General features: G+C 63.5%; 399 protein-coding genes, 3 tRNA genes and 6 pseudogenes (2 of these 408 running past the window's edge). 149 read left to right on the forward strand and 259 right to left on the reverse strand.

The annotated features are described in order from the left end of the window. The 11 genes from flaF to RBJ75_RS12515 all read right to left on the reverse strand — a co-directional run. Positions 1-83, reverse strand: the 5' end (the start) of a protein-coding gene (flaF, locus tag RBJ75_RS12465; protein ID WP_044406406.1) for a flagellar biosynthesis regulator FlaF. 289 nt of this gene lie to the left of the window's left edge; the window shows 83 of its 372 coding nt (coding positions 1-83); the start codon lies at positions 81-83; the stop codon falls past the left edge of the window. Between the two features lie 3 nt (positions 84-86). Continuing rightward, on the reverse strand, positions 87-464 hold the full coding sequence (gene flbT, locus RBJ75_RS12470) for a flagellar biosynthesis repressor FlbT (RefSeq protein WP_044406409.1): 378 nt from the start codon (positions 462-464) through the stop codon (positions 87-89). 219 nt (positions 465-683) lie between these two features. Beyond that, positions 684-2,945: a DUF1522 domain-containing protein gene (locus RBJ75_RS12475; protein WP_276156630.1), complete on the reverse strand. Its 2,262-nt coding sequence runs from the start codon at positions 2,943-2,945 to the stop codon at positions 684-686. 540 nt (positions 2,946-3,485) lie between these two features. Further along, positions 3,486-5,732 carry a DUF1522 domain-containing protein gene (locus RBJ75_RS12480; protein WP_276156631.1) on the reverse strand — a complete coding sequence of 749 codons (2,247 nt, stop codon included), beginning with the start codon at positions 5,730-5,732 and terminating at the stop codon, positions 3,486-3,488. A 316-nt stretch (positions 5,733-6,048) separates the two neighbouring features. Further along, a complete protein-coding gene (locus tag RBJ75_RS12485) occupies positions 6,049-8,298 on the reverse strand; it encodes a DUF1522 domain-containing protein (RefSeq protein ID WP_317529034.1) in 2,250 nt (749 codons plus the stop codon). Between the two features lie 242 nt (positions 8,299-8,540). Continuing rightward, entirely contained in the window at positions 8,541-10,154 is a 1,614-nt protein-coding gene (locus RBJ75_RS12490) for a flagellar hook protein FlgL (protein ID WP_044415614.1), read from the reverse strand. 8 nt (positions 10,155-10,162) lie between these two features. Continuing rightward, positions 10,163-12,037 carry a flagellar hook-associated protein FlgK gene (gene flgK / locus RBJ75_RS12495; RefSeq protein ID WP_044415612.1) on the reverse strand — a complete coding sequence of 625 codons (1,875 nt, stop codon included), beginning with the start codon at positions 12,035-12,037 and terminating at the stop codon, positions 10,163-10,165. A gap of 42 nt (positions 12,038-12,079) precedes the next feature. Further along, entirely contained in the window at positions 12,080-13,879 is a 1,800-nt protein-coding gene (locus RBJ75_RS12500; RefSeq protein WP_044415610.1) for a flagellar hook-basal body complex protein, read from the reverse strand. A gap of 222 nt (positions 13,880-14,101) precedes the next feature. Continuing rightward, entirely contained in the window at positions 14,102-15,214 is a 1,113-nt protein-coding gene (locus tag RBJ75_RS12505; RefSeq protein WP_044415608.1) for an ABC transporter permease, read from the reverse strand. 2 nt (positions 15,215-15,216) lie between these two features. Beyond that, complete coding sequence (gene rbbA / locus RBJ75_RS12510) at positions 15,217-17,979, reverse strand: ribosome-associated ATPase/putative transporter RbbA (protein WP_044415606.1); 2,763 nt, start codon at positions 17,977-17,979, stop codon at positions 15,217-15,219. After that, on the reverse strand, positions 17,976-19,046 hold the full coding sequence (locus tag RBJ75_RS12515; protein WP_044415622.1) for an HlyD family secretion protein: 1,071 nt from the start codon (positions 19,044-19,046) through the stop codon (positions 17,976-17,978). Before RBJ75_RS12515 ends, rbbA (RBJ75_RS12510) begins: the two co-directional genes overlap by 4 nt. 179 nt (positions 19,047-19,225) lie before the next feature. Between RBJ75_RS12515 and RBJ75_RS12520 the strand changes: the two genes are divergently transcribed. After that, positions 19,226-19,807, forward strand: coding sequence for a TetR/AcrR family transcriptional regulator (locus RBJ75_RS12520; protein ID WP_044415604.1), 582 nt, complete (start codon positions 19,226-19,228; stop codon positions 19,805-19,807). 132 nt (positions 19,808-19,939) lie between these two features. Here RBJ75_RS12520 and RBJ75_RS12525 read toward each other — a convergent pair whose 3' ends face one another. Continuing rightward, entirely contained in the window at positions 19,940-22,549 is a 2,610-nt protein-coding gene (locus RBJ75_RS12525; protein WP_160297961.1) for an autotransporter domain-containing protein, read from the reverse strand. Positions 22,550-23,086: 537 nt separating this feature from the next. Between RBJ75_RS12525 and RBJ75_RS12530 the strand changes: the two genes are divergently transcribed. The 3 genes from RBJ75_RS12530 to RBJ75_RS12540 all read left to right on the forward strand — a co-directional run bounded on the left by RBJ75_RS12530 (position 23,087) and on the right by RBJ75_RS12540 (position 25,506). Next, complete coding sequence (locus RBJ75_RS12530) at positions 23,087-24,586, forward strand: ATP-binding protein (protein ID WP_044415602.1); 1,500 nt, start codon at positions 23,087-23,089, stop codon at positions 24,584-24,586. A 120-nt stretch (positions 24,587-24,706) separates the two neighbouring features. Then, a complete protein-coding gene (locus tag RBJ75_RS12535; protein ID WP_052629012.1) occupies positions 24,707-25,183 on the forward strand; it encodes a DUF411 domain-containing protein in 477 nt (158 codons plus the stop codon). 53 nt (positions 25,184-25,236) lie between these two features. After that, positions 25,237-25,506 carry a hypothetical protein gene (locus tag RBJ75_RS12540; RefSeq protein WP_044415616.1) on the forward strand — a complete coding sequence of 90 codons (270 nt, stop codon included), beginning with the start codon at positions 25,237-25,239 and terminating at the stop codon, positions 25,504-25,506. A gap of 111 nt (positions 25,507-25,617) precedes the next feature. Here RBJ75_RS12540 and RBJ75_RS12545 read toward each other — a convergent pair whose 3' ends face one another. Further along, on the reverse strand, positions 25,618-25,893 hold the full coding sequence (locus RBJ75_RS12545; RefSeq protein WP_044415601.1) for a type II toxin-antitoxin system Phd/YefM family antitoxin: 276 nt from the start codon (positions 25,891-25,893) through the stop codon (positions 25,618-25,620). Between the two features lie 192 nt (positions 25,894-26,085). On the opposite strand from RBJ75_RS12545, the gene RBJ75_RS12550 reads away from it, so the two are divergent. Together RBJ75_RS12550 and RBJ75_RS12555 are read left to right on the forward strand one after the other, a co-directional pair. Continuing rightward, a complete protein-coding gene (locus RBJ75_RS12550; RefSeq protein ID WP_044415599.1) occupies positions 26,086-26,814 on the forward strand; it encodes a DUF1003 domain-containing protein in 729 nt (242 codons plus the stop codon). Between the two features lie 161 nt (positions 26,815-26,975). Then, the gene (locus tag RBJ75_RS12555; protein WP_044415597.1) at positions 26,976-27,236 is read left to right on the forward strand and encodes a CopG family ribbon-helix-helix protein; all 261 of its coding nucleotides are present in this window, start codon (positions 26,976-26,978) and stop codon (positions 27,234-27,236) included. A 168-nt stretch (positions 27,237-27,404) separates the two neighbouring features. Here the strand turns inward: RBJ75_RS12555 and msrB (RBJ75_RS12560) are convergent, their stop codons facing one another. Beyond that, positions 27,405-27,896, reverse strand: a complete 492-nt coding sequence (gene msrB, locus RBJ75_RS12560) for a peptide-methionine (R)-S-oxide reductase MsrB (protein WP_044415595.1) — start codon at positions 27,894-27,896, stop codon at positions 27,405-27,407. Positions 27,897-28,024: 128 nt separating this feature from the next. Next, complete coding sequence (locus tag RBJ75_RS12565; RefSeq protein ID WP_276156633.1) at positions 28,025-29,470, reverse strand: NAD(P)/FAD-dependent oxidoreductase; 1,446 nt, start codon at positions 29,468-29,470, stop codon at positions 28,025-28,027. A gap of 95 nt (positions 29,471-29,565) precedes the next feature. On the opposite strand from RBJ75_RS12565, the gene RBJ75_RS12570 reads away from it, so the two are divergent. Together RBJ75_RS12570 and RBJ75_RS12575 are read left to right on the forward strand one after the other, a co-directional pair. Continuing rightward, positions 29,566-30,096 (forward strand): SixA phosphatase family protein, encoded by a 531-nt coding sequence (locus RBJ75_RS12570; RefSeq protein ID WP_276156634.1) that lies wholly within the window; start codon positions 29,566-29,568, stop codon positions 30,094-30,096. A gap of 155 nt (positions 30,097-30,251) precedes the next feature. Next, positions 30,252-30,677 carry a universal stress protein gene (locus RBJ75_RS12575; RefSeq protein ID WP_044414959.1) on the forward strand — a complete coding sequence of 142 codons (426 nt, stop codon included), beginning with the start codon at positions 30,252-30,254 and terminating at the stop codon, positions 30,675-30,677. 181 nt (positions 30,678-30,858) lie between these two features. Here RBJ75_RS12575 and RBJ75_RS12580 read toward each other — a convergent pair whose 3' ends face one another. After that, positions 30,859-31,473 carry a hypothetical protein gene (locus tag RBJ75_RS12580; RefSeq protein ID WP_044414961.1) on the reverse strand — a complete coding sequence of 205 codons (615 nt, stop codon included), beginning with the start codon at positions 31,471-31,473 and terminating at the stop codon, positions 30,859-30,861. Between the two features lie 91 nt (positions 31,474-31,564). Here RBJ75_RS12580 and RBJ75_RS12585 point away from each other — a divergent pair, with 91 nt between their 5' ends. Beyond that, complete coding sequence (locus RBJ75_RS12585) at positions 31,565-32,002, forward strand: hypothetical protein (RefSeq protein ID WP_044414963.1); 438 nt, start codon at positions 31,565-31,567, stop codon at positions 32,000-32,002. Positions 32,003-32,265: 263 nt separating this feature from the next. Here RBJ75_RS12585 and RBJ75_RS12590 read toward each other — a convergent pair whose 3' ends face one another. Then, complete coding sequence (locus RBJ75_RS12590; RefSeq protein WP_044410945.1) at positions 32,266-32,772, reverse strand: ferritin-like domain-containing protein; 507 nt, start codon at positions 32,770-32,772, stop codon at positions 32,266-32,268. 375 nt (positions 32,773-33,147) lie between these two features. On the opposite strand from RBJ75_RS12590, the gene RBJ75_RS12595 reads away from it, so the two are divergent. Continuing rightward, positions 33,148-34,209, forward strand: a complete 1,062-nt coding sequence (locus RBJ75_RS12595) for a UPF0104 family protein (protein WP_044410947.1) — start codon at positions 33,148-33,150, stop codon at positions 34,207-34,209. Positions 34,210-34,246: 37 nt separating this feature from the next. Here the strand turns inward: RBJ75_RS12595 and RBJ75_RS12600 are convergent, their stop codons facing one another. Together RBJ75_RS12600 and RBJ75_RS12605 are read right to left on the reverse strand one after the other, a co-directional pair. After that, the gene (locus tag RBJ75_RS12600) at positions 34,247-34,558 is read right to left on the reverse strand and encodes a type II toxin-antitoxin system RelE/ParE family toxin (RefSeq protein WP_044410949.1); all 312 of its coding nucleotides are present in this window, start codon (positions 34,556-34,558) and stop codon (positions 34,247-34,249) included. 9 nt (positions 34,559-34,567) lie between these two features. Further along, a complete protein-coding gene (locus RBJ75_RS12605; RefSeq protein WP_044410951.1) occupies positions 34,568-34,837 on the reverse strand; it encodes a type II toxin-antitoxin system ParD family antitoxin in 270 nt (89 codons plus the stop codon). A 148-nt stretch (positions 34,838-34,985) separates the two neighbouring features. Between RBJ75_RS12605 and RBJ75_RS12610 the strand changes: the two genes are divergently transcribed. Together RBJ75_RS12610 and cowN are read left to right on the forward strand one after the other, a co-directional pair. Then, positions 34,986-36,983: a hypothetical protein gene (locus RBJ75_RS12610; RefSeq protein ID WP_044410953.1), complete on the forward strand. Its 1,998-nt coding sequence runs from the start codon at positions 34,986-34,988 to the stop codon at positions 36,981-36,983. A gap of 53 nt (positions 36,984-37,036) precedes the next feature. Continuing rightward, positions 37,037-37,351, forward strand: a complete 315-nt coding sequence (gene cowN / locus RBJ75_RS12615; protein ID WP_044410955.1) for a N(2)-fixation sustaining protein CowN — start codon at positions 37,037-37,039, stop codon at positions 37,349-37,351. A gap of 793 nt (positions 37,352-38,144) precedes the next feature. Here the strand turns inward: cowN and RBJ75_RS12620 are convergent. Next, positions 38,145-38,771: a DUF2147 domain-containing protein gene (locus RBJ75_RS12620; protein ID WP_044418370.1), complete on the reverse strand. Its 627-nt coding sequence runs from the start codon at positions 38,769-38,771 to the stop codon at positions 38,145-38,147. Between the two features lie 308 nt (positions 38,772-39,079). Between RBJ75_RS12620 and RBJ75_RS12625 the strand changes: the two genes are divergently transcribed. Continuing rightward, positions 39,080-40,630, forward strand: coding sequence for a L,D-transpeptidase (locus tag RBJ75_RS12625; RefSeq protein ID WP_044418368.1), 1,551 nt, complete (start codon positions 39,080-39,082; stop codon positions 40,628-40,630). Between the two features lie 486 nt (positions 40,631-41,116). On the opposite strand, the gene RBJ75_RS12630 is transcribed toward RBJ75_RS12625, so the two are convergent. The 3 genes from RBJ75_RS12630 to RBJ75_RS12640 all read right to left on the reverse strand — a co-directional run bounded on the left by RBJ75_RS12630 (position 41,117) and on the right by RBJ75_RS12640 (position 43,728). Beyond that, on the reverse strand, positions 41,117-41,326 hold the full coding sequence (locus RBJ75_RS12630) for a type II toxin-antitoxin system HicA family toxin (RefSeq protein ID WP_044403942.1): 210 nt from the start codon (positions 41,324-41,326) through the stop codon (positions 41,117-41,119). Beyond that, positions 41,323-41,526, reverse strand: a complete 204-nt coding sequence (locus tag RBJ75_RS12635) for a type II toxin-antitoxin system HicB family antitoxin (RefSeq protein ID WP_044403945.1) — start codon at positions 41,524-41,526, stop codon at positions 41,323-41,325. Before RBJ75_RS12635 ends, RBJ75_RS12630 begins: the two co-directional genes overlap by 4 nt. Before the next feature lie 1,173 nt (positions 41,527-42,699). Next, the gene (locus RBJ75_RS12640) at positions 42,700-43,728 is read right to left on the reverse strand and encodes an NAD(P)/FAD-dependent oxidoreductase (RefSeq protein WP_044415082.1); all 1,029 of its coding nucleotides are present in this window, start codon (positions 43,726-43,728) and stop codon (positions 42,700-42,702) included. Positions 43,729-43,908: 180 nt separating this feature from the next. On the opposite strand from RBJ75_RS12640, the gene RBJ75_RS12645 reads away from it, so the two are divergent. Continuing rightward, complete coding sequence (locus RBJ75_RS12645; protein ID WP_044415080.1) at positions 43,909-44,364, forward strand: acyl-CoA thioesterase; 456 nt, start codon at positions 43,909-43,911, stop codon at positions 44,362-44,364. A gap of 22 nt (positions 44,365-44,386) precedes the next feature. Here RBJ75_RS12645 and RBJ75_RS12650 read toward each other — a convergent pair whose 3' ends face one another. Continuing rightward, complete coding sequence (locus RBJ75_RS12650; protein ID WP_044415078.1) at positions 44,387-44,707, reverse strand: 2Fe-2S iron-sulfur cluster-binding protein; 321 nt, start codon at positions 44,705-44,707, stop codon at positions 44,387-44,389. Positions 44,708-44,818: 111 nt separating this feature from the next. Next, entirely contained in the window at positions 44,819-45,196 is a 378-nt protein-coding gene (locus RBJ75_RS12655) for an Hpt domain-containing protein (RefSeq protein WP_044415076.1), read from the reverse strand. A 388-nt stretch (positions 45,197-45,584) separates the two neighbouring features. Between RBJ75_RS12655 and RBJ75_RS12660 the strand changes: the two genes are divergently transcribed. Further along, positions 45,585-51,650 carry a negative regulator of septation ring formation gene (locus tag RBJ75_RS12660; RefSeq protein ID WP_276156722.1) on the forward strand — a complete coding sequence of 2,022 codons (6,066 nt, stop codon included), beginning with the start codon at positions 45,585-45,587 and terminating at the stop codon, positions 51,648-51,650. A gap of 206 nt (positions 51,651-51,856) precedes the next feature. Here the strand turns inward: RBJ75_RS12660 and RBJ75_RS12665 are convergent, their stop codons facing one another. Next, positions 51,857-52,660: a helix-turn-helix transcriptional regulator gene (locus RBJ75_RS12665; RefSeq protein ID WP_044414566.1), complete on the reverse strand. Its 804-nt coding sequence runs from the start codon at positions 52,658-52,660 to the stop codon at positions 51,857-51,859. Between the two features lie 91 nt (positions 52,661-52,751). Here RBJ75_RS12665 and RBJ75_RS12670 point away from each other — a divergent pair, with 91 nt between their 5' ends. The 3 genes from RBJ75_RS12670 (at position 52,752) to RBJ75_RS12680 (ending at position 59,069) form a co-directional block, all read left to right on the forward strand. Then, positions 52,752-53,525 (forward strand): class I SAM-dependent methyltransferase, encoded by a 774-nt coding sequence (locus RBJ75_RS12670; protein ID WP_044414567.1) that lies wholly within the window; start codon positions 52,752-52,754, stop codon positions 53,523-53,525. Between the two features lie 169 nt (positions 53,526-53,694). Continuing rightward, positions 53,695-54,969, forward strand: coding sequence for a hypothetical protein (locus RBJ75_RS12675; protein ID WP_234707470.1), 1,275 nt, complete (start codon positions 53,695-53,697; stop codon positions 54,967-54,969). Between the two features lie 131 nt (positions 54,970-55,100). Continuing rightward, positions 55,101-59,069, forward strand: a complete 3,969-nt coding sequence (locus RBJ75_RS12680; RefSeq protein ID WP_234707471.1) for a hypothetical protein — start codon at positions 55,101-55,103, stop codon at positions 59,067-59,069. Positions 59,070-59,856: 787 nt separating this feature from the next. Here the strand turns inward: RBJ75_RS12680 and RBJ75_RS12685 are convergent. From RBJ75_RS12685 to RBJ75_RS12695, 3 genes are read right to left on the reverse strand one after another with little or no spacing between them, the layout of a single operon-like run. Further along, the gene (locus tag RBJ75_RS12685; RefSeq protein WP_044407108.1) at positions 59,857-60,711 is read right to left on the reverse strand and encodes an MlaD family protein; all 855 of its coding nucleotides are present in this window, start codon (positions 60,709-60,711) and stop codon (positions 59,857-59,859) included. A 26-nt stretch (positions 60,712-60,737) separates the two neighbouring features. After that, on the reverse strand, positions 60,738-61,514 hold the full coding sequence (locus RBJ75_RS12690; RefSeq protein ID WP_411194508.1) for an ABC transporter ATP-binding protein: 777 nt from the start codon (positions 61,512-61,514) through the stop codon (positions 60,738-60,740). Continuing rightward, on the reverse strand, positions 61,511-62,659 hold the full coding sequence (locus RBJ75_RS12695) for an ABC transporter permease (RefSeq protein WP_044407105.1): 1,149 nt from the start codon (positions 62,657-62,659) through the stop codon (positions 61,511-61,513). The genes RBJ75_RS12690 and RBJ75_RS12695 overlap by 4 nt, the downstream gene beginning before the upstream one ends. A 131-nt stretch (positions 62,660-62,790) precedes the next feature. Here RBJ75_RS12695 and dgcA point away from each other — a divergent pair, with 131 nt between their 5' ends. Continuing rightward, positions 62,791-63,774 carry an N-acetyl-D-Glu racemase DgcA gene (gene dgcA / locus RBJ75_RS12700; protein ID WP_411194509.1) on the forward strand — a complete coding sequence of 328 codons (984 nt, stop codon included), beginning with the start codon at positions 62,791-62,793 and terminating at the stop codon, positions 63,772-63,774. Here dgcA and RBJ75_RS12705 read toward each other — a convergent pair. Continuing rightward, positions 63,744-64,973 (reverse strand): MFS transporter, encoded by a 1,230-nt coding sequence (locus RBJ75_RS12705; RefSeq protein ID WP_044407101.1) that lies wholly within the window; start codon positions 64,971-64,973, stop codon positions 63,744-63,746. The two genes, dgcA and RBJ75_RS12705, sit on opposite strands and share 31 nt — an antisense overlap. Positions 64,974-65,048: 75 nt before the next feature. On the opposite strand from RBJ75_RS12705, the gene RBJ75_RS12710 reads away from it, so the two are divergent. After that, entirely contained in the window at positions 65,049-66,416 is a 1,368-nt protein-coding gene (locus RBJ75_RS12710; protein ID WP_044407100.1) for a hypothetical protein, read from the forward strand. Positions 66,417-66,683: 267 nt separating this feature from the next. Here the strand turns inward: RBJ75_RS12710 and RBJ75_RS12715 are convergent, their stop codons facing one another. The 5 genes from RBJ75_RS12715 to thiD all read right to left on the reverse strand — a co-directional run bounded on the left by RBJ75_RS12715 (position 66,684) and on the right by thiD (position 71,192). Then, complete coding sequence (locus tag RBJ75_RS12715) at positions 66,684-67,673, reverse strand: threonine/serine dehydratase (RefSeq protein WP_044416713.1); 990 nt, start codon at positions 67,671-67,673, stop codon at positions 66,684-66,686. A 50-nt stretch (positions 67,674-67,723) separates the two neighbouring features. Beyond that, a complete protein-coding gene (locus RBJ75_RS12720) occupies positions 67,724-68,782 on the reverse strand; it encodes a glycosyltransferase family 4 protein (protein WP_044416705.1) in 1,059 nt (352 codons plus the stop codon). Continuing rightward, on the reverse strand, positions 68,782-69,594 hold the full coding sequence (locus tag RBJ75_RS12725; RefSeq protein ID WP_173427390.1) for a UDP-2,3-diacylglucosamine diphosphatase: 813 nt from the start codon (positions 69,592-69,594) through the stop codon (positions 68,782-68,784). The genes RBJ75_RS12720 and RBJ75_RS12725 overlap by 1 nt, the downstream gene beginning before the upstream one ends. Before the next feature lie 40 nt (positions 69,595-69,634). Next, positions 69,635-70,291 carry a class I SAM-dependent methyltransferase gene (locus RBJ75_RS12730; protein ID WP_044416711.1) on the reverse strand — a complete coding sequence of 219 codons (657 nt, stop codon included), beginning with the start codon at positions 70,289-70,291 and terminating at the stop codon, positions 69,635-69,637. Positions 70,292-70,391: 100 nt separating this feature from the next. Then, the gene (thiD, locus tag RBJ75_RS12735; RefSeq protein WP_044416701.1) at positions 70,392-71,192 is read right to left on the reverse strand and encodes a bifunctional hydroxymethylpyrimidine kinase/phosphomethylpyrimidine kinase; all 801 of its coding nucleotides are present in this window, start codon (positions 71,190-71,192) and stop codon (positions 70,392-70,394) included. Positions 71,193-71,322: 130 nt separating this feature from the next. Here thiD and RBJ75_RS12740 point away from each other — a divergent pair, with 130 nt between their 5' ends. After that, the gene (locus RBJ75_RS12740; protein WP_044416709.1) at positions 71,323-71,568 is read left to right on the forward strand and encodes an Lrp/AsnC ligand binding domain-containing protein; all 246 of its coding nucleotides are present in this window, start codon (positions 71,323-71,325) and stop codon (positions 71,566-71,568) included. Positions 71,569-71,570: 2 nt separating this feature from the next. On the opposite strand, the gene RBJ75_RS12745 is transcribed toward RBJ75_RS12740, so the two are convergent. Then, positions 71,571-72,503 carry a c-type cytochrome gene (locus tag RBJ75_RS12745; protein WP_044416707.1) on the reverse strand — a complete coding sequence of 311 codons (933 nt, stop codon included), beginning with the start codon at positions 72,501-72,503 and terminating at the stop codon, positions 71,571-71,573. A gap of 102 nt (positions 72,504-72,605) precedes the next feature. Here RBJ75_RS12745 and RBJ75_RS12750 point away from each other — a divergent pair, with 102 nt between their 5' ends. Next, complete coding sequence (locus tag RBJ75_RS12750; protein ID WP_044416699.1) at positions 72,606-73,052, forward strand: CHRD domain-containing protein; 447 nt, start codon at positions 72,606-72,608, stop codon at positions 73,050-73,052. 106 nt (positions 73,053-73,158) lie between these two features. Here RBJ75_RS12750 and RBJ75_RS12755 read toward each other — a convergent pair whose 3' ends face one another. Together RBJ75_RS12755 and RBJ75_RS12760 are read right to left on the reverse strand one after the other, a co-directional pair. Further along, positions 73,159-73,608: a c-type cytochrome gene (locus RBJ75_RS12755; RefSeq protein WP_276156750.1), complete on the reverse strand. Its 450-nt coding sequence runs from the start codon at positions 73,606-73,608 to the stop codon at positions 73,159-73,161. Between the two features lie 202 nt (positions 73,609-73,810). Continuing rightward, positions 73,811-76,117, reverse strand: coding sequence for a xanthine dehydrogenase family protein molybdopterin-binding subunit (locus RBJ75_RS12760; protein ID WP_044412281.1), 2,307 nt, complete (start codon positions 76,115-76,117; stop codon positions 73,811-73,813). Between the two features lie 892 nt (positions 76,118-77,009). Between RBJ75_RS12760 and RBJ75_RS12765 the strand changes: the two genes are divergently transcribed. Continuing rightward, on the forward strand, positions 77,010-78,821 hold the full coding sequence (locus RBJ75_RS12765) for a carbamoyltransferase (protein WP_044412284.1): 1,812 nt from the start codon (positions 77,010-77,012) through the stop codon (positions 78,819-78,821). Between the two features lie 12 nt (positions 78,822-78,833). Here RBJ75_RS12765 and murJ read toward each other — a convergent pair whose 3' ends face one another. From murJ to RBJ75_RS12785, 4 genes are all read right to left on the reverse strand, one after another. Continuing rightward, entirely contained in the window at positions 78,834-80,363 is a 1,530-nt protein-coding gene (gene murJ, locus RBJ75_RS12770) for a murein biosynthesis integral membrane protein MurJ (protein WP_044412287.1), read from the reverse strand. Positions 80,364-80,406: 43 nt separating this feature from the next. Further along, positions 80,407-81,558 carry a DegT/DnrJ/EryC1/StrS family aminotransferase gene (locus RBJ75_RS12775; protein ID WP_044412309.1) on the reverse strand — a complete coding sequence of 384 codons (1,152 nt, stop codon included), beginning with the start codon at positions 81,556-81,558 and terminating at the stop codon, positions 80,407-80,409. A 56-nt stretch (positions 81,559-81,614) separates the two neighbouring features. After that, on the reverse strand, positions 81,615-82,622 hold the full coding sequence (locus RBJ75_RS12780) for a Gfo/Idh/MocA family protein (protein WP_152647737.1): 1,008 nt from the start codon (positions 82,620-82,622) through the stop codon (positions 81,615-81,617). A gap of 197 nt (positions 82,623-82,819) precedes the next feature. Continuing rightward, positions 82,820-83,803, reverse strand: coding sequence for an NAD-dependent epimerase (locus RBJ75_RS12785; RefSeq protein WP_044412293.1), 984 nt, complete (start codon positions 83,801-83,803; stop codon positions 82,820-82,822). A gap of 257 nt (positions 83,804-84,060) precedes the next feature. Here RBJ75_RS12785 and RBJ75_RS12790 point away from each other — a divergent pair, with 257 nt between their 5' ends. Then, on the forward strand, positions 84,061-85,074 hold the full coding sequence (locus RBJ75_RS12790) for an MraY family glycosyltransferase (RefSeq protein WP_044412296.1): 1,014 nt from the start codon (positions 84,061-84,063) through the stop codon (positions 85,072-85,074). Positions 85,075-85,078: 4 nt separating this feature from the next. Here RBJ75_RS12790 and RBJ75_RS12795 read toward each other — a convergent pair whose 3' ends face one another. Genes RBJ75_RS12795 through rfaD form a run of 3 tightly spaced genes read right to left on the reverse strand, consistent with a single transcriptional unit; the run spans position 85,079 to position 89,502 of the window. Continuing rightward, positions 85,079-86,992, reverse strand: coding sequence for a nucleoside-diphosphate sugar epimerase/dehydratase (locus tag RBJ75_RS12795; RefSeq protein WP_044412299.1), 1,914 nt, complete (start codon positions 86,990-86,992; stop codon positions 85,079-85,081). A gap of 31 nt (positions 86,993-87,023) precedes the next feature. Then, on the reverse strand, positions 87,024-88,496 hold the full coding sequence (gene rfaE1, locus RBJ75_RS12800) for a D-glycero-beta-D-manno-heptose-7-phosphate kinase (RefSeq protein WP_044412302.1): 1,473 nt from the start codon (positions 88,494-88,496) through the stop codon (positions 87,024-87,026). Between the two features lie 25 nt (positions 88,497-88,521). Beyond that, positions 88,522-89,502: an ADP-glyceromanno-heptose 6-epimerase gene (gene rfaD, locus RBJ75_RS12805; RefSeq protein ID WP_044412305.1), complete on the reverse strand. Its 981-nt coding sequence runs from the start codon at positions 89,500-89,502 to the stop codon at positions 88,522-88,524. Positions 89,503-89,686: 184 nt separating this feature from the next. On the opposite strand from rfaD, the gene waaF reads away from it, so the two are divergent. The 3 genes from waaF (at position 89,687) to RBJ75_RS12820 (ending at position 92,080) form a co-directional block, all read left to right on the forward strand. Then, positions 89,687-90,763, forward strand: a complete 1,077-nt coding sequence (gene waaF, locus RBJ75_RS12810) for a lipopolysaccharide heptosyltransferase II (protein WP_276156749.1) — start codon at positions 89,687-89,689, stop codon at positions 90,761-90,763. A gap of 169 nt (positions 90,764-90,932) precedes the next feature. Further along, the gene (locus tag RBJ75_RS12815) at positions 90,933-91,538 is read left to right on the forward strand and encodes a D-sedoheptulose 7-phosphate isomerase (protein ID WP_044419125.1); all 606 of its coding nucleotides are present in this window, start codon (positions 90,933-90,935) and stop codon (positions 91,536-91,538) included. Beyond that, complete coding sequence (locus RBJ75_RS12820) at positions 91,535-92,080, forward strand: D-glycero-alpha-D-manno-heptose-1,7-bisphosphate 7-phosphatase (RefSeq protein WP_044419127.1); 546 nt, start codon at positions 91,535-91,537, stop codon at positions 92,078-92,080. The genes RBJ75_RS12815 and RBJ75_RS12820 overlap by 4 nt, the downstream gene beginning before the upstream one ends. 97 nt (positions 92,081-92,177) lie before the next feature. Here RBJ75_RS12820 and waaC read toward each other — a convergent pair whose 3' ends face one another. Next, positions 92,178-93,122: a lipopolysaccharide heptosyltransferase I gene (waaC, locus tag RBJ75_RS12825; RefSeq protein WP_044413249.1), complete on the reverse strand. Its 945-nt coding sequence runs from the start codon at positions 93,120-93,122 to the stop codon at positions 92,178-92,180. Between the two features lie 198 nt (positions 93,123-93,320). Between waaC and galE the strand changes: the two genes are divergently transcribed. The 5 genes from galE (at position 93,321) to RBJ75_RS12850 (ending at position 97,554) form a co-directional block, all read left to right on the forward strand. Next, positions 93,321-94,334 carry a UDP-glucose 4-epimerase GalE gene (gene galE, locus RBJ75_RS12830; protein ID WP_044413243.1) on the forward strand — a complete coding sequence of 338 codons (1,014 nt, stop codon included), beginning with the start codon at positions 93,321-93,323 and terminating at the stop codon, positions 94,332-94,334. Between the two features lie 131 nt (positions 94,335-94,465). Then, positions 94,466-96,268, forward strand: coding sequence for an ABC transporter ATP-binding protein (locus tag RBJ75_RS12835; protein ID WP_044413241.1), 1,803 nt, complete (start codon positions 94,466-94,468; stop codon positions 96,266-96,268). 64 nt (positions 96,269-96,332) lie between these two features. Beyond that, positions 96,333-97,034, forward strand: coding sequence for a fumarylacetoacetate hydrolase family protein (locus RBJ75_RS12840; RefSeq protein WP_044413239.1), 702 nt, complete (start codon positions 96,333-96,335; stop codon positions 97,032-97,034). A gap of 141 nt (positions 97,035-97,175) precedes the next feature. Then, positions 97,176-97,307: a hypothetical protein gene (locus RBJ75_RS12845; protein ID WP_276156748.1), complete on the forward strand. Its 132-nt coding sequence runs from the start codon at positions 97,176-97,178 to the stop codon at positions 97,305-97,307. A 112-nt stretch (positions 97,308-97,419) separates the two neighbouring features. Next, positions 97,420-97,554 (forward strand): hypothetical protein, encoded by a 135-nt coding sequence (locus RBJ75_RS12850; protein WP_283804918.1) that lies wholly within the window; start codon positions 97,420-97,422, stop codon positions 97,552-97,554. Positions 97,555-97,742: 188 nt separating this feature from the next. On the opposite strand, the gene RBJ75_RS12855 is transcribed toward RBJ75_RS12850, so the two are convergent. Further along, positions 97,743-98,546 (reverse strand): SDR family oxidoreductase, encoded by an 804-nt coding sequence (locus RBJ75_RS12855; protein ID WP_044413236.1) that lies wholly within the window; start codon positions 98,544-98,546, stop codon positions 97,743-97,745. Between the two features lie 42 nt (positions 98,547-98,588). Beyond that, positions 98,589-99,284 carry a PAQR family membrane homeostasis protein TrhA gene (trhA, locus tag RBJ75_RS12860; RefSeq protein WP_044413233.1) on the reverse strand — a complete coding sequence of 232 codons (696 nt, stop codon included), beginning with the start codon at positions 99,282-99,284 and terminating at the stop codon, positions 98,589-98,591. A gap of 206 nt (positions 99,285-99,490) precedes the next feature. On the opposite strand from trhA, the gene RBJ75_RS12865 reads away from it, so the two are divergent. The 3 genes and pseudogenes from RBJ75_RS12865 (at position 99,491) to RBJ75_RS12875 (ending at position 102,707) form a co-directional block, all read left to right on the forward strand. Then, the gene (locus tag RBJ75_RS12865) at positions 99,491-100,960 is read left to right on the forward strand and encodes a YcjX family protein (protein WP_044413230.1); all 1,470 of its coding nucleotides are present in this window, start codon (positions 99,491-99,493) and stop codon (positions 100,958-100,960) included. Between the two features lie 146 nt (positions 100,961-101,106). After that, positions 101,107-102,033 (forward strand): annotated as a pseudogene (locus tag RBJ75_RS12870) (YcjF family protein); the annotation flags it as partial. 473 nt (positions 102,034-102,506) lie between these two features. Beyond that, positions 102,507-102,707 carry a cold-shock protein gene (locus RBJ75_RS12875; RefSeq protein ID WP_029584170.1) on the forward strand — a complete coding sequence of 67 codons (201 nt, stop codon included), beginning with the start codon at positions 102,507-102,509 and terminating at the stop codon, positions 102,705-102,707. A 225-nt stretch (positions 102,708-102,932) separates the two neighbouring features. On the opposite strand, the gene RBJ75_RS12880 is transcribed toward RBJ75_RS12875, so the two are convergent. Continuing rightward, positions 102,933-103,586 carry a hypothetical protein gene (locus tag RBJ75_RS12880; RefSeq protein WP_044413246.1) on the reverse strand — a complete coding sequence of 218 codons (654 nt, stop codon included), beginning with the start codon at positions 103,584-103,586 and terminating at the stop codon, positions 102,933-102,935. A gap of 184 nt (positions 103,587-103,770) precedes the next feature. On the opposite strand from RBJ75_RS12880, the gene putA reads away from it, so the two are divergent. Then, positions 103,771-106,773, forward strand: coding sequence for a bifunctional proline dehydrogenase/L-glutamate gamma-semialdehyde dehydrogenase PutA (putA, locus tag RBJ75_RS12885; RefSeq protein WP_276156747.1), 3,003 nt, complete (start codon positions 103,771-103,773; stop codon positions 106,771-106,773). Between the two features lie 161 nt (positions 106,774-106,934). After that, a complete protein-coding gene (locus tag RBJ75_RS12890) occupies positions 106,935-108,140 on the forward strand; it encodes a CaiB/BaiF CoA transferase family protein (protein ID WP_044406218.1) in 1,206 nt (401 codons plus the stop codon). Between the two features lie 22 nt (positions 108,141-108,162). On the opposite strand, the gene RBJ75_RS12895 is transcribed toward RBJ75_RS12890, so the two are convergent. Next, entirely contained in the window at positions 108,163-109,710 is a 1,548-nt protein-coding gene (locus RBJ75_RS12895) for a hypothetical protein (protein ID WP_052628821.1), read from the reverse strand. A 127-nt stretch (positions 109,711-109,837) separates the two neighbouring features. Then, positions 109,838-110,812, reverse strand: a complete 975-nt coding sequence (locus RBJ75_RS12900; protein WP_044406238.1) for a hypothetical protein — start codon at positions 110,810-110,812, stop codon at positions 109,838-109,840. 356 nt (positions 110,813-111,168) lie between these two features. Between RBJ75_RS12900 and RBJ75_RS12905 the strand changes: the two genes are divergently transcribed. Then, positions 111,169-111,780 (forward strand): glutathione S-transferase family protein, encoded by a 612-nt coding sequence (locus RBJ75_RS12905; protein WP_044406220.1) that lies wholly within the window; start codon positions 111,169-111,171, stop codon positions 111,778-111,780. Between the two features lie 110 nt (positions 111,781-111,890). Here the strand turns inward: RBJ75_RS12905 and RBJ75_RS12910 are convergent, their stop codons facing one another. From RBJ75_RS12910 to RBJ75_RS12930, 5 genes are all read right to left on the reverse strand, one after another. After that, positions 111,891-112,388, reverse strand: a complete 498-nt coding sequence (locus RBJ75_RS12910) for a TPM domain-containing protein (protein WP_044406223.1) — start codon at positions 112,386-112,388, stop codon at positions 111,891-111,893. A 2-nt stretch (positions 112,389-112,390) separates the two neighbouring features. Continuing rightward, complete coding sequence (locus RBJ75_RS12915) at positions 112,391-113,305, reverse strand: TPM domain-containing protein (RefSeq protein ID WP_044406226.1); 915 nt, start codon at positions 113,303-113,305, stop codon at positions 112,391-112,393. 21 nt (positions 113,306-113,326) lie between these two features. Next, positions 113,327-113,935 (reverse strand): LemA family protein, encoded by a 609-nt coding sequence (locus tag RBJ75_RS12920; protein WP_044406229.1) that lies wholly within the window; start codon positions 113,933-113,935, stop codon positions 113,327-113,329. 57 nt (positions 113,936-113,992) lie between these two features. Beyond that, the gene (locus RBJ75_RS12925; RefSeq protein ID WP_276156746.1) at positions 113,993-116,317 is read right to left on the reverse strand and encodes a xanthine dehydrogenase family protein molybdopterin-binding subunit; all 2,325 of its coding nucleotides are present in this window, start codon (positions 116,315-116,317) and stop codon (positions 113,993-113,995) included. 137 nt (positions 116,318-116,454) lie between these two features. Continuing rightward, a complete protein-coding gene (locus RBJ75_RS12930; protein ID WP_044408868.1) occupies positions 116,455-117,330 on the reverse strand; it encodes a dihydrodipicolinate synthase family protein in 876 nt (291 codons plus the stop codon). Between the two features lie 113 nt (positions 117,331-117,443). Between RBJ75_RS12930 and RBJ75_RS12935 the strand changes: the two genes are divergently transcribed. From RBJ75_RS12935 to RBJ75_RS12945, 3 genes are all read left to right on the forward strand, one after another. Then, positions 117,444-119,567, forward strand: coding sequence for a S9 family peptidase (locus RBJ75_RS12935; RefSeq protein WP_044408877.1), 2,124 nt, complete (start codon positions 117,444-117,446; stop codon positions 119,565-119,567). Positions 119,568-119,699: 132 nt separating this feature from the next. Continuing rightward, entirely contained in the window at positions 119,700-120,995 is a 1,296-nt protein-coding gene (locus RBJ75_RS12940) for an O-acetylhomoserine aminocarboxypropyltransferase (RefSeq protein WP_044408874.1), read from the forward strand. A 3-nt stretch (positions 120,996-120,998) separates the two neighbouring features. Continuing rightward, positions 120,999-121,781 (forward strand): alpha/beta fold hydrolase, encoded by a 783-nt coding sequence (locus RBJ75_RS12945; RefSeq protein ID WP_044408865.1) that lies wholly within the window; start codon positions 120,999-121,001, stop codon positions 121,779-121,781. Between the two features lie 206 nt (positions 121,782-121,987). On the opposite strand, the gene cbbX is transcribed toward RBJ75_RS12945, so the two are convergent. From cbbX to RBJ75_RS12975, 6 genes are all read right to left on the reverse strand, one after another. Continuing rightward, positions 121,988-122,902: a CbbX protein gene (gene cbbX, locus RBJ75_RS12950; RefSeq protein WP_044408862.1), complete on the reverse strand. Its 915-nt coding sequence runs from the start codon at positions 122,900-122,902 to the stop codon at positions 121,988-121,990. A 2-nt stretch (positions 122,903-122,904) separates the two neighbouring features. Then, a complete protein-coding gene (locus RBJ75_RS12955; protein WP_044408859.1) occupies positions 122,905-123,330 on the reverse strand; it encodes a ribulose bisphosphate carboxylase small subunit in 426 nt (141 codons plus the stop codon). Positions 123,331-123,457: 127 nt separating this feature from the next. Next, a complete protein-coding gene (locus RBJ75_RS12960; protein ID WP_044408856.1) occupies positions 123,458-124,915 on the reverse strand; it encodes a form I ribulose bisphosphate carboxylase large subunit in 1,458 nt (485 codons plus the stop codon). A gap of 57 nt (positions 124,916-124,972) precedes the next feature. After that, complete coding sequence (gene fba / locus RBJ75_RS12965) at positions 124,973-126,058, reverse strand: class II fructose-bisphosphate aldolase (protein WP_317529036.1); 1,086 nt, start codon at positions 126,056-126,058, stop codon at positions 124,973-124,975. Between the two features lie 112 nt (positions 126,059-126,170). Continuing rightward, positions 126,171-127,046: a phosphoribulokinase gene (locus tag RBJ75_RS12970; protein ID WP_276156732.1), complete on the reverse strand. Its 876-nt coding sequence runs from the start codon at positions 127,044-127,046 to the stop codon at positions 126,171-126,173. A 71-nt stretch (positions 127,047-127,117) separates the two neighbouring features. Then, positions 127,118-128,152 carry a class 1 fructose-bisphosphatase gene (locus tag RBJ75_RS12975; protein ID WP_317529037.1) on the reverse strand — a complete coding sequence of 345 codons (1,035 nt, stop codon included), beginning with the start codon at positions 128,150-128,152 and terminating at the stop codon, positions 127,118-127,120. A 125-nt stretch (positions 128,153-128,277) separates the two neighbouring features. Between RBJ75_RS12975 and RBJ75_RS12980 the strand changes: the two genes are divergently transcribed. Beyond that, the gene (locus RBJ75_RS12980) at positions 128,278-129,246 is read left to right on the forward strand and encodes a LysR family transcriptional regulator (RefSeq protein ID WP_044415586.1); all 969 of its coding nucleotides are present in this window, start codon (positions 128,278-128,280) and stop codon (positions 129,244-129,246) included. A gap of 128 nt (positions 129,247-129,374) precedes the next feature. Here the strand turns inward: RBJ75_RS12980 and hemA are convergent, their stop codons facing one another. Genes hemA through bchF form a run of 14 tightly spaced genes read right to left on the reverse strand, consistent with a single transcriptional unit; the run spans position 129,375 to position 145,277 of the window. Next, positions 129,375-130,586: a 5-aminolevulinate synthase gene (gene hemA, locus RBJ75_RS12985; protein ID WP_044415584.1), complete on the reverse strand. Its 1,212-nt coding sequence runs from the start codon at positions 130,584-130,586 to the stop codon at positions 129,375-129,377. Next, the gene (gene puhE / locus RBJ75_RS12990; protein WP_044415582.1) at positions 130,583-131,659 is read right to left on the reverse strand and encodes a putative photosynthetic complex assembly protein PuhE; all 1,077 of its coding nucleotides are present in this window, start codon (positions 131,657-131,659) and stop codon (positions 130,583-130,585) included. Before puhE ends, hemA begins: the two co-directional genes overlap by 4 nt. A gap of 13 nt (positions 131,660-131,672) precedes the next feature. Next, positions 131,673-132,773 carry a magnesium-protoporphyrin IX monomethyl ester (oxidative) cyclase gene (acsF, locus tag RBJ75_RS12995; RefSeq protein WP_044415579.1) on the reverse strand — a complete coding sequence of 367 codons (1,101 nt, stop codon included), beginning with the start codon at positions 132,771-132,773 and terminating at the stop codon, positions 131,673-131,675. Beyond that, on the reverse strand, positions 132,770-133,069 hold the full coding sequence (locus RBJ75_RS13000; protein ID WP_173427383.1) for a hypothetical protein: 300 nt from the start codon (positions 133,067-133,069) through the stop codon (positions 132,770-132,772). Before RBJ75_RS13000 ends, acsF begins: the two co-directional genes overlap by 4 nt. A 2-nt stretch (positions 133,070-133,071) precedes the next feature. Then, positions 133,072-133,488: a photosynthetic complex assembly protein PuhC gene (gene puhC, locus RBJ75_RS13005; RefSeq protein WP_411194510.1), complete on the reverse strand. Its 417-nt coding sequence runs from the start codon at positions 133,486-133,488 to the stop codon at positions 133,072-133,074. A 55-nt stretch (positions 133,489-133,543) separates the two neighbouring features. Further along, positions 133,544-134,203: a photosynthetic complex putative assembly protein PuhB gene (gene puhB, locus RBJ75_RS13010; RefSeq protein WP_044415573.1), complete on the reverse strand. Its 660-nt coding sequence runs from the start codon at positions 134,201-134,203 to the stop codon at positions 133,544-133,546. Continuing rightward, positions 134,200-134,970: a photosynthetic reaction center subunit H gene (puhA, locus tag RBJ75_RS13015; RefSeq protein WP_044415572.1), complete on the reverse strand. Its 771-nt coding sequence runs from the start codon at positions 134,968-134,970 to the stop codon at positions 134,200-134,202. The genes puhB and puhA overlap by 4 nt, the downstream gene beginning before the upstream one ends. Before the next feature lie 22 nt (positions 134,971-134,992). Continuing rightward, positions 134,993-136,432 carry an MFS transporter gene (locus tag RBJ75_RS13020; protein ID WP_044415571.1) on the reverse strand — a complete coding sequence of 480 codons (1,440 nt, stop codon included), beginning with the start codon at positions 136,430-136,432 and terminating at the stop codon, positions 134,993-134,995. After that, entirely contained in the window at positions 136,429-137,130 is a 702-nt protein-coding gene (bchM, locus tag RBJ75_RS13025) for a magnesium protoporphyrin IX methyltransferase (protein WP_276156845.1), read from the reverse strand. The genes RBJ75_RS13020 and bchM overlap by 4 nt, the downstream gene beginning before the upstream one ends. Continuing rightward, positions 137,130-138,068 (reverse strand): ferredoxin:protochlorophyllide reductase (ATP-dependent) iron-sulfur ATP-binding protein, encoded by a 939-nt coding sequence (gene bchL, locus RBJ75_RS13030; protein ID WP_276156846.1) that lies wholly within the window; start codon positions 138,066-138,068, stop codon positions 137,130-137,132. The genes bchM and bchL overlap by 1 nt, the downstream gene beginning before the upstream one ends. After that, on the reverse strand, positions 138,065-141,817 hold the full coding sequence (locus RBJ75_RS13035; protein ID WP_044406926.1) for a magnesium chelatase subunit H: 3,753 nt from the start codon (positions 141,815-141,817) through the stop codon (positions 138,065-138,067). Before RBJ75_RS13035 ends, bchL begins: the two co-directional genes overlap by 4 nt. After that, positions 141,792-143,393: a ferredoxin:protochlorophyllide reductase (ATP-dependent) subunit B gene (gene bchB, locus RBJ75_RS13040; RefSeq protein WP_044406928.1), complete on the reverse strand. Its 1,602-nt coding sequence runs from the start codon at positions 143,391-143,393 to the stop codon at positions 141,792-141,794. Before bchB ends, RBJ75_RS13035 begins: the two co-directional genes overlap by 26 nt. 1 nt (position 143,394) lies before the next feature. Further along, the gene (locus RBJ75_RS13045; RefSeq protein WP_044406931.1) at positions 143,395-144,681 is read right to left on the reverse strand and encodes a ferredoxin:protochlorophyllide reductase (ATP-dependent) subunit N; all 1,287 of its coding nucleotides are present in this window, start codon (positions 144,679-144,681) and stop codon (positions 143,395-143,397) included. Then, entirely contained in the window at positions 144,678-145,277 is a 600-nt protein-coding gene (bchF, locus tag RBJ75_RS13050; protein ID WP_080900901.1) for a 2-vinyl bacteriochlorophyllide hydratase, read from the reverse strand. The genes RBJ75_RS13045 and bchF overlap by 4 nt, the downstream gene beginning before the upstream one ends. A gap of 234 nt (positions 145,278-145,511) precedes the next feature. Between bchF and RBJ75_RS13055 the strand changes: the two genes are divergently transcribed. Together RBJ75_RS13055 and RBJ75_RS13060 are read left to right on the forward strand one after the other, a co-directional pair. Then, the gene (locus tag RBJ75_RS13055) at positions 145,512-146,420 is read left to right on the forward strand and encodes a B12-binding domain-containing protein (protein WP_052628839.1); all 909 of its coding nucleotides are present in this window, start codon (positions 145,512-145,514) and stop codon (positions 146,418-146,420) included. A gap of 76 nt (positions 146,421-146,496) precedes the next feature. Then, positions 146,497-147,186 carry a heme oxygenase (biliverdin-producing) gene (locus RBJ75_RS13060; protein ID WP_044406934.1) on the forward strand — a complete coding sequence of 230 codons (690 nt, stop codon included), beginning with the start codon at positions 146,497-146,499 and terminating at the stop codon, positions 147,184-147,186. Between the two features lie 13 nt (positions 147,187-147,199). On the opposite strand, the gene RBJ75_RS13065 is transcribed toward RBJ75_RS13060, so the two are convergent. Together RBJ75_RS13065 and ppsR (RBJ75_RS13070) are read right to left on the reverse strand one after the other, a co-directional pair. Continuing rightward, the gene (locus RBJ75_RS13065; protein WP_276156847.1) at positions 147,200-149,383 is read right to left on the reverse strand and encodes a GAF domain-containing protein; all 2,184 of its coding nucleotides are present in this window, start codon (positions 149,381-149,383) and stop codon (positions 147,200-147,202) included. Between the two features lies 1 nt (position 149,384). Continuing rightward, positions 149,385-150,758, reverse strand: coding sequence for a transcriptional regulator PpsR (ppsR, locus tag RBJ75_RS13070; RefSeq protein WP_044412792.1), 1,374 nt, complete (start codon positions 150,756-150,758; stop codon positions 149,385-149,387). A gap of 301 nt (positions 150,759-151,059) precedes the next feature. Here ppsR (RBJ75_RS13070) and RBJ75_RS13075 point away from each other — a divergent pair, with 301 nt between their 5' ends. Then, positions 151,060-151,509 carry a c-type cytochrome gene (locus tag RBJ75_RS13075; protein WP_080901075.1) on the forward strand — a complete coding sequence of 150 codons (450 nt, stop codon included), beginning with the start codon at positions 151,060-151,062 and terminating at the stop codon, positions 151,507-151,509. A 71-nt stretch (positions 151,510-151,580) separates the two neighbouring features. Here RBJ75_RS13075 and RBJ75_RS13080 read toward each other — a convergent pair whose 3' ends face one another. From RBJ75_RS13080 to RBJ75_RS13160, 17 genes are all read right to left on the reverse strand, one after another. Beyond that, positions 151,581-151,847 carry a hypothetical protein gene (locus tag RBJ75_RS13080; RefSeq protein WP_234707431.1) on the reverse strand — a complete coding sequence of 89 codons (267 nt, stop codon included), beginning with the start codon at positions 151,845-151,847 and terminating at the stop codon, positions 151,581-151,583. A gap of 34 nt (positions 151,848-151,881) precedes the next feature. Then, the gene (locus tag RBJ75_RS13085; RefSeq protein ID WP_044412783.1) at positions 151,882-152,379 is read right to left on the reverse strand and encodes a TspO/MBR family protein; all 498 of its coding nucleotides are present in this window, start codon (positions 152,377-152,379) and stop codon (positions 151,882-151,884) included. Then, positions 152,379-153,584: a geranylgeranyl diphosphate reductase gene (locus tag RBJ75_RS13090; RefSeq protein ID WP_276156848.1), complete on the reverse strand. Its 1,206-nt coding sequence runs from the start codon at positions 153,582-153,584 to the stop codon at positions 152,379-152,381. Before RBJ75_RS13090 ends, RBJ75_RS13085 begins: the two co-directional genes overlap by 1 nt. Position 153,585: 1 nt before the next feature. Then, positions 153,586-154,950: a BCD family MFS transporter gene (locus RBJ75_RS13095; RefSeq protein ID WP_044412026.1), complete on the reverse strand. Its 1,365-nt coding sequence runs from the start codon at positions 154,948-154,950 to the stop codon at positions 153,586-153,588. Next, positions 154,947-155,843 carry a chlorophyll synthase ChlG gene (gene chlG / locus RBJ75_RS13100; RefSeq protein WP_044412070.1) on the reverse strand — a complete coding sequence of 299 codons (897 nt, stop codon included), beginning with the start codon at positions 155,841-155,843 and terminating at the stop codon, positions 154,947-154,949. The genes RBJ75_RS13095 and chlG overlap by 4 nt, the downstream gene beginning before the upstream one ends. Next, the gene (gene ppsR, locus RBJ75_RS13105) at positions 155,836-157,269 is read right to left on the reverse strand and encodes a transcriptional regulator PpsR (RefSeq protein WP_044412029.1); all 1,434 of its coding nucleotides are present in this window, start codon (positions 157,267-157,269) and stop codon (positions 155,836-155,838) included. The genes chlG and ppsR (RBJ75_RS13105) overlap by 8 nt, the downstream gene beginning before the upstream one ends. Before the next feature lie 396 nt (positions 157,270-157,665). Beyond that, entirely contained in the window at positions 157,666-158,589 is a 924-nt protein-coding gene (gene pufM / locus RBJ75_RS13110) for a photosynthetic reaction center subunit M (protein ID WP_044412032.1), read from the reverse strand. A gap of 30 nt (positions 158,590-158,619) precedes the next feature. Further along, on the reverse strand, positions 158,620-159,453 hold the full coding sequence (gene pufL / locus RBJ75_RS13115; RefSeq protein ID WP_044412035.1) for a photosynthetic reaction center subunit L: 834 nt from the start codon (positions 159,451-159,453) through the stop codon (positions 158,620-158,622). A gap of 135 nt (positions 159,454-159,588) precedes the next feature. Next, complete coding sequence (gene pufA, locus RBJ75_RS13120) at positions 159,589-159,759, reverse strand: light-harvesting antenna LH1, alpha subunit (RefSeq protein WP_044412038.1); 171 nt, start codon at positions 159,757-159,759, stop codon at positions 159,589-159,591. 12 nt (positions 159,760-159,771) lie between these two features. After that, entirely contained in the window at positions 159,772-159,975 is a 204-nt protein-coding gene (gene pufB / locus RBJ75_RS13125; protein ID WP_044412041.1) for a light-harvesting antenna LH1, beta subunit, read from the reverse strand. A gap of 153 nt (positions 159,976-160,128) precedes the next feature. Further along, positions 160,129-160,353, reverse strand: a complete 225-nt coding sequence (locus RBJ75_RS13130; RefSeq protein ID WP_044412045.1) for a hypothetical protein — start codon at positions 160,351-160,353, stop codon at positions 160,129-160,131. A gap of 77 nt (positions 160,354-160,430) precedes the next feature. Further along, positions 160,431-161,882 (reverse strand): chlorophyllide a reductase subunit Z, encoded by a 1,452-nt coding sequence (gene bchZ / locus RBJ75_RS13135; protein WP_044412048.1) that lies wholly within the window; start codon positions 161,880-161,882, stop codon positions 160,431-160,433. Beyond that, entirely contained in the window at positions 161,882-163,498 is a 1,617-nt protein-coding gene (bchY, locus tag RBJ75_RS13140) for a chlorophyllide a reductase subunit Y (protein ID WP_044412051.1), read from the reverse strand. Before bchY ends, bchZ begins: the two co-directional genes overlap by 1 nt. 25 nt (positions 163,499-163,523) lie before the next feature. Continuing rightward, positions 163,524-164,519, reverse strand: a complete 996-nt coding sequence (locus RBJ75_RS13145) for a chlorophyllide a reductase iron protein subunit X (RefSeq protein ID WP_044412054.1) — start codon at positions 164,517-164,519, stop codon at positions 163,524-163,526. Continuing rightward, positions 164,519-165,460 (reverse strand): chlorophyll synthesis pathway protein BchC, encoded by a 942-nt coding sequence (gene bchC / locus RBJ75_RS13150; protein ID WP_044412057.1) that lies wholly within the window; start codon positions 165,458-165,460, stop codon positions 164,519-164,521. The genes RBJ75_RS13145 and bchC overlap by 1 nt, the downstream gene beginning before the upstream one ends. 82 nt (positions 165,461-165,542) lie before the next feature. Then, on the reverse strand, positions 165,543-166,676 hold the full coding sequence (locus tag RBJ75_RS13155) for a methyltransferase (RefSeq protein ID WP_044412060.1): 1,134 nt from the start codon (positions 166,674-166,676) through the stop codon (positions 165,543-165,545). A 50-nt stretch (positions 166,677-166,726) separates the two neighbouring features. Then, positions 166,727-167,593, reverse strand: a complete 867-nt coding sequence (locus tag RBJ75_RS13160) for a polyprenyl synthetase family protein (protein WP_044412062.1) — start codon at positions 167,591-167,593, stop codon at positions 166,727-166,729. A 128-nt stretch (positions 167,594-167,721) separates the two neighbouring features. Here RBJ75_RS13160 and crtD point away from each other — a divergent pair, with 128 nt between their 5' ends. The 3 genes from crtD to mdlC all read left to right on the forward strand — a co-directional run bounded on the left by crtD (position 167,722) and on the right by mdlC (position 172,711). Then, positions 167,722-169,272: a 1-hydroxycarotenoid 3,4-desaturase CrtD gene (crtD, locus tag RBJ75_RS13165; RefSeq protein WP_044412064.1), complete on the forward strand. Its 1,551-nt coding sequence runs from the start codon at positions 167,722-167,724 to the stop codon at positions 169,270-169,272. Between the two features lie 20 nt (positions 169,273-169,292). Next, complete coding sequence (locus RBJ75_RS13170) at positions 169,293-170,246, forward strand: carotenoid 1,2-hydratase (RefSeq protein WP_044412067.1); 954 nt, start codon at positions 169,293-169,295, stop codon at positions 170,244-170,246. 842 nt (positions 170,247-171,088) lie between these two features. After that, the gene (gene mdlC, locus RBJ75_RS13175) at positions 171,089-172,711 is read left to right on the forward strand and encodes a benzoylformate decarboxylase (protein WP_044417522.1); all 1,623 of its coding nucleotides are present in this window, start codon (positions 171,089-171,091) and stop codon (positions 172,709-172,711) included. Between the two features lie 301 nt (positions 172,712-173,012). On the opposite strand, the gene RBJ75_RS13180 is transcribed toward mdlC, so the two are convergent. Together RBJ75_RS13180 and RBJ75_RS13185 are read right to left on the reverse strand one after the other, a co-directional pair. Beyond that, positions 173,013-174,284: an acyl-CoA dehydrogenase family protein gene (locus tag RBJ75_RS13180; protein WP_044416984.1), complete on the reverse strand. Its 1,272-nt coding sequence runs from the start codon at positions 174,282-174,284 to the stop codon at positions 173,013-173,015. 1,001 nt (positions 174,285-175,285) lie between these two features. After that, entirely contained in the window at positions 175,286-175,849 is a 564-nt protein-coding gene (locus RBJ75_RS13185) for a TetR/AcrR family transcriptional regulator (protein WP_044416039.1), read from the reverse strand. Between the two features lie 173 nt (positions 175,850-176,022). Here RBJ75_RS13185 and RBJ75_RS13190 point away from each other — a divergent pair, with 173 nt between their 5' ends. The 9 genes from RBJ75_RS13190 (at position 176,023) to RBJ75_RS13230 (ending at position 181,291) form a co-directional block, all read left to right on the forward strand. After that, a complete protein-coding gene (locus tag RBJ75_RS13190; RefSeq protein WP_044416045.1) occupies positions 176,023-176,685 on the forward strand; it encodes a glutathione S-transferase in 663 nt (220 codons plus the stop codon). Positions 176,686-176,732: 47 nt separating this feature from the next. Then, positions 176,733-176,990: a type II toxin-antitoxin system Phd/YefM family antitoxin gene (locus tag RBJ75_RS13195; protein ID WP_044416037.1), complete on the forward strand. Its 258-nt coding sequence runs from the start codon at positions 176,733-176,735 to the stop codon at positions 176,988-176,990. After that, positions 176,990-177,397 (forward strand): type II toxin-antitoxin system VapC family toxin, encoded by a 408-nt coding sequence (locus RBJ75_RS13200; protein ID WP_044416035.1) that lies wholly within the window; start codon positions 176,990-176,992, stop codon positions 177,395-177,397. The genes RBJ75_RS13195 and RBJ75_RS13200 overlap by 1 nt, the downstream gene beginning before the upstream one ends. Positions 177,398-177,664: 267 nt before the next feature. Further along, positions 177,665-178,048: a hypothetical protein gene (locus RBJ75_RS13205; protein ID WP_044416033.1), complete on the forward strand. Its 384-nt coding sequence runs from the start codon at positions 177,665-177,667 to the stop codon at positions 178,046-178,048. 15 nt (positions 178,049-178,063) lie between these two features. Beyond that, entirely contained in the window at positions 178,064-178,573 is a 510-nt protein-coding gene (locus tag RBJ75_RS13210) for an RNA polymerase sigma factor (protein WP_044416031.1), read from the forward strand. Next, complete coding sequence (locus RBJ75_RS13215; RefSeq protein WP_044416029.1) at positions 178,570-179,349, forward strand: anti-sigma factor family protein; 780 nt, start codon at positions 178,570-178,572, stop codon at positions 179,347-179,349. The genes RBJ75_RS13210 and RBJ75_RS13215 overlap by 4 nt, the downstream gene beginning before the upstream one ends. Before the next feature lie 212 nt (positions 179,350-179,561). Next, positions 179,562-179,810, forward strand: a complete 249-nt coding sequence (locus RBJ75_RS13220) for a FitA-like ribbon-helix-helix domain-containing protein (RefSeq protein WP_080901182.1) — start codon at positions 179,562-179,564, stop codon at positions 179,808-179,810. Then, positions 179,807-180,235 (forward strand): type II toxin-antitoxin system VapC family toxin, encoded by a 429-nt coding sequence (locus RBJ75_RS13225; RefSeq protein WP_044416025.1) that lies wholly within the window; start codon positions 179,807-179,809, stop codon positions 180,233-180,235. Before RBJ75_RS13220 ends, RBJ75_RS13225 begins: the two co-directional genes overlap by 4 nt. 123 nt (positions 180,236-180,358) lie before the next feature. Next, the gene (locus RBJ75_RS13230; RefSeq protein WP_044416024.1) at positions 180,359-181,291 is read left to right on the forward strand and encodes a hypothetical protein; all 933 of its coding nucleotides are present in this window, start codon (positions 180,359-180,361) and stop codon (positions 181,289-181,291) included. Between the two features lie 467 nt (positions 181,292-181,758). On the opposite strand, the gene ahcY is transcribed toward RBJ75_RS13230, so the two are convergent. The 3 genes from ahcY to RBJ75_RS13245 form a co-directional block, all read right to left on the reverse strand. Beyond that, positions 181,759-183,189, reverse strand: a complete 1,431-nt coding sequence (gene ahcY / locus RBJ75_RS13235) for an adenosylhomocysteinase (RefSeq protein WP_044416022.1) — start codon at positions 183,187-183,189, stop codon at positions 181,759-181,761. A gap of 271 nt (positions 183,190-183,460) precedes the next feature. Continuing rightward, the gene (gene metK / locus RBJ75_RS13240; protein ID WP_044416018.1) at positions 183,461-184,657 is read right to left on the reverse strand and encodes a methionine adenosyltransferase; all 1,197 of its coding nucleotides are present in this window, start codon (positions 184,655-184,657) and stop codon (positions 183,461-183,463) included. A 57-nt stretch (positions 184,658-184,714) separates the two neighbouring features. Beyond that, positions 184,715-186,067: a hypothetical protein gene (locus tag RBJ75_RS13245; protein ID WP_044416017.1), complete on the reverse strand. Its 1,353-nt coding sequence runs from the start codon at positions 186,065-186,067 to the stop codon at positions 184,715-184,717. 211 nt (positions 186,068-186,278) lie between these two features. Here RBJ75_RS13245 and RBJ75_RS13250 point away from each other — a divergent pair, with 211 nt between their 5' ends. After that, positions 186,279-187,586: a UDP-glucose dehydrogenase family protein gene (locus RBJ75_RS13250; RefSeq protein WP_044416015.1), complete on the forward strand. Its 1,308-nt coding sequence runs from the start codon at positions 186,279-186,281 to the stop codon at positions 187,584-187,586. A 118-nt stretch (positions 187,587-187,704) separates the two neighbouring features. Here the strand turns inward: RBJ75_RS13250 and RBJ75_RS13255 are convergent, their stop codons facing one another. From RBJ75_RS13255 to RBJ75_RS13285, 7 genes are all read right to left on the reverse strand, one after another. Further along, positions 187,705-188,871, reverse strand: a complete 1,167-nt coding sequence (locus RBJ75_RS13255; protein WP_052629019.1) for a hypothetical protein — start codon at positions 188,869-188,871, stop codon at positions 187,705-187,707. A gap of 124 nt (positions 188,872-188,995) precedes the next feature. Next, positions 188,996-190,114: a cobalamin-independent methionine synthase II family protein gene (locus RBJ75_RS13260; protein ID WP_044416013.1), complete on the reverse strand. Its 1,119-nt coding sequence runs from the start codon at positions 190,112-190,114 to the stop codon at positions 188,996-188,998. 68 nt (positions 190,115-190,182) lie between these two features. Further along, a complete protein-coding gene (locus RBJ75_RS13265; RefSeq protein ID WP_044416041.1) occupies positions 190,183-190,893 on the reverse strand; it encodes an ABC transporter ATP-binding protein in 711 nt (236 codons plus the stop codon). Beyond that, positions 190,886-191,638, reverse strand: a complete 753-nt coding sequence (locus tag RBJ75_RS13270) for an ABC transporter ATP-binding protein (RefSeq protein WP_044416011.1) — start codon at positions 191,636-191,638, stop codon at positions 190,886-190,888. The genes RBJ75_RS13265 and RBJ75_RS13270 overlap by 8 nt, the downstream gene beginning before the upstream one ends. Further along, complete coding sequence (locus RBJ75_RS13275; RefSeq protein ID WP_044416009.1) at positions 191,635-192,648, reverse strand: branched-chain amino acid ABC transporter permease; 1,014 nt, start codon at positions 192,646-192,648, stop codon at positions 191,635-191,637. The genes RBJ75_RS13270 and RBJ75_RS13275 overlap by 4 nt, the downstream gene beginning before the upstream one ends. 5 nt (positions 192,649-192,653) lie before the next feature. Next, positions 192,654-193,520: a branched-chain amino acid ABC transporter permease gene (locus tag RBJ75_RS13280; protein WP_044416007.1), complete on the reverse strand. Its 867-nt coding sequence runs from the start codon at positions 193,518-193,520 to the stop codon at positions 192,654-192,656. A 243-nt stretch (positions 193,521-193,763) separates the two neighbouring features. Beyond that, positions 193,764-194,942, reverse strand: coding sequence for an ABC transporter substrate-binding protein (locus RBJ75_RS13285; RefSeq protein WP_044408398.1), 1,179 nt, complete (start codon positions 194,940-194,942; stop codon positions 193,764-193,766). Between the two features lie 412 nt (positions 194,943-195,354). Here RBJ75_RS13285 and RBJ75_RS13290 point away from each other — a divergent pair, with 412 nt between their 5' ends. Next, entirely contained in the window at positions 195,355-195,621 is a 267-nt protein-coding gene (locus RBJ75_RS13290) for a hypothetical protein (protein ID WP_044408395.1), read from the forward strand. A 33-nt stretch (positions 195,622-195,654) separates the two neighbouring features. Here the strand turns inward: RBJ75_RS13290 and purU are convergent, their stop codons facing one another. After that, complete coding sequence (gene purU, locus RBJ75_RS13295) at positions 195,655-196,518, reverse strand: formyltetrahydrofolate deformylase (RefSeq protein WP_044408392.1); 864 nt, start codon at positions 196,516-196,518, stop codon at positions 195,655-195,657. Between the two features lie 239 nt (positions 196,519-196,757). Here purU and RBJ75_RS13300 point away from each other — a divergent pair, with 239 nt between their 5' ends. The 8 genes from RBJ75_RS13300 (at position 196,758) to RBJ75_RS13335 (ending at position 206,798) form a co-directional block, all read left to right on the forward strand. After that, the gene (locus tag RBJ75_RS13300) at positions 196,758-199,163 is read left to right on the forward strand and encodes a CoA transferase (RefSeq protein WP_234707354.1); all 2,406 of its coding nucleotides are present in this window, start codon (positions 196,758-196,760) and stop codon (positions 199,161-199,163) included. Positions 199,164-199,441: 278 nt separating this feature from the next. Then, a complete protein-coding gene (locus tag RBJ75_RS13305) occupies positions 199,442-200,674 on the forward strand; it encodes a branched-chain amino acid ABC transporter substrate-binding protein (RefSeq protein WP_044408386.1) in 1,233 nt (410 codons plus the stop codon). A gap of 110 nt (positions 200,675-200,784) precedes the next feature. Beyond that, a complete protein-coding gene (locus RBJ75_RS13310; RefSeq protein WP_044408383.1) occupies positions 200,785-201,732 on the forward strand; it encodes a branched-chain amino acid ABC transporter permease in 948 nt (315 codons plus the stop codon). Then, on the forward strand, positions 201,729-203,039 hold the full coding sequence (locus RBJ75_RS13315; RefSeq protein ID WP_044408380.1) for a branched-chain amino acid ABC transporter permease: 1,311 nt from the start codon (positions 201,729-201,731) through the stop codon (positions 203,037-203,039). Before RBJ75_RS13310 ends, RBJ75_RS13315 begins: the two co-directional genes overlap by 4 nt. Continuing rightward, on the forward strand, positions 203,036-203,785 hold the full coding sequence (locus RBJ75_RS13320) for an ABC transporter ATP-binding protein (RefSeq protein ID WP_044408378.1): 750 nt from the start codon (positions 203,036-203,038) through the stop codon (positions 203,783-203,785). Before RBJ75_RS13315 ends, RBJ75_RS13320 begins: the two co-directional genes overlap by 4 nt. After that, positions 203,785-204,480 (forward strand): ABC transporter ATP-binding protein, encoded by a 696-nt coding sequence (locus RBJ75_RS13325; protein WP_044408376.1) that lies wholly within the window; start codon positions 203,785-203,787, stop codon positions 204,478-204,480. The genes RBJ75_RS13320 and RBJ75_RS13325 overlap by 1 nt, the downstream gene beginning before the upstream one ends. 326 nt (positions 204,481-204,806) lie before the next feature. Continuing rightward, positions 204,807-206,084: an EAL domain-containing protein gene (locus tag RBJ75_RS13330; protein ID WP_052628761.1), complete on the forward strand. Its 1,278-nt coding sequence runs from the start codon at positions 204,807-204,809 to the stop codon at positions 206,082-206,084. Between the two features lie 273 nt (positions 206,085-206,357). Beyond that, the gene (locus RBJ75_RS13335) at positions 206,358-206,798 is read left to right on the forward strand and encodes a GtrA family protein (protein ID WP_044403929.1); all 441 of its coding nucleotides are present in this window, start codon (positions 206,358-206,360) and stop codon (positions 206,796-206,798) included. Positions 206,799-206,835: 37 nt separating this feature from the next. Here RBJ75_RS13335 and RBJ75_RS13340 read toward each other — a convergent pair whose 3' ends face one another. The 3 genes from RBJ75_RS13340 to RBJ75_RS13350 all read right to left on the reverse strand — a co-directional run bounded on the left by RBJ75_RS13340 (position 206,836) and on the right by RBJ75_RS13350 (position 210,285). After that, positions 206,836-207,801: a UDP-glucuronic acid decarboxylase family protein gene (locus RBJ75_RS13340; protein ID WP_276156374.1), complete on the reverse strand. Its 966-nt coding sequence runs from the start codon at positions 207,799-207,801 to the stop codon at positions 206,836-206,838. Between the two features lie 204 nt (positions 207,802-208,005). After that, on the reverse strand, positions 208,006-209,070 hold the full coding sequence (locus RBJ75_RS13345; protein WP_276156373.1) for an acyltransferase family protein: 1,065 nt from the start codon (positions 209,068-209,070) through the stop codon (positions 208,006-208,008). A gap of 60 nt (positions 209,071-209,130) precedes the next feature. Beyond that, complete coding sequence (locus tag RBJ75_RS13350) at positions 209,131-210,285, reverse strand: AGE family epimerase/isomerase (protein ID WP_044408251.1); 1,155 nt, start codon at positions 210,283-210,285, stop codon at positions 209,131-209,133. Positions 210,286-210,492: 207 nt separating this feature from the next. On the opposite strand from RBJ75_RS13350, the gene RBJ75_RS13355 reads away from it, so the two are divergent. The 4 genes from RBJ75_RS13355 to RBJ75_RS13370 all read left to right on the forward strand — a co-directional run bounded on the left by RBJ75_RS13355 (position 210,493) and on the right by RBJ75_RS13370 (position 214,813). Next, positions 210,493-211,929, forward strand: coding sequence for a mannose-1-phosphate guanylyltransferase/mannose-6-phosphate isomerase (locus RBJ75_RS13355; RefSeq protein ID WP_044408249.1), 1,437 nt, complete (start codon positions 210,493-210,495; stop codon positions 211,927-211,929). Between the two features lie 18 nt (positions 211,930-211,947). Beyond that, positions 211,948-213,120 (forward strand): glycosyltransferase, encoded by a 1,173-nt coding sequence (locus tag RBJ75_RS13360; protein WP_234707351.1) that lies wholly within the window; start codon positions 211,948-211,950, stop codon positions 213,118-213,120. Positions 213,121-213,244: 124 nt separating this feature from the next. Then, the gene (locus RBJ75_RS13365) at positions 213,245-214,060 is read left to right on the forward strand and encodes an ABC transporter permease (protein WP_052628862.1); all 816 of its coding nucleotides are present in this window, start codon (positions 213,245-213,247) and stop codon (positions 214,058-214,060) included. Positions 214,061-214,078: 18 nt separating this feature from the next. Beyond that, positions 214,079-214,813 carry an ABC transporter ATP-binding protein gene (locus RBJ75_RS13370; RefSeq protein ID WP_044408244.1) on the forward strand — a complete coding sequence of 245 codons (735 nt, stop codon included), beginning with the start codon at positions 214,079-214,081 and terminating at the stop codon, positions 214,811-214,813. On the opposite strand, the gene RBJ75_RS13375 is transcribed toward RBJ75_RS13370, so the two are convergent. Continuing rightward, entirely contained in the window at positions 214,795-215,982 is a 1,188-nt protein-coding gene (locus RBJ75_RS13375) for a glycosyltransferase (RefSeq protein WP_276156372.1), read from the reverse strand. The two genes, RBJ75_RS13370 and RBJ75_RS13375, sit on opposite strands and share 19 nt — an antisense overlap. A 191-nt stretch (positions 215,983-216,173) precedes the next feature. On the opposite strand from RBJ75_RS13375, the gene RBJ75_RS13380 reads away from it, so the two are divergent. Beyond that, entirely contained in the window at positions 216,174-217,202 is a 1,029-nt protein-coding gene (locus RBJ75_RS13380) for a glycosyltransferase (protein ID WP_080900895.1), read from the forward strand. Positions 217,203-217,359: 157 nt separating this feature from the next. Here the strand turns inward: RBJ75_RS13380 and RBJ75_RS13385 are convergent, their stop codons facing one another. The 7 genes from RBJ75_RS13385 to RBJ75_RS13415 form a co-directional block, all read right to left on the reverse strand. Beyond that, positions 217,360-217,902: a hypothetical protein gene (locus tag RBJ75_RS13385; RefSeq protein ID WP_152647616.1), complete on the reverse strand. Its 543-nt coding sequence runs from the start codon at positions 217,900-217,902 to the stop codon at positions 217,360-217,362. Between the two features lie 170 nt (positions 217,903-218,072). Then, positions 218,073-219,260: a NosD domain-containing protein gene (locus RBJ75_RS13390; RefSeq protein WP_044406775.1), complete on the reverse strand. Its 1,188-nt coding sequence runs from the start codon at positions 219,258-219,260 to the stop codon at positions 218,073-218,075. A gap of 42 nt (positions 219,261-219,302) precedes the next feature. After that, complete coding sequence (locus RBJ75_RS13395; protein WP_044406778.1) at positions 219,303-220,679, reverse strand: phenylacetate--CoA ligase family protein; 1,377 nt, start codon at positions 220,677-220,679, stop codon at positions 219,303-219,305. A gap of 46 nt (positions 220,680-220,725) precedes the next feature. Further along, a complete protein-coding gene (locus RBJ75_RS13400; protein WP_276156371.1) occupies positions 220,726-224,163 on the reverse strand; it encodes a glycosyltransferase in 3,438 nt (1,145 codons plus the stop codon). Between the two features lie 260 nt (positions 224,164-224,423). Then, positions 224,424-225,401, reverse strand: a complete 978-nt coding sequence (locus tag RBJ75_RS13405; RefSeq protein ID WP_044415303.1) for a GDP-mannose 4,6-dehydratase — start codon at positions 225,399-225,401, stop codon at positions 224,424-224,426. A 12-nt stretch (positions 225,402-225,413) separates the two neighbouring features. Next, complete coding sequence (gene gmd, locus RBJ75_RS13410; protein WP_044415301.1) at positions 225,414-226,394, reverse strand: GDP-mannose 4,6-dehydratase; 981 nt, start codon at positions 226,392-226,394, stop codon at positions 225,414-225,416. Between the two features lie 32 nt (positions 226,395-226,426). Continuing rightward, positions 226,427-227,665 carry a class I SAM-dependent methyltransferase gene (locus tag RBJ75_RS13415; protein WP_234707486.1) on the reverse strand — a complete coding sequence of 413 codons (1,239 nt, stop codon included), beginning with the start codon at positions 227,663-227,665 and terminating at the stop codon, positions 226,427-226,429. Positions 227,666-228,054: 389 nt separating this feature from the next. Between RBJ75_RS13415 and RBJ75_RS13420 the strand changes: the two genes are divergently transcribed. The 3 genes from RBJ75_RS13420 to RBJ75_RS13430 all read left to right on the forward strand — a co-directional run bounded on the left by RBJ75_RS13420 (position 228,055) and on the right by RBJ75_RS13430 (position 232,392). Beyond that, positions 228,055-229,560: a hypothetical protein gene (locus RBJ75_RS13420; RefSeq protein WP_234707485.1), complete on the forward strand. Its 1,506-nt coding sequence runs from the start codon at positions 228,055-228,057 to the stop codon at positions 229,558-229,560. After that, a complete protein-coding gene (wecB, locus tag RBJ75_RS13425; protein WP_044415297.1) occupies positions 229,561-230,679 on the forward strand; it encodes a non-hydrolyzing UDP-N-acetylglucosamine 2-epimerase in 1,119 nt (372 codons plus the stop codon). 225 nt (positions 230,680-230,904) lie between these two features. Continuing rightward, positions 230,905-232,392 (forward strand): radical SAM/SPASM domain-containing protein, encoded by a 1,488-nt coding sequence (locus RBJ75_RS13430; RefSeq protein ID WP_080901157.1) that lies wholly within the window; start codon positions 230,905-230,907, stop codon positions 232,390-232,392. 136 nt (positions 232,393-232,528) lie between these two features. Here RBJ75_RS13430 and RBJ75_RS13435 read toward each other — a convergent pair whose 3' ends face one another. The 3 genes and pseudogenes from RBJ75_RS13435 to RBJ75_RS13445 all read right to left on the reverse strand — a co-directional run bounded on the left by RBJ75_RS13435 (position 232,529) and on the right by RBJ75_RS13445 (position 235,178). Further along, positions 232,529-232,846 carry an SPASM domain-containing protein gene (locus RBJ75_RS13435; RefSeq protein WP_411194511.1) on the reverse strand — a complete coding sequence of 106 codons (318 nt, stop codon included), beginning with the start codon at positions 232,844-232,846 and terminating at the stop codon, positions 232,529-232,531. A gap of 73 nt (positions 232,847-232,919) precedes the next feature. After that, positions 232,920-233,568 (reverse strand): annotated as a pseudogene (locus RBJ75_RS13440) (transposase); the annotation flags it as partial. 161 nt (positions 233,569-233,729) lie between these two features. Continuing rightward, positions 233,730-235,178: a radical SAM protein gene (locus RBJ75_RS13445; RefSeq protein ID WP_276156369.1), complete on the reverse strand. Its 1,449-nt coding sequence runs from the start codon at positions 235,176-235,178 to the stop codon at positions 233,730-233,732. 569 nt (positions 235,179-235,747) lie between these two features. On the opposite strand from RBJ75_RS13445, the gene RBJ75_RS13450 reads away from it, so the two are divergent. Together RBJ75_RS13450 and RBJ75_RS13455 are read left to right on the forward strand one after the other, a co-directional pair. Then, the gene (locus RBJ75_RS13450) at positions 235,748-236,776 is read left to right on the forward strand and encodes a hypothetical protein (protein WP_317529039.1); all 1,029 of its coding nucleotides are present in this window, start codon (positions 235,748-235,750) and stop codon (positions 236,774-236,776) included. 337 nt (positions 236,777-237,113) lie between these two features. Further along, on the forward strand, positions 237,114-238,220 hold the full coding sequence (locus RBJ75_RS13455) for a class I SAM-dependent methyltransferase (protein WP_080900947.1): 1,107 nt from the start codon (positions 237,114-237,116) through the stop codon (positions 238,218-238,220). 143 nt (positions 238,221-238,363) lie between these two features. On the opposite strand, the gene RBJ75_RS13460 is transcribed toward RBJ75_RS13455, so the two are convergent. After that, positions 238,364-239,242 carry an NAD-dependent epimerase/dehydratase family protein gene (locus RBJ75_RS13460; RefSeq protein ID WP_044408319.1) on the reverse strand — a complete coding sequence of 293 codons (879 nt, stop codon included), beginning with the start codon at positions 239,240-239,242 and terminating at the stop codon, positions 238,364-238,366. A 490-nt stretch (positions 239,243-239,732) separates the two neighbouring features. On the opposite strand from RBJ75_RS13460, the gene RBJ75_RS13465 reads away from it, so the two are divergent. Beyond that, positions 239,733-241,232: a phosphomannomutase/phosphoglucomutase gene (locus tag RBJ75_RS13465; RefSeq protein WP_044408327.1), complete on the forward strand. Its 1,500-nt coding sequence runs from the start codon at positions 239,733-239,735 to the stop codon at positions 241,230-241,232. Positions 241,233-241,262: 30 nt separating this feature from the next. Here the strand turns inward: RBJ75_RS13465 and RBJ75_RS13470 are convergent, their stop codons facing one another. After that, positions 241,263-241,982 carry a DJ-1/PfpI family protein gene (locus RBJ75_RS13470; protein ID WP_044408316.1) on the reverse strand — a complete coding sequence of 240 codons (720 nt, stop codon included), beginning with the start codon at positions 241,980-241,982 and terminating at the stop codon, positions 241,263-241,265. Positions 241,983-242,045: 63 nt separating this feature from the next. Here RBJ75_RS13470 and RBJ75_RS13475 point away from each other — a divergent pair, with 63 nt between their 5' ends. Together RBJ75_RS13475 and RBJ75_RS13480 are read left to right on the forward strand one after the other, a co-directional pair. Continuing rightward, positions 242,046-243,050, forward strand: coding sequence for a GlxA family transcriptional regulator (locus RBJ75_RS13475; protein WP_044408313.1), 1,005 nt, complete (start codon positions 242,046-242,048; stop codon positions 243,048-243,050). 113 nt (positions 243,051-243,163) lie between these two features. Beyond that, positions 243,164-244,357, forward strand: coding sequence for a CaiB/BaiF CoA transferase family protein (locus tag RBJ75_RS13480; protein WP_276156367.1), 1,194 nt, complete (start codon positions 243,164-243,166; stop codon positions 244,355-244,357). A gap of 26 nt (positions 244,358-244,383) precedes the next feature. Here the strand turns inward: RBJ75_RS13480 and RBJ75_RS13485 are convergent, their stop codons facing one another. After that, positions 244,384-244,782 (reverse strand): hypothetical protein, encoded by a 399-nt coding sequence (locus tag RBJ75_RS13485; protein WP_044414289.1) that lies wholly within the window; start codon positions 244,780-244,782, stop codon positions 244,384-244,386. Between the two features lie 155 nt (positions 244,783-244,937). Between RBJ75_RS13485 and RBJ75_RS13490 the strand changes: the two genes are divergently transcribed. Beyond that, positions 244,938-245,456: a DUF4112 domain-containing protein gene (locus tag RBJ75_RS13490; RefSeq protein ID WP_044414286.1), complete on the forward strand. Its 519-nt coding sequence runs from the start codon at positions 244,938-244,940 to the stop codon at positions 245,454-245,456. 19 nt (positions 245,457-245,475) lie between these two features. On the opposite strand, the gene RBJ75_RS13495 is transcribed toward RBJ75_RS13490, so the two are convergent. The 4 genes from RBJ75_RS13495 to msrA form a co-directional block, all read right to left on the reverse strand. Continuing rightward, a complete protein-coding gene (locus RBJ75_RS13495; protein WP_044414283.1) occupies positions 245,476-245,769 on the reverse strand; it encodes a hypothetical protein in 294 nt (97 codons plus the stop codon). A gap of 219 nt (positions 245,770-245,988) precedes the next feature. Continuing rightward, complete coding sequence (locus RBJ75_RS13500) at positions 245,989-246,153, reverse strand: DUF3309 family protein (protein ID WP_080901112.1); 165 nt, start codon at positions 246,151-246,153, stop codon at positions 245,989-245,991. A 149-nt stretch (positions 246,154-246,302) separates the two neighbouring features. After that, complete coding sequence (msrB, locus tag RBJ75_RS13505; protein ID WP_044414278.1) at positions 246,303-246,728, reverse strand: peptide-methionine (R)-S-oxide reductase MsrB; 426 nt, start codon at positions 246,726-246,728, stop codon at positions 246,303-246,305. A 68-nt stretch (positions 246,729-246,796) separates the two neighbouring features. Further along, positions 246,797-247,510, reverse strand: coding sequence for a peptide-methionine (S)-S-oxide reductase MsrA (gene msrA / locus RBJ75_RS13510; RefSeq protein ID WP_044415103.1), 714 nt, complete (start codon positions 247,508-247,510; stop codon positions 246,797-246,799). A gap of 234 nt (positions 247,511-247,744) precedes the next feature. Between msrA and RBJ75_RS13515 the strand changes: the two genes are divergently transcribed. From RBJ75_RS13515 to RBJ75_RS13530, 4 genes are all read left to right on the forward strand, one after another. Continuing rightward, positions 247,745-247,819, forward strand: a tRNA-OTHER gene (locus tag RBJ75_RS13515). A gap of 172 nt (positions 247,820-247,991) precedes the next feature. Then, complete coding sequence (gene carB, locus RBJ75_RS13520; RefSeq protein ID WP_044415101.1) at positions 247,992-251,321, forward strand: carbamoyl-phosphate synthase large subunit; 3,330 nt, start codon at positions 247,992-247,994, stop codon at positions 251,319-251,321. A gap of 212 nt (positions 251,322-251,533) precedes the next feature. Further along, entirely contained in the window at positions 251,534-252,010 is a 477-nt protein-coding gene (greA, locus tag RBJ75_RS13525; protein ID WP_044415105.1) for a transcription elongation factor GreA, read from the forward strand. Positions 252,011-252,223: 213 nt separating this feature from the next. Further along, entirely contained in the window at positions 252,224-252,628 is a 405-nt protein-coding gene (locus RBJ75_RS13530) for a DoxX family protein (protein ID WP_044415099.1), read from the forward strand. A gap of 45 nt (positions 252,629-252,673) precedes the next feature. Here RBJ75_RS13530 and RBJ75_RS13535 read toward each other — a convergent pair whose 3' ends face one another. Then, positions 252,674-253,156, reverse strand: a complete 483-nt coding sequence (locus RBJ75_RS13535) for an Lrp/AsnC family transcriptional regulator (RefSeq protein WP_276156366.1) — start codon at positions 253,154-253,156, stop codon at positions 252,674-252,676. Positions 253,157-253,425: 269 nt separating this feature from the next. Here RBJ75_RS13535 and trxB point away from each other — a divergent pair, with 269 nt between their 5' ends. Beyond that, the gene (gene trxB, locus RBJ75_RS13540; RefSeq protein ID WP_044414730.1) at positions 253,426-254,391 is read left to right on the forward strand and encodes a thioredoxin-disulfide reductase; all 966 of its coding nucleotides are present in this window, start codon (positions 253,426-253,428) and stop codon (positions 254,389-254,391) included. A 2-nt stretch (positions 254,392-254,393) separates the two neighbouring features. Further along, positions 254,394-255,317, forward strand: a complete 924-nt coding sequence (locus RBJ75_RS13545) for a LysR family transcriptional regulator (protein WP_044414738.1) — start codon at positions 254,394-254,396, stop codon at positions 255,315-255,317. A gap of 359 nt (positions 255,318-255,676) precedes the next feature. Here RBJ75_RS13545 and RBJ75_RS13550 read toward each other — a convergent pair whose 3' ends face one another. Beyond that, on the reverse strand, positions 255,677-256,357 hold the full coding sequence (locus RBJ75_RS13550) for a ParA family protein (protein WP_044414733.1): 681 nt from the start codon (positions 256,355-256,357) through the stop codon (positions 255,677-255,679). 201 nt (positions 256,358-256,558) lie between these two features. Further along, a complete protein-coding gene (locus RBJ75_RS13555; RefSeq protein WP_044414740.1) occupies positions 256,559-256,942 on the reverse strand; it encodes a hypothetical protein in 384 nt (127 codons plus the stop codon). On the opposite strand from RBJ75_RS13555, the gene RBJ75_RS13560 reads away from it, so the two are divergent. Further along, a complete protein-coding gene (locus RBJ75_RS13560; protein WP_173427373.1) occupies positions 256,907-257,113 on the forward strand; it encodes a hypothetical protein in 207 nt (68 codons plus the stop codon). The two genes, RBJ75_RS13555 and RBJ75_RS13560, sit on opposite strands and share 36 nt — an antisense overlap. A 37-nt stretch (positions 257,114-257,150) precedes the next feature. Here the strand turns inward: RBJ75_RS13560 and RBJ75_RS13565 are convergent, their stop codons facing one another. Further along, positions 257,151-257,381 (reverse strand): hypothetical protein, encoded by a 231-nt coding sequence (locus tag RBJ75_RS13565; RefSeq protein WP_044414735.1) that lies wholly within the window; start codon positions 257,379-257,381, stop codon positions 257,151-257,153. 557 nt (positions 257,382-257,938) lie between these two features. Beyond that, positions 257,939-258,042: transfer RNA gene (locus tag RBJ75_RS13570), tRNA-OTHER, on the reverse strand. Between the two features lie 93 nt (positions 258,043-258,135). Here RBJ75_RS13570 and RBJ75_RS13575 point away from each other — a divergent pair. Next, a complete protein-coding gene (locus tag RBJ75_RS13575; RefSeq protein WP_044406634.1) occupies positions 258,136-259,362 on the forward strand; it encodes a tyrosine-type recombinase/integrase in 1,227 nt (408 codons plus the stop codon). Here RBJ75_RS13575 and RBJ75_RS13580 read toward each other — a convergent pair. From RBJ75_RS13580 to traA, 9 genes and pseudogenes are all read right to left on the reverse strand, one after another. Beyond that, complete coding sequence (locus RBJ75_RS13580) at positions 259,340-261,055, reverse strand: recombinase family protein (protein ID WP_080900890.1); 1,716 nt, start codon at positions 261,053-261,055, stop codon at positions 259,340-259,342. The two genes, RBJ75_RS13575 and RBJ75_RS13580, sit on opposite strands and share 23 nt — an antisense overlap. A 64-nt stretch (positions 261,056-261,119) precedes the next feature. After that, positions 261,120-261,533, reverse strand: a complete 414-nt coding sequence (locus RBJ75_RS13585) for a type II toxin-antitoxin system VapC family toxin (RefSeq protein WP_080900891.1) — start codon at positions 261,531-261,533, stop codon at positions 261,120-261,122. Further along, on the reverse strand, positions 261,530-261,802 hold the full coding sequence (locus RBJ75_RS13590; RefSeq protein ID WP_044406636.1) for a type II toxin-antitoxin system VapB family antitoxin: 273 nt from the start codon (positions 261,800-261,802) through the stop codon (positions 261,530-261,532). The genes RBJ75_RS13585 and RBJ75_RS13590 overlap by 4 nt, the downstream gene beginning before the upstream one ends. 80 nt (positions 261,803-261,882) lie before the next feature. Then, positions 261,883-262,134 (reverse strand): hypothetical protein, encoded by a 252-nt coding sequence (locus tag RBJ75_RS13595; RefSeq protein ID WP_152647613.1) that lies wholly within the window; start codon positions 262,132-262,134, stop codon positions 261,883-261,885. Between the two features lie 420 nt (positions 262,135-262,554). Continuing rightward, positions 262,555-262,785, reverse strand: a complete 231-nt coding sequence (locus tag RBJ75_RS13600; RefSeq protein ID WP_044406643.1) for a helix-turn-helix transcriptional regulator — start codon at positions 262,783-262,785, stop codon at positions 262,555-262,557. A gap of 377 nt (positions 262,786-263,162) precedes the next feature. Continuing rightward, positions 263,163-264,466, reverse strand: a pseudogene (locus RBJ75_RS13605) (NRAMP family divalent metal transporter). A 114-nt stretch (positions 264,467-264,580) separates the two neighbouring features. Then, positions 264,581-266,092: an APC family permease gene (locus RBJ75_RS13610; protein WP_044406646.1), complete on the reverse strand. Its 1,512-nt coding sequence runs from the start codon at positions 266,090-266,092 to the stop codon at positions 264,581-264,583. A gap of 22 nt (positions 266,093-266,114) precedes the next feature. After that, on the reverse strand, positions 266,115-267,617 hold the full coding sequence (locus RBJ75_RS13615) for a glutamate decarboxylase (RefSeq protein ID WP_276156365.1): 1,503 nt from the start codon (positions 267,615-267,617) through the stop codon (positions 266,115-266,117). Between the two features lie 217 nt (positions 267,618-267,834). Continuing rightward, positions 267,835-270,816: a Ti-type conjugative transfer relaxase TraA gene (traA, locus tag RBJ75_RS13620; protein ID WP_044407432.1), complete on the reverse strand. Its 2,982-nt coding sequence runs from the start codon at positions 270,814-270,816 to the stop codon at positions 267,835-267,837. 182 nt (positions 270,817-270,998) lie between these two features. Here traA and RBJ75_RS13625 point away from each other — a divergent pair, with 182 nt between their 5' ends. Together RBJ75_RS13625 and RBJ75_RS13630 are read left to right on the forward strand one after the other, a co-directional pair. Next, positions 270,999-271,325 carry a conjugal transfer protein TraD gene (locus RBJ75_RS13625; protein ID WP_044407440.1) on the forward strand — a complete coding sequence of 109 codons (327 nt, stop codon included), beginning with the start codon at positions 270,999-271,001 and terminating at the stop codon, positions 271,323-271,325. 1 nt (position 271,326) lies between these two features. Next, the gene (locus RBJ75_RS13630) at positions 271,327-271,593 is read left to right on the forward strand and encodes a conjugal transfer protein TraD (protein ID WP_044407429.1); all 267 of its coding nucleotides are present in this window, start codon (positions 271,327-271,329) and stop codon (positions 271,591-271,593) included. A gap of 102 nt (positions 271,594-271,695) precedes the next feature. Here the strand turns inward: RBJ75_RS13630 and RBJ75_RS13635 are convergent, their stop codons facing one another. From RBJ75_RS13635 to RBJ75_RS13645, 3 genes are read right to left on the reverse strand one after another with little or no spacing between them, the layout of a single operon-like run. Next, the gene (locus tag RBJ75_RS13635) at positions 271,696-273,882 is read right to left on the reverse strand and encodes a DEAD/DEAH box helicase (RefSeq protein WP_044407426.1); all 2,187 of its coding nucleotides are present in this window, start codon (positions 273,880-273,882) and stop codon (positions 271,696-271,698) included. Positions 273,883-273,891: 9 nt separating this feature from the next. After that, a complete protein-coding gene (locus RBJ75_RS13640; RefSeq protein ID WP_044407422.1) occupies positions 273,892-275,208 on the reverse strand; it encodes an ATP-binding protein in 1,317 nt (438 codons plus the stop codon). A gap of 1 nt (position 275,209) precedes the next feature. Then, entirely contained in the window at positions 275,210-277,798 is a 2,589-nt protein-coding gene (locus RBJ75_RS13645; protein ID WP_201776300.1) for a TerB N-terminal domain-containing protein, read from the reverse strand. Positions 277,799-278,833: 1,035 nt separating this feature from the next. On the opposite strand from RBJ75_RS13645, the gene RBJ75_RS13650 reads away from it, so the two are divergent. Continuing rightward, positions 278,834-280,525, forward strand: a complete 1,692-nt coding sequence (locus RBJ75_RS13650) for a methyl-accepting chemotaxis protein (protein WP_044407419.1) — start codon at positions 278,834-278,836, stop codon at positions 280,523-280,525. Between the two features lie 545 nt (positions 280,526-281,070). Here RBJ75_RS13650 and RBJ75_RS13655 read toward each other — a convergent pair. The 5 genes from RBJ75_RS13655 to RBJ75_RS13675 all read right to left on the reverse strand — a co-directional run bounded on the left by RBJ75_RS13655 (position 281,071) and on the right by RBJ75_RS13675 (position 288,089). Continuing rightward, complete coding sequence (locus RBJ75_RS13655; RefSeq protein ID WP_044407416.1) at positions 281,071-282,183, reverse strand: ABC transporter permease; 1,113 nt, start codon at positions 282,181-282,183, stop codon at positions 281,071-281,073. A gap of 2 nt (positions 282,184-282,185) precedes the next feature. After that, the gene (gene rbbA, locus RBJ75_RS13660; RefSeq protein ID WP_044407413.1) at positions 282,186-284,978 is read right to left on the reverse strand and encodes a ribosome-associated ATPase/putative transporter RbbA; all 2,793 of its coding nucleotides are present in this window, start codon (positions 284,976-284,978) and stop codon (positions 282,186-282,188) included. After that, a complete protein-coding gene (locus RBJ75_RS13665) occupies positions 284,975-286,051 on the reverse strand; it encodes an HlyD family secretion protein (RefSeq protein ID WP_044407410.1) in 1,077 nt (358 codons plus the stop codon). The genes rbbA (RBJ75_RS13660) and RBJ75_RS13665 overlap by 4 nt, the downstream gene beginning before the upstream one ends. A gap of 43 nt (positions 286,052-286,094) precedes the next feature. Further along, positions 286,095-287,285: a patatin-like phospholipase family protein gene (locus RBJ75_RS13670; RefSeq protein WP_044407407.1), complete on the reverse strand. Its 1,191-nt coding sequence runs from the start codon at positions 287,283-287,285 to the stop codon at positions 286,095-286,097. 162 nt (positions 287,286-287,447) lie between these two features. Continuing rightward, positions 287,448-288,089 carry a hypothetical protein gene (locus RBJ75_RS13675; RefSeq protein ID WP_276156364.1) on the reverse strand — a complete coding sequence of 214 codons (642 nt, stop codon included), beginning with the start codon at positions 288,087-288,089 and terminating at the stop codon, positions 287,448-287,450. Positions 288,090-288,194: 105 nt separating this feature from the next. Between RBJ75_RS13675 and RBJ75_RS13680 the strand changes: the two genes are divergently transcribed. Beyond that, positions 288,195-288,890, forward strand: a complete 696-nt coding sequence (locus tag RBJ75_RS13680) for a TetR/AcrR family transcriptional regulator (protein ID WP_044405730.1) — start codon at positions 288,195-288,197, stop codon at positions 288,888-288,890. Between the two features lie 122 nt (positions 288,891-289,012). Here the strand turns inward: RBJ75_RS13680 and RBJ75_RS13685 are convergent, their stop codons facing one another. The 5 genes from RBJ75_RS13685 to RBJ75_RS13705 all read right to left on the reverse strand — a co-directional run bounded on the left by RBJ75_RS13685 (position 289,013) and on the right by RBJ75_RS13705 (position 295,359). Then, on the reverse strand, positions 289,013-289,612 hold the full coding sequence (locus tag RBJ75_RS13685) for a hypothetical protein (RefSeq protein ID WP_044405732.1): 600 nt from the start codon (positions 289,610-289,612) through the stop codon (positions 289,013-289,015). Between the two features lie 187 nt (positions 289,613-289,799). After that, positions 289,800-290,060, reverse strand: a complete 261-nt coding sequence (locus RBJ75_RS13690; RefSeq protein ID WP_080900864.1) for a hypothetical protein — start codon at positions 290,058-290,060, stop codon at positions 289,800-289,802. Positions 290,061-290,152: 92 nt separating this feature from the next. Beyond that, positions 290,153-290,989 carry a universal stress protein gene (locus tag RBJ75_RS13695; protein WP_011159629.1) on the reverse strand — a complete coding sequence of 279 codons (837 nt, stop codon included), beginning with the start codon at positions 290,987-290,989 and terminating at the stop codon, positions 290,153-290,155. Positions 290,990-291,026: 37 nt separating this feature from the next. Then, a complete protein-coding gene (locus RBJ75_RS13700; RefSeq protein ID WP_044405737.1) occupies positions 291,027-294,179 on the reverse strand; it encodes an efflux RND transporter permease subunit in 3,153 nt (1,050 codons plus the stop codon). 4 nt (positions 294,180-294,183) lie between these two features. Next, entirely contained in the window at positions 294,184-295,359 is a 1,176-nt protein-coding gene (locus RBJ75_RS13705) for an efflux RND transporter periplasmic adaptor subunit (RefSeq protein WP_044405739.1), read from the reverse strand. Positions 295,360-295,452: 93 nt separating this feature from the next. Here RBJ75_RS13705 and RBJ75_RS13710 point away from each other — a divergent pair, with 93 nt between their 5' ends. The 8 genes from RBJ75_RS13710 (at position 295,453) to RBJ75_RS13745 (ending at position 299,550) form a co-directional block, all read left to right on the forward strand. After that, positions 295,453-296,079, forward strand: a complete 627-nt coding sequence (locus tag RBJ75_RS13710; protein ID WP_011159632.1) for a TetR family transcriptional regulator — start codon at positions 295,453-295,455, stop codon at positions 296,077-296,079. A gap of 110 nt (positions 296,080-296,189) precedes the next feature. Continuing rightward, positions 296,190-296,615 (forward strand): hypothetical protein, encoded by a 426-nt coding sequence (locus RBJ75_RS13715; RefSeq protein WP_206741307.1) that lies wholly within the window; start codon positions 296,190-296,192, stop codon positions 296,613-296,615. Continuing rightward, complete coding sequence (locus RBJ75_RS13720) at positions 296,590-297,147, forward strand: RNA polymerase sigma factor (protein WP_234707309.1); 558 nt, start codon at positions 296,590-296,592, stop codon at positions 297,145-297,147. Before RBJ75_RS13715 ends, RBJ75_RS13720 begins: the two co-directional genes overlap by 26 nt. A gap of 44 nt (positions 297,148-297,191) precedes the next feature. Beyond that, entirely contained in the window at positions 297,192-297,434 is a 243-nt protein-coding gene (locus RBJ75_RS13725; protein WP_044405748.1) for a hypothetical protein, read from the forward strand. Between the two features lie 21 nt (positions 297,435-297,455). Next, the gene (locus RBJ75_RS13730) at positions 297,456-297,818 is read left to right on the forward strand and encodes a hypothetical protein (protein WP_044405750.1); all 363 of its coding nucleotides are present in this window, start codon (positions 297,456-297,458) and stop codon (positions 297,816-297,818) included. Between the two features lie 135 nt (positions 297,819-297,953). Further along, entirely contained in the window at positions 297,954-298,379 is a 426-nt protein-coding gene (locus RBJ75_RS13735; protein WP_044405752.1) for an organic hydroperoxide resistance protein, read from the forward strand. A gap of 40 nt (positions 298,380-298,419) precedes the next feature. Then, on the forward strand, positions 298,420-298,881 hold the full coding sequence (locus RBJ75_RS13740) for a MarR family winged helix-turn-helix transcriptional regulator (protein ID WP_044405754.1): 462 nt from the start codon (positions 298,420-298,422) through the stop codon (positions 298,879-298,881). Positions 298,882-298,884: 3 nt separating this feature from the next. Then, entirely contained in the window at positions 298,885-299,550 is a 666-nt protein-coding gene (locus RBJ75_RS13745) for a glutathione S-transferase family protein (RefSeq protein WP_044405756.1), read from the forward strand. 134 nt (positions 299,551-299,684) lie between these two features. Here RBJ75_RS13745 and RBJ75_RS13750 read toward each other — a convergent pair whose 3' ends face one another. Beyond that, positions 299,685-300,281 (reverse strand): hypothetical protein, encoded by a 597-nt coding sequence (locus RBJ75_RS13750; protein WP_052628812.1) that lies wholly within the window; start codon positions 300,279-300,281, stop codon positions 299,685-299,687. On the opposite strand from RBJ75_RS13750, the gene RBJ75_RS13755 reads away from it, so the two are divergent. From RBJ75_RS13755 to RBJ75_RS13785, 7 genes and pseudogenes are all read left to right on the forward strand, one after another. Then, the gene (locus tag RBJ75_RS13755) at positions 300,280-300,600 is read left to right on the forward strand and encodes a hypothetical protein (RefSeq protein ID WP_152647588.1); all 321 of its coding nucleotides are present in this window, start codon (positions 300,280-300,282) and stop codon (positions 300,598-300,600) included. The two genes, RBJ75_RS13750 and RBJ75_RS13755, sit on opposite strands and share 2 nt — an antisense overlap. A 37-nt stretch (positions 300,601-300,637) precedes the next feature. Beyond that, on the forward strand, positions 300,638-301,852 hold the full coding sequence (locus RBJ75_RS13760; protein ID WP_052628813.1) for an HlyD family secretion protein: 1,215 nt from the start codon (positions 300,638-300,640) through the stop codon (positions 301,850-301,852). Further along, a complete protein-coding gene (locus RBJ75_RS13765) occupies positions 301,849-303,399 on the forward strand; it encodes a DHA2 family efflux MFS transporter permease subunit (protein ID WP_044405760.1) in 1,551 nt (516 codons plus the stop codon). Before RBJ75_RS13760 ends, RBJ75_RS13765 begins: the two co-directional genes overlap by 4 nt. 7 nt (positions 303,400-303,406) lie before the next feature. Continuing rightward, positions 303,407-304,912, forward strand: a complete 1,506-nt coding sequence (locus tag RBJ75_RS13770; protein WP_044405762.1) for an efflux transporter outer membrane subunit — start codon at positions 303,407-303,409, stop codon at positions 304,910-304,912. A 19-nt stretch (positions 304,913-304,931) separates the two neighbouring features. Next, the gene (locus RBJ75_RS13775; RefSeq protein WP_044405764.1) at positions 304,932-305,600 is read left to right on the forward strand and encodes a TetR/AcrR family transcriptional regulator; all 669 of its coding nucleotides are present in this window, start codon (positions 304,932-304,934) and stop codon (positions 305,598-305,600) included. 153 nt (positions 305,601-305,753) lie between these two features. Next, entirely contained in the window at positions 305,754-305,987 is a 234-nt protein-coding gene (locus tag RBJ75_RS13780; protein WP_080900865.1) for a hypothetical protein, read from the forward strand. 681 nt (positions 305,988-306,668) lie between these two features. Further along, positions 306,669-307,463: pseudogene (locus RBJ75_RS13785) on the forward strand (oleate hydratase); the annotation flags it as partial. 47 nt (positions 307,464-307,510) lie between these two features. On the opposite strand, the gene tnpC reads toward RBJ75_RS13785, so the two are convergent. From tnpC to tnpA, 3 genes are all read right to left on the reverse strand, one after another. Next, complete coding sequence (gene tnpC, locus RBJ75_RS13790) at positions 307,511-309,046, reverse strand: IS66 family transposase (RefSeq protein WP_276156906.1); 1,536 nt, start codon at positions 309,044-309,046, stop codon at positions 307,511-307,513. A 124-nt stretch (positions 309,047-309,170) separates the two neighbouring features. Continuing rightward, positions 309,171-309,518: an IS66 family insertion sequence element accessory protein TnpB gene (gene tnpB, locus RBJ75_RS13795; protein ID WP_044417912.1), complete on the reverse strand. Its 348-nt coding sequence runs from the start codon at positions 309,516-309,518 to the stop codon at positions 309,171-309,173. Next, a complete protein-coding gene (gene tnpA, locus RBJ75_RS13800; RefSeq protein WP_044417910.1) occupies positions 309,515-309,913 on the reverse strand; it encodes an IS66-like element accessory protein TnpA in 399 nt (132 codons plus the stop codon). Before tnpA ends, tnpB begins: the two co-directional genes overlap by 4 nt. 88 nt (positions 309,914-310,001) lie before the next feature. Between tnpA and RBJ75_RS13805 the strand changes: the two are divergent. From RBJ75_RS13805 to RBJ75_RS13815, 3 genes and pseudogenes are all read left to right on the forward strand, one after another. Then, positions 310,002-310,985: pseudogene (locus tag RBJ75_RS13805) on the forward strand (oleate hydratase); the annotation flags it as partial. Between the two features lie 733 nt (positions 310,986-311,718). Beyond that, positions 311,719-313,920: a sensor domain-containing diguanylate cyclase gene (locus tag RBJ75_RS13810; RefSeq protein WP_276156467.1), complete on the forward strand. Its 2,202-nt coding sequence runs from the start codon at positions 311,719-311,721 to the stop codon at positions 313,918-313,920. Positions 313,921-313,953: 33 nt separating this feature from the next. Next, positions 313,954-314,100: a hypothetical protein gene (locus RBJ75_RS13815; RefSeq protein ID WP_160297894.1), complete on the forward strand. Its 147-nt coding sequence runs from the start codon at positions 313,954-313,956 to the stop codon at positions 314,098-314,100. Positions 314,101-314,257: 157 nt separating this feature from the next. On the opposite strand, the gene RBJ75_RS13820 is transcribed toward RBJ75_RS13815, so the two are convergent. From RBJ75_RS13820 to RBJ75_RS13850, 7 genes and pseudogenes are all read right to left on the reverse strand, one after another. Continuing rightward, complete coding sequence (locus RBJ75_RS13820) at positions 314,258-314,461, reverse strand: hypothetical protein (RefSeq protein WP_044404935.1); 204 nt, start codon at positions 314,459-314,461, stop codon at positions 314,258-314,260. A 494-nt stretch (positions 314,462-314,955) separates the two neighbouring features. Then, a complete protein-coding gene (locus RBJ75_RS13825) occupies positions 314,956-315,180 on the reverse strand; it encodes a DUF6894 family protein (RefSeq protein WP_044404938.1) in 225 nt (74 codons plus the stop codon). Positions 315,181-315,232: 52 nt separating this feature from the next. Then, complete coding sequence (locus RBJ75_RS13830; protein WP_160297895.1) at positions 315,233-315,409, reverse strand: hypothetical protein; 177 nt, start codon at positions 315,407-315,409, stop codon at positions 315,233-315,235. Between the two features lie 1,453 nt (positions 315,410-316,862). Further along, entirely contained in the window at positions 316,863-317,984 is a 1,122-nt protein-coding gene (locus RBJ75_RS13835) for a sensor histidine kinase (protein WP_044404949.1), read from the reverse strand. A 448-nt stretch (positions 317,985-318,432) separates the two neighbouring features. Beyond that, positions 318,433-318,745, reverse strand: a pseudogene (locus tag RBJ75_RS13840) (arsenic resistance protein); the annotation flags it as partial. A gap of 272 nt (positions 318,746-319,017) precedes the next feature. Next, positions 319,018-319,473 (reverse strand): hypothetical protein, encoded by a 456-nt coding sequence (locus tag RBJ75_RS13845; RefSeq protein WP_044404943.1) that lies wholly within the window; start codon positions 319,471-319,473, stop codon positions 319,018-319,020. Between the two features lie 497 nt (positions 319,474-319,970). Beyond that, entirely contained in the window at positions 319,971-320,684 is a 714-nt protein-coding gene (locus tag RBJ75_RS13850) for a hypothetical protein (RefSeq protein WP_044404952.1), read from the reverse strand. Between the two features lie 833 nt (positions 320,685-321,517). On the opposite strand from RBJ75_RS13850, the gene RBJ75_RS13855 reads away from it, so the two are divergent. Then, positions 321,518-322,492 carry a LysR family transcriptional regulator gene (locus tag RBJ75_RS13855; protein WP_044404416.1) on the forward strand — a complete coding sequence of 325 codons (975 nt, stop codon included), beginning with the start codon at positions 321,518-321,520 and terminating at the stop codon, positions 322,490-322,492. Positions 322,493-322,991: 499 nt separating this feature from the next. Here RBJ75_RS13855 and RBJ75_RS13860 read toward each other — a convergent pair. Then, a protein-coding gene (locus RBJ75_RS13860) for an IS3 family transposase (protein WP_411194523.1) occupies positions 322,992-324,379 on the reverse strand; the annotation gives its coding sequence in 2 pieces (ribosomal slippage) (positions 322,992-324,035 and positions 324,038-324,379; 1,386 coding nt in all). 119 nt (positions 324,380-324,498) lie between these two features. Between RBJ75_RS13860 and RBJ75_RS13870 the strand changes: the two genes are divergently transcribed. The 3 genes from RBJ75_RS13870 (at position 324,499) to RBJ75_RS13880 (ending at position 327,088) form a co-directional block, all read left to right on the forward strand. Further along, entirely contained in the window at positions 324,499-325,224 is a 726-nt protein-coding gene (locus RBJ75_RS13870) for a PRC-barrel domain-containing protein (RefSeq protein WP_044404425.1), read from the forward strand. Positions 325,225-325,421: 197 nt separating this feature from the next. Continuing rightward, positions 325,422-326,639 carry a sensor histidine kinase gene (locus RBJ75_RS13875; RefSeq protein WP_044404427.1) on the forward strand — a complete coding sequence of 406 codons (1,218 nt, stop codon included), beginning with the start codon at positions 325,422-325,424 and terminating at the stop codon, positions 326,637-326,639. Between the two features lie 77 nt (positions 326,640-326,716). Further along, on the forward strand, positions 326,717-327,088 hold the full coding sequence (locus tag RBJ75_RS13880) for a response regulator (RefSeq protein WP_044404429.1): 372 nt from the start codon (positions 326,717-326,719) through the stop codon (positions 327,086-327,088). A 38-nt stretch (positions 327,089-327,126) separates the two neighbouring features. Here the strand turns inward: RBJ75_RS13880 and RBJ75_RS13885 are convergent, their stop codons facing one another. From RBJ75_RS13885 to RBJ75_RS13950, 14 genes are all read right to left on the reverse strand, one after another. Then, positions 327,127-327,363, reverse strand: a complete 237-nt coding sequence (locus tag RBJ75_RS13885) for a DUF2274 domain-containing protein (RefSeq protein WP_044404432.1) — start codon at positions 327,361-327,363, stop codon at positions 327,127-327,129. Then, the gene (locus RBJ75_RS13890; RefSeq protein ID WP_044404435.1) at positions 327,360-328,595 is read right to left on the reverse strand and encodes a TrbI/VirB10 family protein; all 1,236 of its coding nucleotides are present in this window, start codon (positions 328,593-328,595) and stop codon (positions 327,360-327,362) included. The genes RBJ75_RS13885 and RBJ75_RS13890 overlap by 4 nt, the downstream gene beginning before the upstream one ends. Further along, positions 328,595-329,608, reverse strand: a complete 1,014-nt coding sequence (trbG, locus tag RBJ75_RS13895; RefSeq protein ID WP_044404444.1) for a P-type conjugative transfer protein TrbG — start codon at positions 329,606-329,608, stop codon at positions 328,595-328,597. Before trbG ends, RBJ75_RS13890 begins: the two co-directional genes overlap by 1 nt. Before the next feature lie 23 nt (positions 329,609-329,631). Next, positions 329,632-330,315, reverse strand: a complete 684-nt coding sequence (trbF, locus tag RBJ75_RS13900) for a conjugal transfer protein TrbF (protein WP_044404438.1) — start codon at positions 330,313-330,315, stop codon at positions 329,632-329,634. Between the two features lie 3 nt (positions 330,316-330,318). Beyond that, entirely contained in the window at positions 330,319-331,599 is a 1,281-nt protein-coding gene (gene trbL / locus RBJ75_RS13905; protein WP_276156469.1) for a P-type conjugative transfer protein TrbL, read from the reverse strand. 3 nt (positions 331,600-331,602) lie between these two features. After that, the gene (gene trbK-alt, locus RBJ75_RS13910) at positions 331,603-331,986 is read right to left on the reverse strand and encodes a putative entry exclusion protein TrbK-alt (RefSeq protein ID WP_044412813.1); all 384 of its coding nucleotides are present in this window, start codon (positions 331,984-331,986) and stop codon (positions 331,603-331,605) included. Beyond that, positions 331,983-332,720, reverse strand: coding sequence for a P-type conjugative transfer protein TrbJ (gene trbJ, locus RBJ75_RS13915; protein ID WP_044412810.1), 738 nt, complete (start codon positions 332,718-332,720; stop codon positions 331,983-331,985). The genes trbK-alt and trbJ overlap by 4 nt, the downstream gene beginning before the upstream one ends. Beyond that, a complete protein-coding gene (gene trbE / locus RBJ75_RS13920) occupies positions 332,717-335,158 on the reverse strand; it encodes a conjugal transfer protein TrbE (protein ID WP_044412807.1) in 2,442 nt (813 codons plus the stop codon). The genes trbJ and trbE overlap by 4 nt, the downstream gene beginning before the upstream one ends. A 9-nt stretch (positions 335,159-335,167) precedes the next feature. After that, entirely contained in the window at positions 335,168-335,431 is a 264-nt protein-coding gene (locus RBJ75_RS13925; RefSeq protein ID WP_044412805.1) for a VirB3 family type IV secretion system protein, read from the reverse strand. Next, positions 335,431-335,775: a TrbC/VirB2 family protein gene (locus RBJ75_RS13930; protein ID WP_044412803.1), complete on the reverse strand. Its 345-nt coding sequence runs from the start codon at positions 335,773-335,775 to the stop codon at positions 335,431-335,433. Before RBJ75_RS13930 ends, RBJ75_RS13925 begins: the two co-directional genes overlap by 1 nt. Beyond that, positions 335,772-336,740, reverse strand: coding sequence for a P-type conjugative transfer ATPase TrbB (gene trbB, locus RBJ75_RS13935; protein WP_044412819.1), 969 nt, complete (start codon positions 336,738-336,740; stop codon positions 335,772-335,774). The genes RBJ75_RS13930 and trbB overlap by 4 nt, the downstream gene beginning before the upstream one ends. A gap of 360 nt (positions 336,741-337,100) precedes the next feature. After that, positions 337,101-339,119 (reverse strand): UvrD-helicase domain-containing protein, encoded by a 2,019-nt coding sequence (locus RBJ75_RS13940; RefSeq protein WP_044412800.1) that lies wholly within the window; start codon positions 339,117-339,119, stop codon positions 337,101-337,103. After that, entirely contained in the window at positions 339,116-340,420 is a 1,305-nt protein-coding gene (locus RBJ75_RS13945) for an ATP-dependent nuclease (RefSeq protein WP_276156470.1), read from the reverse strand. The genes RBJ75_RS13940 and RBJ75_RS13945 overlap by 4 nt, the downstream gene beginning before the upstream one ends. Positions 340,421-340,503: 83 nt before the next feature. Continuing rightward, positions 340,504-341,247 carry an AAA family ATPase gene (locus tag RBJ75_RS13950; RefSeq protein ID WP_234707281.1) on the reverse strand — a complete coding sequence of 248 codons (744 nt, stop codon included), beginning with the start codon at positions 341,245-341,247 and terminating at the stop codon, positions 340,504-340,506. A gap of 332 nt (positions 341,248-341,579) precedes the next feature. Here RBJ75_RS13950 and RBJ75_RS13955 point away from each other — a divergent pair, with 332 nt between their 5' ends. After that, positions 341,580-345,020 carry a hypothetical protein gene (locus RBJ75_RS13955; RefSeq protein WP_152647553.1) on the forward strand — a complete coding sequence of 1,147 codons (3,441 nt, stop codon included), beginning with the start codon at positions 341,580-341,582 and terminating at the stop codon, positions 345,018-345,020. A 539-nt stretch (positions 345,021-345,559) separates the two neighbouring features. Here RBJ75_RS13955 and RBJ75_RS13960 read toward each other — a convergent pair. The 3 genes from RBJ75_RS13960 to RBJ75_RS13970 all read right to left on the reverse strand — a co-directional run bounded on the left by RBJ75_RS13960 (position 345,560) and on the right by RBJ75_RS13970 (position 348,463). After that, positions 345,560-346,024: a CopG family transcriptional regulator gene (locus tag RBJ75_RS13960; protein ID WP_044404207.1), complete on the reverse strand. Its 465-nt coding sequence runs from the start codon at positions 346,022-346,024 to the stop codon at positions 345,560-345,562. 8 nt (positions 346,025-346,032) lie between these two features. Next, positions 346,033-348,030, reverse strand: coding sequence for a conjugal transfer protein TraG (locus tag RBJ75_RS13965; protein ID WP_044404209.1), 1,998 nt, complete (start codon positions 348,028-348,030; stop codon positions 346,033-346,035). 133 nt (positions 348,031-348,163) lie between these two features. Continuing rightward, positions 348,164-348,463 (reverse strand): DNA -binding domain-containing protein, encoded by a 300-nt coding sequence (locus RBJ75_RS13970; protein ID WP_044404212.1) that lies wholly within the window; start codon positions 348,461-348,463, stop codon positions 348,164-348,166. Positions 348,464-348,645: 182 nt separating this feature from the next. Here RBJ75_RS13970 and RBJ75_RS13975 point away from each other — a divergent pair, with 182 nt between their 5' ends. After that, on the forward strand, positions 348,646-348,849 hold the full coding sequence (locus tag RBJ75_RS13975; RefSeq protein ID WP_411194512.1) for a helix-turn-helix domain-containing protein: 204 nt from the start codon (positions 348,646-348,648) through the stop codon (positions 348,847-348,849). Between the two features lie 93 nt (positions 348,850-348,942). Here RBJ75_RS13975 and RBJ75_RS13980 read toward each other — a convergent pair whose 3' ends face one another. The 3 genes from RBJ75_RS13980 to RBJ75_RS13990 form a co-directional block, all read right to left on the reverse strand. Then, positions 348,943-349,440: a GNAT family N-acetyltransferase gene (locus RBJ75_RS13980; RefSeq protein ID WP_044404218.1), complete on the reverse strand. Its 498-nt coding sequence runs from the start codon at positions 349,438-349,440 to the stop codon at positions 348,943-348,945. After that, the gene (locus tag RBJ75_RS13985; protein ID WP_011473978.1) at positions 349,441-349,728 is read right to left on the reverse strand and encodes a DUF1778 domain-containing protein; all 288 of its coding nucleotides are present in this window, start codon (positions 349,726-349,728) and stop codon (positions 349,441-349,443) included. A gap of 70 nt (positions 349,729-349,798) precedes the next feature. Then, complete coding sequence (locus tag RBJ75_RS13990; RefSeq protein ID WP_411194513.1) at positions 349,799-351,553, reverse strand: DUF3363 domain-containing protein; 1,755 nt, start codon at positions 351,551-351,553, stop codon at positions 349,799-349,801. Here RBJ75_RS13990 and RBJ75_RS13995 point away from each other — a divergent pair. After that, positions 351,497-351,925 (forward strand): hypothetical protein, encoded by a 429-nt coding sequence (locus tag RBJ75_RS13995; RefSeq protein WP_234707283.1) that lies wholly within the window; start codon positions 351,497-351,499, stop codon positions 351,923-351,925. The genes RBJ75_RS13990 and RBJ75_RS13995 overlap by 57 nt on opposite strands. A gap of 216 nt (positions 351,926-352,141) precedes the next feature. On the opposite strand, the gene RBJ75_RS14000 is transcribed toward RBJ75_RS13995, so the two are convergent. The 22 genes from RBJ75_RS14000 to RBJ75_RS14105 form a co-directional block, all read right to left on the reverse strand. Further along, entirely contained in the window at positions 352,142-352,864 is a 723-nt protein-coding gene (locus tag RBJ75_RS14000) for a lytic transglycosylase domain-containing protein (protein ID WP_052628763.1), read from the reverse strand. A 214-nt stretch (positions 352,865-353,078) separates the two neighbouring features. Continuing rightward, on the reverse strand, positions 353,079-353,426 hold the full coding sequence (locus tag RBJ75_RS14005; RefSeq protein WP_044404243.1) for a DUF736 domain-containing protein: 348 nt from the start codon (positions 353,424-353,426) through the stop codon (positions 353,079-353,081). Positions 353,427-353,458: 32 nt separating this feature from the next. Continuing rightward, positions 353,459-354,004, reverse strand: a complete 546-nt coding sequence (locus tag RBJ75_RS14010) for a S26 family signal peptidase (RefSeq protein WP_044404245.1) — start codon at positions 354,002-354,004, stop codon at positions 353,459-353,461. Then, positions 354,001-354,480: a DUF2840 domain-containing protein gene (locus RBJ75_RS14015; RefSeq protein WP_044404247.1), complete on the reverse strand. Its 480-nt coding sequence runs from the start codon at positions 354,478-354,480 to the stop codon at positions 354,001-354,003. The genes RBJ75_RS14010 and RBJ75_RS14015 overlap by 4 nt, the downstream gene beginning before the upstream one ends. 186 nt (positions 354,481-354,666) lie before the next feature. Beyond that, complete coding sequence (locus RBJ75_RS14020; RefSeq protein ID WP_044404248.1) at positions 354,667-355,851, reverse strand: replication initiator protein A; 1,185 nt, start codon at positions 355,849-355,851, stop codon at positions 354,667-354,669. A gap of 3 nt (positions 355,852-355,854) precedes the next feature. Next, a complete protein-coding gene (locus tag RBJ75_RS14025; RefSeq protein ID WP_044404249.1) occupies positions 355,855-356,124 on the reverse strand; it encodes a helix-turn-helix transcriptional regulator in 270 nt (89 codons plus the stop codon). Positions 356,125-356,287: 163 nt separating this feature from the next. Beyond that, entirely contained in the window at positions 356,288-356,734 is a 447-nt protein-coding gene (locus RBJ75_RS14030) for a DUF2285 domain-containing protein (RefSeq protein WP_234707284.1), read from the reverse strand. 127 nt (positions 356,735-356,861) lie between these two features. Beyond that, positions 356,862-357,077 (reverse strand): transcriptional regulator domain-containing protein, encoded by a 216-nt coding sequence (locus RBJ75_RS14035; RefSeq protein ID WP_080900797.1) that lies wholly within the window; start codon positions 357,075-357,077, stop codon positions 356,862-356,864. A gap of 994 nt (positions 357,078-358,071) precedes the next feature. Further along, complete coding sequence (locus RBJ75_RS14040; RefSeq protein WP_044418502.1) at positions 358,072-358,296, reverse strand: DUF6894 family protein; 225 nt, start codon at positions 358,294-358,296, stop codon at positions 358,072-358,074. A 677-nt stretch (positions 358,297-358,973) separates the two neighbouring features. Beyond that, positions 358,974-359,297: a DUF736 domain-containing protein gene (locus tag RBJ75_RS14045; protein WP_044418500.1), complete on the reverse strand. Its 324-nt coding sequence runs from the start codon at positions 359,295-359,297 to the stop codon at positions 358,974-358,976. A 563-nt stretch (positions 359,298-359,860) separates the two neighbouring features. Continuing rightward, positions 359,861-360,475 (reverse strand): hypothetical protein, encoded by a 615-nt coding sequence (locus tag RBJ75_RS14050; RefSeq protein WP_276156471.1) that lies wholly within the window; start codon positions 360,473-360,475, stop codon positions 359,861-359,863. Between the two features lie 63 nt (positions 360,476-360,538). Continuing rightward, positions 360,539-361,477 (reverse strand): DUF2493 domain-containing protein, encoded by a 939-nt coding sequence (locus tag RBJ75_RS14055; RefSeq protein WP_276156472.1) that lies wholly within the window; start codon positions 361,475-361,477, stop codon positions 360,539-360,541. Between the two features lie 336 nt (positions 361,478-361,813). Next, the gene (locus RBJ75_RS14060) at positions 361,814-362,842 is read right to left on the reverse strand and encodes a toprim domain-containing protein (protein WP_044405342.1); all 1,029 of its coding nucleotides are present in this window, start codon (positions 362,840-362,842) and stop codon (positions 361,814-361,816) included. Beyond that, entirely contained in the window at positions 362,839-367,218 is a 4,380-nt protein-coding gene (locus RBJ75_RS14065; RefSeq protein ID WP_044405340.1) for a strawberry notch family protein, read from the reverse strand. The genes RBJ75_RS14060 and RBJ75_RS14065 overlap by 4 nt, the downstream gene beginning before the upstream one ends. A 166-nt stretch (positions 367,219-367,384) precedes the next feature. Then, complete coding sequence (locus RBJ75_RS14070; protein WP_044405338.1) at positions 367,385-369,496, reverse strand: ParB/RepB/Spo0J family partition protein; 2,112 nt, start codon at positions 369,494-369,496, stop codon at positions 367,385-367,387. 132 nt (positions 369,497-369,628) lie between these two features. Beyond that, positions 369,629-370,582 carry an ArdC family protein gene (locus RBJ75_RS14075; RefSeq protein ID WP_044405336.1) on the reverse strand — a complete coding sequence of 318 codons (954 nt, stop codon included), beginning with the start codon at positions 370,580-370,582 and terminating at the stop codon, positions 369,629-369,631. 227 nt (positions 370,583-370,809) lie between these two features. Continuing rightward, positions 370,810-371,514, reverse strand: a complete 705-nt coding sequence (locus RBJ75_RS14080; RefSeq protein WP_044405334.1) for a M48 family metallopeptidase — start codon at positions 371,512-371,514, stop codon at positions 370,810-370,812. A 2-nt stretch (positions 371,515-371,516) separates the two neighbouring features. After that, positions 371,517-374,714 carry a type I restriction endonuclease subunit R gene (locus RBJ75_RS14085; protein WP_044405332.1) on the reverse strand — a complete coding sequence of 1,066 codons (3,198 nt, stop codon included), beginning with the start codon at positions 374,712-374,714 and terminating at the stop codon, positions 371,517-371,519. Next, positions 374,711-375,511 (reverse strand): restriction endonuclease subunit S, encoded by an 801-nt coding sequence (locus RBJ75_RS14090; protein WP_052628795.1) that lies wholly within the window; start codon positions 375,509-375,511, stop codon positions 374,711-374,713. The genes RBJ75_RS14085 and RBJ75_RS14090 overlap by 4 nt, the downstream gene beginning before the upstream one ends. A gap of 427 nt (positions 375,512-375,938) precedes the next feature. Beyond that, a complete protein-coding gene (locus RBJ75_RS14095; protein ID WP_173427314.1) occupies positions 375,939-377,504 on the reverse strand; it encodes a type I restriction-modification system subunit M in 1,566 nt (521 codons plus the stop codon). 72 nt (positions 377,505-377,576) lie between these two features. Further along, a complete protein-coding gene (locus tag RBJ75_RS14100) occupies positions 377,577-377,873 on the reverse strand; it encodes a hypothetical protein (RefSeq protein ID WP_044405329.1) in 297 nt (98 codons plus the stop codon). 89 nt (positions 377,874-377,962) lie between these two features. Next, positions 377,963-378,547 (reverse strand): restriction endonuclease subunit S, encoded by a 585-nt coding sequence (locus RBJ75_RS14105; protein ID WP_044405326.1) that lies wholly within the window; start codon positions 378,545-378,547, stop codon positions 377,963-377,965. A gap of 192 nt (positions 378,548-378,739) precedes the next feature. Between RBJ75_RS14105 and RBJ75_RS14110 the strand changes: the two genes are divergently transcribed. Beyond that, on the forward strand, positions 378,740-381,169 hold the full coding sequence (locus tag RBJ75_RS14110) for a type IA DNA topoisomerase (protein WP_044405324.1): 2,430 nt from the start codon (positions 378,740-378,742) through the stop codon (positions 381,167-381,169). A 354-nt stretch (positions 381,170-381,523) separates the two neighbouring features. Here RBJ75_RS14110 and RBJ75_RS14115 read toward each other — a convergent pair. The 3 genes from RBJ75_RS14115 to RBJ75_RS14125 form a co-directional block, all read right to left on the reverse strand. Then, positions 381,524-381,600, reverse strand: a tRNA-His gene (locus RBJ75_RS14115). Positions 381,601-381,790: 190 nt separating this feature from the next. Beyond that, complete coding sequence (locus RBJ75_RS14120; RefSeq protein WP_044414691.1) at positions 381,791-382,222, reverse strand: phasin; 432 nt, start codon at positions 382,220-382,222, stop codon at positions 381,791-381,793. 285 nt (positions 382,223-382,507) lie between these two features. Then, a complete protein-coding gene (locus tag RBJ75_RS14125) occupies positions 382,508-382,885 on the reverse strand; it encodes a phasin (protein ID WP_044414689.1) in 378 nt (125 codons plus the stop codon). Between the two features lie 368 nt (positions 382,886-383,253). On the opposite strand from RBJ75_RS14125, the gene RBJ75_RS14130 reads away from it, so the two are divergent. Beyond that, complete coding sequence (locus RBJ75_RS14130; RefSeq protein ID WP_044414693.1) at positions 383,254-386,613, forward strand: PAS domain-containing protein; 3,360 nt, start codon at positions 383,254-383,256, stop codon at positions 386,611-386,613. 364 nt (positions 386,614-386,977) lie between these two features. Here RBJ75_RS14130 and RBJ75_RS14135 read toward each other — a convergent pair whose 3' ends face one another. Both RBJ75_RS14135 and RBJ75_RS14140 read right to left on the reverse strand, forming a co-directional pair. Then, positions 386,978-387,616, reverse strand: coding sequence for a ferric reductase-like transmembrane domain-containing protein (locus tag RBJ75_RS14135; RefSeq protein WP_044419063.1), 639 nt, complete (start codon positions 387,614-387,616; stop codon positions 386,978-386,980). A gap of 8 nt (positions 387,617-387,624) precedes the next feature. After that, positions 387,625-388,119: a Twin-arginine translocation pathway signal gene (locus RBJ75_RS14140; RefSeq protein ID WP_276156473.1), complete on the reverse strand. Its 495-nt coding sequence runs from the start codon at positions 388,117-388,119 to the stop codon at positions 387,625-387,627. A gap of 341 nt (positions 388,120-388,460) precedes the next feature. On the opposite strand from RBJ75_RS14140, the gene RBJ75_RS14145 reads away from it, so the two are divergent. Beyond that, complete coding sequence (locus RBJ75_RS14145) at positions 388,461-389,171, forward strand: Crp/Fnr family transcriptional regulator (protein ID WP_044419137.1); 711 nt, start codon at positions 388,461-388,463, stop codon at positions 389,169-389,171. Positions 389,172-389,402: 231 nt separating this feature from the next. On the opposite strand, the gene RBJ75_RS14150 is transcribed toward RBJ75_RS14145, so the two are convergent. Further along, entirely contained in the window at positions 389,403-389,597 is a 195-nt protein-coding gene (locus tag RBJ75_RS14150; RefSeq protein WP_044418440.1) for a DUF1858 domain-containing protein, read from the reverse strand. Positions 389,598-389,817: 220 nt separating this feature from the next. Here RBJ75_RS14150 and RBJ75_RS14155 point away from each other — a divergent pair, with 220 nt between their 5' ends. Next, a complete protein-coding gene (locus RBJ75_RS14155; protein WP_044418442.1) occupies positions 389,818-390,837 on the forward strand; it encodes a Fe(3+) ABC transporter substrate-binding protein in 1,020 nt (339 codons plus the stop codon). Positions 390,838-391,156: 319 nt separating this feature from the next. After that, entirely contained in the window at positions 391,157-392,797 is a 1,641-nt protein-coding gene (locus RBJ75_RS14160; protein WP_044408604.1) for an ABC transporter permease, read from the forward strand. Positions 392,798-392,872: 75 nt separating this feature from the next. Here the strand turns inward: RBJ75_RS14160 and RBJ75_RS14165 are convergent, their stop codons facing one another. The 4 genes from RBJ75_RS14165 to RBJ75_RS14180 all read right to left on the reverse strand — a co-directional run bounded on the left by RBJ75_RS14165 (position 392,873) and on the right by RBJ75_RS14180 (position 395,175). Further along, positions 392,873-393,514 carry a GNAT family N-acetyltransferase gene (locus RBJ75_RS14165; protein WP_317528491.1) on the reverse strand — a complete coding sequence of 214 codons (642 nt, stop codon included), beginning with the start codon at positions 393,512-393,514 and terminating at the stop codon, positions 392,873-392,875. 18 nt (positions 393,515-393,532) lie between these two features. After that, complete coding sequence (locus tag RBJ75_RS14170) at positions 393,533-394,183, reverse strand: 3-oxoacid CoA-transferase subunit B (protein WP_044408602.1); 651 nt, start codon at positions 394,181-394,183, stop codon at positions 393,533-393,535. Then, a complete protein-coding gene (locus tag RBJ75_RS14175) occupies positions 394,183-394,920 on the reverse strand; it encodes a CoA transferase subunit A (RefSeq protein ID WP_044408600.1) in 738 nt (245 codons plus the stop codon). The genes RBJ75_RS14170 and RBJ75_RS14175 overlap by 1 nt, the downstream gene beginning before the upstream one ends. Positions 394,921-394,986: 66 nt before the next feature. Beyond that, positions 394,987-395,175 (reverse strand): hypothetical protein, encoded by a 189-nt coding sequence (locus RBJ75_RS14180; protein WP_173427334.1) that lies wholly within the window; start codon positions 395,173-395,175, stop codon positions 394,987-394,989. Here RBJ75_RS14180 and RBJ75_RS14185 point away from each other — a divergent pair. Continuing rightward, entirely contained in the window at positions 395,123-397,135 is a 2,013-nt protein-coding gene (locus RBJ75_RS14185) for an AsmA family protein (protein WP_044408598.1), read from the forward strand. The two genes, RBJ75_RS14180 and RBJ75_RS14185, sit on opposite strands and share 53 nt — an antisense overlap. Positions 397,136-397,150: 15 nt before the next feature. Here the strand turns inward: RBJ75_RS14185 and RBJ75_RS14190 are convergent, their stop codons facing one another. The 4 genes from RBJ75_RS14190 to RBJ75_RS14205 all read right to left on the reverse strand — a co-directional run bounded on the left by RBJ75_RS14190 (position 397,151) and on the right by RBJ75_RS14205 (position 402,976). After that, a complete protein-coding gene (locus RBJ75_RS14190; protein ID WP_044408596.1) occupies positions 397,151-397,951 on the reverse strand; it encodes an ABC transporter permease subunit in 801 nt (266 codons plus the stop codon). A 199-nt stretch (positions 397,952-398,150) separates the two neighbouring features. Next, positions 398,151-399,071: an ABC transporter permease gene (locus RBJ75_RS14195; protein WP_044408594.1), complete on the reverse strand. Its 921-nt coding sequence runs from the start codon at positions 399,069-399,071 to the stop codon at positions 398,151-398,153. Next, on the reverse strand, positions 399,068-400,213 hold the full coding sequence (locus RBJ75_RS14200; protein ID WP_044408591.1) for an ABC transporter ATP-binding protein: 1,146 nt from the start codon (positions 400,211-400,213) through the stop codon (positions 399,068-399,070). Before RBJ75_RS14200 ends, RBJ75_RS14195 begins: the two co-directional genes overlap by 4 nt. Positions 400,214-400,297: 84 nt before the next feature. After that, the gene (locus tag RBJ75_RS14205) at positions 400,298-402,976 is read right to left on the reverse strand and encodes an EAL domain-containing protein (RefSeq protein WP_044408588.1); all 2,679 of its coding nucleotides are present in this window, start codon (positions 402,974-402,976) and stop codon (positions 400,298-400,300) included. A gap of 190 nt (positions 402,977-403,166) precedes the next feature. Between RBJ75_RS14205 and RBJ75_RS14210 the strand changes: the two genes are divergently transcribed. Then, positions 403,167-404,279 carry an NAD(P)/FAD-dependent oxidoreductase gene (locus RBJ75_RS14210; RefSeq protein ID WP_044408585.1) on the forward strand — a complete coding sequence of 371 codons (1,113 nt, stop codon included), beginning with the start codon at positions 403,167-403,169 and terminating at the stop codon, positions 404,277-404,279. Between the two features lie 184 nt (positions 404,280-404,463). On the opposite strand, the gene RBJ75_RS14215 is transcribed toward RBJ75_RS14210, so the two are convergent. After that, the gene (locus RBJ75_RS14215) at positions 404,464-404,649 is read right to left on the reverse strand and encodes a YdcH family protein (RefSeq protein ID WP_044408583.1); all 186 of its coding nucleotides are present in this window, start codon (positions 404,647-404,649) and stop codon (positions 404,464-404,466) included. 365 nt (positions 404,650-405,014) lie between these two features. Between RBJ75_RS14215 and RBJ75_RS14220 the strand changes: the two genes are divergently transcribed. After that, positions 405,015-405,221 carry a YdcH family protein gene (locus tag RBJ75_RS14220; RefSeq protein ID WP_276156867.1) on the forward strand — a complete coding sequence of 69 codons (207 nt, stop codon included), beginning with the start codon at positions 405,015-405,017 and terminating at the stop codon, positions 405,219-405,221. Here the strand turns inward: RBJ75_RS14220 and RBJ75_RS14225 are convergent. Beyond that, the gene (locus tag RBJ75_RS14225) at positions 405,211-406,059 is read right to left on the reverse strand and encodes a GGDEF domain-containing protein (protein WP_080900926.1); all 849 of its coding nucleotides are present in this window, start codon (positions 406,057-406,059) and stop codon (positions 405,211-405,213) included. The two genes, RBJ75_RS14220 and RBJ75_RS14225, sit on opposite strands and share 11 nt — an antisense overlap. A 76-nt stretch (positions 406,060-406,135) precedes the next feature. Here RBJ75_RS14225 and purE point away from each other — a divergent pair, with 76 nt between their 5' ends. The 3 genes from purE (at position 406,136) to rpsU (ending at position 408,209) form a co-directional block, all read left to right on the forward strand. Continuing rightward, positions 406,136-406,624, forward strand: coding sequence for a 5-(carboxyamino)imidazole ribonucleotide mutase (gene purE / locus RBJ75_RS14230; RefSeq protein ID WP_044407670.1), 489 nt, complete (start codon positions 406,136-406,138; stop codon positions 406,622-406,624). Positions 406,625-406,635: 11 nt separating this feature from the next. Next, positions 406,636-407,727, forward strand: a complete 1,092-nt coding sequence (locus tag RBJ75_RS14235; protein ID WP_044407685.1) for a 5-(carboxyamino)imidazole ribonucleotide synthase — start codon at positions 406,636-406,638, stop codon at positions 407,725-407,727. Between the two features lie 188 nt (positions 407,728-407,915). Next, positions 407,916-408,209 carry a 30S ribosomal protein S21 gene (rpsU, locus tag RBJ75_RS14240; protein ID WP_044407673.1) on the forward strand — a complete coding sequence of 98 codons (294 nt, stop codon included), beginning with the start codon at positions 407,916-407,918 and terminating at the stop codon, positions 408,207-408,209. Positions 408,210-408,433: 224 nt separating this feature from the next. Here rpsU and RBJ75_RS14245 read toward each other — a convergent pair whose 3' ends face one another. From RBJ75_RS14245 to RBJ75_RS14255, 3 genes are all read right to left on the reverse strand, one after another. Then, positions 408,434-409,378, reverse strand: coding sequence for a hypothetical protein (locus RBJ75_RS14245; protein ID WP_052628856.1), 945 nt, complete (start codon positions 409,376-409,378; stop codon positions 408,434-408,436). Between the two features lie 137 nt (positions 409,379-409,515). Continuing rightward, positions 409,516-409,803, reverse strand: coding sequence for a cupin domain-containing protein (locus tag RBJ75_RS14250; protein WP_044407674.1), 288 nt, complete (start codon positions 409,801-409,803; stop codon positions 409,516-409,518). Positions 409,804-409,816: 13 nt separating this feature from the next. Further along, positions 409,817-410,911 carry a calcium:proton antiporter gene (locus RBJ75_RS14255; RefSeq protein WP_044407675.1) on the reverse strand — a complete coding sequence of 365 codons (1,095 nt, stop codon included), beginning with the start codon at positions 410,909-410,911 and terminating at the stop codon, positions 409,817-409,819. A 166-nt stretch (positions 410,912-411,077) separates the two neighbouring features. On the opposite strand from RBJ75_RS14255, the gene RBJ75_RS14260 reads away from it, so the two are divergent. The 3 genes from RBJ75_RS14260 to RBJ75_RS14270 all read left to right on the forward strand — a co-directional run bounded on the left by RBJ75_RS14260 (position 411,078) and on the right by RBJ75_RS14270 (position 412,436). Beyond that, complete coding sequence (locus RBJ75_RS14260; RefSeq protein WP_044407678.1) at positions 411,078-411,455, forward strand: VOC family protein; 378 nt, start codon at positions 411,078-411,080, stop codon at positions 411,453-411,455. A gap of 136 nt (positions 411,456-411,591) precedes the next feature. Then, positions 411,592-411,984: a hypothetical protein gene (locus tag RBJ75_RS14265; RefSeq protein ID WP_152647635.1), complete on the forward strand. Its 393-nt coding sequence runs from the start codon at positions 411,592-411,594 to the stop codon at positions 411,982-411,984. An 11-nt stretch (positions 411,985-411,995) separates the two neighbouring features. Then, entirely contained in the window at positions 411,996-412,436 is a 441-nt protein-coding gene (locus RBJ75_RS14270) for a hypothetical protein (protein ID WP_044407682.1), read from the forward strand. Here RBJ75_RS14270 and RBJ75_RS14275 read toward each other — a convergent pair. The 7 genes from RBJ75_RS14275 to RBJ75_RS14305 form a co-directional block, all read right to left on the reverse strand. After that, entirely contained in the window at positions 412,423-413,817 is a 1,395-nt protein-coding gene (locus tag RBJ75_RS14275; protein ID WP_044407683.1) for an NAD(P)(+) transhydrogenase (Re/Si-specific) subunit beta, read from the reverse strand. The genes RBJ75_RS14270 and RBJ75_RS14275 overlap by 14 nt on opposite strands. A 10-nt stretch (positions 413,818-413,827) precedes the next feature. Further along, on the reverse strand, positions 413,828-414,151 hold the full coding sequence (locus RBJ75_RS14280) for a proton-translocating transhydrogenase family protein (RefSeq protein ID WP_276156868.1): 324 nt from the start codon (positions 414,149-414,151) through the stop codon (positions 413,828-413,830). A gap of 12 nt (positions 414,152-414,163) precedes the next feature. Next, positions 414,164-415,294, reverse strand: coding sequence for a Re/Si-specific NAD(P)(+) transhydrogenase subunit alpha (locus tag RBJ75_RS14285; RefSeq protein ID WP_044413134.1), 1,131 nt, complete (start codon positions 415,292-415,294; stop codon positions 414,164-414,166). Between the two features lie 79 nt (positions 415,295-415,373). Then, on the reverse strand, positions 415,374-415,526 hold the full coding sequence (locus RBJ75_RS14290; RefSeq protein ID WP_044413137.1) for an aa3-type cytochrome c oxidase subunit IV: 153 nt from the start codon (positions 415,524-415,526) through the stop codon (positions 415,374-415,376). 225 nt (positions 415,527-415,751) lie between these two features. Beyond that, the gene (locus RBJ75_RS14295) at positions 415,752-416,135 is read right to left on the reverse strand and encodes a type II toxin-antitoxin system death-on-curing family toxin (RefSeq protein ID WP_044413140.1); all 384 of its coding nucleotides are present in this window, start codon (positions 416,133-416,135) and stop codon (positions 415,752-415,754) included. Next, a complete protein-coding gene (locus tag RBJ75_RS14300) occupies positions 416,132-416,395 on the reverse strand; it encodes an AbrB family transcriptional regulator (protein WP_044413143.1) in 264 nt (87 codons plus the stop codon). The genes RBJ75_RS14295 and RBJ75_RS14300 overlap by 4 nt, the downstream gene beginning before the upstream one ends. A gap of 68 nt (positions 416,396-416,463) precedes the next feature. Further along, complete coding sequence (locus tag RBJ75_RS14305; protein ID WP_044413146.1) at positions 416,464-418,365, reverse strand: M3 family oligoendopeptidase; 1,902 nt, start codon at positions 418,363-418,365, stop codon at positions 416,464-416,466. A gap of 346 nt (positions 418,366-418,711) precedes the next feature. On the opposite strand from RBJ75_RS14305, the gene RBJ75_RS14310 reads away from it, so the two are divergent. From RBJ75_RS14310 to RBJ75_RS14325, 4 genes are all read left to right on the forward strand, one after another. Then, positions 418,712-419,371, forward strand: a complete 660-nt coding sequence (locus RBJ75_RS14310) for a TerC family protein (RefSeq protein WP_044413149.1) — start codon at positions 418,712-418,714, stop codon at positions 419,369-419,371. Between the two features lie 67 nt (positions 419,372-419,438). Next, positions 419,439-420,974 (forward strand): sigma-54-dependent transcriptional regulator, encoded by a 1,536-nt coding sequence (locus RBJ75_RS14315; RefSeq protein WP_044413152.1) that lies wholly within the window; start codon positions 419,439-419,441, stop codon positions 420,972-420,974. Between the two features lie 339 nt (positions 420,975-421,313). After that, positions 421,314-423,608, forward strand: coding sequence for a murein L,D-transpeptidase (locus tag RBJ75_RS14320; protein ID WP_044413155.1), 2,295 nt, complete (start codon positions 421,314-421,316; stop codon positions 423,606-423,608). Positions 423,609-423,920: 312 nt separating this feature from the next. After that, positions 423,921-425,537: a DUF882 domain-containing protein gene (locus tag RBJ75_RS14325; protein WP_411194465.1), complete on the forward strand. Its 1,617-nt coding sequence runs from the start codon at positions 423,921-423,923 to the stop codon at positions 425,535-425,537. A gap of 179 nt (positions 425,538-425,716) precedes the next feature. Here RBJ75_RS14325 and RBJ75_RS14330 read toward each other — a convergent pair whose 3' ends face one another. Both RBJ75_RS14330 and RBJ75_RS14335 read right to left on the reverse strand, forming a co-directional pair. Next, the gene (locus RBJ75_RS14330) at positions 425,717-428,608 is read right to left on the reverse strand and encodes an autotransporter domain-containing protein (protein ID WP_317528492.1); all 2,892 of its coding nucleotides are present in this window, start codon (positions 428,606-428,608) and stop codon (positions 425,717-425,719) included. Positions 428,609-428,758: 150 nt separating this feature from the next. Continuing rightward, positions 428,759-432,259, reverse strand: a complete 3,501-nt coding sequence (locus RBJ75_RS14335; RefSeq protein WP_276156870.1) for an autotransporter domain-containing protein — start codon at positions 432,257-432,259, stop codon at positions 428,759-428,761. Between the two features lie 389 nt (positions 432,260-432,648). On the opposite strand from RBJ75_RS14335, the gene RBJ75_RS14340 reads away from it, so the two are divergent. Then, positions 432,649-434,253: a helix-turn-helix domain-containing protein gene (locus tag RBJ75_RS14340; protein WP_052628917.1), complete on the forward strand. Its 1,605-nt coding sequence runs from the start codon at positions 432,649-432,651 to the stop codon at positions 434,251-434,253. A 148-nt stretch (positions 434,254-434,401) separates the two neighbouring features. Here the strand turns inward: RBJ75_RS14340 and RBJ75_RS14345 are convergent, their stop codons facing one another. Both RBJ75_RS14345 and RBJ75_RS14350 read right to left on the reverse strand, forming a co-directional pair. Continuing rightward, complete coding sequence (locus RBJ75_RS14345; protein ID WP_044410605.1) at positions 434,402-434,677, reverse strand: DUF2312 domain-containing protein; 276 nt, start codon at positions 434,675-434,677, stop codon at positions 434,402-434,404. Between the two features lie 169 nt (positions 434,678-434,846). Next, positions 434,847-435,146 carry a DUF1244 domain-containing protein gene (locus tag RBJ75_RS14350; RefSeq protein WP_044410608.1) on the reverse strand — a complete coding sequence of 100 codons (300 nt, stop codon included), beginning with the start codon at positions 435,144-435,146 and terminating at the stop codon, positions 434,847-434,849. Positions 435,147-435,359: 213 nt separating this feature from the next. Between RBJ75_RS14350 and RBJ75_RS14355 the strand changes: the two genes are divergently transcribed. Further along, positions 435,360-435,953 carry a DUF1036 domain-containing protein gene (locus tag RBJ75_RS14355; RefSeq protein ID WP_080901012.1) on the forward strand — a complete coding sequence of 198 codons (594 nt, stop codon included), beginning with the start codon at positions 435,360-435,362 and terminating at the stop codon, positions 435,951-435,953. Beyond that, a complete protein-coding gene (pyk, locus tag RBJ75_RS14360) occupies positions 435,950-437,386 on the forward strand; it encodes a pyruvate kinase (protein ID WP_044410614.1) in 1,437 nt (478 codons plus the stop codon). The genes RBJ75_RS14355 and pyk overlap by 4 nt, the downstream gene beginning before the upstream one ends. Before the next feature lie 24 nt (positions 437,387-437,410). On the opposite strand, the gene RBJ75_RS14365 is transcribed toward pyk, so the two are convergent. From RBJ75_RS14365 to ykgO, 6 genes are all read right to left on the reverse strand, one after another. Then, positions 437,411-437,884 (reverse strand): type II toxin-antitoxin system HicB family antitoxin, encoded by a 474-nt coding sequence (locus RBJ75_RS14365; RefSeq protein WP_044410623.1) that lies wholly within the window; start codon positions 437,882-437,884, stop codon positions 437,411-437,413. A 129-nt stretch (positions 437,885-438,013) separates the two neighbouring features. Next, positions 438,014-438,238, reverse strand: coding sequence for a hypothetical protein (locus RBJ75_RS14370; RefSeq protein ID WP_044407151.1), 225 nt, complete (start codon positions 438,236-438,238; stop codon positions 438,014-438,016). A 71-nt stretch (positions 438,239-438,309) separates the two neighbouring features. Next, positions 438,310-438,738, reverse strand: a complete 429-nt coding sequence (locus RBJ75_RS14375; RefSeq protein WP_044407155.1) for an OsmC family protein — start codon at positions 438,736-438,738, stop codon at positions 438,310-438,312. Positions 438,739-438,769: 31 nt separating this feature from the next. Next, on the reverse strand, positions 438,770-439,732 hold the full coding sequence (locus RBJ75_RS14380; protein ID WP_044407157.1) for an alpha/beta fold hydrolase: 963 nt from the start codon (positions 439,730-439,732) through the stop codon (positions 438,770-438,772). 70 nt (positions 439,733-439,802) lie between these two features. Next, positions 439,803-440,468, reverse strand: coding sequence for a tetratricopeptide repeat protein (locus tag RBJ75_RS14385; RefSeq protein WP_044407160.1), 666 nt, complete (start codon positions 440,466-440,468; stop codon positions 439,803-439,805). 123 nt (positions 440,469-440,591) lie between these two features. After that, the gene (gene ykgO, locus RBJ75_RS14390; RefSeq protein ID WP_011474396.1) at positions 440,592-440,717 is read right to left on the reverse strand and encodes a type B 50S ribosomal protein L36; all 126 of its coding nucleotides are present in this window, start codon (positions 440,715-440,717) and stop codon (positions 440,592-440,594) included. 293 nt (positions 440,718-441,010) lie between these two features. Between ykgO and RBJ75_RS14395 the strand changes: the two genes are divergently transcribed. Beyond that, positions 441,011-441,895 (forward strand): amidohydrolase family protein, encoded by an 885-nt coding sequence (locus RBJ75_RS14395; protein WP_044407163.1) that lies wholly within the window; start codon positions 441,011-441,013, stop codon positions 441,893-441,895. A gap of 50 nt (positions 441,896-441,945) precedes the next feature. Beyond that, on the forward strand, positions 441,946-443,154 hold the full coding sequence (locus RBJ75_RS14400) for an O-antigen ligase family protein (RefSeq protein ID WP_210165447.1): 1,209 nt from the start codon (positions 441,946-441,948) through the stop codon (positions 443,152-443,154). Here the strand turns inward: RBJ75_RS14400 and RBJ75_RS14405 are convergent. Beyond that, positions 443,129-443,845: a glycosyltransferase family 25 protein gene (locus tag RBJ75_RS14405; protein WP_160297919.1), complete on the reverse strand. Its 717-nt coding sequence runs from the start codon at positions 443,843-443,845 to the stop codon at positions 443,129-443,131. The genes RBJ75_RS14400 and RBJ75_RS14405 overlap by 26 nt on opposite strands. Positions 443,846-444,068: 223 nt before the next feature. Between RBJ75_RS14405 and RBJ75_RS14410 the strand changes: the two genes are divergently transcribed. From RBJ75_RS14410 to RBJ75_RS14425, 4 genes are all read left to right on the forward strand, one after another. Next, a complete protein-coding gene (locus RBJ75_RS14410) occupies positions 444,069-444,527 on the forward strand; it encodes a YbaK/EbsC family protein (RefSeq protein ID WP_044407172.1) in 459 nt (152 codons plus the stop codon). Positions 444,528-444,733: 206 nt separating this feature from the next. Next, on the forward strand, positions 444,734-445,255 hold the full coding sequence (locus tag RBJ75_RS14415; protein WP_044407175.1) for a TRAP transporter small permease: 522 nt from the start codon (positions 444,734-444,736) through the stop codon (positions 445,253-445,255). A gap of 39 nt (positions 445,256-445,294) precedes the next feature. Beyond that, positions 445,295-446,602 (forward strand): TRAP transporter large permease, encoded by a 1,308-nt coding sequence (locus RBJ75_RS14420; RefSeq protein WP_044407178.1) that lies wholly within the window; start codon positions 445,295-445,297, stop codon positions 446,600-446,602. 83 nt (positions 446,603-446,685) lie between these two features. Next, positions 446,686-447,810 (forward strand): C4-dicarboxylate TRAP transporter substrate-binding protein, encoded by a 1,125-nt coding sequence (locus RBJ75_RS14425; protein ID WP_160297920.1) that lies wholly within the window; start codon positions 446,686-446,688, stop codon positions 447,808-447,810. A gap of 54 nt (positions 447,811-447,864) precedes the next feature. Here RBJ75_RS14425 and RBJ75_RS14430 read toward each other — a convergent pair whose 3' ends face one another. The 3 genes from RBJ75_RS14430 to RBJ75_RS14440 form a co-directional block, all read right to left on the reverse strand. Continuing rightward, a complete protein-coding gene (locus RBJ75_RS14430; RefSeq protein WP_044407183.1) occupies positions 447,865-449,193 on the reverse strand; it encodes a methyl-accepting chemotaxis protein in 1,329 nt (442 codons plus the stop codon). Next, positions 449,168-449,683 (reverse strand): PAS domain-containing protein, encoded by a 516-nt coding sequence (locus RBJ75_RS14435; protein ID WP_044407185.1) that lies wholly within the window; start codon positions 449,681-449,683, stop codon positions 449,168-449,170. The genes RBJ75_RS14430 and RBJ75_RS14435 overlap by 26 nt, the downstream gene beginning before the upstream one ends. A 192-nt stretch (positions 449,684-449,875) precedes the next feature. After that, positions 449,876-450,151, reverse strand: coding sequence for a hypothetical protein (locus RBJ75_RS14440; protein ID WP_234707333.1), 276 nt, complete (start codon positions 450,149-450,151; stop codon positions 449,876-449,878). 336 nt (positions 450,152-450,487) lie between these two features. On the opposite strand from RBJ75_RS14440, the gene RBJ75_RS14445 reads away from it, so the two are divergent. The 3 genes from RBJ75_RS14445 to RBJ75_RS14455 are packed head-to-tail and all read left to right on the forward strand — an operon-like array spanning position 450,488 to position 452,431. Next, the gene (locus RBJ75_RS14445) at positions 450,488-451,861 is read left to right on the forward strand and encodes a lipopolysaccharide biosynthesis protein (RefSeq protein WP_044407188.1); all 1,374 of its coding nucleotides are present in this window, start codon (positions 450,488-450,490) and stop codon (positions 451,859-451,861) included. A 49-nt stretch (positions 451,862-451,910) separates the two neighbouring features. Then, on the forward strand, positions 451,911-452,141 hold the full coding sequence (locus RBJ75_RS14450) for a hypothetical protein (protein WP_044407191.1): 231 nt from the start codon (positions 451,911-451,913) through the stop codon (positions 452,139-452,141). Next, the gene (locus RBJ75_RS14455) at positions 452,138-452,431 is read left to right on the forward strand and encodes a type II toxin-antitoxin system RelE/ParE family toxin (RefSeq protein WP_044407193.1); all 294 of its coding nucleotides are present in this window, start codon (positions 452,138-452,140) and stop codon (positions 452,429-452,431) included. The genes RBJ75_RS14450 and RBJ75_RS14455 overlap by 4 nt, the downstream gene beginning before the upstream one ends. A 222-nt stretch (positions 452,432-452,653) precedes the next feature. Here the strand turns inward: RBJ75_RS14455 and RBJ75_RS14460 are convergent, their stop codons facing one another. From RBJ75_RS14460 to RBJ75_RS14475, 4 genes are all read right to left on the reverse strand, one after another. Then, positions 452,654-453,442: a 3-hydroxybutyrate dehydrogenase gene (locus tag RBJ75_RS14460; protein WP_044407195.1), complete on the reverse strand. Its 789-nt coding sequence runs from the start codon at positions 453,440-453,442 to the stop codon at positions 452,654-452,656. Positions 453,443-453,508: 66 nt separating this feature from the next. Next, entirely contained in the window at positions 453,509-454,648 is a 1,140-nt protein-coding gene (locus tag RBJ75_RS14465) for a DUF3734 domain-containing protein (RefSeq protein ID WP_044407197.1), read from the reverse strand. 91 nt (positions 454,649-454,739) lie between these two features. Continuing rightward, the gene (locus RBJ75_RS14470) at positions 454,740-455,252 is read right to left on the reverse strand and encodes a CAP domain-containing protein (protein ID WP_276156871.1); all 513 of its coding nucleotides are present in this window, start codon (positions 455,250-455,252) and stop codon (positions 454,740-454,742) included. Between the two features lie 195 nt (positions 455,253-455,447). Then, positions 455,448-456,488: a glutamine synthetase beta-grasp domain-containing protein gene (locus RBJ75_RS14475; protein WP_276156872.1), complete on the reverse strand. Its 1,041-nt coding sequence runs from the start codon at positions 456,486-456,488 to the stop codon at positions 455,448-455,450. A gap of 510 nt (positions 456,489-456,998) precedes the next feature. Between RBJ75_RS14475 and RBJ75_RS14480 the strand changes: the two genes are divergently transcribed. Continuing rightward, positions 456,999-457,187, forward strand: coding sequence for a DUF2735 domain-containing protein (locus RBJ75_RS14480; protein WP_044414580.1), 189 nt, complete (start codon positions 456,999-457,001; stop codon positions 457,185-457,187). Positions 457,188-457,297: 110 nt separating this feature from the next. Here RBJ75_RS14480 and RBJ75_RS14485 read toward each other — a convergent pair whose 3' ends face one another. The 5 genes from RBJ75_RS14485 to RBJ75_RS14505 all read right to left on the reverse strand — a co-directional run. Further along, positions 457,298-458,239, reverse strand: coding sequence for a glutaminase (locus RBJ75_RS14485; RefSeq protein WP_044414579.1), 942 nt, complete (start codon positions 458,237-458,239; stop codon positions 457,298-457,300). Between the two features lie 198 nt (positions 458,240-458,437). After that, a complete protein-coding gene (locus RBJ75_RS14490) occupies positions 458,438-459,487 on the reverse strand; it encodes a sulfate/molybdate ABC transporter ATP-binding protein (protein WP_044414578.1) in 1,050 nt (349 codons plus the stop codon). Beyond that, positions 459,477-460,397, reverse strand: a complete 921-nt coding sequence (gene cysW, locus RBJ75_RS14495; protein WP_044414577.1) for a sulfate ABC transporter permease subunit CysW — start codon at positions 460,395-460,397, stop codon at positions 459,477-459,479. The genes RBJ75_RS14490 and cysW overlap by 11 nt, the downstream gene beginning before the upstream one ends. Next, positions 460,394-461,188, reverse strand: coding sequence for a sulfate ABC transporter permease subunit CysT (gene cysT, locus RBJ75_RS14500; RefSeq protein ID WP_411194524.1), 795 nt, complete (start codon positions 461,186-461,188; stop codon positions 460,394-460,396). The genes cysW and cysT overlap by 4 nt, the downstream gene beginning before the upstream one ends. A gap of 100 nt (positions 461,189-461,288) precedes the next feature. Continuing rightward, positions 461,289-461,373, reverse strand: the 3' portion of a protein-coding gene (locus RBJ75_RS14505; RefSeq protein WP_044414583.1) for a sulfate ABC transporter substrate-binding protein. It continues 920 nt past the right edge of the window; only the last 85 of its 1,005 coding nucleotides appear in the window; the start codon falls outside the window, past its right edge; the stop codon is at positions 461,289-461,291.

A 461,373-nucleotide genomic window follows, 5' to 3' on the forward strand; every position in this document is an offset into this window, starting at 1 on the left:
AACAGAGCCTGCGCCTCGATGTCCCGTGGAGATGCAATTCGCTGGGCGGTCCGGGCGTAGGCTTGTGAAGCAGCACTCGACATCGGTTACCTCAAAAGCTCTTCTTCACGCTTGATCAGCGTCCTTAATTCTCTCAAGGCTTTGTAGAGATTGCCGCTTAAAATTAGATTACTGGCGACCTCGATTTGGTCGCGGAAGCTCGGCACCGCCTGAATCAATTCCTTGATGAAGCCGAGATAAAGATCCTGATAACTCGGAATGTCGTTTTCGAGATACATCATCTGCACGCACAGATAGATGCGCTTGGCCGGCGTATTCGCGGTCTCCGAGGTGAGGATATCCTTCTCGCGCAGGATCGGCGCGTTGCCGTCGATCAGAAACGTGGTGCGCGTATCCGAATTGGTGATGACGCTTTGTCCGATGATGATCCGCTCGAACGGCTTCAGCTCGACTCGCAATGGCATCGATGTTCCCTTTCGAACGCAGCCCGACGGGCCTGTCAGGCCGGGACTCAACTAGGATCGTACGTCGCTGTTATGCGCAGGCTAGCCGAATCGATTCCAGCGCAAAACACCGTTGCGCGGCGGGGATATTCGCCGCGCGGCATTGCGGCGCGCCGGATCTGGCAAGCCGGACCTGTCGCTCAGGCCGCCCTCGCCCGGGCCCGGCCCGGTTCGCGGCGATTACTGCAGCAGCTTCAGCACGCTCTGCTGCGACTGGTTCGCCAGCGCCAGCGCCGACACCGCGATCGACTGCCGGGTCGACAGCGCCTGGCTGTTGGCGGCTTCCTCATTGGTGTCGGCCAGCGTCAGGTTCGACGAGCCGGTCTGCAGCACGTTGATCAGGCTCTTGGCGAACTCCTGACGGATCTGCACGATCGACAGGTTGGAACCCAGCGACGAAGCCTGCGAGCGCAGCGCGGTCGAGGCGACGTTGAGCGCCGCCAGCGTCTTGTTGGCGGAGGCGTTGTCGATCAGGTCGGAGCCGGCGACCAGCGTCGGCAGCCCGAGCCCGGCGGGCGTCAGCGCCGCGCCGGTGATGTTGAGCGTCGACTTGCCAGTCTCGTTGAACACCAGCTTCAAGGTATCGCCGGCCAGCAGGTTGACGCCATTGAACGAGGCGTCCTGCGAGGTGGTGGTGATCTGGTTGATGATGTTGTTGTACTGCGCGACCAGGCCGGCGCGGGTCGACTGCGAATTGAGGTCGGCGACCGGCGGTGCCGGGTTGGTGAAGCTCAGCGTCGTGGTCACGGTGCCGCCGAGAGTGCCGCCGTCGATCGCCGAGCCGAGCGTCGATGAGGCGTAGTCGTTGCCGGCGGTGATCACCAGCTTGCCGGTGGCATCGACCGTCGCCGTCATGTTGTTGTTGAACAGCGCGGCATTGAGCTGGGCCAGGGTCTTGACGGTGCCGTTGGTGCCGTTGCCGAAGGTGATGTTGACCGGGGTGCCGCCCTTGAACGAGCTGAAGGTCAGGGTCTTGCCGCTGATGCCGCCGATGCCGGCGTTGCGGGCGGCGGAGAACACCGTCGCGGTGCCGGTGTTGCCGGCGAGCCCAAGCGCGGCCAGTGCGTTGCCGGACCCCGCAATGCTCAGGTCGGAGACCAGGCCAGTGCTGAGCTTCAGCGCGCCGGAGGCGGCGACCGACGACGCGGTGGCGCCGGCGGTGGTGCTGAGCACCGCGTTGCCGCTGGTGTTGGCGGCGGTCTGCGTCCCGGTGGCGAGATCGACCGCCTTCAGCACGTCGTCGATGGTGCCGCCCTGCAGATAGATGGTCGAATTGCCGACGCCGTCGGTGACCAGATTGCCGGTGGCGCCCGAACCGGTCGGCACGTCGGCGGGCAACGGCGCCTTGGCATTCTTGAAGGTGATGGTCTTGCCGTCGACATACAGCGTCGAGCCGTCCTGGATCAGCGATCCGACGGTCGTGCCGTCGGTCGTGCGCTGCTTGGTCACCGTGGTCGTGCCGGGGCCGGTGGAGCTGCTGAGCCCGAGCGCCTTCAACAGGTCGGCCTTGCCGGTGATGCTGAGGTCGTCGCCGGTGCCGGTGGTCAGGGTCAGAACGCCGCCCGCGACGGCGCCGTCGGTGCCGGACGAATGCGTGATCGTGGCGGTGCCGTTGGCGTTGACGGACTGCTGCACACCGCTGGCGAGATCGATCGCCTTGGACAGATCGTCGACGCTGGCCAGCGCCGCCGCGGGCGTGCCGAGATAGACGGTGCTGTTGCCGTTGCCGTCGGTCACCAGATTGCCGGCGACGCCGGATCCGACGGTGACCCCGGTGGGGGCCGGCGGCGAACCGGCGCGGAAGGTGATGGTCTTGCCATTGACGACCAGGGTGTCGCCGTCGGCGGGCTGCGCGCTGCCGATCAGCGCGGTCGCCGCGGTGGGACTGGTATCGATCAGTTTGGTCGTGCCGGCGAGCGCGGCGCCGCTGCCCGTGGTGGCGGCGGTGCCGACCAAACTGGCCGAGACGCCGCCGAGCGTGGTCGCGCCGGTCACCGCGGTCGCGCCGCCGGCGGCGCCCGTATACAGCACGTTGCTGCTGGCGATGGTGTTGACGAAGCTGGTGGTGCCCCGCAGATCGTCGGCGGTGGCGCCGGAAATCGAGGTCGAAACGTTGGATTTGGGCGCGTAGCCGACCGGCGTCTGCAGCGCCTGGTTGGCGATCGACTTGGCGGTGTCGATCAGCTTGTTCAACGAGGTGATGCCGGTATTGGCCGCCTGCAGGATCTGTACGCCGTTGCCGATGCCGTCGAGCAGATTGTTGATGTCGGAGGCGCGGCTGTCGAGGCCGGCTGCGGTGAAGTAGTTGGTCGGATTGTCCAGCGCCGAATTCACCTTCTTTCCGCTGGAAAGCCGGTTCTGCGTGGTCGCCAGAAGGTCCGCTGTCGATTGCAACGATAGCAGGTTCTGTCGAACCGATGCCGAGAGGACGACGTTAGCCATTTTCAATGCCTTCCTGATCCGCGCTGGACGTCGACCTTCGGGTCGGCGATGCCATGGACGCCCCGGGCAACAGGAGTTGCCGCTGTGACGTTGCCGGTGATGTTTAGACGCCTGTTCTGGAGAGGGACCTCGGACGCACATACAAGGTGCGACCCGGATCAACGCGGCCGATTCTCGGCCAACCTCATTCCTACTTGCTGAAAGTGTTAACCGGGACAATTTAAGATATGGTTAACAGCCCCTTAAGGCCCGGCGACGGAAGCGGCCGGAACGCGAATAAATTCAAAAACAGGGGTTTCCGAGGACAGCTCGCATCGGCCCGAGGCCGGCGGAACGCCGCGGGTCCAGGGGAAGTGGCGAAGGGCGGAGATGCCGGCGCTGCCGCGTGGCGGCGGCCGGACGGTCTGAGACCGCGATCGATGGCCGGGTCGCGGTCGGCGGCCTGCGCGTCACAAGCCGCGATGCAGTCCAGCCACGGCAAAGAAAACGGCGGGGTTTCCCCCGCCGTTTCCGGTCTTGGTTGGTGTCAGGCTGTTGCGATTAACGCAGCAGCTGCAACACGCTCTGCTGCGAGGTGTTGGCCAAGGACAGCGCCGAGACCGCGATCGACTGGCGGGTCGACAGCGCCTGGCTGTTGGCCGCTTCCTCGTTGGTGTCGGCCAGCGTCAGGTTCGACGAACCGGTCTGCAGCACGTTGATCAGATCCTTCGAGAAGGCCTGACGGGTCTGCACGATGGTCAGGTTCGAACCAAGCGCCGAAGCCTGGGTCCGCAGCGTGGTCGAAGCGGCGTTCAGGGTCGCCAGGGTTTTGTTCGTCGACGAGTTGTCGATGAAGTCGGAACCGGCGGTCAAGCTCGCCAGGCCGAGGCCGGACGAGTTGTAGGTCACGCCCTGAATGTTCAGGGTGGACTTGCCGGTTTCGTTGAACACCAGCTTCAGGGTGTCGCCGCCGAGCAGGTTGACGCCGTTGAACGAGGCATCCTGGGCAGTGGTGTTGATCTGCGTCAGAACGTCATTGTACTGCTTCACCAGATTGGCGCGGGTGGTCTGGGCGGCATTGTCGACTACCGGAGCCCCGGGGACCGTGAAGGTCAGTGCCGAGGTCAGGGTGCCGCCGATGGTGCCGCCGTCGACCGAAGACCCAAGCGTCGAAGACGCGTAGTCGTTCGACGCCGAGATCGTCAGCTTGCCGGTGGCATCGACGGTCGCGGTCTGGTTGTTGGCCTGCAGCGCGGTATTGAGCTGGGCCAGCGTCTTGACCGTACCGTTGGCGCCGTCGCCGAAGGTCACGTCGACCGCGGTTCCACCCTGGAAGGACGTGAAGCTCAGGGTCTTGCCGTTGACGCCGCCGGCGCTCGCATTACGAGCGGCGGTGAACGCGGTGTCGGTGCCGGTGGTGCCGTTCAGCCCCAGAACCGAAAGCGCGTTACCTGCGCCGCCGGCGATGGTGAGATCGGACGCCGTGCCGGTGCTGAGCTTCAGCGTGCCGTTGACGTTCACCGAGGAGTTGGTGTTGCCGTCGGAGGTGGCAACGGTCGCACCGGTGGGATCCAGCGTCGCAACCTGAACGCCGGTGGCAAGGTCGATCGCCTTCAGCGCATCAGCCAGCGTGGCGGACTGCAGATAGACGGTCGAATTGCCGCTGCCGTCGGTCTCGACATTGCCGGTCACGCCGGTATGGGTCGAGGATGCCGCCGGCGTCGCGCCGTTCTTGAAGGTGATGGTCTTGCCGTTGACGTTCAGCGTCGAGCCGTCCTGGATCAACGAACCGACTGTGGCGGCGCTGGTGGTGCGGGCGGCGCCAACGGTGGCGGTGCCGGCACCCACTGCCGTGGTGAGACCGAAAGCCTTCAGGAAGTCAGCCTTGCCGGAGACGCTGAGATCAGCGCCGGTCGAGCTCTGCAGGCTGACCGCGCCGGCAGTGATCGACGACAGGGTCTGGCCTGCATTGGCCGTCACCGTGCCGGCGTTGTTATAGGCGACGCCCGAGGCCAGATCGATCGCGCTCAGAACATCGCCGACCGTCGCGGTCGAAGAGGTGCTGCTCGCGCCGATATAGATCGTGGAGTTGCCGTTGGTGTCGACCGACAGATTGCCGGCCAGCGTGGTGCCGCTCGGTGCGGTGGTGGGAACCGCGCCCGCCTTGAAGGTGATGGTCTTGCCATTCACCTTGAACGAGTCGCCGTCCGCAACGGTGGCGGTTCCGAGAGCGGGAGCCGCGCCGCCGGTGTCGTTGAGCACGGTCGCGGCGGTGATCGGAGCCGGCACGGTCGCCGTATCGTTGACCACAGTGCCGGTCAGCGCGCCGGAGAGACCGCCGAGGGTCTTGGTCGCAGCCACCGCGGTGTTGCCGCCGGCGGTGCCGTCGGTGACGACGTTACCCACGGCCGAGGTGTTGACGTAGCTGGTGGTGCCACGCAGATCGTCGGCGGTGGCGCCGGTGATCGTGGTCGAGACGTTCGACTTGGTGGAGTAGCCGACCGTGGTCTGCAGCGCCTGGTTGGCGATCGACTTGGCGGAATCAACCAGCTTGTTCAACGAGCTGATGCCGGTGTTGGCGGCCTGCAGGATCTGCACGCCGTTGCCGATGCCATCGAGCAGATTGTTGATGTCGCTGGCACGCGCGTCGAGCGAGGCGGCGGTGAAGAAGTTGGTGGGATTGTCGAGCGCGGTGTTGACCTTCTTACCGGTCGACAGGCGGCTCTGGGTGGTGGAGAGCAGTTCCGCAGTGGCCTGCAAAGACGACAGATTCTGGCGGACGGAATTAGAGAGAACGATACCGGACATATGAAACCTTCCTGGTTTAAGCAACATACCGATCTTCTTGATCGGCTCGCGGACACTGGTCGACCAGCGATAACGATGCGTAAAATTCAGGCCCGGTACTAATACTTGCGATTTTAATGAATGCGTATAAATACGCGCATCGTATTTTTCGCCGCCCGCGTTCAAGAAACGCCTGTGCGGCAGATGTCTTCGCGATTCCCGCCGGCGCCGGAAGCCAATTCCGATTTGTGACAAAAAGCCTAAAATTGTCGGCGAACGCAAAAAGACGGCGGGGTTTCCCCCGCCGCCTTCCGTTTGATGAGTGCTTTCGCCGAGATCAGCGCAGCAGCTGCAACACGCTCTGCTGCGAGGTGTTGGCCAAGGACAGCGCCGAGACCGCGATCGACTGGCGGGTCGACAGCGCCTGGCTGTTGGCCGCTTCCTCGTTGGTATCGGCCAGCGTCAGGTTCGACGAACCGGTCTGCAGCACGCCGATCAGATCCTTCGAGAAGGCCTGACGGGTCTGCACGATGGTCAGGTTCGAACCCAGTGCCGAAGCCTGCGTCCGCAGCGTGGTCGAAGCGGCGTTCAGGGTCGCCAGGGTCTTGTTCGTCGACGAGTTGTCGATGAAGTCGGAACCGGCGGTCAGGTTCGCCAGGCCGAGGCCGGACGAATTGTAGGTCACGCCGGTGATGTTCAGCGTCGACTTGCCGGTTTCGTTGAACACCAGCTTCAGGGTGTCGCCGCCGAGCAGGTTGACGCCGTTGAACGAGGCATCCTGGGCAGTGGTGTTGATCTGCGTCAGAACGTCATTGTACTGCTTCACCAGATTGGCGCGGGTGGTCTGGGCAGCATTGTCGACCACCGGAGCCCCGGGGACCGTGAAGGTCAGTGCCGAGGTCAGGGTGCCGCCGATTTTGCCGCCATCGGTCGATGAGCCCAGGGTCGAGGACGCGAAGTCGTTCGACGCCGAGATCGTCAGCTTGCCGGTGGCATCGACGGTCGCGGTCTGGTTGTTGGCCTGCAGCGCGGTATTGAGCTGGGCCAGCGTCTTGACCGTACCGTTGGAGCCGTCGCCGAAGGTCACGGCGACCGCGGTACCACCCTGGAACGACGAGAACGTCAAGGTCTTGCCGTTGACGCCGCCGGAGCTGGCGCTGCGTGCCGCCGTGAAGGCGGTGTCAGTGCCGGTGGTGCCGTTCAACCCCAGAACCGAAAGCGCGTTACCCGCGCCGCCGGCGATCGTGAGATCGGAGGCCGTGCCGGTGCTGAGCTTCAGGGTGCCGTTGACGTTCACCGAGGAGTTGGTGTTGCCCGAGCTGGTCGCCACGGTCGCACCGCCAGCCGCCAAAGTGGCGGTCTGGACGCCGGTGGCAAGGTCGATCGCCTTCAGCGCGTCAGCCAGCGTGGCGGACTGCAGATAGACGGTCGAATTGCCGCTGCCGTCGGTCTCGAGATTGCCGGTCACGCCGGTATGGCTCGAGGATGCCGTCGGCGTCGCGCCGTTCTTGAAGGTGATGGTCTTGCCGTTGACGTTCAGGGTCGAACCGTCCTGGATCAACGAACCGACTGTGGCGGCGCTGGTGGTGCGGGCGGCGCCGACGGTGGTGGTGCCGGCACCGACGGCCGTGGTGAGCCCGAATGCCTTCAGCAAATCGGCCTTGCCGGAGACGCTGAGGTCAGCGCCGGTCGAGCTCTGCAGCTTGACGGCACCGGCCGTGATCGACGACAGGGTCTGGCCTGCATTGGCCGTCACCGTGCCGGCGTTATTATAGGCAACGCCCGAGGCCAGATCGATCGCGTTGATCACATCGCCGACCGTCGCGGTCGACGTCGTGCTGCTCGCGCCGATATAGATCGTGGAATTGCCGCTGGCGTCGACCGACAGATTGCCGGCCAACGTGGTGCCGCTCGGTGCGGTGGTGGGAACCGCGCCCGCCTTGAAGGTGATGGTCTTGCCGTTGACGGAGAAGGAATCGCCGTCCGCGACGGTCGTGGCGCCGAGCGCGTTGGAGGCGGCGCCGGAGGCTTCGTTGAGCTTGGTCGCCGCCGTGATGGCAGCCGGAGTGGAGTTGTTGTTGTTGACCGCCGAGCCGGTCAGCGCGCCGGAGAGACCGCCGAGGGTCTTGGTCGCAGCCACCGCGGTGTTGCCGCCGGCGGTGCCGTCGGTGACGACGTTACCCACGGCCGAGGTGTTGACGTAGCTGGTGGTGCCACGCAGATCGTCGGCGGTGGCGCCGGTGATCGTGGTCGAGACGTTCGACTTGGTGGAGTAGCCGACCGTGGTCTGCAGCGCCTGGTTGGCGATCGACTTGGCGGAATCAACCAGCTTGTTCAACGAGCTGATGCCGGTGTTGGCGGCCTGCAGGATCTGCACGCCGTTGCCGATGCCATCGAGCAGATTGTTGATGTCGCTGGCACGCGCGTCGAGCGAGGCGGCGGTGAAGAAGTTGGTGGGATTGTCGAGCGCGGTGTTGACCTTCTTACCGGTCGACAGGCGGCTCTGGGTGGTGGAGAGCAGTTCCGCAGTGGCCTGCAAAGACGACAGATTCTGGCGGACGGAATTAGAGAGAACGATACCGGACATATGAAACCTTCCTGGTGTAGTCACGCACGGTCTTCTTGACCTGCCGGCACCATGCCGCCTCAGACTTTAAGAACCCGTAAAACCACGCACGTAAATTCACGCTACCGCGGACGCCGCAACGCGGCCGCGCGCGCGGCCCGGCGCGATGGTCATCGTCAGTCATGCCAGGGAGTTGCGAGCCGAAACGGCTCAGGCCGCGGCCCGTTCGGGCGCGCGGCGACGCGGCGACGTGGCGCCAACGTTTAGAGAAACTTAACCAAGCTCATCTGGTACATCTTCGAGGTGGTCTGATACGAGGCCTGCAGCGCCGTCTGCAGCGCGAGGATCTTGGTCGCGACCTCGTCGGAATTGATGCCCTCGATCGAGTCCAACAGCGTCTGCGAAATCAGCTTGCCCTGGGACTGGCGATCGGCGGTGGATTTGATCGAAGCCTGGGCGCCGGCGAAATCGGCCTGAATGTCCTGGATCGTCTGAGTGCCCGGAATCACCGCGAGGTTCTGCGCGATCCGCTGACCCAATGCGGCGACCTTGCCGCTGGCATTGACGTCGGTGACCTTGGTGGTGACCGCGGCGAACACCGCGACATTCTGCAGCTGGGTGCGCAGCGCCTGCTCGTTGGCGCGGGCGCCGTAGCGGACCGTGGTGCCGTCGTCGATCCGCGCCACCGCGGTGCCGCGCGCCGGATCGGCCGGCGCCGGCGGCGGAGCTTCCTTCTCGCCGGTGTACCAGATCACCGTGTCGGCGGCGGTGCCGTTCACCAGTGTCGTCGCGGTGCTGAAATTCGGCGCGCCGCCGACCCGCTGCGGCGGATCGTCGAAGAAATCCTGACCGGCCCGGACCGCCGACGCCGCCGCCAGCGGGCCATTGGCGAGCTGCTTGACCGCCTCGCTCAGCGCGCTTTTCAGGTTGGCGGCGGTCACGGTCGATGACGGCAGCACCGGCGGCACCGCCTGCGGATCGCCCGGATCGATCGCAAAGCCGTTGGCCGGCGTCGGAACAGCCGACGACGCGGTCAGCGTGATGGTCTCCTTGGTGCCGTCCGGCAGGTCGAAGGTGAAATTCACCTTGTCGCCATCGGTCGGATTGGTCGCTCCAATGTCGATCGACATCGCCTGCGGATTGGCCGCGGCCGGCGGAACGGTCGGCGGGGTCTCGGTCGGCTGCGTCGGGACCACGCCGGCGATGGTGGTGGAAATCGAGCTCAGCTTCAGTCCGAACGGCGACGCCGCCACCGGCGGCGCGGCGTTCGGATCGGCGGCGAAATCCTCGCCGATCTGCACCGCGGTCGGACTGGGCGCGGAGACGATCACCCGTCCCCAGTTCGGCGCCGTGCCGATATCGGCCTGACCGCGCTCGGCGATCACCTGCTTGAGCCCGGCGATCGCCGCGCCATTGCCGTTGAGGATCTGGTCGGCCGCTGCCACCGGCGCGGTGTCGGTGATGCGGCCGCCGAACAGATAGCGGTCGCCGGATTGGGCGTTGAGCATGTCCACCGAATCGTAGAAATCCAGATTGGCGGTCTTCTGGCCGGCGGTCTGGCCGGTATTGTCGAGCGTATTGCCGGCGCTGACGGCGGCGCCCTTGACGTCGGAATTGATCGTCACCAGCCGCTGCAGCGACAGATTGGCGACGTTGATCCGTGTGGTCACATTGGTCGCGGTGTCGGTGTAGGCGCTGTAGCTGTTGAGCTGCGCCCGAATGCCGAGCGCCAGGCTGCGTCCGGAGCCCTGCCCCGCATAGGTGTTGGAAATCCTGCCGCTCGCCAGCTGTTCGCTCAGCGAATCGAGCTGGCTGCGCAGGTTGAGAATGCCTGAGCCGATGTAGGACGTCCGTCCGCTTACGCCATCGATTGCCATAGTCTACCTCAAAACGCTTGCATCAGGGTCTTGTACATGTCGTTCACCGTCGACATCACCCGGGCATTGGCCGAATAGGCGTTCTGCAACGACAGCAGATGCGCCATTTCGTCGTCCATGTTGACGCCGGAGACCGCGTTGAATTTCTTCTGCAACGTGTTCAGCACCACGGTCTGGCCGTCGGACAGCTGCGACGCGGCCTGCGCGGCGGCACCCTGCTGACTGGTGAATTGCTGCATGTAGCTGAGCAGAGATCCCTTGAACGGCGCGCTCGACGAGCCGACGCCGGTCTGCGGCGAATAGGTGTATTTCGAATTGGTCAGCTGCTTGGTGATGAAGTCGGCGCGGGTGCTGTCGCCCGACGCGGTCAGCGGCGAGGTGCTGTAAACCGCCAGCCGCGACGGGTCCGCGACCAGATTGGTGTTGACGCTGAGCCGCTGCGCCAGGCCGGTGATCTGGCTGCCCGAGGCGCTGAGCGCGCCGCTATAGGCGTTGCCATTGTCGGTGAACAGCGCCACTTCCGGACCGCCGCTGGTCAGCGCGCTCGGCGACAGGGTCGTCGTCACCGAGGCGGCGCTGACGGTGGAGAAGCCGGCATTGTTGAGCACGTTGATCGACGTGGCGGAGCCGGTGAAATACAGGTTCGACGGGTTGAGCGCAGCATTGAGCTGGGCGACCACGGTGGCGGGGTTGGAAAAATCGATGCCGACCACGGTGTCGTTGGGGTCGTTGGTCGCCGCGTTGGTCAGCGGCAGCACCGAGGGATCGTCGACCCGCATGATTGAGATGTTGCGCTGAGTGCCCGTGGTGGCGTCGGTCACGGTGACGTGCATGACATTACCGGACTGCATCGCCGAGGTGTCGAGCGTGAAGCCGCTTTGCGCGCCGGCGGTGACCGCGGTGCCGGTTTTGGTCTGATCCGACAGCGCGCTCGACAACGACGCCGCGAATTGGTCGAGCTGGGTCTGCGCCTGCACCATGGTTTTGTCGCGCACTTCGAGATAGGCGGCGATCTCGCCGGACTTGATCGACGAGGTGAGGTCGATCGAGCCGCCGTTCGAATAGCTGACCTTGACCGAGCCGAGCGTGCTCTTGTTGGCATCGGCGTTCCAGGCGGTGTTCGGCGTCACCGTGCCCTGGGCGTTGAACGACAGCGTGGCGGCCTCGTTGCCGACCAGCTGCACGCCGGAGCCGGTGAACACCGTGACCTGATTGGCGCCGTTGGTGGTGATGCGGATGTCCATCAGCTGCGACAGCTTGGTGATGTACTGATCGCGCTGGTCGAGCAGCGCGGCGGTCGAGGAATCCGTCGAGGTGCCGCCCAGCGGATTGGTCTGCAGATTGTTGTTGATGTTGGCAATCTGCTTCATCAGATTGTTGGCGGTGTTGACGCTGTCGCTGATCCCGGTTTCGGCGGCGCCGCGCAGCGACTGGATGCTGTTCGACATCGAATTGAGCTGACTCGACAACGCCTGCGCGGCATTGATCACCCCGATCCGCGCCGACTGGCTATCCGGACTGGTGCCAAGCGCCTGGACCGCGGTGGTCAAAGCGTTGAAGGAAGCCTCCAGCGTGCCCGCGGAGGCGGGATTGCCATAGATACCCTGCAGCTGCTTCAGGAAGTCGGATTTCAGCGAGGCATAGGCCGCGCCCGAGGTCTCGGTGCGAAGTTGCGCCTGGATGTACTGGTCGAGTTCGCGGTTGACGCCATTGATATTGACGCCCGACCCGGTCGAGCCGGTATTGGTGGTGACCTGGTCGACGGATTTGCGGATATAGCCGGGCGTCTCGGCATTGGCGACGTTGCTGGAGACCAGCGACATCGCCGCCTGGTTGGCGCGCAGCCCGGCCATTGCGATTGAAAGTGCGTCACCGAGACTCATAACTGACTACCGTTCTCAAAGCCGCCGGCGGATCGCCGCGGTTCAGCGGATCACGTTCAGGAGATCCTGAACCATGGTGTTGGCGGTGGTGATCACCTTGGTATTGGCCGAATAGGCCTGCTGGGTGACGATCAGCTTGGTGAATTCGTCGGCGATATCGGTGTTGGAGGATTCCAGCGACGAGCCCGAAATGCTGCCGCCCTTGCCGAACAGCGCCGCGCCGGAATCATTGGTGACCTCGAACGCGCCGCCGTCGAGGCGCTTGAGGAAGTTCGGCCCGTTGAAGGTCGCGATGCTGACCTCGGCGAGATCGATATTGCGGCCGTTCGAATAGGCGCCGACGACGCGGCCCTGATTGCTGACCGAGACGCTGACCAATTGTCCGGCGGCGTAGCCGTCCTGCTGCAGCTGATTGACCTGGACGTTGCCGTTGGTATCGGCGAACTGGGTCAGGCCGCCGGTGCCGAACGACATCGTCACGTCGCCAAGCGAGACCCCGCTGACGCTCAGATTCGACAGCGTGACCGTGCCGATCACCGGATTCATCTGGCCGTTGGCGCCGAAGCTGAAATTGGTGCCGGCATTGACCCAGCTGACCGCGGTGCCGGTGGCGTTGGGATTGGTCTGATAGAACAGGTTCCAGGTATCGGTATGGCCGGTGCCGAGCGTGGCCGAATCGGTCTTGGCCCAGCGCAGCTGGACGTTGACCGGGGCGCCGTTGCCGTCATAGGCGGTGGTGGCGCCGCCCGAGATCGACTCGTCGAGGAAGGTCTGGTTGTCGGCGCCGATCACCGTGCCGGTGCCGGCCGAGCCGCCGCCGGTGCGCACCACTTTCACCGGGCTGGTGAGGCCGAGCGAGGCAAAGCCGGCGCTGGTGCTGGTAATGGTGAGGTCGGCAGAGGTGCCGGTGTGCAACACCATGGCGCCGGCGGTGACGGTGGAGGCGGTGCCGGTATTGCCGCTGATGGCGTCGATCTTGCCAAGCAGCGCGGTGATGGTGCTGTCGACCGGAATGTGGGTGGCGTCGTTGGCGCCGCCCGACACCGTCACGGTGATGTCGGTGCCGTTGACGTTGATGACATCGCCGGCCGCGAAATTGACCGCGGTGGAATCCGACGGCGAGGCGCCGCTGAGCAGCGTCGCACCGGTGACCGCCGTGCCGTTCTTGCTGTTGACCTGGAGCCCGGTCTTGCTGTTGTCGCCGAATGGCGGCGGCTGGGTGCCATTGACCTGCGGATTGGCGACGAAGTCCGCGGGGCGCAGCAATTCCGAGCCCGGCACCGAGGTATTGTGCTTGGTGGTCAGCGGATAGCTCGCCAGATTGGCCCGATAGCTGATCTTGGTGGTCTGCTGCGACGGCAGGAAGTCGTTCTGGAATTTCAGGATCTCGGGCGCGCCGCCGGACGGGTTGCCGGTGGTGGGATCGATCGGCACGCCTTCGAGATAGTAGCCGGCGCCGTTGACCAGATAGCCGTTCTTGTCGAGCGAGAAGTCGCCGCGCCGCGTGTAATTGTTGACGCCGGTGAACACCGGACTGTTGTCAGTGAACGAGCCCGGCTTCTGCACCGCGAAGAAGCCGTCGCCGTTGATCGCCATATAGGTCGCCACCGAGGACGACTGCACCGAGCCCTGGATGGTGTTGGTGCTGCGCGATTGCGAGGTCACCGAGCCGGCGAGTTGCTGGGTGACGCCGGTCTGCGGGATCAGGTCGAGGAACGAGGTATCGATACGCTTGAACGCGGTGGTCTGCGAGTTCGCAATGTTTCCCGAGATATTTTCCAGCGCGTAGGAATTCGCGCGGAGGCCCGCCACCGATGTGGTCAGAGCGCCGAAGATACCCATACTCACGTCTCCAAAATCGGGCCGCCACCGCGACCGCTGTTTGCCGATGCCCTTGAGCGCAATCCGGAACAGCGATTCGCAAGGACCGTGCCAAGGCAGACAGCCCTGTGATTTCAGTGACTTGGTGAGATGGCGGGGGACTTGGGACCGGGATGGAATTGCCGGGCGCGGTAACAATTGCCGAGGCAAGGCGGTCCCCGCGCGCGGTTCCGCCGCCGCTCCTCAGCGCAGAAACTGCCTGAACCGCCACAGCGAGAACGCGAACAGCGCCGTGCCGATTCCGACCAGCACGGCCAGTTGCGGCCACACCACATCGAGGCCGGCGCCGCGGAACAGGATCGACTGCGCCAGGATCACGAAATGGGTGTTGGGCGCCGCCAGCATCAGGGTCTGGATGATGTCGGGCATGCTCTCGCGTGGCGTCAACCCTCCGGACAGCGCCTGAAGCGGCAGCATGATCAGCATCAGCAGCAGTCCGAATTGCGGCATCGTGCCCGCCATCGTCGCCAGGAAGATGCCCATCGAGGTGGTGGCGAACAGCTGCAGCATCGCCCCGAACAGGAACAGCGGCACCGACCCCTGGATCGGAATCGCGAGCAGGCCCTGGACGACGAACACCAGCGATGCGCTGGACGCCAGCAGCACGACGAGGCCCATCGACCAGATCTTGCTCGCCATGATCTCGAACGGGGTCACCGGCATCACCAGCAGATGTTCGATGGTGCCGTGCTCGCGCTCACGGATCAGCGCCGCCCCGGTCAGGATGATCGACAGCATGGTGATCGCGGTGATGACCTCGTTGATCGCGCCGAACCAGCTCTTGTTGAGCTGCGGGTTGAACCGCGTGCGCGTCGCCAGCTCGACCGGCAGCCGGGTGGTGCCGCGGTAATGATTGAGGAACTCGCTGACTTCGCCGGACACGATCGATTGCACATAGCCGCCGCCCGAAAACGCCTGCGTCATCCTGGTGGCGTCGATGTTGAGCTGGATCGTCGGCGAGCGGCCGGCCAGCAGGTCGCGCTGGAAGTCGGGCGGAATGTCGAGCGCGAAGGTGTCGAGGCCGGCGTCCATCCGGCTGTCCATCTGGCGCTGGGTGATCAGCCGCGGGATCGAAAAATACGGCGGATTGAACGCGGTGATGATACGGGACGAGACCGGCGACTGATCCTCGTCCACCACGGCGATCGCGGCGTGGTTGAGGGTCTCGGGAATCGCCTTCGATCCGGTATAGATCGACATGGTGAAGGCGTAGGCGATCAGCACCAGCAGCATCGGATCGCGGCTGAGGCCGCGCAGTTCCTTGATGCCGAGTTGCAGGATGTTGGCCAGGCGCATGGTCAATCCGCCTGTTTCTTCAACAGCACGACGCCGAGCCCCAGCAGGATCGGGATGGCCACCAATAGCGGCAGGAACGAGCCCGCCAGATCGGCGAAGCCGAGCGCCTTCGAAAACGTGCCGCGGGTGATGTTGATGAAATAGGTGGTCGGATAGATCCGTCCGATCATGGCGCCGAATCCCTGCAGCGACGACACCGGATCGGTCAATCCGGAAAACTGGATGGCGGGGATCAGCGTCAGCAGCGCGGTCCCGAAGATCGCGGCGATCTGGCTGCTCATGAAGGTCGAGAGCACAAGCCCCATGCTGGTGGCGATGGTGACGTAGAGCAGCGCGCCGGCCAGGAAGGTCATGGGGCTGCCGGTGAACGGCACGCGAAACACCAGGATGGCGAAGGCCGCCAGCAGAATGGCGTTCAGCATCGCCAGCACGATATAGGGGATCTGCTTGCCGATCAGGAACTCGAGCCGGGTGACCGGCGTGGTGTAGAAATTGATGATCGATCCGAGCTCCTTCTCCCGCACCACGCTGAGCACCGCCAGCATCGCGGGGATCATCAGCAGCAGCAGCGGGATCACCGCGGGCGCCATCGCGACCAGGCTCTTGATGCCCGGATTGTAGCGGTAACGCAGCGCGATCTGGAAACTGCCGGCGGTCGCGGCGGCGCCGTAGAGTTCCCGCGCCTTCTGGGTCAGCCAGCTCTGGTGCATCGCCTGGACGTAGCCGCGCGCGGTTTCGGCCCGCGCCGGCATCGCGCCGTCGATCCACACGCCGATCTGGACGTCGCGGCCGTGGGCGACGTCGCGACCGAAGCCCGGCGGAATCTCCACCGCGACGGTGAGCCTGCCGCTGCGCATCCGCCGGTCGAGATCCGCATAGTCGGCGATCGGATCGCCTTCCTTGAAATAGCGCGACCCGGCGATCTGCAGGATGTAGTCGCGGCTGATGGTGGTGTCGTCGCGGTCGAGTGCGGCGAAGGACAGCTTCTCGACGTCGAGATTGATGCCGTAGCCCAGCACGAATAGCAGAATGACGCTGCCGATGGTGGCCAGCGTGGCGCGGATCGGATCGCGCCGCAGTTCGAGCGCCTCGCGCCTGGAATAGGCCAGCATTCGCCGCAGATCGAACAGCCGCCGGCCCCGGACCGCGGCCGCGCCGGCGGCCGGACCCGGCTCGGGCAAGGCGACGACGCCGGCGGACGCGGGCGCCGGCTGCCCGATCGCATCCTGCAGATAGGCGATGAAAGCCTGCTCGAGGGTTTCGGCCGAGCGCGCCGCCACGATGGCGGCCGGTGCATCGCTGACCAGCACCCGGCCGGCATGCATCAGCGAGATGCGGTCGCAGCGTTCGGCCTCGTTCATGAAATGCGTCGAGATGAAGATCGTGACGCTGTCCTTGCGCGACAGGTCGGAGAGGATCTGCCAGAAGCCGTCGCGCGCCACCGGATCGACGCCGGAGGTCGGCTCGTCGAGAATCAGGATGTCGGGCGAATGGATCATCGCCACCGCCAGCGACAGCCGCTGGCGAACGCCGAGCGGAAGCGGATCGGGCAGCGAGTCGATCACCTCGCCGAGGTCGAACCGCTGCGTCATCTCGACGATCCGCGCCGGAATCGCGGCCGGCTCCATCTGGAACAGGCGCGCATGCAGCTCCAGATTCTGCCTGACCGTCAATTCCGAATACAGCGAGAAGCCCTGCGACATGTAGCCGACCCGGCGCCGGACATTCATGTCGTTGGGGTCGACCTCGTTGCCGAACAGCCTGGCCCTGCCCTCGCTGGCCGGCAGCAGCCCGGTCAGCATCTTCATCGTCGTGGTCTTGCCGCAGCCGTTGGAGCCGAGGAATCCGAAGATCTCGCCGCGCGCGATCCGGAACGAGACGTCGTCGACGGCGGTGAACCCGTCGAAACGCATCGTCAGATGCTCGGCCTCGATCGCGATCCCGGCATCCGCCGCCGCGACGCGCGGCGGAATCACCACCTCGGCGTAGCCTTGGCGGTCCCGTTCCGGCAGCATCGCGATGAAGGCGGCATCCAACGTCGCCGCGCCGGTCTGGCGCAGCAGATCGGCCGGCGCGCCGGTGGCGAGCACGCGCCCGGCATTCATCGCCACCAGCCAGTCGAAGCCCGCCGCCTCCTCCATATAGGCGGTCGCGACCACGACGCTCATCCCGGCGCGGCCGGCGCGGATCTCGTCGATCAATTGCCAGAACTGGCGACGGGACAAGGGATCGACGCCGGTGGTGGGTTCGTCGAGGATCAGCAGGTCGGGGTCGTGGATCAGCGCACAGCACAGGCCGAGCTTCTGCTTCATGCCGCCGGACAGCTTGCCGGCCGGACGATCGGCGAACGGCGCCAGCCCGGTCTTTTGCAGCAATTGTTGAATCCGGCGGGTCCGTTCGCGCTTGTCGTGGCCAAACAGGCGGCCGAAGAAATCGACATTTTCGAACACCGACAGCGTCGGATAGAGATTCTTGCCGAGTCCCTGCGGCATGTAGGCGATCCGCGGGCAGGTCCGCCGCCGCTGCGCGGCATCGGCCATGTCGGCGCCGAGCACCGTAACGCTTCCGGTCCGAATCACCCGGGCGCCGGCGAGCAGCGCCAGCAGCGTCGACTTGCCGACGCCGTCCGGCCCGATCAGTCCGACCATGCAGCCGGCCGGCAGATCGAGGGTGATCGCCTCGAGCGCGATGCTCGTGCCGTAGCGCTGTCCGACCGCGTCCAGGCGCGCGACGGGCGCAGCAACCGCGGTCGTGCCGTCGCTCATTGCAGCGGCTTTCCGGCAAGCCTGGCCGGCCACGCCGCGTCGGGGTCGAGCCGGACATAGGCCATCCCGGGCAGCCCGGTCTTGACTTGCCGGATGTATTTCTTGAGCAGCTCCGGCGCGATCCGGGCCTTGACCCGGAACATCAGCTTCAGACGTTCCTCTTCGGTCTCGACGGTCTTCGGCGTGAACTGCGCAACATCGGCGACGAAGCTGACCGTGGCGGGGATGACATATTGCGGCACCGCGTCGAGCACCAGGCGGACATCGGTGCCGATCGCCACCCGTCCGGCCTGCGCGGTCGGCAGGAAGAACGTCATATAGACATCGCCGAGATCGACCAGGTTGAGCACCCGGCCGCCGGCGGCGAGTACTTCGCCGGGCTGCGCCACGCGGTATTGCACCCGCCCGTCGCGCGGCGATTTCAATGTGCTGTCGGTGATCTCCACCGCGATGCTCTCGATCGCGGCCTGGGCGGCGTCGACCGCCGCTCCGGCATCGACCACCTGCGCCTTGGCGGCGCTGATTGCCGCTTCCGATGCGGCGATCTGGGCCAGCGCCGCCGCGGCCGCGGCCTTGCTGCCTTCTTCATTGGCGCGATCGTCGTCGAGCACCTGCTGAGAGACCGCGCTGGTCGTGATCAGCCGCTCGGAACGCGCGAGCTTGCGTTCGGCGGCATCGAGCTGGGCCTGGCGCTGGGCCAGCACCGCCACCGCCGCCGTTCGCTCCGCTTCGCGCTGGACCACCAGGCTCCTGGCAGTGTCGACGCTGATCGTCGCCCGGTGCAACTGCGCCGCCGCTTGGCGGCGCTGCGCTTCCAGCTGGTCGGTGTCCATCCGCGCCAGCACCTGTCCGGCGGTGACGAAATCGCCCTCGGCGACCAGGATGTCGCGGATCCGGCCGGCCGCCTTGGTGGCGACGTCGATCTCGATCGCCTCGATGCGGCCATTGCCGCTGGCGATTCCGGGCGGCAGATCGCTGCCACCAAATCGCAGCCAGGCGTAGTAGCCGCCAATCCCGGCCGCGATGACGACGGCGGCGATCAGCAAGCGTTTCAGGGGAGGTCTCATCGAGAGTATCTCTCTATGACTGTGGCAGGCCGCGGCGGCCGGCGCGGGCCGCGGCCGGTTCCGCCATGCCGGCAATCTAGCGGGCGCAAAGATTGGAACCTTGACCTTGATCAACAGCTGTTGACCTTTGTTGCGGCAGTTTGACGGGGTTTCGTCGACATCGAACATTGCGAGGACCGATGCGCCGGCATCCGGACGACAAGCCTGGGGTCGCCACCCGCGATCGCATCCTGGACGCCGCCGTTCGGCGGTTTTCGCGCCACTCCTACGAAGCCACCGGGCTGCGCGACATCGCCGCCGATGTCGGCATCGACGTCGCCTATGTGCATCGCTGCTTCGGCTCCAAGGAGCGGTTGTTCGCCGCAGCGCTGGCGACCACGGTCGAGCCGGCCGAATTTCTCGACGCCCCCGCGGCGGATCTCGCGGCGACGCTGGCGAAGCTGGTCTTTGCCCGCGACGCCGCGCGCGACCCGATCGGACCGCTCGACATGGTGATCCACTCGCTGTCGAGTCCGGAAGCATCGCGGGTGTTGCGGCAATTCATCGTCGAGGAATTCATCGTGCCGCTTGCCGGCAAGCTCGAGCAGCCGAGCCCGTCGCGGGCCGCACTGATCGCCGCGACCCTGGTCGGGCTCGGCATCCTGCGCAACGTGCTGCGGATCGCGCCGCTGCAGCAGACCGAGGGCGGCGACGTCGAACATCTGATCGCAGGCGCGATCACCGCGATGATCGGCGCCGACCCGGGCGGCGGACCGGCCTAATTCGTTCGCCGCATGGTGCGGATTTGCATGCGCATCGGTTGCCTCAGATCCCGGCGCACCTCGTCATGACGGCGGGCGCCGGCTGACGCCGCCATCGCGGCGTCGCACCGTGCGGCGATGGCGGTGGTTGTCCTACCAGGCGAAGCGCGCGGTCGCCTTGCCGGTGTAGACCTGCGTGGTGCGTGAAAACTCGCCATCCGCCAGCGCGGCGACCGACCAGCCATTGTGCCAGGCCATGGTGGCGCCGAGCGAGGCCAGCACCGCGTTGGGCGACGGCAGCGCGCCATTGCTGGTGAAGGTCGCGCCCGGCAGCGATTGGAACGTGGCGGTCGCCGACCGGTCGATATTCGCGTCATGCGCCCAGGCGGTGCGATTGGTCAGCGTCAGCAGGCCGCCCTGGACCAGCATGGTCTTGTCGAAACGCGCGCCGAGTTCGGTCCGGGTCGTGGTGGCTCGTTTGGATTCGTAACTCAGCGCAAACTGGCTGCTGCCGGCGCTCGCGGTTTCGCCATAGGACGGCAGGAAGAACGTGGTCGATTGCAAGGCCGCATAGGGCGTGATGCCGACCAGCGGCGTGGCATGGCGCCAGCCGCCTTCAAGCCGCGCCGCCAGCGCATTGGCATTGAACTTGGCCCGCAGCACATCGATGCCGGCGATCGTCACGGTCCGCTCGGTGCGGGTGTTCTGCCAGGAATAGGTCACCGCGCCGGCCAGATAGGCCGCGCCGATCTCATGCTTGGCAAACAATGCCGCGTTGAGAATCTCGGCGTGGCCGCCGCCGAAGCCGCCGTCGATGGCGAAATCGCTGCTGGCGCCGCCGAGCGCAAAACCCGCCTGGGTGTCCCGCGTGAAATGATAGCCGGCGCCGACGACCGCCCCATAGGCCCGGCTGGTGGTGGTGGAGGTGCCGGCCGCGGCATCGCCGCTGACCTGGTTGTTGCCGCCATAGACCGAGGCGAAACCGCCCCAGCCGCCCTCGAACGCCGGCGCCATGCGAGCGCGCGGCGTCACCGCCGCATAGGCGTCCCTGACCGCGGACGAAACCGACCGGCCCGTCTCGGCATCGGCGAAACCGAGGGCCCCGCCGTCGCCGGTGCTGCCGGTGCCAAAGGCATCGGCAAACAGCGTATTGACGAACTGGCCGACCGCGGCGCTGCCGGACTGCGCGGTCGAGGCGCCGGGCTGACCGGACGCCTGCGACAGACCGTTGGCCGACAACGTCCCGAACACTGTCGGAATGCCGCCGGTGGAATTGAAGTAATTGACGAGCGCGTTACCAACGGAGATCTGATTGCCATTCAGCCCGGCGGCATAGGCCGGCGTCGGTTTCGGCGCTTCTGGTGTCGGCGTCGGTGTTGGAACGAAACTCAGCGTCAGATCGAGATAGGCATGGGTGGCTTCATAGCTCAGCGCGTTGCTGAAATTCGCCGGCAGATTGCTGGCGCTCAGCGCGCCGAAGCTGCCGCTGATGCCGCCGGCGGTGAGGATGGTATATTGCTTGGCGATGTAGCTGCCGGGCGCGTAGCTGGCATTGACGGTGGCGCCGCCCAGCGTCGCCGTGCCTGTCACCTTGGCGAATGACGAAGCGGTCGGATCGACATTGACCAGATAGGTCGCGGCGGCATTGAAACCCAGCGTGCCGGCCACCGTCATCGACGACCCGGCGGTGCCGGAGCCCGGCGCGAATGTGCCGCCGGCAACGACTGTATTTCCGGCCGTGCCGATGCCGGTCAGCGTCGCGCCGCTATTGACTGTGGTCAGAACAGACGAGCTGATCGAGCCGGCGACATTCAGCGTCCCGGCATTGACACTGGTAGCGCCCGTATAGGTGTTGCTGCCCGACAGCGTCATTGTGCCGGTGCCGGTCTTGGCCAGCCCGCCCCCGCTCACAGGGGTCGCGCCGCATGCCGCGCCGCCCGTTCCGCAATCGCTGATGATGCCCGAAACGATCGTACTCAGATTGTTGCCGCCGACGCTGAGCTGGTTGGCGCCGAGATAGTAATTTCCCGCGCCGGCGATCGAGCCCGCGGTCAGCCTGTTGTCGCCCGCCGGGCCAGTGCTGGTCGAGAAATCGACAAACCCGCCGGCATTGGTGATGAATTGCGCGTTGCCGCCGGTGCTGTTGTCGTAAAAAGTCGTGCCTTGCGTAGTGCTGTTGGTGGTGATGGTGGCGTTTCCGGCGGTGCTGTTGGTGTCGAACACCAAGAAGGCGTTGTTGGTGATAACGGCGTTGCCGGCGGAGCTGGTATCGGTGAAGTCTGCAGTATTGTTGTTGACAATAGCGGCACGGCCAGCCGTGCTGCTGTTCTTGAACTGCAGCCAGTTGCCACCGACGATCGAGACGTTGCTGCCGGCGCTGCTGCTGTTTTCAAAAATCAGGCCGCCGCCGACATTGAACGTCTGGACATTGGCGGAGTCGTTGACGATGCCCAGGCCGGTCAGCGTCATGTTCGGTCCGGCCGAACCGGTGCGGATGACATAGGCCGGCGCGGTGCCGGTAAACAGGATCTCCGCGAGCGTGGCGGTGCTTGTGACCGTCACGTCCGTCGGCGCCGAATTATTGGTGAAGGTTGCGGTTCCGTCGGGCACCGTCGGCGTCGAGGACCAGTTGGTGCCGATGTTCCACAACGAGTTTAATGTCCCGAACCAGGTTCCATCCACCGCTGCGGCAGGAGTCGCCGCGATCAGCGCAGTGCACAGGCAGGTTCCCGCCAATAGCGCGGCGCGAACTCCGGATGTCACGTGACGGTCGTCGCGCACAGCCCTGATCAAAACGGAAACTTTGCTCGACAACATCACGCCAGCCCCTTTGTTTTTCTTCGACGGCGGCGAATGCAATTCGAAGTCGTTGATGTGTCCGGCATCAGCGATTTGGCCAACACCGGTTGCAGTCAAATCATCGACCGTGATAGCGCGGTCGCTCCAATACGGGACTGGATGCGTTAGTCGGCTGTTCTGCAGCGATTCTTGCGACAGGTCGGAAAGCGTGGCGATCCGCGACGTCCCAATCGCGGCCGTGGAGCCAACATCCAAGAATCGGAGTCTGGCTATCGCAGCGACGGTAAACGACGCTTTGGTCTCGGCCAAGAGCATATTATCGTCGCGGCCGCGCGACGCCCGGATTTCCACCGGCCTCGGCTCGCATGCGCCCCTGCCGATGCAACACCGGGGCATAATCGCTCGCGCCCTGACGCAGACCGGTGGACCGCGCACCCTGGCCGCTCGACGGGCTGCGACCGGATTGATAAGCCCCCTTCTCAAGGGAGCGGTTGAGTCGAGATGACGGTTGCGATCGAGATGGGACACACCACGGCAGGGGCCGCGGCTACTCTGGACCTTGAGGAACTGCTCGCCACCCGCCTGCTGGTGCAGGGCAATTCAGGCTCCGGCAAATCCCATCTGCTGCGCCGGCTGCTGGAACAAAGCGCGCCCTGGGTGCAGCAGACCATCATCGATCCCGAAGGCGACTTCGTCACCCTGGCCGAGGGCTTCGGCCATCTGGTGATCGATGCCGAGGTCCATACCGAGCGCGGCCTGCAGGTCGCCGGCGAGCGCGCCCGGATCCATCGCGTCTCCACCATCCTCAATCTCGAGGGGCTCGACGCCGAGAACCAGATGCGGCGCGCGGCGGCGTTTTTGAACGGGCTGTTCGAGGTCGGCCGCGATCACTGGTACCCGATGTTGGTGGTGGTCGACGAAGCGCAGCTGTTCGCCCCGGCGGTGGCCGGCGAAGTCTCCGACGAAGCGCGCAAATTGTCGCTCGGCGCGATGACCAATCTGATGTGCCGCGGCCGCAAGCGCGGCCTGGCCGGAATCATCGCCACCCAGCGGCTGGCCAAGCTCGCCAAGAACGTCGCCGCCGAGGCGTCGAACTTCCTGATGGGCCGCACCTTCCTCGACATCGACATGGCGCGCGCCGCCGATCTGCTCGGCATGGACCGGCGCCAGGCCGAGTCGTTCCGCGATCTGGAGCGCGGGCAATTCATGGCGCTCGGCCCGGCGCTATCGCGCCGGCCGCTTCAGTTGCGGATCGGACCGACCGACACCCAGCCGCGTAATGCGATCCCGCGGCTGATGCCGCTGCCGCAGGCCACGCCGGACGCCCACGCCATGATCCTGGCGGCGCCGCCAGCGGAGCCGAGCCGGCCGCAGCGCCGATCGGCGCCCGACCTGCTCGGCCAGCTGATGGCCGCCAAGGCCGCCGCGCTGGAGATCCGCCCCGACCCCGTGGAACCGGCGGTCAGCGACGAGGAGCTGGCGCAGCGGCGCGAGCGCGTCGATCGCATTCTGCGCGCCGTGATGGCGGAGCCCGACGCCGGCTTTCGCGCCGTCGGCGTGCTGTATCAGGAATTCGTGGTGCGCTGCCGGATCGAGGGCCTCGGCGCCGCGGTGCCGGACCTCGGCGACTTCCGCCACATGCTGACCCGCGCCCGCGCCGGGCTCGGCTCCGAGATCGCCGATGACGACGCCTGGCAGGATGTCGCGGCGCGCGCCGCGATCCTGCCCGAGGATATGCAGGGCATCTTCATGATGATCGCCCGCGCCGCCAAGGAAGGCTGGCCCTGCCCCGGCGACGCCGCGATCGCGCGGGCCTATGGCTCGCACTCGCTGCGCCGGGCGCGCCGGATCCTGACCTATATCGAGGAGCAGGGCCTGATCGTGTGCCAGTTCGACGGCACCGGCAAGCGCACCGTGACCCTGGTCGAACTGGCCTGGGCCACCGCGCCGGGCGACCCCAATGCCGAGGAAGCGCCGGCGCAGGCTTGCGACTCGCAGTGACACCTCGCGCGGGATGCGCGGCGCGATCTGGTTTGCGGGGCGGCCCGCGCACCGGTTGAGCCATATCAAGGCAATCGCGCCCGTTTTCGGCGTCAATGCGCCGCAACAGCGAGGTCGACGATGAAACCAATATCCCGCCGCCAATTCGCCATCGGGGCGGCGCTGCTGCCACTGGTGTCCGGCACCGGATTGGCGCAAACGGCGCTGCCGAAGATGACCGTCTCCAAGGATCCCAGCTGCGGCTGCTGCGGAGCATGGGTCACCTATCTGCAAGACGACGGTTTTGTCGTCGAGACCATCGAGGCGGTCGACATGGAGAGGGTCAAGGCTGCGCTCGGCGTGCCGCAGCCGCTATGGTCGTGTCACACCGCCGAGATCGGCGGCTATGTCATCGAAGGTCATGTCCCCGCTCCGATCATCCGCAGGCTGTTGCGTGAGCGGCCGGCCTTCACCGGCCTCGCCGTCGCCGGCATGCCGATGAGCGCGCCGGGCATGGATGTGCCGGGCGCCCGCGACACCTATGAAGTGGCCGCATTCAAAGGCGCGACGCAGCAGCCCTATGCCCGGTTCCAGGGGCGGCGGGAGATTGCGGGTTGAGGGGCGAGATGGCGGCGACCATGCCGCAACCGACACCGTGTGGAGCGCAAGGCGTGAGCGAGTCAGAAGCTGCGGAACTGGTTTGGCAGAGCCTAAATCGGACCGAAAACGTCGAGCCGCAAACCGCGCTGCCGATCCTCAAGGGACTGACCAGGCTGGTCAAGGGCGACGGCCGCGACCATCCGCTCGAAGTTCACGAGGCGCGATCCTCCGCCTTCCTGGCGATCTGCGAATTCGCCAAGGCGCTGCATCGCGGCCAGCCCGCCGAGCGCCTGCGCGACAGCGCCATCATCGCCACCGAAAAATGGCGCGCATTGGCGTGAGCGGACGGCCAGCGGAGACCTCGTGGCCCGGGCGACACGCAGCGAGCATCTTTGGGTCGGCCGATTGCCAGTGCAGATAGTCCACCCACGCGCTCTCGGTCCACAGCAGCTTCATTTGGCCGAAATGGCCGCTCCGGCTTCGATCGGCTCATGCTCGGCGGTGGTGCCGCTGTCGGCCTCCGCGATCGAGCGCAGCAGCCGCACGGCATTGGCCGGGCTTTTCAGCAGATGGAGGGTCTCCATCAGGCTGTCATATTCCTCCTCGGAGATCATCACCGCGCCGCGGGCATTCTGCCTTGTCACATGCAGCGCATCGCGGCTGTCGCAGACCTGGTCCATGTAGGAGGCGAGGTTGTTGCGCAGCTCGCTATAGGACACGTGGCTCATCGCGGCATCTCCGGGGGCATTGTACAATAGTTTGTACAGCGAGCATTTTTGTCAAGGAGATGGCTCGATCATCTCGAAGACCAACAAAAACGCCGCACGTCCCTGTCAAAACCTCGGCCTGCGGCGCTACGGTCCGGCATCGAGCCGCCGTCTTGGCGGCAGTCGATCAATTTCAAGGAATGGGCCGGTCTGATGAGTGATCCACTTGCCGCGCAGCCGAAACCGCGCCGGCAGGCGGTTCGGCGCAAATGCGCGATTTGCGGCGAGATCGCGCGCGAACCGATCGCCTTCGGAACGGTGCGGCCGTCGCTGGCTTCCGGGTTGTCGGCCGCGCATCCCGATCTGTCCGCCGACGACATGATCTGTCGCAAGCATCTGACCGAGCAGCGCACCCGCTATGTGCAGCAATTGCTGGAGCGCGAGCGCGGAGAGTTGACGGTGCTGGAACGCCAGGTGGTCGAAAGCCTGGCCCGGGAAGAAACCGTTGCCCGCGATATCGAGACCGCATGGGCGCAAAAGCGAACCTTTGGCGAGCGCGTGGCCGACCATGTCGCCGAGTTCGGCGGCAGCTGGAGCTTCATCATCAGCTTTTTCGTGGTTCTGATCGGATGGATCGGTTTCAACGCATGGGCGACGACGCGCGATGTGTTCGATCCCTATCCGTTCATCCTGCTCAACCTCGTGCTCTCCTGTCTGGCGGCGATCCAGGCGCCGATCATCATGATGAGCCAAAGGCGGCAGGAGGCGAAAGACCGGCTACGGTCCGAGAACGACTACCGGGTCAATCTCAAGGCGGAATTCGAAATCCGCCACCTGCATGAGAAGCTGGATCACTTGATCAACCGGCAATGGGAGCGGCTGGCCGAGATCCAGCAGATCCAGATCGAGATCATGGACGACCTGTCGGCGCGTAAACGATGAGGCCGGATCTGCGCAGACCGCGCGGCGAAGCCGCTTGCAAACAGCCCCTCGGCTCGGCTTCGCCGTCGCCGGGTGAACAACCAGCCGAAACCCGTCCATGCACGCCATTCTTGCGCCACGCCTTATTTGTAATACGATGTATTACAAATAAGGCGAATTCGATGAGCAAGACTCCACTCTCCGAGCCCCTGACGCTTCGCCTTCCGCGCGACGTTTTGCAACAAATCGAGACAATCGCATCCGCATCCGATCGCACCAGGAGTTGGGTCATCGTGCGCGCGTTGAAGGCCTATCTCGCAGGTGAAGGTGCGGACATTCTCGCTGTCGTCAAAGGGCGCGAACAGATCACCGCCGGCGACGTCCATGACATGGATGACGTGATCAAGGAAATCGAAGCCATCGTCAACGCCAAGGCGGCTTGATGAAAGTCAGGCTATCCGGAGCAGCGCGCACGTACCTGCTGCACGAAGCCAACTACCTCGCAGATAGAAGCCCTGCAGCAGCAGCCGCGTTTCTGCGCGATATTCGATCTGCGCGTAACTTTCCGGCCCCAGCCTGAACCGGCCGCGATCGGCGCAACAAAGCTCCCCTCAGCTCGGCTTCGCCGTCTCCGGGTGGAACACCAGCGCAAAACCGTCCATGCAATAGCGTAGCCCGGTCGGCTTGGGGCCGTCGTCGAAGACGTGGCCGAGATGGCCGCCGCAGCGGCGGCAGTGGATTTCGGTCCGGGTCATGCCGAGCGAGCCGTCCTTGCGCTCGCCGACGGCGTTGGCCAGCGGCTGCCAAAAGCTCGGCCAGCCGGTGCCGCTGTCGAATTTGGTCTCGGAGGAGAACAGCGGCAGGTCGCAGCCGGCGCAGGCGAAGGTGCCCTTGCGGTGCTCCTTCAGCAGCGGGCTCGAATAGGGCCGCTCGGTGCCCTCCTCGCGCAGGATATGGAATTGCATCGGCGTCAGCTGCTGCTTCCACTCCTCGGGGGTCTTTTCGATCTCGAATTTCTCTGTGGCGCGAGCCGGCTGCAGCCAGCGAAAGCCGAACAGCGCCGCCATGGCGACGGAAGCGAGCAGGATGCGGCGATCGATCATGGTGTCTCCGTGCGAAGCGCGGCAAATTTATTGCCAGGATGAGGGCATTGCCCAAGTTACGGCCGGCATCGCCGTAAGTTACATCGCGGCTGCCCGGCCATGCTCACAATGTCGGGAGCGGAGCGAGCTCAAGCCACGTTGCTCTCGTCCGGGACGGCGGGTTCCGGCTGCTTTGGCCGCGGCGTCGCCACCCGGGCGCCGCGATTGGCCGCAGCGAGCCGGGCCTCGCGGACCCGCTCGCGCGCCGCGGCGCGTTCGCGGTAGCGTGCCAGCAGGCCGGCGGCGCCGGCGCCGGCGCGAGCCACGGTGCCGATCGCCTGGCCGGCGATCCGGCCGATGCGGCCCCCGGCCCAGACCAGTTCGAACGGCGACAGCAGCCGCCATTGGGTATCGCCATGCATGATGCCGCGCGCGATCAATTGCCCGGCCATCGCGGTGGTGTTGAGGCCCTGGCGGCCGAAGCCGCTGGCGACCCACAGCCCGCGGCGCAATTGCCCGATCTGCGGCATCCCATGCACGGTCTGGCCCACCACCCCGCTCCAGGCCCGGTCCAGCTCGACCGCGCCGAGTTGCGGAAACACCGTCCGGATGCGGCGCCGGATCGCGCCGCCGCGCCGTTTCGGATCGACCGGAAAGGTGGTTTCCGGGCTCGACCACAGCAGCCGGTCGCCATCGACGATCCGGTAGTGATCGATGCCGTCGTTATCGGTCACCGAGCCGGCGAAGGTGATGGCCTCGGCCAGCCGCGCGCCGAGCGGCTGGGTCAGCGCCGCATAGCGCCACACCGGCAGCAGCGTGTCCGACAGCCGCTGCATCGGGCTGCCGAGATGGACATTGCCGGCCAGCACGACGTCGGCGGCGCGCAGCCGGGCTTCCGGGGTGACGATTCGCTTGCGGATCCCGGAATGGTCGATGCCGACCACCGGGCTGTCCTCGAAGATCCGGACCCCGGCCTGGCGCGCCATCGCCTCGAGGCCGCGCAGATAGCGGCGGCCGTCGAACTGGAACGCGGTCGGATAATGGATGGCGTGGAAATAGCGGTCGGTCTTGAGCACGTCGCGGACGCGGTCGATCTGCCAGCCCTCGACCTCGGTGCCGAAATCCTCGCCCAGCATCTGCAGCCGGCCGATCAGCCGGTCGCCGATATCGACATTGGAGACTTCGAGCGCCCCGCTGGTCAGATTGATCCCCGGCATCGCCGCCTCGGCGGCGCGTGCGCGGACCAGCTCCATCCCGTCGCGGGCCAGCGACCATAGGTCGCGGGTGTCCTCGAAGCCGATCCGCGCGATCAGATCGCCGATCGGCACGCCGAAGCCGGGCATCACGGTGCCGAGCTGCTGGCCGGAGGCGTTCCAGCCGACCTGCCTGCCCTCCAGCACGGCGACGCTGGCGCCCATCCGGGCCGCTTCCAGTGCCACAGAGAGGCCCGCGAGGCCGGCGCCGATCACGCAGACATCGACGTCGAGGTTGAAAGTCAGCCGATCGCGGTGCGGGATCGAAAAACCCGCCGCGACTGCCCGCAGCGTCGCGGCTGCGTCGTCCGGTCCGGTGGCACTTGTCGAGAGCTCGGTCATACCGATTTCTTACGGACAGCCGGCAGGCTTGTCACCTTGTCCTGTGGCGGCTTCTCGATTAATGCGCAGGCTGGTTTCCCGTTCGGATAGCTCACATGCGTCGATTGATTCTGCTGCGCCACGCCAAGACCGAGACCGACGCGCCAAGCGGTAAGGACCGCGATCGCCGGCTCGACGAGCGCGGCCGCGCCGACGCCGCCGGGATCGGCGACTGGCTGCTGCGCCATCATCTGTTGCCCGAGCAGGTGCAGGTCTCCACCGCGGTGCGCGCCCAGCAGACCTGGGAGATCGTCGCCGCCACTTTGGCGGAGGCGCTGCCCAAGCCGGCGGTGTCGCATCTGCCGGAGCTCTACGTCGCCGGACCGCAGGCGCTGCTGCAGGCGATCCGCGACGCCCAGGACCTGCCGCGGCTGCTGGTGGTCGGCCACAATCCCGGCCTGCACGAATTGGCGCTGGCGATGATCTGCGACGGCGCCACCGCCGACCGCAACGCGCTGTCGCGCAACCTGCCGACCAGCGGGCTGGCGGTGATCGATTTCGACTGCGCCGACTGGGCCGACGCCAGTTTCGCCCGCGGCCGGCTGGCGCATTTCGTCAGCCCGAAGATTTTGCGCGAGGCGCTGTAACGCCCGGATGCGTCATTCCGGGGCGAGCGCAGCTGTGCTGCGAGCGAACCCGCAATCCCGCCGCCTGCCCCGGCGCACAACCGATCGCCGACAAAGCCGCGCCATCGTGCGCGATTTGATCTACACTGCGCCCGAGGCCTACCCGGAGGCAGACCATGTTCAAATCGATTCTGGTCCCGATCGACCTGTCCGAAACCGAGCTGACCAAGCCGGCGATCGACACCGCCGCGACCTTGGCGCAGACCAATAGCGGCACCATCCGGCTGATCAATGTGATGCCGATGACGCCGGTGATGCTGGCCGAATATGTCCCGGCGGATTTCGACGCCCAGCAGCGCGCTTTGGCCGAGCAGAGCCTGGCCCAGGTGGCGCGCGACTCCGGCATCGACGCGGCGCGGATCTCCAGCGTGGTGCGGCATGGCGGGATCTATCACGAGATCCTCGAGGAAGCCGCCTCCTGCGGCGCCGACCTGATCGTGATGACCTCGCACAAGCCGGCGATGCGCACCTATTTCCTCGGCTCCAACGCCGGCCATGTGGTGCGCTATGCCACCTGCTCGGTGCTGGTGGTGCGGAAGTGAGCGCGGCGGCGCGGTGAGGTGATACGCGAGGCTGTCATTCCGGGGCGCGAACCGCGCCAGCGTAAGCCAACCCGGAATCTCGCGCCACGCACCCAGCGCCATCACCCGCCGCAAGATTCCGGGTTCGCTCGCCCTAGTGGCTCGCGCCCCGGAATGACAGACTTCAACAACAACCTCCGCCTTACGGCAGCAACCCCTTCGGCAGATCGTCGAACGTGTAGCTGCGCGGCTTGTTGCGGCGGATGAAGCCGCCGATCTGCCAGGCGAACAGCGCCACGAAGCCGACGATGAACAGCACGCCGCCCCATTGCGCGGTGGCGACCGCGCGCGCCAGCAGCCCGGTCATCGCCACGCCGAGCAGCGCCATCAGCACCATCGCGCCGATATGGATCGCCGGTTTCAGCCCGCCGACCAGCGCGGCCTGGCTGCCGGCCTGCTGCATTCGCCGGTGCAGCGCCATGATGAAGGCGCGATAGGCCTCGTCCTGCGGCGCCATCAGCGCCGCGGTATGCCAGGTGGTGGAGATGATGCTGATCCGCCCGCCGCCACGATCGGCGATGTCGGCGCGAAACCGCCGCGACTGCATCGACACCGGCCGGTAGCTGAGCCGCACGCTGGCGATGCGGTCATAGGGCCACAGCCCGGATTTGCCGCCGACCCGCCACGACAACCCGCCCTCGGTCAGTTCGAACTGCTGCGCGGCGCCGATCAGCGACGCCTTATAGGCGTAGGCGGTGCCGGGCGCGGGCTTGTCCTTGTTTGGAATTTTGGCCTTGGTTGAATTCCTGAACGGCACCTGCAATGCGACGACCTCCTCGCGGCTTGCACAGCTGCCGCGGTTTTCCTACAACGCCTTAGCACATTGCCGTCGCAGCGAACGAGCGCCCATGGCCGAACAAGCCGCCTATTTTCCGCGCCGCCTGATCCTGGCCGCCGCGATGATTTCCGGGATGCTGCTGGCGCTGGCGCTGCACATGCTGGGGCAGCGCTTCGGGCTCGATCTCGGCGGGCTGTGGCGCAACGACCCCGACAGCTTCATGCCGGCCGGCGCCGCGATGGCGTGGTGGCTGGTGGCGACCGCGGGCTTTGCCGGCGGTTACTTCACCGCGACGCTGATGGATAGTGCGGTGTCGGGCCAGCTCCCACCGCGGATGCGGCAATTCCTGATCGCGATCGGCGTCTTGGTGCTGGCCGCAGCCGGCCAGGCCGCGTCGGCGCCGTCGCCGCTGCCGACCATCGCCGGCGTGCTGACGGGGCTCGCGACCTTATGCCTCGGCGTGGTGATGGCCTTCTGCGGCGCCTATTTCGCGCTGCGCCGGGCGTGAGTGCCGGACGCAAATCCATTCACGCAAATCACTTCCCGCGCCCCGGATGCAGCGCAGCACGCCGCCCTTGGGGCCCGCTGCTAAGCCGGGCCCCGCTATGTTGCCGGGCCACGCCGTTGTTTTTGGTGCCGCTGATAGCGGGGTCCCGGTTCTGCGACGCGGCATGAAGAATGCCGCATCGCGCCCGGGACACGGATTGTCGCGGCAAACCGCCGCGCAACACCCTGCGCGGCGGTTTGTCTCAGCCGGTGGTCCCGGCAGCGTCAGCTTGCGGCGCGAAGGTTGACGCCGCCCTCCGCCAAAGTGGTCAGCTTGCGGTCGGTGGCCTTTTCTTCGTCGAGGGTCTTTTGCAGCACAGCGGCGCAATCATTGCGGCCGAGCTGCTTGGCCCAGGAGATCAGGCTGCCATAACGGGCGATCTCGTAATGCTCCGCGGCTTGGGCGGCGTTGATCAAGGCGGCGTCGAGCACCGATTTGTCGGCGACGTCGCCGGCGGTCTCGTTGGCCTCGGCGATGATACCGTCGATTGCCGGACATTGCACCGCCTTGACCTCGGCGCCGTGCATCTCGAACACTTGTTCCAGGCGCTGCACATGTTCCCGCGTCTCATCCAGATGGGTCATGAACCCCTGCTTCAACTGCCGGTCGGTGGCCTTGTCGGCCATTTTCGGCAGCGCTTTCACCAGCTGTTGCTCGGCATAATAGATATCCTGCAGCTGATGCACGAACAGATCGTCCATGGTCTTGATGTCCTTGGTGAAAAGTCCCATGTTCAAGATCCTCCCGGTGGGGAACATGACAGCCTGACACGTGCGGCCGCGATGCTCCGTTGGCATGAGCGATATTAACCAGGGCAGCGGAAGTCTGTTCCTCGGCAGCGTCGGATATGCGCATCATCGCGGCCCCGATCCGGCCAGCTTGGCGATGGCGGCCATGTCGTGACGACAAGTCGAGTTTGCGTTACATCAAGGGTTCTTCGCATACGCTGCCGCAAGGATGCCCGGTCTTGTTGCCGCAGCCGTTTGGATTGCACTTTGGGCGGCTTTTGCCCTATGGAATACCGCGTAAATGAGTAGGTTGGCGGCCGTTTGCCGAATATCACTGCGATCGGCGCTCACCATGTTGCCGCCCCGCCGGGAGGACAAATGCATCGAGTGCTGACCGCGCTGGGGCGTGGCTTCAAGAGACATGTCGGCTGGAAACGGGTCGGGATCGTCGCGAGCATCCTCATTGTTGCCTTCGCCATCACCTCGCTGGTTCGCACCCTCAAGGGCGTCGACAGCAGCGTCATTCTTGTCGCCATCACCGAGAAGCACCCGGCCGAGATCGGCCTTGCGGCGCTGTGCGTGCTCGGCGCCTTCTGCACCCTGACATTTTACGATTTTTTCGCGCTGCGCACGATCGGCAAGCTGCATGTGCCGTACCGGATCGCGGCGCTGTCGAGCTTCACCAGCTATGTGATCGGCCACAATATCGGCGCCACGGTATTCACCGGCGGCGCGATCCGGTTCCGGATCTATTCCGACTACAGCCTGACGGCGATCGACGTCGCCAAGATCTGCTTCGTCTCAGGCCTCACCTTCTGGCTCGGCAATCTGTTCGTGCTGGGGATCGGGCTGATCTGGCATCCGTCGGCGGCCAGCGCGATGGATCTGCTGCCCGATTACATCAACCGCCTGATCGGGGTCGGCTGCCTCAGCGGCATCGCGGCCTATTTCGTCTGGCTGGCAACGGCCAAGAAGCGCCGCGAACTCGGCCAGAACGGCTGGAAAGTGGTGCTGCCCTCGGCCCGGCTGACGCTGGTGCAGGTGCTGATCGGCGTGGTCGATCTCGGCTTCTGCGCGCTGGCAATGTATCTGCTGATGCCGAACTCGCCTTCGATCGATTTCATCTCGCTGGCGGTGGTGTTCATCCTCGCCACCTTGCTCGGCTTCGCCAGCCATGCCCCCGGCAGCCTCGGCGTGTTCGACGCCGCGATGCTGGTGGCGCTGCCGCAATTCCCCCAGGAACAGGTGATCGCCACGCTGTTGATCTACCGCGTGCTGTATTTCATCCTGCCGTTCGGGGTCGCGATCTCGATCATGGGGCTGCGCGAAATCTGGCTCAGCGTGGTGCTGCCCTGGCAGAAACGCCGCGCCGCGCTCGCCCACGGCACCGCCGCCGCCCCGGTCCGCCGCATCGCCCACCACCCGGCATCGAAGCTGTAGCGCCGGCGCGGCCGGCAAGGCGATCGGTCGGGTTAGCCTAGAACAAAGCTGCCAAATCTCTGCGCCCGCTCACCACACGGATGATCTCGACCGCGCGCAGCGGACCTTCATCCGTGTCGGGATCGGTACGGTACAGAATCAAATAGGGGGCCTCGACCAGCATCCGCATTGAGGGCCGGATATCGGATCGCCGCGCGCCGATCCGCGGCTGCACCGTCAGCAGACGAGCCTTGGCGACGATCCGATCAAGCCAGCGATCAGCCGCCATCGGCTGCTCGACAGCGATGCCCAGATAGATATCCAGCAGGTCAGCGCGCGCGGCGTTCGACCAGTCGAGCCTGATCGCCATGGCAAGGATTCACGCCTTGCCATCGAGCCGCGCCCGGGCGTCGCGGCGCAGTTCGGCGAGGTCCAGTTCGCCGGCGGAACCGCTGGCAAGGCCCTCATCCCAGAGCTGGCGCAGCCGCTTGATGTCTTCTTGGCGCAATTCGCGTTTCATCTGCCAGTCGCGCAGCGCCTCGCGCACGATCTCGCTGGTGGTGGCATATTCGCCGGCCTCGACCGCCGCCTTGAGCGCCGACACCTGCTCGCCGGTCAGGGCCACGCTGACCTTCTCGATGTTCGCCATGGTGCTTCCTTTGGAGTGGTAAATCTTACTACTTCTTGACACCGGCCGCAATCGCGTGGACACCTAGGCGCATCGAAGATGAGCCCGGTTACGCCGGTTTCTCTCTTATTTCCGCCCCATCCTGGGCGTCAAAAGCCGCATGAGTACAATGTCCCCGATCCGCCTGTTCGCGCTGCTGGCCGTGCTGGCCGGCGCTGGTTTCACCTCGGCCGCCATCGCGCAGCCGGCCGTTCCGCAGGCAGCGCCGCAGGCGCAGCCCGACCCCGACGCCGCGATGCAGATCACCTGGGAGGTCCGCAACAGATTCCGGCTGTTCCGCGAGGAGCGCGACTTCAAGCTGCAGACCGACGCCTTGCGCGGCCGCAGCGTGCTGGCCTCCGAGGACGCGCTGGAGCTGCAAAGCGACGGCCGCGGCTGGGCCCGCAATGCCGTCAAGCGGCTGTGCATCGATCTGGCCGGCAAGGTTTCCGAACCCTGCACCCGCGACGGCGTCAAGGAAAGCTACCTGACCCCGACCGATCATCCGGTGACGGTGCGGCTGGCCGGCCTCGTTCCGGTCGGCGCGATCTGCGCCTGGAGCTTCGACGACGGCGACACGCCGCGGACCTCGACGCTGGATTGCGCCGAACCGATCAATTTCCGCGCCCGCTATGGCCGCCCGACCAATGTCACGGTGGATGTCAGCAGCGGTACCGAGGCGCCGCAACGCATTACCGGCGAGATCGCAGTGCGCGACATCCTGGTCGCCGGGCTCGGCGATTCGATCGCCTCGGGCGAAGGCAATCCCGACCGCGAGATCGCGCTGGCCGATGACGGCTTCTGCTTTCGCTCTTATCTCGGCCTGTCGGGCCAGTTCTACCGGCCGAGCCGCGCCGGCTTCAAGGGCGGCCGCGCCTGCGAGGCGCCCGATACGCTGCAGGCCTGGCAGCGCCACAGCGCGCTGTGGATGAACTCGCCGTGCCATCGCTCGCTCTACAGCTACCAGACCCGTACCGCGCTGGCGCTGGCGGTGCGTTATCCGCATATCGCCGTCACCATGCTGCCGCTGGGCTGCAGCGGCGCCACCATAGCCGAGGGCATGCTCGGCTCGCAGCGCGCCCGCGAATGCCTGCTAAGCAAGGGCGGGATGAATTGCGGCGGCAGCGTCGACGCCCAGATCGCCGAATTGCGCGCCGCGATGGCGGCGGTGAAGAAGCGCCAGCCCGACCGCGCGCTCGATCTGGTGCTGCTGTCGGTCGGCGCCAACGACATCAACTTCTCCGGGCTGGTCGCCGACGTCATCGTCGACAATCCCACCGAACGCACCCTGTTCCGCCGCTCCGGGGTGATCGGTTCGATCGACGAATCGCGCAAGGCGCTGACCCGCGAACTGCCGCAATCGTTTGCGCGGCTGCGCGAGGCGCTTAAGCCGCTGGTCGGCGATCTGTCGCGGGTGGTCTATGTCTCTTACGCCAATCCGGCGCTGGCGAATGGCGCCACCTGTCCCGGCGGCCCCGCCGGCTTCGACATCCACCCCTCGTTCAACGCCGATCCGCGGCGGCTGGCCGCTGTGTCCGGCTTCGTGCAGAACGAATTTCTGCCGCAGCTGCGCAATCTGGCGCTGTGCCAGGGCGGCGTGTTGTGCCGCGATCCGGAAGCCGACCGCATGACACTGGTGGATTCGCATCAGCGCGCCTTCGCCGATCACGGCTTCTGCGCCCGCGCCGAAAGCGATCCGGAATTCGACCGCAGCTGCTTCTCCACCAGCGGCGACAGTTTCACCAAGGATCTGGTGGCGGCGGCGGCCTCGCCGATGGCCTGCGGCATCGGCGCCAGCAATTTCCGCGCTTATCTGCCCCGGGCGCGCTGGATCCGCGACGCCAATGACAGCTATTTCGCGGCGATGACCTATCCGCAGGGCCTGCCGGGCGCGCAGCAGCCATCCGACATCCACGATGCCACCTGGGGCGTGCTGTCGGCGGTCTATGGCGGCGCGGTGCATCCCACCGCCGAAGGCCACGCCGCGATGGCGGATGCGGCGGCGCCGGTGGCGGCCGCAGTGCTCGAACTGCCGCCCTTGCCGCAAGTCATCGAACAGCCGCTGCCGCCGCTCAAGACCCCGGCGAGCCGCGAAAATGGCGCGACAGCGACGCCCGGAACGCGATAAAGCACGCCGACGATTTCTCACCACCGGCCCCGCCGACGTCACCGGAGACCGCAATGACCTCGCCGCTCGATCCCGAAGCTTCCACAACCTCGGATGACAAGCCGTTCGACCGCTATGTCAGCTTCAAGAACGCCGACTGGGAGGCCAAGTCGCAACGGGTGATCGACCGGCTGCAGCTGCATATCGACCGCGACGACAACCCGTTCTGGGCCTATTTCAGCCGCCAGCGCGAGCTGGCGCATCAGCGCGGCATGGACGATCTGCGGGTACTGCACAATTTCCTGCCGACCATCCGCGAATTGCTCGACGATCTCGACGACAGCGAAACCCTGGCCCTGCTCGAGGACCTCGAAGTCACCTGCATGTAAGCGCCCGTGCCCCGGATGCAGCGCAACGCGCCGCGCCAGCGGCGTGGTGCGCTGCTAAGCCGGGGCCCCGCTATTGTTGTTGCCGCTAAAAGCGGGGTCCCGGCTCTGCGCAGCAGCGCAAGAGCGCTGCAGCGCGTCCGGGACACCGGCTGCTTGGTCGCAGCAGATCAACTCACTCAAAAACGCGCCAGCCAGCCCCGTGCCCCGGATGCTGCGCACCACGCCGCGCCAGCGGCGTGGTGCGCTGCTGATCCGGGCCCCGCTGCTATTGTGGGCGCCAAAACCGGGGTCCCGGCTCTGCGCAGCAGCGCAAGAGCGCTGCAGCGCGTCCGGGACACGGCTGCTTGGTCGCAAGCAAATCAACCTACCTGAAAAACGCGCCGGCAAGCCCCGTGCCCCGGATGCTGCGCAACGCGCCGCGCCAGCGGCGTGGTGCGCTGCTAAGCCGGGGCCCCGCTGTTATTGTGGGCGCCAAAAGCGGGGTCCCGGCTCTGCGCAGCAGCGCAAGAGCGCTGCAGCGCGTCCGGGACACGGCTGCTTGGTCGCAAGCAAATCAACCTACCTGAAAAACGCGCCGGCAAGCCCCGTGCCCCGGATGCTGCGCAACGCGCCGCGCCAGCGGCGTGGTGCGCTGCTAAGCCGGGGCCCCGCTGTTATTGTGGGCGCCAAAAGCGGGGTCCCGGCTCTGCGCAGCAGCGCAAGAGCGCTGCAGCGCGTCCGGGACACCGATCATCTCACGACGCAATACCGGCCATCTCATTGCGCCGGACGGGGCAGCGTGGAGTTGCGGCGATTACTTCGCCGCGCGCGCCGGCGACGTATGGTGCATCGATTTGGGACTGGGCTTGGGCGCACCGGGCTTGGCGGCGCCGAGCTTCATCGCCGCGGCCTGCTCCGGCAGGAACTTCTCGATGATGGCTGGATCGAGCTCGGCGATCGCGGTGTCGGGCAGCCGCTGCCAGGTCTCGTCCTTGCCGAGCGCCGGGGTCAGCACATAGCCGCGCAGCGTCAGCGACTGGCCGTCCGGGCTGACGGTGAGCTGGGCCTTCCAGATATCGCCATTGCGCGGATCGAGAATATTGCCGCCGAGATATTTCAGGCCGTTGCGTTTCATGTCGCGGATCAGCGAGATCCCCAGCACCGGCTGGCCCTTGCGATCGTCTTCGCATTCATCGCAGACCTCGACCTCCTTGGTTCCCGCTTTGGGGAAGGTCTTGGCGACCACGCCCTCATACATGCCGCCGCCGCGGTCGAGCATCAGCAGCCAGAGCACGGGCTTGCCGTCCTCGCTGCGTTGCCACATCCCGGCAGCGCTCGGCTGCTCGGCCGCCTGGGCCGGCGCAGCGGTGAACAGGGCCAGGCCGGATAGGGCGGCGATGGCGGCGAAAGTCAAAGCGCGGAACCAGCTGTGTGTCTTCATGCCCTCACCAGAAACATCGCGATGGGACAACATTATGGCGGATCGCGCCGCAGAGCCAGCGCCGCGGTGCCGCTCGGCCATCGCCCGACGCGTCCGCACCACCTGTGCGCCGGCGCCAAGCGCGGCACTTTGCACCAGCGCCGCCACCCTTCCGCCTGCGGAGCCTGTCGTATAAGAGGGAATGCGATGAGGGATTGCCAGCCAGCGTACGAATCATCGACGGCGCATTGGCGAGGTGGACCGTGGCAGTCCGATGCCGCCATCAGCGGCTGGATCCACCCAAGCACAAATTTCAACCGAGGCAAGGCATGGCAAATTGGTTTTCGACGGCGCAATCTGGCGTGACACCGCGACATTGGGGACGACGTTGCGGAGCGAGCGCCATCGCCATGCTGGCGACGCTGGCCGCCCTGACCGCGCTGAGCGCCGACGCCGAAGCCAAGAAATCGCACCACGCGCCGGTGGCGGCGACGGCGCCGCGCGAGGCCGGCGAGCCGATCATGGCGATCGTGTCGATCAAGGCCCAGAAGGTCACGATCTACGATGCCGACGGCTGGATCCGGCGCGCCCCGGTATCGACCGGCACCACCGGCCGCGAGACCCCGGCCGGCGTCTTCGCCGTGGTCGAGAAGGACAAGGATCACCATTCGACGATGTATGACGATGCCTGGATGCCCAACATGCAGCGCATCACCTGGAACGGCGTCGCGCTGCACGGCGGGCCGCTGCCCGGCTATGCGGCCTCGCATGGCTGCGTGCGGATGCCGTATAAATTCGCCGAGACGCTGTTCGACAATACGCGAATCGGCATGCGGGTGATCGTGGCGCCGAACGACCCCGAGCCGGTGCCGTTCTCGCATCCGGCGCTGCTGGTGCCGAATCCGGAAGCCATCGCGGCGGCGCCCGGCAAGGCCGCGGCGCTCGTCGACACTGCCGCGCAGGCCGCCACCGCCGCCGCCGAGGCCAAGACCGCCGCCAAGGCGGCGGCGCGCGCGGCGGCCCCGCTGAAGAAGTCGCTGCGCCAGCTCGAGCGGACCAAGGCCCGCGCCGACGCGGCGCTGAAATCGGCCGACCGGGCGCTGGCGCGCGCCACCACTGATCAGGCCAAGGCCAAGGCCGACGAGCGTCAGCAGAAGGCCGCCGCCAAGGCCGCCGAAGCCGCCACCGAGCTCGAGGCCGCCACCGCCGACGCGCAGACGACGCGCGCCGCCGCCGAGGCCGCCAAGGACGCCGCCAAGGCGGCCGAGGCCCAGAAGATCGCCACCGCCAAGGCGGCCAGCGCGGCCAAGCTCGCGCTCGAGCCGGTCTCGATCTATATCAGCCGCGCCACCCAGAAGCTCTATGTCCGCCGCAACACCCACAAGCCCTGGCCCGACGGCGGCGAGGTGTTCGACTTCTCGATCGAAATCCCGATCACGATTCGCGATCCCGAGCGGCCGATCGGCACCCACATCTTCACCGCGATGGCGCGCAACGACACCGGCCTGCGCTGGAGCGCGGTGACGATCGACGCCGGCGACGACGCCAAATCGGCGCTCGACCGCATCACCATGCCGCAACAGATCCTCGACACCATCGCGCCGACCGCGCTGCCGCGCTCCTCGATCATCATCTCGGACGAGCCGCTCAGCGCCGAAACCAATTACCGCACCGAATTCGTCGCGGTGCTGAGCAATCAGCCGCAAGGCGGCTTCATCACCCGCAAGCCCACCGTCAACGTCCCGGTCGCCGACAATGATGCCGACAACGGCTCGGATGACGGCTTCGGCTCGTACTTCCAGCCCAACTGGAACTTCCAACCCGTCGCCCCGCGCCAGCGCGGCCGCCGCGTCTATCAGGAAGAACGCGAATGGTGGTGAGGCGAGGCGCTGGGCGCTGCGGCGGGCGCGGAGCCCGAACAGCCTGGATCAGCGGCGCGACCCTCGGGGTCCGCGCCGCCCCGATGGTGAGCACGCCCGTATCAGCAGCAAGATCGTGAGCCCCCTCCCCTCATGGTGAGGAGGCGCATCCCTCATGGTGAGGAGGCGCGCAGCGCCGTCTCGAACCATGAGGCCGCAATGCGGAGTCACGCGCCCGGGCTACCCGCGATCTGAACTATCAACCTTTCGCCCTCCCCGCCTTGAGCGACCGCGCCCAACGCCTCCCTCCCCCTGCCGGGGGCCCACATGATGGATCACCGGGGCAAGCCCGGTGATGGCGCTACGTGGTGACGAGCAGGCGAAGCCCGCATCAGCGCAGCGGCATGCGGGAGGCCCGACCGATCGACGATGTCCCGTATATCGCTGCGCTCATGGACTACCGCTACGCTCCACCCGGAGTTGCTACCCGTCGGGACCGCGAAGCAGCTAGTCCAAATCATCCTCGCTGATCCCGGTGAGTTTCATTAAATGCCGCAACAGGCCGATCTTCAGCGCGACATTGCCATCGATCGGAATCGACAGGCGGACGGGGCTGCCGGCCCTGCCGTAAATATGATGACTTCCGCTGATACGCAGCAAGACCCAACCGCGCCGCTCGACAATCCGAGCGAAGTCGCGGCCGGAGACGGATTTCAAACCGTCAGCTCCATCATCCTCTCGTCACCGCCGGGCGCTGGCGGCGCAATATCGACCGACAGGCACCCTTCGATCGCCTCGCGCAAATTACGCATCAGGTCCTCTATGGTGTCACCCTGAGAGACGCAGCCGGGAAGCGCGGGGACCTCGGCCCAATAGCCGCCCTCCTCCGCCTCGTGCACCACGATCTTGATTTTCATCACGCTCTCCTGCCCCTGCAGCATCCGACGCGCGGCAGCCGAATTCAAGGCCGCTCTGCACGCGGCAGGCGTCGCCCGCATCAGCGTAGCGACGGGGCCCGGTCGAACGACGATATCCCGCATATCGCAGCGCTCGTGCGGGCTACCGCTCCTTTCCCATCGACCACCATCGGGACGACAACTCCTCGCCCTTACCGCCTTGAGCGACCGCGCCCAACGCTTACCTCCCCCTTGCGGGGAGGGTCGGCCGAGCGACGGCGATGCGCAGCATCGCCGGAAGCGGAGGCCGGGGTGGGGGTGCCGCGAGCACTGCCTCCGCGCCCCCCACCCGACCCGGCTTCGCTGCGCTTCGCCGGGCCACCCTCCCCACAAGGGGGAGGGAAAGAGGCGCCCCGCGTTCACGCCGATCCGTGCCCAACTCCCATCGCGTCATGGCCGGACTTGATCCGGCCATCCATCACCTTCGAAAAACGTCGTCGCTAATAGGATGGATCACCGGGGCAAGCCCGGTGATGACGCTGCGTGGTGATGATAGGCAGCGGCGGCGATGAAGGTCGGTCGGATCATGCTCAGACAACGCGCCGAGGAAAATCCGCAAACCGGAAACCTCAATCAACACGCCCCGCCAAAATGAAAAAGACCCGCAACCGCGGGCCTTTAAACTCATGCGAGCCGGTTAAACGCATCGCCCGTTATAGAAGCGCTTTCCGGGTCCGCACTTTCCGGCGAAAGCCTCGGACACAAAAACCGTCGTCAACAATGTCAGCACGGCCAGCGTCAGGATCTTTTTCAAAGACGTTCTCCCTGGGTAATATCCGCCCATAACTCATTGGGTTGAATCGTTTCGTTCAACACCAGAGAAACTCGCTTTTGCACTATCGGATGTCAACCCGGCGCTGCCGGCGTCTACTGCCTACGGGTCGGTGAACAGGCGTCGCCGCATGAGCGTCGCGACATGCGGGACCCGGCCGAACGACGATGTCCCGCATATCGCTGCGCTAATGCGGGCTGCCATCGGGACGACAACGCCTCGCCCTCACCGCCCTGAGCACACGCGCCCAACGCCTCCCTCCCCGCGCGGGGAGGGTCGGCCAAGCGACGGCAATGCGCGGCATCGCCGATAGCGGAGGCCGGGGCGCGGCGAAAATAGTACTCGCCGCAGCCCCCATCCGCTTAGTTGACGCCGAGCTTCTTCTGCAGGCTCGACGACGAGGTGGTGTATTGAAACACTACGCGCTTGTCGGGGTAAACGTATTTGACCGCCTTTTGCGCCATCAGCGCGCCCTCGTGGAAGCCCGACAGGATCAGCTTCAGCTTGCCCGGATAGGTGTTGATGTCGCCGATCGCGAAGATGCCGGGGACGTTGGTCTCGAAGGTGCCGGTGTCGACCGGGACCAGATTATTCTCCAGCTCCAGGCCCCAATTGGCCACCGGGCCGAGCTTCATGGTCAGGCCGAAGAACGGCAGCATGGCGTTGCAGGTGACGTCCGACAGGTTGTTGTCATTGCCCTTGACGACGGCGCCGGTGAGCTGGCCGTCCGCGCCCTTCAGCTCGGTGACCTGGCCGATCTTCAGATCGAGCTTGCCGGCGGCGACCAGCGCGCGCATCTGCTCGACCGAATGCGGCGCGGCGCGGAAATCGTCGCGGCGATGCACCAGCGTCATGCTCTTGCACAGCGGGTTGAGGTTCAGCGTCCAGTCCAGCGCCGAATCGCCGCCGCCGACAATCAGGATGTCCTTGTCGCGGAACTGCTCCATCTTGCGCACGGCGTAGAACACCGAACTCCCCTCATAGGCCTCAATGCCCGGCACCGGCGGCCGCTTCGGCTGGAACGAGCCGCCGCCGGCGGACACAACGAGCACCTTGCATTCGAACACGGTGCCGGCGTCGGTGGTGACGCGGAAACCCGGATCGCCGATCTTTTCGACGTGCTCCACCATCTCGTTGAGATGGAATTGCGGATTGAACGGCTTGATCTGCTCCATCAGCGCTTCGGTGAGGCCGTGGCCGGTGATCAGCGGAATGCCCGGAATGTCGTAGATCGGCTTTTCCGGATACAGCTCGGCGCATTGGCCGCCGATTTTGTCGAGAATGTCGACGAGATGGACCTTGATATCCAGCAGGCCCAGTTCGAACACGGCGAACAGTCCGCAGGGGCCCGCGCCAACAATCAGCACATCGGTTTTGATCACGTCGGTCATCATTGATTCTTTTCGGTTGAACAGAGGCGGCGAAGGGGGCCGTTCCGGCCGCAGATTGTCTAGCCAAGCAGGCCCGGCGAGGAAAGGCATAATTATGCCGGCTCGGCCGGCCGCCACCTTGTCCTGGCGCAAGAAACCGGCTCAATGGGCCAAAAGCACAAGAAACCAGGAGAAACCGCCTTGACTGCACGATCCCGCGACGCTGCGCTGCCGGTTCTGGACGATTTTCCCTATCGATTGTCGGACAATGTCCGCTTCGCCGACCTCGACCCCAACAACCACGTCAACAACGCGGTCTATTCCAGCTATTTCGAATCCGGCCGGGTCAGCCTGGTCAAGGACAAGGCCAACGGGCTGATGCCGCCGGGGCTGAGCTGGGTGCTGGTGCGGCTCGACATCCATTTTCGCAGCGAGTTGCACTGGCCCGGCAAGATCGAGCTCGGGCTCGGCGTGGTCCGGCTCGGCCGCACCTCGACGCATTTCGATCAGGTGGTGTTTTCCGACGGGATCTGCGTCGCCTCGGCGCGCTCGATCACCGTGCTGGTCGACGAGGTCACGCGCAAGCCGACGCCGCTGACCGAGGAGATCATCGGCAATCTGCGGCGCTGGGCGCTGCGCGGCGTCGCGCTGGGCTAGCGCGAGCCCGCCGGCCGGCGCCTCAGGCCTGGCGTTCGGGGATGCTGACCTTGAGGCCGTCGAGTTCGTCGGTGACCTTGATCTGGCACGACAGCCGCGAATTCGGCCGCACGTCGAAGCCGAAATCCAGCATGTCTTCTTCCATCGGCGTCGGGCCGCCGACCTTGTCGCGCCACGCCTCGTCGACATAGACATGGCAGGTCGCGCAGGCGCAGGCCCCGCCGCATTCGGCCTCGATGCCCGGGACCGCGTTGCGGATCGCCGCCTCCATCACCGTCGCGCCGGTTTCGACGTCGACGATCTGGGATTCGCCGGTGTGACTCACAAATTCAATCTTGGCCATGCTCGCTCATCGGGACTGAGGGGATACGGGCCGTCCTATAGCGGGTCGATCCGGATTCCGCCAGCGTCCGCGGCGCAATCGGCCTATTCCGCGCGGCGGATTTGATCCGGATCAGGTCCGCGCCAGCCGGACGCCGATCGCCTCGCGCGCGGCGTCGACCGCGCAGCCCAGCGTGAGCAGCGCCAGCGCCGCGTCATCGCCGCGCCGCAGCGCGGCCTCGAGCTCAACCACGGCGTCGGCCACACCGAACGCGCCGATCGCCCGCGCCGATCCCTTCAAGGTATGCGCCAGTGCCGCGGCATCGTCCGGCAGCGCCGCCAGTATCGCCATCAGGCTGTCGGCCTGCGCCACGAACAGCGCCAGCACCTCGCGCTCCAGCCCGGCATCGCCCAGCGTCATCCGCGCCAGATGCGCAAGATCAAGCGGTTCCAAATCCGGCACCAGCGGCGGCGATGGCATCCATTCAACCCGTTCAAGATGCAGTGGCATAGTTATCCCCGAACCGCCGGCGGCCGCGCCCCCGCATTGGTATTTCTGCTAACCAACCACAAAATTGGTTAACGGATCATTGCCGGGTATCGCCGCAAGTTTGCCGCGGTTTTGCCGACATATTGCCACGATTTGACCGGTGCTCCGGGGTTTTTCGCCGGTAACTGACCGGGCGAGTCCTAACTGCCGTTAACGATGATTAACATGTTATTAACAGCAACCATTTCATTCGCTCGTTTGAGCCCATAGGATGTTTGCGGAAGTGGCTGACAAGCTGGGCGCATAGGGGTTCGATTTCGCCCGGCTTGAAGCACCTGAGCCGGAGACATGCTGCGGTCACCGATCGCGCGGGGTCCCCCGGATGCGTACAACAAGGGCGTAGACCACCATGGCGAACAATCCCAAGATCAAAGATCCGACCGAAGTCGCGCTGTCCGCAATTCAGGAAGCCCTGAATATCAGCGACGCGCCGGACGACGGGCACGATCAGATCACGATCGGCACGGAGAGTGCGTCGAAGCCAGCAGCCGCGCCCGCGCCTGGTTTCGACGATGGCGGCTTCGACCGCCCGATCGGCAATGAACGCCCGAGCTACGAGCCGATCGAAGAACCGAGCTTTGCGCGGCGCCCCGCCAATGACGATCGAGAAACCATCGGCGAATTGCTGCAGGCCATTCAAAAGGGCCGCCCCGCCCGCAATGTCTACATGCTGGCTTCGGTGTTCGCCGGCATCTGGGTGGTCGGCGCCGGGTTGCTGACCGTGGCTTTCCTGCCGTCGCTGCAGTCCTTCATCGGCCAGGGCAGCGGTGGAACCATGGCGCTGGTGGGCCTGGTCGCGCTGCTGTTCGCGCCGGTCATGCTGTTCTATTTCCTGGCGAGCCTGGCCTGGCGCGGCCAGGAGCTGCGGATGATTGCGCAGTCGATGGCCCAGGTCGCAATCCGTTTCTCCGAGCCCGAAGGCGCGGCCAGCGACTCCATGGTCACCGTGGGTCAGGCGATCCGCCGCGAGGTCGCCGCGATGGGCGACGGCGTCGAGCGCGCGATCGCGCGCGCCGGCGAGCTCGAAACCCTGGTGACCAGCGAAGTCTCCGCGCTTGAGCGCGCCTTTTCGGACAATGAAGTGCGGATCCGCGCGCTGCTGCAGGACATCGCGCATCAGCGCGACAATCTGGTCGGCCAGGCCGAGCAGGTTCGCAGCGCCATCTCCGGCGTGCAGATCGACCTGCGCCACGACATCGCGCTGATCTCCGACGCGATCGCGTCGCGCGTCGACGAGGTGGCAAAGAGCATCACCGGCGCGCTGGAAGAGCGCGGCGCGCATATCACCACATCGCTGAGCAATGCCGGCGACAACATGATCCTGGCGCTCGGCGAGCGCGGCGGCGACCTGCTCGACCGGTTCGAGGAGGCCAGCGCCGAAACCACCCGCGCCGTGCTCGACGCCAGCGAACGGCTGACCGCCAGCCTGAATTTCAAGACCGGCCACGTCCATGCCGAGTTCGTCGACCTCGCCGACCGCGTCAACGACATGCTGAACGAACGCCTCGATCGCATCACCAGCGAGTTCGAGCAGCGCTCCTCCACCATCGTCGACGGCATCTCCGATCGCACCGAGCAGGTCCACGATTCGCTGAAGAACTCCAGCGACTCCCTGCTGCTGGAGCTCGAACTGCGCAGCGGCGATCTGGTCAGCAAGATCGACGACGCCGGCAACCGTCTCGCCAGCCAGGTCCTGGCCAGCGGCGACAAGGCCAGCGAAGCCCTCGACGTCACCGTCAATACGCTGGTCGCCAAGGTGGTCAGCCAGACCGAGAACGCCCACGACACCCTCAGCCTGCAGATGAGCGCGTTCGACGAATTGGTGAAGGATCAGGGCGCCGAGCTTGCCGAGAAGTTCTCTCGCGACAGCGGCATGCTGGGCGCGCTGATCACCAAGCACATCTCCGAATTCGACCGCACCGTGAAGACCTATGGCGGCGAGATCGTCGAGCGGATGGGGCAGCGTACCCAGGACATTTCCGAGACGCTGAAGTCCTATGTCGACAGCTTCGACACCAGGCTGACCGCCAATGGCGGCGCCATCAGCGCCGCGCTGGATCATCGCCTGACCCAGTTCGAGACCACGTTCGAATCCCGCGTCACCAATCTCGACGGCTCGCTGCACACCAAGATCCAGACCTTCGACGACGCGATCGGCGGCCATCTCAAGTCGCTGGAACAGACCTTCGACGACCGCGCGACGTCGATGACCGAAACCATCGACACAAGGATCGAGACGCTGACCACGACGCTGTCGAGCGGCGCCGAGCACGCCGTCGAGTCGATCGATCAGCGCCTGACCCATCTGACGACGTCGCTGTCCACCGGGGCGATCCAGGCGATCGCATCGATCGACAGCCGTCTGACCCATCTGACCTCGGCGCTGACCGATGGCGCCACCCAGGCGGTGCAAACCATCGATTCGCGCCTGGTTCATCTCACCACGACGCTGACCGACGGAACCAGCCAGGCGATCAATGCGATCGATCAGCGCATCAACGACGTGACCGAAACCATCGACGCGCGCAGCAACCAGCTCGCCAGCACCGTCGGCGCCCGGTTCCAGGAAATCCACGAAGGCCTAGAAACCCATGTCGGCGCCGTCGCCAACGACATCGACATTCGCGTCAGCCAGTTCGAGGATCTGCTGGGCTCGCGCGTCGAGGCCGTCGCCGGCCGTTTCGAGAGCAGCGGACGCCAGGCGAGCGATACGCTGATGGCGCGCGCCGAGGAATTGTCGAACGGCATCAAGTCGCACGTCGCGGACGCCGAGCGCTCCTTGACCAACCTCGCCGTCAACACCAGCGAGACGATCCAGACCGGCGCCCGCGCCGCGCAGCAATCGCTGCTGACGGTGTCCTCGGAAGTCGGCGAGCACCTCAAACTGACCTCGTCGGAAGTCGAACGCGCGATGACCGCGGTCGGCGCCAACGCCGCCAACTCGATCATGGGCAGCGCCAACGAGGCGCGCAACGCGCTGGTGTCGGCGTCCAGCGATGTCGCCAACGAGATCAGGTCGCTCTCCACCGACGTTGAGCGTTCGCTGTCGGCGGCCGGAAGCTCGACGGCGGCTTCGGTCATCGCCGGAGCGCGCGAGGCCCAGAACACCCTGGCGACCACATCGACCGACGTCGCCAGCCAGATCAAATCGCTATCCACGGACATCGAACGCTCGCTGTCGGAAGCCGGAACCGCCACCTCGGCGTCGGTCGTCGCCAGCACACGCGAGGCGCAAAACACCTTGATGGCGACCTCCACCGACGTCGCCGACCAGCTCCGCTCGCTGTCTGCCGACGTCGAGCGCACGCTGTCGGATGCCGGAAGCTCGACATCGGCCTCCCTGGTCTCCGGCGCGCGCAACGCGCAGGATACCCTGGTGTCGACCTCCTCCGAGGTCGCCAACCAGATCCGCTCGCTGTCCGCCGATATCGAGCGCACGCTGTTCGCCGCCGGAACCGCGACCGCCGAATCCGTCCTGAACGGCGCCCGCGCCGCGCAGAGCACGCTGATGACCGCGTCGAGCGAAGCCTCGACCCACGTCATGACCCTGACTGCCGACGTCGAGCGCACGCTGTCGACAGCCGGAGCCGCCGCTGCCGAATCGCTCGCGACCAGCGTGCGTGACGCGCAGTCCACGATGGTGACGGCATCGCGGGACGCCTCGATGGAGTTCAAATCGCTGACCGCCGAGGTCGAGCGGACGCTGTCCGAAGCGGGCGCCGCCACCGCCGACGCCATTCTGGCCAGCGCGCGCGAGGCCCAGACCACGCTGGTCAGTGCATCCACCGACACCTCGGCGCAGGTCAAATCGCTGACCGCCGAAGTCGAGCGCACGCTGTCAGACGCGGGCTCCGCCACCGCCGGCGCCATTCTGGCCAGCGCGCGCGAGGCCCAGACCACGCTGGTCAGTGCATCCACCGACACTTCGGCCCAGGTCAAATCGCTGACCGCCGAGGTCGAGCGCAGGCTGTCAGAAGCCGGCTCCGCCACCGCCGGCGCCATTCTGGCCAGCGCGCGCGAGGCCCAGACCACGCTGGTCAGTGCCTCCAACGACACCTCGGCCCAGGTCAAATCGCTGACCGCCGAAGTCGAGCGCACGCTGATCGCCGCCGGGACCGCCACCGCGGATTCGATCGTCGCCGGCGCGCGCGAGGCGCAAAATACCCTGGTGACCGCGTCCGACGATGCCTCCAACCACGTCAAATCGCTGGCCACCGACGTCGAGCGCACGCTGACCGCGGTCGGCGCGGAGACCGCTGCGTCCATTCTCGGCAGCGCCCGCGAAGTGCAGACCACGCTGGTCACCGTCACCACCGAAACCGCCACTCAGATGAAGGCGATCTCCGGCGACATCGAGCGGACGCTGACGACAGTCACCGCCAGCACCACGGACAACATCCAGACCAGCGCGGCGAGCGCCCATTCGTCGCTGGTGATGGTGTCCAACGAGGTCAGCGCCAAGATCAAGACCACATCGGCCGAGATCGAACGCTCGGTGTTCGCCGCCAGCGGCAGCTTCGGCTCGACCATGACCGGCAAGACCGACGAAATCGTCACTTATGTGCAGCAACAGACCGACCGTCTGTCGCAGATGATCGACGCCAAGCGCGGCACGCTGGTCGAGGCGCTCGCCAACAAGAGCAACCAGCTCTCGGTCGATATCGACCGGGTCACCGGCGAGGCGCTGAAGGCGATCGACGCCAGGGGCAAGGCGTTCTCCACCTCGATCGCCAGCAACGGCACAGAGGTTGCGCGCAGCATCACCGGCGCGGGCGATCTGGCCACCGGCGCCATCACCAAGTCGCTGAAGGATCTCGAACTGTCGTCGCGCACCGCGATCGAACAGTCGCGCCAGGTCTCGATCACGGCGGTCACCGAGATGCAGGAGACCAGCAAGATCCTGCGCACCGACACCGTCGCGCTGTTCGAACGGCTGCGCGAAGGCAACATCCTGCTCCAGGAAGTGCTCACCGGCGCCCACGAAAACCTCAACTCGCTGGAGCGGGCGCTGGTCACCAGGGTCGCCGAATTCGTCACCACCATGAACGACGTCAACACCCGCAGCGGCGTCGCGACCCAGGGGCTGGAGGATCAGCTGTCCACCTTCACCCACAAGACCTCGCGGGCGCTGGACGACCTCGGCTCGCTGTCGAGCCAGTTCGAAGCCCACGGCAATGCCCTGGTCGAGGCCGCCGCCCTGATCGAGCAGAGCAACCGCAGCACCAGCTCGTCGGTCTCCGACCGCAAGGAAGCGCTGGAATCGCTGGTCACCACCATCGACCTGCGCACCGCCGATCTCGATCAGCGGCTGAGCCGGTTCACCAGCCTGCTGGATGAATCGCTGGCGGCCGCCGAAGAGCGCGCCCGCGACATCGCCCGGGTCGTGGCGGAAACCGCCGGCGCCGGCTCCGCGTCGATCAGCCAGCAATTCGAAGCGGTGCGCAGCGCCGCCGAGGAAGAACGCCGGCTGACCGCCGAGGCCATGCACGAGATCTATCAGCAGGGCACCCAGGAAGCCGACGCCATGTTCCGGCAATCGGCCGACAAGTTCGCCACGATGGTCCAGGGCATCAAGAAGATGGCCGCCGACATGCACGACGAACTCGAGACCACCCGCGACGAGCTGCGTCGGGGCGTGCTGGAAATGCCGCAGGAGGCCGCCGAAAGCACCGCGCAGATGCGCAAGGTGATCGTCGACCAGATCGAGGCGCTGGCCGAGCTGAACCGGATCGTGGCACGCCACGGTCGCGGCCTCGACGTGGTCAGCGCCGGACGCTCGTCGCAGCGCGAGGAAGAGCCGATGATGCTGGCCAGCGTCGGCGGCCGCAACGAACCGGCGCCGCGTCCCGCTCCACGGCCGCGCGACACCAGCGCCTCGACCCTGCCGCCGCCGGATCTCGGCATGCCGTCGCCGCGCCGCACCGAGGCGCCCTCGGTCAGCCCTGCCCCCGTCGACCAGGGACGCGACGGCTGGCTGTCGGACCTGCTCAACCGCGCCGACACCACCGCGGAGCGCGAACCGGCGCCGATCCCGACTGCCGCGCCGCGCGGACGCGCGCCGCAGCAGGCGATGACCGGAAATCCGCTGGAATCGCTGTCGCTCGACATCGGCCGGCTGATGGACCGCGCTTTGTCCGCCGAGATGTGGGATCGCTATCAGCGCGGCGAGGCCAAGGCCTTCACCAAGCGGCTGTACACGCCCGCCGGCCAGAAGGCGTTCGACGAAGTCGGCCGCAAATATCGCAGCGACCGCGCCTTCAAGCAGACGGTGGACCGCTACATCACCGAATTCGAGCGGCTGCTCGACGAGGTCGCCCGCGACGAACGCGGCCCGGCGATGCTGCGCAGCCACCTCACCTCGGAAACCGGCCTGGTCTACACCCTGCTGGCCCACGCGGCGGGCCGGTTGGGATAGCGCCCTGCCCGCTCGGGCGGCGGACTGAAAAATGAAAAAAGAGCGGGGGCCGGAGGCCTCCGCTTTTTGTGCGGTCAACTAAACGATTTTTCCTGGAACGCCGTCGAGCCGGCTCACTTGCCGCAACTTCGTTGAAGTGTCAGGACCTAACGAAGGTGGCTAAGAGCTGTCGCTCCATCGACATGGCCATTCGAGGGAAGTCGATCCTACACGACGGCCTGCTGGCCTTGAACCAGAATGGTCATCTTCAAGTCGTAATGGCCAGCAAGAGCGAAGGTCACTTGCTCGTAGCTGAGAAAGCCCTTCACGGGATGATCGAAAGTCCGCTCGCCGCCTTCCCGCCCCAGCACCACGCGTTCATGCCAGTATTGCTTGAACGCTTCACTGCCCTCATTCAGTTCCTCGACGAGGCGGTGAATGGCCGGGTCGTTCAAGTGCGCAGTTACGTCGGCTCGAAACTCCGCAACGACGCGCCGGGCGCGGTTCGCGTAGTCGTGGATCAGCAAGCGTGCAGATGGTTCGAGAAAGATGAAGCGCAGCAGGTTCCTGTCGGCCGTCCCGTCCAGCCAGCCCACGAAGAGACGCTTGGCTTGGACGTTCCAGCTGCGGGCTGTCCAGGCGCGATCGAGCACGTAGGCGGGTGCCGCGATGAGATTGACACAGGCGAGCATGGCCGGCGAGACGACCTCAGTATGGCTCTCGTTCTGTTCGGGATCGCGCTGAGCGGCTAGTTCGAAGAGATAGGCCCGCTCGGCTCGGCCAAGCCGGAACGCTCTCGCAAGACGGACCAGCGCCCCGACAGAGATAGACATATCCCGGCCCTGCTCAAGCCAAGTGTACCATGTCACGCTGAGGCCGCAGAGCTGCGCCGCTTCCTCACGTCTCAGGCCGGGAGTCCGGCGACGAGCGCTGCCCGGCAGCCCGACATCGCGAGGGGTCAGCTTTTCTCGCAGGGATCTGACGAAGTCGCCAAGCTCTCGGCGTTGCTTCACAGGCACTGGTGCGACCATGGTGGAAATTATACCAGCATAATTTGGAATCTGAAACCACGCTCCTCGTCATGTTATGCGCGCTCTGCGCCCCGCATCAACGGAGAAAACAATGTCAGAGAAGAGCCACGAAGCCCTCGTCGTTGGCCAGTTCGGGTCCCGCGCAGAAGCCTATCTCAACAGTGCGGTACATGCGCGGAGCCCCGATCTCGATGCGCTTGTGGCGCTGATGAATCATTGGCCGAAGGCTCGCGCTCTCGATCTTGGTTGCGGCGGCGGCCACGTGACCTTCAACGTCGCGCCGCTCGTGCGGGAGGTTGTCGCCTACGACCTCGCGCCGGAAATGCTTGGCCTCGTGGAGCAAACTGCAAAACAACGGCGGCTCGACAATGTGACGACCCAGCAGGGCGCAGTGGAAAGCCTGCCCTTCGAGGACGGCAGTTTCGAGGTGGTTCTCAGCCGCTTCAGCGCCCATCACTGGCGCGACGTCGACGCCGGCCTGCGCGAGGTCGCACGGATCTTGAAACCCGGCGGCATGGTCTCCATTGTGGACACAATTACCCCCGGCATCCCACTCGTCGATACATATTTTCAGGCGATTGAGCTGCTGCGCGACTGCTCCCATGTCCGCAACTATTCGCGGGCCGAGTGGGAGGCCGCAATCGCGCGGGCCGGGTTCCTTTCCGCTTCGGTTAGTCCGTTCCGGCTGCGGATTGACTTCACCTCCTGGGTCGAACGCATGAACACCCCGAAGCTTCAGGTCGAGGCGATCCGCGCCTTGCAGGCCTCGGTCTCGGCGGTCTCCACTCGGCACTTTGAGACTGAGGCTGATGGCAGCTTTCACATCGATGTGGCGCTGTTCACGGCATCAAAGGTGCTTCGATGAACGCCCGCCCGGCAACAATGAGAGGGCAGGCATGAACGACCGCGATGGGTCAAACTCGGCAATGGCCCGCGTCGCAAAATCGCGTCCGGACCGACCCGCTCGGAGGCAGTCGTGTCCCGCCATATTGTCGTGGTCCCGATGTCCTAAAGTCCATCTCGGCCGAAAAGACATGAGAGGCAGCGAAATGATGCCGGGACCCATCGCCTATTGCTTCTCCCGTTGTCACGGGTTCTGCCGTCACATTTTGGTCGTCGGGACTTTCATCATCATGATGGCCTCCGCTCCACTGCAGGCTTCAACAGCGCCAAAAACCTCGGCCTGCGGATATCTCGCGGGTCTGATCGATAAGGCACCGCCATCAGGGCCGTTGTTCCTGCCGAGCTATCCGACCGTCGAATCCGGGCCTCTGCATGGCGCCGCCTACCTCTATGACAATGCGGTCGCCGCCATCGCATTGGTCGGTTGCGGTGAGCAAGACAAAGCGTCTCGGATTGGCGCGGCGATTCTCTGGGCCCTCGACAACGACCGCACCTGGCATGATGGACGGCTCAGGAACGCTTATGCCGCGGGCGTGGTGGCGAAAGGTCCCGTCAAACTTCCAGGATGGTGGGACAAGACTCAGAACAAATGGGTCGAGGATCGATATCAGGTGGGCAGCGATGTTGGTAACGTGGCATGGGCCATGTTGGCGTTGCTATCGCTTGATGATGCCAACACCGGCTCTCGCTTCCGCGATGGTGCAGCACGGCTTGGCGCCTGGACCGCGCAATGGGCCGATACGCGCGGGACCGGCGGCTTCACCGGTGGCACGTTCGGGCACGAACCGACGCCGGACGTGCGGACCTGGAAATCGACTGAACATAATACGGACCTCGCCGCCGCGTTCGGCCTTCTTGCGATCCGTACGGGCGATTCGCGCTGGCGCGATAAGGCTGCGGTTGCCGAGCACTTCGTCAATACGATGTGGGATCCGGCATGCGGCTGTTTCGCCGCGGGTAGCGCCGAAGACGGCGTCACCCACAATCCAATTTTGGCTCTGGATGCCCAGGTCTGGCCTTTAACGGCGCTCCCCGGAGCGGCCAAAAAATTTGCCGCGGCAATGACGACCGCCGAACAGCGAATGAGTGTCGATGACGGCTTTTCTTACGGCGAAGACCGAGACGGTGTGTGGACCGAAGGGACGGGCCAGATGGCTCTCTTGATGAAATTGCTCGGCAGGACTGAGAGGGCACAGTCGTTGATCGCTGTCATCGAATCCCAGAGATCGCCGGATGGCGGGGTCTATGCCACAACGGTCCGCGAGTTACCGACCGGGTTCGTGTTGGACACCGATCCGACCAAGCCGCGGCTGTATTTCCGATTGCCACATCTTGGCGCAGCATCGTGGGCTGCCCTCGCGGAAACCGGGTTCAATCCCTTCACGTTGACAACAGGGCTTCCGTAGCTGCGCGCAGCCTTCTCGCCGCGGACGTTTCGGTCCATCTTTCACGTGGGCCAAATTTCAACTTGAGGTTGACGTCGCCCCACCAACCCGACAAATTCTGAACAGTCGTTCCTAGTTGTGTGGGTGATGAAATGGGCAAAGTTGGACGCGCTTGGGTCTTTGGATTGCTGGCAGCAACAACGCTCGATTTTGCCTCAGGCCGGGCGAGCGCGCAGGGCGCGCGGGATATGATGGCGGTGTTCGGCGCCATCATGCAGACAGCGATGATCCATGCGACAGACGCCGAGTGGAGAAAATTGCCGCCGGGCCGCTTGGCTTGCGTCGACGAAACGCTTCGCCAGCGCGGTCTCAGTCTGCAAGCTCTTTTGGAAAACGGCATCAATCCAACCGATGGCCGAATCTCTGACGTCGTCTCGGGGTGCCGCCATCAACCCGCGCCCCAGCAGTTGGCAACCCTCGGCCCGCAAGCGACGACGCCAGAACCCGAGTTCGTTCCGATGTCGCGTCCGCTGCCGGCCACCGCCAATCCGTCGAAGTTCAAGGTCGACAAGGTGCCTCTTGGCAGCGTCTACCCTTTGAATTCGGACAACTACCGCGAATTTCAATGCAGACCCAGCGATCAGTTCACCGGATTTACCTGGTGCCAAAAGAAACGCGAGGAGCGCGCTCCAAGGGGAGCATACCTGTCTTCCTACTCTATGCTGCATACGGAGGATGGCCGCGCGTTCTATCTCAATCGCCAACTGGAGCCTGCGTTTTTCGACCCTGGCGAAGTCAGTGGCGATATCGATCGCTTGTCGCGGGCTTACCGCGAGAAACCGCATTTGATATCGATGCCGCAAACGATTTTTGGTGTCACCGGCGTCATCGCAACGTGGGGCAACGTGACGCTTGAGCCGCTGGATCCGGCGGCGACTGCGATGCTGGCTTCGGGCCGCAGTCCCGGCGGGATTTTGGTGGACTTCATCGGGCATTTCCAGAATTCAATACGTCAGGATCTTCCGGTCTACCGGGTGAGCGGTGGTGATGGTTTCGTCTGGGCGGAGAGCCACGACAGCAATGGGCGCGGCCAACTACGTTTCTTCGCGATTGATCCGTCCGCGCTCGCATCCCCTCCACCGAATGGCGAGCAAGCCGGCGCCCGCGAGCCGCCCGTGGTCGCGGCTGATCCATGGAAGGAATGTCAGGCCTCCGACATCGAATCACGACTGGCAGGATGCACCAAAGTCATCGAATCGAGGGGAGCCGACAAGATTCGCCTTGCGGATGCCTTTGATGGTCGATGCTCGGCCAACAATCAAAAGCAGAATTATCAACCTGCGCTTTCCGACTGCAAGACGGCGATCGATCTCAACCCGAATTATTCCTACGCCTACGCGAACCTGGGCGCGACCTATCTCGGGCTGAATGATCCGAACAACGCGCTCGCGGCTCTGAACAAGGCAATCGCGCTGAAACCGAATTTCGTGTGGTCTCGCCTCACCAGGGCAAAGGCGCTGGAGGCGTCCGGCGCCGAAAATTCGGAGATAATCAAAGAATATCAATACGCGTTGCTGATCGACCCAACTAACCCAGCGGCAAGAGATGGCATTACCAGACTGAGAACGGATGCCACCGCCGCTGTGCAGGACTCGGCGTCCTGCCTCGGTGACACCAAAGAGCAGGCAAGGTTGTTTGTCGTCAATGTCTCGTCGCCCGCAGCCGCAATGGAGCAGGCGGTAACGGCAATTTCGGCAAGCGCACAAGGTTATCGCGAAAAGCTGCTTTCCCAGCAGAGCAAGGTTGACAAACTCGCGCGGGAAAAGGAAGAGGCCGACAAATGGCAAGAATCGGTCGCAGGATCATCCGACGAGCGGAAGAAGATCCTGCTCGATGTTCAACGGCTATCCCAGGCGTCCGACGAAAGCCGGGCGCGTCAAACCGCAATTGCAGACAAGATCGCGGCTCGTGAAGGTCTGCTCAGCTCCGAAACCAGAAGAACTCGCCAAAAGGAAATCCGCGAAGAGCTCAAATCTCTACGTGCGCAATCGGCGTCCGCGGAGAGAGATGCTGGGAAGAAGGCGCTTGAGCGCGACGAAGCGATCTCACGAGCGCAGCGTAAATCGATCGATTTGGGGGAAGCTGTCGCTCGGGCCGACGCGGTCGGCGCGCGCAAAGAGAGCGCGGAAAGCTGCGTCCGGCAGATTCAAGCCAGCATCGACGCGCTCGAACTGAAAGCGGGTGATATCAGGCAGAAGCAAAAGCAACAGGCAGACAAGGCTCTGCAAGAGGACGCGACAAACCTGTTGAGTGACTTGTCGCAATTCGCGCAGAAGAGTTCGAATCTGGTGCCGCTCGAAATCGGGCCACTCGTCGCCTCGTTGAAGGCGGGGCTCAGCGCCAAGGATTTGAACAAGACCTCAGAAGCCTTTTCGTTGCTGCGACGTCGCCTGGACGAAATTCCGGAACTCAAGCAATACCGAGCCTCAAGGGAAGACGCACGGCAGTTGGCAGCGAAGGCCGAACTCGACGAGGCGGTCGACACCGCCCACGCGATCTCGGGTTTTTCGGAAAGTTACGCGAGACGGAACATCACCGCCGACAACGCGCAGGATGTGCTGAAATTGAAGGCCAGCCTCTCAGAAGCACTCGCCGCGCCGGATACTTCTTCTTTGAAGCTGGCCATTTCGGCAGCGGAGACACAGCTCGACCGTCTCCATCTGACTTCCGAATACCAAGAGTATCGGACAAAGCACCCCATTCAAAGCAAGAAGTCGCTTCCGGCGACGACCGACAGAAATCGACTGATCGTCGATGGCCCGCTCGATGAAACCCTGATTCTCGTTAATGAGAGCGGCAGGTCCGGCGTCGTCAGGAATATCCGAGGCGAACTCGTGTTTGACCGCGGGCAGGCTTCACTGTGCTTCTTGCATGACAATGGCCTGGATGCCTTCGGCATATCGGAACTCAAACGGAAGATCATAGAAAAAGGCGCCCGCACCGTGACTTTGTCGGGTGTGCGCTGTTCGACCGATGCGATCGACAGCTTCGACACCATAGCTCTGAATAGAGGGCTGTTTTCGACACTTGCTCCCGATATGGCGAAAGCGGTGCTTACCAAGGTCGACAAGGGCGAATTTACGCTGCTCGACAGTTTGAGCGACAGAGAATTGCAGGTGGCCCGCAATGGTGCCGGTATAAAGAGTCTGCAAATTGAAAATGAGCTACTGAAGAGGACAATCGACGGCTTCGGGGTTGTCGCGCTGGCAAATGGCACATCGATTGTGTGTCAAACGGTTCCGGATCGGCAAAAGGCCCATGAGGCCCTGGTGAACAGCGTTTCGGATCGCTTCGCGGTCGAGTTGGGGGCGCATCCGAAAGTCATCTCCACGTCGATCGAGAGCGCATTCGTTTCAGCCAAGCGAGGTCAGTGCGGTGCTGTCTACGGCAGCGCGAAGGATTTGAGGGATCTTATTGCAGGGTTGCAGCGGGATAAACTCGCTTACCGCGTTATGCCCGTCTGGTTCGCACCGACGGAGGTTGACGACGAGCAGAAATTGGTCGTTGACGCCGAAGCGCGTACATTACGCGAGCAGCAGGCGGTCGAGCAGAAACGGAAAGACGACCAAATCCGTGTCGCGATCCAGAGGCGACAAACCGATGCGGAGCGAAAAGAACGTCAGGTGGCGATGCAAAAGGAAAGCGGGGGAGCAGCTCGGGCTCTCCAAGACTCCATGACAGATGAGGTCAAGAAATTCACCGCAGCCGCCGACTTGTCGGCCGGGGCCCACGTCCGGCAGAAGTGGCCCGAACTGACGGCCTGGTACCGAAACCGAATTGCGGAAGATTGGCAATTGGAGGACGTCTTGGGCGACTTGCGCGATTATGGACAGGTGAAGTGGAAGGATCGCATCCTGGAAGCCGGCTTCGTCGCGATTACGTTCAAGATGAAGAACAGAGCGCTCGGTGAACATCAGCAGAAATGCTTCGTCGTGGGATACGTAGACGACCGCGAATTCGAGGTCGCGAGAGACCCGCTTGCCGTCCCTTGCGATGACGAGGTCGCCGTGGGTCGGTACAAGACTGCACACGAATTTTCGAGCAAGTGGATTGCTAACTAATCCGTCGCAAGGTCTTAATTTGATTGAGCAAGATGCGTCGTCTCAGAGCAATGAGCCTTTTTCTCCACGATAAAGTCGAGTTCCGGCTCATTGACAAGCTCTCGTCATAGGACTGTATTCCCCTCGTCCCGCCCCGCTGAGGGGCGCTCGCGATCGTCACGGACGCGGGGCGGGATGCGGTGGGCGCGCGTGGCGTTCGATGTCTCGGATCGCGCAGGGGTAACCTTGGGAGTGAGATGGGGCTGACGACGGCGCCAGGCGCGAACGGCCCAGCGCGCGATATCCCGGCGCATCGCCTTGCGCCATGGGGCAGGGCCGCGGCCGTCCAGGACGGCGGCGGGTCGCAAGTCCCCTGCAGTGGCCGTCACCTCAGGCTCGGCGGTCGGGGGTTTTCGCGCTTCAAGCCGTTAACACCATCGCGTGCGGAACGCCGGACGATGACGGCGTGACCGTGGTGACTAACTCGTGTGCTTTTCACTTTCGCACACGAGGCCGCGGACGCGTCCCGCGTCCGGCGTTCCGCGCGCCCTCTTGGCAAGAGGGCGGAACGTTCACCGCAAAACCCGGGCGCGCCGCGCCGCGGGATCGCGAAGGTGTATCTAGAATTTCGTGGCTGTTTGACAATCAAATCCAACTTCGTGTCCCGGGCGCGGCGCAGCGCGCAGCGCTGCCCCGCAGAACCGGGACCCCGCTTTCGGCGCCGACACCACCGGGGCCCCGGCTCTGCGGCGCACCACGCCGCTGCGCGGCGCGTTGCACTGCGTCCGGGGCGCGGGCCGCTGCGCGATCACCTGCGGCGGCGGGGCGGCTGCGGTTGCGGCGGCGGGGTCGTGCTCGAGCTTGGTCCGAACAGGATGCGGGTCGGGTTCTTGTCGAGATTGTTGACCGCCCGGCTGATGTCGGCCAGCGTGCGCCGGCCGTCCAGCATCAACGCGCCAGAGCGCCGGTCGAGATTGTCGCTCAGCTCGCGGAACGATTTGACCGCCTTGAGCAGCTCGCCGCCATCCTTGCCGCCGGCCAGCGCGTCGAGACCGAGCATGACATTATCGGTCTTCGAAATCACGCCGTCGACCTTGGCCATGATGCTGTCGATCCGTTCCGAGCTGTTCGCTAGGCTGCCGGTGAACACCTGCAGATTCTGCAGCGAGGCCTTCACCGTGTCCTCGTTTTCGGCGACCAGCCGGTTGACGTTCTTCAGCGTCGATTTGACCGCCTCGGAGATATCCTGCAGCGAGTTCGGATCGGCCGTCAGCACCGGCACGCCGTCCTCGTCCAGCGGCACCGGCGGCGCGGATTCGAGGCCGCCCTTGAGCGAGATCGCCGCCACGCCGGTCAGGCCCTGGAATTCCAGGCCGACCAAGGTGTCCTTGCGGATCGGCGCGCTGTTTTCGACCATCGCCAGCGCCACCACCCGGCGCGGATTGTCGAGCTTGACCGAGGTGACCTCGCCGACCCGTACGCCGTTGAAATTGACGCTGCCGCCATTGCGCAGTCCGGAGGCCGCGCCTTCGAACACGATCCGCAACGGGCTGCGCAGCTTGGCGGTGTGCAGGCTTTGAAACCACAGCACGAAGCCGAACGCCGCGGCGATCACCGCCAGCGTGAAGGTCCCGATCAGAAAGTAATTGGCCCGCGTTTCCATTCAATCAACTCCAGTATTTGTCGAAGCTAGCCGACAACGGCACGGGCTCGCTTGCCGTGAAAATAGGATTGCAGCCATGGATGGTCCGAGGCCTGCATGTCGGCCATGGTTCCGGCCGCGATGACTTTGCCGTCGCCCAGAACGGCGATCCGGTCACATGCTGTATGAAGGCTGTCGAGATCATGAGTTACCATGAAAACCGTCAGACCCAAAGTGCGTTGCAGCGTGCGTACCAATTCGTCGAATTCGCCGGCGCCGATCGGGTCGAGCCCGGAAGTCGGCTCGTCGAGGAACACGAGTTCCGGATCGAGCGCCAGCGCCCGGGCCAGCGCCACGCGCTTGATCATGCCGCCGGATAGTTCCGACGGAAACCGGTCGACGACATCGGGCTTCAGCCCGACCATGCCGAGCTTGGCGATGGTGATCTCGTCGAGCAGCCGCTGCGACAGTTTGAGATATTCGCGCACCGGGAACTGGATGTTCTGCCGCACCGTCAGCGAGGAAAATAGCGCGCCTTGCTGGAACAGGACGCCCCAGCGCCGCTCGACGCCGCGCCGCTCGGCCTTGCCGGCGGCATCCAGATCGATCCCGAACACCTCGATTTGGCCGCTCATCTTCGGCACCAGGCCGATAATGGTGCGGGTCAGCACCGACTTGCCGGCGCCGGAGGGGCCGACAAAGCCGAGAATTTCGCCGCGCTTCACGTCGAGGCTGAGTTCGTCGAGAACCTTGGTGGTGCCGAATTGAACGGACACGTCGCGAACCCGGATGATCGCGTCGGAGGCATCAATTTCCACGGTCACATTCCAATCGATGCGAAGAAGATCGCGAACACGCCGTCCATCACGATGACCAGGAAGATCCCCTTCACCACCGAGGCGGTGGTGTGCTGGCCCAGCGACTCGGCGCTGCCCTGCACCGCGAGCCCCTCGACGCAGGCGACGATGCCGATCACGATCGCCATCACCGGCGCCTTGATCATGCCGACGGTGAAGTGATTGATCGAGATTGCGTCGCGCAGCCGCAGCAGAAAGGCGTCCGGATCGACGCCGCCATAGAGCCAGGCCACCAGGCCGCCGCCATACAGCGCGGCGATCACGCCGAGAAAGGTCAGGATCGGCATCGCCAGCACCAGCGCGATCATCCGCGGCACGATCAGCACGTCGACCGGGTCGAACCCCATGGTGCGCAGCGCGTCGATCTCCTCGCGCATTTTCATCGAGCCCAGTTCAGCCGTATAGGCGCTGCCGGAGCGGCCCGCGACCATGATCGCCACCAGCAGCACGCCGAGTTCGCGCAGCACCAAGACGCCGAGCATATCGACCACGAACACGTCGGCGCCGAATTTGCGGAAATGGAAGATGCCCTGCTGGGCGACGATGCAGCCGATCAGGAAGGTGATCAGCACCACGATCGGCACCGCGCGCCAGCACACCTGCTCGAGATGATGCACCGTCGAGGTCAGGCGGAAGGTCGACGGATGCAGAACCGCCCGCACCATCGCCGCCAGCACCGCGCCCATCATGCTGATCAGCCCGAACATGTCCTCGCCGAAGGCATAGACAATGCGGCCCAGGCGCTCGATCGGCGCCCGCAGCGACCAGCCGGACGCCTGCGGCGGCGTCGCCGGTTCCACTCGACGCACCTCGTCGACCAGGCTGGAATAATCCGCCGACAGCCCGGCGATCTGGGCCTCGATGCCGTCCTGGGTCAGGCTGCGGCGCAGCCGTTCGATCAGCCAGGCGCCGAAAGTGTCGAGCTTGGCGACATCGGACACGTCGATGAAGATGTTGGGCCGCGTGCCCGTCAATTTCTCGGCATCGCTGACGAGTCGCTCCAGCACCGGCGCGAACCGGGCGGTCCATGAGCCGGCAGCGCACAGCGCCAGGCCCTCGCCTTTCGCAATTTGTTCGAGTGTCGGGCCGTGCAATGTCAACTCCTGTGCCATTCTGCACCGAATACATTTATCAAATGCTTATTTGGTAAACGCCTTGTGAGCGAAGCGTCTCACCAGCCATACTTGTCGGCGCCGAGCAAGCCTCGATTCCAGATTCGACTGCTGCAGAAATGATAATCACCATGCCGCCACAATTGACCGCCCGCATCGAGCGCTGGCCGATCGCCGGCGCGTTCACCATCAGCCGCGGCGCCAAGACCGAAGCGGTGGTGGTGATCGCCGAGATCAGCCATCGCGGCCACACCGGGCGCGGCGAATGCGTCCCCTATGCCCGTTATGGTGAAACGCCGGACGCGACGCTGGCGGCGATCGAGGCGATGCGGCCACAGCTGGCCGATGGGCTCGATCGCGCCGCGCTGCAGGCCGCCATGCCCGCCGGCGCCGCCCGCAACGCGCTGGATTGCGCCCTGCTCGACCTCGCCGCCAAGATCAGCGGGCAGCGGGTCTGGGACCTGCTCGAGCGCACCGCGCCGCGCCCGGCGACAACCGCCTACACCATTTCGCTGGGAACGCCCGACGCGATGGCCGCCGCCACCGCCAAGGCCGCGGGGCGTCCCTTGCTCAAGATCAAGCTCGGCAGCGACGATGACGGCGCCCGAATCGCCGCCGTGCGCCGGGAAGCGCCCGAATCCGAGTTGATCGTCGACGCCAATGAGGCCTGGACACCGGACAATCTCGAGCAAAATCTCGCCGAATGCGCCGAGGTCGGCGTCACGCTGGTCGAACAACCGCTGCCGGCCGGGCGCGACGACGCGCTGGCGCGGATCCGCCGCCCCTTGGCGGTCTGCGCCGATGAAAGCGTCCACGACCGCGCCTCGCTCGACGGCCTGCGCGACCGCTACGACGCGATCAACATCAAGCTCGACAAGACCGGCGGGTTGACCGAAGCGATGGCGATGGCCGATGCAGCGCGGGCGCTGGGCTTCGACATCATGGTCGGCTGCATGGTGGCGACCTCGCTGTCGATGGCGCCGGCCACGCTGCTCGCGCAAAGCGCCCGCTTTGTCGACCTCGACGGCCCGCTGCTGCTGGCGCGCGATCGTCCCAATGGTCTGCGCTATGACGGCAGCACGATCTATCCGCCCGATCCGGCGCTGTGGGGCTGATCGGCGGCCGCGGCATCGGCATCGAGCCGGCGCCGTCCCAGTAACATGACCAGGGCGCCGACCATCGCCATCGCCGCCATCAGATCATAGACGCGCAGGCCCTGCTGCGCATAGATCGCGCCGCACGCGATCGCCGCGCTGCTCATGACGATCCCGACGCAGGCGGTCAGATAGCCCTGCGCCCGCGCGATCATATGCCCCGGCACATGACGGATCAGCAGCGCCATGGTGCCGACCTGGGTCAGCCCGAAGCTCAATCCGTGCAGCAATTGCACCACGGCCAGCGCCGCCAGCGGCGGATCCTGCGCGATGATCAGCCAGCGCAGTACCGCGCTCAGCGCGCCGATCGCCACCAGCAGCGACGGCGCCAAGGCGAAGCGCGGCGACAGCGCGAACACCACGATCTCGGCGATCACCCCCAGCACCCAGAGCGCGGCGATCGTCATCCCGCTGATTCCAGCGCCCTGCCAGGCGATCGACGCAAAGGTGTAATAGGCCGCATGGCTGCCCTGGATCAACGCCGCCGCCATGATGATCGCGAAGAAGCCCGGGCTGCGTAGCAGCGCGGTGCTGCGCTGCGGCGAGGACAGCGGCGTGGCCGGCGCGTGTAGCGGCCGCAACCCGAAGCTGGTCATCGCACTGAGACCCGCCACGGCGGCGATCACCCAGATCAGCTTCTGTTCGGAGATGACATCGGCCAACAACCCGCAGGCCAGCGCGCCGACGACGAAGGCCGCCGAGCCCCACAGCCGCAACGGTCCGTAGTTCAGGCCGTAGCGCGCCACGCCCTTCAGCGCATAGCCGTCGGTGAGCGGCACGATCGGCGTCCAGGCGCAGGCAGTCAGCACGAACACAACGAATAGCGCCAGCGCTTGATGCATGAATCCAACCGCAGCGAAGCCGGCCGCGGTGAGGATCGCGGCGATCATCAGCACGCCGCGCAACGCCTGGCGCCGTTCGGCGAACCCGGTAATGAAGGGCAGGATGGTGAAGCGGGTGACCGCGGGCACCGCGACAATCACGCCGATCCACCACGCATCGATCCCGATCGCCTTCAGCCACACCGTGAAGAACGGCAAGTAAGTGCCGACCACCCCGAAGCTGGCGCCATAGAATAGCGCCAGACGAATCGCGAATCGCCGGGCTTCCAGCCGGCCTTCCACCTGCGTCCCTGAGTGGTTTTTTGATTCGGAAACCATCAATTCAATTGCGATTCGCTGTGGATCATGGTGATCGTTACCGCAACGCGCGTTGATTTGCGCTATGAGTCCCTTATGGCCGAAGAAGCATTTGCCCTGTCGCCGATTTCCGCCCGCGCATCGCTGCCCAGCGATGCCGACTACGAGGCTATCCGCGAAGCCTTCATGGAGACCGCGCGTGGTCGCTGGTTTCTGCGCGAATATGGCAAGCGCAACCGCAACGCCGATACCAGCATGGTGCTCGATGCCGTGGCTCGGATCGAGCAGACGCTGGTCGCGCAGAAGCAGGCTCCCGGCCAGGCGCTGAGCGAATCGCTGGGGGCGATTCGGGCGATCGTCGGCGAAGCCAGGGCCGGCGTCGCCCAGGCGATCGCCGGGCTCGACGACGGAACGCTCACCGCGGCGCATAACGGCGCGCGAATCATCCGCGAAGTCGCATCGACATTACGCGAATGCGGCGCCGATGCCCGGATCTGCGATCTGCTCGACGCCCAGCTGGCCGCGATCGATTCCGGCCACCGCCAGATCGCCGCGATCGATCGCCAGGCGGTGCTGACGGCATTCGATCTGGTGATCCAGCGGATTGCCGGCTTGGCCGGCGAAGACACCGCGCCGAGCAATGGCCAGCCGCGCGAGCCCGAACCATCGACGCCGCTTGCGCGCGACGAAGCGCGGCAGGCCGATTCGGATCACGCGGCAGCGCCCACCACCGTTATGACCGATGCCGCCGCTGCCGTGGCGCCGCCCGCGGAATCGCCGTCGCAGCCCGCCGAAACCACGGCGCAGATCGACGAACCCGATAGCGCCCCCGAGACCGGCATGCTGGAGACTGGCGTGCTGGTGACCGCCGAGGCGCCGACCGACCTGGCCGCTCAACCGGCAGTAGCCACAGAACCGGCCAGCGCTGAGCTGACGGAGCCGACCGCGCCTGTCGCGCCCGCGAACGCCGCGGACAACGCCGGGGCGTATGATCCGGAGACGGCGCAGGACGCCGTGCTGGATCTGGTCGCGATGGAAATGGCCGCACCGGACTTCGCAGACGAAGCCGCCCCGCAGGCTATCGATTCGGGGTATGCGGAATCGGCGACTCCGATGCCGGCAATGGCCGCCGAGCCGTGGTTCGACGAAACCGACGCGAGCAAGCCTGATGCCAGTCAGCCTGATGCCGGTCAGAATGATGCCGCCGAACTGGTCGCGGCGGCACCGGGCGATGGCGAAACCCGCACGGAAGCCGAGAGCGCGACGGCACCGACCATGGCCGCCGAATCCAGCGCCGTCGAATCCAACGAGGCGGAATCCACCGATGTCCCCGAAGCCGCGCCATCGCTCGGCGCTGCCCTGCTGGCGCGCGGCATGGTGTCAAAGCCGGCGACGTCGGACAGCGATGCTCTGGCGCCGATCCGCCGGATGAGCCAGGCCGAGAAGATCGCGTTCTTCTCCTAGAGCAGTTCTGTTTTTGATGGAATCAGGACTGGGCTTCGGAGCGCTCACAACAGGCACTGCCTCATGGTGAGGAGGCGCGAAGCGCCGTCTCGAACCATGCGCCGCAGACCATGCGGCTCCTCATCCTTCGAGACGCCCGGCTTCGCCGGGCTCCTCAGGATGAGGACTCAGTCCCCCCCCTGGGAACGACCAAATCCGCTTCTATCAATCGATGATAGCGATCTCAGGCTGGTTATTTCATCTTCAAATCTTGCCGTGATCCTAAGGCTATTCTGCCAGGATCAGCCGCGCATACATGTCCGCGTCGACATTGCCGCCCGACAATACGATGACGATGGTCTTGTCGCGGGCATCGATCCGGCCGGCCAGCAATGCGGCTAGCGCCACCGCGCCGCCGGGTTCCGCCACCAGCTTCAATTCGCGAAACAGCACCGCCACCGCACGCGCCACTTCGGCGTCGGACGCGGTGACGCCATGGCTCAGCAGCCGCTGGTTGATCGCGAAGGTCAGCTGGCCCGGAATCGAGGCCATCAGCGCGTCGCAGATCGTGCTGCCCTCGGCGCGATGCGGCTCGCGCCGGCCGGCCGCCAGCGAACGGGCATGATCGTTGAAGGCTTCGGGCTCGGCCGAGATGATCGAGGCCTGCGGACATCGCGCTTTGACCGCCACCGCGATCCCGGCGATCAGCCCGCCACCGGACACCGGCGCCACGACAAGATCCGGGGCAAGGCCAAGAGCGGCGCAATCCTCGGCGATCTCGCGACCGACCGTGCCCTGCCCGGCAATGACCCTGGGATCGTCATAGGGCGGCACCAGCGTCGCGCCGCGCGACACGGCGATCTCGCGGGCGATCGCCTCGCGGTCCTCGCGAAGGCGATCGTACAGCACCACCTCGGCGCCATAGCCCTTGGTGCGCTCGCGCTTCGACAGCGGCGCATCGGCCGGCATCACGATGGTGGCGCGCATGTTGAGAAGCTGCGCCGAAGCGGCCACGCCCTGGGCGTGATTGCCCGAGGAGAACGCCACCACGCCGCCGCCGCGCGCCGCCGGCGGGATCGACGACACCTTGTTGAACGCGCCGCGGAACTTGAACGAGCCGGTCCGCTGCAGCATTTCCGGCTTCAGCAGCACGCGGGCGCCGGTCAAGGCATCGAGCGCTGGTGAGCTCAGCAATGGGGTGCGTACCGCGAACGGCGCCAGTACGCCGGCGGCCTCGTCGATATCCGCGGCGGTCACAGGCAGATCAGTGGTGTCCATCATCGGTCAAGTGTACCGCGCGCCATGCCGTGCGGGCAAGCCGGGCGGCCTCAGGCGACGATCCGCGCCTGCTTCGGCTCGGTGCGCGCCACGTCTCGGTCCGGGTCCATCATCCAGACCCGTGTGACATTGTCGATGAAGGCGCGGGCCGATGCCGCCCAGGTTTGCGAAGCTGCGAATTCGAGGCAGGCCTGCGGCGAGATCGTCAGCGCCGACAGACAGGCCTGTTGCAGATCGTCGCTGAGCACGCCAACCGGCGCGTCGCCGATAACGTCGCGGGGGCCGGTGACCGGAAACGCCGCGACCGGCACGCCGCTGGCCAGTGCCTCCAGCAGGACCAATCCGAAGGTGTCGGTCTTGCTGGGAAACACGAACACGTCCGCCGCCGCATAGGCCTGGCCCAGTGCTTCGCCCTGGCGGGCGCCGAGAAACACCGCGTCCGGATAGGCCTGCTGCAATCCGGCGCGGGCCGGCCCATCGCCGACCACCACCTTGGTGCCCGGCAGGTCGAGCGCCAGGAAGGCGTCGAGATTCTTTTCGACCGCGACCCGCCCGACCGACAGGAATACCGGACGCGGCAAGCCGAGATCGGCGCCCTCGCGCGGATGGAACAGGCCGGCATCGACCCCGCGCGGCCATAGCACCACATTGCTGAAACCGCGGCCGCGCAGTTCCTCGGCCAGCGCCGGGGTCGCCGCCATCACCGCCTGGCTGCGGCCGTGGAAGCGGCGCAGCCAGGCCCAGACCCAGGATTCCGGGATCGGCAGCCGCGCCGAGATATATTCGGGAAATCTGGTGTGAAAGCTGGTGGTGAACCGCAGCCCGCGCTTGCGGCAATAGCTGCGCACCGCGATCCCGATCGGCCCCTCGGTGGCGATGTGGATGCAGTCGGCCTGCGCCTCGGCGATCAGCCGGGCGATCTTGGACGGGCGCGGGATCGCCACGCGCAGATCCGGATAGCTCGGCAGCCCGACGGTCGGAAATGATTGCGGGGTGATGAAGCTGATCTCGGTGCCGAGTGTCGCGGCGGCATCGGCCATCATTGTCAGCGTCCGCACCACGCCGTTAACCTGCGGGTGCCAGGCATCGGTGGCGATCAGAATACGCATCAGGCGGCGCGCGCCGCGACGGAGGCCACCGGCAGATTATGCTTCATCGGATCGGTCCAGGTGATGATCTCGAAGCGGCCGTCCTCGTGCTCGGCCAGCGCCGTGCAGCTCTCGACCCAATCGCCGCAGTTCATATAGCGAATGCCGTGATCGTCGCGGATCGCCGCGGTGTGGATATGGCCGCAGATCACGCCGTCGGTGCCGTGGCGGCGTGCCTCCTGCGCCAGCGTCTGCTCGAACGCGCCGATATAGTTCACTGCGTTCTTGACCTTCAGCTTGGCCCATTGCGACAGCGACCAATACGGCACGCCGAACCAGCGCCGAAACGCATTGACCAGCCGGTTCATCCGGATCGCGAAATCATAGGCCTTGTCGCCCACATGGGCGAGCCAGCGCGCGTTCTGCACCACGAGGTCGAACATGTCGCCATGGATCACCAGATAGCGGCGGTGGTCGACGCCGACATGGATCGCATTCTCGACGACCTCGATGCCGCCGAAATGGGTGCCGTAATAGGAACGCAGAAACTCGTCGTGGTTGCCGGGGATATAGACGATGCGGGCGCCCTTGCGGCCTTTGCGCAGCAGTTTCTGCACAAAGTCGTTGTGCGATTGCGGCCAGTACCAGCTCGACTTCAGCGCCCAGCCGTCGATGATATCGCCGACCAGATAGATGGTGTCGGCGTCGTGGACGCGGAGGAAATCCAACAGCCGCGTAGCCTGCGAGCCGCGCGCGCCGAGATGGACGTCGGAGATGAACAGGGTGCGAAAGCGTCGTTCCGGAATTTCGTCACTCATGACGTGACTTCCCATGCGGGCGCTGCAAGCAGCGCTGGATGACAGCCTGACGACGTCACGCCGCGAGCGGCTCTGACGTCCTCTCGAAACAGACCAACGTATAGATCCCGAACGGCGCGATCTTGCGCCGCTCGATCAGAATCGCGTTCTTGTTGGCGTGGGCCCAGGCCTGCAGCCGGGCGAACGGAAATTCCGGGCGAAGGCCCATGCCCCTTGTGCGCTGCGCGGCCCAGCGCTCGACCGCCGCGGCTACGCCGACCTCGGAATACAGATGGTTGACCAGGATGATGCGGCCACCCGGCTTGACCACGCGATGGCACTCCGACAGCACCTGCTCGGGATGGGCGACCAAAGTAATGACGAATTGCGCCACCACACAATCGAAGGTGGAGTCGGCGAATTCCATCTGGTGAGCGTCCATCACCCGGACGTCCTTGACCCAGGGATAGCGCCCGCTCGCCATCTTGGCGCGGGCCTTCTCCAGCATCGGGGCGCTGAGGTCGATCCCGGTAATCTCGGTGGAGGCGTCGTAATCGTCGAACGACAATCCGGTGCCGACGCCGACCTCGAGGATCTTGCCGCCGAGCGAGCGCGCCTCGGCGGCGGCGGCGCGACGCCCCTTCAGCATCACCGGACCGCAAACCGCGTCGTAGATCGGCGCCCACCGCGCATAGGCGGTTTGCACTGCGGATTTGTCGAGATCTGGAGTCATCATGTCGGCCGTCATCGGAGAATCACAAAATCATCGTGAATTCCGGATAGCAGCCGAGTACGACGGCACCACGACAGCGGCTCAGACCGCCCGTTGTGCCTTAGTCGAAGCTGTGGAAATGGTGGATCGGGCCGTGGCCGCGGCCGACTTCAAGCCGATCGGCGGCGGCAATCGCGGCATGGACCCAGGCCTTGGCATTGCGCACCGCGGTGTCCAGATCCTGCCCCTTGGCCAGCCCGGCCGCGATCGCCGAGGACAGCGAGCAGCCGGTGCCATGGGTATTGGGAGTGGCCAGGCGCGGCGCCGGCAGGGCCACAACAGAATCGCCGGCAAACAGATAATCGGTGCTGGTCGGCCCCTCGCCATGGCCGCCCTTGATCAGCACCGCGCCGCAACCCAGCGCCAGCAGCCGCCGGCCCTGATTTTCGATCTCGGCCTCACCGCGCGCCAGCTGTTCGTCGAGCAGCGCCGCCGCCTCCGGCAGGTTGGGGGTGATGATCCGGGCGCGGGGAATGAGATCATTGCGCAGCGCCGCAACGCAATCGGCCGCCAGCAGCCGGTCGCCCGAGGTTGCCACCATCACCGGATCGAGCACCACCGGCCCGGGCGACCAGCGGTCGAGCCCCTTGATGATCGCCTCGATCACCGACCGCTGCGACACCATCCCGATCTTGACCGCCTTGACCGCCAGATCGCCGCACACTGCATCGATCTGGGCGGTGACGAAGTCCGCCGGGACCTGAAGGATGGCGTCGACGCCCATCGTGTTCTGGGCGGTCAGCGCGGTGATCACCGAGGCGCCATAGACGCCATTGGCGGCGAAGCTCTTGAGATCGGCCTGGATTCCGGCGCCGCCGCTGGAGTCGGAGCCGGCGATGGTCAGGGCTATCGGAATCGACATATGTGCTCGCACGCCCCGGAGAAGCCAGGTTTCCTGCTGGTGGTAGCGCGGCGCGGATGGGCCAGCAAGCTTGCCACGGCGAGCGGATTTAGGCTTGATGGCGTCGAATCAAGCCCTTCGGAGAGACATGATGGTTCCGTTCTTCGTTCAGTTCAAATGCAAGCTCGGCCAATCCTATGCGGTCGCCAATGCGATCGCCGAGGCCGAGATCGCGTCTGAGATCTACTCGACCGCGGGCGACTACGATCTGCTGGTGAAGTTCTACGTCGATCGCGACACCGATATCGGCCATTTCATCAACGAGAAAATCCAGGTGATTCCGGGGATTCAGGACACCCACACCATCATCACCTTCAAGGCCTTCGGCCCCAGGTAAGTTTAGGGCCTCTCAGCCTTGGTGCGCGGCGGTCGCGGCGGACCGTCCACCGCCGGCAACGACTTCAGATAGGTGGCCATCGCGGCGCGATCCTCGACACTCAGTTGTGAAGTGTTGCTGATCACCCGCGCCATCGAGCCGCCCACCGTATCGCCTTCCAGCGTCATCCCGGTCTGCAGGAAATAAGCGAGATCGATTTCACTCCAGTCCGAAAGCCCCTTCTGGGTGATGTTGGGAACCCAGCCCTTGCCTTCGGGATTGGGACCGCCGGCGAAGCGCTGCGCCGCAACGATGCCGCCGAGCCTATTGCGCGGGCTGTGGCATTCGGCGCAGTGGCCGAAGCTGTTGACCAGATAGGCGCCGCGATTCCATTGCGGTGAGCGGGCCGGATCCGGCGTGAACGTCTTGCCGTCGAGAAACAGCAATTTCCAGATCCCGACGGTGCGGCGGATATTGAACGGGAACGGCAGATCATGGCCGGGCGCCCGGCCCGAGACCGGCGGCAAGGTCTTCATATAGGAGAACAGGTCGCGGACGTCGTCCAGCCGGGCGTGCTGGTAGGACCCGTAGGGGAATGCCGGATAATAATGGGTGCCGGCCGGCGACGTGCCCTTCAGCACCGCGGAGACGAAATCGGCCTCGCTCCAGCGGCCGATGCCGTCGACCGGATCAGGCGAGATGTTCGGCACGTGGAAGGTGCCGAACGGCGACAGAATCGCAAGGCCGCCGCCAAGCTTCAGGCGATCCGGCTGGTCGGGCGTGGCATGGCAGGATGCACAGCCGCCGATGTTGAACACGGTCCGCCCGTTTTCCGGAACCGGAGCCCGCGGCGGGAGTTGAGCCGCCGATATCGTAACCGGAGCGGTCAGCCACCAGAATGCAGCCGCTGCGAGGACCGCGACGACCAGGACAGCCAGAAATATTCTTTTCGCCACGTCAGATCCGTCGTTGCCAGGCGTTTGCGGTTTTCCGCCGGAATCAACCGCCGGTGTCGTGTTCAAATCCATCATAAGCATCGCATCAAAAGGGAGACGACCATGTCAAGGACCAGAATGATTGCGAGCGCCATCGCGCTCGGTGCCATTGCGATCTCGGTCGGTGCGATCACGACCGGGCCGGCCTTCGCCGAAGAGATGACCATGACGACGCCTCTGACCAGCGCGGCCGAGGTCCCCCCGAATAATTCCACCGGCAAGGGGACCGCCAAGGTTGATTATGACACGGCCTCCAAGAAGCTGAGCTGGACCATCACCTATTCGGGTCTCACCGGCCCGGCGACCGCCGCGCATTTCCATGGTCCCGCCGAACCGGGCAAGAATGCCGGCGTCGTCATTCCGATCCCGAACATCGCCAAAAGCCCGGCGGAAGGCTCCGCCACCCTGACCGACGCGCAGGCCGCCGATCTGATGGCCGGCAAATACTACGTCAACATCCATACCGCGGCGAACAAGGGCGGCGAGATCCGCGGACAAGTAACGAAGTAGACCACCGACAAACGATCCGGCAGACGACGTCATCATCGCGTTGGCCGAGACCTCGATAGCCCATCATGAGGGGCGAATGCCGGTGGCGTCCGCCCCTCACGCGATCTCAGCTGTCTTTCTGGCGGTAGGTCTCGTGGCAATTGCCGCATTCCTTGCCGATGGCGCCGAACCCCACTTTCAGCGTGTTGACATCCTTGACCGTCAATTGGGCGTTGCTGACCGCTTTCGCGAAGCTGGCGATCTCGGCGTCGAAACCGGCCTTGTCTTCCCAAATCTTCGGCGAGGCGCTGTACTTGCCCTCGAACGGCTTCATCCCCTTGATGCTGGCGGGAAACAGCGTCGGCAATGCCTTGGCGGTCTTTTCGAATTCCGCCAGCGCCGCGTCAACGGCGGCCTGGTCATAGGGCTTGGTGCCCTTGACCATGGCCACCAGAACGCCGGCATTCTTGCCCGTCGTCTTCATCACCGTCTGGGCCTGGTCGACCAGATCCTGCTGCGCGACCACGACGCTCGCGCTAAGCAACAATGCTCCAGCCACAACAACTGTTCGCAACATCAAGAGTCTCCCGCTCACTGTTTTCAATCTATCGCCTAGCAATACGGCCTCGCCGCTTGGGCGCAACCCATCATCGCCGATCTGTTCCAGAAAATCGCGGTCAATCAGACCATTTCCGGTGTGGCGTCCGGTCGCGCTCACGGCATCCATGCAAGATACTACCACCGTCGCGTCCCGGCGTGACGGTGGTGGCAGTGCAATCTTACAGACTGTGTTGACGCGCATGCTCGCGGATCGCCATCCAGACTCGCTCCGGCGTCGCCGGCATATCGATGGCGTCGATTTTATATTCCCGCCACAGCCCGTCGATGATGGCATTGACCACCGCCGGACAGGAGCCGATCGCGCCGGCCTCGCCGGCGCCCTTGACGCCGAGCGGGTTGGTCGCACATGGGACGTTATGAGTCTCGAAGGTGATCGGCGCGCCGTCGGCGGCACGCGGAACCGCGTAGTCCATGAAAGTCCCGGTGACCAATTGTCCATCGTCCGGATCGTACACCGCGCGCTCCATCAGCGCCTGACCGATGCCCTGCATCGTTCCGCCATGAACCTGACCGGCCAACAGCAACGGATTCAGCGTGACGCCGAAATCATCGACGATGACGTAGTTGACGATGGCGATCTTGCCGGTGGCCGGATCGATCTCGACTTCGACCAGGTGGGTGCCGTTCGGGAAGGTGCCGTCGGCGCTGGAGAATTTTTCGCTTGCGTTCAGCTTCGAGGGATCGACGCCAGGGCGCTTGGCGAGATCGGCAAAGGAGATCGAGCGGTCGGTGCCGGCGATCCGCACCGTGCCGTCATTGATTTCCAGGTCGGCCGCGCTGGTTTCCAACGCATCGGCGGCGATCTCCTTGAGGCTGTCGCCGAGCTTGCGGGCGGCGCGCTGGACACTGACGCCCCCGGAGGGAATCGACGCCGAACCGCCGGTGCCGAGGCCGGTGGCGACCTTGTCGGTATCGCCCTGGACGATATGAACGCGCTCGGGCGCCAGCCCGAACTGTTCGGCGATCAACTGCGCATAGGCGGTCTGGTGGCCCTGCCCGGTCGATTGGGTGCCGATCAGGATGGTGACGTCGCCGTTGGGATCGAGCCCGACATTGGCGGTCTCCTCGCCCATCGTGCCACAGACCTCGACATAGGAGGCGAGGCCAAGGCCACGCAGCAGGCCGAGCTTCTTGGCGGCCCTGGCGCGTTTCGGAAACTCCTTCCACTCGCCGACCTCCATCGCCCGCTTCAGATGCGCGGCGAAGTCGCCGGAATCGTAGACCTTGCCGGTGGCGGTCTTGTAGGGCATCGCGCGCGGCGGAATGAAATTCTTGCGCCGGATCGCGTCCGGCGTCATGCCGAGCTTGCGGGCGCAGGCATCGACCAGGCGCTCGATCACATAGGCCGCCTCGGGCCGCCCCGCGCCGCGATAGGCATCGACCGGCACGGTGTTGGTGAACACGGTACGGACCCGGCAGTGAAAGGTCTGGATGTCGTAGAGCCCCGGCAGCATGCCGGCACCGCCATAGGGAATATAGGGGCCGAAGGTCGACAGATAGGCGCCCATGTCGCCAATCAGGTCGACATCCATGGCGAGGAATTTGCCATCCTCGGCCAGCGCCATCCGCGCGGTGGTGACGTTATCGCGGCCCTGGGCGTCGCCGACGAAATGATCGGCGCGGTCCGCGGTCCATCGGATCGACCGGCGCAGCCGTTTGGCGGCGACCGCGATCAGCGCATATTCGCGATAGGGAAACAGCTTGGTGCCAAACCCGCCGCCGACATCAGGGCAGATCACCCGCATGTTCTCCACCGGGATCTTCAGCACGTTCTGGCACAGGATGTCGCGCAGCCGGTGGCTGCCCTGGCTGCCGATCGTCAGCGTCAGATGATCGCGCTTGGCGTCGTATTCGCAGACCGCCGCGCGGGTCTCCATGTAGTTGGTGATAATGCGCGGATTGACGATATTGATCTCGGCGATCGCGTGGGCGTTGGCGAACACCGCCTCGACCGCCTTCTTGTCGCCGATCGGCGCGTCGAACAGCACATTGCCGGGATGATCCGGCCAGACCTGCGGCGCGCCCGGCTTCACCGCATTGGCGGCGCCGACAATTGCGGGGAGCGGCGTCCATTCGACCGCAATCGCCTCCAGCGCGTCGCGCGCCTGAGCCTGCGTCTGCGCCACGACGAATGCCACCGCGTCACCGACATGACGGACCTCGTCCTTGGCCAGGATCGGATAGTCCGGCCCCTTGAACGGGTGGTCCGGCAGGTTGAACAGACATGGTAGACCGCCGAGGTCCTTGACATCGTCCGCGGTCAGGATCGCGAGCACGCCCGGCATACCGCGCGCAGCGGCCGCGTCGAGGCTGAATGTCGCATGCGCGTGGGGCGAGCGCAGCACCAGCGCGTGGGCCGCGGTCTGCGGCGCGTGGTCATCGGTGTAGCGGCCTTTGCCCCTGATCAACGCATCGTCTTCCTTGCGAAGGACGCTTTGACCGACGCCGAATTTGATGGGAGCCATAGTATCTCCGGTTGCCATGCTGGGTTCGACTATCTTGCAGCGTATCGGGGATCGGCGCAAACCAGTTCCGTCCGCAATCTCTTACCGGTCAGGCCAATGAAAAAGGTGCACCGGATTCCCGATGCACCTTCCTGATGTGTCACGATTCGAATTTTCCGCCCCATCCGCCGCTGCTCGCGGGCAAGCGACAGATCAATAGCAAATCACCCGGCCGAACACCGGATTAAAGACGCAATTGCCGCGGCCTCTGCCGCGCCAGCCACGGCCACGCCAGCCACGGCCACGCCAACCCCGACCACGGCCACGATCCCAACCGCGGCCCCGCCCGCGCCCGCGACCCCGCTGGGCCTCGGCCTTGGTCGCGCTCGCCGTCAGGAACAACGCCGATGTGCCGACAAGGCTGAAGCAGTAAATCGAAGTCAAAGCCAAGGCAGCAAGAGCCCGTGTCAAAACACTGCGTCGAGCCTTCGAAACATTTTGAGCCATCTTAAGAGTCTCCCGGTCTTCACTGATCAACATCGCTCAATATCGCGCCTAAAATAACGACGAGAAGGTGGCGGCGTTCCGATACGGTCCAATAACTTTGAGGTGGTTCGTGGCCGTGCTCAAGACTATGATTAAGCGTTGCTTTCGGTCAAGCTGGGAGGGCGGGGATGATTGTGCGGTGCCGTACCACCAGATGGCAGCCTATCAAACCGGGCCGATCGTCATGCCGACACCCTCGCCTTGCCGTCGGCAGCACTATGGTCAAGCATCGACCAGTCGTTATCCGGTCGTTATATTGAGCCACAATCGAATATCGAGACTCTCGCATAACGCAATCATGCGCCGATCTTCGGCAGCCCGGCGACGGCTCTTCCCGTGACCGGGGACACTCTTTCAGAAACGGCCAATGTCCAAACAGCACACTTATGTCCTCGGTCTGAACACCTACGATCACGATGTCAGCGCCTGTCTGCTGCGCGATGGCGAGATCGCATTCGGCGTCATGAAAGAACGCATCACGCGCGAAAAGCACGCCAGCGGCTTCTACCAGGAGGTCATCGATTATTGCCTGAATGCCGAAGGCATCGGCATGGAGGATGTCGATCTGGTGGTGCGCAATTGCTACATTCTCCCCGTGCCGGAGATGGAAGATCGCCTGATCTACCAGGACATGCCGGCGTTCCTGCCGGAATATGAACGCGATTCCGCGCTCAAGCATCCCTGGTTCCGGACCAATGCCAACAAGGTGGTGTCGATCTCGCACCATCTGGCGCATGCCTACAGCGCCTTCGCGGTGTCACCGTTCGACGAAGGCGTGGTGATGATCGTCGACGGCGTCGGCAGCTACCGCTCCGATGTCGACGAATCGTTTCCGGCCAGCGACACGGCGACGCCGCTGGCGCGCGAATCGGAGAGCTATTACAAATTCAGCGGCACCAAGCTGGAATGTCTGAAGAAGGTGTGGATGGAGCCCGACCGCGGCTTCCTCAGCGACGAATTCTACAACATGCCGGGACTTGGCGCGCTGTACAGCCGTGCCTCCAGCTATGTGTTCGGCGACTGGAACAAATGCGGCGAGTTGATGGGGCTGGCGCCCTATGGCCGGCACGACCAGATCAAGCCGCTGATGGAGATCGCCAACAATCATCTCACCGTGCCGCGCTGGACGCCGGAATACAACCAGCCCTACATCATGGACCGGCCCGGCAAATGGGAAGACAGCCCATCGATGCGGCACTGGGAGGACCTCGCCTGGCGGGTGCAGGACGACACCGAAAAGGTGCTGCTGGCGCGGGCGCGCTGGCTGCGCGAGACCACCGGCGCGAAAAATCTCTGCATCGCCGGCGGCGTGGCGCTGAACTGCGTCGCCAACGGCCGATTGGCGCGCGAGTCCGGTTTCGAGAATGTGTGGATCCAGCCGGCCGCCGGCGACGACGGCATCGCGATCGGCTGCGCCTATTACGGTCACCTCGTGGTGCAGGGCAAGCCGCGCGGCTTTGAAATGAAGCACGCTTATCTCGGCCGGCCTTACCCGGAGTCCGACATCGAGCAGGCGACCAAAAGATCGCTGGTCAAGATTCAGATCGATGCGGCGCGCAGCAACGACATTTGCGCCGATACCGCAAAGCTGCTGGCCGACCAGAAGGTGATCGGCTGGTTTCAGGCCGGTTCGGAATTCGGACCGCGCGCGCTCGGCAATCGCAGCCTGCTCGCCGACCCGCGCCGGCCGGAGATGAAGGATATCCTCAACAGCCGGGTCAAGCATCGCCAGCCGTTCCGCCCCTTCGCGCCGATCGTACTGGCCGAGCGGGCCGACGAGATCTTCGAGGGCCGGGGCGATTCGCCGTTCATGCTGATGGCGAAATCGGTCCGCCCGGAATGGCGCGACAAGATTCCGGCGGTGGTCCATGTCGACGGCACCGCGCGGGTGCAGACGGTGAGCGAGGACACCGCGCCAATGCTGTATCGGCTGCTCAAGGAATTCGAGAAGCTGACCGGCGTTCCGGTGCTGGTCAACACCTCGTTCAACGTCAAGGGCGAACCCATCGTCGAGACCCCGCGCGACGCCATGGCGTGCTTTCTCACCACCGGCATCGACCATCTGGTGATGCACGATACGCTGGTGTCGAAGAACAAGATGCACCGCGTCGTGGCGCCGGTGCTCGACGTCTACATGGACGTCGCGACGCTGGTGAAATCTACCGTCAGCGTCGGATGATCGCGGCGAAGCTCAGCCGCGCACCAGCGACCTGAGCCAGGAGCGGCCGAACAGCAGCAGGATCGTCGCGCCATAGACCAGCGCGCCGACCACGATCAGCAGGGCCAGCGCCAGTTCATCGCGCAGCTGGCCCATTTGCGCCAGATATGGCGCGGCCAACCGCGCCGCGCCCCACAGCGCGGCGGCCAGCAGGCCGCCCGACAGCACGAACTTGCCGACCGAGCGCAGCAGCGTGCGGTCGAGGTCGAGATAGCCGGCCCGCACCGCGAAACCGATCACCAGCAACAAATTGATCCAGGCGCCGACCGCGGTGGCGAGCGCAAGCCCGACCTGGGCCAGCGCCCCCACCAGCGCCACCTTCAGCGCAACATTGACGGCGACGCCGGTGAGTGCCGCCTTCACCGGGGTCGCGGTGTCCTTGCGGGCATAGAACGGTGCGACCGCGCTGCGGATCAGCACGAACGGCACCAGCGCGATCGCATAGGCGGCCAGCGTCGCCCCGGCCGAGGCGGCGTCGGCCCTGGTGAAGGCGCCGCGCGCGAACATCGCCCGCATGATCACATCCGGCACGGTCAGGAACGCGGCCACGAACGGCACCGAGAACAACAGCGTGAATTCGAACGCCCGACGCTGCGAGGCTTTGGCGCCGATGTGGTCGCCGGCGGTGAGCTGGCGCGACATTTCCGGCAGCAGCACGGTGCCGATGGCGATGCCGATCACCCCGATCGGCAGCTGGTTGAGCCGATCGGCATAATACAGCGCCGACAGCGCGCCGGCCGGCAGGAAGGTCGCGATGATAGTGTCGGCGAACAACGCCACCTGGGTCCCCATCGAGCCCAGCGTCGCCGGCCCCAGCGCGCGAAAGAAGGCGCGGACATCCTCGTCGAGCCGCAGCGGCGCGAACCGCGGCAGCCCGCCATGGCGCGCCAGATCGCCGGCCAGCAGGAAGTATTGCAAAAAGCCGGAGATCAGCACGCCCCAGGCGGCGGCGTGTCCGGCGCTGGGAAACAACGCCGCCAGCGCCAGCGTCGCCATCATCGAGATGTTGAGAAAGATCGACGCCGCCGCGGCGCTGGCAAAGCGCTGCATCACATTGAGCATGCCGCCATACAGCGTGACCAAAGTGATCAGCAGCAGATAGGGAAAGGTAATCCGGGTCAGTTCGATCGCCAGCTCGCGCTGCGCCGGATCGTTGGTGAATCCCGGCGCCAGCAGGCTCATCATCTGTGGCATGAACAACAGCGCCACCACCAGCAGCACCAGCTGCGAGGCGAACAGCACCGTGAAGATGCGGTCGGCGAACAGCCGCGCCGACGCAGGTCCCCCCTCGCCGCTGACATGGGCGAAGGCCGGCACGAAGGCGGCGTTGAAGGCGCCCTCGGCGAAGATCGCGCGAAAATGGTTGGGCAGCCGCAACGCCACGAAGAACGCGTCCGCCACCGGCCCGGCGCCGAGAATCGCCGCCAGCATGATGTCGCGGGCGAATCCGGTCACCCGCGAAAGCAGGGTAAAGCCGCCGACGGTGAAAATGCGCTTCAGCATCCGCCGCTTCTACAGCATGCGGCGATGGCGCAAAACGGCCAAATCAGGCCGCCAGCGCGCCGCGCACCGCGTCGATGATGCGTTGCTGGGTCGGTTCGTCGAGATAGGCGTGGACCGGCAGGCTGATGACGTCGCGAGACAGCATTTCGCAGACCGGTAACCCGCCATCGGCGACCGGGAAATCGCGATACGCGGTCTGCTGGTGCATCGATTTGCCGTAATAGACCGCGGTCGGAACGCCCTGCGCCTTCAGCGCCGCGGCGAAGGCGTCGCGGTCGGTGCCCGCCGGCAGCCGGATGGTGTAGCAGGCCCAGATCGACCGATTGCCCTCAGCGACGCGGGGCACCGTCACGACATTGCCGAGACTCTGGGCATAGCGCTCCGCGACCTTGTTGCGGGCGGCGATCTCGTCGTCGAAGATTTTCAGCTTTTCGAGCAGCACCGCGGCCTGGATGGTATCGAGGCGGCCAGTGAAGCCGAGCCGGACGTTGTCGTATTTGTCGGAGCCCTGGCCATGGACGCGAATGCTGCGCAGCACCGCGGCAAGGTCGTCGTCATCGGTCATGATGGCGCCGCCGTCGCCGAAGCAGCCGAGCGGCTTGGCCGGAAAGAAGCTGGTCGCTGTCGCCAGCGCCAAAGTGCCGACCCGCTTGCCCTGATAGCTGGCGCCGAACGCCTGCGCGGCGTCGTCCAGCACGAACAGACCCTCGGCTTCGGCAATGGCGGCGATCGCCGCGTGGTCGGCGGGCTGGCCGAACAGATCGACCGGGATCACCGCCTTCGGCTTGAGGCCGAGCTTTTTCGCGGTCGCAATGCCGCGTTTTAGCGCCTCGGGGTCCGTGTTGAAGGTCACCGCGTCGACGTCGACGAACAGCGCCGTGGCGCCGGCCAGCGCCACCGCGCCGCCGGTAGCGCAGAAGGTGAATGACGGGCAGAACACCGCGTCGCCGCGGCCGACTCCCTTGGCCATCAGCACCATCTGCAAGGCATCGGTGCCGCTGGCGCAGCTGATGACATGTTTGGCACCCGAATAGGCCGCCAGCGCCGCCTCCAGCTGCGTCACTTCCGGCCCGTTGATGAACTGGCAGTGGGTGAGCACGCGGCCGACCGCATCGTCGATGGATTGACCGAGCCGGCGGCGCTGGGCGGCAAGATCGATGAAGGGAATGGGGTCAGAACGCAGATGCTGATTCATGTGCTGATTCATGGAGCCTGCCGGATATGAAGAATGAAACGTGACGCGCGATAGGCTTAGCCGACTACGCGGCGCGGCGCCTGGCGGGGCGGAGCTTTGGCGGCGGGCGTGGCGGGAGATTCCAGACACTGGATCGCGATTTCAAGACTGGCGACGCCCTCCTCGCCAGTCACCGCCGGCGTGCCGCCGGAACGGACCGCGTTGACGAAGGAAATCAACTCGGCGCGCAGCGGCTCGTCATGGCCGACCGGCAGATGGCGCATCGAGTAGCTGCCGTCGGGTCTGAACCCGAAGCACTCCGTCACCTGGCGGGTCAGCAGATCGCCTTGCACATATTTGTCGCGGGTCGCCACCGTGACGTTGCGCGCCTTGAACGGCGTCAGCCAATTGGTGTTGATATGCGCCAGCACGCCGGAGGCGGTGCGAAACTGCAGCAACGCGATGTCCTCGCGCTCGGCCACCGCGCTCGAGAGCTGCGGCTGCACGTCGATGATTTCGGATTCGGTGAACCAGCGAATCAGGTCGATGTCGTGCACCGCCAGATCGATCACCACGCCGACATTGGACATCCGCGGCGGAAACGGTCCGACCCGGGTGATGGCGATCGAGAGAATATCCTCGTCCTTGATCGCCTGCTTGATCGCGGCGACGGCCGGATTGAAGCGCTCGACATGGCCGACCATCAGCGTCACGCCCGCTTGACTGGCGGCGCTGACGATGTCGAGCCCCTCCTGCACCGTGGAGGCGATCGGCTTTTCGACCAGCACGTGAACGCCGCGTGCGATACAGGCCAGCGCGACCTCGTGATGCAAATGGGTGGGGGCGGCGATCGTCGCCGCGTCAATCCCGGCCAGCAGCAACTCCTCCAGAGTCGTGAAGGTCTTGCAGCCGATCAATTCGATGGCGCGATCGCGGTGCTCCAGCAAGGGGTCGACGATTCCGACGAGCTCGATCCCCGGCAAGCCGGCCAACACGCGAGCGTGGTTGGTGCCCATAACGCCTGCGCCGATGACGCCGACCCGAAGCGCGGATTTCGGACCCATATTGGGTTTGCTGGAACTCATGATATTTAGCCTCGAACGTTAAGTTGAGGCTTCCTAGCACGCCGCCACAAACGTGGCGAATATCCCGTAAATCTACCCAAACACGTTTTGATTCAGATAATTACACTGAGGCGGCGAGATCCCGCGGCCAATCGCCCGTCACCCCGGCGGGCAAAGGACGGTCACCGACGGAAAGCCAAGCACCACAACCCAAGGCTTCAAACACCGTAATGTTCGCGATACCATGCGACGAAGCTGCGGATGCCGTCCTCGATCGCGGTTTCGGGCTTGAACCCGACGTCGCGGACCAGATCGTCGATGTCGGCGAAGGTCGCCGGAACGTCGCCGGGCTGCATCGGCAGCATCTCCTTGACGGCCGCGCGGCCAAGTTCCTGCTCCAGCAGGCCGACCACGCGCATCAGTTCTTCGGGCCGGTGATTGCCGACATTGTAGATCCGCGCCGGCGCCGCGCCCGCGCCGGCATCAGGAACGCGCTCAATCAGCCGCAGCACGACGCGCGTGACGTCGGCGATATAGGTGAAATCGCGGCGCATCTTGCCATGGTTGAACAATTTGATCGGGGCACCCGCAACGATCGCGTTGGCGAACAGAAACAGTGCCATGTCGGGCCGGTACCACGGCCCATAGATGGTAAAGAACCGCAGCCCCGTGGTCGGCAGCCGATACAGATGGCTGTAGGAATGCGCCATCACCTCATTGGCCTTCTTGGTGGCGGCATACAGGCTGATCGGGTGATCGGTGCGATCGGCAACCGAGAACGGCAGCTTGGTATTGGCGCCATAGACCGAGGACGAGGATGCGTACACCAGATGGCGGCAGCCATTGTGGCGACAGCCCTCGAGCACATTGACGAAGCCCTCGAGATTGGCGTCCGCATAGGCGTGAGGATTGCCGATCGAATAGCGCACGCCAGCCTGCGCCGCGAGATGGATCACCGCCTCGAAACGGTTCTCGGAAAACAGCGCGGCAACCGCCGCGCGATCGGCGAGGTCGGCGTGGACGAAACTGAACCGCGGATTGGCGCGCAGGATCGCCAGCCGGGCGCGCTTGAGTTTGGGGTCGTAATAGTCGTTGATGTTATCGAAGCCGACGACGTCGCGTCCCGCATCCAGCAATTCGCGCGCGACATGAAATCCGATGAAGCCCGCGGCTCCCGTGACCAATATCGGATGATTCGACATCTCGCCCTCAGCGAGGCCGGAGCGCGCCGCGCTCCCGCCTTTGAAATCCGCGCCTGTTTAGCCGTCGGTTTGCAAATGCCGCAATAGCCGATTGCGCCACTATTGCAAGATCGGCCCCAAATCCATACCAAGATGGCATGTGGCCCGGACCCATGCCGGGGACTACCTTTTGCCAAGACCATCGCCGCGATCGTTGCCAAACGCCTTCATTCGCAGGCCGAGGCGGCGGACTGCGAAAATCCCGCCTGCGGAGTGACATGACCGCCCCCGATTATATTGCTTCGTTGATTACAATCGCGCTCGCGGCGATCCTGTGCGCCGTGGCGACGTGGGCGCTGATGCCGCTGCTGGCGCGCTACGCGCTGGCGCGGCCGAACGCGAGATCGTCGCACCGCTCGCCCACGCCACAGGGCGCCGGCATCGCGGTGATCTTGTCGACGCTCACCGTGGCGGGCGGCGTCATCGCGGTCACCTCGCCCGTCGCAGCCGGCCTGCCCACGATGCTGTTCGTCGCCACGGTGGTGATCGCGCTGGTCGGAGCCGTCGACGATATCCGTCCGATTCCGGTGATGCCGCGGCTGGCGCTTCAGGCGCTGGCGGTCGGCGCGGTGTTGCTGACAATTCCCGGCGAGCTTCGCCTGCTTCCGGTCGCTCCGCTGTGGATCGAACGCGGCGTGCTGTTCCTGGCCGGGCTGTGGTTCGTCAACCTGGTCAATTTCATGGACGGGCTGGACTGGATGACGGTCGCCGAGATCGCACCGGTCACCGGCGCGCTGGTGGTACTCGGCCTGTTCGGCGCGTTGCCGCCGGCGGCGACCATCGTGGCCGCCGCGCTTTGCGGCGCCATGCTCGCCTTCGCGCCGTTCAACAGACCCGTGGCGAAGGTCTTCCTCGGCGACGTCGGCAGTCTGCCGATCGGTCTGCTGGTGGGGTGGTGTCTGCTGGAACTGGCGCTGCGCCAGAACTTCGCGGCCGCCTTGCTGCTGCCGCTCTATTATCTGGCCGATGCCTCGCTGACGCTGCTGCGCCGTCTCAAGAACCGCGAAGCGGTCTGGCTCGCCCACCGCTCGCATTTCTATCAGCGCGCGACCGACAATGGCTTCTCCGTCCGTCAGGTCGCCGGCCGGGTGCTGACGACCAATCTGGTGCTGGCGATCCTGGCCGGGCTATCGGTCATGCTGGGATCGGGGCTGGCGGACCTGATCTTGCTGGGATGCGGCGCGGCGACCGTCGCTATCTTGCTGGTTCAGTTCGCAACGCCGCGCCGCTGACGGGTCACTTGTGGTTGGCTTGATATTCCGGAATGGCGGCTTTCAGGATCGCCACGACGTTGGCCTGATCCAACCCCGCCATCGCGGCCTCCAGCGCGGTCAGCCAGTTTCGCAACTTGTCGAGCGGCAATTCGTTCGGCCGCGCCGCGACGATTCCCGCAATACCTATCTCGGTGAAGGGCTCCTGCTTGGCGAACAGGATTTCGTTGAGCCGTTCGCCGGGCCGGATTCCGGTGAAGGCGATATCAATATCGTAGCCAGGCTGTAATCCCGACAGGCGGATCATGCGCTCGGCGAGATCCACGATCTTGACCGGCTGCCCCATGCTGAGCACGAACACCGAAGCGTCGGAATGGTCCGGATTGAGCGCGTAGGTCGCAGCGGTGATGACGAGGTCGCAGGCCTCGCGGATGGTCATGAAGTAGCGCACCATATCCGGATGGGTCACCGTCACCGGCCCACCGGCTTCGATCTGCGCCTTGAATTTCGGCACTACTGATCCGTTCGAGGCCAGCACATTGCCGAAGCGAACCGAGATCAGCCGCATCGGCGGCTTGCCGTCGGCCCCCGCCAGCATTTCGCGGTCCATGCCCTGGCAATACATTTCGGCGAAGCGTTTGGTCAGGCCGAGCATCGACACCGGTTCGATCGCCTTGTCGGTCGAGATCATCACCATGGCCTCGGCGCGCGCGGCGCTGGCGGCATCGGCGACGTTGACGGAGCCGAAGATATTGGTTTTGACGCCCTCCTCCCAATCCCGCTCCAGGATCGGCACATGCTTGAGCGCGGCGGCATGGAAGACGATGTCGGGCTTGAACTGCGCCATCAGCTGGAAGATCCGCTCACGATCGCGGATGTCGGCGATATGGCCCTCGACGATGGTGCTGATCGCCTTGGCCGACAGTCTCTCAGTCGCGGCGTGCAGCGCCGGCTCGGAATTCTCGATCACCAGCAAACGCGAGGCGCCGAAAGTGGTGACGCGGTCGCAGATCTCGTAGCCGATCGAGCCGCCGCCGCCGGTGACGACCACCGCCTTGCCCCTGAGCAGCCCCTCGAGGCGGGCATAGTCGATCTTGACGCTGGGGCGCAGCAGCAGATCCTCCACCGCCACCGGCGCCAAACGCGGCGTATCGCGGCTTTCTTCGAGTGACGGCAGCCGGCTGACCGCAAGACCGAGCTTGCGCGCGCGCATCAAGACAACTTCGGGCTGCGCATCGGCCTCGAACGCCGACGGCGTCATCACCACCCGTTCGATCGGCTTGTTGCGGTTGGCGAAGTCGTCGACCACATTGGGCAGGTCATCGATCCCACCCAGTACAGGAATGCCACGAATGGTCTGGCCGCGATCGGATGCCGCGGACGACAGAATACCCACCGGCCACAGCCGTTTCACCGCCCCGCTCTCGATGCCGCGCAGGAACACTTCGACATCGGCGGCGCGACCGATCAGCAGGGTCGGCGCGGCATCCATCGCACGGGCCTGGTTGCGCGTTCTGGTGTAGCGAAAATACCGATAGGCAAGCCGCGAGCCGGAGAGGAAGAACACCTCGAGAAACCAGTAGATGACGATCGTGGTCTTGCCGAGAAAGAAGGTGCCGTAGACATTCGGCGCGAGAAATATGTAGTCGAGCACCAACAGCGCGATGGTCAGAACGCTCGCGGCCCGCAGGATGTTGAGCAGGTCCGGAATCGAGATGAACCGCCATTTCGTGGTGGTCAGCTGAAACGCGTAGCAGACGAAGAAGCTGAACACGACGAAGTAGGGCAAGATCTTCAGCAGCAGCGGCAGCCGGTCGAACAGGTTTTCGCCATCGAAGCGCAGGAAGAAGCTGAGCACCACCGCGATGGCGGTCACCCCCGCGTCGTGAATCGCGATCAGCCAGTTTCGATAGGTGAATGACGAGATCCGGGCCATCATTGGGCCTGCCGCCGTGTGGATCTGCACGTGATCATGATTGGCCCTCGCGGGCGCGCGCCACCAGCGCCGTCGTGCTCTGACCTGGCATGATATCGACCAGCATGACCACGCCGCCATTGGCGGTGACGATCTCGTGGCCGACCACCTGCTCGCGGCTGTAATCGCCACCCTTGACCAGGACGCTCGGCTCGATCCGGGTGATCAGCTTGAGCGGCGTATCCTCTTCGAAGATCACCACGAGGTCGACGGCCTCCAGCGCCGCCAGCACCTCGGCGCGGGCACGTTCGTTCTGCACCGGACGGCCCTCGCCCTTCAGGCGTTTGACCGAGGCGTCGCTGTTCAGCCCGACGATCAGCCGATCGCAAGCGCCGCGCGCCGCGGTCAACACCTTGACGTGGCCGGGGTGCAGAATGTCGAAGCAGCCATTGGTGAATCCGACGCGAAGTCCCTGATTGCGCCATTGCGCCAATTGCCTGTCGAGATCCCGAGCGCTCGCCGCGATCTTCTCTTCGGCAGCCAGGAAGGCGTGCGGCAGGATCTTGCGCCGCAGCTCGTCCGGCGTCACCACGGCGGTCCCGTTCTTGCTGACCGCGACCGCCGCCGCGGCGCTCGCCGTGCGCATCGCGGTTTCCCAATCCGCTCCCGCCGCCAGCACCACCGCCAGCACCGCCGCGACCGTATCGCCGGCGCCGGAGACGTCGCGCACCTTGACCGGCAGCGCCGGCACGTGGATCGATTCGCCGGCGCGCGGCACCAGCGTCATGCCGTCCTCGCTCTGCGTCACCAGCATCGCCTCGCATTGCGCAAAGCCGATCGCGTCGCGCGCCGCAGCGGCGATGTCGGCCGGGCTGCTGGCGGCGCTGCGGGTTGCCGCGGCAAATTCCTTGCGGTTCGGCGTCAGCAGCGTGGCGCCGCGATAGATCGCGAAATTGGCGCTCTTGGGGTCGACGATCACCCGCTTGCCGAGCTTGCGCGCGGCTTCGATGACGCAGGCGATCACCCGCGCCGACAACACCCCCTTGGCGTAATCCGACAACAGCACGATGTCGGCCCGCGCCAGTTGCGGCAGGATGGTGTCGATCAGCAATTGTTCGATCGCGCCCGAGGCCGGCGCCGAAATCTCCCAATCCGCACGCAGCATGTGGGTCGAGAAATGCTCCGACACGAAGCGCACCTTGCGGGTGGTCGGTCGCGCCGGATCGTGCACCAGCAGCGGCTCGATCAGGCGCTCCTTTGCCAATTCGGTCGCCAGGATCGTGCCGGCGGCGTCCTCGCCGATCAGGCCGACGAAGATGCAGCGCGCGCCGAGCGCGGCGACGTTGCGCGCAACATTGCCGGCGCCCCCGATATTGATTTCACTGCGCTGCACCGCGATCACCGGCGCCGGAGCTTCCGGCGAGATCCGCGAGACGTCGCCATAGACGAATTCGTCGAGCATCAGATCGCCGACGCACAGCACGGTCTGGCGGGCAATCGCTTGCGACAGGGCATCAAAATCGAACATCAAGAACCATATTGTTGGGACGCAATCATCGGAAGCGGTCGGCGGCGTCGAGAAAGCCTTTGACGTAGGAATCGACCGCATCTTCGAGCGGCGTGAAGCCGCCATTATATCCCGCGCTGCGCAACCGATCGCCTTCGCTTTGCGTGAAATACTGATAGGCACCGCGAATCTGCGGCGGCATGTCGATGTATTCGATATTCGGCTGGCTGCCGAGCGCCGAATAGGCCGCCAGTATCAGATCGCGGAAACTGCGCGCCTGCCCGGTCCCGACATTGAAGATGCCGCTGACCGAGGGGCTCGCCAGCAGCCACATCATCACCCGCACCACGTCGTCGACATAGATGAAGTCGCGGCGCTGGTCGCCATCGGCGATACCCTCGCGATGCGACTTGAACAATTGCACGACCTGACCCGACTTGATGTCGTCGAAGCGCTTGGCCAGCACGCTCATCATCGAGCCCTTGTGGTATTCGTTCGGGCCGAACACGTTGAAGAATTTCAACCCGGCCCATTGCGGCGGCATTTTCTCACCACGCGCGACACGTTCGGCGACCGCCAGATCGAACAGATGCTTGCTCCAGCCATAGAGATTCATCGGCCGCAGCTGCTTCATCGCCTGCAGCGAGGGATCGTCCTGAAAGCCTTGCGCGCCGTCCCCATAGGTCGACGCCGACGAGGCGTAGATCAGCGGCGTCGCATTGGCGGTGCACCAGTCCAACAGCCGCATCGACAGCCGGAAATTGGTTTCGATCACCAGATCGCCGTCGGTCGCGGTGGTTTCCGAGATCGCGCCGAGATGCACGATGGCGTCGAGCCGGCGTCCCTGCAGCCAATCCATCAGTTCGGCCGGCGGCACGATATCGGCGAGCTGACGCTTGGCGAGGTTCCGCCATTTGCCCTCATGCCCCAGAAAGTCGCAGACCACCACATCGGCGCGGCCGGCGTCATTCAACGCGGCAACGACGTTCGATCCGATAAAACCGGCAGCTCCGGTCACCAGCAGCATGATATCCCCGTCACGATTGTGCGGTGCCACCTTTGCCCCAGTCCGGTTCGGCAGGCAACTTGAAGTCTGGGGTGCCGCGGGCGGACGCTTGCGCGGAAATCACGGCTGGACGAAGGCCGGCGTAGGCGTTAACCGGCTGTCTCGCATCAGGCCGCAGCTGCGCCAGCCCCAACCAGACCAAATAATGAATTATGCTTCATTAAAATCCGACTTGGCAGATGCAGCCGACCGCTCCCTGACCAGCCCGGTGCTGCTGATTCCCTATATGTGGATCGGCGATTTCGTCCGCTGCCACACCGTGGTTCGGGTCCTGAAGGATCGCTGGCCGCAACGCCCGGTCGACGTCCTGACCACGAGTCTGTGCGCGCCGCTGGTGGATTACATGCCGGGCGTCCGCCGGGGCATCGTCTGGGATTTGCCGCGCAGCCGGATCGCCATTGCCGAGCAGCGGGCGCTGGCGGCGACGCTGCGCGAGCAGCATTATGGCGACGCGCTGGTGATGCCACGCACGTTCAAGTCTACCATTGCGCCGCTTTTGGCTGGCATTCCCAACCGCACCGGCTTTGTCGGCGAATTGCGGATCGGGATGCTGAACGACTGGCGCTGGGGCGAAAAGGCGCTGCCCCGGATGGTCGACCGCTGCGCCGCGCTGGCGCTGCCGGCGGGAATCGAGCTGCCGATGGACTGGCCGGCGCCGCAGCTGGTGGTTCCAGCGGCCGACATCGCCGCCTGGCGGCAGGCCAACGGGCTTGGCGACCGCCCCGCGGTCGCGCTGGCGCCCGGCGCGGTCGGGCCGTCGAAACGCTGGACCTCTTATACCGAGGCGGCACGCGCGCTGGCGCAGCGCGGCTTTGACGTCTGGATCGTCGGCGGCCCCGGCGAAACCGCGCAGGCCACCGAGATCGTCGCCGCGGCCGGCCCGCGGGTCCGCGACCTGACCGGAACCGACCTGCGCAACGGCATTCTGGCGCTGGCGGCAGCCAATCTGGTGATTTCCAACGATTCCGGCCTGCTGCATGTGGCGGCCGCGATCGGCACCCCGACCATCGGCATTTTCGGGCCGACCAGCCCCTGGCATTATGCGCCGCTCAATCCGGTCGAAGCCGTGATCGAGACCAAGACCGATGTGCCCTGCCGGCCCTGCCATAAGCCGACCTGCCGCATGCAGCATCATCGCTGCATGCGCGACATTCCGGTCGAAGCCGTCACAGAACCGGCGTTCCGCGCCCTGGAAGCGGCCGGGCTGAAGCCGACGCGCTAAAGCACGATCCCGAAAAATGGATCCCGGTTTTCGGAAAAGATCATGATCAAACAAGAAGCTAGAGCGGGATGACGATTCGAAGATGAGTCATCCTGCTCGAGGACCATCGCTTGCACCTGCCGGCCCTGCGCATTACCAGTGCCGGCAACATTCATGGTTCAGGTGCGACGTGAGCAACGACCCGATTGCGGCCCATTTCCAGAATTCGCTCGCAGGCCTGACCGTGGCTGCGGCCGATCCTGCGCTACAGGTGATCTGCCACGCCATCGCGGCGGCCGCCGTCGCGGCGCTGCGCGATGGCCGCAAGCTGCTGATCGCCGGCAATGGCGGCAGCGCTGCCGACGCGCAGCACATCGCCGCCGAAATCGTCGGCCGTTACAAGCTGGAGCGGCGCGCCTGGCCGGCGATCGCGCTGACCACCGACACCTCGGTGCTGACCGCGATTACCAATGATTACGGCTTCGAGCAGGTGTTTTCCCGCCAGATCCAGGGCTTGGGTCAAAGCGGCGACGTGTTCTGGGGATTGTCGACCTCGGGAAAATCGCCGAACGTTCTGGCCGCGCTGCGCGTCGCGCGCGAGCAGGGCCTGGTGACCGTGGGATTCACCGGCAGCAAAGGCACGGCGATGGCGGCGCATTGCGATCATCTGCTGGTGGCGCCAAGCGACGACACCCCGGTGATCCAGCAGATACATCTGATGGCCGCGCATGCGATCTGCGATCAGATCGAACGGGCGATGATCGACGCCGGCACCAAGGCAAGTGCCAAAGCATGAGCGGACCCGACACGCCGCAGCGCAAGCCTGCCGCGTTTCTCGATCGCGATGGCGTCATCAATTACGACGACCATTATATCGGCACGCCCGAACGGATCCGCTGGATGCCGGGCGCGGCCGAAGCGATCCGCCGCTTGAACCAGGCCGGCTATCTGGTCTTCATCATTTCCAACCAGTCCGGCGTGGCGCGCGGCATGTTCAGCGAAGCCGATGTCGAGGCCTTGCACCGCTGGATGCTGTCCGAACTCGCCGGCCAGAGCGCGCGGATCGATGATGTGCGGTTCTGCCCCTATCATCCGGACGCGACAGTGGCGGCCTATCGCCGCGACAGCGAGCATCGCAAGCCGAAACCCGGCATGATCCTCGATCTGCTGAAGAGCTGGCCGGTGGCGCTGGACGGCAGTTTCCTGATCGGCGACAAGCAAACCGACCTCGACGCCGGTAAGGCCGCGGGCGTTCCCGGCTATCTGTTCGAAGGTGGCAACCTCGATGATTTCGTTGCGCGCGTGCTTGCCGATCAGCAAGGTCGCGCGACGCGCTAGAGAGCGTTTTCGAGCGAAGTGGGTACCGGTTCGCGTGAAGAAAACGCGTCGAAATAAGAATCTAAAGCTCCGGTTCTGATCTATCAGAACCGGAGCTTTAGCCAAGCAGCGCTTGCGCCGCGGCGATCGTCTGCGGCGCCGACGGACCGCCGGTTTTACCGCCGAGCACGCTCATCGCGCCGCTGCCGACCGGTCCGGTTAGGCCCGGATCGGTGCTGACAAAGATCGCCACCAGCGGCACCCGATAGGCGGCCGCCAGATGCAGCAATCCGGTGTCGACGCCGATCACCAGCGCCGCATTGGCGATCACCTGCGCGGTGGCGTCGAGCCGCTGCCGCGCCAGAACCCGGCTGCCATCGATGGCGTGGCACAGCCGTTCGCTGAGCAACCGCTCCTTCTCGGTGCCCCAGGGCAGCACCACGTCGACCCCCCGGCCCCGCAGCCAGCGACCGGTTTCGATCCAGTCGGACTCGCGCCATTCCTTGGCCACGCGGGAGGTGCCATGCAGCAGCACCGCGTAAGGCGGCGCATCGGAACGCTGCGGCTTGATCAGCCCGTAATCGACCTCGGCCGGCGGCTGATAGCCCAACGCCAAACCGGTCAGCAACCGATTGCGCGTCACCGCATGCAGATCGCGCCCCACCGCGTGGGTGACGTCATAAAACCGCGCAGCGAGCGGCTCGCGGATGCTGGCCGCATCATAGCCGTGATGCTCGCCCGTTGCGCTCCACGCAATCAGCGCCGAGCGGATCAACCCCTGGGTATCGATCACCTTATCGAATCGTCCCCGCCGCAACCGCGACCGGAATTCTGCGATTTCCCGCCAGATCGATCGTTGCAATAGCTGCGAGCGCCAGCGCCGCGTCGCCACCGGAATCACCTCGGCGATCGCCGGATGCAGTCGCGCCAGCGGCGCGAACGCCTCCTCCACCACCCAGGTCATGCGCAGCTCCGGACGCAGACGCGCCGCATCGGTGATCGCAGGCATTTGATGCACCACGTCGCCGAGCGAGGATGTTTTCACAATGAGAATGTTGGTCATCGAAATCGCGGCCGCCACAGGGTCGGAACTCGTTACAGTTTGGCAACCATAATGTCGATTCCCCCGCGCGGAGGCGCGAAATCTGACCAATGGTCGGCGGCGATAACCGCATTTGCATGGTTGATCGGCCAAGCTCGGCCAAATTGCTCGCGACGCGACGCCTTGAATCCGCGGGCTTTTCACGGGGGGTTCATCAGCATGACCGTGCTGGTCACCGGCGGGGCCGGTTATATTGGAAGTCACACTGTCCTGGCGTTGGCGGAGGCCGGCGAAAGCGTGGTGGTGATCGATAATCTGTCTACCGGCTTTTCCGCGTCATTGCCCGAAGGCGTTCCCCTGTTCATCGGCGATGCCGCCGACGAGAATCTGGTCGAAGGCGTGATCGCCTCGCACAGTGTCGACGCCATCATCCATTTGGCCGGCTCCGTCATCGTCTCGGAATCGATGCGCGATCCGCTGGGCTATTACCGCAACAACACCATGACCACGCGCAGCCTGCTCAACGCCGCAACCAGATGCGGCATCAAGCGCTTCATCTTCTCCTCGACCGCCGCGGTCTACGGCAATCCCGAACAGATCCCGGTGCCCGAACAGGCGCCGACCCGGCCGCTGTCGCCCTATGGCTGCTCGAAGCTGATGAGCGAGATCATGCTGCACGACACCGCCGCCGCCCATGGCATGAATTACGTGACGCTGCGCTACTTCAACGTCGCGGGCGCCGATCCGCGGGCGCGGATCGGGCTGTCGACACCGGGCGCCACCCATCTGATGAAGATCGCAGTCGAAGCCGCCACCGGCCAGCGCAGCAATATCGAGTTGTTCGGAACCGACTATCCCACCCCTGACGGCAGCTGCATCCGCGATTTCATCCATGTCAGCGACCTGGCGCAGGCCCATGGCGCCGCCTTGTCCTATCTGCGCGATGGCGGCGGGCCGGTGACGCTGAATTGCGGCTATGGCCGCGGCTATTCGGTGATCGAGACCATAGAGGCGGTGCGGCGCGCCGCCGGCCGCAATTTCGCGGTGGTTTGCGCCGAGCGCCGGCCGGGCGACATCATGACCATGGTGGCAGACACCAGCCGGATTCGCGCGACGCTGGACTGGACCCCGCAATTCGACGATCTGGACACCATCGCCGCCCACGCGCTGGCCTGGGAAGACCGGCTGCTGGCGCAGCGCAATGCCGGTGAACTGCTGGCGATGATCGCCTGAGGCCGGTGTTCCGGCCGGTTTTGGCTTGAAAAACCCGCCCATAGGGGGCAAGGAGACCTCCAAGTCAACGCTGACGCGCGGGCGGATTCCTGCTTTGCGCTGTCAATCTTTGCGCTGCCAATGGGACGCGGATGACCGATACGCCACGGAAGATTACCGACGATCCTTATGGCGCCGCGCAGCTGATCCGGCGGCTGCTGACCGAACAGGCCGCCGTCTATTGGCGGCGCTATCTGGTCGCGTTCGCCTTGATGGCGGTGTCCGCCGCCGCCACCGCCGGCTCGGCCTATCTGCTCGGCGAGGTCATCAATCAGGCCTATGTCGACCGCAACCTGCGCGGCATCATGATCATGTCGGTGGTCGCCCTCACGGTGTTCACCATGAAGGGCGCCGCGACCTACGGCCATTCGGTGATCCTGTCGCAGATCAAGAACGCGATTCTCGCCAATAATCAGCGCCGGCTGTTCGACAAGCTGATGAGCGAAAGCGTCGGCTTTTATTCGCAGCGGCACTCGTCGGAATTTTTGGCCCGGCTGACGGCCGGCGCCAATTCCGTCACCGAAGTCCTCACCATGCTGATCAATGCGGTCGGCCGCGATCTGCTGTCGCTGATCGGCCTGGTCACCGTGATGGTGACGCAGGATCCGTTCATGGCGCTGTTCGGGCTGTTGATCGCGCCGCCGGCGGTGCTGGTGGTGCGCAAGCTGGTCAAGCGGGTCAAGGGCCTCGCCTACACCCAGTTCACCGGCAATGCCGAAATCCTCGAGACCATGCAGGAATCGCTGCAGGGCATCCGCACCGTCAAGGCGTTCACGCTGGAACAGACGATGCGCGAGCGGATCAATCTCAGCATCGCGGCGGTCGAGGCCAACGCCAACAAGATGGCGCGGATCGCCAACCGCGCCAGCCCGTTGATGGAAACGCTGGGCGGCTTCGCGGTGGCGGCGTCGCTGATGTATGGCGGCTACCGCGTGGTCGCCACCGGCGCGACGCCGGGGCAATTCTTCTCGTTCTTGACCGCGTTCCTGCTGGCCTATGAGCCGGCGAAACGGCTGGCGCGGCTCAATATCGAGCTCAACAGCGGGCTGGTCGGCGCGCGGATGCTGCTCGAGATCGTCGACAGCCCGGCGAGCGAGCCCGACGACAGCGACAAGCCGGCGCTACAACTGAGCACCGCGCGGGTCGAAATGCACGATGTCAGCTTCGCCTATCGGGCGAACGAGGCGGTGCTCAACCACATGAGCTTCGTCGCCGAGCCCGGCAAGATGACCGCGCTGGTCGGCCCCTCCGGCGGCGGCAAATCGACCGTGCTGTCGCTGCTGCTGCGGCTTTACGAGGTGAATTCCGGCGACATCACCATTGACGGGCAATCGATCGCGGCGGTGTCGCGGCGCTCGCTGCGCCAGCAGATCGCCTATGTGGGCCAGGACGTCTATCTGTTCCGCGACACCATCCGCAACAATATCGCCTTCGGCATCGCCGGCGCCTCCGAGGACGAGATCATCGCGGCGGCGAAGGCCGCCAGCGCCCATGATTTCATCATGGCCTTCCCGCTCGGCTACGACACCCCGGTCGGCGAACACGGCGCGCAATTGTCCGGCGGCCAGCGCCAGCGTGTCGCGGTGGCGCGCGCCTTGGTCCGCAATGCGCCGATCATCCTGCTGGACGAGGCCACCGCGGCGCTCGATTCGGAATCCGAGAAGCTGGTGCAGGAAGCGATCGAGCATCTGTGCCGCAACCGCACCACCATCGTCATCGCCCATCGGCTGCACACCATCATGCATGCCGACGCGATCCTGGTGGTCGAGGCCGGCACCATCGTCGAGCGCGGCCGTCACGACGATCTGCTTCGCAGCGGCGGACGCTATGCTTCGTTCTACAATCTGCAGCATCGCCACACGCCGCCGCTGGCCCCGATCGACGCAACGGCGTAAACGAAGGTCCTCGGTTACCTTAGCCCGGCGTCCCCGCTGTCATCCCTCCTTGCGAAGGCCTCTCATGAGCAACTCCGCCTACGTCATCGCCCCGCTGCCGCAACCCGCGCTCGCCGTCCAGGGCGACAGCAAGACCTTTCCGGTGCGCCGGATCTGGTGCGTCGGCCGCAACTATCTCGAGCACATTCGCGAACTCGGCAATGACGAGCGGCAGCCGCCGTTCTTTTTCGCCAAGCATCCCGACATGATCGCGCCCGACGGCGTCACCATCCCCTATCCGACCCTGACCAAGGACATGCAGCACGAGGTCGAACTCGTGGTCACGCTCAAGAGCGGCGGCCTGAACATCCCGGTCGAGCAGGCGCTGGATCACGTCTGGGGTTACGGCGTCGGCATCGATCTGACCCGCCGCGACCTGCAGATGGCCTCGCGCAAGAAGGAACAGCCCTGGGAGATCGGCAAATCCTTCGACCAATCGGCCCCATGCGGCGCCCTAGCGCCGGCCGTTACGATCGGCCATCCCGCCAAGGGACGGATCTGGCTGTCGGTCAACGGCACGGAGCGGCAGAGCGGCGATCTGGCGCAGATGATCTGGAGCGTCCCGGAGACCATTGCGAAACTGTCGCAGCAGGTAGCGCTGGGCGCCGGCGACATCATCATGACCGGCACCCCCGCCGGGGTCGCCGCGTTGGTGGCGGGCGACAAGATCGAATGCGGCGTCGACGGCGTCGGCACGCTGCGTCTATCGATCGGTCAGCCGGCGTAACCCGCGAGCCGGCAAAGCCGGTCCCGGAGCCATCCGGGACCGCGCATCGATGGTCGGCCAACGCCTGATCCCCACGTTAGGACAATATTAACGATAAATCGCAACAATGATTTTGGGGGCTGACCTCGCGGAGTCGCCGTCATGATCTCGGAATTTCGAAGACTCGTCGTGGTTTCCATCGCCTTGGTGCTGTTCCTGGCCGCTGCGCAAAATGCGGCCGGCTTGAACTGGCGCGCCAGTCCGCCCGTGCTGATGGTCGCCAACCAGCAATAGCGCCGATGTCGCCCGCCGTCAGTGCGAGCGAGTCCAAACAGGGTCGGCACAGCGCGCGGCCGCTTTGCGCCAACGCGTCGTTGAATAGACGCCTAATGGATTGTGAGGATCCATGTTGAGATTGCTAGTCGCCATGCTGCTCACCATTTGCCTGATCGGCTGCACCGAAACCACCATGCACGGCGCGGCCCATCGCGGCGCCCTCAAGCCAGCGACGCACACCATGATGATGGGGGTCGGCTATTGAGCGGCAACTTCCGTTACTGCAGCTGAGGTCGCGAACCCGCGAGCGCCAGGAGTTTGATGTCGTCATTGCGAGCCGAGGACGACGCGAAGCGCCGTCCGAAAGCGAAGCAATCCAGGACCGGCAAGCAATGACTGGATTGCGTCGTCGCTTCGCTCCTCGCAATGACGAAGTTGAGGGCAGTCGGCCCCTCAGGCCGTTTTCGGCCCGTAGGCCTCGCGCATCTTGGCCTGGATCTTGGCCATGCCGCCGATCCAGCGGCCGTAATTCTCGGTCTTTTTGCGCATGTAATCGATGACTTGCGGATGCGGCAGGATCAGGAAATTTTCATGTTCGATACCGGCCAGCGCGTCCTGCGCCACCTGCTCGGGCGCAAGGTCGCCGTCGCCGGATTGCGGCCCCTTGGGGATCGCGCGCAGCATATTGGTATCGACGCCCTGCGGGCACAGGATCGAGACCCGGATATTGTCCGCCTTGTGCGAAATCGCCAGATTCTCCGCAAAGCCCACCGCGGCGTGTTTGGTGGTCGAATAGGCCGGACTGCCGACCTGCGACAACAGCCCCGCGGCGGAAATCGTGTTGAGGAAATAGCCGCCGCCGCGCGCCTTGTAGAGCGGCACCAGATGCCGCGCGGCATAGACATGCGCCATCACGTGGATCGCCCAGCTTCGGGCCCAGGGCTCGTCGGAACTGCCGCCGGCATTTTCCGACAGCGGATCGAACCCGCCGCCGATTCCCGCATTGGAACAGAACAGCGCGATCGGGCCGAATTGCCGCTCGGTCTGGTCAATCAGATTTTTGATATCGGCTTCACGCCCGACGTCGCATTCGAACGCAGCGCCATCGATCGAGGCCGCGACCGCTTCGGCGCGGGCGCGATCGAGATCGGCGACCACGACCTTGGCGGCGCCCGCCTTGTGAAACGCTTCGCACAGCGCCTGTCCGATGCCGTTGCCGCCACCAGTCACAACCACAACCTTGCCCGCAACCTGCATCGTCTCTCCCTTTTTGTTGTTATTATCGATCGGATGGAATGGTCAGGCCATGACCATATCGAGCACCGCGGTGTAATGGCAGGCCGCGCCGAGCAGCACGAAAGAATGCCAGATCGCATTTTGGAACCGCAACCGTCGCCAGGCGTGAAAGATCACGCCGAACGTGTAGAGCGCGCCGCCGATCGCAATAAAAATCAGCGCCAGATTCGGCAGCGATTCCTTGACCGACTCATAGGCGATCAATCCGCTCCAACCCATCGCCAGATACAGGCCGATCGACAGCTTGTCGAAGCGGCCGGGCAGGAACAGCTTGATCAGAATGCCGATGACCGCAACGCCCCACACGCCGGACAACAACGCCGCCGCGAACATATGATCTTTGATCTGCGAGATGATCGGCGTGTAGGTCGCGGCGATCAGGATGTAGATCGCCGAATGGTCGAACCGGCGCAGCAGCCATTTGCGCGGCGATACCGGCCACAGATTATAGGCCGCCGACACGCTCAGCATCGCCATCAGGCCCGCCACATAGACCGACACCGAGACGATTTCCGGCGTGGAGGCGAACACCCCGGTCAACACCACCAGGGTCGTGGCGGCGATCAGGCCGCAGACCACCCCCAGGCCATGCACGACGCCATCGGCGATCAGTTCGGCGCGATCGTAATTCCAGTGCACCGCGCCCTTGGCATCGATCCTGGAATGCGAAGCCAGTTGTTTCAGCCGGAAGATCGTCATTGGCGAGCGTCACACCCTGTTCAAAATTGATCTGGCGCATTCATGGCAGGTTCGAAGCAATGCAATCATATACGATCGACCTTCAAGATTCTTGGACTTTTCGACCGGAAACGGGGCAAAGCTAAGGCCCCGCTTGTCGCCCGAATCGCCGAATTCCGGTTAGTTTTGGCCACACGCCCTCAAATGTGATCGAACCGTCAGCAGGCATGGCTTTCAGTTTTTCCAATCTTGTCGAAGAAGCGCGGCTATCGGCGCGGGCGCTGCGGGACTACAGCGACAACATCCTCAATCCAACGGTTCGGCTCGGCGTCACCGGCCTGTCACGCGCCGGCAAGACCGTCTTCATCACCGCACTGGTTCACGGCCTGTCGCGCGGCGGCCGGTTTCCGATCTTCGAATCGATGTCCACCGGACGCATCGCCAAGGCGCGGCTGGCGCCGCAGCCCGACGACGCGGTACCGCGCTTCAGCTATGAGAGCTATCTGGGGACGCTGATCGAGCAGCGCAACTGGCCGAGCTCCACCGTCGACATCAGCGAGTTGCGCCTGGTGATCGACTATCAGCGGCAAAATGGCGCCGATCGCACGCTGACGCTGGATATCGTGGATTACCCCGGCGAATGGCTGCTCGACCTGCCGCTGCTCAACAAGAGCTATGAGCGCTGGGCGGCGGAGAGCCTGGCGCTGTCGATGCAGGACCCGCGGCGGCGGGTCGCCGGTGCCTTCCACGCCCATCTGGCGACGCTCGACCCCCATGGCCGCGAAAATGAGCAGGTGACATTGACCGCGGCGCGGCTGTTCACCACCTATTTGCGCGATTGCCGCAACGAGCAATTCGCCATGAGCCTGCTGCCGCCGGGACGGTTCTTGATGCCGGGCAACCTCGCCGGGTCGCCTGCGCTGACTTTTGCGCCGCTCGACCTGCCGATCGACGGCGCCCCGGCCGAGGGCTCGCTCTGGGCGATGATGCGGCGGCGCTACGAAGCCTACAAGGACGTCGTGGTGCGGCCGTTCTTCCGCGATCATTTCTCCCGGCTCGACCGCCAGATCGTGCTGGCGGACGCGCTGTCCGCCTTCAACGCCGGTCCGGAGGCGCTGCACGATCTCGAAGCCGCCTTGGCCGGCATCCTCGATTGTTTCCGGGTCGGACAACGCACCTTGATGAGTTCGCTGTTCCGGCCGCGGATCGACAAGATCCTGTTCGCCGCCACCAAGGCCGACCATCTGCACCATTCCAGCCACGACCGGCTCGAGGCGATCCTGCGCCGGCTGGTCGATCGCGCCGCGATCCGGGCCGAATTCGCCGGGGCCACCGTCGACGTGGTGGCGCTGGCGGCTGTGCGCGCCACCCGGGAAGCCCAGGTGCAGCGCGGCCGCGACCGGCTGCCATCGATCGTCGGCACCCCGATCAAGGGCGAGGTCGCCGATGGCGAGGTGTTCGACGGCGAAACCGAGGTCGCGACCTTCCCTGGCGACCTGCCGACCAATCTGCAACAATTGTTCAAGGGCGAGGACAGTTTTCGCGGGTTGTCGGCCGGCACCGCCGCTCAGGCCGACTTCCGCTTCCTGCGCTTTCGTCCGCCCCGGCTCGACGCCAGCGATCCCGACGGGCCGGCGCTGCCTCATATCCGCCTCGACCGCACGCTCCAGTTTCTGATCGGAGACAAACTGCAATGACCGAGCGCGGCCAGCATCGCCGACCGGCGACCTTCAAACTCGACGATCCCAGCGTGGTGCTGATCGACGGCAATGACGGCGCGCACTCCGCGCCACGGGACAATCCGTCGTCGCGCGACAATTCCGCTTTGCGCGGCAAGGTGCAGATCGCCACCGAGGCCGAAACGCAGCCGCCGATCTCGGCGCCGGTCGATCCGTCCGGCGTGATCCGGCGCAAGGGCTTTCGCTGGGGCACGATCTTCTGGAGCGCCTTTACCGGGCTGGTGTCGCTGGCGTTCTGGCTGTGGGTGAGCCGGCTGATCGGCGATTTGTTCGCGCAAAGCCAGACGCTCGGCACCATCGGCTTCGTCCTGGCGGCGCTCGCCGGCGGCTCGCTCGCGGTGATCATCGGCCGCGAGGCCTATGGACTGATTCGCCTCGCCAAGATCGAACAGCTGCACGCCCGCGCCGCCACCGTGCTGCTGACCGACAATCGCGCCGAGGGCCGCGCTATCATCCGCGAATTGCTCAAGCTGGAGCATACCAATCCTCAGCTGGCGCGCGCCCGCGCGACACTGACCAAGCATATCGACGACATCATCGATGGCGCCGATTTGATCCGGCTGGCCGAGCGCGAATTGCTGACGCCGCTCGATCAGGAGGCGCGCGCGCTGATCTCAAAGGCGGCGCAGCGCGTCTCGCTGGTCACCGCGATCAGCCCGAAAGCGCTGATCGACGTGGTGTTCGTGCTGATCGCCACGGTGCGGCTGGTCGGGCAATTGGCGCGGCTCTATGGCGGCCGACCGGGCGCGATCGGCATGATCAAGCTGATGCGCCAGACCATCAGCCATCTCGCCATCACCGGCGGCATCGCGATCGGCGACAGCGTGGTGCAGCAGCTGGTCGGTCACGGTCTCGCGGCGAAACTGTCGTCGAAACTCGGCGAAGGCATGCTCAACGGCATGCTGACGGCGCGGCTTGGCCTGGCCGCGATCGACCTGACCCGGCCATTGCCGTTCAACGCCCTGCCCCGCCCGGCACTCGGCGACCTGGTCAAGGATCTGGCGCGCACCAAGCGCGACAAGGACGAATAGCGACGACTTGTCGTCGGCCCGGCATGGGGCGTCGACTATGTCGGCTTCACCGACAGCTGCTATATCACGCGGCGGATTCACACCCGGCACGGCTGGCGGCCGGGCACAATCAATATCTGCTACTAATCCGAGCATTTGGGCTCACCAATTCCACATCCCGGCCGCCGTCGCGGCCGGAATTGCGCATCAGCACGTGTTCCATGTCATCGATTCCCCGCTGTTGCAGGCAATATGGTTGGAGAATCACCGCCACCGCTGGACAAATCACAGAGATTTTTAGAGGCCGCGGCGACGAAATCGGCAAAAACCGGTCAAAAATGGACATTCAGAGCCATTCAGTCGGCTTTCGGGGCGTTACGGCTGTTGTTTGAGCTATCAAGCGTGAGCGATACCGCGTAACGTAGGTTTGTCGGAGAAGCCGGTTTCCGGGGACCGACCTTTCGATTCGATCATAATCCTGCGGAGACGACGTTATGGCTAAAGGTACTGTGAAGTGGTTCAACGCGACCAAGGGCTTCGGATTCATCCAGCCCAGCAGCGGTGGAAAAGACGTGTTCGTTCATATTTCGGCGGTCGAGAAAGCAGGCCTTTCGTCGCTCAACGAAGGACAGACGGTTGAATACGAGGAAGTCGCTAACCGCGGCAAGACCTCGGCTGAAAACCTCAAGGTTTGACCGACAGCGCGATCAAAGAAGCCTGCCCTCGGACTTGATCCGAGGGTGAGTTTTCCAAAAAGCAATATTTGCGATGACAGCACTCAAAGGCGGTCATCGTTTTTTTGTGCCCGAATCCAGAGCGTTTTCGAGCGAAGTGAGTGCCGCTTCGCGTGAAGACAACGCGTCATAGCAAAATCGAGAGCTAGGTTCTGATTCGATCAAAACCGGAATTGCTCTGGCGGCTCAGTCCAGCTTGACCCATTGCTCGACCGGCATCACGTCCGGCAATTGCGCATAACCACGCGGCCACATATCGACCACATACTGCTTGCCGCTGGCCCGTTCGACCAGCACCGCGGTATTGTGCGGCGTCTGCAGCACAATGACATTGCCGCGATAATGCGGGTCGCCGACCGTGTGATATTTCAGCAGACCCCAGCCGTGCAGCAGCAACAGCAGGCTGGTGGTGTTGCGGGTGGTGTCCCAGCAGTCAAAATTGTGTTTGTCGTCGAAATAGCGGAAATCGGCGCGCGCGATCCGCTTGTCGGTGCCGAGCACCGGGCCGAGCCGGCGATCGAGCCAGACCACGGCCTTCTGCACCGCCGCGCGTTCCGCCGCGGCCGAGGCGCGGCCCGTCGCCAGCAGCCGCTTCAGCGCGGCGCGGTCGCCGCCCGAAAACTGCAGGGCAAAACGGCGACGGCAGACGAAGCCGTAGCACACCGTCATCGCATTGCCCGACGGCGGGTAAATCGACACCGAGCTGTATAGCGCGGCAACCGGTGCGCTGAGTTCACCAGCCCGCGCCGGCGCGACACCCGGCAACGCCACACTCAGGACCACCGCGAGTGCCGCGGCAATCGCCCGCCCCGCGAATCGTGCCCTGTTGGGCAGTCGCATTTGATCGATCGCTGTCATCTCGCTTGCCGGCACCCGTCACGTCGTCGCGGACGCTAGCGCAACGATTTGATGGTGCCAATATTGCATTTGATCGGGTCGCGATCGCGTTGTGGATGCCAACAGAGGCTGTGGCCGCCGCAATTGCGGTCATCCCGACCGCCGCAGAAGAACCGAGGGGATTCGCATGTTGCCAGCACGCCCGGCCTTCATCGCACCCTTTGCGCCTGACGATTCGCTGCTCGCCCCAGATCTGCTGGCGGCCGGCAGCTTTGACGCGGCGCAGCGGGGCCGGATCGAACACACCGCAACCGGGCTGATCGACGCGATCCGCGCCCATGACGACCGATTCGGCGGCGTCGAGCAGATGCTGCGCGAATTTGCGCTGTCGACCAAGGAAGGCCTGGCGCTGATGGTGCTGGCCGAGGCGCTGCTGCGGGTGCCCGACGCGTTGACCGCCGATCATTTCATCGAGGACAAGCTTGGCCAGGGCGATTTCGCGCATCATCACACCCGGTCGGACGCGCTGCTGGTCAATGCCTCGGCTTGGGCGCTGGGGATTTCGGCACGGGTGGTGCAGGCTGGCGAGACCCCGCATGGCACCATCGCGGCGCTGACAAAGCGGCTCGGCGCCCCGGCGGTGCGTGCAGCGACCCGGCAGGCGATGCGGCTGATGGGCAACCATTTCGTGCTCGGCGAGACCATCGAAGCCGCGCTGGCGCGGGCGCAAGCCCAGGCCGCTCCCGGCACGCGCTATTCCTATGACATGCTCGGCGAAGGCGCCCGCAGTGCCGCCGATGCCGAGCGCTATTTCGCCGCCTATGCGGATGCGATCGACGCGATTGGCCGCGCCGCCGGCAACGCCGCGCTGCCGGCGCGGCCGGGCATTTCGGTCAAGCTGTCGGCGCTGCATCCGCGTTTCGAGGCGGTGAGTCGGGCGCGGGTGATGGCCGAATTGACGCCGCGTTTGCTCGAGCTGGCGCGCAAGGCCAAGAGCTTCAACCTCAATTTCACCGTGGACGCCGAGGAGGCCGACCGCCTGGAGCTGTCGCTCGACGTCTTCGCGGCCTGCTTTGCCGATCCATCGCTCGCCGGATGGGACGGATTCGGATTGGCGGTGCAGGCCTATCAGAAGCGCGCGCGCGCCGTGATCGCATATGTCGACGATTTGGCGCGGCAGCAGGAGCGACGGATCATGCTGCGGCTGGTCAAAGGCGCCTATTGGGACACCGAGATCAAGCGCGCGCAGGAGCGCGGCCTCGCCGACTATCCGGTGTTGACCCGCAAGGCGATGACCGACCTCAACTACCTCGCCTGCGCCCGCCAGCTGCTGGATTTGCGGCCGCGAATCTTCCCGCAATTCGCCACCCACAACGCGCTGACGGTGAGCAGCATTCTGGAACTCGCGGGCGATCACGACGGCTTCGAATTCCAGCGCCTGCACGGCATGGGCGAAGCGCTCTACGCCCGGCTGCGCGAAAATCACCCCGATCTGGCCTGCCGGATCTACGCGCCGGTCGGCGGCCACCGCGATCTGCTGGCCTATCTGGTGCGCCGGCTGCTGGAGAACGGCGCCAATTCCTCCTTCGTGGCGCGCGTCGGCGACGAATCCGTGCCGCTCGCGACGCTGCTGCGGCAGCCCGCCGATATCATCGCCGCGCCGCAATACGCGCGTCACCCGAACATCCCTTTGCCGCGCGATCTGTACCAGCCCGAGCGGCGCAATTCCCCCGGCCTCGATTTCGGCGATAGCGCGGCCTTGCGTCAATTGCTGGACAAGATCGACGCCGCGCGCGTGGCGATCACTCCGATTGCCAGCACCACGCCGGCCGACGCGCAGGCCACCGTCGCCGCCGCCCGCGACGGTTTCGCGGCCTGGAGCGCGACCCCGGCAGATGCACGCGCCGCCATGCTGGAACGTGCAGCGCAGCTGCTGGAGCAGGACCGCGGGCGCTTCATCGCGCTGCTGCAGGACGAGGGTGGCAAGACCCTCGACGACGCGCTGTCGGAGGTCCGCGAGGCGATCGATTATTGCCGTTACTACGCGGCGCAGGGGCGCCGACTGTTCGGCGACGGCCAATTGATGCCGGGGCCGACCGGGGAAAGCAATGTGCTGCGGCTGCGCGGCCGCGGCGTGTTCGTGGCGATCTCGCCGTGGAATTTCCCGCTGGCGATCTGCCTCGGCCAGATCACCGCGGCGCTGATGGCCGGCAATGCCGTGGTCGCCAAGCCGGCGGAGCAGACGCCTGCGATCGGCGCCGCCGCGGTGCGATTGCTCCACGAAGCCGGCGTGCCGGAGGCCACGCTTCACCTTGTCCAGGGCGACGGCGCGATCGGCGCCGCTCTGGTGGCGCAGCGCGACATCGCCGGCGTCGTGTTCACCGGTTCGACGCAAGTGGCGCGCGCGATCAACCGGGCGCTGGCCGCCAAGGACGGCCCGATTGTGCCGCTGATCGCCGAGACCGGCGGCATCAATGCGATGATCGTTGACGCCACCGCCCTGCCCGAACAGGTCGCCGACGATGTGGTGAGTTCGGCGTTCCGCTCCGCCGGTCAACGCTGCTCGGCGCTGCGGCTGCTATTCGTCCAGGACGAGGTCGCCGAACGCATGATCGAGATCATCGCCGGCGCCGCGCGCGAGTTGAAGATCGGCGACCCACGCGACGAGGCGACCCATATCGGCCCGGTGATCGATGCCGAGGCCAAGAAGACACTCGATACCCATATCGCCAGAATGATCGCTGCGGCACGGCCGCGATTTGTCGGCACAGCCCCCCACAACGGCAACTACGTCGCGCCGCATATCTTCGAGCTTGCCGACCCGGCCCAGCTCACCGAGGAGGTGTTCGGCCCGATCCTGCATGTGGTCCGCTATGCCGCCAACAACTTCGACGACGTGCTGGATGCGATCGCGCGAACTGGCTACGGCCTCACGCTCGGCATCCAGTCGCGGATCGACGACATGATCGAACGCAGCATCGCACGGCTCCAAATCGGCAATATCTACGTCAATCGCAACATCATCGGCGCGGTGGTTGGCGTGCAGCCGTTCGGCGGATGCGGCCTTTCGGGAACCGGACCGAAGGCTGGCGGGCCACATTATCTGCCGCGCTTCGCGACCGAACAGACCGTGACGATCAACACCGCGGCCTCCGGCGGCAATGCCGCGCTACTGTCCGAGGACGAATGAGGTCCGTCGCCGCGTAGCCCGAATGCCCGGCCGCGGCCATGACATAGCTCGCACCTTGTATTGGCGCGCGAAGCCGGATCAAATACGGCGCGGCCGGAAAATAGCGTGACGCGCAACATTCCGGAGCGCGAAAAATAACAAAAGCCAGGGAGCGGACTCGCATGGACGATGGCATCTTTGCCGGCCTCAAGGTGCTGGATTGCGCCAGTTTCATCGCTGCGCCAGCGGCGGCGACGGTGCTGTCCGATTTCGGCGCCGACGTCATCAAGATCGAGCCGCCGGGCCTGGGCGATCCCTATCGCAACCTGCCGAACCTGCCGGGCTATCCGGTCAGTCCGCACAATTACTCCTGGATGCTCGACGCCCGGAACAAGAAGAGTCTCGCGCTCGATCTCGCCAGGCCACAGGGCAAGGAGGTGCTGCGCCGCCTCGTCGCCGAGGCCGACGTCTTCATCACCAATTTCCCGCCTGCGGTGCGCCAGCGCCTCGGCGTCACTTATGCGGAGCTGGCGCCGTTGAACGAGCGGCTGATTTATGCCTGCTTCACCGGCTATGGCGACCGCGGCGAGGAAGCCAACAAGCCGGGCTTCGACAGTAATGCTTATTGGGCGCGCTCCGGCCTGATGGATCTGGTCCGCGCCGACGACGACACCACGCCGGCGCGATCCGTCGCCGGCATGGGGGACCACCCCTGCGCGATGGCGCTGTATGGCGCGATCGTCACCGCGTTGTACAAGCGCGAGCGCACCGGCAAGGGCAGCCAGGTGAAATCCAATCTGATGGCTAACGGGATGTGGGCCAACGGGATTCTCGCCCAGGCCAAACTCTGCGGCGCCGAATTCCAGGAGCGGCGGCCGCGCGAGCGCGCGCTGAATGCCGTGACCAATCATTATCGCTGCCGCGACGGCCGCTGGATCATCCTGTCGCTGCTCAACGAGGACAAGCAATGGCCAGCGCTGACGCGCTGCCTCGGCCGCGACGACCTCGCCACCGATCCGCGTTTTTCCACCAAGCCGGACCGCCACGCCCGCTCGCTCGAACTGATCCAAATCTTCGACGAGATTTTTGCCACCCGCGACCTTGCCGATTGGCGCAAGGCGCTGGACGGCAGCGGCCTGATCTTCGGCGTGGTCGGGATTCTCGACGACGTTCCGACCGATCAGCAGATGCGCGACAACGACGTGCTGGTGCCGTTCGAAAATGACACCATGCTGACCATCAACAGCCCGATCTGGATCGATGGCAGCCAGAAGACAGTGCCGCGTCTTCCGCCGGCGATCGGCCAGCACAGCGACGAAATCCTGCGCAGCGCCGGCTTCGACGAGGACGCGATCCGGCAATTGCGCGCCTCCGGCACGGTGGCGTGAGCGCAGGCGCCGCCGCTACGGGTCAGGGGTTGGCGACGAAGCACATGCCGATGCGCGACGCCGCGTGTTTGTCGACCGCCTGACAAACCAGCCCTTCGGCGCAGGTCCAGGACTGAAAGCTGGGGTCGGGTTTTCCGCCGTCGCGGCCGGCCAAATAGCAATGCGCGCCCCAGCCGTCGACATATTCGCTGCCGAGCAGCGCAGTGGCCCCGCGCAATTGCGGACGATCGGAAAAGCCGCGCGAATAGTCCGGCGGCTCGCCCTCGCGCAACGCTGTGAGGATGTCGCGGCGACGCGGCTGATCGCCGACAAAAAGCGGCGATCCCGGCACCGCGCCTGACAACGTCCCCGGCTTCGTCGCATCGACGCCAGGGAAATGGAAACCGCCGATGCCGCGGATCTGGTGACAGCCCGAGCACGTGATATCATTGAGCCGGCGTTCGAACCCCGCCGGCGAGTTGATGTTCTGCAGCGCAATGCCGTTGTCGGCGGCTCGCCGCAGGGCACGCACCAATTCCGCTTCGCCGAACAGCGGATGTGCGGCCGGCGCAACCAACCCGTAAGCCGGTTGCAGGTCGGAGCGCGCAAAACCGACCGGCGTCGCCGCGATGGCGAAGCGGGCAAGGAATTTCTCCGGGATGACGATGGTGCCACGATCGAGATCGCGAAGGTGGTCTGGCTCGAGCAGCCAGCGCTTGAATTCCAGCCCGAGGTCTCGGTTCGCGATCAATTGCCCGCGGTCGATCTGGTTCTCCAGCGGCGACGGCGTGAAGATGCCGGATACCGGGTCGCGGCGAAACACCTTCAGCAGATAGTCGGTGCGGAAATCCGCGGTGGGTGATTTCGGCCGATGTGCGATCTGCAGATTGATTTCGATTCGATCGATATCAGCGGGTATGGTCGATCCGAGGGCGCCGTCCGGCGCGATCAACTGCGCGGCCAATTCGGCGCCAGTCAGCTGCGATGTCCCGGTCTCGAGCCAGCGCCGCGCGATCTCGGCGCAGGCCAATCCGCTGTGATCGCCCCGCGCCTTCAACACCAGATTCAACGTCATCGGCAGGCGCTGCGCCCCTGCCTTCTCCTCGGCGACCAGACGATAGATCAGCCGGATATCGCCGCAACCCGTCGGCGCGACGTAGCGGCGGTCCATCCGGTTGACGATCCCCGCCAGCACGAAGCGCGATGCCGCCGAATAGAGTTTGTCGCGGTCGAACAATTGCACATCGAACGAAGGACCGACGCCGATGCGCTGCGGCGCGGCGGCTCGTTTGTGGCTGTCGAGATAGCGATCGAATTCGGCGTCGATCTCAGGACGAAGCAAAGTCATCGCCGGCAAGGCAAACAACCGATCATTGTGCAAGGGGGGCGAGGGTCCGGCGGCGTCGAGCATCTGACGCAGCCCAAAGCCGGGATGCGTCGCCGCCCCTGTCCGGTGGTCGCTGATATCAAATTCGCGCAGCGCCAGTGGATCGACGATCGCCGCGCCGCGCTCCAATTCGCCGCCGAGCGCCAGGCACTGTGGCAACAGGCTGCCGAGCAGAATAGCAATGAGCAGGCTCCAGCGCCGCACGCCTTGCCCTTTCCCGACCCAATCGCGCGCAAGGCATCGCGCCTCGCGACAGTCTCAAGCCGGAAAATACAGCAAAGCAGGCGGCCTGTCGCGACGGGCCGCCTTTGCACCGCTGAGCGCGCGCCGCTTAGCGGGCGACGATCAGCCCGCGGCTGGTCACGACCACCCAGCGACCATCCTGGCGCCGAACGGCATCGACACGGCCAAGGCCGGGGATCGGGTCGCCGGCATAGACTTCGAACACGCCCTGGCGGCCTTCGATCAATGCACCGCCATCGACGACGTCACGCAAGATCCAGCCCGAAACGGTCGGAAGACGGCTGACCACCGGCTTGGGTGCCGGCGTCGGAATTGAGCCGGTGACATCCTTCGCCGCGGACGGTGTCGGGGTCGCAGCGGGTGCAGACGCCACCACGCTGGCTTGCGCGGCACGGAGCTTGTCCACCGTCTCGGTGAGCTTGGCGAGTTTGGCTGCGGGCTCGGCCTGGGCCTTTTCGATCTTGTCGAGGCGGTCGCCGGTCTTGCCGAGCTGGGCCGCGCTGAGCTTGGTGGAATGCTCGACGCTGGTCTTCAGCGCGGCCATCTCAGCTTCGATCCGCGCCATCTGCTCGTCGAACGCTTTGGTCTGAATGGTTGAAGTCCCGGCGTCGGCCCCGGCACGGGAGAATCCCACCGTCGCCAGCGCGCCGCCGACCGCGCCCGCTATTGTCGCCAGCGCCAGCACCGCTGCCAGCGCCGCGAGCCGGCGCTTGCCGAACAGACCGGATTTCGGCGCAGCGCGCTCTGCATCGCGTTCCGGCGCGACATGATCGTCGGTCCAATTTGTGCGCTCCCAGGAGCCACGTTGGGTCGGCGACATGATGGTGATATTGCGGGAGCTCGAAGCGGAGGACGCTATGCTGGAGGCGGGAGCGTCGGCTTTCGCCGCGTCGGTTTTCGCCGCGCTGGCCGCGCCGTGATCCGGGATCAGACCTGACGCATCCTCTTCCATCGAGACCGCGCCCGTGGCCTGAACAGGCTTGCCAGCTGCGTGGTCAGGACTAACCGGCCCGACATTTTGGTCATGCCCGCCGTCGAACTGCTTGTTCTGATCTTGGCTCACGTTCGAATCTCCCAAATACTTGACCATTTGGTAACTTTCATTACTTGCAAAATCGTTACTTCCCCGCGAGTTACCAAAAATTTAGGAATTACCCCGAAGTCGCGGCCGCTGACTCCCCCGCCTTCGGCGCGATTGCCGCCACGCGGAACCGGGCGATCGATTTGCGATGCAGCATGTCGCGACCAACATGGCCATATTGGGACCAGTCAATGGAGGGATGGCGGCGGTGACGCGCGCGACCGCAACGAACGAGGTCGCCTGCGACGGCGAACAGGCTGGACCATGCCCGCCCTCCTACGCTACGTGATGATGGCCAACAACAGGCATCGTCACAGTGCCGAGTCAGGGAAGCGACCATGAAACTCTACGATTCGATCGGGCCGAATCCGCGCCTGGTGCGGATGTTCATCGCCGAAAAGGGCCTCAGCATCCCGACCCAGCCGGTCGACATTCGCGCCGGGGAGAACCGTCAGCCCGAGCATCTCGCCCGCAATCCGCACGGCCAGACTCCGACGCTGGAACTCGATAATGGCAGTTTCCTGTCCGAGGTGACCGCGATCTGCGAATATCTCGAGGAGAAACATCCGCAGCCGCCGCTGATCGGCACCACCGCCGAAGAGCGCGCCGAATGCCGGATGTGGACGCGGCGGATCGACCTCTATATTTGCGAGCCGCTGACCAACGGCTATCGCTTCAGCGAAGGCCTGAAGATGTTCCAGGATCGCGTGATCTGCGTTCCGGAGGCTGCGCCCGGGCTGAAGAAGATCGCCGCCGACCGCATCCAATGGATGGACGGTCAGATCACCGGCAAGGAGTATGTCTGCGGCTCGCGCCTGACGCTGGCCGATCTGCTGCTGTATGGCTGGCTCGATTTCGGCGCCAGAGTCGGCCAGCCGCTCAACGAGGACAACAAGAATATCATGGCCTGGTTCGCCCGGATCGGCGCGCGGCCCTCGGCGAAGGCGTAGTCCGATCTTCCACCTCTCCCCGTCTGCGGGGAGAGGGCGTGCGCCACGGGCGGGCGCCGCCGCATGCAATCGGCGTCGGCTGCCCCCCGCCCGCGCGCGGCGATTGCGACCTACACCACCACCGGCGCGTCGGGCAATTCATTGGCGTCGGAATCGTCGCCGGGGAAGTGCCTGGCCAGATGCGCGGTGATGGCGTCGATGCCCTTCAGCACGCCGGCCTCGAAATTACCCTGGCGGAATTCGGCTTCCATCGCCTTGCAGATCTGCTCCCAGGATTCGGCGCTGACATGCGCGTCGATGCCGCGATCGGCGACGATCTCGACGTCACGGTCGGCGAGCAGCAGATAGATCAGCACGCCGTTATTATGCGCTGTATCCCAGATCCGCAGCTGGGAAAAGATGTCGAGCGCGCGCTCCCGCGCCGGCTGATCGCGAAACAGCGGCGCGCCGTCCAGCGCCCCTTCAACCACAAAGCGGATCTGCCCGGAATGTGTCGCCTCGCTGGCCTTGATCGCCTGCTCGATGGCGTCGAAGGCGCGCGGCGGGAACGCCTTGTGGACCCGCCTGCGGGTTGTCAGCAGATGCTTGCCGATCCGCCTGATGCCCATGATCACCAACTCCCCGAGGCGCCGCCGCCGCCGAAGCTGCCGCCGCCGCCGCTGAAGCCACCGGAGCTCGATCCGCCGGAGCCGCCGGACCACGAGCCACCACCACCCGACCAGCCGCCACTTCGACCGCCGCCACCGCTACCCAAGCTATCGCTGAACAGCGTGAACAGGAATGCCGCCAGCCCGGCGATGCCCGACATGATGAACGACGCCACCATAAACCAGGCGATCACCGCGATGATGCCGCCCGCCACCAGCGCGCCCGGCAGCCGCCCCAGCACCATGCGCAAGATGTGGCCGAGCACCAGCGCACCGATAATGAAGAACGGATTGAAGATCATCGAGGGGTCGAAGCCCGGCGCCTGCCATTCATGCTGTGGCTCGGGCTTGGGCAACGGCTCGCCGTCGATCACGCTGATGATGCGATCGACGCCGTCCTCGATGCCGCCGCTGAAATCGCCATTGCGGAATTTCGGGGTGATGATCTCGTCGATGATGCGCTTGGCGGTGACGTCGGTCAGCGCGCCTTCGAGCCCGTAGCCGACCTCGATGCGCAGCTTGCGATCATTCTTGGCGACCAGCAGGATCGCGCCGTCGTCGATCTTGCTGCGACCGATCTTCCATTGCTCGGCGACGCGGATCGCAAATTGCTCGATGGTTTCCGGCGCGGTGGTCGGCACCAGCAGCACGGCGATCTGGCTGCCCTTGCGGGCCTCGAAATCCTTGAGCTTCTGCTCCAGCCGCGCGGTGGCCTCGGCGCTCAGCGTGCCGGTCTGGTCGACCACCCGCCCGGTGAGCTGCGGCACCGCGACGTCGGCAAAGGCCAGCCGGGATGATGCGAGCTGGGCGAATGCCGCAACGACAAGGCACAGAAGCAGCGCCCCAATCGACGCCCGCATGGCCCGCGCGGCTGTCATCGTCGCCGCCCCGTCAGCCGGCTACTTCGCCGGCGCCGGGCTCGGGTTGAAATCGACTTTCGGCGCTGTCGAGATCGCCTTTTCATTGTCGACGGTGAAATTCGGCTTTTCCTTGTAGCCGAACATCAACGCGGTGAAATTCACCGGGAACGAACGCACCGTGACGTTATACTCCTGCACCGCCTTGATATAGCGGTTGCGCGCCACGGTGATGCGATTCTCGGTGCCCTCCAGCTGCGCCATCAGATCCCTGAACAGCGCGTCGGACTTCAGCTGCGGATAGTTCTCGGTGACCACCAGCAGGCGCGACAGCGCGCTCGACAATTCGCCCTGCGCGGCGGTGAATTTCTGAAACGCGGCGGGATCGTTCAGCACCTCCGGCGTCGCCTGGATGCTGCCGACCTTGGCGCGCGCCTGGGTGACGCCGAGCAGCACGTCCTTTTCCTGCTGCGCGAAGCCCTTCACCGAATTCACCAGATTCGGCACAAGATCGGCGCGGCGCTGATACTGGTTAACCACTTCGGACCAGCTGGCCTTGACCTGCTGGTCCTCGGTCTGGATCGAATTGTAGCCGCAATTGGTCAGGCTCAACGTCGCGAGCGCCGCCAGAATCGTCAAAATCCTACGCATCGATCTCTCCCCATGCGAACCGCGGCGACCTTAGCAGACCTTGATCGCGATCCGATGCTACTTTTGTGCGGCTTCGGCGTCCTTGATCGCCCGCCAGACCTTCTCCGGCGTCAGCGGCGTGTTCAGCGCCGTGATCCCGAGCGGGGCCAGCGCGTCGAGCACGCCGTGGACGATGCAGGGCGGGCCGCCGATCGCGCCGGATTCCCCGCAGCCTTTGGCGCCGAGCGGATTGGTCTTGCACGGCGCCGAACCATCCAGCGTCACCTCGATCGCCGGAATGTCGTCGGCGCGCGGGACGCAATAGTCCTGATAGCTCGCGGTCAACAGCTGCCCGTCGGAATCGTAGCTCACGCCCTCATACAGCGCCTGACCGATGCCCTGCGCGACGCCGCCATGGATCTGGCCCGACACCAGCATCGGATTGACCGCCGTGCCGACATCGTCGACCGTGGTGTAGCGCACCACTTTGGTGATGCCAGTCTCGGGATCGATCTCGACCTCGCAGATATGGGTGCCGTTCGGCCAGCTCGGGCCGTCGACCTCCCCGGTGGAGTCGACGCTGAGCCGCGCGCCCTTTTCCTTGGCGGCGATCTCGAACAGGCTGATCCGGCGGTCGGTGCCGGCGATGGTCAGATAGCCGTCGGCATATTCGATATCGTCGACCGAGGCTTCCAGAATATTCGCGGCCTTTTCGCGGGCCTTGGCCACCATGTCGACGGTGGACACCGCGACCGCGGTGCCGCCGACGAACAGCGAGCGCGAGCCGACGCTGCCGAATCCCTGCGCCAGATCCGTGTTGCCCTGCACGACGTCGATCTTGTCCATGCCGATGCCGAGCGAGGCCGCCAGCATCTGCGAATAGGTGGTCTCGAGCCCCTGCCCCATCGCCTGGGTGCCGGAGTGCAGCACGATCCGCCCTTCGGCGGTGGCGTGCAGGCTGACCTTCTCGGTATGGGCGCGGCCGCCGGTCCATTCGATATAGCTGGTCAAGCCGCGGCCATAGAGCAGGCCCTTCTTCTTCGCGGCTTTCTTGCGCGCCGCAAAGCCGTCCCAATCGGCGAGCTTGACGGCGCGGTCGAGCATATGGGCGAAGGCGCCGCTGTCATAGACCTGGCCGACCGCGTTGGTGTAGGGCAGCTGCGCCGGCTTGATGTAATTGGTCTTGCGGATCGCGCGCGGATCGATGCCGAGCTGGCGCGCGGCGGCGTCCATCAGCCGTTCGACGATATAGACCGCCTCGGGACGCCCCGCGCCGCGATAGGCGCCGACCGGCGCGGTGTGGGTCATCACCGCCTTGATGTCGAAATGCACCAGCGGCAGGTCGTAGACGCCGGTCTGCACGAACGGCCCCAGCACCAGCGGAATGATCACGCCGGCGCCAGCAAGATAGGCCCCGGTGCCGCCGAGCGAGGTCACCCGATAGGCCAGCACGCGGCCCTTGGGGTCGAGCGCAAAGGACGCCGTCGAGGTCAGGTCGCGGCCATGAGTGCCGCCGACGAAGTCGTCGGTGCGCTCGCCGCGCCAGCGGATCTTGCGGTTGAGCTTCACCGCCGCATAGGCGACCAGGCCGTCCTCGGGATACAGCCCGGTCTTCATGCCGAAGCCGCCGCCGAGATCGCCGACCCGTACCACGATGCTGTCCTTCGTCCGCTTCAGTATGGCGTCGGCGAGCGTATCGCGGGTCGAGGTCGGAGTCTGCGACTGCACATGCAGCGTCAACCGTCCGGATTTGTCGAGTTCGGCGATGGTGCTGCGCGGCTCCATCGCCGAGGGGATCAGCCGCTGGCTGGCGATGTCGAGCGACACCACATGGGCGGCGCCCGCGAAGGCGGCATCGACCGCGGCGGCGTCGCCATAGCTCATCGCCGCGACGATATTGTCGGGGGCCGCATCGCAGACGGTTGGCGCGCCGGGCTGGATCGCCGCGGTCGGGTCGGTCACCGCCGGCAGCTCCTCGTAGTCGACAGCGATCGCTTCGGCCGCTGCGCGCGCCGCGTCAAGCGACGTCGCCACCACCGCGACAACCGGCTCGCCGACAAAGCGCACCGTCTCATGGGCCAACAACCGCCGCGCCGGCAGCGCCATCGGCGAGCCGTCTGGACGCTTGAAGATCGGCAGCGTCGGCAAGGTGCCGACATCGTCGGCGACCAGATCCGCACCGGTGAAAACTGCCTCCACGCCCTGCATCTCGCGCGCCGCCTCGGTGTCGATGGCGCCGATCCGCGCATGCGCATGCGGCGAGCGCAACACGAACAGCCACAGCGCGCCATCGGCCGGCTTGTCGTCGAGATAGTGTCCGAGCCCGGTCAACAGGCGCTGGTCTTCAAGGCGCTTGACGGGCTGACCCGTTCCGAAACGCATGTTGCCGGGCAGGATGTTCATTGCGGCTCCCTTGGCGTGAATGGCTTGTTATTGAATGACGTTGTACCGGACAAATATCCCGGTGGGCAAATGGCGCGATCAGCCGCGCCGCGTGCCCTGGGCGCAGCGTTTCGTTACGGCCCCGCTTACTGCTTGAATCACCCGACCTCGCGCAGCACGTCTTCGACCACCTTGCGCTCCTCGGCGGTCAACGCCGCTTGCGGCGGCACTGGATCGCCGACGTCGTAGCCCTGGATCGAGAGCCCGCCTTTGATGCAGGCGGCCAGATTGAATCGCGCGAAGGCCTCGTTGACGCGCCACATCCGCCGCTGCAGCACCAGCGCATCATCCCAGCATCCCGCCAGGCACAGATTGTAGAGCTCGACGCTCTGGCGCGGCACGATGCAGGCCGGCCCGGCCATCCAGCCGACGCCACCGATCAACATCACCGCGGCGGGAATATGCGCCGACGCGGAAAACACCTGGAGATCGTCGCCGCAACGATTCATGATCGACAGCAAGCGTCCGGTATTGGTCGAGGCATCCTTGATGTAGCGAATGCGCGGATGTTTCGCGAGGCGGGATATCACGTCCAGATTCAGATCGGCGCGCTGGAACTGCGGGTTGGTGTAGATCACCACGGGGATCTCGACGGCATCGGCGATCGCCGTGAAATAGGCTTCGATCTGCGCATCCTTGAGCGGAAAATACGCCTCCAGAATCGCCAGAATGCCGTCGGCGCCGAGCTTTTGATATGATTTCGCCTGCGCCACCGCATCCGCGGTCGAGGTGGCGGAAACGCCCGCTACCACAGGCACACGGTGCTGCGCGGCTTCGATGGTCGCCTTCACCATGATCTCGCGTTGCGCCGCATTGAGATAGGCAAATTCGCCGGTCGAGCCGAGCGGGGTCAAGCCATGCACGCCGGATTTGATCAGGTCGTCGCACAGGCGGCCGAGCACATCGGTACGTATTGTGCCATCCGCATCGATCGGAGACACCAGATAGGGAAAGACGCCGTGAAAATCAGTCATATGGGAACCAAGGTTATGGCTGCTGCGGGATATCGACACGAAACATGTCCGCGCCGCAAGGCGCAATCTCTGGTAATGCAGCGGCAAATCAATCCACAGCAAGGTAGCGCATGATGACCCAGCAACCGAACCGCAAGGACGCGCCGCAACCGCCGGCCGCAGCAAAGCGTCCGCGTCAATTCACCACGCATGGCGTCACGCTGACCGACGATTATGCCTGGCTGAAAGACGCCAACTGGCAAGAGGTGCTGCGCGATCCCGAGCTGCTCGACGCCGATATCCGCGCCTATCTGGAAGCCGAGAACGCCTATACGCAGAGTCTGCTCGGCGGCAACGAGGCTTTGCAAAAGCAGCTGGTCGCCGAGATGCGCGGGCGGATCAAGGAAGATGATTCCAGCGTGCCGATGCCGGACGGGCCCTATGCCTATCTGCGCAAATTCCGCGAGGGCGGCCAGCACGAGATGTATGCGCGGCAGCCGCGCAACGGCGGCCAAGCCGACGTGATCCTCGACGGCGACGCGCTGGCGAAAGACCACGCCTATTTCGACTTCGGCGACACCGAACATTCGCCCGACCACCGACTGGAAGCCTGGAGCGCCGATACCGCGGGCTCGGAATATTTCACGATCCGGGTGCGCGACTGGCAGAGCGGCAACGACCTGACCGATGTGGTCGAGGAAACCGACGGCGGCGTAGTGTGGAGCGCCGATTCGCAGGCGTTCTTTTACGTCAAACTCGACGATAATCATCGCCCGATGCAGGTCTGGCGGCATCGGCTCGGCACCGCGCAGGTAGAGGATCGTCTGGTCTATGAGGAGGCCGATTCCGGCTGGTTCACCCATCTTCACGAAAGCGCCAGCGGACGATTCTGCGTCATCGCCGGCGGCGATCATGAGACTTCCGAGGCGCGGCTGATCGATCGCGCCGATCCCGACGCCGAACCGGTTCTGGTCGCAGCCCGCAAGCACGGCGTGCAATATTCGATCGCCGATCGCGGCGACGAGCTGTTCATCCTCACCAATGCCGACGGCGCGATCGATTTCAAGATCGTCACCGCGCCAATCGCGGCGCCGCAACGCGCCAATTGGCGCGATCTGATCCCGCATCGCCAGGGCGTCTACATCATCGACGTCGAACTCTATGCCGGCCACATGGTGCGGCTGGAGCGCGCCAATGCGCTGCCCTCGATCATCATCCGCGATCTGACCAGCGGCGACGAGCACAGCATTGCCTTCGACGAGACCGCCTATTCGCTCGACACCATGGGCGGCTATGAATTCGACACGACCAATCTGCGCTTCTCCTATTCGTCGATGACGACGCCGTCGGAAGTCTATGATTACGACATGGCGACGCGCGAACGCGTGCTGCGCAAGCGCCAGCAGATTCCCTCCGGCCACAACCCCGCCGACTATGTCACCACGCGGATCATGGCGACCTCGCATGATGGCGCGCAGGTGCCGGTGTCGATCCTGTATCGCAAGGATTTGGTGCGCGACGGCCGCGCGCCGCTGCTGCTCTACGGCTATGGCTCTTACGGCATGGCGATGCCGGCGTCGTTCTCGGCCAACCGGCTATCGCTGGTCGATCGCGGCTTCGTCTATGCCATCGCGCATATTCGCGGCGGCGCCGACAAGGGATGGGGCTGGTATCTCGACGGCAAGCGCGCGCACAAGACCAACTCGTTCGACGATTTCGCAGCCTGCGCCCGCGCCCTGATCGAGGCCGACTACACTCGCGCCAAGCGCATCGTCGGCCATGGCGGCAGCGCCGGCGGCATGCTGATGGGCGCGGTCGCCAACCGCGCCGGCGAATTGTTCGCCGGGATTTTCGCCGAGGTGCCCTTCGTCGACGTGCTCAACACCATGCTGGACGACACCTTACCGCTGACCCCGCCGGAATGGCCGGAATGGGGCAACCCGATCGAAAGCGCAGCCGACTTCAAAACCATCCTGTCCTATTCGCCCTATGAGAACGTCGCCGCCAAGGACTATCCGGCGATCCTGGCGATGGCCGGCCTGACCGATCCGCGGGTGACCTATTGGGAGCCGGCGAAATGGATCGCGCGGCTGCGCGCCACCATGACCGGCGGCGGGCCGGTGTTGCTACGCACCAATATGGGCGCCGGCCATGGCGGCGCCTCCGGCCGGTTCAGCCGGCTCGACGAAGTCGCGATCGGCTATGCCTTTGCGCTGTGGGCGGTGGGGATGGCTGACGGCGGCCAAAACGTGCCATAAGGGCACGCGCCTCGCATTCGTCATTGCGAGCGAAGCGAAGCAATCCAGGGCCGCAAGCGAGGACTGGATTGCTTCGTCGCTACGCTCCTCGCAATGACGGCCCCAACCACGTCGCGTCAGATCGAGATCATCATGGCCGCACCTAAACCACCCGGTTTCGAGACCCTGAGCCTGCATGCCGGCCAGCACCCCGACCCGCTGACCGGATCGCGCGCCGTGCCGATCTATCAGACCACGTCCTACGTGTTTCAGGACACCGACCACGCCGCCGCTTTGTTCAACATGGAGCGCGCCGGGCATCTGTATACGCGGATCTCGAACCCCACCACCGCGGTGCTGGAAGAGCGGCTGGCCGCGCTGGAAGGCGGCGTCGGCGCGGTATGCACGGCGAGCGGCATGGCGGCGCTGCATCTGGCGATCGCCACGCTGCTCAATGCCGGCGACCATATCGTCGCCTCGAGCTCGCTCTATGGCGGCAGCATCAATATGCTGACCCATACGCTGCCGCGCTTCGGCATCACCACGACCTTTGTGAAGCCGCGCGATCACGATGCGTTTCGTGCCGCGATCAAGCCCAACACCAGGCTGGTGATCGGCGAGACCATCGGCAATCCCGGCCTTGAAGTTCTGGATATTCCCAAGGTGGCGGCGATCGCCCATACGGCGAAGATCCCGCTGTTGATCGACAACACTTTCGCGACGCCCTATCTGAGCCGGCCGATCGAACTCGGCGCCGACATCGTGATGAATTCGGCGACCAAATGGATCGGCGGCCACGGCATCGCGATCGGCGGCGTCATCGTCGATGGCGGCCGCTTCGACTGGCGCGGCTCCGGCAAATTCCCGACGCTGACCGAGCCCTATGCGGGCTATCACGACATCGTCTTCGACGAGCAATTCGGCCCGCCGGCCTTCATCATCCGCGCCCGGATGGAAGGCCTGCGCGATTTCGGCGCCTGCCTGTCGCCCACCAATGCGTTCCAGCTGCTGCAGGGCGTCGAGACGCTGGGGGTGCGGATGGACCGCCACGTCGCCAACACCGCGGCGGTTCTGGCCTTCCTCACCGCCAACAAGGCGGTCGATTGGGTGTTGCATCCGACGCTGGACAACCATCCCGATTACGAGTTGGCCAAGCAGCTGCTGCCGAAGGGCGCCGGTTCGATCGTCTCCTTCGGCATCAAGGGCGGGCGCGCCGCTGGCCGGAAATTCATCGAGGCGCTGCGGCTGACCAGTCACCTTGCCAATGTCGGCGACGCCAAGACGCTGGTGATCCACCCGGCCTCCACCACCCATCAGCAGATGGACGCCGCGCAACTGGTCGCCTCCGGCATCGGCGAGGAACTGGTGCGGCTGTCGGTCGGCATCGAATCCGCATCCGATATCATCGACGATCTGGGTCAGGCGCTGCGCGTCTCGCAGAAGGTGTAAGCCATGCAATTGTCCGTAAACGGCGTCGAGACATTCGTGGCCACCGGCGGGCGGGCGTTCGACGCCACGCTGCCGAGCATTGTCTTCATCCATGGCGCCGGCTTCGATCATTCGGTCTGGGCGCTGCACACCCGCTGGTTCGCGCATCACGGATTTGGCGTGCTGGCGCCGGATCTGCCCGGCCATGGCCGCTCGGCGGGCGCGCCGCTGCGCAGCATCGCCGAGATGGCGGACTGGATCGTGGCGCTGCTCGACGCCGCGGCTGCGTCGCAAGCCAAGCTGATCGGCCATTCGATGGGATCGCTGATCGCGCTAGAGACTGCCGCGCGGCACCCGGACCGCGTGGCCTCGCTCGGCCTGATCGGCACCACCAGCACGATGACGGTCGGGCCCGATCTGCTGAAGGCCGCCGAGGCCGACGATCCGGCGGCCAGCGCTATGATGACGATCTGGGGACTCGGCTACGACGCCGAGCTCGGCGGTAACCTCGCGCCCGGCCTGTGGATGCATGGCGGCGCGATGCGCGTGCTGGAAGCCAACAGGCCCGGCGTAATCTTCGCCGATCTGTCGGCCTGCAACGCCTATCAGGACGCCCTCGCCGCGGCGGCCCGGGTGACCGTGCCGGCGACCTTCATCCTCGGCGATCGCGACATGATGACGCCGATCCGCAACGGCAAGGCACTGGCGGCGGCGGTGCCCGGTTCGCGCAGCGTGGTGCTGCGCGGCGCCGGCCACACCATGATGGTCGAGCGTCCCGACGAGGTGCTGGCGGCGCTGCGGGGGTGATTACGCATCAATAGAGGCAAGCCATTCAATTTCGTCATTGCGAGGAGCACTTGCGACGAAGCAATCTAGTTTGTGCTTGTCGCCCTGGATTGCTTCGCTGTCGGACGGCGCAATGCGCCGTCCTCGGCTCGCAATGACGAAACCATCGTTGGTTTATTCGCTCCTTTCAGTCCGGCACTCAGGGCTCGCACCCGGAATGACGCGCCTCACTCGCTCTTCGCATCTGAAAACACCCGGCTCGCCAGCACATCGGACGCCTCCAGCGTCATGATGTCATTCGCCGTCAGCACCCGATCGAGATCGGCGACCAGACGGTTGGCCTGGCGCAGCCGGGTGCGGTCGAGCGCATTGCGGATCGAACGCGCATTCGAGAACAGCGGCTGGGTCTTGCGGATCTCGATATAGCGCCGAAACGCCTCGCGCGCCGCCGGATCGAACTTGTAGTTCTGCTCGGCCAGCATCATCTCGGCGATCTGCAGCAATTCGGCGTCGGAATAATCCGGAAAATCGATGTGATGCGCGATCCGCGAGCGGAAGCCCGGATTACTGGCGAAGAACTTGTCCATCCGATCGCCATAGCCGGCGAGAATCACCACCAGATCGTCGCGTTGATTCTCCATCACCTGCAACAGGATCTCGATCGCCTCCTGGCCATAGTCGCGCTCATTGTCGGGGCGATACAGATAATACGCCTCGTCGATGAACAACACGCCGCCCATCGCCTTCTTCAGCACCTCCTTGGTCTTCGGCGCGGTGTGGCCGATATATTGCCCGACCAACTCGTCGCGGGTCACCGAGACCACATGGCCGCGGCGCACGAAGCCGAGCTTGTGCAGGATCGCGGCCATCCGCATCGCCACCGTGGTCTTGCCGGTGCCGGGATTGCCGGTGAACGACATGTGCAGCGTCGGGTTGCCGCTCGCCAAGCCCATCCGCTTGCGCAGGCGCTCGACCAGCAGCAATGCCGCGATCTCGCGGATCCGGGTTTTCACCGGCTTCAGCCCGATCAATTCGCGATCGAGCTGATCCAGTACCTCGCCGATTCCGACCTCGTTGAACTCCTTACGCAGATCAACCTGTTCGGCCGGGGGATCGGCGGCGCCTTGCGGCACCGCGTCCATGCTCATGCCCCACCGTAGCGGCCGCCCTCGGGACGATCGACCGCATAGGCCTTGGTGGTGTAGCGCATGGTGCGACCGTCGGTTTCCTGGCGCTCAAGCCGGAAGCCGGGTTCTTCCTTCGGCCGATTGACGATGAACGACAGCCGCACCGACTCCCAGCCATGGCTGGCGTCGAACGCCGACAGCCGGATATAGCGGTCGCCATAGATCTTGCGGCATTCGTTCAGCTCCATCAGCACGCCGGCGGCGTCCTGCAGGTCGAACATCGGCAGGCCCCACATTTCCCAGAAGGTGTTGCGCGGGTGCGGATCATCGGTGAATTCGAGGTTCACCGCCCAGCCCTTGCCGAGCGCGTATTGCACCTGCTTGGAAATCTGGTCGTCAGTGAGATCCGGCAGGAATGAAAAGCAACCTTGGGTGACGCGCATTGAATTGCTCCTTGATGTCTAGCAGATCGACCGTCGATTTCTTCATTGCGAGCGAAGCGAAGCAATCCAGGAGTCCAGTGCACGAAGCTACTGGATTGCTTCGTCGCTTCGCTCCTCGCAATGACGATCACATCGACACTTGGGGGGTGGGCGCGTAGTCGGGCATGTCGGTGGATTCGTAGTTGAAGGTGACGTTCTTCCAGGTCTCCAACGCCGCCTTCAGCGGCGTGCAGGTCATCGCCGCCTTGGCGAGAATTTCCTCGCCCTCGTGCAGATAATCGCGCCCCTCATTGCGGGCCAGGATCATCGCCTCCAGCGCGACGCGGTTGGCGGTGGCGCCGGCTTCGATGCCCATCGGATGGCCGATGGTGCCGCCGCCGAATTGCAGCACCACGTCCTCGCCGAGATGATCGAGCAGCTGGTGCATCTGGCCGGCATGGATGCCGCCCGAGGCCACCGGCATCAGCTTGTTGAGGCTGGCCCAGTTCTGGTCGAAGAAGATGCCGTGCTCGAGCTGCATCGGATTGTAGTCTTCGCGGCAGATGTCGTAATAGCCCTTGGTGGTGGCGGGGTCGCCCTCGAGCTTGCCGACCACGGTGCCGGCATGGATGTGGTCGACGCCGGCCAGCCGCATCCATTTGGCGATGACGCGGAACGAGACGCCGTGATTGCGCTGCCGCGTATAGGTCGAGTGACCGGCGCGGTGCAGATGCAGGATCATGTCGTTGCGGCGCGCCCATTTGGCCATCGACTGGATCGCCGTATAGCCGATCACCAGATCGATCATGATGATGACCGAGCCGAGCTGCTTGGCGAATTCGGCGCGCTCATACATCTCCTCCATGGTGCCGGCGGTGACGTTGAGGTAAGTGCCCTTGACCTCGCCGGACGCCGCCTGCGCCTTGTTGACGGCCTCCATGCAATACAGAAAGCGCTCGCGCCAATGCATGAAGGGCTGCGAGTTGATGTTCTCGTCGTCCTTGGTGAAGTCGAGCCCGCCCTTCAGCGCTTCATAGACCACGCGGCCGTAATTGCGGCCGGAGAGGCCGAGCTTCGGCTTCACGGTGGCGCCGAGCAAGGGACGCCCGAACTTGTCCATCCGCTCGCGTTCGACCACGATGCCGGTGGCCGGCCCCTGGAAAGTTTTGACGTAAGCGACCGGCAGCCGCATGTCTTCCAGCCGCAGCGCCTTCAGCGGCTTGAAGCCGAACACGTTGCCGATGATCGAGGCCGACAGATTGGCGATCGAGCCGTTCTCGAACAGATCGAGGTCATAGGCGATATAGGCGAAGTACTGCCCCGGCGAATTCGGCACCGGATCGACGCGGTAGCACTTGGCGCGATATTTCTCCGCCGCGGTGAGGCGATCGGTCCACACCACGGTCCAGGTCGCTGTCGAGGATTCGCCGGCGACCGCCGCGGAGGCCTCGACCGGATCGACGCCGTCCTGCGGCGTCACCCGGAACAGGGCGATGATATCGGTGTCCTTCGGCTCGTAATCGGGCTCCCAATAGCCCATCTTCTTGTATTCCATGACGCCGGACTTGTAGCGATCCTTGCCTCGTATCGTGACGGATTCGTTCATGTTGCTCTCCCTGAAAAATGTTGACCCGGTTCACAACCGGGGAAGAACGCCAGACAACTACTCGGCAGCGCGGGCTATGCCTCCGATCTGCGGATCAAGCGCGCCGGATTTGTAGCGCTTGGCCATTTCGGACAGCGGGATCACCTTGATCTTGGAGGCGTTGCCGGCGGTGCCGAATTGTTCGAAGCGCTGGCGGCAGAGGTCGCGCATGGCGTCCATCGCCGGCTTGAGGAATTTGCGCGGATCGAACTCGGCCTTGTTTTGCGTCGCAACCTTGCGGAACATTCCGGTCATGGCGAGACGGCAATCGGTGTCGATATTGACCTTGCGCACGCCGTGCTTGATGCCGCGCACGATCTCCTCGACCGGCACGCCGAAGGTCTGCGGCATGCCGCCGCCGAACTCGTTGAAGATGTCCTGCAATTCCTGCGGCACCGAAGACGAGCCGTGCATCACCAGATGGGTGTTGGGCAGCCGGCGGTGGATCTCCTCGACGACTTTCATCGCCAGGATATCGCCGTCGGGCTTGCGCGAGAATTTATAGGCGCCGTGCGAGGTGCCCATCGCGATCGCCAGCGCGTCGACCTTGGTGGCGCGGACGAAGTCGGCGGCCTGGTCGGGATCGGTCAGCAGCTGATCCTGGCTGACGGTGCCTTCCAGCCCGTGGCCGTCTTCCTGCTCGCCGCCACCATGTTCCAGCGAGCCCAGCACGCCGAGCTCGCCTTCGACCGAGGCGCCGACCCAATGCGCCATGTCGGTGACGCGGCTGGTGATGTCGACATTGTAGGCGTAGTCGGCCGCGGTATTGGCGTCGGCCTTGAGCGAGCCGTCCATCATCACCGAGGTGAAGCCGTGCTGGATCGCGGTGGCGCAGGTGGCTTCGTCATTGCCGTGATCCTGATGCATGCATAGCGGGATCTGCGGATAGATCTCGCTCAACGCCTCGATCATCTTGGCCAGCATGATGTCGTTGGCGTAGGCTCGCGCACCGCGCGAGGCCTGGATGATCACCGGGGCGTCGACGGCGGCTGCCGCCTCCATGATGGCGAGGCCCTGCTCCATATTGTTGATGTTGAATGCTGGCACGCCATAGCCGTGCTCGGCGGCGTGATCCAGCAATTGCCTCAAAATGATGCGGGCCATGATGCCTCCTGTTGAATGTGGGTTGCGAACGATCTGGTCAAGTTCCAGGCGGCGGCGTCGCTGCGTCGCGGCGCCATGCCGCAGATGGACATTTTGCCTCCCGCTTGCGCGCTCATTTGGCGCCCCGCTTGCGTTCGATCAGCTGCATGATCAGCGGCGTCAGGATCAGCTGCATCGCCAGATCCATCTTCGAGCCGTGGATCACGATCGAATTGGCGCGCGACATGAAGCTGCCCTGGATCATCGACAGCAGATAAGCGAAGTCGATGCCGCGCGGGCTCTTGAACCGGATCACCACCATCGATTCGTCCGCGGTCGGAATCCAGCGCGCGATGAAGGGGTTCGAGGTGTCGACCGTCGGCACCCGCTGGAAATTGATGTCGGTCTCGCCGAATTGCGGCACGATGTAGTGCACATAATCCGGCATCCGGCGCAGGATGGTGTCGGTGACGGCCTCGGTGGAATAGCCGCGGTCGCTGCGGTCGCGGTGCAGCTTCTGAATCCATTCCAGATTGATCACCGGCACCACGCCGATCTTCAGATCGGCATGCTGGGCGACATTGACGGTCTCGGTCATCACCGCGCCGTGCAGGCCTTCGTAGAACAGCAGATCGGAATCCGGCGGCAGCGACGCCCAGTCGGTGAAATTGCCCGGCGCCACGCCGTGCAGCTTGGCCTCGGTGTCGTCATGGACATAGTGCCTGGTCTTGCCGGTGCCGGTCGCCGCATAGTCGCGAAAGGTGGTCTCGAGCTCCTCGAACAGATTGGTCTCGGGGCTGAAATGGCTGAAATGGCGATTGCCGAGTTCGGACTCCGCCGCCATCTTGTTGCGCATGTCGACGCGGTTGTAGCGATGGAACGCGTCGCCCTCGATATAGGCGGCGTTGACGTTTTCGCGGCGGAAGATCTGCTCGAAAGTGCGCTTGACCGAGGTGGTGCCGGCGCCGGACGAACCGGTGATCGAAATGATCGGATGCTTGCGGGACATTTGTGACTTTCAGACTCCGGATACTTAAGCCTCGGGTTGTTCGGACTCGGTGAGTTCGGATTCGGGCGACGTCAGACCCGGAACAGGCCGCGGCGCGCGAACAGCGGCGCGGTGCGCGAGGCGGCGTCGGGATCATTGTGCAGCAGCTCGATGCGCTCGACCTTGTCGAGCGAGCCCATGATCAAGGGCGAGCGCTGATGGATCGATGACGCGGCGAGATCGAGCACGCGCTCGCGCCCGGTCGAGGCGCCGCCGCCGGCCTGCTCCATCACAAAGGCCATCGGGTGGGTCTCGTACAACAGCCGCAGCCGGCCCTCGCCATAGCCCGGGCGCGAATCCGCCGGATACAGGAACACGCCGCCGCGGGTCAGGATGCGATAGGCCTCGGCCACCAGCGAGCCGATCCAGCGCATGTTGAAATCCTTGCTGCGCGGGCCGTCGGCGCCGGCCAGGCATTCGTCGACGAAGTCGCGCACCGGCTGCTCCCAGTGCCGATGGTTCGAGGCGTTGATGGCGTATTCGGCGGTGTCGGGCGAGACCTGGACCTTCTCGCGGATCAGCCGATAGGTCCTGGCTGCGCGGTCCAGCGTGAAGATGTCGACGCCATCGCCGAGCGTCAGCACCAGCGAGGTCTGCGGCCCGTAGACCACGAAGCCCGCCGCCAGCTGACAGCTGCCGGGCGCCGAGAACGGCGCCACGCCGGGCTCATTGGGAATGATCGAAAAGATCGTCCCCACCGTCATATTGGTGTCGATGTTGGAGGAGCCGTCGAGCGGATCATAGGCGATCGAGATCAGCGCTTTCGGATCGCTCTCCACCAGCTGCTCGGATTCCTCCGACGCCAGCACCGCGAACGGCACATCCTTTAGTGCTGCGATCACCATCTGGTCGGCGCGGACGTCGAGATCCTTCTGCACGTCGCCATCGGCATTGGCCGAGCCCTGCGTCTTGCCGGTGATCCCGCCCAGCGCGCCCTGCCCGATCAGCTCCGAAATCTCGATCGACGCCGCCGCGATCGCCCGAACCGCCGCCGCAACCGCAATACGAAGCGGGTCTGAACCCGCATATAGATCGACAAATTGAGATAGTGTCTGGCCTTGGCTCATGGTCGTTTCCCCGAAATCCGACTCGGCAATTGGCTTGCGATGTCGGGCCTTTCGGCGCGATCTTGACGGCAACGCTTAAATAAGAGAAATTTTATTATCTTGCCTCCTTCCCAAGTTATTTTTATATGGCCAAGCAATTCCGAACCGTCTCGATCCGGCAATTACGCGCCTTGGCGGCGCTGTCCGAAAACGGCAGCATCACCGCCGCCGCCGCCAAGCTCAATCTGACGCAGCCCGCGGTGACGCTGCAGCTGCGCAATCTCCAGGCGCTCGCCGGACTGCCTTTGATTCAACGCAAGAGCGACGGGATGGTGCTGACCGCGGCCGGCGCCGAAGTGCTGGCGCTGTGCGGGCGGATCGAGGCGGCGATCGCCGCCTGCGAGACGTCGCTGGACATGATCGCCGGCCGCACCGGCGGGCGAGTCTCAATCGGCGCGGTGAGTACGGCGAAATATTTCGTGCCGTTCGCGATTTCCGGATTCCTCAAGCTGCATCCGAAAATCGACGTCAAACTCTCGATCGGAAACCGCCAGGAAATCGGCAGCGCGCTGCGCGGTTATGAGCTCGACATCGCCATCATGGGACGGCCGCCGGTCGATCTCGACGTCGACATTCACCTGATCGGCAATCATCCGCATGTGATCATCGCGCCGACCGCCCACCGGCTGGCGCAGCGCCAGGACATCGCGCTGTCTGACCTCGCCAACGAGACCTTCCTGACCCGCGAGCCCGGCTCCGGCACGCGCAGCCTGATGGAGCAGCTGATCGGATCGGCCGGGATAAGGCCGCCAATCGGCATGGAAATGGCCAGCAATGAAACCATCAAGCAGGCGGTGATCGCCGGTCTCGGCATCGCTTTCATCTCCGCGCATACCGTGGCCACCGATCTTGATGAGAGACGGCTGGTGATCCTCGACGTCGTCGGCCTGCCTATCGTGCGGCAATGGTTTGTGGTCAGCCGCAAGGACAAGGTGCTGCTGCCGCCGGCGCGCGCGATGCTGGATTTTCTCAGTGCCCGCGGATCGGAATTTCTGCCGAGAACCCATCGGCGAATCCGCCTGACCCGGCCGTCGGTCCGCGCCAAGCGGCCCTGACGGCGGTCAGCGCCGCCAGGGCCGTCAAGCAATGCTTAGGAGCTGGCGGCCAATGGGCCGCCAGCCGATGCTTAAGAGCCGGACGCCGCCCAGGAACTCGCCCCCGGACGCTTGCGCCAACCCAATCCTCACGCCGCCTTGGCGAGGCCGACCTTGGCCCAGATTTCGCTAAGCGCCTGCACCAGATGCTCGATGTCGGCATCGCTGTGGAGCGGCGACGGCGTGATCCGCAGCCGCTCGGTGCCGCGCGGAACCGTCGGATAATTGATCGGCTGCACATAGATGCTGAAGCGCTCGATCAGCTCGTCGCTGATCTGCTTGCACAGCACCGCATCGCCCACCATCACCGGCACGATATGGCTGGGATTGGGAAGATGCGCCACGCCGACCTCGTCCAGCCGCTTGCGCAGCCGCGCCACGCGGTCCTGATGCCGTTCGCGCTCCGCTGAGCTGGTGCGCAGATGCTTGATGCTGGCCAGCGCACCGGCGGCCACCGCGGGCGGCAGCGAGGTGCTGAAGATGAAGCCGGAGGCGAAGCTGCGGACGAAGTCGCAGACCGCTGCCGAGCCGGCAATATAGCCGCCGACCACGCCGATCGCCTTGGCCAGCGTGCCCTCGATGATCGTCAGCCGGTGGCTCAGACCTTCGCGATCGGCGATGCCGCCGCCATTCGGGCCGTACAGGCCGACGCCGTGGACTTCGTCGAGATAGGTCATCGCGTGATGGGCATCGGCGACGTCGCAGATTTCGGCGATCGGCGCGATATCGCCATCCATCGAATACACCGACTCGAACGCCACCAGTTTCGGCACATTGGGGTCGAGATCGGCCAGCTTGCGCTCCAGATCGCGCACGTCGTTGTGGGCGAAGATCCGGGTCTCGCTGCGGCTGTGGCGAATCCCCTCGATCATCGAGGCGTGGTTGAGTTCATCCGACAGGATCACGCAACCCGGCATCCGCGACGCCAGCGTCGACAGCGACGCCATGTTGGAGACATAGCCCGATGTGAACAGCAGCGCCGCTTCCTTGCCATGCAGCGCAGCCAGCTCCTGTTCGAGCAGGACGTGATAGTGATTGGTGCCCGCGATGTTGCGGGTGCCGCCAGCGCCGGCGCCGCAGCTGTCGAGCGCCTCGTGCATCGCCTTCAGCACCGCCGGATGCTGGCCCATGCCGAGATAGTCGTTCGAGCACCACACCGTGACGTCATTCTCGCCGTCCGGGTGGTGAAATTTGGCCTGCGGGAACGAGCCCGCCTTGCGTTCCAGATCGGCGAATACCCGGTACCGGCCTTCGCGATGCAAGCCCTCGATCTGACGACGGAAATACGCTTCGTAATTCATGATGTCCTCCCGTTGACTGTTGCTGCCGGCTCAGCGCCGATTCCGATCCGGGCCGGCGCCAATTCGCCTCGCGGATGCTGCTCCAGGAAAGTCTGCCTGAACTGGTCCTCGAGCCGCTGCCGGGCACAGGCGCTGCGCGGCTTCGGCGGCGTCTCGTCCTTGCGACCATTCGGCACCACGACGAGCTGAGGAGCAGCGGCGCGCACCTCATTCGTGGTGGAGGCCGAGTCGGAAACCTGCTTGGCCGCGCCCAGCTCGGCCATGGCTACCACAGTGGCGGATGGTTTCGTTTCCATGATGATGTCCTCCGGCGGAAACCCTGTGCGAATACCCCAGCTCCACAGCGTGATCGCCGGCAACGGGAGCAGCATGAACCAGTGCTCGACGACACCAAGCGCGAACAGCGTCGAGACCAGCGTCAGACCGACGACCTCGAACGGGGTCGCGGCAACTTCGACGATCCGCTGCACCATCACGACAAGAACAGCGGTTGCCAGCGTGACCGAGAGCGGAAAGAAGGCGCTCACCGGCTTGCGTGCGAAATAGGTCTTTAGAAACTGAACGGCGTCCGGCATCAATTCGTCATTGGTCACCGGCACGCCTAGAAACAGGTTGATCTTGGCGCTCTGCCGCAGCACCCACAGCGCCAGATAGGTCCACAGCCCGACCTGGTTTTCGGCATTGAGGGTGAGTGCGGCGACCACCGCGCCGCAGCTCAGCAGGCAAATCTCGTGATAGATGATCGCCTGCAACGCCAGGCTGAACCGACGAAATCCCCTGGCATGCGGCGGGCAAGGTTCGGCACGCGGACCGGTCAACCAGCCGGACAGAAAGGCGATCTCCTGCGCCCCCCACAGGAAGATGATGCAGCTGAAGGCCATGTAGGCCGCCCCGACACTGGTGTCGTTCGCCGTCACCGACAGGCCGCACAACGCCACCGTGAGCATCCCGCCCGCACAGACCAGCCGCAGCATGCCGGACCGGCCGACGCTGCCGACCAGCAGCAGCACCGCCCCGGTGCTGAACCACCAGACAAAGGCCGCGAAGAACGGTGGTCCTAGGTATGAGGCCATGAATTCACTTCCCTCACCACGCCGGCCGCAGGCCGATGACGCGGGGCAGTTCGTTGCGTTTCGCCGGCAGCAGGAACAGGCGCGCGAAGGCCAGCGCGGCCTGCGCCGCCAGCAGCGGGCGTTTGATTTTGCCGAGCAGGCCTTGCGCATGGCTGTCGGCGATCTTGTCCGACACCACCCGCAGCCGCTCGAGCCCGGCGAGGAAGCGCGGGTCGTCGAGATTGAGCGTGACCGGAAATACCTGCTTAGAGATTTCCGTGGTGATCCGGAACACCTGCATGTCGTAATCGGTCGGGTCCATGCCGAGCGCTTCGTGGAACGCCGGGCGCATGTGATCGCGGACATACATCGTGGCGAACACCGCCAGCACGAAGAAGCGGATCCACAGCTTGTTGAAACCGCGCAGCAGCGACGGATCGGCGCGCATCAGCAGCGCGAACGCCTCGCCATGGCGAAACTCGTCATTGCACCAGCTCTCGAACCAGCGGAAAATCGGATGGAACTGACGTTCCGGATGTCGCTCCATCTGCCGGAAGATGGTGATGTAGCGGGCATAGCCGATCTTCTCCGACAGATAGGTCGCGTAGAAGATGAATTTCGGCCGGAAATAAGTGTACTTCTTCACCTTGGTGAGGAAGCCGAGATCGACGCCGATGCCATGATCCTTGAGGATTTCATTGATGAAGCCGGCATGTCGCGCCTCGTCGCGGCTGAGATAGCCGAACAGCTCCTGAATTTCCTTGTTCTTGATCCGCTTCTTGATTTCCGAGTACAGCACGCAGCCGGAGAATTCCGCGGTCAGCGAGGAGACCAGAAAGTCCTTGAACTCCTTGCGCAGTTCCGGCGGCAATTGCTCCAGATCGTAGTTGAATTCGTCCTGCTTCTTGAAATGCGCCTTGTTGTAGTCGGCGCGCAATTCCTTGATCATCGCGTTCCATTCGGACCGCACCAGGCTGACGTCGAGGCGATCCATCGCGGCGAAATCGGTGGTGTAGAATCGCGGGGTGAGGATGGTGTCCTCGCGCGCGATGTCGAGACTTTCGCGACTGCCCTTGATCGTGGGCCGTGCGCTTGGGCGCAGGCTGCCCTGGGTGCCGCCCTCCATTGGAATCATGATACCCTCCCGTTCGAGAAGCTGACTTCGTAAAGTTCGGTCAGTTCGAGATATCCTTCCAGCCGCGCCCGGATCCGGTCGAGCAGGCCGGCGCGGACCACCGTCGCGGTGCGTCGCACGACCAGACGTTCACCGAATTCGACATGGGTCGGCGCGTCGTGCACGGTGACCTCGTCACCTGGCCCGATCTCGATGTCGCCATCGAGGATCACATGGGCGTGCAGGGTTTCCGAGCTCTGCTCGATTTCCACCGTGCAGGGCACGTCGAAGCTGGTGCGTTTCCCTAATCGGATCATGCTCATTTTGAGCCGTCCGGTTTTTTCATGAGCTGCGCGAAGGCCGCCAGATTGCTGGATCCGAAGGCATTCAGGTCGATCAGCCGGTTGTTGGCCGTGTCGGTCAGCGTGAGCTGGCCATTCTCGTAGCGGGCGAGACGAAACGGCGGTTCCGACCCGATCGAGGCGAGCATGCGCTCGCGCGCCATGCCGCGAAGTACCACCCGCACGAAGCCCGACTCCCCCGGGGGCAGTGAGTGCAACAATTTGTGGTCGCGGGCGTCGAACACCAGCACATTGCCGGCGGCATCGTCCTCGAATTGAAGATCGATGCTCTCGACCATGGCCGGGAGCGTCATATGGGTGACGCCGTAACCAGTCAGACGCGCCGTGGTGGCCGCGGCCAGCGCCAAAAACACCACGGCGGCGGCGGCGATCAACGCGGCCTTCGGGATCCTGATATCGTGTTCGGCGTGCTCCATATCGATCTCCGTTTCAGGCTGCGACCGTTGTTGACGATGACAGCGGGCCGTTGGCCGGTCCGCCGCTAGCCGGTTTGACCAAAGACACGGCGGAGGAGTCGTGCCGGCCCTTCAGCGCATCGGCGAGCTTGGCGGCGACCTCAGCCGCGTCCGGCACCGACATCAGCATCGGCTCGGGCCGTTGCAGCCGCCACGGGCGGATGTGGGGCCAGAGCAGCACCATGGAGACGCGATCGGTATCGATCAGCTGCAGCGGAATATCGCCGCTGCCGTCGCTCCTGGTCTTGAGCGCGGCGTTGCCGATCTTGCCGAGCGGGATGTTCATCGTCACCGGCAGCGCAACTCCGGACTGCAGGAGAATGCGCTTGTCGGTGATGGTGTAACAGGTGGCGCGCCGGAACAGCCAGGCGAGCATGGCAAGCAATGCGATGCCGCCCAGCGTCAGCAGCAACGGCGCCAGCATGGACGCCGCCGCTTCGCTGATCGACTGGCCCGAAGACCAGTTCGACCAGCCTTTCCACGACATCAGGAGGACCAGATAGATCAGGGCCTCCCTGATGTGAAAGGATCGGAACGCCAATCCTTTATAGGTCGGCTTCCCCTGCCAGATCACGCGTTCTCCTTCCGGCAAGGGTGAGGGAAGTTCACGAAACTGGCTGGGGGTCCGGGTCATACAATCGGCTCCTGACGCTGCGGCGTGGCGTAGAGGGTGCCAGCGCCGTAATAGGCGACGATCTTGTCTTCCTCGAGCTTAGTGACCTGGTCGGCCTTGGCCACACCCGGCGCGTCAGCGAACTGACTGCCCAGGATGGCGTCGACCGAGACCTTGCCGAACGGGCGGTTGATCAGCGCGAACGGCACCGGCAGCAGGACCTTGCGCTTGCCCTTGCCCGAGGTCGTTTCGACTTCGAGATAGCGCAGCAACACTTCGGCACGATCGACCCAGGCATCTGTGACCACGCCGCCGACCACGCCGTCGGCCCCGATCACCTGCATGCCGACTGGATTCGGGTCGCGCGGATCGAGCGCGAAGCCCTTGGCGGCACGCATCGGAACGATCGCCGGAATGTTGTCCATGGTCAGTTCCGGAACGTCTTCGCGGGCCGCATAGGAGCCCGGTCCAACGCCGTCGGCGAACGGATTGCCGGTCGGCGCGAATGGTGCACCCGGCCACGGCGCGGTCGGCGCGACGGCGACGTCGGGACGATCGTTCCGGTGGTTCGGAACCGTCGCGGTATGACCGCCGCGCAGCAGATAGGTCTTCGGATCCGGGGGATTCGGAATGCCGATCTGGGTCAGGCGACCGCCGCCGGTATCCGATACCAGCGGATATCCTTCGCGCTTGTCTTCACGGCGCAGATAGAAAATCAAGGCCGCAAAAAAAATCCAAAATACGTACAGTGTGACCTGTGCGACGTCCATATAGGCTCCGGCTTGCATGGGACCGACCCCTTCCTCGTTGTTAACCTGGAAATTCGGCTAGGCCGAATTTGGATGAAGATTGCGGGAAGCTCGTCTGTACTGAGCGCACGAGCGGACCGACCGCAACCAGCGTTGCGAACAGCAACGCGATCTCGATGTTGTAGACGACGCTGTATCCAGTCGACGGATCGGCGAGGACGCCGCCGAGCATCCCGTTGGCCGCCAGCGACGACACCGCGTCCCGAATGCCGCCGCCTAATAGAATTCCGCCACCTGCCGCGGTCGCCTGCGCGGCGCCCCACATGCCGAGTACCAGCCCGCTTTCGCCATTCCTGGCGATTGCCATCGCGGCGGTCAGCGTGCCGGCGGCGAACAGCCCGCCGCCCAAGCCGATCAGCGCCGTGCCAATCCTGAACAGCAGCACCGAGCCCGTCGCCCCGGCGATAATCACCGCGGCGAAAGCGAAAACACCCGCCACCGCGCCGAGCCCGGCGATGCGGTAGGGATCGGCATTGCGTCCCAACGACCTGGCCGCAAGGCCAAACCCGGCCAGCGTTCCCAGTGCGAAGAAAGCCGTCAGCGCAGTGGTCTGACCGACCGACAGTTTCAGGATTTCGGCGCCATAGGGCTCAAGCAGAATGTCCTGCATCGAGAAGCCGGCGGTGCCCAGCGCGACCGCGACCAGAATCCGGATCGAGCCGCCGGCAGCCCGGAACTTGTCCCAGGACTGCCTGAATTGCGGCCGCTCGCGCTTGGCCGAGGTCAGCGCCGGGTTACGGGCTTCCTGCTTCCATAGCGCGGCAATATTCAGCAACATCTGGGTGACGGCGACGCCCTGGATCACCTGAATGAGCCGCATCTCGCTGAAGTTTCGCAGCAACTCGCTGAAGATCAACGCGCTGCCGGTCATCCCGACCAGCAGCATGACATACAGGAACGCCACCACGCGGGGACGCGCGTCCTCCGGCGCGATATCTGTCGCCAGCGCCAGGCCCGCGGTCTGGGTCGTATGCATCCCCGCGCCGACCATCAGAAACGCCAGCGCCGCGCCCAATTTTCCATAGATCGGCGGCCATTCGCCGGTGCCGGAGCCCGACAGCAGCAGCAGCGCGAATGGCATGATCGCGAAGCCGCCGAATTGCAGCAGCGTGCCGAGCCAGATATAGGGCACCCGGCGCCAACCCAGCACCGAGCGATGATTGTCCGACTTATATCCGATCAGCACCCGGAACGGCGCGAACACCAGCGGCAATGATACGATCAGCGACACCAGCAGCGTCGAGACGCCGAGTTCGACGATCATCACCCGATTCAGCGTGCCGTTCAGCAGCACGATGGAGATCCCGACCGATACCTGAAACAGCGACAGCCGCAGCAGACGCCCGAGCGGAAGCTCTTTCGTCGCCGCATCGGCAAACGGCAGAAAGCGGGTCCCCAACCGCATCCAGCCCTTTGTAAAGGTCGCTGCCATCTGGCTCATCGTGGAATGATCTCCAGAGCCTGTGAGGTGTAGAAGCCGCTCGACACCCGATGGGTGCGGCCGACCTGCCACCGCTGCAGCGCCGGATCGGACGTCAGCAGCCGCCGCAATTTCTGCTCGCCGACCGGTTCGATCGCCGGTGCGCGGTCGCCGCGCGGGAAGAAGCCGCCGACGAAATGCATCAGCGCCAGCGCCGGGGTCTTGGGCGCGAAGGTCACCACCAGCGAGCGCCGGGTACGCGACGCCAGACCTGCCATGATCCGGCAGATATCCTGCGGCAAATAATGGATCAACGAATCCATCGCCACGACGAAATCGAATTCGCCGAGCTTGGGATCGAGCATGTCGCCCGAGGTGAAATCGATCTTCGACGGATCGATATCGGGGGGCAGCCGCTCGCGCGCCACCGCGACCAGCGTCGGCGACAGATCGATGGCGACGACATCGGCCCCGCGCCGCGCCGCCTCGATCGACAGCGCGCCGGTGCCGCAACCGGCATCCAGCAATCGCATCCCATTCATGTCTGCCGGCAGCCAGGACAGCAGCGTATTGCGCATCTCGTCGCGGCCGGCCCGCACCGTGGCGCGGATCCCGCTGACCGGCGCGTCGGAGGTCAGCTTGGCCCAATTGTCGGCCGCGGTGCGGTCGAAATAGGTCTCAAGCTCTCCCCGCCGTTCGATATAACTACCCACTGCCATCAATCGAATCCCAACAGGTCGAAGATATCGCGATCCTTCATCGGTTTGCCGAGCGCCGGCGGTTGCTTGCCCTCCAGCAACTCGGACGCGAGCCGAAGATACTCTTGTTGCACAGCCAGGATTTCATCGGTGTGATCCATCTCAAAAAGCGTCATCTTTTTCAGACGGCTTTTGCGAATGACGTCGAGGTCCGGCAGATGCGCGACCCGCTGGATTCCGGTCTGCGCGCAGAACTTGTCGATCTGGTCGGTGTCCTTCGAACGATTAGCAATAATACCGCCGAGGCGGACGCCGTAGTTCTTCGATTTGGCGGCGATCGCCGCGGCGATGCGGTTTGCCGCGAAGATCGAATCGAAATCATTGGCGGCGACGATCATCGCCTGTTCGGAATGTTGCAGCGGCGCGGCGAAACCGCCGCATACCACGTCGCCGAGCACGTCGAAGATCACCACGTCGGCGTCTTCGAGCAGGTGATGCTCCTTCAACAGCTTCACGGTCTGGCCGACCACATAGCCGCCGCAGCCGGTGCCGGCCGGCGGGCCGCCCGCCTCCAGGCACATCACGCCATTGTATCCCTCGAACACGAAGTCCTCGGGGCGCAGCTCCTCAGAATGGAAATTGACCGATTCCAGCACGTCGATCACGGTGGGGATCAACCGCTTGGTCAACGTGAAGGTGGAATCGTGCTTGGGGTCGCAGCCGATCTGCAGCACCCGCTTGCCGAGCTTGGAAAACGCCACCGACATGTTCGACGAGGTCGTGCTCTTGCCGATGCCACCCTTGCCGTAGATCGAGATCACCTTCGCGGTGCCGATCTTGATATTGGGGTCGAGCTGAACCTGGACGCTGCCCTCACCGTCACCCTCGGCGCATTTCGAGGCGTTGGTGTCGGCGCAGCCGGAGGTCTTCAGCTTGGAGGGGTCAGTCAGGATGTTCATGCGGCTACTCCTACGCCTTCAAGGCGATCCTCGAGCTCTTCGCCTGCCTTGCGCAGGACCTCGAGCATTTCAGGGTCGGGCGACCAGTAGTTTCGTTCGTGCGCCTCGATCAGGCGGTTGGCGACCTTGGCGGACGCCACCGGATTGAGTGCCGCCAGCCGGGCGCGCATCTCGGGATCGAGCACAAAGGTCTCGGTGAGTTGGCGATAGACCCACGGCGCCACTTCGCCGGTGGTGGCTGACCAGCCCATGGTGTTGGTGACGTGCTCCTCGATCTGGCGCACGCCCTCATAGCCATGCTTGAGCATGCCCTCGTACCATTTCGGATTCAGCATCCTGGTGCGGGTCTCGAGCGCGACCTGCTCGGACAGGGTGCGAACGGTGCCGGCGCCGCGGGTCTGGTCGCCGATATAGACCGGCGCCGTAGTGCCGCCCTTGGCGCGGCGCACCGCGCGGCTGATGCCGCCTAGCGTGTCGAAGTAGTGGTCGACGGTGGTGACGCCGAGTTCGACCGAATCGAGATTTTGATAGGCCAGATCGACGTCGGCCAGCGCGCTCTTGAGCAATTCGGTCTGCTGCACCGGCTGACCCTTGAGCCCGTAAGCAAAACTCTTGCGGCGGGTATAGGTCTCGGCGAGTTCGTCCTCGTCTTCCCAGCGGCTGTTCTCGACCAGATGGTTGACGTTGGAGCCATAGGCGCCGTCGGCATTGCCGAACACCCGCAGCGACGCGGTCTCCATGTCGCATTTGTGCTCGGCCTGATAGGCCAGCGCATGCTTGCGGATGAAATTCATCTCCACCGGCTCGTCGGCCGAGGCGGCGAGGAAGCAGGCTTCGGCCAGCAATCTGATCTGCAGCGGCAGCAGATCGCGGAAGATGCCCGACATCGTGATGATGACGTCGATCCGCGGCCGCTTGAGCTGCTCCAGCGGGATCAGCTCGGCGCCGGTCAGCCGGCCATAGCCGTCGAACCGCGGCCGCGCGCCGAGCAGGGCCAGGGCCTGCGCGATCGGCGCGCCCTCGTTCTTGAGATTGTCAGTGCCCCACAGCACGATCGCGATCGATTCCGGCAGCTTGTTGCCGTCGCCGACATGCTTGTCGATCAGCCGCTGCGCCTGCTGGGCGCCGTCCTGCACGGCGAAGGCCGAGGGAATCCGGAACGGATCGAAGCCGTGCAGATTGCGGCCGGTCGGCAGGATCGCCGGGGTCCGCAGCAGATCGCCGCCGGGCGCCGGACGGATGAACTTGCCGTCGAGCGCCTTGATCAGCGCCGGGATCTCGTGATCGACCGCCAGCAATTTGTCGGTGGCGGCGAGTTCGTCGAAGATCGCCACATTGGCGGCATGGTCGGCGGCGCCGAGCGAGGCAATCAGCTTGTCGGATTTGTCACCGCGCACGATGGCTTCCAGCACCGACAGTTCGGGCCGGATGCCATGCGAGGCGTCGGCGACGGCCTGCAACATCTCGGCGCGCTGCTCGATCGAGGGATCTTCCCCGACCACATGCAGACCATGCGGGATCAGCGTGTATTCCATTTCGAGCACGGCATCGGCCAGCTTGAGAATGGTGGCGCCGGCTTCGTCTTCGCTCCAGGCCGGTTCCGGCTTGACCAGATCCAACGCGCTGGCCTGCGCCTGCACCAGCACCGCCAGCTCGGCGCGCTCGGCCATGTCCTCGGGCGGCAGGCCGCGCCAGCGCTCGATCGAGGCTTTCAACTCGACCAGGCCGCGATACAGGCCGGCATGCGCCACCGGCGGCGTCAAATAGCTGATCAGCGTCGCGGCCGACCGCCGCTTGGCGATCGCGCCTTCGGACGGATTGTTGGAGGCGTAGAGATACAGGTTCGGCAGGTCGCCGATCATCCGATCGGGCCAGCATTGCTGCGACAGCCCGGTCTGCTTGCCGGGCATGAATTCCAGCGCGCCATGGGTGCCGAAATGCAGCACAGCGCTGGCGCCGAAATCTTCCTTGAGCCAGCGATAGAATGCCGAGAAGGCGTGGGTCGGCGCGAACCCCTTCTCGAACAGCAGCCGCATCGGATCGCCTTCATAGCCGAAGGCCGGCTGTACCCCGACGAAGATATTGCCGAAGCGTTCGCCGAGCACGAAGATCGAACTGCCGTCGCTCTGATGCTTGCCGGGCGCCGGTCCCCATTGGGCTTCGATCTCCTTCAGCCAGCGCTCGTTCTTGACGTGGTCCCCGGCGAGAATCCGGGCATGCACATTGGCGGCGGCGCCGAACCGGGCCGCGTTGCCGGTGATGATGCGCTCGCGCAACTCGTCGACGGTCGCCGGGACCTCGACGACGTAGCCCTCGCGCTGCATCGCGCCCAGCGTGCGGTGCAAAGACTCGAACACCGAGAGGAACGCCGCGGTGCCGGTGTTGCCGGCATTCGGTGGGAAGTTGAACAGCACGATCGCGACCTTGCGATCCTTGCGCGCGCTGCGCCGCATCGCCACCAGCCGCGCGGTCCGCGCCGCGAGCATCTCGGCGCGCTCGCTGCAGACATTCATGTCGCCGCCGGTTTCGGAGCGGGTGAAATTACAGGAGCGATCGCAGCCCGCGCAGGTTTCGGCGCCGCCATCGGAGCGGCCGCCATAGACCATCGGGCCGGAGCAACCGTCGAGCTCGGGGATCGCCACCATGATGGTGCTCTCCACCGGCATCAGCCCGCGATCCGACGCTCCCCATTGTTCGAGCGTCTGAAACTCGACCGGGTGCGCCGACAGATACGGAACGTCGAGCTTGGCCAACATGTCCTCGGCCGCCTTCGAATCATTATAGGCCGGGCCGCCGACCAGCGAGAATCCGGTCAGCGACACCACCGCGTCGACGATCGACCGGCCGTCCTTCATGAAGAATTTCTCGATCGCCGGGCGCTGATCGAGGCCCGAGGCGAAGGCCGGAATGACGCGGAGGCCCTTGCTCTGGAAGGCCGCGATCATGCCGTCATAGTGACCGGCATTGCCGGCCAGCAGATAGGATCGCAACAGCAACACGCCGACGGTGCCGCGCTGCTCCGCGACGTTGGGCAGCTTGTCGACGCAATCGCTGATCATGCCCTTCATGCGCGGATGATAGACGCCGATATCGGCATATTCGACCGGCGGCTCCACCTTGGCGATGCCGCGCAACCCCTTGCGCGGGCCATCGGCGTAGCGATCGACCAGCAGCCGAACCATATTGGCGATGTTCTGCTCGGAACCGCCGAGCCAATATTGCAGCGTGAGGAAATAGGCACGCATGTCCTGCGCGGTGCCGGGAATGAAGCGCAACAGCTTGGGCAGCCGGCGCAGCATCGCCATTTCGCCCTTGCCGCCGGCCGGCTTGCCGTCGCGCTTGCCGCGCAGCTTCTTCAGCCAGTTGATCGCGCCCAGCGTCTCGGCGCTCATGTCGAACTTGCCGACATGGGTCAGCTTCACCACCTCGGCAGCCGACATGCAGCAGACCATCGCGTCGCACTGCTTCCGCCGCGCTTCCAACTGCGGCATCACCGCGCGGACGTGATCGTCCAGAAACAGCATGGTGGCGATGACGATGTCGCCGTTGGCGATGTCGGCATGACAACGTTCCAGCGCGCCGTCGTCGGTGCCCCACTCGTCGGCGGAATGCACCGTCAGCTCGATGCCGGGATAATCCTTCCGCAGCAGATTCCGCGCACGCGCGGCGGCTCCGGACAGATGGCTGTCCATGGTGACGATGACGACACGAATGGGTGTCTGGTCAGCGAGCGTAGTGCGCTTTGGCATCGTACAAGGTCTCGACTGTTATGGTGGCGACGCCATTTTCGTTGGCGAATCGCTCGGTATTCCGACGGGCCTTGCCCCGCACGAAGAACGGGATCTTGTGGAGTTCTTTCTCGGCATCGGCGGCCCACACCGCTGCCGTCGTCGTGGTCGTGGTCTCCGTGGTGGCCGCAACCGGCGCGGCGGCCGGCGCGAGGGTTTCGGCGGGATTGTCCGCGATGGGCGCGGCGTGTCCGGTGCCGAGATGCGACGGCATGGCGCCGTCCTTGAATTCGAAATCGTCCTTGAACATCGCCAGCAGATGTTCTTCCAGGCCCATCATCAGCGGGTGGACCCAGGTGTCGAAGATCACATTGGCGCCTTCGAAGCCCATCTGCGGCGCGTAGCGCGCCGGGAAATCCTGCACATGCACCGGCGCCGAGATCACCGCGCAGGGCACGCCCAGCCGCTTGGCGATGTGGCGCTCCATCTGGGTGCCAAGCACCAGTTCCGGATGCAGCTCGGCGACCTTGGACTCGACCTCGAGATAGTCGTCGGTGATCAGCGGCTCGACGTCGTAGAGCTTGGCGGCCTCGCGGATCTCGCGGGCGAATTCGCGGCTATAGGTGCCGAGCCCGACCACCTTGAAGCCGAGTTCTTCCGACGCGATCCGCGCCGCCGCCACCGCATGGGTGGCGTCGCCGAAAATGAACACCCGCTTGTTGGTGAGATAAGTCGAGTCGACCGAATGCGAGTACCACGGCAGCCGGGTCGCGGCCGCCTTCAGCACCGGCGCGGGATCGACACCGGCCAGCGCCGCCACTTCGGCGATGAAGTCCTTGGTGGCGGAGACGCCGATCGGAATGGTCTTGGTGAAGGGCTGATGGAAAATCCGCTGCAGCCAGGACGCCGCCTGCCCGGCGATCTCCGGATACATCACGACGTTGAAATCGGCATCGCCGAGCCGCGCCAGATCCGCCGGCGTCGAGCCCATCGGCGCGGTCACATTGATGTCGATGCCGAGCTGGCCGAGCAGCCTGGTGATTTCGATAATGTCGTCGCGATGCCGGAAGCCGAGCGCGGTGGGGCCGAGCAGATTGCAGCGCGGCCGCACGCCGGGCGCGCGCTCCGCACGCTTGGTGCCGGGCGCCGGCGCCGACGGGCCAGCCAGCGCGCGCACCAATTGATAGAACGTCTCCGCGGCGCCCCAATTCTCCTTGCGCTGATAGGCCGGCAGATCGATCGCCACCACCGGGATCGGCAGTTTGAGCGCCCGCGCCAGCCCGCCCGGATCGTCCTGGATCAGCGAGCCGGTGCAGGATGCGCCGACGATCATCGCCTGCGGCTGGAACCGGTCATAGGCATTCTGCGCGGCGGTCTTGAACAATTCGGCGGTATCGCCGCCGAGGTTGCGCGCGGCGAAGGTGGTGTAGGTCACCGGCGGCCGGCGGTCGCGCCGCTCGATCATGGTGAACAGCAGATCCGCATAGGTATCGCCCTGCGGCGCGTGCAGCACGTAGTGCAGGCCTTCCATGCCGGTGGCGACGCGCATCGCGCCGACATGGGGTGGTCCCTCATAGGTCCAGACGGTGAGCTGCATCTCAGGCCACCAATTTGGCGCGGCGAACCAGCGGCCGCGCGAACAATTCGGCCAGATCAGCCGCCTGCTCGTAGCCCTGGATCGGGGTGAAGACGAGTTCGATCGACCATTTCGTAGTGATGCCTTCGGCCTCCAGCGGATTGGCCAGACCGAGCCCGCACACCACGATGTCGGGACGCGCGAGGCGGCAGCGATCGAGCTGCAGATCGACGTCCTGGCCTTCGGTCAGCGCGACCTCGGCAGGCAGCAATTTCAACTCCTCGGCGAGATGCTCGCGATGGAGATAGGGCGTGCCGACCTCGACCAGCTGCATCGACAATTCGCGCGAAAGAAACCGCGCCAGCGGAATTTCGAGCTGGGAATCGGGGAAGAAGAAGATCTTGCGGCCGGCGAGCTCGTTGCGATAGCCGGCCAGCGCGCGTTCGGCGCGGGCGCGATTGGGCTCGGTCAACTTATCGAACACAACCGGATCGATCCCGAAGGCGGTGGCCGCGGCGCGCAGCCAGCCGGTGGTGCCCTCGACGCCAAGCGGGAAAGGCGCCGCCAGACGTTTGGCGCCGCGATTTTCCAGCTCGCGCGCGGTGTCGGGAAGGAACGGCTGCGCCAGCAGGAATCTGGTGTTCGGCCCGACACTCGGCAGCGCGGTCGATTTGCGCGGCGGGAAGAACTGCACCGGGCCGACGCCGAGCGCATCGAACATCCGGATGAACTGATCCTCGACGACGTCGGCCATCGATCCGACCACCAACAGGCTCGTCTCATCGCTCGAAGCCGCCGGAAGCTCCGGCACCAACGACGCCAGACAGGCATCCTCGCCCTGGGTGAAGGTGGTCTCGATGCCGCTGCCGGAATAGTTCAGAATCCGAACGCCGGGGGAGAATCGCTGCGACAGCCGCAGCGCGGCCCGCGACAGATCCAGCTTGATCACTTCGGACGGGCAGGAGCCAACCAGAAACAGCAGCTTGATGTCGGGACGCCGGGTCAGCAATTGGGTGACGATGCGGTCGAGCTCGTCATTGGCATCGGTCAGACCCGCTAGGTCCTTCTCTTCCATGATCGCGGTGGCGAAGCGTGGCTCGGCGAAAATCATCACCCCGGCGGCCGACTGGATCAGATGCGCACAAGTCCGCGATCCGACCACCAGGAAGAACGCGTCCTGAATCTTGCGATGCAGCCAGACGATCCCGGTCAGCCCGCAAAACACCTCGCGCTGTCCACTTTCGTTGCGGATGGCACGGGGCACGGGCTGGTCCGCAGCCACCGCGCAGCCTGTGGCGGACACGGTCATGCGCGGCTCCCGGCAGCGTTTGCGGCGCTCAGCGCGGCGATGCGCTCATCGCGGCGGGCCGCACGCAGCTTGAGGACGAACTGGGTGGCATTGATGACGTAGGAGGCATAGGCGGCCAGCGCGACCAGCATCTGCTGGCGGGGATCGCCAAGACCGGCGAACAGCATCACCAGATAGGCGGTGTGAAGAGTCAGCACCAAGAAGCTGAAGACGTCTTCCCAGAAGAAGGCGGGCGCAAACAAGTAGCACCCGAATACCTCACGCTCCCAGATCGCACCCGTGACCATGATTGTGTAGAGCACCAGGGTCTTGATCACGATCGAGGTAGTGGCGACGGCGAAGCCGTCTCCGGTCAGAAGGTATCTAACCACCAAACCGAGGCTGATCAGAAACACCAGAAACTGGACAGGCGCCAAAATTCCCTGAACCAGAGTCCATTTTGTTGCATCGCGGCGAGCCCGCTCCTCGGGCGTGTAGAGCGCCCTAACCAGCTGTGGGCCCGCTGGAATTTGTGGCGCCGCAGAAGCCGAGACGGCAGCCGCCTTCGCGTCCGCAGCATGAGATGCGGGATTCTGCCTGTAAAGATTATTTGACACTTCATTGTCGTGGTGATGCGATGCGGCCCCAGGGCCACGGGAAACAGGCGGCAATTTGCCGTATTCCACATAATCTTGATCTGAGGCTGTCCGACGATGCACCGCGCCACTCCCTATGTGCGGGCTTGATCCACAAAGGCTAAACTCCGTTCACCTGACTGTCAACCAAACCATACGTAAATTAAACTTGACGGTTAGCTGGGGCTGGGGTCTTAACTTCGGAGGAGTACCCAGATGGGCGATTTGCATGATCACGCGCAGTTGGCGGACATCACTCAGGACGGCGGCATCCCCAGCAGTCGACCCGGACGTGCATTCCCCGAACCGATCTGGCGACTTCACCCGCCTCTGAGTGCCACCGGCATGGTCCGGGCCCTCAAGACCCAGATCATTCCGAAGATTGCGCTCGCGCTTCGCACCCGGCCATCGCGACAGGACGAAATGCCCCCGGATCAACACTTGGCGTCAAACGATCAACCGTTGACTACAGAATTGGAAGAGTTCGTCAGCTTGGTCTTGGGTAACGACGAGGACGCTGCCCGCGCCTATGTCGAGAGTCTCAGAGCGCGGGGCGAGTCGACCGATTCGATCCTGCTCAACCTGTTGGCTCCGGTGGCGCGCCAGCTCGGCGAGATGTGGGAGACCGACCACACCGACTTCGCCAATGTCACGCTCGGTGTCAGCCGTATGCAGCGAATCATGCGCCAACTGAGCGAGTCCTTTTCGCAGCCCGATCATGCGATCGGCGGTGGCTCCCTGCTACTGACAACCATTCCGGGCGAGCAGCACAGTTTCGGAATGTCGATGGTCGCCGAATTCTTCCGCCGCGAAGGCTGGAACATCGCGATCGGCCCATTCGCATCGCACCTCGAACTCACCTCTTTGGTCCAGGAGCGGTGGTTCGACGTGGTCGGCTTTTCAATCACCAGCGACCGACGACTCGACGAGCTGAAGCGGGATATCCAGACAATCCGCCGCGATTCCCGCAACCGCCATGTCGCGATCATGATCGGCGGTCCGATGGTGGCCCGCCTGCCCGAACTCGGGACCGCGATGGGAGCCGACATGACGTCGGTGGATGCGTCGACCGCGCCGCGACAAGCCCGCGAGCTCGTGATGGTGATGAAGAAGGACCACAGCTGAAGGCCCGGAGAAACCAGCTCGCCCCGGCCGACAATCTGCTACGGTGTCGCGTTGACTAAACTCGGGGGCTGCGCGAATGGCGGTTGGATCGGTAAACGGCGTGGCGCCAGCCAGCGTCGTCAGTGCACTTTACCTGCGGACAAAGGCCCTCCACCTCGAAGCCGAAAAATCCGGAATCATTTCGGACATCCTGCATGGCGCGGCGAGCCGCGAAAGCTACGCGCTGCTGCTGCGCAATCTGCACGCCGCCTATCGCGAGATCGAAGCCGGAATCGCGCGACATCGCGACTCCCGCGGACTTGCCCCGCTGGCGGCCTATAAGCTCGACCGGACCTCGGCGATTGAATCCGATCTGACGGCGCTGTGCGGCGCCGACTGGGCCCGCACGATCCCGCTGCTGCCGACGGGCGAGGCTTACGCCCGCCGCGTCGCCGAGGTGGCCCAGGGCGACGGCGCCAGACTGATCGCCCACGCCTATACGCGCTATCTCGGCGACCTCAACGGCGGTTCGCTGCTGGCGCGGCTGCTCGCCAAGACGCTCGGCATGCAGCCCGACGAATTGTCGCTGTACGACTTCTCTGGCGTTTCCGATCCGGCCACCTTGAAGAACGACTATCGTCAGGCGCTCGAGCAGGCCGGCGCGGCGGCCGCCGATCCCGGCGCGATCATCGAGGAAGGCGCGCTGGCATTTTCACTCAACATCGCGCTGTCGGTTGCCGTGCAACTCCAAGCTCAGACCGGCGCCACGGCCCTGCACGCGCAATAGGCCGCCGAGATCGCTATTTTTGGCTGTTGTCGTCATCGCGGGTACGCGACGAGTGCCAGATCAGCTGTTCGAGCAGCTCCGCGGTCCGCAAGGTCGAGTTGCGCACGCCTTCGAGCATCTCGGCGATCCGGCCGGTCTCGACCCCATAGGTGATTTCCAGCGCCGCCAACTGGGCGTTCTCGACCACTGCGGACAGCAGGTTTTGATAGACGAGGTCGGTCTTCGAATCGAGGCGCACGCTATTGATGCGGTGGCTCTTGATGATGCCTTCTTGAAACCGGCTGCGCGCGGCCTCGGCCGCCTTGCGGTCGGTGATGTCGGTGAAGATCAGCACAAATCCCAACACGCGGTCTTGCGCCGGCAACACCGGATCGGCCCGCACCATCAGCGGCCGCACCTCGTTGTTGACGCCGCGCAGCAGCAACTCGCCGCGCCAGGCGCGGCGCTGGTTGAGCAACTCGCCGATATTGCGCAGAAAGTCGTATGGCTCGTGAAACGCATCCGCCAGATCGTCGAGCCGAACCGGGACCGCATGGCCCTGCGGCAGCAAGGCGGTGAAGGCCTGGTTGATCAGAAGGATCTTGCCGTCGATGTCGGCGATGATGATCGGCTGTGCGGCGATTCGCACATGCCGGCTGAACTGCTCCAACTGGTCCTGCGCGATCAGGGTGCGCACCGCGCGAAACTGCAGAACGATATCGGCAACCGTGCGTCCGATCAGCCGCGCCGCGGCGAGGTCCGAAGGCGTCCACGGGTCGGACGTGCCCTCGACCAGCTGATGCCATTGCGCGAAGGAGCGCCGCGGCGACAGGTCGGACGGATTGTCGCCGATCATAAACGGCTTCAGCGGGTCGCCGCCCCAGGTGACGGTGTGAATTCGCTCGGGTCGAAACCAGATCAGATATTCACCCGAATTGTTCGAAATCGGCGTCGCGACGATTCCGCTGGCGACCCTGGTCAGTGCGGAAAATTCCGGGACCTCGATGCCCAGCGATGCGGTGCTGACCAACGCCGCCCTGTTGCCGCGGTCGAGCCAGGCGCTTAGTTCGCGGATCTCCTGAGTGCCGGGAACCTCGCCCGCCGTCCTGACCTGCCCCTCATAGACCAGCGCGCAGCCGCTGGCATTGAGCGGCTGAAGGATCGACTGCGAACCGTCGAAGATCGCCGCCCGCCAATCGCCTTCGCGTGATATCGCCTCGATCATCCGCTGCTCGAGTCGCTGCACGAACAAATCCGACTGGCTCTGCGCGAAACTCTCCAGCGCCGCGATCCGGGTGGCGATCGCCTCGGCCAGCAGCTCGCAGACCGCCCGGGTCTCGAAATGGATGAAGCGCGGCTGATAATGGTGACAGGCGATCAGCCCCCACAATTTCCCGCCGACCACGAGCGACACCACCAGCGTCGCGCAGACGCCCATGTTCTTCAAATATTGCAGGTGAATCGGCGACATGCTGCGCAGGAAGCACAGCGACATATCGAGATCGCGCCCGGTCAGCGGCGACAGCCGCGGTTCGAGCGGCACCGGCTCATAGGCGACATTGACCAGAACCCGGACCCGGGTGCGTTCGTAAAGCCGCCGCGCCATTTGCGGGATGTCGGTCGCCGGATAACGATTGCCCAGAAAGGCCTCGAGTTCGGGTCTGCGGCGCTCGGAGAACACCTCGCCGTGCCCCTCTTCGTCAAACCGGTACACCATCACACGATCGTAGCCGGCGCGAGCCTGGAACAGCGCCGCGGCCTCGTCGCACAACGCGCGCAGCGAGTTCGCGGTGCGGATTTTTTCCAGCGCGTCGTCGACCTGGGTCGATGACAGATCGATCGATGGTCCGGCCCGTTCGAGCTCGATGATCAAGCCGCCCTCGGGCGGGCGATGCAGCAAGCCGTCGAATTCGGCACTCGGATTGCCGATCCGGCATCGCACCGCGATCGGCAGACCTTCCGAGGTGGGATCGAGATGCGGCAGGATGCGCATCAGCAGGTCGCCGTCGATTTCGGCAAGCAGCATGCCGATCACCTTGTCGAGGTTCAGGAACGCGGCGGCGTTGGCGCTGGCCTGGATGACGCGATGTTCGGGCTCGTTGATGACGAGCAGGGTCCCATGCGGCTGAATCGAGCCGGCAAGGTGAATCTCTTCCCGTTCGCAGTTCGAAAGGTCGGCTTTTCCGAACGCCGGGGTCGGTTGGACAGATATTGCCAACTCAATCCTCAGAGCCGTCCTGGGATTCCGGCTCCCGGTCTTCGAGGCCGTACCGGTTCAGCTTGGCATAAAGACTCTGCCGGCTAAGTCCCAACAACTCCGCTGTCGCGGTCCGGTTGCCGCGGGACGCCTCGAGGGCTTCTTTGACGTAATGTTGCTCGACGATGCTCACCGTATTCTTGACCAGCTTGCGCAGCGACGAGCGTCCGAGCTGTTCGCTGATCGGTCCAAGCGCAGCCCGCAATGAATCGCCCTCGCCCGTCGAGGACAGCCGGCGCGAAATATTCCGCATCAGCACCCCGATATAATTCTGGTCGCCGCCATCGCCGGCGACAGCGGAAATCTCGACCTCGGTCTCGCTGCCGAGTTCGCCGTGGATCACCGTCGAGAACAGCCGCACGGTCTTGTAGCGCTGCAGATTCGACAACAGCACGCTCAGATCCGCGCCGGGTTGCGACAACCAGCGCGCCAATGTCTCGCCGATCACCGAACCTTTGGAGCCGATCTGCACGATGTCCAGGAACGCCTGGTTGGCGTGACGGATGATGCCCGCGGCGTCCAGCGCCACGAAACCATCGGGGACACGATCGATCAGGCCCTTGAGGGTCGCCTGCTCGTCATGATCGCCGCCCCGCGCGGCAACCGCCGCCGCCGTGAACTGCAGCAAGAACACCTGCCCGGATTCGGACGACATCAACGAACCGCGCAGCATCCACGGTTTGGCGTCCTGGCCAAGATGCACGAGAATACTCAGCGCCTTGCCGCGCGCGCGGACGCGGGCCAGCATCTCGCGGACCACCTCGCGGTCCTGCAACGCCACGTCCTGGAGTATTTCGCGCCCGGCCAAATCTTCATTTCGTCGCTCGGACGCGCTGAGCGCCTCCACGGCGGCGCGATTGGCCTCGACGATCCGCAGGTCGGATGCGGAGACGATCACCACCGCTTCGTTGGAGGCGTCAAAGACAAGCCGGTAGCGGGTCTCGATTTCACGAAGCCGCCAATAATCGCGCTCCATGGTCTGCTGGGCGGCGATCAGGCGCGCGTGCAGTTCGGTCACGGCCTGAAGATTCTTGCCAACCGCGAGCATGCCGGCGCGATCGCCCAGCAACATCGTGGTGAATTCCATCGGAATTTCGACGCCGCTTGGAAAGCGCTGATTGATCTGGCGGAAGGCAGAAATGCCGCTCGACCTCGCATCCTCAACCATGCGCCGAACCTTATCGCCGCCGCTGTCTCCAGCAACGTCGGTCCAGGCCCGGCCGAGCCAACCATCCACGCTTTCGTTGGCCATGGCGGAGGACAATGTCGCGTCACGGATCACCCCGTCCATATCCAAAAGGAGGGTGATGTCCGGCTGAACTGGTTTCGCAGCCATTGTTCCGCTCTTGCTTGTAAGCTCGTGCTCCATCGACGATGAAGCGACCATAGCACGACTGTCAGGCAAATATGCAGACGTTATGCCAATTGCAAGTGACACAATTCGGCGAAGAATCCGGTCTGACACGCAATAATTGCGCCAAATCAATGCTATAAGTCAAGAAAACTATCTCTTTCCAAGCCCGCGCCGTGTCAGTAACGCTTTACAGGTCGTATCGGAACGGGTTTTGATGCGTCCTGTTGACTACGGGCTTCCGGCCTGCGTCGATCGGGGCGCAAACGACATCAAGGAGAGACAAGTGGTTCGTAAATTTCTCACATTTATGGCTTTGACGGCCGCCGGCGCTTTGTCGATTGGCACGGCTTCGGCCCAGGATCCTTCCGCAGGTGGCGATGCCGCCAAGGGTGCGATCGTGTTCAAGCAGTGCATGACCTGCCACCGCATCGGTCCCGATGCCAAGAACTTGGTCGGCCCGGCTTTGACCGGCGTGATCGGCCGGCAGTCCGGAACCGCACCGGGCTTCAACTATTCCGAGCTCAACAAGCATGCCGGCGAGGCCGGGCTGGTTTGGACCAATGCGCTGGTCTACGAGTACCTGCCCGATCCCAACGCCTTCCTGAAGAAGTTCCTGACCGACAAGGGTCACGCGGATGAGGCCAAGGGCTCGACCAAGATGACCTTCAAGCTCGCCGACGAGCAGAAGCGCAAGGACGTCATCGCCTATCTCGACACGTTCTCGAAGAAGTAAGTCCGACTCCATCAAGCCAGTCTGACTTTTCTGACTTTGCGGCGCCAACGCCGCGCCGATCTCAGCCGACGCTAGCTCCGCCAGCGTCGGCTGACGTCTATCAGATGGGCTATACCGGCAGCCCCGAGACAGAGCGTGGGCACCAGCCAGCCGCCGCCCGCCAATGTGACGCGCAGCGCCAGCAGCATCAAGGCTCCCGAACACAGGCCCGGCAAAAACTCGGCGGGCCGAATGCCGCGCCGGGTCCTGCGCCAATAGCCGACCACGGCGATCGCCTCGACCACAAGGAAGAGCAGAACCAGATCGACGAAGTGTCCGCTCGCGAAAAACCCGGTCATTGTCGCCATCGCGGATACTTTCGATCTGGAGCCTTCATCCCAGGTCGAACGGCGCGTTCAGCTGCACCACGGTCCAGTTGAGATAGGCGGCGAAGGTCACCCACAGGAGATAGGGCAGAAGATAGTAGCTCGCGGCGCGCGACATCCGCCAGAACGCCGCGATCGCAATCAGGATCGACAGCCACAGCAACGGCACTTCGACCAAGGCCCAATCCGGCCGCCGCGCCGCGAAGAACAACGTGCTCCAGACGATGTTCAGAAAGCCGTTGAGGGCGAACAGGCCGATCACCCATTCGCGCTGGCTCGTGGTCCGGGTGCCACGCCAGGCATAGATCGCCGACATCGCCGCCAGCGCGAAGATCAACGTCCAGGCCGGACCGAACAACCAGTCCGGCGGCTGCCACCATGGCTTCTGCAGCCGCTGATACCATGGCCCGGTGTCGGTCAGGGTCGCGCCGAGCGCGCCCACAAAGGTCGCCGCCGCCGCCGCGATCACGACGGGCTTCCAAAAACTCTTGCTTGCAACAACCATCAGACCGATGCCAACCCCGTCATATGCGCGAGGTTTTTAAAGAAGATTCGCACATGGGCAATGGGCTTGGCGCGCACCAGCTTCTTGTTCATGTAAGCGTCCCACGTCAGTTTCTGCACGTCGCGATCGCGGCAGATATTGACGAATTGTTCGCGGCGCTTGTCGTTGGAATACCAGTACCACTGCATCAGTCCGAGAATCCGGAACACCGAGCCGTTGGCCCGCATGAAGCGCTTGCGGGCAAGCTTCAGCGCCTTTGCATCCGCGGTTGCGAGGAACTCATCGACAGCCTCCGCCGCCAGACGCCCACCCAGCATCGCATAATAGATGCCCTCGCCCGACGCCGGCGCCACCACGCCAGCGGCATCGCCAGCCAGCAGCACGCTGTGTCCGTCGTCCCATCGCGGCAACGGATGCAATGGGATCGGCGCGCCTTCCTTGCGGATGGTCTCGACCTCGTCGAGACCGGCGGCCTTGCGCAATTCGCCGACCGAATCGCGCAGCGAGAAGCCCTTCATCATCGAGCCGGTGCCGACGCTGACGGTGTCACCATGCGGAAACACCCAGCCGTAGAAATCCGGCGACACCGTGCCCTGATAGTAAACGTCGCAGCGCTGGCTGTCATATTTGACCGTCGGGGATTGTTGCGGCGCGCGGATGATCTCGTGATAGGCGAACACATAGGGCACCCGATCGTCGCCGGGCAGGAACTGCCGAGCCACCGCGGAGACCGCGCCATCGGCGCCGATCAGCGCGCGGGTCCGCACGCTGGCCTCACGCATCGTGCCGTCGGCCGCGCGCTCGTCATAATGCACTGTGTTGACGCCGCTCTCGTCGCGCTCATAGCGCTTGAACAGCCCGGTGCGCCGCTCGGCGCCGGCTTCCGCGGCGCGGCTGCGCAGCCATTCGTCGAAGAATTCGCGGTCGACCATGCCGACATAGCCGCCATCGATCGGCATATCGACTTCGACATCGGACGGCGACACCATCCGCGCCGCCTTGATCTTGGCGACGATCATATGATCGGGAATCGCGAAATCGCGGATCGCGCGCGGCGGGATTGCGCCGCCGCACGGCTTGATGCGCCCGGCCCGATCGAGCAGAACGACTCGGCGGCCGGATTCGGCCAGGTCGTGCGCCGCGGTTGCACCCGCAGGGCCGCCGCCGATAATGACTGTATCGTAAATGTCGGATTTCTCGGTCATCTCAACCTCCGGCAACAGCTGCTGTGGATAAATTGACGGTGTCAGCTTGATGTCGTCGGTCCTTGACCTGGGCCCGATGAACCCAGACCGCCATGACCGCCGACACCAGGAACAGCCCCGCTTCGCTGGCGAACACCACCGCGTAGGACAGCGTCGGCGACGACAGGATCTGCCGGGCGACATCGCTGGCGAGGGTGCCGACGAAGCCGCCGATGCCGAAGGCGATCGCCTGTGCGGCGCCCCACAATCCCATCCGCACGCCTTCTCGTTTCTCGCCGCCGGCGCTGACCAGCGCCATCATCGATCCGATCGCCGCCACCGCATAGGCGCCGTTGGTGACGCCGAGCATGAACACAGTTTGGCGCAGCGGCCAGGACGGGCCGATCAGCGCCGCGGCCGCCAGGCAGAGCAGCGCGATCGCCGAGGCGACGCAGCCGCCGACGGTCCAGATCGGCAGATTGCCGCGTGATTTCGGAAACACCGCGCCGATCAGCGGCACCAGCGCCATGCCCAGCAAGGTGCCGCCATGCTGGATGCCGGAGAGCTTGGTGGTTTCGCCGGGCGTAAAGCCGAACACCGCGCCGGCGAAGGGCTCCAGGATCAGATCCTGCGCGCTATAGGCCAGCATCGACACGAACACGAAGATCGCGAAGCGCCGCGCCTGCGGCTCGGCCCAGACTTCCGCGAAAGCGGCCCGGAACGAGGATTTTTGCCCGGGCTGCGGCGGCTCCGGGGCAGCGGAGGTCACCGCAACGCCGCGGCCCTCGATGCCCCAGACGCCGATGACGGTCAGAACCATCGCGACCAGCGACACGCATCCCGAAACCACGACCAGCCGGGTCGGCGAGAACGGATCGAGCAATTGACCGGCGACGCCGGTGGTGACGATGAATCCGGCGATCATCATCACCCAGACGATGGTCGCCGCTGCCGCGCGCCGCTTGTCGTCGGTACGTTTGGCCAGCAGCACCAGCAGCGAGGTGCCGGCGGCGCCGACGCCGACGCCGATCAGGCCGAACGCGGCGATCGCCAGCGTAATTCCGAACAAGGGCTGCGTGGTCATCCACGCGGTCGCCACCGCTGCCAGAAATCCACCGATCGCCAGCACCGCCATGCCGCCGACGATCCACGGGGTTCGTCGCGCGCCGAGATCGGAGCCATGCCCCCAGGCCGGACGAAACACCTGGAGTGCGTAGTGGATCGCCACCAAGGCGCCGGGCAGCATTGCCGGCAGCGCCAGTTCGACCACCATCACCCGGTTCAGGGTCGAGGTGGTGAGGACGACGATGGCGCCGAGGCCGGTCTGCACCAGCCCCATCCGCACGATGCCAAGCCAGGAGAGCGGCTTCACCGCTGTCGGGTTCATGCTGGGACTCCGAAGGATGAGACGGCAACCGCGCTCGCCATCATGCCGATGACATAGAGCGCAACGCCGAGGCCCGAGAACCACGTCGCCCGCTCGACCGGCGCCCGCAGGAACCGCACCATCAAGACGAGTTGCACCGCCAGCACCAGGCCGACGATGCCGCCCTGGATCGGACGTTGCCATGCCAGCAGAAGTGCAATCACGATCAGCTGCGGGATCGCCATCACCGCGCAGGTGACGCGCGCGGCGTTGTCGACCCCGAGCTTGACCGGCAGCGAGCCGACGCCGGTCTTGATGTCGCCCTCGATCGACTTGAAGTCGTTGAGGGTCATGATGCCGTGCGCGCCGGCGCTGTAGAGCAGCGCGAGCGTCACGATCCACCAGGCCGGCAGGCCGCCGATCATCACGGCCGCGCCGGTAAACCAGGCAAAGCCCTCATAGCTGATGGCGCAGGCGCCGTTGCCGAGCCAGCCATTCTGCTTCAGCCGCAGCGGCGGCATCGAATAGAACCAGGCCAGCACCAGGCCGAGCACGGCCGCGCCGAACACCCAGGCGCCGAGTTGGCTGGCGAGCAGCAGCGACGCGCCGGTCCACAGGAAAGAGAGATACAACCCCCAGCGGCCGGGAATGCGACCTGAGGGAATCGGCCGGTTCGGCTCGTTGATGGCGTCGACATGGCGATCGAACCAGTCGTTGACGACCTGGCTGGTGGCCACCAGCAGCGGCCCGCACAGCACGATGCCGGCGATCACTTCCGGCCAGCGCTGCGAGATCGGCACGCCGGACGAGACCACGCCGCAGGCGAACGCCCACATCGGCGGAAACCAGGTGATCGGGTGCAGCACCTCGAGCACCGCGGAGGGGGCCGGCCGCAGGGCCATGCTGTTACTCATCCGCCGCCTCTCCTTCTGGTGCATGTTCGGCAAGCCCATAGCGCCGCAATTTGACATAGAGGCTCTGACGGCTGAGGCCGAGCATATCGGCGGCCGACGCCCGATTGTCGCCGGTCAATTCCAACGCCGCCTCGATCGAGAGCTTCTCGATCACGTCGGTGGTCTCGCGCACCAGATCGCGCAGCGGCACGCGGCCGATCAATTCGGTGAGCTGCGCCACCGAGCGCGGCAATTCGCGCTTCGACGAGGTGGCGCTCGACAGTCGCTTCTCCACATTCCTGATCGCAAAGCCGAAGCATGGCTTGTCGTCGCTGTCCGCCACCGCCACGGCCGAGACCTCGACCTCGGCGATCGCGCCATACTCCCCGCGCATGACGGTCGAGAACAGCTTGATCGATCCGTTCTGCCGCAGATTCGCCAAGGCAACGCTGAGGTCGACGCCGGTTCGGCCGAGCCAGCGGTCGAGCGGTTCGCCGCGCGACTGTTCCGCGCTGCCCAGTTGGGCCATTTCCAAAAAAGCCAGATTCGCCCTCACCACGCGGCCATCGAACTGGGTGATCACGAGCCCATCCGCTGCTGCCTCGAAATATCTCACCAGCACCGACGTCGCCTTCGCGAAGGCACCTTCCGGCAATGAATCAGACGACGCCAGCCGGACCAGGAACAGTGCGGCATTCTCCTGGCGGAACAACGACGCCGACAGATCGCATCCGCGCCCCTCATTGGCGAGGCGGACACGGGCGCGGCCGTCGCGGCCGCTCGAGCGGACATCGGCCAGCAGATTCAGCACCGCCTGCTGATCGGCCGCAGCAAAATGGCTCGCCATCGAAGAGTTCAGCATCTGCGGCGCACTGACGTCGAACAGAGCAAGCGTCGCCGGATTGGCATCGACGACCAGTTCGCTTGCCGCATCGACGATCATCACCGCTTCCGCCGACACCTGAAACAGCAGACGATAGCGGGTTTCGGCGTGGCGCAGCCGGATATAGTCCCGCTCCATTGATTGCTGCGCATTGATCAAACGCTGCTGCATCGCCGCGAGCTGGCGCAAATCGCGCCCGACCACGACGAGGTGATCTTGGCGGTCGATATTGATCGCCGAATACATGATCGGAATGTCCTCGCCCCGCGGCGAGGGATGATTGACCTGACGCCAGTTCGAAGCATCCTTGGAGGTTGCCTCGTGCAACAGCTCACGGACCTTCGGTTGGGTGTCCGACGTCACGATTTCCACGAATCGCGAGCCGAGCCAACGGCCCTGCCCGTCCAGTTCGAGAGACAGCTCGTCCTTGTTAAACGCCACGTCCCGGATCACGCCCTGTCCGTCGACCACCAGCGCGACATCGGTCGCCGCGGCAATCAGCTTGGCAGCGGACAGAGCACCGAGATCCCCCAGCGACTCCTTCGGAGATTTGAACACTTGCACCAGGGCAAATATCCTCCAGCAAAAAGGGGGCCTCCACCCCGGCGTCCACGCCCCTTAACCGAGCAGACTTCTTAACCTTGGCTTAACATTGCCGCCCCGGGAGACTGTCGTTCGCACGCGCAGGCAACTCGGTAAGCATTTGGATAAAGCAGCGTGGTCGGCTGCTGATAGAGATCTTGGCGGCGGCGTATCTGCAAGCAACTCTTCAACAGGTTGACCTAGCTTGTCGTCGAACTGCTTCGATCGTCGTTCGGTTGTCCGGTCGCGCTCTACCCGTTGCCCATTCGGCGTAACCCATGGGCTGGTCGAAAACGATCGGGGAAAGCACTTGCGCGCGCCAGACCGGCGAAATGCAGATCGGACGCGCGCATACTGTTCGGGTCGTCGTGCGCTCTCTTATCGCATCGGGGCCAGCCCGTGCTTGACGCCCCAGTCGAACCAATTATCCACGACCGGACCGGTCAGGATGATTCCGATGCCGCCGGTGAGCGGGACCAGCACGGCGAACCACCACGCCCAGCGGTGAATCGATTCCGCCGTTGCGTTGAAGCCCATCGTCCAGCGCCAGAACAGAGCAGCGCGTTCAAGTGCGGTACCGCGGTCAACCATCTGCTCGATTTCCCGCTCGCCGCCGTAGCGGCTGACGGAAAGGATGGTCGCGCCGTGCATGGCGAACAGCAATGCCGAGCCGTACAGGAACGCGATCGAGAGGCAGTGGAAGGGGTTGTAGTAGAGGTTGCCGTACTTGATCGAGAAGTTATTGGTCCAGTCAAGATGCGGGAAGATGCCGAACGGGGGTGCCTCGCTCCAGGACCCCATCAGCAGCGGCTGAATGAAGCCGATCGACAGATAGAGAAAGATCGCAGAGGCGAAGGCCCACGAAACATGGGTCCCCATGCCAAGCGCCCGCGCGCGACGATAGGTGCGAACCCACCACAGGACGATCGACGTGGTGAGGAAGAACCCGGTCATCAACCACCAGCCGCCTTCCTTCAGCGGCGGAATGCTCAGGCCGTATTCGGGCTTTGGTGGCTCGAGGGCGAGCCAACAGAAGTTCTTGAGAAAGGCGATCGGGCTCCAGTCCACCTGCGCCAGCATGTTGAGACCGATGATCTCAAACGCGACGAGAAAGCACAGCGCCGAAGCCACGCCGGTGAAGCCGAGATAGACCGGTCCCACCTGCGCGTCACCGATCTTTCCGAGCCAGTACATAAACGTGGTCTGGGTTTCTCGGGGCGAACTGCCGGGGCGTAACGCGACCCCGGCATAGGCAGGCCCTTCGACCTGAACCTGGGAGAAGATATTTTGATACTGGGCCATGAGAAGATTCTTTCTTGTGACCGGGTTAAATTACGAAGACCAGACCGGAAGCCGACGCCACCATTCCCACCACTCGGGCCAGGAACCGCCCTCGGACAGCACGGGGCCGCTGAGCAGCATGCAGACCGCGCTGAAGAACACCGCGGACAGAGCGATGAACAGACCAACACGATGAATGCCCAAGGTCCCGACCGAGTAACCGACGAGATCGCGGAACACGGTGTTTTCGTGCTCGGGTGACTTCACGGGTTCGCCACGGTCCGGATTCAGCGACGACAGAACCAGGCCGCCATGGAGCGCCAGCGCCAGACACGTCGTGAAGAAGAAGCTGATCGCGATCATGTGCGCGGGATTGTAGTGAAACTGGCCGTACATATAGCCGGTATTCGAGACCCAATCGAGATGGGTGAAGATGCCGTAGGGGAATCCGTAGCTCCACGAGCCCATCAGAACCGGACGGATCACCACCAGGGTGACATAGGCAAAGATGGCGAAGGCGAAGGCGAAGGGAACATGAAATCCGATGCCGAGCTTGCGGCAGATTTCAACTTCACGCAGCGCCCATGAACAGAACGCGCCGACCGCGCAAATCGACACCCACTGCCAGATTCCGCCTTCGGCCAGCGGCGCAAATCCCAATCCGTATTTCACGTCGGGCGGATTCACGCTGATCTGCCAAATATTCCAGGTGGGCCCCATTGAGGCGCTCAACATGATCAACGCGATGCCGACGACCGCGAAGAACACAGTCGTGACTCCAAAAAGCCCGACGTAGAACGGGCCGACCCAGAAATCGAGCAGGTCGCCCCCGATTAGCGTTCCGCCGCGAACGCGGTATTTTTTCTCAAAGCTGAGCATTGCCATCGATCGTTCCTCCGCGTGCGAGCCAGGGAATATCCATCGTCGTGATCCATTCAAATTCGCGTAGCTACCGGAAGCGGACGAGCCCGGCAGGCGGGTCCGTTTCTCGTCCGTTCCGGTGAGCAATACGTCATGCCATTAAGTGAGCATGCTGACAGTGATCTCGGCGGTCTTCTTCGCACCATCAAGCCAGTTGAACCGGCTGGTGCTCAGCAGGATGAAGTGGATGATGATTGCCAGACCGAACAAGAACGTGAACAGCAGGACCAGCGCACGGCGCGGATCAAACAGAAGCCAAATTCGCCACATGATTGCCTCCCTTTACGACAGATACGTTGCAAGATGCTGGATGCTATCCAGCGCGGTCTTGTAACCGCCAATGGGCGCTAGCCAGGGACGCCACATCCAAGCAAGAATGTGGGCAACCACCGCGACAACGATGAAGAGGAAGAAGCTCGTCACGAAGATCGAGTGGAATTCCTTGGCTTCCGCTTCGGAAAGTCCCGAGATGGAACCGTCACTCATTTGGTACACCTCCTAGTGATGGCCTTATCGGCCGCTCGCCGCCCGAGCGCGGGCGACAACGAATGCCGCATCGTTTCCGAAACGACAGCGATTTACCGTTTCGTTTCCGAGACGGCACGGTTTCGTCCGGCACCGCCAGACGAAATTCGAGAATTACAACCCCATGAACGACGACGTCACCGATACGCTCGCCGCATTATGCGCCTCGCTGAAAACCGACTCCCGGCTTGCTGATTTCCTGCGCCACGGCATCACCCGCGTCACGATCGCACGCAGCAGAAACAATGCGTAGCAGCCGCCGAACATCACGCGCGATTCCACCGCGGCGCTTTCCGGAAGCACCTTGGAACGACGGCCGGTGTAGACATAGTCGGACATCGATCATCTCCTCACTGTTGCATTGCGCATAAGACGTCGCGAAAACGTGATCCGCATTGCGCTGGCTCAAATCACATTCATACTAACTGCCCATCCATCAGCGCAGCCCGCGCCTTGGTGACAGATTCGGTCGTAACAAGATCTTCCCCTGCCCGCCGCGCGCTGCTTTCGGCGGCATCGCGCAACCGTTTCGCGGCGGAAATGCGGACCAGCACCGGATGCGCCTCGAGTACTTCGTCGAGCAGCGCCTTGGCCTCGTCGCTCCAGAGAATTTCTTCGTGGCGGCGCGCCGGCGTCGGATCGACGCGGTCGAGATCACCGGCCAGCGGCAGAATGTTGAACAGCGCGTCGAACAGCGCGTTGCAGACTTCCTGCACCAGATAGGTCGCGCCGGAATAGCCCATGAACGGCGTGCCGATATGGCGGCGAATCACCGCGCCGGGGAACGAGGCCGGGATGTAGATCGCCCGCCCGCCGGCCTCGGCCAGGTACATCCGCTCATTGTAGCTGCCGAACAGGATCAGCGGCGGCTTCTCGCGCACCGCGGCGCGGATCGCGTCGTTATCGGTCTTCTTTCCGGACAGCCGGGAGACCGAGAAGGTGCAGGGCAGCCCCATTTCGGTCTCGAGAAAATTGCGCACCCCGCGCGCATAGGTCTCGTTGGCGACGATCGCAAAGCTCGCTGTGCCGAAGAAATCCTGGGTCACCGAGCGCCACAGATCCCACAACGGCTTGATCGTGGTGTTCTTCTCGCGCTCGATGAAGGGCTCCGGATCGAGCCCGAGCAATTCGCCGAGCTTGCGCAGGAATTTGGTGGTCGAGTGCAATCCGATCGGCGCCTGTAGATAGGGCCGCTCCAGCGCCTCGCACAGCATCCGGCCGAATTCGCGGTACATGCAGACATTGACGTCGGCATTTACCAGCTTCGGAATGTCGGCCAGATGGCTGCCGAGCGGAAACACCATATTGACGTCGGCGCCGATGCCCTCGATCAGCCGGCGAATTTCATGCAGATCCGACGGCATATTGAAGGTGCCGTAGATCGGACCGATGATATTGACCCGCGGCTTGACGTCCGGCGACAGCGGCTTGCGCGCCGGGATCTTCTTCGGGCCGTATTCCTTCCACAGCCAGACGATGGCGCGGTCGGCAGCCTGCCATTGATCCTCGTCGATGGTGCGCGGCAGGAAGCGCTTGATATTGGTGCCTTCGGGGGTGACGCCACCGCCGATCATCTCGGCGATCGAGCCGGTCACCACAACGGCCGGCAGATAGGGATCGAGCACACGATGAGCGCGCTTCATCGCGCCTTCGGTGCCGGTCTGGCCGAGTTCTTCCTCGCCGAGCCCGGTGACGACGATCGGCAGTTCGTGCGGCGGCAGCGCGTCGGTGTAGTGCAGCACCGAGGTCACCGGCAGGTTTTCACAACCGACCGGGCCATCGATGATCACCTGCAAGCCCTTCACGGCGGTAAAGGCGTAGACCGCGCCCCAATAGCCGCCCGCGCGATCGTGATCGAGCACCAGCATCAGATCATCTCCTCCGACTTGCGCTTCTTCGCCAGGGCTTCGATCTGCTTCTTGTATTTCTCGCGGAAGGGGATGTTGTCCTTCGGGGTGTCTTCCCAGACACCGGCCGCGTAGCCCTGGCCGACATCGCCGAAGAACTCTTTCATCTCGTCGAAGCGCGACTGGTTGGCGAGCGCGGCATTGACCACCTGCGCCAGCGAGCCGGCGCCGGCGACGCCGAACAGTGGCCGCGCCGAGATCAGATTGGTGAAGTACAGCGCCGGGATCGCCAGTTGCTTGGCTTTCTGCACCACCGGGGTGGTGCCGATCGCCAGCTGCGGCTTGAACTCGTCGATCGCGGCGAGATCCATTTCCAGCGATGCGCGATACTGCACCCGCACGCCCTTGGCCTCGAGCCATTCGCGGTCGGGATCCGACCATTGGGTGCGCGGCGCCGCGGTGCCGACATAGGGCACCTCCGCGCCGCTTTCGATCAGCAGCCGCGCCACCAGCAATTCCGAGCCCTCATAGCCCGACACGGTGATCCGGGCATCGATTGGCTTGGCGGCAAGCGCGGCCTTGATCGCCGGCAGGAATCGGTTCTTCGCGGCGTCGATCTTGTCGCGCGCCACGTTGCAGGCGGTGCCGATGGCCTCGAGCCAGGCCTCGGTGCCGTCATGGCCGACCGGCGCGGAGCCGACGACCTTGCGGCCGGCGATGTCGAATTGCCGAATGCAGGCGGTGTAGAATGGGTGAATTGCCGCGACTACCGAGCAATCCAGCGCCGCATAGAGTTCGCGCCATTCGCGAGTCGGCACTACCGGGCCGGCGGCCAGGCCGAGCGGCTCCAGCATCATGTTGATGCCGACCGGATCGGCCGGAAACATCTCGCCGAGCAGCGTCACGGTGGGCCGCTCGCTGCGTCCGCCGCGCGGCGCCTGCACCGGCCCCTGCTCGGCCTCCTTGCGAGCATATTCCAGCATCGCCGCCGACAGCACGTCCTTGGCCTCGGCGTGGGTCGGCACGCCGAATCCCGGCACGTCGATGCCGATGATGCGCACGCCGTTGATTTCGTTCGGCAGCAGATCAAGCGGCACGCCCGACGCGGTCGGCACGCACAGATTGGTGATGATGATGGTGTCGTACAGCGCCGGATCGGCCAGCTTGAACACCGCCTCGCGGATGTCCTCGAACAGCTTGCCGGTGACCAGGGTTTCGGAATTGAACGGCACATAGCCGACGGTGCGGCGCGCGCCGTAGAAATGCGAGGTGAAGGTCAGGCCATAGACGCAGCACGCCGATCCGGAGAGAATCGTCGCAGTGCGACGCATCCGCAGACCGACCCGCAACGAGCCGAATGCCGGGCACATGCTTTGCGGCTGATCGTGCGGACCCTTGGGATAATCGGCGGCATAGCGGTCGAGAATGTCGCTCTTGCCGGCGGCGTTAGCCGCAGCCTTCATCTCGTCGGCGCCGGCATGACAGCCAAGACCGTCGGTCTTGGTCGCCGCCGCATTGATCGCGGGCTGCGCATTGACCGCAGGCTGCGCGGTGGCCGCGACATCGACCTCGGGCTCGACTGGATCATTGACGACCGAGTCAGCAATCGGGCCGGAATATCGGGACATCGCGTTCATGTCGAACTCCGCATCATGATCGTCATCAGACCGCGTCGTAGACGACTTCGAGCGACGGCTTGTCCAGCACCGAGGCGCCGCACATGTCTTCCAGCGTCGCGGGCTCCAGCACCACATCGCGGCCGGTGACGTCGCTGGCGAACAGCCCCAGCAGACCGTCCTGGCTCAGCGGCGTCGGCCGAACCGGCGGCGCGGCGCCGACATTGGTTGCGAGCTCTTCGAACAGCGAACCCCACTCGCCGCCCGGCAGACCGATGATTTCGTAGTTCGCGCTCTTCTTGCGGATGCCGTCATCGGCCGGGATCGCCGCGAGCACGGGAATGCCGACCGCCTCGGCAAAGGCCTGCGCCTCGCCGGTCTGGTCGTCCTTGTTGATCACCATGCCGGCGACGCCGACATTGCCGCCGAGCTTGCGGAAATACTCCACCGCGGAGCAGACATTGTTCGCCACGTAAAGCGACTGCAGGTCGTTGGAGCCGACCACGATCACCTTCTGGCACATGTCGCGCGCGATCGGCAGACCGAAGCCGCCGCACACCACGTCGCCGAGGAAGTCGAGCAGCACGTAGTCGAAGCCCCATTCGTGGAAGCCGAGCTTCTCCAGCAATTCGAAGCCGTGAATAATGCCGCGACCGCCGCAGCCGCGGCCGACTTCCGGGCCACCGAGCTCCATCGCGTAGACGCCGTCGCGCTTGAAGCAGACGTCGCCGATCTTCACTTCCTCGCCGGCGAGCTTCTTCTTCGACGACGTCTCCAGAATGGTCGGACAGGCCTTGCCGCCGAACAGCAGCGAGGTGGTGTCGCTCTTCGGATCGCAGCCGATCAGCAGCACTTTCTTCCCCTGCTGCGCCATCATGTAGGACAGGTTGGCGAGCGTGAAGCTCTTGCCGATGCCACCCTTGCCATAAATCGCGATGATCTGGGTTTCCTTGGTGACCGGAGTGGTCACCGGCGCGTCGGGCTCGATCGAGGCCTCAGCCCGGAGTGCGTCTGTCATGGCGATTGGAGTCGCAACGTTCATCAGCTCAATCTCCAGTTAAGGACCATTTTCAGGCAGGCGGGGTCTTCAAAGGCGATGCGATAAGCGTCGGCGGGCGCGGCCTTGGCATCGTGGTGATGCGTGATCAGCCCATCGAGCGACAATTTGCCGGCCTCGATCAGCGCCTTGGTGGCCGCTATATCCGGCGGTTGCCATTCGGCGGCGATGCGGATGCGGGCCTCGCGCATGAAGGCCGGCGGGAAATTGAACGACAGCGGCTGGTGATAGAAACCGGCCAGCACGATCTCGCCACGCGGCGCGAGCCGGCCGATCAGCGTATCGAGCAGTTGGGCGTCGCCACTGACGTCGTAGATGCTGGCGTAGTCGCGGCGCGGGTCGGCTTCGGGGTCGATCACCTGATAGTCCGTGGCGCCGCTGACACGGATCGGGTTCTTCTCCCACACTATCGGCGGCGGATTGCCGAGCGCGATCGCGATCCGGGCAAGCAGGCGGCCGAGCACGCCGTGACCGACGATGCAGGCCGGCGCCACCGCGCCGGGGGCCGCGATCGCATGATAAGCGGTTGCCGCCAGCGCCAGCAGAATGCCACGCTCGCCGAGCTGCTGGTCGAGCGGCACCACGCGCTTGCCGGGCACGACAAGCCGCGAGGCCGAGGCGCCGAACAGGCCGCGGACTTCGCCGAAGCATTTGGCGCCGGGTACGAAAACCAGCTGTCCGGGGCGCAGATCGGAGCCCGGACCGGCCTCGACGACCTCGCCGACCGACTCGTAGCCGGGAACCAGCGGATAGCCCATGCCGGGGAATTGCGGCATCTGGCCGGACCACAGCAGCCGCTCGGTGCCGGTGCTGACGCCGCTCCAGGCCACATCCACCACGACATCGTCAGCCGTCGGCGCCGTCAGGGCCAGCCGGCTCAGCTCGACATGTTGTGGCTGTGTGAGAACGACCGCGATGGTTTCCATCGCCTACTCCAAATTCCGAGGGACGGAGACACCGCCGCCGCGACTGTCATGCTAAACTGACGTAGAATAGTGTCAAGCCAGATTAACACACTTCCTGGCGTTTGACGGCGGTAATTATGGAGGCGACCAGCGGCATCGGCCCCGCACCCAGCTGGATGTCGCCAAACCCGGCGGCCTCAAGAAGGTGTTTCAGCTGCGCGAAGGTCCTCGCCTTACCGCTGCCCATCGCTTTCAAATAAAAGGCGAAATAGGCATCGCCGATGGCCTCGGCGCCGCGGACCCCGGCGATCGGCTCGGCCACCAGCAATTGACCGCCCGCCGGCAGCGCGCGGTGGATCGCCCGCAGCAGCGTCATCACCTCGGCGTCGTCGTGGTCATGGATGACTCGGACCAGGGAAACGATATCGGCGCCGTCGGGCAGTGCGTCGGTGAGGAAGCTGCCGCCGATCGCGGTGGCGCGGGACGACAATCCGGTGGCCTCGAATCGCGCGGCGGCGCGGGCGGCGACTGCCGGAAGGTCGAACAGGATGCAGCGCAGCTGCGGCGCGCGCGCCGCGACCGCGGCCAGGAAGGCGCCGTCACCGCCGCCGACGTCGAGCAGGCAGCTGCGATCGCGGAACGAGACGGCATGCAGCACTTCATTGGCGATCATCGGCTGCGATGCCGCCATCAGTTCGGTGTAGGGCGCGATCGAATCGCCGGACAGGTCGGCGGCGTTGCGGTCGCGCGCATAGGCCCAATAGGCCGCGAGCTCACCGCCACCGCCGCCGTCGCGCAGCAGCGCCACGGGGTCGGACAGATCGCGATACAGAATGGCGTGATGGGCGACCAAGGCAGTGACGCTGGGATTGCCGCGCAGTTCGGCGCCGAGCGGACCGAGGCCGTAGCGCGACCGGCTGCGGTGTTGCACCAGATCGAGCGCCACCGCGGCGTCGAGCAGCAGCCGCATCGAATCCAGCGGCAATGACAAGCGCGCGGCGAGGTCCTCGGCGCTGACCGGGCCGGCGGCGAGGCGATCGAACAGTTTGAGCTGCACGCAGGCGAGCAGCACCTGCGAATAGACGAAGCCGGCGATCAGATCGAACATCACCCCGGCGCGGCGCCGCGCCACCCGCCGGGTCAGCGGAAAAGCCGCTGCAAAGCGCTGAAATCGCGCGCTCGAGCGCAGCGCATCACGCAGGCCGAGCAGCCGATCGCGAAGACTCAAAGGGATCATCGTCGTCCTACCACCGGCCCGGCTGGACGGCCAGACCGTGGTCATCCTGGCTACGCCGCCGACTGCGCGAGCTTGGCCGGCACCAGACGCTTGGCTTCGGACATGATCAGCGAGCGCAGTTCGTTGCCATTGGCGCAAGGCGGCATCGCCTCGATCGCGCCGCGCACCAGCGACTGCAGATGGAACACGGCGCCGTCGATACCCATCTGCGTCACCGCGCTGGGGCGGTTATGCGCCACGTCCTGACCGACCGGCTTGCCGATCTCGTCCTCATCGGCGGCGGCGTCGCGCAGATCGTCGGCGACCTGATAGGCCTCGCCGATCTTCTCGCCGACCATCCGCCACGGTGCCGGATCGGCGCCGGCCGAGGCCGCGCCCGCCGCGGTGGCGGCGACAAACAGCGCGCCGGTCTTGGAGCGGTGATAATGTGCGAGGTTGATTTCCTGTTCGCATTCCCAGGCCTGACCGGCGACGATGCCGAACGGCACGCCGACCGCCTGCCCGATCGTCATGGTCAGCGCCGCGAGTCGATCCGGCGCGCAGGTGACGCGCGCGATGGTCTGGAACGCTAGCACGATCAGTGCGTCACCGGTCAGCACCGCCAGCGGTTCGCCGAAGGCGACATGCACCGAGGGCCGGCCGCGCCGTGTCGCAGCGCCGTCGAAACACGGCAGATCGTCATGGACCAGGGAGGCGCAATGCATCAATTCCAGAGCCGCGCCAGCGGCTTCGGTGGCGGCGGGGTTGTCCTCGCCACATGCTGCGGCAACGCTGTGACAAAGCCGTGGCCGAACCCGGGCACCGCGCGGGAACACGGCGTAGCGCATGGCCGCCGCCAGTCGCGGCGGGCACCCTGTCACATCGGCCTGATTCAAGGCATCTGTTAGAGCCCGCTCGATCCGATTGGTGACATCCATGGCCGGCTCCCGTGCTTTGAAAGCAAGTGTCAATTTGACTTGTCACGATCGAGTGTAAATGTTTATGGACACCTGTCAATGATGACGCGCAATGACAATGCCAATGTCGCCCGGGGAGTCGGCTCCTGATGTTGCAACAGCGAATCGTCAAGGATCGGGTCGTGGTGGTCGGCGCCGGGATGGCCGGGCTGGCGGCGGCGCTGGCGCTGTCGGCGCGTGGGCTCGACGTCACCGTGCTGGAGCGCGGCGCGGCACCGGGCGGCAAGCTGCGCCAGGTCGGAATCGGGCCGGCGCGGATCGACAGCGGCCCGACGGTGTTCACGATGCGCTGGGTGTTCGAGGAATTGTTCGCCGCCGCCGGCCGGACTTTCACCGACCACGTCCGGCTGCGCCCGCTGCAGGTGCTGGCGCGCCATGCCTGGGACGCGCAGACAAGACTCGATCTGTTCGCCGACGAGGCGCGCTCGGCCGATGCGATCGGCGACTTCGCCGGCAGCGCCGAGGCCAAACGCTATCGGCGGTTCTGCGCCGACAGCCGGCGGATCTATCAGATCCTCGAAACCCCGTTCTTGCGCGCCACCTCGCCGAGCCTGCCGGGACTGCTCGGCGCCAACGGGCTGCGCGGCATGATGGAGCTGCATCACATCCGCCCCTTCACCACGATGTGGAAGGCGCTCGGCGATTACTTCCACGATCCGCGGCTGCATCAATTGTTCGGACGCTACGCCACCTATTGCGGCTCCTCGCCCTATCAGGCGCCCGCGACGCTGATGCTGGTCGCCCATGTCGAGCAGCAGGGCGTCTGGATCGTCGATGGCGGCATGCATGCGCTGGCCCAGGCGCTGGCCGACTGCGCCACCGCGCAAGGCGCCAGCATCCAATATGAGCAGAAGGTCAGTGAGGTGATGACCGCCTCCGGCCGGGCCTGTGGGGTGCGGCTGACAAGCGGCGAGACGATCGCGGCCGATGCGGTGATCGTCAATGGCGATGTCGGCGCGGTAGCGAACGGCCTGTTCGGCGCCACGATCGCCGGCGCCGCGGCGCCGATTGCGCGCTCATCGCGATCGCTGTCGGCGATCACCTGGAGCATGGTGGCGAAGGCCGACGGCTTTCCGCTGAGCCGGCATTCGGTGTTCTTCTCGCGCGACTATGCCAGGGAATTCACCGATATTTTCGGCCGCGGCGAGGTGCCGGATGAGCCCACGGTCTATGTCTGCGGCCAGCATCGCATCGATAATGAAGACAGGATCGGCCCGGACGGCGAGGAGGAACTGTTCGTGCTGATCAATGCGCCGCCGATCGGCGACAAAAAGACCTTCGACGACGCCGAGATCGCGCGCTATGCCGAGCGCGCCTTCGGTGTACTGGCGCGTTGCGGCTTGCGGATCGCGCGGCGCAGCGAGGCGACCACGGTGACCACGCCGAGCGATTTCGAACGGATGTTTCCCGCCACCGGCGGCGCGCTGTATGGTCGGGCCTCGCATGGCTGGACCTCGTCCTTCGCCCGGCCCGGCGCGCGGACCAAGATTCCGGGCCTGTATCTGGCCGGCGGCAGCACCCATCCGGGCCCCGGCGTGCCGATGGCGGCGCTGTCAGGCCGCGCTGCGGCGGCGAGCTTGCTGGCCGATATCGAGCGCGACCTGCAACGGGCCGGCCCCGCGGCGTCGCGCCGCGACTGATCGACTGACTGGATAGATGCATGATCCCCTGGCCCAACGAGACCGACGAACGACGCGCCGGATTCAACCTGGATGTGCCGCGCAACGGCTATGCCTGGTGGTACATCGACGCGCTGAGCGATGACGGCCGCGAGGGCCTCACCATCATCGCCTTTGTGGGCAGCGTGTTCTCGCCCTATTACGCCTTCGCGCGGCGCAAGGGCGCGGCCGATCCGATGAATCATTGCGCGCTCAACGTCGCGCTGTATCGGCCCGGCGGCAATCGCTGGACCATGACCGAGCGCGCGCGCGGCCGCGTTGCGCGCACCGTCAACGCGCTGTTGGTCGGTCCCAGCGATCTGTCGTGGGACGGCACCGCGCTGACCATCAATATCAACGAGGTCAGCGCCCCGGTGCCGGGCCGGATCCGCGGCCGGGTCCGGGTGTTGCCCAGCGCGATCAACAGCCAGTGCTTTGTCCTCAATGCCGATGGGAATCATCGCTGGTGGCCGATCGCGCCCTGCGCGCGGGTCGAGGTCGAGATGGCGCAGCCGTCGCTGCGCTGGCAGGGCGAAGGCTATCTCGACACCAATGCGGGCGACGCGCCGATCGAGACCGGGTTTCGCGACTGGGAATGGTCGCGCGGCGCGCTGCGCGACGGCACCGCGATCCTCTACGAGGCCGAGCGCCGCGACGGCAGCCGCTTCGATCTCGCCGTCACCTTCGACGCCAAGGGCAACATGCAGCCCTTCGAGCGCCCGCAACTGGTGCCGCTGGCCCGCTCCGGCTGGCGCGTCAATCGCAACGCCCGCAGCGACAATGGCGCGCGCGTGGTGAAGACGCTGGAAGACGCCCCGTTCTACACCCGCTCGGTGGTGGCCACCACGCTGCTCGGCGAGAAGGTGACCTTGATGCATGAATCGCTGTCGCTCGATCGCTTCAAGCTGCCGGTGGTGCAGGCGATGCTGCCGTTCAGGATGCCAAGGCGGAGGTAGTCGCGCGGGGGCTACGGTTTCGCGAGGCCGGCCCATCAAAGCCTTTCAGCGCCGCTGTTCGCGTTCCACCCATCGCCTCACGTGCCCCGGACGCAGCGCAACGCGCCGCGCAGCGGCGTGGTGCGCTGCTGAGCCGGGGCCCCGCTTTGGGAGTTGAAGCGCTTGGCCCGGCAGCTAGAGCAGTTTTGTTTTTGATGGAATCGGGACTGCGCTTTGGAGCGCTCACAACAGGCACCGCCTCATGGTGAGGAGGCGCGAAGCGCCGTCTCGAACCATGGGCCGCAGACCATGCGGCTCCTCATCCTTCGAGACGCCCGGCTTCGCCGGGCTCCTCAGGATGAGGACTTAGTACCCATGGGAACGACCAAATCCGCTTCTATCAATCGATGAACCGCTCTAAGCGGGGTCCCGGTTCTGCGGAGCAGCACTACGTGCTGCACCGCGCCCGGGACACGGGCATAGTTGTTAGTTCCAATAAAAATACAAGCAGCACCGTGCCCCGGACGCAGCGCAGCGCGCCGCGCAGCGGCGTGGTGCGCTGCTGAGCCGGGGCCCCGCTTTGGTAGCACTGAAGCGCCGGCCCGGCAGCTAAGCGGGGTCCCGGTTCTGCGAAGCGGCACTGCGTGCCGCATCGCGCCCGGGACACCGGTTGGTTAGATTCATCAAAACAAACCGGAGCGGCACGGAGCCTGCATTCGGGCCGCTCGGAGCGCGGACCCGGGTGTGCCGCATCGCACCCGGGACACGGGCCTCGCTGATGCCCGTTGACTTCCCGCCTTCCCTGCGGATTGATCGCCGCAATGATAATTCGGCCGGGAACCGGCCATGCTGGGAGGACGGTTTTGGCTCAGACGACGAAGACCGGCGCTGCCGTGACCACCGTCAAATCGGCGACGCTGGCGCTGCTGAGGGCGTTCGGGATCGACAAAGTATTCGGCAATCCGGGCTCCACCGAATTGCCGTTTCTGAGCGACTGGCCGGATGACATCGACTATGTGCTCGGCCTGCAGGAGGCCAGCGTGATCGCGATGGCGGATGGCTATGCGCAGGCGACGCGCAATGCCGGCTTCGTCAATCTGCATTCGGCGGCCGGGGTCGGCAATGCGCTCGGCAATATCTACACCGCCTATCGCAACCAGACCCCGCTGGTGATCACCGCCGGGCAGCAGGCGCGCAGCCTGCTGCCGCTGCAGCCGTTTCTCGGCGCCGAACGCGCCGCCGAATTTCCGCTGCCTTATGTCAAATACAGCGTCGAGCCGGCGCGCGCCGAGGACGTGCCCGCCGCGATCGCGCGGGCCTATTATGTGGCGATGCAGCCGCCCTGTGGGCCGACCTTCGTGTCGGTGCCGATCGACGACTGGGCGCGGCCGGCCGCAAAGGTCGCGCCGCGCCGCATCAGCCGCGAGCTCGGCCCGGATCCGGAGGCGATGCGGGCGCTGGCCGCGGCGCTGGGCAAGAGCAAGAACCCGGCTTTCGTGGTCGGCCCGGCGATCGATCGGGAGCGCGCGGTCGATCTGATGGTGCGGCTGGCCGAGCGCGCCAAGGCGCCGGTCTGGGTCAGCCCGTTTTCGCATCGCTGCAGCTTTCCGGAGCGCCATCCGCTGTTCGCCGGCTTCCTGCACGCCGCGCCGGGGCAATTGTCCCACACTTTGCGCTGCCATGATCTGGTGGTGGTGATCGGCGCGCCGATCTTCACCTTCCATGTCGAGGGCCACGCGGCGATTCTCGACGGCGCCATCCCGCTGTTCCAGATCATCGACGATCCGGCCGCCGCCGCCGTCAGCCCGGTCGGCACCAGCATCATCGCGACGATGAAGCCGGCGCTGACCATGCTGCTCGAGCTGCTGCACGCCACCACCCGCGCCGCGCCCGTCGGCCACCGCGCGCCGTCGCGGCCCGTGGCCGCCGATCCGATCCATGCCGAATTCCTGATGCATGCGCTGGCCGGCGCGATGCCGGGCGACGCGATGCTGGTCGAGGAAGCGCCGTCGCATCGGCCGGCGATGCAGAAATTCCTGCCGATGCGCGGCCAGGACAGTTTCTGCACCATGGCCAGCGGCGGGCTCGGCTTTTCGCTGCCGGCCTCGGTCGGCATCGCGCTGGCGCAGCCGGGGCGCCGCATCGTCTGCCTGATCGGCGACGGCTCGGCGATGTATTCGATCCAGGCGCTGTGGACCGCGGCGCAGCGCAAGCTGCCGTTGACCGTGGTGGTGATCAATAATCGCGGCTATGGCGCGATGCGCTCGTTCAGCCAGGTGATGCAGGTGCGCGACGTGCCGGGGCTGGATCTGCCCGGGATCGATTTCGTCGGCCTCGCCCAGGCGATGGGCTGCGACGCCGCGCGGGTCGAACGCTGCGCCGACCTGACGCCGGTGCTGATCCGCGCGCTGAGCCATGAGGGCGTCAGCCTGGTCGAGGTGATGGTCGATGCCGCGGTGCCGCTGCTCTATGCGGCGAAGGAGTAAGCGGACGGCTGCATCAGGATGATGGGGGGACATCATCTTGATCGCCATGGTCGATTATCGGATCGCGGCGACCGCGCCGGTGCCGCAAGGGCACCGAGGCGACCGCTGATTTTTCGGCCGACTTATACCAACCGACTTTGCCGTTGACTCATCAATTTGGTCATGGCCGGGCTTGTCCCGGCCATCCACGTCTTTGATCCGGCATTGCTTTCAAGGCGTGGATGCCCGGCACAAGGCCGGGCATGACGAACGAGAGGCAACGACTGTTGGTATTACCTGCCGGTCTACTAACCGCGACCGGCTACAGCGACAATTCGTGACGACCGACCACCATCCAGTGCACCTCGTCGGGACCGTCGGCGAAGCGCAGATGGCGGACGTCGGTATACATCTCGGCCAGCGGCGTCCATTGCGAGATGCCGGTGGCGCCGTGCATCTGGATCGCCTGGTCGATGATGTCGCAGGCGCGCTTGGGCACCATCGCCTTGACCATGCTGACCCAGATCCGGGCTTCCTTGTTGCCCATCACGTCCATCGCCTTGGCGGCCTTCAGCACCATCAGCCGCATCGCCTCGATCTCGCAACGCGCTTGCGCGATGATCTGCAGATTGCCGCCGAGCATCGCGATCGGCCGGCCGAACGCCTCGCGCGTCAGCCCGCGCGCCACCATCATGTCGAGCGCCTTCTCGGCCTTGCCGATGGTGCGCATGCAATGATGGATGCGGCCGGGGCCGAGCCGCAGCTGCGAAATCTCGAAGCCGCGGCCTTCGCCGAGCAGGATGTTGTCCCGCGGTACGCGGACGTCGTTGAAGCGCACATGCATGTGGCCGCGCGGCGCGTGGTCGTGGCCGAACACATGCATCGGGCCGACGATCTCGACGCCTTGGGTGTCGACAGGCACCAGGATCTGCGACTGCTGCTGGCTGGGACCAGCGTCGGGGCTGGTCTTGACCATCACGATCATGATCTTGCAGCGCGGATCACCAAGGCCGGAGATGTAGTATTTCTCGCCATTGATGACCCACTCGTCGCCGACCAGCACCGCGCGGGTCGAAATGTTCTTGGCATCCGACGAGGCCACGTTCGGCTCGGTCATCGCATAGGCCGAGCGGATCTCGCCGGCCAGCAGCGGCTTCAGCCACTTTTCCTTCTGCGCCGGCGTGCCGACCCGCTCCAGCACTTCCATATTGCCGGTGTCGGGGGCGGCGCAGTTCATCACCTCCGAGGCCAGCGGATTCTTGCCGAGCTCGGCGGCGATATAGGCGTAATCGAGATTGTTGAGGCCTTCGCCGGTCTCGGCATCGGGCAGGAAGAAGTTCCACAGGCCGGCCTCTTTGGCCTTGGTCTTGGCCTGGTCGAGAATCTCGAGCTGCTCCGGCGTGAACGACCAGCGATCGGTCTTGCTCTTGCCGGCGCGCTCGAACTCGACCGACATCGGCACCACCGTGCTGGCGATGAAGTTGCGGACCTGATCGTAAAGCGGCCGGACCTTTTCGGACATCCGCAGGTCATTGAGGGCGTCTTCGGGCGCCAGCGTATAGGGCGTCTGGCGGGCTACATAAGCCGTCTTCATTGGTGTCGTTCTCCCTGGGCTTTTCTTGGCATCGTTGGCGAACCATCCCGCGCGGATGCTGCGCAGGGTTTATAGACACGAACGGCAGCGATTGTCTTGGCCGAACCTGGGATTGAGCCGGCGCATGGCCGTAATCCCGCAGCACGGAACACGAGGGGTTTGCCGCAGTCCCGCCCCCCTGTTGACGACGGCTCGCCGAGAATTCTGAAGCTGCAACCGTGCCCCGGACGCAGCGCAACGCGCCGCTCTTGCGGCGTGGTGCGCTGCTGAGCCGGGGCCCCGCTTGATGGCACTCAACCGCTCGGCCCGGCAGCATAGCGGGGTCCCGGTTCTGCGAAACGGCACTGCGTGCCGCATCGCGCCCGGGACACGGGGGCATCGTTGTTAGTTCAACCACAAAATACAAAGCAACACCGTGCTCCGGATGCTGCGCAACGCGCCGCGCTTGCGGCGTGGTGCGCTGCTAAGCCGGGGCCCCGCTTTGGGCACTGAGACGCTTGGCCCGGCAGCGAAGCGGGGTCCCGGTTCTGCGGAGCAGCACTACGTGCTGCACCGCGCCCGGGACATGGGGGCATGGTTGTTAGTTCCACCACAAAATACAAAGCAACACCGTGCCCCGGATGCTGCGCAGCGCGCCGCGCTTGCGGCGTGGTGCGCTGCTAAGCCGGGGCCCCGCTTCGGTGGAACTGAAGCGCTTGCCCGGTAGCATAGCGGGGTCCCGGTTCTGCGAAGCGGCACTGCGTGCCGCATCGCGCCCGGGACACGGGGGCATGGTTGTTAGTTCCACCACAAAATACAAAGCAACACCGTGCCCCGGATGCTGCGCAGCGCGCCGCTCTTGCGGCGTGGTGCGCTGCTAAGCCGGGGCCCCGCTTTGGGCACTGAGACGCTTGGCCCGGCAGCGAAGCGGGGTCCCGGTTCTGCGGAGCAGCACTACGTGCTGCACCGCGCCCGGGACACGGACTCGCGGCTGCGCGCCTGCCCAGCGCAGCGCGCGCCGACTATGCCGGTAGCAGGCCGGCTTCGCGATAGCTGGCGATCAGGGCGTCATAGAGCGTGATATCCTGGCGGCTCCGGGCCATCAATTGCGCGCCGGCGACGGCGGCGAAGATGGCGCGGGCCCGCGCTTCGCTCTCCTGCGCACCGACCAGGGCGGCCGCGGCCAGAGTTTTGCTCAGCCATGCGACATTGATATCCGCGAAGGTCCGGACCTCCTGGCTCACCGCAGCCGGCAGATCGTCGACTTCGGCGGCCATGAAGCTGCACAGGCAGATGCGGTTGTCGGTCGCGAGCGCCTTGCGAAACGTCTCGGGATATTGCCTTAGCGCGCTGAGCGGATCCGGCGCTTCAGTGGCCAGGGCCGCAAGCGCGGCTTCCGTATCCTGCCAATAGCGCTTGGCTATCGCGGCGCCGAGATCGGCCTTGCTCGGGAAATAGTGATAGATGCTGGCGGCCTTGATGCCGACTTCGGCCGCGAGATCGCGGAAATTCAAGCCACTATAGCCATGCGCCTGCGCGGTCCGTCTGGCCGCCGCCATGATGGCTTCCCGGGTGTTCGAGCTCATGTCGGCCTCTTGGGAGGTTCTCGGCGGGCAGGCAAACCCCCGTCGTTGCAGCCGCAAGGGCGGTGCCTACCAAGCGATAGATAGGGGTTGACGCCGATAAATCAAAGGTTCTAGCTTTGCCTACCAACCGGCAGATAGACAAAATGAACCAGACCAACCCGGCGCAGCCGCGCATGAAGATCCACGACTGGCCGACCGGGCCCTATCCGGCCCGCGTGCGCATCGCCCTGGCCGAGAAAAACATGCGCTCGCGCGTCGAATTCGTGACGGTCGATCTGTGGAAAGGCGAGCACAAGCGGCCCGACTTCCTCGCCAAGAACTATTCGGGCACGCTGCCCGTGCTCGAGCTCGACGACGGCACCTTCATCGGCGAATGCACCGCCATTACCGAATATCTGGACGCGCTGGATGGCGCCCCCACCCTCACCGGCACGACGCCGCGCGACAAGGGCCTGATCCACATGATGAGCAAGCGCGCCGAGCTCGAACTGCTCGACGCCGTCAGCGTCTATTTCCACCACGCCACGCCGGGGCTCGGCCCCGATGTCGAGATCTATCAGAACCCCGAATGGGGCCTGCGGCAGCGCGACAAGGCCCTGAACGGCATGCGCTACTTCGATGGCGTTCTGCAAAGCCAGCGCTTCGTCGCCGGCGAGGCGTTCTCGATGGCCGACATCACCTTGGTCGGCGGGATGATCTTCGCCGGCCTGCTGAAACTGCCGGTGCCGGCGGATTGCGGCGCGCTGCAGGAATGGTACGCCCGCATGCAGCAACGCCCCAGCGTCAGGGACCGGGTGACGATGTCGGAGCCGGCGCGATGCCTTGACGGCGATTGACTGCCGTCCTATTCTAGCTAGATAATCTAGCCAGAAAGCTCCACCCGATGGCCGAGCGCAGTTGGTCGGTGCAGGACGCCAAGAACCGCTTCAGCGAGGTCGTCGAGGCCGCGCGGCGCAGCCCGCAAACCGTGACCAAGCACGGCAAGCCTGCCGTGGTCGTGGTCGACGTGGCCGAATACGAACGTCTGCAACATTTCGAACGCGCGACCGCGCCGTCCTTCGCCGACGTGCTGCTGGCGATGCCGCAGGACGATGGCGAATTTTCCCGCGGCGACGTGCGCCTGCGCGATCTCGATCTGTGATGTTTCTGATCGACACCGTCACGCTGTCCGAACTACGCAAGCGGCAACGCGACAAGCGGGTCGTGGCCTGGTTCGAGCGGCAGCGAACCGCCGACCTGTTCCTCAGCGTCATCAGCATCGGCGAAATCGAGCGCGGGATCGCGCGGCAGCGCGCGACCGATCCGGACTTCGCACGCGCGCTCGCCGCCTGGCTGGACAAGGTCCTGACCGTCTATGGCGAGCGGATCGTCCCGTTCGATCTACGGTCGGCCCGACGCTGGGGCACGCTGAGCGCCGCGCTCGGCAATGACAGCGCCGACCTGATGATCGCCGCCACCGCGCTGGAACATGGCCTGACCGTGGTGACGCGCAACGTCTCGGATTTTGCGCCGACCGGCGCTGCGGTCGTCGATCCGTTCAAGCCATAGGGCGGGTTGGCCGGAGGCCTAACCCGCCGAACAGTAGGGCTCGACGCAATCGCGGATGACGCTGCGCTTTCCCGCTCTACGGGCTTCACTCGCCCTACGCTTGCTTCGGACCAAGCTGGCCGTTCAGACGGGGATGACGCTGGTGAACGCCAGGTCGGCGTTTCGAGCCGCCCCTCCGCGGCCTCACAAACTCGTGACCTCTCTCCCGGGAATATCCGCTCTGCGGTGACGTCTCTCACAAGGATCCACCCACCTGAAGGAGAACACATGATCCGCACGCTCACACTCGCATCCGCTCTCGTGCTCGCCGCCACCGCGGCGTTCGCGCAGGCCGCAGCACCCGCTCACATCGCCGACACCGGCAAGGGCAAGGCGCTGGTCGACGCCAAGAATATGACTCTCTACACTTTCGACAAGGACACCGGCGGCAAGTCGGCCTGCAACGGCCCGTGCGCGACCAACTGGCCGCCGCTGATGGCCGCGGCGAGCGCGCAAGCCTCCGGCGACTGGTCCATCGTCGCCCGCGACGACGGCGCCAAGCAGTGGGCCTACAAGGGCAAGCCATTATATGCCTGGACCAAGGACACCAAGCCGGGCGACACCACCGGCGACGGCTTCCTCAACGGCGCCTGGCACATCGCCAAGCCCTGATCCGACGAGACCGCTTTGGACGAGATCGCCGCCGAGATCGAGCCGCTGATTCCGAGCCTGCGCCGCTACGCGCGGGCGCTGCTGCACGATCGCGACGCCGCGGACGATCTCGTCCAGGCCACGCTGGAGCGGGCGCTGACGCGCTGGCGGTTGCGGCGGCCGGGCGGCGATTTGCGCGCCTGGCTGTTCACGATCGAACGCAATCTCTATCTCGACCAGCGCCGCCGCGCGATCCGTCGCGGCCACGCGGTCGAGATCGACGCACGCAGCCCGCTTGCCGACGGCGCCGCCGGTCCCGAGCGCAACCTGATCGCCCGCGACGCGCTGGCGCGCCTCGACGATCTGCCGGAAGATCAGCGCTCGCTGCTGCTGCTGATCGGCGTGGAGGAATTGAGCTATGAGCAGGCCGCGCGGATTTTCGACGTGCCGGTCGGCACCATCATGTCGCGGCTCAGCCGCGCCCGCGAGGCGCTGCGCTCCAGCGTCGAGACCGGCCGGGCCACAGTGTTGAGGAGAGTGAAATGACCCGTCGCCCCCTCAGCGACGACGATTTGCAGGCCTATGTGGACGGCCGGCTCGATGCCGCGCGGCGCGCGGAGGTCGAGACCTATCTGGAGTCCGACACCGAGGCCGCCGATCGCATCGCCGGCCAGATCGCCGACCGCGACGATCTGCGCGCCCGGCTTGCGGCGGTCGGCGCCGAGCCGATCCCGGCGCGGCTGCGGATCACGCATCTGCGGGCGGCGCGCCGCGCCTGGTTCGGGCAGCGGCTCGGCGCAATCGCGGCGGCGCTGGCTCTGCTGTTGATCGGCGGCGCCGGTGGCTGGCTCGCCTCCGAACGCTGGCACGGCGCGCCGGCCGTCGTCGCCGAGGCGCCGGTCGCCGACGCCGCGATCGCAGCGTGGCGGACTTACGCGGTCGAGGTCGCGCACCCGGTCGAGGTCTCGGCCGACCAGGAGACGCATCTGGTGCAATGGCTGTCGCGCCGGCTCGGCCGCCGCCTGACCGCGCCGAAGCTCGACGCGCTCGGGCTGAAGCTGATCGGCGGCCGGCTGCTGCCGGCGGCGGACAGCCCGGCGGCGCAATTCATGTACGAGGACGCGGACGGCCGCCGCGTAACCGTCTATGTGCGTCCGGGCGGAGACGCCGAGCCGAGCGCGTTCCGCTTCGAACGCGCCGGCAGCCTGTCGGCCTTCTCCTGGATCGACGCCAAACTGTCCTACGCCGTGGTCGCCCAGACCGACCGCGACCGCCTGCTCGGCGTCGCCCGCGCGATCTACCAGCAATACGAGGCGCTGTAGCGCGGGGCGCGAGATCGGTGGCAAGCGCAGCCCGGATGGAGCGCAGCGCAATCCGGGTCTTCGATTGAACGATGCAGCTCCCGGATTTCGTCCCCACCGGCGCCGCGGTCGTCGATCCGTTCAGCCAGCCGTAGCAAGGCCCCATCTCACCCGGCGCTTGCGCGCCTTCGCGTCAATGACTATTTTGCTATCATTGACTAATGGAGGCTGGCATGGCGGTGATGACGATCCGGAACATCGACGATGCCATCAAGAAACGGCTCCGCGTGCGCGCCGCCATCAATGGGCGCTCGATGGAGGATGAGGCGCGCGACATTTTGCGTGCGGCGCTCTCGACCGATGCACCTCGCACACGCAATCTCGCGCAAGTCATCCACAAGCGTTTCGCGGCGCTCGGCGGGGTCGACCTGCCCGGCACGCGGCGCGAGGCGATCCGGCAGCCGCCGGATTTCGGCGAATGATCATTCTCGACAGCAATGTCATTTCCGAGTTGATGCGGCCCGCGCCGGATGCCGCCGTAATGGCGTGGATCGGTGAGCAACCGATTGCCGGCGTGTTCACCACGACGCTCACGCAGGCGGAGATTTTCTACGGCCTCGCCCTGCTGCCGGAAGGGCGCCGCCGGGACGAACTAACCGCCGCCGCGCGACCGATCTTCACGGTCGATCTGGCCGGTCGTGTGCTGCCGTTCGACACCGACGCCGCAGACGCCTATCCGGTCATCGCGGCGAGCCGGCGACAAAGCGGGCGACCGATCAGTCAGATCGACGCCCAGATCGCCGCCATCGTCCGTTCCCGCGGCGCCCGGCTGGCAACGCGCAACATCTCGGACTTCGCCGACTGCGGGATCACCGTCGTCGATCCGTGGGCGGGGACGTCTTCGTAGGCGGGGCAGCCGAAGGCGGCGTAAGCCGCCGAAAAGCGGGGCTTGTTTCGGCGCAATGGCGGATTACGCTGAGCTAATCCGCCCTACGGGCTCAGATTGGCCTTGGAAACTGGGAATTTCGTGATGCCGAAAGATCAGTCGAATTCCCCTGCTCCTGGCTCTCTAGTTGAGAAGGTAAGCAAGTGGCTCGAAACTGAAGGCTACCCCCTCGAATTTCGAGCCGCCAACGTCCTTTGGAGGAACGGCTTTCACTCCCGTCAAGGTGTCTATGTCCAAGAGGAAGATGGCAGGCCGAAGAGAGAAATAGACGTACTCGCAACAATGACGCATGAGTTGCGCGACGCTGGCCTTCTCCGCGTGGCCATGATCATTGAATGCAAGTGGTCCGGCGACAAGCCTTGGGTCGTATTTACTAGTCCAACGACAAGCCTTGGTCCTGCTGCGTGCGTCTCCCAAACTATCTCATCGCTCCTCGGAGAATCAATTATCTGGATGGTAGCTGGCGATGAGCAACTCCATGACCTTCAAATCTTCTCGACGCCGGAGGAAGGTGGGTTTGGTGGGCGGCAGGCGTTCTGCAAAGGAAACGATCTTTTTTATTCGGCTGTTCAGGGCGCGATTGGGAATTGCAAGGCATACGTGGACGAATACGATCTACGACACAAGGAGGGGGCGATACCGCGGTTCGGGGTGCTGGCTTTTCCAGTCGTTCTCATTGAGGGAGAACTCATTCGCGCATACTACGATGCCGATGCGGATAATGTTCTGCTAGAGCCAGTGCCTTACGTTCGCTGTCACTGGAAAGGGTCCCCCCAATGGAACCATTTCGCCACATTAGACGTGGTTTCTATGAATGCGTTCCCAATTTTTGCAGAAAGGCGCGCTCAAGAATGCAAGTTGTTGCTCGACAAGTTGGCGGAGCCATTCCGTCAAATATTAAAGTTCAACGAAAGCGGGAATCCCGCCGATCTGATCGTGACCAAGGGCTCGAGGGGTGTAACGGGATTGCCAAGGCTGCTCCACAGAATCAAAGAATCGCAAAAAGTGAAACCTTGAATTTACTCAAGGGGTCAAATTCAGCCTCAAGAGATTTCGCGATACTTCAGTGAACCTCACTGCTTCGGCGCGGCCGCACGCGGCAGCAGTGGCGTGCCGTAATAGGGGCCGGCGACGCGGGAGCGCAGGCCGAAGGTCGGCAATACCAGTTCGTCCACAGGATCGCGCATCTGAGCGGAGATCGGGGGGCGGGTTAGCCGAAGGCGCAACCCGCCGGATGCTGGGACGGCGCCTTCGGAGAGTGGATTACGCTGCGCTAATCCGCCCAACGTCCCAGCCCTATGTCACTACCCGCGCCCGGAATGATGGTCGGAGGCTGCGGTGTCCGTCGATCAGCTCCGCGCAGCAAAAAGCCCCGGATCGCTCCGGGGCTTCTTTGTTATCTGATGGATCGCCGGGTCAAGCCCGGCGATGACGGCATGAGCCGGTAGCAGCGCGCGCGGATGACTCCGCGCCGCCCTCCCCGATCAATACCGGTAATGAGCCGCCTTGAACGGGCCTTCTTCCTTGACGCCGATGTACTTCGCCTGCTCGGGGCTGAGCTTGGAGAGCTTCACGCCGATCTTGGCCAGATGCAGCATGGCGACCTTTTCGTCGAGCGCCTTGGGCAGAACGTAGACTTCCTTCTTGTACTTGCCATCCTTGTTGTTGGCGTAGAGTTCGATCTGCGCCAGCGTCTGGTTGGTGAAGGAGGCCGACATCACGAAGGACGGGTGGCCGGTGGCGTTGCCGAGGTTCACCAGGCGGCCTTCCGACAGCAGGATCATCCGCTTGCCGTCCGGAAAGGTGATCTCGTCGACCTGCGGCTTGATATTGTCCCACTTCAGATTCTTCAGATGCGCGATCTGAATCTCGTTGTCGAAATGGCCGATGTTGCAGACGATGGCGCGATCCTTCATCGCGCGCATGTGCTCGATGGTGATGATGTCCTTGTTGCCGGTGGCGGTCACGAAGATGTCGGCGCGCGGTGCGGCGTCTTCCATGGTCACGACCTCATAGCCTTCCATCGCCGCCTGCAGCGCGCAGATCGGATCGATCTCGGAGACCATGACGCGGCAGCCGGCATGGCGCAGCGAGGCGGCCGAGCCCTTGCCGACATCGCCGAAGCCGGCGACCATCGCGACCTTGCCGGACATCATCACGTCGGTGCCGCGGCGGATGCCGTCGACCAGCGATTCACGGCAGCCATAGAGGTTGTCGAATTTCGACTTGGTGACCGAATCGTTGACGTTGATGGCGGGCCACAGCAGCGTGCCGGCCTTCTGCATGTCGTAAAGACGATGCACGCCCGTGGTGGTCTCTTCGGAGACGCCCATGATGTTCTTGGCGATCTCGGCGAAATAGCCCTTCGGCTTTTCCTTCAGCTGCTTCTTGAGCAGCGCGAAGAACACCACCTCCTCATCGGAGCCGGGCTTGTCGAGGAAAGCGGTGTCGCCGTTCTCGGCGCGCAGGCCGAGATGGACATACATGGTGGCGTCGCCGCCGTCGTCGAGGATCAGGTTCGGGGTGCCGCCGCCATGCCAGTCGAACATCCGGGCGGTGTAGGCCCAGTAATCCTCCAGGCTCTCGCCCTTGATGGCGAACACCGGAATGCCGGCGGCGGCGATCGCCGCGGCGGCGTGGTCCTGGGTCGAATAGATGTTGCACGACACCCAGCGCACGTCGGCGCCGAGCGCGACCAGCGTCTCGATCAGCACGGCGGTCTGGATCGTCATGTGCAGCGAGCCGGCGATCCGCGCGCCCTTGAGGATCTGCTTCGGGCCGTATTCCTCGCGGGTCGCCATCAGGCCGGGCATCTCGGTCTCGGCGATCGAGATTTCCTTGCGGCCATAGGCGGCGAGCCCGATGTCCTTGACGATGTAATCGGTGAAGGTCGATTTCTTTGCGGTGGCGGTCATGTGTGTTTTCCTAACGGAGTAATTTCGGACAATTGATTACGAAACGAAGTCGGACAGTTTATGGCCGCTGCACTTCTCCCTCCCCCTTGTGGGGAGGGTGGCCCGGCGGAGCGCAGCGAAGTCGGGTCGGGCTTGCCACGGGCGCGGTGCTTGCGGCACCCCCACCCCGGCCTCCGCTTCGCCGACGCTGCTGCGCATCGCCGGCGCCGCTCGGCCGACCCTCCCCGCAAGGGGGAGGGAGAATTCGGCCGCCGCGTGGAACAAGTCTTCTTTAGATCGCGCTCTTGAGCGCATCGGCAAGATCGGTCTTTTCCCAGGAGAAGCCGCCATCGGCGTCCGGGATCCGGCCGAAATGGCCATAGGCCGAGGTCCGGGCAAAGATCGGCTTGTTGAGGTCGAGATGCTTGCGGATGCCGCGCGGGGTCAGGTCCATCGCCTTGGCGACCGCCTTCTCCAGCTCGGCCTCGGCGACCTTGCCGGTGCCGTGGGTGTCGATATAGATCGACAGCGGCCGCGCCACGCCGATGGCGTAGGCCAGCTGCAGGGTGCAGCGGTCGGCCATGCCGGCGGCGACGATGTTCTTGGCGAGGTAGCGCGCCGCATAGGCGGCCGAGCGATCGACCTTGGTGGAATCCTTGCCGGAGAACGCGCCGCCGCCATGGGGCGCCGCGCCGCCGTAAGTGTCGACGATGATCTTGCGGCCGGTCAGGCCGGCGTCGCCGTCGGGACCGCCGATGTGGAATTTTCCGGTCGGGTTGATGTGCCAGATCGTCTTGTCGGTGATCCAGCCGTCAGGAATCGCCTTACGCACATAGGGCTCGACCCGCTCGCGCACCTGGTTCGAGGTCATGTCCTCGACCAGATGCTGATGCGACACCACGATCTCGCGCACGCCGACCGGCTTGCCGTTTTCGTATTGCACCGTGACCTGGCTCTTGGAATCGGGGCCGAGGACTTTTTCGACGCCGGAATGGCGAGCCTGGGAAATCAGCTGCAGGATCTTGTGGGCGTAGTGGATCGGCGCCGGCATCAGCACGTCGGTTTCGTTGCTGGCATAGCCGAACATGATGCCCTGGTCGCCGGCGCCTTCTTCCTGGTTGGTACCGGGCTGCAGCGCGTCGACGCCCTGGGCGATGTCGGCCGACTGCGGATGCAGCAGGATTTCGATATCGCAGTTCTCCCAGTGGAAGCCCTCCTGCTCGTAGCCGATATCCTTGATGGCGGCGCGGACCACGGCTTCGATGTGATCGTTGGTGACCGAGGCGGGGCCGCGGGTCTCGCCGGCGATCACTACCTTGTTGGTGGTGGCCAGGGTCTCGCAGGCGGCGCGGATCGCCCAGGGGTCGATGCCGGCCTTCGGTCCTTCACGGAAGAACAGATCGACGATTTCGTCGGAAATCCGGTCGCAGACCTTGTCGGGATGGCCTTCGGAAACCGACTCGCTTGTGAACATATAGGATGCGCGCATCAACTACCCCTTTGCACCGGAACCCGGCGGCATGTCATGAAAATTGTCCCTGAGAAGTCAGTCGCGGCGACGCGAGATGACGTAGGATTCGTCGTAAAACCAAAGACCGCTGTGCTTGCGCAAAACCTCTCTGGTAGCATCGAGATAGGTGCCGCTCCGAGTCATTTCCGTTAAACGGTCATCCTCGATTTGAGCGACATATACCGCTGCATTCCAAGCCGCAAACGCCGTCGAACTGCCGATCGATCCGGTGACCTCATTGGGCAGCGCCTCCATATCATAACGGAAGATCGAACGGCTATCCGCATAAGCATTAAAATTGAGATCTCGGCCGGCCGCGCCGAGTTCGTATTTGACCGCGCGTAGCAGCTCGTGGCGGCTGACCGCGAAAGGATTTTCCTCCGGCCAGACCGCCTGCACGATCTCGAGCCCAGGATCCTGGCCGTGGGAGTGAATTCCGATCAAGCGGCCGCCGGCGCGTAGTGCCCGCGCCAATGGTGCGATGATCCGCTTGGCGCGGAAATTCACCGAGGATTTCGCGCGGTACGGCTGCGAGGCGATGATCAGGTCGAAATTGGCCTCGCTGCGCCCGGCCCGCGGAATGATCGAATCCAGCAGGAAGCGGTGATCTTCGCGATACAGCACGATCGCCACCGGACGTTCATAGGTCGGCATGCCGGAGCTGGTGCTGACATTGGCCCGCCAGTTCTCCTCGAGAAACGGCGCCAGTTCGGAGATCTGGGTCTCGAAATCGCCCGTCGAATTGCCGCGCAGCGCCACCTCGTGCCAGATCATCCCGGCGGCGGCCGCGGGCGACGCCGGGGTCAGCCATGGCGCCTCGGCGTAATGCATATTGGTGAGAACGAACACGGTGGCGGGATGCTCGAACAGCCGGTCCGGCACCTTGTCGAGAGTGAGCCGGACATCCTCGACGCTGAGCTCCTTGCCGGCGATGTAGAACGGCATATGCGGAAACCGGCCATGCATCGAGCGCAGCACTCGCGCCAGCACGGTGCCGTCGCCGCAGCCGGCGTCGAAGACCCGCAGCGCCGGCGGGCGCGGATGGATCGAGCCCAATTCCAGCACCACGCGGTCGGCGATCACCCGCTTTTCGCTGCAGGTATGCACGAACAGCAGATATTTCTGCCGATTTTCGAAAAACCGGAAATTGCTCTGCGGATCGCGCCGCTCCGGCGGCACCACCAAGCCGCGCGGCGGCGGCGCCAGGCCGGAACCGGCGGCGACGAATTCCTGAATCCGCTCCAGCGTGTCGATGGTGATCTTCTTGCCCTCGCGCAGCCGGTGCACCAGCTTGCCGTCATTGACTGCGCGGCGACCAAAGGTGGACTCCGCCATCGCGGTCTGGCGGCAATAATCCGAAATTTGGCTGAGCAGCTGGTCGTTCTTCATACAGGCCTGGATTGGTGGGCAATTCGAGATTGCCGCCAGTCTCTAACATCGCCTGCCCACCAAGTAAACGGCAATATTGGGCAGCAGCCCAGCGCACAGAACGGCGCAAAACCCCCCGCTTGCGCGGCCGAAGTCATTGGGAGATCACATCCGATCTGCTAAGAGGCCGCGCAATGACGCTCTCCGTGCTCCAGCCAAAACCAGGTATGCCATGCGAATTGCCATGATCGGAACCGGCTATGTTGGGCTGGTATCAGGGGCCTGTTTTGCCGATTTCGGCCATCGCGTCACCTGCGTCGACCTCGCCGCCGACAAGATCGCGGCATTGCAGCGCGGCGAGATCCCGATCTTCGAGCCGGGGCTCGACGAGCTCGTCGCGTCCAATGTGAAGGCCGGGCGGCTGGATTTCACCACGGAGATCGGCCCCGCGGTCGGCCAGGCCGATGCGGTGTTCATCGCGGTGGGCACGCCGTCGCGGCGCGGCGACGGCCATGCCGATCTGAGCTATGTCTATACCGCCGCGCGCGACATCGCCGCCGCCCTGCAAGGCTTTACCGTGGTGGTGACCAAATCGACCGTGCCGGTCGGCACCGGCGACGAGGTCGAGCGGCTGATCCGCGAGACCAATCCGGGCGCCGACGTCGCGGTGGCGTCCAATCCGGAATTCTTGCGCGAGGGCGCGGCGATCCGCGACTTCAAATTCCCCGACCGCATCGTGGTCGGCACCTCGGACGAACGCGCCCGCAAGGTGCTGGGCGAGATCTATCGGCCGCTATCGCTGAATCAGGCGCCGCTGATGTTCACCGCGCGCCGCACCGCCGAATTGATCAAATACGCCGCCAACGCCTTCCTCGCCACCAAGATCACCTTCATCAACGAGATCGCGGATCTCGCCGAGAAGGTCGGCGCCGACGTCCAGGAAGTGGCGCGCGGCATCGGCATGGACAACCGCATCGGCTCGAAATTCCTGCATGCCGGCCCGGGCTTCGGCGGCTCGTGCTTTCCCAAGGACACCCGCGCGCTGGTCAAGATCGCGCTCGACCACGAGGTGCCGCTGCGCATCGTCGAGGCGGTGCTGGCGGTCAATGACAACCGCAAGCGGGCGATGGCCCGCAAGGTCTATCACGCGCTCGGCGATCAGCTGCGCGGCAAGACCGTCGCCGTGCTCGGCCTCACCTTCAAGCCCGACACCGACGACATGCGCGAGGCGCCGTCGATTCCGCTGGTCACCGGCCTCTTGGACATGGGCGCCAAGGTCCGCGCCTTCGATCCGGTCGGCATGGAGCAGGCCAGGCAGGAATTGCCAGACATCACCTATTGCGAGGACGCCTATGCCTGCGCCAAGGACGCCGACGCGCTGGTGATCGTCACCGAATGGGTCCAGTTCCGCGCGCTCGATCTGGCCCGGCTGAAGCGCGAGATGAGGCAGGCGATCGTGGTCGATCTGCGCAACGTCTATCGGCCGGAAGAAATGGCCGAGCACGGCTTCGCGTATCATAGCGTGGGGCGGCCGGGATAGCGCGAAGGCCGCTGGCGTTGCACCGGATCGGGCATCGCCGCGACGACGACGCCGGTATCGGGCGCGACCCGCTGCGCCGCCGATCCAGCTTCCGGCGGAGGCATTCGGCCTGCGCCGATCAGGCTGCGGCGGGAAGCGGCGACCGACGCGCGGCGCGGCCCGCTTCCAAAGCGGTGGCGCGGTGCGTGTACAGATAGCCAGACAACAGCGTCCACAATGACAACATCGCGGCCGGTACGGCGTAGTACGGCGTATAGATCGTGTGACTGAGGTAAAATAGAAGGTTGATCAACAGATTGCAGCCCACAAGGACTCCAATCGCCCGCATTGGCGGCCGAGCAAAGCCGGCCGCCGCCAGGACTCCGACGATCGCTGTCGTCAACAGCACGCCCTGCGTTCCATGCAGGTATTGCACCAATTGACCCGTCAACTGCGCGATCGAAAAATTCGGCGGTGACGCATCCCTGGCGGGATAGGTCGTGGTGAAAGGACTGCCGGCATTGACGGCATTCGCAATCAGCGTCGGAATCAGCCCGATGACGAACGAGACGGCAAATATGGCTCCTTCGGCGAATTCCCGCCATTTGCGCTGGGCGAGGAACTGGATCGCGAAGAACCCACAATAGCCGGCTGCCAAAAGCGCATTGGCCAGCCTCACATCGACGCTCAATCCGAACAACAGGCCGAGGCTGGCCACCGAGGCAAGCCGCAGCTTCGGCGATATCACGACAAACAGCACCACAGTCAGAAATCCGGCCAACGCACAAATCACCATGGTCGGCGGCAGCGAATAGCTGGATTTGACGGGATTATTCATCAGATACATGCTGACCCCGCCAGCCACCGTTGCCACCGCAAGGCTCATCGGCGTCGCCGCATAGGCGATGCTCGCCAGCACCATCAGAAACAGCAAGCCGGTGGCGACCGCGTAAAGCGGGGCGACCTGAAATCCGGCCGGGAAGATCGCCAGGGCAAATCCGGTACCGGGCGGATATTGCATCACGATGCGGCCGGTGCCGGGCATCAGATTGTGGCACGGCGCCAGCGGGTCGTCCGGATTGGGATAGCCGATCTCTCTGAGCTTGGTTGCGAGATAGCCATCCGTTTCCAACGCGATGTCGGTATTGATGCCACTCAGACCGAATTTCTGGAACAGATGAGCCTGCCTCAAATAGCAGATATCGTCATGAACCCCGCGGCTCTCGTTCCAGCCCAAGAACGTTCGTGTCATGCTGGCAAATACGATTGCCACCACCAGAACGCAAAGGATCTTGGCAATCTTCATCGGGACTCAAATCAGTGGGAGGATGGGAAATCCAGGCTATGATTTTCCCATCGCGCCCATCGAGGTGTCAAGCGCCAGACCCGCGGCCATGCGCGCCGTCGAGACGCGCATGGCCGCGGCTGCGTTACTTGCCCCAGACCTCGCGCGCCACTTCGACCGCGAGCTGCAGCTTGTCCCATTGCTCCTGCTCGGACAGGATGTTGCCCTCCTCGGTCGAGGCGAAGCCGCATTGCGGCGACACCGCGAGCTGCTCGAGCGGCACGAATTTCGCCGCTTCCATCAGCCGGGCCTTGATGTGATCTTTCTTTTCGAGCTCGCCGACCTTCGAGGTGATGACCCCGACCACCACGATCTTGTTGCCCTTGGGCAGGAAGCGCAGCGGCTCGAAGCCGCCGGCGCGGTCGGAATCATATTCCAGGAAGTAGCCGTCGTAATTGGTGCCGGCCAGCAGCGTCTGCGCCACCGGCTCGTAGCCGCCGGACGAGATCCAGGTCGAGCGGAAATTGCCGCGGCAGACATGGGTGGTGATCACCATGTCGTCGGGTCGCTCGGCGATCGCGTAATTGATCATCCGGGCATAGATCTGCTGCAGATTGTCGGCATCCTCGCCGCGGTCGCGCACCTTCTGCAACTCGACTTCCGAACACAGATAGGCCCACACGGTGTCGTCGAACTGCAGATAGCGGCAGCCGGCGTCGTAGAACGCCTTGACGGCCTTGCGGTAAGTCTTGGCGAGGTCCTCGTAGAAGCTCTCGATGTCCGGATAGACCTCCTTGGAGATCGCCTTGCGGCCGCCGCGGAAATGCAGCACCGAGGGCGACGGGATCGTCATCTTCGCCGTGACATGGGCGACATCGGCGTGCTTCTTCAAAAATCTGAAGTGGTCGAGCATCGGATGATCGTCGGGGAAATCCAGCTTGCCGATGACACGAATCGAATCATTGCGGGTCTGCACGCCGGCGAACTGGATGCCGTGGTCGGGATGATAGAGTTCGCAGCCGGTGAGATGGCTGAGGAAATCGAAATGCCACCAGGAGCGACGGAATTCGCCGTCGGTGGCGAGCTTGAGCCCGAGCGCCGACTGTTTGTGGACGATCTTTTCGATCTCGATGTCCTCGATCTTGCGCAGATCGTCGGCGCTGATCTCGCCCTTTTCGAGCTTGGCGCGGGCGTCCTTGATCTTCTGCGGCCGCAGCAGGCTGCCGACTTCGTCGGCGCGGAACGGGGCTCTGGTTCGCTGCATCACTTCACTCCCTGGGACGGCATTTGATCCGATAAAACAACTTCATTAATCCAACGCAAATCGATCGATTACACTTTGGCGGCGACGCCGAGAAAACGCTCCAGCGTCGCCGGATCAGACTTGAGCGCAGCACTTGCGGCGTCGTGAACGATCGCGCCGCGCTCCAATATCACGGCGCGATCGGCCAGCCCGAGGATTTTCTGCGCGTTCTGCTCGACGATGATCGCGCAGATCCCGCCGGCGCGGGTGATGGCGCCGAGCGCCGCCAGCAATTCCTCGACGATGATCGGCGCCAGCCCCTCGGTCGGCTCGTCGAGCAGCAGCACTTTGGGGTTGAGCGTCAGCGCCCGGCCGATCGCCAGCATCTGCTGCTCGCCGCCGGACAGCTGATTGCCGAAATTGCCGCGGCGCTCCTTCAGCCGTGGAAACATCTGGTAGATCTTCTCGACGCTCCAGGGGCCGGGCTGCGCCACCGCGGTCATGTTCTCCTCGACGGTGAGCGAGCGGAAGATGTTGCGCTCCTGCGGCACCCAGCCGATCCCGGCCCGCGCCCGCTGGTCCGGCCGCAGCGACGTGATGTCGTCGCCGCCGAGCCGGATGCGGCCGCCGAACCGCCGGGTGACGCCGACGATCGAATTGATCAGCGTGGTCTTGCCGGTGCCGTTGCGGCCGAGCAGCGCCAGCACTTCGCCATCCTTCAGGCCGAGCGAAAGATCCGGCAGCACCACCGCCTCGCCATAGCCGGCGCGCAGATTGTCGATCGCCAGAAAATCAGCCATCGACGCCATCGCCGAGATAGACCGCCTTGACCCGGGGATCGCGCGCCACCGCGTCGGGGGCGCCCTCGACCAGCAGCGCGCCGGCCACCAGCACCGAGATCCGGTCGGCGAAGGCGAACACCAGATCCATGTCGTGCTCGATCAGCAGCACGGTGACGTCGCGCGGCAGATTGGCCACCGCCGACAGGATGTCGTGGCGCTCGCTTTCCGGCACGCCGGCGGCGGGCTCGTCGAGCAGCAGCATGCGCGGCTTCGTCGCGATCGCGACCGCGATTTCCAGCAGCCGCTGCTTGCCGTAAGCCAGCGTCCCGGTCGGCTCGTTCATGACGTCGAGCAGATGGAAGCGCGCCAGATTGTCGGCGATCTCGGCATTGACGTCGGCGCGGGTGCCCATCCGCCGCCACCAGTCGCCGCCATGGCCGAGCCGTTCGGACACAGCCAGGCCAATGGTCTCCAGCGGCGTCAGATCGGCATAGAGCTGGTTGATCTGGAAGGTGCGCGACAGCCCGCGCAGCACCCGCTGATGCACCGGCATGTCGGTGATGTCGTGGCCCTGCAGCAGGATGCGGCCGGCATCGGGGCTCAGCACGCCGGTCAACAGATTGATCACCGTGGTCTTGCCGGCGCCGTTGGGGCCGATCAGCGCGTGGCGGGCGCCTTCGGCGATCTGCAGCGACAGCTCGCTGGTGACCTTGAGGCCGCCGAAATGCTTTTCCAGCCCGATGGTCTGCAGCGCCAGCGTCATGACGCGCCTCCGGGCCTGTGCCGCGCGAGCTGAAGGGCGATCCACCGCGGCGCCCACAGCGCGGCATTGTGCATCCGCTCGCGGCCGATCAGCACGATCACCACCAGCACCAGCCCGATCCAGAACTGCCAATATTGCGGCGTCAGCAGCGCGAACCAGTCCTGCAGCAGCTTGAACGCCAGCGCGCCGATCAGCCCGCCATAGAGATAGCCGGTGCCGCCCAGCACCAGTACCAGCATCAGATCGGCCGAGCGTTCGAAGGAGAAGGCGTCGAGCGAGGCCAGCTGCGTGGTCTGGGTGAACAGCGCGCCGGCGATCCCGGCATACAGCGCCGACAGCGTGTAGACCGCGATCAATCGGCTATTCACCGGAATGCCGATCGCCGAGGCCCGCAGCGGATTGTTGCGGATCGCCCGCAGGCTGAGCCCGAACGGCGAATGCACGATGCGCCGCGCCAGCAGGAACAGCACCGCCAGCACGGCGAGGCAGTACCAGAAGCCGACCTGGCCGAACATGTCGAATTCGAACAGGCCGAGCACCGGCTGCATCACGATGCCCTGCAAGCCGTCGGTGCCGCCGGTGATGTTGGAGAAGCGTTCCGCCAGCGCCTCGAGCAGCAGCGCGATGCCGAGCGTCACCATCAGCCGGGTGAGGTCGACGCCGCGGATCACCAGAAAGCTGGTGGCAAAGCCGAGGATGGCGGCGGCCGTGCCCGCGACCAGCAGCGCCAGCACCGGCTCGCCGACGATGCCGTGCAGCGCCAAGAGGCCGGCGCTGTAGGCGCCGACGCCGAAGAACGCCGCATGGCCGAGCGAGACGATGCCCGCATAGCCCAGGATCAGGTCCAGCGACAGCGCGAACAGGCCGAGCCGGACGATCTCGGTCATGATCAGATAGCGCGACGGAAACAGCAGGCCGCAGCCGACCAGCACGATCCAGAACGCGAATTCGACCGGGTGCCAGCGCGCCCGGCGCTGCACATGCATGCCGATGTCGGGGGGCGTCGCCATGGCGGTCAACGCGCCGCGGCGCGGCCGAACAGGCCGTTCGGGCGCCAGATCAGGATCACGATCATCAAAGTGTAGATCACGAAGGGGCCGAGCTTGGGCAGATAATATTTGCCGGCGACGTCGCCGATGCCGAGCAGCAGCGAGGCCAGGAACGGCCCGGTGATGCTGGAGGAGCCGCCGACCGTCACCACGATCAGAAAGTAGATCATGAATTTCAGCGGGAAATACGGATCGAGCCCGAGGATCTCGGCGCTCAGCGCGCCGCCGAGCCCGGCAAGGCCACAGCCGAACGCGAAGGTCAGCGCGAACACCTGCGGCACATTGATGCCGAGGCCGGATGCGGCGCGCGGATCGTCGACCGCGGCGCGCAAGCGGCTGCCGAAGCGGGTTTTGGCCAGCACCAATTGCAGCGCCAGCGTCAGCAACCCGCAGATCACGATGATCATCAGCCGGTAGCGGCCGATGCCGACGCCGTAGAAATCGAACTGGCCGCGCAGCGCGTCAGGCAGCGTGATGAACACCCGCGACGAGCCCATGATGTAGTCGACCGCCGCCACCGCCATGAACACCAGCCCGATGCTGAACAGCACCTGGTCGAGATGCGGCCGCGCATAAAGATGGCGGTACAGCGCGCGCTCCAGCACCGCGCCGATCAGCGCCGAGGCGACGAAGGCCATCGGCAATGCGGCGAAGAACGGCCAGCCGCTCTGGTTGACCAGCACGGCGCAGACATAGCCGCCGGCCATCGCGAAGGCGCCATGGGCGAGATTGACGAAATTCATCAGCCCCAGCGTCACCGCCAGCCCGCATGCCAGCACGAACAGCAACATGCCGTAAGCGACGCCGTCGAACAGGATGGTGAGCAGGGTCATCTCAGGAAACGCACTTTCTGACTTATCCCTCCCCCTTGTGGGGAGGGTGGATCGCCGAAGGCGAGCCGGGTGGGGGCCGCGAGCACGGCGGTTGTGGCCTCCCCCACCCGACCCGGCTTCGCTGCGCTCCGCCGGGCCACCCTCCCCACAAGGGGGAGGGATCAGGAGCCGGAGCGACCGCGTGTTTCAGATACGAATGCCTTCCCTGCTAGGGGGAGGGAGGCCCTCGGCGATATCGCTAACTCACTTCTTGGTCTTGCCGGGGTCCTTGACGGCTTCGACGGTGGCGAATTCGATGTTGTAGAGTTGGCCGTCCTTCTTCTCGACCTTGCGGATGTAGATGTTCTGCACGATGTCGCGGGTGTCGGGATCGATCGAGATCGGGCCGCGCGGGCTTTCCCATTCCATGCCCTTCATCGCGGCGATGAGCGAATCGCCGTCGGCCTTGCCGCCGGTCTTGTTCAGCGCCTCGTAGATCAGATGGATGCCGTCATAGCCGCCCACCGCCATGAAGCCGGGGCGCGATCCATAGGCCTTCTCATAGGCGGCGACGAACTCCTTGTTCTTCTCCGAAGGATGCGCGGCGGAATACATATGCGCGGTGACGGCGCCGATCGCGGCGTCGCCCATGCCGTCGAGCAGATCGTCGTCCATCACGTCGCCGGGGCCGATCACCTTGATGCCGCTCTTGTCGAGGCCGCGCTCGGCATATTGCTTCATGAAGCTGCCGCCCTGCCCGGCCGGCACGAATACGAACACCGCGTCCGGCTTGGAATCCTTCATCCGCTGCAGGAACGGCGCGAAGTCGGGATTGGCCAGCGGCGTCTTGACCTCCTCGACGATCTCGCCGCCGCCGGCGATGAAGTGCTCCTTGAAATATTTCAGCGCGTCATTGCCGGGCGCATAATCGGTGGTCAGCGTCGCCACCTTCTTGATGCCGTTCTTGGCGGCCCAGTCGCCGATCACCGTGGAGGATTGCGCCAGCGTGAAGCTGGTGCGCACGATATAGGGCGAGCGTTCGGTGATGCTCGAGGTGCCGGCGGCCATCACCACCTCAGGCACCTTGGCCTGGGTCGCCAAAGGCGCCGCGGCGAAGGCCGCCGGCGTGATGCCGAAGCCGGCGATGATCTTGACCTTGTCGTTGACGATCAACTCCTGCGCCATCCGCTTGGTGTGATCCGGCATGGTGGAATCATCGCGCAGCAGGATCTCGATTTTCTTGCCGGCGACCTCGTCACCATGCTGCTGCATGTAGAGCTTGATGGCATTGTCGATCTGCTTGCCGGTCGAGGCCTGGCCGCCGGTCATCGGCAGGATCAGGCCGATCTTGACGGTGTCTTCGGCCTGCGCCGAAGCCATCAGGGCCACGCTCGCCAGTGCGATGCAGGCGGCTTGCCAAAGCGGTCTTGTCCCAGTCAACATGAGTGCCCCCATCCCTATTCCCCAAACCGAGTGCCCGGTTTTTTGGGGTGATCAACGTCGTTTCAGCGTCGCAGTGCCGTGACAGGCCACCCCAGCCACGGCGAATTGTCAATCGCAACTAACGATCTTCGCCCGCGGCAACGAATTGCCAAGCTTCGGGCGTTACTCTAAACGGCGAGGCAATCGCTTGCCCATCGCCGGCTCGATCGCGGCCGACCGGAACCCGGCCATATGGTTGCCATGGAAACCCGGAAGATGGGTGCGATATCAGGTATAAAAATATCAGATATCCGGACCAGGACACCGCAAAGCTGGGCACCGCAAGAGCTGGACACGGCAAGCGATGCCCGGGTCAATCACGGCCGGCAGCCGCCATCTGGGTGCCGGGCCGCAATCAAGGCATGTTGTAGGTATGCAAATTCGTCCGCTCCGCGTCCTGTCCGTCCTGAGTGCCGCGCTATTGGCCGCGAGCCTGGCCGGCTGCGGCACCATCAATGAGAAGCTGACCATCGGCATGGCCGATTATGTGCCGCAATGGGCCGGCGGCCTGCCCGCCGATGCGCCGCCGCGCCCCGGCACCGCGCGCTACGACGCCTATATGAAGGAACAAGCGCGGCTGCGCGCGATGCCCGCGGCCGAACGGCCGAAGCCGGCCACCGCCGCCGCCCCGGCGCGATAACCCCGTCGCGCGCGGCGCAACGCCGCCCGCCGCTCAATCCATGAACACCACGGTCTTGCGACCGTTCAGGATCACCCGGTCCTCGAGGTGATAGCGCATCGCGCGGCTCAGCACCCGGCGCTCGATGTCGCGGCCCTTGCGCACCAAGTCCTCGGGCGCATCGCGATGGCTGATGCGTTCGACGTCCTGATCGATGATCGGGCCTTCGTCGAGCGCGCTGGTGACGTAATGCGCGGTGGCGCCGATCAGCTTGACGCCGCGATCGAAGGCCTGGTGGTAGGGCTTGGCGCCCTTGAAGCCCGGCAGGAACGAGTGATGAATATTGATGCAGTGTCCCGATAGCCGTCCCGCCATCTCGTCGGACAGGATCTGCATGTAGCGCGCCAGCACCACCAGATCGGTCTTGGTCTTGGCGATCAAAGCGGTGATCGCGGCTTCCTGCGCCCGCTTGGTCTCCTTGGTGACCGGCAGGTGGTAGAACGGGATCTCGCCGAAATCGAAGCCGCTGAAGGTCTCGCGCGGATGGTTGGAGACGATCGCGGTGGGGATCATCTGCAATTCGTCGGTGCGCCAGCGATACAGGATGTCGGCGAGGCAATGGTCGGATTGCGACACCAGCAGCATCACCCGGCGCCGCGTGGCGCGGTCGCGCAGATGCCAGCCCATGTTGAATTTGGCCGCGACTTGGCCGAATCCGGCGCGCAGCACCTCCAGCGGCACCGCGGCCTGACTGCGGTTGAACACCACCCGCATGAAGAAATTGTCGCTCTCGACATCGTTGAATTGCTGGGCGTCGAGGATGTTCTGGCCGCTGTCGAACAGAAAGGTGGTGACCGCGGCGACAATGCCCGCGCGATCCGGACAGGACAAGGTCAGCACGAATTGATGATGGGGCATGGGCCGGCTTGGTTGCAGCGGGAAATGCGATTGCGCGGCCCTGCTCTAGCATCCGCGACGGCGCTGCGCCAATCCCCGATCGGACCGTCAGATGGCTGATCAGCGCACCGTGATCGCGGCCATCGGCGAGGCCCGCGCGACGCAACACGCTTGACGACCGCGCCGGCGTCGCCAAGATGCAGGCAACAAGAACAAGGCGGGTGGAAATGCCGGGGATGCCGCTATCGGAATTACGCGTCGTGGAAATCGGATCCGGCGACGCGCTGGGCTACTGCGGCAAATTATTCGCCGATTTCGGCGCCGAGGTGATCAAGATCGAGCCGCCTGGCGGCGATCCGGTGCGGCAGATCGGACCATTGGTCGATACGGGCGATGGCCGGCACGAAAGCGGCACCTTCGCCTGGCTCAACACCAACAAGCGTAGCGTCACCGCCGACCTCGACCAGCCCGCCGATGTCGCAAGGGTCCGCGCCCTGCTGAGCAGCGCCGACCTGTTGCTCGACGCCCGTCACCCGACGACGATCGCCGCGTCAGCGCTGTCGCATGACGAGCTGCGCCGCGCCGAGCCCGGCCTCGCCATCACGGCGATCTCCTGGTTCGGCGAGCACGGGCCATATCGCGACCATCTCACCACCGAATCGGTGTGCCGCAGCCTGGCCGGGCTGGTGAAACTGGTCGGCCCGGTCGCCGGCCCGCCGGTGCTGTCGCCCGACGGCCAGCTCGGTGTCGTCACCGGACTGACCGCCTTCATCCCGACGCTGGCCGGGCTGTTTGCCGGTGCCGATCAGGGCGCGCGCCGCTTCGCCGTCAATGGCTTCGAGTCGCTGCTGCAGGTCACCGAATTCGACATCGCGCTGGCGCTGGAGGCCGGCTTCACCCGGCCGCGGATCGGGCTGAACCGGTTCGGCCGCGGCTTTCCGGTCGGCAATTACGCCACCAAGGACGGCTGGCTCGGCGTCACCGTGGTCACGCCGGCGCAATGGCTGGGGTTCTGCGAGATGCTGGGGCTGCCCGAGCTTGGCCCACGCTATTCGGTCACCGCCGACCGCTTCGTGCATGCGCAGCAATTGATCGAGATCATCCAGCCGGCGCTGCTGCGCAAGACCACCAGCGAATGGTTCGAACGCGGCATCGCGTTGCGCCTGCCGCTGGCCGTGGTGCCCGACATGGCGCAATTGCTGACCCAGCAGGTGTTTCGCGATCGCGGCAGCTTCGCCAAAGTGGCGATCGGCTCAGCCACATTCGAGGCCCCGGTGCTGCCGCAGCATCTGACCGGCTCGCCGCCGAAGCCGAATGGACGAGCGCCACTCGCCGGCGCCGACACCGCCGACACCCTGCCTACCCATCGGCGTCGCGCCCAACGCGCCGCGACCGCGGGCGACACATTGCCGCTGCAGGGCTTGCGGATCATCGACCTGACGATGGGCTGGGCCGGCCCTTCCGCCGTCCGCCAGCTTGGCGATCTCGGCGCCGACGCCATCAAGGTGGAATCCTGCCAATATCCGGACTGGTTCCGCGGCACCGATACGCGCGGGCCGTATTTCCCCGAGCGCACCTATGAGAAGACCTATTGGTTCCAGACCATGAACCGCAACAAGCGCGGCATCACGCTGGATCTGACCACCGACGCCGGACTGACGCTGCTCAAGCGCCTGCTCGCCGAGGCCGACGCGGTGATCGACAATTACGCCGCCGACGTGCTGCCGCGGCTCGGCCTCGACGTCGCGGCGATGCGGGCGATCAATCCGCGGCTGGTGGTGGTGACGATGCCGGCCTTCGGCGTCAGCGGGCCATGGCGCAACGTTCGCGCCTATGGCTCGACGCTGGAACAGGCCTCCGGCCTGCCCTCGATCACCGGCCGCGACGGCGATCCGCCGACCATGGTACATGCCGCGCTCGGCGATCCGATCGGCGGCATCAATGCGGCGGCCGCGCTGATGCTCGGGCTGATGCACCAGAAGACCACCGGCGAGGGTCAGCACATCGATCTGGCGCAGGTCGAATGCATGCTGCCGCTGCTGGCGCCCGCGCTCATCGAACAGGCCACGACCGGCGCGACCGCGCCGCGGATCGGCAACCGCCATCCGCGCTTCGTGCCGCATGGCTGTTTCCCCTGCCTCGGCGAAGATCAATGGGTGACGCTGGCGGTGCAGAGCGACGCGCAATGGCAGGCTCTGTGCGACGTGATGCACCGGCCCGACTTCGCCGCTGATCCGGCGCTCGCCAGCGCCGAGGGCCGTCGCGCCGATGAAGACCGCGTCGAGGGCGCGGTGCGACAATGGACCGCGACGGTGCGGCCCGACCTCGCAATGGTGACGCTGCAGCAGGCCGGCATCGCCGCGGGCGTGGCGCGGCTGCCGACCGATCTGCCGGGCGATCCGCATCTGATGGCGATCGGTCACTGGCAGCCGGTGGTGCGGCCTTTCATGGGGCCCCATCTGCTGCCGTCGGTGTCCTATCGGGAGGGCGACGCCACGACGCCTTACGCGATCGAACGGCTGGCGCCGACGCTGGGCCAGCACAATGCCGAGATTCTGGGCGGCCTGCTCGGCCTCGACGATCACTCGATCGCAAAGTTGCGCGAGGACAACGTGATCGGCGACACCGCGCTTTCCAAGACCGGAAAGCCGGCCCGCGCCGGCTAGGTTCTCGTCCCGTCGTCGCAGCGATGATCCGCAGCCCCGACTTACGAAATACTTTCGGAACTCCGTTTCGCCAGGCGGAATTCGTCATGGCGTGGCGTCGGTCGGCCGGCGACGTTTACCATGGCGCGATCGAACGCGACTCGACCTTGCTGATCGCGCTTCATTAAATCACTATGATAATCGAGCGTCTGCACGGTTGGTGGGTTGAACAGACCTACCGATCTGGTCTAACAACGCCGCCAACGATAAAACTTTCTAAAAAACAGAGGGAGAACGACATGAGAAGACTTCTTATCGCGACCGCACTGGCATTGCCGCTGCTCGGCACCGCTGCGATGGCGGAAGACACCGTCAAGATCGGCTATATCGATCCGTTGTCCGGCGGCGGCGCCAGCGTCGGCGAGGGCGGCCTCAAGACCTTCCAGTATCTGGCCGATGAACTCAACGCCAAGGGCGGCATTCTCGGCAAGAAGGTCGAGATCGTTCCGCTCGACAACAAGACCAATCCGCAGGAAAGCCTGATCCAGGCCCAGAAGGCGATCGACTCCGGGGTCCATTACATCACCCAGGGCAACGGTTCCTCGGTCGCCGGCGCGCTGTCGGACTTCATCACCAAGTTCAACGACCGCAACCCCGGCAAGGAAGTGCTGTACTACAACTACGCGGCGGTCGACCCGGTGCTGACCAACGACAAGTGCAGCTTCTGGCACTTCCGCTGGGACGCCAATTCCGACATCAAGATGGAAGCGCTGACCAACTACATCAAGGATCAGCCCTCCATCAAGAAGGTCTATCTGATCAACCAGGACTATTCGTTCGGCCAGTCGGTGCGTTCCACCGCCAAGGCGATGCTGGCAAAGAAGCGTCCCGACATCCAGATCGTCGGCGACGAGCTGCATCCGCTGCTGAAGATCACCGACTTCGCGCCCTACATCGCCAAGATCCAGGCGTCGGGCGCCGACACCGTCATCACCGGCAATTGGGGCCAGGACATCGCGCTGCTGCTGAAGGCCGCCGCCGACGCCGGGCTGCAGGCCAACTGGTACACCTATTACGCCGGCGGCAGCGGCGGCCCGACTGCGATCAAGCAGACCGGCCTCGACCACAAGGTGTTCCAGATCACCGAAGGCTTCGCCAACGTCGAGCACAAGACCTCGCAGGACTACGAAAAGGCGTTCCGCGCCAAGGTCGGCCTGAGCCTGTGGTATCCGCGCGCCGTCAACGAAATGCGGATGTTCAAGGCCGCCGCCGAGAAGGCCAAGTCGCTCGATCCGGTCAAGGTCGCAAAGGCCCTGGAAGGCATGAAGTTCGAAGTGTTCGACGGCGGCGAAGGCTTCATGCGCGCCGAGGATCACCAGTTCTTCCAGCCGATCTACATCTCCTCGTTCGGCACCATCCCGCAGGGCCAGTTCGACGAAGAGAACACCGGTTGGGGCTGGAAGCTGGCCGCCAGGATCGACACCGACAAGACCATCGTTCCGACCACCTGCAAGATGGAACGGCCGAACTAGGCCGCCCATAAAACACTGCAAGAAAAGCTGCAAGAAAAGCTGAAAGCGATCCGCCTCTCCCCGCCCGGGGGGAGGCGGCATCAGCCTCCCCTCACCTTCGCAGGCAAATCGTGCTCGAACTGATCGTCATCTCCACGCTGAACGGCGTCCTCTACGGCATGCTGCTGTTTTTGATGGCGAGCGGCCTCACCGTGATTTTCAGCATGCTCGGCGTGCTGAACTTCGCCCATGCCAGCTTCTACATGCTGGGCGCATTTTTCGGTTTCCAGATCAGCCACTGGTTCGGGTTCTGGCCGGCGCTGCTGATCGCTCCGTTGCTGGTCGGCGCAATCGGCGCCGCGGTCGAACGCTATGGCCTGCGCCAGGTGCACAAGAACGGCCACGTCGCCGAATTGCTGTTCACCTTCGGCCTCGCCTTTGCGATCGAGGAAGTCGTGCAGATCATCTGGGGCAAGAGCCCGGTCGATTTCCGCGTCCCCGAGGCGCTGGACTTTCCCGCCTTCACGATTTTCTCCACCAATTATCCCGCCTTCAAGATGTTCATGCTGGCGGTGTCGATCTTGATCTTCATCGCCCTGTTGGTGGTGCTGAAGAAGACCCGCTACGGGCTGATCGTGCAGGCCGCGCTGACCCATCCCAACATGGTCGGCCATCTCGGCCACAATGTCGGACGCATCTTCATGCTGGTGTTCGGCGTCGGCACTGCATTGGCCGCCGTCGCCGGCGTGATCGCCGGACCGGCGCTGGTGACGCAATCGAACATGGCCGGGCTGCTCGGCCCGATCCTGTTCGTGGTGGTGGTGGTCGGCGGGCTCGGCTCGCTGCCGGGCGCGTTCCTGGCCTCGCTGCTGATCGGTCTGGTGCAGACCTTTGCGGTGTCGATGAACGGCTCGCTGGCCGAACTGTTCGGCCCGCTCAGTCCCGATCTGGCGGCGAGCTGGCTCAGCGACATCTGGAACGTCACCATCGCGCAGATCGCGCCGATCATGCCCTATCTGCTGCTGGTGCTGATCCTGATCTTCCGTCCGATGGGTCTGTTGGGGACCCGTGAATCATGAGAGACGCAACCGTCATGACCTCCAGCGTCGCCCCCCCGCACCCGACGCTGACCGACCGGCTGAAATTCTACGCCATGTGGCTCGCCGCGATCGTGGCGCTGCTGCTGCTGCCGCGGATCTTCCCGTCGGGCAGCTCGCTGACGACCTTCAGCCTGATCGGCATCTCGATCATCTTCGCACTGTCGTACAACATCCTGCTCGGCCAGACCGGCATGCTGTCGTTCGGCCATGCGGTGTATTACGGCCTCGGCGGCTTTCTGGCGATCCACACCATCAACGCCATCGGCGCCCACAAATGGCCGATCCCGCTGCCGGCGGTGCCGCTGGTCGGCGGATTGACCGGGCTGGTGTCGGCGGCGCTGATCGGCTGGGTCTCGACGCGGCGCTCCGGCACCGCCTTCGCGATGATCTCGCTCGGGCTCGCCGAATTGATCGCCTCCTCGGCGCTGATCCTGCGCAGCTTCTTCGGCGGCGAGGCCGGGGTCTCGGCCAACCGCACCAAGGTGCTGCGCCTGTTCGACTGGAGCTTCGGCCCGCAGATCCAGATCTATTATCTGGTCGCGGCCTGGACCCTACTCGCCGTGATCGCGATGTATGCGCTGACCCGGACTCCGCTGGGCCGGATGTCCAATGCGGTGCGCGACAATCCCGAGCGGGTGCAGTTCGTCGGCTACGATCCGCATATGGTCCGCTATCTGGCGTTCTGCTTTTCCGGGCTGTTCGCCGGAATCGCCGGCGCGCTGGCGGCGATCAATTTCGAGATCGCCAATTCGGCCTATCTCGGCGCGGTGCAGTCCGGAACCGTGCTGTTCTCGACCTATATCGGCGGCATCGGCTTCTTCATCGGCCCGATCGTCGGGGCGATCTTCGTCACCTTCATCTCGCTCGGCCTCAGCGATCTGACGCCGGTGTGGCAGCTGTATTTCGGTCTGTTCTTCATCGCGGTGGTGATGTACGCCCCCGGCGGCCTCACCGGCCTGGCGATGATGCATCGCCCGCTGATCAAGGCCGGAACGCTGGGCAAGGTGCTGCCGAGCTACGCGATCGCGGTGCTGCCGACCCTGGCGCTACTGGTCGGGCTGATCATCGGGATCGAGACCATCGTCCACTACACCGTCAACCCGAACCAGGATCCCCATATCGAGCCGTTCGGCATCCCGTTCAATGCCGCGAGCCCGATCAGCTGGGTCGTGTCGGTGGTGCTGATCATCGTCGGCTTCGTGCTGGCGCGGATGAGCTGGGCCCGGGTGGCGCACGCCTGGGACGACGCGCTGACCGCGGCGCGCCAGAAAGGCATCCTCGCATGAGCACGGCCATTGAATTGCGCGGCGTCGAGAAGAGTTTCGGCGTCACCAAAGTGATCCAGAACGTCGACCTCAAGATCGCGCAGGGCGAGCGCCATGCCTTGATCGGGCCGAACGGCGCCGGCAAGTCGACGCTGTTCAACCTGATCTCGGGCTATATGTCGCCGACCCGGGGTAGCATCCTGCTGCGCGACCAGGTGATCTCGGGGCTGCCGCCCTATCAGATCAACCGCCGCGGGCTGTCGCGCAGCTTCCAGGTCACCAATGTGTTCGCTAACATGACGGTGTGGGAGAACCTGCGCTGCGCCGTGCTGTGGGCCACCGGCCATCGCTATGCGTTCTGGAAGAATGTCGACCAGTTGCCCGAGGTGCGCGAGCGCACCGCCCGGGTCCTGGAAGACATCCATCTCACCGAGCGGCGCGACGTTCCGGCGGGGCTTTTGACCTATGCGGAGCAGCGCGCGCTGGAGATCGGCATCACCATCGCGGGCGGCGCCGACGTGATCCTGCTCGACGAGCCGACCGCCGGCATGAGCAATGCCGAGACCGAACGCGCGGTGGAATTGATCCGCCGCCTCACCGAGGGCCGCACCCTGCTGATCGTCGAGCATGACATGAGCGTGGTATTCGGCCTCGCCGACCGGATCTCGGTGCTGGTCTATGGCCAGATCATCGCCACCGGCACGCCGGAGGAGATCCGCGGCAGCGCCAAGGTCAAGGAAGCCTATCTGGGCGAGGAGGCGGCGTGATGCTCGAGGTCAAGGATCTGCACGCCTATTACGGCAAGAGCCACATTCTGCAGGGCGTCGATATGCGGATCGCCGCCGGCGAAGTGGTCAGCCTGCTCGGCCGCAACGGCGTCGGCCGCTCCACCACCGTCAAGGCGATCATGGGCGAGGTGCCGCCGGTGGGCAGCATCAGCTTCAAGGGCCAGAACATCGCCGGCCTGCCGAGCTACAAGATCGCCCATCTGGGACTCGGCTATGTGCCGGAACATCGCGACATCTTCCCCAGCCTGACGGTGCGGCAGAATCTGATGCTCGGGGTCAAGGATCCCAAGAATCCGGGCAAGTGGAAGCTCGACGACATGCTGGACATGTTCAGCAACCTCAAGCAGCGCGCCGACACCGCCGCGGGCGTGCTGTCCGGCGGCGAAAAGCAGATGCTGACGATCTGCCGCACGCTGATGGGCGACCCCGATCTGGTGATGATCGACGAGCCGACCGAGGGGCTGGCTCCGATCATCGTCCAGCAGGTCGGTGACCTGATCGCCGAGATCGCGCGGCGCGGCGTCGCCATCCTGCTGGTCGAGCAGAAGCTGTCGATCGCGCTGCGGATCTCGCACCGGGTCTATGTGATGGGCCACGGCCGCATCGTGTTCGAAGGCACCCCGGACGAATTGAAGGCCAACGACGCCGTGCGCAAGGAATGGCTCGAGGTCTGAGCCGCGAGCCGGCGGGTTCTCACGCCGATGCCGCAGCCGACCTGCTCGACCGCCCGGGGCCTTGCCGCAGGCGTCGATCGCCATTGCGATTCGATAGCTGAGGCATGCTGTCGGCGCGCCGCGTCGACCGCACCGGCGAGTTCCGGCATCGCCAGAAATATCATCGTTAACGCCGGATGAACCGCGTAGCGCCATGCTGGCACGCTGGTTTATCGAGCGTTTATCATTCTTTTCGATGGAATACGCCGACGGGAACGCTGCAACCTATTGGTACGTAATCCCGCACCATGATGGGTCGCGTAGATATTCAGCCACAGCAGCGAACGATGAGCATCAATCCCGATACCGATCAGCCTGACGGGGCGTTAGGCCGCCTGTTCGCCCCCGACGCCCAGGCGCGCGAGGAGGCCAGCGACCGGATCAAACGGGCGCTGCAGGCGGTGCGATCGCATCTCGGGCTGCAGGTGGCCTATGTGTCGCGGTTCGACGGCAACCTCTCGGTGTATCGCGAGGTCGACGCGCCGGGCCTGGAGCATATGATCAAGCCGGGCGACCGGTATTCGCTCGACGACGTCTATTGCCGCCACATCCTGGAGGGGCGATTGCCGGAGCTGATGCCTGACACCGCCGACGAGCCGCTGGCGGCGGCGATGCCGATCACCAAGACCGCGTCGATCGGATCGCATCTCAGCGTGCCGATCCGGCTGCCGGACGGGCGACCCTACGGCATGTTCTGCTGTCTCGGCTTCGCGCCGGACAAGTCGCTCAATGAGCGGGATCTGCAGATGATGAAGGCGTTCGCCGACATCGCCGCGTTCGAGATCAATCGCGAGATGGAAACCGAGCAGGCGATCGCCTCGGCCCGCGCCCGGATCGAAGGCGCGATCGCGCGCGACGAATTGTCGATCGTTTTTCAGCCGATCTGGAATATCGCGAACATGGTTCCGGTGGGGTTCGAATGCCTGTCGCGGTTCTCGGCCGCGCCCTATCGCTCGCCGGACCAGTGGTTCGCCGAGGCGGCCGAGGTCGATCTGGGCGTGGCGCTCGAACTCGAAGCGATCCGCCGGGCGCTGTCCGGCGTGAGGCATTTCCCCGCCCCGACCTATCTCACCTTCAACGCATCGCCGGCCGCGATCCTGGACCCGGATTTCGCCGCGGTGTGTCACGACGCGCCGCTGGACAAGTTGGTCGTCGAAATCACCGAGCATTCGACCGTCGGCAATTACGAGGATTTGCTCGCGGTGCTGGACCCGCTGCGGCGGCGCGGGCTGCGGCTGGCAGTCGACGACGCCGGCGCCGGCTACAGCAGCCTGCGCCATATCCTCAACATGCGGCCGGACTTCATCAAGCTCGACATCGGGCTGACCCAGAACATCGACCTCGATCCGGCCCGCAAGGCGCTGGCGCGGGCGCTGGTCGGGTTCGCGGCCGATACCGGCAGCCGAATCGTCGCCGAGGGCGTGGAGCGCCGCTCCGAACTCGAGGCGTTGCGATCGATCGGGGTGCGCAAGGTGCAAGGCTATTTGCTGGGCCGGCCGATGCCGCTGGAGCAGGCGCTGCGCCTGACCAGGGCCAAACCGGCCGACAAGGTCAACGTCGCCTAGAGTCCCGGTTCTGCTAGATCAGAACCGGGACTTTAGATTAGATTCATGTTTTGACGCGTTTTCTTTACGCGAACCGGTGCTCACTTCGCTTGAAACCGCTCTAATGGCCGCCAGCGCCCTGCCCGGCCAATTGTGGAGGTGGCGCGGAGACACCAATCGGCCTCAATCCGCCCCCAGTCATCGGGGCAATTCTATTGCAGGCCACCGAAATCGACCGGACACGGTCCGCCGATCCTGCTATCAGGCGGGCAAATCGAGAACCAAGGCCGCCTCATGACCCCGCTATTCCGCCGACTGCTCGACCTGTGGCACGCCAGGCCCTTGGCGTCGAAGATGGTCAGCTTTGCGGCGATCGGCGCCGGCAATACGGTGCTCGATTTCGGCATCTTCACCTTGGCCTTCAAGGTGCTGGAGCTGCCGCTGATCCCCTCCAATATCCTGGCCTGGCTGGTGGCGGTATCGCTGTCCTATGTGCTGAACACCATGATCACCTTCCGGGCCGAATCCGGGCGCGTGCTCAAGCGCAGGGATTATTTCAGCTTCGTGGCGTCCGGATCGGTCGGCGTGGTGGCCAACACCGCGACGCTGGTGGTGCTGTCGAACTTCATGCCGGTGCTGGGCGCCAAGCTGATCGCCATCCTGGTGTCATTCGCGATCAACTTCGCGATGTCGCATTTCGTGGTGTTTCGGCGCAAGCTGCCGTCCAACCCGTAGGCGCCGGTTCCATGCGGATCGGGGACGGCCGACCGTCTCAGGCTTGTTGCAGCCCGAGCTGGCGATCGAAATAAGCGATCGTTCTGCCCAGGCCTTCCTCCAGCGAGATCGTCGGCTCCCAGCCCAGCGTGTTACGCGCCAGCGTGATGTCGGGCCGGCGCTGCTGGGGATCGTCCTGCGGCAATGGCAGGTGCTCGATCGTCGAGGACGAATTCGTCAACCTGACGATGGTCTCGGCGAGCTCGAGCATGGTGAATTCGCCCGGATTGCCGATGTTGATGGGACCCGTCACATCGACGTCGGTCTTCATCAGGCCGAGCGCGCCGCCGATCAGATCGTCGACGTAGCAGAACGACCTGGTCTGGTTACCGCTGCCATAGATCGTGATCGGCCGGCCCTGCAGCGCCTGAACGATGAAGTTCGAGACCACCCGGCCGTCATTCTCGTGCATCCGCGGACCATAGGTATTGAAGATCCGCATCACCTTGATCGGAAGATTGTGCTGGCGGCGGTAGTCGAAGAACAGGGTCTCGGCGCAGCGCTTGCCTTCGTCGTAGCAGGCGCGCGGACCGATCGGGTTGACGTGGCCCCAATAGGTTTCCGGCTGCGGATGAATCTCGGGGTCGCCATAGACCTCGCTGGTCGAGGCCTGCAGGATCCGGCACTTCAGCCGCTTGGCGAGGCCCAGCATGTTGATCGAGCCGTGCACGATCGCCTTGGTGGTGGCGACCGGGTCGAGCTGGTAGTGGATCGGCGACGCCGGGCAAGCCAGGTTGAAGATCGCATCGACCTCGACGAACAGCGGCACCGTGATGTCGTGGCGCATCGCCTCGAACAGCGGATTGCCGAGAAGATGCGCGATGTTGCCGCGGCGGCCGGTGAAATAATTGTCGACGCACAGCACCTCGGCGCCGACATCGAGCAGCCGCTCGCACAGATGCGACCCGAGAAAGCCGGCGCCCCCGGTCACGAGGATGCGCTTGCCCCTGTATTGAAAAGTCATCGGCCCAACTCTTTCGGATTCCCGGCTCGGATCAACAATAGGCGCTGTCTATACACCCAACGGGTCTGCCGGCGCCATGGCGCAAAGCGTCGGCAACGCCGGGGCTGCGCCGACGACGGTCGCCTCGACCCCTGGATTGCAACCATACATCACGGAATTTCTGCATCGAGCCGATCGCCTCCGCATGGCCGCGCGAGAGCCGCTTTACTTGAGTCGTTTGCAGGCGGGCAGTTTCGAAAACGGCTTCGTCGACAAAGCAGCGGTTGTGCCACCATGCCGAATATACGATCGAAGCTGACGCAAGACGCGCAACTCGAGGTGGTCAAAGCTCAGCAATCCAACCGCGTTCGCAATGGCCACGCATAGGATGACAAAGACCAGCTCCGCGAAAGCGTTGTGGATGGGCTGACTGACGAAGATTCGTCCGAGCAACGACAACGTCAGAACGTGACTGAGATAGGTCGAATAGGACGCGTCGCCCAGTCGGGTCGCCCAGCGCTGGACTGGCAGCTTTCTGTTGAGCTCGAGCGCCACGACACCATAGACGATCGGAACGAAAGCAATGCCGAGATAGACCACGCGCGCCCAGCGATCATCCGAGATTTGCGGGCCGCGCCCATACAGCCACCATCCCCCGGCCAGCAACGCGACCCCGGCGCAAAGCGAGGTTGCGCCGAACCTCGCCGCTCCAGCGGTGACGACCAGTCCGACCGCCCCGCCCAGGATGAATTCCAGCGTCATCGGATGGAATATCACGGCGAACAGCGGTGATGATACATCGATCAGAAACGGCGCCGCCAAGACCATCACCAACCATGCCGGCAGCCCATAGCGGAGCGGTATCGCAAGCCCGACGAACACGGCTATCACGACGTAGAAATACATCTCGTGGATCAGCGTCCAGCCCACCGCCAGCAGCGGATCCACATCCTGCGGCCACAATAGATAGGATTGGAGTATTGACGGCGGATGCGCAAAGGATTGGTTGACCAAATCGGGCCTGATCACGAACACCACGAGAACCAACGAGGTGTAGAACCAATAGATCGGATAGATTCGGATCACGCGGGCACCGATGAAATCCCGCCAATTGGCATTTCGAGCCACCAGCGCCATCACAAATCCAGAGATGACGAAGAACAGGTTGACGCCGGCCGCCCCGCCATGCCCGACCCAGCCTGGCAGGATCGCGTGGCCGTGGGAATATTTCAGCTCGACCACCGTCAGGTGCGCGATCAGCACGGCGTTCGCCGCGATCGCGCGCAGCATCTGGATGCCTTTGAACGTCAATGCGATCTGGCCGAACGACCGGCGGAAACACCCGTCAGATTAAGCATCGGCGCGACTCAAACATTGGTCGGCTTCGGAGACAGCGCAGAGCACGTGATAAAATGTCGAGGCGGGAATGAAATCGACAAGGGATCGGCCGTCGCCATCGAACTGGTCGTGCCAACCGCCGGCCACCGGGTGCAGCAAGTAATGCCGATGCAGGCGAGCCAGCGCGTCAATCGCCTGCTGATGCGCGCCCTGTTCGCCGGCCGCGGCCTGCGCCAGCCAGGCCTTGGCGATTTCAGTCTGCGGCCAGCAGCGCCGGGTGAAATTCGTGATCCGTCCCTCGGCGTCGCCGGCGTCGACCAGGCAACCGGTCCCGTCGCGATAGCGCAGCGCCGATTGCAGCAATGCGGAGCGGAAGCGACCTGTCGGGCAGCCGGAGATGCGCTCAAATCCCTGCAGCAGCCAGACCCATTCGGCCTGGTGCCCGGGCTCGACGCATACCGGACGTATCATCGACCAGTCGTCCTCGAAATACTCGCCGAGAACTTGCTGGCGCTGATCATAAAGATTGGCGACGAACAACCCAAACAGCTCGCCGGCGCGCTCTTGAAATGTTGAATCCTTGGTCGCGTCGAACGCGGCGATCATCGCTTCGAACAGATGCATTTGCGGATTTTGCCGCCGTGGCATCGACGCCGGGACCCCTTCGACAAACCCACCATGCGGAGAGCGCAAATCCCGGTCGAGGAAGTCGAGCAACGCGTCCATCTCGGCGCGGACCTGGGCATCCTGGTCGAGTGCGTAAACGCTCGACAGCGCGAGCAGTACGAAGGCATGATCGTAACAGTCGCGCAGCGGGTCGAGCACCGCGCCGTCGGGCGCAAGCAGATGCACGAAGGCCGGACGGCCATCCGGACTCTTGGCCTTCGCCAGCAGATAATCCAGTCCCTTCAGCGCGATCGTGCGTCCTTCCGGGTACCAGCCCAGCCGCGCCGCCTTGGCAAAGCAATAGATCTGCCGGGCCTGGACCCGAACACGGCGCGGCGAATCGCGGTCCGCCTTGCCGTCCTTGTCGAGGCGTTCAACGAACCCGCCGCGTACCGCGTCCCACCCTTCGCCTGCCCAAAGCGGCAAAGAATGGTCGATCACCAAGGTCTTGAGGGTTCCGACGATCTCACGATCATCAAAACTGGGGAAGGACTGCAGCATCCGGATCCAAGGTGACATCTAGCGGAAAGGCATATTCGGCGACCTTGCGATCTTATCATGGCGCCGACGGACAGGGAAAGATGGCGTTTCAGCCCTTAACCGTACGCTTAATGTGGCTAATTTAACCCCTTTTTCCCAAAACGCGATGTGTTAACAAGGCGCAGCATATCAACCGAATATCCGCTCTTCCTGCCAATTCCGAGGAGCATGTCGGAGACTTCCATGGCGTCGCGAATCATTCCGGTTATCATGTGCGGCGGCGCCGGAACCCGGCTCTGGCCTGCTTCGCGTGAAAGCATGCCGAAACAATTCATCGCCATGTTTGCGGAGCGCTCGACGTTCCAAGATACCATGCTCCGCGTCGCCAACAACGACCTGTTCGACAAGCCGATCGTCGTCACCAGCGCGGAATTCCGCTTCGTTGTAGCCGACCAGCTCCAGCAAGTCGGCGTTTGCGCCGACATCGTGCTCGAGCCGTTCCGAAGGGATTCGGCGCTCGCGGTCGCGGTCGCCACCGTGCTCGGGTTCAGACGTTCGCCGGACGCGGTGCTGCTGGTGCTCGCGTCCGACCACGCCATCAAGAACGTCTCCGCTTTCCATGACGCCTGCTCCGACGCACTGCCAGCCGCCACCGAGGGATACATTGTTACGTTCGGCGTCATTCCTACCGAACCTGCCACGGGGTACGGCTATCTGAAGCCCGGCCTCGCCTTGAACAATGGCCCGGTGCGCAAGCTTGCCATGTTTGCCGAAAAGCCCACACGCGACATGGCCGAAACCTATATCGCCGACGGCTATCTCTGGAATAGTGGCAACTTCCTGTTCCAGGCCGACGTCATGATGAGGGAGATTACACGCTTTCAGCCAGAGATTGGGGCTGCCGCCGAAGCTGCTGTCGACGGCGCCGTGCAGGATCTCGATTTCACGCGGCTGGCGAAAGCGCCCTTCGAAGCCGCGCCGAAGATTTCGATCGACTACGCGGTGATGGAAAAGACTGAGCACAGCGCCGTTCTGCCGGTCGATTTCGGCTGGTCCGATCTTGGCAGCTGGGACGCGATCTGGGCGCATGCTGATCAGGACGCAGCCGGCAATGCCCTGTCCGGCCGATGCGAAGTCGTCGACGTCAACAACGCGATAATCCATAGCGACGATTCGATCCTGACGACCGTGATCGGCCTCAACGACATCGTGGTAATCGCCTCCGCCGACGCCGTCATGGTTGCGCCGCGCGGAATCACCGGCGAGATCAAGGTGCTGGTCGAGAAGCTGAAGGCGGCCGGCCGATCGGAGGCGACGCAGCACCGCCGCATCTACAGGCCGTGGGGCTACTACGAGACGCTGAACCTCGGCGGCCGGCATCAGGTCAAGCGCATCCTCGTCAAGCCGGGACAGCAATTATCACTGCAGAAGCACTTCCACCGTTCCGAACACTGGGTGGTGGTCCATGGAACCGGCGAGATCACCGTCGGCGACGAAGTGCGCATGCTCCACGAGAACGAATCAACCTATATCCCGATCGGCGCGATCCATCGCCTGGCCAACCCCGGACGGATTCCATTGGAACTGATCGAGGTCCAGGTCGGCTCCTATCTGGGCGAAAACGATATCGTCCGGTTGGAAGACGCCTACAATCGCGTCGAATAGCGGCTTCGATCAATCGAAATGTCTGAACTGATGCGCGTGCTTCACGCCTACAAAGTATATCGCCCGGACGCTGAGGGCGGTATTCCAGAAGTTATTTCGCAGCTCGCGGAATTGCGTAGCCTCGGCGACCATTGCGCGGTCCTGACGGCTCGTAGCCGCGGCTTTGGCCGCGAATTCGAACTCGCTGGCGTCGAGGTGCACGCGGTCGGCTCATTCGGGCAGCTGCTGTCGATGCCCATCGCGCCGCAGTTCCCGTTCAGGCTTCGACGCCGCGCGCGACGGGTCGACGTCTTGGCGCTGCACGCGCCGTTTCCTCTCAACGATCTCGGTGTCGCCCTCGGGATTCCCGAGGACGCCGCGCTGGTGGTGCATTGGCATGCCGAGATCCTCGGCCGCAAAACCGTGATGAAATTCCTGGCTCCGGTGATCCGCCATACGCTGGCCCGCGCAGACCGGATCATCGTTTCCGATCAGAGCATCATCGACGGCTCGACCTTCCTCGCTCCGCATGCAGCGAAGTGTCTTGTCGTCCCCTATGGCATCGAGCCCGACGAATGGTCGAGCCTCGACCAAGCGGAGCAGCAGCGCGCCGAGGTTCTGCGCGGCCAATATCCCCGTCTGGTCGTCTCGATGGGACGGCTGGTGCCCTATAAGGGATATCCGCAACTGCTGCATGCGCTGCAACGCACCGACGCGCATCTCGTCATCATCGGCGAAGGCAGCGAGAAAGCGGCGTTGTTGCAGCTCGCCGACGAACTCGGCGTGGCCGACCGCCTGACGCTGACCGGCTTCCTGCCACGGCCGGACATGAAAGTGTATCTGCACGCGGCGAACGCCTTCGTGCTGCCTTCGGTGACGGCGGCCGAGGCCTTTGGATTGGTCCAAATCGAAGCCATGGCGGCGGGGCTTCCGGTCGTTAATACTTGGCTTCCGACCGCGGTTCCGAAAATTGCGCGCGACGGCGTCGAGGGTTTGACCGTCGAACCGAACGACCCGGCGGCGCTGGCCAAGGCCATCAACCGGCTGCTCGACGACCGGCCCTTCGCTGCCCGGCTCGCCGCCGCTGGACGGCAGCGTGTCGCCGCAGAATATTCCAAATCGCTATTTCTGCGCCGAATCCGTTCGATCTACGCCGACGCGGTTGCGGATCGCCGCACCCCGGCGGCACCGAAACATCAAACTAAATCTTGACTTGAGCTGGGCGAACCGGCATTTGCCAAGCTTGGGCTAGTTCAGCCTCCCAGTATTTTGCAGGGTTCCTGCCTTCCGGATTTGCTCCCGGCGAGCACCACGTGATCGATCGGACCGACCTTTGATGACAGGCGAAACTTCGACCACGACGTTGAAGAGATCGCGCGCCCATCGTGGCTTCACGATGCGGCAATACGCCGATCTGATCATGACCTTGACTCAGAAAGAGGTGAAGGTTCGCTACAAGAACAACGTGCTTGGCTATCTTTGGTCGATCGCCAACCCGCTCGCGTCGGCAATGGTGTTCTATTTCGCGCTCCAGGTCATTATGGCCTCGAACGTCAAGAACTATGTCGTGTTCCTGATTATCGGCCTGTTCTCCTGGCAGTGGTTCAGCAACTACCTGATCGGCGCCTGCGGCGTCTTCCTCGCGAATGGCAGCCTGATCAAGAAGTCGGTATTCCCGCGGTTCGTGCTCCCGATTGCGCTCGATCTGCAGGACACATTCCACTACATCATGTCGATCCCGGTGACGCTGGTGTTTCTCTACTCCTACGGAATTCCGATGGGATGGAGCATTCCGGTCGGCATGCTGGTCATTCTGCCGGCGCAATTTCTGCTGCTGCTGGGACTCGGCATGGCGATTTCCGCGAGCAACCTGTTCTTTCGCGACATGGAGCGGATTCTTGCCATCGCGCTGAACATGATGTTCTATCTGTCGCCGGTGATCTATCCGATCGAACGCGTTCCCGCCGAATATGCCAAGCTGATCTACCTCAATCCGATGACGCCGTTGATCGAGGCGTGGCGCGGCATCTTCCTGAAGGGAACGGTGCAATGGGGCGATGTCGGGCTGGCCTATCTTTACGCGGCGATCGCGATGGCCTTCGGGATCTGGATCTACCGCGCCCTCGTCGATCGCTTCGCTGAAGTCATCTAGTCCAGGAGCGGCTTCGCCATGGGTTTAGCAATCAAGTTCGAGCATGTCCGCAAGACTTTTGCGGACCACACCTTTCTGACCGGCGGACTGAAAAATTTCGTCCTGAACGGGTTTCAGCTCTCGAAATACAGCGGCAGCCATCTGGTGCTCGACGACATTTCCTTCGAGGTCGCCCACGGATCGACCGTAGGCTTCGTCGGCCGCAACGGCGCCGGCAAGAGCACCTTGCTCGGACTGATCGCCGGGGTGATGAAGCCCGATAGCGGAAGCATTCAGGTCGACGGCCGTGTCTCGTCACTGCTCGAACTCGGTGCTGGGTTCCATCCCGACCTGTCCGGGCGCGAGAACATCGAACTGTACGGCGTGGTGCTGGGGTTCTCCCGCTCCGAAATCCGCCGCAGGCTCGACAGCATTGTCGACTTTGCGGAATTGGCCGAACACATCGATACGCCGATCCGCTTCTATTCCAGCGGCATGCTGGCGCGGCTCGGCTTCGCGGTGGTATCCCAGCTCGATCCCGAGATCCTGCTGGTTGACGAGGTTCTGGCGGTCGGCGACTATAAATTCCAGGCCAAGTGCAGCGAGGTGATCAAGCGCTTTCGGGCGGATGGCGGTACCATCGTGCTCGTGTCGCACGCCGCCTCTGACATCATCAACCTGTGCGATCACGCCTTCTTCATCAACGACCACCGCATTGCCGCCTCCGGTGATCCGACCGAGGTGATGGCGAAGTATCAGCCGCCGGCCGACTGAGGCCCGATGATCGCCAGCATCGCGTCCAGCCGCGCGTCGTAGGAATTAGCCCGCAGGATCGGATGGTCCAACGGCAACAGGTTCGCGGACGGCGATTGCAGCGCCTGCTCGATCGCAGCGATGAATTCCTCGGTACTCCGGGCGACCCGGTGCAGGGCGGCATATTCCGCCAACGCCGGCAGAGCCGTCGAGACCACCGGCAGGCCGGCGGCGAGATATTCGAAGAACTTCATCGGAAACATCGAGCGCGTGTAGTCGTTGATCAGCTGCGGCAACAGCGCCACGTCGGCGCCGCGCAGATAGACCGGCAATTCGGAGTAAGCGCGCCAGCCGAGGAAATGCGCGTTGGGGCGCCGCGCCAGTGGCTCGAGGTCCGGACTGTGCTGGCCTTCCCGCTCCGCCCCGATGAAGACGAAATGCCAGTCCGGCCGGCACTCGGCGATCGCCGCGATCATCTTGAAATCGAGCTTGAAATCGGACAATGCACCGACATAAATCAGACGTGGCCGGGAAATAGCGTCCAATTCCGCAGGAATCGGACCGGCCTCGCGTGCGGTGCCGAAGTGATCGATATCGGCCACGTTGTTGAAATAGTGGGTCCGGGGGCCAGCGATCGTCACGCAATGCTCGAACAGCGCGCGACTGGTCACGAAAACATGGCTGGCACCGGCCAGCAAGCGCGCCTCCGCCGCGTAATATGCCGCGTGGTCGACGCCCGGCACCGAGCCGAGGTCATCCACCGAATGATAGACCAGCGTGCTCGGATCGATATCCGCCGCCGCATCGAGCATATAAGGATGGTACGTCCAGATTATCGGTCGCAACGCGCTGCGGCCGCGTAGCCAGCGCTTGATCCGGGAGCGCAATTGCCAGCGATTGAACCAGCCGACCACGCCGAAACGATGTCCGAACGGGATCGTGAGCGGCGACAGGACCCAGATATTCTCGCTCACTTCCCGCACCGGTCGCAAGCCGTCCTGCAGCCGGGTTGCGATCCTGCGAAGATCCAGCGCATTAATGCCGGGCCGACGAATACCGACGCTCTCGACATAGAGCACGCGATAGCCGCGCGCCGCGAGCCCGGCGGCGGTATGCTGCTTGTTGGTCCAGTACCGATCTTTCCAGTCCGCCGTTGAAAACATCACAACGGTTTGGCGCGAATTGTCCATGAAAGTCCCAACACGGTGCTGGCACCGAACCACGCTCGGCCAATTTCAACACCTGCCCCATTTGCGGCATCGGTTCAACTTGCGTCAATCGCATGCGCAGGACTGGCGCAACTCCTTGCCCGCCAGCACCGTCGCATCGAACGCGCGGCAACAATTGCGCCCCGGTCTGACCCGATTCTCCCCTTTTATCCATGCGGCAAAAGATGCTAAATTTGGAAGGCCAGCGAACTGAGAGTTTCATGATCAAAACCATCTTCAATGTTCATCCCTACGCCATGGAATTGCCTGGTGGGGGTGAAATGCAAATCATGAAATACGTCCAGTATATGCCCGGCGAGTGCGAGGTTATTCTTCACGACATCTGGCGTCCCCGATTGCGCGAAGCCCGGATTTTTCACCATTTTCACATGGTCTCGGGCGCCGAGGGGTTTCTGGCTTACGTCAAGTCACTGCATTCCAAAGTCGTGCTCAGCCCCAATCTCTGGATCAACGCGACCAACAGCGAAAATTTGGACTTGGCCCAAATTCGCCAATACTACGAGATTGCGGACATGATCGTCTGCAATTCGAGGGTCGAAATCGACAACCTCAGCGAGTTTACCGATATTCCGCGAGAGAAGGCCCGCGTGGTGCCCAACGGCGTCGATCTGTCGTTTGTGACGCCCGTTTCCGATTCCGACTTCCGGAGCTGGGCCGACATCCGTGGTCCCTATCTTCTCTCGGTCGGCAATATCGAGCGGCGCAAGAACCAGCTGGCTTCAATCCGCGCCGCTCGGTCGTTGGGTCTGCCGCTGATCTGCATCGGACGAATCCGGGAAAAGGAGTATTTCGACGCCTGCGTTCGCGATGGCCCCGGTGACACGTTCCGCTTCGTCGGCCATCTCGACCAGGACGACCCGCGGCTGGCAGCGGCCTATCAGAACTGCGAGGCCTTCTTGTTTCCCGGCCAGCTCGAAACCCCTGGCATCGCGGCGCTCGAAGCGGCTGCGGCCGGCGCGCCGGTGATCATCACCAAGGAGGGCAGCGCCAGGGAATATTTTTCGGATCTGGTCGAATACGTCGATCCCAACGATCAGGACGCGATCAACGCCGCGTTGGCGCGCACCCTATCGCGCCCCCGGACCAATGATTTGCGGCACCATATCGTGAGCAATTACTCATGGCCGCATGTGGTTATGCATTTGCTCGGGCATTATCTCGAGCTGGGCTTCAACAAGTAAGCGATCGCGACGACGGACGAGTAACCCGCGCCACCTGACCAGAGCAATTCCGGTTCTGATAGTTCAGTACCGGAGCTCTGGATTCTCGTTTTCACGCGTCTTCTTCACACGAACCAGTACCCACTTCGCCGGAAAACACTCTAGATCTGCAGCAGCGTCAGATCTGCAGCAGCGTCGACTTTTTGGTTTTGTAAAGATTGCCGAGATTTGCAACCTGGCCGCAACTCCCCTTCAGCCAATCGTCGTTCGATGAAGCCAGGATGACCGTCTTGCCCTCGGCCGCGAGCAGCGCCGCGCGGCCGCAGATCTTCTCGAGCATCTCGCGATTGAACAACAGCGACATCTCATCGAGCAGGAAGATGTCCGCCTCACCAAACAGGCATGCGGCAACCGCCAGCTTGGCGCGGTCCACTTCGGAGATATCACCGATGCTCACATAGGCCAGATCGAGCAACCCGGCGAACAGAAATGCGGCCTCCAGGCGCCGCTTCGCAGCGTCCGCGCCGCCGGCGCCGATCAGCAGCGCTGCCATCAATGCATTTGACACCGAAAGCGCCGGCGCCAGCTCGGTCCGAATTTGGGATGCCGACGACACTTTGCCGCTGACTTCGACCGTGCCCGTGGCGGGCGTTTCGCGACCCTCGATGCTGGCGAAAAGCTTGCTTCGCAAAAGCGCGTGCGACACCGCCAGGCCGAACACGACGCCCGGGAGAATCTGCAGATTGACCGGTCCGATCCGCAGCCGCGCCGGCCGCTTCGGTTGTTCGCGCCGGCCAAACCTCAGCCTATCAACGAAACCATCGATCACCGACGGTCGATGCATCTTGATGTCGTAATGAACATCGACAATTCGAACTGCGACAGTTTCCGTCATTGACTAACTTGCAGATCCAGATTCCCGTGCATCATCACCTTGTCATTCAATGAATGAAAGGTGCTGACCCGGCTCGTTTCAAAAACATTACCAGAAACCAAGCCCTTGCCTACCCGATCGAGCCCGAAAACTCCATAGCTATGAGTTGGCCCATATCCGGAATAGGCCCCTATTGTATTACTCCGGATCGCAACGACATCGCATTTCTCGATATAGATACCCGAGGCCTCAGGATTGAGACGGGCATTCCCGGCGATCGACGAGCCGTCGATCGAAATGTGGCTGCCGCCATTGATGATCATACCATGTTCGCCATTGTTGTAGATCCGCGCGCCGTGAAACGCGATGTCGTGGATCGACCGATCCGGATCGGTCACCAGGATGCCGGCCCCCCGATTCGAACTCGACCAATCGCCGGTCGACTGAACCCTGCGCACCATTCCGGAGGGCGCTGAGTCGATCTGGAATCCGCTGCCGGTGCAATTGTCGGCCGCGTTCTGCGCAAGAAAGACGTGCTCAAGCCAACGACCGGCGGTCGCGACCAGGTGGATGCCAATTCCGCAATGATAGGCGCCGCACGAATTGATCCAGATGCCCTGGGAATTTGCAATTCGGAAGCCGGCATCGCATGGCATCGACGCGCCGGGGCACTGCACGAAGACCCGGGTCAGGTACTGATCGTTGTGGATCCGGTCACCATGTACCAGCACGCCGACGCCCTCCCCAGCCCGGGGATCAATGATTTCCAGATCGGTCAGGTAGACGAAACTCGAATCCAGCACCTCAACGCCGCAGTTCATGTTGGCGACCAGGCATCGCCACATCTGCACGTCATAGGCGCCGTTGAACTGCACACCCGCGCCCGACACCGGCCCCTGCCGGGTATTGACCGTCAAGTCGGAGATTGAAATCCGGGAGACCCGCGCTTGAGAATTGCCCACCACCATTGCGCAACCCATGTCGTTGTCGACCATCAGACACGTCACCTCGCGGCCGGCACCGACGATTGAGACATTGTTGCGCTGGATCTGCAGCGGCTCTTCGAGCCGATAGTGACCACGATCGAGGAAAATGGTGCCGCCCTCGGCCGGCATTTCGCGAATCGCGCGATTCAACAAGGCACCGCATTCGGTGTAACCATCTGCAATTATATTGTATTTTCCGATATCGAATTGGCCGGCCATTATCAGTACCTTTGGAGATCCACTACCCAGCGCGACGTGTCGCTAGACATCCACCACATATCGGAACTTCTGTTGGCGGCCGACCCGAATGAATTGAGAGCGCGAACCGAACACAAGCTTGACGGCACCCTCGCCCAACACCTGTGCGACCTGGGAACGAACGGCTGCTTCATCACGCGGATTGTGAAGTGCGACGCGTAACTCGAGCGCTTCGCCCGGACCGCGCACAAACTGAAAATCTGTCACCAGCGTACCGCGAGATAGCACATCCTGCACAAAGCTCGTCGAATAACGAATGCTTCTGATCACGACGACGTCGTGCACGCGGCCCTCGATGCCTTCGAGATAGACGCCGGCACGTCCCTTGATCACGCGGCTTTCATCGCCCGTCGCATAACGAATGAGCGGGGCGGCATAGTTGACCAGCGACGTCACCACCAGCGGCCCGCTGACGCCAGGGCTCGCCGGCAAGGTCTCAACCCAGACGCACGGATCGAATATCTGAAGGTAGTGCCTCGCCGTCGCCTCGGCCGGCGTGATGTCACTCTCGGTGCCGGTTTCATCCGGCGGCGGCAGGAATCGTTCATGCGCGACGATGCCGAATTCGGCATTGCCATAACGATTGGCGACACGGCAGCCGAACACCTCCTCAATCATCTCGCGCTGGGTGTCGCCGAGCCGTTCACCGGTCGAGACAAACACTTTGAACTTGCCGCGACTCGATGGGTATCGCTCCTTGACGAATCCGGCGAGGTGAAACAGCGTCGATGGATGGCCCTGCACCAGGAACGGAGCGTGACGCTGGATCGCCTGCCACACCGCATCCAGATTTTCGTCCGACCACGACGCGCATTCAACGCTTATTCTGTTTGTTGCTGCCCGGCGCCACCATTCCTCGCGCAGCGCTTCGCGCGGCACCTCACCCGGCAATTCCGAGGAAATATGCAGTTGCAGATCGTCGTCGCCGAATCCCAACCATTGCTGGCTGATCCGGGTGACTGCCGCGGATTCGTCCTTCGCGGCGGGGCTGAAATACACCGGCAGCGACGCCCCGGTCGAACCGTTGGTCCGGCTGGTCTGCATCGACAGATAAGCCAACGCATCGGGGTGGACCACGCGGTCGCCAGCCTCGAGCAGGTCGGCCTTGGTCAGCACGGGAATATTGTTAAGGTACCTGATGTCGTCGACTAATTTCGGCGGATCGAACTTCAGTTGCGCGAACAAGTCGCGATAGAACGGAATTTCGTGTTTCGCCCACTGGATCACCTCGGCCAGGCGCATCCGGTTGCGGCGCTGCCGCTCGACCCACGGCATTGCAAGTTCGCCATTGATCGCGCGGACACGGCTTCTCACGTCACGCGCGGACAGCTTTTCGGCGATCGGAAATACAACGCGGGACCTGATTTGGGGCAGCAGCATGGCTTTCGCCTATCGCTTCTCGTTACGGCAACACGCCTGGGTCCGGCTATCGGACGATTTTGTCAATGAGCCCGAACTTCTCGAACATCTGCCGCGGCGACAGTTCGTCGACCACCACCCGATCGTTCAAGTAGGCCCGCGAATAGACGTCGAACAGGTCCGGAAGCTGCTCTTGGAACCTCGGGATATGCTTGCAACGCTCTAACAGCCTTGCCATCGAAAACATAGGAGCGAGGTCGGCGTCGGCCCCGAAATAGACGTGTCGTGCCCAAGTCGGGGTGTCGGCGCTGTGGCTGTTGCGGTACGGCGCGACCCGCTCCGCCGAAACGCCTTGGCTTTCGGCAAGGTCGAACAGGTCCGGCATGCGTTCCAGATGCCAGATCAATGCCCAGCGCAACCAGGACACGTTCATATTGACGATCACATATGGATCGCCAATCCAATAGCCCGGCCGGTTGATCATGTGCCTGAGCACGTAATCGGAGGTCGGGATGCACGACAGCAAGCTGGAGAACGGCGGAGCGGAGGTGTCCTGGGTATAGGCCGCGACCGCGTGGTCTTTGCGGAATACGCAGGCATAGATCGCGGTGAACAGGTTCTCGTTCAAGCCCGCAAACGAACGGATCTCGTTGGAAAAATGGCTTGGCGTCGACGGCGAAATCGGGATGGATTTCACCACGATCTCGTCGATGTTCGACAGCTGCTCCGGCTTGTCGAAATGCGTGTAGGAATAGTTCAGATAGATCAGTTCGGAGCCCGGGTGCGAATTGATCACATCCATGATCCGCGACACCACGCCGGACCGGACCAAATCGTCGTCGCCGAGAATCCAGACATAGTCGCCACGCGCGAGCTTCGCCGTCACCGCAAGATTACCGAGCATGCCGACATTCTCGGCGTTGCGGTGAAATCTGAAGTTCGGATTTTCCAGATATGGCTCGACGATCTGCGGGGTGTGGTCAGCCGAGGTATTGTCGACGACGAGGATCTCGACGCTGTCCGGAAACGGGCTGGCGCTGGCCAACAGCAGCGGCAGGCTGTGCCGCAGCCATTCGGCGCGATTGTAAGTCGATATGCAGACCGACAACCTGATCGGGTTGGTCGAAAGCGCGACCGCTTGGGGGCGTAGCGCCGGTAGATGGCGCTCGAAGGCATTCGGAAATGTCGGCGTGCGATCGTGCAGAATCCACGTCATCTGACGCGCGTAGTCTTCCCATGTCGGCAGAACGCGCTCGACCGCCTTCTTCGCAAGCAGCCAACGAGCCTCATTGTCTTCCGCAAGCCAGGCGATTTTCTCGCCGAGCAGATCGCCGTCGTGCGGGTCGATCAGCACACAACCTCCGCCGTCGGCGATTTCGGCCACGGCACCGTTGTTGCTGCAAATACAAGGTCTGCCATGCCACAGGCTTTCGACGACCGGCAATCCGAACCCTTCCAGCTGCGAGGGAAAGACGGTGAAATCGCAGGCCATATAGTGTTCGGACAATTCAAGATCGCCGGGAAGGTCAACGATGGTGATGTTCTTCTCCGCGGCGACTTCCTTGACCAGATCGCGGGAGTAATCCTGGTAATCCTTCATCGAACCGACCAGCTTCAGCTGAAGGTCGATCGGCGAGTTTTTCGCCGCGAGAATCTTTTGCGCGCGACGAAAGCCATGAATGGCGGGAAGGTGGTTCTTGCGCGGCTCGAAGGTGCCGACCATCAAGACAACGATCCGGGGGCCGGCATTGCGGTTGATCGTTGTGTTGCGCTGAAGTGGCCTCATCTCCGCGGCCAGCGGCAGTGGAACGATGCGTGACTTAATCGTCGTCAGCCGCGGCAGCCGCGAGCAATAATAGGCCCACAGGTCCTCGCCCATCGTCCGGGAAATCGGCAGGATGAGGTCGGCTTCCTTCATCACCTCGAAGTAGTAATGGTATCCCTGCTGCGCGGGGAGCGGATACAAATCGGTTAGGGTGACGGGGATCAGGTCATAGAAGATGACCGCGATCTTCATCTTGAGCGCTCGGGCGGCGAGGATGACCTGCATCAGGTTGGGATCGGGAAGCACCAACTCGGGAATGATCAGCCATGAATCCTCGAGATCCCTGGGGAGCGGGTCGCCGTAGCGCGGGACCGGCGGGCCGTGCCATCGGCTGAAATGCTCGGCCTCGGCGGGTTCGATGCCAACGAAGCCCTGCCGGGTCCGATCCCATTTGACGAAATCGAGATCGACCCGCAAACGTTCCAGCGCAGCGGCAAGCTGGCGCGCCACCCGTTGAACGCCGGAATTGCCGTGATAGCTGACGGTGGAATTGACCCAATAGTAAGCGTGGGAGATGCCGGGCGACGTGGACAACATTCCAAGAAAGTCCCGCGCATAGTCGGCCCAGCCCGGAAGGCTCCGCGCGCGCGCATCGCGGCGTAAGCCGTCGCGCAGGTCGGAATCCGCCGCCAGCTGTTCCAGCGTTGCGGACAGAACCGCTTCGTCGGTGGTATCGATCACGACCGCGCCGCCACCCTCGGCGACCTCGTTCATCGAGCCGAAATTTGCGCAGAGACACGGCACGCCGAGCCAAAGGCTTTCGGCGATTGGCAGACCATACCCCTCCTCGACCGAGGGAAACACCGTGAACAGGGCCTCCTCATAGAGGGCATGGAGATCCGACTCCGGAACGAAGTTGGCAATTTCCACACCGGCGATTTCGCCGCAGAGCGCATCGACCTCGGCGCGCACCAGCGGATGTACATTGCCGACGATCTTTAACCGCAACGGCAGTTCCGGCCGACGTTCCCTGACTTTGCCGAATGCCCTGATCAGGGCGGACTGGTTCTTGCGTGGTTCGACAGTCCCGACCGAAAGAATTAGGTCAGCGCCCTGTTTCTCGGGAAAGGCGGAACGCCCGATGCTCGAAAGTTCATAGGGCAGCTTCAGAGCACCAATTAAAGGCGCGCGACCGGACAATTCGGGCGCGGAATTCCTGTAGAAATGATCAAGGTCCTTGGCGACGCTCGTGCTGATGGGGATCAGCAAATCGGCAAAGAACAAATGCTGAAGATATGCGGAGTGAGTTTCCTTGATATCGGCAAATTCCGGCCGCTTGATCGGTATCAGGTCATAGATCACTGCGGCGGTGCGCAGCCCAAATCGTCGCGCATACATTAGGACCGGCAGCGTCGGCGGCTTGTCCTGAAAAGTCAGGTGGGTGACTTCCGGAATGATCAACCAGTTGCCGGCGAGATCGGCGGCATGGGGCGACAGCTGCAGCGGCACATTCGGTGCAGTCGGCTCTCGCAATTCCGGGCCGTGATACTTGGCAAGATGAGCTTGACGCTCCACATCCAGTTCGATCAGGGCCCCGTCTTCGCCCGACCAGCCGACCAGAACGACCTCGACCGGAAGCTTGCGCAGAGCGCTAGCCAGCCCTCGCACGACCCGCTGCACTCCCGAGTTTGCCTCACTGAGTGACGTGTGATCGGCAAAAACAAAGATTTTCTGAGGCATAGTGTGAACACGATTCGCTAACGAGGGAGATGAGGATCGAACTGAAGCCGACAGGGTCATGCAGGTCCCGATTTAGCTGAAATCCAGGGACCGGAGAGACGATCCGACCCCGTGTCCGGAAAGCTCCTGGGAGCTCCTATTTCCAGTGAGGCCAAAGGGTGGTTCCTTATTCAGCCGCAACCTGCCCGATTCATCTCTGTGCCAAAGTCGACTGGCTCTACACCGCCCTAGTGGAACTCAATCCGCCGGGACGGCTGTTTCTAACTTGGTTTGGCGGTCTCACGCCAGTAATTAAGCACATTCGACAGCGTCTCTTCCCAGGCCCAACGCGGCTCCCAATCCAGCAACCGCTTCGCAAGATCAGCATTGCCGACGATCAGGGGCGTATCGTTCAGCCTGACCCTGGCGGGATCGGAGCGCACCTCGATCCGAACCGAGGATTGCGCCAGCATGAGATCGAGCACGCTACGAATCGATCGCGCCGTTCCGGACGCAATATTGATCGCGCAGCCCTGCGGCAGCCGGTCGAAGTTCAGCAGCGCCTTGACGTAGGCATCCACGACATCCCGGACGTCCAGAAAGTCCCGCTTATTCTCGGTATCGCCGACATAAATGATCGGCTCCTGTTCGCCCCGCTCGATCCGCGCGATCTGCGCCGCGAACGCCGGAACGACGAATTTCTCGCTTTGCCGCGGTCCGGTATGGTTGAAGGGACGCAGCCGGATCGCCCGCAATCGCAGCCGCGCCATCTGACCCAGCATGATATCGGCCGCCGCTTTCGCCGCACCGTAGGCATTGGTCGGGTCGAGCATCGCCGCTTCATCTACCGGCAGCCCCTTGTTGAAGGTGGCGCCGTAAACCTCTGCGCTGCTGCAATGGACGATTCGGCAGTCCTTGCAAAACTCGCTGATCGCGAAGGCGATATTGAACGTTCCGCCGAAATTGACCGCCCAGGCAGCCTTCATATCGCGCGAGGCGTCTGTCACCGCAGAAATCGCAGCAAGGTGCAGGACGTGGGTCGGACGCTCGCGCCGGAACAGATCGTTGACGGCCTCGACATCGGTGACGTCGAGTGCGATCGATCGCGCGCCGTCGATTTCGACGGCCGACCGTTCCCGATCCGCGACCACAATCTCACCGTTGGACGGCAGCGCCTGCTTCAGCGCATCAACAACGTAGTGACCAACGAATCCGCTTCCGCCGGTGATCAGAACTCGGATTCCATCGACTTGTGACAACGGCTTCTTCCGCTATGTTCGCACGTTGCGGAGTCGCGCCAGATCCGCGTCGACCATCTCTTGGATCATTTCCTCGAGCGTAATCTTCGCGGACCAGCCAAGCTTTTCCTTGGCCTTTGCCGGATTTCCGAACAGCACGTCGACCTCGGCCGGACGGAACAACGCCGGATCGATCTTCAGGTAGGCGTCGAGGTCGAGATCGACATAGGAGAACGCGATCCGACACATATCGCGGACCGTTGTGGTACGGCCTGTGGCGATCACGTAGTCATCGGCCTTGTCCTGCTGCAGCATCAGCCACATGGCCTGGACGTATTCTTTCGAATGCCCCCAATCGCGCTTGGCGTCGATATTGCCCAGCAGCAATTCGTTCGCCAGCCCGAGCTTGATCCGCGCCACCCCATCGGTGACCTTGCGGGTCACGAACTCGATGCCGCGCAACGGCGATTCGTGGTTGAACAGAATGCCGCTGCTGGCGTGCATCCCATAACTTTCCCGGTAGTTCACCGTCATCCAGTGCGCATAGAGCTTGGCAGCCGCATAGGGCGAGCGCGGATAAAACGGCGTCTTCTCGCTTTGCATCGCCTCCTGAATGAGGCCAAACATTTCGGATGAGGAAGCTTGATAGAATCTGGCCTCTGGACGCTCCAGGCGGATCGCCTCGAGCACGTTCGTGGCGCCAAGGCCGGTGACCGCTCCGGTGAGCAGCGGCTGATTCCAGGACGCCTTGACGAAGGATTGCGCACCGAGGTTGTAAACTTCATCGGGCTTGACCTCACGCATGACGCGGATCAGCGACGAAACATCGGTCAAATTGCCGTCGACTTCGCGAATTTCCTTGTGAATGCCCAGCCAGCGCAGCTTGGCATCGACGACGTCCGCCGCGCTGCTTCGGCGCAAAAGGCCATAAACCTCGTACCCTTTCGACAATAAGAATTGCGCCAGATAGGCACCATCCTGCCCGGTGACGCCCGTAATAAGTGCACGTTTCATTGATTTTACCTGCAAAAGCTCGCGACGCGCGCCTACAAAATTTCGATTTCGGGGAACGGAAATATGATCTTGCCGCCGCTATTCAGGAAGGCCTGTTCGCGCGCGACAATGCCTTCCTTGAAATGCCAAGGCAGCACCAGGAAGTAGTCGGGCTTCATTGCCTTGGCTTCGGCTTCCGAAATGATCGGAATATGCGATCCCGGAGTGAACGACCCGAACTTGTCCGGATTGACCTCGGCGATCGCGACAACTTCCTTATTGGTGATCCCGCAAAACTGCAGAACAACATTGCCCTTCGTGGAAGCGCCATAGCCGACGATCTTCTTGCCGTCGGCGACCAGCGAGCGCAGCAAGCGAGTGAGGTCCGACCGGTGCCGGTACACCCTCTCCTCGAATTCGCGGAATGGACGGGGCGTTCCCAGTCCCATCCGCTCCTCCTGACCGAGCAGCCACTCGATCACCGCCTGGTTGCTCCGCATCGGATTGCTGCGCTTGGCCGCCGTGACCGCAAAGCTGCCGCCATTGACGGCATTCATCTGCACATCGATGATTTTCATGTCCGCGGCTTCGACGATCTGCTTCACGACCCCGAGCGAATAATATTCGAGGTGCTCGTGGCAGATCGTATCGTAGCTGCTCATCCGCAGCATCGACGGCATATAGCTCTGTTCGAAATGCCACACGCCGTCGTCGGCGAGACTTTCCGAAACCTGGCGCGCGAACTCGATCGGCGCATCGAGATCATAGAACATCGCAATCGAGGTAATGATCCGCGCCGGCTTGGTGCCGGCCGAACGAAACGCCTTGGCCGAAAAGAAATCCGGCACCAAAACCATATCGTCCTTGTAGAATTGGCGAAATTTCTGACCTGTGGGATCGATGCCGACCCGCTTCAGGGATGGCGTGGTATAGGCCGACAGCGAGGTGGCGTCGTTCGATCCGATGTCGACCACGACGTCACCCGGCGACAGGCCGACCATCTTCTCCAGACCGTGAATTTTCTGCACCAGATGCCGAACCATTGACTGATTCAATCCGGAGCGATAGCCGTAATTCTCGCCGTACATTTCGCCGGCATCATAGGAATGCGCGAGCTGCAGGAGCCCACTGTCCGGACACCAGACCAATTCAAGCGGACCCGCCGTGATGTTCTCGTCGATGGTTTTCGGAAACACCCCGGTTAGCACCTGCTTGCCGAGGTTGAGAACGGAAACGAGATTTTCACTCCCCGAAATTCGGCACTTCTCGATCTTTCGATAACTCACCTTCACGTCAAACGCCTCCTGCAAAAGCAGATCTTCAAATCGAAGAACTAATCGATTGTGCCGCCGGGATCGGATGGGGGGGATTGATATAGCTTCTCTGCGCGCGTTACAAGCCTCTCGGCCAGCCATAAATCTATCTGTTTTTCAAATACTTATGTGGAAAGTCGGGGCGCCCGAGCCGGCCCATGACACCAAGAACCGATTGTTCCACAAGTCGTACACAGAATGCCAAGCCGGCGCCGAGGACGATGTTGCCAACGCGACCGAAATAGAATTCACTGCCAGCGCCAGATTTCCAAAACATCGAACAACGGCAAAGATCCAGTAAGCTGATCATGATCCATTGCCTGTTTAGCCCCACGACGGCGTTCGAGGGGGAAATCATTTCAAGGGCCATGGGCCGCAGCTTCACCCGCGGCCAGGTTCAGGCCTGGTTTCGCGATTGGCCGGACCTCGCTCCCCGCAGCATCGTTGTGGCGGTCTCGCCGAGCGACGACAAGGCCGACTACTTTGGCGCCCTGCTGGATCGCGGAGCCAAGCTGATCTTGCTTGGTTCGCTCGGTCCGGAGCTTGCGAAACTGGCGGGGATTTCTCTCTCTGCGGCCGATGCCGAGATGATCGCCGCCGCGGCCTGTGCCCCTGCCCTTCCCAACGCCGGCAGCGAGAGCCTTGGTGCGATCCGATACATGGACAAAGGTCTTGGCGCAGCCTCGCCGCTGCGGCAGCGTCGGCTGTGCCGGTTCGATTTCGCCGAGGAGTGGAATAATCTCGGTTATGGTCGAATTGGGGTCGGGGTCGACCCTTGGTCGATCGCAATGACGGCGCAACCGCTGTCGGCGATCACCGTTGCCGAACTCGACTGCGGCAAACCGCTTGCAACTGGCGCGGTTGCAACGCTGCGCGATCTACCGTCCTCGGCGATCCTTTGGCATGCTCGCCCGGTCGGGCCGGTTGATGGCGCGGACTGGCAGATCATCGAAGCGTTCGTCTCGCATTATCGTCATGCCGATCTGCCGTGCCGTCCCCATCTGCGCGACGTGCCGCATGGCGTCGGTGCCGCCGTCACCATGCGGCTCGATTGCGACGAGGATATTGCTTCGGCGCGTCCGCTGTTCGACCTGTACCGACAGCAAGGGCTGCCGCTTTCGCTGGCGATCAAGACCGACCAGCCGGAGCGCCCCGAACACCTCGCTCTGCTGGAGGATCTGCGCCGGGCCGGCGGCTCGATTCTGTCGCATTCGGTCAGCCACGCGCCGCGCTGGGGCGGCACGCCCGAAGCCGCGGAAGCCGAGGCCACAGGCTCGAAAGACTGGCTGGAATCCCAGCTCCCCGGTCTTACGGTACGCTACGCAGTATCGCCGTTTCACCAGAATCCGAGCTATGTGCCCGATGCGCTGGCGCGGGCCGGCTATGACGGCTTCATCGGCGGCATTATTGCCAATGATCCCGAATACCTGATGGCGCGCGGCGGCGAGGTTCCGCACGGCCCCGTCGGTTTCATCTCGCACAGCCAGGCCTGCATGCTGCACGGCGACTGCATGCTCGATGGCGGCGATCGGCTGCGGATCTACAAAGAGGCGTTTCGCATCGCCAAGGCCGGATCGCAGTTCTTCGGGTTTCTCGACCATCCGTTCTCCGAGCGTTACGCCTATGGCTGGCGCAGCGAAGCCGATCGCCTGGCCGCCCACGCCGAATTCCTCTCCAGCATCGCCGACGAATGCGCCCGGAGCGGCGAGACGTTGCTGTTTGTGAACGAAGAGACCTGTCTCGACTTCATGCGCGACAAAGCCGATGCGCAGATCACATTCGACGAAACATCGCGGACTTTCGCCGTCTCCCGACGCCAGGCGGCGAACCTGCCGCTGTCGCTCGGCTATCGCGGCAGCAATCAGGCGGCATAAATGTCCAAGAAGATTCTGGTGCTGTTCGGAACGCGTCCGGAATGCATCAAGCTTGCGCCGATCGTCGCCGAGTTGCGCCGCCGCCCCGAGCAGTTCAGCACCTTCGTCTGCGCATCGGGACAGCACCGTGAAATGCTGGCGCAGACGCTCGCCGCGTTCGATCTCGTGCCCGACGAGGATCTGGCGGTGATGCGCCACGACCAGGGCCTGGCGGAATTGACGGCGCAGCTGATCACCAAACTGACCCAGACGATCCGCGCGGTGCAGCCCGACCTGGTTCTCGTGCAGGGAGATACCGCCACGGCCTTCGCCGGCGCGCTGGCGGCGTTCTATCAGCGTATCGCCGTCGGCCACGTCGAGGCCGGGCTGCGCTCCTATCAGCGTTACAATCCGTTTCCGGAAGAAGGCAATCGCAAGCTGATCGGCGCGCTGGCGGATCTGCACTTCGCGCCGACGCAACGCGCGGTCGATGCGTTGCGTCGCGAGGCCATCGATCCGGCAGCAATCCATCTAACCGGTAATACCGTGGTGGATGCCTTGCTGGCGCTCAGGGCACGGCTCGATACCCCGGCCGGGGCCGGGCTGGTGTCGGCGACGATCCGCAACATTGCTGCCGACGCCGGCAGGATCGTGCTGATCACCTGCCATCGCCGCGAAAGCTTCGGCGACGACCTCGCCGCGATCTGCCGCGCCATCCGCCGGATCGCGCTGGCGCATCCGCAGCTGCAATTCGTATTCCCGGTGCATCTCAATCCGAATGTGCGCGCTCAGGTGATGCCGCTGCTCGGCGATATCGGCAACGTTTCGCTGCTCGACCCGCTCGGTTATGTCGACTTCATCTATCTGTTGTCGCGATCGGTGCTGGCGTTGTCGGATTCGGGCGGCATCCAGGAAGAAGCGCCGAGTTTCGGCGTGCCGGTTCTGGTGCTGCGCTCGACCACCGAGCGGCAAGAAGGAATCGACGCCGGCTTCGCCGAACTGGTCGGCGCCGACGAAGAGCTGATCGTCGCCCGCGCCGCGCACCTGTTGCAGGGCGCGACCGCGGGTCTCTCCGGCAAGGCTAACCCCTATGGCGACGGCACCGCGAGCCGCCGGATCGTGGATGTGATCGGGGGGTGAGTCGAAACGGACAAGTCCCCCGACAGGCAAGTGAAGCGCAAGATTCGTAAAAGCCCAAACTCAAGAGTAGTCTGGTCGATCACAAGGCGATCGCCTTGCCTGCATTTGGCGGATATGTTAGTAATTTCAAATGAAATTCGGCAACTATTTTTGCGTCACCCTCGCGAATTTCATTGACGCAGCGAACGTCTGGGCGATGGCATCAGACATTGGAACGAGCCCCCGATGAAACCAGTCAGCATTTCGTCCACCGAAATCTCCCTACGCTCAGGCTGGTTCCCTATGGAACATTCTGAGGGTGGCTCATTTTCATGGATGTCAACTGCGGCAACCGTGGAAATTTCCGGACTCGACGCCAGCGAAACCATCGTACTGGAATACTCTTATCCCGAAGAAGCGTTTCCGGTTCCGGATCTAGTAATCGGCACACGGCAGTTCCCGCTTTCAGGGGGGCACAACAGTCTTTTGATTTCTAGTTCCGATCTGATTAAGGAGGAACAGACCATCTCCCTTGAGCTGTCGATCGACCGACTACCGCTGTTTCACGAAGATCACCGAGCGCTCGGTCTCAAAGTTCATAAGTTTTATGTGGAACGCGACCCGGTCATCGTTAATTTCAAAAGAACCCAGAACGCCATCAACACCCGTCCTGAGTTCTGCGATAATAACCCAATCGTCTATATGATCGGCGTCACAGACAGATGTAATCTGCGTTGTGTGATCTGCTTGAAACACCATGATCAGGATGGCGACAACAACAAGGACCTGATCGATCTCCCTGACGATTCGCTGATGAAGCTATTGCCACTTGCCTATACGGCACAGATGGTTCTGCTGCTCGGATACGGAGAACCATTGCTCAATAAACGCTTGCCCGAGATTATCGATGACATTTCGGCCAAAGCGTCAAACAGCATCGACCTGATAACGAATGGCTTGCTGCTCTCTCCCCAGTGGATCGACAAGATATTGAGTCGAAACGTCCGTGTGCTGAGCGTCTCAATGGACGCTGCGACGCCAGCTGGTTACGAGCGAATGCGCGGCGGGGCTTACGAAAAGGTCATCCGTAACGTTCAGGCTCTGGTCGCCGCTCGGGCAAAGTGCAAGAACGCCAGCCTCGAAATCCGCATGAACATGGCTGTGACGCGCGCCAACATTTCCGAAGTGCCGTTGCTGGTCGAACTGGCCGCAGACCTCGGCGTCGACACCGTCGAGTTCCGCCACCTCCACGAAAATCCCATCCACGCTTGGAAAGTCGAGAAGCCCGATTTCATTTTCGACTACAACGACGCCTTGATTGAAAACGACCCGGAAGAATGTCGATTGGCCCTTAACGACGCTATACGGCGCGCAAAGCGACGCAACATCCGTTATATTCTGGACGCTCCGTTCGTCGGGCTGGTAGATCCGGATTTCGTCATAGCTGAGGATGTGGATGTCGGTGAGTACAAAGATTGTCCTCACCCATGGCGATGGCTGATGGTGACGGCGGCTGGTGACGCCTACACCTGTTGTTGGGCGCCCCCGTTGGCGAAGCTGTCGGACTACGCATCGGCGGGGGAGCTATGGAATGGCGAGGAGTATCAACGGCTCCGCAGAAACATCAAGGCTGGCGTGGTTGATCAGATCTGCGCCGGCGTGACATGCCCGTTCCAATCGGCCCTTCCCGAGAACACTGACCGCCGGGCAGAAAAACTTGCGCCGTCAATTTAGGTTATCCCCAGCGGTTATCTAAAAGTTGTTGCTAAAGTCGAAACCTGATCCGCAATGCCCAACGTCCACAGCATGGCGACTACTGACCAATACCGAAGATGAATGGGTTTGTTAGGTGGGCGGTAGCGGAATCCGATTAAACGTGCCGCTTTCTGGCCGCTGTCGGATGCTGCTCCTCAGTTGCGTCAACGTGCTCGGACTTTGAGTTCATCGGAGCGTTATTTTGAGAGTCTGACGGCGACCGTTTACCCGCGGCCGCGGTATCGCGTTTGTTGCGATCGGCGAATTCCTGCTGCGCCATCGTCTCCTTCATCACATATCTGCAGCTGGCGCCAACGCAAATCGGATCGATCCGGTTGTCCTTGATGTTCTGCCTCAGGCGTTGCATCGCCCGGCCATTCCAGATCTCAAGCGCGCTCGACGCCTTCAAATTGGCGATCGGTTTGGAGGCCATACAGCATGGCTTGACGTCGGCGTTCGCCTCAAACGCCAGCCGATGCCACGGTGCGCGACACGGAGTATTCTGGCAACTTCTCCGTGAGTTCACCTGAAATCGCGGATCGACGAACAGGTAAAGTCCGAGCCCCGCGGCCGGCGCGCTTGAATTGATGCGCGTGAGTGTAGCGCCCGACCGTGATGGCGGCGCGCTTGGCCAGATCGACCAGCTCTTCGATCACCCGGTGGGTGAGCCGGGCCCCGGTCGGATGAACGATCGCCTTCTCCTGCAGGTGGTGTCGACCACCACCCATTCCAGGCCCTTGGTCTGCGGTGCGCCGGTTCGATGTGCCACCGCCAGACTCTCCCGCAGCAGCGCTGTCAATTCCTCCTCGCCCAATCGTTTGCGCCAGCGGCTCAGCAAGGAGCGGTCGAACGGCAGATCGTGGCGGAACACCACCTCGCCGCAGAAGAACTGGCAATGTCGGTTCTCCACCCAGCGCGCGCACAAACCTCGTCGGACAGATTGGGCATGTGCTTGAGCATCAACAGCCCGGCGATCAGTCAGGTTCGGCAATGGCGGCTGCCCCGGCCCGGGCCGACAGACGGCGCCGAACCGCGTCGCCAAAAACCCCGATCGAGCTCGGCGGTCAGCCGCCCCAGCGCATGCCCCGGATCGATGACCTGCTTCAGCGCCGGCCCAAACAACTCATCCTGACGATCGTCGCGTGGCTTGCTCATCGTCTCCCTCCCGCCAGCAAAACGCCGGCCCGAAGGAATCCCGAAACGCCCAAATGAGAATCCCAAAACGCAGGAAAACCGCGCTCAGGACGCCGCTTGCCTGTAGAATTGAATATTTCTCGAATAGAATCTAACTCGGAAAACAGCAACTTCCGAATTGTTCACGGACGGCTCTGATACCGCTCCTCGGTTGCGCCAGCGTGCTCGGATTTTGAGTTCATCGGAGCGTTATTTTTAGATTCTGACAGCGCCCGCTTACCCGCGACCGCGGTATCGCGTTTGTTGCGATCGGCGAGTTCCTGCCGCGCCATCGCCTCCTTCATCACATATCTGCAGCTGGCGCCAACGCAAATCGGATCGATCCGGTTGTCCTTGATGTTCTGCCTCAGGCGTTGCATCGCCCGGCCATTCCAGATCTCGAGCGCGCTCGACGCCTTCAAATTGGCGATCGGTTTGGCGGCCATACAGCATGGCTTGACGTCGGCGTTCGCCTCAAACGCCATCCAATGCCACGGCGCGCGGCACTCGGAATATTCTGGCAACTTCTCCGTGAGTTCGTTTGCCCTGCCGTACAAGGTCACCTGAAATCGCGGATCGACGAACAGGTAAAGCCCGAGCCCCGCGGCGATCGCGATCGCCTCTTCGATGAAGGGCCGGATCAGTTCCGGATTGTTCTCGGGAAGGTTGTCGCGATAATCGAATACCTTGCCATTCTTCGCGACACTCCAGTCGAACGCCTCTCCGGAATTGAGATGATACAGCTCGACGCCATCGACGCCGATCTCGTGCGCGAGGCGCACCAGCTTGGGAGCGTCTGCGACGTTGGCTTTGGTCACCGTCATGTTGAACAGGATGCGAATCGGATTGGCCGACGTCGCGCGCTGCCGCACCAATTCCTTCATGTTCGCAAGCAGCCTTGCAAAATCACCCCCGCGGATATCCGCGTAGGTCTCGGGGGTGGCGGCGTCGAATGAAACGCTGATGTGATCGACGTTATGCTTCAGCAGCCGCTCGATGTTCTTCGAACTGAAGGTCAGGCCGTTGGTGTTGAATTCGATCTTCGCGCCCGGATTTCCTTCCAGCAGCGTGAACCAATCCCAGAATTTTCGAGCCATCAGCGGCTCGCCGGCGCCGCCGTGAATTTGAATCCGCGCCGCCCCCATGGCGGCGTCTCTGATTTTCGGGATCAGCTCCGGCGGGAAATCCTCAAGGCCCGCATTGTTGTCGCCCTCCTGACCATGGTGAGCGTAGCAGGTGACGCAGCGCAGATTGCACTTGTCAGTCACTGCGATGGTCATCTCGCTTGGCGTGTAGTCGGCGACAAGCGGCAATTCGCGCAATCCAACTTCCCGCTTGTGATAATTCATCGCATGGTCGGACGGTGCTTCGACACCGAAGACCATCAGCCCGAGGTCGCGCGGGCCGCCCTCCGGCCGGAACGGCCGTGATAGATCGAGGCTGATCAGATCCCCCGATCGGGCACCCAATCCAGCAAGATCAATCGTCACCTTCCCGCGACCCAGAACAATGGGAACCGACGAATATCCGGCATCGCTTACCACCCGGCAATCGGTCTCACCGAACTGCTCAGGCCTGGCATAGTCAATCAACAAATACCGTCCCGCACCTGGCGGAACTACCAGGCGAGATACCTTTCCCGACCACCTCCAAGACAAATCCGAAAGCTTCTCAATGGGATGCCATCCGTCGAGAAAGATATTATCATTCAGGATGTTCATGTCTGCTCGCAATCTTCGCTCGGGGACTCTTGGTCCTTGCAGCTACTCTCGAAGACCAAAGCCGCGGAGCACGATAGATCAATATGATCATTTATCGCAGAGCGGGATAAATATGCAAGGGTGTAGCTGACGAACTACGCACCACCGGCTGTGAGTTCCACCGGCTCCAAGGCCTGTTGGCGCCGCCGGCTGGTGGATACCGTGCTACCATCGAGCTCTCAACACCGAAGGAACCATCGACCGCCCCGGGGGCACCGTTTTCGGCAGCGAATCGGCGCTCTACGGGAGCCACTGTTGAGAAAAGAGCGGTTCCCTGTTCCCTCCGTCCGAGGATAATCTTCCCGACGGGAACACGAACAGTGAGTTCCCGGCACAAACTTCTACCCCCGCAGTTCCACGGCAAAGGCCAGCCGAGAAAAGAGCGTACCACGATGCGGATATTGTACTATTCAAGTCATGAAGTTCTGGAATATGACGAATTGCGAATGCTGATAGCGGAAGGTCACCGTGTCTTCAGCATCGGCCACCACTTCGATCCTTTCGCCTTGAGCGGCGACCTCAGGCCGTTGCTGCCGGGCGCTCTTGACCATCAACTATTCAATGAGTTTCACCTGACAGGGTGTGACTTAGCGCAAAAGAAGATCACCAAGGCTTTCATTCGTCATTTTGACATCGTGGTGATCATGCATGATCCAATCCTGCTGCTTCGAAACCTTGACGCATTCGGCGACATTCCGATCGTCATCAGGACGATCGGTCAATCCGACCTCTCGCTTGAGGACACCTACAGGAGGCTTGGAAATCGCATCAAGATCGTACGCTATTCCGATCGCGAGACAGCGCTCGCCGGATTCGCCAAGACCGATGCTGTGATCTATTTCGGGAAATATGGCACCGACTTCCTGCCGTGGAATGGCGGAAATGCCGGGATCACGTTTCACAATTCCTATGATTTTCGGGATCACAGTACGGTTCCCGCTCTTGAGATGTGGAAGCAGTTCGGCGCCGCGACCGGTTCCGAATTGTGGGGTGTCGGCAATGGCCGCGTCGCCGCGTCGCGGGGCAAGGCGGCGACGGACCAGATGCGGACGCTCTTGTCCAAGGCCTCCTGGTATTTCTACATCTACACGTTTCCGCCGTCCTACACGCTGAGCCTGATAGAAGCGATGCTCGCCGGCGTGCCGGTAATCGCGCCTTCATTACCTTTGGTCGAGAGCATCTATCCCGACACAATGTATGGGTCGCTACGGGCCTGGTCGTCACCCCGATATGAGGTGGAGGAGATCGTCGGCGACGGCGGCCTCTTCTACAATTCGATCGAACAAGCCATCGAGATCGCGGGCCTTCTCAGATCCGATCCGGAGTATGGACGCTCACTATCGAATGCAGCCCGGGCCAATGCCCTCGCGCGCTTCGACGCGGAAACGATCGCGCCGCGTTGGAGCCGATTTCTCAATTCCATTCTTTAACTGGGAACGCCCGCAGCGGCGGCCTGACATCAAGGTTTCGGCGCGATGGGCCCGCTGTGCCTGACACGAGAGGTCGTGGCAGCGCCGACCGCAGCTGATCAGGCGGACCAACACGATCCGAGCGGAACCGCCCGACCGCCCGCCAACGGCGTTGGCTTCTCTATTCCTCATCGCTCGATGTCAACGCATCAATTGCCGACCGCCATCGCTATCCCCGTCACATCCATTCCCGAAGCTGAATGTGACCGCTGGGGCGAATAATTATGACGTGACGCTCGCGAACTATAGTATTGGACTGATTTCGGGCGAATGTTTTGAGATTATATTGGAGTGTTCAATGCAGAATTTTTTAGGATTATCGGAATCTGTCGTCCGTTATACGATATGGCCGCTTGTCCCAGAGGCAGCCAAGCGTGCATTACGTCCATCGATTATGCGAATTCGGGGAGACGTCATCGCAGCGCCACCGCTTACCGATGATCAACTTCAGGATATTACGAATGTAGATCCTGAGGTGGCGCTGATCGCCCAACGCTATCATGATATCATTGGCGGGGCCGCCAATCGAATAGGAGACGGCGGAACCAATGCGGGCACCCCACTGACGTCTCCTGCAGCCATCGACGCTTTGGTTGGTTACGGCCACCACGCGGCTGTTCACTCCCATGACGCGATGTTGCGACTGATCCATAGCTTTCATTATCGTTTCCCGGAGACACCGAACGACCCGCATTCTGACGAATACAAGAAATTCTGGCTCGAACAGTACCGGCAGGTGGCCCAACGGGACTATGCTTTCAGTAATGAATCTCATGATTTCGACGTTCGCTTCGAGACCGACGTATATCCCTATAATACGCGGAATCCTCAGGTGATTGCCGCACATATCATGGCCATCGGAGCGATCATTGAATCTATCCCGATGCCGCCGCCGTCGCGGGTTCTTGAAATGGGAGTTGGGTGGGGAAACGTTGCGTTACAGATCGGCTTGGCCGGCTATGACGTGACTGTGCTCGACATCGAACGCAAATATCTCGAAATCGTCGAGCGACGTTTCAAGAAAGACGGATTGAAAGTCAGCTGCGTCCTGGGCGAGTTTTTCGAAGCAGAGCGCATCGAAGGGACATTCGATGTTATTCTGTTTTATGAATGCTTCCACCATTGCCTGGAGCACGCCTCGCTGCTGAAGATGCTGAAGCGTAAGCTTTCGCAAAATGGCGTGATTATCTTCGCAGGAGAAACGATTGACGACAGTCTGCCGTTCGCATGGGGTCTGAATCCTTCGGGGCAGGGAGTGTGGTCAATCCGTCATCGCGGCTGGATGGAATTGTCATTCACTGAGCGGTATTTCCTCGATCTCCTCGACCACGCAGGATTTGTCGTGACCAAGAATCGAAATCCGCATAGCGCTCACAGTACGGTTTATACGGCGCGCGTTCGATAGCCACCGCTGGGGGGCCGCGACGATCAAGACATTACCAATTGTAGCGGTCGCCGTTCGTGCAAGTTCTTACATCGGGCCCAGGAATCAAAACCTCTTGGGCGCAAGGCAATCCCGTCGGGGGGCATCCCACGCCCACGGCACGGTCAACTTGATTGCTGGCCGTGCCGGGCGGAGGCGGACCGATCGAAGCGCGGGCGGAACTCGCGCGGATTCCAACCGAAATCCCGGATCGCCGGACTTGCATCAAAAACCATGTCTTTTGCCATCCGACTTCCCATCGCCACATTGGCGTCGCGAACGAAGGGTTGCGCCAGCGCCAGCGCCGCTTTCCAGACCGCCATGGGAATCGCGACGACCCGACGACGCCGGTTGAGGCCGTCGAAGATCCGCCCCACCATTTCACGATAGCTGATGGTGTCGGTGCCGGGCACTGCATAGATCTTGTTGGCTGCAACCGCACTTGCGGCGGCGGCGACCGCGCCGGCCGCTAGGTCGCGCGCATGCACCGGCTGCCGCAAGCCGGCGCCGTTGCCGGCTAGCGGCATCACCCCGACCCGCTCGATCAAGCGCGACAACCGCGTGACATTGGCGTCACGGCCCTCATCATAGATCATGGTCGGCCTTAGCACGGTCCAGCTGATCCCCAACCGTTGGCAGGCCTCGATCAGTTCGCTTTCGGCCCTCGCCCATTCGCGCATACTCTCGCGCTCGGCGGCAACCTCGGAATTGATCTTGGTCACCAAGCTGGTCGATGTCAGCGCGACGACGCGCTGCAGCGATGCGCAGGCCAGGTCCGGCAGTGCCTTGGCCAGAAGTCCGGCATAGGCGGTACAATATAGCGTGGTGAACGGCGGCAGCTTCAACGCCGTGGGCGCGGCAAGATCGCCCGCGAACCAAGCCACCTCGGCGGTGTCGGGACGCGCGGCCCGGGACAGCGCCATCGGCCGTTCGCCGGCGCGGACCAGTTCATCGACAATATGGCCGCCGACCATGCCGGTTGCTCCGATCACCAGACTTGTCATGGCCCGACTCCGTTCCGCTGCCCGATGCTCACACAGGTAGAGGGATCAATGCCCCCGGAACACTTCCCGATCGGCTGAGGATGGCGTTGTAACGCCTTGCGAAAATCCGCGCAAATTGCCCGGCCGGAACTGACGTGCGCCGCATTTTGCCCCGCTCCGGCACCATTAACACTGATTGATCAGCGGCTTGTCGGCGTGCTAAGCAGCCGCGGAGAACCGGCGGCATGACGTTGCGTATTGTGCCATTGACCATGTCGGTCAACCCGGAAGGCCTTTCGTCGATTTAAGCCGCGATCGACAATACGACCAAGGATCTCGATTCTGTGGTGCTCGATCCCGCCAATATCGATCGGCTACTCCGTGATGGAGACAACCTCGGCGACGACGACAGCATCCGTCTTGACGACGACGATGGTCGCTCCTGCGCGAGCTCGTCTCAGCAATCCGACGCGCGAATCCAATTTTTTGCTTGATTGACAAGGCCATCCTCATGTTCCCCACGCCCAAGCCCGTGCTTTCCCCCAACACCTACGCTTACGAATCCGAGCCGATGGTGAAGCCGACCGGCTTTCGCGAATATGACGCGCGCTGGCTGTTCGGCCAGGAGATCAATCTGATGGGAGTGCAGGCGCTGGGCATGGGGCTTGGCGTGCTGATCGCCGAACTCGGCCAGAAGCAGGAGATCGTCACCGGGCATGATTTCCGCAGCTATTCGGCCTCGATCAAATACGCGCTGATCTCCGGGTTGATGGCGGCCGGCTGCAAGGTGCACGACATTGGCCTGTGCATGACGCCGATGGCGTATTTCGCGCAGTTCGAGCTCGATGTCCCCTGCGTCGCGATGGTCACCGCCTCGCATAACGACAATGGCTGGACCGGGGTCAAGATGGGCGCCAACCGGCCGCTGACCTTCGGGCCGGACGAGATGACGCGGCTGAAGGAGATCGTGCTCGGCGCGAAATTCGCCAACAAGGCCGGCGGCTCCTATGTGTTTCATGAAAACTTTCCGGCGCGCTACATCGCCGACCTCACCAAGCATCCGAAGCTGAAGCGCAAGCTCAAAGTGGTGGTGGCCTGCGGCAACGGCACCGCTGGCGCCTTTGCGCCACAGGTGATGGAGGCGATCGGCTGCGAGGTGGTGCGGCTCGATTGCGAGCTCGACCACTCCTTTCCGAAATACAATCCGAACCCGGAAGACATGGAGATGCTGCACGCGATCCGCGACGCGGTGCTGGAGCACAAGGCCGATGTCGGGCTCGGCTTCGACGGCGATGGCGACCGCTGCGGCGTGGTCGACAACACCGGCGAGGAAATCTTCGCCGACAAGGTCGGCGTGATGCTGGCGCGGGACATGTCGGCGATCACCAAGGACGCAACCTTCGTGGTCGACGTCAAATCAACCGGGCTGTTCGTCACCGATCCGGTGCTGCAGGCCCAGGGCGCCAAGACCACCTATTGGAAGACCGGCCATTCCTACATGAAGCGCCGCACCCATGAGACGAAGGCGCTGGCCGGCTTCGAGAAATCCGGACACTTCTTCTTCAACGCCCCGGTCGGCCGCGGCTATGATGACGGCTTGGTCTCGGCGATCGCGGTCTGCGAGATGCTCGACCGCGCCACCGGCAAGACCATGTCGGATCTGAAAAACGCGCTGCCCAAGACCTGGTCGTCGCCGACAATGTCGCCGCATTGCGCCGACGAGACCAAATATGGCGTGGTCGACGCCGTGGTGAAGCATTTCGAGGCCGCTCACGCCAAGGGCGACAAGGTCGCGGGGCAAAGCATCCGCGATCTCGTCACCGTCAACGGCGTGCGCGTCACCTGCGAGGACGGCAGCTGGGGCCTGGTGCGGGCGTCGTCGAACAAGCCGGAGCTGGTGGTCGTGGTCGAGAGCCCGGTGTCGGAGGCGCGGATGCACGAAATGTTCGAGGCGGTCAATGTCGTGCTGCGCACCCATCCTGAGGTCGGCGCCTATAATCAGACGATCTGACGGCCGCACTACACCGTTGATCGAACCGGCTCACGCCGGCGCCAAGTTGCCGAGCGGGATGCCGAGCCGGGCCGCCACGCGACGCGCGGTGGCTTCGCGCTGCGCGGTGATGTCGGCGACGGCTGCGCGGGCCTGCTGCAGGATCATCGGCGGCGCGGTCTCCGGCGTGCCGCTGTCGAACGGCGGCTCCGGCGCATAGACCATGTAAAGCTGGATGCCTTTGGCGACGTCGTCGCCACGCAGTTCCGCGGCAAGCCGCAATGCGCCGTCGATGCCGGCGGTGACGCCGGCGGCGAACACCCAGTCGCCGTCGACGACGACGCGCTCATTGACCGGGATAGCGCCGAAATACGGTAGCAGGTGAAACGAGGCCCAATGCGTGGTGGCGCGCCGCCCCATCAGCAGCCCGGCGGCGCCGCAGATCAAAGCGCCGGTGCAGACCGAAAAGATCCGCGCATGCGCCGCCTGGCGGCGGATCCAGTCGAGCACATTGGCGTCTTCCATCAAGGCTTGCTGGCCAAAACCCCCGGGCACATGGAGCACGTCAAGCTGCGGCGCATCGGCAATCGGGGCATCCGGCGTCAGCCGAAGCCCCCTGAGGTCGCGGACCGGATCGGCGGTCACGCCATAGACCCGATAGGTGGCGTTGGGAATCCGCGACAGCACTTCGAACGGCCCGGTAAGATCAATCTGATCCAGGCCCTCGAATAGCAGCGAACCGATCTGCAGATGCTGGTCTGACGGAATCATGGTGGTCTCCTTTGTGCCAAAACGCTGGACAGGCCCATCCTAATCCGGCAGGTTTTGGCGGAAATGCCAAAGAGCCCTCGGTTTCCGCCAAATTCCACGCCCGCGGCCTCGCGCTCGATCGAGCTGCTGGCGTTCGCCTCGGTGCAATTGCTGGACGTGTCTGGGCCGCTGCAGGTGTTCGCGACCACGAATGAATTGGCGCTCAAGGCCGGCGGGGTTGCGCCCTACGCGCTGCGGGTGGTGACGCGCGACGGCCAGCCTGTGACGGCATCGGCCGGACTCGAGCTTGCAACCTCGCCGCTGCCGTCGCTCAAAGCGCCTGTGGATACGCTGCTGATCGCCGGCGGGCCGGGCGTGCACGCCGCGGCGGCGGATGCCGTGGTCGTGGACTGGGTGCGCAACCGTGCCACCACGGCGCGCCGCACCGCGTCGGTGTGCAGCGGGGCCTTTGTGCTGGCCGCGGCCGGCGTGCTCGACGGCCGGCGCGCCACCAGTCACTGGGCGCATTGCGCCGAGCTCGCCCGGCGTTTCCCCAACATCCGGGTCGAGGCCGATCCGATTTTCATCAATGACGGTGCGGTGTGGACCTCCGCCGGGGTCACCGCCGGGATCGACCTTGCGCTGGCGCTGGTCGAGCAGGATCTCGGCCGTGCTGCCGCCTTGGCGGTGGCGCGCCAGCTCGTGGTGTTTCTCAAGCGGCCGGGCGGCCAATCGCAATTCAGCGCGGCATTGTCGCTGCAGACCGCGGACGACCGCTTCGGTGCCCTGCACGACTGGATCGCCAAGCACCTTGTCGACGACATCTCGCTGGCGGTGCTGGCCGAGCGCGCCGGCATGAGCGAACGCAGCTTCAGCCGCCATTATGCCGAATCGACCGGGCTCACGCCCGCGCGCGCCGTCGAGCAATTGCGTGTCGAGGCGGCGCGGCGGCTGTTGTCGGAAACCAATCTGCCGATCAAGCGCATCTCGCAGCGTTGCGGCTTCGGCTCCGAGGAGACCATGCGCCGCAGCTTCGTCCGGCTATTGGCAGCGTCGCCGCAAGATTATCGCGCGCGGTTCAGCTCCTGACGCTGTCGACCGAGCTGGTGCAAGCCGGCCCCGGCTACCACCGGCATTGAATTCTCCCGCAAGGCCTCGGAAGATGCCGGGCGATCCAACCCGGATCGAATCTGGAGCCCCTCATGACCTTCCCGCGTGCCTCCGCGGCGCTTGCCCGCTTCACCGTGCTTGATCTGACCCGGGTGCGGTCGGGGCCGACCGCGGTCCGGCAATTCGCCGATTGGGGCGCCAATGTCATCAAGATCGACGCGCTGACCGAGGATGCCGGCGGCGAGCAGCCCGGCGGCCCGCGTCATGGCGCCGATTTCCAGAACCTGCATCGCAACAAGCGCGCGATCACGCTGAATCTGAAAGACCCGCAGGGCCTCGCGGTGTTTCGCCGCCTCGTCGCCAAGGCCGACGTCGTGGTCGAGAATTTCCGGCCCGACGTCAAGGCGCGGCTCGGCTTCGATTACGACAGCCTGCGCGCGATCAATCCGGCCATCGTGCTCGGCAGCATCTCCGGCTTCGGCCAGGATGGCCCCTATGCGGGGCGGCCCGGCTTCGACCAGATCGCGCAGGGCATGGGCGGGCTGATGTCGATCACCGGCGCGCCCGGCGAAGGCCCGATGCGGGCCGGCATTCCGGTCGCCGACCTCACCGCCGGGCTGTTCTGTGCGCTGGGCGTGATGACCGCGCTGCTGGAGCGCGAGGTCTCCGGCCAGGGCCAATGGGTGCAGACCTCGCTATTGCAGGCGCAGATCTTCATGCTGGATTTCCAGGCCGCGCGCTGGCTGATGGACCACGATGTGGCGCAGCAGGCCGGCAACAATCACCCGACCAGCATCCCGACCGGCGTATTCAAGACCGCCGACGGCTATCTCAACATCGCCACCACCGGCGGCAAGATCTGGCAGCGCTGCGCCGAGGCGATCGGCGCGCCGGAATTATACGACCATCCCGACTACGCCACCGCGCCGGCACGCTCGAAAAACCGCGACGCGCTGAACGCGGCGATCAGCGCCCGCCTTGCGACCAAACCGACCGAGATTTGGGTGCGCGAATTCAACGCCGCCGGCGTGCCGTGCGGACCGATCTATACGATCGACCAGATGTTCGACGACGAGCAGGTCCGGCATCTCGGCATCGCCCAGGAGGTGCCAAACGATGAGAACCGGCCGATCACTTTGGTGGCGCAGCCGGTGAGCCTGTCGCGGACGCCGAGCACGCTGGCGGCGCGGCCGCCGGAATTCGGCGAACAGACCGACGAGGTGCTGGCCGAATTCGGTTTCGGCGCCGAGGAGATCGCGGCGTTGCGGCGGGACAAGATCGTCTGATCAGACGAAGATCGTCTGAACCGGCGTCACAGCGCCTGATAGGTCTCGCTTGCGCACCAATGATCGTCGCCGACCCGTTCGCGCCGTCCGACCTTGCCGCGATAGATGTTGATCAGATAGGTCTGGTTTCCGATCCGCAACCCGGTCACGCCTTTCACATCGCCCCGAATGCAGCTGTCCCAGCCGCCATATTGCCCGGGGATCGGAAACGAGAACCGGACATTGCTGGGCAAGGACGTCTCGGTGAACACCGCGCTCATATTGCCGCGAAGGAAGGCGGCCACATCGGGCGGCTGTTCGATCTCGGGTTGCGCTTCGGTTTGTTTGAGAAAGCCAGGCACGTAGCTGATATGGCTGTCGACCGCGCATCCGCCCAGCGGGCCGAGCGTCAGGACAAGCGCGATCAGATGCGGGCGCAGCTTCATGGGCGGATATCTAGCTTGGACCGGGCGCGATGAGAACAGCAAAGGCCGCAGCAACCTCGGAACGATCGCTCATCAATCCTGTTTGCATTGCGCGGCAACGGCGCGGCCCGATGACGCAACTTGCGGGTGCAGCCAGGGATTCCTATCTGAACGACATGACCAGCGAACAGACTTTCCCCCGCAATGCGACGCGCCGCGCCAGCCGGCCGGCTTCGCGCGGCCCGATCATCGATCAGGACGGCCGGGAAATCCCGCCGGAATCACTGGGCCGCAAGCCGTTCGAGAGTGGGACATTTGATTTTCAGAGCTGGAGCGCCAGCTCCTTCGCGCCATTGTCACGCGAGCAGCGGCTGGCAAGGCTTGAGGCGATCGCCAAACTGCTCGACGTCGCCTTCATCCTGCCGGGCACCAATATCCGCTACGGCATCGACGGGCTGATCGGCCTGATCCCGGTGGTCGGCGACCTCATCACCACGGCGATCTCGCTTTGGCTGGTGCGTGAAGCGCGCAAGCTTGGCGCGCCGTGGCACGTGACCATGCGGATGCTGGGCAATGTCGCGCTCGATGGCGCGATCGGCATCGTGCCGCTGGCCGGCGACGCGTTCGACGTCATGTTCCGCGCCAATGTCCGCAATGTGCGGCTGTTGCGACGCTGGATCGACAAGCAGGGCTGAGCGCGCGAGGAATGGCGGCTTACGCCGCGTCCTGGTCGGCGTCGGCTTCTTCGCTGACGACGGGTTCTGGCACCGCGCGGCGCTCCAGCGGGAAAGCTTCGCTTTCATAAAGCGTGCGGATGCCGCTCTGGTCGAAGCGGGCCTCATCGACCTGCAGATAGGCGCCGTTCAGCGAATCCGCCGGCAGCTCCTCGATCGCAAACTGAACCGCGGCAGCGGCTGTGTTGAACCGCCGATAGGCGAAGCCAGCGCGCTTTTTCTTGCGGATCGCGGCGGGAAACAATTCGGCAGCGGTGTTGTAGCTGAATGCCATCGTCAGTGACCTTCTATGAATGCGCGATGGAAATGAGGAGCGGAAGACACGCGGTCAACCGTTCGGCGGCCGCCCGGGGCCATCATTTCAGGACAGACCTAGATATAAGCACGTTTTGGAGAAATGCGACACTCTCACTGCGTGCAGGCCGCCAGATTCCCGCTCCGCGGGACGCGCCTATGGCAATAAGCCATGCGATTTCAGCGCTGTGCCGGCTTTTCACATCTTGCCGAACAGCATCAGCACCAGCACCACAACCAGAATGACGCCGATCAGACCGGTCAGACCATGGCCCTGTCCGTAACCATAGCCACCGAAGCGCGGGCTGAGACCACCCAGCAGCAGGATGATCAACACAATGATGATAATCGTTCCGATCGTCATCCCAACCTCCCGGCTGGCCGCCGCACGGCCGAGCCTGAGCCACAAGCCTGAGTTGTCGGGAGTAAATCACGATCCGGGCTTCGGTTCCACGAGCCGGAACCAAAACGGCGCGGCGAGCTGCTGCCGCCGCGCCCGGCCCTCCTCGGGGATTATTTCGGCTGCAGCTTCAGCGCCGCCGAATTGATGCAATAGCGCAACCCGGTCGGTCCCGGACCGTCTTCGAACACATGGCCGAGATGGCCGCTGCACTTCGAACACAGCACTTCGGTGCGGATCATGCCGTGGCTGACGTCGCGCTCCTCGTCGACATGATCGGCGCTGGCCGGCGCGGTGAAGCTGGGCCAGCCGCAGCCGGATTCGAATTTGGCATCGGACTCGAACAGGGTCTGGCCGCAACCGGCGCAGACATAGGTGCCCTTGGTTTGCTCATGCTCATATTCGCCGGAGAACGGCCGCTCGGTCGCCTTCTCGCGCAGCACGGCATATTGCATCGGCGTCAATTCGCGGCGCCATTCGCTGTCGCTCTTCTGAATCTTGCCGCGATCCGTCTGTTGCATGGCCTTGGTGTCGGACATTCAGCCTCCTCATCAGTGTTTCGGGCCAACAGGCTGCCGCGCCAGACATCGACTTGCTCGGAGCCGCCTCAATTGGTGACCTTGGCATCGCTCACCAGCGTCGGCTTCTCGAGATAGTCCTGCGCGAACAGCTTCTTCAGGTTCTCGACCTTCGGCAGGTCGTTATACGCTATATAGGGCTGGTACGGGTGCAGCGTCAGGTAGTCCTGATGATAGGCTTCGGCGGCATAGAAGCCGTCCAGCGGACCGACCTTGGTGACGATCGGCTTGGGGAACACCTTGGCGGCATCGAGCTGGGCGATATAGGCCTCCGCCACCTTCTTCTGTTCGGCGCTGGTGGTGAAGATCGCCGAGCGATATTGCGTGCCGTGGTCCGGACCTTGCCGGTTGAGCTGGGTGGGATCATGCGCCACCGAGAAGAAGATCTGCAGGATCTTGCCATAGCTGATCCGCTTTGGATCATATTTGATTTCGACCGCCTCGGCATGACCGGTGGTGCCGGTCGAGACCACCGGATAGCTCGCGGTGATCTTGCTGCCGCCGGCATAGCCGGACACCGCGTTGAGCACGCCCGCGGTATGTTGGAACACGCCCTGCACGCCCCAGAAACAGCCGCCGGCGATCACCGCGGTCTGCATGCCATCGGCCGACTTGGCATCAACCGCTGGCGGCGGAATCACTACGGCGTCTTCGGCCGCCCGCAGCGGCGCAAACAGCGACGACAAAGCCAGCGCGCCCAGGGCGGCGGCACAGAGCGAAACAGTGTGGAGGCTACGGCGCATGGGTTCCTCGCATTGGTGAGAACGGCTGGCAGCGCAATGATCGGCAGACTGGCACAGCCATCCGACGCTGCCTCCCAAAGATACGGGACTGCGCCCAGCTTGTTACCGTCCGTCTCACACGTGTTCGTGAGCAGCCGGCGCCCCTGAGCGCCGGACGGGCGGAACGGGTCGCGCAATTAGGGTTACCCGAATTCATCTATGGATCACCGCCTCGTGATCCGTCAGGATGGCGATGGCCCGGTGGCGGAATGTCTACGCGGGGGCAGTGCATCGCTCCTTATCCTGGTTCAAATCCAGGCCGGGCCTCCAAATCGGCGGCAAATTTGCCGGTTGACGGAGGCCTTAAAAACCTTTCGCGGCTGCAAAATCTGGTCTAAAGACAGCCCGCGCGCAAGGGAAGCCTGGCGCTGAAGGTCAAGGGACGCGCGGCTGCGCGCCCTTTTTTTTGCCCGGATTTCTGCCCCGCCGTTAGCGAGATTTAATGCCGAAACGAACAGATATCTCCACCATCTTGATCATCGGCGCCGGCCCCATCGTGATCGGCCAGGCCTGTGAATTCGACTATTCCGGCACCCAGGCGGTCAAGACACTGAAGGACGAAGGCTACCGCATCGTCCTGGTCAATTCCAATCCGGCCACCATCATGACCGATCCGGAACTGGCCGACGCCACCTATATCGAGCCAATCACCCCGGAAATCGTCGCCAAGATCATCGAAAAAGAGCGCGGCGACCGCTCCCTCGGCTTTGCGCTGCTGCCCACCATGGGCGGCCAGACCGCGCTAAACTGCGCGCTGAGCCTGCGCAAGCAAGGCACACTGGAGAAGTTCGACGTCGAGATGATCGGCGCCACCGCCGACGCCATCGACAAGGCCGAGGACCGCCAGCGCTTCCGCGAGGCGATGACCAAGATCGGCCTCGAGACCCCACGTTCGGTGCAGGTCAAGACCCTGCCGGACGCCCTGCGGGCGCTGGAAGTGATCGACTTTCCGGCGCTGATCCGCCCCTCCTTCACAATGGGCGGCACCGGCGGCGGCATCGCCTACACCAAGGCCGAATTCATCGAGATCGTCGAGCGCGGCATCGACGCCTCGCCGACCTCTGAAGTCCTGATCGAGGAATCCGTGCTCGGCTGGAAAGAGTTCGAGATGGAGGTGGTGCGCGACAAGAAAGACAATTGCATCATCATCTGCTCGATCGAAAACCTCGATCCGATGGGCGTGCACACCGGTGATTCAATCACCGTGGCGCCGGCCCTGACGCTGACCGATAAAGAATATCAGATCATGCGCGACGCCTCATTGGCGGTGCTGCGCGAGATCGGCGTCGAGACCGGCGGCTCCAACGTGCAGTTCGGCGTCAATCCGGCCGACGGCCGCATGGTCGTGATCGAGATGAATCCGCGGGTGTCGCGCTCCTCGGCGCTGGCCTCCAAGGCCACCGGCTTTCCGATCGCCAAGGTCGCGGCGCAGCTCGCGGTCGGCTACACGCTGGATGAGATCGCCAACGACATCACCGGCGGCGCGACGCCGGCGTCGTTCGAGCCGACCATCGACTATGTGGTCACCAAGATTCCGCGCTTCGCCTTCGAGAAATTCCCCGGCGCCAGCCATACGCTGACCACCTCGATGAAATCGGTCGGCGAAGTGATGGCGATCGGCCGCACCTTCCAGGAGAGCCTGCAAAAGGCGCTGCGCGGGCTCGAAAGCGGCCTCACCGGGCTCGACGAGATCGAGATCGAGGGGCTCGGCCGCAGCGACGACAAGAACGCGGTGCGCGCCGCGCTCGGCACGCCGACGCCCGACCGCCTGTTGCAGGTGGCGCAGGCGATGCGGCTCGGCTGGAGCGACGACGACATCTTCACCTCCTGCAAGATCGATCCCTGGTTCCTGTCGGAAATTCGCGGCATCGTCGCGATGGAAGGCAAGGTCAAGGCCAGCGGCTTGCCGAATCATGCCTTCGGCATGCGCACGCTGAAGGCGATGGGCTTCTCCGACGCCCGCCTTGCGGTGCTCGCCGACACCACCGAAGCCGAGGTGACGGCGCAGCGCCACGCCCTCAAGGTTCGCCCGGTGTTCAAGCGGATCGACACCTGCGCGGCCGAATTCGCCTCGCCCACCGCCTATATGTATTCGACCTATGAGGCGCCGTTCGCCGGCGAAATGGCCGACGAAAGCCGGCCCACCGACAAGAGCAAGGTGATCATTCTGGGCGGCGGGCCGAACCGCATCGGCCAGGGCATCGAGTTCGATTATTGCTGCTGCCACGCCTGCTTCGCGCTGCACGACGCCGGCTATGAAACCATCATGATCAACTGCAATCCGGAAACGGTGTCGACCGACTACGACACCGCCGACCGGCTGTATTTCGAGCCGCTGACCGCCGAGGACGTGCTGGAGATCATCGACGTCGAGCGCCAGAACGGCACGCTGCACGGCGTCATCGTGCAATTCGGCGGCCAGACGCCGCTGAAGCTGGCGCGCGCGCTGGAGGCCGCCGACGTGCCGATCCTCGGCACCTCGCCCGACGCCATCGATCTGGCCGAGGACCGCGACCGCTTCAAGCGCGTGCTCGACAAGCTGCGGCTGAAGCAGCCGAAGAACGGCATCGCCTATTCGGTCGAGCAGGCCCGCCTGGTCGCCGCCGAACTCGGCCTGCCGCTGGTGGTGCGCCCGTCCTATGTGCTGGGCGGTCGCGCCATGCAGATCATTCGCGAGGAATCCCAGCTCGGCGATTACCTGCTCGGCACCCTGCCCGAGCTGGTGCCGGGCGACGTCAAATCGCGCTACCCGAACGACAAGACCGGCCAGATCAACACCGTGCTCGGCACCAATCCGCTGTTGTTCGACCGCTATCTGTCGGACGCCACCGAGATCGACGTCGATTGCCTGTGCGACGGCAAGGATACGTTCGTGGTCGGCATCATGGAGCATATCGAGGAAGCCGGCATTCACTCTGGCGACTCGGCCTGCTCGCTGCCGCCGCATTCGCTGGACGCCGCGATGATCGCCGAGCTGGAGCGCCAGACCCGCGAATTGGCGCTGGGGCTCGACGTCGTCGGGCTGATGAATGTGCAATACGCCATCAAGGACGGCGACGTGTATGTGCTCGAGGTCAATCCGCGGGCGTCGCGGACGGTGCCGTTCGTCGCCAAGGTGATGGGCATGCCGGTGGCCAAGCTGGCGGCGCGGATCATGGCCGGCGAGAAGCTGGCCGATCTGAAGCTGACCAAGCGCAAGCTCGGCCATGTCGGGGTCAAGGAATCGGTGTTTCCCTTCGCCCGCTTCCCCGGCGTCGACACCGTGCTCGGCCCCGAAATGCGCTCGACCGGCGAGGTGATGGGAATTGACCGCTCGTTCGAAGTCGCCTTTGCCAAGAGCCAGCTCGGTGGCGGAACCCGGGTGCCGCGCAAGGGCACGGTGTTCGTCTCAGTGCGCGAGGTCGACAAGACCCGGATTCTGGAAGCCGTGAGACTGCTGCATTCGCTCGGCTTCAAGGTGCTGGCGACCTCCGGAACCCAGCGCTTCCTGGCCGACAACGGCGTGCCGGCCGAGAAGGTCAACAAGGTGCTGGAAGGCCGGCCGCATATCGTCGACGCCATCATCAATGGCGAGATTCAGCTGGTGTTCAATACCACCGAGGGGCCCCAGGCGCTGGCTGATAGCCGTTCGTTGCGTCGCGCTGCCCTCTTGCATAAAGTTCCGTATTACACCACTCTTTCGGGCGCGGTCGCCGCCGCGCAGGGCATCCGGGCCTATCTTGGTGGGGACCTTGAGGTCCGTACCCTGCAGAGTTACTTTTCCGACACCTGATCACGGCCCGGACCTGTGTCCGGCAACTGACGGGCGAGAAAGCCGGCAGGCAGGGAACCCGCCAGCTGCGGGAATGTTCTATCCGGCGTTTTGCTGCCGTGCGCCCGGCAGTCTCGAAAATGCCGCGTCGCGGCCACCGCTCAGGCTGACAAGCGTTTCGTGTGAGCCACATCTCGTGACACGTGACGAACACGTTGAAGGATGAAGACAAGATGGTCGACAAGGTACCAATGACCGCAGGCGGTTTCGCCGCTCTCGAGGTCGAGTTGAAGCAGCGCCAATCGGTGGATCGTCCGCGAATCGTCGAGCAGATCGCCGAAGCGCGCTCGCATGGCGACCTTTCGGAAAACGCCGAATATCACGCGGCGAAGGAAGAGCAGTCCCACAACGAAGGCCGTATCGCCGAGCTCGAGGACAAGATCGGCCGCGCCGAAATCATCGATATCAGCAAGCTGTCCGGCGACACCATCATGTTCGGCGCTACCGTCACCTTGGTCGATGAAGACACCGAGAAGAAGGCGGTGTGGCAGATCGTCGGCGAGCCGGAAGCCGATGCCAAGAAGGGCCGGATTTCGATCACCTCGCCGCTGGCGCGGGCCCTGATCGGCAAGAAGCAGGGCACCTCCGTCGAAGTCGTGGCGCCCGGCGGGGCCAAGGCCTACGAAATCACCAAGGTCGAGTTTCGATAGCACCCCGTCGAATTGATGTGAGCAAGCTTGAAGGCCGCGTTTCGCGGCCTTTTTGCTGGGTGCGGCTTGCCGCGGAGGCCGGCTGATGTTGTCGCGACCGAAGGCCGGACTATCGGTCACGTATCCGTGTTCCATCGCCGAAGTGATGGACGCGATGCTGATGCAAGCCGTAAGCAACTACACATCGTTTCATCGCAACCGCACGGAGCCGGTATGAATTTCGACAGCCTTGCCGCCAAATGGCAACCGACGGCCTTGAGCCTGTTTCGCTTCATCACCGGGCTGCTGCTGTTTCAATACGGCGTCGCCAAGATCTTCAAATTTCCGGCGGTGCCGTATTTTGCCAAGGTCGAACTGTTCTCGCTGATCGGCGCCGCCGGCACGCTGGAATTGATCCTCGGCGCACTGCTGATGATCGGCCTGTTCACCCGGCCGGTGGCCTTCATCCTCTCCGGCGAAATGGCGTTCGCCTATTTCATCGGCCATTTTCCGAAGAGCTTCTACCCGCTGCTCAATAACGGCACCGCGGCGATCCTGTTCTGCTTCGCCTGCCTGTATCTTGCGACCGCAGGCGGCGGGCCGATCAGCCTCGACGCCACTTTGCGCCGCAAGACCTGACGCAGGGTGACATGATCCCGAGCCCCGGCGGGTGACGCCGAGCGGTCAGCCCTCGGACTCTTTCAATTCCAACGGCACCGCCGCGGCGTATTTGGAATTGCGCAGCACCAGCGAGGTGCGCACATTGCGCACATGTGGCGCGCCGGTCAGGTGCGCCACGAAATTCTGGAATGTCGCCATGTCGGGGGCGACGCATTTCAAGATAAAATCGGTCTCGCCCGACAGCATCCAACATTCCCGCACCAAGGGCTGGTTGCGGACGAAATCCTCGAAGCCGCGCAAATCGGCCTCGGCCTGGCTCGACAGATGAACAGACGCGAACACCGTGACGTCGAAGCCGAGCAGCGCCGGATCGAGCAGCCCGCGGTAGCCCTGAATGTAGCCCTCATCCTCCAGGGTCCTGACCCGGCGCAGGCAGGGCGGCGGCGAGATCCCCACCCGGCGCGCCAATTCGACATTGGTGATTCGGCCGTCGGCCTGGATTTCACTGAGAATTTTGAGATCGATCTCATCGAGGCTCTTCGGCACGCTTGGGTAATCCCGGCTGGCTGGAAACGAACGGACAAATCGGAAACACTCATAGCGCAGCTCGGCAAGTTTGCGAAATTTTATTTCGCGCGAGCAAGGATGAGTCCAAAATTGGGGGGAAATCTTGCAGATACGTATTGCAAATCTTGCATGGCTGCCCAGATGACATAGACTTGTGTCTAAACACCTCCCGCCCAACGGCGATGCCCTTGCCAGGCCCAATCCTGCTTCGCGCGCCCAGTTCCCTTGAGAGAAAGGGCATTCGTACCATGGCTGATCCAATTCATGCGAAAGTCGTCATCATCGGGTCGGGACCGGCCGGATACACCGCCGCAATCTATGCAGCTCGCGCGATGCTGGAGCCGATCCTGATCCAGGGCATGCAGCCCGGCGGCCAGCTCACCATCACCACCGATGTCGAAAACTATCCCGGCTTCGCCGACGTCATCCAGGGCCCCTGGCTGATGGAGCAGATGGAGAAGCAGGCGCATCATGTCGGCACCCGGATCTTCACCGATCTGGTCACCGACCTCGACCTCGGACAGCGCCCGTTCCGCCTCGCCTGCGACAGCGGCGACGTCTATCTGGCGGATGCCGTGATCCTGGCCACCGGCGCGCAGGCGCGCTGGCTCGGCATTCCCTCGGAAGAGGCCTTCAAGGGGTTCGGCGTATCGGCCTGCGCCACCTGCGACGGCTTCTTCTATCGCGACAAGCAGGTCGTGGTGGTCGGCGGCGGCAACACCGCGGTCGAGGAAGCACTGTTCCTGACCAATTTCGCTTCCAGCGTCACCGTGGTCCATCGCCGCGATCATTTCCGCGCCGAACGGATTTTGCAGGAGCGGCTGTTCAAGCATCCCAAGATCAAGGTGGTGTGGGACTGCGCCATCGACGAGATCTGCGGCAGCGACAATCCGACCAAGGTCACCCATGTCCGGCTGAAGAACGTCAAGACCGGCGATCTCACCGAGCTGCCGGCCGATGGCGTGTTCATCGCGATCGGCCATGCGCCGGCGACCGAATTGGTCAAGGACCAGATCAGGCTGAAGCCCTCGGGCTATGTCGAAGTGGCGCCGAATTCGACGGCGACCTCGATCCCCGGTGTATTCGCCGCCGGCGACGTCGCCGACGAGACCTATCGTCAGGCGGTAACCGCGGCCGGACTCGGCTGCATGGCCGCCCTGGAAGCCGAACGCTTTCTGGCGATGCGCGCCAGCGAACGCCAAGCGGCGGAATGATCATGAGTCGAACTCGCGACGGATTTACCGACATGGACTGGGACAAGCTGAAGGTTTTTCATGCCGCCGCAGAGGCTGGAAGCTTCACCCATGCCGGCGAACAACTCGGGCTGTCGCAATCGGCGGTGTCGCGCCAGGTCAGCGCGCTCGAGCAGGAATTGTCGGTGTCGCTGTTTCACCGCCACGCCCGCGGCTTGATCCTGACCGAACAGGGCGACCTCTTGTTCCGCACCGCGCACGACGTGTTCATGCAGCTGCAGGCGGCGCGCGCCAAGCTCACCGACAGCCGCGAGCGGCCGAGCGGCGACCTCAAGGTCACCACCACGCCCGGCCTCGGCATTCACTGGCTGGTACCGCGGCTCGGCGAATTCACCGCGCTGTATCCCGAGATCCGGATATCACTGATCGTCACCGACGAAGAGCTTGATTTGTCGATGCGCGAGGCCGACGTCGCGATCCGCACCCGCAAGCCGACGCAGCCGGATCTGATTCAGCGCAAGCTGTTCTCGATCGGCTTTCACGCCTATTGCTCGCCGGAATACATCAAGCATTTCGGCACGCCGCGCACGCTCGAGGAGCTGGACGGCCATCGCCTGATCATGCTCAGCGACAACCAGGTGCCGGCGCATCTGCAGAACCGCAGCTGGCTGGTCGAGGCCGGCCGCAATGGCTCCGGACCGCGCGAGGCCTATTTCAAGGTCAATAACATCCTGGGTCTGGTGCGGGCCTGCCAGCAGGGTCTCGGCATCGCCGCGCTGCCGGACTACCTGATCGAGGATACTAACCGGATGGTGCAATTGTTCGGTGAATCGGACTCGATCCAGCTCGACACCTACTTCGTCTATCCGGAAGAGTTGAAGTCGGTGGCGCGGGTCCAGGTCTTCCGCGACTTCGTGGTCAGCAAAGCCCAACGCTGGCCGAGTTGACGCAGCGGCGAAAGCCTCGATCGCCGCATGACTGACATGCGGCCCAGGCGCTTGCCGCTGCCTGCAAACGCGGATCAAATACCTTGAAGCTGAGCGGCCGCGTTACCAATGTCCCCCTCCTCCAGTGACGCGGAAACTCAGTTATCCCTCTTGGAAGGTGAATGTGTCGGCCAGACTTGGCCAATACCTCAAGCCGGGCTCCTTGTGAGCCCGGTTTTTTTTGCCGAACATTTACGCGATCGATGGTGGCAGCGCGCCGGGCCAATTATTCCCGACGATTTTTCCGCGACGTGGAATTTTACAACAAACACTTTTGACAGGCGCGCGGGGGTCGCTCCCCGGCAATCAGCGGAGCCGTCCTAAGCCGCCTGCTTGTGCATGCCGCTATTCGACGACGAAGCGCCGCGGATCGCCTTGACCGACCGCTCGATCGCTGCCCACAGCCGGCTGATCTCGGACGCTGCGCGGCCCTCGGCTGCGTATTCGCGGGCACCCTGGCCTTCGGCCAGCGCCATCAGCAGGTCGGCCCGGTTGGTGATCTGACCGCCCCACACCGGCGCCTTGAATTTCGCCAGCGCCTCGCGAGCTATCGACACGATGCGGCTCTCGACATCGTCGCGCAGCGCCGGGGCGCCGTTGAGGACGACCGCATAGGGTTTGCGGTTGGCGCGGCAGGTCAGGATCGTGTCCTGCACGGCGTTGACGTCGAACACGCCGGGCCGCGCCGGAATGATCACCATGGTGGCGTTGCGGATGGCATCGTCGACCACCGAGGAGACATTCGGCGGCGTGTCAATGAACACCCACTCGATGCCGTCGCGCTTGGCCGCGGCGACGATGTCACTCACCGAGCGCGTGGCAACCTTCAATGACGGTTCGTTGGTGCCGCGAAGCTTATGCCAGAGAGTCAACGATCCCTGCGGATCAGCATCGATCAGCAGGCAGGGCTTCGATGCCTTATGGACGTGCGCGGCTAGATGAGCAGCCAGGGTGCTCTTTCCCGAACCCCCTTTACGCGATGCGAAAACGATGACGTTCATTCGTTGGCCTCCCGATCCTAATATTGACCCAAGAAGCTGAAAGTGAATCAGGACGCTGATTCGTGAAAGATAAAATTGTAGGCGGCGATCAATACTACGGCGGATTGCCCCGTCAGGCTGTCTTTTGAGTCACACCTCGTTATGCAACGCACTCAAACCTTGCAACGCAGCGATTTCTCATTTTGTATTCTTGCGCCTGACTTACGAGTCAATGTGGAGTGACCGCGGCGCCGCCGCATTGTCGCTGCGCGCGTGCTCGACGACAGCCGGCGCCGCAGCGACTTTCTTGGCCTGTTGGCGCGCATGCCATTTGCGTTCGATCCAGCCAAGCGATTGCGCAGTTGGTTTTTCCAGCGCGGGGATATCCTGCGCGATCAGAATGAGGCCGAGCGGCAACATCCACACGCCGAGCACCGGCAGGAAGCTGAGCACGCCACCGCCGATCAGCAGCACCGCCAACGGCACCCGAACCGGCTTCGAAGACGGTTTACGGAGCCAGCTGACAAATTGCGCCGGACGCGCGGGCAGCTTGGCTTCGAACCATGTAAAATGCCGGTCGAGCTCGGCCCTGTGATCATTGCTCACTGTGTTCTCCTGTCCGAAGCAGATATGAGCCGGCGCGGTGGCGCCAACGTGGCAGCTTGTCGCGTCGCGCGCCGAATTCTGCCCGGCCAGGCTTCGCGGTGGTCGGTCGACGATCGGATCGCCACCACGACCCTTGCTCAGTGGATGCTCGATCAGGAACCCGGCGGCTGATGGCTGATGGATCACGATCGATCAGATAATCGCCGCATCAGGACTCGTTGGCCCCGACGCCGCGTTCGTCGAGCAATCGCTGTCCCTTGGCGGTTACTTTGTATGTTCGTCGGTCCGACAGCCCGGCCGGCAACTGCAGCGCCACCAATCCTTCGGAAATCAGGCGATCAAGCTCGAGGCGTTGTCCCGTGGTCAAGTCTGCGCCCGATGTTCGCGCAATTTCGACCAGCACCGAGATGCCCTGGTCCGTCAGATCCGGGTCGGTCATGAGATTCTCCGATGTTGATTGACGGGCCAACGCACGCTGCAGCGACCTGTTCCCCGGTCGGCGTTCGCCCCACGCGACGTGGTGATGTCGTGCGGCGATTCGGGACGAGGTGGAGCCGCTCTATAGCGACAAGTTCCGCTTGCGGCTTTGGTGGATCCGGCCGGCGCCACCTCCGACTCGATGACGCTGGCGACCGGGCACACCAATCAGAGGCGCCGAAGTCCGAGCTGTATGTCGACCCGCTGCCGAACCTCAATTCGCGAAGGACTGCCTGGTCGACAACCGGCGGCTGATCAATCAGCTTGCTCCGATCAAGCGGATTGCGCGATGCATCGGTACAGCGTGAGCGTTCGGAATGGGCGGTTTAACAGACCGATGACTCATGGATCGTTTGGTGCTGCGCAGGTTGCGGAAAGGCCAATGCAAGCGAGCATCGTAAAACTGTTCGTTCGGCGTCGGCCCATTGGGTGCGGCAGAAAAAGCGGTATTTGGGCGAGTTTGACGTTCCCCAAGCGGCCCTATGGGCCCCGGCTTCATTCTCAGCGACGAAATGTAGCTGGTACAGTTGGGTGGGCTCGAACCACCGACCTCCTGTTCCACAGACAGGTTAGCGCCCCCGCCGAGCGTACGCAATGGCCACCGCTCGTACGAAAAATCCTGTAATTTCAATGGCAGAACTCGCCATCGATCGCCATACCTGCGCTACAATTCGCCCTCTAGTGGTTGCTAGCTGGTAGCTAGGAGGAGGCGGGAAATGGCTGAACTGGGCATAACCCTTCGAACCGTGCAATCGCTTGGCCCCGGAGAAACGATTTGGGATGCAGGCCACAGGGAGGCAGTACGAGGCTTTGGCGTTCGACGCCAACGCGGCGCCCCAGTCTATGTCCTCAAGTACCGTGCACATGGTCGACAACGCTTCTTCACAATCGGTCCGCACGGATCCCCTTGGACGCCTGAAAGGGCCCGAAGAGAGGCAAAACGTTTGCTCGGCCTTGTGGCTGACGGCAAAGACCCCGCTGACAAACGCGCTGAAGCCGCACTTCAGGCTGCCGACACGCTCCTCAAGATTGCCGATCAATACCTCAAGCACGCGAAACAGAAGCAGCGTCCCAAAACCTACTCGGAAATAGAGCGGTATCTCTTGACCGCATGGAAGCCGCTTCATCCGGTTTCAGTGTTCCTTATCAAGCGCCGGCATGTCGCCATTCGCATTGCCGAGCTTGCGACCGGTCAAGGTGCGGTGACGGCAGCCCGCGCGCGCGCCGCGCTGTCGGCCATGTTCAATTGGGCCATTCGAGAAGGGCTCGACATTCCAGCCAACCCGGTGCTGGGCACAAATCGGCCGGCGGCGCCAAGGTCACGCGACCGTGTTTTAGCGGATGGCGAGCTTGCTGAGATTTGGGCAGCTTTGGGAGATGACGACTACGGACGGATTGTGAAGTTGCTTTTGCTGACGGCTCAGCGCCGAGAGGAGGTTGGCAGCATGCGTCGGACCGAATTGGACTTGGATAATTCCGTTTGGAAGATCCCCGGCAACCGGACCAAGAATCATCGTGAACACAAAGTTCCGCTTACCAAGGCAGCCATCGCACTGATCCCGCTCCCCCGGGGGAACCGGGAGTATGTGTTCGGAGACGGCCCTCGGCGGGAGGGCGATAACCATCGCGGTTATTCGGGTTGGTCGAAGTCGAAGGCTGGGCTTGATGCGCGCCTCCTCGCGGTTCGTCAGAAGGCTTTAGATGCCGGTGTGGCGGCGGAGCCCCTGCCCGATTGGCACTTGCATGACCTACGACGCACCGCCGCGACAGTCATGGCCGATCGACTCGGAGTGTTTCCCCATATCGTCGAAGCGGTTCTCAACCACGTCAGCGGTCATCGCGCGGGTGTCGCTGGCGTTTACAACCTTGCTCGATATGAGACCGATATGCGCGCCGCACTGAACGCTTGGGCCGACCACATCAAAGATATTGTGGCATCATAGTCGAACACGAGATTTCGACGAGAGCATCATGCTGCTTAATGGTTGTGAGAAGGTTGCGGGGGCCTGCAACCACTGCCGGCATACAACAGCCGGATCGTTGGCTCCCCTCGACATTAGCGAATTCAAGAATGCCCATAAGCTCGCCGCGTAGCTCGGCATGGACCTCGCCGCGCTTGGTGCCGGGGGTTAGCACGATTTCGCCGATGAGCGAACGGAGTGCCTCTGCCGCTTCCCTGCCACCATCGGGGTCATCCAGCGCCTCCGTGAACCGGACGACGTTCCTCCGGTAGATGTTGGCGACGTTTGGATGAACATCGGGAACATCGGAAGGAGCCTGGACAAGACGTTCGGTGATCTCCGCCTTCTGCCGTTCAAGCTCGTCCATCCGTGCCTTCATCGATGGCTGGTACATGCCATCCTCGATTGCGGCCATGATGCCGGCAATGGCACGCTCGATCTTCTGAAGCGCACGGTGATCGCTCTCGGCCTGCGCCCGACGATCGTGGTTCAGTCGGTTCATCTCCTGCGCATAGGCGCGCACGGCTTCCGCAACCGCCTCGGATGATACAAGACGATCCTGCAAACCCGTCAGTACCCGCGCCTCGATCTTCTCGCGCGTGATGGTGCGGTTGTTGCCGCAGGTCCCGCGACGATGATGATTGAGGCAGGCATAGCGGCCCGGTGTGATGATCCCGTATTTCCCGCCGCAGCCGCCGCAGGTCAGCAGGCCGGAAAGAAGGGAGACCGGCCGGCTGGCCAAATGCAGCCTCTTCGCCCTGCCCTCTCGTGTGTTCGCCGGATTGGGGCCGAAGAGTTCGGCGATCTGCTTCTGCCGCGATCGGGCGGCATTCCAGAGTTCATCGTCCACGATCCTGAGATGCGGCACCTCGGTCCTGATCCACTGGCTTTCGGGGTTGGGACGGGAGACCCGCCTGCCGGTCGCCGGGTCCTTGACGAACCGTTGCCGGTTCCAGACCAGCACCGCGGCATAAAGCTCGTTGTTGACGATACCGGTGCCGCGTGTGCGGTGCCCCCGGATTGAGGTATCCCCCCATGCGCGTCCAAGCGGACCGGGAATGCCTTCCCGGTTCAGGTCGACCGCGATGGCCTTCGGACTCTTGCCGGAAGCGAATTCGCGGAAGATGCGGCGAACAATGGCTGCTTCTTCCGGCACGATCTCCCTGTCGCCCCGAAGCGGCTCACCGTTCGCGTCGAGCTTCTTCACCACGCGATAGCCGTAGCAAAGGCCGCCTCCCGCCTTGCCCTTCTCCACCCTGCCCCGCAGACCGCGATGGGTCTTCATGGCAAGGTCCTTCAGGAAAAGAGCATTCATCGTGCCCTTGAGACCGACATGAAGCTCGGAGATTTCGCCCTCGGCCAGGGTGACGATGGTGACGCCGGCGAACTTCAGTTGCTTGTAGAGCGTCGCGACATCGGCCTGATCACGGCTGATCCTGTCCAGTGCCTCCGCCAGCAGGATGTTGAACTCGCCATGTTGGGCGTCCCGAGTGAGCCGCTGGATGCCCGGCCGCAGGATGGTGCTTGCACCGGAGATGGCCGCATCCTCATAGGAACCAACAATCTGCCACTTCTCATGCGCTGCATGTTCCCGGCACAGCCGGAACTGATCCTCGATCGAGGCCTCGTTCTGGTTGTCGGAGGAATAACGGGCATAAAGGGCTGCGTGGGTCATTGGTTCAATCCTCTCTCTTCATTCTTTGCGTCGTTCCAAACCTTCCGGCATGCCGATCGACCATTTACCTCGCGAGTGCGGATTGCACATCGGTCAGCGCGAAGTCGTCGCCAACATAGAGGAGAGAAGCCGAATGCTGTTTGGCCAGGGCATAGGCAAAGCAATCACCGAAGTTCAGACCGCCTCGCGTGCCAAATCCCTTGCCGTAGTCCACACGCGCCCTCATGGCGGTACGGGCGAGGTTGTCGTCCACAGGAGCGATCCCGATTCGGAAGTCGGACAGAAACCCATCCAGATCGGCAATCGCCTCGTGGCGGTCGCCGCTCTTGATCCGACCCGCCATCACAGTGCCGGCCTCGACATAGTTCACCGCCGATATGAGACGCGGCGTATCCCCCTGAAGAGCGGCCATGCAGTCGGGTGCTTCCGTCTCCTCGAACATGATCGCGATGATGGCGGACGCATCGACGATCATCATTGAGGGGGACCGAGTTCTTCGGGCGTGTCGCCGACTGCGTCATCCCATTCCTGCTTAGTGACCGGGCGGCGGTCGTAGCGGCTGGCACGATCGCGGACGAAAGCCTTCATGCGCGCGATATAATCGCCCTGTGCCTCCCGGTCGGCACGCAGCCGCTCCAGCCGCTCGCGCATGGCTTGGGTGATCGCGTCGGTCATGGTCTCACCGGTCAGCCGGGACAGTTCCCGCGCCAGCCTGTCTGCTTCGTCTGTCTTGATACTGAGGGCCATAGCGGTTTCCTTTCTAGATATACATTCTAGATAGCGAACCCATACTGCTTCTTCAATGGAAAAGTGTGGTGACTCGTCTGCTATTCGTCGTCATCGACACCGGAACGATCTTCTCTCTGACCCCTCCGGTCGGATGGCACCTTGTTGTCATTGGCAGCGCGCGCGGCCTTCCCGTAATCCTCTCGCGCCATCCGCCTGCCGATCATCCGCGCTATGGACAGCACGATCCTGTCGAGCTTCTCGCGCGGTGCAATGACGCCATCACGATCCGGGCCAGCATTGTCGTTCGCGGGAACGGCATCGCCCGTTGTTCCTTCCGTTTCCTTTGCCATGCGGTCGCTCCTCATTGTGGATCGACCTCATAAAGAATGGGCATAATCGTCTCTTGGGAAGAAGAAACTTCGGTGCGTAGTGGTCCCGGCGGCGGTAGCGTAAAAATTTCGGTTTTGGTCCGTCGCCGTTCTGGCAACATTGGCATTGAAACCGGCAGTGAAAGCCGAATCACCTTCCCCCGAGGAGCGCCAGCGCTCCCACCATCCCTTATCTGCTTCCTTGCGCATTGCCGGGCCTGAACCGGGCTGTCAAGGCTGGCGCGTTCCGCGCCACCGCGAAGCGGCTGCGGCCTTGACAGTCCGGTTCTGGTCCGGCCCCATGCAGGGAAGCAGAAAGGGATCTTTCCGAACCTGCCGGTTCCAAACTCCAGGAAAGGCATTCTGACACGCTCCGAGGATGGTGCTGCGTCCCTCCCGTGATCATCCATGCGATGAAAAGTCAGCAACATCGGATTCGTCCGTCGGTCGCCACGCCACGGGATTGGCGATCCATCGGTTAATGTCGGATTCTCGCCATCCCGTGCCGTTGATGCTGATCCTGATCCGCGGTGGGAACGTGCCTTCGGCGATCTTGCGGTAGATGGTTGACTTGGAGAGACCCGTCCGGGCAAGGACGGTTTTCATGCGGACGATACGGTCTGGCTCGCGCATCGTTCTTCTGCCTCCTGCTGATTGCTCATGACGGTCTCTGAGACCAGACAGAACGATGATTTATCGTCGTGCAAGAGATATTCGGTCGTCGTAGTACTGTGGCGTAGAAACGGCGGAAAATACTTGTGATCGGCGAAATTGATCCGTATCGCCCAACAGTGCGCGCAGCGATTTTCGGACGACGATATGCACCAAATCAGAGTCCGATCCCTCGTCCCCGGCCGAGCCCGTGACTGATGGCGAGGTCCCAAGCAAGGCCGTGGCCTAAGTCGAAGTCGATGCGGTTCCCTCAATCGGCTTTCCAGAATGGTACAGGACAGGCGTGTAGACCACCGACGCGCGGACGCCGTCTTCTCTCTGGCGGCAGCCCGCGCCGTCTAGAACGTCATCACCAGCATGGCAGCCACGACGACGGCCATCATCAGGGTCGCTAGCCAGCCGAGCCATTTCAACGGACCGATGACGACGAAGCGCCCCATAATGTTAGACCTCGCTGACAGAGACATCATCACGGCCATCACAGGGACGGCGACAACGCCGTTAATCACGGCGCTCCAGTACAACGCCCTGATCGGGTCAAGCGGCACGAAATTGATGATCATGCCGATCAGCGTGGCGATGACCAGTGTGGCGTAGAAGGCTTGCGCCTCCTTCGGACGCCGGGCAAGCCCCATGGGCCATTGTCGGGCTTCGCCGATCGCGTAGGCGGCCGATCCTGCCAGAACCGGAACGGCGGTGCCGATGATGCCGACCGCAAAGACAAGGAAGACGAAATTTCCGGCGATCGGCCGCAACGCCTCCGCCGCCTGGGCGGAGGTTTGAATATCGCTAATGCCGTGCACATTCAGGGTTGCCACCGCCGTTACGATGATGGCAAGCGCACCAGATTGGAAAGCGCCATGCCCACCATCGTATCGACCTCGATGCGATAAAGCGCGCCTTGGCCCTGAGCGGGTGCGTCGAACAGGTCGACACGCCGCGGATGCACATGCCTGTCCTCAACCTCTTCAGAGGCCTGCCAGAAGAACAGATACGGACTGATCGTGGTGCCGAAGATAGCCACCAGTGTCGTCAGATAGCCGCTGTCCCAGCGCAGGTGGGGCCAGATAAGCTGCCTGCCGAAAGCGAGCCAGGGCACGTGCACCACCGCCGCCACGCTGAATAGGCGAACAGCGCCAGGGTCAGCCGTTTCAGGACGGAGACATAGCGCGTGTATTGCAGGAAAAGCTGCATCGAGACGCAGATCGCGGCAAAGAGCAGCACATACAGCGCCCGCGGCGCCGGCAGCAGCAGGGAAAGCGCGCCGGCCATCGCACCAAGGTCGGTGCCGAGGTTGATGATATTGGGGGCCAGCAGGAGCAGAACGACATTCGTCAACAGCCATTGGGGATAATGCAGCCGCAGGACACCGGCGATGCCGCGTCCCGTCGTGCGGCCGATACGGGCGCTGATCATCTGCGCGGCCACCATCAGCGGCTAGGTGAACAGCATCGTCCATGACAGCGCGAAGGCGAACTGTGCGCCCGCCTGGGAATAGGTCGCGATGCCGCTCGGATCGTCATCCGAGGCCCCGGTGATCATCCGGCCCCCACACTTTCAGCAGGCGTGGCCGCGTCGGACCGACGACCGCGCTCGGGCTCGGCGCCTCCGGATCGTCGTCCGACATTTCAACCGGCTTCATGCAAGACTCCCGGGGAACGGTAACCTTTCGCTCCAATACCGCATGGCAGCTTCGTTCAATCCTCTCCGTTCTTCCCGTGACAATCCCTCAAAACGGGTCCGAAGGAACACTCATTCATTCAGCCGCCTCGTTCGCCTGCCCTGCCGTGAGGTGAACCCAGCTCGGCTTCTTGAAGGCGTGGATGACGAAGGGAGCGCCACCGAACACCACCAGTCCCAGGACCACCATGGTCGTGTAGAGCGTCGATGACCCTACAGGAATTTGCGTGGGTGGAAAGAAGGAGACGATCAGGGCGAACAGGACCGCTACAAATCCCGTTCCCGCGACAGCCCACATTCCGACCATTCCGCCGGGGATGCGGAAATGTCTCTCTCTGTCCGCCTGACTATGGTGCAGCTTGATCGCCGCGGCGTACATCAGGAGATACATGACGAGGTAAAGGGCGACAGTCATCGCACTCAGCAGGTAGAAGGCGACACTGGGATCGGGGAAAATCAGGTAGAAGCAGCCAAGAACAGAGACGATGACCGCCTGCAACACTAGGATATGCTTGGGCGCGCCTTTGGAATTCGTCGCCGAGAACATCGGCGGAATTTCTCCGTTTTCCGCCGTCTGGAGGAGTGCCCGGCTCGGCCCGCCGATCCAGGTGACGATCTGTCCCAGCGCCCCCACCGCAAGGAGTGCCGCAGCGACGGGAACGAGCCATCCGATGTGAAAGAGGTCGAGCGCCGCCTTGTATGCCTGCATGATTCCGGCAGTGAGGCTGAGCTCATGGATGGGGATAATCGTGGCGACCGCGAGGGAGCCGAAGGTGAACAGCAGGAAGACGATCATGGCGGCCAGGATCATCGCCTCGGGAAAATCGCGATTTGGCTTGTTCATCAGGTTAGCGCGCACGCCCTGCACCTCGACGCCGGCGAACAGCAACACCGTCCCGGCCAGGAAGGCTATGTCTCCCAGCCCCGAAATGTCGGGCAACCAGGGATGAACCTGATGGCCGGAAGCGGACGCGGCGGCGGCCACAGTGCTCGCCGGCTGGATCAGTTCGATCGGGTTCCCGAGGGCGATCCAGACGAGTGCCAGGACCATCAGGAACACACCTGGGATCACGGTGCCAATGACGAACAGATATTGCGACCAGCTTCCATAAGACTTTTCGCCGAACAGCGCGATGAACGTTGCCAGCCAATAGACAACCAGCACCACGGCGAAATTGAAGAAGTGGTTATTCGCAAGGTTGGGATCACCGATCAGATAAGCCAGCGCGGCAGCCGTAAAGCCCAGCACGACGGGATACCACACGACGTTCTGTATCCATTGCAGCCAAACGGCCGCCAGTCCCCAAGAGCTTCCGAAAGCGGCCTTCACCCAGGTGTAGATACCGCCCTTGTCGGTATTGAACATGCCGCCAAGCTCGGCGGACACGAACGCGCCGGGAATGAGGAAGAAGAGGGTGGCGAAGCCGATGTAGAACCACATGGTCAGCCCCTCCTTGGCCATCATGGGCAGACCGCGAAGGCTGATGACGGCGGCGGCCGTCATCAAGGCGACGGCCCAGATCGAAAAGCGGACGCCACGCGCGCCCTGCTTCGGCGCGGGCTCGGATGAAGTGGAAACTATTGTCATGGTCTTGTCCCTCCGTTCCCGATTACCGGCCAGCCGGCGTGTGGCGCGGCCGCGGTCTTTCCTGAACTGCGGCTGCGGCGTGGTCGTTGGCGACCTGCCCGGCCGGAAGCTTCTTCTTGGGAAGAGCGTGATGGGTGAAACGCGTGCCCTCCGCCGCGGTCAGTGCCTTGATCGGACGATGCTGCTGCAAATAGGCCACCGACCGCCTGATATCCTCGATCAGCATGTCTGCCATGTCGCGGCTGAAGCCGTGGCGGACGATGAAGCGAATGACGACCACGTCGGGGATGTTCGGCAGCATCGTATAGGCTGCCACCTGCCACCCGCGGGCACGCAGCCGGTCGGAGAGATCAAAGAGTGTATAACCCGGATCTTCTCCATTCCGGATGGTGAAGGAAACGGCGGGAATACCCTTGCGGCTATTGGCGTCGAAGAAGAGCTCGAAGGGTCCGGCCTTTGGAACCTCCCGGGCGAGGTGCTGGGCCACATCGTAGCAGTTCTGCTGGATGCGGCGGTAGCCCTCCCGCCCGAGCCTCAGGAAAAGATAGTATTGCGAGACGATCTGTCCGCCGGGCCGGGAGAAATTGAGTGCGAATGTCGGCATGTTGCCGCCGAGATAGTTGACGTAGAAGATCAGGTCCTCGGGCAGGTCTTCCTTCTCGCGCCAGACAACCCAGCCGACGCCGAGCGGCGCCAATCCATATTTATGGCCGGAAGCGTTGATCGAACGGATGCGGGGGATGCGGAAGTCCCAGAGGAGATCCGGCTCGATAAAGGGGGCGATGAAGCCGCCCGAAGCCGCGTCGACATGCATCGGGACATCCAGTCCCTTTTCCCGCGCAAGGCGATCCAGAGCCGCTGCGATTTCCTGCACGGGCTCGTACTGCCCCGTAAACGTCACGCCGAAAGTCGGCACCACGCCGATCGTGTTCTCGTCCACGCGCTTGAGTACTTCCTCCGGCGTCATGCTCAGCTGGTCGCGCTCAAGGGGGATCTCGCGCAGCTCGACGTCGAAATAGCGGGCGAATTTGTGCCAGCACACCTGGACAGGCCCGGTGATTATGTTCGGTTTGTCGGTCGGCTTCCCTGCCGCGCTCATCCGCTCGCGCCATTTCCATTTCAGCGCCAGCCCGCCGAGCATACAGGCCTCGCTCGATCCCGTGGTCGAGCAGCCGATCGTATTGGCAGCCTTCGGCGAATGCCACAGGTCTGCGAGCATGTGGACGCAACGGTTCTCGAGTTCGGCCGTCGCCGGATATTCATCCTTGTCGATCATGTTCTTGTCGATCGACAGATCCATAAGCTGGTGCACCTCCGAATCCAGCCAGGTCGAGCAGAATGTCGCGAGGTTCTGTTTGGCGTTTCCGTCAAGGAGGAGTTCGTCCTTCACCAGGGCGGTTGCTTCGTCGGGACGCAATTCGTGCTCGCCCAGCCGGTATTTCGGAACGGGAGTGTTGCTGACGACGCTTCCATAAATATCGTTCTCCAGTTCGGCGCGTATGGCTTCTCGGCTGTGAAGAGGCATTATCGAGTTCTCCCGTCGCAGGAATGGTCGAAGAAGCTGACAACACGGGCAGCCGCTTCCGGGCGTGAATCCCTAGCTACAATGGCTGTCGGAGCCGTCCATTGATCTCCATCAACTTCCGGAGCGAACAATCTGCAATTAATTTGCCGATGGGCGATTGCACGCGAACGCGCGCGTCCTTCCTCGCCGCCGCAAGACAGCGACAAATAGGAAGGTTTCAGAGCCCGATCCCTCGTCCCCGGCCGAGCCCGTGACTGATGGCGAGGTCCCGGGCAAGGCCGTGGCCCGAGTCGAAGTCGATGTCGATGCCGAGGTCCCGCTTGCGGCCCAGCAGCAGGGATTCCATCTGCGCATCGCGTTCGAGGCCCATCGCCATGTTGCCCATCTCCGCCCGCGCGGCCCTGTAGCCGGAATAGTCACCCGCCTCGTACTGACGCTGGCTGGCAAGGTCGAGTTTCTGAAAGCGTTCGACGAAGCGGTCGGCACGAAGCTGCGGATCGGTGCGCAGCTCGGTTTCCAGTTGCAGGGCACGGATGGCGCGAGCGGTGCGGCCCGACGCGGCCTCCATCGCAAGCTCGGGATTCTTCTTGTAGGCGGCTTCGGCATCGTGGGAACCGTAGGGCCGTACGTCCTCGAAGACCGCACGGGCCTCGTGCAATTCCTTCGCCTGTTCCGGGCTGGCCCTGCCGCCCATATCCTGCGCCTCGAATATAGCATCGACGGCGCGGGCATGGCGGATGAGGGCACGCGTGCGGGCCTTGCGCAGTGCGGCTTCCCGTTCCTCGGCGGCATCGCGTTCCGGCGCCGCGGCTTTGCGCTGGACTTCCTTGCCGGCGCTTTCCCTTTCCGGCTGCTCTCCGGTGCCTGCATCAGGCGCGCCGTCCGCGGACGGGCGCAGACCGTCGAACATGCCGCGCACCTTCTCGGGAACCTGCCTGGCGATCTCGACAACACGCACCATCCGTTCGCGAAATGTGATGCCGCGCCGCTCGGCATAGTCCTGCACCGGATCGTAATCCGACGCCATGTCCTTGGCCCGATCGCGCGACAGGGTACGGACAAGCTTGTTCTCGTCCGCGAAGTCGTCACGGCCATAGTGCAGGTCCATCCCGTCGCGGTGCCGGGACAGGGCGACATAGCTGCCGTGGCTATCCAGACCCGGCGTTGCCAGCACATGGGTGCGGTCCACCGTCATACCCTGCGCTTTGTGGATGGTCGCGGCATAGCCATGGTCGATGCGGTCGTAATCCTTTAGGTCGAATGAGACGGAACGGCCATTGTCCGTGTGGACCGACATGCTCTGCGTGCTGACCTGTTCGATGGTGCCCAGCGTGCCGTTCTTGACGCCCAGCCCGCGCTCGTTCCGCAGGAACATGACGCGATCGCCGACAGCAAAACTGCGCTCGCCGCGTTCAACGGTCAGGTGGACGTCCTCGCCCAGTTCTTCCGCGTCGCGCATCCGGCCGCGAGCTACCTCGTTGAGTTCCCGTACTTCGGCGTTGGTATGGGTGAGAATGATGCGGCCGGCATCCGGTGCTGCCTGCCGATCGCGGTCCCAGCGATCGATCAGGTCGTCGCGGGCCTCTTGCCGCGTTTGGGCTTCGTGCACCATGCCGCCTCTCGCGTAGGCATGGATGGCTTGGCCGGTCCTGCCGGTTGCCAGATCGCGCGTGGCGTCGCGTTGCCAGTCCTCCCGCTGCCTTCGCACTTCGCTGATCTCGACACCGCCGTGGCGCTCATGAATGGAGCGGAAGGCTGCCCCCGCCTCGATGGCTTGCAACTGCTGCGGATCGCCGACAAGCACGACCTTGGCACCGGCCTCTGCCGCATGAGAGAGCACACGCTCCATCTGGCGCGTGCCGACCATGCCCGCTTCGTCGATCACCAGAACATCGCGCGGGGTCAGCATGTCGCGGCCATGTTGCCAGCCATGTTCCATGCTGGCGATGGTGCGTGACGCAATGCCCGATCCGCTTTCGAGATTTTCGGCGGCAATGCCGGACAACGCCACACCGCGAACCTCGTAGCCCGTCGCTTCCCAGGCATCCCGCGCCACGCCGAGGATGGCGCTCTTTCCCGTTCCGGCATAACCGACCACGATGCCGAGGTCTCGCCCGTCCGTGACGTGCGCCAGCGCGTCGGCCTGCTTACTGGAAAGGACAAGATCGCGCTGCTCGGCACGGGTCAAAGCGGCTTCACGGTCCCTGTCGCTGACATCGTGACGTTTCTTCTCGGCCATCAGTTCGGCGGCGCGGTGCAGGCGCTGTTCGGCCTCGATCATCTCGCGCGTGGTGAAACGATCCGCGCCGCGTCCGTCCTTGCCGAGTTCGACCAGATCGGGCGCGCTCCGCACCGCGCCCATCACCTCGTTGAACTGGTCGATTCCGTCACTGTGCCGGTGTGCGAACATCGCCACGTCGCGCCGCGTGAAGGTCGATTGCTGATGCGTGATGGCATCCAGTGCGGTGGAAGGATCGGCGATGATCCGTTTGCCGTTGTTGCGGGCGATCTCGCGGTGCATCTCCGCCCGGTCGGCAGCGTCAATGCCTTCGCCCTCGATGCGCTGCGCGGGCGCCCCGATCTGGCTTTGCGGCTCCAGTCCGATGCCCTGCGCTTCGAGGCTGCGATGGTCGATGCGCGCGTCGATGTCGAGTTCGGCCAGCCGCTCGTTGGCAAGCTCTGCCCAGCGTTCCCGCCAGCCTTCGACCATCTCCGTGCGGTTCCAGTCGCGGACCTTCTTGCCGAAGCCGTTTTCGTCCACCGACCGCATCGTCAGCATCACATGGGCATGGGGTTTGGGCATGCCGTCTTCGGCCATATCCCAATGTACATTGAGATCGGCGACCATGCCCCGGTCCACGAACTCGGCCTGCGCGAAGTCGCGAGCAAGCTCGATGCCCTGGGCCTGCGTCATCTCGCGCGGAATGGCGAACTCCACCTCGCGGGCAAGCTGGGCGTCGCGCCTCGCCTCGAAGGCCTCGACATCGTTCCACAGCCGCTCACGATCGGACCACTGCTCCGGTGCATTCTCCGGCAACAGCACCTCGGAATGAACAACGCCCCGCTTGGCGGAAAAGTCCTGCACACGGTCGATGCGCTCGTCGCGCAGCCGCGAGGCGGAACGGTAGGCGGCGGATGCCACCGCACTGCTTCCGGCCTTGCGGGAAATGACCTTGACGTGAAGATGATAGATCGCCATCGCGACCGGAACATCAGCACAGCGAAGCGCACGTCGGAACGACGTATAAGCGCGCCCTCCCTCGAAAAAATCTCGGGATGGACCGGGCCGTGCCACACCGTCCCGACAACATTACTGCGTTCCACCGTCTGCGCAACTATCCTTGCCACATCAGTGACTTGCGACCGGGAAAGGACACGAGGATGCGGAAACCGAGGGACTATGACGCCGAACTGAAGGCGTTGGAAGACAAGGCGCGGGAACTCAAAACCCGCAAGGTGCAGCAGCTTGGTGAACTGGTCGTCGCCACCGGGGCCGATGGCCTCACCGCCGACGAATTGGCCGGTGCGCTCGTCGCGCTGGCCGAGACGAAGGATGCCGGGAAGAGGGAGGCATGGGCCAGGCGCGGCGCTGCGTTCTTTCAAGGCCGGTCGCGGCGAACTGCATCAGCGCCTGACCGCGATACTGGCGGCGCTCCAACGCAACCGGGCAGCGCGCAACCGGCATCAGGCGGCGCAGGCTCGGCATGATATGCGGACGTGGCAGGTCGAGCGCCGCAAGCGCACGCGGCATCTGATCGAACTCGGCGGTCTCGTCGTCAAGGCCGGAATCGTGGACCTGACCGGCGACGACCGCACCATGATCTACGGGGCGCTGCTCTGGATGGCCGAAAAGCTCAAGAGCGAAGACGCTGAGCGGGCGCGCGAACTATGGGCCGGAAAGGGGAAGGAAGCGTTCACAGAGGAACATCCAGAAGGCACGAATGACAGAACTCAACCGCCGCAGGATCGGGCGTGACCGATGGCGGGGCGGTGCGCCCCACATATCGCAGCGCCGCCACTATCGCGCGGCTAATTGTGCGAGACCAACTAAGGTCGCCGAGGTGCCGCAACATCAGGTTCAAGCATCTAGAACACCGGAAGAAAGGATGTTTTCCGCGACATGTTTCAAAGAAACCCGGTCAACTTTTGATGACAGGGCATCGAGTTCAAGCAGATCGCGAGTAAGATAAGCATGGTATTTTTCGAAAATGAGGTTTGTCTGATCATTGAATAACACACAATCTTCCCCGGCTGCGATCCTGCCGAGGGTGCAGGAAATATCCGGAGCACCATCCCTTGCGCGGATCGTCAGAAAGCCGTCATGAGACTCTACATCGAAACCTTTCCCCCGAAGAGCCAAAGCAAGCGTGTTAGTTTTGATGGTGCCGACCCTTGTGGCTATCGCAAAGCTGCTCTCACCCAGTTGAACAACCGAGGATGCGGTGAATCCGAGTTGCATATAATGCCGTCGAGCCTCATCGAGCAGAGCTCGGGCCTCCCGGTCCATATAAGCCCGTGTGGTGTCGCCCTGTAGAACGTTAAACATCCGCTCGATAACCACGTCGTGGATATCACCGGGATCACCACCGAAAACGGGTGGGGTTCCGCCTTTTGATGGAGTCACCATGATGACCTTGTCGCGATCATCAACCTCCTGAATAACCCATCGCCGACCTGAGAAGATCAGCATCATTCCCGGTGCCATTACGTTTACGATTGGCAGGGTTCCAAGCTCCTTTCCACCGAAGATCAGGCGATATTCCTCAGGTGTCTGGAAAACGGCATAGTAGCTATAGTGCTCGACCAGCTTTTCGCCGATACGCCCGAGCAGCAAGAGGCCGTCATCGCTCTGTTCAATCAGGCCGGTTTCCGGGTCGCCCAAGGCTCGGAGTACGTCCATGAAGACGGATGTTTCCACCTTCGTGAAAGGTCCTTCCTGGCACAGGGTGCGATTCAGACGACTTGCCGAGGCCCCACCACGTTCCGCGATAACCGAAAGAATTTGATGGACGAGGGTGGAAAGGTGCAGAGCCTGCGCTCGCGGTGGTTCGCACCATCCCTCCAGTAGGAGGTCGATCATGGCAACCGATCGGATCAGCCCCAATCGCAGCCGGTCAACATAGTTGCTGTCGGGTGTCAGACGCGCCTCGACCGCGTATTGGCGCAACACGGCGGGTTGGCCGGCCCTACGGCCCGAACGCCCGAGGCGTTGCCTGAGCGCCGCCACGCTGAAAGGCGCACCGATCTGGGCGACACATGTCACATCGCCGATGTCGATCCCCAACTCCAGCGTTGAGGTGCAGATCGCGGTGGTGGGTTTTGATCCGTCCTTCAGGCGGCGTTCGACGAAATCCCGATGGTCCCTGGAAAGGCTGGCATGATGGGGATAAAACTCCTGCGGAAGGCGCTCCTCCTCGCACAAGGTGCGCAAACGATCCGCATAGACCTCGACTGATTGCCGGGACCCGGCGAAGACCAGATTGTCGGTCCCGCGCAGGTTCCTGAAGAGATGTTCGGCAATCCGGTCGGCGGCGGATGCGGTCTCCTCGTCCTTGTCGCCCGAGACGTAGCCGCGCAGTTGCAGCATCAGCTCAGCATCGCTGCCCTCGGCCTTTAGCAAGTCGACCCCTGCCGGGTTATCAGGGCGCAGATAGGTGCGGGCCAGTTGCATGTCACCCAAAGTCGCCGAAAGGCCCACCCTGCGAACGCGGCGGCCGATAGCCAGCTCCATCCGGGTCAGTAGGGAGCGCATCTGCACCCCCCGCTCGCTGTCGAGTACGGTATGCAGTTCGTCGATGATGATCGACCGGGTCGCCCCGAACAGGCGCGGGATTTCCAGCCCGCGACGGATAAACAAAGCCTCAAGGGATTCCGGGGTGATCAGAAGAATACCCCGGGGTCCCTTTAGTGCTCGGCTTTTGACCGAGGCGGAAATGTCCCCGTGCCACGGGGTGATCGGCATTTCGACCTCGCGGCAGATCTCCTCAAGTCGGCCGGCCTGATCGGTGATCAGTGCTTTGAGTGGCCCGATATAGAGCAAGTCGAAGCCACTCGCCTGCGCCGGATCATCCAGAACCTGCGAGATCAGGGGAAGGAAGGCGGCCTCGGTCTTTCCGCCGGCGGTCGTGGCGGCGATAATCAAGTCTGCGCCGCCCCCCGTGATCGCATGTATGGCCTGAGACTGGATGTGACGTAGTTCACTCCAGCCCTGTCCTCTGATCCATTTTTGGATTGGGCGCGCCAGTTTCTCGAAGGCCGAGGTCATCCGCAAACCTCAGAGACGGAAGCTTGTCAGTTGGTCATTGTCACCGTCATCCGCCGGCCGCGCGCCGGCGGCCTCATCCAGGTCGGACATGTCATCGCCCTGATCCGGAGAGACTTCGATCTTCTCGATCAGGTCATGCCATTCGACGCCCCGGTTCTGCTCGAGCACCGAAAGCAGGTTCACGAAGGCCGTGACGGTATTGCGCGGCGTGCGAAAATAGGCTTCGCCGATCCGGTCCGAACAATGCGTCATGAAGGCCTCGAGCGCGGTATCAGGTACGGCACCCTCGCCGTCCTGCATGATCGCCCGGATGTTCGACAGTAGGACGAACATATCCTCCGGCGTAAGGCTGGCCAGTCGGACCACCGGGCCGGAAAGGTCCACCAGTCCATCCCGGGCAAAGCTGTTCTCGGCCAGCCGGGTCTGAAGCGCCTCATAGCTGTAGAGTCCCCGGCGGGTATTCATCAGGAATTCTGGGGTTCCTCCCATTAGGAAGCCCAGATGCTCGGCGCTGCCCTGAAGGACATCGTTCAGGATGCGCAAGATTTGCTCGTAATTCGCATTCCGCGCCTGCGACGATGACAGCTTGTAAAGGTTCACCATCTCGTCAAGGCCGACCAGAAGGCCCTTATAGCCCGCTTCGCGGACGAAGACCGACATGAGCTTGAGATGGTCGTAGACATTCGCATCATCGATGATGGTCCGCACGCCAAGCGCCTTTCGCGCATCGGTCCGGGTGGCATATTCGCCCCGAAGCCACCGCAGCGCCGCCGAGGACAATTCGTCATTGCCGGTTTCATGGCCTTCCCAGTAGCGGCGGATCACCTCGGAAAACTCAAAACCGCCCGTCAGTTCCTCGAAATGGCCAAGGCGGTCGCGGATTACGTTGCCCGTCGGTTTGCCTTCCGACTCGGCGTCGCGATGTGCTTGGGACACGAACCGCTCCACCACACTGGCCATCGCTCCGCCATCAGGTTTCGTGCGGGTTGATAGGTTGCGAGCCATTTCCGCGTAGAGACCACGCGCCTGCCCGCCGGTAGCATGGATGCGCCGGTCCGGCGCAAGGTCCGCGAACATCACCACCATGCCCTTTTCAAGGGCGATGAGGCGGATGAGGTTCATGAAGAAGGTCTTGCCCGACCCATATTCCCCAATGATGAACCGGATCGCGGCACCGCCATCGGCGATGCGGTCCATATCCTTGACCAACTCCTCGATCTCGCGCACGCGCCCGACCTGAATGTGCCGAAGGCCAAGCTTCGGCACCACACCCGCGCGTAGAGCCTGAACAATCGCGTCTCGTTCCCGTGGTTTCAGCCTAGACATCTCATCCCTCCTTCTCGAACACGCCCGCCAACTCTTCGGCGATATCGGGGGACACGTCGTAACCTTCATATTCGTCCAGCAGGGCTTGGTCATAAACCCCGAAGGACCATTCGTTGACCGTCTCAAGCGCCCCGGCCACCATCAGGTTGTGCCGCGCGACCAATCCGGCGAACTCCTCCTCGGTCCAGTGCGGCCGGGTGATCGCCTCGCGGATCAGAGCGGTGTGCTTCGCATCGAGGCCGGCAAGGGACGAGGAAGCAGTCGTATCCTCAGTCTCGTCTTCTCCCGTATCCGCCGCGAAAATATCGGCCAGAACCGCCGAGACGCGATCCGTGTCCTGCCGGATGCTCGCGATGCGCGCCGTATCCAGCGTCCGGCCAGTCGCCGCCGGTTCTGCCGGGATCGTCTCGCCCGGGGCGCCGGGACGAGCCTCGCGTACGCGCAAGGGCGCATCCGGAACCTCACCGGCATGCAGGTCCGAGTAAACAAGGTTCGGGTCGAGACCGAGCGCACGATAGACCCGTTCGATCTCCGCAACTTCCTCGGGCTTAATGATACCATCGGCATGGGCGGCGGCGACCAATGCTGCCCGAATCGCCGATTGCCGGTCCGCGCCGCCTTCTTTGAGCTTGCGCCGCAAAAGCGTCAGGTCGGGGGGAACCGCAAGAAACCAAACAAGATTGGCTGCTAGGCGCCTTCGTTCACGCTCGGACAGGCCCGCGACGGATCGGGCCTGATTTTCGAGCGCGCTTCTTTCCGGATCGGATATGACGCCATCTGCATGGGCGACAAAAGACGCCAGGGCGATCTCCACCAGCGCAATCTTGTATGATATCGAAACGTCTTCCAGTTGCTCGACAGGGCCGCCAAGATCGAACAGCACCACCGGTTCGTCGACCTTCGGTGATCGAAGGGCGAAGCGCGGATCGGGGGCCAGACCGAATCCGATACGAGCCAATGCGTCTGCAGCGCCGGTCAACTGGCGCTTGCCAGCCTTTTCAGAGCGTTCGCCTTCCAGGCGTTCCAACACATCGCCCACGACGACCAATCCGCCTGCCTGAACGATGTCGCTCACCCATGCTTTGATCTTCTCCAGGTCTTCAGATGGAAACATCTGGCGCAGCTCTCCCGGCAGAAGCGCATGCGCTTCGACGCTGCCGCGTCCGTCCGGATTGCGACCCAGATATCGGCTGAACTTGTCGAGATTATCCATCACCTCATCGGCGACCTCCTGTGCGATCTCGATGGGCTTGCACAGGCCGGAAATATCGGGGACCGGTTTGCCGTCTATGGACGGGTTCACCGTTCCTTCGAACTCGCGAGAGGCCGCCTGATACCTAGTTTGAAGGGATTTTCTGGGCTTGTTCACCTGCATCCCCGCCGGGAACCGCTGCTCAAACCGCAGCCGGAACAAAGCCAAAAACTCATCCCGGCACCGCTTGGCCGATGTACGAAGGTTCCTCTCGGGATGACACAGAAGCCAGCTCAACACCCAATCGGCATCCAAGGTCTCGCCTCTCTGGAGCCTCGCGCCGACAGCCAGCTTCACTGAAAAGGGCAAGTCCCATCCGGGATTATCGAATATGGGCGCAATGGAACCGATTTCGGTAGTCGAGACGATGGCAAATTCTATGAATTCCCCCAGATAGCGTTGTGCCGAGTGGTTGTCGGCATAGAGCTGAGCCAGCCGACGCGCCTCAAGCAGCAGGTCGCGTTTTTCCTCAATGCTTGGGTCGTCGACGAAGAACCGCCGCTCCAAGCCATAGAAATAGAGGAACATGTACCCCGGATTATACGATCCGTCCGTTGCACCGCCGGCGAGCCAGTCCAAATAGGTGGCCCGGCTTTCAGGCGGGATACTGGAATATCCCGGCCAATAAGACATGCCCTGTCCATCCTTGTCGTTGCCGTCTCGGGCGACGGGAAGGGACGGGTCGATATAGGCCCGGCATTTCTCGCCATAGCCATACTGGTTCATCGTTGGCGGTGTGCCGACATAGACCATCCCACCGATTTCACGCCCGCAGACCGAGATAGTCTGACCGTCGGGTACCCATCCTTGAATTCGGTCAGATCTTCCCGGTGCCGGGGCGGATTGTCCAACTGGAATGGGGGCCGCAGGCGATGCTGGCGAGCGCTGCGTTTCCCATGGCCGGGTTCTGGCCATCTTCTCTGCCTCTCTTTGGGCAGCAATGGCGGCCAGTTCCGGACCAGCTTTTCTTGCGGCCCTGATGAGGGCCGCGTTGTCCTGTTTCGGCGGTGTATGGCGTGGTTGAGATGAAGAGGTCGGCAAATCGTCACTCAATTTGCCCTGTGGCGGCGCGGGTTGTCCGACCGCATTGGTGACTGGAGGCGGCGACACAAGGGAGCCTGAGGATTTTCCGTGCCCTACAAGATTTGATGTCGTTTCTCGTTTTGCAGCCAGACTGCGTGCGCGCCGTTTCTCGTACCACCAGACGATTACTCCAGGGGCGAGAAAGGCGAACAGCACGAAAAGTCCACCGTTCAATTGCTGAAGGAACAACCCGCTAATGATCAGTGCAACAAAGAAGAATATGATGTAGAGAAATATAATTCGCAAAAACTTCAAAACGCCCCCCGCGCCGCAGATGATGTCACCAGATGTGACTATGCCCGCGACACCTCGGACTAAGCAAGTGAATCGAGCGACGAGGCGTGAGTGAGGATTGCGGCGCTTCCGGGCCAATCGATCGCAGGGCTTGCCGACTCTACGCTCGGTTCCGACCTGTGCGGAGTAGTGAAGCAAACGTCCATGGGAGCGTGTAGCCGCCGCCCTCGCGCTGCTTCTAAGGTAGAGCTAGATGCTAAGCCAGCAACAAGTGCTATCGTAGGGCTATGGCGAAAACATAGTGATCATCGTTATCGGTCGCGGAGGAGAAGGATTCAAACTGCTGCCGCCGGTGGCCAAACGGCGAGAGCCCCGGCGCTGGTGCATCCGGAGCTTTGTGTAGCTCGCCAGTCTCCATGTAAGCTATTGTTACACTTCGATTTCTAGCGAGTTATGACAAAAGTGGTTGCGGGGGCCTGCAACACCCGATCCTTGCGATTGGTTGAACAGACGGTTCCAAGACTAGCGGCATAGCCTATCAGGGTAGACCCTAGTTCGAATGCCTCGGCCCGCCATTTACCGCCGATGGCGCGATAATCCGCGAGATAGCAATCCGACCACCGCCGATTGCCGCATACGCCGCCATGAAAGCGAGTTCGGCTTCACCTGACAGACTATGTCGCTATTCGAATCGGGAGCGCTACAGCTCTTCCAATTTTGTGGGCGTTGGACGCCACGATCGAAGCGGCAAGTGCCGGCGAACGCGGCCGCCGCTTTGCTGCGGTCGTCTCTGAGGGCGCTACTATCATGCGCGAAGTGGGCAAACTCCTCGACCCGATGCATGCCGCAAATGCTGGGCGCAACGCGCATCCAGTAAAACTACCAGCGTTGAAATTAACGCGGCTGTAGGCGCTGCCGTCCTATGGCTGCTCGCAACCATCCGCGATCGCCTTGCGTGCGGCACTGGCCCAATTTGTCTCGCGAATTCTCTCGTTCCTCGGCATCATGGCGACCTTCCCGCCAATCGCACCGGCTCCAGATCAAGGATCTTGCCTCATGCTCGCCGCGCTTTCGATTCGCGCCAAAATAACGCTCGTCATCGGATTTCTGCTGTTCGTCGTGACCGGAATGGGGCTGCTTTCGGTCAGGAGCATGCAGGCAATCAACGCCAACGCTGTCGAGATCCAGGCCAATTGGCTGCCGAGCGTGCGCATCCTCGGCGATCTCTCTGACGGCGTCACGTCCTATCGAAGCATGATCCGCGCGCACATGTTGGCTGAAACCCTCGACGACAAGGCGGCTGTCGAAAAGCGACTGGAGAAGGGAGCCGAACTGGTAACGCGTATCCGGCAGACCTACGAGCGCTTGATCACCTCGGCGGAAGAGCGCGCGATCTCCGAAAGCTGGGCTGCGCAATGGGGGCGCTATCTAGCCGGCGCTCAGAACGTGATGGAGTTGTCGCGTAAGAGCGCCGGCGCGCTGCCGCGCGAGGCGTTGGCGTTGTACTCCGGCACGGTGCTTCCGCTCGCGATCAAGGGCGATGAAATTCTCAAGCAGGGCATCGATCTCAACAACAAGTACGCCGACGCCGCCGGCAAGGCGGCAACCGCGACCTACGAGTCGGCCTTCACGATCCAGGCGCTCCTGCTCGGCCTCGCGATTCTGGTCGGCGTCGGGGTCGGCGCCTATCTGATCCACGACGTCTCCAGCGGCATTGCCTCGATCGTGACGCCGATGCAGGCGCTGGGCAAGGGCGACCTGACGGCGGTGGTGCCTCACCGAGCCAACAGCAATGAAATCGGATCGATGGCGACGACGCTGCAGGTCTTTAAGGAGGCGCTGATCGCCAAGAAGGCCGCCGATGAGGCAGCGACGTTGGACGCCAGCGCCAAGATCGCACGCGCGCACCGCATCGACGACCTCACCCGGGCGTTCGAAACCCTGATCGGCGAACTCGTCGAGTCGCTGTCGTCGTCGTCGACCGAACTGGAATCCTCGGCCGGCAGCCTGACATCGACCGCAGTCCGCTCGCAGCAATTGGCGACGATGGTCGCCGCGGCGTCGGAAGAGGCGTCCACCAATGTGCAATCGGTGGCCTCGGCGACCGAGGAGATGTCGTCCTCGGTCAACGAGATCAGTCGCCAGGTGCAGGACTCCGCACGGATCGCCCATGAAGCGGTGGACCAGGCCAGAAACACCAATGACCGGGTCGCAGAATTGTCGCAGGCGGCCGGCCGGATCGGCGCCGTGGTCGAACTGATCAATACCATTGCCGGGCAGACCAATCTGTTGGCATTGAACGCCACCATCGAAGCCGCCCGCGCCGGCGAGGCTGGCCGCGGCTTTGCCGTCGTGGCCTCCGAAGTCAAGGCGCTGGCCGAGCAGACGGCGAAGGCGACAGGGGAGATCGGCCAACAGATCAGCGGGATTCAAGCGGCAACGCAGGGCTCGGTGTCGGCGATCAAGGAGATCAGCTCCACTATCGGACGGATGTCGGAGATCTCATCGACCATCGCCTCAGCGGTCGAAGAACAGGGTGCGGCGACACAGGAAATCTCCCGCAACGTGCAGCAGGCCGCCCAAGGCACCCAGCAGGTGAGCGCCAACATCGCCGATGTGCAGCGCGGCGCCAGCGAGACCGGGTCGGCCTCGGCGCAAGTCCACGCCGCAGCGCAGTCGCTGTCCCGCGACAGCAGCCGGCTGAAGGTCGAAGTCGGCAAGTTCCTGGATAACGTACGAGCGGCGTGAGTCAATTTGCCACCTGCGAAGTGATGCGCTGCACGATGTTCTGATATTTCGAAACGCTGGTCGAATTATATCTAAGTTTCCCTAGATTCGACCGACATGCGCCTACTACCTCATTATGTTCGATTGGCAGATCTTCTCTAGCGGGTGCAGTTCGGGCCGGCGCGACGACAGCAAGATTAGCATGATGTTGTTCGGTATGCCGGGGCTCGCCGCAGTGTGGCCCGGCGCGGTCCATTAACTGCACTGCCCACGCGCCCGCAGCGACTGACCGACACCTCGTTGAGATGCAGCTGTGAGATGCAACTGCATGGCTTTCGGTTGTGCCAGCGCAGCGCTTACGTCGTGCGCGAAACTTCAAGGGTACGAGTCCGCGCTCGCTTTCCCTCGATAGGGCCGCTCGACCGCCTGTCTCAAGATCACAATCTTCAGCGAAGAACCGTATTACGTCGTCCGAAAACTGCGGCCGTTTTCCCCGCCAATGCGGCATCCGTTCCGTTCGACCGCTCGCATTCGCCTGCGTCAATGTGGTGACCGTCAATATTGAATTAGCGCAGAAACTGCCTGAAGCGCACCCATGAGACCAGAAAGAGGGTGCCCCCGATCAGGGTCAGCGCGAACAATTGCGGCCACACAACGTCCAGTCCGGCGCCCCGAAACAGAATGGACTGCGCGAGGATCACGAAATGGGTGTTCGGAGCAGCAAGCATCAGGGTCTGAATGATTTCGGGCATGCTCTCGCGCGGCGTGAGGCTGCCTGACAGGGCCTGCAGCGGCATCAGGATCAGCATCAGCAGCAGCCCGAATTGCGGCATGGTGCCGGCCATGGTCGCCAGAAAGATCCCCATGCAGGTGGTGGCGAACAGGTGAAGGGCCGCGCCGAACAGGAACAGCGTCACCGAACCTCCGATCGGCACCGCAAGGATCCCCTGCACGATCACCAGCAGCGACACCGTAGACGCAAGCAAAACGATTACGCCCATCGACCAGATCTTGCTGGCCATGATCTCGACCGGCGTCACCGGCATCACCAGCAGATGCTCGAGGGTGCCGTGCTCGCGCTCTCGGATCAGCGCAGCGCCGGTCAGGATGATGGACAGCATGGTAATGGAATTTATGACCTCGTTGATCGCGCCGAACCAGCCCTTGTTAAGTTCAGGATTGAAACGGGCCCGCAGCGCAAGGTCGATGGGAACGGTGGCCGTGCCCCGATAGTGCTTCAGGAATTCGGCGACCTCGCTTGAGACGATGGACTGAATATAGGCGCCGCCGGTAAAGGCCTGGGACATGCGGGTCGCATCGACGTTGAGCTGCAGCGTGGGTGACTTGGCGCGCATGAGATCGCGCTGAAAATTTGGCGGAATATCGAGCGCGAAGGTGTCGAAACCCGAGTCCATGCGCGCGTCCATTTCGGGCTGTGTGATCAGCTTCGGGATTGCAAAATACGGCGGATTGAATGCTGCAATGATCCGCGACGACACCGGCGACTGATCCTCGTCAACCACCGAAATCGCCGCGCGGTTCAGCGTCTCGCGCAGCGCCGTCGATGCCGTGTAGATCTGAAATGTGAAAGCGTAGAGGATCAGGATCAGCATCATCGGATCGCTGACCAACCCCCGAAATTCCTTGATGCCAAGCTGAACAATGTTGGCCGAGCGCATGCTCAATTCGCCTGCTTCTTGAGGAGCATCGAACTCAGTCCCAGCAGCACCGGGATCATGATCAGCAGCGGCACAAACGAACCGGACAGGTCGCCGAAATCCAGCGCCTTTGAGAAAGTCCCGCGCGTGATGTTGACAAAATAGGTCGTGGGATAAATTCGCCCGATCAACGCGCCGGCGCCCTGCAGCGACGACACCGGGTCCATCAGCCCTGAATATTGCATCGCAGGAATCAAAGTAATGATAGCGGTTCCAAAAATCGCGGCGATCTGGCTGCTCATGAAAATCGAGATCATCAACCCCATTGCGGTCGTCGTCGTGACGTAGAGCAGTGCGCCGCTCGCAAGGGCCAGCAGGCCGCCGGTGAACGGAACGCGGAACACGAAAATGGCGAAGGCCGTCAACAACACGAAGTTCAGCATGCCGAGCGCGATATAGGGCAATTGCTTGCCGATCAAGAATTCGAGCCGCGTCACCGGCGTGGTGTAGAAATTGACGATTGATCCCAGTTCCTTCTCGCGAACCACGCTGAGCACAGCGAGCATGGCCGGTATCAACAGCAGCAGCAGCGGGATCACCGCCGGCGCCATCGCCACCAGACTCTTGACGTCCGGATTATAGCGGTAACGGATCTCCAGGTTGTAGCTGCCGGCGACGGCGGCGGCGCCATACTGCTCTGTCGCCTTCTGAGTCAGCCAGCTTGCATGCATCGCCTGAACATAACCGCGCGCGGTTTCCGCCCGCGTGGGCATCGCGCCGTCGATCCAGCCTCCGATCTCGACGTTCTTCCCGCGCGCCACGTCGCGGCCGAAGCCCGGCGGAATTTCGATCGCCAGGCTCAGCTCACCGCTGCGCATGCGTCGATCGAGATCGGCATAATCCGTGATCGGAGCCTTTTCCTTGAAGTAGCGCGACCCGGCGATTTGCAGGATATAGTCGCGGCTGATCGTGGTGTCGTCGCGGTCCAGCGCTGCGAATGTCAGATTCTCGATATCCATGTTGATGCCATAACCTAGCACGAACATCAGAATGACACTGCCGATGGTGGCCAGCGTGGCGCGAATCGGATCGCGGCGCAGTTCAAGGGCTTCGCGGCGGGTGTAGGCAAACATGCGCCGCGGATCGAACAACCGCTGCCACGCACCTGGCTTTGCGAACATGCCTGCTTCGGCTTTCTTCTCGGCGGCGGCGGCAATCGGCCCGATATCCGGTGCAACGCTTGCGGTTTGACCTATCGCGGCTTCCAGGCAGGCAATAAAGGCCGCTTCCAGCGAATCGGCGGAACGGCTTTCGACAATGTTTTTCGGCGAATCGCTGACCAGCACCTTGCCGGCATGCATCAGCGAGATCCGGTCGCAGCGCTCGGCCTCGTTCATGAAGTGGGTCGAGATGAAGATGGTGACGTTGTCCGTGCGCGACAGGTCGGACAGGATTCGCCAGAAGCCGTCGCGTGCGATCGGGTCGACGCCGGAGGTGGGCTCGTCGAGAATCAGGATGGCAGGAGAATGAATCACCGCGACGGCGAGGGAAAGCCGTTGGCGGATTCCCAAAGGCAGGGGATCCGGCAACGAGTCAATATAGTTTGCGAGATCGAAACGTTGCGCCATCTCGTCGATGCGGTACGCAATCTTTTCGACAGGCATGCCGAACAGCCGCGCATGAAGATCGAGATTCTGGCGGACGGTGAGTTCGGAATACAGCGAGAACGCTTGCGACATGTAACCGACGCGGTGCCGCACCGCCATGTCGTTCGGGTCGACTTCCTGTCCAAATAGCTTGGCCGTGCCTTCACTGGCGGGCAGCAGTCCGGTCAGCATCTTCATGGTCGTGGTCTTGCCGCAACCGTTCGAGCCGAGAAATCCGAAGATCTCGCCACGGCCGATCCGAAAACTCACGTCATCGACGGCGGTGAAATCATCGAACCGCATGGTGAGGTGCTCGGCTTCGATGGCAATGTCGTCGTCGACGCCAACGGGACGCGGCGGAATCACGACCTCGGCGTAGCCGCGGCGCTGCTGCTCCGGAAGCAGCGCGATGAAGGCGGCGTCGAGCGTGGCGGCGCCGGTCTGCCTCAGCAGTTCGGCCGGAGCGCCGGTGGCGAGAACCCGGCCAGCATCCATCGCCGCCAGCCAATCGAAGCGCGCGGCCTCTTCCATGTAGGCCGTCGCAACGATGACGCTCATGCCGGCGCGTTCGGCGCGAATTCTGTCGATGAGTTCCCAGAACTGGCGGCGTGACAGCGGGTCAACGCCGGTGGTGGGCTCGTCCAGGATCAGAAGATCGGGATCGTGGATCAAGGCGCAACACAGGCCCAGCTTCTGCTTCATGCCGCCCGAAAGCTTGCCCGCCGGGCGGTCTGCAAAAGCCGCCAGACCGGTGCTTTGCAGGAGTTCACGAATTCGACGCTCCCGCTCCTCCTTGCCCTGGCCGAACAACCGTCCGAAGAAATCGACATTGTCGAATACCGACAGCGTCGGATAGAGGTTCTTGCCGAGCCCCTGCGGCATGTAGGCGATCCGCGGACAAACCGAGCGACGATGGGCGGTATCGGCCATATCGCCGCCGAGCACCGCCACGGTTCCAGTCTGGATGGCGCGCGCGCCTGCGATCAGCGACAACAGGCTGGACTTTCCCACGCCATCGGGGCCAATCAAGCCGACCATGCAACCGGCGGGCACGTCGAGCGTGATGCCCTGAAGCGCGTGGTTGCCGCCATAGGCAAGATCGACCGCGGCAAGACGCACGACGGGTTGAGTCGATCCGACCAGCCCGGCGGCGGACGTTTGAACGGTCATTGGGCAAGCGTTCCGTTGAGATTGGCCGGCCATTCCGCCTTCGGATCAAACTTGACATAGGCCATGCCGGGAAGACCAGTTTTGACCTGCTGGATGTACTTCTTCAACAGCGCCGGCGAGATGTGCGCCTTCACCCTGAACATCAGCTTCTGCCGCTCTTCTTCGGTCTCGACGGTCTTCGGCGTGAACTGGGCGACGTCCGCCACGAAGGTCGCCTTGGCAGGAATGACGACTTGCGGGACGGCATCAAGCACGAGCCGGACCTCGGCTCCGATCGGTATCCGTCCGACCTGCGCGGTCGGCAGGAAGAACGTCATGTAGACATCGCCGAGATCAACCAGATTGAGCACCCGCCCGCCGGCGGACAGCACTTCACCCGGCTGCACGACCCGGTATTGCACGCGACCGTCGCGAGGCGATTTCAGAATCGCATCGTTGATGTCGACGGTGATGCTTTCGACCGCCGCCTGGGTCGCATCGACGGATGCTCCGGCATCGATCACCTGCGCATTGGCGGCGCTGATGGCGGCCTCGGCCGCCGCGAGTTGCGCCTGAGCCGCTGCGACGGCAGCCTTCGCACCCTCGGCGTTCGCCCGATCGTCATCGAGAACCTGCTGCGACACTGCACTGGTGGTGATCAGCCGCTCCGAGCGCCCGAGCTTTCTCTGGATCGAATCGAGCTGCGCCTCACGCTGGGCGATGACTGCGATGGCGGCGGTGCGTTCGGCAGCTCTTTGCGCGACGAGGCTCTTGGCCGTGTCAACACTGACGATCGCCCGATGATGCTGGGCGATCGCCTGTCGGCGCTGCGCTTCCAGTTGATCGGTGTCCATGCGGGCGAGCACCTGGCCGGCCGTCACGAAATCACCTTCGTTGACCAGGATTTCCCGGATCCGCCCCGGCGTCTTGGTGGCGATGTCGATCTCCGTCGCTTCGATACGGCCATTGCCGCTGGCAATGCCTTGCGGAAGACTGCTCCTGCCGAACTCTTTCCAGACAAAATAGCCACCGCCGCCGACCAGCACGACCAGCAACGCGGCGATCCACGGCCGTTTGAAATCCTTCATCGTCATCGATCGGCCTCTATGTCACGGTTTTCGGTCGTTGCTATTGCACTCACCGTGCGGCTGCAATTCGAGACGCGGAGGGCGCCTCGTTGTTATCGGCAGGAGGAGATTGCGACCAGACGTGGCCGCTTCGGGCTCTGTCGTAGCCGTATTGGAACAGCTCGCGCATGTAGTCGGTATCGAATCCGGCGGGCGACAACGGTCTGTCGCCTTCGACATAGGTCAGGTTGAATCCGAGTTTATTCCGCCGCGCGAAGGCGTAAGTGTCGTAAAGGATCGATCGCATCTGCGTCTTCAACATGGTCGAGGACGATCGTGCGGCAATCGCGACGGTGCTGTTGGTAACGAGCTGGAATTCCCGCTCAACCTTGTTGTTGATCAGGATGAACAGCTGCAAATTTTCCGGTTTGGCCGGAGTCGCGTTACGGAGCAGGAAAGCCTCGGGGAGGGTCAGGACGGGCGCGGTGACGCCACCATCGATATGCATCTCCTGAAATTGGCTGCCGTTCGCTGCGGCAGTGATCAGCATCGGCTCAAACACCACCGGCACACTTGCCGAAGCGGCGACGACGTCCTGGAACAGACGCAACGAGGCCGGCGTCCCAAGCGAAGCGATACGCCCCATGTCCCAAATCACGGTGCGCTGGGAGTCGATATTCGTCGTCACGATCGCAAGTTGCCGGCCTTTGGCGTATTCAACGGCGACTGCAGCGACGACGTTGGCATCGTAGTATTTGGCGGCCAGGTCGCGCATTCTCGCGTTTCCGAACAGACCCGAACCGAAAATAGCCTTCAACGGGTTGGGGTCTTCGAGCAGACTTGCGGCAATGCCGCTGGTGTAGATTTCGCGCAGCGTTGCGTCGTATTCAGAACCGAGAAACGCGAATGGCGCGATCAATGCGCCGGTGCTGACGCCAGACACGACTGAGAATGACGGGCGCGTGCCCGCCTCCGACCAGCCGTTTAGGACGCCAGCGCCATAGGCGCCATCCGCTCCGCCGCCCGATAGCGCCAGGTAGGTCCGCGGGCCACGCAGCACCGCCTGGTGATTGGTCTGCATGAATTTGCCGGCCGGCTCATCGGCATTGCGACGCAGGTCGACAAGATCAAGGACCCGCGCAGAGGAAGCATCCGCGACGCTATATGGCGTCCTGGGCAGAGACGAGCATCCGGCGACGAGAAGGCCGAGCGTCGCAACGAGAACCGGCAGGGCGGTGGATCGAAGACGAGGATGATGCATGGCGGGCCTTTTTTGTTAACCGCTTCAGGGCAGGACGGCGTGCTACGACGCCACGCAGTGGCGCAAACCCCGTTGTTTGCCGGATTTAACGATGCTCCGATATGACATTGCGTCCTCGGCCTGCGGTCGACGGTCACTGCGCATGGCAAGGCTCGCCTGACTTCAACCCAGAGCGTCTTTCGTCAGACCGCAGGCCTGACTGAGCTTGGCGGAGCGTGCCTCGGCGTTGGCTTTGACGATACTCTGATTGCTTGCACGCTCGTCGGGAGCAAGCGTCACAGCATCGACAGGCGTTTCGCCTGGCTTGTCGGCGTCTTGCGGCGCCCGGACGTATTCGGCGTTGAGCTGCTCGATGTTCGCGATCTGGCGACCGGTCAGCTTGGCAATCTCGTCGCCCTCGGAGTAGCCGTTGCAGCTCCGCAGCACTTGGCCGCCGAGCGCGTGCATCTGAGTGTTAAGAGGGCCCAACCGATCTTCAGAAATCTCAGCCACGATGGCGGTCGCGCCGGGCTTGAGCGCGTCGGCGGCCTCTTGGCAAAAACTGTCCAAGACGCCCGCATCCGACAGACCGCCATGGCCGCCCACCGGGACTCCAATCAAACGGCTCGCCAAACCGCTGACCGCAGATCCAACGGCGCCGCCCGATGCAGGGGCCATCAGGGAGACAGTTCCAGCAAGATCCTTGGCAATGACAGCTTGGCTGAACAGCACCAAGCTGTTGTCGGCTTGCAGCTCGGTGAGAACGCGCGACGCTTCATTTGCCTTCGCTTGGTCCCCGAAAATGATAACGGCAAACTTGCTCATCGAGGTCCCTCCCAGGGACAGATGCGAGTTGCGGATTGTCGACCACGGGGCGAAAAGGTGTGAGACAAACATCAGCACCAATTCAACTATCGTTGATTAAAAGCAATGCGTGAAAATGTCAATGTGGCGGCCCTTGCCGCATCGGCCGAGGAGATTCACAGAATGGCGGCGAAGGTGGCTGTGAAGCGTCGGGGACGCCCACGAAAAACGGAACAGCCGAAATCGGTGGCGATCCTGCAAGCTGCGCTCGCGGCGTTCGCGGGCCACGGCTTCGATGGCACCAACCTTCGGCAGATTGCGACGGAGGCCGAGATCGACGTGGCGCTCATCCCGCATCAGTTCGGCTCAAAGCTAGGGTTGTGGCGTGCGGTCGTCGACGACATCGCCGAGCGCACCCTACCCGATTTCCGCTCGATCATCGAACGGGGGGCCCCAGAAACATCCGCCGGCGAAACGCTTCAACTGGCGATGGCGCGCATGATCGATCATCTCTGCGATACGCCACAGTTGGCGATGTTCGTGGTGAACGAAGTCGGCGAACAGGGTGAACGGTTCGAATATGTGTATGACCGCCTGGTGCGGCCCATGCATGATCTACTCTTGCCGCCGATTCGCGCGGCTCACGCCTCCGGTGCCATCAAGGACGTCAACCCCGACTTTTTCTTTGCCACGTTCACGGCCGCCATCTCTATGACGGTCGTGATGCGCCCGTTCATCGCCCGGTTTTCCAGTCATGCGAAAAAGGAACAAGCGTTTCGTCGCGAGTTGAAACGGGCGTTGTTGGCGGTCGGGTTCGCTTAGGGTACCCTACGCCCGGGTCCGCAATCCACCAGAACAGGTCAAAGCCCCGCCGGGCCTTGACCTTCGATGAGTTTGCGTCATCAGTCACCGACTGATTGCGCGGCCGCGAGCAGCTCTGCTGCCTAGCCGAGCTTGGCAAAGCTGTCCGTGATCGCTTTCCAGGTGCGCTGCTGGACCGCATGCGCCTCGGCGATCGCGCTTTGGATAGCCTTCCAGGATTCGTCTCCCGCGTTGGAGGCCTGCCCGAATTTGGCCTCCACCTTCGCGGCCGCTTCACTCAGCCGAGCGGCGGCGGCGTCGGCTTCGATCCGGGCCCGCTCGACCGTTTCAGATGCGGCAGCCTGGATCGTGGCGAGCGATTTCTGCCATGTCACACGTTGCGCAGCCGCGCGTGCTGCAAAGGCGTTCTTCACGGTGTCGGCCTGCGACGCCGCGGCGGCCAAATAGGTCTGAAGCCCAAGCTCCACCTCGGTCCACTTGGCCAACAGCGCTGCGTAGGTTTCTTCGCCGGCGTCCGCTGTCTGCGCACGCAGCACATCGGCGTTCCTGCTGAACTCGTTTCGCGCCGTCGCGATCCGTGCCAACGCGCGCTCCGCCTCGATGCGGGCGGCGCTGCTCAGGCTCTTTGCGGATTCTTCGAGCGAAGCAAGCGTCGCATCGATCTCGTCGAGCTTCTGCTTGGTCCACTCCAATTGCTCATGGGCAAGGCTGGTTTTCAACATGTCATTAATCCTCCAGGGGCGGGTCGGATATTATTCATCATATGTTGATTAGATGTGACAGCTAGTTCCGCAATCAAGAGGGCGAACGTCGACCTTCAAAAAGAAAGACGGAAAGGTATATCAGCGCCCTCAGCGCGGAGCCGTTGCAGAACCTCGTCAATTTTACCGTTGCCATTCTACCGTGATCTCATGACCGTCGTGAGGACGCCTCAACCAACATCAGATAGTCTTTGTGGAGTGCGACCGGCGTGCGCGAACGATCGAGTTGAATGCGCACCACACTGGGATAGCGGCTTAGTCCCACTACGGTGCCGCGTTGCTCCGCGTATCTTGGATGCCGCTCGGCTCCAAGCGGACTCATACAAACCCGGTCGCCCATTGCGAAGCGCTCTTCCAGCTCTTGCTTGATGCCCGCTTTGGCTGAGGCCTTCGTCCGCGAAATCGTCATGCTGCCGTTTCTCCCCCATTATCATTGTCGGCATTCGCTGCCTTGGCGGCAGCTCTGAATTGCCAACCGCAGCAACACCGCAGTGTGATCAATCAGTGGGCGATCAGCATCGGAATGGTCGCCAATTTGAGTAGCGATCGCGTCACGCCGCCGAACACCGCCTCGCGAACCCGGGCATGACTGTAGGCACCAAGTACAATGAGATCGAAGCCGCCATGCACGGCGTGTTGCAAGATCACGTCGGCGATCGGGGATCCGTTGGAATCGATCTGCTCGGTCGTGACATGCGCGCCATGTCTGCTGAGATAGACCGCAACGTCGGCGCCGGGATTCTCGCCATGCAGACGATTCTTGGCAGAATCGATTACGACAATCGAAACCGACTGCGCCGCCGACAGCAGGGGCAACGAATCCGTAATCGCGCGCCTCGCCTCACGGCTGGCATTCCACGCCAACAGCACCCGCTGCGCAACGGCTCCCGACGGCCAACCGTCGGGCACGATCAGAAACGGAATTCCGGTGGCGAGCAACAGGCCTTCGGCCGACGAATAGAGCGGCAGCCCGCCGGGCCGCGGATGACCGACGATCACCAGATCGGCGTGCAGGCAATGCAACTTGGTATCGTCGGACTCGATCTCGCGGATGATCCTGAATTCGTAGGTGATGTCGGCGCTATTGGTCGCGGTGTTGAAGTTTCGGCTCGCGACACTGGTGGTCTCAATGGCGTTGGCGTCGTGCAGTTCGATCAGCCGACGCATCGCGTCGCGGCCGCGGACATAGGCATTTGCCGGGATCGGCCCGTCGGAGGACGCCACGAAAATGCCGATTAGATGCGCGCCATGACGCCGCGCCAACTCGACAGCGTAGCGGGCCCGCGTGGCGCCGGCGTTCGATGGCTCCACGAAGACCACAATGTTCTTAAGCCCCATCGACAGTTCCTCTATCCACGTCGTTCACGTCGTTCGGTTACCGGTTGGGCGGATGCGGCGCGACCGCGGTGGTCTCGCCCGGCTTGCGCCGGAAGCGCGCCGCCCGTTCGCGCAGCGTCTGAAAGGTCACGTAGAGCATCGGAATGACGAAGATGCCGAGCAGGCTCGCCGCCAGCATCCCGGCGAACACCGGCGTCGAGACGCTACGACGCGCGATCTTTGCGGCACCGTCGGCCCAGACCAGCGGCGCAAGACCGGCGATGAAGGCGATCGACGTCATCATCACCGCGCGAAACCGCAGCTTCGCCCCGGTCTCGGCCGCCTCGATGATGCTGGCTCCGGCTTCGCGCTGCTCCTTGGCGAATTCGACGATCAGGATGCCGTTTTTCGCGGCCATCGCGATCAGCACCACCAGCCCGATCTGGGCATAGAGATCGAGCGCCAGCCCACTGACCAGAAGACCGAAAAACGCGCCAAGCACGCCGACCGTGACCGACAGCAGCACCGGGATCGGAATGACCCAGCTTTCGTACAGCGCGACCAGAAACAGGTAGGCGAACAGCACCGCAAGCGCCAAAATCACCGGGGTCTGGCCGCCCACCTTCTGCTCCTGGAAAGAGGTCCCGGTCCATTCGAAGGCGTATCCGGACGGCAGCGTATTGGCTGCGACCTTCTCCATCGCCGCCATCGCGTCGCCGGACGAAACTCCCGGCGCGGTGGATCCCATCACGGTGACCGAGCGATAATTGTTGTAGCGCGTGATCACCGCCGGTCCGACCACGGTACGTACCGAGGCCACCGCTTGCAAGGGGACCATGGTGCCCTTGGCGTTGCGGACATAGATGCTCCAAAGCGCCGACAGATCGCGTCGGTCCTCGGACTCCGCCTGGATGTTGACCTGCCAGGTCCGACCATAGAGATTGAAGTTGTTGACGTAGTAACCGCCGAGCGTCGCCTGTAGCGACGTGAAGATGTCGTTGATACCGAGCCCGAGCGCCTCGGCCTTTTCCCGATCGATATCGAGATAGATCGACGGCGAACTCGCCGCGTAGGTCGAGAACACCCGCGCGAGCTTCGGATCCTGATTGGCGGCGGCCAGCAGTCCCAGCGTGACATTGCCCATGGTGGCGAAGTCGCCGCCCGCAAGATTCTCGAGCTGTATTTCGAATCCGCCGCTGGTCGAAAGTCCGATCACCGGCGGCAGATTGAACGGGATGACGGTCGCGGCCTTGATCTGCGTCGCCGCACCGAAGGTCTTGGCGATCAGCGCCTGCGCCGAGTCCATCGCGCCGCGGCGATTCTCGAACGGCTTCAGGGTGACGATCACCAGGGCACTGTTGGACGCGCCGTATTGGTCGAGAATGGAGAATCCCACCACCGCGATGGTATCCTTGACCTGGGGCATCTTGCCCAGAATATCCTCGAGCTGCGCCACCGCCCTGCTGGTGCGTTCCACCGAGGCGCTTTCCGGAAGCTGGATGTTGATGAAGAAAGCGCCCTGGTCTTCCTCGGGCAGGAAGCCGGTCGGAGTGATGCGCGACAACAAGCCGGACCCGAGCGCGCAGCCGCCGACCAAAAGCAGCGAGATCGCCGCCATCCGCAGCGACTTGTGCACCACGAAGGCGTAGCCGTTGCGCACCTTGTCGATGCCGTGACCGATCCGCGCTAGCGCGCCGCGATGCGGCGAATGCCTCAGGAACACCGCGCACAGCGCCGGCGACAGCGTCAGCGCGTTGATTGCGGAAACAAACATTGCCGCGCTGATCGTCACGGCGAACTGCCGGAATAATTCGCCGGAAATCCCCGGGATGAATCCAATCGGCACGAACACCGAGAACAGCACCATGGTAATCGCGATGATCGGCCCGGTGACCTGCCGCATCGCCTTCTTGGTGGCGTCGGCGGCGGAAATCTCCGGCTCCTCCTCCATGATTCGCTCGACGTTTTCCACCACCACGATGGCGTCGTCGACGACGATGCCGATGGCGAGAACCAGCGCCAGCAGCGAAATCGTATTGATCGAATAGCCGAGCACCAGCAGGACGGCGTAGGAGGCAATGATGCTGACCGGCACCGCGATCACCGGCACGATGGTGGCGCGCAAATTGCCGAGGAAGACGAACACCACGATCGCGACCAGGATGAACGCCTCGACCAGCGTCTTCAACACCTCATCCACGGTCTCGTTGACGATGGTAGTGGCGTCGTAGATCGACCGAACCTTCAATCCCGCCGGAACCCGGCCGCGGATTTTGTCGAGCGTGGCATTGACCGCGGTCGACGCGTTGAGCGCATTGGCCCCCGGCGCCAGGTAGATGCCGATCGCGACCGACGGCGAAGTGTTGAGGCGGGCCTCGACGTCCTCGTTCTGCGCCCCCATCTCGACCCGAGCGACGTCGCCGACCCGCAACACCGAGCCGTCCGGATTGGCGCGGATCACGACGTTCTTGAACTGCTCGGGCGAGGACAGCCGGCCCTGGGTCTGCACATTAATCTGAAGCTGCTGATTCGAGCTCACCGGGCGGGCGCCGATGCGGCCGACCGGCGCTTGAATGTTCTGGCTCTGGATCGCCTTGACCACGTCTGACGGCACCAGCCCGAGGCTGGTGAGCCGGATGGTGTCGAACCAGATCCGCATCGAATAATTCAGACGGCCGAACAGCGACGCCGATCCGACGCCCGGGGTCCGCGCCAGTTCGTCGAGCACGTTGATGGTGGCGAAGTTGGTCATGAACAGTGGATCGTACTTGCCGTCGCTGGACAGCATCACGACCTGCAGAATCGACGACGACTTCTTCTTGACGGTGACGCCCTGCAGCTGCACCTCGGCGGGCAATTGCGACAGCGAGGTCTGCACGCGGTTGTTGACGTTGACCGTGTTGATGTCGGGGTTGCTGCCGAGTTCGAACGAGACCGTCAGCGTGTAGCTGCCGTCGTTGCCGCTCGACGACTTCATGTAGATCATCTTGTCGACGCCGATGATCTGCGCTTCGAGCGGCTGCGCCACGGTCGACTCCAGCACCTCCGCCGAGGCGCCGGGATACAGCGTGGTGACCTGGACCTGCGGCGGCACGATGTCGGGAAGCTGGGCGACCGGGATGCGGGTCAGCGCCAACAGTCCGACGATCGTCATCAGGATGGCGATGACGATGGCAAAGCGCGGTCGATCGACGAAAATAGCGGAGAACATCGACCTAACCCGGGGTCTGGTGCGCGCCGGCATCGCCGGATGAGACTGGATCCGGCTTCACCGGCGTGTCGGCGCGAACCCGTTGCACGCCTTCGACGACTACCTGCTCGCCCGCGCTCAGCCCCTGCTCGACCGACGCCCATTCCGGCGTCGAAGGACCGAGCTGCAGATCGCGGCGCCGCGCCACGTTGCCTGCATCGATCACATAGGCGTAGCTGCCACGCTGGTCCGACAGCACCGCTTGCCGAGGCACCGCGACGACTTGCACCGGCTCGGCGTCCTCCAGCAAGACGGTGACCAGCGCGCCGTTGATCAGTTCGCGAGGAAATTTTCCATCTTTCTGCTCGCCCAGCGGCGGATTGGGGATCGTCGCCCGCAACAGGATGGTGTCAGTGTCCTGCGCAACATTGATGTCGATGAAGGTGACTTCACCGTCGCGGTCGTAGAGTCGTCCGTCCGGCAGCCTCAGCCGGACCTTCAAGGCGGCGAAGCCGTCCTTGATCAGCTTTGAGCGAAGCGTCATCACCCGCCGCGTCGCAACCGGAAACACGACGTACATTGGATCCTGGCTGACGATCGTCGTCAGCGGCCCGCTGGTGGGGCCGACCAGATTGCCTACCTTGGTCCCGGCGCGGCCGATCCGACCGTCGATCGGCGAGCGGATTTCGGTGTAGTCGAGGTTGATCTCGGCCTGGCGCAATTGCGCTTCGGCGGCGCGCAACTGCCCGGCGGCGGTGAGCTTGTTGGCCCGCGCGGTATCGACCGAGCTTTGCATCCCGGCCGGTCCCTCCAGCAGCTTCTGCGAGCGGGCCAGGGTGATGCCGGCGTTTTCCAGCTGGGCTTTGGCCTGATCGATCGCGGCGTGGGCGGTCTCAACCGCGGCTTCGTAGGTCCCGCGCTCGAGCCGGTACAACAGCTGACCGGCCTTGACCTCGGCCCCTTCGGTGAACAGTCGCTGTTCAAGGAAGCCCGAGACCCGAGCCACGATCTCGACGCGCTCAGCCGCTTCGACCCGCCCGGTGATCTGCTCTTTTTGCGCCACCGGGCGTAACGCTGCGGGCGCAACGCCGACCGCTGGCGGGCCGGATGGCCCCATTTGCGCCGACGCGACCATCGGGGCAGCCCCGACAACCAGAACGAAAGCAGCCCACACCAGAGCGGGGCGCAATGCGATATTCATATGGCCTCTCGATCCCGCTGCCGGCAGCGGAAATGACTTGAATGGGCTTTACATACGTTTAGTATGTATGTCAATGGATGAGGTAAAGACGCCATGCGGCGGACGAAACTGGAAGCAGAAACAACGCGCGAGACCATACTCGCGGTGGCCGAGCGGCTGTTCCTCGAAAGCGGCGTCACCGAGGTGTCGCTGGAGCAGATCGCCGTGGCGGCCGGGTTCACCCGGGGGGCGGTGCATTGGCATTTCCAGAACAAGCAGGGGCTGCTGCTAGCGTTGCTGGACCGGATGGGCCTTCCGCTCGAACAACTCGCCGGTCAGCTCGAGATCGACGATACCCTCGACCCGATGGACGAACTGGTCCGCGACATGACCGGGCGGCTCTGCGAGCTGGAGATGGATCCGAAACGCAAGCGGCTCTCCACCTACCTGGTCAATTTCGCCGCGGTCGAAGCGCCCGAGCGCCAGCGCAACTTCGACCGCAAATTCAGATCCTCGGTCACCATCATTTTTCGTTTGGCCGAGAAACGCGGCCGGCTGGCGCCGCACTGGCGGCCGGAGATCGCCGCGCTAGCCTTCTGCGGCATGGTGATGGGCCTGATCAATCAATGGCTGAACGGCGAGACCGAGTTCGACATGCGCAATGACGTCACCGCGGCTGTGCGGGCTTTTTCGTCCTCGCTGCGGGCGCAGCCCGACGATCCAAAAAGACCAGGAGCTTAGGGACATCAGAAGCCGAATTCGGCGGATGCAATAAATCGCCGATCCTTGCGTCATCCAACCAACTGCATTGCCACGCAGCGGCGTTGCGCATCGCGCGCCGAACCGCCTGCATGCGGCACCGCTCGCCGCTGCGTCGGCGGCGCGCATTTGAAAGGGATTTCGTGATGTCGCTTGGCCGGCTTCTTCTGATCATCCAACATGTCGCGTTGGGACTGGCTGTCGCCGTCGTATTCGGCCTGCTGTTCGGCTGGGTGGTGATGGTGGCGTGGAACGCCGTCGTTCCCGACCTGCTGGCGATGCCTGCCCTCACCTACTGGCAAGCGTTCGCGATGCTGGTGTTGACCCGCGTTCTGGTCGGCAGCTTCAACCATGGATCGCATGGCCACAAGACGCGACCGTGCACGCCGTCGCGGTCTTCATCCGCTTCCGATGCGACGCTGTATGCCGCGTGGTGGGAAAAAGAGGGCAAGCCCGCGTTCGAAGCCTACGCGGCTCGCCACCTCGCCGGCGATGGGGGCGCGGGTGACGCCGAGTGACAACCGACTCGCCGACGCTGCGCCCGACGTCGACAGGATTCGGCATCAGGTCGCGGACGTCGTGCGCCGCGATCGCGGCCGCCTGCTCCGCTTCGTGCATGCGAAGCTGTCTGGCGCCTCCGATCTGGATGCCGAGGATGTCGTTGCGGACACCGTGCTGCGGTTGATCGAGCGGGCCGATCTGCTCACCGAGGTCGAGAACGTGACGGCCTATCTGTTCCGGGCGCTGGCGAATGGCGTGATCGACCGGATTCGCCGCCGTCGCGAGCTGACACCAGTGCCCGAGGAGTTTGAAGATCCCGCACTCGGGCCGGAACAGACGCTGGAACAGACGCAGCTTCGACGCCGGCTGCGCGCCGCGCTGGACCGGTTGCCGCCAGCGCAGCGGGCGGTTTGGATCGCCGTCGAGATCGAGGGCGTGCCGTTCCGCGAACTCGCCGCGCAATGGAATGAACCGATCGGCACGCTGCTGTCGCGCAAGAACCGGGCAACCAAGTCGTTGCGGCAATGGCTGGCGGAGGACGCGACGTGATCACCGACGCGGACCGTTCAATCCGTCAATCAGGAGAACCCAAGATGTTCGATGCTGACAGTGTGGCCATCCACCAATTCAACTTCACGCGCTGGCTCCGCCGCTTGGATATCGAACTCGACCAGATCACCGGCGGCATCGGCCTGACCCGTAACGACTTCGCCGACTGGCGCTACGCCGTGGCCTTCACGAATGGCATAGCCCCGCGGCAGGCCGCAATCGACATGCTGGCCGAGGACCACAACGGCCACGGCTATCTGCGACACGCCGACATCGACATCATCTGAAGCTTTAGAGAAAGGACGACCATGAACACCACCAAAGCCTTCATCTTCACCAGCCGCCTATTTGGAATTCTCGCGCTGTGCGTCGGCATCGCCTATTGGCTAGGCTACGACGTTCCGCTGGAATTGCACATGGGGCTCGGCGTGCTGCTGGTTATCGCCGTGTGGGGACTTGCCGCGCTCGCGCGTGAACAGGCCACGCAGCTGGCGCTGATCGCCGCGCTATGGGCCGCTATCGTTCCGGTGCTCGGCTTGTTGCAGGTGCATCTGCCGCTCGGGGAAACATCCTGGTTGCTGCGCGTGCTCCACGTTGTGGCAGGCGTCGGCGCAATCGGTCTCGCCGAGGTCCTCAACAAGCGGATCAAGAGGATCGCCATCACCGGCTGAACCGCAACCGTGCCGGTGCTGCTGCGACGTCGGCCGCACCGGATGCGGTGGCAACCAAATGGCGCGACTTATTATATTGCACACAATTTTATTGTACGATATTTAACTGCGGCAATTCAAAACGGGAGACCCATCATGAGTGCACTCTATTCCACGAAGGTCACGGCGATCGGCGGTCGCGCCGGCAGCGTTCGCAGCGACGATGGTTTGCTGTCGCTTTCACTGGCTCTTCCGAAGGCGCTGGGCGGCAAGGGCGACGCGACCAACCCCGAGCAGCTGTTCGCCGCCGGCTACGCCGCCTGTTTCGAAAACGCCGTCATCCACGTGGCACGCGCCAAGAGCGTCAAGGTCGCCGACGCCGATATCGAAGTCGTGGCCGAGGTCGGCCTCGCGCCGAACGGCAGCGGCGGATTCGTGCTGTCCGTGACGCTGAACGTCACCATCGCAGGCCTCGAACAATCGGTCGCCGAAGCGATCGTGGCGGCGGCGCATGCTACGTGCCCATATTCGAATGCGGTGCGCGGCAATATCGACGTCGTGATCACGGTGACGACACGCTGAATGCAACCCGTCGCTTCGCCCGCGCTCCGAAGGAGTACCGATGGCAAAACAGTCGGACCATCCGCTGCGCCTCGACCGCCAGGTCTGCTTTCTGCTCTATGCCTCATCCAACCTGGTGACCCGCCTCTATCGACCGGTGCTCGCCAAACTCGGTCTGAGCTATCCACAATATCTCGTCATGCTGGTGCTCTGGGACTCACCGTCGCAGAGCGTCGGTGACCTCGGGGCGAAGCTGTATCTCGACAGCGGCACGTTGACGCCGCTGCTGAAGCGGATGGAAACCGCCGGGCTGCTGACCCGGCGGCGCGACGCGGACGATGAACGCCGGGTTCTCGTTGAACTGACCGATGCCGGCCGCGCGCTACGCAAGCGTGCCAGCGTGGTGCCGCAGTCGCTCGCCCAGGGCCTGGATTTCGACCCCACCGCAGTCGAGACGCTTCGGGAAACCCTGCAGGACATCATCGCAATGCTGGCAAACCGTCCGCCCTCCCTGGAGAAATGACTCATGCTGACCGTCCACCATCTCGGACTATCGCAATCCGAGCGCATCGTCTGGCTGTGCGAAGAACTGGACATTCCCTATCGCCTTGAAGTCTATCAACGCGATCCGCAAACCCGCATGGCGCCCCCCGAATACAAGGCGCTGCATCCGATGCAGATCTCGCCGGTCATCGCCGACGGCGATCTCGTGCTGGCGGAATCCGGCGCGATCATCGAATACATCCTGGCCAAATACGGACACGGGCGGCTGAAGGTTGCCCCGGACGATCCGGCATTTGCCGACTATCTGTTCTGGTTCCATTTCGTCAACGGCACATTGATGCCCAGCGAGTCGATCGAGATGCTGGGAGCCGGTATCAGCGGCGCCGATCAGCTCGGAGTCGGAATCGGTTCGGACCATCCGTTTGTCGCGGTCTACACCGCGCGAACCGACCGCGGCTTTGCGATGATCGAACAGCGGCTCGGCAAGGTGCCCTATTTGGCCGGCGCGGACTTCTCTGCGGCTGACATCATCATGTTGTTTGCCTTGACGACGATGCGTGCGTTCACCGGACGCCGTCTTGACGATTATCCCAATATCCGCGGCTATCTTGCACGCATCGGTGGACGTCCGGCGTATCAACGTGCGATGACAAAGGGAGATCCCGAGCTCTCGCCGATGCTGAGTTGATGGATCCCGGCGGCACAATGTGACGTTGACGCCCACGAGAGAACGCTCGGCTAAACGACCGAACGTTCAATGCTATATTGGCACGCTGGCTGGCTTCGAAACGCAGGAGCTCCGAGGACGCTCTTGCGCTTTGGCTAGAAAGCTCTCGACGAGGGAGGCGAGCGCCGGCTTTTCTCAGCTGGATCGACCGATATCTCCTTCAAAGCGCCGTCGGAGACGACGACCACGAGGAAGATCAGCCGACCGTCGGCGCGGCTCAATCCAGCGCCGACAGCTTTTCCCGCGCCGTATTTTTCCGCAACGGCGACCGCCTCGGCCAAATCAAACCGAGCGCGCTTTAGATCGGCAATATTGCTCCTGTCCTCGGCGTCCAGCTGCGAAGCCGGTAGCGAGCCGTCGCTGACAATTGTCCGGGTCGAGGCATCGATCGCGCCATTCCAGATTTCGCCGTTGCGATAGGCCTTGACGTGATAGATCGGCCTCTTCGCCTGCCCGTCGAAGCTGATATCGACGACCTTCGCGCCTGCCAGATACCGCTCAACGGCCGCAATGCCGTCTCGTGCCGAGACGCTCACTTGATCGAAGGCTTCCAGTTCGCTCTGCACCGACAATGTCTGCCCTTGCTCGGACTCCGACGACGAGTCTGCACGCTCAGCCGCGCTATGGGCGGTCGCCGAGATCGGACCCAGCGCAAGCGTCAGAACAAGGAGCAACTGGCCGGTCATTTTCATGAAATCATCTCGAGATTTGACCACGGCAGGCCCCGCTTGGAGCCGCCAGGCGGATCCGGCATATAATCAACTAATGTTGATTAATATGGACGCTTGTGATTTTGAGTCAAGGCGCAAGCCGGATAATTCGGGCAACTGCGGCGACGAGGTTAAACGCCACGCCGGGAAACGCGAAAGCTCGAACCTAGCTCTCGCTTCGCAACGCCCGGCAATTTTTCTTATCTTCCCATACAGCGGCGACGCCGGCTCTTGTTCGATTATGGAACTATCAACGGTCGGGGGCGTCATAAAGGCCTCGCTTGAAATAGATGCGGCATGATGTAAACGATACTGTACCGTTTTTGGAAAGGTTGGAAATGGCGTCGGAGCTGGCTGACCGGAACCCGCCCGCCAGGAAATCTGGCTCCCACGACCAGGAGCAGGCTCCCCCACCAACCGACCACGACGATACGCAGGGTAAGTCGGAACCCTCGATGCTGTCGAATCCCTGGTTACGTTGGGGATTGATCACCGCTGCGATCCTGCTGCTACTCGGCGGCACCGGCTATGGCTGGTATTGGTGGACCACGGGTAGCTATTTTCAAAGCACCAATGACGCGTATCTCAAGGCGGATCAGGTCTCGATTGCGCCGAACGTCTCGGGCTATCTGGTTGGGGTACCGGTGGTCCAAAACCAGACGATCGCGGCTGGCGATCAACTGGCGAAGATCGACGACCGTTCCTACCGTGTTCGAGTTGAGCAGGCCAAGGCCCAACTCGATCAGGCAAGGGCCGGCAAAGCCCGCGCGGAAGCCGAGTTGAACCGACAATACGCCCAGATCGAACAGGCGAATGCTCAGCTTGGGCAATCGGAGGTGAGCCTGGCTTTTGCCGAGAACCAGGTCGCGCGTTATCGGCCGTTGGCAGCGAGCGGCGCCGAAGCGACCGAGCGTTACGACCAGATCCGAAACCAGCGCGATCAGGCACGCGCCCAGGTCGCCCTGAACAACGCGCAGGTCGAGTCGGCGCGTCGGATGGTCCCGTCGACCGAAGCGCAAATTGCCGAAGCGCAAGCCGCGATCGAGCAGGCCGAGGCCCAGCTTCATCAGATGCAAATCGATCTGGACAACACGGTGGTGGTCAGCCCGATCGCGGGCCGCGTCGGCGACCTGACTGCGCGCATCGGCCAGTTCGTACAGCCGGGGATGCGGATGATGACGGTCGTGCCGCTCCATGATCTTTACCTTGAGGCGAATTATAAGGAGACCCAGATCGGCCTGATGCGGGTCGGCCAGCCGGCGACCATCGAAGTCGATGCCCTGCCCAACGAGAAACTCCACGGCGAAGTGCTGAGCTTCTCACCCGGCACAGGTTCGGAATTCTCGTTGCTGCCGCCGCAGAATGCGACCGGCAATTTCACCAAGGTGGTGCAGCGCGTGCCCGTGCGAATCCGGATTGATGCCGGCCCGGAGGCGCGCAAGGTGCTGGTGCCCGGACTGTCGATCGTGGTGGACGTCGATACCCGCAACGCCAAGGCCGACATCAACCGCCAAAGGGGAGAACTGCAGGACAGCCGGAAGGGCGCGCAATGACCGGTCCGGCCGAAGCCAGTTCAACGCCGCAGCGCGCCGATCTCACCGCATGGCTGGCCGTCGGAGCCGGGACGATCGGCGCGTTGATGGCGACGCTCGACATCTCGATCGTCAACGCGTCGCTACCACAAATCCAGGGTGAGGTCGGGGCCAGCGAATCCGAAGGCACTTGGATCTCGACCGCTTATCTGGTCGCCGAAATCATCATGATTCCGCTGGCCGGCTGGTTCGAGCGTCTGCTCTCGCTGCGGATCTTCCTGCTCGTCGTCACGGTGGGTTTCGTGCTGTCCTCGATGCTGTGCGGGACCTCGACAACACTCGTTTCGATGATCACCGGCCGCATCGGCCAGGGCTTTGCCGGCGGCGCGATGATCCCCACGGCGCTCACCATCGTGGCAAAACGTCTGCCGCCGGACCAGCGCCCGATCGGCATCGCCTTGTTCGGATTGACCGCGGTGCTCGGTCCGGTGCTAGGTCCGATCATCGGTGGCTGGCTGACGGAAAACGTCAGCTGGCACTACGCATTCTTCCTCAACCTGCCGGTCGGCATCGGACTGGTTGGACTGCTGTTGTTGGGGCTTCCCTTCGAACGCATGCATTGGCGCGAGGTCGCGCAAGCGGATTGGCTTGGCATCATCGGCATGGCCATCGGCTTGGGCTGCCTCACCGTTGTGCTCGAGGAAGGCCAGCGCGAGCGTTGGTTCGAGTCGAACTTCATCATACTGTTAAGTCTGGCCTCCCTGCTCGGCTTCGGTCTGTTGACGGCGGGTCAATTGGTGAGCCGCAATCCGGTCATCGACCTTCGCATCATTTTCCAGCGAAGCTTCGGCGGGGTGTTCCTGATGAGCCTCGTGGTCGGCGGAGCGCTCTACGGCATCCTGTATCTGATCCCGCAATTCCTTAGCAAGATCGCCGGGTACAACGCCGAACAAGCCGGCTACGTCGCGCTGCTCAGCGGCATTCCGACGCTATTGATGATGCCGCTATTTCCATTTCTGGTGCGGCGGCTCGACGTGCGGATCGCGATTGGATTCGGGCTTTTTCTCTACGGCATCAGCTGCCTGTTAAACGCCGGCCTGTCACCTGAATCCTCGGGCATCGACTTCCTATTTGCGCAGATCCTGCGCGGCTTTGCGCAGTTCTTTACGCTGGTCTTCCTCAATCAAGCGGCGACCAGCTCCGTCAGCCAGGACAAGGTCGAGGACGCGTCGGGCCTGTTCAATGCAGCGCGCAACCTCGGCGGTTCGATGGCGCTGGCGATGATCTCGACCCTGCAGGAGCGCCGGACCACCCTGCATGTCGATCGGATTTCCGAAGCGCTGAGCGGCAATTCCGTCAGAGTGCAGGAGCTGATCGCCGGCTTCGGCGCGCGCGTCGAGGACGTGCAACGCGGCATGCAGGCCCTCGGCCAGGCGATCCGCCTGCAGGCAACGGTCATCACATTCTCCGATCAGTTCTTCGTCTTGGGCGTCATCCTGCTTGTGACCATTCCGCTGGTCGTGTTGCTGCGGCCGTTGCCGAAGGATGCCGGCGTTTCGGTAGGGTGAGGTAAGTATGGTCAAAGCTTTTGTTCGCAGCATTGCGTTTCTCCCGCTGGCCGCCTCGCTCGGCGGATGCCTGGTCGGTCCTGACTATGCCGGGCCGCCGCTTGCTGCGCCTCTGGCCGAGATCGGCCAGGGCTTTCGACGTCTCGGCTCCAGCGCCCGCGCCCTGGAGCCGTCGGCGGACTGGTGGCGGGCGATCCGCGATCCCCTGCTGACCGAACTGATCGAACGCGCGCTTGCCGACAGCCCCTCGATCCAGATCGTCGAGGCCAGGGTGCGTCAGGCACGGGCGAGTGCCAGGGAACAATACGCCAATCTGCTGCCGAGCGGATCGGTGGCGGGCGCCTATCTGCATAATCGGATTCCGCTCGGAGACGCCCGCCGCGGTCTCGAAAATGTTGCCGGTGGCCAAGCCATCGCTGGCCAGATTCCCGATGGCACCAACCTTGATCTCTACGATGCGAATTTCGATGCAAGCTGGGAGATCGATATCTTCGGCGGTCGCCAACGGGCTGCCGAACAGGCCGTCGCGCAGGCCGACGCCGCGGTCGCGCGGTTTGCCGATGCCCATGTCCAACTCGCGGCGCAGGTGGCCCAGAGCTATGTCGGTTTGCGCGACGCGCAGCATCGGCTTGATCTGACCTTGCAGTCGGTCAAGCTGCAACAGGAAGCCATCGATCTGACCGCTCAGCGCTTGGGCGGCGGCACCACCTCCGACCTTGATCTGGAGCGCCTGCGCACGCAGTTGGCCAGTACGGAGGCGATGGCAGACCCGCTGCGCGCAACTATCGACCAGAACCGCGGGCAGCTCGCGGTGCTGGTTGGGCTGGAGCCAGGCACGCTCGACTCCCAGCTGCGCCGGCCCAGGCCCGTTCCAGTCCCGCCACGCCCCCTCCGCATCGGCGACCCCGCCGGGATGCTGCGGCGGCGACCCGATATCCGCGAAGCCGAACGAAATCTTGCCGCCACCAATGCCCAGATCGGACAGGCGGTAGCCGGCTATTTCCCCCGCGTCACGCTGCTCGGGAATGTCGGCTCATTATCGACCTCCACCGCCGTGTTTGGGACTGCGGGCTCCTTGATCGGCAATGTCGGACCGACGCTGCAGTGGAATGTGCTCGACTTCGGACGGACGCTCGCGCGTATTCGGCAGGCCGAAGCAGGCTCCGACGCCGCTATCGCGCAGTATCAAAACACGGTCCTCACCGCGCTGCAGGACGCTGAATCATCCTTGTCACGATTCGGTCACCAGCGAAACCAGGTGACAAAACTGGCGCGCGCCAGCGCGTCGGCCGACAAAGCCGCCGACTTGATGCGGCAGCGGAACCGCGCCGGTACCGTCAGCGTGATCGATCTGCTTGACGTCGAACGGCAACGGCTCCAGACAGTTCAAAGCCTCGCACAGGCGCAGGCTCAACTTATGAACGATTACATTGCGCTGCAAAAGAGCTTGGGATTGGGATGGTCGGACGCCCCCGTGCTCGAAGTCGCCTCGTCGAAAGTTCCAGATCAATAATTGTCCATGGAAGGACCTCATGAGCCATCCGCCGAAATCGCCCCTTCCAGTTCGGAAGAGTCACGGTGGACGCCCCTCCCTCGAAGCATCTGCCCGTCTCACCGAGCACATCGTCGACAAGGCCACCACGCTTTTTCTTCGCGCCGGCTTCGAGGCGGTCAGCATCGACACCATCGCAGCCGAAGCGGCGATTTCAAAGCGGACGTTTTATACCCGGTTCAGCGGCAAGCCGGATTTATTCACGGCCGTGGTCGTTCGCTTTGTCGAAAAACGCATGGCCAAGATGGACGCCATTTCTGCCGTGGTGGGCCCGCTGCGGCATCAACTCGAAGCGATCGCCTGTGAAATACTTCGGATCGCTTGCGAACCGGACGCCATCGCCCTCGACCGGATCGTCACCGCCGAAGTTGAGCGATTTCCGGAACTTGGCCGCATTCTGTATGATTTCGCGGTGCCACGCGCGGTCGGCACGATAGAGAAAATTCTCAATCAAGCCTGCGCGGACGGCACGCTCGACCGGATCGATACGCATCATGCAGCCGAGCATTTTCTCTACGCGGTGATCGTCGGGCCGATGCGCATGGTGGCGCTCGGCGTAGAAGGCCGCCGCCTGTCAGGCGGCCGGCTCAAGCGATTGCAACAGTCGATCGATCTATTTCTCAACGGCGTTCGCTCGCGCTCCGACTAGTCCAGCCCCCCCATGAGCGCGCGAGCTGACGTCAGCTTGACGCGTTCCTCTCCATACACGTGAAGCAAACTGGTGGGCTCACTCTCAAAGGAACGATTCAACGCCTCGCGCATTTTTGATACGATACCGTACCGTTTCTTATTGGAGATTGCGATGGCAATTGCGACACGCTGCATCCTGATGATCTGTCTGATCGCACCGACCTGGGCCCACGCCGGCTCCACCGAAGCGGAGAAAGAGATTGCCTGCAAAGACGACGCCATGAGGCTTTGCTCCGAGTTCGTTCCGGATCGAGACAAGATCACGCTATGCATGCAAAGACGAATCCCACAACTCACCCCCGCCTGCCGCGCGATCTTTGATGAGGATAAACCGAAGTCAAAATAATCGCGGCGACCTCCGCCGCTTCTATCGGTGCCCGGATTTAAGGTCAGGCAAGAGATGGGCCGGACTTGTGCTTGGGATCGCAGCCACGGTAATCGGAATGACTTGCCGCACCTACAAGTCTCAAGCACCCCCGAAGGCTTGGTAGTCGCATCGCGGGTGCGCCCCCTCTCCGAAATCGTTGGAAAGCCACACAGCATGTTTGTCGAACCGACCGTTTGAGACGGCGCTGGCTACCGCGAGTTCTGGGCTTCGCTGAACTGGGGGAGTTTCGATCCGCCGAATATGGGAGGATCAGTAAGGGAGGCAATGAGGTCCGCTTCAGGCATCATATAATCGATGTTAGATCACAGCCGCAAGTCGATTAAGGTCGTGAAATTCGCCTCCGATGTCATCGCCCAGAGCTGCGCACCACGGAGCCGAAGCCGCCGCGATTGGGGTCAAAGAGTACGTAAGGTCCGAGGCCCTCCGAGCCAGACCGCCTATATCGGTTTCGCTGTCATCGCATGCGACATCAGCGACGAGAGGCTCTCGCAAACACGCGCGCGACTGGCCACGCCTCTCGGCCCGGAAGAGGGCAAGCTCCAGCGACAATGGCTAGCCCGGCATCGCGTCCGGCGAAGGCTTCTACAGCTACAGGCACATCGACTGCCCCATCACAACTCAACAAAGAAGGAGTTCGCCATGCACTATAGCAGCGGAAACTATGAAGCGTTTGTCCGCCCCCGAGAACCGGAGGGCGCGGACAGGAAGACAGCGTGGTTCGTCGGCTCGGGTCTTGCGGGACTTGCTGGCGCGGCCTTCCTCATCCGCGACGGTGGAGTGGCCGGTGAACGCATCACCATCCTCGAAGAGCTGGACATTCCCGGCGGCGCGCTCGATGGCCTCGATGTGCCCGAAAAGGGTTTCGTTATCCGCGGTGGCCGCGAGATGGAGGAGCATTTCGAATGCCTCTGGGATCTCTATCGCTCGATCCCCTCGCTCGAGGTCGAGGATGCGAGTGTGCTGGACGAATTCTACCGGCTCAACAAGGACGATCCGAATTTCTCACTGCAACGCGCGACCCAGAACCAGGGTCAGGACGCACCGGACAAGACGCTGCTGACGCTGAACGACAGGGCGCAAAAGGACCTCCTCTCCGTCTTTCTTGCGACTCGTGAGGAGATGGAGAACAAGCGGATCAACGAGGTCTTCAGCGAGGATTTTCTCAAGAGCAATTTCTGGCTCTACTGGCGAACCATGTTCGCCTTCGAGGAGTGGCATTCCGCGCTAGAGATGAAGCTCTATCTCCACCGCTTCATCCATCATATCGGAAGTCTCGCCGACTTCTCCTCCCTCAAGTTTAATCGCTACAACCAGTATGAATCGATGGTCCTGCCGTTGGTGAAGTGGTTGCAGGATCACGGCGTCCATTTCCGCTACGGCGTCGAGGTTACCGATGTCGATTTCGACATCCAGGCGGAGCGCAAACAAGGTACGCATCCGACCAGGACCCCAGGTAGGCGCGTTCTACCGCCGATGGCTTCTCAGGCGGCAGCGCTGCTCTGCTGTTGGTTGGCCTTCCAATTCCACGGCAGCAGGTCGGCGACCTTGCTGGCGGGATGATCCGGCAGCCGGGCTAGGACATCGGCGAGCCAGGCTTGCGGATCGACGTCGTTCATCTTGCAAGTTTCGATCAGCGCGTAGACGGCAGCAGCGCGGTGACCGCCCGCATCCGAGCCGGCGAAGGTCCAATTTCGTCTTCCGACCGCAACGCCACGCAGAGCTCTTTCGGCAGCATTGTTGGTGAGACAAACGCGGCCATCGTCGAGGAAGCGGGTGAACGCTGCCCAGCGGTTGAGCAGGTAATTGATCGCCTTGGTGGTGTCATTGTTGGACGAGAGCAAAGTGCGCTGCTGGCGCATCCAGATTTCGAGGTCGGTGACGATCGGCGCGGATTTCTCCTGGCGCATGGCAAGCCGTTGCTCCGGTGCTTTGCCGTTGATGGTGCGCTCGATCGCGAACAGTTCGTCGATCCGTCGCACCGCCTCGGCTGCGATCGGCGCCTCTCCGGTTTTCGCCAGGTCGAAGAACTTTCGGCGACCGTGGCTCCAGCACGCCGCTTCCAGAATCGGCGCCGGCTTGCGGCCCGCTTTGTAGAGCTGGTTGTATCCATCAAAGGCATCGGCCTGCATGAGGCCGACATAGCCGGCCAGATGGCGTTGCGGATGTTCGCCAGCCCGGTTGCGTGAGTAATAGAACAAGGCCGCCGGCGGATCGCTGCCGCCAAACGGTCGGTCATCCCGGACGTAGGTCCAAATCCGGCCGGTGACCGTCTTCATTTTCGCCAGCACCGGGACCGTGGTGTCGTCGGCGTGGATGCGTTCCGCGCTCATGACATGGGTCCGGATCGCGTCAATCAGCGGCGCGAGCGCCACCACGCAGGCGCCGACCCGGTCGGCCAGCGTCGAGACATCGATCTCGATCCCTTCGCGGGCAAAAGTCTTGCTCTGACGGTTCAATGGCTGATGCAGCAGGAACTTGTTGACCAGTACCATCGCCAGCAGGCTCGGCCCGGCAAAGCCGCGCGGGATCGGGTGCGAGGGCGCCGGCGCCTCGGTGATCGCCTCGCAGTCCCGGCAGGAGAACTTTTCGCGGACGTGCTCGATGATCTTCCAGCGCCGCGGCTCGCATTCGAGGGTTTTCGACACCACCTCGCCGAGCTTGTGCAGCCGGGCGCTGCCGCACTTGCCGCAGGCACAGGGCGCGGGCTCGACGATCCGTTCGACCGGCAGATTGTCCGGCAGCGGGCGTCGGGGCGGGCGTGGAGCCTGTGCACGCTTCTCCTTGGCGGCCTCTGGCGCGGCAATCTCAGCCTTGGTCGCCTGTTCGGCCTGCGTCTCTTCGAGGTCCTCGATCGCAAGCTCAAGCTGCTCGATCAGCAGCTTGCCGCGTTCAGAGGATTGCCCGAACTGCTCGCGCCGCGCCTTGGCCAGCATCAGCTTCAGCCGCTCGATCTCCAACCGGCCGACGGTGACTTCGCTCTTGGCTAATGTCAGTTGCTCGCGCTGCGCAAGGATCATCGCATGCGCGGCGGCGAGATCATCGGGAAGTGGTTCGAGCTGCGTCGTCACAACGGCAATTCAACCACAGCCGCTTTTGGAAGTCGCGCCCGTTCCACCCCTTGAGTCAAATAGTCACAGCTAACTACCCAGTTGCTTGTGGACGCCAGGTTTCCCGCGGCATCCGCCAATCGATCCCCGACAACAAATACGACAGCTGCGCAACGCTGATCGTGACCACGCCATCTGACAGCGACGGCCACAGAAAACGGCCGCGCTCCAGCCGCTTCGTGAACAGACACGCGCCCTGGCCATCATGCCAAATGATTTTGATCAGATCGCCGCGGCGGCCTCTAAAAACGTAAAGATCGCCAACATGCGGATCACGTTGCAGGCTTTCCTGAACAAGCCGCGCAAGGCTCGGGAATCCGCGCCGCATGTCGGTGTGGCCAGTCGCGAGCCACACCCGGACGTTGCCAGGGATCGCAATCATCGGCGCTCCAGCACGTCGAGAACCCGCGCCAGCGCCTCTGGGTCGACCTGCGCATCGACCCGAACCCGTCGCCGGTTGCCAAGATCGATCTCGATCATTCCGTGCCTGGCTGGCGGCACCGGCCTCATCCGGCGATCGTCTTCGGATGGCGGCTTCGTATTGTCCTCGCCCGTCACCGTAGCGGCGATCTGCACCGGTGCAAAGCAGGGACCGACGCGCTCGGTTGTGCGTGCCTGCCGGCGCCAGGTGAACACCACGCTGGCCGCAACGCCATTGCGCCGCGCAACCTCCGTCACCTTCGCCCCTGGCGCAAGCGTCTCTTCGACGATCCGCGCCTTGTCATCCGGTGACCACCGCCGCCGCCGTTCCAACCCGCCCAAAACCTCGACCCGCATCGCTTGATGACCTTAAAGCTAGACTTAAGGTCACACGCTTCGCGAATTACCCTGCGTCAGGCAAGGCGGCGCTCGTCGGATGCGTACCAAACAAGCGACGCGGATTCACTGGACCGAAAAGGGCATCGAAGGAGGCGTCGATCTTGGCCGCGACGATCTCGTATTCATCACCATCGGATCGCTGACCGAGAATTCTGACAATGGCGATCACCATACCCCGGCAAAACTCAGGGATGGCCCCGCACCGGCCTGGGATCTGTGGCGCCGCATCGCCGCCAAGGATCCCGCCTTCGGCCGCCCCGATGTGTTCGGCGCCCATATCGCGGAAACCAAATGGGCGTCGGCGACCATCACCGCACTCGACCAGCGCATTCCGCAGTACGTCGAGAAAATTGCGAAACGCAATCCGTTTACGGGCAAGATCGTCACCGGCGGTATCGTCACGGTGAAGGACTCAAGCTGGCTCATGAGTTGGGCGGTCCATCGCCAGCCGCATTTTAAGAAGCAGCCGAAGGACCAGATGATTGCCTGGCTCTATGCGCTGTTCGTCGACGGGCCCGGTGACTATGTTAAGAAGCCGATGCAGGACTGCACCGGAGAGGAGATCACCCAGGAGTGGCTCTATCACCTCGGCGTGCCGGTCGAGGATATCCCTGAACTCGCCGCGGCGGGCGCGAACACCGTGCCGGTGATGATGCCCTATATCACCGCCTTCTTCATGCCGCGCCAGGCGGGCGACCGGCCGGACGTGGTTCCTGAGGGCACCGTCAACTTCGCCTTCATCGGCCAGTTCGCCGAGTCGAAGCAGCGCGACTGCATCTTCACGACGGAATACTCGGTGCGCACGCCGATGGAGGCGGTCTACGCGCTCATGAATGTCGAACGCGGCGTACCGGAAGTGTTCAACTCGACCTACGACATCCGCACACTGCTGGCGGCGATCGGACCGCTCAGGGATGGCAAGGGCATCGATCTTCCCGGACCGTCCTTCCTGCACAAACTGCTGATGAAGAAGCTCGAGGGGACAGAGATCGCGGAACTGCTCAAGGAGTTTCACCTGATCTCGGAATGAGAAAAGAGCCAACAAGCCGCTGGTGCAGCGGAAGGTGATGGATGGCCGACAACGATAAGAAGAGCAGACCCGCCGCTGGAGACACGGGGGCATGGCCATCATCACCCATCGGCTGGAAGGCGAAGCGCCATCGAGCCCCCACACTCGCGATCCGGTTTGCGGCATCATGGGTCGCGACTTACGCCGGCTCTGCAGTCCGGAGACATTTGAGCCGCCCAGCGAGAAGAGGCCGCCGCGGCGAAAAGGCTCCTTTCCGAACGGGCCGTCGTCTATGTCGTCCGGCCGCATCGATCGCAGATCGCACGTCGCTATCTCAACCAGGTCACCCGCGCCAAGAGGCACCGCCCCAACGACCCGCCTCGCCTCGGTGCGGTTCTTCCAGCGGACGTCATAGACCCGCTCAGGTCTCGAACGGAGCACCTGCACGAGTTCAATACGGATCAAGACCGCCGCGCCGTCGATGATCTCGATCCGACCCGGTTCCCAGCCTATAGCAACTGCGGTCAGATCCGCGATACGGATGGCGCGATCGGTGCAATGACGCAGGCGGTTGAGCGCAGCGACTCGGGAGGATAGGAAGGAGGCGTGGCTGCCTTCGATCTCGTTAGCGGGTCATACACCAGTCCCCTCCGGAACCAGCTATTCGAAAAGCATCATTAACCAGCCTCCTCCAAAGATATGAAGGGCTCATTCCGAGCCTACAATTTACCTGGGTGACACCGTGCGGGAACATATGAGTCTATTTCTCACGGCCCAGCTCGATTTCATCTTCTTCTTCTATGGCCTTGCTCTTATTCTGCTCGGTACAGTGTGCTTTTCGGTTGCCCGGGGCGCCGAAGCCAGGACTAACAGGATCGATCTGCTGGGATGGTTCGGCGTGTTCCACGGTGGCAGCGAATGGCTCGATCTGAGCGCGCTGGTCATCGACGACGCTCCCAGTTTTCAGGCGCTGCGTACCGCGGCAATGACGGTCTCATACCTGTTTCTGCTGGAGTTTTCGCGCCTCGCAGCAATCCGGCTGGGCGCCAAGTTACCGGGCCGTTCGGTCTATATCCCATTTCTGACGACGATTGCAGTTATTGGCGTTGTCCATGGCCAGGTCAGTGCCAATATCGCAGCGCGGTATGCGATGGGATTCGTTGGGGCAATCGGCACCTGTGCCGTCCTGACAATCCACGCGCGAACACTCAAAATCGTATCGCGGCCGCTGGTGTTGTGCGCCGCATTATGCTTCGGCCTCTATGGTATTGCGGCCGGACTCATCGTTCCAGCGGGAGACTTCTGGCCCGCAAGCGCGCTCAACCAGATCTGGTTCATGAAGTTGACCGGCGTGCCGATTCAGTTGGTGCGGGGACTTTTGGCGGCCGCATTGGCCGTGACATTGTGGTCGGTCTGGGGCCGATTGCTCGCTGTCACCGTCGACTCGATGTTTTACACTACCTATCTGCGCCGGCATTTTTTCACGACGCTGGCGGCGCTGGCAGTGGTCTTCGTCGGCGGCTGGGCGCTTACGGACTTCCTGGGCAGGATCTACAAGGACAACATTGAAGCTGAGGCACAAGGGGATCTCAACCTACTTCTCGCCAGGCTCAGCGGCGAGACTGCCACGGTGGAGGCAATGGTGAAGGCACTGTCGGGCTCCCATGCCGTGCTGTCATTGCTCACCGACGACAGTCGCGCCGTTCGAGCCCAGACCGTGCTCGGCCGCAATGTCGATGCCTCGGGCGCCACGCTCGGACAGATCCTGGACGCGTCGGGATCAGTCGTTGCGTCGTCCGATGACCGCGAACTGAAATCATTGGGTGCGCCGAATGCGGCCGCCGCATCGTATTTCCAAGCCGCCATAGCCGGCGGGGAAGGTCGTCAGTTTGTGAAGGACGCGGAGACCGGTCTGGCGGGCTATGTGGCAAGTTATCCGATCCGCCGAGAGAATGGTGAGGTTATCGGCGTCGCAATGCTGAAGAAGTCGTTCGACAAGCTGAATGCCAGCTTGCAGAGCTTCGATCGGCCGTTCTTTTTCGTCGATGGCGATGGCGCGGTGATGTTGAGCAACCGCCCGAATACCCTGGACCGCTCGCTGTGGCCGGTCCGTACCCGCGTGACGCTTGCCGAGCAATTCGGAGCTTCTGGCGGACCGCCAATGCTCGCGAGTGAGATCACGACGGCCGCCTGGACCACGTTCGACGGCCGCCGCGGCTATGTGTTGCGGGGCGCTATCCCACAGAGTGACTGGTCGATGCTGATCGTCAGTCCGCTGGCCGGCATGTTTGCAAGCCGTTTCCTTGGCATCGTTATCACTTTGCAATTGGCGCTCAGCACATTGTTCCACTTCCTTGGCAAGCAACACGGTGTTCGAGAGAGTTTGCAGATGCAACGCCGCGCAGACTTGCAGGTGCTTGCCGACAATCTTGAGGTCAAGGCTACTACCGACCCGCTCACCGGGCTGTTCAACCGCGCAAAATTCGATCTTGTCCTCGGTCATGAGTTAATCCGGGCGGAGCGCTACGGGACCCAGCTCGCGCTGATCGTCTATGACATTGATCACTTCAAGGAGGTTAATGATGTCCACGGCCATCAGGCCGGCGATCGTGTTCTTGTCCAGTTGTCTGAGATTGTCTCATGCGAGATTCGCAAGACAGACCTCCTCGCTCGTTGGGGTGGAGAGGAATTCGTCGTTGTGCTGCCCGCCACCGATGGCATGACGGCCTGTCTCGTAGCCGACAAGCTGGGTCGTGCGATTGCACAGGCAACCTTCGACCTCGTCGGGACCATCACCTGTAGCTTCGGCGTCAGCGACTTTGTTGTTGGCGACTCAGTGGAGACCCTCCTAGCTCGAACGGACAACGCGCTGTACCGCGCCAAGATAAATGGTCGCAACCGGGTCGAGTTTGCCCCTGCGTCTTCGAATCTGGCGCCGACGCTTGAGCTGCGATGAAGATGAGCCGTAGCCCGCAATGAGAGCCGTTGAATGATTCCAGAGATCATTCAGATCTCTGCCGCACCTCGAGCCGTGCAGGGGCCCTTCGATCCAACGCTGCAGCAATTTGGACTTGATCGGGCATTCGAGCAGCGTCAGGATCGTATCGGCACGCGCGCAGACTACACACTCGCTTGAGAATATCAGGTCGCAACCAGACGACTGTCTCTGACGGCCGCTAACGGTCGCGAACGGCTCCGGATCCCCCCAAGATCGCCGCGCCAGCTCCGTACAGCCGTTCAAATCACTATGGCTGGAATCGATGGCATGGCGACGCAAGCGCGCGGACGGACGCCTAATGCGGTGCGGATGGGAATGCCGGTGGCGAGGATCGGCAGTCCTCGTTCTGTTCCGCCACAAGCAATCGAAGGAGCACCAAGAGGACCCGGCGCTGCTCCTCGTCGGTGCTCTCTGACAGGAGACGCCGATAGAGCTTCATATTCTCGTCACGGATCAAATCTTCCACGATCCGATCTCCCTCGCGGGTGTCGTCGATCATCGCGCACAGACTTTCGCCCTATTCGAATACCTTGTCGATATCAAAAGTTCACGGAGCCACAAGAGCATCCCCGCAGCCTGCTGACCTATTGTTAATTTTTTGGAGAGTGAGCTGTTTGAGACATCTTTTGGGGAAGTTGGCGATCCAATACTGTTCCATCGTCAGCCGGCCATTGGCATCAACTGGCGATGGAAGCTCGAACCTTCCGCCTCGTCAAGAGGATTTAAAAATGCTTCAAACGCTTGCGTCCGTCAAAGCGGATGACATTCAGTTTGTTGTCGTCCACTATTGTCCAAACTGCGAAGCTCCGAGAGTGATGGGACTCAACAAAATCCGGACGGCCATATTCGGCCGGCAGGATGTCCTCACCTTCAAGTGCGAAACCTGTGGAACTGAACTGATCGACCGAATAAGTTCAACTTCCGTGGACTTGATCAAGGGACCCTACAACGTCACCGACGAGGAATGGCTGAGCCATTGCCGATTTGCGCTCGCTACAGAACCTCAGCGAGGAATCGGAACCTGAAAAGCGGCTTGCCGCTCTCGTCGGTCACTTCGAGTTTCCACTCCGGCTTGGCGTCTGTGAAGATGTCACGACTTAGATCGCGACAGAGGAAACACGCTTCCCTCCACGCAGCTCGTTCGTCGGGAAGATCAATCTCCTGCCCCAACGAGTCTGTATCTTCGTCATGGAATATGCGGAAGCGATAGACGGACATTGAAGCACCTATGACAATGGCGTGGCGTCTGTCTGTCTGTCGGAATTCCGACTTAAGAATCCTCTACGCCGACTTCTGACAGACGTAGCCATTCCGCCACCATTTCTCGCAGAATGACGCGCGACTCCCGATCGGTAGATTCCTTCGCCAATTTCAAACAATGCTCGGCGTAGTCCACATACTCATCATTATTGACTGATTGAGTGTCCACGGTGTCGATGGTGGCCATAGCCGATTCTCTAGAGCGATCACTGACCAGATGGCCAAACTTACGATGCGTCGTTGACCAAGATAAAAAGGATACAAATAGCCGGTAGAACTACCGGCGAAGTTATTGAAGGATGACGCCACTGAAATGACTCGCTATCGCGCCATCCGCTGAATAGTCTGCTCCGTCACCACGCGTGCCCTTGGCTGTTATCGGTGACAGAGAGCATGGTAGCGCCCTCGCCTCGACCAAGGTTCTGCTCGTGTCGAACTCCCCAACTGATCGCCCGAACTGCTCGGTCTGCAATTCACTATTGGAGCTGGTTCGCATCGAGTCAGCTAAGCGAGGATTTGATGTCTGGACCTTTGATTGCCAGAAGTGCGGCAACAGCGAGCAATTCATAGCTGCCAGCGGCATCACCTCGCCTTGGGATCACGAGAGGGACTGATGCGGTGGAACTACTCAGAACAGCGACCAGTCCCCGTTGCAAGAAGTGCGAAGCCGAGATGGTTTTTGTCGGTAAGCTTGCCGCTATTCGGAATTGCCCCGAAATCCGGGTTTACCGTTGCTACACTTGCAACGTGGTCCTCTCCGAAGAGATTTGAGCGGGCCGGCACTGGCGACGATATGAGAGCAGGAAGCTTCGCTAAGAAATCGGAAGAAGATCGAAGAGCATGAGCAACGGTCTCGCAGCAGGGCAACTGACAATCAGCTTTGCAATGCATACCGGGGATAGAGTAGACTGCGGATCGCGTCCGCGGATGCCACGTCAGGGGCGAAAGCCCGTAGGGTGAAGACCAGCAAAGCGGGCTTCAGTGGAGCGGACGGCCCGGCCCGGCCCGGAGGGCGACGCCCAGCGGCTTCAGATCGGAAGGGTCACGCCATCAAACTTCCGCATTTCTGAACTTGCTCCGCCGCCGCAAATATGACGGTCATTGCCCTGTCGTGATCGATAGGCCGCTGGCAGAGAGCTTGCGGCGCAACTTGCCAATAAATCCAAGGCTCTCATTTCCGGGTCCTTTCCTCGGCACGATCATCGCACATCGTTCAGCATTTAGGCGACATATGCCTATCGATGACCGCGTATTAGCGCACACCGACGAGTACCTCGCTCTATTTGCTTGGCACAGGCAGGTTTCTTGTCCCGTGGCATGCATGATAATCTAAGTGGCACTGATTATTGTTGCTCCGCCTATCGCATGTATTACTCGCGTCTCAGTGGTTGCTGCAATTGTATTTGGTGATGTCCAGAAGGGGCGGGAGGTATGCGATCAAGGACGCAGGTCTTCTTTCCAACTCCACCGATCTTGCGAACACTCGAATCGCGTCGCAAGCGATTATCAACTGCCGGTGGTGTTCCGGCGCTTCGCGGACTTGAATCGATGGACGCAGGGCTTTGGCAGAAATCAGAACGCCCGCTGATCCTCGACCATGGGAGTTCAAATTGCTCTTCGCGCAGCTCGCACTAGGCTAACTATGCGCGGGGAAATATTGCAGTAAAAACGGTGCCGTCCTTCTCTGACGATGTGACCTTTATGGTTCCACCGTGCGCGCTGACAATCTCTTTTGTGATATAGAGTCCCAATCCTAAATTGTTCGACTGAAGGTGCGCTTGTTCACCCACCGCACTCCGTACCAGAGCGTCGAATATTCCCACCATTGCACCTGGAGAAATTGGTACCCCGTCGTTGTGAACCGAGACAATGACATCATCAGCTTCGCCTTTGATGGCGACGTTGATTGGCAGATCCTTGAAACCGTACTGTACGGCGTTGCCCAGCAAATTCGAAAAGACCTGGCCGATTCGCGGTCTGTCCCATTGTCCTTCCGTATTGCCCGACGCGTTGACTGTGAATGCGCACTCCGGATGAGCAGCTCGCATTTCGTCCACGAGAAGCCGGGCAACGAACGCCATATCCATCTTCTTCCGAATTACTTTCAGGCCGGACCCGAGGCGGGCCCGCGTCAGGTCCAGCAGTTGATTGAGAATTTCCATGGCACGGGCCGAGCTTAAGGAAATCTGTGAGACCAGCATCGTCTGGCGTTCGCTGAGCGAGCCTATCCGCCCGATCAACTCGGCCGACATTGTCATTGCGCCAATCGGGTTGCGGAGATCGTGGCCCAGTATGCCTAGAAAGAGATTGCGTGAGTGCTCGACCTTCGAGGAGTAATAGCTAATGGACTCCGTCAACTCCTGGTCGATGGCCTCGTTGAACCGCGTCAAATCAACGATATCCTGCGGAGTTGTCTCGGAAGCCTCCGCGCCCCAAAGCTTTACAACGCTCGCGCGTAGCGCGCGGTACTCCGAGACCATCTGATCCATATTGAACCCGCCGGCCTGTCGGAGTGCGGCGTGAACTTCTGCAACGCTGTCCTTGGAATGCTTCGCCTTCTCGCCATGCGATTTCCTAATCTGCTCGGCCTCCGTCTGCGGGCTGTCGATGTCATCCGCAATGAACTCCAGAATGAAGTTGATGTGATTGCGAAGTGAAAGGGGGCTAGTCGCTTCTGAAGCCGGGTTCAGCGTCCCAGCAAAGGTCTCCCATTCGGCAATGATGGGTTCAGGGTTTTCTCGGATGAATTCGGACAGGCGCATGATCATCTCTCACAAGTTGCAGATCAGACGAGTTAGCTGCATCGTCTGGCGTCAGATTGGGCGATTGTTATGATTCAGCGCGGCAAGGATCGGAGTGCGACGCAACCTTTGCGATATATGTTTCGGATGAAGCGGCAAATGGGAGGGATGACATGGTGCACTCTGCGAAGGCGGGAGAACTACCCAACTCTCGGTCACCGCCAATGCCCCTAAGGAAGTCCGGGGATACAAATAAACACCCGGAGATGCGTCCGGTTCCGTTTATTACGAAGTGATGTGAAAGGTCCAGTGGATCAGGTGACCTCATTTGGGAATCCTTCGCATACAAGGGGATTGGGTCCCGTCGAAGATTAGCGCATCGCGGTGACGTTAGACCACGTTGCACGCAGCCGTTGGATCGTCGGCACGTCGAGGCTATCGACCACGACATTAAGAAGATCGCTCGGCATCAACGGTGGGCCTCGGCAATCACTGCGACTTTGTCGCCCCGCTCGTACCAGTCCTCGTTCGGTTCACGATCCAGACGACGTTAAGCATCACCGGGACCTCGATCAGCACATCGACGACAGGGGCAAGCGCAGCCCCCGAGTGGAAGCCGAACAGGCCGATGGCGGCGGCCACCGCCAACTCGAAAGAGACGCGCCGATCGGCGCCGAGGGGCCGGCGACGCAATGCTGCTCGCCTGCAATGCGATTGAGAATATAGGCCAGCCCGGCATTGATATAGACCTGGATCAGGATCGGCATGGCGAGAAGCGTGATCGCCAGCGATCGGATGGCCATGGTCTTGCCCGCTCGACGGTCGCCCGATTTGACTTGAACGGCGGGTCGGTCGGCTGATCCGCTTCCGTTCTGTCAGGCGCGGTCGCGTTGCCGTGCCGCGGCCCCGATCACCCGGTCAGCTCGCGCTCCCACCCGCTGAGCTTCCGGTCGGCTCCGGGTCGGCCACATCCGCCCCCAAGGTCGCGCCCCGGGAGAGCGAACGAACATCTAGACACCGCTGCGGCCCGCGAGACAATTCTAGGTTGCAAGCTTCATACGGACACATCGACCCGACTTTTCGATGTTTGAGCATTCTGACTGCGCGCCTGCTGAAGCGCCGAATCATACTTGCCGTCGCTGAACAGCGTGATCTTGCTGATGTCGGTCACGTAGGAGCCATCCGTCGTGGAACTCCACGTTCCTTCGGCATTGTGGATCGCCTGCACTTGCATGTTCACGACCGGATCGCCGCTATCGACGTTGGCAGGCTTCTGCCCGGCGCGAGCCTGAGCGAAGGCCGATTCGTAACCGGTCTGAGCGATGGCGCGATTGACGCGCCAATTGTCGCTGGCCTTTTCTTCCGGACTGGCAGCATCAAGGAAACGGACACCAGCGAGGTACTCCTTGGCAGGGTCGCTGTGATTAAATGGGTTAGCGAGTCCCATGGCATCAGACAGTTGCTGTGACATGATGCTCTGGGCTTGTTTCTGCTCATCCTGCGTGAACAAGCTGCTGTTGTTGCTGGCGATGGCATAGAGCGAGCGTCGGTCAAGTCCTGCGAATGCGTCATCGACATCCTGCTAGTTAGCCGTGCTGATATCATACGATCGACCATTCGCCTTCATCTTTGCGGCGTTGGCGCTCAGCGTCGCACGTGCATCGACAATCACATCCGCGAACCTCTTTGTCGTAGCACCGGAGGGCTTAGCGACCACAGAGACGTCTGTGGACAGTGATAGCACCGTTGCCGGCGCCGCAGCACTGCTAGACGACGCCGATGAACCAGGCGCCTGCGACGAGTTCGAATTGGTCGGTTTTGCATCACTCTTGGCCAGGGATACGTAACTGTTGAGTGAATTACCCATTGCGCCAATGCTGGACATCTTGTTAGTCTCGTTTGAAGTTCGCGCCCGTGCTGGTGATCCAAACACGGACTGAAGCACTGGCCGGGCGACAGTTGCGAACGGACGTGTTGTAGCTCAATGAATTTACTGCCGCTCGTGATCTACCACGTGATGTAGACGTCACCACGATCTGCCGTCCACGCAGCGATGGCAGTTCCTTGATCGATGGCGACCTTTGTAGCTCCAGTCGGATGCTGATCAGTTGCGACACCCCCGCCTTGTAGGCCGCCGGGAACTCCGCTGTAGGTCACGGTCGAATGAAAATTGAGGTCAGGAATATCGGAGGCTTTCTGGAATTTGAGAGTACCGGTGTTGACTGCGTCCCTCAAAGCCTGGCCGACTTCTGGCTGTAAACCCTGTTTGTCGTATGCATCTGCCTGCTGCAAGAACGAGCCTTTGAGTTCTGTCGTAAGATCGGCATCCGATATCGAGGCATCGCCATATTTCGAGCCAGCCTCCCACGTCGTCTTGTCAGACGTCTGCGGCTGCGCAATCAGCTTGTCGAAAAGCGAAGATCCATCGTCCGATTTCGGCTTCGAGGCGGGGTTCTTACTGCCGGAGCTCTGCAGGGATTGCACCAGATCGGAGAGCTTTCCGGCTGCGACCTGCTCCGTCTTGGCACGCGCTAACGTCTGCTTAGCGTGGTCGGAAAGATCGACGATATCGACCGGATTGCCGCTGGCCGATGACGTGGCCTGATCTGCCTTCGCTGCGCCTGCCGACGTGCCGCCAGCGATGGCGGCAGATGCCGCATTGCTCAAGAGCGAAGCCACGGCACTGGTTGCGGATGAATTCACAGCAGCGATGGCGCTCATGGTCATCTTCCTTTTCGGTCGCCGTCCAACGGTTGCAAAGCAGCCAACATTCAGCGTTCGGTTGAGACGAAGCTGCGCCGCTTGTGTGAGCAATTCGTTAAGTCGCTCGAAAGGAGTTCGCCAAATCGGACGTTCTAAGAGATCGCCCGTTGACCGTCGTGGTGCACAGCGTGTGCCGTACCGTTCGGTGAGATCGGCGGATTGTCCAGACAATTCGAGATCGCAGCCAGCTGGCCTGGCGCCCGCCCCGGGCGTCCGGATCGCCGGTACTAGGCAACCCGGCCCATTGTCTCACCTGGACGTTGCGCAACACTCAGGGGACAGCAAGGAGATCGAGAAGCAACATGGGAGCCCAAATCCGCGGACATTGCGCACCCATTGAAGTTCCGGCGCGTGGCTCCCGAAGACTCGTCATGATCGGGAGTCAGGTGTCCATCTTCGCCGTTCTCCCGGCGCAAGAATGCCGTCTATGGCAACGATATCAGGACGGGTCTGCAGACATGTCCTGCTATTTCGGAAGGTATGGTTGCACTCGCCAGGTCCGACGCAAGGACAATACCGACATGAAGTAATCGACCCACCCCAATCAAATTAGGAGATTTCTAGAAACTCCCGGTTGATTCCTACGCGCGGTGAAAGCTCTGCTTAATGCCGATTGAATTAGCTACTACGTAGTCTTTGAAAACGCTAATTCTCAACAGACTTTCGACACCGGACACGGACATTGTCAAATTTCCATCGGCAATGACCTACCGCGCCTCTCAATCGAAGTTGACGACGATCATGTAGCAGAAAGCCGAGCACCATGCGCAACGACAATTGGAAGTATTGCAATGCGGCGTCGCACTTCCTCGTTAGTTAAAGCTCGCCCAGCCGGCGCGGCAACCCAGCCTGCCTTGGGACTTCGCGTTCCGCTGGTGGCCTTGCTGCAGGCACTGTCGGTGGCCGAGCACTTGAACTTCCGTCACGCGGCCGATGCTTTAGGCGTCAGTCAGTCGTCCGTTAGCACGCGAATCAAACAGCTCGAACAGGAGCTTGGTGTTCAGCTGTTCGAGCGACGTCACCGCGGCGTCCGGTTGACGGAAGCCGGGCAGCATTTTCTCGAACACGTCGCTACTGGAATTGAGCACCTCGATCATGCTGTGAGGACGGCGGGTGCGATTGCCCGAGGAGAGCGGGGACGGCTGCGTATTGGTCTATACTCTTCAATTTTTGCGGGCTATCTCGCAGAGCTGCTGGGGCAGTTTCGCGGACATTATCCAACGGTCGATTTGCAGATCATGGAGGGGCGAGCGCGCGACACCATCCGGGCGGTCCGCGAAGCACGGCTCGACGTCGCCTTCGTCGTCGGTGTGCCACGGGTCGTCGATTGCCATTCAAGACCGCTATGGACCGAAGCCCTCTTCGTCGTACTGCCTGAGCAGCATGCTCTTGCCGAAGCGGAAGGGGTGACGTGGCCTGCACTTTCCGGCGAATCCTTCCTGGCTCGCTCCGGTGGTCCGGGGCCTCAGGTTCACGACCATATTGTGCTGCGCCTCGCCGGCCATTGGTGCCAACCTCGCATTCAGCGCTTTGATGTCGAACGGGACACGCTGATGTCGATGGTCGCACAAGGCTATGGCATTACCTTGACCAGCGAAGCGGCAGCGCAAGTACCGTTTCCCGGTGTTGCTTTCCGGCCCATTCTCGACGAAACGGAATTAATCACCTTCAGTGCGCTCTGGTCACCGCACAATCGCTGCCAAGCGTTGCTTCATCTTCTCGCGCTGGCTCAGCAGAAGTCCGAGGGCCGACTACTCGGCATTTGATGATGGATTTCGTCGTGTCTTTGCAAAGACTCGAATGACTACGCTCTCCGGATACGGCTCATTTTCGCACGGCATTCTTCCGACCGCGATTGGGCTAAGACCGCGGCGGCGGATAATGCCCGTAGAATCAATGCGCGCTGTTCGTTGAAGCGACACGGGCCCTTTCGTTAAGATAGGATGAAAAGGTGAAAGGATGTCGGATCAGCATAAGGTAGGGTGTTCCGTTATTGGAACCATCGAGCAGTCGGGGCATTCGAATTAGGCTGCCGAGATGGCAGCTGATGTCCACACACCGGCATGCATGTGCAGTTCGGCGGCGCCATCGAAGTCGTCACGATTTCGAAGGGCGCATCGCAATCTCTCAGCGGATTTAGAGTTATGTTCAGCGTTAAAGTCATTGCTATAGCTTTCCTCTTCGGGACGGCAGGAATCGCAGCAGCCAGGGCCGAATGCGAGATCGCCGCGGAACGTGTCAATGACATTGGAACACCCGTTGTCATTAGATTAGTGAGCAAACGGGTTCGGCTGCTAGCGGTTCTGGCTGTTTTTTCGGCGGATTGATCCAGGCCGCGGTCGGGAGAGCTGGCGGCTTTGGGGCGACGCCCTTGAAGCGGATGGAGTTGGCCACGAAGGCGGCCTCGAGTGTGATTGCGCGTTTTCTGGTCATCGCCGCGGCGGTGCCATCGTGAACGGTGGCTGGGGTCATCAGGCCGATTCCACCGTGGCGGTGTTCGTGATTGTACCATTGGAAGAAGCGTCGGCAGTGTGCGCGCGCGTCCTCAATGGAGCCGAAGCGTTGCGGGAAGTCGGGTCGGTATTTCAGGGTTTTGAATTGTGCCTCGGAGTACGGGTTGTCATCCGAGACGTGCGGGCGGCTGTGGGTCTTGGCGACATCGAGATCGATGAGCAACGCGGCGACGGCCTTTGATCGCATGCTGGTGCCGCGATCGGCATGGAGCGTCAGCGTTCCGGGCAAAATGTTTTGTTTCGCCACGGTATCGGCGATGAGTTGCTCGGCGAGCTCGGCCGACTCCCGATGAGCGATCAGCCAGCCAACGACATATCGGCTGTAGATATCGAGGATCACGTAGAGATGGAAGCATGTCCATTTCGCCGGCCCCTTCAGTTTGGTGATGTCCCAGGACCACACTTCGTTGGGCCGGACCGCCAGGAGCTCGGGCTTGGTGTAGGGCGGATGGACGCGCTGACGCCGGCGCTCACCGGTTTGACCGCGGGCCGCCAGCAGCCGATACATGGTGCGGATCGAGCCGTGATAGCAGCCCTCATCGAGCAGCGTGGCGTAGACCGCGGCTGGCGCCATGTCGGCGAAGCGCTCACTGTCGAGAACGGCCAGCAACAGATCCTGCTCGGCAATCGAGAGCGCCAACGGAGGCCGTGCCCGCGATACGCGCTGCGGCGTTGTTGCAGTGTGCCGGTTGCGATCGCGGTACACGAAGCCGCGGTTCAGCGCGAAGGCCTGACACGCATTCGTCAAACCGACAACGGAGGCGAGTTCAGCGACGGCTTGCATCACGCGTCCCCGCTGCGGTCGTCCGCCGTCGGCAGATCCAGGGCAACGCAAAGTTTTTTTTGGGCGTCGATGATCAATTCGGCGCGCTCGAGCTTGTGGCGCAGCCGAGCGTTGGCGCGCTCCAACTCTTGGATTTGTCGTGCCGATCCATCCGGCCTTGGCCCACGCTTCTTTGGCGCCAGCGCCGCGCGGTCGGCCCCACCAACCTTCTTGCGCCAAGTCGAGATCATCGAGGAGTAGATGCCCTCGCGCCGCAGGAATGCCCCCAGCGTACCGGCCTGCTTGCACCGCTCGGCCTCGGCGAGCAGCAGCCGCTTCTCACTCTCGGAGAACTTGCGCCGCCTGGCGATCGCCACGACCTCCGGGTCAAGACGCGCCGCTTCCGGCGAGACCGCCTCTCCAGTCGCCCTTCGGGCTCCTTCCGCGACGGTCTCGCCGGAAGAACCAGATAATCCATTCAAAGAAGACTTCAGCGATGCGGCCATGTTCATGTCCTACCTGTACTCTAAATTGCCCGAGACAGGTGTTCCACTTCTCATTGGCACGGGGGGCCGACGCCAGATTGGAAGAGGCCATTCAGCAGAACCCCCGCCTTCGAGGGCCGGCCAACAGTCAGTCCGTGCGGGACTTGCGGAGCTTGCGCGATGCCGCATTCACGCTCCGATCGTATGGGCGTCATGAGGATTGTGAGCGTCTCCTTGCGAACATCCGGGAGTTGATCGCCGGCCCGCCGATGGGCTCTCTGGGAGACAATGACGAAGAAGAGGCCGACAAGCAAAACAGCGCTCGCGAGCCAAAAGTCCATCGCGGGGCGACGCTGGGCAGTCGCGACAAGAAAGACGCCAAGCCGCTCCTGAGAATCGATGAACTTACGCCGGGCTTGAGGACCGACGAAATGATCGGAGCAGAAGTCCGGAGCTCAGACGACAAGATCGTGGGCGAGGTTAGAAACATCGTATTCGGCACGAAAGACGGTCGGGATTATGCCATCGTCGCTTCGGGTGGATTCTTCACGGCGGGCCAGGACAGTATCGTTGTGCCGATCAAATCTCTTATGGTTTCGCAAGATCGCTCGAGCTTCTTTCTGCCGATTTCCAAGGAGATGATGAAGGCCGTGCCGCTCATGCCGGACCGAGGCTATGCCTGGCTGTCTGATCAAAAATGGCGAACCCATAACGACACCCTGTTCGGGGCGCGCTGAGCACCACTCGGCGGCCCTCCTGGGGGCCGCCCGCCGCCTCTTACGGCGATATTCTAGAGCCCGCGGATAAACGCGGCGGCAAGAGCGGCGGCAACGTCCTGTGCATAGTCGTCAGGAAGTTGGCGTGGTAGGCTCGACAAAGCTCCCCGTATCGTCAACATGCCGGTAAAATCTAACCCTATCAGGTTGTCAAGTTTATGCCTTCCGAACCGAGACCCTCCCCCGGGGCCGACTATAATGAGTTCCGTCAGGATGAGCTTCCGTATCGTCGGCGCCAGCAGGCTATTCTTCGGGAGTTTGGAACCGTCGCGTTACAGACCCGAGACTTCCGACACATCCTTCAGCAGGCGACCGAACTAAGTGCCCGTGGTCTCGGATGTTCGTTCGCGAAAGTTTTGGAATATCTGCCGAATGAGCAGCGCTTGATCGTGCGTGCGGGCATCGGCTGGCCCGCGGGTACAGTGGACCACGTATCGCTCGGCGCGGATATTGAGTCTCCAGCCGGCTTTGCCTTTCAGACCGGCCAATCGGTCATATCCAATCATTTGCAGGAAGAAACCCGCTTCCGAACCCCTGCACTTTTGGCCGAACAAGGCATCAGACGCGCGATCAACGTCATCATCCGACGCGGTGGCGAGGGTAATACACCGTTCGGTGTCCTCGAGGCTGATAGTCCGGATTCTGGCCAATTCGACGACGCGGACGCGGATTTTCTGGCGGGTTTTGCTGGCCTGCTTGGCATTGCGATTGAGCGTCAGCATGCAGACGCCAAGCTGCAGGAAGCCCTCGATAAACTGCAGCAAGCCCTCGATCACGAGGCGCTATTGACGCGAGAGATGAGCCACCGCGTCAAGAACAGTTTGACCTCAGTCGTTGGACTTCTGCGAGTCCAGGCCCGCGGCTCAGATTCCGTCGATGTGAAGAACGCGTTGGAAAACGCGGCGATGCGTGTCGCGTCGATCGCGGAGGTTCATGACCATCTGTGGCGAGGTAGCAAGGTTGGATTTGTCGATCTCTCCGATTTTGTCGGGCACCTATGCAAAAATCTTCAGAATTCCGCACCGGAACACTCGATACAATGCTATTCCGATCCTATTATCATTTCAGCAGACAAGGCAATTCCGTTAGGACTGCTTGTCAACGAACTGGTGACGAACGCCGTCAAATATGCTTACGTCGATGGACCTGGTGTGATCAGGGTCGATGCGCGAGAAATTAACGGGCATCTGATTATTGAGATTTCCGACGAAGGCCTGGGCCTGCCTGATGGATTTGATATCAATCATCCACGGAAGACGCTTGGCTTCCGAGTTATCAATGGCTTGGTCCGGCAATTGGTTGGCGAACTAAACATCTCAAAAAACATACCAAGGGGATCGCTATTCACGATAAAATTCGCGCTCGATCCCCACTAGATTTCAACTTTGATGAGCGAGTTGAAACAAAACCCTCTGGCGTCAGTTAGCTTCATGAAATCTCATGAGGGTTATTTATGCATCCAACCGTGACGCCGGCCTGTATTCTCGTGGTCGAAGATGAAACGTTCATTCGCATGGATGCGGTTGAAATAATCCGGGCAGCCGGGTTTGACATTTTGGAGGCGACAAACGCCGACCAGGCCATTCGAATGCTCGAACTTCACTCCAGCATTCAGCTCATCTTCATTGACATGCCAGGATCCATGAATGGTTTGAGACTGGTGGCAGCGGTCAGAGACGGTTGGCCACCCGTCAAGATCATTGCGACTTCCGGATATTTCAAGGTCAAAGCTGGCGATCTTCCCTCGGACGCCCGTTTTATCTCCAAGCCCTACCAACCAGCCCAACTCATCAGCGCTATTCGCGAACTTACTGCCGCCGCGTGATGCCACTCGCGATCGCTCGGCAAAAATCCGAGGGCCGCTTACTCGGTATTTGACGACGGATTTCGTCGAGCCTTTGCGAAGACCCGATCGGTCGCCATGAATCGCTCGAGCATCGGCGCGATCAGTTTAACCGGTTCGATCGGTCCTGCGGTGCCGGTGGTTCGTGCCAACAACTCTCCATAGGCGACGAGATCGCGGTGAACCGATGCCGGCAATTCGACGCTGAGCTTGACCGGTCTGTCGTCGAGAAGCGAGCCCAGTTTGAGCTTGGTCATTTTGCGGCATCCTGATTGTATGGTGCCAGCACCAGGTCGCGGTTGACGATCACACGGACCGGGAATCCGGGACGGATCGTGAGCGTGGGTTGGATATCGAGGTTTCGACTGACGACGCGTTGCCCGACCTGATTAAAACTCTGTGAGCTGCCACGGCGGATTGCCTGGACGACATCGTCCTCGCTGCCGCTGGTGCCGACTTCGGAGCCGACGCTGAGCAGCGTCGAGAGCATCGCTGCCTTGAACAGCGCACCCCAATGGTTGTCGACCTCGTCCTCCAGTCCCGAATACCCGGCGGTGTCGGCGCCGGGCTGGCGCTCCAGTACGATCGATTTGCCGTTCGGCATGATCAGCCGGGTCCAGACCAAGAGGACGCGTGACTGACCGAAAGCGACCTGGCTGTCGTACTGGCCGATCAGCCGCGCTCCTTGTGGAATGAGAAGAAACTTGCCGCTCGGGCTGTCATAGACGTTTTCCGAGACCTGGGCGGTGATCAGGCCGGGCAAGTCCGAGCGGATGCCGGTGATCAGCGCGCCGGGAATGACGGTACCGGCCTGCACCACGTAAGGCGAGACCGGAGCTGCCAGCCGGTCGGGGCTCGTCGTCCGCCGATCGACCGAGGCGTTGATGAAGGCGAGTTTCCGGTCCTGGCCGTTCTGCGCGAAGGTCGAGTCGGCTGAAGTCTGCGTGTTGGGATTCAACACTGCGCTGGCTTCGGGTGGTGTTGCCGACGCCGGGGTTGGCACGATCGGAGGCAGTTCTCGGGTGTTGGTCGATGCAAACAACCGGCTCAACCGCGCCGCCTCGATCTCTTGGTCCCGCCGCTGCGCCTCCGGATCCGCCGCGGGTGCAGCTGGGATGACCGTGTTCGATGCCGCGCCGGCGTTGAGCATGGGCCGCCCGAGATCGCCGGGCAACGGCGGGCCGAGCGGCGTCGCTTGGCGCGGGATGCCGGCGTAATCCCGTGGCAGTCCGGACAATCCATCGGCCTTGGTGCGATGCTCTGTGCTGTAGAGTTCTTCCGGCGCATCGGCACGATGGCGATTGTTCTGCAGCGCCCAGAACACCGCGCCGGAGACAGCGACCAGCGCGATTGCCGTGCCGGCCATCAGCACCTTGCGCGAGAGCCGCGTCACCCGCGGTCGCTCGGGCCGGATTTGAAACGCCGCGACCGGATCGCTGGCCGGCCGAAACGCGTCGGAGGCGTCGTCCTGTCGCCGGTCGCGATTCATCAAAGCCTCCCGTCGGTGCGGGAGATACGGACCGTCTGCTGGTGGTCGCCCCCAAGCCGCAACTCGGCGGCGCCGAACAGCCGGTCGACGATATAATAGTTTTGCCGGACGCGATAATTGACGAGTTGACCGTCGCCTTCAGGTCCGATGACGAACAGCGGCGGCGCTTCGCCCTGCCCGATCCCGCGTGGCATCTCGATATAGACTTTTGAGCCGTCGTCGAAGGCGGACAATGGCCGCCAAGGCGGATTGTCGCCGGTGATCGCGTAACGGAAGCGCAGTTTGGAAACCTCGATGCCCTCATCGATCGGTGCCGCGGTCAAGGCGGCTGCGTTGTGGCGTCGCAGCGCAATGAGCTGGTCTTCGGGATACTGCCAGGACACCGAGGCCATGTAGGTCTTCTCGGTCGAACGCAGTTCAAGGAAATAGGTCCGCCGGTCGGTGTTGATGACGAGGTTGGTGACGAGATCGGGACGGGTCGGCTTGATCAGGATGTGGACCTTCTTGGAGGCGCCGGTCTCGCTCTCGGTGTCGCCGATGATCCAGCGCACGGTGTCGCCGGCAGCGACGGGCCCGGAGCCGGTCAGCTGCTCGCCAGCTTGGAGCGCCACATCGGTGATTTGGCCAGGCGCCGCGTAGACCTGATAGAGCGCGCCGCTGGTGAATGGATAGACCTGCACGGCGTTGATAAAGCCGTTGCGTGCCGGCTGGACCCGTGCGGCGGCATTGGCCTGATTGACGCGCACGGCCGGGTCCTTCGCCTCGGGCGTGGGTTTGCCGCGCGCCAATGGCTTCAACTGACCGGGTAGCGGCAGCGGTTTGGCGAGTTCGACGACTTGCACCGGCGCTGGCGGATCGCCGAGCAGCACGGCGGGTTCTGCCGGATCGTCGAGCGCGATTTCCGGCGGCTTTTGGAGATGCGAGCAGCCGGCAAGCATCGAAGCGGACATCAGCAGCAACGCCGACGCGGCCCTCACTGACGACGTCCGGGCGAGCGGGTGCGGAGCGGGCATAATGTTGTTCAGGAAACGCGAATTCATTGTCCAAGCTCCTTCGACCAGCTGATGGCGTTGACGTAAACTCCGAGTGGGTTCTTGCGCAGACGATCGGCGTCGTGCGGCGGTTGAATCACGACTGTCAGGATCGCGGTCCAGCGGTCGGTTGTGGCGAGCGAGCCATTCTCGTAGGCGCGCTGAATCCAGGCGACGCGGAAACTATTCGGCGAAGCGCGGATGACGCTGGAGACCTCGACCGAGATCTGCATCTTGCCGAGATTGGCGAACGGATCATTGGTGCGGGCGAAATCGTTGAGCGCGGCGGCGCCGCGGTCCGTGGTGAAGTCGTACGCGCGCAGCCATTGTTGGCGCAGCACGACCGGATCGACCGGCAGTCCCCTGATATCCTCGATGAACCGCGCGAGGTGATAGGCGATCTGCGCCTCGGTCGGCTGATAGTCGATGGCCGCGGGTGCCACCGCCTGCGCCTGACCGAGGCGATCGACCTGCACCACCCAGGCCGTGACGCTGCCGCGCAAGGATTGCCAGACCAGACTGCCCGCCAGACCCGCCGACAGCATCAGCGAGCCGAACGCCATCAGGCGCCAGTTCTTGGCCTGGACGCGGGCCGAACCGATGCGTTCGTCCCAGACTTGCGTCGCCTTCTGATACGGTGTCACAGCCTGCGGCGTGCGACCGTAGCGGACCGATGATCTGCGAAACATCGACTATTCCCCCTCAGAGAGATTGACGGAGGCTCCGCCGCCGCCATGATCGCCGGAGCGAACAGCGTGTGCGGCAGCGGACGTCCCGTGGTTGATGGTTTGCGCGCGCTTCATGCGGCGCGCCCAGGCCGGCGGTTCGCCGGCGGATGATGCGGCTCCGCCGGCGTCTGCCGAACTCCCCTCACCTGCCGCGGCTCGGCCTCCGGCCTCGAAGCTGCTCTTGAGGTTTTCGGCAGCGCGGAGCAGCGGGCTGGTTACAGCCTCCGCTCCTTTGGAGAGGCCGGTCGTTGCCAATCCCGATGCGCCCCCGGCACGAAACGCTGTCGTGGCGCCGCCGGCCAGTGCTGCGCCGCCGCGCGCGGCGCCGGCCGCAATGCCACCAGCCGCGGCCAGTCCGCCGCCGGCCATGGCGGTGCCGGCAACGCCTGCAGCAACAACGCCACCACCCGCTGCGGCCGCGCCGACAGCCGAGCCTGCGCCAAGCTGCGGACCGCCGGAGACGAGGCCATTGGCAATACCGGGGCCGAAGATCCCGAGGCCGAGCAGCGAGAGCGCCGCGAGCACCATCGCCATCGCGTCGTCGATTGATGGCGGGGTAGCAGCGACCGATGTGAACTGCGAGAACAGCGTCGAGCCGATGCCGACGATGACGGCGAGCACCAGCACCTTGATGCCGGACGAGATGACGTTGCCGAGCACGCGCTCGGCCATGAAGGCGGACTTGCCGAACAGGCCGAAGGGAATCAGCACGAAGCCCGCCAGCGTCGTTAGCTTGAATTCGATCAGGGTGACGAAGAGCTGGATCGCCAGGATGAAAAATGCCAGCAGCACCATCACCCAAGCCAGCAGCAACACCGTGATCTGGATGAAATTCTCGAAGAAGGCGATGTAGCCCATCAGGCTGGAGATCTGCTCCAACAGCGGCCGACCGGCGTCGAGCCCGACCTGGGCGACGCGGCCGGGGCGCAGGAAGTCGGCGGCGGAAAGTCCAGACCCGGCAGCTTTCAGGCCGAGACCAGAGAAGCTCTCGAAGATGATCCGGGCGAGCTTGTTCCAATTGCCGATCAGATAGGCGAAGACGCCGACGAACAGCGTCTTCTTCACCAGCCGCGCGATGATGTCGTTATCGCCACCCCAGCTCCAGAACAGCGCCGCCAGCGTGATATCGATGGCGATCAGCGTGGTGGCGACAAAGGCCACCTCGGGCTGCAGCAGTCCGAAGCCGCTATCGATATATTGGGTGAAGACCGCGAGAAATCGATCGATGACGCCGGTGCCGCCCATGGTTCATTCGCCCTGCCCGGTGGAAACTGATGGCCACCCCTGCGGCACACGGCTCTCGTCCTTCCGCGGATTAACCTCCGCGGCGTTGCCGTTCGGCACCCCCGTTGGAGTGAGAGTCGGAGTCGGTGCGGTCTTCTGCTTGAGGAACTGGCGGCGCCGCTCAGCCCAGATCTGACGACACTTCGCAAGGGCTTCGGTTTGCTCCAATGTCACCGTCCGGCAGCGGGCGAGTTCGGCCGCCAATGGATCGATCTGCTCGGCTGCGGGCGACGCGGTCGGTGTCTGTTCCGGGTCGCGTAGCGGAATGGTGCACGCGACAACGATGAAAGTGACCGTTACAACGCCCGCCAAAATCGTCAGTTGGTTGAATCTGCTGCGCATCGTCATGGATGAAACATCGCCACGTTGGAGGGCTGATAGCCGGTGCCGGGGCTGAGGAAGCGGCGGAGCTGTTCCCTGGCCTGATCTTGCGCCGCGGCCTGCTGGGCCGCATGAAGCGACTGCGCGCGGCCCTGAGCGGCCACTGCCGCGGTGAGATCGGCGAGTTGCTGTGCCTGCAGCGCGAGGAGCTGGTTGCCTGCTTGGGTGGCCTGAAGTCCGCCGGTTGCCGTCTGGCTCGAGGTCACCAAGGCCGACATCTGGGTGCGATTGGTGTCGAGATTGCCGACCACGCCGGCCTGCACCCGCAGCGCATCCTGCAGCGCCGCGACCGAGTTCTGCCAACGCGTCTGGGCGTTGCCGATCAGCGCCTGGCTGGATTGGCTCGCATTGGCGCTGCCATAGGTGGTCTGAAAGGCGTGATCGATCTGCTGGACGTTGAAGGCAATGTTCTGCGCCTGCGCAAGAAGCTGCTGTGTGCGCTGGATCGAGGATTCCACCTGTTGCAGCGAGGAATATGGCAGGCTCGCAAGATTGCGCGCCTGGCTGATCAGCATCTGCGCCTGATTTTGTAACGACGTAATCTGGTTGTTGATCTGCTGCAGCTCTCGTGCGGCGGTCAAAACATTCTGCGCATAGTTGTTGGGGTCGAACACGACCCACTGCGCCGCAAGCGGTGGCGCCCCGAGGATGAGCGACAATGCGACGGCGCTTGCCGCCGCCAGGTGACGGAGCTTGATCATGTTGGAAACTCCAGGTTGCGGAGATCGGGGATGAGGTCGGCGGCCCAGCCGGCGTCGCGCCGGCGGAGCCATTCGCTCACAAAGCCGTCCCGCCCATGCTCGGCGAGCACGCGCGCGATCAAGGCCTGGTCGGCCTTGGAGGACGCAGCGCAAAGAGCCAGCGCAATCGCGCCGAGGCCGAGCTCGAACAGCCGGTTGCCGCGGCGCGACTGGCAGTAATAATCGCGCTTCGGCGTAGCACGCGCCAGAATCTCGATCTGCCGATCGTTGAGGCCGAAGCGCTGATAGACGGCGGATATCTGCGGCTCGATCGCGCGCTCGTTCGGCAACAACAGCCGCGTCGGGCAGCTTTCGATGATGGCGGGCGCAATCGCCGAATTGTCGATGTCGGACAATGACTGAGTAGCGAACACGACGGAGGCGTTCTTCTTGCGTAGCGTCTTCAGCCACTCCCGGACCTGGCCGGCAAAGCCCTCGTCATCCAGCGCCAGCCACCCCTCGTCGATGATCAACAGCGTCGGCCGGCCATCGAGGCGGTGTTCAATGCGATGGAACAGATAGGCGAGAACGGCGGGCGCAGCGGCCGTGCCGATCAGCCCCTCGGTCTCGAACACCTGGACCGGGGAATCTCCCAGCCGTTCGGTCTCAGCGTCGAGCAACCGACCGGACGCCCCGCCAATGCAATAGGGCTGCAGCGCGCGCTTCAGCGCCTGCGCCTGCAGCAGCACCGACAGGCCGGTCAGTGTGCGCTCAGTGTCCGGCGCCGAAGCGAGCGAGGTCAGCGCCGACCACAGATGCTCTTTCACCTCCGGTGTGGTGGTGATGCCCTCGCGAGAGAGGATGTTGACGATCCAATCCGCGGCCCAAGCGCGCTCGGGAACATCGGGGATGCGCGACAGCGGCTGCAGCGAAAGAGAGCTCGAGGCGCCGTCGGTCAGATCGCCGCCGAGATCGTGCCAATCTCCGCCCATCGCCAGCGCGGCGGCGCGGATCGAGCCGCCGAAGTCGAAAGCAAAGATCTGATTGCGCGGATAGCGTCGGAATTGCAGCGCCATCAGTGCCAGCAACACCGACTTGCCGGCGCCGGTCGGACCGACCACCAGGGTATGGCCGACGTCGCCGACGTGAAGTGAGAACCGAAACGGCGTTGCGCCTTCGGTCCTGCCGAAAAACAATGCCGGCGCCCCCAAATGCTCGTCTCGCGCAGGGCCGGCCCAGACCGCGGACAGCGGGATCATGTGTGCGAGGTTGAGCGTCGAGACCGGCGGCTGTCGGACGTTGGCATAGGCATGGCCGGGTAGCGATCCGAGCCAAGCTTCGACCGCGTTGACGCTCTCCACCATGCAGGTGAAATCGCGTCCCTGGATCACCTTCTCCACCAGGCGGAGCTTCTCATCGGCGACACGAGGGTCGTCGTCCCACACCGTGACGGTTGCGGTCACGAAGGCCTGGCCGATCGCATCGGATCCCAGTTCCTGCAACGCCGCGTCGGCATCCAACGCCTTGTTGTGGGCATCGCTATCGATCAGCGTCGAGGCTTCGTTGGTCATCACCTCCTTCAGGATCGCCGCGATCGATTTGCGCTTGGCGAACCATTGCCGGCGGATCTTGGTCAGCATCCTGGTCGCGTCGGTCTTGTCGAGCATGATGGCGCGGGTCGCCCAGCGGTAGGCGAATGCGAGCCGGTTGAGCTCGTCCAGAATCCCGGGGGTGGTCACCGTCGGAAACCCGACGACCGTCAGCACGCGCAGATGGGACTGTCCCAGCATCGGCTCCAGGCCGCCGGTCAACGGCTGGTCGGCCAGCAGAGCGTCGAGATACATCGGGATCTCCGGGACGCGGACGCGCTGGCGTTTGGTCGAGACGGTCGAATGCAGATAAGTCAGCGTCTCCTCGTCATCGAGCCATTTGAGTTCGGGCATGAAGCCCTCGACAAGCCCGAGCACCCGGTCGGTGCGATCGACGAAACCGCGTTGAACTTGCCGAGCATCCTCGTCATCACGGCGATCACGCCCCTCGTAGAGGAATCTCTCGGTGCGCGCGGTGTCTTCCGGCGGCGGCAGATAGAGGAAGGTCAGGAAATAACCCGATTCGTAATGCGCCCCTTCCCGCTCGAATTCGGCGCGGCGCTCGACGTCAACCAGGGCTGACGCCACATCCGGAAAATGGCCCTCGGGATATTTGTTGGCGGGGTAGCGCTGCGCTTCGACAAAGACTGCCCAGCCCGACCCGAACCTGCGCAACGCGTTGTTCAGCCGGCTGGCGACGCCGGCCAGTTCCGCCGGCACCGCGGAATCCAGATCCGGTCCCCGAAACTGCGCCGTCCGCTGAAACGAGCCGTCCTTGTTGAGAACGATGCCTTCATCAACCAGAGCGGCCCAGGGCAGGAAATCCCCCAGATGGGTTATCGATCGACGATACTCTGTGAGGTTCATCATGTGCGCGCCTCAAACGGAAAGATGACCGGGGATGCGCAGATGGCGGCGCACCACATCGACGAACTGCGGATCGCGCTTGGCGGCCCAGACGGCGGCGGCGTGGCCGAGCATTGCGAGCACCAGACCGGCGAGCCACAACCGCAGGCCAAGGCCAAGCGCCGCGGCCAAGGTGCCGTTGAGGATTGCGACCGCGCGCGGCGCGCCGCCCAACATGATGTGTTCTGTGAGCGCGCGATGAACGGGTGCGGCAAAGCCAGAGATGACCTCCTCCATTAGACCAGCGCTCCGCCGCCGAAGGAGAAGAACGAGAGAAAGAAGGAGCTCGCCGCAAACGCGATCGACAGACCGAACACGATCTGGATCAGTCGGCGAAAGCCGCCCGAGGTATCGCCGAACGCCAGCGTCAGTCCGGTGACGATGATGATGATCACAGCCATGATCTTGGCGACCGGGCCTTCGACCGATTGCAGGATCTGGTTGAGTGGCTGTTCCCACGGCATGCTTGAGCCGGCCGCCCAGGCCGGTGCAGCGGTCAACGACGCCAGGACCGTGGTTAGGGTTGTAAAGCCGGTGATCGTCGCGATGGCACGGCGAAGTGGGTGCGGACGATGGATCATGATTGATCTCCTGCGGGTGAAAGGGCGTAGTCGCCGGCGGGCCCGAGCCCGGTGACGCGCATCAGCTCCGTGATCCGGCGTTCCGAGCCGCGGCCGGACAGCACCGCAACGACGTCGATGGTCTCGGCGATCAAGGCGCGCGGGACGGTGACGACGGCTTCCTGGATCAGCTGTTCGAGACGGCGCAATGCGCCGAGCGCGCTGCCAGCGTGGATGGTGCCGACGCCGCCGGGGTGCCCGGTGCCCCAGGCCTTCAACAGGTCCAGTGCCTCGGCGCCGCGGACTTCACCGATCGGGATGCGGTCGGGACGCAGGCGAAGCGCGGCCCGCACCAGATCGGACAGCGACACCACGCCGTCCTTGGTTCGGAGCGCCACCAGATTGGGCGCCAGACATTGCAGCTCGCGGGTATCCTCAATCAGCACCACGCGATCGCCAGATTTGGCGACCTCGGCGAGCAGCGCATTGGTGAGGGTGGTCTTGCCGGTCGAGGTCCCGCCGGCAACGAGGACGTTGTTGCGCGCTGCGACGCCTCGACGCAGCGCCGTGGCCTGCCCGGCGGACATGATGCCGGCGGCGACGTAGTCATCGAGCGTGAACACCGCGACGGCGGGTTTGCGGATCGCAAAGGTCGGCGCGGCAACGACCGGCGGAAGCAACCCTTCGAACCGTTCCCCGGTCTCGGGCAACTCAGCCGAGACGCGGGGACTGCCGGCATGAACCTCAGCGCCGACGTGGTGGGCGACCAGGCGCACGATCCGCTCGCTGTCGGCGGCGGTGAGGCGTTCGCCCGTATCGGAGAGCCCCTCCGAAAGGCGATCGATCCAAAGCCGCCCGTCCGGATTGAGCATCACCTCGACGACCGCCGGGTCTTCAAGGAAGCCGGCGATCGCTGGCCCGAGCGCCGTGCGCAGCATGCGGGCGCCGCGCACGATCGCTGCAGATTGCTGAGTAAGAACCGCCATGTTGCCCCCTTCCACGTCAGGCCGCTAACAGCAGCCCTGTGGTTCGGGGATAATTAGAAGAGGCAGCAACGCCGGCTTTGCAACAACCCTGATGGGGTCAACGTAGCCTGGCGAAGAAATGGCGATGATCGGCGGAATCGCACGTGCTTCAAACCTTGCCTACCGGCGCGACAGCCGCCCACTACATGCAGGTTTATCGATGCACGGCACCGACATCCTCTGACAGGCCGCTCATCACCCCGAAGCGGAAGTTTGTAGGGTGCGCTGTCTGCCCCGGACAGAACGCCGTCCGACGCCACATGGCGGTCAGCAACTCATTGCGTGGGCGCGACGACCGCCGTCTCGTAGAAATCACGTCGGCTAAGTCGGCTTCGCGATGGCTTCCGGCGCGCTGCAGCAATCGATGATCAGCCAGCCGCGATCCCGTAGGATCGTGGTTTCGGCCTCGGTGAAGGCATCCTTCCTCATGGCGATGCACAGAAGGTGTGATGGTCGCGTCATGGCGACGTAATGGAGCCGCAGGCGCCCCAGAAGACGGGGTCCTTCCATCTTGTTCCCCTTTTTGAAGCCGCCGGACCGTGCTCCCAGGAGCCATGCTTTCAACTCGCTCAGATGGTGGTCGTGAAAATAGGACTCCAACACGAGGGTCGCGGTGTGGGTCTCGCCCTTTACCGAATGGATTGAACCGAGGCGTACATGCACCTTGGGCCCGTCGGGCGGGTAGCTGAAGAGATTGTCGGTCCTTGTGGCGACGCTCTCTTCTTCGACCTCCGAGCCGCTGCCGTGCTCTGGCCAGGCAAGAAACGCGTTTGTGGTTGGTGGGGCATTGCCCGCGATGGCCTTGGCGACCGAGACTGCGAGCGCTTTGCCGCTTTCCTCCCACTCGGCCTTCGAAAGATCGCCCTTATGCACGAGGACAAGTTCGATGAGAGCATTGTAGTCTGCCGCTTTACCGTCGAGCAGTTCCTTGACCCGCCTGTGAGGCGACTTCCGACTGTAGAGGCTGAGGTCCGCCCCTGCGATGTCGGCGAGGCGGAGAACGGCGGACGCAGTAGCGTTGACGAGCGAAGATACGTCCCGCAATTTGTTCATCTCAAAGCGCGCGCGCGCAAGGTATTGGGCGAAGGTCGTCTGTAAGGAATCCCGCCGCCCGCATGCCGGATCGAATGTCGGGGCGTAATTTCCAATGAAGCGGGGCACCGGATCGGGCTGCTCCGGTTCCTTCACGACGCCCGCGACGGCCACGAAGACTCCCGCCCGAAGCTCGTTTTCGGTGAACTGTTCGACAAGATGCGCTCCGTAGCGCGGCAGCACATTGCTCATGCTCTCGTCGTCGAAGAGGATCACCGTCGTCGCCTTTGGCTCCGTCTTTACGACCGAGGCGCCGGGACCCGCGCCGATCAATTGCTGCGGAATGACGCCGAGGCCTTTTACCTGGTTAGCGATGGTCTGATTGAAACGGTAGCTCCGCGGAAGGTCGAACCTAATCTGGCTCGGAAACGGATCGGTGTGCGCGCCGGCCTTGTCGTCAACGCTGCTGTAGATCGCCTGATTTGAGTCGCCGAAGCGCTGGCGGCGCGAAGGGTTGTCACCTTCGAGGAAGAGGCGGTGCAGGAGCGCGGACTGGAGTTCGCTGTTGTCCTGCGCCTCGTCGATGAAGACAAGAGGGAACCGCTCTCGCAGAGCGGCCGCAACTTCGGGTCGCGTATCAAGCAGCTCGTTCGCCCAGACGAACATCTCATCGTAGCAAAAATAGCCCGCCTCACTCGACGACTTCGTCGCCGCGACCATCGCACGGGCTAATGGCGTCGCCGCTCCCAAGTTGCCTTTGTTGTCGGCGGTGTAGTCGGCCCTCCCGTACATGAGCGCGAACTCTGTGAGATGGCGGGCTTCCATCGCCGCCTTCCAGTTCCGGCCCAGCAGTCCCATCCGGTGTTTCAGTGCGATTTGCGTGTCGATGGCCTTGATAAGATTGCCTTTTGATCGCAGCCACGGGACTGACAGAAACTCGTTCACGAACGCGTGGATGGTGCCGACGAAATGCGGATAGCGAAGGAGAGCGCCGCCAATAGGTGAGGAACTGAGTTTGGTGCCGATTTCGTTGCGCGCGGCGTTGGTATGCGAAAGCACGCAGATACCCTGTCGGCGCCAGCGCCAGCGATTGGCGAGAATAGCAAGCTTGGCGACGAGAAGGGTCGTTTTGCCGCTACCGGGACAAGCCTCGAAATCCGCGCTGTCCAAGTTGCGGATTGCGGCAAGGCGGCTTTCGTCGTTTCCAACTTTCGCGAAGCCGTCGGGTCCGAGCCCCATCATCTGGGATGCCCAGATGATGTCTTCGTCCGCAATCGTGAACGGTTGCCACTGGGAGGTGCCCATCATACGCTCGCGTCTTCTTCAGGTTCATCACCCGAGCCTCCAGCCTCGGTCTCACTAGGCCCCTCATCCTTGGGCCCTGTTTCAGCGGGCTTTTTCGCCGTGGAGAACGGCTCGGTGACGTGTTCGATCGCCTGCACGATATAGGATGGGAGCTTCTTCAGGAGGTCCGCAGAATTCCACTTCTTGCTTTCAACGAGGTCCTCAAGAATTCCGGCAAGATACTGAGCCGCAATCGCCTTCGATGCCTTGTCCCGTTCGAAGAGCGCGTAGACGTGAGAGGCGAAGGTCTCAGAGCTGAGCCCCTCTCTAATAAGTTCCTTGAAGGCCGGCACAGACTCTTCGATCACGGCCTTCTTAGTCGTCTTCCCGTTGACAAGTTCGTCGTCAGCGAACGCCATGTGCGCAGCGAGCCAGACCTGCGGGCGCATTCCGTGGAGCGCCAAGTCGAATTCGAGGGTCCAGTCTCCGGCAACGAAGGTCTTAACCTTCTGGCACGACGCCTTATCGCGGCGCTCCTTCCGGCGTTCATCCAGTTTGGCGCCGGGGAAGTCCGCCTTCCGACGCCACTGGCGGCCGCCCTTCTTGATCTCGGGAACGTCCTCGCCGTCCTTCAGCTTACCGACAATCCATGGCGCATCGTCCGGCATCACGTCGAGATCGGTAACGCACGCCACAGGCACGCTGATGACACCTGACTCCTCTGGACGCTTCCGCATGAAGATGCGTGCGAAGCGGCCGAGGCCGACACCGCCGACATTTACGAGGGAAACGCCGTAGCGGTGGAAATCTCGGTCGAGCAGGCGAGCGATGACTGGGAGCAGGATCGTCTCGGAGTCACCTTCCACGATCATCACGGCGCGAGCGAAGAAGAGATTCGCCTTGGTCACGTCGAGAAAACGCTCAAGAAAGCGGTAATCTGAGGCGCTGAGCTGCGTGTGCTCCGGCCCCATAGGGAAGGCTTTCCTGCCCTCGATCATGACGAGGTTCTCAAGGCGGATATCGGAGGCCAGGTTTGGGCTGTGAGTCGTGACGAGGATCTGTATCTGCTGGCCATCGGCGCGGACCCTGTCGGCCTGCTCCTGAAGGAACGACATGAGACGGAGTTGCCGCTGCGGATGCAAATGCGCTTCAGGCTCTTCGATCAGTAGAAGCGGGAAGCCGTCGCTTTCGGCGGCGAGCAGCAGCAGTTCGCAAGCCATGAACAGCAGATTGTTTGACCCGAGGCCGCGCGTATATGAAGCGTCAGTGTCATCGGATGCGCTGAGGGCGAGCTCGAGCTTCTCAAGGAGCTGGCGAAGCCGCACGGCGTCGTCCCGGCTGCCGCTGACCGCGATGCGGGCGTTCAGGAGGTCGTTCGCGAACGAGAGCGGTTTCAGGAACTCGTCGTTCAGCTTCTTGCGTGCTTCCTTGATCCCGGCGCTGCCGTCGAAGAGGAAGCTCGCGTAGTCGCCGACGCCGAGTACGCTGAGCTTCGCAGGGTCGGCCGGCGGGCTCGCCTTCGGATCGAAGGCGACACCCGTCTCCTGATCTCCTTGGTGTGCTGGAGGATCTGCGAAAGGCGCGAACCGCGGCCCGCGCTCATCGCCCTTTCAGCATCGCGCAGCGGTCGCAGATACGTCGCGGTCAAGAGCGCGCGGGCCGCTCCCTCTAGTACGGGGCCGTCACCGGCCGCGCCGGTGCGGATCTCCGAGGGTAGCGTACGGCGGGAGACGCCTTCCTTCGTATTGCGCCGAGCATTCCATGTGATGATTAGCGCGGTCTCGGTGACGTCGCCGCCTGGAAGATAAGTCAGGTATTCGGCGAACGCGGCGCGGTCATGGACCGTCAGCGCCTTGAAGGTCAGGCGAATGCAAATCTGCTCTGCCTGCGCTCCGCCAGGCGCCTGATGGAAGTCCGTAGCCTCGACGCGAATCAGTTCCTGATCGCGGGTGCCGAGCACGAGCCGCAGTGCGTCGATGACGGCCGTCTTGCCCCCGTCGTTCTCACCGACGAGCGCCGTCAGGCCCGGCTTAAGCGGGAGCACGAAGGTATCATTGCCCACCCCGAACAGCCGGAAATTCTCGATCCTAATCTCTGAGATATACACACCGTCCCCCGCAACGGAGGTTATCACTTCCAGCGCCGCTTTCAATCAGTGGTGGCGCACGTCGTCATTGCTAGGGAGGGATGAGCAACGGTCGCTATGGTCAATGGTCCCAGAGGCCGCTTCTGACCCTTAGCGGACTCGGCACCATTTCGAATCGTTTCGAGTTTGCCATTTCCATTTTACCTTCTTTCAAATCGGCTGAAACTTCGACCTCCCTTAAACGCCCCATGGTCAGCGTCTTGCCTCTAACCACGACCCAGCGTCTTGCCGCTGGACCGCGCGCCGGGCCTGGAAATTTCTCCGATGATCGGCACCTAAACATTGAGCAGCGCGTGGAAACGCTTTGAAGTAGCCCGACACTATCCTAAATATAGGGCATGACCGAAGAGACGCCGGAACATCGTCGGCGAACGCCGCGCTTAAGTCCGTCGCAATATATGCGCGGGCGTCGACCGCATTTGTTTTCCGATTCCAAGAAAATCGGCCAAATCGAGCTAGAACGGGAAGTGCTTTCTCATCATCTCGAAACCTTGACGAAGCAGAATGCCGAAAAGATATTCGAGAACTTCGCCAAGCGACTCGCAGAAAAATTCATTTCGCCGAACATTCGTCCGCAAACGGGGCCTACTGGCGGTGGTGACGGAAAAACAGACGCAGAGAGCTTTCCGGTCGCAAAGGAAGTTTCCGATCGATGGTTTATCGCTGACGCCTCCGCCGGGTCCGAACGGCGAGCATTCGCGTTCAGCGCCAAGGAGGATTGGCGCGATAAAGTACAATCAGACGTCAAGGAAATCGCAGGAACCGGACGCGACTACGACCGGATCTACTTCATCACGAACCAGTATGCGTCGTCTCGCAAAAGCGCCCAAGTCCAGGACAAGCTGCAAGAGACCTATTCCATTCCTGTAACAATCCTCGATCGAACTTGGCTTCTCGACTGCGTGTTCGATCGCGACAGCCTCGATATCGCCCATGAGACGCTAGGGGTTGGGAAAAAGGTCGCCACGCCTGTTCAGGGTCCGCGTGACCTTACGCGGCAAACCGAGTTGGACCAACTCGATCACGCGATGAACGACGGTGCGACGTATCTTGGTCAGCTTCCAATACTTGTCGAGGACGCGTTACGCGCCGCGACGCTCGCTCGCGGGCTGGAAAGAAATCGGTATGAAGTCGATGGCCGCTTCGACCGTGCTGTCAGGCTTGCGAAAGACAACGGCCTGAAAACCCATCAATTATTGGCGGCCTATACATGGGCGTGGACATCCTATTGGTGGTTCGAAGACGCGCGGCGCCTAACCGAGCTGTACGATGAGGTCGAGAGCCTAGCGATTTCGTCGCAAGACGCCGACGATCTGGAGCGGCTTACGAATTTGTTGCCGCTTCTTACGAACGCCGTCGACACAGGCATGCTGACGAAAGATGCAGCCAATGTTGAGAAACGACGTGAAAGCGTTGTAGCCGCGCTCGAAGTGGCGAAGTCCGACACTTCCCGCCCGAACAATTCGCTGCACGCCCACGCGCTGCTTCTATTGAGTCGCGCCACTGCAATTCGTTCGTCCGCCGATGCGGCCAAGTTTGACGGTATCTGGGATGAATTCACCGACGTAATCAAGCAATCCCACGGGCTTGGCACGTTTCCGTTCGAAATGATTGCAAAGGTCATCACGGAACTAGGCGGGTTCGCGCCAGACAGCAAAGCTTTCGATAGATTGTACGAGACGCTGACGGATGCGATAGCGGAGCGCCAAAAGGAAGGCGCAGCAGCCAAGCTAAATAGCAAGCGCGGCTATCAGAAATTGGAGAAGGGTCTGCACTACGACGCGATCCGCTGGTTCGGGCGAGCCGTCGGTCTTCTTGTCAAAGAAGAATATGAAGACGAACTGGTCGAAGCCCTGCGCGGATGCAGCATTGCGTATATGCAGGCTGGTCTTTATTGGGCGGGGCGCAATTACGCGCTCGCAGCCGTTACGGGCGAGTGCCGTAAATTCAAGCAGTCTGGCAGCGTCGAGGGCATCGATCCGTCGATATTCACACACTGGTTCGAGTGTGAACTGCAATTGGGCCGCGTTCCCTTTGCACTAACAGCGCATGAGCTGGGAGCGAACATCCGAAATGGACGCTCGCGGACGGACGAGCAGAAGGAGGTTGCGGAAGAAACGCGCATTGAACAGGGCCATCGACTTGCCGCCTTCATGATAGCAACAGAATCCTGTGATCTGCCCGCGCTAACGAAACTTCCGGCTGCGGTCGACCGCCTCGGACTTCTGCAGGTCAGCACAGCGTTGCTTTTCCTGCTTGGCGGCGATGAAGCACTGCGCGGCGAGGACGGCCTTCCGGAGACGGAGACGCCGGAGATGATTGAATCGCTCTTCAACATGATGGCGGTCGCGGGCAGAGATGCCGCATTTGTTAGGCCCGACTATCTGCTGAAAGACCAGGTGCAATTGCGATCACACGTCCTTGGGTGTGGCATTGTCGTAAATTGCCGAAACTCCCTTACGTCGATTGGAATCGGCGAAGGCGTGTTGGGCGCGTTGGAGTCTTTGCTCGCAACCAGCCTGAATCTGACGACGTTGCCCAACTTGGATCATTTGGATATCCGCTTTATTCAAAGCGATGACGCGCCGCTTACTCCGGTGCTGAGCTTCATTGAAGAAAAGGGATCTACTGTTGCGGTTGTGACCCACCGCCCGAGGCTGACCTACGCGAACCGGGAAGAAGCTGCCGAGTTCTATGGCTGGCTCGCACAGTCGGTGATGCGGATATTTGTTACGTTCGCCGTGCCCGCAGATCCCGACGCTTGGGGCGCAGCGGTCCTAGGCGACGAGAGCGGTTTCTCGCGGGCGATCACATTTTCGAATGTGCCGACAATGTATGGCGTCATTTTTGGCGGAAAGGAGAAAATCTCGATCGACGACTGGAGTGAAGACGGCGACAAGCCGGTCACACTCACTCGGACGGCTGCGTGGTCGCCGAAATTTCCTGAAGAGAAGGAGCGCCCAGGGCCTGTCAAATCTGGCAAAGGGCAAGCGCCAGAGGGCACGTTCGATCTCGAGAGAAAGCGGCACACTGATTATCGAGTCGTCAGTCCGATCGACGCAAGAAAATGGGATGCCGCCGTTTGGCGCGGGACATTCTATGTGTGTTCGCCTGGGTCACGCATGATACCGATACTCGGGCTCATGTTCGAAAATGCTGAGCCTGCGGCGGGAATTTTCGAGGCATGGCGCGAGCGATTCGGCGATCGCGACGGGGAAGACAGTTTGCGGCTCGCAATTGTCACTGGAGTCAACATTTCGAACCCGCATGCTTATGCCGTTATCGTTGGTCCCAACATGGTCAAAATTGGGTCGGCCTCGACAGACATTGTTGGTTTCGTGGCACGGCGGAATGTAATGACGCCAACTTCGTCGAGAAACCTCGATATGTTTCTGAGTGAGTACCGCCGTATCGGTCGGTTCATGCTCGCGCCAGCGCGCATGAGAAGCGAAACCGAGCCGCCAGATCCGATCGGCGATTTGCGGTTGGAGAAATCCAATTTGGTTGTCCGCCCCGCTTGGACTATCGGGGAAAACGATCCCGACAGTTGCGCTCTAGATCTGGATGACCCGCCAATCATTCCCATAGACGAGGCAAACGCCCCTGTCCTGAGGGTGCTCGCCCAAAAGGCGGACTTTTTGGCTAAGCGCCGCAAGCCTAGAAAAGACGACAATGTGGAAACATTTCGGATTGAAGAAGGAAGCCGGGGTGAGCGTTGTAAGCAGATAGGGGCGACGTTCGGAGTCGCGACACACGCGATAAGCGAGCGAGATTTGTGACAACTATCAGGTCCGCTCCTGGCCCGGAGCGGACTTGCCAGCTTCGTTCACAATTGAGTTTTCGGCGACGTGAACGGTTGACGGATTTAGGCTATGCTCGTGCGAACGTCATGTTGACACTCTGAGTGTCGGTTAGTGAGCAGCGATGGAAGAGCCGTGGCACGATGTATTGAAGCCGCGCGGGGCAGTCATCGCTGGCATAGTTGGGCTCGTGATTGTATGGACGCTCCTCTATTATGCCTCTCACGTCGGGTACGTGTTCTGGGGCTATAGCCCTCCTGAATGGAAAAACCTTGGGACGGCTATGATTGCGCTCGGTTTCGCCGTTCCGTACGTTTTGGTGAAATGGATATTGAAGCGGCAACAGACCGATAAAAGCGGCTAAGGTCAAATTCCGACTATGTTCAGGGATGTCGCTACGGATCCACGCCGACGAGGTGAGCGAGTGATGTCGCTTGCTGGCACATTTCTGCCAAGCGAATAATGGCTGCGGGACCCGCTATATGTAGAGCTGTCTATGTTAGCCAAGTCCGCGCGGATCAAACGAGTCCGTTATTCTTGTCGCCAATTTCTGAAAGGGCCTCGCTTGCGCGCGTAGCCGGGATGTCGCGCGACAGGTCCTTGATGAACCGGTCACCCTTTGCCAGGCGGCGTCCGAGCGCCTGCACGAATCCCTCGAACCGTTCCAGGCCCTTGGCGCGCGCGGAAGCCTGCGCGCTGTCGGGCAAAGGCGGCGTGATCGTCAGCCAGAACCGGATGAACAGCGAGACGGTTTCTCCGAGAATGGCGATATCCTCGTCCATGCCTTCGATCTGGCGGCCAAGCCTGTCCATGCGGCGCGCCAAGACGGCTTCTAACCGCTCCGCGGAATCTTCCGACAGAAAGGACGCCACGGCGGCCTCGATCACGGCGGATTTGGAGACGTTACGCCGCAGCGCCAGAGCCTGGACCTGTTTGAGCAACGCCGGCTCGAAGTAGACGTTCATGCGAGTCTTGACTGGCATGGCAGAACTCACAGCCCGATGCCATCGGCGGGATCCATCGCCGCCTGCCGCGCCACGATGCGCACACTTTGCCGGAACGCTCGGGCCTTAGCAGCATCGATGTCAGGCCCCTCCTCCAGCATGTCGAATTCGCGATCCACGGGTTGTTGGTTTGGTACGATCTCCTCATGCTCGGGCAATTCCGGCTCGCGCCTGATGCCGGCGTTGGCAGGATCGGCGTCGAGAGGATGACCGTCTTGTATCCAACGCGGCACGGCGGTGGTGAGTTGCGGCAGCGCAAGCCAATCGTGCGGCGTCATGTCAGTGCCTTTCCATGCAATCTTGCCAAGGACCGGCGGCGGCAGAATGCGCTCCGCCAAGCGGCGATCCTCGTAGTAGCGCGCTTTCCTGGCGCGGATCGGATGGACACCGGAAACCAGCAGCAATTCGTCGGCGGGGGGAAGCTGCATCACCTCGCCGGGCGTCAGCAGCGGCCGCGCGGTCTCCTGTCGCGACACCATCAGATGGCCAAGCCAGGGCGCCAGCCGGTGGCCGGCATAGTTGGTGGAATCGCGCAACTCGGTTGCGGTGCCGAGCGCGTCCGAGACGCGTTTCGCGGTCCGCTCGTCGTTGGTGGCGAAGGCGACCCGGACGTGGCAATTATCCAACACGGAATTGTTGGCGCCGTAGGCTTTCTCGATCTGGTTGAGCGATTGCGCAATCAAGAAGCTCTTGATGCCGTAGCCGGCCATGAAGGCGAGTGCTGACTCGAAGAAGTCCAGCCGGCCCAGTGCGGGAAATTCATCGAGCATCAGCAGCAAGCGATGCCGACGACCGCCGGTGTTCAATTCCTCCGTGAGCCGCCGCCCGATCTGGTTGAGGATCAACCGGATCAACGGCTTGGTGCGATTGATATCGGAGGGCGGTACCACAAGGTAGAGGCTGAGCGATGCCCGCTGCACGATGAGATCGGCGATCCGCCAATCGCAGCGCTCGGTCACCTTGGCTACCACGGGATCGCGGTAGAGGCCGAGAAACGACATCGCGGTGGAGAGCACGCCCGACCGTTCGTTGTCCGACTTGTTCAAGAGTTCCCGGGCTGCAGAGGCGACCACGGGATGAACACCGCTCTCGCCAAGGTGCGGCGTCGACATCATGGCGCGCAGCGTCGCTTCGACCGGGCGCTTCGGATCGGACAGGAAGTTGGCGACCCCGGCCAGCGTCTTGTCCGGTTCCGCATAAAGGACGTGCAGGATGGCGCCGACGAGAAGGCTATGGCTGGTCTTCTCCCAATGATTGCGGCGATCGAGCGCTCCTTCCGGATCGACCAGGATATCGGCGATGTTCTGAACGTCGCGGACTTCCTTGTCGCCGCGCCGCACCTCCAACAGCGGATTGTAAGCTGCGGAGAGCGCGTCGGTCGGATCGAATTTGAGCACACGACCGAATCGCGACCGGAAACCAGCCGTCAGTGTCCAATTTTCTCCCTTGATGTCGTGAACGACCGTGCTGCCAGGCCACGTCAACAACGTGGGAACGACCAGGCCAACGCCTTTGCCCGACCGTGTCGGTGCAAAGCACAGCACGTGTTCCGGTCCGTCATGACGCAAGTAATGCTCGCGGTGACAGCCGAGGATGACTCCGTGGGGACCGAGCAATCCCGCGCCACGCATTTCCTGTTCGGAGGCCCAGCGGGCTGAGCCGTAGGTCTCGACGCTTTTCGCTTCGCGCGCCCTTAGGATCGACAGAGTGATGGCAACGGCGATGGTGATGAATCCGCCGGAAGCCGCGATAAACGCCCCTTCGACGAAGACAGAAGGTGCATACGCATCGAAGGCATACCACCACCAGAAGAACGCCGGCGGGTAGTAGACCGGCATGCCGGGTGCCAGTTCAAACCACGGTTGCCCAAGCTGGGGCTGAAAGCCGAGCCGCCAGGCCGTCCATTGCGTCGCGGTCCACGTTGTCGTCAGCACGACGGTAAGGACGATTGCGATCTGACCCCAAAGGATTCGTGTTCCCGACATGACGACTCCGATCGGCTGCTGATGCTGACCGATCAGAGACTGAGGCCGGTGGCGAAAGGCAATTCGAAAACATCACCGTCGCGCCGCCGGATAGTGTGGCGTGGAAATCGGCGGGCCTTAGAACTTCTGCCAATCAGGATCGGGGGCGCCGCGCTTGTTCGACCGATTGCTCAAGTAGCCGGCGGTAGCCGCGCTTGGTCATCCATTGCGCCCGCACCATGTGGCTTTCGAAGCAGCGCCGGGTTCTCGCCTCCTCCCGATCAGGATCGCGATGCAGCACAATCCGCGCTACCTCAGTCCAGTGCGCCCCGTCCGCCTTGGCGTCAAGCAGGCGCAGATAGGTCACGAAGTGTGCCTCGTCATATGGGGTGACGTCGGGGCCATCAGGCGCCTGGTCATCGACATCGGGATCAAGTTCAAGCTCTGCCGGCACAGCGCGCGCTCCTCACCCCACGGATATCAGCAAGTATCCCAAAATGGGATAATCCCAACTCAGGATTACCGGAATGGCTCCTTTTCTTCAATGGGGCCCCGTTCCGCATGCCGAAATCGTTGCGCACGCCGCGACAGCGGCAGCTCCAATCCCTGCTTACGGCCGCGCGCAAGAAGAACGGTATGACGCAGGCCGATTTGGCAACAGCGCTGGACAAACCGCAATCCTTTGTCGCCAAGTATGAGAACGGTGAGCGGCGAATTGACGTAATCGAGTTTATCGATATTGCCACTGCGGTGGGAGCTGCTCCCGGAGATATTTTGGCGCAGATCCAGTTGGTGGACGAATCCGCCAAGCGAACATCTCGCCGGCCCCGCAAAGCGTAGAGCCTCTGAAGGATCGTTCCTGTTTAGCCTATCACCAAGCCATGGAGCGTTGCTGCTGCGGCGCCCCGGGCGAAAAGCCTGAGAGCCGCCGCGTTAACGGCCGATCAAGGCCCGGACGTCCTTCAGCAGCACGAAGAGGTGCATGGGATCGCTGGGTGACGCGATGAAATCAAACCGTTCGCAGAACGCCCGCGCCTCATCATCCTTGGCGTGGACGGCGAAGGCCCGCAGCCCGGCGATTTCGGCCGCCGCGAGCGTCCGGGCCAGCGCGTCCTTCAGAAGGCCCGAGCCGATCCCCTTGCCGGCCCAGGCGCTGGCGACGGCGAGGCGAGCAAGGATCATCAGCGGGATCGGATGCCGGGCGACGCCCTTGCGCAGCCGTTCCGGGGCATCGTCGTAAGTGACGTCGCCGAACGCCAAGGTGTAGAAGCCGACAAGCTCATCCTGCGATAAGGCCAGATAGGTCTGCGAGCTGTTGGAAAGCTGGCTCTGCAGAGCATATCGGACCACGAAGCGGTTCAACGGCTCCTTGCCGCAATCAAACCCTTCGACGCGATGGTCCCGCCGCAGCTTCTCGATGCGCAACGTCATCTATTCGGTCGGGGCTTGCTCGAAGACGCTGGGTTCGGTCAACAGCCGCTGCAGCCGCGGCAGCGGCCGGGGCGGCGCATCGAGTGCTGCCAGAAATGCCTCCCAACCTGCAGCGTCGAGCCCAAAATGCTGACGGTCGGGCAAAGCCTCCTGCGCGCGGTCGAGCGCACTCTCCAGCACGAATTCGCTGACCGAGCGTCGCGACGCCTGCGCAGCGGCATTCAGCAAGCGCTTCGCCTCCGGCGTCAGGCGCAGATCGAGTTTCTCGGATCGGATGGCATTGGCCATGGTGAGTTCTCCTACGCGCCGTCTAGCACATCAGGCCGGCGTTGTCATGACATTGTCTGGCGTCGGTCTGTCACAATCCCAGCCCCCGCTTCCGACCGAGTTGCCAGGACACCGATCCGCCCTGCACCACGCCCATCACCTCGCGTCCCAGCTGGTTGTCGATCACCGGCCGCCAGGGCACCAGCGTGAATTCGTGGGCGTTCTCGACCAGCGCGAACTTGCCGCTGGACAACTGGACGGTCTGCTTGAAGACGCCCTGCACGGTCTCACCATCGGCAGCGGCCCGAAACGGCAGCGCCCGTGAGGCCGCAAGTGCGCTGCCGGTGCTGATGACCTCACGTTGTTCGAGCGTGGCGACCAGGTTGCGGCGGTAGAGCATTCGGCCATCGGGATAGCGGGTGGCGTCGCCCTGCCCGATCAGATGCTCGCGCCGACGGTCCATCGCCTGCTGCACCTCCTGTCCGAAGCCGGCCGCGACCAGGTCGGCGGGTCCACGACTGACCAGCCGGCGATCGAGCCAGGTCGCGCCCTCAGCCCCGATCTGACTCTCCAGATCGAAGTTGGAAAGCACGCGAATGTTGAGCTGGCGATTTCGCCCCAAGTCATAGGCCGCAGCCCGGCTGGCAAAATCGTCCGGAAGCCGCCAATGGTCGGCGTCGATCCGCTCGACGATGCCGGCGCGCCGCAGCGCCTCTAGCCGGCGGACATGGGCGTCGATGAAGCCGTCATAGTCCCCGCTAGGGACGCGGCCATCGAACCGCGCCTGCTCCAGATGCCGGCTCGGCCGATAGACGCCATTTTCGGCCATGTCCGAAATGGCGCGGTCGGCGGGGCGCCGGCCAACCTCTGCCGAACCGGCCTCGACGATGCTGCCGATGCCGATGTTCTCAACTCCGGCCGGATCGACCCCGGCGACATGGTGGGTGCGGCCGTCGATGCCGTCGATGATCAGGGTCAGATTCTCTCCCAGCTCGTCAGAGAGATGCTTGTCGATCACTCGACCGAGGATCGGCGTCGCGGGTGCAATGTCGTGGATCTGGAAGCTCGCCGGATCGCGCTCGACGCCCTCGGCCTGCAGCGCCCGCTGCATCGTCTTGATGATGTCGCCGCGCTCGCCCAATTCGCGCAAGGTGGGCTCCAGTCTTTCGCTCAACTCCCAACGGCCGGGCGCCTGCTCGGTGGCGAGCCCCATTCGCTTCAGCTTGCCCAGTCGCGCTAACCGCAGCGCGTGATCGGCAATGCCGCGCGGATCGGCCGGAGCGTGCCGAAGATCGAGGGGGCCCTCGCCGGCCTCGGCGATCAGCGCTCGGTCAATGCGGGTGAAGCGGTCCTGATCAATCTCCGCGGTGAGCTTGCGGCGCTGTTCGAGTTCGGTGACAGGACCGAGTTCAAGGGTCACCAGCTCGCTCGCCCGCTCGCGAATGCCATGGGCCATGTAGTCGCCATTGATGACCAGATCCTCGCCCAATTCATCCCGGCCGTTGATGATGACATGGACGTGAGGATGGCCGGTGTTGAAGTGGTTCACCGCGACCCAATCGAGCTTGGTTCCGAGGTCAGCTTCGAGCTTACTCATGAGGTCCCGGGTGAAGCCGGTCAGGTCGCCGAGCTCTGCGCCGTCCTCCGGCGAGACGATGACGCGAAACTGGTGGCGATCGTCCTTGCCGCGATCCAGGAAATCAGCGCCGTCGGCATGGTCCTGCGTCGCCGAGTACAGCCGGCCGCGTTCGCCATCGCGCGAGGTGCCGTCACGCTGGATATAACGCAAATGAGCAGCGGCGCGCCCATTCTTGCCGGCGGCTCGGACCGAGCGCGACTTGACCATGACGCGTCGGGCGCCCGGCTGACGGTGGCTCCATCCGCGTTCACCCAAGGCGCGGGCGCGAACGAAGGCAGCACCCCGGCCGCGACGGACGCCCCGCCGCCCGCCGAGCTTGCCTCGAGCTTGGCCTTCCGCGCCACCACCCTTTCCATACGCGGATGTGCCGGACGGCCCCGCGCCATGTTGACGGGCGACCTTGCGAACCCGGGTGAAGAAGCTCTTTGCCGCCGCGTCGCTGCGGACGTCGGAACGGATGTGGCCGGGCCGCGGCCGGAAGCGATCCTCATCATCCTTGCTCATCGGCGTAACACCTTTCGACCGGCCGAAAAACGCGGAATTGAGCCGGGGTGCCGCAAAGACCCGCGTGAATGCTGAGGTTTCACCAGAACGCGGCACTCCACGATCTTCTCGACGGTGCCGTGCGCCCGCTCCTAACCAGTGTGCAGACCGCGCTTATTTGCGCGCGATGGCCAGACGTGGTGCCATCGGCTTTAATCTTGCCCTCCGCTCCCTCCACCATCTGCGCCCTCCCTGCTGTCGCAATGTTCGGAATTATCGCTCTCCAATCTGCACGGCCGATCAACACAGGCGCTAGCGCGAGGAGCCGTCAGCAGCGCGCGTTACGAACAATGACGCCGCGCTCTGCCTGTCGTGCGGCTGCCAACTGTGCTGCGGTTCGAGCCCCGAGAGATCGGTCACCGAACGTGCACGCAATCGACCATCGACCTGCAGCCGATTGGGCGGCGCAGTGTTGTGGGCCAGCACAGCGAACAGCGGTGCGCTGCTCCATGCGCTCGCACCGGTTGCGATCGTGGCGTTGCGATTGAGCGGTTCACCGCCGATCAAAGGCGCAAGTGCCGCGACATAGGCCAGCGTCTCCGCGGGCAATGAGCGGCCAAAGTTGAGATACTCCGCATAGCGGCCGGGGCCGGCATTGTAGGCGGCGAGAAAACCCGTCGCGCCGTAACGATCGTGCATCTCACGCAAGTAGGCCGCGCCCGCCAAAATGTTGTCATGGGGGTCATAGGGGTCGCCGCCGAGCCGGTGGCGCAGCCGCAATCCGGCCCAGGTCTCTGGCATGATCTGCATCAGCCCGAGCGCGCCTTTCGGCGACACCGCGCGTGCTCGACCGCCACTCTCAACGCGCATCACCGCGCGAATCCATCTTTCCGGTAGACCAAAACGTTGTGACGCCTCGGCGATTTCGGCGGCATAGCGATCGGCGAGATCGGTCGCCATCGGTGCACCGTGCAACTTCACGGGCTCGGCAGAAACCGCGCTGATCGCGCTGACCTGCAACGCCAGCGCGCTCACGGTTATGATTGCCCAACGCGCAGCCGTGTCGCACACGACCTGACGGCAGCGAGCCATCGTGCTCGCCGCCGGGACGGGCAAGGCGCAAGCACCAACCTGCGGCCACCGGTCGATGCAACCTACGACGGAGGTGCAAAAGCCGTTAGGGGAGAAGGCATTGACCGGCTTTCGATCGGCCACGGGGAGTGAACATGCAGGCCTTGCTCGCATGGCTTCACGCAGCCTCATGACGCCGCGGCGGCCGATTCCACAACAGACTGAACTCCGCTCCGTTGTCGTCGGCCTGGAACAGATTGGCGCGGATCGGCTGTGCGAAGCTGGGATCGTCGAGCTGCAGCGAGATGTAGTCGCCGGCCCTCTCGCCGGTGCGTTTCCAACCGGCGCCAACCTCGGGTCCGACCTCCGAGCTCGCGTCATTGGCGAGATGAATGCGATAGTCCGGCGCGTTCTCCGCGTCGGATTTATCGATCGGGACCAGAACGAGGTCCGCATCGAATGCAAGCGTACGGATGCGCCCCGAGAGACCCGTCTTGGTCCGCTTGAACGTGCCGATCTGTGCCATTGGATGTCCTTTCATGTGAGGTTGGAGTTCAGTCAGCGTGTCGGCGCGCGCCATTGATAGCGGCCGTCACCTCCCTCGTCGGTCCACAGCGGAAGCGCGCGGCCGACGACAGAGTCTTTGGGGATCGGCCCGAAGTAACGGCCATCGAGGCTGTCCTGGACGTCCCAGTTCATCAGGAAGATTTCGTCGGGGCCGAGCGTCTGGCACCCCTGCCACACCGGCAGGATGTGGCCACGCCGATCGTAGGGCAGCGCCTCCCCTACCGTGACGGTGTCGATGGTCACGCTGCTGCCGGAGCGACACACCGTTTGTCCGGGAAGGGCAGCGACGCGCTTCATCAGCGGCACACCGCGCGGCAAATACTCCCGCGCAATGAGATAACTGACCAAGGGTTCGGGGGCCTCGACGGCGACCAGATCGGTGACGCCGAGATCAGCCGCCGGCCACACCGCGTAGAGGCCGATCGGCGCACTTGCCGATGCATTCCAGATCAGCTTCGGCGCGACCGTGACGGTCGATCGGCCGATCATCACCAGCACGACAAAAGACGTCGCCATGACATAAGCAAGCCGCGTCATGGCGCGATCCTTTGACGCTTGAGCCAGGCGGCGTGGCGTTCCTCCGTGTAGCCGTGGGGAACAGCACCAGCGGCCAGTCGGTTGTGTATGTGCCGCCAGTGATCGGGTGCGGCGTCGGCCGGGTCGATGCCCAGCGCCTCGACGGCATCGATCGCTTGCAGCACGCGCTGCACCTTGGGCCAGCCATAGACCCGCAGCAGGCTCTCGCCGCCGGGCCGGACAAAGCCGACCGTCGAACAGGCCTCGCCCGCCGCAACTGCGCGCAGGATGTCGATCCGCGAGACCACAGTGCCAAACTCGTTCGACGCCCAGCGGACGAAGGCGAAAACGCTGCCCGGCGCGAAGGCGACGGTGCTGCGATGGCGATTGACGACCCGTTCGGAGGCAACATGACCGAAGCGTATCCAGCGCTGCAGCCGCTTCTCGATCCAGATCAGATCGACGTCCGTGAGGGTGTCATCTTTAACATCGATCATGATGCCGCTCCCTCAACGCGAAGGGCTTGCCCGGCATGTCGCGCAGCATGGCGGCGACCTCGAAGTCACATTGGAGGCATACAAGATTGGAGGTTCCGCACGCGTGATCGGCGATGCGCGGCGCCCGACGGCCCGCAGAGCGAGCGACATCGTGCTGACGCAGCGTTTGCGATGGAGCAGCGCTGGTCATCGCTTACTCCTCTTGGAGTTCGGAGCGCGATCGACTCCACCGCTGACTTGCGACGGTTCCTCTTCGGCTGCGGTTGAAGTGGTTGGATGCGGGTCGATGGTAGTGCGCACCGGTCCACGAAAGCCGGCACCGGCACCACGGCGCACTTGCACGCCGTACAAAACAGAAGAGTTAGAATCTATGTTAGATTCTAAGTTAGGAGCCCGATTTTGCTGTTCCAGCCAAAGGTTTAGTTGCGGTTGGTGCGCCTGATCTGCCGATAGGGTTTGCGCCTGATCTGCCGATACCGCTGCGCCTGATCTGCCGAGCCTGTTCACAAGGTTCTGCACAGGCACTGTGGACAAATCGACCGGCAGGATGCGCAGCAGCTCGGAGCGCCCCTCGCGCTCGATCAGCAATCGGTAACCGGGCAGCGGCTGACGCGCCGCGATACGCCTGATGTCGAGCGCAAAATCAGAGCCGCGCGCGAGACTGCCCGATTTGGCGTGGAGATGTGCCACCTCGAACACCCAGCCCTGCCGCTGGTGGCCGGCGTGCTTGCGCGCAACCCTGTAAAGCCAGCGCTCGATGCCGCCCGTCAACCGGAAGTAGGCAGGATCGATGGTCAGCACCAGCGAGCGGTCGATCACGCCATTGTAGAACCAATCAGGCAGCACAAATTCGATGCCCTCGACGCGGCCGCTGTGCGTCGACATCTCCTCCCATTCGTTGATCCAGGAGAATTGCCGGCGCCGCCAGTGCTCCCCGTTGCGGATGGTGGTGGCGATGACGGTGGACTGCAGGCGCGCCAACGCCGCCTTCAAAAGCAGGTACTGCTGGTTTCCGGTCGGGCGGCCGACACCGCGCAGCAGCTGATACGGCGTGAAGCGAAAGAAGCGCGACGTGGTAAGTCCCAGGTTCTCGGCTCGAACAATCTGGCTCGCCGCCCAGATCAGCACGTCGGCGTCCCAGATCGTCGCCATGCCATGCTTGGGCATGCCGAACACCTGCACCTCGACGTCATTGGCGCGGTAGAGGATCGGCTTGGTGCGTGGCGATTTCGACAGCGAGAAGAACGGCCGCTCCATCAGATCGCGCTGGTCGCGCGGGCTGGCATCGCCGCCTATCACCACGAACGGATTGAGCCGGGTCCGCTCGCTTTCGCACGGCGCAGGCCGGCGTGGCTCATCGAGGTTGCGCATGATTCAGCGCGCCCCGCGCTCGGCCGGGGTCAACCGGCGGGCGGGGAACACCCGTTTCGCTGTCTGCTCGGAGGTCGATTTGCGCGCGCCGATCGCGGACCATGACTGCAGGTCCTCAACGGCATAGACGACACGGCCGCCGATCTTGCGGTAGACTGGCCCCGTGCCATAGGTGCGATGCTTCTCCAAGGTCCGGTTGGAGATTCCGAGAAAGCGCGCAGCCTCGGGTGTGCGCAGCAGTCGGGGCGGCAGACCTGCCATCGGGTCGGGCATCAGGATCAACTCCGGTTTGCAGAGCGCGTGTTGTCGGTGGCGACAGCGCGTCGTGGCGAACCGTGGCTGAGAAACGGCGACTTGCAGCGTGCCGTATTTGTGCATACGGGCTTGCGGCACCCCGGACTGGACCGGGCGAGCAACGTGTCCGACAGACAGAGGATTAACGGCGCCGCAGCTTGATCGGATAGTGCAGCAGGGTCAGATAGCCGCCCCGCATCATGCGCTGGCCGGAGGCAACCAGACGCCGCGCCTTGTTCTTGCGCGGATCGCTCTCCCAGTCGGTCTTGTCGCCGTGAAAGCCGAGCAGGACTTCGGCGATGGTCCGGTAGCTCTCGCCGCACTGCCGCGCATCAAGCGCGCGCAATGTCAGAATGTGCAGATCTCGGAGTTGAGTTGGCATCGCCCGAAACGGGCGCCCAGGGGACCGACCGTTCAACACCCGCCAAAGCCGCTTCGCCGCGTGCGTGCGCAACTCGAGCAACGCATCTAACGGCACCGTCACGGCATAGTTCGCGGCGGCCGCCGAGGGCCCCTCGGTCAGCCAGAATTGATGAATGATTCCGCCTGATTGCCACACGCCATGCCAGCCGTCTGCGGCACGCCGCAGATCAAGACCGGGCAGATGTGTCAGATCGACCGGCGCAGCCGTCGATGCGGGTGCCGGCGCGGACGACGCCGCCGATAACAGCAAGGCCTCAGGCTGCAGGCTCGGAATCCAGAAGACCGACTCGCGATCAGCAGGCTGCCGCGGGTCTCGTGGGAAACCTTAACCCCCAGCGCTCGGAGAAGGCTTCAAGGATTTCTGCGGATTTTGCTTTGCGGCGCTTCACGCGTTCGTAAGCCCGGCGATAGTCGTCGTCGCGTCGAAGATACTCCCAGGCGAGGCCCGAGGCCGAGATGACCTTCGCATGTTGATAAGGTGCCGCCTGCCGCCAATCGATTTTGAGCATTCCGTCCCCCTCTCATCTTACGACCATGCGTAGCACTGCGTTTGCGGAGAGATTTTTGGTTGTGGGACTGATCGTTTGAAGACGGAATTGTCGAATACGTTGATCGTGGTTCGCGATCACTGTTGCCCGTCAAATTTTAGCAGTCCTTTAATGACTGCGCGAGCAACTGCCCGATGCGAGCAGCTCGACGACATGGGACGCGACCGTCGTCAACCCGGAAACTTCGGGTCGACCGAAAGCTCGCGCTTGGGCAAGGGGCTATCACGGTGCTCGTCGCTATGGGCGACGACGCGTTCTCGGCGGCGTTCTTGATACCGGTGTCACCACGCTCGGCAAGCCATTCACGCTCGAGCATATTGCAGCCATATGAAGAGCCTTGCTCGACGACTTCTGAACGACCGTAGCAAGACATGAGCCCAGATTACGTAGGATAGCACCGAGAAATTGCCGAAGGGCCCACGCTTGATACGAAGCAACAGTCTGATTCTGCCTTTCCGACTTGCGCGCAAGGCTATTCAAAGCGGCATTCATGCTTTGCGTTGCTCGGATTGCATGCCGCGCCCCGACTAGAACTTCTGGATTGGGACGACAGTCCACGACGGACCACCAAAGCCGGACGTATTCCCCAGCCCCCAATCCGCATGCGGCCGGTTCCACAGAACCTCCAGACCGCCTGCAGCGGAACCCCAAAAATGATTGTGACGTCCGATTTCATGAATATAATATTGCGGTATAAACGGAGGGCTGCGCATGGATCGCTTCATCCGAGACGAGAACCTAAAGCTCTATCGTCGTGCCCTTTCCGAGACCAAAGACTCGGTTCGACGTGGAGTATTGCTCGCACTAATTGCGGCTTTGGAAGAACAAGCGCGGTCCGGCTCCACCTAGCAGGGCGTTTTGCGGTTTCTCTCGAACAACGTTTCGAGGTTGTTGATGCTCACCTCGCTGAGTTGCGCAAAGATGACGGCCTCGTATGACCTAGGTCCAGCGCCTGCTACAGCACCTCAGCAAGAACCCGAAATCGGAAGATCGTCTTACCCAATTCGTTGCTGACTTCCAGTTTCCATTCGGGCTTGGCGTCCGTGAAAATGGTACGGCTCAGATCGCGGCACATTGAGCACGCTTGATTCCAAGCGGCACGGCTATCCGGAAGATCGACTTCCTGCCCTTGCGCGTCTGCGCTTTCACCTTGGAATATGGAAAACCGATAGAACGACATTGGCGAACCTAACGGCCGATTTCGTGCGCTGAGTTATGCACGTTCTCCGGCTGACGACAGCCGTAACCAAACCGCCGCCATCTCACGCAAGACGACGCGGGACCGACGATCGGCAACCTCTGCGGCCATCCTCAAACAATGCTCCGCATGGCTGAGGTATTCGTCAGGTTTCTCGATGTCTTGAACTTCCGTCATAGCTGATCTCGCCAAATTGCGATTTATCGAACTCAGTCTAGAATTATCGTGGCCAGAATCAATGTACGGCGTCCGACATAACGGAAGAGACCGATCGCCGAATAGAACAATTTCGATCCGTTGGCGTCGTCTCCATAAGGGAGTAAATTATTAGCGAAAATGTCGTGGAGCTGCGAGAGAAGATAGCGAAGTATCGCGCGCTGGCACGTGATATCGCGGATGCCGAAACAGCGCAGCGTATCGCTGCGCTGTTAGAGGAGCTGGAACAGCAAGCTCGAGACGCCGAGAGCTAGAAAGCCGGTAATCTGATGGGGATGCGGAACGGCGGCCGGGACCGAACCGGCATCGGCCGATTCAAGTGGTGCCGGAAGCCGAGATGCCGCTGATGCCGGATATCGGCACGTTTCGGTATCCCTCCCCGTTAGTGCTTCCTCGGTGGCGGCGCCCCGCTCTTTCGAGCGGGGCGTTCTCGGGTAGGAGGCTTAGTCGCCATTGGGCTTGCGGCTGCGGGACCAGATCAGGGTGAAGGTCTCGGCGTCTTCGTCATCGAACAGATTGGCGTAGATCGGAGCGTTGAAGCTCGGGTCGTCGAGCTTGACCGAGAGATAGTCGCGGCCCTCGCTGGAGCGCTTCGACCAGGCGGCACCGATCTCGGCGCGGCCGACATAGACCCGGTGGCTCGGCGCGTTCTCGCTGTTGCGGTCGGTTTCGGGGACGATGCGGACGCCCTTGGTCTGGAGGCTCAGGGTGACGATCTCGCCCTGGAATTCTTGGCCGGACTTCTTGAATGAGCCGATGTTAGCCATGTCACTTCTCCTTGCTGTTTTCGAGCCCGCGACCACCGCGGCCTCGATGGCGATCTGAAAGCCGAAGGCGATCGACGCCGCACCCGCTTGGGCCGTAGCGCAGCGGAGGATGGCGGCGGGGGGACTTTCTTGCCTCGCGAGGAATGGGCGAACCGGGGCCCCGCGCACTTCGTGGGGTGGCAGCCCAGGGGAAGAAAGTCTCACCTAGCCATTGCGGTCCAGGCGATCGAGGCGAAGCCGGCCTTCGGCCAGATCAAGCCAAAGAGAGGCAAGGTGCTCGTGTGCCCTGAACAGCATTTTGGAGGAAGACGTGCCAGCTATCGATCGGGGCAAACAAGAGGCCGCGCGCACCAGGCGAAGTAACAGAAACCCCGGCGTACAAAAGGGAGCCCGTGCCTACCGAGCGACAGAGGACAGCGTAGGTCATCCCCCACGGGTTTGAAGTCGGCGAGGAGACCGAGCGCTCCGCCGAGGCGCTCACCAGCGAACGCGCAACACCAAGGTCAGGCTCAGCGGAGATAGACTGCTCGACTGCCCAACCTGCCGACGACAGGCCCGCGCAGTCACCCGATGGTCGTTGCCGACTCGAGCGACGGCTGAGCCGAACCGGCGTGAACGCCCTCGATCGATTGCGGGGCTGCCAGCATCGCTATCCGCGTCCAGGCCGTGCCGCCGATGGCGACCGCGCCAACCAAAGCAAATGCCTGACGCCAGCCTGCCGAGCCGATGCCGAGCTGAGCAAAGCCGAGGGTCAAATGATAGCCCGCAACCATCGCCGGACAAATGAACAGCAGACCAATTACGAGGCGAACAGTTGCTGAGCGCGCGACGGAAAACGCATGCTGCCCGACCACCAGAGCGAAAGCGCCCAAGACGATGCCGACAATGATGGCGCCGAGCGGCCCTGCCCCGGTTTGCAATGCATAGAGGCCGGCCGTCATCCCGACAAAAAACGGCAATGCATAAACGGCAAGCCGGAACATGACCCAGCAAAGCAGACCGAGCCCCGCGATATTGAGAAGAATGCCGATGATGATCATGGTGGTGGCTCCCGTGACAACTTTTGCAAGGGTCGCGCCTTCCACCACCACCACGGCGCGGTCAGAATTATAGCGCAAGGCGGTCGTGGTGCCAGCGAGAATTCGCGGTGGCGTTTTTCTGGTAGCAGGCAATGTCATCAGTCGCCGCTCGGACCCGGCCGCACGTGCAGCGTTTGCTACCCGTTATGGAGCTAGCGGCGCTTACGCGCCGCGCTCGCCGAATTTCCAGACCGGAATGCCGAGCTTGCGGGCTTTGTCGGCCATGTTCTCCTGGATCCCGGTGCCCGGGAATACCATGACGCCGATCGGCAGCACGTCGAGCATCTGATCGTTGCGCTTGAACGGCGCGGCCTTGGCGTGCCTGGTCCAGTCCGGCTTGAAGGCGATCTGCGGCACTTTGCGGTGGTCGGCCCAACGGGCGGCGATCAATTCGGCGCCCTTGGGAGAACCACCATGCAGCAGCACCATGTCGGGGTGCTTGGTGTGGACCTGATCGAGCTTGTCCCAGATCAGGCGGTGATCGTTGAAGTCGAGCCCGCCGGTGACGGCGATCTTCGGCCCGGCGGGCAACAGCACCTCGATCTCGGCCCGGCGCCGGGCGGCGATAAAGTCGCGGCTGTCGATCACAGCCGAGGTCAGCGCGCGGTGGTTGACCAGCGAGCCGCTGCGCGGGTGCCAATGCGATCCGGTGTGGCGGACGAAGTGGTCGGCGGCCTGGTCGCGGAACAGCTCCATGGCGTTGCGGCGCTCGACCAGGGTCACCCCCTCGGCGGTGAGGCGCTCCAGTTCAACCGAGCGGATTTCAGAGCCATCCTGGTCGCGCTGGCTGCGCTTCTGCGCCTGCTCATTGTCGTCGAGCTCGCGCTCGATCCGTTCATTGGCGCGGTGGAACAGGTTGACGGTCGACCACAGCAGGTCGGCGAGGTCTGGTTCGAGGCGGGTGTCGCTCAAGGTGGCGACAAGCGCATCGAAGATATCGGCGACGGCGTTCGCGATGAGCTGTGCTTCGGGCAGCGGCCTCGGATCTGGCTCGTCCTGGAACGGACGATAGCCGTGCAGCTGCAGCTCGGTCAGGATATGGTCGGTTGGCGATGCGGCATGTGGTGGCTCGAAACTGGTGTCGTCGTGATCGTTGGTCATGATGCTTGCCCTTGGCGGATCGACCGCGCTCATCGCGGCCTTCATGGCGACGAACAGCGGCGGGCGGGCCGGACCTGCACCGCCGAGCGCAGCGACAGCGGCCGAAGCGAAGCGGAGGATGGCGGGAGCCGGCTATTTTGCCTCGCGATGCAAAGGCGGGCCTTCCCGCCGGCGGAAAATAGTCGGCGAAGCCATTGCGGCTCCGGAACGCTTGCCGCATCGATCGCCCTCTCAAGAAGGCCGTGCGCGCGGTGCTCTCCGACCCAATAGGAAGCAGCCCGATCGATCGCGACGGTGCCGGGAAAGCCCCCCACCGTTTCTGTCCAAAACATTAGATCAGCGGTGCATGAACCGCGCGACGTCGTCCGGGGCAATCTGCATCCGCACCGCTTCCCGTAGCGCGTCGATGCCGAACTGCCGCAGATCCTCGTTGAAGTCGCCGCCCCGTGGCGACAGCGCTATCGCCTCGATCCCCGCCGCCTGGGTGCGGTCGATCAAGATTGCCAACGCGCTATCGCCGGCAGGATCGTTGTCGCGGACGATGTAGAGTCGGCGCAGTCTTGCCGGAAACAGGATGGCGCCGAGATGCGCAGCTGAGAGTGCCGCAGCCATCGGCATGGTCGGCACGACCCCGCGCAGGGATAGCATGGTCTCGATTCCCTCGCCGGCCGCCATCACGTCGCAGGCCCCACCGAAGCGGACCGCGTTGCCGAGCAGGTCGCCCATCGCCCGCCGCGGGGTGTCGATCGGCGCTTTCCCCAAGCCGAACGGATCGAGCCAGGTGCGCTGCACACCGGTGATTTGGCCATCAAGATCGGTGACGGCAGCGACCATTGCAGGCCAGGTCTCGGTCGGACTATCCCCATGCGGACGATAGTAGCAGCGGGGATGGAAGCGAAGGCATGCGACTTCAATGAGTTGGGTAATGCCGCGGTGGTGCAGATAAGTTTCGACGAGCGTCCCGACAATCGGCGTTGCCATCGCGAACAGACGTCGTGCCGATTGCGGTGAGCCGGTCGGTGCCGTGGATGAGGCATGGCGGTCCGGGTCTGGATCAGGTCGTGGCAAACTGAGGAAGCGCCGCGCCTCCTCGGCAACATCGCGGAACTCGACCAAGCCGCAACTTTCCCGGATGACGTCGAGCAGATCGCCGTGCTCGCTGGTGGCGGCGTCGGTCCATTTCCCTGCGGGGCGCGAACCGTCCCTGCCCGTCAAGCGCACGAACATCGAGCGGCCCGCGGTGTTCCGGGCGTCGCCGACCTGCCAATAATTGCCGACGCGACAACCGTTGGAGAGATAGTGGCGGCACACCGCCTCGGCCTCGCGCGCGAGACGCTGCGCCAGATCCGCCGCGCTTGACCTCACGCCGCAGCCCGATCGGAGATCCGCAGCACCGGATAGTGCTCCAGCACTTTGGCCAGCACCGCCGTGCCGGTCGCATCCAGCGGCACGAAGAAGCGCAGCTTCCAGGAGATGATCTCGCTGAACAGACCATAGGCGCGAAGACGGTCGCGCATCGCCTCGGTGAAGCCGGTCAATTCGATCCGGTTCACGCCCATTACGCGAGCCCGGCGCAGCTGCAGGGATTCCGCAAGATCGATGATCGTCTTGCCATCGAGCAACGCCGCGAACGCGGCGTCCGGTGTCATGCTCAAAATGCCGGTTTCAGTAGCTGTCGCCGCCCAGGCAGGTGACACCTTGCGGCCGATGATCCGTTGGCCGGTATCGGTCTGCAGCCGGTAGACCCGCGTCGATTCATTCGGCAACCGCTTCCAGATCGGCAGCAGTAAACCGGTCACGATGTGGATTTCGGTTGAGGTGAACTCCGGCACCTCGGCCAGTTCAGCTTCCCAGGCGCGCGCAAAGGTCTCGCGATCGGCGTCTTGCCAATGGGTCTGCGGCATCAACGCCAACGGCAACATCGGATGCTCCATCGGCCGGATCAAACGAACTCTTCGTTCCACCTCGCCGTCGTCCAGCATGATGCTACGCGCCGGAACCTGCACCGCGGCGCGACCGGACTGGGCGTTCACCAGACATCGCGCACGTGGATCGGCGAGACACTGCAGCGCCTCGTCGAGCGTGACCGGCCGGTTGCGCTCCCGCTGGGTGATGGTGAGCAAACGGGTCTCGGCGGAGGTGCCGGGATGGGTGTAGATCGTCTGCCGGCCTGTGACCGTGAAGCTCTCGGCGGTCAGGGTTTCCAGGCCGGCATCAAAGGTGCCGGACGCGATCGCGCCCTCGACGCGCGCGGTCAGCAGTTGCTCGAAGGCGGCGAACAGGACGTTCTGCAGATCGATGGTCAGTGCCAACAGCCGGTTGAGGAAGGTGGTGATCGGCGGCAGATCGTCCTTGATCCCGTTGGTGTCGGTCAGCTTGAGGCCGGTGGCGTCCTCGAAGGTCTGCAGCGAACAATCGGCGATCTTGCCGTTGACGAGCAGCAGATAGAGTTGCCGCAGGGCGTCGCGCGCATAGTGGCTTTCAAGGTTGTCCTCGGCGCGGAACAGACCCTGCCCGCCGGTCTGGCGCTGGCCTTTGGTGATGGCGCCGAGCGTGTCGAGCCGCCGCGCGATGGTTGACAGAAAGCGCTTCTCGGCCTTCACATCGGTCGCGACCGGCCGAAATAATGGCGGCTGTGCCTGATTGGTGCGGTTGGTTCGACCGAGCCCCTGGATCGCGGCATCGGCCTTCCATCCGGCTTCCAACAGATAATGCACCCGCAGCCGCCGGTTCTTGGCCGACAGCTCCGCGTGATAGGAGCGCCCGGTTCCGCCCGCTTCCGAGAACACCAGAATGCGTTTGGCGTCATCCATGAAGGCCTGGGCCTCGGCGAGATTGGCGGAGCCGGCGCGGTTCTCCACTTTGAGGCGATCAACACCATCCGGATCGGTCCTGCGGATGATGCGCCGGGAGCGTCCGGTCACTTCCGCGACCATGTCGGAGCCAAAGCGCTGCACGATCTGGTCGAGCGCGCCGTGTACCGCCGGCAATGAGGCGAGACGTTCGATCAGCCGGTCGCGCCGCGCGACGGCGTCGCGGCATTGCACCGGCTGGCCATCCCGGAACACCGGCCGCGACGACAGATTGCCTTCGCTGTCGGTGAACGGCTCGTAGAGCTGGGTCGGGAACGAATGCGCCAGGTAATCCAACACATATTCCCGCGGCGTGATATCGACCTGGACGTCGCCCCATTCGTCGGTCGGAATCTCGGCAAGCCGACGCTCCATCGGCGCCTCGCCGGTCGAGACGATCTGGATCACGGCGGCATGGCCATCGTTCAGATCTCGCTCGACCGAGGCGATCAGCGACGGCACCTTCATCGCGGTGATCAGGTGGTTGAAGAACCGCTGCTTGGCGGATTCAAACGCCGAACGGGCGGCCGACTTGGCCTGTGCGTTGAGCGTGCCGGAGGTGCCGGTGACGTTGGCGGCGCGCAGCGCTGCATCGAGGTTGTTGTGGATGATCGAGAACGCACCAGCATAGCCGTCATAGATGCGGATCTGTTCCTCGGTGAGCCGGTGTTCGACCAGCTGGTATTCCACGCCCTCATAAGAAAGCGATCGCGCCGTATAGAGCCCGAGCGCCTTGAGATCGCGGGCCAGCACCTCCATCGCCGCGACGCCGCCGGCCTCGATCGCCTCGACAAATTCCGCGCGGGTGGCGAAGGGAAAGTCATCGCCGCCCCACAGCCCGAGGCGCTGCGCATAGACGAGGTTATGCACCGTGGTGGCGCCGGTCGCGGAGACATAGACGATACGCGCATTGGGGAGCGCGTGTTGCAGGCGAAGACCGGCGCGACCCTGCTGCGAGGCAGCCTGGTCGCCGCGTTCGCCCTTGCCGCCTGCAGCATTCTGCATCGCGTGGGACTCGTCGAAGATGATCACGCCGTCGAAACCGGCCCCGGTCTCGGAGCCAGAATTGTCGCCCAACCATTCCACGATCTGCCGGACCCGCGATATCTTGTCGTCGCGGGCGTCGGAGCGCAGCGTGGCATAGGTGGTAAAAAGGATGCCTTGCTCGAGACGGATCGGGGTGCCTTGCCGGAATCGCGACAGCGGTGTCACCAGCAATCGTTCCTGTCCGAGCGCCGACCAGTCGCGCTGGGCATCCTCGATCAGCTTGTCGGACTTGCTGATCCAGATCGCCCTGCGCCGTCCCTTCAGCCAATTGTCGAGCAGGATGCCGGCGACCTGGCGGCCCTTGCCGGCGCCGGTGCCGTCACCGAGCATGAAGCCCATGCGAAAGCGAACCGAGGTCTCGGCGTCGTCACGCGCGGCGGCGACGATGTCGAACGTCGGGTCAACGCTCCAGGATCCCGCGAGATACTGCGAAAGGGCCTCGCCGGCATAGATCACAGTTTCCAACTGGGCATCTGACAAGAGCCCGCGTTCGACGACCTCAGCGGGCAGATGCGGGTGATAGCTCGGCTTCGGCGGCGCCACCGAGGCCATCGCCGCCGACTGTACCAGCTTGGTCGGATGAGTCTTGGCGTCGGGAATCCGGATCGACTGCAAGCTGTAGGCTTCATACAGCGCGTCGGTGATGTCGCCGCCCTGGACGGGCTTCCAGTCGGCGGTCTGATAGTCCAGCTCAATCGCTTCCGGCCGGGGGAGCTGGACCGGGAAGGAGGAAGGCCTGATGACGACCGGCTGCTGTGCGTGACCGAGGCCCGGCACCGATCGGACGATCGAAGGGAGTGCTTGCGGAAGCGCGACCGGCAACCGCGGTGGCAAAGATTCTTTGATCCAGCCGAGCAGCGTGACAACATCGGGAGCCACGCCTAGTGATGTCGGAAACACGCGGGGGTTGTCGGCCGCCTGCTTGTCGATCACGGTCAGGCGGGTGTCCAGGGTGGTGCCATGGCGGGCAAAGACCGCCCCGTCGATCGCCGCGGAGAATACCACCTGCCCGCGCTGCTGCAGGTCGATAAAGGCGTCGCGCCAGGTCGGATTGTCGGACGCACAATTGGCGCCGGTGATCGCGACCAGACGACCGCCATCGCCCAGCCGCGCCAGCGCCGACGAAATATGGCGCAACGCAGCGTCACCCATCCGGCGATCGACATTGGCGAGTGCGGAAAATGGCGGGTTCATCAGCACAACGCTCGGCGTGATCCTCGCATCGAGATGATCGTCGATCTGCGCGCCGTCGAAGCGGGTGACGGAGACGTCGGGGAACAACAGCTCGAGCAAGCCAGCACGGGTCACGGCAAGTTCATTCAGGGTGAGTGTCGCGCCGGACAATTCAGCGAGAATGGCCAGCAACCCGGTCCCGGCCGACGGCTCGAGTACGACGTCGGAGGGGGTGATTGCCGCAGCGGCGGAAGCCGCCAGTCCAAGCCCGATCGGCGTGCTGAATTGCTGCAGCGCCTGGCTTTCTTCGGAGCGTCGCGTATGGGTGGGAAGAATGCCGGAGATCTTCGTCAGCATCGGCAGCATGGCGTCGGGCGACGCGGCACGTGAGCGCATCGCCGGGCCGAATTTGCGCAGGAACAGGACGGTCGCGGCTTCGCAAGCGTCGTAGGCGCTCTTCCAGTCCCAGGCGCCATCGGCATCCGAACCGGCGAAGGCTGTTTCCATCGTGGCGCGGAGGCCAGCCGCATCGATGCGGCGGCCGCGCTCCAGTTGCGCAACGATCAATCGCGCGGCGGCGAAGATGCGCGCGGCGGCATCGCCGCTGGCCAGCGACGCTGATAATCGCGCGGCTGTGGACAGGGCCGTGGAGGAAGAAGACGGGGTCATTGCAAGAGCCTCGGGAGAGCGGGAACGGATCGAGCCGTGGCGCGCTCTCTCAGCCCCGCCGGCTCAAACCCGTCCCGGCCGAACTCTCCCTCTCACGATTGCTGGGAATGGCGTTGTGATCGCAACAGAATTGGCGGAGCGGCTGGAGCCGCCCCGCCCTCGCCGATCATTCCGCAGCATCGACGCAAGGCTGATCGTCGTCGGCTTCTGCCTCTTCCTCGTCGTCCTCGGCGAGGAATTCAGGTAGAGCCTCGGCTTCGCCGGTCACGGCAACCGCTTCAGCGTCGGTCAGCCGCAGCGGCTCGGGCAACCAGCCCGTGCCTTCCAGCAGGCGCTCGGCCTCCCGCGCCATGTCGGCCTTCTTGAGGTGCTCAATCAGCTGCGCCGACGATTCTCCCTTGGCCTCGCGTACCGCTTCAAGGATGCGCGGTTTGGTGACCCGGCCAAGATAATTGTCAACGCCCGTGGTCCAGCCTGCCGCCACCATGTCGAGACCGACATGGCGTGCGAGCACGTCGGCAGCGTCGAGCCTGCGACGAATGCCATGCGCGGAGACGCGACCTTCATTGAAGCGACTGGCCGGCTCGTAGAGCGCGTTGACGCCGAACGAGGCGCAATGCGCAAACAGCGATGACTGCTCGTTCGCGTCGAATGCGATCAGCGTCGGCCAGAGATCGCCCTCGTCTCGCGGCAACCGCGCCTTCCAAGCGTCATGGCGCGCCTCGATGGCTTTGGCCGACACGCTGTCGTTGAGGCCGGGCGCCTGTGCCGGCAGCGTCGGTGTGCGGATCGCAATCTCCAGGCAACCACTCGATGATGCAAAGCGATAGAACGTCGCCAGCACAAAATTGTGCAACGCTGCGGTGAAGGCAACCGCCGGATCGTTCGCCAGTGCATTGCGAAGCGCCAGAGTCCGATGCGCCGTCAGTTCGGTGATCAGGCGGTCCGGCAACGGCTTGATGACGTCGTCCTCGTCTTCGTCTGACTCCCCGTTAGCGCCGCCGACGGTGATGATGGCGCGCTGGACCACGGGTTGATCCACCTCGCCATCGACGGTTTGGCCTTCCGCAGCGGATTCCACCTCCGGATCGACGGTCACCGGCGCTTCGTCTTCCGGTCGCACATAACCGCGATCGACCGACAACACGCCTTCGGAATCGATGCTGACGAACACGCCGGCACGCGTGATGTCGGCCGGATCGTAGATCACCGGCCGGGTTTCGAAGGCCGACAGCGCGGTCTCGATCTCGCCAAGCCGCTGATCGACCTCGTCGGGCAATTCGTCGGCTTCGGCGTAGTCGGCCTCGAGCTTGGCCCGTTCGGCGTTCAGCGCCTCGATCGTGGTCCGCTCATCCTCGCTCAATTCGACGGGCGTGCCGCCCAATTCGCGAAGATTGTCGGTGTGGCCATAGGGAAAGTCGACGGCCACCGAAATCCACTTCCAGCCTTCCGCCGCGATACTCTCGGCCTCAGCCGTCAGCTTCTCCATGACCAGTCGATCGAGCAGCGCCACATCCTGCAGCCAGCCGCCGTCGTCATGTTCGAACAAATCGCGAAGGATAACGCCGCCGGCTTGCTCATAGGCATCCAGCCCGATGAACTGGGCGCGGCGGTCGGAGGCACGCACGCTATTCTCGGTCAGCATGCGCCGGATCTGATAGGGCTGATCAAACCGGGAGCGGCTGACATTGTCCCAGACCTGCTCCTGGCGGGCATGGTCGGCCGTGACCGAGAACGCCATCAGCTGATTGAGCGTCATGCCGTCGTCGGCATAGACCTCGTGCAGCTTCGGTGACACCGACGCGAGGCGCAGACGCTGCTTGACGATCGCCGGCGTCACAAAATGCCGAGCCGCGATATCGTCTTCGCTCATGCCGCCGTCGTGCAGCGCCTTGAACGCGCGGAACTGGTCGAGCGGATGCAGCCCGACCCGCTCGTCGTTCTCGGCAAGCGAGTCGTCCTCGGCGATGCCATCGTCCCGAACCACGCACGGCACCGGTTGCGTCTTCGCCATCCGCTTCTGCTTCACCAACAGTTCGAGGGCGCGATAACGCCGCCCGCCGGCCGGCACCTCGAACATGCCAGTTTCCCGGCCGTCTTCGTCGAGCACCGCCCGAACGCTCAGGCTCTGCAGCAGGGTGCGAAGCGCAATGCTCTCCGCCAATTGCTCGATCGACACGCCGGCCTTGACCCGGCGGACGTTGGACTGGCTCAAGACCAGTCTGTTGAAGGGAATGTCACGCGACGGGCTGAGCTTGATCTTCTGAGCTGACGCCATGTTGGTCTCTCCGCGACGGGCGGCCGAGAGACTTTCTCTCGACCTGCAAACCCGTCACGGAAATCCCGGCTTCCCTCTCACTCTCCGAGGCGCCCCTGCAGGGAGTGAAGGCCGCTGGCGCCGGCGACGGCGTCACGCCGCTTGCTCACGCTCCTCGGGGCCGCCCTCGATCGCCTGCGGTGCAAAGCCCAGCAGGAAATCCGCGGCCTTCGACGCCGCACTCGCCGCGCGCACCACGGCGCGGTTGTCCTCGCGTAGCACGTCCAGCCAGGAGCCGATATAATCGGCGTGGCGCACGGTCGGCACGATGCCGAGTGAGGCGCAGACGAAGGCGCCAGCGATTTCGGCGACCAGTTCCTCGCGGGCGTAGGATTTGGAGCCATGCGTGCCGGAATGATCGCGGTTGAGACGTGAGGCGTGGCCGGTCCAATGCCCGAGCTCGTGAAACGCCGTGCGGTGCCAATTGATCGGCTCGAAATACGCGGCCGGTGGCGGCACCTGCACGTAATCGCCCCCCGTGTTGTAGTAAGCGCGATTGCCACCGATGCGGAAGTCGGCGCCGATTGCGGCGATCAACGCCTCGGCTTGCGGTTCGATCTGTCCGGGTGGCGGCGGAATAACGGCGGACACGACCTCTTCGGGCAGCCCCTCGCACTGATCAGTGTTGAAAACCGTAAATCGCTTCAGAAATGGGATTGCACCCGCCTCCTCGCCGGTCTCAGCTGCGCGGCGGCGCTCGTCCTCGGGAGTAAACCGATCGGCAAAAACAACTGTCGTGCCGTGTTCGCCCTTCCGGACGTGACCGCCAAGGCTGATCGCCTGCCGGAAGGTGAGCCAGCTCTGGCCTGCAAATCCTGCATCGATCACCGCACCCCAGAGAATCAAGACGTTAATTCCGGAGTACCGGCGCCGGGTCGCCGCGTTGCGCGGCATCGCGATCACCGCGTTTGCCGCCGCCGTCCCCCAGGGCTGAACCCAGGGCACGCGGCCAGCCTCCAGCTCGGCGATGATCTTGTCGGTGATTTCGGTATAGAGGTTGACGCGGCCTGTGCCGGTGCGGTCTCTTATTATGGCGGTTCTGGACATCGCGGTTCTCCGCGACGGGCGACGGAAGCCTCTCTCCCGACCCTTAACCCGTCACGGCCAACCCGGCCCGCACTCTTACTCTCTGCCATAACGTCCGAATCCGAGCCGATCGGCTTCCACATTCTCGCCTTCTGCTCAGAGCACTATTAATGCGATGCACACTGCGTTTATCCTGACGGACGGAACAGTCCGGGCCCCATAAATGGCAACGGCAGGCACAATCCCGCTCAGGCCAGCATGCGTTCCAGGGCGAGTTTTCTCTTCTCCCAATCCGGCATCATCTGGCTGAGTAGATCGAAGAAGGCGCGGCCGTGGTTTGGGTACCGGGCGTGAGCCAGTTCGTGAACGATGACGTAGTCGATGCACGGGAGCGGGCCACGCACTAGGTCGCGGTTGAGCGTGATCTGACCTCTGCCGCTGTAGCTGCCCCAGCGCCGCTTCATCGGCCGTATCGCAAGGGTTGGTGTCCGCGCCAAGTTTCGTGAAAATCGGTCTACGAGTGCCTGAAAGCGGTCTTCGAGCTTGCTGTCGGCGCGCTCGCGGTACCAGTCCGCCAACAAGGCGCGAACGCGCTCGGGAGACGGGACGCCAGCGACGGTGATCCAGAAATAGGCGCCTTTCAGTCGGACGCGATCTTCATCTCCGTTCACAATTTTCAAACGGTACTGCCGGCCGAGATAGAGGTGGGTTTCACCACCGACGTATCGCCGCTCGGGCGTTCGCGGAAGAAACTGCTCGAAGTAGCGGCACTGCTGCAAAATCCACCCGGCTCGTCGGTGCAGACGGTGTTCAATTGCTTCCCGGTTGGTAGCAATCGGAGCCACGACTTCAACTGCGCCATTCGGGTGGACGGAGATCGCCAGCGTCTTCCGTGCGGAGTGGCGCGCCTGATAGGCGATACTCTGGCCCGCATAGACAATCGATCCACGCATCCTTAGGCCATCCGTGCGCGTGCGACTTTGAGCACGCTGTCGACGATTGCGTCGATTTGGTCTGGCGCCAATTCGATGCCATTCTGATCGCGGATGACGTCGAAGAAGTAGTCGTCCATGCGGTTTCGCATAGCGTTCTGAACGTCCACGTTTTCGTTCCAGTTGACCACTTTCAGCGTCTTGACGATCGACACCAACTGCAGTGCGGCGGCCGCAAGCACGGGCCGGATGTTGCCTCCTTGTGGTCCGGCGATCCCGCCCATCGCGTTGTCGAGCGAATTGAACACGGCGACGGCGTGCTCGTCTGCCCTCACTTCCGCGGGCACGTCATCGTGCTTAGGCCGCCGCACCTGCTCGGCGGCTTCTCTGATCCTTGCTAGGAATTCGTTGTCGCTCAGGCGTTTCGCCCGATGTTCGGCGATCGCCTCTGCGATGAGGTCGGAAATCTTCTTGAAGAAGACGGGGTCTTCCTCCATCCGTTCGGTGATCGTGCGCTTGGTTTGACTAGCGATCAGGTCCGCCTTCGAAGCCGGCGTCGTTTGCTCGGCGACGGCCTGATCGAACGCGGCAGTGTCGAAGATATTCACCGGCTGTGTGACCACCTCCACGGCATCGGCGCTGATATGGGTGTCGAGCAGCTTGCGAATGCGGGCCTCGTATTGCTCGAAGTCGATCGCCTCCCGGTAGCGATTGCGGACCGCCGTGCGGAGCTTCTGATAGCGACGCAGATCATCCTTGTAGAGCCGGGACTGAGGTTCATTCTTTGGATCGTTCGCCCAATTGGACGTGGCAAGTGCCGTGGCCAACAGTCGAGCGAACTCGGCCAGCAACGCGTAAAATTCCTTGCGCAGAGCCTCGTCGGCCAGGAAGACCTCGTAGGCCTCCTCGTCGCGCACCTTCGCGACGCCCTTGAAGTGGTTGATCAGATTGGCATGCGCCTGCGGTAGCTTGGCGATCTGCGCCTGCACGTCGATGATCGCATGGCCGACATCGAGGTCGTCGGGCTCGAACTCGGCGAGCGCCGAGTAGCTGCGCATCGCCGTGTCCAGCTCACCGAGCACGCCGGCATAGTCGACGATGTAGCCATACTCCTTGTCTTCCTCGACCCGGTTCACCCGGGCAATGGCCTGGAGCAGATTGTGCCCTGTCAGCGGCTTGTCGATGTAGAGCACCGTGTCCACGGGCGCATCGAAGCCTGTCAGGAGCTTCGAGATGACGATCAGAAGCTCGGGCTCCTCCCGCTTCTTGAAGCCCTCGGTGATCTGCCGGTTGTACTGCTCCTCACCACCATACTTCGACATCATCGCCTTCCAAAATCGGACGACCGGCTCAGTGACTTCCTCCGCGGGATCGTCGCCTGTGGAGCGGTCGTTAGGCGCCGACATGATGACCTCGGCCGAGATCGTCCCCATTTCCTTGAAGATCTCGTAATACTTGACCGCGGCGGCACGCGACCGGACGGCAAACTGCGCCTTCCAGCGCGTGCCTTTCCAGAACTGCGTGAAGTGCTCGGCGATGTCGTAGGCGATGGCGGAGATGGTCTGGTCGCCCTGAGCGATCTCGCTGTAGCGGGCCAGCTTGCGCTTCAGGTCGACACGTTGCTGGTCGGACAATCCGCGCGTGACCCGGTCGAACCAGGTGTCAATTCCGGCGCGGTTGACTTCCTGCGCGACCTGCCTGCCCTCGTAGATCAATGGCAGAACGGCCTTGTCCTCGACCGCCTGGTCGATGGTGTAGGCGTCGATGATACCGCCGAAGCGCGTAGCCGTGCTCTTCTCCGCCTTCATCAATGGCGTGCCGGTGAAGCCGATGTAGCAGGCGCGCGGAAAGACACGCTTCATCCGCGTGTGCATCTCCCCATACTGGCCGCGATGGCTTTCATCGACGAGTAGGAAGACTTCGGTCGACTCGTCCTTGAAGTCGCCCTTGGCGATAGCGGCCTCGAATTTGTTGATGACGGTCGATATGATCGCGGCCTTGTCGCGCACGATGAGGTCAAGAAGGTGTGATCCGGTTTTCGCCTGGATCACGTCGGCGCCGCAGGCATCGAACGTATCGCGCAACTGGGTGTCGAGATCGATTCGGTCCGTGACGAGAACGACGCGGCGGTTCGCAATCGCGCGGTCAAGCCCGAGCGCCTTGGCGAGCATGACCATTGTGAGCGACTTGCCCGACCCCTGGGTGTGCCAGACGACGCCGCCGCGCCGGGCGCCGTGCTGGTCGCGCTCGCCCTTCACGCGATCGATGATCTTCCGGACGGCGAAGAACTGCTGGTAACGCGCGATCTTCTTGATGCCCAGATCGAACAAGGTAAACCGGCGAGCAAGGTCCAGGAGCCGATCCGGACGGCAAAGGGCATGGATGAGCCGATCCTGCTCGGTGACAGTGCGCCCTGCATCTCGACGAGCCTCGAAGGGCGCCTGCTCCTCGGCAAAACCATCGCAGAAGGTGCGGCGGGTCTGAGCCGCATCAAGCGGAGCGTTCGCGAGCCGCGCCACGGCCGCGTCGTCGAACTCCTTCTCCTTCCAGACGGACCAGAACTTCGCTGCCGTACCGACGGTCGCATACTTGGCTTGCGACGGCTTCGCGGCGACAACGAGCTGTACGCTGCGGAACAGGTGGGGAATTTCGTCGGCGCGCTGGTAGGTAACAATCTGGCCGATGCCTTCGGCGAGGTCGACATCCGGCGCCTTGCATTCGATGACGGCAAGCGGAATGCCGTTGACGAACAGCACGATGTCGGGACGACGCATCTCGTGGTTGACGGCCTTTTCGACATCGAGTTCGGTGACGGCATGGAACGCGTTGTTCGCAGGCGTGTCCCAGTCAATGTAGCGGAGAGATCTGCCACGAGTGACACCTTCGATGGTTTGATCCAGCGACGTGCCGAGTTGCAGAAGGTCGGTCGTCTTCTCATTCAGCGTCATCAGTCCGGTCGGCTCGGGCTTGCGCAGCTGCTCGATCGCCGTGCGAACATTGGCTTCGGAAAAGGGGTGGAAGCGCCCGTCCTGCTCGATCCGGTTGAGTTTGGCGAGCTGGGCGAAAAGAATGTCCTCGAGCAGGACGTTGCCGGGCCGCCCTCTCCGCTCACGGTCCAGCTCCGCTTTGGTCAGCAGGGTCCAGCTGGGGTTCATCGTTTGAAGCAGGTGGAGCGCAGACAGCTGCGAGTTATGGACCTCGCCGTCGCGAAAACGGCTCACTCGGCAGCCTCCTGCGGCTCAGAAATCTTCACCTCCCACTCGCCAGTAAGCAGCTTCTGCATTAGCCCGCGCTTCTGCCGAGCTAGGGCGCGGCGTTGACGTTCGAGGATTTCGATCTCTCGACGACCTGTGTCCAGAACCTCGACGAGGCGCGCCTGCTCATCGACGGGAGGCAACTCAAAAATGAAATCCGCTAGATCGTCGTAGTAGATGCGAACTCGGACTCCACCGCTACCGGCCGATTTGACGAAGCGGGTCCACATAGACGTTCGCCTGATGTGGTCGAAGTAGGCCGGCATCAGCGATTCAGGACAAGGTTCAAATGCGACATAGTCGGGACTGACGAGAACGTCACGGCCATTATTGTTCTGCGCGATGGAACCGATGTTGAGACGCATCGGATTGTAGGCAAACGCCCCTGTGCGAACGATTTTGTAACGCGAGAGATCGGTTGCACGGACGTGATCCTTCATCGGGATCATTCCTTGCAGTTTATGGACGCCCATGACTGCATTTGCGCCGAACTGGCCCCCTCCATTGCGAGCCGTCACTTCGAGCGTGACCTCTGTCAGAGCGACCGACTGCCAATTGGCGCGCTTCCGACCGAACCGAAGCCGACCGCTCAAGAGTGCGTGCGACAGGTGATCGAACTTAGCGGTCTTCGCGGTGATCAGCCGCTCAGTTATTTCCAAGACTTCATTCCAGGCGCCTATGATTTGAGCAATTCGACGCTGCTCGAGGAGAGGTGGCACACTCGTCGTGATGCTCAAAAGCTCGTCTTGCGGCACGTTTTTCATCGACGCGCTGGTGCCTGTCGCAGCTTCTCGGAGGAAAGATCTGATACTTGGGCTTGCAAACAAGCAGGCCAGCCAATCAGCACTGACGCCTGGGCTTGGCTTCAAGGCCCATAGTTTGTCGGAGAGGTACAAGTTTGGATGGTCTTGATTCACGAGCGCACTCGCCCCGACAAACTCAAGAGAATTGCTTCGACACATAATGATCGTTCCCGTCGTCACAGGTGTCGATAGTCGAGATTGTTGCTCACCCACCACAGCCTTATTTGCCTGAGGCAAAAACCGACCGCTCGTAGCTGCACTTGTCTTCAGTACTCCAACTTCGCCCGCAGCAGCAGGCCGGTCTTCTCCGCTTACGCTTACACCGGGCGAAAGGCTTTCGATGAGGTCACCGATCTTGCACTCGCGCCAAGCACCGTACTGAGATCCTCTACGCATCCGCGCCAAGCTCCCTGAGGAAACCAGCCATTCGTTTTTTGACCTCGACCAGCTCGGCTTCAAGCTTTTCGATTTCCACCTGCACGGTCATTAAGTCAATTTCAGTCTCGACCTCGAAGGTATCCACAAAGCGCGGGATGTTCAGATTGAATCCGCTCTCCTTGATCTCGGCGAGAGGCACGACACGCGCATACTTTTCAACGTCCCGGCGAGCCTTGAACGTGTCGATGATCTTGGCCGTGTGCGCCGCTTCCAGGAGGTTTTGTGTCTTGGCCTGCTTGAAGTCGCGGCTCGCATCGATGAACAGTACGTCGGTCGTTCCGGCGCGCGCGCCGCCCTTTTCGCGCCGCCGATCGAAAACAAGCACGGCGACGGGGATCGAGGTCGATTGGAACAAATTCGACGGCAGCCCGATCACCGCATCGAGCAAGTTCTCGCGAACCATTTCTTCGCGGATCTTGCCCTCGGCGCCACCGCGGAACAGGACGCCGTGAGGTACCACGACCGCGACGCGGCCAAGCTTCGGCTTCGCCGTCTCGACCATGTGGGTGATGAAGGCCCAGTCGCCCGTGCTCGGAGGCGGCAGCCCGCGATGCCAGCGGTTGAACTTATCGGGTTTCGGCTTGCCATCCTCGGTCTTTTCGGTACCTCCCCACTTCTTCAGCGAAAAAGGCGGATTGGCAACCACGACATCGAACACCGCGAGCTGATCAGCCTCGACCAGCAGCGGGTTATTCAGCGTGTCGCCCCACTCAATGCGGGCACCGTCGATGTCGTGCAGGAACATGTTGAGCTTGGCGAGCGCGTGGGTGCCGCCATTGACCTCTTGCCCGAACAGCGCGAAGTCCTTGCTGCCAACTGCGTACGCCGTCTCGATGAGAAGCGAACCAGAGCCGCAGGCCGGATCGCAAATGCGCTCTCCGGGCTGCGGCGCAACCAGCTTCGCGAGAACATGGCTCACCTGCAGGGGCGTATAGAATTCGCCCGCCTTCTTGCCGGCCTCGGAAGCAAAGCGCTCGATGAGATAGATATAAGCTTCACCTATGGCCTCATCCTCGACGACATGGCCCGGCCGAAGGTCGAGCTTGGCGAAATCTTCGAGCACGTTCTTGATGCGGCGATTGCGGTCCTTCGTCTCGCCGAGCTTGGTCGCGGAGTTGAAGCTTACATTGCGGAATACGCCGCCGAGCTTCGCCTTGTTGGTGTTCTCGATCGCTTCGAGCGCGATATCGACGCGCTCGCCGATGTTGTCGGAATCGCGCGCGGCATAGAGTTCATCGAAGGTCGACCCCTCGGGCATCACGAAGCGCTCACGCTGCATGCGCCGCATCACACGGACTTCGTCGCCCTTGAGGTCTCGGAGATTGTCTTCGAGTTGCTGCTTCCAGACGTCCGAGATGAACTTCAGGAACAGCATGATCAGGATGTAGTCTTTATACTCGGCTGGGTCGATCAACCCGCGGAAAGTGTTGCAGGCCGCCCAGGCGACACGCTTGATGTCATCCATGGAAGTCTTCTCGGCTTGAGTGATCTTGTTGGTCACGCGATTCTCTCTCATTTGATCCGACAACAGTCGGGCGGCAGGGGCGTATACCACACATCGCCCCTGCCCGTGCTTGTGGCAGTTGCCTCAGCGATCTCCGCAAGGCGGATTAAATCGGGCCCGCAACTCGCGTTCGATCCGCATCCGGGAGGTTTCGTCGCAATAGAGCGCGGCGTAAGAGAGCGGCAGGCCCTGCCGCGCCCACGCCGGAGCCCGGTCGTGTGCCTGAATGCGGGTCCGGATCCAGCCCGATTCGCCGATGTCGACGACCTTCTGGCCGGTCATCGTGGCGCCGAGCACGGCGTAAACGCCGGAGCGGTCGGCCAGATGGGCAGGCGACGAATAGATGCCGTCAAACGTGTAGTTGCCGATATTGATTCCCATTGTTAGATGTCTTTCGTTCTAGCAGTCCTAGGACATGGCCTGGGGGCGCGCTAACGCCTGACCAGACCGGTTAAGGAACCGGGGGCGCGCTAACGTCCTCGGTTCCTCTCCGCCCGCTCTTCCAAGAGCGCGCGAAGCTGAGTGCGGCGAAGTTCGCCAAGGCGAGCTTCGATCCGCGATTGCTGGCGCAAGGTCTCCCCTAGCGCGACGATTCTCTGCTGATCCTCCCGTGACGGGACGAGCACAGCCAGTTGCTCGACAGCGCTCCTCTTCAGGTTGGCGATGGTGGCGCCGGTCGCGAGTGTGCGCAGTTCGACTTGCGTCATCGGGTCGTTGAGGAAGTGAACCAGATAAGATGGATGGATGGCAGTGCCCGGGGTGATGACGAGGACGCTCGCCGTGGCGACCATCGGCCCGACGTGGCACGGCACGAGGGCAGCCCGATAGGTTTGGCCGCGCGACTGAAGCAGGACTTCATCGGGCGCCAGAACAGGAAGCTCGCCTTGCATCGGCACCGCCGTAACCCTCAACAAACCGGCGGGATCGATCAGACCGTCCGCGCCAATATCACCTGCCTGGACGATCGAGATTGGCGCGCCCTCAACATGGCGAATGGCCTCCCGAAAGGCGATCCCGGAGCGGACCTTGCAGATGTTGGCGAGCGGCATTTTCAACGCAGTAGAGCCTTTCGGTCAGATAATATTCAATCCCTACCGTGAGTCGCACGGTGAGTCAAATACTACGCAGTAGGCTCTTTCCGACAAATAAAACGAAACTCGGGCGGCAATATTGAAGGGCCTGCTTGAATCGCCCCGCATGTTCCCTGTACGTTCCGTTGGAAGTTAGGGAAGCCGCCGTTCAGCATCATGCCCGATCAGATCGTCATCACCGAGAAGACCAGCCAGGCGAAAGACGTCCGGGGAGCCGTCGGTGGTCGCTACGGCGAGATCCTGCCGGCCGAGGGTCATCTGTTCGACCTGCTGGAGCCTGAGGATGTGGTGCCGGCTTGGAAGCGGTGGTCGCCGATCCTGTTGCGGCCCGAAGGCCTCTACGACACCCGTCCGGCCTCGGGCGGCAACAAGGCCGCCAAGCTCAAAGCGATCCGAGACGCGCTTCGCACCGCCAAGCGCGTCTGGCTTGCGACCGATTGCGACCGCGAAGGCCAGTTGATCGGCCAGGAGATTCTCGAGCACTACAAATATCGTGGCGAAGTCATGCGCGTGCTGTTCACCGCGCAGGATTCGCAGACCATCCGCGCGGCGTTCGAAACCGCAAAGCCCAACGCCGACTACGCGCGGCTCTACGCCGCCGCGGTGGCGCGCCGGCAGGCCGACCAGATCTACAATCTGTCGCTGACCCGCACCGCAACCGTCACCCTGGCGCAGGGTGCGCGGCGGGTGATTGGCGTCGGACGGGTGAAGACACCGACCTTGGCAATCGTGTGCCGGCGCGAGTTGGAAATTCGCAGTTTTGTCCCCCTCGCCTATTTCGAAATCGTCGCCACCGCACAAGTTGCCGGCGGGCAATTCCAGATCCGGCACGCGCCTCGGGAACGGATGACGCGGCGCGAGGTTGCCGAGGCCGTCGTCGAGGCCGCGCGTGATTTCGCCGGTCCGCTCGCGGTGCGCGTCGAGGACAAGCGGCAAGGACCGCCGAGACTGCACGATCTGCCGTCGCTGCAAAAACTCTGCGGCTCGCGCTTCGGCTGGCCGGCCAGCAAGACGCTCGAAGTGGCGCAGTCGCTTTATGACGGCCAGGGCAAGAAGATCATCACTTACCCGCGCGCCGAGGTGCGCTACCTGCCGCAGAGCCTGATCTCGGACGTGCCGCGGATCGTCGCCGGACTGCAGGCGGGGCAAGCATTCGGCGCGATCCCGGTGCCCGACCAGCCGGTGATCCGCAGGGGAGCGAGTGGCAGCTTTTACGACAAGGGACTGCAGGGCGCGAGCCATCACGCCGTCATTCCCAACGTCAACACCATCGACAAGCTGAAGGAGATCTGGCCGCGGCTGTCGCCCGACGAGAAGAAATTGTTCGACGTGATCGCGCGGGCCTATCTGGCCGCGCTGATGCCCGACTTTCGCTACCGGCAGACCACCGCAACGCTCGATGTGGCCGGCTTCGAATTTCGGGCCGCCGGCCGCCAGCCGATCGAGCTCGGCTGGCGGGCCGCCTTTCCGGAGTGGCAACCCGCGGAGGAAAAGGGCGACGAGGCGCAATTGCTGCCGCCGCTGCGCGATGGCGAGACGGCGCGGCTGCAGGATCCCAGAATCGAGGACAAGGAAACCCGGCCGCCGCCGCGCTACAATGAAGGTACGCTGATCGAAGCCATGCAAAATGCCTGGCGCTTCGTCGACGACGAGACGCTGCGCGAGCGCCTGAAGGAAGCCAAGGGCATCGGCACGCCGGCGACCCGCGCCGAGATCATCGGCGGGCTGAAGAAGCAGGCGTTCCTGGTGATCCAGGGCAAACACATCGTGCCCACCGAAGCCGGCCTATCGCTGTTCGGCATTCTGCAACAGGCCGATCCGGCGCTGGTCGATCCCGGCGTGACCGCGCAACTCGAATGCCTGCTCGACGACGTCGTGATCGGCAAGCAGGAGATGCTCGGCGCGATCGACGCGGTCTGCAATGTCGCGCAACGCATCATCGGCAAGCTGACCGAGAGCTCCGCCGCTGGAGGCCCGGCTTTGCTCGGTGATGCGGCAGCCGGTTCCGCCCGATCTTTTCCGCCGACGGCAGCGATGAAGCGCTATGCCGACAGCCTCGCCCGGCAACTCGGCATCAAACCGCCTTCCGGCTACAAGACGTCGATATCGATCTGCGGTGCCTTTCTGAAGCAACACGCACCCAAGAAGGCCGATGGCAATTTGAACGCGACGGCCGAACCCAAACCGGTGAGTTCGGCGCAATTGTCCTACGCCAGGAAAATCGCGATCGCGAAGGGCATCGTCGTGCCTGATCCGGCCAAGACCGACGCCGTCGCGATGGCCGCATGGATCGATCTGAACAGGGGCACGAAGCGACGAAACGGTCATCGCAAGGCTGCTGTTAGGACCGCCGGGAAGAGCGCCTCCCGCTCAATGACGTCGCCGAAGAGAGTTCGAAAATCGAAGGTTGAGGCGCCTGCCGACGCGGCGCCACCGACACCGAATTCTGCAACCGCCACGGCGCTGCGAATTCCCTATGGCAACAAGGAAGTCGCGCTCAAGCTCGGCGCGCGTTATCGCAATGGGGGCTGGTTCGCTCCGCCGGGAGTCGATCTTGCCGCATTCAGCGAGCGGGGATGGCTATAGCGGCTTGCCCCCATAGCCAGCCGGGTATTGACCGAGCTTCATCCGCGGCGTTCTGACGATGCTTCGACTGCAGTGAATTCCAGCCGATGTGCCCAGCGCCGGTATTCAAAGCGGCAAGATGGCGCCATGGAGATTTGCGGGGAGAATTGCTTTGAGACGCGGGGTGGTCATTCGCCAGTGTCTGGATCAATTGCCTCAGCGCTGCCTCGGCGTCGATATTCACGACAGCGGTCACCCAATATTATGTCCGAAGCGCTCGGACATGCATAACCACTTTGCGGTCGAAGTGGTTGCTAGATGGTAGCTAGTCAAAATGTCAGCTATAGCAGATTTGCAGTAAGTGCTTGATTTTGCTGGTACAGTTGGGTGGGCTCGAACCACCGACCTCCTGTTCCACAGACAGGCGCTCTAACCAACTGAGCTACAACTGCATCCTTCAGCGCCCGTTGCCGGGTCGCGAACGGCGGGAAACTAGGTGCAACGCCCGGCTTTGGCAAGGCCGCGTGTGGCCGGATAACGAATGTCGCAGCATCATTGTGGCAAAATCGGCTTTGAACCGAAAGCCGCAGCAAAAAGCCCGGGCCGGGCCCGGGCTTTGCAGCCATTGTCAGAGCGGCCGGATCAGGCGGCGGGCTTGAACATTTTCGAGGCGTTGGCCTTGATCGGCTCGACGGTCTCGGCCGCCACCTTCTGGGTCAATTCGGCAAGATCCTTGGTCTGGGCGGTCAGCAGCTCGAGCTGCTTCTTGGCGTGCGAGGTCCACATTTCGAACGCCTCGGGCATCGTCTTGGCGCCGAACAGGCCCTGGGCGAAATCGAAATTGGCGCTGGTATTGGTCTTGGCGATGTCGAGCAGCTTGGCGGAATACTCACTCGCGCCCTTGCTGACGGAGGAGAACATCGCCTCGATCGCGCCGTTCTGACTCTCGGCTGCGTCTTTCAGCTTGCTGTAGCTCTCGCGGGCCTGCGACACGCCCTTTTCGGCGAATGCGCGGACCTGCTCGGGAAGCTGAAACGGCGTGACGTTCGTGAACGGATCGGATTGGTCGACCATGGTGTGCATCCTTCGTTGGAGAAACCGGGGTAACCCATGCAAACGACTGGCGGAAATCAATACTTTCGGCGGCGCCATCGAGCCGGATCACGGAGCGACCCTCGCGGGCCGTTGTTAACCATACGAAACCTACAGCGGAAATTTGTGCATTGCAACATAAATCTGGTTGCAACGCTGCATCGCGGCTACCGCAGCCATGCATCCGGGCCAAACCACCCTGATCGCGGCCGCGCCACAGAGTTGTGGCGAGGCCTGCGCAGCGGTCCGACGCGGAGATTCCGACGGTCAGCCTTTCGGCTTGGCCACATCCGTGGCGGCCTTGCTGACGATTTGACCGAACTCGCTGGCCTGTTCGGCCAAGGCCTTCATTTGCGCCTGAACATATTCGGCGTGCAGTCGCAGCACTTCGGGCAGATCCTTGGCGTGCAGCAATTTCTGCGCATAATCCAGCGAGGCGGCGACGTTCTTTTCGGCATAGCCCACCGCCCTGGTGGTGATGTCCTTGGCATTGGAGCGGACCTCCGCGCCCTTATCCTCGATCGTGCTGGCGGTCTGCTGTGCGTTGGCCAGCAGATGTTCGAAGGCTTTGCGGGCCTGGTCAAAACCAGCCTCGGCCATCGACTTCATTTCCTTCGGAATTTCGAAACGCCCATCCTGGTTCATGGTCAACACTCCGGTTGTGTCGGGCACGGACTGGTTTCAGCTCCGTTCCCCTTCGCCCCTATCATGCCACTTGAAACTGATAGCCTGCGTCGAAAGCAACATAATTTCGTCCGACGAAGCTATCGTGACCGATTAATTGCATTTTGCAACATCTCAACACGCACGCGATGTCGAGGTTCTGCCGCCCACGCCAAAATTAAGGTTATCGCGGCTTTAGTGTGCATCGATTTGTCGGGGGCGTGGACCTGACAGCGGCCGAAGGCGATACTAACCAATTGTTAAGGCTCTTCGCCGTGACCGCCTCGACCGGCATCACGACCGACTCCGCCACCCAGATCCGACGCCCGGTCCGGCGTCCGCGAGCACCGATGACGAAGCTGACGTTTCAATTGCCTGGGATGGACGATCCGCGGCTGGCGATTCATGCCACCAGCGCGCTGCCGGTTTGGCTGTGGTCGCACGATGGCAGTCGCGTGATCTGGGCCAATCCGGTCGGCGCCCGCCTGCTCGGCGCGCCGAACGGCGCCGCGCTGGCCGAGGCGACCTTCGGCCCGGCCAATCCGCAGCGGCGCCAGGTGGCGCAACTGTCCAGAAATCTGCCGCCGAACGAAGCGGTGCGGCTGGAGCGGCTGCGCGGCTTCGGCGCCCGGCTCGGCGCGCTGCTGACCTGCGCTTGCGCCCGATTGACGTTTGCCGACGGCACGACCGGCATCCTGATCGCCGCGGTGGAATCGGTCGGCCGCCCGCTGCCGCTCACCGAGCGGCTGCGCAAGCTGGTCGAAGGCATCGACACCCCGATCGCCGCCTTCGCGCGTGACGGGCTGTTTCTCGGCTCCAGCGATGCCGCGCGCACTTTGCTCGGGTTTCGCAATCTGACCGAGGCAGGACTCGAGGCGGCGCGCGACGACGCGCTGCGGCTCGGCCGCGCCGAAACCCCGATCGGGATCGGCCATCTGGTGCTGCAGCGGGTCGGCACCGGCGCCGATGTTGGCCTGATCGCGTTGCTGGTCCCGGGCGCCGTCCGCCCCGATTCGCAAAGCGCCGCGACGCCGCAACAGCCGCACCCCAAGGCTGAACCGCCGCCCCGCCCAAACGAGCCGACAGCCGCCGAACCGCCAGTAGCCGAACCGCCGGCGTTCGATTATGAAACGGCGATGACAACCACCGAGGCGCCATCCGAATACGCCTTGCTCGATCAGGGGCCGCCGATGGACGTTGCGCGCGAGGCCGCCGGTGCTGTGCTGGGCGAGCCGGATCCTGCCGGTCGCGATCCCGCGGCGCCGGTCGAGGCGGCCGAGGCGACGAATTCAAAGACAACGGACAATGGCGATGACGCGCGGGAGTCGGAGATGCCGGCCGTTGCCCCTGCGCCAGAACCTCCATCCGATCCGGCGCTCGCGGGCGCGGCTATCTCGCACCAGCCGCGCCGCCACCCGCTGCGCTTCGTCTGGCAGATGGATGCCGAGGGCCGCTTCGCGATCGGCACGGACGAATTCAGCCGCTTGATCGGGCCGCGCACCACCGCCGCGTTCGGCCGGCCCTGGAGCGAGATCACCGAAACATTCGGGCTCGACCCCGAAGGCCGAATCGCCGCAGCGATCGCCAGCCGCCAGACCTGGAGCGGCATCACCGTGTTATGGCCGACCGACGGCGAGGGCCCACGACCGCCGGTCGAACTGTCCGGCCTGCCGGTGCAGGATCAGGACGGCAATTTTGTCGGCTATCGCGGCTTCGGCGTCTGCCGCGATCTCGACGGGCTGAACAGCCTCGCCGCGACGCGCCGCGCCGAGGATCAGCCGCATCCGCCGCAACCGCTTTCGGCCGGCAGCGCGCCAGCCGATGCCGAGCCCGCACCGCCGGGCCCGCCGGTTTTGCCCGAGCAAACCCAGCCCGCCGCCGGCGCCGAGACCGTCGCTGACGCCAACGGCGAGGTCGACGCCGCCGAGCGCCCCTGTCCCGAGACCCCACATCAAGAACAATCGGAAACTTCATTGGATACGCCCAGAAACGTCCTGCCGTTCCGGCCCGTCAGCGAACCCAAATCGCCGGCGCTGACGCCGGTCGAAAACAGCGCCTTCGACGAACTCGCCCGGCAACTCTCCGCCCGGCTCGAGAGCGACGGCATCGAGCTGCAGCCCTCCCCTGACACGGTGCCGGAAGACCCGGCGCAGCAGGCCCCCGATTGGCTGATTCCGCTGGCGACCCCGGCACAGGGCGTCAGCTCACGCGACCGCACGCTGCTCGATCTGCTGCCGGTCGGCGTACTGATCTATCGGCTCGACCGGCTGGTCTATGCCAACGCCGCCTTCCTCGCTCGCATCGGCTATGCCAGCCTGCAGGCGCTGGAACAGGCCGGCGGCCTCGATGCCTTGCTGGTCGAAGCCGGCGTCACCGGCTCCAGCAGCACCTGCGACGCCGGCACGCCGATCACCATCGCGGCGCCCGATGCCGGCGACGCCCCGTCGCAACCGGCCCATGGCCGCCTGCACACGATTTCCTGGGACGGCGAATCGGCGCTGGCGCTGATCTTCGACGGAGCACCGCAACAGCCCGCCGCGGCCGCCGACATCGTCGCCACCCCAGCGGTGATCGACGCGCCCTCCGCGGTCGGCGCCGCCAATGCCGAGGAGCTCGGCGCGATTCTCGACACCACCGCCGAAGGCATCGTGATGTTCGACGAGGCCGGCCAGTTGACCGCCTGCAACCGCAGCGCCGAGGCGCTGTTCGGCTATGAGGGCGATGAGCTGGTGCAGCGCAATCTGATCGATCTGTTCGCGCCGGAGAGCCAGCGCGAGGTCGGCGACTATCTCGACAGCATCAAGCGCGCCGGCGTCGCCAGCCTGCTCGAGCACGGCCGCGAGGCGCTCGGCCGCGTGCGCGAGGGCGGCCTCATTCCGCTGACCCTGACGATGGGCCGCACCCGCGCCGACGGGCCGAATTTCTTCGCCGTGTTCCGCGACCTGTCGCAGGTCCGCAAGACCGAAACCGAACTGGCGCAGGCGCAGCGCCAGGCCGATCGCGCCGCCACCGCCAAGGCCGACGTGCTGGCGCGGATCAGCCACGAGGTCCGCACCCCGCTCAACGCCATCATCGGCTTTGCCGAAGTGATGATCGACCAGCGTTTCGGCGCGCTCGGCAATGAGCGCTACGTCGAATACATGAAGGACATCCGCGCCTCCGGCGAACGCGTGATCGCGATCGTCGACGACATGCTCGATCTGTCGCGGATCGAAACCGGCAAGCTCGACCTCGCCTTCGCCAGCCAGAACCTCAACGAGCTGATCGAACATTGCGTCGCGGTGACGCAGCCGCAGGCCAACCGCGAGCGCATCATCATCCGCACCTCGCTGGCGCATCAATTGCCGCCGGTGGTGGCCGATCCGCAGGCGCTGCGCCAGATCACGCTGAACCTGATCGGCACCTCGATCCATCTGGCCAATGCCGGCGGCCAGGTCATCGTCTCGACCGCGCTGAATGATTTCGGCGACGTCGTGCTGCGGGTCCGCGACACCGGCCATCGCCTCAATGACGACGAGCTGGCGGCGGCGATGCGCCCGTTCCACACGCCGGCGCCGAGCGACCGCGCCGAAGCCTCCGGCGCCAGCCTGGCGCTGACCAAGGCGCTGGTCGAGGCCAACCACGCCCAATTCCACATCAAGAGCGCGCCGCATTCCGGCACGCTGATCGAGGTGGTGTTTTCCCGCGCCACCGCGAGGGCGTCATACTAGGGCAATTCCGGTTCTGATAGAATCAGAACCGGAGCTCTAGATTCTTGTTTTGACGCGTTTTCTTCCCGCGAACCGGTTTCCACTTCGCTCGAAAACGCTTTAACGGTCGTCGCTTCTCTTTCGTCATGCCCGGCCTTCGTGCCGGGCATCCACGCCTTGAAAGCACTGCCGGATCAAAGACCTGGATGGCCGGGCCGAGCCCGGCCACGACCAAATCGATGAGTCAGCGGCAAAGTCCGTTGGTATAAGGTCCGGCGCGTCGATCCGGACTGATCTCGCCGCGCTCGCCACCTCTGCCATCGGGAGAGGTCGGGTCGCGTGGGTTTGGCCAGGGAGGCTGTGCCCCCTCTGCCACCGCGCGTAGTTACGGTCGCGCAATAGTCTCTGTGCGCAACGTTCCTGGCTTTCTCAACGCCCGCAGGTCGGCCATCACTTTGACGGTCGCTGCGAGCACCAGCGTGCAAAGCGCGGCCTTCGTTATCGTCTCCATCGTCCCCTCGATCAGCATGGCATGGACCACACTGCCGACGACGATGACGGCCGCGAGGAGCATATGGGCGATGCGCCAGGTTCGTGGTCGCAATCCCAATCGGCGGCGCAGTGCAGCCAACAGTGCGACGGCGAAGATCGCCCACATGGCGATCACGCCCCAGGGCGAGAACGGCGTCGGCGATGCGAACAGCAGGGCGTCGATCATGTCCGGCGGGCTGGTGATCCACAGCCCTCCGACGTGGATGACCACCGCCACCACAAGCGCGCCTCCGATCCAGCGATGCGCGCGCCGCCCCACACGGGCGGACAGGCCCGGCAAATATTCGCCGATGAGTACGGGCTGGGCGAGCGTGACGCCCAGCGCGATAATCCCCGCGAATCCGGCCAGTATGTAGACGGGATCGCGCCATGCGAGCAGCGGGCTCAACGCCGCGGCCACGATCGGAACGCAAACAGCTGCCGCCAGGGCGACCCAGATCAGGGTCGGTCGGGCCAAACGCCAGCCCTTCATTCGCCCGCTCAAGCCGGCTGAAGAACGAAGTGCGCCTCGAGCCTAGTATCCTTGGCACTTCGCATCACGGGACGCAGAAAAACGGTTTTGAATTCGCCACTGTCATAGGCGAGGTGACCATGCGGCTGGCCAAAAGCGGGAACAATCTGCGGCATCTCCAGACGGAACACGCCGTTCTTGTCGGTGAGCGTGGCGCCATGACTCTGCGGGTCGCGCTCGTAGCCTTCGGTGGTGTGCGCCCAGATCTGGACCCGCTGCCCGGCAAGCGGCGCCCCATCGCCTGCGCGACGCACGGTGCCGGTCATCCAGAAGCCACCCTTGCCGATCCGATCCACGATCGGTGCGCCCTTGCGGTAGTTGTTGGACCCGCCCTGCATCGAAGGGGTCGGCAAGATGCCTTCAGCGCGGGCAGGCAACACAAGCCCGGGAATCCCGGTCGCCAGCACGGTGCAGCCGGCGGCGAGCAGGAGGGTGCGGCGGTCGAGCGAGACGGTGGTGGTCATGTGAGTTCCTCCTGGCGACCCAGCAGTTGCTTGCCGAGCCTATAACAACAAACGCGGGAGGCCCAGTTGGGGTCACCCAGCGTGCGGCAGGTCGCAATAAAAGTGTTGTGAACGGGTGCGCCGGCCGATCAACATCGTCGTGACGAGCCCCCCGTATCCCGACATGCGCGCGCGATGCCGACGTCGTTCGAATCTGGGAGCTTTCTCGTCAGGCACATGCATCGTGAAACCTCGTCGTCGCGGCGCCCGGCCATGACGATCCCGGCGGACAAAACTTCCGCTTGCCGCTGCGCGCCAATCGCGATCTAGCTGCGCTCAGCCGGACCACCCAGGACAATCGCATGGCGAGTATCGACACCTCCCTCGTATCGCAACTGCCGCTGTTCGCCGGGCTCGGCGCCGACGAACTCGACGCCATCCTGCGCGAGGCGCGGTCGCTGCGGGTGGCGAAGAATTCCGCCGTGTTCGAACAGGGCGAAGACGCGGTGTCGTTCTTCGTGCTGCTGCACGGCCATGTCCGCGCCAGCAAGACCACGCCGGCCGGCGAGCAGGTGGTGGTGCGCTATGTCGGCCCCGGCGAGAGCTTCGGCGTGGCGATGGCGATCGGCCTGACGCGCTATCCGGCGACCGCGACCGCGGTCGACGACAGCGTCGTGCTGGCATGGCCGTCATCGACCTGGCCGCGGCTGGTCGCGCAATATCCGATGCTCGCCACCAATACGCTGCGCACCGTGGGCGACCGGCTGCAGGAGACCCACAGCCGCGTGATCGAGATGTCGACCCAGCAGGTCGAGCAGCGCGTCGCCCATGCGCTGCTGCGGCTCGCCAAGCAATCCGGCCGCAAGGTCGAGAACGGCGTCGCGATCGATTTTCCGATCAGCCGCCAGGACATCGCGCAGATGACCGGCACCACGCTGCACACGGTGAGCCGTCTGCTCAGCGGCTGGGAGAGCCGCGGTCTAATCGAAAGCGGCCGTCAGCGCATCGTGCTGCGCGAGCCGCACCAGCTGGTGCTGCTGGCGGAGCAAAATCCGGGCGACGGCGCGTCCTGATCGCTTCAGCTCGTCGAGGCGCGCAAAGACGATCCTGAGAGTCTGACTGAAAGAGCGATCGACAAAACGAGGCCTTCAAGGTCGTCATTGCGAGGAGCTCTTGCGACGAAGCAATCCAGTCCTTGCTTGGCGCCCCTGGATTGCTTCGCCGTCGGACGGCGCGATGCGCCGTCCTCGGCTCGCAATGACGAAATCAAGCTCGATTTGATTGGCTTCTTTCCAGTCATGCGCTCAGGCGATCGCGGCGCGCAGCGCCGCCAGAAACGCGCCCTCGTCGATGCCATGCTCGCGGCAGCAATCCGCGACCGAATGAAAGCCGGCGATCGGGCAGCCGACGCAGCCGAGCTTGTTGTTCAGGAAGATTCGGATCGTGACGGGCCAGCGGCGCATCACGTCCTCGACCAGGATCGCGCGGTGAATGGGCATGGCTCCTCCGTTGCGCGCCATGGTGGCGCAATGGCAGCCGCGGTCTTTGTCGCACGACAAGCTTCGCGGCGATTGCGCCTCGGGCAGCGCGGCGACGCGGCGGCGCCGGCAGATGGAATCGCTCTAAATCACCGCGATCGCGACAATACGCCATGCCCCTCGCCGGGCGTCGGCGGGGTACTGACACCGGCCCTGCCATTGCACTTCGGAGCCCGCTTCAATGACCCAACGTTACGTCCGCGCCGTTGCCATCGCAGCCGCGCTGAGCGCCCTGACCGTGTCCGAGCTGCGCGCCGAACAGGTCAACGTCTACACCTATCGCGAGACCAAGCTAGTGCAGCCGCTGTTCGACGCCTTCACCAAGGACAGCGGCATCAAGGTCAATGTGATCTCGGCCAGTTCCGGCCTCGAACAGCGTATCAAGGCCGAGGGCGCCGGCAGCCCGGCCGACGTGCTGCTGACGGTCGACATCGGCCGCATCGACGAGGCGGTGCAAGCGGGCGTGACCCAGCCGATCAAATCCGAAATCATCGACAGCGTCGTGCCGGCGCAATATCGCGACCCCGACGGCCACTGGGCCGGCATCTCGATGCGCGCCCGCGTCATCTACGCCTCGAAAGACCGGGTCAAGCAGGACGCCATCACCTATGAGCAGCTCGCCGATCCGAAATGGAAGGGCAAGATCTGCATCCGCTCCGGCCAGCACATCTACAATAACGGCTTGTTCGCGGCCTATCTGGCGCATCACGGCGAGGCCAAGACCGAGGCCTGGCTGCGCGGCGTCAAGGCCAATCTGGCGCAGAAGCCGTCGGGCGGCGACCGCGAGGCGGCGCGCGACGTCGCCGCGGGCAAATGCGATATCGGCATCGGCAACACCTACTACTGGGCGCTGATGATGAACAACGACCCGGCGAAGAAGCCGTGGGCCGAGGCCACCCGCGTCATCCTGCCGACCTTCGCGGACGGCGGCACCCACGTCAATCTGTCCGGCGTGCTGCTGATCAAGACCGCGCCGAACCGCGCCAACGGCGTCAAGCTGATCGAATGGCTGGTCGGCGAGACCGCGCAGCAGATCTATGCCGACGCCAATTACGAATATCCGGTGCGCGCCGGCGTCGCCATCAACCCGACCATCGCCGGCTACGGCAAGCTCATTCCCGACCCGCTGCCGATCGCCAAGATCGCGGCCAACCGCAAGGCAGCCTCGACCCTGGTCGACAAGGTCGGGTTCGACAATTGAACGACAAGCGCCGCGCTCTCCGCGATTCGTCCCCCTCGCCGTTGCGGCCAGGGCGATCGCATCTGGTTTTGCGCGGGCCGATGCATCGCAGTTCGCTTCACCCTCCCCTGGAGGGGGAGGGTCGGCTTGTAGCGCGCGAAGCGCGCTGCACGCCGGGGTGGGGTGAGCCGCGCGCACGGCGGATAACCTCTTCGCCACCCCACCCCGCTCGCTGCGCGAGCGACCCTCCCCCTCCAGGGGAGGGTGATCCGCGCAACGATCGCAAACGTCGAAATGCGATTGCCCTGCCGTTGCGGGAAGGGATATCTCGCCCTCATCGATGAAACATTTCTCCCGCATCGAACGCAGCGCCGCCGCGATCGCGCTGCTGACCGCGCTTGCGGTGGCGGCGCCGGTGGTCAGCATCGCGGTCGTGGCGCTGGGGCCGGTCGACGATCTGTGGCCGCATCTGCTCGCTTATGTGCTGCCGCAGGCGCTGCGCGACACCGCGCTGCTGCTGCTCGGCGTCGGCACCGTGGCGCTTTCGATCGGCGCGGGTTCCGCCTGGTTGATGTCGTCGCGCGACTTTCCCGGCCGCGCGCTGCTGCTGTGGCTGATGCCGCTGCCGCTGGCGATCCCGACCTATCTGGCGGCCTATGTCTATGTCGACCTGTTCGAGCCGCTCGGCCTGGCGCATCGCATGCTGACGCTGGCGCTGCCGCCGCGCGACGCGCTCGGCTGGCTGCCGAATCTGCGCTCGCTGCCCGGCGCCATCTTGGTGATCGGCCTGGTACTGTATCCCTATGTCTATCTGTCGGCCCGCGCGATGTTTCAGGTGCAAAGCGCCGAATTCGCCGAGGCCGCCAAAGTGCTCGGCGCCGGCCGCTTCACCATTTTCCGGCGGGTGACGCTGCCGATGGCGCGACCGGCGCTCGCGGTCGGGGTGTCGCTGGTATCGCTGGAAACGCTGAACGACATCGGCGCCAGCGAATATCTCGGCGTCCGCACCCTGACGCTGTCGATCTTCACCACCTGGCTCAATCGCGGCAGCCTGGCCGGCGCCGCGCAATTGTCGCTGGTGCTGCTGGCGATCGTGGCGGCGCTGATCGCGCTGGAGCGCAACGGCCGCCGCAACGCCAGCGTCGAATCGTCGGCGGAAAATCCACGGCTGACGCCGCGCACGAATTTGCCGGGCCTGCGCGGATGGCTGGCCTTCGCCGCCTGCCTGACGCCGCCGCTGCTCGGCTTCTTGCTCCCGGTGGCCTATCTGCTGCGCGAGACGCTCCGGCGCGATCTGGTATCGGACGGTGCGGTGTGGCGCGACGCTTGGCATTCGGTGACGCTGGCCGCCGCCGCCACCGCGATCGCGCTGCTGCTCGGCCTGATCGTGGTGCTGGCGCTGCGCTGGCGCCCGACCCGGCTGACCCGGATCGCGGCGGCAACCGCGCAGGCCGGCTACGCATTGCCGGGGCTGGTGCTGGCACTGGGACTGCTGGCGCCGGTGCTGCTGATCGACGGCGGCTTCGCCGCGCTGGCGCACGCGCTCGGACTGCCGCCGCCCGGCCTCTTGATGATCGGGTCCGGCGCCGCGCTGGTGGCCGCCTATGTGATCCGCTTCCTGGCGGTGCCGAGCGGATTCATCGCCGCCGGCTTCGCGCGGATTCCGCGCGACTATGACGACAGCGCCAGCGCCGCCGGCGCGTCGCGGCTGACCGCGCTGCGCCGCGTCGACCTGCCGCTGCTGCGCCCGGCGCTGCTCGGCGCTGCGATCGTGGTGTTCGTCGATTGCCTGAAGGAACTGCCGGCGACGCTGCTGCTGCGGCCGCTCAATGTCGAGACGCTGGCGACCTCGATCTACCAATATGCCAGTCGCGGCAGCTTCGAGGACGGCGCGCTCGCCGCCCTGCTGATCGTCGCCGCCAGCGTCCCGCCGGTGATCTGGTTGACGCGCTTCGCCGATGTGCCGCAGGGGCCGGCGTGAGTTGGTGGCTTGCGGTCGTTGCGCGTTGCCGCCCCCCTGCTCCAGGGCGCTCGCCCGCTTGCAAGCAAATCAACGTCAGACCGCGCGCTCGAATCGGCGGAAGCCGGGCGTGCCGGTGAGCACCTCGAATTCCGGATCGCGCCGTTCTTCCGCGAAGACGAAGCCGGCTTTGGCATAGCAGCGCTCGGCGACGTCATTACCGATGTAGAAGCTGATGGTCGTCCGGGTGTGGCCTGCGCGCGCGCCTTCCGCCAGCGCATGCGCCAGCAGCGCCTGCGTCAGTCCGCGGCCGCGACAGGCCGGCGTCGTCGCGACATGTTCGATGAACCAGTTGGCGTCGTCGCCCGGCATCCAGCACGATCTGACATAGGCGCCGCGCCGACTGATAGCGGCTTGCTCGGCCGGATCGATCCCGGCGTCATGCAGCGCCTGTTGCATCGCGGCGCGCTGCGCGGCGACCACGCCGCTGGCGGGCACGGCACACAGCGCCGCAGCCGCAGCGCCGTCGATTTCGGCGATCCAGAATGTCGAGACATGCCAGCAGCTGACCTGCCGGTGCGTGGCGATCGATTTCACCAGGGTACGGCAACGCGTCTCGGGCCAATCCAGTGCGATATCGAACCAGCCGCGCGGCCGATGTCCGCGCTGCGCGGCCAGAATGGTCCATGCGATGAAGTCGGCGTCGTCAGACGTTGCGCGCCGGATCGTCAGAGCCAAGACCTGCCCCCACTTTTCTTACGCGTTCTTCAGCGCCACCCGGAATTCGGCTTCGGTCTTAGCCTTGACCTCGTCGAGCGTGACGCCATCGGCGAGTTCGATCAGCGCCATGCCGTCTTTGCCGTGCTTGTCGATGGTGAAGACGGCCAGATCGGTGACCACCATGTCGACCACCTTTTCGCCGGTCAGCGGCAGGTTGCAGCTCTTCAGCAGTTTCGGGCCGTCCTTGGCGGAATGCTCCATCACCACCACGACGCGCTTGACGCCGGCGACCAGGTCCATCGCGCCGCCCATGCCCTTGACCATCTTGCCGGGGATCATCCAATTGGCGAGGTCGCCATTCTGCGCCACCTGCATCGCGCCGAGGATCGACAGGTCGATATGACCGCCGCGCACCATGCCGAAGGAATCGGCGCTGGAGAAGTAGCTGGTGGTCGGCAGTTCGGTGACGGTCTGCTTGCCGGCATTGATCAGATCGGGATCTTCCTCGCCCTCATAGGGGAACGGGCCCATGCCGAGCATGCCGTTTTCGCTCTGCAGCACGACGTCGACGCCCTCGGGGATGTAGTTCGACACCAGCGTCGGAATCCCGATGCCGAGATTGACGTAGAAACCGTCGCGCAATTCCTTGGCGGCGCGGGCCGCCATCTGTTCGCGGGTCCAGGCCATCAGACTTCCTCTCCGGTTGCGGCGGGCATCGCGGCATCGGCGCGCTTGCGGATGGTGCGCTGCTCGATGTGCTTCTTGGCGGTGCCGACCTCGATGATGCGCTTGACGAAGATGCCGGGCGTATGGATGTGGTCGGGATCGATCTCGCCGGCCGGCACCAGATGCTCGACCTCGGCGACGGTGATCTTCGCCGCGGTCGCCATCATCGGATTGAAGTTGCGCGCGGTCTTGCGGTAGACGAGGTTTCCCGCGGTATCGCCCTTCCAGGCGTGGACGATGGCGAGGTCGCCGAACAGCCCGCGTTCCATGATGTATTTCTCACCATCGAACACCTTTTCTTCCTTACCTTCGGCGACCAGCGTGCCGACGCCGGTCTTGGTGTAGAACGCCGGAATGCCGGCGCCGCCGGCGCGGATCCGCTCGGCCAGCGTGCCCTGCGGGGCGAATTCGAGTTCCAGCTCGCCGGCCAGGAATTGCTGGGCGAACAGCTTGTTCTCGCCGACATAGGACGAGATCATCTTCTTGATCTGGCGGGTTTCCAAGAGGCGGCTCAGCCCGATGCCGTCGACCCCGGCATTGTTCGACACCACGGTCAGGTTCTTGACGCCCGAATCGCGCAGCGCGTCCGACAAGGTCTCGGCGATGCCGCACAGGCCGAAACCGCCGGACATGATCATCATGCCGTCCCGCAGAATGCCCTCGAGGGCCGATTTGGCGTCAGGATAGACCTTTTTCATATTGCTCAGACCTGCTAGAGGGACAGCGCTTGGCGGGCGTTTATTAGGCGAAATAGTCTTGGCCCGTCAATCGCGGGGCCCCCGCGGCGCTTGCGGGCCGGCCTTGAAAGCGTCAAGAAAACCGACCAGATTGCCGTCCGAGACGGGCCCGCAGCCCGGCTTGCCTGCTTCAATTTCAAACCGATCCGGATAACCATTGGCGATGGCCCAAGGAATCAAACGCTTGGGGATGTCGGTTGCGGCGCTGATCGCCATCGCGCTGGCCGGACTGATCGCGCAATCCTTCCTGCTCGACCGCGCCGCGTTGCGCGAGGCCGTGGAGGCGCAGATCCGGGCTGTCACCGGGCTCGAGCTGGTGATCGACGGCGACATCGGCGTCTCGGTGTTCCCGCGCAGCTACGTCACCTTCAAGAACGTCCGCTTGAAGAATGACGGCGACGCCGGTGCCGATACAGCGCTCAGCGTCGACGTCATGATCGCCAATCTGCGGCTGTTGCCGTTGCTGCTGCAGCGGTTCGAGATCGCCGATATCGTGCTGAGCCATCCGGCGATCCACGTGGTGCGGGCTGAGGACGGCCGCAGCAACTGGACGCCGTTCATCGAAACGCTGAAGCACAATATGAAGCCCGGCGTCGACAATGAAATGTCGTTCTCGGAAATCCGGCTGCAGGACGGCATCCTGGACTATCGCGACGACGCCAACGACCTGTCGGAAAAGCTTTCGGACATCGATCTGTCGCTGGCCTGGCCCTCGATCTCCCGCACCTTCGCCGCCACCGGGCAGTTCGACTGGCGCGGCGAGCGGATCGACGGCAGCATCAGCGTCAACGACTTCATCGCCGCGCTGTCGGGTAACCGCTCGGGCCTTCGGCTGCGGCTGGCCGGCGCCCCGATGAAGATCGCCTTCGACGGCGCGATCACCGATCGCGCCAGCCTGCTGCTGGACGGCACGCTGTCGGCCGATAGCCCGTCGCTGCGCAACGCGCTGCGCTGGGCCGGCCAGGAGCCACCGGGCAGCGGCGGATTCGGCCGCTTCGCGCTGCAGGCGCGCGCCAATGTGGTCGGCCCTTCGATCGCGCTGACCAATGTCAATATCGAGCTCGACAAGAACGTCGCCGAAGGGGGGATGACCTATTCCAGCAATGGCGGCCGCAAGGGATTGCAGGCAACATTGGCGGCGGGTGCGATCGATTTCACCCCCTACGTCTCCACCATCCGCCTGCTCGCCAGCGGCGCGCGCGACTGGAACCGGCAATTATTCGATCTCGGTGCCATCAATCCGATCGATCTGGACATGCGGCTGTCGGCGGCGAAAGTCACCATCGGCTCCACCACGCTGGGGCGCACTGCGCTCGGCGCCAATCTGCGCAGCGGGACGCTGGCGCTGAGCATCGGCGAGGCGCAGATCTATGGCGGCATCGTCAAGGGCACGCTGGGCATCTCGCGCTCCGCAAAGGTGGCCGACGTCAAGGCCCAGTTCCATTTCGCCGATGTCGACCTGCAAAGTTGCGCCAACGACCTGGCGGGCGTCAGAAGCCTGTCCGGCCGCGGCAATCTCGACATCGCGCTGGAAGCATCGGGCACCAGCCCGTTCGGGCTCGCCCAATCGCTCGACGGGACCGCGACCCTGACCGGCCATGACGGTGCGATTTCGGGTTTCAATGTCGAGCAGCTGTTGAAGCGGCTGGAGCGCCGGCCGCTGTCGGGCGGCGGCAACTTCCGCAGCGGCAAGACGCCGTTCAACGATCTGCACGTCGCGGTGCGCTTCAGCGACGGCGTGGCCACCGCCGAGGATGTCCGGATCGAGGGCAACGGGGCGCGGATCACGATGAAGGGCACCGCTTCCGTTCCGATGCGCGACTACGACCTCAAAGGCGTCGCGAGCCTGGCCTCCACCCCCGGCACGACGCCCGGCTTCGACCTGCCTTTCGTGATTCAAGGGCCATGGGACGATCCCTTGATCTTCCCCGACCCGGAAAGCCTGATCCGGCGCTCGCCGGCCTCCGCGCCGCTGCTCGACGCGGTGAAGGACCGCAAGACCCGCGACGCGGTTCGCTCGGTGCTGGAACGCTTCGGCGGCCAGAAGAAGAAACCCGAACCGGACCCCACCGCCGCCGAAACCCCGGCGCCAGCGCCCGCGACGGCTCCGCCGGCTCCGGCGACCGCCGAAGCGCCGGCGCCTCAGCCGGCCCCCGCGACACCGGCGCCGAACTGAGCGCCCGCGCAGGCATTACAGCGGCGCGGCGCTCTGCGTCCGTGCATGGGACAATTTCGACGCCAGCGACGAAACCACAATGATCAGCGTCACCACGCCGATGAGCAGCGTGCAGATCGCGTTGATCTCCGGCTTCACGCCGAGCCGCACCTCGGAATAGATCCGGATCGGCAGCGTCGCCGAGCCGGGGCCGGTGGTGAAGCTGGCGATCACCAGATCGTCGAGCGACAGCGCGAAGGCCAGCATCCAGCCGGCCGCCACCGCCGGCCAGATCAGCGGCAGGGTGGCGGCGAAGAACGCCCGCACCGGATCGCAACCGAGATCCATCGCGGCCTCCTCATAACTGCGATCGAGCACGCCCAGCCGCGACTGCACCACCACCGCGACGAAGCACATCGTCAGCGTGGTGTGGGCGATGGTCACGGTCCAGAACCCGCGCTCGGCGTCGATCGCCACGAATAGCAGCAGCAGCGACAGGCCGGTGATCACTTCCGGCATCACCAGGGGCGCGTACAGCATCCCGGAAAACGCCGCGCGGCCTTTGAAGCGGCCGCCGCGCGACAGCGCCACCGCGGCCAGCGTGCCGAGCAGCGTCGCCGCCGTGGCGGAGGCCAGCGCCACCCGCAGACTCATCCCGGCCGCCGCCAGCATCGCCTCGTCGTTGAAGAATTCTTTGTACCAGCGCAGCGACCAGCCGCCCCACACCGTCACCAGCGTTGAGGCGTTGAACGAATAGATCACCAGGATGACGATCGGCAGATAGAGAAACGCCAGACCGAACGCGAGCGCGGCGATGTTGAAGCGGGTCAGCCTCATGGCAGGGCCTCTCCGCTCCCCTCTCCCTTGCGGGGAGGGGTCGGGGGTGGGGGGCCACGACGGAAGCCTCGATCCGGGGCTCCCCCCCACCCCGACCCTCCCCCGCAAGGGGGGAGGGAGAAGTCAGAGCTCGCCGCAATGACGGCGCGCGCCCTCTCCGATGGGGAGAGGTGAAGAAAGCACGTCGCGGCGACCGCCATCATCGCCCTCCTTCGAGCTGCCGACGCTGCAGGCGCTCGTAGATCCACAGCGGCAGCAGCAGCAGCGCCAGCAGCAGTACCGCCAGCGCCGAGGCCACCGGCCAGTCGCGGTTGGTGAAAAACTCCAGCCACAGCGTCTGCCCGATCATCATCGAATCCGAGCCGGCCAGAAGATCCGGAATCACGAATTCGCCGACGATTGGAATGAAGCACAGCAATATGCCGGCGCCGATGCCGGGCAGCGACAGCGGCAAGGTCACCAGCCAGAACGCCCGCAGCGGCGAGGCGCCGAGGTCGACCGCCGCCTCCAGCAGCGCCGGCTGCTGCCGCGCCAGCGTGGCGTAGAGCGGCAGGATCATGAACGGCAGGTAGGAATAGACGATGCCGAGAATCATCGCGGTATCGGTCGACAGCCATACCACTGGTGCTGCGACCAGATGCAGCGCCAGCAGCGTCTGGTTGAGCAGGCCATCGTGCTGCAGGATGTTGATCCAGGCATAGATCCGGATCAGGAACGAGGTCCAGAACGGCACGATCACCAGCAGCATCGCCAAAGGCTGCCACCGCCTCGGCAGGCGCGCCATGCCGTAGGCGATCGGATAGCCGATCAGCAATAGGATCGCGGTCGAGAGCGCGGCGACGCTCAGGCTGCGCAGGTAGGACAGCACATAGAGATCGTCGGCGATCAGCAGCCGGAAATTGTCGAGCGACAGCGCCGCAAACGATGCCTTCAGCGCGGCGAAGCCCGCGGTCCAGTCGAACACCGGCAGATAAGGCGGCTGCGCGATCGCGGTATGCGACAGGCTGATCTTGAGCACGAAGCCGAACGGCACCAGGAAAAACAGCGCCATCCACAGATAGGGTGCGATCAGCGCGATCCGCGCCGGCCTTGTGAAAATGCGTCTCGTGTTCGCGCTCATTGCTCCAGCACCACGCAATCGTCGGGCGCAAACCACGCCACCACGCGCTGGCCCGCCGCATAGGCGTCGACATCGAGCCGCGCGATATTGGCCATCGAGGCCCGCAGCATCGCGCCGTGGTCGAGCTTGACGCTGTAACCGGTGAGGCCCCCCGCATAGCTGACCGCGGCGACCACGCCCTCGAGCCGGTTGATGGCGCCGGCGTCGCGCGCCTCGGAGGCCGGGCCTTGGCGCGACAGCCGCACCTTCTCCGGCCGGATCGCCACGCAGATATTGGTGCTCCGGCTCGGCTGCCGGGGCTCGGCCGCGACGATCGCCCCGGCGTCGCTGGTCGCCACCGTCAGTCGGCCGCCCTGCCGCGCCGCGATGCTGCCGTCGAACATGTTGACGTCGCCGACGAACTCCGCAACCCAGCGCGATGCCGGCGCCTCATAGAGCTGCCGCGGCGTCGCCACCTGTTCGAGCCGGCCGGAATGCATCACGCCGATCCGGTCGGCCAGCATCATCGCCTCGTCCTGATCATGGGTGACGATCACGAAACTGGTTCCGAGGCGGCGCTGTAATGCCCGCAATTCGAGCTGGGTGGATTCGCGCAGCTTCTTGTCGAGCGCGGCCAGCGGCTCATCGAGCAGCAGCAATTGCGGCCGCCGCGCCAGCGCGCGGGCCAGTGCGACGCGCTGCTGCTGACCGCCGGACAATTGCTCCGGCCGCCGCTTCTCCAACCCCTCGAGCCGCACCAGCGCCACCATCTCGGCGACACGGGACTTGATCTCACCCTTCGGCAGGCCGGCGCGCTTCAGCCCGAAGGCGATATTGCCGGCGACCGACAGGTGCGGAAACAGCGCGTAGTTCTGGAACATCATATTGACCGGGCGCTGATGCGGCAGCACCGCCGCGATATCCTGGCCGTCGAGCAGGATCCGGCCGTGGTCCGGGGTCTCGAACCCGGCCAGCATCCGCAGCAGCGTGGTCTTGCCGCAACCCGACGGTCCCAGCAGCGCGAAGAACTCGCCGGCCTTGATATCGAGCGACAGGCGATCGACCGCGACGAAGCCGCCGAACCGCTTCTCGACCGCCTCGATCCGCAGCAGCGGCGTGTCGACGGCTGGCGGCGTCCCGGACTCTGTCGTTTGTTCAGCCATCAACCATCGACCTCGGCTTCCGTCCGCAAGCTAACGGCGGATCGGAGCCGGCTCAAGCATGGTCGGCGCGAAGACCGGGCCGCTTCAGCCGATCATGCGGCTGGATTGGTCGGCAGCGGGACCGACCAGCGCGGCATATTGCTCGATCGGGCCGGGCCGTCCGATGAAATAGCCCTGCACCGCGTCGCAATGCTCGGCGACGAGGAAATCGAGCTGGGCCCGGGTCTCGACGCCTTCCGCGACGATCGACACGCCGAGTCCGTGACCGAGATTGATCACCGCGCGAACAATCGCCGCCGATTGCGGATTGCGCCCGAGATTCATGATGAAGGCGCGATCGATCTTGATCTTGTTGAAGGGGAACGCCTGCAGATAAGTCAGCGAGGAATAGCCGCTGCCGAAATCGTCCATCGAGACCCGGACGCCGAGCGCCGTCAGCCGCCGCAGCAAGGCGAGGCCGCGGTCGAAATCGTCGATCAGAACGCCCTCGGTGATTTCCAGTTCGAGCCGGCTCGGCTTCAGGCCCGTTTCCAGCAGCACCCGGTGCACGAAGGCGACCAGATCGGTCTTGACGAATTGCGCCGGCGACAGATTGACCGCGACCTGCAGCGGCCGCGACCACGAGGCGGCCTCGCGGCAGGCCTCGCGCAGAATCCATTCGCCCATCTCGACGATCAGCCCGCTCTCTTCCGCCAGCGGAATGAACTCGGCCGGAGGCACCATGCCGCGCTCCGGATGATGCCACCGCGCCAACGCCTCGAAGCCGATGATATCGGTCCGGTCGAACCGCTCGCGGCTGCTTGCCTGCGGCTGGTAATGCAGCGACAGTTCGCCGTTGCGGATCGCATTGGACAGATCCTGATGCAGCGCCCGGCGGTCGCGAATCTGCTGATCCATTTCCGGCTCGAACAGCTGGACCGAGCCGCGCGACTTGACCTTGGCGCGGAACAGCGCCGCGCCCGCATTGGCCAGCAGCGACGCCGCGTCGGTGCCGTTGCCGGGAAACACCGAGATGCCGGTGGTGACGCCGATCCGCACCGATTTGCCGTCGATCGTGAAGCCGGTCGCCAGCGCGGCTGCCACGCGCTCCGCGAGCTCGCGCGCCGACGCCGGCTGCGGCCCGTCGATGATCAGCCCGAACTCGTCGCCGCTGAGCCGCGCCACCACGCCGCCGCGCGACGCCGTCTCGATCCGGCGCGACACCTCGATCAGCAATCTGTCGCCGATGGCGTGGTCGAACACGTCGTTGATTTCCTTGAGCCCGTCGAGATCGACCGACAGCACCGCGAACTCCTCGTTGACGGATTTGCAGGCCTCGATCATCTGCGCCAGCGCCTGCATGAACGCCAAGCGGTTCGGCAGGTCTGTCAGGCCGTCATGATAGGCCATATGCGCCATGCGCGACTCGGTCTGGCGCCGATCGGTGACGTCCTCGTGGGTCTTGATCAGATATTGCGGCGCACCCGCGCCGTCGAGAACGGTCATGCGCCGGGTCAGGAACAGCCGCAGCCCGTCCTTGGTGCTGATCGGGTGCTCTTCGGTCTGCAGCTTTCTCTTCTTGATCGCGATGGCGTCGCGATCGGAGATCAGCCTGGCCTCCTTGGCATTGAAAATGTCGGCGCAATTCAACCCAATCGCATCCTCGCGGCGACGATTGAGGATGATTTCGGCGCTTCGGTTGGCCAGCAAATAGCGACCGTCGGTGACGTCCTGCACGGTGAGCGAAACCGGCACGTTGTCGACCACGAGTTCGAGGAATTTCTTGGCCCTCTCGAATTCCGCCGACATCGAGCGGCGGTCGGTGACGTCCTCCAACAAGGTGATCAGAAATTCCGGCTGGTTCTTGTCGTTGCGGGCGATCACGCGGTTGCTCTCCAGCAAGCGCATCTTGTCATCCCGTTCGAGCGGAAACTCGATCCGCAACCGACGTTCCGGCGCGGCCAGCGCCGCCTGGTCGGCTTCTTTGATGGACTTCGCCGCGTTGGGGGAAAAAATCTCGTCGGCACGCTTGCCGACGATCTGGCCGCGGCTCAGCCGCACCAGGTCTTCGAACGCGCGGTTGGCGAGGATGTAGCGGCCATCCTCGAGGCTTTTGGCGGCGATGCAGACCGGGATGTTGTCGACCACCGATTCGAGGAATTGCTTGGTCGTGGCCACTTCATGCGACAGCCGGCGTTGCTCGGTGCAATCATCGTGGGTCGCCACCGAACCGCCATTCGGCAATTGCGTCAGTTTCACCAAAACCGATCGCCCGTCGGGCAGTTCGGCGATATGGCCCTTGGGGGAGCTGGCGTTCCTGTAGAAGTCCTCGGTGCTGATATCGAGCGTGCCGCGCGCGCGCCGCAGTCTCAGCAGTTCAGCGCCGGTCATGCATTCCGGCACGTCGCGACGGCTGAGGCCGTAGATTTCCAAAAAGCGGTCGTTGCAGAACACCAGCCTGTCGTGGGGATCGATGATCACCAGGCCCTGCCGAAGATTGTTCAGGACGGAATTGACTACCAAGTTCTTGCGATAATGCGCGCGCCGCAATCGGCGCAGCTTCGTCATCGTCCACAGCGCAACGGCAGCCAGGAACGAGGCGACGACAAAACCGCCGATCAGCAATTCCCAGATCGTCTCGGTCTGGAGCCAGTCGCCGCTGTCCGGCCTGATAACCACCGCCGCACCCGCCATGGCGGGGCTCACACCGAGCCCGACCAGGCACAGCGATGCCGCAGCTATGTTTGCCGCCTCGCCGCTTGCTTGCCTATCTTTGCCTGCCATAACCCACCCGGGAATTCCCCGTATAGTTTCTGGCAAGACCGGTTTGGATCACGTAAACAGAAAAAATCGCAAGAGGGTCAATTGACTTATCTTCGATCATTTGACCTTGCATGGTTAATGCCGCGATAACACACGCGGCGGCCCGGCCGCCGTTTCTAATCCAGGGCGATCTCAGGTTTCGAGTTTGGAAATGGACAGGGTTGAGTGCGTCGTCATCGGCGCGGGCGTGGTCGGGCTGGCGACGGCACGACGGCTGGCGCAGGCCGGGCTCGAGGTCATCGTGCTGGAGGCGGCGGAGGGCATCGGCACCGTCACCTCGTCGCGCAACAGCGAGGTGATCCATGCCGGGATCTATTATCGCGCCGACAGTCTGATGGCCCGGTTCTGCGTCGCCGGCAGACAGGCGCTGTACGATTATTGCGGCGATCACGGCATTCCGCATCGCCGTTGCGGCAAGCTGATCGTGGCGACCACGCCGGCGGAATCCGAACGGCTGACGGCGATCCAGGCCCATGCGGCGGCCAACGGCGTCGGCGATCTGCGCGCGCTCGACGCCGCCGCGGCGCGCGCGTTGGAGCCGGCGTTGAATTGCGACGCGGCGCTGCTGTCGCCCTCCACCGGCATCATCGACAGCCACGCCTACATGCTGGCGTTGCGCGGCGACGCCGAGGACGCCGGCGCGGCCTTCGCCTTTCACGCGCCGCTGCTCCGCGCGACCAGCGAGGGCGACGGGCTGGTGCTGGAGATCGGCGGCGAGGCACCGATGCAGCTGGGATGCCGGCTGCTGATCAACGCCGCGGGGCTCGCCGCGCCCGCGGTGGCGCGCAGCATCGCCGCGATGCCGGCCGAACTGGTGCCGCAAGCCTATTTGGCCAAGGGCAATTATTTCAGCTGCGGCGCGCGGGCGCCGTTCTCCCATCTGATCTATCCGGTCCCAGAACCGGGCGGGCTCGGGGTGCATCTGACCCTCGACCTCGCCGGCCAGGCCCGCTTCGGCCCTGACGTCGAATGGATCGATGCGATCGACTACGCCGTCGATCCAATGCGGGCGGAGCGGTTCTATCCGGCGATCCGGCGCTATTGGCCTGGCCTGCCCGACGGCGCCCTGGCGCCGGCCTATTCGGGCATCCGTCCCAAGATCGTGCCCCCGGCGGTGGCGGTGCAGGATTTCGTGATCCAGGGGCCGCGCCGGCATGGTGTGGCGGGGCTAATCAATCTGTTCGGGATTGAATCGCCCGGCCTTACGGCATCGCTGGCGATTGCCGACTACGTCGCCGATCTGGGCGCCGTGTCGAAATGCTAGGATTTGTTCCCAGGGAGGATCGCCATCGCGAGCGATTATCGCCCTGGAGCCTGGAGATTAGCTTGCAGGGCAGCCTGCGTGGATGATGTCGCCCACCAGGCGCCTTGACCGCCTACCGGCGCCGGATCAAACGCCGGTGCGGATCAAGGCATTGGTGGTAGAGGTCGTGTGCGACCCAATGACGCTAGTGCAGCGTCTCGCCGACGGTGGTTTTCAGCTTTTCGATCGCGTCCCGCACCATTAGTTTGCGGCGCTTCAACTCGACAATTCGCAGATCGTCCGTGGAAAGATGTACTTGAGCTTCGTGCAACTTGCTTTCGAGAACCTGGTGCTTCCGTTCCAGTTCAACGAGATGCGCTTGAAGTGCCATACGAAACCTCCTCGGTGAGAGAGATAAGTCGATCCGGACGATGGAGTGTACATGTCCGGCGGCTTCTGTCGATGGGTTTCGAATCACAATCGTCATATTCAGGATGTTCGTCGTCAATGAAATGTGACCGGTGCAATTCCTCAAACCGGGAACGAGCGACGACATCGGATCCGGCGCGTCCGGAAGAATACCGACACTGAATACAGCGGAATGCAGCATTTCATGATCAGCACACAGCGCGCACAGGGGGCTGACGAAATATGCAGAGCGCTTCGGCTTGCTACCTTGGCCGGCGCGCGCGATAGTTCGCCGCAGCAAATTGTAATCCTGTCGCGACCTCCCCGCGATCCAACCAAGCTCATATCATGACCGACGAAGAAGATCGCGACCTCGGTGCCGAGCTTGCAAGACTGCAACAAGAACACCGCGATCTCGACGCGGCGATCGATGCCCTGCATCACTCGCCTGCGCCCGATCTGTTGCGGCTGCAGCGGCTGAAAAAGCGCAAGCTGCAGCTGCGCGACCGGATCGCCTTCGTCGAGGATCAGATCACACCGGACATCATTGCGTGACGGCAGCGATGGCGCGCTGACTCTTGCGCTCGGCCTTGCGCGCATACATCGCACGGTCCGCCTCGGCCAGCGCCGCCGCGACGTCGGAGCCCGGCCGGAGAATCGCGACGCCGGCGGAGATGCCGACCGCGAGCACGTCTTCACCCAATCCGATGCGCAGCTGATCGACCGCATTCTCCAGCGCTTCGGCCTTAGCCAGCGCGTCGCGTTCGCTCAAATTCCACAACAGCAGCACGAACTCGTCGCCGCCGAGCCGCCCGATCAGATCCGACGCCCGCACGTGGCGCGACAGCGCGGCGACGACAGCCTTCAGCACGGCGTCTCCGGCGGCGTGGCCGAAAGTGTCGTTCACCGGCTTGAGCCGGTCGACATCCAGCATGATCAGCGCACCGGTTGCATGGTACCTCTTGATATAGGCAATCGAGCGCTGCAATTCGCGCTCGAAGCCCCGGCGATTGAGGATATCGAGCAGGAAATCGGTGTCGGCGCGGGCCCGCAATTGCTCGATCGTGGACCGCGCCGCCGCGAGCTGCTCCGTCAGCTGGCGAATTTCCAGCCGGGCGGCCGTGGGCCACCGCACCGCCGGCTTGACCGCGGCCGCGGCGGCCGCTTTGCCGACAGTTTTGGAAGCTGGCTTGGAAGCCGTCTTGGAAGCCGTCTTGGAAGCCGTCTTGGCCGCAGCTTTGGAAGCAGTCTTGGTGGCAGGCTTGGGGAGAGCCTTGGCAATCGTTTTGGCCGCTGGCGGCCGCGGCCTAATTGATAAGCCCACTGGGTTGGATTTCTTTGTCATGGGAATCGCCACACCACTTCCGGTCTTCACCAAGACAGGATAGTCCATTCGCAACGCCTTGCCAGCCACCCGCCCAAGCTATAATCCCCTCCTATCTTTCTGGATTCGCGAAAGAATTATTTGAATGACAGTCCCTGTCGCGATCATCATGGGCAGCCAGTCCGACTGGGATACCATGCGCCATGCCGCCGACACGTTGAGCGCGCTCGGTATTTCGTCCGACCAGCAGATTATTTCCGCCCACCGCACCCCGGACCGGCTCTATGCCTTCGCCAGGGGCGCCAAGGCGGCCGGTTTTCGGATCATTATCGCCGGCGCCGGCGGCGCGGCGCATCTGCCCGGGATGGCGGCCGCGCTGACCGAATTGCCGGTATTGGGCGTTCCGATCCAGTCCAAGGCGCTGGCCGGGCTGGATTCGCTGTATTCGATCGTGCAGATGCCGGCCGGAATTCCGGTCGGAACGCTGGCGATCGGCAAGGCCGGCGCCATCAATGCCGCCTTGCTGGCAGCCAGCGTGCTGGCGCTGAACGACGCCGACCTGGCGATGAGGCTGTCGGCATGGCGCAAGCAGCAGACCGACGCGGTCACTGCGCGTCCGGAGGATTTAGCGTGACCAATCGGGCGATGACCAAGCTGAAACCCGGTGACACTATCGGGATTCTGGGCGGCGGCCAGCTCGGCCGCATGCTGGCCCTGGCGGCGGCGCGGCTCGGCCTGAAATGCCATGTGTTTTCGCCCGATCCCGATTCGCCAGCGTTCGACGTGGTGCAATACGCCACCTGTGCGGAATATGCCGATGTCGAAGCGCTGGAATTGTTCGCCGCCGAAGTCGACGTCATCACCTATGAATTCGAGAACGTGCCGTCGTCCGCGGTGATGCTGCTGGCGGCGCGGCGGCCGGTGCTGCCCGATCGCGGCATCCTGGCGACCACCCAGGATCGCCTCGCCGAAAAGGACTTCGTCAGCCAGCTGGGGATCGGCACCGCCGCCTATGCGGACGTCACCTCCTCGCAGGATCTGCGGGCGGCGATTGCCAAGATCGGACTGCCGGCGGTGATCAAGACCAGGCGATTCGGCTATGACGGCAAAGGCCAGGCCATCATCCGCGACGGCGCCGATCTCGACGCGGTCTGGAATGATCTGGCGACTCGGGCCGCCATTCTGGAGGCCTTCGTGCCGTTCGAACGCGAAATCTCGGTGATCGCGGCGCGCGGCGCCGACGGCCAGGTGGTGTGCTTCGACGTCACCGAAAACGAGCATCAGCAGCACATTCTCAAGGTCTCGCGGGTGCCGGCGGCGATTCCCGAGGCGCTTGCCGAAAAGGCGCGCGGCATCGCAGAGACCATCGCCAAGGCGCTGGACTATGTCGGGGTGCTGGCGGTGGAATTGTTCGTGGTGCCGGGCAGCGACGGTCCGACCCTACTGGTCAACGAAATCGCGCCCCGCGTGCACAATTCCGGCCACTGGACCCTGGACGGCGCCTCGATCTCGCAATTCGAGCAGCACATCAGGGCGATCGCCGGCTGGCCGCTGGCCAATCCGCTACGCCATGGCGACGTTACCATGACCAATCTGATCGGCGACGAGATCAGCGATTATGAGCGCTGGCTGACGATTCCGGGCGCCAGCGTGCATCTTTACGGCAAGCGCACCGCCCAGCAGGGGCGCAAAATGGGCCATGTCACCGAAGTGGTGCCAGCGGCGGCGGGGAAATGACCGGATTTCCCGGTTTCTAGCGCTCCCGGCGTCGCCCGACGGGCGCCGCCGCATCAAACTTGTCCCCTGGCGAGGTGGACATCGCCGACCCGATCTGATACATCCGCGCCCTTGAGGTTAAGGGCTTGGCCTTAGTCGGCCCTTCGCTTTTCAGAACTCAATTCCGTTTAAATGAAAGAGGATGCCGCGTGCAGGTTCTCGTTCGCGATAATAATGTCGATCAAGCTCTCAAGGCGCTGAAGAAGAAGATGCAGCGCGAGGGCATTTTCCGTGAGATGAAGCTCCGCGGTCATTACGAAAAGCCGTCTGAGAAGAAGGCTCGCGAGAAGGCCGAAGCCGTGCGTCGGGCACGCAAGCTGGCCCGCAAGAAGTTGCAGCGCGAAGGCCTGCTGCCGATGAAGCCGAAGCCGGTGTTCGGTGCCGATCGCGGCGCGCGTCCGGGTGGTGCTGGCGCCAGTGCAGGTCCGCGCGGACCGCGCTGATCCTTGCAATTGGTCGTTTGATGATGCGGGCCTTCGGGCCCGCGTTGTCGTTTTGACCGGTGCCGTGGCGCCGTCTGGACCCCGCCATTATCGATGTTTGTGAAGCCCGCCGGGAGCAATCTCGCTGCGGGCATTTGTCGTGGCTGGGAGACCAGCCGGACGGCGGCGCGCGCGGCGCCGCCTCATTCCGAACGATGGCCGTGAGCAATGATGCTGCTGCCGGCTTAGCGCGGCAGCACCGCCTGGAACACCGACCGCGCCGCCAGCAGCACGTCCTCGGCGACCGTGGGGCGCGGCGGCGGCAGATCGTCAGCCTGAAGCTCGGCCGGCACCGGAATCTCGGCGGGCGGGCGCGGCCGCCTCGGGTCGTTGCCGCCATTGGCGGAATAAGTATAGGACGGATTCTGCGTCGGCGAGGTCGCGGCACCACCGGGATTGTAGGGATTGGCGGCCGCCGGCATCGCCACGTTCATCGAGGGCGGCAGCGGCTGGATCGGCGCCACGGTGCGTGACGCTTCTTGGACCCGCGTCGCTTCGGCACGGGAGGCCTCGACACGAGAAGCTTCCAGACGCAACGCTTCCAAACGCGAGGCTTCCAGACGGGAGGCTTCCGCACGCGAGGCTTCGGCGCGTGCGGCTTCCGCGCGCGCAGCTTCTGCTCTGGAGGCTTCCTGCGTGCGCAGCGATGCTTCCGAGGGATTGGCCAGTCGCAGGCGCTCGATGGCGGCGCGCGCCAGCTCGTTGGCGTCGCGACGCTCTTCCGGCGAGGCGGGTTCGACCGCCGACGCGCCGTGCAGCGCGCCCGTGGTCTCGGTCGGTGCCGTCTTGGCGACGACCTTCTCATGCGGCGCCGGATGATGCCGGTCGGACGGCTTGTCGATGGTCTTCTCGGCGGCCAGCTGATCCGCAACGCTCTTGTCCGCGCGTTTCTCGCCTGGGTCGGTCGCCGCGCCGCTCGCGGCCTTGGCCGCGGCTTCTGCCGGTTTGATCTCGGCCTTCGCCGGGCTGACCGCATCCACGAGCCTGTTCGGCTGCGCGGTTACCGCAATGGCGGAAGGCGGCGCTTCAGGCCGGCTGATGATGAAGTGATTGACAACATAGGCGCCGATGATGGTCGCGACCACCGATGGCAAGATATCGAGAAACAGTTTGGAGATGTATTTGATCATTGGCCCGCCTCATCCACGCGAGGTGATGCAAGAGCTTTGAGGCTGATTGAGGGATCAATCGCGACGGATCGGTGGCAATGAGGCAAAAGCCGGGCCGCGTAGCGCGACCCTGCCATCCGGCCAGTTTTAATCGAATTTTAAGGTTTCACTTCGACTTCGAGAAACACGATCTCGGCGTCGGTTTCGTTGAGCACATCGTGCTCGACGCCGGCCTTGCGGAAATAGGATTTACCGGTCGTGATCGGCGCCTGCGAGCGGCTGCCGTCCGGTGCCACGATGGTCATCACGCTGGTGGTGATCGGCACGATCACATAGTCCATGCCATGGGTATGGCGCCCGGTGGCCGCCCCCGGTGCCAGCCGCCATTCGGTGACCCGAACCTCGGGCGTATCTTGCTGAACGTCGGATTGTGCGCTGATCGACATGGTTGATGAATCCTTAAGGAACGAACACCAGGAACACGAACAGTACGAATACCACCAGATGCACCATCCCGAACAGCATGTTGGTCCTGCCCGTTCCGAATGTCAGCATGCTCACAACGAAGGTCAGCACCAGCAGCACGGCTTCCTGGGATTCCAGGCCGAGCGTGAGCGACTTGCCGCCGATCAGGCTGACGATGGCAACCGCCGGAATGGTGAGGCCGATCGTCGCCAGCGACGAGCCCAGCGCCAGGTTGATGCTCTTTTGCAGGTCGTTGCGCCGCGCCGCGGCGATCGCCGCGACGCTTTCCGGCAGCAGGATCAGCATCGCCACCACCAGGCCGGCGAAGGCGGTGGGCGCCCCGATCCATTCGGTCGCCGCATCGACGACACGCGAGAATGTCTTGGCCAGCAGCACCACCGCGAGCAGCGACACCGCCAGCAGCACGACGCTGAGCGCCAGCGCTCGCCCCGTCGCGGCGGCCGCGGGATGGTCCTCGGCGGTCGGGCGGGCGACGAAATAGTCGCGATGCCGCACCGTCTGCGTATAGAGGAACAGGCCGTACAGGATCAGCGTCGCCAGGCTGACGAAACCGAGCTGCGCCGCCGAATAGATCGGCCCGGGATCGGTGAAGGTGTAGTTCGGCAGCAGCAGCGTGATTGTCGCCAACACGATCAGCACGCTGAGGTAGAGACTGGCACCCGCAACCTGGAATTCCTGTTCGCGGAAGCGCAAGCCCCCGACCAGCACGCAATAGCCGACCAGGCCGTTGCAGACGATCATCATCACGGCGAACACGGTGTCGCGCGCCAGCGTCGGCACCGCCTTGCCGGTGAGCATCATGGTGGCGATCAGCGACACTTCGATCACCGTCACCGACAGCGTCAGCAGCAGCGTGCCATAGGGTTCGCCGATCCGGTGGGCGATGGTCTCGGCGTGATGGACCGCGGCGAACACGGTGCCGAACAGCACCACCAGCAGCACCGCGGCAAAGCCCATCCCGAGTCGGGACGGCGTGAATGTCAGGCCGAACGCGGCCGATGCGGCGACAAAGGCGACAGCAAGCGCCGGGAAAATCCACGAAGATCTGGGCGCGGCGGGGACTGACATCAAGCAAACCCGATCTGAAGAATGGCAATTGGGGCGAGGTCGCACCCCGGCAGCGCCGTCCGGTCGCTCGGAACCGGCACCGCGCTGCCTCGCTAAGCCGCGCGAGATGCGTATAGTCGCCTATCACCCTCGGGTGAGATTGCAAGATTTCAGGGAAGGAAACGCAATGTTTTCACATATCATGATCGGCACCAACGATCTCGAAGCGGCGAAGACGTTTTATGACAAGCTGCTCGGAACGCTCGGTGTATCGCCCGCCACGGTCGACCGGCATCGGATTTTCTATCGCACCAAGACCGGCACTTTCTCGGTGTCGAAGCCGATCGACGGCAAGCCCGCCACCCACGCCAATGGCGGCACCATCGGCTTCGCGGCGAAATCCCAGGAGGAGGCCGACGCCTGGCACGCGACGGGCATAGCCTGCGGCGGGACCCCCTGCGAAGATCCGCCGGGCGTGCGCGAGATGGGCGGCACCAAGCTCTACATCGCTTATCTGCGCGATCCCGACGGCAACAAGCTCTGCGCGCTGCATCGGATGGCGTAGCAGCGCCCGAACGGCAGATCGCCACGGAAGATGCCCGGCCAAACGCCGGGTATCAGCTCGGCGGGATGTCGCGGAACCGGATTCCGTGCATCGGACCGAAATGGACAGTGGCGCTTTCGACAATTATATTGGGAGCATGGCTGCCGACAAGAAAGATCCTGAGATCCGATCTTCGACCGACATCCTGTTGAGCAGGATGGCGCATTACGAGTTTGTCATCGCCGCCCAGACCGCGGCGCTTCTGGTGCTGTCGCTGATCAGCGCGGTGGGCGTGTTTCTGACCAGGACACAGATCTGGGCCATCGCCACCAATACCACTTCGATGGCATCGCTGCTCGGCGGCATTGCCGTATTGTTCTTTGCCGGCCTCTATCTGATGCAGCGCGCGGCGGGCCGGCGCACGAGGGCCGAATCGCAAATTCTCTATCTCAGGAATGCGGCCGACTTATCGGAGATGAAGGCGGCGTTGGCATCCGATCGAACAAAGCGGACCGGCACTGAAGCGGACGCGCACCCGGACATTCGTTAGGACGGCGCCCGGTGGCCCGCCGTCCGAGCGTCAGCTGGACGCAAGCCAAGGCTTCCGAACTGGAACGGCGACTGCTCGCATTTGACGCCGCCGGCGATCTTTCCCGGCTTTCGCCTGACGAGGTCGGTGGCCTCGTCAGTCTGCTGAACGAAACCAACCTGGAATGCTGGCAGCTCTTGCAAGAGCACGAGCGGAGCGCGAGCTCGGCCGTCTGGCTGGTACTCAGCCTGTTTTCCGGACTGGGTGGACTCCCCTTCGCAGGATCGTCCGCCCTGTCGGTCCTGCTGGCGGCAGCCGGCGCAGCCGGCGCCGCCAAAGCGGTTTACGATGAGAGCCGCCATCTCGCCACCGAACAGCGATACCTCGGCATCTTCTGGGCCATCGAGAACCGCAAGGCGCTTGTGGAAACCGAGCTGAGACGCCGCGGAATCCTGTCGCCTACAGCGCCTTGACGATGTTCTCCGTCATCTTCTTGGCATCGCCCAGCAGCATCATCGTGTTGTCGCGATAGAACAGCGGGTTGTCGATGCCGGCATAGCCGGATGCCAGCGAGCGCTTGATGAACATCACGGTGCCGGCCTTCCAGACCTGCAGCACCGGCATGCCGTAGATCGGCGAGCTCGGATCGTCCTCGGCGGCCGGGTTGGTGACGTCGTTGGCGCCGATTACGAAGGCGACGTCGGCCTGGGCGAATTCCGAGTTGATGTCTTCCAGCTCGAACACTTCGTCATAGGGCACGTTGGCTTCGGCGAGCAGCACGTTCATGTGGCCCGGCATGCGGCCGGCGACCGGGTGAATGGCGTATTTCACCTCGACACCTTCCTTCTTCAACGTGTCGGCCATTTCGCGCAGCGCGTGCTGGGCCTGCGCCACCGCCATGCCGTAGCCGGGCACGATGATGACCTTCTGGGCGTTCTTCATGATGAAGGCCGCGTCGTCCGCCGAGCCGAGCTTGACCGGGCGCACTTCGCCGGTGCCGGCGCCGGCCGCGGCGGTCTCGCCGCCGAAGCCGCCGAGAATCACCGAGATGAAGGAGCGGTTCATGGCGTGGCACATGATGTAGGACAGGATCGCGCCAGAGGAACCGACCAGCGCGCCAGTGATGATCAGCGCGGTGTTGCCGAGCGTGAAGCCGATGCCGGCGGCGGCCCAACCCGAATAGGAGTTCAGCATCGAGATCACGACCGGCATGTCGGCGCCGCCGATCGGGATGATCAACAGCGCACCGAGCACCAGCGCCACGATGACGATGAACCAGAACACGTTGGCGCTACCGGTGGCGACCAGAAGCAGAATGCCGAGCAGCAGCGCGGTGCCGAGCCCGATATTGATCTTGTGGCGTTCGGGCAGAATGATCGGCGCGCCGCTCATCCTGCCGGACAACTTGAGGAATGCGATCACCGAGCCGGTGAAGGTCAAAGCGCCGATCGCGACGCCGAGCGACATTTCGACCAGGCTGGCGCCATGGATGTTGCCGGGAACGCCGATGTCGAACGCCGCCGGCGCATAGAACGCGCCCGCCGCGACCAGCACCGCGGCCATGCCGACCAGCGAGTGGAAGGCGGCGACCAGCTCGGGCATCGAGGTCATCGGCACCTTGCGGGCGATCACGGCGCCGATGCCGCCGCCGATGGCGATGCCGAGCACCACCAGGAGGAAGCTCATGAAGCTCGCCGGCGGATGCGCCAGCAGCGTGGTGAAGACGGCGATCCCCATGCCGATCATGCCGAGGAAATTGCCCTGACGGCTGGTGGCCGGGCTGGACAGTCCGCGCAGCGACAGGATGAAAAGCACGCCGGCGACGAGATACAGCAGTGCGGCGAAATTGGTCATCAGACTGCCCTTACTTCTTTTTCTTCTGGTACATCGCGAGCATCCGCTGCGTTACCAGAAAGCCGCCAAAAATATTCACCGATGCGAAGATCAGCGCAATGAAGCCGAACAAGCGCGACCACCAGGCGCCCTCGTCGTTGCCAACCAGACCGACGCCGACCGCCAGCAGGGCGCCGACCACGATCACCGAGGAAATCGCATTGGTCACCGACATCAGCGGCGTATGCAGCGCCGGCGTCACCGACCACACCACGAAATAGCCGACAAAGACGGCGAGAACGAAAATCGACAGCCGAAACACGAACGGATCGACGGCCTGCACGATATGCTCCATGGCGGGCTCCCCTTAGGCGGTTTTCGGCTGGAAATTCGGATGAATCACGGCGCCGTCGCGGGTCAACGCGGTGGCCTGCACCAGCTCGTCGTCCCACTTCACCGCGAGCTGTTTGCTGGTCTTGTCGACCAGCGTCTCGATGAAATTGTACAGGTTGCGCGCATACAGGCTCGAGGCCGACGCCGCGACCCGGCCGGCCACATTGGTATAGCCGACGATCTTGACGCCGCCGACATCGGTGACCTGACCGGCCACTGCGCCTTCGATATTGCCGCCGCGCTCGATCGCCAGATCGACCAGCACCGAGCCGGGCTTCATCGAGGCCACCATCTCGGCGGTGACCAGACGCGGCGCGGGCCGTCCCGGAATCAACGCGGTGGTGATGATGACGTCCTGTTTCTTGATGTGCTCCGAGGTCAGCTCCGCCTGCTTGGCCTGATACTCTTTCGACATTTCCTTGGCGTAGCCGCCGGCGGTCTGGGCGTTCTTGAATTCCTCGTCCTCGACCGCGAGGAATTTGGCGCCGAGACTTTCGACCTGCTCCTTGGTGGCGGGGCGCACGTCGGTGGCGGTGACCACGGCGCCGAGCCGGCGCGCGGTGGCGATCGCCTGCAGGCCGGCGACGCCGACGCCCATCACGAACACCTTGGCGGCGGCGACGGTGCCGGCCGCCGTCATCATCATCGGAAAGGCGCGGCCGAAGGCTTCGGCGCCTTCGATCACCGCGCGGTAGCCGGCGAGATTGGCCTGGCTGGACAGCACGTCCATCGATTGCGCACGGGTGATGCGCGGCATCAACTCCATCGCGAAAGCCGCAATGCCGGCGTCGGCCATCGCCTTCAGCGCGGCGTCATTGCCGTAGGGGTCCATGATCGCGATCACCAGCGCGCCGCGCTTGTAATTCGCAAGTTCGGACGCCTCGGGCCGCTTCACCTTGATGATGATGTCGGCATCCCTCAGCGCGTCGGCGCTGACGGTGGCGCCGGCGGCGGTGAAATCGGAATCCGGCATGCCGGATTTGATGCCGGCGCCGGGCTCGATGGCGATCTCGGCACCCAGCGCCTTGAATTTCTTGATGGTATCGGGCGACACCGCCACGCGCGGCTCGGACGCATCGATCTCCTTGGCAACGGCAATCTTCATAGGGCCTCCGGCGGCGTTTGGCGCGCGCGTGAGCAAGCCGGTGGCGTGGCGCCACTCAGCGGTGTGGTTCGGGAACGGATCAGGTCAGGAAAATCGCCATCAGAGCGACGACGGTGATCACGGCGGCGCTGCCATATTTCACCAGCTTGATGAATCCCTCATAGGTCTGCTCATGAGCGGGATAATCGTTGCCGTCGGCGGTGGTGTAGCCCACTTCGTTACGCTCAGCCATCGGTCTCTCCGGACAATGTTCGAGAAGTGTGTGTGGAATTAGCGTAATCTTATTGCGAGGGCAACGGGCCTCGCGACAGATCGCCTACCCCCTTTTGGTGCAGTCGAAAGTCTACCATGCCATCCGCACCGCGTCAGCGATTGCGACGATGCCATTGCGATGACGTCATTGCGACTGAAGCATTGACGCGAGCCCAGCCGATCGGGCGTTCCGCAGCACGGCAGATTACGCCGGCCAATTGTCCCTGATCCAGCGCGTCAGACTCTCCTCGCTGACCTCGCCGGCGGCAAGGGACAGGATGATGGATGCCGCTTCTGCTTCGGGCACGATGAAATCGATGCCATTGACGCCAAGGAAGGTGTAGAGCGCCAGCAGCGAGGCTCGCTTGTTGCCGTCGATGAAGGGACGGTTGCGAGCCATGCCGAACGCATAAGCGGCGGCGAGTTCGGGCAACTCCGGCTGCTCATAGGTCCATTTGTTGCGTGGCGGATCCAGCACCGATTGCAACATGCCTTCGTCGCGCAAACCGCCTGCGCCGCCAAGAATCGCCAATTGCTCATCGTGAATGGCGACGATGATCTGGCGCGTCAGCCAGAACGGCTCACTCATTTGGCGAGCTCAGCCAATGCGTTGTGGTAGCGCTTCATGCCCCGTCTAGCCACTTCCACGGCCTTCTCGAAGTCCGGATCGTGCGGGGTGAACCGCAAGCCGCCGTCCGGCGTCATCGTCGCGTATAGCTGATCTCCGACATGGAGGTTAAGGCGGGCCATCAGGTCCTTGGACAAAATCAAGCCCGAGGAATTGCCGATCTTCTTGATCTCCAAGGTGGCGATGACCTGGTCGTGCACGATCTTGGGTTGCTCGTTCATTTGAGACTTCCGCGTTATACGAAGAGTATAACGCGGAAGTCAGAACGTTCAACAGATGTTTGACGCCCCTACCCCATCGTCTCCAGCTCGTCGATCATCCCGGAGATCACCGACAGGCCGCCGTCCCAGAAGGTTGGGTCCTTGGCATCAAGCCCGAACGGCTTCAGCAATTCGGAATAATGCTTGGTGCCGCCGGCCGATAGCATCGCCAGATAGCGGTCCGCAAAGCCTTCCTGGGCTTTTTCGTAGACCGCATAGAGCGAGTTCACCAGGCAATCGCCGAACGCATAGGCATAGACGTAGAACGGCGAATGGATGAAATGCGGGATGTACATCCAGAAATTCTCGTAGCCCGGCTTGATCTCGATCGCCGGCCCGAGACTCTCGCCCTGCACGCTGAGCCAGATCTGGCCGATCCGCTCGGCGGTCAATTCACCGTTGCGCCGCTCGGTATGGATCGCGCGCTCGAAGGAATAGAACGCGATCTGCCGCACCACGGTATTGATCATGTCCTCGACCTTGCCGGCGAGCAGCGCCTGACGCTGCTTGGCGCTCTTGGTCTGCGCCAATAGCCGCTTGAAAGTCAGCATCTCGCCGAACACGCTGGCGGTTTCGGCCAGCGTCAGCGGCGTCGGCGCCATCAGCGCGCCGTTCTTGGCCGCCAGCACCTGATGCACGCCATGGCCGAGCTCATGCGCCAGCGTCATCACGTCGCGCGGCTTGCCCTGATAATTCATCAGCACATAAGGATGCGCCGACGGCGTGGTCGGGTGCGAGAACGCGCCCGGCGCCTTGCCGGGCCGCACCGGGGCGTCGATCCAGCGATCGGTGAAGAAGCGCTTGGCGATGCCGGCCATCTCGGGCGAAAACGCCTGATAGGCGGTCAGCACCATCTGCTGCGCGTCCGGCCAGGCGATACTGCCGGTGGCGGCGAAGGGCAGCGGCGCGTTGCGATCCCAATGCGCCAGCGTCTTCTTGCCGAACCAGCGCGCCTTCAGCGCATAATAGCGGTGCGACAGCTTCGGATAGGCGGCGCGCACCGACCCGACCAGCGCGTCCACCACCTCGCGCTCGACGCGATTGGCCAAATGCCGCGAATCGGCGACGTCCTGAAAGCCGCGCCAGCGGTCGGAGATTTCCTTGTCCTTGGCCAGCGTATTGGTGATCAGCGCGAAGGTGCGCTCATTGGCCTTGAAGGTTTTCGCCAGCGCCTGGCCGGCCGCCTTGCGCTTTTTCGGGTCGCGATCCTGCAGCAGCGTCAAGGTCGGTTCGATCGCCAATTCACGCCCCGCAAGCTTGAAGCGCAGGCTGGAAATGGTCTGGTCGAACAGACGGTTGAAGGCGCCGTAGCCGGTCTGGGATTTTTCGTGAAACAATTGCTCGACGCGGTCCTCGAGCTGGTATGGCTTGTCCTTGCGGGCGTCCTCGATCCAGGGCCGGTAATGGCCGAGCTCGGGGGTCTGCATCGCGGTCTCGATCACGGAATCATCGACCCGGTTCAGCTCGAGCCCGAAGAACAACAGATGCACCGAGGCCGCGGTCAGCCGCTCGGAGACATCGCCATAGAATTTGGCGATGTCCGGATCGACGCTGTCGCCGGCATGGATGAGGCCGGCAAAGGACGCCAGCCGCCCAGCCAGATCGTCGATCGCCTCATAGCGCTTGACCGCGCCGGCGAGCCACAGCCCGCCGCCATCCTTGGCGGTCTCCTCGGCCAGCCTGCCCTTGAAATCGGCCTCGAACGCCACGCATTCGGCGTCGATCTTGTCGAGGTCGCGCGCCACTTCCGGGGCATCGATCCCCGGATAAAGATCGCTCAGATTCCATTCCGGCAGCTTGACCGGCTTGCCGGCGACCTTGCGGCCCGCCGGCTTGGCGGCGGATCGGGTCGATCCGGACTTGCGCGGCACGGATTTGCGGGACGTTTTGGCGGTTCGGGAGGTCGCTGATTTCGTCGCAGATTTGGTCATGAGCACTTTCGAAATGGCGCGGAATCCAATGCGAAAGGCTACTAGCTGCGACCTGTCCTCGGCAAGCCACTCTTTGCGACACACTGCCGCGCGCCATCGACCGGCGCGCCGGCCTGCGACAAGGCAACGCGCTTGCCGGCAGCGTCTCCGGCTTGATCGGGCCAAGCTTCGCGAATACGGAAATTTCCGATTTCGGAATTTTTGTCTTGATCCGACCGATCAGACTGAACATTTCCATGCTATCCGCGTCGTGATAACCAAGCGCATCACCACACGTCCAGGACCGGGCCCCTCTGGCAGTTCACCCGAACTGTGATGTCGGACTGGACGCAAACCGGGGGGCCCGATGGCCGACTTTTACGCAATATTTACCGCCGAAGGACTGACGGCTCTATTCCAGGTCATCATGATCGACCTGGTGCTGGCCGGCGACAACGCCGTGGTGATTGGCCTGGCCGCCGCGGGGCTGCCCAAGGATCAGCGCAACAAGGCGATCCTGGTCGGCATCATCGCCGCCACCATCCTGCGCATCGGCTTCGCCAGCATCACCGTGCAATTGCTGCAGATCATCGGCCTGCTGCTGGCCGGCGGCGTGCTGCTGCTGTGGGTGTCCTGGAAGATGTGGCGGGAATTGCGGGCGCAACCCCATCACATCGACGCAACCGATGGCGACCATGGGGCGGCCACGCCGAATGGCGCGCCGCGCAAGACGCTGGGCCAGGCGATCTGGCAGATCACCCTCGCCGACGTCTCGATGTCGCTCGACAATGTGCTGGCGGTGGCGGGCGCTGCGCGCGAGCATCCGATCATCCTGATCTTCGGCCTGGCGCTGTCGATCGCCCTGATGGGATTGGCCGCAACGTTCATCGCCAAGCTGCTGCACAACCATCGCTGGATCGCCTATGTGGGCCTCGCCATCATTCTCTATGTGGCGCTCGACATGTGCTACCGCGGGATCATCGAGATCTGGCCGAATGCCTTCGCATCATTCGCATTATTTTCATGATCCGTTAACGCTTTGAACGCCATGGTGCTCCAAATCGGGACAGATAGATAAGATCAATAGGAATACCATGGCCGCGACCGTGTTGATTGCTGACGATGACCCCGTGCAGCGCAGGCTGGTCGAGAACATGGTGGAGAAATCCGGCTACACGGCGATCGTCGTCGACAGCGGCGACGCCGCCATCGCCCTGCTCACCGCGCCGGACGCGGTGGCGATTGACGCCATGGTGCTCGATCTGGTGATGCCGGGCCTCGACGGCATGGGCGTGCTGCTCAAGATCCGCGACGCCGGCCTCAGCATCCCGGTGATCGTGCAGACCGCCCATGGTGGCATCGACAATGTGGTGTCGGCGATGCGCGCCGGGGCCCATGATTTCGTGGTCAAGCCGGTCGGCGTCGAACGGCTGCAGGTGTCATTGCGCAACGCCCTCAATGCCAGCGCGCTGAAGGGCGAATTGCAGCGGATCAAGCACAGCCGCGAGCATCGGCTGAGCTTTTCCGACATCATCACCCGCTCCGAGGCGATGGGCGGGGTGATGCGGATGGCGCAGAAGGCGGCAAGCTCCAGCATCCCGGTGTTGATCGAGGGCGAATCCGGCGTCGGCAAGGAATTGTTCGCGCGCGCCATCCACGGCAGCAGCGACCGCAAGGCCAAGCCGTTCGTCGCGGTCAATTGCGGCGCGATCCCCGACAATCTGGTGGAATCGATCCTGTTCGGACACGAGAAGGGCGCCTTCACCGGCGCCACCGAACGCCATATGGGCAAATTCGTCGAGGCCTCCGGCGGCACGCTGTTTCTCGACGAGGTCAGCGAATTGCCGCTCGCCGCGCAGGTCAAGCTGCTGCGGGCGTTGCAGGAAGGCGCGGTCGAGGCGGTCGGCGGCCGCAGGCCGGTCAAGGTCGACGTCCGGATCATTTCGGCCACCAACCGCAAATTGCTCGACCGCGTCAAAGCCGGCCATTTCCGCGAAGACCTGTTCTACCGGCTGCACGTGCTGCCGCTGACGATTCCGCCGCTGCGGATGCGCCGCGAGGACATTCCGGCGTTGCTGCGGCATTTCCTGGTGCGGTTCTGCGCCGAGGAAAACCGCCCGATCACGTCGATCAGCGGCGAAGCGATGGCGCGGCTGGCGCAGCTCGACTGGCCCGGCAATATCCGCCAGCTGGAAAATGCCGTGTATCGCGCGGTGGTGATGAGCGAGGGCGAGCAGCTCGGCCTCGCCGACTTTCCGCTGGCCTCGGCGCAGCCGGCAACGATCGCGCAGCCCGCCGGCGAGCCGCTGGTGCTCGAAAGCGCACCGGCCCCGCAATTCGTCCGCTCCAACGACATCCCGATCGCGCCGCTCGCCCCCGCCGGAAGCCTCTCGATGCTGACCGACAGCGGCGAAGTCCGACCGCTGGAAGAGATCGAAAGCGAGATCATCCGCTTTGCGATTTCGCATTATCGCGGTCAGATGTCGGAAGTCGCGCGAAGACTCAAGATCGGCCGCTCGACGCTGTATCGCAAGCTGGATGACGCCGAGACCAACAAGGTGGCGCCCGCCGACGACGCGCCCCCGACCGCGGCAGATTATGGTGCCGATGTGACCGGCGACGAGCTTTGATCGGAACATTTGAACCGTTGCCTGCAGGTGACAGACAAAAGCACTGGCGCATGGCAAAACAACGCAACGGGTTGGGGCTCTCGAAGTCAGGCTGGTGCGAGTCAGTGGTTGTCGTAAGACAGGTCGCCGTGAGTCAGCTTGTCCTGCGTCAGTTTGTAGTCAGTTTGTCGTGAGAGAGGCCGGCGCACGCTGGCCGGACTAACCGGGTGCGTGTATCGTTGGTGTCAATCGAACCATTGCGGGCACGACCGGTCGATATCAGCGACCGCCCGAGCAATATCTGAAGCACATATCGGAAACGGACCTCTATGGGGGCGGTTTCCTCCAAGGGGTGCAAGAATGCGAAACTACTCGAAGAACGCCGGATTCGACCGGGTGTTGATGGCGGTCGCGGCGACGTTCCTGACGGTTTCGACAGGCTCTGCATTGGCCCAGTCCAGTCCGGCACCAAAATCCGCCGCCGAGCTGTCGATCGACGCCGGCGTTCCGGTCCCCGACAAGGTCGAGCTTCCGCCGGTCTCGGTCAGCGATTTCAAGTCGGACACGTTGAAGGCGCCCGCTTTGAAGCCGGCCACAGCGACCGCGATCCCCGCGCCGGCAGGCCCCCCGGCGGCAGACAATGCCGCGGCGAGCGCGACCACGCCATCCGCCGACACCGCCAAGTCGGATGCTGGCCCGTCAGACACCGCCAAGTCAGACACTGCCAAGTCGGACACGGACCACTCGTCGACCGGCAAATCCGACAGTGCCGAAACCACCCCGACCGACGTCAAGGCAGGCGAAACCAAGACAGGCGATCTCAAGACAGAGGACGCCGACAAGGCGGCGACCGCGCCAGCAGCGACAACGCCGGCAGCGACCGCATCGGCGCCGGCCGCCGAGCCCGCCGCGTCAGCCCCGGCTGCAAGCGCGTCAGCGCCGGCCGACGCAGCCCCGAAGCTGGCCACTGTGGCACCGACGAATCCGGTCGCCGATCAGCTGCGCGAGATGCTGACCGAAAAATCGTCGCATTATTTCGACCGCAAGGCCGAGCGCGTCGCGGTCGAGAAGTTTTACGCCGCGCGCGATTACGCGCCGCTGTGGAGCCAGGCCGGCGCGCCCAGCGCCATCGCCAAGAGCGTGACCGCGCGGCTGACGGACGCCGCCGCCGAAGGCCTCAATCCGGCCGATTATCCGGTGCCGGATTTCGCCGCGGCGACCTCGCCCCAGACGCTGGCAGAGGCCGAATTGAAGATGACCGCGAGCATGCTGGACTATGCACGCCACGCCGAGAACGGCCGGATGCACTGGTCGCAGCTCGGCGGCGACGTGCAATACCCCGATCACGCCAGCAATCCGGCCGACGTGCTGGCCAAGGTCACCACTGCCGCGGACGCTTCCGCGGCGCTGGACAGCTACAATCCGCCGCACAAACTGTATCGTGACCTGCGGGCCAAGCTGGCCGAACTGCGCGGCGAGAGCGAAACGCCGAAGATCAAGATCGCCGAGGGGCCGACGCTGCGCTACAGCGCCGCGGCCGTGACCGACGACCCGCGGGTGCCGCAGCTGCGGGCCCGGCTCGGCATCACCGCCGACGCGGACAGCACCGCCTATGATTCCAAGGTCGCCGACGCGGTGCGCGACTTCCAGCGCGGCGCCGGCCTGGGGACCGACGGCATTCTCGGCAACCGCACCGTGGCGGCGCTGAACACGCCGAAGCAGGACCGCGTCACCGACACCATCATCGTCAATATGGAGCGGCTGCGCTGGCTGCCGCGCCAGCTCGGCGCGGCGTCGCTCGGCGACGCCTATGTGATTCTCAACATCCCCGATTTCACCCTGAAGGTGATGCAGCACGACGCCCAGCTGTGGAGCACGCGCGTCGTGGTCGGCAAGCCCGGCAAACACGCCACGCCGATGCTGACCGAGACGATGAAATTCATCACCGTCAATCCGACCTGGAACGTGCCGCCGTCGATCATCTACAATGAATACCTGCCGGCGCTGCAGCAGGATCCCAACGTGCTGGAGCGGATGGGGCTCAAGCTGGAGCGCGGCCGCGACGGCAGCATCCACATCTCGCAACCGCCGGGCGCGGCCAATGCGCTGGGCCGGATCCGTTTCAACTTCCCCAACAAATTCCTGGTCTATCAGCACGACACGCCGGACAAGAACCTGTTCAAGAAGGACGTGCGGGCGTTCAGCCATGGCTGCATGCGGGTGCAGAACCCGGATGAATACGCCGAGACGCTGCTGAAAATCGCGTTGCCCGATGAGCATTACACCGCGAAGAAAATCCGCAGCATGTATGGCAGCCGGGAGATCAACATCAATTTCCCGACGCCGATTCCGGTCAACATCACCTATCAGACCGCGTTCGTCGATCAGAACGGCAAGCTGCAGCTCCGCCGGGATATCTATGGCGACGACGCCGCGATGCTGAAGCTGCTGGACAAGGACGGCAAGGACCTGGAGCGCGTGGTGGCGCATGCACAGCCGAACTATTCCCGCCCCCGCGTCGACCTTCCGCAGGGCGTGGCCTTCAACGACTCCACCGGAGGCATCAAAAACAACCAGCCGTCGTTCTTCGAGATGCTGTTCGGCGCACCAAATCCGCCGCCCAGTCAGCCCGATCGGCGGCACTATCGACGCTAGGTCACCCGATAAGGGCCACGGGGTAATCCCAGGCCAGAACCGGGTTAACTGAATTTTATTCAATAACTTCAAAGGCCCCAGCCAGTCTGGGGCCTTTTGCATTAACCATTGTCCATCTCGATTTCAGCACCGGGCTATATTTCGCCACACTCCGGGTTAAGGTTGGGCCCACGACTTGGGGATCGAGAGTAGGCTACGGTTAACCCCTCTCGCATTAACTTCGCGTTCATCCTTCGCTCGCCCATCCGGGGTTTAGAGCGAAGGTCCGCAACCGATTGTCGTCTGGGTGGGCTTCTCGTGCAGGCTGGTTTCGTGCGCCGTTTCAGATCGCTGTCGTTGCGCCGCGCCGGATATGGCCTGAGCCTGACGTCGCTTCTGCTGTTGGCGGGCGCGGGTTCGGTGCATGACGCCTCGGCGCTGGGCGAGACCCGGACGCTGTCGTTCCACCACACCCATTCCAATGAAGATCTCACCGTCACCTTCAAGCGCAATGGCCGCTATGACGACGCAGCGCTGAAGCAGCTCAATTATTTCCTGCGGGACTGGCGCAGCCAGGACCAGACCAAGATGGACCCGCATCTGTTCGATATTCTGTGGGAAGTTACCCGCGACGTCGACGCCAAGAAGCCGATCCAGATCATTTCCGCCTACCGCGCCCCCGCCACCAACGCCATGCTCCGCCGTCGCTCCTCCGGCGTCGCGCGCCACAGCCAGCACATGCTGGGGCATGCCATGGACTTCTTCATCCCGGGTGTTCCGCTCGAAAAAATCCGCTACGCCGGGCTTCGCCTGCAGCGTGGCGGCGTCGGCTTCTATCCGACCTCGGGGTCGCCCTTCGTCCATCTCGACACCGGCGGCATCCGGCACTGGCCGCGCATGACCCACGACCAGCTGGTCCGCGTCTTCCCCGACGGACGCACCGTTCACGTTCCCTCCGACGGCAAGCCGCTGCCCGGCTATCAGCTCGCCCTCGCCGACATCGAAAAGCGCGGCAATGGCGACTCCGCCTCGTCTCCTGGCAAGTTCAACCTGTTCGCGGCGTTGTTCAAGAGCCGCGCCAGTGACGACGACGAGGACACCACCGCTCCGGCTGCCGAACGCGCGTCGCCCGCGGGCCTGATCGCATCGCTGCGCACCGCGGTCGCCAAATCCACCGACCCGAAACTCACCCAGACCGCGGCGGCATCAATAGTGCCTCTGCCGCGTGCCAAGCCCGCGGCGGCGGTGGTCCAGCTGGCCTCGGCCGACGAGGCCAGACTGCCGGCGGCGCGGCCGCAACAGCTCGCATCCGCATCAAGACCCAATTCCAAGCCGCAAACGCCGGCCGATATCATCAACGCCCGCGGCTTCTGGGATGACATGCCGCTGACGCCGAAACAGGCCTCGCCGGCCCAGATCGCCGCGCTGCGCGCCCGCCAGGCGATCGCGGCGGCCGATCCGCAGTCGACCGCGTCGATCGACGCCGCCTTCCAGGCCATGGCCTATGCGCCCGAAGAGACGTCCTCGGCCAGGTACCCCAATGTGGTCACCGCCAGCGTGCCGATGCCGCACCGCATCCGGCCAGCCTCGCTGGCGCGCGATCCGATGGCGGTCACCCATATCACCACGGTCATCGCCAAGGGCGAGTCGGACACGCTCGGAACGGTGGCCACCTCGCGACGGCTGACCGCCGCGGGATCGCGCGACAGCGACGTCTGGATCCGCGCGATGATCCTGACACCGAGCGCCAGCAAATCGATGTACTCCACCGTGCTCGGCGATGTCGACCTCACGGCGATGAGCTCTTATTTCGTCAAGCCGCAGACGGCGGTGGCGATGAGCTTCTCGGACGACCCGCAGCCGGGCCTGTTCATGGACAAATTCACCGGACCGGCGGTGACGCCGCTGCCGACCACCCCCTTCGTGGGGCGCACGGTGGCGCTGCGCTGATCCGGACTCCCGGACCGCGCAAACGGACGGCGCCAACGCAGCCTCTCACATCTCAAAGATGCAGCGATGAACAGCCACGACCGTCCCCGGTCGAGGGTCGTTGACGCGCGGCTGACGGTAGCGCCCGGCATTCCGCGCCCCGCGTCTGATTGAAAGCCGAATGTCAGTACTGCGCGGCGCTACCAGGCGTAGCGGACCACGCCCTTGCCGGCGTAACTGCGGCTGACGTCGGAGAATTCGCCGTCGAAGGTGGCGGCGACCGACCAGCCGCCGTTGAAGGACATCTCTGCCGAAGCCGAGGTCAGCGCGACGTTGCGAGCGGCGCCGGCGCCGTTGACGGCGAAGCTCGAGCCGGGCAGCGACTGGAATACGGCGCTGACGTTGCGGTCGCTGTTGCTGTCATAGGCCCATGCGGCGCGGCCGCGCAGCGTCAGCAAGGCGTCGTTGACGGCGAAGGACTTGTCGCCGCGCAGGCCAAGTTCGCTGCGGGTCGCGGTGATGGTCTTGCCCGCATAGCTGAGCGCAAAGCCGCCGGCGCCGGTTGCCGATGTTTCGGCATAGCCGGGCAGATCGAAAGCCGTGGCCTGAACGGCGGCGTAAGGCGTCAACCCGACGCCGCCGAGCTCCTGAAGGAGCCAGCGATGGCCGGCTTCGATCCGGCCGCTATACGCATTGGCATTGAAGTTCGCGCGCAGCTGCTCGGTGCCGACAGCGGTGATCATACGATCGGTGCTGATATCCTGCCAACCGTAGGCAGCCGTGGCTGTGATGTAGGACGACGCAAAATTGTGGCGGATGAAGGCGCCGGCCTGGAACAGGTCGGAGCGGCCGTTGCCGCCGCCCGCGACCGAGAAACTGGTGCCGCCACCGGCCAGCGCGAAGCCGGCCACGGTCTCGGGCGAGAACCAGTAGTCGGCGCCGACCGCGCCGCCGGCGATGCTGCCGGTGGTGCGGTTCGAACCGAGCGCCGCATTGCCATCGGTGCTGCGCGAACCGCCGAATCCGGCGGCCCACACGTTCCAGCGCGGCTGATAGGCGCGCGGCGGCGCCTTGGTGAACATCGCAAGAGCGTCGCGCCCGGTGCGGCCGCCCGCATAAGCGAGCGCGGCGTTCTCGTCGGCGAAAGCCGAAGCACCCGGCGCGGTGCCGCCGCGGCCGGCGGTGAAGGGGTCGGACAGCACGCCCATGAACTGGGTCATGGCATCGAAGGTGGTCTGCTGAGAGCCGGTCGAGGTCTCGCCAGAAATCTGCGTCAGGGCATTGAGCAGATTGTTGCCGCCGAGGAGGAATAGCCCGTTGAACGACGCAGGCATCGTCGCCCCGCCCTCCAGCGCATTGTCGATGGCGGCTGCGATGCTCTTCTGGTTGCCCGTCGCTGCCCCCGGCAGGACCGGCGACAGCAAGCCGGGATCGAGCGTCAGAAACACATTATTGCCGACATAGCTCAGTCTGGCATTGCGCGCGAAATTGCTGGTGACGGAAGCGCTGTCGAATGTGCCGGTCAGCGTGCCCGCATTGATGATCGTATAGGTCGTGGTCGATGTCAGGCGCGTCAGCGGATTGACGCCGACCTTGCCGGCGATCGTCGCAGCGCCGGTGACGACGGCCTTATCCGAGGACGCACCGGACACTTCCACCAGATAGGTCGAGGCCGCCGTCATGGTCAGGCTGCTCATGGTGAGCGTGCCGATGGAATTGCCGGGCGCCAGCGTGCCGCCATTGATGGCGGTGGCGCCGACAATGCCGGAGCCGCCGAGGGTGCCGCCGGAATTGACGGTGAGCAGGCTGGCGGAAGCGAGATTGCCATTCACCGCGAGCGTGCCGCCGGTGACGTTGACGGGGCCGGTATAGGTCGCGGTGCCGGTCAGCGACCACAGCGAGCTGTCGATTTTGTTGAAGGTGGTGAAGCCCTGATACTGCGCCGCCGGATCGAGCTGCGAGATATCAAAATTCGCAGATCCGGTGCCGCCGAGCTGGAACGTGTCGCTGCCGGCGCCCCGCACGGTGCCGGCGATGATGGAGCCAGGCCCCAGGGTCAGTGTGTTACTTCCCGTCCCGAATATGATCGCATACTCGCCGCCACTGATGCTGCCGGCGTTGAAGATCGACGAACCGCCGACGCCGGGGCCGGCGACGGGGCCGACGGTGAAGCTTGCGGAAACGGCCCATCCCAAGCTGCTGATACTCGCTCCGGCATTGTTGACGAGCTGCAATGCGCCATTGACACCGATGCCGTAGGGGATCAGAGGCCCGGTGCCGAGCGCCTCGATCCGCCCGGAATTGGTGACGGTCGCGTTGCCGGAGAGAACGGCAATGCCCCGGTTTGAGCCGGTAATACTGCCGCCGATTTGATTGACCACCGTGGCACCAGCCGTCGCATCGATGCCGCCTGCCGTCCTGCCGACGATACTGCCGGAATTGACGACATCGACCGTCGTGGCAGAGACGGCCGAGGTGTCGGCTGTTATTCGACCGGCATTGTTTAGCACAATGCCCGCTGCCGAAATGCCCGTCACGCCGCTGATGGTCCCGCCAGCGCGGTTCGTCACAGCCGCGTTGGTTGCAGCCTGCAATGCTACACTGGTCGCACCGCCCGTGCTCGCAATGTTTCCTGCATTATAGACCGTGATCGAGCCGCTATTCGAAAGAACGCCGTATAGAAAACCGGAGACAACGCCGCCGGCGTGATTGGTCAGGGTCAGATCGGTTTGCACAAAAATGCCGTTGTCGGTCGTGCCGATGATCGAGCCGCGATTGGTCACGACGAGAGTTGCTGCGCCAATGCCGGCATAATCCCCCAGAATCGCGGCACCTGCGCCATTGTCGACCACCGCGTCTAAGACTGCGATGCCAATGCCGCCGCCGGTCCCTGTGACCGACGCGCCATCGAGGACATTGACGGAGATCCCGGTCTGATCTGCGGTACCCCATCCGATGGGGCGCCCGCCGAATACATTCTGGTCGACGGTCGTCCCCGAACAGGTCACCGTGCTGCCCGGCCCAGGTGTGGTGGCATCGACGGCGCCGGGCGTACAGGCGGCTTGCGCCAGTGTTGCCGTTGCGACCGACATACCCATCACCAAGGTCGCGCGGGCGGCGCCGTGCATCCACTGTCCCCGACCAAACTGCATGTTCGTCCTCAAATCGATTCCTGCGACGCTCCAGCGCCACGCGCCTCATTAGTCAACGATGATTGCAGCAAGCAAAGCGGCTGCGCGGCGCTACCAGGCGTAGCGGACGACGCCCTTGCCGGCGTAGCTGCGGCTGACGTCGGAGAACTCGCCGTCGAAGGTGGCGGCGACCGACCAGCCGCCGTTGAAGGACATCTCTGCGGAGGCCGATGTCAGCGCCGCATTGCGGGCGGCACGGGCACCGTTGACGGTGAAGGTCGAGCCGGGCAGCGACTGGAACACGGCGCTGACGTTGCGATCCGAATGATCGTCGTGCGCCCAGGCGGCGCGGCCGCGCAGCGTCAGGAGCCCGCCGGCCATGGCCCATGACTTATCGCTGCGCAGGCCGAGTTCGGTGCGGGCGGCCGTGGCGGTCTCGGCGGAGTAGTTGAGCGCGAAACCACCGGCGCCGTTCTGCGATTTCTCGGCATAGGCCGGCAGATCGAACGCCGTGACCTGGATGGCCGCATAGGGCGTCAGGCCGATGCCGCCGAGTTCTGCGACCTCCCAGCGATGGCCGGCTTCGATCCGGCCGCTATATGCATTGGCGTTGAAGTTCGCGCGCAGCTGCTCGGTGCCGACGGCGGTGATCATGCGATCGGTGCTGATGTCCTGCCAACCATAGGCAGCCGTGGCTGTGATGTAGGACGACGCAAAATTGTGGCGGATGAAGGCGCCGGCCTGGAACAGGTCGGAGCGGCCGCTGCCGCCATTGGCGACGGAGAAACTGGTGCCGCCACCGGCGAGCGCGAAGCCGGCCACGGTCTCGGGCGAGAACCAGTAATCGGCGCCGACGGCGCCAGCGGCGATGCTACCGGTGGTGCGGTTCGAGCCGAGGGTCGCGTCGCCGTCGGTGGTGCGCGAACCGCCGAAGCCGGCAGCCCACACGTTCCAGCGCGGCTGATAGGCGCGCGGCGGCGCCTTGGTGAACATCGCAAGAGCGTCGCGCCCGGTGCGGGTGCGGCCGCCCGCATAAGCGAGCGCGGCGTTCGCGTCGGCGAAAGCCGAAGCACCCGGCGCGGTGCCGCCGCGGCCGGCGGTGAAGGGATCCGACAACAGGCCCATGAACTGGGTCATGGCATCGAAGGTGGTCTGCTGCGAACCGGTCGAGGTCTCGCCCGAGATCTGCGTCAACGCATTGAGCAGATTGTTGCCGCCGAGCAGGAACAGCCCATTGAACGACGCAGGCGTGGCCGCGCCGCCCTCCAGCGCCCTGTCGATGCCGGCGGCGACGTTCCTGTTATTGACCGAGGCATTGCCCGGCAGGATCGGCGACAACAGGCCGGGATCGAGCGTCAGAAACACGCTGTTGCCGGCATAGCTCAGCCGCGCATTGCGCCCGAAATTATTGGTGAGGGAGACGGTATCGAATGTGCCGGTCAGCGTGCCCGCATTGATGATCGTATAGGTCGTGGTCGATGTCAGGCGCGTCAGCGGATCGACGCTGACCTTGCCGGCGATCGCAGCAGTCCCGGTGACGATCGTTTTGTCCGATGCTGCGCCGGAGACCTGCACCAGATAGGTCGAGGCCGCCGTCATGGTCAGGCTGGCGATGGTCAGCGTGCCGATAGAATTGCCGGGCGCCAGCGTGCCGCCATTGATGGCAGTGGCGCCGACAATGCCGGAGCCGCCGAGGGTGCCGCCGGGATTGACGGTGAGCAGGCTGGCGGACGCGAGATTGCCATTCACCGCGAGCGTGCCGCCATTGACGTTGACGGGGGCCGTATAGGTCGCGGTGCCGGTCAGCTTCCAGATCGACGGATCGAACTTGGTGAAAGTAGTGAAGCCGGAGAATTGCGAGATATCGACTGTCCCGACGCCAGTGCCGCCAAGCTGCAAAATGTCACTGCCGAAGCCGATCACATTCCCGGAGATGACGGAGCCCGGCAACAGGGTCAGTGTATTGCCGGCGGCACCGAAAGCGATCGCAGCGGTACCGCCGCTGATGCTTCCGGCATTGACGATCGATGCGCTGCCTCCGGCGAACCCTGTCGCGATCCCAGCGGCCGCGCCGTGGATGCTTGCTCCAGCATTGTTGACCAGTTGCAGCGCGCCGCCGACAGCGAGGCCGACGCTCGCCGCCGCTGTTCCTGAAATCGTTCCGGAATTGGTGATGGACAGGTCGAAGCCGGAAAGTACGCCAATCGTGCCGCCGCTCATCGTGCCGCCGGCCAGATTGGTGATCGTGTTGCCGCTGTTCACAAGCCATATCGCAGAATTGGTGCCGCTAATAGCGCCGGCGTTGGAGATCGACGAACCGGCTCCGAAAGCCGTGCCAACACCATCCGTCGAACTGGTGATGCTTGCTCCCGCATTGTTCACGAGCCGCGCGTTGTCGTAGATAACGACGCCGCCGTCGATCGTCCCGGAATTTTCGATGAACCCGTTCGCGACGGTGGCGCTCGCCATGTATCCGCCAGCGCGATTGATCACCGTGGAACCGCTCCCGCCATTGACGACGCCGAGTATGCGGCCACCTGTGTGATTGACCAGATTGCCCGTCCCGAGCATAGCTACAATGGTCGTCACGGTGCCGAAATTGTCGATTTCGCTGACCCCGCCGCCTATTATTGAGGTCATCGTGCCGCTCTCGCTATTGACGAGTTTGAGACCCGCGGTGCTAACGACGCCGCCGATATTGCCGGAATTTTGCACGTCGAGATTGCCGCTGGCTGTTATGACGGTGCCGTCGATGTTTGCTCCGGCCCGGTTGATAAGCGTCACGTTACCCGTCAATGCGCTCACGGTTGCGGTCAGGTTGGAGCTTGTGATGTTGCCTGAGTTGTCGAGAGTGATGTTGCCCGCGCGAGCCTGAATCGCGCCGCGCGCCCCGCCGGAAATGGTAGCGCCGGCGCGATTGGTCACCGTGACGTCGGAGAAGCCATCAATTCCCCAGTCAGTCGTGCTTGTGATGCTTCCTGCATTATCGACCGTGACAGCACCGTTGATCGACTTGATGCCGTCGACTTTCCCGCTGACGACGGCGCCGGCCTGATTGGTCAGGGTCACGTTGGAGGATGCACTGATGCCGGTGCCGGTCGTGCCGGTAATGCTTCCGGCGTTATCGACATTGGCGGCGCCGCCGCTCGACACGATTCCCGATACACTACCGGAAATGGCACCTGTCGCGCGGTTGGTCAGCGTCACGTCGGTGGCCGCATTGATGCCGGTGCCGCTGGTGGTGGCGGTGATCAAGCCAGAATTGATCACGGCAAGAGAGCCGGTGGCGGCCAAGATGCCGTTTGTCCGGCCCAGAACAGTCGCGCCAACGCCGTTATTGATCACCGCATCGCCGACCCAGATGCCTTGGCCGCCAGCACTCACACCTTCAACTGTCGCGCCATCGGTGACGTTGATCGTGATGTCCGTCTGGATGCCGGTGCCGTACCCGTCAGGGTCGTTTTGATTGGTGGTCGTTCCCGAGCAGGTCACCGTGCTGCCTGGCGCCGGTGTCGTGGCATCGACGGCGCCGGGGGTACAGGCGGCTTGCGCCAGTGTTGCCGTCGCGACCGACATCCCGATCGCCAAAGCGGCGCTGGCCGCGCTCTGCATCCACGCGTTTGCCCGACCCAATTTCATGCTCGCCCCCCGTCAACGTCACGCCCGTTGCGCATCCCTGGAGGGCAGTTCAACACTCGACCGGAGCCCCTCCACAACCAAGAACCAGTGTTTGGCAGCAGAACGAACGTCATAAGTGACTGAAAAAACACGCTTTCTAACAATTGCCAAACAATTGAGAACAATGCCGCAACAATGAACACGCAATACGTGCGGATGACGGGCAGCGCGAAGATGCCGATAGGTCGTTTCCGCGCATGACCGGGACACGCCCTGTTCGATTCGGCGCTGCCCCCGCGCTGAAACACGCGACAGAGCCGCACCGCCATGACAGAATTCGTCGGTGAGTGGTGCCAGGTGAGAGAGTGCGGGTGGAGTTTGGAATGGGCAAAGCTGAAGGTGTCTCCTTCGGGGAGTTGATCCTGGACGAGACCTGCCTGTTCGCCCGACGCGGCAGCACCACCATCCAGTTCACCCGCAACGAGCGGGCCCTGTTGCTCGCCTTATCGCGCAACCCGCAGCGGTTGATGTCGCGCAGCGGTCTGATCGAGGAGATCGCGTCGCTGGATTCCGGCGCCTCCGACCGCAATATCGATTTCCTGGTCAACCGTCTGCGCGCCAAACTCGGCGACAGTGCCAAATCGCCCCGATACATCGCCACCCAATATGGCGAGGGTTACGTCTGGATCGCCGAACCATCGGCGGTGCCGATCGTGGCGTCACCGCAGTCGGGGCCGATCGATGCCTATCTCGCCGTCGTTCCGGCCTCTGCCGTGCAACGCGACCGCATCGACACGCGGGCGTTATCGCTGCTCGCTCACTTGCGCGACGGAATCGCCGCCGACCTGTCGCCCGCGCAGAAAGTCGTCATCGTCGACGACTGGCGCGCCGTTGTCTCAAACGGGCTGCGCTATGTGTTGCAGGTGAGCTTTCAGACCGTCAACGAGCGCCCCGATTGCACGGCGACATTGCGCGAGATGCCGTCGAGACGCATCGTCAGGGCGTTCCGCCTCGAACTCGCCGACAACGCATCCCTTGCGTCGGAAGCAACGCGGGTTTCGCGCGGGACGATCAAGGAACTGCGCAACGCGCTCACCCATGCCTCGGCCGGCCTTGGCACGCCCTCCGACCAGCCCCTCGACATTCGTCTGCGCAAGGCATCGACTTTGCTGTCGTCGTCCAATCCGGCCTGGCTCAAGAAGGGCCAGGAGCTGAGCGCGGCGCGTGCGGATCATCCGGCCGATCCCGACATCGCGTTACAATGGTGCCTGCATCTGTTCGCGCGCCTTGTGCTCGCCAATCCCTTCACCGGCCTCAGCAGCGAGGAACGCGAGGAGATTGAGAGCGAGATCGAGGCCACGGCGCTGGATTGTCTGCCGGCTGTCCAGAGCAATCCGCTGCTGATGCTGGCTGCGGCCAAGCTGCTGTACTTCGTCGATCGCGGTCACCAAGACCTCGCCGAGGATCTCGCCGAACGCGCCTTCGCACGCACCGCCGACTTCGCCGCCGCGCTGCCGGTGATGGGTCAGCTGCGGCAGGCGCGCGGCAACTTCGACGAAGCCGTCATCCTGTTCGACCGCGGCATCGAGATGGCCGATCCGGAGTCCGATTTTCTGCTGCATATGCGCGTGCTGAAATGCATTGCGTTGCTCGCGTCAGGTAACCGCAATGCGCTCGATGCCGCCAACACCTTTGCCTACGACATCCCCTACAGCCCGCCCGAACTCGTTGTGTTGATAGGCATGACCATGACGGCCCCCGATCAGCCGCTGTCGGAGCACGTGGAGAAGACGCTGACCTCGGTCGGTGCTGGCGGGGTCCGCAATGCGCTCGAATATGTCTATTTCACCTCGGCGCGTCATCTCATCGCCCGAACGGCACGCGCGAATGTGATGCGCGGATTGGTCGCCCATGCGCTGCGTCTTCACGGCGCAGCGGCGATCCCGCCCATCGTCCTGGCCGGCACCGGCCTGATCGCCGATGCCTGACCGCGGTCGTTAACGCCCGGGATAGCCTATGCGTGGCATCGGCGTCCGTCTCATAGCGGCGGCCAAATGCCGCCTATGCACCCTCTCCCACCTTCGCGCAGCGACGCTGCGCGCGGGGGAGAGGGAGGATCAGAGCGGGAGCCGCCCCTTACAGCATGCCCAGCGCCTGCATGTAGGTTTCCAGGATGGTCTCTTCCTCGGCACGCTCATTAGCGTCCTGCTTGCGCATCCGGATGATGGTGCGCAGCGCCTTGACGTCGTAGCCATTGCCCTTGGCCTCGCCGTAGACCTCTTTGATGTCGTCCGAGATGGTCTTCTTTTCTTCTTCCAGCCGCTCGATCCGCTCGACGATGGCCTTGAGCTGGTCCTTGGCGAAGGAATGGGTCGCCTGATCGTCCAGAACGGACGTGGCCGTATTTGCCATCGGATACTCCTAGTGGAATTGGTGTGGTGGGACAGGGGAGCGACGTTATGCGCCCGCTTGTTGAGAAAGAACACTCAAGAGTGGGGCGCCCTGCGTCAAGGCGCTATCGCGGTCATCCACAGCACCCCCACAGCTTTGATTTTGCCGGAACAAGGCTACGAAAAATCCGTCAGTGGCCGCTGCGATTGGCCTCGACGGAGGCGGCCTGGTCGGGACCGGGGCGCTGGTGTTTGGCCTTCCAGACCTCATAGGGCATGCCATAGACCGCCTCGCGGCTGTCGTCCCGGCTCAACGCCACGCCGCGGGCGTCGGCTTCGTCCTTCAGCCAGTTCGACAGGCAGTTGCGGCAAAACCCCGCGAGATTCATCAAATCGATGTTCTGAACATCGCTGCGCTCGCGCAGATGCGCGACCAGCCGGCGGAACGCCGCCGCTTCGAGCTCGGTCCTGGTGGTCTCGTCCATCGCCATGTTTCCGAATCCATCTTTGCCGCGGGAGATGGACCCAAAATAGGAATTGTCTGAGATTTTGCCACATCTGCGCGCTATAGCGAGCCGGCCCACATGCTGCCACAGTGGGCCGCGGCGGCGATTTGCAGCGGCAGCCCCGGAAAAACCCGGGCCACCGTTGACAGGCGCGACGCGTCACGCGAAGTCACCACTGAATTGATATAGCTTGGCCGAATGATCAGATACGATTCTCATCCCCGCGTTTCACCGTCGCGTCGCGCCCCGGTCGGGCTGATGGCGGCGCTGGCGCTGTTTGCAGCCTGCCTCTGGAGCGCGCCTGCGGCGGCCGATTTCCGGCTTTGCAACAACACTCCGAGCCGGGTCGGAATCGCGCTGGGTTACAAGGACGTCGACGGCTGGACCACCGAAGGCTGGTGGAACGTATCGTCGCGCGCCTGCGAGACCTTGCTGCGCGGCACGTTGGTCGCACGGTTTTATTATATCTATGCGATCGATTACGACCGCGGCGGCGAATGGTCAGGACAGGCTTTCATGTGCTCGCGCGACAAGGAATTCACCATCAAGGGCACCGAAGACTGTCTGGCGCGGGGATTCGACCGCACCGGCTTTTTCGAGGTCGACACCGGCGAACAGCGGGCCTGGACCGTGCAACTGACCGAGAGCGACGAAAACAACAGCCAACGCTTGCCGGGGATGCCCGGAGCGCAAGCGCCGGGCGGCGCCATCCCGGGACTCTCCGGAACGCCGGGGCGCACCGCACCGGCAACGCCTGGCCTGACGCCGGACGCGCCCGGACCCAAGCCATGAGGCGGCTGCGACGAATCAAAATCCTCGCCACCCTCGGCCCCGCCTCCTCCGACAGCGCGATGATTCGCAAGCTGTTCGAGGCCGGAGCCGACGTGTTCCGAATCAATATGAGCCACACCTCGCACGACAAGATGCGCGAGCTGGTGAAGACCATCCGTAATGTCGAAAGCAGCTATGGCCGTCCGATTGGCATCTTGGTCGATCTGCAGGGACCGAAGCTGCGCGTCGGCTCCTTCGCCGGCGGCTCGATCCAGCTCAACAATGGCGCGACCTTCATTCTCGACTGCAACAAGGAGCCCGGCGACGCCAGCCGGGTCCAGCTGCCGCATCCGGAGATTCTTGCCGCGCTCAAGGTCGGCGACGCGCTGCTGCTCGACGACGGCAAGGTGCGGCTGATCTGCGAGGAGACCGCGACCGACTTTGCCGTCACCCGCGTGGTGATCGGCGGCAAGATGTCGGACCGCAAGGGCGTCAGCCTGCCGGACACCGATCTGCCGGTATCGGCGATGACGTCGAAGGATCGCGCCGACCTCGAAGCCGCGCTGGAGACCGGGATCGACTGGGTGGCGCTGTCCTTCGTGCAGCGCGCCGAGGACGTCCATGAAGCCAAGCGGATGATTCGCGGCCGTGCCGCAGTGATGGCCAAGATCGAAAAGCCGCAGGCGATCGACCGGCTGCCGGAAATCCTCGAAGCCGCCGACGCGCTGATGGTGGCGCGCGGCGATCTCGGCGTCGAACTGCCGCTGGAGCGCGTCCCCAGCCTGCAAAAGCAGATGACCCGGATGGCGCGCCGCGCCGGCAAGCCGGTGGTGGTGGCGACGCAGATGCTGGAATCGATGATCACCAGCCCGGTGCCGACCCGCGCCGAAGTCTCGGACGTCGCCACCGCAGTCTATGAGGGCGCCGACGCCATCATGCTGTCGGCGGAATCGGCGGCCGGCAAATTCCCGGTCGAGGCGGTCTCGACCATGAACCGGATCGGCGAAGAGGTCGAACGCGACCCGACCTACCGCACGGTGTTGATGGCGCAACGGCCCGAGCCGGAAGCGACCGCCGGCGACGCCATCGCCAGCGCGGCGCGACAGATCGCCGAGACGCTGGATCTGTCGGCGGTGATCTGCTGGACCAGTTCAGGATCGACCGCGCTGCGGGTGGCGCGCGAACGGCCGAAGCCGCCGGTGGTGGCGATCACGCCGAACATCGCCACCGGCCGCAAGCTGTCGGTGGTGTGGGGCGTGCATTGCGTGGTCGCCGAAGACGCCAAGGATCAGGACGACATGGTCGAGCGCGCCGGCAGCATCACCTTTCGCGACGGCTTCGCCCGCGCCGGCCAGCGCATCATCGTCGTCGCCGGCGTCCCGCTCGGCACGCCGGGCGCCACCAACATGGTACGCATCGCCTATGTCGGCCCGCCCGGCGACGCGGAGATGTAACCTGCCGCGTTGGGCCCTGCCCGATCAAGCCGCTTCCTCGATGCCGACGACCAACCGCTTGCCCAGCGCGCGCAGCGCCTCCACCATCGCGGGCAATTTGGTCGAATGCTTGGGGTTCAGGATTCGGCGGATTTCTTTTTCGTCCTTGCCCATCCGGCGGGCCAGTTCGCTCTTGCTGATTCCAGCGGCGGTGAACGCTTCCAGCACCGCGAGCTTCGCCGAAACATCGGGCGCCACCGCAACCATCATCGATCGCTTGGCCTTGGCGCCCCCCTTCACCAGCGCCTTGGTGTCCTCCTTGGCGCGCGCCTTGGGCAACGGCAGTCCGCGCTCTGGATAGGTCAGCAGCGCCAGTCCCAGCGCTTCCTCCGCCTGCGCGCAGGCGTCGGCCATGCTGTCGCCTTGTGTGATTGCTTCCGGCACATCCGGAAAACTCACGACGATGACGCCGCGCTTGTCGCCCGGCTCAAACTCGGCGGCATAGGCATAGGTTCGCATCATTCATCCTATCGGGCCATTTCGGCCACTCTAGAGCTCCAATTCTGATAGATCAGAGCCGGAGCACTAGATTCTTGTTTGGACGCGTTTTCTTCACGCGAACCGGTATCCACTTCGCTCGAAAACGCTCTAGTCGGCCAGCCCCAATTGCTTTCTGATCTTCCTTGCGGTCTTCGGATCGATTTCCCGACTCGGCAAAGTCGTCAGCTTGCTGCCGACATAGACAACGGCGTGGCCTCCCTTTCCCTTCCGATAGTCGACGCGGAAGGCAAGGCCCAGGGCGCGGGCCTCGCTGCGGATTTCAGCGATGAAGCGATCACGCTTGTCCATGTCCACCGGCTCGGCGGTCCACATTCGGACGTTTTTGTCCGAATGTCAATTATGCCGGGCCAACCTCCGAACTCAGCGACCGTCAATCCAACCGCTTAGCCCTGCAGCGTCGCGTCCAGCGTGATCTTGGCGTTCAGCAGTTTCGAGACCGGGCAGCCGGCCTTCGCCATGCCGGCCAATTCCTCGAATTTCGCCTGGTCGGCGCCGGGGATCTTGGCGGTCAGCGTCAGATGCACCGCGGTAATCGAAAATCCGTCGCCATCCTTCTCCAGCGTGACGTCGGCCTTGGTTTCCATCTGCTCGGCGGTCAGTTTGGCCTCGCCGAGGATCAGCGACAGCGCCATGGTGAAACAGGCGGCATGCGCGGCGCCGATCAACTCCTCGGGGTTGGAGCCGGGCTTGCCTTCGAAACGGCTGGCGAAGCCATAGGGGTAGTCGCTGAGCGCGCCGCTCTTTGTCGAAATCGCGCCCTTGCCGTCCTTGATGCCGCCCTGCCATTTGGCCGATCCGAATGTCGTGCTCATGTTTCATCTCCGTGGGTTGAGTGGTTGAATATTAGCGCATCGCCGCCTTCGGCATTGTGTCGGACGCCGCGATCATCGCCTCGATCTCGCGCGCGACGAGATCGGGCGCGGCATTCTGCACCATGTGTCCGATATCGGGCAGCACGATCAATTTGGCCCCCGGGACCGTCGCCGCGAAGGGGCGCGAATGAATCTCAAGCGATACGGTGGTGTCGGCATCGCCATGGAATACCACCGTCGGCACCTTGATCTCGGTATAGCGCACCGATTGCTCCCGCACCGCCGGCTTCAGCGTCACCAGATCCCAGGCATTGGCGAGGAATTCCCGCGGCCGCAGCAGCAGCGGCGTGGCGGTGTCGGTGACGTAGCCCGCCGGCATGGTCTGCGGTTTGAATACCGCGCGCGCGCCAGGTTCGGTCAACCACCATCCCAGCGGCAGCGTGATCGTATAGGCCAGCAGCGGACCGATCACGGGAATCGTCATGAGCTTGTTGTAGCTGCCGACGCCGCCCGGCCACGGATAGGCGACCGGCGCCAGCATCACCAGCCCGGCCACCCGCGCCGGATAGTCCAGCGCCATCAGAGCGCCCAGCGCGCCGGCCAGCGAATGCACCACCAGGATGGCGTCGCTGACACCCAGTTCGCCCAGCGCCTGGTCGATCATCCTGGCCTGCGTCGCCGGCAATGAGTTTTCCAGATCGTCGCGCGTGCTCCAGCCATGGCCGGGACGATCGATCAGAATCACCCGATGGCTCCGCGCCAGCATGTCACCGAGTGGCATCTGCATCGCCCGCAGATTGGAGCTGGCGCCATGAATCATCACGATCGCCGGGCCGGCGGCATCGCGCGGCCCGAGGTCGCGGATATGGAGCCGGCCGCCGGGGACGTCGACGAATTTTCCCTGCGGCGGATAGTGCTGCTGTAGCACGACGACGCCTGCCTGCGTGATCAGCGCCAAAACCACAGGCACCGCCAGCACAAACACAACGATCATCAAGGATGTCCGGGAAAAATGCGGCACCAGGATGTTACGCTTCGCCGCCGCGAAGGTTTCATGCGCCGGTTCAGATATCGCGGCCTTCGACCTTCTCGGTCAGGGTCTTGACCAGCTCCGGCACCTTGTCGAGATGCGGGTTGATTGCCAGCGCCTGGCGGAAGGCATCGAGCGCGCGCTTGTCGTCGCCGAGCTCACGCATGATCATGCCGAGCCCGGCCAACGCGCCGAAATGGCGTGGCTCGCGCACCAGCACCTGTTCGATATCTTCAAGTGAATGGGTGTAGTCGTTCTGCAGGTAATACACCGTCGCGCGCCGGTTCCAGGCCTCGACGTAATCGGGCTTCAGCTTGATCACCGCGTCAAGCAATTGCAGCGCGATATCCATTTGCTTGGCGGCCATCGCGGTCTTCGCCCGCAGCATCAACAGCGCGGTAGTGTCGCTGCTGGTCCGGGTCCACAACGCCCAGATCTTGGCCTCGACATGCTTGGCGCCGGCCTCGTCGGGGGCGGCTTTCAGCGCCCCGAACAGGAAATCCAGCCCCTGGCCGCGATCAGGCCGCACCAGCGGCAGCTTGGCAGGCGGCTCCGGCGGCGTCGGCCGCTCGGTCTGTTGGTGATCGTCTGGATGCGGCGCCTGCGCCATCGCCGGCGGCAAACCGACGGCCGTCAACGCAGCCAGCGAAACCACGCTTGCCAGCGACCATTTTCGAAGCGCGACGAATCCCGATGCCATCGGTCAAGTCTAGACGCACACTATCGCGCTGCAAAGCAGCCGATGCGTCAAACAGCCGTGATGGTGGGTTCCGATACGACGGGCAGAGATCGCGCCGGCATGAAAACCGGACTCACTCCAAGATCAACCCTGGCGAGCCTTGAAGCGGCGCTGCACCTTGTTGATCACATAGACCCGGCCCTTGCGCCGCACCAGGCGGTTGTCGCGATGGCGGGAGCGCAGCGATTTCAGCGAGTTACGGACCTTCATGGGACTATCCTGATGCTCTTGAAAGGCCGTGTTGGAGTGGCCGAAAGCTGGAAAATGATGGTTGTCCCCGGCGCAGCCGAGCCGCGCCAAGACAGGCGGTTCTTAAGCCATTGCAAGGTGGACTGTCAATCCAATCAGGCCCTGCCTCCCCGGCCTGTCGTTTCCGGGCGCTGCAATCGAGATCCCGCCCCGGGCCGGCGCAAGCGGATTGGCAAGCTAGCAATTTTATTGATAAAGCCCTGCAATTAGCATGCGACCGCCCGAGGCCATTCCACACTCGCCAGGATGCCCAGATGTCTTATCCCGCTTTGCTCAATCCCGACGACTTGGTTGCGATCGACATTCACACCCATGCCGAAGAGCCCTGCGGCTGCCATGGGGACGACGGCTATGACGATTTCCAGGCCAAAATGGCCGAATATTTCAAATCGCCGAACAAGCATCCGCCCACCGTGCCGGAGACGGCCGCCTATTATCGGTCCAAGAAGATCGCCGCGGTGATCTTCCCGGTCGATGCCGAGCGCGAGACCGGGTTTCGCCGCTACAACAATGACGAAATGATCGAGCTGACGCGGCAGAATGCCGACGTGTTGATTCCTTTCGCGTCGATCGACCCGCATAAGGGCAAGATCGGCGTGCGGGAGGCGCGGCGGCTGATCGCCGATTACGGCATCAAGGGGTTCAAGTTCCATCCGACCATGCAGGGCTTCTATCCGAACGACCGGATGGCCTATCCGCTGTATGAGGCGATTCAGGAAGGCGGCGCGATCGCCCTGTTCCATACCGGGCAGACCGGCGTCGGCTCCGGCATGCCGGGCGGCAACGGGATGCGGCTGAAATATTCCAACCCGATGTATGTCGACGATGTCGCGGTGGATTTCCCCGATATGAAGATCATTCTCGCCCACCCCTCGTTCCCCTGGCAGGAAGAGGCGCTGAGCGTCGCCACCCACAAGCCGAACGTCTATATCGACCTGTCGGGCTGGTCGCCGAAATACTTCCCGCCGATCCTGGTGCGCTACATCAACAGCATGTTGCAGGACAAGATGCTGTTCGGCTCGGACTGGCCAGTGATCACCCCGGACCGCTGGATGGCGGATTTCGCCAAGCTCGAGATCCGCGACGAAATCCGGCCCAAGGTGTTGAAGGCCAACGCGCGCAAGCTGCTCGGCATATGACCAAGCAAGATTTGATGCGCAACCTTGCCGTCTCACGGCAGGGGGCCGCGATGGCGACGGCGTTCATGCTGCCGCTCTCCACCAGCGGCCAGGCGATCGCCGTCTCGGTGCTGGTGGTGCTGGCGCTGCTGACGCTGGACGGCGCCCGCCTCGCCGTGACGCTGCGCAAGCCGGCCGCCTGGCTGCCGATCGCCCTGTTCGCTCTGATCCTGGCAGGCGCGACCTGGTCGACCCAGCCATTACCCGTCGCGATCAAATCGGGCTCGGGTTACGTCAAGCTGCTGCTGATACCGCTGCTGATGGCGACGGCCTTCACGCCGCGACAGATGCTGCAGATCGGGTTCAGTTTTCTCGTCGCCTGCACGATCCTGCTGGCGCTGTCCTGGCTGTCGTTGTTGTGGCCGACCGGCCCGTGGGGCTGGTTCAAAGGGCCCGGCGTCCCAGTCAAGGACAACGCCGTGCAGAGCAGCTGCTTTGCGCTGTGCGCTTTCGGCCTCGCAATCGGCGCGCTGCGGATCTGGGCGAGTGGCGAGCGCCGCCGCGCGATCGTCATGGTGGGGCTCGCGCTGTTGTTCTTCGCCGACATCTTCTTGATCTTCATCTCCAAGACCGGCGCCTTGATGGCGGCGGCTTTGCTGCTGCTGTTGCTGCTGCAACTCGGCGGCTGGCGCCGCGCGGCGATGGTCGTCGTGCCGTTGCTGATTGTGGTGGGGCTCGCCTTGTGGTCGTCGGCGCCGGCACAGCGGCGACTGGCCGAGATTTCGATCGACATCAACGCCAGTCAGAGCCTGGAGCCTGACGCCCATGAAACCCTCTCCACCGCGGCACGCATCGATTTCTGGACCAAGGGGGTCGAATTCCTCAAGCAGGCGCCGCTGCTCGGCAACGGCACCGGCAGCATCAGGTCGATGTATCAGAGCCTGCAGGAAGAACAGCCATCGCCCTATGGCAAGGCCACGTCAGATCCGCATAATCAGTTCCTGCACGTCGCGCTGCAGGTCGGCCTGATCGGCGGCGCCCTGTTGCTGGCGATGTGGGCGGCCCATGTCTGGATGTTCGCGCAGCGCGGTCTCGTTTCCATGATGGGGCTGGCCGTGGTGCTGCAGAACCTGATCGGCTCGCTGTTCAACAGCCATCTGTCGACGGTGACGCTGGGCATGTTGTATTGCCTGGCGGTCGGATTGCTCGGCAGCGCGCGGGTCGGCATACGACCAGCGCAGCCCGTGCGCGAGCCTATCGCAGCTTCAGCAGACGCTTGAGATAGCGCCGCCGGAATTTCTGCACGGCGAACTGGATCCGCAGCCGGGTCTGGCCGTGGCCCTTGCGGTCCAGCGAGCTCTTGAACGCGCCATTGAGACTGCCCTGCTCCGCCAGCGGCGGCTCCGGCCACAGGAACGGGATGCCCATCGCGGGATCGCCGGTGTTGAACACGATATCGATCGGCTCGTGCATCGGATGCCGCGCGATCCAGTCGAGCCGAGCCTCGGCCTCGGCGGCGCCGAGCACATAGGCCTCCATATTGCGGACCCTGTTGCCCGGATAGACCAGCTGCCCCGGCCGCAATTGCGCGGCTGGCGTATAGAAATTGGTCGCTGCACCAAGATGCAGAATCCGCGGGCGCGGCCAGCGCTCGGCATCGGCCAGCACCAGCTTCAGCCGCGCCACGAAGTCCGGAACCAGCTGGGCGTCATCCTCGAACACCAAAGCGAGATCCTGGTCGCGCTCGCGGATCCGCTGCATCGCGCAGATATGCTTCAGCGCGCAGGATTTTTGCCGCAGCGTGAGATCCGCGCCCTCGGCGAAATAGGCCTGATCGACATCGGACGGGATCTCGTCAGCGTCGAAGTCGAGCACCCATTCGAACGCAATGCCGGCGCGGTCCAGCTCGCGCTGGATATGATCGGTGCGCTCGGGCAGCGATTTGGCGTGAATGACATAGGCCGGCAGCATCGGCATCTCCAAACGATGGCGGCGGAGCCTAGACCAACGCGCCGACCTGCGTCCGTATAGGACCAAAGCCGGGCTTTGAAAATGGCGCGACGCAAGGTCGTGGCACAACCAAAACGCGCGTGCCGCAACGACCCTTCAAACGGCCGGGCCCCTCTTCACTTTTTCCAGCGGATGTGTGACGGGGTGACATCGTCGAGCCCCGCCCAATCCAGCGAGCCCACCCATGAGCCTTGAGTCCGTCCGCGCCTTCTTCGCCGCCCACGCGCCCGATATCGCGGTGCTGGAATCGCCGACGAGTTCGGCGACCGTCGCGCTGGCGGCCGAGGCCCACGGGGTGCCGCCGGCGCGGATCGCAAAGACGCTGGCGCTGCGGATCGGCGAGCAAGTGGTCCTGGTGGTTACCAGCGGCACCGCGCGGCTCGACAACAAGAAGGCCAAAGCGGCGTTCGGCGGCAAGCCGAAGATGCTCGGCTTGCATGAGGTCGCCGACCTCACCGGCCACGAAGTCGGCGGCGTCTGTCCGTTCGGGTTGATAGCACCGCTGCCGATCTACTGCGACGTTTCGCTGCAGGCCTTCGATGAAGTCGTGCCAGCCGCGGGCTCGATCCACAGCGCGGTGAAGATCGCACCATTGCGGATGGCCGAGCTGGTCGGCGCCCAATGGGTCGAGGTCTGCGGCTGATGACTACGGACAATTACTAAGCCGACTTCCCGCGCGACGGAAAAATCATCACACGCGCCCGCGCAGCCTGAGCCGCTCCGATAAACCGCTCGCTTGACATCGGCAGCGCTGCGCTAGACGGTATCGCCCAACGATAAGAACACAGCAAACGACCGCAACGACACGGGAACAACCCGGCGGCGGCGCTAGCTACCAGGGGGAGACAGATGCTGGGCAAATTGCTCGGCCGCGCCTCCACGCTACTGGCGTGGATCGGCGGCATCGGCCTCATTTTGATGATGCTGCACATCGCGGTCGACGTCGTCGCGCGCTACATCTTCAACGCGCCGCTGCATGGCACGGTCGAAATCGTCTCCGCCTACTACATGGTCGCGGTTGTGTTCCTGCCGCTGGCGATGATCGAACGCAGCAATGGTCATATCGTGGTCGAGCTGGTTACCCAGCATCTGCCGCGGCGCGGCCAGGACGTATTGATCGGATTCGTGGCGCTGGCGTCGGCGGTCTATTTCGGCGCCTTTGCCTGGCAGACCTGGAGCGACGCGCTGAAGAAATTCGCGGTCGGCGAGCAGGCGCTTGGCAGCGTCGCTATCACGGTCTGGCCGACACGATTCTATCTTCCGATCGGTTGCGGAATGATCGCGCTGGTGCTGGTGCACAAGGCGCTCCGCCTGTTCGTCGGCGACCGCAGCGTGCTCGATCCCCACGCCCCGCCGGAGTCGCAGCAATAGCAACGCCTCTCAACTTGGCCCCAGAAGGAGGCGCTGTGCATGGATGACCTGACGCTGAGCGGAATTGTGCTCGGCCTGCTGATCACCCTGTTGCTGTTTCGCGTCCCGGTCGGCGTGGCGCTCGGCGGTCTTTCCTTCGCCGGGATCTGGGTGATGCTCGGATCGCGCACCGCCTGGGGAATTCTGACTGCCGTCCCCTACGACTTCATCTCGCACTGGACGTTGAGTTCGGTGCCGATGTTCCTGCTGATGGGCTATATCTGCTTTCACTCGCAGCTCACCGACGGACTGTTTCGCGTGGCGCGAAGCTGGCTGTCCTGGATGCCGGGCGGGCTCGCCGTCGCCTCGGTCGGCGCCGCGGCCGGGTTCTCGGCGGTCACCGGATCGTCGCTGGCCTGCGCCGCCGCGATGGGTCGGATCGCGATTCCCGAGATGCTGCGCAGCGGCTACGACAAGGGCCTCGCCTCCGGCACCGTCGCCGTCGCCGGCACCATCGGCTCGATGATTCCACCCAGCATCCTGCTGCTGGTCTATGGCATCTATGCCCAACTGCCGATCAGCCAATTATTCCTGGCCGGCGTCGTGCCCGGCATTCTCACAGCTGTCCTGTACGCCGCGATGATCATCGTCCGGGTCAAGCTCAATCCCAAGCTCGCGCCGGCGGTCACCGAGACCGTGTCCTGGCGCGATCGCTTCGAGGCTTTCCGCGGCACCTGGCCGGTGATCGCGCTGATCGTCGGCGTGTTCGGCGGGTTGTTCGGCGGCATCTTCACCCCGACCGAGGCCGGGGGCATCGGCGCTCTCCTGTCCTTCGTGATCGGCTTCGCGCAGCGCACTTTGACGTGGAAGAAGATCAAGCTGGCGATCACCGAGACGCTGATCACCACCGGCTCGATCTTCATCATCGCGGTCGGCGCCATTCTGTTGACCCGCTTTCTGGCGCTGTCCGGATTCACCGGCTTCATCGCCGAAGTCGTGGTCGACGGCCAGGTCAGCCCATTTCTGCTGGTCCTCGGCACCATGGCGGTGCTGCTGTTTCTCGGCTGTTTCCTCGATCCGATCGGCATCATGTTGCTGACGCTGCCGGTATTCCTGCCGGCGGTCGAAGGTCTGCATATCAACCTGATCTGGTACGGCATCATCCTGACCAAGCTGCTGGAGATCGGACTGATCACGCCGCCGGTCGGGCTCAATGTGTTCGTGATCAAGGGCATCGTCGGCGATGCCATTCCGATCGAGACGATCTTCAAAGGCATTCTGTGGTTCCTCGTCGCGGATGTGCTCTGCGTCGTATTGCTGGTGACGTTCCCCCAGATCTCGCTCTATTTGCCCGGCCTGCTCGGCTAGGCGAAAGGCGGCCCGCCGCATCGGTGAATCCGGCGCGGCAGACGATGAAGTCGAATGAGAAACGACAAAGGAGGAGACAAAGCATGAGACAATCATGGATCGCAGCGTCCGCACTGGCGCTCACACTCGGCATGACCGGCGCGGCATCGGCGGTGACGCTGAAGGCCGCTCACTATCTGTCGCCGAAACATCCGGTCGGCGTCGGTTACGAGGTCTTCGCCAAGGAGGTGAAGAAAAATTCCAACGGCGAAGTCACCGTTCGCGTGTTCCCGGGCGAATCGCTGCTAGGCGCCAAAGCGATCTCCGACGGCATTCGTGACGATGTCGCCGATGTCGGTTTCACCACCATGACCTATACGCCGTCTTATTACCCGCACGGCATCCTGCTCAACGATCTGGCGATGGTCGGCGAGAACGACATGGCCGCCGCGATGGCGATCACCGAGCTGTTCACCATGCATTGCGCGCCGTGCCTGGCCGAATTCACCAAGCAGAACGAATTGTTCGGCGGCGGCATGAGCACCGCGCCCTATGTGCTGGTCGCCAAGGGCGACCTCAACTCGCTCGAGAAGATCAAGGGCAAGAAACTGCGCGCCGGCGGCTCGCTGTGGGATCGCTTCGCCAAATCGGTCGACGCCACCGGCGTCAACGTGCCGTCCTCGGAGATGTACGAGACGCTGTCGCGCGGCATCATCGACGCGGCGATCTATGCGGTCGGCGGGTTGAAGACCCATGGCCTTGCCGACGCCGCGACCCAGGTGGTGCAGCTCAATCTCGGCTCGTTCCGCTCCGGCAATCTCTATGCCATCAACCTCGACACCTGGAGCAAAATGACGACCGCGCAGCGCGCCGCGATCTTCAAGGCGCTGCCGGTGGCGATCGTCAGCACCGTCAACGCTTACCATGAAGGCGACAAGGAAGCCCTGAAACTGGCGAAGGAGAAGAACATTCCGGTGCTGCAGCCCGATCCCAGCCTGGTCGCCGCGCGCAAGGACTTCGTCGAGAAGGACCTGCCCGGCATCATCGAAGCCTCGCAGAAGAAGGGTATCACCGACGCCAAGGAGTTCGTCGACAAGTACAAGGAGCTGCTGGCCAAATATGAGAAGCTGGTGACCCCGATCGAGTCTGATCCGGCCAAGCTCAGCGACATGTTCTACAAGGAGGTCTACGCCAAGCTCGACCCGGCGACGTTCGGGGTCAAGAAGTAACGCCACGGCCCGGCGGCGCAGCCTCAAGATTGCGCCGTCCTCGCCGATCGATCATCAGCCTGCCAGCGCGCGGCGCTCCTGCTCGCCGCGGCGCAGCGACTTCAGGAAATTGCGCACCGTGCCGCCGAGCGTCGCGGCCTGCTCGGCGAGCGAGCTCGAGGCGCTGAGCGTGGTGCCGGCGTGTTGTTCGGTCTCGCCGACATTGACACTGACGCCCTGAATATTGCCCGAAATATCGCGGATGCCGGCGAAGGCCTGTTCGATATTGCGCGCCACCTCGCTGGTGGCGGCGGTCTGCGCCTCGATCGCCTGGGCGATGTGGCGGGTGATCGCGTCGACCTCGCCGATGGTCTGGCCGATATTGGCGATCGCGTCGGCGGCCGCTTTGGTGGTCTCCTGCACCTCGGCGATGCTCGCGGAAATGTCCTGCGTCGCCTTGCTGGTCTGCGCGGCGAGCGATTTCACCTCCTGGGCGACCACCGAAAATCCCCTGCCCGCCGCGCCGGCGCGGGCCGCCTCGATCGTCGCGTTGAGCGCCAGCAGATTGGTTTGGGCGGCGATCTCGTCGATCAGCTCGACGATGGTGCCGATCCGCTCGGTGGCGCTGCGCAGGCTGTCGACGGTGACGCGGGCGCTTTCGGCGCTTGTCACCGCCGCCTGGGCGATCGCGGCCGAGCGGTTGACGTTGCCGAAGATCTCGTTGGCCGACGCGGTCAGCTCGGTGGTCGCCGCCGCGACGGTCTCCATATTGGACGATGCCTGTTCGGACGCCGCCGACACCGCGACTGCGCGCTCCCGCGTCGCCGCCACGCCGCGGCCGAGGCTGCCGGCGGTGTCGCCCATATTGTTCGAGGCGGCCGACACGGTGCCGATGACGGCGCCGATCGCGCTTTCGAATTCCGCCGTATTGGCGTTGAAGGCCGCGACGCGCAATTCGATCGCCTGCATCGCGTCGTTGATGGTCTGGCTGGCGATCAGCAGCGCGCCGTGAAGGCCCTGCGGCAGGATCCGGCGATAATATTTGTCGTCGCGAACCGCCGCCATCGCGGCGCTGGCCTCGCGGACAAAGGCGTCGCAGCGGTCGATCATGTCGTTGAGGGTGCGCTGCAAGTCGCCGAGACTGCCGTCCTCGCGGCCATACATGACGCGGGCCTCGAAATCGCCGTCGGCGATCCGCGCGCAGACGTCCTTGAGCTGGACCACCGCACGATCGAGTCGGAGCAGCATCACGCCGATGGCGCCGAGCGCCAGCGCGACCAAGGCCAGACCGCCGACCTGCAGCGACGGCGAGCCCAGCCACGCGCCGATCGCAACCACGAGCACCCCGGCAACGGCGATGCCGAGACCGATCGCGGCCTTAGAGAGAGAAGACAAGCTGGTCATAGGACATGTTCTTTGAGTTGACGAATGCAACCAGCCGGCGGTATCCGGCCTCCAGAGCATCCTTGCCGTTACGGTGGCAGGCCTCCTCGGCGAGCAGCTCGGCATAGAGCGGCGCCAGGGTCGCGACCACGCGGCGCTCGGGCACGCGACGATTGGAATGATAGCCGATGATCCGGCGCTCGGAATCGAACGACGGCGTCACATGGGCGAATACCCAATAGAAGTCCCCGTTCCGGGTGATGTTCTTGACGTAGGCGAAGATCTCACGGCCGTTCTGCACGGCGTCCCACAACAGCTTGAACACGCAGCGTGGCATGTCCGGATGGCGCAGGATGCTGTGCGGCTTGCCGATCAGTTCGACTTCGCTGTAGCCGCACACCTCGGCGAACACCTTGTTGGCGTAGGTGATGCGACCCTTTGTGTCGGTTTTGGAGACGATGATGTCGTCGAAGAAAACCTCGACGGAAGTCGGCGTCTTTGCGGGGCTCACGGAAGAAATTCACCAGGGTCGTGACTGGCGCCACGGTCGTTCGGACGAACGACGCGATCGCCCAGCAGAAATACCAGGATAGTGTTAAAACTTGGTTGGTCGGAACCCAATGATCATGTCTCGCACCGAGGGTGCGTCAGCTTCGCCCATGTCGGGCATCATCTTACAACTAATTGATTGCGAAATGACCGCTTACCGTTTGTCTTTCTGGCTGCGCCCGATTCCGGCGACCAGCAGAAACGCCACCACCAGGCTCGCGCCATTGAGCGCAGCGGCCCGGATCGCATCGGCCGACAATTCAAACTGGTTTTGGGCGACATAACCCAGGGTCGCCGCAACGACCAAAGCCACGATGGTTGCCGCCAGTAATTGACCAACAAGGCGAACGGAAAATTTCGGCATTGGAATTTTTGGCATCGGGCGAAATCCTGCCTTGGAGTTCATCACGGCGCGAACCGTGATGGACAACCGGTGCGATTGCGATTGAGACCTTGTAGCACGCGTTACGACACCAACCTCATCACCATTCCGAGGTTCCTTTTTATGCACAGGCCCGCTCAACAGCCGGCCTCAGCGCGCCATACCTTATCTTGATACCTGCTAACGTCGCGAGCCGCCGCGATCCCCGGCTGCCCGCAGCGGGCGGTGGCGATCCCCACCGACGCAGGCAGCGATGGTCTGCGGGCTGACCACGGGCAGCGGACCCCGGCGGTCCGGCCCGACCAACCCTATCTTAACCAATCCTTGCCAGATTGGACCTTCATCACGCTCTTACCGCCGCAGGCCACTCCAGGGTTTCGCGCTTTGGCTCTCATGGATGCTCCGTCCGCAGCGACGCCGTTCGCGGCCCTGAAAAGCCGGCTCGGCGTCATGTTCGGCGGCTCGGGCGAAGCCTCGCTGACCAATCGGCTGGCCGGCACGATCTTTGTGATTCGCATCGTCAGCGCCGCTATGGCCTATCTCGCCCAGATTCTGCTGGCGCGGTGGATGGGCGGCTCGGACTACGGCATCTATGTCTATGTCTGGACCTGGGTGCTGCTGCTCGGCAGCATGCTGGATTTCGGCCTGGCGGCGTCGGCGCAAAAGATCATCCCGGACTATCGCGCCGCAGGCGATCTTGCGGGGCTGCGCGGCTTTCTGTCGGGGAGCCGCTGGGCCACGTTGGCGGCGTCCAGCCTGGCAGCGACGCTGCTGGCCGGCCTGGTCTGGGCGGCGTCGGGATCGATCGATCCGGCAACCCGGACACCGCTCTATATCGGCTGCCTGACGCTGCCGGCCTTCGTGGTCGCCAATACCCAGGACGGCATCGCCCGCTCGCATGACTGGATGCGGCTCGGGCTGATGCCGCAATTCATCATCCGGCAGTCGCTGATCATCGGCTTCACCGCCGGCGCCTTCGCGCTCGGCTTCCAGCTCGGCGCCGTGGCGGCGATGACCGCCAGCTGCGCCGCGGTCTGGATCGCGATGCTGGGGCAGATGATCGCACTCAATCGCCGCCTCAAGGGCCATGTCGAGGCCGGGCCGAAGACCTATGAGTTCCGCGGCTGGCTGGCGATATCCTTGCCGATCCTGCTGGTGGAAGGCTTCTACCTGCTGCTGTCCTATACGGATGTGCTGGTGTTGCAGCAATTCCGCTCGGCACAGGAGGTCGGCGTCTATTACGCGGTGGTGAAGACGCTGGCGCTGGTGTCGTTCATTCACTACGCGATGTCGGCCTCGACCGCGCATCGCTTCGCCGAATATCACGCCAGCGGCGACAAGGCTCGGCTGTCGGCCTATGTGGCGCATGCCATCAAATGGACGTTCTGGCCGTCGCTAGCCGCGACTTTGGCGCTGCTGGCGGTCGGCAAGCCGCTGCTGTGGCTGTTCGGGCCGCAATTCACCGTCGGCTACGACATCATGTTCATCGCCGCGATCGGCCTGATGGTGCGCGCCGCGATCGGCCCGGTCGAGCGCCTGCTCAACATGCTCGGCCATCAGCACATCTGCGCGCTAGCCTATGCGCTGGCCTTCGCGATCAATCTCGGCCTGTGTCTGCTGCTGGTGCCGCGCTATGGCGGCCACGGCGCGGCGGCGGCGACCTCGGCGGCGCTGGTGTTCGAGACCGTGCTGCTGTTCTGGATCGTGCGCCGAAGGCTAGGACTGCACGTGTTGGCGTTCGGCAAGCGCGGCAGCTAAGGTTCCGGAACCTCTATTCCGACATGGCGTCCGGTGCTATATTGGAAACATGGCACGTCCCGACCTCAAGGCCCTGCTCGAACGCGCTCAAACCTGGCCCGAAGCGGCGCAGGATGAGCTGGTTGCCGTTGCCAGTCAGATAGAAGATGAGTTGCAGGTCGACTATCTGGCAACACAGGAAGAATTGCGCGTCATCGACGTTGCAATGGTTTCGATCGATGCCGGCGAAGCCGCTACCGCCGCCGAGATCAAGGCGGTTTTCGCAAAATTCCGGCGATGAAACTGGTCTATTCGCGACGGGCACTGGCCGATCTCGGCAGGATTGCAACGTATTACACCGCCTCCGCCAGCCCCGCAGTTGCGGCCGCGATCGGATTTCGTCTCGAAACAACAATCGAGCGCATCTGCCGCGCGCCGCAAGCCGCGCCCCGGCTATCGCAGCGCTCGAACGTCCGCGTCGTTTCTGTCGTTCGCTATCCGTTCAAGATTTTCTATCGTTTGCGCAGTGACGCCATCGACATATTGCACGTTCGGCACACTGCGCGGCGTCCGTTCGAAGATGTCGACTGAGGTCGAAGGCTCGCACGGGGTCATCGCCGGCTTGACCGGGCGACCCAGTATTCCAGAGCGTTCGATCGCAAGCGCTATGGAATACTGGGCCCTCCGCTTTCGCGGAGGATGACGGGATGTTGCGCGGCGACGCCCCGCACAAACGGCAAGCGATGTGGCGGCGCCGTGCGTCCGGTATGGCCGGACTCCGTTGCTAAGTGGCGGGCGTCCGCAGGCGCCCGCTTACGCCGCGGTCCAGCCGCCATCCATCGACAGATTGGCGCCGGTGATCTGGCTGGCATCGTCGCCGCACAGATACAGCGCCAAAGCGGCGACCTGCTCCGGGGTGACGAACTCCTTAGTCGGCTGCGCCTGCAGCAGCACGTCGTTCATCACCTGCTCCTTGGTAAGGCCGCGCGCTTTCATGGTGTCGGGGATCTGTTTTTCGACCAGCGGGGTCCAGACATAGCCCGGCGAAATGCAGTTCACCGTGATCTTGAAGGTCGCGAGCTCCAGCGCCGCGGTCTTGGTGAGGCCCGCGATGCCGTGCTTGGCGGCCACATAGGCCGATTTGAAGGGCGAGGCGACCAGCGAATGCGCCGAGGCGGTGTTGATGATGCGGCCCCAGCCGCGCTTCTTCATGCCGGGAATGGCGGCGCGAATGCCGTGAAACGCCGACGACAAATTGATCGCGATGATGGCGTCCCATTTCTCGATCGGAAAATCCTCGATCGGCGAGACGAACTGGATGCCGGCATTGTTGACCAGGATATCGACCGAACCGAACGAACTCTCCCCAAGCGCCACCATGGCGGCGATCTCGGCGGGCTTGAGCATGTCGGCCGGCGAATACACGCATTTGACGCCGAAATCGGCCTCGATGCTGTTGCGTTCCTTCTCGATCGCGGCGGGCTCGCCCATGCCGTTGATCACCACATTGGCGCCGGCCTTGGCGAAGGCGCGCGCATAGGCCAATCCGATGCCGCTGGTCGAGCCGGTCACCACAGCGGTCTTGCCTGTCAGACTAACCATTCGCTTGCTCCTGTTTGATTCTGGATTGATCGGGCCGGTCGGCCCGCGACATGATTGACCACGACGCTATTTGAACGCGTCCGCGGTGAGATCGCAGGTCACCATGGTCTCGCCTTGCTGCGGCCGGCGCAGGCAATCAGGATGACGCATCGAGACATGGACATCCTGCTCGCCGGATTTCCAGTGTTCGAGCATGTTGAGGCGGGAGAAATCGTAGTCTTTCGACGACGCTTCGTAATCCTTCTTGCGGTAGATCAGATGCACCACGGTGACGGTATTGTCCTTGGCGGCCTCGTGCAGGATCGCATAGGCCGGATCGTTCTTCAGGTCGTCGGGCAATCTGCCGATCAGATCGCGCAGCGCCTTGCGGGTGTTGCGGATCTGCTTGTTCTTGTCGGTGTTGAGCCGGGTGCGGCTGGAGAACCGGATGTCCTTTTCGCGCTCGGCGGCTTCCAGCAGGGTTTCGGGCAGCTGGCCGCGGGCGCTGAACAGGTCGACCTGGAAGATCAGCAGATCGTCGACCGTCTCCTCGCCCAGCACGTAATCGAGCGGCGTGTTGGAGGCGATGCCGCCATCCCAATAGAACTCGCCGTCGATCTCGACCGCCGGAAACCCCGGCGGCAGCGCCGCCGACGCCATGATGTGCTCGGGGCCGATGGTGTGCCGGGTATTGTCGAAATAGGTGAAATTGCCGGTCGCGATATTGACCGCGCCGACGCTGAGCCGGATGCCGTTGCGGTTGATCAGGTCGAAATCCACCAGCCGCAGCAGCGTCGCGCGCAACGGGGACGTGTCATAATAGCTCAGCGATGTCAGCTCGCCGGACGGAAGCAGCTGTGGCGGCGGAAACCGCGGGGTGAAGAAACCCGGAACGCCGAACGCCGCGGTCAGCGCCGCGCTGGTCTCGTTGAAGATCGAATGGGCGCGGTCGCTGTGCAGCATCGGCTGCCACGGCACCGGCGCCGAGACCAGATCCCAGAATTCCTTCAGCTTGGCGACGCGGCTCTCGCGCGGATTGCCGGCGATGATCGCGGCATTGATCGCGCCGATCGAAATGCCGGCGATCCATTGCGGCTCGAAATCATGGTGGCACAGCGCCTGATAGGCGCCGGCCTGATAGGAGCCGAGCGCGCCGCCACCCTGCAGCACCAGCACGCGGCGGGCCTGCGCGGGGGTCAAGGCCGGTTTATGGGGCGTGTCATCCATGATTGCCAATGCACCGGATCAGTCGACGCAAGGTGGCGTCCCTTCGCCGCCGCGTCAATTACGCAAACGGCGGAGGCTGATCACGGCCGCTTTATCGCGGCGCCTCCGTCGAGGCCAGGATCAGGGTCCAGAATACCTTGTATTTGGTGCCCGGCGCATAGCTGGCGGCGATGCCCAATTTGGTGACGCCGCTCTTGAGCATATTGGCCCGATGCGGCGGCGAATCGCGCCAGCCCGAAAACGCCTCGGCCAGCGTGTGGTACCCGGCCGAAACATTCTCCACCGCGATGGAGGCGGGATATCCCGAGGCATTGAGCCGCTTCGCCAGCGGCGCCTTGACGTCGTGGTCGAGCTTGTTGCGCTTGGCCATCGCCGTCGACTGGTCTTCGGCCAGCTGCATCAGCGCCGGATCGACCGTGACGGCGCCGAGGCCGTTATTGTGCCGGTACAGTGAGATCATCGAGGCCGCCGCGGCCGGATCGAGCTTGGCGCCGCCATTGGCCATGCTGAGATACATGGTCGGTTGATCGGCCACAGGCGCGATTTCGCCGGCGCATCCTGCCAGCACCAGAAGGCCGACAACGGCCACCACCCCACGCTTCATGTGCAATCCCCAGATCAGAGGCGGTTGTTGCACACCAACAATGGCCGAAAGGTGAACGTCAGGGCGGCAGCTTCGAATTGGTTGCGATGGCGCCCGGCAAAAGCAGCGAGCTCGTTGCTCCGGTCTTGCGGGGAGCAGTCAAGCAAACGGCCCGGACTTGGTCCGGGCCGTTTGAAACCATTGTGAACCGATTGCTTAAGCTGCCGCGGCGGACTTGGCGCCGGCCGGGACCGAAGCGATGGTCTTCAGGATCTGCGAGGCGATGGCGTAGGGGTCCCCCTGGGAGTTCGGACGGCGATCTTCCAGATAGCCCTTGTATTCGTTGTTGATGAAGGAATGCGGCACCCGGATCGAGGCGCCACGGTCGGCGATGCCGTAGCTGAACTTGTTCCACGGCGCGGTTTCGTGCTTGCCGGTCAGGCGCAGATGGTTGTCCGGACCGTAGACCGCGATATGGGCTTCCCAATTGTCGCCGAACGCCTTCATCAGCGCTTCGAAATAGTCCTTGCCGCCGGTCTCGCGCAGATAGGTGGTGGAGAAGTTGGCGTGCATGCCGGAGCCGTTCCAGTCGGTGTCGCCGAGCGGCTTGCAGTGATATTCGATGTCGATCTCGTATTTCTCGGTGAGACGCTGCAGCAGATAGCGGGCCATCCACATTTCGTCGGCGGCGCGCTTGGAGCCCTTGCCGAAGATCTGGAATTCCCACTGGCCCTTCGCCACTTCGGCGTTGATGCCTTCATGGTTGATGCCGGCGGCCAGGCACAGGTCGAGATGTTCCTCGACGATCTGGCGGGCGACGCTGCCGACATTGCTGTAGCCGACGCCGGTGTAATACGGGCCCTGCGGCGCCGGATAGCCGGCGGCGGGAAAGCCGAGCGGGCGGCCGTCCTTGTACATGAAGTATTCCTGCTCGAACCCGAACCAGGCGCCGTCATCGTCGAGAATGGTGGCGCGGGTGTTGGTCGGATGCGGGGTGACGCCGTCGGGCATCATCACTTCGCACATCACCAGCACGCCGTTGGTGCGCGCGGCGTCCGGGAACACGCGGACCGGCTTCAGCACGCAATCCGAATTGCTGCCTTCCGCCTGCATCGTCGAAGAACCGTCAAAGCCCCACAGCGGCAGTTCGTCGAGCGACGGGAAGTTGGTGAATTCCTTGATCTGCGTCTTTCCCCGCAGGTTCGGCACCGGGGTGTAGCCATCGAGCCAGACATACTCGAGCTTGTACTTTGTCATGCGGTTCTCTCTGAGTTGCAATGCGAAGGGTGATGATCCCAAAGCTTGAAGGCGCCACATGTGCCTGGCGGCCAGCGGTCCTGCTTTTCCCAAGCATTTTGTATGCCAAACGCGACCCACGCGGCGGCCTCGAAGTGCCGGGTCGCGACGCCGCCAGGCTGCCGCGCAAGCGACGACCGGTCGGCCCGAAAACCCCTCGTAACTGCCCGCATGGCGGGCACGAGACATAATTAACCACAGCCGCCCACAATTCCCTGGCCGGCACAGCAACCTTGGTTCCGCGCGGGCGTTGGCCTTGGCGTTTTGATTAGTTCGTCAGCAGATCAGCCGTTGCGCAAATATGCAGCAAATCGTGATTTTTATTTAATCAGGTTGCATGAAGTGAAGGCAAACACGATATGATCAGGAGCCGACGCACGGCGTTATCCGACGCCAAGCAAGGCAAGCGAGCAAGGCAAGTATCGAGGCGACCACATTGGAGAAGACCAACTCGAAGGAGAGAAGGAGCGAATGGTGAATACGAATTTGAACCAGGGATCCGCGAGGATCTATCAATTCCCAGTCGGCGGCCGCGCCGGTTTGTCGAGCCAGTTCGGCGCGACCACACCGTCGGCGACGCCGCTTCCCAATATCGTATCGGGCAGCAGCTGGTATCACGAAGCAGCCGTGGCTGAAGACCGGACCAGCAAGCCGCAATGACACCGATCAGGTCGACGCCCATGCGGGGCGTGAAAGACGCGCGTTAACAAGGGCCGGCGTGCAAACGTTCCGGCCCTTTTCGTTGCGTGCGCCACGCGCGCACGGCCGGTTCAGACCCCGAAGATCGACCAGCCCATCCGCTTGGTCAGCGCCTCCAGGGCGATGCGGCCGAGATGGGAATTGCCCGACGCATCCAGTCCCGGCGACCACACCGCGATCGACGCCTTGCCGGGCGCAACTGCCAGCACACCGCCGCCGACGCCGCTCTTGCCGGGCAGCCCGACCCGATAGGCGAATTCGCCGGAGCCGTCATAATGGCCGCAGGTCAGCATCAGCGCGTTGATGCGCCGCGCGCGCTGCGCCGACACCACCGAATGCCCGGTGGTGGGATTCTTGCCATTATGAGCGAGAAAACGCCCGGCCATCGCCAGCTGCCGACAGCTCATCGCGATGGCGCAATGGTGAAAATAGACGCCCAGCGTGAAATCGACCGGGTTGTCGAGCACGCCGAACGACTTCATGTAGTTGGCCAGTGCGGCATTGCGAAAGCCGGTGCGCTGCTCGGACGCCGCGACCGCGGCATCGATGGTGATGGCCGGATCGTCGGCCAGAAACTGCATGAAGCGCAAGATCTCGCCGATCGCCTCGCGCGGCTGATGCCCGGATAGAATCACGTCGGTCACCGCGATGGCGCCGGCATTGATGAAGGGATTGCGCGGCACGCCGCGCTCACGTTCGAGCTGGACGATGGAGTTGAAGGCGGAGCCCGAAGGCTCGCGGCCGACCCGGCGCCAGAGCCGGTCGCCGACCAGGCCGAGCGCCAGCGTCAGCGTGAACACTTTCGAGATGCTCTGGATCGAGAACGCCACATCGGCCTCGCCGCCGACGAAGGCGTTGCCGTCGGCGTCGATCACCGCGATGCCGAACACGTTCGGGTCGACCCCGGCCAGTTCGGGAATGTAATGCGCCACCTCGCCGCGATCGCTCCGCTGCGCCATCTCGGCGGCGATGTCGCGGACCACGGCGTCGAGGGATTCGCTCGCGTTGGTCATTCCCGGGCGCGAGCGTTTGCGCACGAAGCCAGACTCTGGCCACAGGGGCTGACCGCAAGATTCCGGGTTCGCGCGCAGCTATCGCTGCGCCCGCCCCGCAATGACGTCTGTGCCGGGGATGGCCGGTGGGTTTTGATATGAGGCATCGTCAACAGAACTCGCAATTTCACCGCGCGCCATGCACGACGCGTACCAGCCCTAGTCCGGCGTGGCAAAAATCCGGTAGCGGCGCGGCTGCAGGCTGACGCGGTCGCCGGGCTTCAGGTCGCGGTCGCGCGGCGCGTCGATCTCGATCATTGTGCACGGGCCGGCGGTGTTGAGCACGATGTCGGCGCGATGCATCGGCCCGAAGGCCCGCACATGCTTGACCGCGCCCTCCAGCGCGCCAGAGCCGCTCGGCCCGATCGCCAGATCGTGGCGGCGGATGAACAGCTTCGAAGGGCCCGGACGGGCGTCGCGGGTGTCGAGGGCCAACACCTTGTCGCCGAGCCGGACCCGGCCATCGCGGATCTCGACCGGCAGCACGATCGATTCGCCGATGAAGCCGTGGACGAAGGCGCTGGCGGGCTCTTCATAGACATCGCCGGGGCTGCCGATCTGCTCGATCCGCCCCTTGTCCATCACCACCACACGGTTGGCGACTTCCAGCGCCTCTTCCTGGTCGTGGGTGACGAAGATCGAGGTGACGTGGATCTCCTCATGCAGCGTGCGCAGCCATTTCCGCAGCTCCTTGCGCACCTTGGCGTCGAGCGCGCCGAACGGCTCGTCGAGCAGCAGAATCTTGGGTTCGATTGCCAGCGCGCGGGCCAGCGCGATGCGCTGGCGCTGGCCGCCGGAGAGCTGGCTCGGATAGCGTCCCGCCAGCCAATCGAGCTGCACCAGGTCGAGCAGCTCTTTCACCCGGGCGCGGATCTCGGCCTCGCTCTTGCGGATCGCGCGCGGCTGCACCCGCAGCCCGAAGGCGACGTTTTCGAACACGCTCATATGGCGGAACAGGGCGTAATGCTGGAACACGAAGCCGACATGGCGCTCGCCGGCGCCGCGCGCCAGCGCATCCTCGCCATCGAACGCGACCTGCCCGGAATCCGGCCAGTCCAGCCCAGCGATGATCCGCAGCAGCGTGGTCTTGCCGGAGCCGGACGGCCCCAGCAGCGCCACCAATTCGCCGGTCTCGACCTTGAGGTCGACGTCGTCGAGCGCGGTGAAGGCACCGAAGCGCTTGACGATATTGCGGACTTCAATCGTCATGGAGTTCACGTCCTTGCTCGATCCGGCCTTCCAGCACGGTCTTTGCGATCAGCGTGACCAGCGCCAGAAGCGCCAGCAGCGACGCCACCGCAAACGCCGCCACCATCTGATATTCGTTATACAGAATCTCGACCAGCAGCGGCATGGTGTTGGTCTCGCCGCGGATATGGCCCGACACCACCGAGACCGCGCCGAACTCGCCCATCGCCCGCGCGTTGCACAGCAGCACGCCGTAGAGCAGGCCCCATTTGATGTTCGGCAGCGTCACCTTCCAGAAGGTCTGCCAGAATCCGGCGCCGAGCGAGATCGCGGCCTCCTCCTCCTGCGAGCCCTGCTCCTGCATCAGCGGAATCAGCTCGCGCGCCACGAAGGGAAAGGTGACGAAGCTGGTCGCCAGCACGATCGCCGGCATCGCGAACAGGATGTGAATGCCATGCGCCATCAGCCAGCCGCCGAAAAAGCCCTGGGCGCCGAACAGCAGCACGAACACCAGGCCGGAAATCACCGGGCTGACCGAGAACGGCAGATCGATCAGGGTGATCAGCAGCGTCTTGCCGCGAAACTCGAATTTCGCGATCGCCCAGGCCGCCGCGACACCGAACAGCAAATTGAGGCCGACCGAGATCAATGCGGTCGCCAGCGTCAGCCGGATCGCCGACAGCGCCTCGGCATTCGACAGCGCCGTCAGGTAGAAGCCGATCCCTTTCGAGAAGGCTTCGGCGAACACCAGCAGCAGCGGCAGCCCGACGAACACCGTCAGGAACGTCACCGCAAGGCCGATGACGATGCCGCGCACCAGCCGTGGCTCGGTGTGGGAATCGCGGTGAGCGCGGCCGGCGATATGGTCCGCGGCCTTCGCGGCTCTCGCCGCGGCCGCGCGCGCGCGGGATGCGGTCACGACCATCGTCATGTCTCGACCACCGATACGGCGCGGCTTTGCGACCAATGTTGCAGCCTGTTGAGCAGGAAGATGATCAGGAACGAGAACACCAGCATAACCACCGCGATCGCGGTGGCGTCGGCATAGCGAAACTCCGACAGCCGGATGACTATCAAAAGCGGCGCGATCTCCGAGACATTGGGCAAATTGCCGGCGATGAAGATCACCGAACCATATTCGCCGACCGCACGTGCGAACGCCAGCGCGAAGCCGGTCAGAATCGCCGGCAACAGCGACGGCAAAATGACGCGGGTGATGGTCTGCCAGCGATTGGCGCCGAGGCTTTCGGCGGCCTCCTCGATCTCGACGTCAAGATCGATCAGCACCGGCTGCACGGTGCGCACCACGAAGGGAATGCCGATGAACACCATGGCGATGAAGATCCCGAGCGGCGTGAACGCCACCTTGATGCCGAGTGCCGCCAGCGGCGCGCCGAGCCAGCCCTTCTGCGCGAACAATGTCGTCAGCGCGATGCCCGCCACCGCGGTCGGCAGCGCGAAGGGAATATCGACAATGGCGTCGAAGATCCGGCGGCCGGGAAAGCGATAGCGCACCAGCGCCCAGACGATGATCAACCCCGCGACTAGATTGACCAGCGCCGCCGCGAAAGCCAGGCCGAAGGAAATCCGCAAAGCGTGCAGCGTCCGCCGGCTGGTCAGGATCTCGCCGAATTGCGCCAGGCTGAGTTCGGCGGTCTTGACGAACAACCCGGCCAGCGGAATCAGGATCAGCAGCGACAGCCACGTCAGCGTGAGCCCCATGGTGAGGCCGAATCCCGGCAGCGCGCTGCGTCTCGATGCTCCGCTCACAATGTCCCTCGGTCGATCATCGACGCCGTGCGGCCAAACTCCCGCGTGGCCTCTAATCCTTATAGATCTTATCGAACACGCCGCCCTGAGCGAAATGCTCGCTCTGCGCTTTGGCCCAACCGCCGAATTCCTCGTCG

Origin of the sequence: Rhodopseudomonas sp. BAL398 (assembly GCF_033001325.1) — a bacterium.
Lineage (GTDB): Bacteria > Pseudomonadota > Alphaproteobacteria > Rhizobiales > Xanthobacteraceae > JARJEH01.

Excerpts from the sequence above, each read along its gene's own strand:
- flbT (WP_044406409.1), bottom strand. The coding sequence starts at position 464 with ATGCCATTGCGAGTCGAGCTGAAGCCGTTCGAGCGGATCATCATCGGA.
- RBJ75_RS12475 (WP_276156630.1), bottom strand. The coding sequence starts at position 2,945 with ATGGCTAACGTCGTCCTCTCGGCATCGGTTCGACAGAACCTGCTATCG.
- RBJ75_RS12480 (WP_276156631.1), bottom strand. The coding sequence starts at position 5,732 with ATGTCCGGTATCGTTCTCTCTAATTCCGTCCGCCAGAATCTGTCGTCT.
- RBJ75_RS12485 (WP_317529034.1), bottom strand. The coding sequence starts at position 8,298 with ATGTCCGGTATCGTTCTCTCTAATTCCGTCCGCCAGAATCTGTCGTCT.
- RBJ75_RS12490 (WP_044415614.1), bottom strand. The coding sequence starts at position 10,154 with ATGGCAATCGATGGCGTAAGCGGACGGACGTCCTACATCGGCTCAGGC.
- flgK (WP_044415612.1), bottom strand. The coding sequence starts at position 12,037 with ATGAGTCTCGGTGACGCACTTTCAATCGCAATGGCCGGGCTGCGCGCC.
- RBJ75_RS12500 (WP_044415610.1), bottom strand. The coding sequence starts at position 13,879 with ATGGGTATCTTCGGCGCTCTGACCACATCGGTGGCGGGCCTCCGCGCG.
- RBJ75_RS12505 (WP_044415608.1), bottom strand. The coding sequence starts at position 15,214 with ATGCGCCTGGCCAACATCCTGCAACTCGGCATCAAGGAACTGCGCGGC.
- rbbA (WP_044415606.1), bottom strand. The coding sequence starts at position 17,979 with ATGAGCGACGGCACGACCGCGGTTGCTGCGCCCGTCGCGCGCCTGGAC.
- RBJ75_RS12515 (WP_044415622.1), bottom strand. The coding sequence starts at position 19,046 with ATGAGACCTCCCCTGAAACGCTTGCTGATCGCCGCCGTCGTCATCGCG.
- RBJ75_RS12520 (WP_044415604.1), top strand. The coding sequence starts at position 19,226 with ATGCGCCGGCATCCGGACGACAAGCCTGGGGTCGCCACCCGCGATCGC.
- RBJ75_RS12530 (WP_044415602.1), top strand. The coding sequence starts at position 23,087 with ATGACGGTTGCGATCGAGATGGGACACACCACGGCAGGGGCCGCGGCT.
- RBJ75_RS12535 (WP_052629012.1), top strand. The coding sequence starts at position 24,707 with ATGAAACCAATATCCCGCCGCCAATTCGCCATCGGGGCGGCGCTGCTG.
- RBJ75_RS12545 (WP_044415601.1), bottom strand. The coding sequence starts at position 25,893 with ATGAGCCACGTGTCCTATAGCGAGCTGCGCAACAACCTCGCCTCCTAC.
- RBJ75_RS12550 (WP_044415599.1), top strand. The coding sequence starts at position 26,086 with ATGAGTGATCCACTTGCCGCGCAGCCGAAACCGCGCCGGCAGGCGGTT.
- RBJ75_RS12555 (WP_044415597.1), top strand. The coding sequence starts at position 26,976 with ATGAGCAAGACTCCACTCTCCGAGCCCCTGACGCTTCGCCTTCCGCGC.
- msrB (WP_044415595.1), bottom strand. The coding sequence starts at position 27,896 with ATGATCGATCGCCGCATCCTGCTCGCTTCCGTCGCCATGGCGGCGCTG.
- RBJ75_RS12565 (WP_276156633.1), bottom strand. The coding sequence starts at position 29,470 with ATGACCGAGCTCTCGACAAGTGCCACCGGACCGGACGACGCAGCCGCG.
- RBJ75_RS12570 (WP_276156634.1), top strand. The coding sequence starts at position 29,566 with ATGCGTCGATTGATTCTGCTGCGCCACGCCAAGACCGAGACCGACGCG.
- RBJ75_RS12575 (WP_044414959.1), top strand. The coding sequence starts at position 30,252 with ATGTTCAAATCGATTCTGGTCCCGATCGACCTGTCCGAAACCGAGCTG.
- RBJ75_RS12585 (WP_044414963.1), top strand. The coding sequence starts at position 31,565 with ATGGCCGAACAAGCCGCCTATTTTCCGCGCCGCCTGATCCTGGCCGCC.
- RBJ75_RS12590 (WP_044410945.1), bottom strand. The coding sequence starts at position 32,772 with ATGGGACTTTTCACCAAGGACATCAAGACCATGGACGATCTGTTCGTG.
- RBJ75_RS12595 (WP_044410947.1), top strand. The coding sequence starts at position 33,148 with ATGCATCGAGTGCTGACCGCGCTGGGGCGTGGCTTCAAGAGACATGTC.
- RBJ75_RS12600 (WP_044410949.1), bottom strand. The coding sequence starts at position 34,558 with ATGGCGATCAGGCTCGACTGGTCGAACGCCGCGCGCGCTGACCTGCTG.
- RBJ75_RS12605 (WP_044410951.1), bottom strand. The coding sequence starts at position 34,837 with ATGGCGAACATCGAGAAGGTCAGCGTGGCCCTGACCGGCGAGCAGGTG.
- RBJ75_RS12610 (WP_044410953.1), top strand. The coding sequence starts at position 34,986 with ATGTCCCCGATCCGCCTGTTCGCGCTGCTGGCCGTGCTGGCCGGCGCT.
- cowN (WP_044410955.1), top strand. The coding sequence starts at position 37,037 with ATGACCTCGCCGCTCGATCCCGAAGCTTCCACAACCTCGGATGACAAG.
- RBJ75_RS12620 (WP_044418370.1), bottom strand. The coding sequence starts at position 38,771 with ATGAAGACACACAGCTGGTTCCGCGCTTTGACTTTCGCCGCCATCGCC.
- RBJ75_RS12625 (WP_044418368.1), top strand. The coding sequence starts at position 39,080 with ATGGCAAATTGGTTTTCGACGGCGCAATCTGGCGTGACACCGCGACAT.
- RBJ75_RS12635 (WP_044403945.1), bottom strand. The coding sequence starts at position 41,526 with ATGAAAATCAAGATCGTGGTGCACGAGGCGGAGGAGGGCGGCTATTGG.
- RBJ75_RS12640 (WP_044415082.1), bottom strand. The coding sequence starts at position 43,728 with ATGACCGACGTGATCAAAACCGATGTGCTGATTGTTGGCGCGGGCCCC.
- RBJ75_RS12650 (WP_044415078.1), bottom strand. The coding sequence starts at position 44,707 with ATGGCCAAGATTGAATTTGTGAGTCACACCGGCGAATCCCAGATCGTC.
- RBJ75_RS12655 (WP_044415076.1), bottom strand. The coding sequence starts at position 45,196 with ATGCCACTGCATCTTGAACGGGTTGAATGGATGCCATCGCCGCCGCTG.
- RBJ75_RS12660 (WP_276156722.1), top strand. The coding sequence starts at position 45,585 with ATGGCGAACAATCCCAAGATCAAAGATCCGACCGAAGTCGCGCTGTCC.
- RBJ75_RS12665 (WP_044414566.1), bottom strand. The coding sequence starts at position 52,660 with ATGGTCGCACCAGTGCCTGTGAAGCAACGCCGAGAGCTTGGCGACTTC.
- RBJ75_RS12670 (WP_044414567.1), top strand. The coding sequence starts at position 52,752 with ATGTCAGAGAAGAGCCACGAAGCCCTCGTCGTTGGCCAGTTCGGGTCC.
- RBJ75_RS12675 (WP_234707470.1), top strand. The coding sequence starts at position 53,695 with ATGAGAGGCAGCGAAATGATGCCGGGACCCATCGCCTATTGCTTCTCC.
- RBJ75_RS12680 (WP_234707471.1), top strand. The coding sequence starts at position 55,101 with ATGGGCAAAGTTGGACGCGCTTGGGTCTTTGGATTGCTGGCAGCAACA.
- RBJ75_RS12685 (WP_044407108.1), bottom strand. The coding sequence starts at position 60,711 with ATGGAAACGCGGGCCAATTACTTTCTGATCGGGACCTTCACGCTGGCG.
- RBJ75_RS12695 (WP_044407105.1), bottom strand. The coding sequence starts at position 62,659 with ATGGCACAGGAGTTGACATTGCACGGCCCGACACTCGAACAAATTGCG.
- dgcA (WP_411194509.1), top strand. The coding sequence starts at position 62,791 with ATGCCGCCACAATTGACCGCCCGCATCGAGCGCTGGCCGATCGCCGGC.
- RBJ75_RS12705 (WP_044407101.1), bottom strand. The coding sequence starts at position 64,973 with ATGGTTTCCGAATCAAAAAACCACTCAGGGACGCAGGTGGAAGGCCGG.
- RBJ75_RS12710 (WP_044407100.1), top strand. The coding sequence starts at position 65,049 with ATGGCCGAAGAAGCATTTGCCCTGTCGCCGATTTCCGCCCGCGCATCG.
- RBJ75_RS12715 (WP_044416713.1), bottom strand. The coding sequence starts at position 67,673 with ATGGACACCACTGATCTGCCTGTGACCGCCGCGGATATCGACGAGGCC.
- RBJ75_RS12720 (WP_044416705.1), bottom strand. The coding sequence starts at position 68,782 with ATGCGTATTCTGATCGCCACCGATGCCTGGCACCCGCAGGTTAACGGC.
- RBJ75_RS12725 (WP_173427390.1), bottom strand. The coding sequence starts at position 69,594 with ATGGGAAGTCACGTCATGAGTGACGAAATTCCGGAACGACGCTTTCGC.
- RBJ75_RS12730 (WP_044416711.1), bottom strand. The coding sequence starts at position 70,291 with ATGACTCCAGATCTCGACAAATCCGCAGTGCAAACCGCCTATGCGCGG.
- thiD (WP_044416701.1), bottom strand. The coding sequence starts at position 71,192 with ATGTCGATTCCGATAGCCCTGACCATCGCCGGCTCCGACTCCAGCGGC.
- RBJ75_RS12740 (WP_044416709.1), top strand. The coding sequence starts at position 71,323 with ATGGTTCCGTTCTTCGTTCAGTTCAAATGCAAGCTCGGCCAATCCTAT.
- RBJ75_RS12750 (WP_044416699.1), top strand. The coding sequence starts at position 72,606 with ATGTCAAGGACCAGAATGATTGCGAGCGCCATCGCGCTCGGTGCCATT.
- RBJ75_RS12755 (WP_276156750.1), bottom strand. The coding sequence starts at position 73,608 with ATGTTGCGAACAGTTGTTGTGGCTGGAGCATTGTTGCTTAGCGCGAGC.
- RBJ75_RS12760 (WP_044412281.1), bottom strand. The coding sequence starts at position 76,117 with ATGGCTCCCATCAAATTCGGCGTCGGTCAAAGCGTCCTTCGCAAGGAA.
- RBJ75_RS12765 (WP_044412284.1), top strand. The coding sequence starts at position 77,010 with ATGTCCAAACAGCACACTTATGTCCTCGGTCTGAACACCTACGATCAC.
- murJ (WP_044412287.1), bottom strand. The coding sequence starts at position 80,363 with ATGCTGAAGCGCATTTTCACCGTCGGCGGCTTTACCCTGCTTTCGCGG.
- RBJ75_RS12775 (WP_044412309.1), bottom strand. The coding sequence starts at position 81,558 with ATGAATCAGCATCTGCGTTCTGACCCCATTCCCTTCATCGATCTTGCC.
- RBJ75_RS12780 (WP_152647737.1), bottom strand. The coding sequence starts at position 82,622 with ATGAGTTCCAGCAAACCCAATATGGGTCCGAAATCCGCGCTTCGGGTC.
- RBJ75_RS12785 (WP_044412293.1), bottom strand. The coding sequence starts at position 83,803 with ATGTCGAATCATCCGATATTGGTCACGGGAGCCGCGGGCTTCATCGGA.
- RBJ75_RS12790 (WP_044412296.1), top strand. The coding sequence starts at position 84,061 with ATGACCGCCCCCGATTATATTGCTTCGTTGATTACAATCGCGCTCGCG.
- RBJ75_RS12795 (WP_044412299.1), bottom strand. The coding sequence starts at position 86,992 with ATGATGGCCCGGATCTCGTCATTCACCTATCGAAACTGGCTGATCGCG.
- rfaE1 (WP_044412302.1), bottom strand. The coding sequence starts at position 88,496 with ATGTTCGATTTTGATGCCCTGTCGCAAGCGATTGCCCGCCAGACCGTG.
- rfaD (WP_044412305.1), bottom strand. The coding sequence starts at position 89,502 with ATGCTGCTGGTGACCGGAGCTGCCGGTTTTATCGGATCGAACGTCGTT.
- waaF (WP_276156749.1), top strand. The coding sequence starts at position 89,687 with ATGAATTATGCTTCATTAAAATCCGACTTGGCAGATGCAGCCGACCGC.
- RBJ75_RS12820 (WP_044419127.1), top strand. The coding sequence starts at position 91,535 with ATGAGCGGACCCGACACGCCGCAGCGCAAGCCTGCCGCGTTTCTCGAT.
- waaC (WP_044413249.1), bottom strand. The coding sequence starts at position 93,122 with ATGACCAACATTCTCATTGTGAAAACATCCTCGCTCGGCGACGTGGTG.
- galE (WP_044413243.1), top strand. The coding sequence starts at position 93,321 with ATGACCGTGCTGGTCACCGGCGGGGCCGGTTATATTGGAAGTCACACT.
- RBJ75_RS12835 (WP_044413241.1), top strand. The coding sequence starts at position 94,466 with ATGACCGATACGCCACGGAAGATTACCGACGATCCTTATGGCGCCGCG.
- RBJ75_RS12840 (WP_044413239.1), top strand. The coding sequence starts at position 96,333 with ATGAGCAACTCCGCCTACGTCATCGCCCCGCTGCCGCAACCCGCGCTC.
- RBJ75_RS12845 (WP_276156748.1), top strand. The coding sequence starts at position 97,176 with ATGATCTCGGAATTTCGAAGACTCGTCGTGGTTTCCATCGCCTTGGTG.
- RBJ75_RS12850 (WP_283804918.1), top strand. The coding sequence starts at position 97,420 with ATGTTGAGATTGCTAGTCGCCATGCTGCTCACCATTTGCCTGATCGGC.
- RBJ75_RS12855 (WP_044413236.1), bottom strand. The coding sequence starts at position 98,546 with ATGCAGGTTGCGGGCAAGGTTGTGGTTGTGACTGGTGGCGGCAACGGC.
- trhA (WP_044413233.1), bottom strand. The coding sequence starts at position 99,284 with ATGACGATCTTCCGGCTGAAACAACTGGCTTCGCATTCCAGGATCGAT.
- RBJ75_RS12865 (WP_044413230.1), top strand. The coding sequence starts at position 99,491 with ATGGCTTTCAGTTTTTCCAATCTTGTCGAAGAAGCGCGGCTATCGGCG.
- RBJ75_RS12875 (WP_029584170.1), top strand. The coding sequence starts at position 102,507 with ATGGCTAAAGGTACTGTGAAGTGGTTCAACGCGACCAAGGGCTTCGGA.
- RBJ75_RS12880 (WP_044413246.1), bottom strand. The coding sequence starts at position 103,586 with ATGCGACTGCCCAACAGGGCACGATTCGCGGGGCGGGCGATTGCCGCG.
- putA (WP_276156747.1), top strand. The coding sequence starts at position 103,771 with ATGTTGCCAGCACGCCCGGCCTTCATCGCACCCTTTGCGCCTGACGAT.
- RBJ75_RS12890 (WP_044406218.1), top strand. The coding sequence starts at position 106,935 with ATGGACGATGGCATCTTTGCCGGCCTCAAGGTGCTGGATTGCGCCAGT.
- RBJ75_RS12905 (WP_044406220.1), top strand. The coding sequence starts at position 111,169 with ATGAAACTCTACGATTCGATCGGGCCGAATCCGCGCCTGGTGCGGATG.
- RBJ75_RS12910 (WP_044406223.1), bottom strand. The coding sequence starts at position 112,388 with ATGGGCATCAGGCGGATCGGCAAGCATCTGCTGACAACCCGCAGGCGG.
- RBJ75_RS12915 (WP_044406226.1), bottom strand. The coding sequence starts at position 113,305 with ATGACAGCCGCGCGGGCCATGCGGGCGTCGATTGGGGCGCTGCTTCTG.
- RBJ75_RS12920 (WP_044406229.1), bottom strand. The coding sequence starts at position 113,935 with ATGCGTAGGATTTTGACGATTCTGGCGGCGCTCGCGACGTTGAGCCTG.
- RBJ75_RS12925 (WP_276156746.1), bottom strand. The coding sequence starts at position 116,317 with ATGAACATCCTGCCCGGCAACATGCGTTTCGGAACGGGTCAGCCCGTC.
- RBJ75_RS12930 (WP_044408868.1), bottom strand. The coding sequence starts at position 117,330 with ATGACTGATTTTCACGGCGTCTTTCCCTATCTGGTGTCTCCGATCGAT.
- RBJ75_RS12935 (WP_044408877.1), top strand. The coding sequence starts at position 117,444 with ATGACCCAGCAACCGAACCGCAAGGACGCGCCGCAACCGCCGGCCGCA.
- RBJ75_RS12940 (WP_044408874.1), top strand. The coding sequence starts at position 119,700 with ATGGCCGCACCTAAACCACCCGGTTTCGAGACCCTGAGCCTGCATGCC.
- RBJ75_RS12945 (WP_044408865.1), top strand. The coding sequence starts at position 120,999 with ATGCAATTGTCCGTAAACGGCGTCGAGACATTCGTGGCCACCGGCGGG.
- cbbX (WP_044408862.1), bottom strand. The coding sequence starts at position 122,902 with ATGGACGCGGTGCCGCAAGGCGCCGCCGATCCCCCGGCCGAACAGGTT.
- RBJ75_RS12955 (WP_044408859.1), bottom strand. The coding sequence starts at position 123,330 with ATGCGCGTCACCCAAGGTTGCTTTTCATTCCTGCCGGATCTCACTGAC.
- RBJ75_RS12960 (WP_044408856.1), bottom strand. The coding sequence starts at position 124,915 with ATGAACGAATCCGTCACGATACGAGGCAAGGATCGCTACAAGTCCGGC.
- fba (WP_317529036.1), bottom strand. The coding sequence starts at position 126,058 with ATGGCCCGCATCATTTTGAGGCAATTGCTGGATCACGCCGCCGAGCAC.
- RBJ75_RS12970 (WP_276156732.1), bottom strand. The coding sequence starts at position 127,046 with ATGTCCCGCAAGCATCCGATCATTTCGATCACCGGTTCGTCCGGCGCC.
- RBJ75_RS12975 (WP_317529037.1), bottom strand. The coding sequence starts at position 128,152 with ATGAGCCAAGGCCAGACACTATCTCAATTTGTCGATCTATATGCGGGT.
- RBJ75_RS12980 (WP_044415586.1), top strand. The coding sequence starts at position 128,278 with ATGGCCAAGCAATTCCGAACCGTCTCGATCCGGCAATTACGCGCCTTG.
- hemA (WP_044415584.1), bottom strand. The coding sequence starts at position 130,586 with ATGAATTACGAAGCGTATTTCCGTCGTCAGATCGAGGGCTTGCATCGC.
- puhE (WP_044415582.1), bottom strand. The coding sequence starts at position 131,659 with ATGGCCTCATACCTAGGACCACCGTTCTTCGCGGCCTTTGTCTGGTGG.
- acsF (WP_044415579.1), bottom strand. The coding sequence starts at position 132,773 with ATGATTCCAATGGAGGGCGGCACCCAGGGCAGCCTGCGCCCAAGCGCA.
- RBJ75_RS13000 (WP_173427383.1), bottom strand. The coding sequence starts at position 133,069 with ATGATCCGATTAGGGAAACGCACCAGCTTCGACGTGCCCTGCACGGTG.
- puhB (WP_044415573.1), bottom strand. The coding sequence starts at position 134,203 with ATGACCCGGACCCCCAGCCAGTTTCGTGAACTTCCCTCACCCTTGCCG.
- puhA (WP_044415572.1), bottom strand. The coding sequence starts at position 134,970 with ATGCAAGCCGGAGCCTATATGGACGTCGCACAGGTCACACTGTACGTA.
- RBJ75_RS13020 (WP_044415571.1), bottom strand. The coding sequence starts at position 136,432 with ATGAGCCAGATGGCAGCGACCTTTACAAAGGGCTGGATGCGGTTGGGG.
- bchM (WP_276156845.1), bottom strand. The coding sequence starts at position 137,130 with ATGGCAGTGGGTAGTTATATCGAACGGCGGGGAGAGCTTGAGACCTAT.
- bchL (WP_276156846.1), bottom strand. The coding sequence starts at position 138,068 with ATGAACATCCTGACTGACCCCTCCAAGCTGAAGACCTCCGGCTGCGCC.
- RBJ75_RS13035 (WP_044406926.1), bottom strand. The coding sequence starts at position 141,817 with ATGCCAAAGCGCACTACGCTCGCTGACCAGACACCCATTCGTGTCGTC.
- bchB (WP_044406928.1), bottom strand. The coding sequence starts at position 143,393 with ATGCAGCTCACCGTCTGGACCTATGAGGGACCACCCCATGTCGGCGCG.
- RBJ75_RS13045 (WP_044406931.1), bottom strand. The coding sequence starts at position 144,681 with ATGACCGTGTCCGCCACAGGCTGCGCGGTGGCTGCGGACCAGCCCGTG.
- RBJ75_RS13055 (WP_052628839.1), top strand. The coding sequence starts at position 145,512 with ATGGGCGATTTGCATGATCACGCGCAGTTGGCGGACATCACTCAGGAC.
- RBJ75_RS13060 (WP_044406934.1), top strand. The coding sequence starts at position 146,497 with ATGGCGGTTGGATCGGTAAACGGCGTGGCGCCAGCCAGCGTCGTCAGT.
- ppsR (WP_044412792.1), bottom strand. The coding sequence starts at position 150,758 with ATGGCTGCGAAACCAGTTCAGCCGGACATCACCCTCCTTTTGGATATG.
- RBJ75_RS13080 (WP_234707431.1), bottom strand. The coding sequence starts at position 151,847 with ATGACCGGGTTTTTCGCGAGCGGACACTTCGTCGATCTGGTTCTGCTC.
- RBJ75_RS13085 (WP_044412783.1), bottom strand. The coding sequence starts at position 152,379 with ATGGTTGTTGCAAGCAAGAGTTTTTGGAAGCCCGTCGTGATCGCGGCG.
- RBJ75_RS13090 (WP_276156848.1), bottom strand. The coding sequence starts at position 153,584 with ATGACCGAGAAATCCGACATTTACGATACAGTCATTATCGGCGGCGGC.
- RBJ75_RS13095 (WP_044412026.1), bottom strand. The coding sequence starts at position 154,950 with ATGAACCCGACAGCGGTGAAGCCGCTCTCCTGGCTTGGCATCGTGCGG.
- chlG (WP_044412070.1), bottom strand. The coding sequence starts at position 155,843 with ATGAGTAACAGCATGGCCCTGCGGCCGGCCCCCTCCGCGGTGCTCGAG.
- pufM (WP_044412032.1), bottom strand. The coding sequence starts at position 158,589 with ATGGCCCAGTATCAAAATATCTTCTCCCAGGTTCAGGTCGAAGGGCCT.
- pufL (WP_044412035.1), bottom strand. The coding sequence starts at position 159,453 with ATGGCAATGCTCAGCTTTGAGAAAAAATACCGCGTTCGCGGCGGAACG.
- pufA (WP_044412038.1), bottom strand. The coding sequence starts at position 159,759 with ATGTGGCGAATTTGGCTTCTGTTTGATCCGCGCCGTGCGCTGGTCCTG.
- pufB (WP_044412041.1), bottom strand. The coding sequence starts at position 159,975 with ATGAGTGACGGTTCCATCTCGGGACTTTCCGAAGCGGAAGCCAAGGAA.
- RBJ75_RS13130 (WP_044412045.1), bottom strand. The coding sequence starts at position 160,353 with ATGTCCGACTATGTCTACACCGGCCGTCGTTCCAAGGTGCTTCCGGAA.
- bchZ (WP_044412048.1), bottom strand. The coding sequence starts at position 161,882 with ATGCTGGTGCTCGATCACGATCGCGCGGGCGGCTATTGGGGCGCGGTC.
- bchY (WP_044412051.1), bottom strand. The coding sequence starts at position 163,498 with ATGAACGCGATGTCCCGATATTCCGGCCCGATTGCTGACTCGGTCGTC.
- RBJ75_RS13145 (WP_044412054.1), bottom strand. The coding sequence starts at position 164,519 with ATGAACGTTGCGACTCCAATCGCCATGACAGACGCACTCCGGGCTGAG.
- bchC (WP_044412057.1), bottom strand. The coding sequence starts at position 165,460 with ATGGAAACCATCGCGGTCGTTCTCACACAGCCACAACATGTCGAGCTG.
- RBJ75_RS13155 (WP_044412060.1), bottom strand. The coding sequence starts at position 166,676 with ATGATCCCTTTGAGTCTTCGCGATCGGCTGCTCGGCCTGCGTGATGCG.
- RBJ75_RS13160 (WP_044412062.1), bottom strand. The coding sequence starts at position 167,593 with ATGGATGTCACCAATCGGATCGAGCGGGCTCTAACAGATGCCTTGAAT.
- crtD (WP_044412064.1), top strand. The coding sequence starts at position 167,722 with ATGTTGCAACAGCGAATCGTCAAGGATCGGGTCGTGGTGGTCGGCGCC.
- RBJ75_RS13170 (WP_044412067.1), top strand. The coding sequence starts at position 169,293 with ATGATCCCCTGGCCCAACGAGACCGACGAACGACGCGCCGGATTCAAC.
- RBJ75_RS13180 (WP_044416984.1), bottom strand. The coding sequence starts at position 174,284 with ATGAAGACGGCTTATGTAGCCCGCCAGACGCCCTATACGCTGGCGCCC.
- RBJ75_RS13185 (WP_044416039.1), bottom strand. The coding sequence starts at position 175,849 with ATGAGCTCGAACACCCGGGAAGCCATCATGGCGGCGGCCAGACGGACC.
- RBJ75_RS13190 (WP_044416045.1), top strand. The coding sequence starts at position 176,023 with ATGAAGATCCACGACTGGCCGACCGGGCCCTATCCGGCCCGCGTGCGC.
- RBJ75_RS13195 (WP_044416037.1), top strand. The coding sequence starts at position 176,733 with ATGGCCGAGCGCAGTTGGTCGGTGCAGGACGCCAAGAACCGCTTCAGC.
- RBJ75_RS13200 (WP_044416035.1), top strand. The coding sequence starts at position 176,990 with ATGTTTCTGATCGACACCGTCACGCTGTCCGAACTACGCAAGCGGCAA.
- RBJ75_RS13205 (WP_044416033.1), top strand. The coding sequence starts at position 177,665 with ATGATCCGCACGCTCACACTCGCATCCGCTCTCGTGCTCGCCGCCACC.
- RBJ75_RS13215 (WP_044416029.1), top strand. The coding sequence starts at position 178,570 with ATGACCCGTCGCCCCCTCAGCGACGACGATTTGCAGGCCTATGTGGAC.
- RBJ75_RS13220 (WP_080901182.1), top strand. The coding sequence starts at position 179,562 with ATGGCGGTGATGACGATCCGGAACATCGACGATGCCATCAAGAAACGG.
- RBJ75_RS13225 (WP_044416025.1), top strand. The coding sequence starts at position 179,807 with ATGATCATTCTCGACAGCAATGTCATTTCCGAGTTGATGCGGCCCGCG.
- RBJ75_RS13230 (WP_044416024.1), top strand. The coding sequence starts at position 180,359 with ATGCCGAAAGATCAGTCGAATTCCCCTGCTCCTGGCTCTCTAGTTGAG.
- ahcY (WP_044416022.1), bottom strand. The coding sequence starts at position 183,189 with ATGACCGCCACCGCAAAGAAATCGACCTTCACCGATTACATCGTCAAG.
- metK (WP_044416018.1), bottom strand. The coding sequence starts at position 184,657 with ATGCGCGCATCCTATATGTTCACAAGCGAGTCGGTTTCCGAAGGCCAT.
- RBJ75_RS13245 (WP_044416017.1), bottom strand. The coding sequence starts at position 186,067 with ATGAAGAACGACCAGCTGCTCAGCCAAATTTCGGATTATTGCCGCCAG.
- RBJ75_RS13250 (WP_044416015.1), top strand. The coding sequence starts at position 186,279 with ATGCGAATTGCCATGATCGGAACCGGCTATGTTGGGCTGGTATCAGGG.
- RBJ75_RS13255 (WP_052629019.1), bottom strand. The coding sequence starts at position 188,871 with ATGAAGATTGCCAAGATCCTTTGCGTTCTGGTGGTGGCAATCGTATTT.
- RBJ75_RS13260 (WP_044416013.1), bottom strand. The coding sequence starts at position 190,114 with ATGCAGCGAACCAGAGCCCCGTTCCGCGCCGACGAAGTCGGCAGCCTG.
- RBJ75_RS13265 (WP_044416041.1), bottom strand. The coding sequence starts at position 190,893 with ATGGCTGATTTTCTGGCGATCGACAATCTGCGCGCCGGCTATGGCGAG.
- RBJ75_RS13270 (WP_044416011.1), bottom strand. The coding sequence starts at position 191,638 with ATGACGCTGGCGCTGCAGACCATCGGGCTGGAAAAGCATTTCGGCGGC.
- RBJ75_RS13275 (WP_044416009.1), bottom strand. The coding sequence starts at position 192,648 with ATGGCGACGCCCCCCGACATCGGCATGCATGTGCAGCGCCGGGCGCGC.
- RBJ75_RS13280 (WP_044416007.1), bottom strand. The coding sequence starts at position 193,520 with ATGACCCTGCTCACCATCCTGTTCGACGGCGTCGCTTACGGCATGTTG.
- RBJ75_RS13285 (WP_044408398.1), bottom strand. The coding sequence starts at position 194,942 with ATGTTGACTGGGACAAGACCGCTTTGGCAAGCCGCCTGCATCGCACTG.
- RBJ75_RS13290 (WP_044408395.1), top strand. The coding sequence starts at position 195,355 with ATGCAAATTCGTCCGCTCCGCGTCCTGTCCGTCCTGAGTGCCGCGCTA.
- purU (WP_044408392.1), bottom strand. The coding sequence starts at position 196,518 with ATGCCCCATCATCAATTCGTGCTGACCTTGTCCTGTCCGGATCGCGCG.
- RBJ75_RS13305 (WP_044408386.1), top strand. The coding sequence starts at position 199,442 with ATGAGAAGACTTCTTATCGCGACCGCACTGGCATTGCCGCTGCTCGGC.
- RBJ75_RS13315 (WP_044408380.1), top strand. The coding sequence starts at position 201,729 with ATGAGAGACGCAACCGTCATGACCTCCAGCGTCGCCCCCCCGCACCCG.
- RBJ75_RS13320 (WP_044408378.1), top strand. The coding sequence starts at position 203,036 with ATGAGCACGGCCATTGAATTGCGCGGCGTCGAGAAGAGTTTCGGCGTC.
- RBJ75_RS13325 (WP_044408376.1), top strand. The coding sequence starts at position 203,785 with ATGCTCGAGGTCAAGGATCTGCACGCCTATTACGGCAAGAGCCACATT.
- RBJ75_RS13330 (WP_052628761.1), top strand. The coding sequence starts at position 204,807 with ATGAGCATCAATCCCGATACCGATCAGCCTGACGGGGCGTTAGGCCGC.
- RBJ75_RS13335 (WP_044403929.1), top strand. The coding sequence starts at position 206,358 with ATGACCCCGCTATTCCGCCGACTGCTCGACCTGTGGCACGCCAGGCCC.
- RBJ75_RS13340 (WP_276156374.1), bottom strand. The coding sequence starts at position 207,801 with ATGACTTTTCAATACAGGGGCAAGCGCATCCTCGTGACCGGGGGCGCC.
- RBJ75_RS13345 (WP_276156373.1), bottom strand. The coding sequence starts at position 209,070 with ATGCTGCGCGCGATCGCGGCGAACGCCGTGCTGATCGCGCACCTGACG.
- RBJ75_RS13350 (WP_044408251.1), bottom strand. The coding sequence starts at position 210,285 with ATGCTGCAGTCCTTCCCCAGTTTTGATGATCGTGAGATCGTCGGAACC.
- RBJ75_RS13355 (WP_044408249.1), top strand. The coding sequence starts at position 210,493 with ATGTCGGAGACTTCCATGGCGTCGCGAATCATTCCGGTTATCATGTGC.
- RBJ75_RS13360 (WP_234707351.1), top strand. The coding sequence starts at position 211,948 with ATGTCTGAACTGATGCGCGTGCTTCACGCCTACAAAGTATATCGCCCG.
- RBJ75_RS13365 (WP_052628862.1), top strand. The coding sequence starts at position 213,245 with ATGACAGGCGAAACTTCGACCACGACGTTGAAGAGATCGCGCGCCCAT.
- RBJ75_RS13370 (WP_044408244.1), top strand. The coding sequence starts at position 214,079 with ATGGGTTTAGCAATCAAGTTCGAGCATGTCCGCAAGACTTTTGCGGAC.
- RBJ75_RS13375 (WP_276156372.1), bottom strand. The coding sequence starts at position 215,982 with ATGGACAATTCGCGCCAAACCGTTGTGATGTTTTCAACGGCGGACTGG.
- RBJ75_RS13380 (WP_080900895.1), top strand. The coding sequence starts at position 216,174 with ATGCGGCAAAAGATGCTAAATTTGGAAGGCCAGCGAACTGAGAGTTTC.
- RBJ75_RS13390 (WP_044406775.1), bottom strand. The coding sequence starts at position 219,260 with ATGGCCGGCCAATTCGATATCGGAAAATACAATATAATTGCAGATGGT.
- RBJ75_RS13395 (WP_044406778.1), bottom strand. The coding sequence starts at position 220,679 with ATGCTGCTGCCCCAAATCAGGTCCCGCGTTGTATTTCCGATCGCCGAA.
- RBJ75_RS13400 (WP_276156371.1), bottom strand. The coding sequence starts at position 224,163 with ATGCCTCAGAAAATCTTTGTTTTTGCCGATCACACGTCACTCAGTGAG.
- gmd (WP_044415301.1), bottom strand. The coding sequence starts at position 226,394 with ATGAAACGTGCACTTATTACGGGCGTCACCGGGCAGGATGGTGCCTAT.
- RBJ75_RS13420 (WP_234707485.1), top strand. The coding sequence starts at position 228,055 with ATGGGCCGCAGCTTCACCCGCGGCCAGGTTCAGGCCTGGTTTCGCGAT.
- wecB (WP_044415297.1), top strand. The coding sequence starts at position 229,561 with ATGTCCAAGAAGATTCTGGTGCTGTTCGGAACGCGTCCGGAATGCATC.
- RBJ75_RS13430 (WP_080901157.1), top strand. The coding sequence starts at position 230,905 with ATGAAACCAGTCAGCATTTCGTCCACCGAAATCTCCCTACGCTCAGGC.
- RBJ75_RS13435 (WP_411194511.1), bottom strand. The coding sequence starts at position 232,846 with ATGGCCTCCAAACCGATCGCCAATTTGAAGGCGTCGAGCGCGCTTGAG.
- RBJ75_RS13455 (WP_080900947.1), top strand. The coding sequence starts at position 237,114 with ATGCAGAATTTTTTAGGATTATCGGAATCTGTCGTCCGTTATACGATA.
- RBJ75_RS13460 (WP_044408319.1), bottom strand. The coding sequence starts at position 239,242 with ATGACAAGTCTGGTGATCGGAGCAACCGGCATGGTCGGCGGCCATATT.
- RBJ75_RS13465 (WP_044408327.1), top strand. The coding sequence starts at position 239,733 with ATGTTCCCCACGCCCAAGCCCGTGCTTTCCCCCAACACCTACGCTTAC.
- RBJ75_RS13470 (WP_044408316.1), bottom strand. The coding sequence starts at position 241,982 with ATGATTCCGTCAGACCAGCATCTGCAGATCGGTTCGCTGCTATTCGAG.
- RBJ75_RS13475 (WP_044408313.1), top strand. The coding sequence starts at position 242,046 with ATGCCAAAGAGCCCTCGGTTTCCGCCAAATTCCACGCCCGCGGCCTCG.
- RBJ75_RS13480 (WP_276156367.1), top strand. The coding sequence starts at position 243,164 with ATGACCTTCCCGCGTGCCTCCGCGGCGCTTGCCCGCTTCACCGTGCTT.
- RBJ75_RS13485 (WP_044414289.1), bottom strand. The coding sequence starts at position 244,782 with ATGAAGCTGCGCCCGCATCTGATCGCGCTTGTCCTGACGCTCGGCCCG.
- RBJ75_RS13490 (WP_044414286.1), top strand. The coding sequence starts at position 244,938 with ATGACCAGCGAACAGACTTTCCCCCGCAATGCGACGCGCCGCGCCAGC.
- RBJ75_RS13495 (WP_044414283.1), bottom strand. The coding sequence starts at position 245,769 with ATGGCATTCAGCTACAACACCGCTGCCGAATTGTTTCCCGCCGCGATC.
- RBJ75_RS13500 (WP_080901112.1), bottom strand. The coding sequence starts at position 246,153 with ATGACGATCGGAACGATTATCATCATTGTGTTGATCATCCTGCTGCTG.
- msrB (WP_044414278.1), bottom strand. The coding sequence starts at position 246,728 with ATGTCCGACACCAAGGCCATGCAACAGACGGATCGCGGCAAGATTCAG.
- msrA (WP_044415103.1), bottom strand. The coding sequence starts at position 247,510 with ATGCGCCGTAGCCTCCACACTGTTTCGCTCTGTGCCGCCGCCCTGGGC.
- carB (WP_044415101.1), top strand. The coding sequence starts at position 247,992 with ATGCCGAAACGAACAGATATCTCCACCATCTTGATCATCGGCGCCGGC.
- greA (WP_044415105.1), top strand. The coding sequence starts at position 251,534 with ATGGTCGACAAGGTACCAATGACCGCAGGCGGTTTCGCCGCTCTCGAG.
- RBJ75_RS13530 (WP_044415099.1), top strand. The coding sequence starts at position 252,224 with ATGAATTTCGACAGCCTTGCCGCCAAATGGCAACCGACGGCCTTGAGC.
- trxB (WP_044414730.1), top strand. The coding sequence starts at position 253,426 with ATGGCTGATCCAATTCATGCGAAAGTCGTCATCATCGGGTCGGGACCG.
- RBJ75_RS13545 (WP_044414738.1), top strand. The coding sequence starts at position 254,394 with ATGAGTCGAACTCGCGACGGATTTACCGACATGGACTGGGACAAGCTG.
- RBJ75_RS13550 (WP_044414733.1), bottom strand. The coding sequence starts at position 256,357 with ATGAACGTCATCGTTTTCGCATCGCGTAAAGGGGGTTCGGGAAAGAGC.
- RBJ75_RS13560 (WP_173427373.1), top strand. The coding sequence starts at position 256,907 with ATGCCGGTCGAGCTCGGCCCTGTGATCATTGCTCACTGTGTTCTCCTG.
- RBJ75_RS13565 (WP_044414735.1), bottom strand. The coding sequence starts at position 257,381 with ATGACCGACCCGGATCTGACGGACCAGGGCATCTCGGTGCTGGTCGAA.
- RBJ75_RS13575 (WP_044406634.1), top strand. The coding sequence starts at position 258,136 with ATGGCTGAACTGGGCATAACCCTTCGAACCGTGCAATCGCTTGGCCCC.
- RBJ75_RS13580 (WP_080900890.1), bottom strand. The coding sequence starts at position 261,055 with ATGACCCACGCAGCCCTTTATGCCCGTTATTCCTCCGACAACCAGAAC.
- RBJ75_RS13585 (WP_080900891.1), bottom strand. The coding sequence starts at position 261,533 with ATGATGATCGTCGATGCGTCCGCCATCATCGCGATCATGTTCGAGGAG.
- RBJ75_RS13590 (WP_044406636.1), bottom strand. The coding sequence starts at position 261,802 with ATGGCCCTCAGTATCAAGACAGACGAAGCAGACAGGCTGGCGCGGGAA.
- RBJ75_RS13595 (WP_152647613.1), bottom strand. The coding sequence starts at position 262,134 with ATGGCAAAGGAAACGGAAGGAACAACGGGCGATGCCGTTCCCGCGAAC.
- RBJ75_RS13600 (WP_044406643.1), bottom strand. The coding sequence starts at position 262,785 with ATGCGCGAGCCAGACCGTATCGTCCGCATGAAAACCGTCCTTGCCCGG.
- RBJ75_RS13610 (WP_044406646.1), bottom strand. The coding sequence starts at position 266,092 with ATGACAATAGTTTCCACTTCATCCGAGCCCGCGCCGAAGCAGGGCGCG.
- RBJ75_RS13615 (WP_276156365.1), bottom strand. The coding sequence starts at position 267,617 with ATGCCTCTTCACAGCCGAGAAGCCATACGCGCCGAACTGGAGAACGAT.
- traA (WP_044407432.1), bottom strand. The coding sequence starts at position 270,816 with ATGGCGATCTATCATCTTCACGTCAAGGTCATTTCCCGCAAGGCCGGA.
- RBJ75_RS13625 (WP_044407440.1), top strand. The coding sequence starts at position 270,999 with ATGCGGAAACCGAGGGACTATGACGCCGAACTGAAGGCGTTGGAAGAC.
- RBJ75_RS13630 (WP_044407429.1), top strand. The coding sequence starts at position 271,327 with ATGCGGACGTGGCAGGTCGAGCGCCGCAAGCGCACGCGGCATCTGATC.
- RBJ75_RS13635 (WP_044407426.1), bottom strand. The coding sequence starts at position 273,882 with ATGACCTCGGCCTTCGAGAAACTGGCGCGCCCAATCCAAAAATGGATC.
- RBJ75_RS13640 (WP_044407422.1), bottom strand. The coding sequence starts at position 275,208 with ATGTCTAGGCTGAAACCACGGGAACGAGACGCGATTGTTCAGGCTCTA.
- RBJ75_RS13650 (WP_044407419.1), top strand. The coding sequence starts at position 278,834 with ATGCTCGCCGCGCTTTCGATTCGCGCCAAAATAACGCTCGTCATCGGA.
- RBJ75_RS13655 (WP_044407416.1), bottom strand. The coding sequence starts at position 282,183 with ATGCGCTCGGCCAACATTGTTCAGCTTGGCATCAAGGAATTTCGGGGG.
- rbbA (WP_044407413.1), bottom strand. The coding sequence starts at position 284,978 with ATGACCGTTCAAACGTCCGCCGCCGGGCTGGTCGGATCGACTCAACCC.
- RBJ75_RS13665 (WP_044407410.1), bottom strand. The coding sequence starts at position 286,051 with ATGACGATGAAGGATTTCAAACGGCCGTGGATCGCCGCGTTGCTGGTC.
- RBJ75_RS13670 (WP_044407407.1), bottom strand. The coding sequence starts at position 287,285 with ATGCATCATCCTCGTCTTCGATCCACCGCCCTGCCGGTTCTCGTTGCG.
- RBJ75_RS13675 (WP_276156364.1), bottom strand. The coding sequence starts at position 288,089 with ATGAGCAAGTTTGCCGTTATCATTTTCGGGGACCAAGCGAAGGCAAAT.
- RBJ75_RS13680 (WP_044405730.1), top strand. The coding sequence starts at position 288,195 with ATGCGTGAAAATGTCAATGTGGCGGCCCTTGCCGCATCGGCCGAGGAG.
- RBJ75_RS13685 (WP_044405732.1), bottom strand. The coding sequence starts at position 289,612 with ATGTTGAAAACCAGCCTTGCCCATGAGCAATTGGAGTGGACCAAGCAG.
- RBJ75_RS13690 (WP_080900864.1), bottom strand. The coding sequence starts at position 290,060 with ATGACGATTTCGCGGACGAAGGCCTCAGCCAAAGCGGGCATCAAGCAA.
- RBJ75_RS13695 (WP_011159629.1), bottom strand. The coding sequence starts at position 290,989 with ATGGGGCTTAAGAACATTGTGGTCTTCGTGGAGCCATCGAACGCCGGC.
- RBJ75_RS13700 (WP_044405737.1), bottom strand. The coding sequence starts at position 294,179 with ATGTTCTCCGCTATTTTCGTCGATCGACCGCGCTTTGCCATCGTCATC.
- RBJ75_RS13705 (WP_044405739.1), bottom strand. The coding sequence starts at position 295,359 with ATGAATATCGCATTGCGCCCCGCTCTGGTGTGGGCTGCTTTCGTTCTG.
- RBJ75_RS13710 (WP_011159632.1), top strand. The coding sequence starts at position 295,453 with ATGCGGCGGACGAAACTGGAAGCAGAAACAACGCGCGAGACCATACTC.
- RBJ75_RS13715 (WP_206741307.1), top strand. The coding sequence starts at position 296,190 with ATGCGGCACCGCTCGCCGCTGCGTCGGCGGCGCGCATTTGAAAGGGAT.
- RBJ75_RS13720 (WP_234707309.1), top strand. The coding sequence starts at position 296,590 with ATGGGGGCGCGGGTGACGCCGAGTGACAACCGACTCGCCGACGCTGCG.
- RBJ75_RS13725 (WP_044405748.1), top strand. The coding sequence starts at position 297,192 with ATGTTCGATGCTGACAGTGTGGCCATCCACCAATTCAACTTCACGCGC.
- RBJ75_RS13730 (WP_044405750.1), top strand. The coding sequence starts at position 297,456 with ATGAACACCACCAAAGCCTTCATCTTCACCAGCCGCCTATTTGGAATT.
- RBJ75_RS13735 (WP_044405752.1), top strand. The coding sequence starts at position 297,954 with ATGAGTGCACTCTATTCCACGAAGGTCACGGCGATCGGCGGTCGCGCC.
- RBJ75_RS13740 (WP_044405754.1), top strand. The coding sequence starts at position 298,420 with ATGGCAAAACAGTCGGACCATCCGCTGCGCCTCGACCGCCAGGTCTGC.
- RBJ75_RS13745 (WP_044405756.1), top strand. The coding sequence starts at position 298,885 with ATGCTGACCGTCCACCATCTCGGACTATCGCAATCCGAGCGCATCGTC.
- RBJ75_RS13755 (WP_152647588.1), top strand. The coding sequence starts at position 300,280 with ATGAAATCATCTCGAGATTTGACCACGGCAGGCCCCGCTTGGAGCCGC.
- RBJ75_RS13750 (WP_052628812.1), bottom strand. The coding sequence starts at position 300,281 with ATGAAAATGACCGGCCAGTTGCTCCTTGTTCTGACGCTTGCGCTGGGT.
- RBJ75_RS13760 (WP_052628813.1), top strand. The coding sequence starts at position 300,638 with ATGGCGTCGGAGCTGGCTGACCGGAACCCGCCCGCCAGGAAATCTGGC.
- RBJ75_RS13765 (WP_044405760.1), top strand. The coding sequence starts at position 301,849 with ATGACCGGTCCGGCCGAAGCCAGTTCAACGCCGCAGCGCGCCGATCTC.
- RBJ75_RS13770 (WP_044405762.1), top strand. The coding sequence starts at position 303,407 with ATGGTCAAAGCTTTTGTTCGCAGCATTGCGTTTCTCCCGCTGGCCGCC.
- RBJ75_RS13775 (WP_044405764.1), top strand. The coding sequence starts at position 304,932 with ATGAGCCATCCGCCGAAATCGCCCCTTCCAGTTCGGAAGAGTCACGGT.
- RBJ75_RS13780 (WP_080900865.1), top strand. The coding sequence starts at position 305,754 with ATGGCAATTGCGACACGCTGCATCCTGATGATCTGTCTGATCGCACCG.
- tnpC (WP_276156906.1), bottom strand. The coding sequence starts at position 309,046 with ATGATCCTTGCGCAGCGCGAGCAACTGACATTAGCCAAGAGCGAAGTC.
- tnpB (WP_044417912.1), bottom strand. The coding sequence starts at position 309,518 with ATGATTGCGATCCCTGGCAACGTCCGGGTGTGGCTCGCGACTGGCCAC.
- tnpA (WP_044417910.1), bottom strand. The coding sequence starts at position 309,913 with ATGCGGGTCGAGGTTTTGGGCGGGTTGGAACGGCGGCGGCGGTGGTCA.
- RBJ75_RS13810 (WP_276156467.1), top strand. The coding sequence starts at position 311,719 with ATGAGTCTATTTCTCACGGCCCAGCTCGATTTCATCTTCTTCTTCTAT.
- RBJ75_RS13815 (WP_160297894.1), top strand. The coding sequence starts at position 313,954 with ATGATTCCAGAGATCATTCAGATCTCTGCCGCACCTCGAGCCGTGCAG.
- RBJ75_RS13820 (WP_044404935.1), bottom strand. The coding sequence starts at position 314,461 with ATGATCGACGACACCCGCGAGGGAGATCGGATCGTGGAAGATTTGATC.
- RBJ75_RS13825 (WP_044404938.1), bottom strand. The coding sequence starts at position 315,180 with ATGTCCGTCTATCGCTTCCGCATATTCCATGACGAAGATACAGACTCG.
- RBJ75_RS13830 (WP_160297895.1), bottom strand. The coding sequence starts at position 315,409 with ATGGCCACCATCGACACCGTGGACACTCAATCAGTCAATAATGATGAG.
- RBJ75_RS13835 (WP_044404949.1), bottom strand. The coding sequence starts at position 317,984 with ATGCGCCTGTCCGAATTCATCCGAGAAAACCCTGAACCCATCATTGCC.
- RBJ75_RS13850 (WP_044404952.1), bottom strand. The coding sequence starts at position 320,684 with ATGAGCGCCATCGCTGCTGTGAATTCATCCGCAACCAGTGCCGTGGCT.
- RBJ75_RS13855 (WP_044404416.1), top strand. The coding sequence starts at position 321,518 with ATGCGGCGTCGCACTTCCTCGTTAGTTAAAGCTCGCCCAGCCGGCGCG.
- RBJ75_RS13870 (WP_044404425.1), top strand. The coding sequence starts at position 324,499 with ATGCGGCCATGTTCATGTCCTACCTGTACTCTAAATTGCCCGAGACAG.
- RBJ75_RS13875 (WP_044404427.1), top strand. The coding sequence starts at position 325,422 with ATGCCTTCCGAACCGAGACCCTCCCCCGGGGCCGACTATAATGAGTTC.
- RBJ75_RS13880 (WP_044404429.1), top strand. The coding sequence starts at position 326,717 with ATGCATCCAACCGTGACGCCGGCCTGTATTCTCGTGGTCGAAGATGAA.
- RBJ75_RS13885 (WP_044404432.1), bottom strand. The coding sequence starts at position 327,363 with ATGACCAAGCTCAAACTGGGCTCGCTTCTCGACGACAGACCGGTCAAG.
- RBJ75_RS13890 (WP_044404435.1), bottom strand. The coding sequence starts at position 328,595 with ATGAATCGCGACCGGCGACAGGACGACGCCTCCGACGCGTTTCGGCCG.
- trbG (WP_044404444.1), bottom strand. The coding sequence starts at position 329,608 with ATGCCCGCTCCGCACCCGCTCGCCCGGACGTCGTCAGTGAGGGCCGCG.
- trbF (WP_044404438.1), bottom strand. The coding sequence starts at position 330,315 with ATGTTTCGCAGATCATCGGTCCGCTACGGTCGCACGCCGCAGGCTGTG.
- trbL (WP_276156469.1), bottom strand. The coding sequence starts at position 331,599 with ATGGGCGGCACCGGCGTCATCGATCGATTTCTCGCGGTCTTCACCCAA.
- trbK-alt (WP_044412813.1), bottom strand. The coding sequence starts at position 331,986 with ATGACGATGCGCAGCAGATTCAACCAACTGACGATTTTGGCGGGCGTT.
- trbJ (WP_044412810.1), bottom strand. The coding sequence starts at position 332,720 with ATGATCAAGCTCCGTCACCTGGCGGCGGCAAGCGCCGTCGCATTGTCG.
- trbE (WP_044412807.1), bottom strand. The coding sequence starts at position 335,158 with ATGATGAACCTCACAGAGTATCGTCGATCGATAACCCATCTGGGGGAT.
- RBJ75_RS13925 (WP_044412805.1), bottom strand. The coding sequence starts at position 335,431 with ATGGAGGAGGTCATCTCTGGCTTTGCCGCACCCGTTCATCGCGCGCTC.
- RBJ75_RS13930 (WP_044412803.1), bottom strand. The coding sequence starts at position 335,775 with ATGATCCATCGTCCGCACCCACTTCGCCGTGCCATCGCGACGATCACC.
- trbB (WP_044412819.1), bottom strand. The coding sequence starts at position 336,740 with ATGGCGGTTCTTACTCAGCAATCTGCAGCGATCGTGCGCGGCGCCCGC.
- RBJ75_RS13940 (WP_044412800.1), bottom strand. The coding sequence starts at position 339,119 with ATGATGGGCACCTCCCAGTGGCAACCGTTCACGATTGCGGACGAAGAC.
- RBJ75_RS13955 (WP_152647553.1), top strand. The coding sequence starts at position 341,580 with ATGACCGAAGAGACGCCGGAACATCGTCGGCGAACGCCGCGCTTAAGT.
- RBJ75_RS13960 (WP_044404207.1), bottom strand. The coding sequence starts at position 346,024 with ATGCCAGTCAAGACTCGCATGAACGTCTACTTCGAGCCGGCGTTGCTC.
- RBJ75_RS13965 (WP_044404209.1), bottom strand. The coding sequence starts at position 348,030 with ATGTCGGGAACACGAATCCTTTGGGGTCAGATCGCAATCGTCCTTACC.
- RBJ75_RS13975 (WP_411194512.1), top strand. The coding sequence starts at position 348,646 with ATGACGCAGGCCGATTTGGCAACAGCGCTGGACAAACCGCAATCCTTT.
- RBJ75_RS13980 (WP_044404218.1), bottom strand. The coding sequence starts at position 349,440 with ATGACGTTGCGCATCGAGAAGCTGCGGCGGGACCATCGCGTCGAAGGG.
- RBJ75_RS13985 (WP_011473978.1), bottom strand. The coding sequence starts at position 349,728 with ATGGCCAATGCCATCCGATCCGAGAAACTCGATCTGCGCCTGACGCCG.
- RBJ75_RS13995 (WP_234707283.1), top strand. The coding sequence starts at position 351,497 with ATGAGCAGCGGCGCGCCCATTCTTGCCGGCGGCTCGGACCGAGCGCGA.
- RBJ75_RS13990 (WP_411194513.1), bottom strand. The coding sequence starts at position 351,553 with ATGGTCAAGTCGCGCTCGGTCCGAGCCGCCGGCAAGAATGGGCGCGCC.
- RBJ75_RS14005 (WP_044404243.1), bottom strand. The coding sequence starts at position 353,426 with ATGGCACAGATCGGCACGTTCAAGCGGACCAAGACGGGTCTCTCGGGG.
- RBJ75_RS14010 (WP_044404245.1), bottom strand. The coding sequence starts at position 354,004 with ATGACGCGGCTTGCTTATGTCATGGCGACGTCTTTTGTCGTGCTGGTG.
- RBJ75_RS14015 (WP_044404247.1), bottom strand. The coding sequence starts at position 354,480 with ATGATCGATGTTAAAGATGACACCCTCACGGACGTCGATCTGATCTGG.
- RBJ75_RS14020 (WP_044404248.1), bottom strand. The coding sequence starts at position 355,851 with ATGCGCAACCTCGATGAGCCACGCCGGCCTGCGCCGTGCGAAAGCGAG.
- RBJ75_RS14025 (WP_044404249.1), bottom strand. The coding sequence starts at position 356,124 with ATGCCCGACCCGATGGCAGGTCTGCCGCCCCGACTGCTGCGCACACCC.
- RBJ75_RS14035 (WP_080900797.1), bottom strand. The coding sequence starts at position 357,077 with ATGCTCAAAATCGATTGGCGGCAGGCGGCACCTTATCAACATGCGAAG.
- RBJ75_RS14040 (WP_044418502.1), bottom strand. The coding sequence starts at position 358,296 with ATGTCGTTCTATCGGTTTTCCATATTCCAAGGTGAAAGCGCAGACGCG.
- RBJ75_RS14045 (WP_044418500.1), bottom strand. The coding sequence starts at position 359,297 with ATGGCTAACATCGGCTCATTCAAGAAGTCCGGCCAAGAATTCCAGGGC.
- RBJ75_RS14050 (WP_276156471.1), bottom strand. The coding sequence starts at position 360,475 with ATGACATTGCCTGCTACCAGAAAAACGCCACCGCGAATTCTCGCTGGC.
- RBJ75_RS14055 (WP_276156472.1), bottom strand. The coding sequence starts at position 361,477 with ATGACCAACGATCACGACGACACCAGTTTCGAGCCACCACATGCCGCA.
- RBJ75_RS14065 (WP_044405340.1), bottom strand. The coding sequence starts at position 367,218 with ATGACCCCGTCTTCTTCCTCCACGGCCCTGTCCACAGCCGCGCGATTA.
- RBJ75_RS14070 (WP_044405338.1), bottom strand. The coding sequence starts at position 369,496 with ATGGCGTCAGCTCAGAAGATCAAGCTCAGCCCGTCGCGTGACATTCCC.
- RBJ75_RS14075 (WP_044405336.1), bottom strand. The coding sequence starts at position 370,582 with ATGTCCAGAACCGCCATAATAAGAGACCGCACCGGCACAGGCCGCGTC.
- RBJ75_RS14080 (WP_044405334.1), bottom strand. The coding sequence starts at position 371,514 with ATGCGTGGATCGATTGTCTATGCGGGCCAGAGTATCGCCTATCAGGCG.
- RBJ75_RS14090 (WP_052628795.1), bottom strand. The coding sequence starts at position 375,511 with ATGAAAAACGTGCCGCAAGACGAGCTTTTGAGCATCACGACGAGTGTG.
- RBJ75_RS14095 (WP_173427314.1), bottom strand. The coding sequence starts at position 377,504 with ATGAGAGAGAATCGCGTGACCAACAAGATCACTCAAGCCGAGAAGACT.
- RBJ75_RS14100 (WP_044405329.1), bottom strand. The coding sequence starts at position 377,873 with ATGGGAATCAATATCGGCAACTACACGTTTGACGGCATCTATTCGTCG.
- RBJ75_RS14110 (WP_044405324.1), top strand. The coding sequence starts at position 378,740 with ATGCCCGATCAGATCGTCATCACCGAGAAGACCAGCCAGGCGAAAGAC.
- RBJ75_RS14120 (WP_044414691.1), bottom strand. The coding sequence starts at position 382,222 with ATGGTCGACCAATCCGATCCGTTCACGAACGTCACGCCGTTTCAGCTT.
- RBJ75_RS14125 (WP_044414689.1), bottom strand. The coding sequence starts at position 382,885 with ATGAACCAGGATGGGCGTTTCGAAATTCCGAAGGAAATGAAGTCGATG.
- RBJ75_RS14130 (WP_044414693.1), top strand. The coding sequence starts at position 383,254 with ATGACGAAGCTGACGTTTCAATTGCCTGGGATGGACGATCCGCGGCTG.
- RBJ75_RS14135 (WP_044419063.1), bottom strand. The coding sequence starts at position 387,616 with ATGAAGGGCTGGCGTTTGGCCCGACCGACCCTGATCTGGGTCGCCCTG.
- RBJ75_RS14140 (WP_276156473.1), bottom strand. The coding sequence starts at position 388,119 with ATGACCACCACCGTCTCGCTCGACCGCCGCACCCTCCTGCTCGCCGCC.
- RBJ75_RS14145 (WP_044419137.1), top strand. The coding sequence starts at position 388,461 with ATGGCGAGTATCGACACCTCCCTCGTATCGCAACTGCCGCTGTTCGCC.
- RBJ75_RS14150 (WP_044418440.1), bottom strand. The coding sequence starts at position 389,597 with ATGCCCATTCACCGCGCGATCCTGGTCGAGGACGTGATGCGCCGCTGG.
- RBJ75_RS14155 (WP_044418442.1), top strand. The coding sequence starts at position 389,818 with ATGACCCAACGTTACGTCCGCGCCGTTGCCATCGCAGCCGCGCTGAGC.
- RBJ75_RS14160 (WP_044408604.1), top strand. The coding sequence starts at position 391,157 with ATGAAACATTTCTCCCGCATCGAACGCAGCGCCGCCGCGATCGCGCTG.
- RBJ75_RS14170 (WP_044408602.1), bottom strand. The coding sequence starts at position 394,183 with ATGGCCTGGACCCGCGAACAGATGGCGGCCCGCGCCGCCAAGGAATTG.
- RBJ75_RS14175 (WP_044408600.1), bottom strand. The coding sequence starts at position 394,920 with ATGAAAAAGGTCTATCCTGACGCCAAATCGGCCCTCGAGGGCATTCTG.
- RBJ75_RS14185 (WP_044408598.1), top strand. The coding sequence starts at position 395,123 with ATGGCCCAAGGAATCAAACGCTTGGGGATGTCGGTTGCGGCGCTGATC.
- RBJ75_RS14180 (WP_173427334.1), bottom strand. The coding sequence starts at position 395,175 with ATGGCGATCAGCGCCGCAACCGACATCCCCAAGCGTTTGATTCCTTGG.
- RBJ75_RS14190 (WP_044408596.1), bottom strand. The coding sequence starts at position 397,951 with ATGAGGCTGACCCGCTTCAACATCGCCGCGCTCGCGTTCGGTCTGGCG.
- RBJ75_RS14195 (WP_044408594.1), bottom strand. The coding sequence starts at position 399,071 with ATGAGCGCGAACACGAGACGCATTTTCACAAGGCCGGCGCGGATCGCG.
- RBJ75_RS14200 (WP_044408591.1), bottom strand. The coding sequence starts at position 400,213 with ATGGCTGAACAAACGACAGAGTCCGGGACGCCGCCAGCCGTCGACACG.
- RBJ75_RS14205 (WP_044408588.1), bottom strand. The coding sequence starts at position 402,976 with ATGGCAGGCAAAGATAGGCAAGCAAGCGGCGAGGCGGCAAACATAGCT.
- RBJ75_RS14210 (WP_044408585.1), top strand. The coding sequence starts at position 403,167 with ATGGACAGGGTTGAGTGCGTCGTCATCGGCGCGGGCGTGGTCGGGCTG.
- RBJ75_RS14215 (WP_044408583.1), bottom strand. The coding sequence starts at position 404,649 with ATGGCACTTCAAGCGCATCTCGTTGAACTGGAACGGAAGCACCAGGTT.
- RBJ75_RS14220 (WP_276156867.1), top strand. The coding sequence starts at position 405,015 with ATGACCGACGAAGAAGATCGCGACCTCGGTGCCGAGCTTGCAAGACTG.
- RBJ75_RS14225 (WP_080900926.1), bottom strand. The coding sequence starts at position 406,059 with ATGGACTATCCTGTCTTGGTGAAGACCGGAAGTGGTGTGGCGATTCCC.
- purE (WP_044407670.1), top strand. The coding sequence starts at position 406,136 with ATGACAGTCCCTGTCGCGATCATCATGGGCAGCCAGTCCGACTGGGAT.
- RBJ75_RS14235 (WP_044407685.1), top strand. The coding sequence starts at position 406,636 with ATGACCAAGCTGAAACCCGGTGACACTATCGGGATTCTGGGCGGCGGC.
- RBJ75_RS14245 (WP_052628856.1), bottom strand. The coding sequence starts at position 409,378 with ATGATCAAATACATCTCCAAACTGTTTCTCGATATCTTGCCATCGGTG.
- RBJ75_RS14250 (WP_044407674.1), bottom strand. The coding sequence starts at position 409,803 with ATGTCGATCAGCGCACAATCCGACGTTCAGCAAGATACGCCCGAGGTT.
- RBJ75_RS14255 (WP_044407675.1), bottom strand. The coding sequence starts at position 410,911 with ATGTCAGTCCCCGCCGCGCCCAGATCTTCGTGGATTTTCCCGGCGCTT.
- RBJ75_RS14260 (WP_044407678.1), top strand. The coding sequence starts at position 411,078 with ATGTTTTCACATATCATGATCGGCACCAACGATCTCGAAGCGGCGAAG.
- RBJ75_RS14265 (WP_152647635.1), top strand. The coding sequence starts at position 411,592 with ATGGCTGCCGACAAGAAAGATCCTGAGATCCGATCTTCGACCGACATC.
- RBJ75_RS14275 (WP_044407683.1), bottom strand. The coding sequence starts at position 413,817 with ATGACCAATTTCGCCGCACTGCTGTATCTCGTCGCCGGCGTGCTTTTC.
- RBJ75_RS14280 (WP_276156868.1), bottom strand. The coding sequence starts at position 414,151 with ATGGAGCATATCGTGCAGGCCGTCGATCCGTTCGTGTTTCGGCTGTCG.
- RBJ75_RS14285 (WP_044413134.1), bottom strand. The coding sequence starts at position 415,294 with ATGAAGATTGCCGTTGCCAAGGAGATCGATGCGTCCGAGCCGCGCGTG.
- RBJ75_RS14290 (WP_044413137.1), bottom strand. The coding sequence starts at position 415,526 with ATGGCTGAGCGTAACGAAGTGGGCTACACCACCGCCGACGGCAACGAT.
- RBJ75_RS14295 (WP_044413140.1), bottom strand. The coding sequence starts at position 416,135 with ATGAGTGAGCCGTTCTGGCTGACGCGCCAGATCATCGTCGCCATTCAC.
- RBJ75_RS14300 (WP_044413143.1), bottom strand. The coding sequence starts at position 416,395 with ATGAACGAGCAACCCAAGATCGTGCACGACCAGGTCATCGCCACCTTG.
- RBJ75_RS14305 (WP_044413146.1), bottom strand. The coding sequence starts at position 418,365 with ATGACCAAATCTGCGACGAAATCAGCGACCTCCCGAACCGCCAAAACG.
- RBJ75_RS14310 (WP_044413149.1), top strand. The coding sequence starts at position 418,712 with ATGGCCGACTTTTACGCAATATTTACCGCCGAAGGACTGACGGCTCTA.
- RBJ75_RS14315 (WP_044413152.1), top strand. The coding sequence starts at position 419,439 with ATGGCCGCGACCGTGTTGATTGCTGACGATGACCCCGTGCAGCGCAGG.
- RBJ75_RS14320 (WP_044413155.1), top strand. The coding sequence starts at position 421,314 with ATGCGAAACTACTCGAAGAACGCCGGATTCGACCGGGTGTTGATGGCG.
- RBJ75_RS14330 (WP_317528492.1), bottom strand. The coding sequence starts at position 428,608 with ATGTCGGTCGCAACGGCAACACTGGCGCAAGCCGCCTGTACGCCCGGC.
- RBJ75_RS14335 (WP_276156870.1), bottom strand. The coding sequence starts at position 432,259 with ATGCAGAGCGCGGCCAGCGCCGCTTTGGCGATCGGGATGTCGGTCGCG.
- RBJ75_RS14340 (WP_052628917.1), top strand. The coding sequence starts at position 432,649 with ATGGGCAAAGCTGAAGGTGTCTCCTTCGGGGAGTTGATCCTGGACGAG.
- RBJ75_RS14345 (WP_044410605.1), bottom strand. The coding sequence starts at position 434,677 with ATGGCAAATACGGCCACGTCCGTTCTGGACGATCAGGCGACCCATTCC.
- RBJ75_RS14350 (WP_044410608.1), bottom strand. The coding sequence starts at position 435,146 with ATGGCGATGGACGAGACCACCAGGACCGAGCTCGAAGCGGCGGCGTTC.
- RBJ75_RS14355 (WP_080901012.1), top strand. The coding sequence starts at position 435,360 with ATGATCAGATACGATTCTCATCCCCGCGTTTCACCGTCGCGTCGCGCC.
- pyk (WP_044410614.1), top strand. The coding sequence starts at position 435,950 with ATGAGGCGGCTGCGACGAATCAAAATCCTCGCCACCCTCGGCCCCGCC.
- RBJ75_RS14365 (WP_044410623.1), bottom strand. The coding sequence starts at position 437,884 with ATGCGAACCTATGCCTATGCCGCCGAGTTTGAGCCGGGCGACAAGCGC.
- RBJ75_RS14370 (WP_044407151.1), bottom strand. The coding sequence starts at position 438,238 with ATGTGGACCGCCGAGCCGGTGGACATGGACAAGCGTGATCGCTTCATC.
- RBJ75_RS14375 (WP_044407155.1), bottom strand. The coding sequence starts at position 438,738 with ATGAGCACGACATTCGGATCGGCCAAATGGCAGGGCGGCATCAAGGAC.
- RBJ75_RS14380 (WP_044407157.1), bottom strand. The coding sequence starts at position 439,732 with ATGATCGTTGTGTTTGTGCTGGCGGTGCCTGTGGTTTTGGCGCTGATC.
- RBJ75_RS14385 (WP_044407160.1), bottom strand. The coding sequence starts at position 440,468 with ATGGCATCGGGATTCGTCGCGCTTCGAAAATGGTCGCTGGCAAGCGTG.
- ykgO (WP_011474396.1), bottom strand. The coding sequence starts at position 440,717 with ATGAAGGTCCGTAACTCGCTGAAATCGCTGCGCTCCCGCCATCGCGAC.
- RBJ75_RS14395 (WP_044407163.1), top strand. The coding sequence starts at position 441,011 with ATGTCTTATCCCGCTTTGCTCAATCCCGACGACTTGGTTGCGATCGAC.
- RBJ75_RS14400 (WP_210165447.1), top strand. The coding sequence starts at position 441,946 with ATGGCGACGGCGTTCATGCTGCCGCTCTCCACCAGCGGCCAGGCGATC.
- RBJ75_RS14405 (WP_160297919.1), bottom strand. The coding sequence starts at position 443,845 with ATGCTGCCGGCCTATGTCATTCACGCCAAATCGCTGCCCGAGCGCACC.
- RBJ75_RS14410 (WP_044407172.1), top strand. The coding sequence starts at position 444,069 with ATGAGCCTTGAGTCCGTCCGCGCCTTCTTCGCCGCCCACGCGCCCGAT.
- RBJ75_RS14415 (WP_044407175.1), top strand. The coding sequence starts at position 444,734 with ATGCTGGGCAAATTGCTCGGCCGCGCCTCCACGCTACTGGCGTGGATC.
- RBJ75_RS14420 (WP_044407178.1), top strand. The coding sequence starts at position 445,295 with ATGGATGACCTGACGCTGAGCGGAATTGTGCTCGGCCTGCTGATCACC.
- RBJ75_RS14425 (WP_160297920.1), top strand. The coding sequence starts at position 446,686 with ATGAGACAATCATGGATCGCAGCGTCCGCACTGGCGCTCACACTCGGC.
- RBJ75_RS14430 (WP_044407183.1), bottom strand. The coding sequence starts at position 449,193 with ATGACCAGCTTGTCTTCTCTCTCTAAGGCCGCGATCGGTCTCGGCATC.
- RBJ75_RS14450 (WP_044407191.1), top strand. The coding sequence starts at position 451,911 with ATGGCACGTCCCGACCTCAAGGCCCTGCTCGAACGCGCTCAAACCTGG.
- RBJ75_RS14455 (WP_044407193.1), top strand. The coding sequence starts at position 452,138 with ATGAAACTGGTCTATTCGCGACGGGCACTGGCCGATCTCGGCAGGATT.
- RBJ75_RS14460 (WP_044407195.1), bottom strand. The coding sequence starts at position 453,442 with ATGGTTAGTCTGACAGGCAAGACCGCTGTGGTGACCGGCTCGACCAGC.
- RBJ75_RS14465 (WP_044407197.1), bottom strand. The coding sequence starts at position 454,648 with ATGGATGACACGCCCCATAAACCGGCCTTGACCCCCGCGCAGGCCCGC.
- RBJ75_RS14470 (WP_276156871.1), bottom strand. The coding sequence starts at position 455,252 with ATGAAGCGTGGGGTGGTGGCCGTTGTCGGCCTTCTGGTGCTGGCAGGA.
- RBJ75_RS14475 (WP_276156872.1), bottom strand. The coding sequence starts at position 456,488 with ATGACAAAGTACAAGCTCGAGTATGTCTGGCTCGATGGCTACACCCCG.
- RBJ75_RS14480 (WP_044414580.1), top strand. The coding sequence starts at position 456,999 with ATGGTGAATACGAATTTGAACCAGGGATCCGCGAGGATCTATCAATTC.
- RBJ75_RS14485 (WP_044414579.1), bottom strand. The coding sequence starts at position 458,239 with ATGACCAACGCGAGCGAATCCCTCGACGCCGTGGTCCGCGACATCGCC.
- RBJ75_RS14490 (WP_044414578.1), bottom strand. The coding sequence starts at position 459,487 with ATGACGATTGAAGTCCGCAATATCGTCAAGCGCTTCGGTGCCTTCACC.
- cysW (WP_044414577.1), bottom strand. The coding sequence starts at position 460,397 with ATGACGATGGTCGTGACCGCATCCCGCGCGCGCGCGGCCGCGGCGAGA.
- cysT (WP_411194524.1), bottom strand. The coding sequence starts at position 461,188 with ATGGGGCTCACGCTGACGTGGCTGTCGCTGCTGATCCTGATTCCGCTG.